The sequence below is a fragment of the Gibbsiella dentisursi genome, assembly GCF_039539505.1.
Lineage (GTDB): Bacteria > Pseudomonadota > Gammaproteobacteria > Enterobacterales > Enterobacteriaceae > Gibbsiella > Gibbsiella quercinecans.
The window spans coordinates 1-379923 of record NZ_BAABDG010000010.1 but is presented as its reverse complement, the minus strand read 5'-3'; the positions used below and the strand labels follow the sequence as shown (position 1 = coordinate 379923).

The 379923-nt window shown below is 55.3% G+C and carries 367 protein-coding genes, 10 tRNA genes, 1 rRNA gene, 3 pseudogenes, 1 riboswitch and 2 other annotated features; of the genes and pseudogenes, 221 read left to right on the top strand and 160 right to left on the bottom strand.

The window, feature by feature from the left end:
* Positions 1 to 131 precede the first annotated feature (131 nt).
* On the top strand, positions 132 to 407 hold the full coding sequence (locus ABFX35_RS22235) for a type 2 periplasmic-binding domain-containing protein (RefSeq protein ID WP_279026007.1): 276 nt from the start codon (positions 132 to 134) through the stop codon (positions 405 to 407).
* Positions 408 to 468: 61 nt separating this feature from the next.
* Here the strand turns inward: ABFX35_RS22235 and ABFX35_RS22230 are convergent, their stop codons facing one another.
* A complete protein-coding gene (locus tag ABFX35_RS22230; RefSeq protein ID WP_346082921.1) occupies positions 469 to 801 on the bottom strand; it encodes a MerR family transcriptional regulator in 333 nt (110 codons plus the stop codon).
* A 71-nt stretch (positions 802 to 872) separates the two neighbouring features.
* On the opposite strand from ABFX35_RS22230, the gene ABFX35_RS22225 reads away from it, so the two are divergent.
* Together ABFX35_RS22225 and ABFX35_RS22220 are read left to right on the top strand one after the other, a co-directional pair.
* Positions 873 to 1253 (top strand): EthD domain-containing protein, encoded by a 381-nt coding sequence (locus ABFX35_RS22225; RefSeq protein WP_346082920.1) that lies wholly within the window; start codon positions 873 to 875, stop codon positions 1251 to 1253.
* Positions 1254 to 1283: 30 nt separating this feature from the next.
* Positions 1284 to 1436 (top strand): annotated as a pseudogene (locus tag ABFX35_RS22220) (sugar kinase); the annotation flags it as partial.
* A gap of 9 nt (positions 1437 to 1445) precedes the next feature.
* Here the strand turns inward: ABFX35_RS22220 and ABFX35_RS22215 are convergent.
* Together ABFX35_RS22215 and ABFX35_RS22210 are read right to left on the bottom strand one after the other, a co-directional pair.
* A complete protein-coding gene (locus tag ABFX35_RS22215) occupies positions 1446 to 2795 on the bottom strand; it encodes an amidohydrolase family protein (protein ID WP_346082919.1) in 1350 nt (449 codons plus the stop codon).
* 19 nt (positions 2796 to 2814) lie between these two features.
* Positions 2815 to 4179 (bottom strand): purine-cytosine permease family protein, encoded by a 1365-nt coding sequence (locus tag ABFX35_RS22210; protein WP_346082918.1) that lies wholly within the window; start codon positions 4177 to 4179, stop codon positions 2815 to 2817.
* Between the two features lie 417 nt (positions 4180 to 4596).
* Between ABFX35_RS22210 and ABFX35_RS22205 the strand changes: the two genes are divergently transcribed.
* Positions 4597 to 5355 (top strand): TrmB family transcriptional regulator, encoded by a 759-nt coding sequence (locus tag ABFX35_RS22205; RefSeq protein ID WP_095848984.1) that lies wholly within the window; start codon positions 4597 to 4599, stop codon positions 5353 to 5355.
* A 32-nt stretch (positions 5356 to 5387) separates the two neighbouring features.
* On the opposite strand, the gene ABFX35_RS22200 is transcribed toward ABFX35_RS22205, so the two are convergent.
* The 8 genes from ABFX35_RS22200 to ABFX35_RS22165 form a co-directional block, all read right to left on the bottom strand.
* Positions 5388 to 6071, bottom strand: coding sequence for an HAD family hydrolase (locus ABFX35_RS22200; RefSeq protein ID WP_346082916.1), 684 nt, complete (start codon positions 6069 to 6071; stop codon positions 5388 to 5390).
* Between the two features lie 164 nt (positions 6072 to 6235).
* The gene (locus tag ABFX35_RS22195; RefSeq protein ID WP_346082915.1) at positions 6236 to 7135 is read right to left on the bottom strand and encodes a tagatose-bisphosphate aldolase; all 900 of its coding nucleotides are present in this window, start codon (positions 7133 to 7135) and stop codon (positions 6236 to 6238) included.
* A gap of 155 nt (positions 7136 to 7290) precedes the next feature.
* On the bottom strand, positions 7291 to 7824 hold the full coding sequence (locus ABFX35_RS22190) for an AAA family ATPase (protein ID WP_279025992.1): 534 nt from the start codon (positions 7822 to 7824) through the stop codon (positions 7291 to 7293).
* Positions 7821 to 8258, bottom strand: coding sequence for a PTS sugar transporter subunit IIA (locus ABFX35_RS22185; protein ID WP_095846170.1), 438 nt, complete (start codon positions 8256 to 8258; stop codon positions 7821 to 7823). The genes ABFX35_RS22190 and ABFX35_RS22185 overlap by 4 nt, the downstream gene beginning before the upstream one ends.
* A gap of 6 nt (positions 8259 to 8264) precedes the next feature.
* Positions 8265 to 8537: a hypothetical protein gene (locus ABFX35_RS22180; RefSeq protein ID WP_095846169.1), complete on the bottom strand. Its 273-nt coding sequence runs from the start codon at positions 8535 to 8537 to the stop codon at positions 8265 to 8267.
* A 58-nt stretch (positions 8538 to 8595) separates the two neighbouring features.
* Positions 8596 to 9933 carry a PTS sugar transporter subunit IIC gene (locus ABFX35_RS22175; RefSeq protein WP_279025988.1) on the bottom strand — a complete coding sequence of 446 codons (1338 nt, stop codon included), beginning with the start codon at positions 9931 to 9933 and terminating at the stop codon, positions 8596 to 8598.
* A 16-nt stretch (positions 9934 to 9949) separates the two neighbouring features.
* Positions 9950 to 10240 (bottom strand): PTS sugar transporter subunit IIB, encoded by a 291-nt coding sequence (locus ABFX35_RS22170; RefSeq protein ID WP_279025986.1) that lies wholly within the window; start codon positions 10238 to 10240, stop codon positions 9950 to 9952.
* 9 nt (positions 10241 to 10249) lie between these two features.
* Positions 10250 to 11230: a 6-phosphofructokinase gene (locus ABFX35_RS22165; RefSeq protein WP_279025984.1), complete on the bottom strand. Its 981-nt coding sequence runs from the start codon at positions 11228 to 11230 to the stop codon at positions 10250 to 10252.
* Positions 11231 to 11847: 617 nt separating this feature from the next.
* Here ABFX35_RS22165 and ABFX35_RS22160 point away from each other — a divergent pair.
* From ABFX35_RS22160 to ABFX35_RS22145, 4 genes and pseudogenes are all read left to right on the top strand, one after another.
* Entirely contained in the window at positions 11848 to 12117 is a 270-nt protein-coding gene (locus tag ABFX35_RS22160; RefSeq protein WP_279025982.1) for a gamma-glutamyltransferase, read from the top strand.
* A gap of 54 nt (positions 12118 to 12171) precedes the next feature.
* The gene (locus ABFX35_RS22155) at positions 12172 to 12255 is read left to right on the top strand and encodes a hypothetical protein (RefSeq protein ID WP_341464479.1); all 84 of its coding nucleotides are present in this window, start codon (positions 12172 to 12174) and stop codon (positions 12253 to 12255) included.
* Positions 12246 to 12437, top strand: a complete 192-nt coding sequence (locus ABFX35_RS22150; RefSeq protein ID WP_279025981.1) for a hypothetical protein — start codon at positions 12246 to 12248, stop codon at positions 12435 to 12437. The genes ABFX35_RS22155 and ABFX35_RS22150 overlap by 10 nt, the downstream gene beginning before the upstream one ends.
* Positions 12438 to 12623: 186 nt before the next feature.
* Positions 12624 to 12758 (top strand): annotated as a pseudogene (locus tag ABFX35_RS22145) (secretion protein HlyD); the annotation flags it as partial.
* Positions 12759 to 12841: 83 nt separating this feature from the next.
* Here ABFX35_RS22145 and ABFX35_RS22140 read toward each other — a convergent pair.
* The 3 genes from ABFX35_RS22140 to feoA all read right to left on the bottom strand — a co-directional run bounded on the left by ABFX35_RS22140 (position 12842) and on the right by feoA (position 15704).
* Complete coding sequence (locus tag ABFX35_RS22140) at positions 12842 to 13081, bottom strand: FeoC-like transcriptional regulator (protein ID WP_279025979.1); 240 nt, start codon at positions 13079 to 13081, stop codon at positions 12842 to 12844.
* Positions 13081 to 15393, bottom strand: coding sequence for a Fe(2+) transporter permease subunit FeoB (gene feoB, locus ABFX35_RS22135; protein WP_279025977.1), 2313 nt, complete (start codon positions 15391 to 15393; stop codon positions 13081 to 13083). Before feoB ends, ABFX35_RS22140 begins: the two co-directional genes overlap by 1 nt.
* A gap of 86 nt (positions 15394 to 15479) precedes the next feature.
* The gene (feoA, locus tag ABFX35_RS22130) at positions 15480 to 15704 is read right to left on the bottom strand and encodes a ferrous iron transporter A (protein ID WP_279025975.1); all 225 of its coding nucleotides are present in this window, start codon (positions 15702 to 15704) and stop codon (positions 15480 to 15482) included.
* Positions 15705 to 16495: 791 nt separating this feature from the next.
* On the opposite strand from feoA, the gene ABFX35_RS22125 reads away from it, so the two are divergent.
* Positions 16496 to 16571: transfer RNA gene (locus ABFX35_RS22125), tRNA-Gly, on the top strand.
* A 309-nt stretch (positions 16572 to 16880) separates the two neighbouring features.
* Here the strand turns inward: ABFX35_RS22125 and queG are convergent.
* Positions 16881 to 18020 (bottom strand): tRNA epoxyqueuosine(34) reductase QueG, encoded by a 1140-nt coding sequence (gene queG, locus ABFX35_RS22120; protein WP_346082914.1) that lies wholly within the window; start codon positions 18018 to 18020, stop codon positions 16881 to 16883.
* On the opposite strand from queG, the gene nnr reads away from it, so the two are divergent.
* From nnr to ABFX35_RS22045, 15 genes are all read left to right on the top strand, one after another.
* The gene (nnr, locus tag ABFX35_RS22115; RefSeq protein WP_346082913.1) at positions 18019 to 19545 is read left to right on the top strand and encodes a bifunctional ADP-dependent NAD(P)H-hydrate dehydratase/NAD(P)H-hydrate epimerase; all 1527 of its coding nucleotides are present in this window, start codon (positions 18019 to 18021) and stop codon (positions 19543 to 19545) included. The genes queG and nnr overlap by 2 nt on opposite strands.
* On the top strand, positions 19542 to 20012 hold the full coding sequence (tsaE, locus tag ABFX35_RS22110) for a tRNA (adenosine(37)-N6)-threonylcarbamoyltransferase complex ATPase subunit type 1 TsaE (protein WP_346082912.1): 471 nt from the start codon (positions 19542 to 19544) through the stop codon (positions 20010 to 20012). The genes nnr and tsaE overlap by 4 nt, the downstream gene beginning before the upstream one ends.
* Before the next feature lie 7 nt (positions 20013 to 20019).
* Entirely contained in the window at positions 20020 to 21825 is a 1806-nt protein-coding gene (amiB, locus tag ABFX35_RS22105) for an N-acetylmuramoyl-L-alanine amidase AmiB (protein ID WP_346082911.1), read from the top strand.
* A 20-nt stretch (positions 21826 to 21845) separates the two neighbouring features.
* Positions 21846 to 23720: a DNA mismatch repair endonuclease MutL gene (mutL, locus tag ABFX35_RS22100; RefSeq protein WP_346082910.1), complete on the top strand. Its 1875-nt coding sequence runs from the start codon at positions 21846 to 21848 to the stop codon at positions 23718 to 23720.
* A complete protein-coding gene (miaA, locus tag ABFX35_RS22095) occupies positions 23713 to 24654 on the top strand; it encodes a tRNA (adenosine(37)-N6)-dimethylallyltransferase MiaA (RefSeq protein ID WP_279027174.1) in 942 nt (313 codons plus the stop codon). Before mutL ends, miaA begins: the two co-directional genes overlap by 8 nt.
* A gap of 114 nt (positions 24655 to 24768) precedes the next feature.
* Positions 24769 to 25077, top strand: a complete 309-nt coding sequence (gene hfq, locus ABFX35_RS22090) for an RNA chaperone Hfq (protein ID WP_279027173.1) — start codon at positions 24769 to 24771, stop codon at positions 25075 to 25077.
* A 101-nt stretch (positions 25078 to 25178) separates the two neighbouring features.
* On the top strand, positions 25179 to 26459 hold the full coding sequence (gene hflX, locus ABFX35_RS22085) for a ribosome rescue GTPase HflX (protein WP_346082909.1): 1281 nt from the start codon (positions 25179 to 25181) through the stop codon (positions 26457 to 26459).
* A gap of 57 nt (positions 26460 to 26516) precedes the next feature.
* Positions 26517 to 27785, top strand: a complete 1269-nt coding sequence (gene hflK / locus ABFX35_RS22080) for an FtsH protease activity modulator HflK (protein ID WP_346082907.1) — start codon at positions 26517 to 26519, stop codon at positions 27783 to 27785.
* A gap of 3 nt (positions 27786 to 27788) precedes the next feature.
* Complete coding sequence (gene hflC / locus ABFX35_RS22075) at positions 27789 to 28793, top strand: protease modulator HflC (protein WP_279027167.1); 1005 nt, start codon at positions 27789 to 27791, stop codon at positions 28791 to 28793.
* A gap of 60 nt (positions 28794 to 28853) precedes the next feature.
* A complete protein-coding gene (locus ABFX35_RS22070; RefSeq protein ID WP_095846146.1) occupies positions 28854 to 29054 on the top strand; it encodes a DUF2065 domain-containing protein in 201 nt (66 codons plus the stop codon).
* 98 nt (positions 29055 to 29152) lie between these two features.
* Positions 29153 to 30451 carry an adenylosuccinate synthase gene (locus ABFX35_RS22065; RefSeq protein WP_095846145.1) on the top strand — a complete coding sequence of 433 codons (1299 nt, stop codon included), beginning with the start codon at positions 29153 to 29155 and terminating at the stop codon, positions 30449 to 30451.
* Positions 30452 to 30827: 376 nt separating this feature from the next.
* The gene (nsrR, locus tag ABFX35_RS22060; RefSeq protein WP_095846144.1) at positions 30828 to 31253 is read left to right on the top strand and encodes a nitric oxide-sensing transcriptional repressor NsrR; all 426 of its coding nucleotides are present in this window, start codon (positions 30828 to 30830) and stop codon (positions 31251 to 31253) included.
* 59 nt (positions 31254 to 31312) lie between these two features.
* Positions 31313 to 33781, top strand: a complete 2469-nt coding sequence (gene rnr / locus ABFX35_RS22055; protein WP_346082905.1) for a ribonuclease R — start codon at positions 31313 to 31315, stop codon at positions 33779 to 33781.
* A 59-nt stretch (positions 33782 to 33840) separates the two neighbouring features.
* Positions 33841 to 34572, top strand: coding sequence for a 23S rRNA (guanosine(2251)-2'-O)-methyltransferase RlmB (gene rlmB, locus ABFX35_RS22050; RefSeq protein ID WP_279027164.1), 732 nt, complete (start codon positions 33841 to 33843; stop codon positions 34570 to 34572).
* Positions 34573 to 34732: 160 nt separating this feature from the next.
* Positions 34733 to 35131 carry a DUF350 domain-containing protein gene (locus tag ABFX35_RS22045; RefSeq protein WP_095846141.1) on the top strand — a complete coding sequence of 133 codons (399 nt, stop codon included), beginning with the start codon at positions 34733 to 34735 and terminating at the stop codon, positions 35129 to 35131.
* A 2-nt stretch (positions 35132 to 35133) separates the two neighbouring features.
* On the opposite strand, the gene bsmA is transcribed toward ABFX35_RS22045, so the two are convergent.
* A complete protein-coding gene (bsmA, locus tag ABFX35_RS22040; RefSeq protein ID WP_095846140.1) occupies positions 35134 to 35448 on the bottom strand; it encodes a biofilm peroxide resistance protein BsmA in 315 nt (104 codons plus the stop codon).
* Positions 35449 to 35590: 142 nt separating this feature from the next.
* On the opposite strand from bsmA, the gene yjfP reads away from it, so the two are divergent.
* The 6 genes from yjfP to ABFX35_RS22010 all read left to right on the top strand — a co-directional run bounded on the left by yjfP (position 35591) and on the right by ABFX35_RS22010 (position 38464).
* Positions 35591 to 36343 (top strand): esterase, encoded by a 753-nt coding sequence (yjfP, locus tag ABFX35_RS22035; RefSeq protein ID WP_095846139.1) that lies wholly within the window; start codon positions 35591 to 35593, stop codon positions 36341 to 36343.
* Positions 36344 to 36550: 207 nt separating this feature from the next.
* The gene (rpsF, locus tag ABFX35_RS22030; protein ID WP_095846138.1) at positions 36551 to 36949 is read left to right on the top strand and encodes a 30S ribosomal protein S6; all 399 of its coding nucleotides are present in this window, start codon (positions 36551 to 36553) and stop codon (positions 36947 to 36949) included.
* 8 nt (positions 36950 to 36957) lie between these two features.
* Positions 36958 to 37275: a primosomal replication protein N gene (gene priB / locus ABFX35_RS22025; RefSeq protein WP_095846137.1), complete on the top strand. Its 318-nt coding sequence runs from the start codon at positions 36958 to 36960 to the stop codon at positions 37273 to 37275.
* Positions 37276 to 37279: 4 nt separating this feature from the next.
* Positions 37280 to 37507 (top strand): 30S ribosomal protein S18, encoded by a 228-nt coding sequence (gene rpsR / locus ABFX35_RS22020; RefSeq protein ID WP_000135199.1) that lies wholly within the window; start codon positions 37280 to 37282, stop codon positions 37505 to 37507.
* A 39-nt stretch (positions 37508 to 37546) separates the two neighbouring features.
* Positions 37547 to 37999: a 50S ribosomal protein L9 gene (rplI, locus tag ABFX35_RS22015; RefSeq protein WP_279027156.1), complete on the top strand. Its 453-nt coding sequence runs from the start codon at positions 37547 to 37549 to the stop codon at positions 37997 to 37999.
* A 105-nt stretch (positions 38000 to 38104) separates the two neighbouring features.
* A complete protein-coding gene (locus tag ABFX35_RS22010) occupies positions 38105 to 38464 on the top strand; it encodes a DUF488 domain-containing protein (RefSeq protein ID WP_346082903.1) in 360 nt (119 codons plus the stop codon).
* A 33-nt stretch (positions 38465 to 38497) separates the two neighbouring features.
* Here the strand turns inward: ABFX35_RS22010 and ABFX35_RS22005 are convergent, their stop codons facing one another.
* Positions 38498 to 39169: a LysM-like peptidoglycan-binding domain-containing protein gene (locus ABFX35_RS22005; protein WP_346082901.1), complete on the bottom strand. Its 672-nt coding sequence runs from the start codon at positions 39167 to 39169 to the stop codon at positions 38498 to 38500.
* A 310-nt stretch (positions 39170 to 39479) separates the two neighbouring features.
* Here ABFX35_RS22005 and bamJ point away from each other — a divergent pair, with 310 nt between their 5' ends.
* Positions 39480 to 40100, top strand: coding sequence for a BamJ family beta-barrel-assembly machinery protein (gene bamJ, locus ABFX35_RS22000; RefSeq protein ID WP_095846133.1), 621 nt, complete (start codon positions 39480 to 39482; stop codon positions 40098 to 40100).
* A 190-nt stretch (positions 40101 to 40290) separates the two neighbouring features.
* The gene (gene cysQ / locus ABFX35_RS21995) at positions 40291 to 41031 is read left to right on the top strand and encodes a 3'(2'),5'-bisphosphate nucleotidase CysQ (RefSeq protein ID WP_346082932.1); all 741 of its coding nucleotides are present in this window, start codon (positions 40291 to 40293) and stop codon (positions 41029 to 41031) included.
* On the opposite strand, the gene ABFX35_RS21990 is transcribed toward cysQ, so the two are convergent.
* Positions 41032 to 41589: a YtfJ family protein gene (locus ABFX35_RS21990; protein ID WP_095846131.1), complete on the bottom strand. Its 558-nt coding sequence runs from the start codon at positions 41587 to 41589 to the stop codon at positions 41032 to 41034.
* A gap of 324 nt (positions 41590 to 41913) precedes the next feature.
* Here ABFX35_RS21990 and ABFX35_RS21985 point away from each other — a divergent pair, with 324 nt between their 5' ends.
* Positions 41914 to 42120 carry a DUF1107 domain-containing protein gene (locus ABFX35_RS21985; RefSeq protein ID WP_279026525.1) on the top strand — a complete coding sequence of 69 codons (207 nt, stop codon included), beginning with the start codon at positions 41914 to 41916 and terminating at the stop codon, positions 42118 to 42120.
* An 85-nt stretch (positions 42121 to 42205) separates the two neighbouring features.
* Here the strand turns inward: ABFX35_RS21985 and paeA are convergent, their stop codons facing one another.
* Together paeA and msrA are read right to left on the bottom strand one after the other, a co-directional pair.
* Positions 42206 to 43537 (bottom strand): polyamine export protein PaeA, encoded by a 1332-nt coding sequence (paeA, locus tag ABFX35_RS21980; protein WP_279026523.1) that lies wholly within the window; start codon positions 43535 to 43537, stop codon positions 42206 to 42208.
* Between the two features lie 165 nt (positions 43538 to 43702).
* Positions 43703 to 44344, bottom strand: a complete 642-nt coding sequence (gene msrA / locus ABFX35_RS21975) for a peptide-methionine (S)-S-oxide reductase MsrA (RefSeq protein WP_165907032.1) — start codon at positions 44342 to 44344, stop codon at positions 43703 to 43705.
* Positions 44345 to 44622: 278 nt separating this feature from the next.
* Between msrA and tamA the strand changes: the two genes are divergently transcribed.
* The 3 genes from tamA to ABFX35_RS21960 are packed head-to-tail and all read left to right on the top strand — an operon-like array spanning position 44623 to position 50521.
* Complete coding sequence (gene tamA, locus ABFX35_RS21970) at positions 44623 to 46359, top strand: autotransporter assembly complex protein TamA (protein WP_095846128.1); 1737 nt, start codon at positions 44623 to 44625, stop codon at positions 46357 to 46359.
* Positions 46356 to 50174: an autotransporter assembly complex protein TamB gene (gene tamB / locus ABFX35_RS21965; protein ID WP_346082898.1), complete on the top strand. Its 3819-nt coding sequence runs from the start codon at positions 46356 to 46358 to the stop codon at positions 50172 to 50174. The genes tamA and tamB overlap by 4 nt, the downstream gene beginning before the upstream one ends.
* Positions 50175 to 50176: 2 nt before the next feature.
* Positions 50177 to 50521 carry a gamma-glutamylcyclotransferase family protein gene (locus ABFX35_RS21960; RefSeq protein ID WP_279026518.1) on the top strand — a complete coding sequence of 115 codons (345 nt, stop codon included), beginning with the start codon at positions 50177 to 50179 and terminating at the stop codon, positions 50519 to 50521.
* A 61-nt stretch (positions 50522 to 50582) separates the two neighbouring features.
* Here the strand turns inward: ABFX35_RS21960 and ppa are convergent, their stop codons facing one another.
* Both ppa and fbp read right to left on the bottom strand, forming a co-directional pair.
* Positions 50583 to 51113: an inorganic diphosphatase gene (gene ppa / locus ABFX35_RS21955; RefSeq protein WP_279026516.1), complete on the bottom strand. Its 531-nt coding sequence runs from the start codon at positions 51111 to 51113 to the stop codon at positions 50583 to 50585.
* Between the two features lie 186 nt (positions 51114 to 51299).
* Complete coding sequence (fbp, locus tag ABFX35_RS21950) at positions 51300 to 52304, bottom strand: class 1 fructose-bisphosphatase (protein WP_279026514.1); 1005 nt, start codon at positions 52302 to 52304, stop codon at positions 51300 to 51302.
* 169 nt (positions 52305 to 52473) lie between these two features.
* On the opposite strand from fbp, the gene mpl reads away from it, so the two are divergent.
* On the top strand, positions 52474 to 53853 hold the full coding sequence (gene mpl, locus ABFX35_RS21945) for a UDP-N-acetylmuramate:L-alanyl-gamma-D-glutamyl-meso-diaminopimelate ligase (protein ID WP_279026513.1): 1380 nt from the start codon (positions 52474 to 52476) through the stop codon (positions 53851 to 53853).
* Between the two features lie 231 nt (positions 53854 to 54084).
* Here the strand turns inward: mpl and yhcN are convergent, their stop codons facing one another.
* Together yhcN and argR are read right to left on the bottom strand one after the other, a co-directional pair.
* A complete protein-coding gene (gene yhcN / locus ABFX35_RS21940; protein ID WP_095846122.1) occupies positions 54085 to 54348 on the bottom strand; it encodes a peroxide/acid stress response protein YhcN in 264 nt (87 codons plus the stop codon).
* A 364-nt stretch (positions 54349 to 54712) separates the two neighbouring features.
* A complete protein-coding gene (gene argR, locus ABFX35_RS21935; RefSeq protein WP_095846121.1) occupies positions 54713 to 55183 on the bottom strand; it encodes a transcriptional regulator ArgR in 471 nt (156 codons plus the stop codon).
* Positions 55184 to 55652: 469 nt separating this feature from the next.
* Here argR and mdh point away from each other — a divergent pair, with 469 nt between their 5' ends.
* Positions 55653 to 56594, top strand: a complete 942-nt coding sequence (mdh, locus tag ABFX35_RS21930) for a malate dehydrogenase (protein ID WP_279026510.1) — start codon at positions 55653 to 55655, stop codon at positions 56592 to 56594.
* A 69-nt stretch (positions 56595 to 56663) separates the two neighbouring features.
* Here the strand turns inward: mdh and ABFX35_RS21925 are convergent, their stop codons facing one another.
* Positions 56664 to 56924 (bottom strand): helix-turn-helix domain-containing protein, encoded by a 261-nt coding sequence (locus tag ABFX35_RS21925; RefSeq protein WP_095846119.1) that lies wholly within the window; start codon positions 56922 to 56924, stop codon positions 56664 to 56666.
* Between the two features lie 179 nt (positions 56925 to 57103).
* Between ABFX35_RS21925 and ABFX35_RS21920 the strand changes: the two genes are divergently transcribed.
* Complete coding sequence (locus tag ABFX35_RS21920) at positions 57104 to 57472, top strand: DNA-binding protein (protein WP_279026508.1); 369 nt, start codon at positions 57104 to 57106, stop codon at positions 57470 to 57472.
* A gap of 44 nt (positions 57473 to 57516) precedes the next feature.
* Here the strand turns inward: ABFX35_RS21920 and ispB are convergent, their stop codons facing one another.
* On the bottom strand, positions 57517 to 58488 hold the full coding sequence (gene ispB / locus ABFX35_RS21915; RefSeq protein ID WP_279026506.1) for an octaprenyl diphosphate synthase: 972 nt from the start codon (positions 58486 to 58488) through the stop codon (positions 57517 to 57519).
* Between the two features lie 268 nt (positions 58489 to 58756).
* Between ispB and rplU the strand changes: the two genes are divergently transcribed.
* The 4 genes from rplU (at position 58757) to cgtA (ending at position 61606) form a co-directional block, all read left to right on the top strand.
* Positions 58757 to 59068, top strand: coding sequence for a 50S ribosomal protein L21 (gene rplU, locus ABFX35_RS21910; protein WP_279026504.1), 312 nt, complete (start codon positions 58757 to 58759; stop codon positions 59066 to 59068).
* 17 nt (positions 59069 to 59085) lie between these two features.
* Positions 59086 to 59343 carry a 50S ribosomal protein L27 gene (gene rpmA, locus ABFX35_RS21905; RefSeq protein ID WP_279026502.1) on the top strand — a complete coding sequence of 86 codons (258 nt, stop codon included), beginning with the start codon at positions 59086 to 59088 and terminating at the stop codon, positions 59341 to 59343.
* 99 nt (positions 59344 to 59442) lie between these two features.
* Positions 59443 to 60414 carry a DMT family transporter gene (locus tag ABFX35_RS21900; protein ID WP_279026500.1) on the top strand — a complete coding sequence of 324 codons (972 nt, stop codon included), beginning with the start codon at positions 59443 to 59445 and terminating at the stop codon, positions 60412 to 60414.
* Between the two features lie 16 nt (positions 60415 to 60430).
* Complete coding sequence (gene cgtA / locus ABFX35_RS21895) at positions 60431 to 61606, top strand: Obg family GTPase CgtA (protein ID WP_346082895.1); 1176 nt, start codon at positions 60431 to 60433, stop codon at positions 61604 to 61606.
* Between the two features lie 110 nt (positions 61607 to 61716).
* Here the strand turns inward: cgtA and dacB are convergent, their stop codons facing one another.
* Positions 61717 to 63150, bottom strand: coding sequence for a serine-type D-Ala-D-Ala carboxypeptidase (gene dacB / locus ABFX35_RS21890; protein ID WP_346082893.1), 1434 nt, complete (start codon positions 63148 to 63150; stop codon positions 61717 to 61719).
* Between the two features lie 257 nt (positions 63151 to 63407).
* Between dacB and greA the strand changes: the two genes are divergently transcribed.
* A complete protein-coding gene (greA, locus tag ABFX35_RS21885) occupies positions 63408 to 63884 on the top strand; it encodes a transcription elongation factor GreA (RefSeq protein WP_121553655.1) in 477 nt (158 codons plus the stop codon).
* 114 nt (positions 63885 to 63998) lie between these two features.
* Here the strand turns inward: greA and yhbY are convergent, their stop codons facing one another.
* Positions 63999 to 64292, bottom strand: coding sequence for a ribosome assembly RNA-binding protein YhbY (gene yhbY / locus ABFX35_RS21880; protein WP_279026547.1), 294 nt, complete (start codon positions 64290 to 64292; stop codon positions 63999 to 64001).
* A 144-nt stretch (positions 64293 to 64436) separates the two neighbouring features.
* Between yhbY and rlmE the strand changes: the two genes are divergently transcribed.
* The 4 genes from rlmE (at position 64437) to glmM (ending at position 69325) form a co-directional block, all read left to right on the top strand.
* Entirely contained in the window at positions 64437 to 65066 is a 630-nt protein-coding gene (rlmE, locus tag ABFX35_RS21875) for a 23S rRNA (uridine(2552)-2'-O)-methyltransferase RlmE (RefSeq protein WP_095846110.1), read from the top strand.
* Positions 65067 to 65122: 56 nt separating this feature from the next.
* Complete coding sequence (ftsH, locus tag ABFX35_RS21870; protein WP_095846109.1) at positions 65123 to 67054, top strand: ATP-dependent zinc metalloprotease FtsH; 1932 nt, start codon at positions 65123 to 65125, stop codon at positions 67052 to 67054.
* Positions 67055 to 67145: 91 nt separating this feature from the next.
* Positions 67146 to 67982 (top strand): dihydropteroate synthase, encoded by an 837-nt coding sequence (gene folP / locus ABFX35_RS21865; protein WP_279026545.1) that lies wholly within the window; start codon positions 67146 to 67148, stop codon positions 67980 to 67982.
* 5 nt (positions 67983 to 67987) lie between these two features.
* Positions 67988 to 69325 (top strand): phosphoglucosamine mutase, encoded by a 1338-nt coding sequence (glmM, locus tag ABFX35_RS21860; RefSeq protein ID WP_279026543.1) that lies wholly within the window; start codon positions 67988 to 67990, stop codon positions 69323 to 69325.
* A 9-nt stretch (positions 69326 to 69334) separates the two neighbouring features.
* Here the strand turns inward: glmM and ABFX35_RS21855 are convergent, their stop codons facing one another.
* The gene (locus ABFX35_RS21855; RefSeq protein WP_346082933.1) at positions 69335 to 69631 is read right to left on the bottom strand and encodes a hypothetical protein; all 297 of its coding nucleotides are present in this window, start codon (positions 69629 to 69631) and stop codon (positions 69335 to 69337) included.
* Between ABFX35_RS21855 and secG the strand changes: the two genes are divergently transcribed.
* The 13 genes from secG (at position 69543) to ABFX35_RS21795 (ending at position 82492) form a co-directional block, all read left to right on the top strand.
* On the top strand, positions 69543 to 69878 hold the full coding sequence (secG, locus tag ABFX35_RS21850; RefSeq protein WP_095846106.1) for a preprotein translocase subunit SecG: 336 nt from the start codon (positions 69543 to 69545) through the stop codon (positions 69876 to 69878). The two genes, ABFX35_RS21855 and secG, sit on opposite strands and share 89 nt — an antisense overlap.
* Before the next feature lie 70 nt (positions 69879 to 69948).
* Positions 69949 to 70035, top strand: a tRNA-Leu gene (locus ABFX35_RS21845).
* A 58-nt stretch (positions 70036 to 70093) separates the two neighbouring features.
* Positions 70094 to 70170 (top strand) — tRNA-Met (locus ABFX35_RS21840).
* 218 nt (positions 70171 to 70388) lie between these two features.
* On the top strand, positions 70389 to 70841 hold the full coding sequence (gene rimP, locus ABFX35_RS21835; protein WP_145957816.1) for a ribosome maturation factor RimP: 453 nt from the start codon (positions 70389 to 70391) through the stop codon (positions 70839 to 70841).
* 23 nt (positions 70842 to 70864) lie between these two features.
* Positions 70865 to 72352, top strand: coding sequence for a transcription termination factor NusA (nusA, locus tag ABFX35_RS21830; protein ID WP_279026540.1), 1488 nt, complete (start codon positions 70865 to 70867; stop codon positions 72350 to 72352).
* Between the two features lie 24 nt (positions 72353 to 72376).
* A complete protein-coding gene (gene infB, locus ABFX35_RS21825) occupies positions 72377 to 75064 on the top strand; it encodes a translation initiation factor IF-2 (protein WP_346082889.1) in 2688 nt (895 codons plus the stop codon).
* A 68-nt stretch (positions 75065 to 75132) separates the two neighbouring features.
* The gene (gene rbfA, locus ABFX35_RS21820) at positions 75133 to 75543 is read left to right on the top strand and encodes a 30S ribosome-binding factor RbfA (RefSeq protein WP_095846103.1); all 411 of its coding nucleotides are present in this window, start codon (positions 75133 to 75135) and stop codon (positions 75541 to 75543) included.
* Positions 75543 to 76487: a tRNA pseudouridine(55) synthase TruB gene (gene truB / locus ABFX35_RS21815; RefSeq protein WP_346082888.1), complete on the top strand. Its 945-nt coding sequence runs from the start codon at positions 75543 to 75545 to the stop codon at positions 76485 to 76487. Before rbfA ends, truB begins: the two co-directional genes overlap by 1 nt.
* 148 nt (positions 76488 to 76635) lie before the next feature.
* Positions 76636 to 76905, top strand: coding sequence for a 30S ribosomal protein S15 (rpsO, locus tag ABFX35_RS21810; protein WP_095846101.1), 270 nt, complete (start codon positions 76636 to 76638; stop codon positions 76903 to 76905).
* A gap of 379 nt (positions 76906 to 77284) precedes the next feature.
* The gene (pnp, locus tag ABFX35_RS21805) at positions 77285 to 79405 is read left to right on the top strand and encodes a polyribonucleotide nucleotidyltransferase (RefSeq protein WP_346082886.1); all 2121 of its coding nucleotides are present in this window, start codon (positions 77285 to 77287) and stop codon (positions 79403 to 79405) included.
* 132 nt (positions 79406 to 79537) lie between these two features.
* Positions 79538 to 80422 (top strand): lipoprotein NlpI, encoded by an 885-nt coding sequence (gene nlpI / locus ABFX35_RS21800; RefSeq protein ID WP_346082884.1) that lies wholly within the window; start codon positions 79538 to 79540, stop codon positions 80420 to 80422.
* A 116-nt stretch (positions 80423 to 80538) separates the two neighbouring features.
* On the top strand, positions 80539 to 80619 hold the full coding sequence (gene yrbN, locus ABFX35_RS24235) for a protein YrbN (RefSeq protein WP_105229533.1): 81 nt from the start codon (positions 80539 to 80541) through the stop codon (positions 80617 to 80619).
* Complete coding sequence (locus ABFX35_RS21795; RefSeq protein ID WP_346082883.1) at positions 80609 to 82492, top strand: DEAD/DEAH family ATP-dependent RNA helicase; 1884 nt, start codon at positions 80609 to 80611, stop codon at positions 82490 to 82492. The genes yrbN and ABFX35_RS21795 overlap by 11 nt, the downstream gene beginning before the upstream one ends.
* A gap of 84 nt (positions 82493 to 82576) precedes the next feature.
* On the opposite strand, the gene ABFX35_RS21790 is transcribed toward ABFX35_RS21795, so the two are convergent.
* Positions 82577 to 83476: a helix-turn-helix transcriptional regulator gene (locus ABFX35_RS21790; RefSeq protein WP_346082882.1), complete on the bottom strand. Its 900-nt coding sequence runs from the start codon at positions 83474 to 83476 to the stop codon at positions 82577 to 82579.
* Between the two features lie 122 nt (positions 83477 to 83598).
* Here ABFX35_RS21790 and ABFX35_RS21785 point away from each other — a divergent pair, with 122 nt between their 5' ends.
* Positions 83599 to 85035 carry an MFS transporter gene (locus ABFX35_RS21785; protein ID WP_346082881.1) on the top strand — a complete coding sequence of 479 codons (1437 nt, stop codon included), beginning with the start codon at positions 83599 to 83601 and terminating at the stop codon, positions 85033 to 85035.
* A gap of 48 nt (positions 85036 to 85083) precedes the next feature.
* On the opposite strand, the gene ABFX35_RS21780 is transcribed toward ABFX35_RS21785, so the two are convergent.
* Complete coding sequence (locus ABFX35_RS21780; protein WP_423783694.1) at positions 85084 to 86127, bottom strand: luciferase-like monooxygenase; 1044 nt, start codon at positions 86125 to 86127, stop codon at positions 85084 to 85086.
* A 193-nt stretch (positions 86128 to 86320) separates the two neighbouring features.
* Here ABFX35_RS21780 and ABFX35_RS21775 point away from each other — a divergent pair, with 193 nt between their 5' ends.
* From ABFX35_RS21775 to ABFX35_RS21765, 3 genes are read left to right on the top strand one after another with little or no spacing between them, the layout of a single operon-like run.
* Entirely contained in the window at positions 86321 to 87295 is a 975-nt protein-coding gene (locus ABFX35_RS21775) for an HlyD family secretion protein (RefSeq protein ID WP_279029373.1), read from the top strand.
* Positions 87274 to 88431, top strand: coding sequence for an ABC transporter permease (locus ABFX35_RS21770; RefSeq protein WP_279029372.1), 1158 nt, complete (start codon positions 87274 to 87276; stop codon positions 88429 to 88431). Before ABFX35_RS21775 ends, ABFX35_RS21770 begins: the two co-directional genes overlap by 22 nt.
* Positions 88428 to 89567: an ABC transporter permease gene (locus tag ABFX35_RS21765; RefSeq protein ID WP_279029370.1), complete on the top strand. Its 1140-nt coding sequence runs from the start codon at positions 88428 to 88430 to the stop codon at positions 89565 to 89567. Before ABFX35_RS21770 ends, ABFX35_RS21765 begins: the two co-directional genes overlap by 4 nt.
* A gap of 239 nt (positions 89568 to 89806) precedes the next feature.
* Here the strand turns inward: ABFX35_RS21765 and ABFX35_RS21760 are convergent, their stop codons facing one another.
* Both ABFX35_RS21760 and ubiU read right to left on the bottom strand, forming a co-directional pair.
* On the bottom strand, positions 89807 to 90688 hold the full coding sequence (locus ABFX35_RS21760) for a U32 family peptidase (protein ID WP_346082879.1): 882 nt from the start codon (positions 90686 to 90688) through the stop codon (positions 89807 to 89809).
* Positions 90689 to 90696: 8 nt separating this feature from the next.
* Entirely contained in the window at positions 90697 to 91692 is a 996-nt protein-coding gene (gene ubiU / locus ABFX35_RS21755; protein ID WP_279029442.1) for a ubiquinone anaerobic biosynthesis protein UbiU, read from the bottom strand.
* Positions 91693 to 91989: 297 nt separating this feature from the next.
* Here ubiU and ubiT point away from each other — a divergent pair, with 297 nt between their 5' ends.
* Together ubiT and ABFX35_RS21745 are read left to right on the top strand one after the other, a co-directional pair.
* Positions 91990 to 92511: a ubiquinone anaerobic biosynthesis accessory factor UbiT gene (gene ubiT / locus ABFX35_RS21750; RefSeq protein WP_121553719.1), complete on the top strand. Its 522-nt coding sequence runs from the start codon at positions 91990 to 91992 to the stop codon at positions 92509 to 92511.
* Positions 92505 to 93008, top strand: coding sequence for a GNAT family N-acetyltransferase (locus ABFX35_RS21745; RefSeq protein WP_346082877.1), 504 nt, complete (start codon positions 92505 to 92507; stop codon positions 93006 to 93008). Before ubiT ends, ABFX35_RS21745 begins: the two co-directional genes overlap by 7 nt.
* Here the strand turns inward: ABFX35_RS21745 and ABFX35_RS21740 are convergent.
* Positions 92995 to 93264 (bottom strand): GIY-YIG nuclease family protein, encoded by a 270-nt coding sequence (locus tag ABFX35_RS21740; RefSeq protein WP_346082931.1) that lies wholly within the window; start codon positions 93262 to 93264, stop codon positions 92995 to 92997. The genes ABFX35_RS21745 and ABFX35_RS21740 overlap by 14 nt on opposite strands.
* A 179-nt stretch (positions 93265 to 93443) precedes the next feature.
* Here ABFX35_RS21740 and ABFX35_RS21735 point away from each other — a divergent pair, with 179 nt between their 5' ends.
* Together ABFX35_RS21735 and ABFX35_RS21730 are read left to right on the top strand one after the other, a co-directional pair.
* Positions 93444 to 93875, top strand: a complete 432-nt coding sequence (locus ABFX35_RS21735) for a YhbP family protein (protein WP_346082875.1) — start codon at positions 93444 to 93446, stop codon at positions 93873 to 93875.
* Between the two features lie 8 nt (positions 93876 to 93883).
* Positions 93884 to 94510, top strand: coding sequence for an NAD(P)H-binding protein (locus ABFX35_RS21730; protein WP_346082873.1), 627 nt, complete (start codon positions 93884 to 93886; stop codon positions 94508 to 94510).
* 33 nt (positions 94511 to 94543) lie between these two features.
* Here ABFX35_RS21730 and nrdG read toward each other — a convergent pair whose 3' ends face one another.
* The 3 genes from nrdG to yncE form a co-directional block, all read right to left on the bottom strand.
* Positions 94544 to 95008, bottom strand: coding sequence for an anaerobic ribonucleoside-triphosphate reductase-activating protein (gene nrdG, locus ABFX35_RS21725; protein ID WP_346082872.1), 465 nt, complete (start codon positions 95006 to 95008; stop codon positions 94544 to 94546).
* A 433-nt stretch (positions 95009 to 95441) separates the two neighbouring features.
* On the bottom strand, positions 95442 to 97580 hold the full coding sequence (nrdD, locus tag ABFX35_RS21720; RefSeq protein ID WP_346082870.1) for an anaerobic ribonucleoside-triphosphate reductase: 2139 nt from the start codon (positions 97578 to 97580) through the stop codon (positions 95442 to 95444).
* A 390-nt stretch (positions 97581 to 97970) separates the two neighbouring features.
* On the bottom strand, positions 97971 to 98975 hold the full coding sequence (yncE, locus tag ABFX35_RS21715) for a 7-bladed beta-propeller protein YncE (RefSeq protein ID WP_428832227.1): 1005 nt from the start codon (positions 98973 to 98975) through the stop codon (positions 97971 to 97973).
* 651 nt (positions 98976 to 99626) lie between these two features.
* Here yncE and ABFX35_RS21710 point away from each other — a divergent pair.
* Positions 99627 to 100547: a L,D-transpeptidase family protein gene (locus ABFX35_RS21710; protein WP_346082930.1), complete on the top strand. Its 921-nt coding sequence runs from the start codon at positions 99627 to 99629 to the stop codon at positions 100545 to 100547.
* A 238-nt stretch (positions 100548 to 100785) separates the two neighbouring features.
* On the opposite strand, the gene ABFX35_RS21705 is transcribed toward ABFX35_RS21710, so the two are convergent.
* The 3 genes from ABFX35_RS21705 to ABFX35_RS21695 form a co-directional block, all read right to left on the bottom strand.
* Positions 100786 to 101913: an iron-containing alcohol dehydrogenase gene (locus tag ABFX35_RS21705; RefSeq protein ID WP_346082868.1), complete on the bottom strand. Its 1128-nt coding sequence runs from the start codon at positions 101911 to 101913 to the stop codon at positions 100786 to 100788.
* Between the two features lie 141 nt (positions 101914 to 102054).
* A complete protein-coding gene (gene ampH / locus ABFX35_RS21700; RefSeq protein WP_279028532.1) occupies positions 102055 to 103197 on the bottom strand; it encodes a D-alanyl-D-alanine-carboxypeptidase/endopeptidase AmpH in 1143 nt (380 codons plus the stop codon).
* A 131-nt stretch (positions 103198 to 103328) separates the two neighbouring features.
* Positions 103329 to 104402, bottom strand: coding sequence for a diguanylate cyclase (locus tag ABFX35_RS21695; protein WP_279028531.1), 1074 nt, complete (start codon positions 104400 to 104402; stop codon positions 103329 to 103331).
* 253 nt (positions 104403 to 104655) lie between these two features.
* Here ABFX35_RS21695 and ABFX35_RS21690 point away from each other — a divergent pair, with 253 nt between their 5' ends.
* Entirely contained in the window at positions 104656 to 104940 is a 285-nt protein-coding gene (locus ABFX35_RS21690) for a DUF1435 domain-containing protein (protein ID WP_279028530.1), read from the top strand.
* Positions 104941 to 105026: 86 nt separating this feature from the next.
* Here ABFX35_RS21690 and ABFX35_RS21685 read toward each other — a convergent pair.
* The 4 genes from ABFX35_RS21685 to ABFX35_RS21670 all read right to left on the bottom strand — a co-directional run bounded on the left by ABFX35_RS21685 (position 105027) and on the right by ABFX35_RS21670 (position 106374).
* Positions 105027 to 105113, bottom strand: a tRNA-Leu gene (locus ABFX35_RS21685).
* A 37-nt stretch (positions 105114 to 105150) separates the two neighbouring features.
* Positions 105151 to 105237, bottom strand: a tRNA-Leu gene (locus ABFX35_RS21680).
* A gap of 33 nt (positions 105238 to 105270) precedes the next feature.
* Positions 105271 to 105357: transfer RNA gene (locus ABFX35_RS21675), tRNA-Leu, on the bottom strand.
* A gap of 117 nt (positions 105358 to 105474) precedes the next feature.
* Positions 105475 to 106374 (bottom strand): LysR family transcriptional regulator, encoded by a 900-nt coding sequence (locus ABFX35_RS21670; RefSeq protein WP_279026892.1) that lies wholly within the window; start codon positions 106372 to 106374, stop codon positions 105475 to 105477.
* A 143-nt stretch (positions 106375 to 106517) separates the two neighbouring features.
* Here ABFX35_RS21670 and ABFX35_RS21665 point away from each other — a divergent pair, with 143 nt between their 5' ends.
* On the top strand, positions 106518 to 107510 hold the full coding sequence (locus ABFX35_RS21665; protein WP_346082866.1) for an aldo/keto reductase: 993 nt from the start codon (positions 106518 to 106520) through the stop codon (positions 107508 to 107510).
* A gap of 54 nt (positions 107511 to 107564) precedes the next feature.
* Here the strand turns inward: ABFX35_RS21665 and rsmC are convergent, their stop codons facing one another.
* A complete protein-coding gene (gene rsmC, locus ABFX35_RS21660; protein ID WP_346082865.1) occupies positions 107565 to 108605 on the bottom strand; it encodes a 16S rRNA (guanine(1207)-N(2))-methyltransferase RsmC in 1041 nt (346 codons plus the stop codon).
* A gap of 147 nt (positions 108606 to 108752) precedes the next feature.
* Here rsmC and ABFX35_RS21655 point away from each other — a divergent pair, with 147 nt between their 5' ends.
* From ABFX35_RS21655 to deoD, 12 genes are all read left to right on the top strand, one after another.
* A complete protein-coding gene (locus ABFX35_RS21655; RefSeq protein WP_279026889.1) occupies positions 108753 to 109190 on the top strand; it encodes a DNA polymerase III subunit psi in 438 nt (145 codons plus the stop codon).
* A complete protein-coding gene (gene rimI, locus ABFX35_RS21650) occupies positions 109135 to 109578 on the top strand; it encodes a ribosomal protein S18-alanine N-acetyltransferase (protein WP_346082863.1) in 444 nt (147 codons plus the stop codon). The genes ABFX35_RS21655 and rimI overlap by 56 nt, the downstream gene beginning before the upstream one ends.
* Before the next feature lie 429 nt (positions 109579 to 110007).
* On the top strand, positions 110008 to 111597 hold the full coding sequence (gene prfC / locus ABFX35_RS21645) for a peptide chain release factor 3 (RefSeq protein WP_279026886.1): 1590 nt from the start codon (positions 110008 to 110010) through the stop codon (positions 111595 to 111597).
* Between the two features lie 531 nt (positions 111598 to 112128).
* Positions 112129 to 112743: a molecular chaperone OsmY gene (gene osmY / locus ABFX35_RS21640; RefSeq protein WP_279026885.1), complete on the top strand. Its 615-nt coding sequence runs from the start codon at positions 112129 to 112131 to the stop codon at positions 112741 to 112743.
* Between the two features lie 157 nt (positions 112744 to 112900).
* Entirely contained in the window at positions 112901 to 113062 is a 162-nt protein-coding gene (locus tag ABFX35_RS21635; protein WP_279026883.1) for a DUF1328 domain-containing protein, read from the top strand.
* Positions 113063 to 113120: 58 nt separating this feature from the next.
* A complete protein-coding gene (locus tag ABFX35_RS21630) occupies positions 113121 to 113315 on the top strand; it encodes a CsbD family protein (RefSeq protein ID WP_279026882.1) in 195 nt (64 codons plus the stop codon).
* 10 nt (positions 113316 to 113325) lie between these two features.
* On the top strand, positions 113326 to 114429 hold the full coding sequence (locus ABFX35_RS21625) for a patatin-like phospholipase family protein (RefSeq protein ID WP_346082862.1): 1104 nt from the start codon (positions 113326 to 113328) through the stop codon (positions 114427 to 114429).
* Positions 114426 to 115202 (top strand): TatD family hydrolase, encoded by a 777-nt coding sequence (locus ABFX35_RS21620; RefSeq protein WP_279026880.1) that lies wholly within the window; start codon positions 114426 to 114428, stop codon positions 115200 to 115202. Before ABFX35_RS21625 ends, ABFX35_RS21620 begins: the two co-directional genes overlap by 4 nt.
* A 417-nt stretch (positions 115203 to 115619) precedes the next feature.
* Complete coding sequence (gene deoC / locus ABFX35_RS21615) at positions 115620 to 116399, top strand: deoxyribose-phosphate aldolase (RefSeq protein ID WP_346082860.1); 780 nt, start codon at positions 115620 to 115622, stop codon at positions 116397 to 116399.
* Between the two features lie 65 nt (positions 116400 to 116464).
* A complete protein-coding gene (gene deoA, locus ABFX35_RS21610; protein WP_346082858.1) occupies positions 116465 to 117787 on the top strand; it encodes a thymidine phosphorylase in 1323 nt (440 codons plus the stop codon).
* A 95-nt stretch (positions 117788 to 117882) separates the two neighbouring features.
* Positions 117883 to 119106 carry a phosphopentomutase gene (deoB, locus tag ABFX35_RS21605; RefSeq protein ID WP_279026876.1) on the top strand — a complete coding sequence of 408 codons (1224 nt, stop codon included), beginning with the start codon at positions 117883 to 117885 and terminating at the stop codon, positions 119104 to 119106.
* Positions 119107 to 119183: 77 nt separating this feature from the next.
* Positions 119184 to 119915, top strand: coding sequence for a purine-nucleoside phosphorylase (gene deoD, locus ABFX35_RS21600; protein WP_095846065.1), 732 nt, complete (start codon positions 119184 to 119186; stop codon positions 119913 to 119915).
* Positions 119916 to 119996: 81 nt separating this feature from the next.
* Here the strand turns inward: deoD and ABFX35_RS21595 are convergent, their stop codons facing one another.
* Positions 119997 to 120680, bottom strand: coding sequence for a YtjB family periplasmic protein (locus ABFX35_RS21595; protein ID WP_346082856.1), 684 nt, complete (start codon positions 120678 to 120680; stop codon positions 119997 to 119999).
* A gap of 115 nt (positions 120681 to 120795) precedes the next feature.
* Here ABFX35_RS21595 and serB point away from each other — a divergent pair, with 115 nt between their 5' ends.
* From serB to nadR, 3 genes are all read left to right on the top strand, one after another.
* On the top strand, positions 120796 to 121773 hold the full coding sequence (gene serB, locus ABFX35_RS21590; protein WP_346082928.1) for a phosphoserine phosphatase: 978 nt from the start codon (positions 120796 to 120798) through the stop codon (positions 121771 to 121773).
* Positions 121774 to 121847: 74 nt separating this feature from the next.
* Positions 121848 to 123233: a DNA repair protein RadA gene (gene radA, locus ABFX35_RS21585; RefSeq protein ID WP_346082854.1), complete on the top strand. Its 1386-nt coding sequence runs from the start codon at positions 121848 to 121850 to the stop codon at positions 123231 to 123233.
* Between the two features lie 58 nt (positions 123234 to 123291).
* Positions 123292 to 124566 (top strand): multifunctional transcriptional regulator/nicotinamide-nucleotide adenylyltransferase/ribosylnicotinamide kinase NadR, encoded by a 1275-nt coding sequence (gene nadR / locus ABFX35_RS21580; RefSeq protein WP_346082853.1) that lies wholly within the window; start codon positions 123292 to 123294, stop codon positions 124564 to 124566.
* Positions 124567 to 124693: 127 nt separating this feature from the next.
* On the opposite strand, the gene ABFX35_RS21575 is transcribed toward nadR, so the two are convergent.
* Entirely contained in the window at positions 124694 to 125695 is a 1002-nt protein-coding gene (locus ABFX35_RS21575; RefSeq protein WP_346082852.1) for a zinc-binding alcohol dehydrogenase family protein, read from the bottom strand.
* 122 nt (positions 125696 to 125817) lie between these two features.
* On the opposite strand from ABFX35_RS21575, the gene ABFX35_RS21570 reads away from it, so the two are divergent.
* On the top strand, positions 125818 to 126705 hold the full coding sequence (locus tag ABFX35_RS21570; RefSeq protein ID WP_423783639.1) for a LysR family transcriptional regulator: 888 nt from the start codon (positions 125818 to 125820) through the stop codon (positions 126703 to 126705).
* A gap of 164 nt (positions 126706 to 126869) precedes the next feature.
* A complete protein-coding gene (locus ABFX35_RS21565) occupies positions 126870 to 127139 on the top strand; it encodes a hypothetical protein (protein WP_346082850.1) in 270 nt (89 codons plus the stop codon).
* A gap of 192 nt (positions 127140 to 127331) precedes the next feature.
* Here ABFX35_RS21565 and ettA read toward each other — a convergent pair whose 3' ends face one another.
* From ettA to yfiR, 4 genes are all read right to left on the bottom strand, one after another.
* The gene (ettA, locus tag ABFX35_RS21560) at positions 127332 to 128999 is read right to left on the bottom strand and encodes an energy-dependent translational throttle protein EttA (RefSeq protein ID WP_279024319.1); all 1668 of its coding nucleotides are present in this window, start codon (positions 128997 to 128999) and stop codon (positions 127332 to 127334) included.
* Between the two features lie 183 nt (positions 129000 to 129182).
* Positions 129183 to 129680, bottom strand: coding sequence for an outer membrane lipoprotein YfiB (yfiB, locus tag ABFX35_RS21555; RefSeq protein WP_346082848.1), 498 nt, complete (start codon positions 129678 to 129680; stop codon positions 129183 to 129185).
* A 34-nt stretch (positions 129681 to 129714) separates the two neighbouring features.
* On the bottom strand, positions 129715 to 130962 hold the full coding sequence (gene dgcN, locus ABFX35_RS21550) for a diguanylate cyclase DgcN/YfiN (protein WP_346082846.1): 1248 nt from the start codon (positions 130960 to 130962) through the stop codon (positions 129715 to 129717).
* Positions 130959 to 131558, bottom strand: coding sequence for a regulatory sequestration protein YfiR (yfiR, locus tag ABFX35_RS21545; protein ID WP_279024314.1), 600 nt, complete (start codon positions 131556 to 131558; stop codon positions 130959 to 130961). Before yfiR ends, dgcN begins: the two co-directional genes overlap by 4 nt.
* A gap of 421 nt (positions 131559 to 131979) precedes the next feature.
* On the opposite strand from yfiR, the gene sltY reads away from it, so the two are divergent.
* Together sltY and trpR are read left to right on the top strand one after the other, a co-directional pair.
* Positions 131980 to 133899, top strand: a complete 1920-nt coding sequence (gene sltY / locus ABFX35_RS21540; RefSeq protein ID WP_346082926.1) for a murein transglycosylase — start codon at positions 131980 to 131982, stop codon at positions 133897 to 133899.
* A 54-nt stretch (positions 133900 to 133953) separates the two neighbouring features.
* Positions 133954 to 134286: a trp operon repressor gene (trpR, locus tag ABFX35_RS21535; protein ID WP_121553125.1), complete on the top strand. Its 333-nt coding sequence runs from the start codon at positions 133954 to 133956 to the stop codon at positions 134284 to 134286.
* Between the two features lie 2 nt (positions 134287 to 134288).
* Here the strand turns inward: trpR and yjjX are convergent, their stop codons facing one another.
* Positions 134289 to 134831: an inosine/xanthosine triphosphatase gene (gene yjjX, locus ABFX35_RS21530; protein ID WP_095846054.1), complete on the bottom strand. Its 543-nt coding sequence runs from the start codon at positions 134829 to 134831 to the stop codon at positions 134289 to 134291.
* A gap of 207 nt (positions 134832 to 135038) precedes the next feature.
* Here yjjX and gpmB point away from each other — a divergent pair, with 207 nt between their 5' ends.
* A complete protein-coding gene (gene gpmB / locus ABFX35_RS21525) occupies positions 135039 to 135686 on the top strand; it encodes a 2,3-diphosphoglycerate-dependent phosphoglycerate mutase GpmB (RefSeq protein ID WP_346082843.1) in 648 nt (215 codons plus the stop codon).
* Here gpmB and robA read toward each other — a convergent pair.
* Positions 135683 to 136546 (bottom strand): MDR efflux pump AcrAB transcriptional activator RobA, encoded by an 864-nt coding sequence (robA, locus tag ABFX35_RS21520; RefSeq protein WP_279024309.1) that lies wholly within the window; start codon positions 136544 to 136546, stop codon positions 135683 to 135685. The genes gpmB and robA overlap by 4 nt on opposite strands.
* Positions 136547 to 136896: 350 nt before the next feature.
* Between robA and creA the strand changes: the two genes are divergently transcribed.
* Positions 136897 to 137376, top strand: a complete 480-nt coding sequence (gene creA, locus ABFX35_RS21515) for a protein CreA (protein ID WP_279024307.1) — start codon at positions 136897 to 136899, stop codon at positions 137374 to 137376.
* 55 nt (positions 137377 to 137431) lie between these two features.
* Here creA and arcA read toward each other — a convergent pair whose 3' ends face one another.
* On the bottom strand, positions 137432 to 138148 hold the full coding sequence (gene arcA, locus ABFX35_RS21510; RefSeq protein ID WP_279024306.1) for a two-component system response regulator ArcA: 717 nt from the start codon (positions 138146 to 138148) through the stop codon (positions 137432 to 137434).
* Positions 138149 to 138777: 629 nt separating this feature from the next.
* On the opposite strand from arcA, the gene ABFX35_RS21505 reads away from it, so the two are divergent.
* The 5 genes from ABFX35_RS21505 to thrC all read left to right on the top strand — a co-directional run bounded on the left by ABFX35_RS21505 (position 138778) and on the right by thrC (position 144512).
* Positions 138778 to 139464 (top strand): tRNA/rRNA methyltransferase, encoded by a 687-nt coding sequence (locus ABFX35_RS21505; protein WP_346082842.1) that lies wholly within the window; start codon positions 138778 to 138780, stop codon positions 139462 to 139464.
* 194 nt (positions 139465 to 139658) lie between these two features.
* Positions 139659 to 139745, top strand: coding sequence for a thr operon leader peptide (gene thrL, locus ABFX35_RS21500; protein ID WP_095846048.1), 87 nt, complete (start codon positions 139659 to 139661; stop codon positions 139743 to 139745).
* Positions 139684 to 139801: a sequence feature (Thr leader region), on the top strand. It overlaps the preceding gene by 62 nt.
* A 27-nt stretch (positions 139802 to 139828) precedes the next feature.
* Positions 139829 to 142288, top strand: coding sequence for a bifunctional aspartate kinase/homoserine dehydrogenase I (gene thrA / locus ABFX35_RS21495; RefSeq protein WP_279024302.1), 2460 nt, complete (start codon positions 139829 to 139831; stop codon positions 142286 to 142288).
* Between the two features lies 1 nt (position 142289).
* A complete protein-coding gene (thrB, locus tag ABFX35_RS21490) occupies positions 142290 to 143219 on the top strand; it encodes a homoserine kinase (protein WP_346082840.1) in 930 nt (309 codons plus the stop codon).
* 3 nt (positions 143220 to 143222) lie between these two features.
* Complete coding sequence (gene thrC, locus ABFX35_RS21485; protein ID WP_346082839.1) at positions 143223 to 144512, top strand: threonine synthase; 1290 nt, start codon at positions 143223 to 143225, stop codon at positions 144510 to 144512.
* A gap of 64 nt (positions 144513 to 144576) precedes the next feature.
* Here thrC and yaaA read toward each other — a convergent pair whose 3' ends face one another.
* Positions 144577 to 145350 carry a peroxide stress protein YaaA gene (gene yaaA / locus ABFX35_RS21480; protein WP_279024297.1) on the bottom strand — a complete coding sequence of 258 codons (774 nt, stop codon included), beginning with the start codon at positions 145348 to 145350 and terminating at the stop codon, positions 144577 to 144579.
* 124 nt (positions 145351 to 145474) lie between these two features.
* Between yaaA and ABFX35_RS21475 the strand changes: the two genes are divergently transcribed.
* The 8 genes from ABFX35_RS21475 to nhaR all read left to right on the top strand — a co-directional run bounded on the left by ABFX35_RS21475 (position 145475) and on the right by nhaR (position 154815).
* Positions 145475 to 145612: a hypothetical protein gene (locus tag ABFX35_RS21475; RefSeq protein WP_346082837.1), complete on the top strand. Its 138-nt coding sequence runs from the start codon at positions 145475 to 145477 to the stop codon at positions 145610 to 145612.
* A 122-nt stretch (positions 145613 to 145734) separates the two neighbouring features.
* Positions 145735 to 146688: a transaldolase gene (gene tal / locus ABFX35_RS21470; RefSeq protein ID WP_095846043.1), complete on the top strand. Its 954-nt coding sequence runs from the start codon at positions 145735 to 145737 to the stop codon at positions 146686 to 146688.
* A gap of 208 nt (positions 146689 to 146896) precedes the next feature.
* Complete coding sequence (gene mog / locus ABFX35_RS21465; protein WP_095846042.1) at positions 146897 to 147484, top strand: molybdopterin adenylyltransferase; 588 nt, start codon at positions 146897 to 146899, stop codon at positions 147482 to 147484.
* A 193-nt stretch (positions 147485 to 147677) separates the two neighbouring features.
* The gene (locus ABFX35_RS21460; RefSeq protein ID WP_279024294.1) at positions 147678 to 148985 is read left to right on the top strand and encodes an MFS transporter; all 1308 of its coding nucleotides are present in this window, start codon (positions 147678 to 147680) and stop codon (positions 148983 to 148985) included.
* Positions 148986 to 149244: 259 nt separating this feature from the next.
* Positions 149245 to 151158: a molecular chaperone DnaK gene (gene dnaK / locus ABFX35_RS21455; protein WP_279024292.1), complete on the top strand. Its 1914-nt coding sequence runs from the start codon at positions 149245 to 149247 to the stop codon at positions 151156 to 151158.
* A 108-nt stretch (positions 151159 to 151266) separates the two neighbouring features.
* Complete coding sequence (gene dnaJ, locus ABFX35_RS21450) at positions 151267 to 152397, top strand: molecular chaperone DnaJ (protein WP_279024290.1); 1131 nt, start codon at positions 151267 to 151269, stop codon at positions 152395 to 152397.
* A gap of 232 nt (positions 152398 to 152629) precedes the next feature.
* Positions 152630 to 153796 (top strand): Na+/H+ antiporter NhaA, encoded by a 1167-nt coding sequence (gene nhaA, locus ABFX35_RS21445; protein ID WP_279024289.1) that lies wholly within the window; start codon positions 152630 to 152632, stop codon positions 153794 to 153796.
* A 122-nt stretch (positions 153797 to 153918) separates the two neighbouring features.
* A complete protein-coding gene (nhaR, locus tag ABFX35_RS21440; RefSeq protein ID WP_346082835.1) occupies positions 153919 to 154815 on the top strand; it encodes a transcriptional activator NhaR in 897 nt (298 codons plus the stop codon).
* Between the two features lie 81 nt (positions 154816 to 154896).
* Here nhaR and rpsT read toward each other — a convergent pair whose 3' ends face one another.
* Positions 154897 to 155160 carry a 30S ribosomal protein S20 gene (rpsT, locus tag ABFX35_RS21435; protein WP_095846036.1) on the bottom strand — a complete coding sequence of 88 codons (264 nt, stop codon included), beginning with the start codon at positions 155158 to 155160 and terminating at the stop codon, positions 154897 to 154899.
* Positions 155161 to 155634: 474 nt separating this feature from the next.
* Between rpsT and ribF the strand changes: the two genes are divergently transcribed.
* The 8 genes from ribF to carB all read left to right on the top strand — a co-directional run bounded on the left by ribF (position 155635) and on the right by carB (position 167333).
* The gene (ribF, locus tag ABFX35_RS21430; protein ID WP_095846035.1) at positions 155635 to 156573 is read left to right on the top strand and encodes a bifunctional riboflavin kinase/FAD synthetase; all 939 of its coding nucleotides are present in this window, start codon (positions 155635 to 155637) and stop codon (positions 156571 to 156573) included.
* A 31-nt stretch (positions 156574 to 156604) separates the two neighbouring features.
* A complete protein-coding gene (gene ileS, locus ABFX35_RS21425; RefSeq protein ID WP_346082833.1) occupies positions 156605 to 159421 on the top strand; it encodes an isoleucine--tRNA ligase in 2817 nt (938 codons plus the stop codon).
* Positions 159421 to 159927 (top strand): signal peptidase II, encoded by a 507-nt coding sequence (lspA, locus tag ABFX35_RS21420; RefSeq protein WP_095846033.1) that lies wholly within the window; start codon positions 159421 to 159423, stop codon positions 159925 to 159927. Before ileS ends, lspA begins: the two co-directional genes overlap by 1 nt.
* A 1-nt stretch (position 159928) precedes the next feature.
* Entirely contained in the window at positions 159929 to 160399 is a 471-nt protein-coding gene (fkpB, locus tag ABFX35_RS21415) for an FKBP-type peptidyl-prolyl cis-trans isomerase (protein ID WP_095846032.1), read from the top strand.
* On the top strand, positions 160380 to 161333 hold the full coding sequence (ispH, locus tag ABFX35_RS21410; RefSeq protein WP_279024279.1) for a 4-hydroxy-3-methylbut-2-enyl diphosphate reductase: 954 nt from the start codon (positions 160380 to 160382) through the stop codon (positions 161331 to 161333). The genes fkpB and ispH overlap by 20 nt, the downstream gene beginning before the upstream one ends.
* 316 nt (positions 161334 to 161649) lie before the next feature.
* Entirely contained in the window at positions 161650 to 162471 is an 822-nt protein-coding gene (dapB, locus tag ABFX35_RS21405) for a 4-hydroxy-tetrahydrodipicolinate reductase (protein WP_346082831.1), read from the top strand.
* A 471-nt stretch (positions 162472 to 162942) separates the two neighbouring features.
* Positions 162943 to 164091, top strand: a complete 1149-nt coding sequence (gene carA, locus ABFX35_RS21400) for a glutamine-hydrolyzing carbamoyl-phosphate synthase small subunit (protein ID WP_095846029.1) — start codon at positions 162943 to 162945, stop codon at positions 164089 to 164091.
* 17 nt (positions 164092 to 164108) lie between these two features.
* Positions 164109 to 167333, top strand: a complete 3225-nt coding sequence (carB, locus tag ABFX35_RS21395) for a carbamoyl-phosphate synthase large subunit (protein WP_346082830.1) — start codon at positions 164109 to 164111, stop codon at positions 167331 to 167333.
* 72 nt (positions 167334 to 167405) lie between these two features.
* Here the strand turns inward: carB and ABFX35_RS21390 are convergent, their stop codons facing one another.
* Complete coding sequence (locus ABFX35_RS21390) at positions 167406 to 168020, bottom strand: LysE family transporter (RefSeq protein ID WP_095848971.1); 615 nt, start codon at positions 168018 to 168020, stop codon at positions 167406 to 167408.
* A 223-nt stretch (positions 168021 to 168243) separates the two neighbouring features.
* Here ABFX35_RS21390 and ABFX35_RS21385 point away from each other — a divergent pair, with 223 nt between their 5' ends.
* The 3 genes from ABFX35_RS21385 (at position 168244) to folA (ending at position 170151) form a co-directional block, all read left to right on the top strand.
* Entirely contained in the window at positions 168244 to 169044 is an 801-nt protein-coding gene (locus ABFX35_RS21385; RefSeq protein WP_279024274.1) for a threonine/serine exporter family protein, read from the top strand.
* Complete coding sequence (locus ABFX35_RS21380) at positions 169041 to 169505, top strand: threonine/serine exporter (protein ID WP_279024272.1); 465 nt, start codon at positions 169041 to 169043, stop codon at positions 169503 to 169505. Before ABFX35_RS21385 ends, ABFX35_RS21380 begins: the two co-directional genes overlap by 4 nt.
* 163 nt (positions 169506 to 169668) lie before the next feature.
* Positions 169669 to 170151 carry a type 3 dihydrofolate reductase gene (folA, locus tag ABFX35_RS21375; RefSeq protein ID WP_279024270.1) on the top strand — a complete coding sequence of 161 codons (483 nt, stop codon included), beginning with the start codon at positions 169669 to 169671 and terminating at the stop codon, positions 170149 to 170151.
* 304 nt (positions 170152 to 170455) lie between these two features.
* Here folA and apaH read toward each other — a convergent pair whose 3' ends face one another.
* From apaH to lptD, 6 genes are all read right to left on the bottom strand, one after another.
* Positions 170456 to 171292, bottom strand: coding sequence for a bis(5'-nucleosyl)-tetraphosphatase (symmetrical) ApaH (gene apaH / locus ABFX35_RS21370; protein WP_346082828.1), 837 nt, complete (start codon positions 171290 to 171292; stop codon positions 170456 to 170458).
* A gap of 1 nt (position 171293) precedes the next feature.
* Positions 171294 to 171671: a Co2+/Mg2+ efflux protein ApaG gene (gene apaG / locus ABFX35_RS21365; protein WP_279025030.1), complete on the bottom strand. Its 378-nt coding sequence runs from the start codon at positions 171669 to 171671 to the stop codon at positions 171294 to 171296.
* A gap of 12 nt (positions 171672 to 171683) precedes the next feature.
* Positions 171684 to 172502, bottom strand: a complete 819-nt coding sequence (gene rsmA, locus ABFX35_RS21360; RefSeq protein ID WP_279025028.1) for a 16S rRNA (adenine(1518)-N(6)/adenine(1519)-N(6))-dimethyltransferase RsmA — start codon at positions 172500 to 172502, stop codon at positions 171684 to 171686.
* A complete protein-coding gene (pdxA, locus tag ABFX35_RS21355; RefSeq protein ID WP_279025026.1) occupies positions 172495 to 173487 on the bottom strand; it encodes a 4-hydroxythreonine-4-phosphate dehydrogenase PdxA in 993 nt (330 codons plus the stop codon). The genes rsmA and pdxA overlap by 8 nt, the downstream gene beginning before the upstream one ends.
* Positions 173477 to 174775 carry a peptidylprolyl isomerase SurA gene (gene surA / locus ABFX35_RS21350; protein WP_279025024.1) on the bottom strand — a complete coding sequence of 433 codons (1299 nt, stop codon included), beginning with the start codon at positions 174773 to 174775 and terminating at the stop codon, positions 173477 to 173479. Before surA ends, pdxA begins: the two co-directional genes overlap by 11 nt.
* Positions 174776 to 174840: 65 nt before the next feature.
* Positions 174841 to 177198 (bottom strand): LPS assembly protein LptD, encoded by a 2358-nt coding sequence (lptD, locus tag ABFX35_RS21345; protein WP_279025022.1) that lies wholly within the window; start codon positions 177196 to 177198, stop codon positions 174841 to 174843.
* A 229-nt stretch (positions 177199 to 177427) separates the two neighbouring features.
* Between lptD and djlA the strand changes: the two genes are divergently transcribed.
* The gene (djlA, locus tag ABFX35_RS21340) at positions 177428 to 178255 is read left to right on the top strand and encodes a co-chaperone DjlA (protein ID WP_095846018.1); all 828 of its coding nucleotides are present in this window, start codon (positions 177428 to 177430) and stop codon (positions 178253 to 178255) included.
* A 102-nt stretch (positions 178256 to 178357) separates the two neighbouring features.
* On the opposite strand, the gene rluA is transcribed toward djlA, so the two are convergent.
* The 3 genes from rluA to ABFX35_RS21325 all read right to left on the bottom strand — a co-directional run bounded on the left by rluA (position 178358) and on the right by ABFX35_RS21325 (position 184740).
* Positions 178358 to 179008 carry a bifunctional tRNA pseudouridine(32) synthase/23S rRNA pseudouridine(746) synthase RluA gene (rluA, locus tag ABFX35_RS21335; RefSeq protein ID WP_279025019.1) on the bottom strand — a complete coding sequence of 217 codons (651 nt, stop codon included), beginning with the start codon at positions 179006 to 179008 and terminating at the stop codon, positions 178358 to 178360.
* 54 nt (positions 179009 to 179062) lie between these two features.
* Positions 179063 to 181969 carry an RNA polymerase-associated protein RapA gene (rapA, locus tag ABFX35_RS21330; protein ID WP_279025017.1) on the bottom strand — a complete coding sequence of 969 codons (2907 nt, stop codon included), beginning with the start codon at positions 181967 to 181969 and terminating at the stop codon, positions 179063 to 179065.
* Positions 181970 to 182373: 404 nt separating this feature from the next.
* On the bottom strand, positions 182374 to 184740 hold the full coding sequence (locus tag ABFX35_RS21325) for a DNA polymerase II (RefSeq protein WP_346082827.1): 2367 nt from the start codon (positions 184738 to 184740) through the stop codon (positions 182374 to 182376).
* Between the two features lie 264 nt (positions 184741 to 185004).
* On the opposite strand from ABFX35_RS21325, the gene ABFX35_RS21320 reads away from it, so the two are divergent.
* Complete coding sequence (locus ABFX35_RS21320) at positions 185005 to 185775, top strand: DedA family protein (protein WP_346082826.1); 771 nt, start codon at positions 185005 to 185007, stop codon at positions 185773 to 185775.
* Positions 185776 to 185790: 15 nt separating this feature from the next.
* Here ABFX35_RS21320 and ilvN (ABFX35_RS21315) read toward each other — a convergent pair whose 3' ends face one another.
* The 7 genes from ilvN (ABFX35_RS21315) to sgrR form a co-directional block, all read right to left on the bottom strand.
* A complete protein-coding gene (gene ilvN, locus ABFX35_RS21315; RefSeq protein WP_346082825.1) occupies positions 185791 to 186084 on the bottom strand; it encodes an acetolactate synthase small subunit in 294 nt (97 codons plus the stop codon).
* Positions 186085 to 186087: 3 nt separating this feature from the next.
* The gene (gene ilvB / locus ABFX35_RS21310; RefSeq protein ID WP_346082824.1) at positions 186088 to 187782 is read right to left on the bottom strand and encodes an acetolactate synthase large subunit; all 1695 of its coding nucleotides are present in this window, start codon (positions 187780 to 187782) and stop codon (positions 186088 to 186090) included.
* A 108-nt stretch (positions 187783 to 187890) separates the two neighbouring features.
* Complete coding sequence (gene ivbL, locus ABFX35_RS21305; RefSeq protein WP_121525327.1) at positions 187891 to 187989, bottom strand: ilvB operon leader peptide IvbL; 99 nt, start codon at positions 187987 to 187989, stop codon at positions 187891 to 187893.
* A gap of 104 nt (positions 187990 to 188093) precedes the next feature.
* Positions 188094 to 188798 (bottom strand): thiamine ABC transporter ATP-binding protein ThiQ, encoded by a 705-nt coding sequence (gene thiQ / locus ABFX35_RS21300; RefSeq protein ID WP_346082822.1) that lies wholly within the window; start codon positions 188796 to 188798, stop codon positions 188094 to 188096.
* On the bottom strand, positions 188785 to 190392 hold the full coding sequence (gene thiP, locus ABFX35_RS21295) for a thiamine/thiamine pyrophosphate ABC transporter permease ThiP (RefSeq protein ID WP_279025005.1): 1608 nt from the start codon (positions 190390 to 190392) through the stop codon (positions 188785 to 188787). The genes thiQ and thiP overlap by 14 nt, the downstream gene beginning before the upstream one ends.
* Positions 190368 to 191354 carry a thiamine ABC transporter substrate binding subunit gene (thiB, locus tag ABFX35_RS21290; protein ID WP_346082820.1) on the bottom strand — a complete coding sequence of 329 codons (987 nt, stop codon included), beginning with the start codon at positions 191352 to 191354 and terminating at the stop codon, positions 190368 to 190370. The genes thiP and thiB overlap by 25 nt, the downstream gene beginning before the upstream one ends.
* 57 nt (positions 191355 to 191411) lie before the next feature.
* Positions 191412 to 191543, bottom strand: a riboswitch (TPP riboswitch).
* 48 nt (positions 191544 to 191591) lie between these two features.
* Positions 191592 to 193253 carry an HTH-type transcriptional regulator SgrR gene (gene sgrR / locus ABFX35_RS21285; protein ID WP_346082818.1) on the bottom strand — a complete coding sequence of 554 codons (1662 nt, stop codon included), beginning with the start codon at positions 193251 to 193253 and terminating at the stop codon, positions 191592 to 191594.
* Positions 193254 to 193345: 92 nt separating this feature from the next.
* Between sgrR and sgrT the strand changes: the two genes are divergently transcribed.
* From sgrT to ABFX35_RS21270, 3 genes are all read left to right on the top strand, one after another.
* The gene (gene sgrT, locus ABFX35_RS21280) at positions 193346 to 193519 is read left to right on the top strand and encodes a glucose uptake inhibitor SgrT (RefSeq protein ID WP_279024999.1); all 174 of its coding nucleotides are present in this window, start codon (positions 193346 to 193348) and stop codon (positions 193517 to 193519) included.
* 136 nt (positions 193520 to 193655) lie between these two features.
* Complete coding sequence (locus ABFX35_RS21275) at positions 193656 to 194843, top strand: sugar efflux transporter (RefSeq protein WP_346082815.1); 1188 nt, start codon at positions 193656 to 193658, stop codon at positions 194841 to 194843.
* 99 nt (positions 194844 to 194942) lie between these two features.
* Positions 194943 to 196415: a DASS family sodium-coupled anion symporter gene (locus tag ABFX35_RS21270; RefSeq protein ID WP_346082813.1), complete on the top strand. Its 1473-nt coding sequence runs from the start codon at positions 194943 to 194945 to the stop codon at positions 196413 to 196415.
* Between the two features lie 44 nt (positions 196416 to 196459).
* Here the strand turns inward: ABFX35_RS21270 and leuD are convergent, their stop codons facing one another.
* The 4 genes from leuD to leuA are packed head-to-tail and all read right to left on the bottom strand — an operon-like array spanning position 196460 to position 201142.
* Complete coding sequence (gene leuD, locus ABFX35_RS21265; protein ID WP_279024994.1) at positions 196460 to 197062, bottom strand: 3-isopropylmalate dehydratase small subunit; 603 nt, start codon at positions 197060 to 197062, stop codon at positions 196460 to 196462.
* 9 nt (positions 197063 to 197071) lie between these two features.
* Positions 197072 to 198472: a 3-isopropylmalate dehydratase large subunit gene (gene leuC, locus ABFX35_RS21260; protein WP_279024992.1), complete on the bottom strand. Its 1401-nt coding sequence runs from the start codon at positions 198470 to 198472 to the stop codon at positions 197072 to 197074.
* Between the two features lies 1 nt (position 198473).
* Positions 198474 to 199565, bottom strand: coding sequence for a 3-isopropylmalate dehydrogenase (gene leuB / locus ABFX35_RS21255; protein WP_279024990.1), 1092 nt, complete (start codon positions 199563 to 199565; stop codon positions 198474 to 198476).
* Positions 199566 to 199567: 2 nt separating this feature from the next.
* A complete protein-coding gene (gene leuA / locus ABFX35_RS21250; RefSeq protein ID WP_279024988.1) occupies positions 199568 to 201142 on the bottom strand; it encodes a 2-isopropylmalate synthase in 1575 nt (524 codons plus the stop codon).
* A 903-nt stretch (positions 201143 to 202045) separates the two neighbouring features.
* Here leuA and leuO point away from each other — a divergent pair.
* The 5 genes from leuO (at position 202046) to cra (ending at position 209171) form a co-directional block, all read left to right on the top strand.
* Positions 202046 to 202990 (top strand): transcriptional regulator LeuO, encoded by a 945-nt coding sequence (gene leuO / locus ABFX35_RS21245; protein WP_279024987.1) that lies wholly within the window; start codon positions 202046 to 202048, stop codon positions 202988 to 202990.
* A 434-nt stretch (positions 202991 to 203424) separates the two neighbouring features.
* Positions 203425 to 205236, top strand: coding sequence for an AMP-dependent synthetase/ligase (locus tag ABFX35_RS21240; RefSeq protein WP_346082809.1), 1812 nt, complete (start codon positions 203425 to 203427; stop codon positions 205234 to 205236).
* 501 nt (positions 205237 to 205737) lie between these two features.
* A complete protein-coding gene (gene ilvI, locus ABFX35_RS21235) occupies positions 205738 to 207456 on the top strand; it encodes an acetolactate synthase 3 large subunit (protein ID WP_346082807.1) in 1719 nt (572 codons plus the stop codon).
* A gap of 2 nt (positions 207457 to 207458) precedes the next feature.
* The gene (ilvN, locus tag ABFX35_RS21230; protein ID WP_165907028.1) at positions 207459 to 207950 is read left to right on the top strand and encodes an acetolactate synthase small subunit; all 492 of its coding nucleotides are present in this window, start codon (positions 207459 to 207461) and stop codon (positions 207948 to 207950) included.
* Between the two features lie 216 nt (positions 207951 to 208166).
* The gene (gene cra / locus ABFX35_RS21225) at positions 208167 to 209171 is read left to right on the top strand and encodes a catabolite repressor/activator (RefSeq protein WP_095845998.1); all 1005 of its coding nucleotides are present in this window, start codon (positions 208167 to 208169) and stop codon (positions 209169 to 209171) included.
* 52 nt (positions 209172 to 209223) lie between these two features.
* Here the strand turns inward: cra and ABFX35_RS21220 are convergent, their stop codons facing one another.
* Positions 209224 to 209664 carry an L-alanine exporter AlaE gene (locus tag ABFX35_RS21220; RefSeq protein WP_279028527.1) on the bottom strand — a complete coding sequence of 147 codons (441 nt, stop codon included), beginning with the start codon at positions 209662 to 209664 and terminating at the stop codon, positions 209224 to 209226.
* 873 nt (positions 209665 to 210537) lie between these two features.
* On the opposite strand from ABFX35_RS21220, the gene mraZ reads away from it, so the two are divergent.
* The 16 genes from mraZ to lpxC all read left to right on the top strand — a co-directional run bounded on the left by mraZ (position 210538) and on the right by lpxC (position 228407).
* Complete coding sequence (gene mraZ / locus ABFX35_RS21215; RefSeq protein ID WP_279028525.1) at positions 210538 to 210996, top strand: division/cell wall cluster transcriptional repressor MraZ; 459 nt, start codon at positions 210538 to 210540, stop codon at positions 210994 to 210996.
* 2 nt (positions 210997 to 210998) lie between these two features.
* Positions 210999 to 211940, top strand: coding sequence for a 16S rRNA (cytosine(1402)-N(4))-methyltransferase RsmH (gene rsmH, locus ABFX35_RS21210; RefSeq protein WP_346082805.1), 942 nt, complete (start codon positions 210999 to 211001; stop codon positions 211938 to 211940).
* The gene (gene ftsL / locus ABFX35_RS21205) at positions 211937 to 212257 is read left to right on the top strand and encodes a cell division protein FtsL (RefSeq protein ID WP_095845993.1); all 321 of its coding nucleotides are present in this window, start codon (positions 211937 to 211939) and stop codon (positions 212255 to 212257) included. The genes rsmH and ftsL overlap by 4 nt, the downstream gene beginning before the upstream one ends.
* A 42-nt stretch (positions 212258 to 212299) precedes the next feature.
* A complete protein-coding gene (locus tag ABFX35_RS21200; protein WP_346082803.1) occupies positions 212300 to 214063 on the top strand; it encodes a peptidoglycan glycosyltransferase FtsI in 1764 nt (587 codons plus the stop codon).
* A complete protein-coding gene (gene murE / locus ABFX35_RS21195; protein WP_346082802.1) occupies positions 214050 to 215537 on the top strand; it encodes a UDP-N-acetylmuramoyl-L-alanyl-D-glutamate--2,6-diaminopimelate ligase in 1488 nt (495 codons plus the stop codon). The genes ABFX35_RS21200 and murE overlap by 14 nt, the downstream gene beginning before the upstream one ends.
* Positions 215534 to 216895, top strand: a complete 1362-nt coding sequence (gene murF, locus ABFX35_RS21190) for a UDP-N-acetylmuramoyl-tripeptide--D-alanyl-D-alanine ligase (protein ID WP_346082801.1) — start codon at positions 215534 to 215536, stop codon at positions 216893 to 216895. The genes murE and murF overlap by 4 nt, the downstream gene beginning before the upstream one ends.
* The gene (gene mraY, locus ABFX35_RS21185; RefSeq protein WP_095845989.1) at positions 216889 to 217971 is read left to right on the top strand and encodes a phospho-N-acetylmuramoyl-pentapeptide-transferase; all 1083 of its coding nucleotides are present in this window, start codon (positions 216889 to 216891) and stop codon (positions 217969 to 217971) included. Before murF ends, mraY begins: the two co-directional genes overlap by 7 nt.
* Positions 217972 to 217973: 2 nt before the next feature.
* A complete protein-coding gene (gene murD, locus ABFX35_RS21180) occupies positions 217974 to 219293 on the top strand; it encodes a UDP-N-acetylmuramoyl-L-alanine--D-glutamate ligase (protein WP_346082799.1) in 1320 nt (439 codons plus the stop codon).
* Entirely contained in the window at positions 219290 to 220492 is a 1203-nt protein-coding gene (gene ftsW / locus ABFX35_RS21175; protein ID WP_279027357.1) for a cell division protein FtsW, read from the top strand. The genes murD and ftsW overlap by 4 nt, the downstream gene beginning before the upstream one ends.
* Positions 220493 to 220495: 3 nt before the next feature.
* Positions 220496 to 221560 carry an undecaprenyldiphospho-muramoylpentapeptide beta-N-acetylglucosaminyltransferase gene (murG, locus tag ABFX35_RS21170; protein WP_346082798.1) on the top strand — a complete coding sequence of 355 codons (1065 nt, stop codon included), beginning with the start codon at positions 220496 to 220498 and terminating at the stop codon, positions 221558 to 221560.
* Between the two features lie 82 nt (positions 221561 to 221642).
* On the top strand, positions 221643 to 223118 hold the full coding sequence (gene murC, locus ABFX35_RS21165) for a UDP-N-acetylmuramate--L-alanine ligase (RefSeq protein WP_279027352.1): 1476 nt from the start codon (positions 221643 to 221645) through the stop codon (positions 223116 to 223118).
* The gene (locus tag ABFX35_RS21160) at positions 223111 to 224031 is read left to right on the top strand and encodes a D-alanine--D-alanine ligase (RefSeq protein WP_279027351.1); all 921 of its coding nucleotides are present in this window, start codon (positions 223111 to 223113) and stop codon (positions 224029 to 224031) included. Before murC ends, ABFX35_RS21160 begins: the two co-directional genes overlap by 8 nt.
* Position 224032: 1 nt before the next feature.
* The gene (gene ftsQ / locus ABFX35_RS21155; protein ID WP_095845983.1) at positions 224033 to 224902 is read left to right on the top strand and encodes a cell division protein FtsQ; all 870 of its coding nucleotides are present in this window, start codon (positions 224033 to 224035) and stop codon (positions 224900 to 224902) included.
* Entirely contained in the window at positions 224899 to 226155 is a 1257-nt protein-coding gene (gene ftsA / locus ABFX35_RS21150) for a cell division protein FtsA (RefSeq protein WP_095845982.1), read from the top strand. The genes ftsQ and ftsA overlap by 4 nt, the downstream gene beginning before the upstream one ends.
* A 76-nt stretch (positions 226156 to 226231) precedes the next feature.
* Positions 226232 to 227386, top strand: a complete 1155-nt coding sequence (ftsZ, locus tag ABFX35_RS21145) for a cell division protein FtsZ (RefSeq protein ID WP_279027347.1) — start codon at positions 226232 to 226234, stop codon at positions 227384 to 227386.
* Positions 227387 to 227489: 103 nt separating this feature from the next.
* Entirely contained in the window at positions 227490 to 228407 is a 918-nt protein-coding gene (gene lpxC / locus ABFX35_RS21140) for a UDP-3-O-acyl-N-acetylglucosamine deacetylase (protein ID WP_095845980.1), read from the top strand.
* A gap of 20 nt (positions 228408 to 228427) precedes the next feature.
* Here the strand turns inward: lpxC and ABFX35_RS21135 are convergent, their stop codons facing one another.
* Positions 228428 to 228955 (bottom strand): DUF721 domain-containing protein, encoded by a 528-nt coding sequence (locus ABFX35_RS21135; protein ID WP_279027345.1) that lies wholly within the window; start codon positions 228953 to 228955, stop codon positions 228428 to 228430.
* A 26-nt stretch (positions 228956 to 228981) separates the two neighbouring features.
* Here ABFX35_RS21135 and secM point away from each other — a divergent pair, with 26 nt between their 5' ends.
* From secM to mutT, 3 genes are all read left to right on the top strand, one after another.
* Positions 228982 to 229515 carry a secA translation cis-regulator SecM gene (secM, locus tag ABFX35_RS21130; protein WP_279027344.1) on the top strand — a complete coding sequence of 178 codons (534 nt, stop codon included), beginning with the start codon at positions 228982 to 228984 and terminating at the stop codon, positions 229513 to 229515.
* Between the two features lie 90 nt (positions 229516 to 229605).
* On the top strand, positions 229606 to 232317 hold the full coding sequence (gene secA / locus ABFX35_RS21125; protein WP_346082795.1) for a preprotein translocase subunit SecA: 2712 nt from the start codon (positions 229606 to 229608) through the stop codon (positions 232315 to 232317).
* Between the two features lie 131 nt (positions 232318 to 232448).
* Positions 232449 to 232853 carry an 8-oxo-dGTP diphosphatase MutT gene (gene mutT / locus ABFX35_RS21120; RefSeq protein WP_346082793.1) on the top strand — a complete coding sequence of 135 codons (405 nt, stop codon included), beginning with the start codon at positions 232449 to 232451 and terminating at the stop codon, positions 232851 to 232853.
* 48 nt (positions 232854 to 232901) lie between these two features.
* Here mutT and yacG read toward each other — a convergent pair whose 3' ends face one another.
* The 3 genes from yacG to coaE are packed head-to-tail and all read right to left on the bottom strand — an operon-like array spanning position 232902 to position 234517.
* Positions 232902 to 233093, bottom strand: a complete 192-nt coding sequence (gene yacG / locus ABFX35_RS21115) for a DNA gyrase inhibitor YacG (RefSeq protein WP_279028202.1) — start codon at positions 233091 to 233093, stop codon at positions 232902 to 232904.
* Positions 233094 to 233144: 51 nt separating this feature from the next.
* A complete protein-coding gene (gene zapD / locus ABFX35_RS21110; RefSeq protein WP_095845975.1) occupies positions 233145 to 233897 on the bottom strand; it encodes a cell division protein ZapD in 753 nt (250 codons plus the stop codon).
* A complete protein-coding gene (gene coaE, locus ABFX35_RS21105; RefSeq protein ID WP_346082792.1) occupies positions 233894 to 234517 on the bottom strand; it encodes a dephospho-CoA kinase in 624 nt (207 codons plus the stop codon). Before coaE ends, zapD begins: the two co-directional genes overlap by 4 nt.
* 337 nt (positions 234518 to 234854) lie before the next feature.
* On the opposite strand from coaE, the gene ABFX35_RS21100 reads away from it, so the two are divergent.
* On the top strand, positions 234855 to 235898 hold the full coding sequence (locus ABFX35_RS21100) for a GMP reductase (RefSeq protein ID WP_346082790.1): 1044 nt from the start codon (positions 234855 to 234857) through the stop codon (positions 235896 to 235898).
* A gap of 46 nt (positions 235899 to 235944) precedes the next feature.
* On the opposite strand, the gene hofC is transcribed toward ABFX35_RS21100, so the two are convergent.
* From hofC to nadC, 8 genes are all read right to left on the bottom strand, one after another.
* On the bottom strand, positions 235945 to 237144 hold the full coding sequence (gene hofC, locus ABFX35_RS21095; RefSeq protein WP_346082789.1) for a protein transport protein HofC: 1200 nt from the start codon (positions 237142 to 237144) through the stop codon (positions 235945 to 235947).
* Positions 237144 to 238568: a type II secretion system protein GspE gene (gene gspE / locus ABFX35_RS21090; protein ID WP_423783685.1), complete on the bottom strand. Its 1425-nt coding sequence runs from the start codon at positions 238566 to 238568 to the stop codon at positions 237144 to 237146. The genes hofC and gspE overlap by 1 nt, the downstream gene beginning before the upstream one ends.
* Before the next feature lie 5 nt (positions 238569 to 238573).
* Positions 238574 to 239014 (bottom strand): prepilin peptidase-dependent pilin, encoded by a 441-nt coding sequence (gene ppdD, locus ABFX35_RS21085; protein WP_279028193.1) that lies wholly within the window; start codon positions 239012 to 239014, stop codon positions 238574 to 238576.
* 261 nt (positions 239015 to 239275) lie between these two features.
* Positions 239276 to 239851, bottom strand: coding sequence for a GNAT family N-acetyltransferase (locus ABFX35_RS21080; RefSeq protein ID WP_279028190.1), 576 nt, complete (start codon positions 239849 to 239851; stop codon positions 239276 to 239278).
* A 2-nt stretch (positions 239852 to 239853) separates the two neighbouring features.
* Complete coding sequence (locus ABFX35_RS21075) at positions 239854 to 240666, bottom strand: sulfite exporter TauE/SafE family protein (protein ID WP_279028187.1); 813 nt, start codon at positions 240664 to 240666, stop codon at positions 239854 to 239856.
* Between the two features lie 11 nt (positions 240667 to 240677).
* Positions 240678 to 241592 carry a TauD/TfdA family dioxygenase gene (locus tag ABFX35_RS21070; RefSeq protein WP_346082787.1) on the bottom strand — a complete coding sequence of 305 codons (915 nt, stop codon included), beginning with the start codon at positions 241590 to 241592 and terminating at the stop codon, positions 240678 to 240680.
* Positions 241593 to 241961: 369 nt separating this feature from the next.
* Positions 241962 to 243323 carry an esterase-like activity of phytase family protein gene (locus ABFX35_RS21065; protein ID WP_279028182.1) on the bottom strand — a complete coding sequence of 454 codons (1362 nt, stop codon included), beginning with the start codon at positions 243321 to 243323 and terminating at the stop codon, positions 241962 to 241964.
* Positions 243324 to 243474: 151 nt separating this feature from the next.
* Complete coding sequence (gene nadC / locus ABFX35_RS21060) at positions 243475 to 244374, bottom strand: carboxylating nicotinate-nucleotide diphosphorylase (RefSeq protein ID WP_346082785.1); 900 nt, start codon at positions 244372 to 244374, stop codon at positions 243475 to 243477.
* 275 nt (positions 244375 to 244649) lie between these two features.
* Here nadC and ampE point away from each other — a divergent pair, with 275 nt between their 5' ends.
* Positions 244650 to 245504, top strand: coding sequence for a beta-lactamase regulator AmpE (gene ampE, locus ABFX35_RS21055; protein WP_121525335.1), 855 nt, complete (start codon positions 244650 to 244652; stop codon positions 245502 to 245504).
* Between the two features lie 42 nt (positions 245505 to 245546).
* Here the strand turns inward: ampE and hemL are convergent, their stop codons facing one another.
* Positions 245547 to 246836: a glutamate-1-semialdehyde 2,1-aminomutase gene (gene hemL, locus ABFX35_RS21050; protein ID WP_346082784.1), complete on the bottom strand. Its 1290-nt coding sequence runs from the start codon at positions 246834 to 246836 to the stop codon at positions 245547 to 245549.
* Between the two features lie 267 nt (positions 246837 to 247103).
* On the opposite strand from hemL, the gene erpA reads away from it, so the two are divergent.
* Entirely contained in the window at positions 247104 to 247448 is a 345-nt protein-coding gene (gene erpA / locus ABFX35_RS21045) for an iron-sulfur cluster insertion protein ErpA (RefSeq protein ID WP_121525337.1), read from the top strand.
* A gap of 128 nt (positions 247449 to 247576) precedes the next feature.
* Here erpA and btuF read toward each other — a convergent pair whose 3' ends face one another.
* Complete coding sequence (gene btuF, locus ABFX35_RS21040; protein ID WP_346082783.1) at positions 247577 to 248383, bottom strand: vitamin B12 ABC transporter substrate-binding protein BtuF; 807 nt, start codon at positions 248381 to 248383, stop codon at positions 247577 to 247579.
* Between the two features lies 1 nt (position 248384).
* Positions 248385 to 249086 carry a 5'-methylthioadenosine/S-adenosylhomocysteine nucleosidase gene (mtnN, locus tag ABFX35_RS21035; protein WP_346082782.1) on the bottom strand — a complete coding sequence of 234 codons (702 nt, stop codon included), beginning with the start codon at positions 249084 to 249086 and terminating at the stop codon, positions 248385 to 248387.
* A gap of 130 nt (positions 249087 to 249216) precedes the next feature.
* On the opposite strand from mtnN, the gene dgt reads away from it, so the two are divergent.
* Together dgt and degP are read left to right on the top strand one after the other, a co-directional pair.
* Positions 249217 to 250734 (top strand): dGTPase, encoded by a 1518-nt coding sequence (gene dgt / locus ABFX35_RS21030; RefSeq protein WP_279028924.1) that lies wholly within the window; start codon positions 249217 to 249219, stop codon positions 250732 to 250734.
* A gap of 193 nt (positions 250735 to 250927) precedes the next feature.
* On the top strand, positions 250928 to 252358 hold the full coding sequence (gene degP / locus ABFX35_RS21025; protein ID WP_346082780.1) for a serine endoprotease DegP: 1431 nt from the start codon (positions 250928 to 250930) through the stop codon (positions 252356 to 252358).
* 92 nt (positions 252359 to 252450) lie between these two features.
* Here degP and barA read toward each other — a convergent pair whose 3' ends face one another.
* Positions 252451 to 255207 carry a two-component sensor histidine kinase BarA gene (gene barA / locus ABFX35_RS21020; RefSeq protein ID WP_346082779.1) on the bottom strand — a complete coding sequence of 919 codons (2757 nt, stop codon included), beginning with the start codon at positions 255205 to 255207 and terminating at the stop codon, positions 252451 to 252453.
* 74 nt (positions 255208 to 255281) lie between these two features.
* Between barA and rlmD the strand changes: the two genes are divergently transcribed.
* The 6 genes from rlmD (at position 255282) to queE (ending at position 263937) form a co-directional block, all read left to right on the top strand.
* A complete protein-coding gene (gene rlmD, locus ABFX35_RS21015; protein WP_346082778.1) occupies positions 255282 to 256631 on the top strand; it encodes a 23S rRNA (uracil(1939)-C(5))-methyltransferase RlmD in 1350 nt (449 codons plus the stop codon).
* A 14-nt stretch (positions 256632 to 256645) separates the two neighbouring features.
* On the top strand, positions 256646 to 258880 hold the full coding sequence (relA, locus tag ABFX35_RS21010; protein ID WP_279029003.1) for a GTP diphosphokinase: 2235 nt from the start codon (positions 256646 to 256648) through the stop codon (positions 258878 to 258880).
* Positions 258881 to 258943: 63 nt separating this feature from the next.
* On the top strand, positions 258944 to 259738 hold the full coding sequence (mazG, locus tag ABFX35_RS21005) for a nucleoside triphosphate pyrophosphohydrolase (protein WP_279029002.1): 795 nt from the start codon (positions 258944 to 258946) through the stop codon (positions 259736 to 259738).
* Positions 259739 to 260075: 337 nt separating this feature from the next.
* Positions 260076 to 261713, top strand: a complete 1638-nt coding sequence (pyrG, locus tag ABFX35_RS21000) for a glutamine hydrolyzing CTP synthase (protein ID WP_121553065.1) — start codon at positions 260076 to 260078, stop codon at positions 261711 to 261713.
* 82 nt (positions 261714 to 261795) lie between these two features.
* On the top strand, positions 261796 to 263094 hold the full coding sequence (gene eno, locus ABFX35_RS20995; protein ID WP_346082776.1) for a phosphopyruvate hydratase: 1299 nt from the start codon (positions 261796 to 261798) through the stop codon (positions 263092 to 263094).
* A gap of 171 nt (positions 263095 to 263265) precedes the next feature.
* Positions 263266 to 263937, top strand: coding sequence for a 7-carboxy-7-deazaguanine synthase QueE (gene queE / locus ABFX35_RS20990; RefSeq protein ID WP_095845953.1), 672 nt, complete (start codon positions 263266 to 263268; stop codon positions 263935 to 263937).
* Positions 263938 to 263966: 29 nt separating this feature from the next.
* Here the strand turns inward: queE and queD are convergent, their stop codons facing one another.
* The gene (queD, locus tag ABFX35_RS20985) at positions 263967 to 264329 is read right to left on the bottom strand and encodes a 6-carboxytetrahydropterin synthase QueD (protein ID WP_095845952.1); all 363 of its coding nucleotides are present in this window, start codon (positions 264327 to 264329) and stop codon (positions 263967 to 263969) included.
* A 411-nt stretch (positions 264330 to 264740) separates the two neighbouring features.
* On the opposite strand from queD, the gene cysJ reads away from it, so the two are divergent.
* From cysJ to ABFX35_RS20970, 3 genes are all read left to right on the top strand, one after another.
* Positions 264741 to 266546: an NADPH-dependent assimilatory sulfite reductase flavoprotein subunit gene (gene cysJ, locus ABFX35_RS20980; protein ID WP_346082775.1), complete on the top strand. Its 1806-nt coding sequence runs from the start codon at positions 264741 to 264743 to the stop codon at positions 266544 to 266546.
* Positions 266546 to 268261 carry an assimilatory sulfite reductase (NADPH) hemoprotein subunit gene (gene cysI, locus ABFX35_RS20975; protein WP_346082773.1) on the top strand — a complete coding sequence of 572 codons (1716 nt, stop codon included), beginning with the start codon at positions 266546 to 266548 and terminating at the stop codon, positions 268259 to 268261. The genes cysJ and cysI overlap by 1 nt, the downstream gene beginning before the upstream one ends.
* 556 nt (positions 268262 to 268817) lie before the next feature.
* On the top strand, positions 268818 to 269552 hold the full coding sequence (locus ABFX35_RS20970) for a phosphoadenylyl-sulfate reductase (protein WP_346082771.1): 735 nt from the start codon (positions 268818 to 268820) through the stop codon (positions 269550 to 269552).
* Between the two features lie 44 nt (positions 269553 to 269596).
* Here ABFX35_RS20970 and ABFX35_RS20965 read toward each other — a convergent pair whose 3' ends face one another.
* The 3 genes from ABFX35_RS20965 to ABFX35_RS20955 form a co-directional block, all read right to left on the bottom strand.
* On the bottom strand, positions 269597 to 270661 hold the full coding sequence (locus tag ABFX35_RS20965) for an aminopeptidase (protein ID WP_346082770.1): 1065 nt from the start codon (positions 270659 to 270661) through the stop codon (positions 269597 to 269599).
* A 407-nt stretch (positions 270662 to 271068) separates the two neighbouring features.
* Positions 271069 to 271311, bottom strand: coding sequence for an Ogr/Delta-like zinc finger protein (locus ABFX35_RS20960; RefSeq protein WP_346082768.1), 243 nt, complete (start codon positions 271309 to 271311; stop codon positions 271069 to 271071).
* 45 nt (positions 271312 to 271356) lie between these two features.
* Positions 271357 to 272481, bottom strand: a complete 1125-nt coding sequence (locus tag ABFX35_RS20955; RefSeq protein WP_346082767.1) for a contractile injection system protein, VgrG/Pvc8 family — start codon at positions 272479 to 272481, stop codon at positions 271357 to 271359.
* Positions 272482 to 272656: 175 nt separating this feature from the next.
* On the opposite strand from ABFX35_RS20955, the gene ABFX35_RS20950 reads away from it, so the two are divergent.
* Genes ABFX35_RS20950 through ABFX35_RS20925 form a run of 6 tightly spaced genes read left to right on the top strand, consistent with a single transcriptional unit; the run spans position 272657 to position 277957 of the window.
* The gene (locus ABFX35_RS20950) at positions 272657 to 273865 is read left to right on the top strand and encodes a phage tail sheath subtilisin-like domain-containing protein (RefSeq protein WP_346082766.1); all 1209 of its coding nucleotides are present in this window, start codon (positions 272657 to 272659) and stop codon (positions 273863 to 273865) included.
* 12 nt (positions 273866 to 273877) lie between these two features.
* Entirely contained in the window at positions 273878 to 274396 is a 519-nt protein-coding gene (locus ABFX35_RS20945) for a phage major tail tube protein (protein WP_346082764.1), read from the top strand.
* 19 nt (positions 274397 to 274415) lie between these two features.
* Positions 274416 to 274706, top strand: coding sequence for a phage tail assembly protein (locus tag ABFX35_RS20940; RefSeq protein ID WP_346082763.1), 291 nt, complete (start codon positions 274416 to 274418; stop codon positions 274704 to 274706).
* A gap of 29 nt (positions 274707 to 274735) precedes the next feature.
* Positions 274736 to 274873 (top strand): GpE family phage tail protein, encoded by a 138-nt coding sequence (locus ABFX35_RS20935; RefSeq protein WP_346082761.1) that lies wholly within the window; start codon positions 274736 to 274738, stop codon positions 274871 to 274873.
* On the top strand, positions 274851 to 277502 hold the full coding sequence (locus ABFX35_RS20930; RefSeq protein WP_346082759.1) for a phage tail tape measure protein: 2652 nt from the start codon (positions 274851 to 274853) through the stop codon (positions 277500 to 277502). Before ABFX35_RS20935 ends, ABFX35_RS20930 begins: the two co-directional genes overlap by 23 nt.
* A gap of 5 nt (positions 277503 to 277507) precedes the next feature.
* Positions 277508 to 277957 carry a phage tail protein gene (locus tag ABFX35_RS20925; protein WP_346082757.1) on the top strand — a complete coding sequence of 150 codons (450 nt, stop codon included), beginning with the start codon at positions 277508 to 277510 and terminating at the stop codon, positions 277955 to 277957.
* A gap of 63 nt (positions 277958 to 278020) precedes the next feature.
* On the opposite strand, the gene ABFX35_RS20920 is transcribed toward ABFX35_RS20925, so the two are convergent.
* The 17 genes from ABFX35_RS20920 to ABFX35_RS20840 all read right to left on the bottom strand — a co-directional run bounded on the left by ABFX35_RS20920 (position 278021) and on the right by ABFX35_RS20840 (position 289363).
* On the bottom strand, positions 278021 to 278413 hold the full coding sequence (locus ABFX35_RS20920; RefSeq protein WP_346082756.1) for a hypothetical protein: 393 nt from the start codon (positions 278411 to 278413) through the stop codon (positions 278021 to 278023).
* A 292-nt stretch (positions 278414 to 278705) separates the two neighbouring features.
* Positions 278706 to 280559, bottom strand: a complete 1854-nt coding sequence (locus ABFX35_RS20915; protein ID WP_346082754.1) for a phage tail protein — start codon at positions 280557 to 280559, stop codon at positions 278706 to 278708.
* A gap of 4 nt (positions 280560 to 280563) precedes the next feature.
* A complete protein-coding gene (locus ABFX35_RS20910) occupies positions 280564 to 281094 on the bottom strand; it encodes a phage tail protein I (RefSeq protein ID WP_346082752.1) in 531 nt (176 codons plus the stop codon).
* The gene (locus ABFX35_RS20905; protein ID WP_346082750.1) at positions 281087 to 282022 is read right to left on the bottom strand and encodes a baseplate assembly protein; all 936 of its coding nucleotides are present in this window, start codon (positions 282020 to 282022) and stop codon (positions 281087 to 281089) included. Before ABFX35_RS20905 ends, ABFX35_RS20910 begins: the two co-directional genes overlap by 8 nt.
* On the bottom strand, positions 282019 to 282375 hold the full coding sequence (locus ABFX35_RS20900) for a GPW/gp25 family protein (RefSeq protein WP_346082749.1): 357 nt from the start codon (positions 282373 to 282375) through the stop codon (positions 282019 to 282021). Before ABFX35_RS20900 ends, ABFX35_RS20905 begins: the two co-directional genes overlap by 4 nt.
* On the bottom strand, positions 282375 to 283004 hold the full coding sequence (locus ABFX35_RS20895) for a phage baseplate assembly protein V (RefSeq protein ID WP_346082748.1): 630 nt from the start codon (positions 283002 to 283004) through the stop codon (positions 282375 to 282377). The genes ABFX35_RS20900 and ABFX35_RS20895 overlap by 1 nt, the downstream gene beginning before the upstream one ends.
* A gap of 100 nt (positions 283005 to 283104) precedes the next feature.
* Positions 283105 to 283761, bottom strand: a complete 657-nt coding sequence (locus tag ABFX35_RS20890) for a phage virion morphogenesis protein (RefSeq protein ID WP_346082747.1) — start codon at positions 283759 to 283761, stop codon at positions 283105 to 283107.
* On the bottom strand, positions 283758 to 284264 hold the full coding sequence (locus tag ABFX35_RS20885) for a phage tail protein (RefSeq protein WP_346082746.1): 507 nt from the start codon (positions 284262 to 284264) through the stop codon (positions 283758 to 283760). Before ABFX35_RS20885 ends, ABFX35_RS20890 begins: the two co-directional genes overlap by 4 nt.
* Complete coding sequence (locus ABFX35_RS20880) at positions 284261 to 284818, bottom strand: DUF2514 domain-containing protein (protein ID WP_346082744.1); 558 nt, start codon at positions 284816 to 284818, stop codon at positions 284261 to 284263. The genes ABFX35_RS20885 and ABFX35_RS20880 overlap by 4 nt, the downstream gene beginning before the upstream one ends.
* Complete coding sequence (locus ABFX35_RS20875) at positions 284815 to 285240, bottom strand: lysozyme (protein WP_346082743.1); 426 nt, start codon at positions 285238 to 285240, stop codon at positions 284815 to 284817. The genes ABFX35_RS20880 and ABFX35_RS20875 overlap by 4 nt, the downstream gene beginning before the upstream one ends.
* Positions 285227 to 285517, bottom strand: coding sequence for a phage holin family protein (locus ABFX35_RS20870; RefSeq protein ID WP_346082741.1), 291 nt, complete (start codon positions 285515 to 285517; stop codon positions 285227 to 285229). Before ABFX35_RS20870 ends, ABFX35_RS20875 begins: the two co-directional genes overlap by 14 nt.
* Positions 285514 to 285885, bottom strand: coding sequence for a putative holin (locus ABFX35_RS20865; RefSeq protein WP_346082740.1), 372 nt, complete (start codon positions 285883 to 285885; stop codon positions 285514 to 285516). The genes ABFX35_RS20870 and ABFX35_RS20865 overlap by 4 nt, the downstream gene beginning before the upstream one ends.
* Before the next feature lie 29 nt (positions 285886 to 285914).
* Positions 285915 to 286118: a tail protein X gene (locus tag ABFX35_RS20860; protein WP_346082739.1), complete on the bottom strand. Its 204-nt coding sequence runs from the start codon at positions 286116 to 286118 to the stop codon at positions 285915 to 285917.
* Entirely contained in the window at positions 286118 to 286606 is a 489-nt protein-coding gene (locus tag ABFX35_RS20855) for a head completion/stabilization protein (RefSeq protein ID WP_346082738.1), read from the bottom strand. Before ABFX35_RS20855 ends, ABFX35_RS20860 begins: the two co-directional genes overlap by 1 nt.
* 104 nt (positions 286607 to 286710) lie before the next feature.
* Entirely contained in the window at positions 286711 to 287433 is a 723-nt protein-coding gene (gene gpM / locus ABFX35_RS20850) for a phage terminase small subunit (protein WP_346082737.1), read from the bottom strand.
* A gap of 2 nt (positions 287434 to 287435) precedes the next feature.
* Positions 287436 to 288494 (bottom strand): phage major capsid protein, P2 family, encoded by a 1059-nt coding sequence (locus ABFX35_RS20845; RefSeq protein ID WP_346082735.1) that lies wholly within the window; start codon positions 288492 to 288494, stop codon positions 287436 to 287438.
* Positions 288495 to 288508: 14 nt separating this feature from the next.
* On the bottom strand, positions 288509 to 289363 hold the full coding sequence (locus ABFX35_RS20840; RefSeq protein ID WP_346082734.1) for a GPO family capsid scaffolding protein: 855 nt from the start codon (positions 289361 to 289363) through the stop codon (positions 288509 to 288511).
* A 136-nt stretch (positions 289364 to 289499) separates the two neighbouring features.
* Between ABFX35_RS20840 and ABFX35_RS20835 the strand changes: the two genes are divergently transcribed.
* From ABFX35_RS20835 to ABFX35_RS20805, 7 genes are all read left to right on the top strand, one after another.
* Entirely contained in the window at positions 289500 to 291218 is a 1719-nt protein-coding gene (locus tag ABFX35_RS20835; protein ID WP_346082924.1) for a terminase large subunit domain-containing protein, read from the top strand.
* 3 nt (positions 291219 to 291221) lie between these two features.
* The gene (locus ABFX35_RS20830) at positions 291222 to 292349 is read left to right on the top strand and encodes a phage portal protein (RefSeq protein ID WP_346082733.1); all 1128 of its coding nucleotides are present in this window, start codon (positions 291222 to 291224) and stop codon (positions 292347 to 292349) included.
* Complete coding sequence (locus tag ABFX35_RS20825) at positions 292342 to 292908, top strand: hypothetical protein (RefSeq protein ID WP_346082732.1); 567 nt, start codon at positions 292342 to 292344, stop codon at positions 292906 to 292908. Before ABFX35_RS20830 ends, ABFX35_RS20825 begins: the two co-directional genes overlap by 8 nt.
* Positions 292901 to 293761 (top strand): hypothetical protein, encoded by an 861-nt coding sequence (locus ABFX35_RS20820; protein WP_346082731.1) that lies wholly within the window; start codon positions 292901 to 292903, stop codon positions 293759 to 293761. The genes ABFX35_RS20825 and ABFX35_RS20820 overlap by 8 nt, the downstream gene beginning before the upstream one ends.
* Positions 293745 to 294362, top strand: coding sequence for a class I SAM-dependent methyltransferase (locus ABFX35_RS20815; RefSeq protein WP_346082730.1), 618 nt, complete (start codon positions 293745 to 293747; stop codon positions 294360 to 294362). Before ABFX35_RS20820 ends, ABFX35_RS20815 begins: the two co-directional genes overlap by 17 nt.
* Positions 294363 to 294824: 462 nt before the next feature.
* A complete protein-coding gene (locus tag ABFX35_RS20810; protein ID WP_346082729.1) occupies positions 294825 to 295910 on the top strand; it encodes a ParB N-terminal domain-containing protein in 1086 nt (361 codons plus the stop codon).
* Complete coding sequence (locus ABFX35_RS20805; protein WP_346082728.1) at positions 295911 to 296834, top strand: hypothetical protein; 924 nt, start codon at positions 295911 to 295913, stop codon at positions 296832 to 296834. It begins immediately after the preceding gene.
* On the opposite strand, the gene ABFX35_RS20800 is transcribed toward ABFX35_RS20805, so the two are convergent.
* The 15 genes from ABFX35_RS20800 to ABFX35_RS20730 all read right to left on the bottom strand — a co-directional run bounded on the left by ABFX35_RS20800 (position 296835) and on the right by ABFX35_RS20730 (position 305481).
* Positions 296835 to 297773, bottom strand: a complete 939-nt coding sequence (locus tag ABFX35_RS20800) for a DNA cytosine methyltransferase (RefSeq protein ID WP_346082727.1) — start codon at positions 297771 to 297773, stop codon at positions 296835 to 296837.
* Positions 297774 to 297892: 119 nt separating this feature from the next.
* On the bottom strand, positions 297893 to 300463 hold the full coding sequence (locus ABFX35_RS20795) for a replication endonuclease (RefSeq protein ID WP_346082725.1): 2571 nt from the start codon (positions 300461 to 300463) through the stop codon (positions 297893 to 297895).
* Positions 300460 to 300810, bottom strand: coding sequence for a hypothetical protein (locus tag ABFX35_RS20790; protein ID WP_346082723.1), 351 nt, complete (start codon positions 300808 to 300810; stop codon positions 300460 to 300462). Before ABFX35_RS20790 ends, ABFX35_RS20795 begins: the two co-directional genes overlap by 4 nt.
* A complete protein-coding gene (locus ABFX35_RS20785; RefSeq protein ID WP_346082721.1) occupies positions 300807 to 301721 on the bottom strand; it encodes a DNA cytosine methyltransferase in 915 nt (304 codons plus the stop codon). The genes ABFX35_RS20790 and ABFX35_RS20785 overlap by 4 nt, the downstream gene beginning before the upstream one ends.
* Complete coding sequence (locus ABFX35_RS20780) at positions 301718 to 302542, bottom strand: Dam family site-specific DNA-(adenine-N6)-methyltransferase (protein ID WP_346082719.1); 825 nt, start codon at positions 302540 to 302542, stop codon at positions 301718 to 301720. The genes ABFX35_RS20785 and ABFX35_RS20780 overlap by 4 nt, the downstream gene beginning before the upstream one ends.
* Positions 302539 to 303129 carry a 3'-5' exonuclease gene (locus tag ABFX35_RS20775; RefSeq protein WP_346082718.1) on the bottom strand — a complete coding sequence of 197 codons (591 nt, stop codon included), beginning with the start codon at positions 303127 to 303129 and terminating at the stop codon, positions 302539 to 302541. The genes ABFX35_RS20780 and ABFX35_RS20775 overlap by 4 nt, the downstream gene beginning before the upstream one ends.
* 2 nt (positions 303130 to 303131) lie before the next feature.
* Positions 303132 to 303350: a TraR/DksA family transcriptional regulator gene (locus ABFX35_RS20770; RefSeq protein ID WP_346082717.1), complete on the bottom strand. Its 219-nt coding sequence runs from the start codon at positions 303348 to 303350 to the stop codon at positions 303132 to 303134.
* Positions 303343 to 303534 carry a hypothetical protein gene (locus tag ABFX35_RS20765; RefSeq protein WP_346082716.1) on the bottom strand — a complete coding sequence of 64 codons (192 nt, stop codon included), beginning with the start codon at positions 303532 to 303534 and terminating at the stop codon, positions 303343 to 303345. The genes ABFX35_RS20770 and ABFX35_RS20765 overlap by 8 nt, the downstream gene beginning before the upstream one ends.
* Complete coding sequence (locus ABFX35_RS20760) at positions 303534 to 303779, bottom strand: ParE family toxin-like protein (RefSeq protein ID WP_346082714.1); 246 nt, start codon at positions 303777 to 303779, stop codon at positions 303534 to 303536. The genes ABFX35_RS20765 and ABFX35_RS20760 overlap by 1 nt, the downstream gene beginning before the upstream one ends.
* The gene (locus ABFX35_RS20755) at positions 303772 to 303987 is read right to left on the bottom strand and encodes a hypothetical protein (protein ID WP_346082713.1); all 216 of its coding nucleotides are present in this window, start codon (positions 303985 to 303987) and stop codon (positions 303772 to 303774) included. Before ABFX35_RS20755 ends, ABFX35_RS20760 begins: the two co-directional genes overlap by 8 nt.
* A 79-nt stretch (positions 303988 to 304066) precedes the next feature.
* Complete coding sequence (locus tag ABFX35_RS20750) at positions 304067 to 304375, bottom strand: hypothetical protein (RefSeq protein WP_346082711.1); 309 nt, start codon at positions 304373 to 304375, stop codon at positions 304067 to 304069.
* A 105-nt stretch (positions 304376 to 304480) separates the two neighbouring features.
* Complete coding sequence (locus ABFX35_RS20745; RefSeq protein WP_346082710.1) at positions 304481 to 304756, bottom strand: hypothetical protein; 276 nt, start codon at positions 304754 to 304756, stop codon at positions 304481 to 304483.
* The gene (locus ABFX35_RS20740; protein ID WP_346082708.1) at positions 304753 to 304998 is read right to left on the bottom strand and encodes a hypothetical protein; all 246 of its coding nucleotides are present in this window, start codon (positions 304996 to 304998) and stop codon (positions 304753 to 304755) included. The genes ABFX35_RS20745 and ABFX35_RS20740 overlap by 4 nt, the downstream gene beginning before the upstream one ends.
* Positions 304995 to 305210 (bottom strand): DUF4761 family protein, encoded by a 216-nt coding sequence (locus ABFX35_RS20735; protein ID WP_346082706.1) that lies wholly within the window; start codon positions 305208 to 305210, stop codon positions 304995 to 304997. Before ABFX35_RS20735 ends, ABFX35_RS20740 begins: the two co-directional genes overlap by 4 nt.
* 10 nt (positions 305211 to 305220) lie before the next feature.
* The gene (locus ABFX35_RS20730) at positions 305221 to 305481 is read right to left on the bottom strand and encodes a hypothetical protein (protein ID WP_346082705.1); all 261 of its coding nucleotides are present in this window, start codon (positions 305479 to 305481) and stop codon (positions 305221 to 305223) included.
* A 100-nt stretch (positions 305482 to 305581) separates the two neighbouring features.
* Between ABFX35_RS20730 and ABFX35_RS20725 the strand changes: the two genes are divergently transcribed.
* From ABFX35_RS20725 to ABFX35_RS20695, 7 genes are all read left to right on the top strand, one after another.
* Positions 305582 to 305884, top strand: a complete 303-nt coding sequence (locus ABFX35_RS20725; protein WP_346082704.1) for a helix-turn-helix domain-containing protein — start codon at positions 305582 to 305584, stop codon at positions 305882 to 305884.
* Positions 305885 to 305948: 64 nt separating this feature from the next.
* Positions 305949 to 306929: a phage integrase gene (locus tag ABFX35_RS20720; RefSeq protein WP_346082702.1), complete on the top strand. Its 981-nt coding sequence runs from the start codon at positions 305949 to 305951 to the stop codon at positions 306927 to 306929.
* Between the two features lie 754 nt (positions 306930 to 307683).
* Positions 307684 to 309114: a siroheme synthase CysG gene (cysG, locus tag ABFX35_RS20715; RefSeq protein WP_279024837.1), complete on the top strand. Its 1431-nt coding sequence runs from the start codon at positions 307684 to 307686 to the stop codon at positions 309112 to 309114.
* 10 nt (positions 309115 to 309124) lie between these two features.
* On the top strand, positions 309125 to 310033 hold the full coding sequence (gene cysD / locus ABFX35_RS20710) for a sulfate adenylyltransferase subunit CysD (RefSeq protein WP_095845946.1): 909 nt from the start codon (positions 309125 to 309127) through the stop codon (positions 310031 to 310033).
* Positions 310034 to 310044: 11 nt separating this feature from the next.
* Positions 310045 to 311481 (top strand): sulfate adenylyltransferase subunit CysN, encoded by a 1437-nt coding sequence (gene cysN, locus ABFX35_RS20705; RefSeq protein ID WP_279024840.1) that lies wholly within the window; start codon positions 310045 to 310047, stop codon positions 311479 to 311481.
* Between the two features lies 1 nt (position 311482).
* Entirely contained in the window at positions 311483 to 312112 is a 630-nt protein-coding gene (gene cysC, locus ABFX35_RS20700; protein ID WP_095845944.1) for an adenylyl-sulfate kinase, read from the top strand.
* Positions 312113 to 312209: 97 nt separating this feature from the next.
* Complete coding sequence (locus tag ABFX35_RS20695) at positions 312210 to 312527, top strand: DUF3561 family protein (RefSeq protein WP_279024842.1); 318 nt, start codon at positions 312210 to 312212, stop codon at positions 312525 to 312527.
* A gap of 53 nt (positions 312528 to 312580) precedes the next feature.
* On the opposite strand, the gene ABFX35_RS20690 is transcribed toward ABFX35_RS20695, so the two are convergent.
* The 3 genes from ABFX35_RS20690 to ABFX35_RS20680 all read right to left on the bottom strand — a co-directional run bounded on the left by ABFX35_RS20690 (position 312581) and on the right by ABFX35_RS20680 (position 314921).
* Positions 312581 to 313303 (bottom strand): amino acid ABC transporter ATP-binding protein, encoded by a 723-nt coding sequence (locus ABFX35_RS20690; protein ID WP_279024843.1) that lies wholly within the window; start codon positions 313301 to 313303, stop codon positions 312581 to 312583.
* Positions 313287 to 314054, bottom strand: coding sequence for an amino acid ABC transporter permease (locus ABFX35_RS20685; RefSeq protein ID WP_279024845.1), 768 nt, complete (start codon positions 314052 to 314054; stop codon positions 313287 to 313289). Before ABFX35_RS20685 ends, ABFX35_RS20690 begins: the two co-directional genes overlap by 17 nt.
* A gap of 96 nt (positions 314055 to 314150) precedes the next feature.
* Complete coding sequence (locus ABFX35_RS20680) at positions 314151 to 314921, bottom strand: basic amino acid ABC transporter substrate-binding protein (RefSeq protein ID WP_095845940.1); 771 nt, start codon at positions 314919 to 314921, stop codon at positions 314151 to 314153.
* Positions 314922 to 315183: 262 nt separating this feature from the next.
* Between ABFX35_RS20680 and ftsB the strand changes: the two genes are divergently transcribed.
* The 8 genes from ftsB (at position 315184) to rpoS (ending at position 321597) form a co-directional block, all read left to right on the top strand.
* A complete protein-coding gene (gene ftsB / locus ABFX35_RS20675; RefSeq protein WP_279024848.1) occupies positions 315184 to 315501 on the top strand; it encodes a cell division protein FtsB in 318 nt (105 codons plus the stop codon).
* Between the two features lie 3 nt (positions 315502 to 315504).
* Positions 315505 to 316212 carry a 2-C-methyl-D-erythritol 4-phosphate cytidylyltransferase gene (ispD, locus tag ABFX35_RS20670; protein ID WP_279024850.1) on the top strand — a complete coding sequence of 236 codons (708 nt, stop codon included), beginning with the start codon at positions 315505 to 315507 and terminating at the stop codon, positions 316210 to 316212.
* A 119-nt stretch (positions 316213 to 316331) separates the two neighbouring features.
* Positions 316332 to 316805, top strand: a complete 474-nt coding sequence (gene ispF / locus ABFX35_RS20665; RefSeq protein WP_095845937.1) for a 2-C-methyl-D-erythritol 2,4-cyclodiphosphate synthase — start codon at positions 316332 to 316334, stop codon at positions 316803 to 316805.
* A gap of 4 nt (positions 316806 to 316809) precedes the next feature.
* On the top strand, positions 316810 to 317856 hold the full coding sequence (gene truD / locus ABFX35_RS20660) for a tRNA pseudouridine(13) synthase TruD (RefSeq protein WP_279024854.1): 1047 nt from the start codon (positions 316810 to 316812) through the stop codon (positions 317854 to 317856).
* Positions 317837 to 318598 (top strand): 5'/3'-nucleotidase SurE, encoded by a 762-nt coding sequence (gene surE / locus ABFX35_RS20655; RefSeq protein ID WP_279024855.1) that lies wholly within the window; start codon positions 317837 to 317839, stop codon positions 318596 to 318598. Before truD ends, surE begins: the two co-directional genes overlap by 20 nt.
* Positions 318592 to 319218: a protein-L-isoaspartate(D-aspartate) O-methyltransferase gene (locus tag ABFX35_RS20650; RefSeq protein ID WP_095845934.1), complete on the top strand. Its 627-nt coding sequence runs from the start codon at positions 318592 to 318594 to the stop codon at positions 319216 to 319218. Before surE ends, ABFX35_RS20650 begins: the two co-directional genes overlap by 7 nt.
* Positions 319219 to 319531: 313 nt before the next feature.
* Complete coding sequence (gene nlpD / locus ABFX35_RS20645) at positions 319532 to 320545, top strand: murein hydrolase activator NlpD (protein ID WP_279024857.1); 1014 nt, start codon at positions 319532 to 319534, stop codon at positions 320543 to 320545.
* Between the two features lie 53 nt (positions 320546 to 320598).
* Positions 320599 to 321597 (top strand): RNA polymerase sigma factor RpoS, encoded by a 999-nt coding sequence (rpoS, locus tag ABFX35_RS20640; RefSeq protein ID WP_279024859.1) that lies wholly within the window; start codon positions 320599 to 320601, stop codon positions 321595 to 321597.
* Positions 321598 to 321670: 73 nt separating this feature from the next.
* Here the strand turns inward: rpoS and mutS are convergent, their stop codons facing one another.
* Positions 321671 to 324232 (bottom strand): DNA mismatch repair protein MutS, encoded by a 2562-nt coding sequence (mutS, locus tag ABFX35_RS20635; RefSeq protein ID WP_428832226.1) that lies wholly within the window; start codon positions 324230 to 324232, stop codon positions 321671 to 321673.
* Between the two features lie 159 nt (positions 324233 to 324391).
* On the opposite strand from mutS, the gene ABFX35_RS20630 reads away from it, so the two are divergent.
* The 4 genes from ABFX35_RS20630 (at position 324392) to ABFX35_RS20615 (ending at position 330078) form a co-directional block, all read left to right on the top strand.
* Positions 324392 to 325846 (top strand): tyrosine-type recombinase/integrase, encoded by a 1455-nt coding sequence (locus ABFX35_RS20630; RefSeq protein ID WP_032238487.1) that lies wholly within the window; start codon positions 324392 to 324394, stop codon positions 325844 to 325846.
* Between the two features lie 11 nt (positions 325847 to 325857).
* A complete protein-coding gene (locus ABFX35_RS20625) occupies positions 325858 to 326436 on the top strand; it encodes a hypothetical protein (RefSeq protein WP_022651763.1) in 579 nt (192 codons plus the stop codon).
* A gap of 145 nt (positions 326437 to 326581) precedes the next feature.
* Positions 326582 to 328834, top strand: coding sequence for a retron Eco8 family effector endonuclease (locus ABFX35_RS20620; RefSeq protein WP_346082699.1), 2253 nt, complete (start codon positions 326582 to 326584; stop codon positions 328832 to 328834).
* A 119-nt stretch (positions 328835 to 328953) separates the two neighbouring features.
* Entirely contained in the window at positions 328954 to 330078 is a 1125-nt protein-coding gene (locus ABFX35_RS20615) for a reverse transcriptase domain-containing protein (protein WP_022651761.1), read from the top strand.
* Positions 330079 to 330206: 128 nt separating this feature from the next.
* On the opposite strand, the gene ABFX35_RS20610 is transcribed toward ABFX35_RS20615, so the two are convergent.
* Positions 330207 to 330728: a helix-turn-helix domain-containing protein gene (locus ABFX35_RS20610; protein ID WP_063437547.1), complete on the bottom strand. Its 522-nt coding sequence runs from the start codon at positions 330726 to 330728 to the stop codon at positions 330207 to 330209.
* Positions 330729 to 331637: 909 nt separating this feature from the next.
* Here ABFX35_RS20610 and ABFX35_RS20605 point away from each other — a divergent pair.
* Positions 331638 to 332063: a hypothetical protein gene (locus ABFX35_RS20605; protein ID WP_063437548.1), complete on the top strand. Its 426-nt coding sequence runs from the start codon at positions 331638 to 331640 to the stop codon at positions 332061 to 332063.
* Positions 332064 to 332182: 119 nt separating this feature from the next.
* On the opposite strand, the gene ABFX35_RS20600 is transcribed toward ABFX35_RS20605, so the two are convergent.
* The 7 genes from ABFX35_RS20600 to ABFX35_RS20570 all read right to left on the bottom strand — a co-directional run bounded on the left by ABFX35_RS20600 (position 332183) and on the right by ABFX35_RS20570 (position 336574).
* Complete coding sequence (locus ABFX35_RS20600; protein ID WP_001525471.1) at positions 332183 to 332503, bottom strand: hypothetical protein; 321 nt, start codon at positions 332501 to 332503, stop codon at positions 332183 to 332185.
* Positions 332504 to 332529: 26 nt separating this feature from the next.
* Complete coding sequence (gene bamE / locus ABFX35_RS20595) at positions 332530 to 332916, bottom strand: outer membrane protein assembly factor BamE domain-containing protein (protein ID WP_048260260.1); 387 nt, start codon at positions 332914 to 332916, stop codon at positions 332530 to 332532.
* Positions 332917 to 332952: 36 nt separating this feature from the next.
* Entirely contained in the window at positions 332953 to 333231 is a 279-nt protein-coding gene (locus ABFX35_RS20590) for a hypothetical protein (RefSeq protein ID WP_346082698.1), read from the bottom strand.
* A 179-nt stretch (positions 333232 to 333410) separates the two neighbouring features.
* A complete protein-coding gene (locus ABFX35_RS20585) occupies positions 333411 to 334610 on the bottom strand; it encodes a relaxase/mobilization nuclease domain-containing protein (RefSeq protein WP_063437550.1) in 1200 nt (399 codons plus the stop codon).
* On the bottom strand, positions 334579 to 335016 hold the full coding sequence (locus tag ABFX35_RS20580; protein WP_074164079.1) for an ATP-binding protein: 438 nt from the start codon (positions 335014 to 335016) through the stop codon (positions 334579 to 334581). The genes ABFX35_RS20585 and ABFX35_RS20580 overlap by 32 nt, the downstream gene beginning before the upstream one ends.
* A 313-nt stretch (positions 335017 to 335329) precedes the next feature.
* Positions 335330 to 335767 (bottom strand): hypothetical protein, encoded by a 438-nt coding sequence (locus ABFX35_RS20575; RefSeq protein WP_346082696.1) that lies wholly within the window; start codon positions 335765 to 335767, stop codon positions 335330 to 335332.
* A 342-nt stretch (positions 335768 to 336109) separates the two neighbouring features.
* A complete protein-coding gene (locus tag ABFX35_RS20570; protein WP_074164080.1) occupies positions 336110 to 336574 on the bottom strand; it encodes a hypothetical protein in 465 nt (154 codons plus the stop codon).
* 341 nt (positions 336575 to 336915) lie between these two features.
* Between ABFX35_RS20570 and ABFX35_RS20565 the strand changes: the two genes are divergently transcribed.
* Positions 336916 to 337554 (top strand): hypothetical protein, encoded by a 639-nt coding sequence (locus ABFX35_RS20565; protein WP_223413264.1) that lies wholly within the window; start codon positions 336916 to 336918, stop codon positions 337552 to 337554.
* Positions 337555 to 337635: 81 nt separating this feature from the next.
* Here the strand turns inward: ABFX35_RS20565 and ABFX35_RS20560 are convergent, their stop codons facing one another.
* From ABFX35_RS20560 to ABFX35_RS20535, 6 genes are all read right to left on the bottom strand, one after another.
* A complete protein-coding gene (locus tag ABFX35_RS20560; protein WP_063437552.1) occupies positions 337636 to 338115 on the bottom strand; it encodes a hypothetical protein in 480 nt (159 codons plus the stop codon).
* Positions 338116 to 339479: 1364 nt separating this feature from the next.
* Positions 339480 to 340985 carry an aldehyde dehydrogenase family protein gene (locus ABFX35_RS20555; RefSeq protein WP_346082694.1) on the bottom strand — a complete coding sequence of 502 codons (1506 nt, stop codon included), beginning with the start codon at positions 340983 to 340985 and terminating at the stop codon, positions 339480 to 339482.
* Positions 340966 to 342075 (bottom strand): ABC transporter ATP-binding protein, encoded by a 1110-nt coding sequence (locus tag ABFX35_RS20550; RefSeq protein ID WP_346082692.1) that lies wholly within the window; start codon positions 342073 to 342075, stop codon positions 340966 to 340968. The genes ABFX35_RS20555 and ABFX35_RS20550 overlap by 20 nt, the downstream gene beginning before the upstream one ends.
* Positions 342075 to 342860 (bottom strand): ABC transporter permease, encoded by a 786-nt coding sequence (locus ABFX35_RS20545; RefSeq protein WP_279024867.1) that lies wholly within the window; start codon positions 342858 to 342860, stop codon positions 342075 to 342077. Before ABFX35_RS20545 ends, ABFX35_RS20550 begins: the two co-directional genes overlap by 1 nt.
* A complete protein-coding gene (locus tag ABFX35_RS20540; RefSeq protein ID WP_279024869.1) occupies positions 342857 to 343723 on the bottom strand; it encodes an ABC transporter permease in 867 nt (288 codons plus the stop codon). The genes ABFX35_RS20545 and ABFX35_RS20540 overlap by 4 nt, the downstream gene beginning before the upstream one ends.
* A gap of 69 nt (positions 343724 to 343792) precedes the next feature.
* Complete coding sequence (locus ABFX35_RS20535; protein WP_346082691.1) at positions 343793 to 344863, bottom strand: extracellular solute-binding protein; 1071 nt, start codon at positions 344861 to 344863, stop codon at positions 343793 to 343795.
* 185 nt (positions 344864 to 345048) lie between these two features.
* Here ABFX35_RS20535 and ABFX35_RS20530 point away from each other — a divergent pair, with 185 nt between their 5' ends.
* Both ABFX35_RS20530 and ABFX35_RS20525 read left to right on the top strand, forming a co-directional pair.
* Entirely contained in the window at positions 345049 to 346320 is a 1272-nt protein-coding gene (locus ABFX35_RS20530; protein ID WP_346082690.1) for an NAD(P)/FAD-dependent oxidoreductase, read from the top strand.
* A 63-nt stretch (positions 346321 to 346383) separates the two neighbouring features.
* Positions 346384 to 347016 carry a helix-turn-helix domain-containing protein gene (locus ABFX35_RS20525; RefSeq protein WP_279024873.1) on the top strand — a complete coding sequence of 211 codons (633 nt, stop codon included), beginning with the start codon at positions 346384 to 346386 and terminating at the stop codon, positions 347014 to 347016.
* A 167-nt stretch (positions 347017 to 347183) separates the two neighbouring features.
* Here ABFX35_RS20525 and ABFX35_RS20520 read toward each other — a convergent pair whose 3' ends face one another.
* A complete protein-coding gene (locus ABFX35_RS20520; RefSeq protein WP_279024875.1) occupies positions 347184 to 348107 on the bottom strand; it encodes a LysR family transcriptional regulator in 924 nt (307 codons plus the stop codon).
* A gap of 80 nt (positions 348108 to 348187) precedes the next feature.
* On the opposite strand from ABFX35_RS20520, the gene aptA reads away from it, so the two are divergent.
* Positions 348188 to 349519, top strand: coding sequence for an omega-aminotransferase AptA (gene aptA / locus ABFX35_RS20515; protein WP_279024877.1), 1332 nt, complete (start codon positions 348188 to 348190; stop codon positions 349517 to 349519).
* A 104-nt stretch (positions 349520 to 349623) separates the two neighbouring features.
* On the opposite strand, the gene ABFX35_RS20510 is transcribed toward aptA, so the two are convergent.
* Positions 349624 to 351033 (bottom strand): MFS transporter, encoded by a 1410-nt coding sequence (locus ABFX35_RS20510; RefSeq protein WP_279024879.1) that lies wholly within the window; start codon positions 351031 to 351033, stop codon positions 349624 to 349626.
* Between the two features lie 234 nt (positions 351034 to 351267).
* Between ABFX35_RS20510 and pncC the strand changes: the two genes are divergently transcribed.
* The 13 genes from pncC to luxS all read left to right on the top strand — a co-directional run bounded on the left by pncC (position 351268) and on the right by luxS (position 361043).
* Complete coding sequence (pncC, locus tag ABFX35_RS20505; protein WP_279024881.1) at positions 351268 to 351756, top strand: nicotinamide-nucleotide amidase; 489 nt, start codon at positions 351268 to 351270, stop codon at positions 351754 to 351756.
* A gap of 112 nt (positions 351757 to 351868) precedes the next feature.
* The gene (gene recA / locus ABFX35_RS20500) at positions 351869 to 352933 is read left to right on the top strand and encodes a recombinase RecA (RefSeq protein ID WP_279024883.1); all 1065 of its coding nucleotides are present in this window, start codon (positions 351869 to 351871) and stop codon (positions 352931 to 352933) included.
* 58 nt (positions 352934 to 352991) lie between these two features.
* Positions 352992 to 353489: a recombination regulator RecX gene (gene recX, locus ABFX35_RS20495; protein WP_279024887.1), complete on the top strand. Its 498-nt coding sequence runs from the start codon at positions 352992 to 352994 to the stop codon at positions 353487 to 353489.
* 131 nt (positions 353490 to 353620) lie between these two features.
* On the top strand, positions 353621 to 356248 hold the full coding sequence (gene alaS, locus ABFX35_RS20490; protein WP_346082688.1) for an alanine--tRNA ligase: 2628 nt from the start codon (positions 353621 to 353623) through the stop codon (positions 356246 to 356248).
* A 253-nt stretch (positions 356249 to 356501) separates the two neighbouring features.
* Positions 356502 to 356687 (top strand): carbon storage regulator CsrA, encoded by a 186-nt coding sequence (gene csrA, locus ABFX35_RS20485; RefSeq protein WP_004091602.1) that lies wholly within the window; start codon positions 356502 to 356504, stop codon positions 356685 to 356687.
* 307 nt (positions 356688 to 356994) lie between these two features.
* A tRNA-Ser gene (locus ABFX35_RS20480) sits at positions 356995 to 357087 on the top strand.
* Between the two features lie 3 nt (positions 357088 to 357090).
* Positions 357091 to 357167, top strand: a tRNA-Arg gene (locus ABFX35_RS20475).
* Between the two features lie 60 nt (positions 357168 to 357227).
* A tRNA-Arg gene (locus tag ABFX35_RS20470) sits at positions 357228 to 357304 on the top strand.
* A 59-nt stretch (positions 357305 to 357363) separates the two neighbouring features.
* Positions 357364 to 357440, top strand: a tRNA-Arg gene (locus ABFX35_RS20465).
* A gap of 280 nt (positions 357441 to 357720) precedes the next feature.
* Positions 357721 to 358287, top strand: a complete 567-nt coding sequence (gene yqaB / locus ABFX35_RS20460; protein ID WP_279026614.1) for a fructose-1-phosphate/6-phosphogluconate phosphatase — start codon at positions 357721 to 357723, stop codon at positions 358285 to 358287.
* On the top strand, positions 358284 to 358712 hold the full coding sequence (locus ABFX35_RS20455) for a YqaA family protein (protein WP_346082672.1): 429 nt from the start codon (positions 358284 to 358286) through the stop codon (positions 358710 to 358712). The genes yqaB and ABFX35_RS20455 overlap by 4 nt, the downstream gene beginning before the upstream one ends.
* Before the next feature lie 81 nt (positions 358713 to 358793).
* On the top strand, positions 358794 to 360362 hold the full coding sequence (gene gshA, locus ABFX35_RS20450; RefSeq protein ID WP_346082670.1) for a glutamate--cysteine ligase: 1569 nt from the start codon (positions 358794 to 358796) through the stop codon (positions 360360 to 360362).
* A 165-nt stretch (positions 360363 to 360527) separates the two neighbouring features.
* Positions 360528 to 361043, top strand: a complete 516-nt coding sequence (gene luxS / locus ABFX35_RS20445) for an S-ribosylhomocysteine lyase (RefSeq protein ID WP_095845912.1) — start codon at positions 360528 to 360530, stop codon at positions 361041 to 361043.
* Between the two features lie 76 nt (positions 361044 to 361119).
* On the opposite strand, the gene ABFX35_RS20440 is transcribed toward luxS, so the two are convergent.
* Both ABFX35_RS20440 and ABFX35_RS20435 read right to left on the bottom strand, forming a co-directional pair.
* Positions 361120 to 362409: an HlyC/CorC family transporter gene (locus ABFX35_RS20440; RefSeq protein WP_346082669.1), complete on the bottom strand. Its 1290-nt coding sequence runs from the start codon at positions 362407 to 362409 to the stop codon at positions 361120 to 361122.
* 81 nt (positions 362410 to 362490) lie between these two features.
* Positions 362491 to 363282, bottom strand: coding sequence for a cytochrome C assembly family protein (locus ABFX35_RS20435; RefSeq protein WP_121553118.1), 792 nt, complete (start codon positions 363280 to 363282; stop codon positions 362491 to 362493).
* A 168-nt stretch (positions 363283 to 363450) separates the two neighbouring features.
* On the opposite strand from ABFX35_RS20435, the gene ffh reads away from it, so the two are divergent.
* The 5 genes from ffh to rplS all read left to right on the top strand — a co-directional run bounded on the left by ffh (position 363451) and on the right by rplS (position 367057).
* Complete coding sequence (gene ffh / locus ABFX35_RS20430) at positions 363451 to 364812, top strand: signal recognition particle protein (RefSeq protein WP_279026605.1); 1362 nt, start codon at positions 363451 to 363453, stop codon at positions 364810 to 364812.
* A 212-nt stretch (positions 364813 to 365024) separates the two neighbouring features.
* On the top strand, positions 365025 to 365273 hold the full coding sequence (gene rpsP / locus ABFX35_RS20425) for a 30S ribosomal protein S16 (protein ID WP_279026603.1): 249 nt from the start codon (positions 365025 to 365027) through the stop codon (positions 365271 to 365273).
* Positions 365274 to 365291: 18 nt separating this feature from the next.
* On the top strand, positions 365292 to 365840 hold the full coding sequence (gene rimM / locus ABFX35_RS20420; protein WP_279026602.1) for a ribosome maturation factor RimM: 549 nt from the start codon (positions 365292 to 365294) through the stop codon (positions 365838 to 365840).
* A gap of 52 nt (positions 365841 to 365892) precedes the next feature.
* A complete protein-coding gene (gene trmD / locus ABFX35_RS20415; RefSeq protein ID WP_346082668.1) occupies positions 365893 to 366660 on the top strand; it encodes a tRNA (guanosine(37)-N1)-methyltransferase TrmD in 768 nt (255 codons plus the stop codon).
* Positions 366661 to 366709: 49 nt separating this feature from the next.
* Positions 366710 to 367057, top strand: a complete 348-nt coding sequence (gene rplS / locus ABFX35_RS20410; RefSeq protein WP_004955150.1) for a 50S ribosomal protein L19 — start codon at positions 366710 to 366712, stop codon at positions 367055 to 367057.
* 88 nt (positions 367058 to 367145) lie between these two features.
* Here the strand turns inward: rplS and ABFX35_RS20405 are convergent, their stop codons facing one another.
* The 4 genes and pseudogenes from ABFX35_RS20405 to ABFX35_RS20390 all read right to left on the bottom strand — a co-directional run bounded on the left by ABFX35_RS20405 (position 367146) and on the right by ABFX35_RS20390 (position 369226).
* Positions 367146 to 367370: an ogr/Delta-like zinc finger family protein gene (locus ABFX35_RS20405; protein ID WP_279026599.1), complete on the bottom strand. Its 225-nt coding sequence runs from the start codon at positions 367368 to 367370 to the stop codon at positions 367146 to 367148.
* Positions 367371 to 367517: 147 nt separating this feature from the next.
* Positions 367518 to 368018: pseudogene (locus ABFX35_RS20400) on the bottom strand (lysozyme); the annotation flags it as partial.
* A complete protein-coding gene (locus ABFX35_RS20395) occupies positions 368002 to 368220 on the bottom strand; it encodes an HP1 family phage holin (RefSeq protein ID WP_095845905.1) in 219 nt (72 codons plus the stop codon). The gene ABFX35_RS20395 and the pseudogene ABFX35_RS20400, both read right to left, overlap by 17 nt.
* A gap of 241 nt (positions 368221 to 368461) precedes the next feature.
* Complete coding sequence (locus tag ABFX35_RS20390; RefSeq protein ID WP_279026597.1) at positions 368462 to 369226, bottom strand: DUF481 domain-containing protein; 765 nt, start codon at positions 369224 to 369226, stop codon at positions 368462 to 368464.
* Positions 369227 to 369715: 489 nt separating this feature from the next.
* Between ABFX35_RS20390 and ABFX35_RS20385 the strand changes: the two genes are divergently transcribed.
* Both ABFX35_RS20385 and tyrA read left to right on the top strand, forming a co-directional pair.
* On the top strand, positions 369716 to 370789 hold the full coding sequence (locus ABFX35_RS20385; RefSeq protein ID WP_346082665.1) for a 3-deoxy-7-phosphoheptulonate synthase: 1074 nt from the start codon (positions 369716 to 369718) through the stop codon (positions 370787 to 370789).
* 6 nt (positions 370790 to 370795) lie between these two features.
* Positions 370796 to 371917, top strand: coding sequence for a bifunctional chorismate mutase/prephenate dehydrogenase (gene tyrA / locus ABFX35_RS20380; protein ID WP_279026594.1), 1122 nt, complete (start codon positions 370796 to 370798; stop codon positions 371915 to 371917).
* Positions 371918 to 371966: 49 nt separating this feature from the next.
* Here tyrA and pheA read toward each other — a convergent pair whose 3' ends face one another.
* The 4 genes from pheA to bamD all read right to left on the bottom strand — a co-directional run bounded on the left by pheA (position 371967) and on the right by bamD (position 374787).
* Complete coding sequence (gene pheA / locus ABFX35_RS20375; protein ID WP_279026593.1) at positions 371967 to 373124, bottom strand: bifunctional chorismate mutase/prephenate dehydratase; 1158 nt, start codon at positions 373122 to 373124, stop codon at positions 371967 to 371969.
* Between the two features lie 45 nt (positions 373125 to 373169).
* Positions 373170 to 373295, bottom strand: a sequence feature (Phe leader region).
* A complete protein-coding gene (gene pheL / locus ABFX35_RS20370; protein WP_121525945.1) occupies positions 373247 to 373294 on the bottom strand; it encodes a pheA operon leader peptide PheL in 48 nt (15 codons plus the stop codon). Its footprint overlaps the feature before it by 48 nt.
* A 106-nt stretch (positions 373296 to 373401) precedes the next feature.
* Positions 373402 to 373743, bottom strand: coding sequence for a ribosome-associated translation inhibitor RaiA (gene raiA, locus ABFX35_RS20365; protein ID WP_095845899.1), 342 nt, complete (start codon positions 373741 to 373743; stop codon positions 373402 to 373404).
* A 312-nt stretch (positions 373744 to 374055) separates the two neighbouring features.
* Positions 374056 to 374787, bottom strand: coding sequence for an outer membrane protein assembly factor BamD (gene bamD, locus ABFX35_RS20360; RefSeq protein ID WP_279026591.1), 732 nt, complete (start codon positions 374785 to 374787; stop codon positions 374056 to 374058).
* 131 nt (positions 374788 to 374918) lie between these two features.
* Here bamD and rluD point away from each other — a divergent pair, with 131 nt between their 5' ends.
* The 4 genes from rluD to ABFX35_RS20340 all read left to right on the top strand — a co-directional run.
* Complete coding sequence (gene rluD / locus ABFX35_RS20355) at positions 374919 to 375896, top strand: 23S rRNA pseudouridine(1911/1915/1917) synthase RluD (RefSeq protein ID WP_095845897.1); 978 nt, start codon at positions 374919 to 374921, stop codon at positions 375894 to 375896.
* Positions 375896 to 376627 (top strand): purine nucleoside phosphorylase YfiH, encoded by a 732-nt coding sequence (gene yfiH / locus ABFX35_RS20350; RefSeq protein WP_346082664.1) that lies wholly within the window; start codon positions 375896 to 375898, stop codon positions 376625 to 376627. Before rluD ends, yfiH begins: the two co-directional genes overlap by 1 nt.
* A gap of 130 nt (positions 376628 to 376757) precedes the next feature.
* On the top strand, positions 376758 to 379331 hold the full coding sequence (gene clpB / locus ABFX35_RS20345) for an ATP-dependent chaperone ClpB (protein ID WP_346082662.1): 2574 nt from the start codon (positions 376758 to 376760) through the stop codon (positions 379329 to 379331).
* Positions 379332 to 379828: 497 nt separating this feature from the next.
* A 16S ribosomal RNA gene (locus ABFX35_RS20340) occupies positions 379829 to 379923 on the top strand; the annotation flags it as partial.

Here is a 379923-nt window from a genome sequence, read left to right as displayed (position 1 = left end):
CTGGCGAAATTCCGGGGTATATTGATTACGGGATGTCTTCTTCACAGATTTTGCTTGCGTCATGGTTCACCTTGTTAACGATTTTACTCGCTTAACAGCGTGTCCACTATTCGTGGGTAGGATCAACTAAAATGGTGGCATTAGCCAGGGACAGTTCATCGGGCTACTATCTGCCGACTTTAACGCATGTACATCAGGGCTTATATCCTTTATCCAGTTACGTTTCTTTGTACTTTGATTTGCCGCCTGGCAGCAAACTGGATCCTCAACTGAAGGAGTGGCTTGCGTTCACTCTCTCGCCGGCGGGGCAAGCGGTGATTGGTGCACAAACCCACAGTGCCGAAGGTTATATCCCGCTCGAAGAAAAGATGCTTGAAACCCAAAAACAGCGTTTAGCGCTGTTATGAAATTCATTTTGACTGGGTAAGATCCATTCCCGTGGCTGAAAGATTTGGGGTAAAGCGAAACTCAGAGCGTGAGAAGTTGGTTAAGCAGAGCGCGGCTTTCGTAGAGGGTTTCAATCCGACGGTCGATCTCATCCAGTTGTTCCCGCACTCGAATTTTTAGGGTTTCGCAGGGGGCTGTTTTTGAACCTACGCAATTCAACAAACCGCGAACCGCGGGCAGGGTAAAACCGGCCTGGTTTAGCGTAAGTATGCGTTTCACCACCGCCACATCTTCCCGCGTGAAGCAACGATAACCCGCTTCCGTTCGCGTTGGGTGAAGCAACCCGGCGCTTTCATAGTAGCGGAGCATTCGAATGCTCACGCCGGTAAGCGCTGCCAGTTTACCAATTTGCATGTCGCCCCCTTGACTCTGACACTACTGTCAGAGTGTAAGATTCGATGCTTCAGAATAAAAGGAGCAACGGCATGTTAAAATTAATCATGTGTGTAAAAAGGCGCCCCGATTTAACACGGGAAGAGTTTGATGATCACTGGCGGAATCACCATGCGCCATTAGTGATCAAATTTTCTGCAATGCTTGGTATCCGCAGGTATATCCAGACGGTTCCTTTTGCGAATGAGGCGGCGCAACATGCGCTTCAGCGCACAAGGAATGCCGCCCCTGTCGATTTCGATGGTTGCGCCGAATTATGGTGGGACGATCTGGCATCGCATCTCGCTGCGCGAAAAACAGAAGAAGGTTTAAATGCGCTTCAGCAACTTATTGAAGATGAACGAAAATTCGTAGATTTGGCACATTCGCAACTTTGGTATGGTGAAGAGCGGCATATTATTGATGAGCAATAAGCACCATCTCGTTTTTGTCCATTCAGCGCGCTGCCGCCGCTACACCAGTCGGTGCGCAGCCGCTATCTCACCGATATGCGCGTGAAAATCGGTATGACCGGCAGCGACACTGCCGCATTGGGCGCCGCCGCGCTGCCGATTTTTGATGAGTTTAATCCGCAGTATCAGGTGCTGATGAAGTAGTGGGCGCCGTTACGCTACAGGCACCGGTTTATATTGCTCCCGGCGCCGCATCCAATCTTCCCCCTGTTTCTGTGCCGCGAGCATGATGTCCGTTTCGCTGGCCTTGGTGATAAGGCCGTGGCGTACCAGAATGTCGCCTTGAACCATGACCGTATCGACATTCTCCCCCTTGGCGGAAAACACCAGATTCCACAGCAGGTTGGTCTCTTCCTGCTCGTTCCAGAAGACCGGCTGAAGATTCGGCTTGAAGAAATTCACCAGAATCATGTCGGCGCTTTTGCCGGTTTCGATTGAGCCAATCTCGTTTTCCATATTCAGCGATTTCGCGCCGTTGATGGTGGCCATGCGCAGCATTTGCTTCGCTCCCATAATAGAAGCGTCGCGCTGCGTCGCCTTTTGTATCAGAGAGGCGAATTTCATCTCCTGGAACAGATCCATACTGTTGTTGTCGATAACGCCATCCGAGCCGATCGAGACGTTCACCCCTTCGCGCAGCATCAGCGGAATGCGCGCTACGCCACAACCCAGCTTAGCCGCCGAAATCGCGCAGTGGGCCAGGTTGGTGCCGGTGGCGGCCATCTTCTTGATGTCGTCGTCGTTCACCCACACACAGTGGGCCAGCAGCGTCTTTTCACCCAGAATGCCCCGCTGTTCCAGCATGTCGATGGTCGATTTACCGAAGGTGCGGATGATCGACTGCTCCTCTTCCTCCTGCTCGCAACCGTGCGTATGAATACCGACGCCGAACTCTTTCTGGGCCAGGATCGCGGCTTTGTACATGTCTTCGCTGCAGTAATACAGGTTTTCCAACCCCATCCATACCCGGATCCGGCCGTTCTGGCTCATGTGGTGCGTGTTGATCAGTTTCTCGTTCGCTTTGGTGCTCTCGAAGAAATCGTACGGCTGAACGTCCGCCGCATAGGGGGCCAAATGCACTCGCAGCCCCAGTTCCCCTGCGGCCTCAGCGCTGCGGTGCATAAAGCGGTACATATCCAGAATGGTGGTGGTGCCGTTCTTCAGGCATTCCAGATAGGTGAGCCTGGCGGCGTGGTAGGCGTCTTCCTCGTTACAGGCCCGGTGTTCCAGATCGTAAATCGGCAACCAGTCGACCAGCCGTAAGTCCTCCGCCACGCCGCGCATCAGGCTCGAGTGGTTATGCGAGTCGATCAGGCCCGGCAGCAGCGCCATTTGTCCCCGGCCGTCGATGATCTCGTCGGCATCGCTGGGGAGCGGAATAGCCTCCTTGCTGCCAACGGCGGCGATGAGGCCGTTTTGAACGATCACCGTCCCGTTCCGGATGACCGTGTCCCGGCTATCGACCGTAAAAATGACAACGTTGGTAATTACAGTGGTTTTCATCGGTAGAGATCCTGTCTGGTTATTGTGCTTTCCGGCTAACGTGTGCAGGCTGCCAGTTCTTCATCGGGAAGTAATACAGCACCAGGGCTGCGACGATGCCGACAATCCAGGCCATATCCGCGCCATCCAGCATTTTCGCTATTGGGCCGACATAAAAAGTAGAATTGATAAACGGAATTTCAGCGACGATGGCGATCAGGAAGGCAAATATGGTGATTTTGTTATATTTCCCGTAGCGGCCATGAACATCGAAAATATCCTGAATGTGATAGTGGCCTTTACGCAGCACGAAAAAGTCCAGCAGGTTAATCGCCGTCCATGGGATCAGGAAATAACTCATGAAATAAATAAAGTTGATAAATAGCGTCATGAAATTGCTTTCGCCGCCCAACAGGCTCAGAACAATATTGATCACCAGAATGGCGCCTAAAATAATTGTTCTTACACGCGGCGTGACTTTCAGGCTGTTGAACGGTTGGATAGAGGTCACGACCGACATAAAAGCGCCGTAGAAATTAAACACATTGATGGCAAACAAACCATAGACAATCAGGATATACATAAGCCAACTGTAGCCGTGGAACATGTCGGCCATTTTTCCGCCGGCATTATCGGAGAAGCCAGGAATAACGGTGGCAAGCGCCGCGCCAATCGTCATCATCCAACTGCCGGAGATTGCCAGGCCGCTATAGGTAAACCAAAACACCTTCGGGGACGATACGTCCGAGGGGAGGTAACTGGAATAGTCGGCGACGTAGGGCGCCATGGCCAGCACGTAGGTGGCTATAATGCCAACGCCCGAAACGAACAGCGTGGGGTTGAACGCGCTGATATTCCAGGCTCCCGCCGGCAGCGGCTGATTGAAGGCCATGATCGTAGCGATGCCCAGCACCACGAACGCGCTGATCGACAGCCATTTCTGGGTGAAGTGAATCAACCGGTAGCCATAAATGGCGATAAAGATGGAAATAAAAGTAAAAAGAATGATGATCCAGGTGGAAGAGATCGGCAGGACATTATTTAACGTCTGGCTAATCAGCAACGTATTCGCCACGCCGAACCCCAGGTAGACGAACATGACGAAAAACATGGGAATGATTGCGCCAAGTACGCCAAACTGCGCGCGGCTCTGAATCATCTGCGGGATCCCCAGGCGTGGCCCCTGAACGGAGTGCGAAGCCACGAAAACAGTGCCGATTGCGTTGCCCAGCACAATCGCCGCGATGCTCCAGAAGAGGTTTAGCCCCATCATCACCAATACCGCGCCGGTAACGATGGTGGTCAAATTCAGGTTCGCGCCGAACCAGACGGCGAACAAATCCTTTGGTTTCCCATAGCGATCTGACTCGGGAATATAGTTAATGCTGTGTTGTTCGATAGCCATGTTCTTGACCTCCAGTGACCTTGTTATACCCTTCATACTTCAAGTTGCAGGTGTGTTGGCTTTCCTCGCTCACCCCAGTCACTTACTCCAGTAAGCTCCTGGGGATTCGCTGCGTTGCCGCGTGATTCGGCCATATGGCCTCACCCCTTCGGGGCCTGCGCTAGCGCTGTTCAAAAACGCTTTTGCGTTTTTGTCCTGCAACTCGAATTATTTTGGGTATATTTTTATTGATTTTTCAGACCTTTTTATTGGTTATCATTGGATAACCATAATCTGTTACAGACCACCCTGATGTTTTTTATCTTCCATGTAATAATGGGTTACTACCGCGATAGTAACTACGCGAAAAGCATTCCGCAAGAAACGGCGCTCTGGTATAATAATTTCATATGGTTCTTTGTTTAAGTGGGTGGCATCTTGCTAGAGAAATTTGGGTTTTCACAGTATGAGAGCCAGGTGTACGAAGCGATTCTTTCCGCAGAGTGCCCTGTTGAAGCATCGGCCGTCGCTAAATTATCCGGCGTCCCGAAAGCCAAAGTTTATGAAGTGATCTCCCGCTTACTGGACAAAGGCATTTTGCTGGATTCGGTAATTGAAAAGAAAAAGGTTTATAAAGCTATTTCCATTGAGCAGGTCATTAAAAAGTTGACCTTGAAATTTCAATCCGATATTGAACAGTTAAAAAACGTTAAAAAGAAAAAAATCAAACCGGACGATCGGGTTTGGAATCTCGCGACGGAAGAGTCTATTTATGCCTATAGCCTGGCGTTAATTGATGGTGCGCAAAAGACCATCAATATTTCCACGTGGAAAGAGATTTTTCTTGTTTATCAACCGCTGTTGGAAGAGAAAGAGCGGCAAGGCGTGCTGGTGGAAGCCCATGTGGTTGGTGAGCTGGAATCCAGTCTGCGCAATCTGAGCAACTTCGTGCCACATGAAAGCCAGACCGGGCTGAAAAAATTCCAGAATATCGTCGTCGATGGCGCTGAAGTGGTGTTCGCCATTACCGAAGGGGCGGATTGGCACTCCATTGCCACCCAGTCCGAGCAGTTGGTCGATGTGTTCCGGGACTTCTTCTACCGGGACATTATCCTGACATTCCTGGAGGAAAAGTACCGTCATATCCTGCACAACGATGACGAGTACGTGGGGCTAATCAACAAGCTGAGGTATTGATCGCTGCGCCAGTACATATAAATTAGTTATGGTCAGTATTCTGCGGTAAAACGCGCGATCTCATCCGGCAGTTGGTACATTGAACTGATCACCACATTCGCCCCCGCAGCCTCGAGCTTCTCTTTATGGCCTGTATAGGTGTGGGCACCGCCGGTAAAACCGATGACATACATGCCGGCCCGGTGCGCGGCCATTACGCCATGCACGGAGTCTTCGATGACCACGGTTTGTTCTGGTTTGGCTGCCATCTTCTGCGCGGCATACAGGAAGATATCCGGCTGGGGCTTTGCGCGCCCAGGCCCGAGATCGACCGCCGAAAATATATTGGGCGCAAACAAAGGCGTTAAGCCCACTAGCGACAAGACAAAATCGACGTGTTCTTTACTTGAGTTTGAGCAGATGCATTTTGGTGTGGTTATTTTGCTGATGACTTCATCGGTGCCCGCGATTCTGGTCAGCTGTGCCTGGAGTTGTTTTATCAGGTTGCTGGAGAACTCCAGGTGAATGCTGCTGGGGATCGTAACGTGTTCTTTGGCCTTGACCTTATTGATGAGATCACCCCAGGCAAGCCCGCTGTACTCCGTAGTGAACGTTTCAAAACTAATATCCACGCCGTATTTTTGTAACAGGGATATTGCCAGTTTTATACCTACATATTCTGAATCAACAAGTACGCCATCGCAGTCGAAAATCACCAAATCCGGTTCATTAGCCATTTGCATTACCTAAAAGCGAGACTGGCCGTAGATTATATAATCTGGCGGCCAGTTAATCAAAATATATACCCGCTATACATCCAGCCGCAGACGCGTTGTTAACGGTAACAACGTATTATCCTGCAACTCGAATTATTTTGGGTATATAATATTATTTTAATCGATCATTTATTTCTGTATTTCGCCAATAGTTGTTGGATATCCCGTAAACGCGATACGGCAATAGATGATAATTTTTCTTTGGAAATATTTCTGTCAAGAGAAATACAATCTTTCCACAGCGAGCGCCCGGCGATAACGCCGGATGCGCCGTTTCTCAGGGAAATATCCACCTGCTTGAGGAAGGTGCTGTGATCCACGCCCGCAGACAGCACCGCCCAAGGAATATCACCACAGATTTCGGTGACTTTCGCACAGGCTTCCTCGGTGCCTGGATAGGGGATTTTCAGCACCTTAGAACCGCATTCGATACAGGCTTTGCAACCTTCCTGAATCAGCTGCGGAATTTTACGCTCGAACTCTTCCTTACTTTCGTTTTCCAGTTTATAGGTGAGAAACTCAACCACCAGAAACAGATCTTCACGGGCGAAATCTTCGATAACTTCACGCAAGGTCGCCAGATTAGCGGTGTTTGCCGCTGGTGTATCCATGCGTAAATAGATCATGATTTTGCCGCCGGTGGCGCCCAGTTCACGCACTTTGCGTGCATTCACGCCTTCCACCATGGTTGATATGCGGTAGCCTTCAGGTGACGTTTCCCAGCCAGAGGCATCCAGGCCGACGAGCAGCCCGGTATTGCGTGGCAAAATGCCTTCATCAATAATGCCGGGCACTGCACAAAGCGGATCAAGCAGCACACATCCTGCTTCAGCAGCCAGATAACGGGTGATGTCGTATTTGGTTTTTCCCAGCGTATCGTTGCTGATTTGCGCCTGTTCTTCCGGTGTGCTTGCCAGCAGTGTTCTCATACCGCCGCGCTGATCGCAGGCAACAACCATCATTGATCCGGCAGCATCACAAATCATTTGGTAACCACGGCGTTCTGCAGTTGTCATCGTGTTCATTCGTAACTCCTCATGCAATAGAGATATCCTGCATATTTCAAGCTGCCTATGCGCAGGGGTTCCCCCCAGGTTCTTAATTAAATAAGTTCCTGTAAGTTTGTTCCGCCGCCCTGCGTGCCACTTGAAATCTATTGGATATGTTTTTTAAGCGAAATTTAAACTACGTGATTGCTGACCCATGAAATAAGGCCTTCATTATCAATTTCCGCATCCTGATCAACGGTATATATATCGCCGATCCCCATAGGTTGCGCTTTATGGGCTAAACGCATCAATTCAGGAATATATTCTTCACCCGGGTGCCCTTTAACACGGCGGGTACAGCGCGATTTGTAGCGATCCGCCACCCGTTCCGGTGATATTTTATTCCAGATCTCAATGGTTTTTTTTGCCCCGCACAGTTCCAGATAGTCTGCCAAAACAGATTTTTCACGGAAGCCGAACCAGGCATCCAGTATAAATACACTGTCTGGTGGGGCGATTTTCACAATATTGAACATGGATTCATAAGCAGCATATCCGAGCTTCCTGTTCAACGGCCTATCAATAATTTCAGAGAATTGAACCATAAAAGGCTCTTTGATCTCATCAATGCTTAATACAGGAATATTAAAACGTTCAGCAATGATCCGTGAGACTGAACTTTTTCCTGATGCCGGTATGCCATTAACTAAAATCAGTTTTTTCATAATAACCCAAGAATTTCATCAATTGTTGTGGCTCGTCTGATTTGAGATAGCGTATCTTCTTTTTCCAGTAGGCCTACGATTGATGCAATGCCATCAGTGATATGTGCGTCACCGTCAACACCACCAAACATAATGACAATATCCACGGGTTCGCTGTCATTAATGGACACGGGTTCGCTGAGCGTCATCATACTAAAGCAATTTTTCAGCACGCCACATTCCGGCCTGGCATGAGGGATTGCTATACCTTCATCAAATACATAATATGCCCCATATTCCAGCGTGTTTTTAATGACTGCTTTCGGATACTCCGGTGTAATAAATCCCCCTTCGATTAATGGCTTTGCGGCCTTGTTAATAATGTCTTCCCATGAGCAACTGTTTATTCTTACCTGAATATACGGATTCTCTGATAGAAACGCTCTGATGCTCATAAGCCCTCATATATTTTTGCGAATGGTATTTCGTAATTCATCGATTTTCACGAAAATATCATCAATTTTATCCCGATGACGCGTGCTGCCTGAGAATATATTGATGGCCTGGTTATATTTAACCATCAGCTGTTTCTGGGTCGTATTATCAGCAGGGTTCTGCGATAAGCGCTGCTCCAGATCTGATAATTCCTTTTCGATGACTGCTGCAGACTCATCGTTTGCATTTTCTGCCTTCGGCTCCGCGGAGCTGAAGAGATTTTTCAACTTTGAGAACATAACGCCTCCGCACATCTTTTCTGACGTGGTGCAGTGCCTATCACGTTAATTAGCCCGTTTATTTCGTCAGTTTTCGGTTTGCCAAATAGGCAACGATAGCGACAAAGGCGATGAAGCCCACTACGAACGGCCAGTCATTCTGGAAAGCATGGCCGAGCACCAGACCGGTACTGATGACATCGGAATCACTGAAGGTCACGCCGACAAAGCCGAAGGTTTCGAGCAGCGGCACCAGGATTGCCGGTAAGAACGTGATAAATAACCCGTGGACCACCCCACCGATAATCGCGCCTTTTCTGCCGCCCAACGCGTTGCCGAATACCCCGGCAGCGCCGCCGGCAAAGAAGTTGGTCAACAGGCCGGGCAGGATCATGGCGAGACCGAACATCGGGAAAATGATCATCCCCAGAATCGAACCGACGGTGGTGGCCAGGAACCCGACGATGACCGCATTCGGCGCATAGGGGAACAACACGGGGCAATCAAGCGCGGGTTTGGCATTGGGCACCAGGCGCATGGCGATACCGCGGAAAGCCGGTACCAATTCATTCAGCAGTAGGCGCACGCCGCTATATAGCACAAAGACGCCGGCGACAAATTGCATGGATTGCATGAATGAATACATCAGGTAATTGGTGCCATTGGCATACTGGGCAATGTATTCCGGGCCGGCGAAAACGGCGGGAATAAGGTACATCGGCACCATAATGACCGCCATCGACAGATAGGTGTCCTGGAGAAACTTGAAGTTATCAGGCAGCTCCAGATCTTCCGTCGATTTTGAGTTTTTACCCACGGCACGTGCCACCGCCGCCTGCACCAGGTAACCGATGGTACAGAAATGGCCCAGCGCAACATCATCTGAATCGGTGATTTTGCGGACAATCGGCTGAGCCAATGCCGGCATCAGCACGGCCATAATGCCGCCGAATATCCCCCCGGTCAGAATCAGCGTTGCGCCGGTCAGCCCGGCCTTATAGCCAATGACCGTGCCGATGGTCGCCATCCAGAGCAGCGCCTGGCCCGTCAGAAAGATGTATTTGAAGGGCGTAATGCGCGCAATGATAATGTTAACGACGAAGATAACCAGCAGCGTCAGCGCCACCTGTGAGCCCAGCTCGCGGTTCGCCAGGCCAGCGATGGCCGCAACATCCGTGATGTAACCCTTCATGCCAAAACCACTGGTGAAGATGTTGTTGAGGAATGTCAGCGTCTCCACAATGATGTTGATGCCGGCCATCATGATCAAAAAGCCGAGCAGGGTTTTAAACGTACCTTCTAACGTTTTACCGACAGATTTTTTTTGCAGGATTAGGCCGATCATTGCGATTAACGCAATTAATATTGAGGCTTGGCCTAATAAATCCTTTACCAGGAAGTTAATTATAGTATCCACTTTATCACCTCATCTTTCAGATTGAGTTAATATAAGCCAGAATTTTTTCTTCTATTTCTCGCTTGTCTGTCAGCTTATTTAACACGATGACCTTTTTCATCTGTTCTTCGCTAGCATCCGAGTTTAAAATATCAGCAAACATCTTCTGTGTTAGAATGATGTCGTATTTAAAGGATGAGGCCTCGGATACCGTTGTATGGTTTATCTCGGCATCGATACCTAGTTTTTGTAATACGGACTTTGCGCTCATCTCAATAGCAAAGCTTGAGCCGAGGCCGCAGCCACATACGCAGAGTACTTTGAGCATGTTATTACCTCATATAAGGTTGTTTATTTTTGCGAGTTTGTAGATATTGCTATCTTTATTAACTAACCGTTTATTAGAGCTTTCAAGGTCTATCGGTATAGCCTTATTATTATTGTTTATTACAATGATTTTATTGGTCAGGCCGGTGTTTATGCACCGAACCACTTCTTCAGCCAGAATGGCGCCTTGTATGATCTCCTCGCCGGTTGGCACGCCGCTTCGCAATCCAAAACCCAGGATGGTTTTTCTGATCCTGATACCAATCTTATGTTCGATTTTGCCAATCATGGTATCGATGGCACCCTGAAAACCTGGGGTATATTCTCTGGTATAGCCCTCCGAACATAAAATAATGACGCTATTCTGTAGCTTGATCTTGCTTTTGATCTTCTCTGCAAGAATATCAATATCCCACGGCGATTCAGGAATCAGCGCGATGTCCGCATTGCTTTTTAACGCCGCCTGCAGGGTAAGTTCACCGCAGTAACCGCCCAGCAGCTCTATCATGAACACTCGGCCCGGCAACCCGCGCCCGGTGTTTCTTAACTTGCCCACCTCACTGATAACCTGCTCGCACGCGGTGGAAAAACCAATGGTGTAGCTATTGCCGGTAATATCGTTATCAATGGTCATCCCAATGCCGTAACAGCTAATGCCATATCCACTCAGCGTTTTTAAAAACTGGAAAGATCCATCGCCACCGGCCATGATCAAAGCATCAATCTTTCTGTGACGTATATTTTTGGCAATCTTTTCATAGTCAGCTTTTTTGCATTTGTCTTCTTTCCTGCCGGACGAAATCAACGGCATTGGCGAAATTGAAAAATCAACCAGATCGCGCCATGAGATTTCTTTGAACCTATTCTCTATCAGGCCATTAATACCGCCATCGAAAATCACTATTTCAGATTCGGTCATACGGCTAACCTGAAACAGGAAATTATTTATGCCGCTGACATCACCACCGCTAATGACCAAACCTATTTTCATGGGATGACCTCAGTTCCAATCCTTTGCCTTTAATGTGAATTGATTGTTGATAATCGATGGGATCGTTTTTTTGACAGATGTCACATTTATTCAACGTGAGACACCAGTGTCACCCCTTGACAGCGGTTTTATGAGATGAAATATGTGATGAATATCACTTTATTTTTTGACGTATTTTTGAAATTAAATCTGTAATTATTTGTTTTTTATTACCTTGTTTATTTTTTCTCGAAAAAGGGCGGCGTGGCGGTTTTTCCCTGTATTTCTGTTTTTACTTTTGTGAGTTATTTCACATTTACTTTTCACTTTCAGCGATCTGATTTCTAACCAGAGAATACACCTATTAATAATGCGTATTTCCCCGCGTGTGAAAAACGTGGTTGCAGCTGGAGGTTAATGGTTATGCGTTTTTATTAATATTCTCGGCGCCAACCTGGAATTTTTCAGTAGGAACCGTAGGTTCATGATGATCGCGCGCGTTATCCCATCAGGTAAATTTATGTGATGGCCCCGTTTTATCGCCTGTTGCCCGGCCGTGATGTAGGGCAGTGTGCTGCCGGGCTGAGAACCGGAAAAGATGAGGGCAATACGGCGATTTTTTGCGCCGCGTACTTTTCATGCCGTTATTCGATACCTGGTTCAAAACGTTTTTGCTTGAGGGGCGGGCGCCGCGTGCGGGTGAAGTTTTCCGTAACCCGGATCTCGCCAAAACGTTACGTGAGCTGGCGGCCCGTGAGGTGGAAAGTTTTTATCGCGGTGAATTGGCCCAGCGGCTGGTCGCCTTTTCGCGCGTGGCGGGGGGCTATTTGTGCTCTGACGATCTGCAGGCCTATCAGCCCCGTAGGGTTACGCCTTTGCGGCTGAACTATCGCGGTTACGATATTTGAGAAATACCGCCCAGCGGCACGGTTTATCTGGCCTGCGCGGATGGTGAGGGCTGCATGGTGTCGTTTATTCAGAGGGCTTACCACGGTTTTGGCTCGGGCATTGTGCTCCCTGGCAGTGGCTGGGGAATATGCAGGTAGGCATTGAGCAACATACGCCGCAAGATCTGGCATTAGCGCTGGCGCAGCGCGGCCATCAGGTCCGCGTAGACTGCGACTCGCTGGACTATGGGCGGGGGCAAATTATTCTGCGCGATCCCGGCAGCGGTATCCTGTGTGGCGGCTGTGAGCCACGGGCTGATTCCTGTATCGCCGTGTGCTGAAAATAATGCGTGGTGCGGGGCTGGCAGTTGCTGTTTCGCCCCGCGCCGTTATGCTGTGATTACTGATTGCATCCCCTTATCTGGGGCTAAATCCGAAGTATGATAAAAAAATAGTATAAAAAACTGATTTATTTGCTGGCAGAATTTTGGGTGTAAAGCCATTTCTGAAAAGTATGTTTATATTAGCGCCAGGCGAATGAATTAGAGACGAAAATCCACGATACGCAGAACCAATATATGGTGCACGCCCGCGAGGAATTGGCGAAAGCGAACGCGGAAGTGGCGGCCCAGCGTTCAATTATCTTCGGCCGCGCCGATTCCCCCGGCGCCGAGATGTTAGCTTCACTCTCTGGGCTGTGTGGCGCCGTTGGATCATCGGGGCACATGATATTGCCCCTGATGAATCAGGCGAGTGGTCGGTAGATCACCGTCTTGCAGGCTTGGCCTTCCGGGCAGCCCCGGCAACTGCCAGCCAGGCAGCTATCGGGGGATTGCGTAATGCGCTCTGCTTTGCCCAGCAAGGTGAGTTGATCCAGCATTGCTTGCACCAGCGGCAACGGCGCCGCCAGCTTTTCACTCAACTGGCGGGCTTCAACGCTGCCATACAGCGCCAGCGCATCGCGCACTTGCAGCAACCCTGCCATCAGTGGCATGCCCGCTGGCGGTTATCGCAACAGCTGGCAGCCACCGCCGGTGCCGCCAGGTGCACCGTTACCCGGTTACGCGCCCGGCGCAGGCCGAACCATACCAGCAGGTTCACGATAACCACCGCGGCGATGGCCGTCAGGCTGTAGGTGGGGTGCTGGTGGAAGGTCGCCGTCTGGTAGAACAGGGTCGCCAACGAATAGGCGATGTTCAGCCCCCACAAAATAGAGAACGTCATCCAGCCGCGGTTTGCCTCACGGGCGATCGCCCCCATTACCGACACGCAGGGAACGTACAGCAGCACAAAAATCAGGTAGCTGTAGGCGGCTATCGGGCTGCCGAATTTGCTGCTCATGGTGCCCATCGAGCTGGCTTCCATCTCACCGTCACCTTTGCTGGCTTCTATCGGGTTGGCCAGCACGCTCAGGCTAAAGGTGTTTTTCAGGCCCTGCCAGGTTTCATCCACCGCGCCGCCCAAGGCCTCCAGCAGGTTAAAGCTGGCGGGATCGAAGGGCGCATTCGTCAGATGTTCGGCGGTGTACAGGGTATTCAGCGTCCCGACTACCACCTCTTTTGCCATCGCGCCGGTAACCAGACCAACGGTCGCCTGCCAGTTGTCGGGCTGCACGCCCATCGGTTGCAGCAGCGGGGTCAACACCCGCGAGACGGAGGCCAGTGCTGAATCATTAATGTTATCCGCCGGTTTGCCACTAAAGGTGAAGCTGTTCAGCCCGCCGATAAATATGCAGGCAATAACGATCACCTTGCCCGCGCGCAGCACGAAGCCTTTCAGGCGTTGCCAGGTTTGCAACAGCAGGCTTTTCATCAACGGCACGTGATACACCGGCAATTCCATCACGAACGGAGTCGCTTCACCGCGCATAACGGTATGTTTCAGCACCAGCCCGGTGAGAATGGCGGCCATAATCCCGAGCAGGTAAAGCGAGAACACCACGCCGGCGCCGTGCTGGCCGAAAAAGGCGGCGGCGAATACGGCGAAAATAGCCAACCTGGCGCCGCAGGACATAAACGGCGCCATCATGATAGTGAGCAGGCGTTCACGCGGCGCATCCAGGGTACGGGTGCCCATGATCGCCGGCACGTTGCAGCCGAAGCCGACGATCAATGGCACAAAGGATTTGCCGGGCAGGCCGAGCGCCTGCATCAGCCGGTCCATAACGAACGCGGCGCGCGCCATGTAGCCGGAATCCTCCAGAAACGACAGAAACAGATACATCATGCCAATCTGCGGCACCAGGGGCAGAACGGTATTGATACCGCCGCCGATGCCCTGGGCCAGGAACAAGGTCAGCCAATCGGGGAAATGCAGGGTGAAACCCAGCCACTGGGTACCCTGGATAAACAGGGCGGCTGAACCGGTATCAAATATCGGTTGTAGCGCGCCGCCGATGTTAATGGCCAACAAGAACATCAGATACATCACCAGCAGGAAGATGGGGATCCCCAGCCAACGGTTGAGGATCACCTTATCCAGGGCTTCGGTCAGGCGATTGGGCGTTGCGTCACGCGGGTTGCTGACCACTTCGCAGATGGCGGCAATCGAGCGATAGCGGGCATCGGCGATCATTAAACCCGGGTCTTCATGCTGTTGCAGCCCCTTGCGGATGGCGGGCAACAGCTCCGTGGCCTGGCCGGCCAGCGCGTGGCTGTAGATATCGCCTTCCAGCATTTGCAGCGCCAACCAACGGCGGCGGCCGGAAGACAGCGCCGGCGGCATGGCCTGGCTCAATTCGTCGATGGCGTTCAGCAGCGGCGCCGGGTAGCTGACCAACGCTTTAAGTTGGTTGATGCGGTGGGTGTCAATCATCTGTTTGAGCACCCCGATACCGTCGGCGCGGGTAGAAACCATGGGCACGACCGGGCAGCCCAGGCGTTCAGACAGCGCCGCAACGTCAATTTCAATGTGCTGGCTGTGGGCGATATCCAGCATATTGAGAGCGATAATGCAGGGGATGCCTAGCTCCAGTAACTGCAGCGTCAGGTAGAGGTTGCGCTCCAGGTTAGCGGCGTCAACCACGTTAATCAGCAGATCGGCATTGCCGCTAAGGATGTAGTGGCAGGCGATCTGCTCATCAAGCGAGGTTTGTTCGGAAATGGTGGTCAGGGAATAGGTGCCAGGGAGATCGACAAGCGTCACGTCGGCCATTGGGGTGGTGAAATGGCCTTCTTTGCGTTCTACCGTGACGCCAGCCCAGTTGCCGACGCGTTGGCGCGCACCGGTAAGCTGATTAAACAGGGTGGTTTTGCCTGAGTTGGGGTTACCGATAAGGCCGATTGTCAGTGCTTTCATCAGATAAATTCTTTCATTATTCAGTCAGTCGTTCAGCCATGAGAGCGGCTGTATACGAGCACAAAGCGTTATGGCGGCGTAAGGCGTTAAGAACGTTCGTCCAGTTGCAACAGCGCCAAATCTTTTTTGCGTAATACCAGGTTGACCGAGCGTGCTTTAATTTCTACCGGATCTCCCAGTGGGGCAATGCGTACAATTTCAATGGATGAACCCGGCAATATACCGAGGGATAATAATTTTTGCCGATAGGCCGGGCTTATCTCGCTGGTGAACCCAATAACTTTATAGGGTTTGTTAATTGCAATAATCATGTTCTTCCTTAACTGATTAATACGTCATATGGCATATTTTATTCGAGCCTGGCGGAAATAAATGATGTGTGTAAAAGGAAATAGCCCAGGCAGCCACAGAGAACATTTTTTATTCTCGTTAGGTTAAATGGTATTGAGCATCATTATCAACGGCAACAGAAAAAACGCTGTATTAGTAACTGTATGTAAGTATTGTCATATCCGGTAGTGCGGCTCATTTGTTGTGAACCCATTGTTATGTGCAGGAAAATATATGGTGTGATTTGTTACTGTGTAAAAAATTATTCATAAGCTTGCGGAGCGAACTAGAATATTTATTGAAGGATATTGTCAAGCTTTGCTGCTATAGGATTATTCATTAGCAATAAAATAAATGATGCCGGTTTAGTTGTTTTTGATATTATTATGGGGCTATACTTATTGCGCTCTTTTTTTGCTTGTGCGCCTATTGTTCCTAAATATGCCTTGAATAGTTGTAGTTAAGGCAGTAAAAAGCATGTCTCCCATCCCGTTCAGGCCCCCGGCGGTAATGGAGCCAAGCGGAAAGCATAGGGTGGGCTGTGCCCTGGTGCGGGCGCCTGGTTGAACTTTGAGCGCTTGGCATGATTTATCGCATAAAGATCTTGCCATCAGGCAGCGGCCAGTACATAATTGCGCTCGCTCCAGACGATGGGGCTAGGGAAGTTGTTTGTTATCAGTGTGTTATATGTGGCAGCAACAATCCTTACTACGCTTTCAACGTAGTGCTGTTATAGCATTAACGGTTTTTCGGGTTTTACACCCAATGCGACGCGGGAATAGCTCAGTTGGTAGAGCGCAACCTTGCCAAGGTTGAGGTCGCGAGTTCGAGCCTCGTTTCCCGCTCCAATTTCTCTCCAAAGAAAATCCATTTGGCCCACAGCGCCAAGATGGCTCTTTCGCCTTTTTATTCGTCCCTCAAAAATGTTGTGAACAGAGTTATCCACAGCTTGTGCGAATTCCATGGCCTGCCTGAAAACATACGCCAAATAAAGAAAAATATGTAATATGCTGATAAGTATGTATATTTTTTTATTGAAAAACGTTATGCCGATCCCTTGCTCTTTTTGTTGCAGTTGAAAGACAAGGCATTTTTATTTTTATGCACAAGTCCACAGGCTGAGCAAGCGGCGGAAAAAGCGGGGGATAAAACCCGCTTCAGGCATCTCTCGGTAATCCTTTTTCTACGGCGCGGATAAGGCGTTTTTTCTGCGTGCTCAATACGGCAATTCCCTGTTCGGCACGCCGCGCCAACTGTTGTTCCAACGCCCAGGCGATATGCTCATCCAACATGGCGCTTTCCCCTTGCCGTGCGCGCAGGGCCAGAACGGCGCTGTCCAAATAGGGCGCATTGCCGAGCGCTACCGCAATGTTGCGCAGCCAACGCTGGTGGCCGATGCGCCGGATGGCAGAGCCTTCCGTGATGCGCAGGAACTTCTCTTCACTCCAACCGAACAGCTCAACCAATTCGGGGGCATGCAGCGCGGCGCGTGGGCTGAAGTCATCCTCATCCGTGAGCTGGGAAAAGCGGTTCCACGGGCAAATCAACTGGCAGTCATCACAGCCATAGATCCGGTTGCCCAGCAACGGGCGGAACTCAACCGGGATAACGCCTTCTAACTCAATGGTCAGGTAAGAGATGCAGCGCCGGGCATCGACGGTGTAGGGGGCCACGATGGCGCCGGTTGGGCAGGTGGTGATGCAAGCGACGCAGCGCCCGCACTGTTCTTGCTGCGGCTGATCGACAGGCAACGGCAGATCGATCAACAGCTCGCCGAGGAAGAACCAGGAGCCGGCTTCACGGTTTAATATAAGTGAGTTCTTGCCAACCCAGCCAATGCCGGATTTGGCGGCTAAAGCCCTCTCCATGATCGGTGCGGAATCCACAAAGGGGCGGAAATTCAGTTCGCCGCAGTAGGCTTTGATCTGCTCGCCCAGCTTCTTCAACCGCTGCCGCAATAGCTTGTGATAGTCGCGGCCAAGCGCGTAGCGGCTGACATACCCCAGCTCGGGGTTACGCAGGGTGCTGGCGAAAGCCGCCTTGGCCGGCAGGTAGTTCATCCGCACGCTGATCACCCGCAGCGTGCCGGGCAGCAGCTCATGTGGGCGGGCACGCAGCATGCCATGGCGTGCCATCCATTCCATCTCGCCGTGATACTGCTTGTCCAGCCACGCCTGCAATTTGGGTTCTTCAGCGCTGAGATCGGTATCGCAGATGCCAACCTGCTGGAATCCTAGCGATTGCCCCCATTGCTTGATATGTTGGGCGAGTTGATTGAGATCGAGGGGATTGGTCATGACGAATCACAATGAGAAACCATACGATAACAGTCTACCACACTCTGTCTGGCCAGCAGACTGGTTGCGGCGCGCGGAACCCAAGGCGGCTGCCTGGCTGGGCATTACCCTCTATGATCTGATGCAGCGTGCCGGCCAGGCCGCCTATGCTCTGGCGCGCGATGCCTATCCGGCCGCCCGGCATTGGCTGATCCTGTGCGGCCACGGCAACAACGGCGGCGACGGCTACGTGGTGGCGCGCCTTGCCGCCGCGGCGGGCATTAAGGTGACGCTGATCGCCTGCGACGGCAGCCGCCCTTTACCGCCGGAAGCCACCTCGGCGCGCCAGGCCTGGCAGGCCGATGGCGGCGAGATCCACCCCGCCGGCCGCTCGTGGCCTGCTGATATTGATCTGATTATTGACGGCTTGCTGGGCACCGGCCTGGCGGCCGCGCCGCGCGCGCCTTATGACGCCCTCATTGAGGCCGCCAACCGGGCTTCGGCGCCGGTGGTAGCGCTGGATATTCCCTCCGGCCTGCTGGCGGAAAGCGGCGCAGCGCCGGGGGCGGTGATCCGCGCGGCCCATACCATCACCTTTATTGCCCTCAAGCCGGGGTTGCTCACCGGGCAGGCCCGCGATTGGGTTGGGCAACTTCATTATGGTTCGCTGGGGTTAACGGCCTGGCTGGCGCAACAACCGGCGGCAATCCAGCGTATCACCGCTCGGGATTTAACCCGCTGGCTTCACCCGCGCCGCCCTTGTTCCCACAAGGGTGAGCATGGCCGCCTGTTGCTTGTCGGCGGCGATCTGGGCTTTGGCGGGGCGATACGTATGGCGGCAGAAGCCGCGTTGCGTAGCGGTGCTGGCTTGGTGCGAGTGCTTACTCACATTGAGCATGTGGCGCCGCTGTTGACGGCGCGCCCGGAGCTGATGGTGCAGCGGTTAACCGATGATTCGCTGCAACAGGCGGTAGCATGGGCCGATGTTGTGGCGATTGGGCCCGGTCTGGGCCAGGGCGCATGGGGTAAGAATGCACTGAAAATCGTGCAATCCAGCGATAAACCTGCGTTGTGGGATGCGGATGCACTGAACTTACTGGCATTAAATCCTGAGAAGCGGCAGAATCGCGTGATAACACCGCACCCTGGCGAAGCGGCAAGGCTTTTGGGCTGCAGCATCGCCGATATTGAGAGTAATCGCTTACTTTCGGTGCAACGCCTGGTAGAACACTATGGCGGCGTGGCGCTGTTGAAAGGCGCCGGCACGTTGATCGCCGATGAGTACGGCGCCATGTCCATCGCTGACGTCGGCAACGCCGGTATGGCGTCTGGCGGCATGGGCGATGTGTTGTCCGGTATTATCAGCGGTTTGCTGGCGCAGAAGATTCCGCTGTATGATGCCGCTCGCGCAGGTTGTGTTGTGCACGGCGCTGCCGCCGATTGCGTGGCTGGCAGACAAGGAACGAGGGGGCTATTGGCAACCGATTTGCTGCTGCAGATCCCTCACTACGTTAATCCCGAGTTGATAACAGATATTATCGAATGAAAGAACTCGTTCTACCTTTGCCGGATGAGGCAGCGACTGTCGCACTTGGGGCCGCTTTGGCCAACGCATGCGATCGTGCCAGCGTAATTTATCTTTATGGTGATTTGGGCGCCGGTAAAACCACGTTCAGCCGTGGTTTCCTGCAGGCGTTAGGGCACCAGGGCAATGTGAAAAGCCCGACTTACACTTTGGTGGAGCCTTACGCGCTCACCCCTTTTGCGGTATATCACTTCGATTTGTACCGCCTGGCCGATCCAGAGGAGCTGGAGTTTATGGGGATCCGTGATTATTTCGCACAGGATGCGATTTGTCTGGTGGAATGGCCGCAGCAGGGCGCAGGCGTATTACCGGCGACCGATCTTGCATTGCACCTGCACTATGTCGACGCCGGTCGCCAGGCGCAGCTTGAGGCGCTTTCTGCCTATGGGCACCAGCTGTTAGACCGAATTCACAATAAACAGGGATGATGCCGCAATGATGTATGGGTTAAGAAGATTATTCGCCATTGCCCTGCTTGTTGTGTTGGGGCCGTTGAGCGTTGTGGCTGCGCAGGCGGCGTCCTCGTTATCCGATATTCATGTCACTAACGCCAAGCGTGAGGCGACGGTCTCGGTCAGCTTTAACGGGCCGCCCGCCTATGCCTTTTTCCCGTTGCATGGCCCGGAAAGGGTAGTGTTGGACGTGAATCAGAGCGGAAAGGTCAGCGGCCTGCCGCTGAATTTTAGCGGCCAAAACCTGGTGAAAAGCATTCGCTCTAGCCAGCCGAAAGATGCGCAAAGCGTCAGGCTGGTGTTTGATCTGACCGCGCGTGCCAAGACCCGTGCGGTCACGCGCCAGAATGGCGACGTTCATACCGTAGTGTTTACCATTGTGGCCGAAGGCAACGCGCCCGCAACCCGGGTGGTTCGCCAGGCGCCGGCGCCAGCTCCGGCTCCGGTGTTTACGCAGGCACCAACGCCGGCGCCTGCCCCGGTAGTGAATGAGCCGGTCAGGCCGGCGCAGAAAGCGCCTAGCGGCAGTAACCCCTTTAAGAATAAACCGGTGGTTGCCGGCGTTGCCACATCCAGTACGCCGCGCAGCAGCCGGGTTTCTGCCGGTTCCGGTAACCGCGTGGTGGTGGCGATCGATGCCGGCCACGGCGGGCAAGATCCCGGCGCCATCGGGCCTAATGGGCTGCAGGAAAAAAGCGTGACCATTGCCGTCGCCCGCCGCCTGCAAGCGCTGCTGGATGACGATCCGCGTTTTAAACCGGTTTTGACGCGCAACGGCGACTATTTTATTTCGGTTATGGGGCGTTCAGACGTTGCGCGTAAGCAGGGGGCCAATGTGCTGGTTTCCATCCACGCGGACTCGGCGCCCAACAAAAACGCCACCGGCGCCTCCGTATGGGTGCTGAACAACCGGCGCGCCAACAGCGAAATGGCCAACTGGCTGGAGCAACATGAAAAACAATCGGAACTGCTCGGCGGCGCGGGCGATCTGCTGGCGAACAGCCAGGCGGATCCGTACCTGAGCCAGGCGGTGCTGGATTTGCAGTTCGGCCACTCGCAGCGCGTTGGTTATGACGTGGCGGTTAAGGTGCTGCGCGAAATGCAGACCATCGGCCTGCTGCATAAGAGCCGCCCGCAGCCCGCCAGCTTGGGGGTATTGCGCTCGCCGGATATTCCTTCCCTGCTGGTGGAAACCGGCTTTATCAGCAATCCTTCGGAGGAGCGGCTGCTTGGCAGCAGCGCGTATCAGGAAAAAATAGCCCAGGCGATTTATCGCGGCCTGCGCAATTACTTCCTGACGCACCCGCTGCAAGCCGACCCAAAGGAGGAAAACCGCCCGCTGGAGGCTTCAGCGGCGGTTAGCAACCCAATCACCACGGTCAGCCAGCCCGAACCTGTTGCGGCCGCGGCGGCCAGCGAACCACGCGAGGGTTACAGCGGCAAGACCCAGGTTCACGTGGTGCAGCGGGCTGAAACGCTGTCCGGCATCGCCGGGCGTTACGGCATCAGCATGGCGGCCCTGCGCGATCTGAATAAACTGAAAAAAGATGGCGTGTGGGTGGGCCAACGGCTGAAAGTGCCGGCCGGGCATGCCGCAGCAAACGTGGCGAAAGCCGCGCCGGCAAAAGCCCGGGCGCAAAAAGTGACCAGGCATAAAGTTGTGAGCGGTGATACGCTATCGTCTATTGCCGCGCGTTATGGTGTCAGCGTCAGCGAACTGAAAAGCGCCAACCGGTTGAAATCCGATGTGGCGCCGCTCGATCGCACGTTGACCATCCCACAAGCCTAACGCTAACCGAAGGAGCCCGTATGCCGATCCAGGTGCTGCCACCGCAGCTTGCCAACCAGATTGCCGCCGGTGAAGTGGTTGAACGGCCGGCGTCGGTGGTCAAGGAACTGGTGGAAAACAGCCTGGATGCCGGCGCCACGCGTATCGATATTGATATTGAGCGCGGCGGCGCCAAGCTGATCCGCATCCGCGATAACGGCTGCGGCATCGGTAAGGCCGATCTGACGCTGGCGCTGGCGCGCCACGCAACCAGCAAGATCAGTTCGCTGGACGATCTGGAGGCGATCGTCAGCCTGGGGTTCCGTGGCGAGGCGCTGGCCAGTATCAGTTCTGTTGCTCGGCTAACGTTGACGTCGCGCACTGAAGAGCAGCAAGAGGCCTGGCAGGCTTATGCGGAAGGGCGCGATCAGGCCGTGACGGTGAAACCGGCGGCGCACCCGCAGGGCAGCACGGTTGAAGTGCTGGATCTGTTCTACAATACCCCGGCGCGGCGCAAGTTTATGCGCACGGAGAAAACCGAGTTTGGCCACATTGATGAAGTGGTGCGGCGCATTGCGCTGGCGCGCTTCGATGTGGCGATCAACCTCAGCCATAATGGCAAACTGATGCGCCAATACCGTGCGGCCAGGGATGAAAGCCAGCATGAACGCCGTTTGGGCAGCATCTGCGGCGCCGCGTTTTTGCAGCATGCGCTGCGGATTTCCTGGCAGCACGGCGAGCTTGCGATCCGCGGCTGGGTGGCCGATCCCAGCGGCGCCCGCCAGTTGGGCGAGCTGCAGTACAGCTACGTTAATGGCCGCATGATGCGCGATCGGCTGATCAACCACGCCATTCGTCAGGCTTATCAGGATCAACTGCAGGAAGCACAACAGCCTGCCTATGTGCTGTATCTGGAGGTGGATCCGCATCAGGTGGATGTAAATGTGCATCCGGCCAAGCACGAAGTGCGTTTCCATCAGGCGCGCCTGGTGCATGATTTTATTTATCAGGCGGTCACTACCGTTTTGCAGCAGGCGGGTGATACGGCGCAACTGCCGTTGGCGCAGCAAGACGGCGCATCGCCTGCGCCGGTCTGGCAACCGGAGAACCGCGTCGCCGCTGGGGGCAATCATTTCTCGCAGCCAGCGCCGCACCGCGAGCCTTCGCCCGCAGCGAAACCGCCCGTCGCCCGTGAGCGTGCGCCGCAGCCGGCTTACCCCAGCGGCGGCGGCTATCAAAAGCGCGAAGGGGAGCTATACGGCAAGCTGCTGCAGGCCGCTGCCGAACCGGTGGCGGCGCAGGCAAAGCAGCCGTTGTTCCCACCCGTGGCGCCGGCGCCAGCCGCCGCGCTAGCCGGCAGCCCGCACAGTTTTGGCCGCGTGCTGATGATCCACCCGCCGTGCTACGCTGTGTTGGAACAGCGCCAACGCTTGGCGTTGCTTTGCCTGCCGGTTGCCGAGCGCTGGCTGCGGCAGGCGCAGCTTAACCCGCCTGCCGAAGGGCTGAAGCCGCAGCCGCTGTTGATTCCGCTCAAGCTGGCGCTGCATAAAGAGGAAGCGGCGGCCTGCGTTCGCCATCAGCAACTGCTGGTGACCATGGGGCTGGATCTGCAATCCGAACACGGGCGTGTGACGCTGCGCGCGGTACCTTTACCGTTGCGCCAACAAAATTTACAAAAACTGATACCGGAACTGTTAGGCTATCTGGCCAAATCTGAAGAGATATCGCCCGCCGCGCTTTCTGGCTGGCTTGCCCGCCACCTGGGCAGCGAGCATGAGCAGTGGAATACGTCCCAAGCGATACAATTATTGGCCGACGTTGAACGACTTTGCCCGCAGTTGGTCAAATCACCACCGAGCGGTCTTTTACAACCTGTTGATTTACAGGCTGCGTTGGCAGCCCTTGAGCATGACTGAAACTGACATAACACACCGTCCCCCGGCGATTTTTATCATGGGGCCGACGGCTTCGGGCAAAACGGCCCTGGCGATGGCGCTGCGTGAGCATCTGCCTGTTGAACTGATCAGCGTGGATTCCGCGTTGATTTACCGCGGTATGGATATCGGTACCGCCAAACCGAGCAAGGAAGAGCTGGCGCGGGCGCCGCACCGGCTGATTGATATTCGCGATCCTGCAGAGGCATACTCCGCCGCTGATTTTCGCGCCGATGCCTTGCAAGAGATGGCCGCGATCACCGCATCTGGGCGTATCCCGCTGTTGGTCGGCGGCACCATGCTGTACTTCAAAGCATTATTGGACGGTTTATCGCCGCTGCCGCCGGCCGATCCGCAGGTGCGCGAACGGATTGAGCAGCAGGCGCAGGCGCTTGGGTGGGATGCGTTGCATCGTCAGTTGCAGGCCATTGATCCGGTTGCAGCACTGCGAATTCATCCGAATGATCCGCAGAGACTGTCAAGAGCACTGGAAGTTTTTTTTATTTCAGGTAAAACTCTAACGGAAATGACTAAAATTTCGGGTGAATCGTTGCCGTATCATGTTCACCAGTTTGCGATAGCACCGGCCAGCCGGGCGCTGCTTCATGAGCGCATCGCGCTGCGGTTCCATCAAATGTTGGCGGCAGGGTTTGAAACGGAGGCGCGTGCGCTTTTCGCACGGGGAGATTTGCATACGGATTTGCCTTCCATTCGCTGTGTCGGTTACCGCCAGATATGGGCATATTTGTCTGGCGAGATTGGTTACGATGAGATGGTTTATCGTGGTATTTGCGCAACACGTCAGTTGGCCAAGCGCCAAATGACCTGGTTACGGGGTTGGGAGTCTGTCCACTGGTTGGATAGCGAAGCGCCGCAGGCGGCTCTGGACTCGGTCATACAGGTTGTTAGTGCATAGGTTGGGTGAATGTGTACAATTGATGAGTATTCAGCGCGCAAATTTTTTAGGTCGTTTATTTTAGAGCCGACAGGTTCTTAGTTACAAACAACAAGCAAATAAGGAAAAGATAGAATGGCTAAGGGGCAATCTTTGCAAGATCCGTTCCTGAACGCATTGCGTCGTGAACGTGTTCCGGTTTCTATTTATTTGGTGAATGGCATTAAGCTGCAAGGCCAGATTGAGTCTTTTGACCAGTTTGTCATCCTGTTGAAGAACACGGTAAGTCAGATGGTTTATAAGCACGCTATCTCTACCGTTGTTCCGTCTCGTCCGGTTTCGCACCACAGCAACAACCCAAGTGGCGGCACCAGTAATTATCACCATGGCAACAACCCGTCTGCGCAGCAACAGCCGCAGCAGGAAAGCGATGACGCTGAGTAAAGCGCGTCGCGGTTTGTTGACGATGTCGGGGAGCATAGGCAGCAGGGTTCTGTTTATGTCCCCCGCAACAACGGTTTATATCCGTTTGAGAGGTTGCACGCTTGTTTGACCGTTATGAAGCCGGTGAGCAGGCCGTACTGGTTCATATCTATTTCTCGCAAGACAGAGATACAGAAGATCTCAGTGAGTTCGAATCGCTGGTTTCCTCTGCGGGTGTTGAAGCTTTGCAAGTGGTTACAGGCAGCCGCAAAGCGCCACATCCTAAATACTTTGTAGGTGAAGGAAAGGCCGAAGAAATTGCGGATGCGGTAAAGGCCAGTGGCGCATCTGTTGTCCTGTTTGATCACTCCCTTTCTCCGGCGCAGGAGAGGAATCTTGAACGCCTGTGCGAATGCCGGGTTATTGATCGCACCGGATTGATTTTAGACATCTTTGCCCAGCGGGCCCGTACCCATGAAGGTAAGCTGCAGGTAGAGCTGGCACAACTGCGTCATATCGCTACGCGCCTGGTGCGCGGCTGGACGCACCTTGAGCGCCAAAAGGGCGGGATAGGGCTGCGTGGGCCTGGTGAAACCCAGTTGGAAACTGACCGCCGCTTGCTGCGCGATCGTATCAGCCTGATCCTCAAGCGCCTGGAGCGCGTCGAGAAGCAGCGGGAACAAGGCCGCCGCTCACGTACCCGGGCTGATGTGCCGACCGTATCGCTGGTGGGCTACACCAACGCCGGCAAATCCACCCTGTTTAACCAAATTACGTCCGCCGAGGTTTATGCGGCGGATCAGCTATTTGCCACACTGGATCCCACCCTGCGCCGTATTTCCGTCGCAGACGTCGGCGATACCGTCCTGGCGGATACCGTAGGCTTTATCCGGCATCTGCCGCATGATCTGGTCGCCGCCTTCAAGGCGACGCTGCAGGAAACGCGGCAGGCATCTTTACTGTTACATGTGATCGACGCCGCAGATCCTCGCGTTGACGAGAATATTGACGCGGTAAATACCGTGTTGGCAGAGATTGAAGCGGATGAAATCCCTACACTGTTAGTGATGAACAAAATAGATATGCTGGACGACTTTGTGCCGCGTATCGACCGCAACGATGAAAATATCCCGGTCCGTGTGTGGCTGTCCGCCGCCAGTGGAGAAGGAATTCCGTTGCTGTTTCAGGCGTTGACGGAGCGTTTATCGGGAGAGATTGCGCATTACAAGCTGCGTTTACCTCCAGAGGCAGGCCGTCTTCGTAGCCGTTTCTATCAGCTTCAGGCCATTGAAGACGAATGGAACGAAGAGGATGGCAGCATTGGCATGATGGTGCGTATGCCCATTGTCGAGTGGCGCCGCCTCTGTAAGCAGGAACAGGCTCTGATTAGCTTTATCGTATGATCATATCCTGTTACATTTAGCCTGAAGTACCCAATCATAGAATAATGGAGCTAAAACATGGCGTGGAATCAGCCCGGTAATAACGGACAGGACCGCGACCCGTGGGGGAGCAGCAATAATAACGGCGGCAACTCTGGCGGTAACAATAAAGGCGGGCGCGATCAGGGCCCACCGGATCTGGATGACATTTTCCGCAAGCTCAGCAAAAAACTGAGCAGCCTGGGGGGCGGGAAAGGCACTGGTAGCAATAACAGCGGCGGCACGGGTTCCGGTGGTTCGAACTTTAGCGGCCGTATCTTCGGTATCGCCGCGGTTGTGGTCGTGGTGATCTGGGCCGCCAGCGGTTTCTACACCATCAAGGAAGCAGAACGTGGTGTCGTCACTCGCTTCGGTAAATTCAGCCACCTGGTGCAGCCAGGCCTGAACTGGAAGCCGACGTTCATTGATGAAGTGCGCCCGGTCAACGTTGAATCTGTGCGTGAACTGGCGGCATCTGGGGTGATGCTCACTTCTGATGAGAACGTGGTGCGTGTGGAAATGAACGTGCAGTATCGCGTTACCAACCCGGAAGCGTACTTGTTCAGCGTCGTCAATGCCGACGACAGCCTGAGCCAGGCCACCGACAGCGCCCTGCGTGGCGTGATCGGCAAATACTCCATGGATCGTATTTTGACGGAAGGCCGTACCGTGGTGCGTAACGATACCCAACGCATGCTGGAAGAGACGGTTCGTCCTTACAACATGGGCATCACGCTGCTGGACGTCAACTTCCAGGCTGCGCGGCCGCCGGAAGAGGTTAAAGCGTCCTTCGACGATGCGATCGCCGCGCGTGAGAACGAGCAGCAATACATCCGTGAGGCGGAAGCCTATGCCAACGAAGTCCAGCCGCGCGCCAACGGTCAGGCCCAGCGCCTGCTGGAAGACTCCAAGGCGTATAAGGATCGTACCATTCTGGAAGCCCAGGGTGAGGTAGCGCGCTTTGCCAAGCTGCTGCCGGAGTACAAGTCTGCGCCGGAAATTACCCGTGAACGCTTGTACATCGAGACCATGGAAAAAGTCCTGAGCCAGACCCGCAAGGTGTTGGTCAACGACAAAGGCAACAATCTGATGGTATTACCGCTGGATCAAATGCTGCGTGGCCAGGCCGGTGCGCCGGCAGACGGCGCAAACAAAGACACCAGCATGATTCGTCTCAACCCGGCGGCGCCGTCCAGCAGCAACACCAACGCGGGCAGCCAACGTAGCAGCACCAGCAGCGGCTCGATCATGGATCAGCGCCGCGCGAATGCGCAACGTGACGACACCATTCGCGTAGGGAGAGAATAATCAATGCGTAAGTCTTTTATCGTAATCCTGATCGTGGTGCTGGTGGCGCTGTATGCCTCACTGTTTGTGGTGCAGGAAGGCCAGCGCGGTATCGTGCTGCGCTTTGGCAAGGTGCTGCGCGATGGCGAAAACAAACCGCTGGTGTATGAACCGGGCCTGCACTTCAAGATCCCGTTCATTGAATCCGTGAAAAACCTGGATGCGCGCATTCAGACCATGGACAACCAGGCCGATCGCTTCGTCACCAGCGAGAAGAAAGATCTGATCGTCGATTCTTACCTGAAATGGCGTATCAGCGATTTCAGCCGCTATTACCTGGCCACCGGCGGCGGTGACGTTTCGCAGGCTGAAGTGCTGCTTAAACGTAAATTCAGTGACCGTCTGCGTTCTGAAATCGGCCGCCTGGACGTGCGCGATATCGTGACCGACTCCCGCGGCAAGCTGATGTCCGACGTGCGTGAGGCGTTGAATACTGGCACCGTGGGCGAAGGTGAAGAAGTGGCGACCACCGAAGCCGATGACGCTATCGCCTCCGCTGCGGCGCGCGTTGAGCGGGAAACCACCGGCAAACAGCCGCAGGTGAACCCGAACAGCATGGCGGCGCTGGGTATCGAAGTGATCGATGTGCGTATCAAGCAGATCAACCTGCCGGTAGAAGTGTCTGATGCTATCTATCAACGTATGCGTGCAGAGCGTGAAGCCGTTGCTCGCCGCCTGCGTTCACAGGGCCAGGAAGAAGCCGAGAAGCTGCGCGCCAGCGCAGACTATGAAGTTTCCCGCACGCTGGCAGAAGCGGAACGCCAGGCGCGTATCACCCGTGGTGATGGCGATGCGGAAGCAGCCAAGCTGTTCGCTAATGCGTTCAGCCAGGATCCGGACTTCTACGCCTTTATCCGTAGCCTGCGTGCTTATGAAGCCAGCTTCAAGGGCAACCAGGACGTTATGGTGCTGAGCCCGGATAGCGATTTCTTCCGCTATATGAAGTCGCCTGATTCTACACGGCGCTAACCGGCAACCAGGCAATCAAGGGCCCGTTTGATGCGGGCCTTTTCTTTTTTTGGGGGATGCATGAATCCAACGATTTGGCTGGCGCTGGGCCTGGTGCTGATACTGGAAGGGCTGGGGCCGATGTTGTTCCCACGCGCCTGGCGCAAAATGATTTCGGCGCTGACGCAATTGCCGGACGCCACCTTGCGGCGTTTTGGCGGTGGAATAGTGGTTGCGGGCTGTGTGATCTACTATATGTTGAGCGTACGCCTCGGTGGCTGAAGTCTAGCCCAAAAAATACGCAATCGTATGCTAAAAGTGCTGAAACTCAAAAATTACGATGTTAGAATCCTTTTTTAAGCAACCGGTGATTTCGAAAAATGGGTAAGAACGTCGTCGTACTGGGCACCCAATGGGGTGACGAAGGTAAGGGTAAGGTCGTAGACCTGCTGACCGAACGGGCTAAATACGTTGTGCGCTACCAAGGTGGCCATAACGCTGGCCACACTCTGGTTATTAACGGTGAAAAAACCGTTCTTCATTTAATTCCATCAGGTATTCTGCGTGAAAACGTGACCAGCATCATCGGCAACGGTGTTGTTCTGGCGCCAGATGCACTGATGAAAGAAATGAAAGAGCTTGAAGCACGCGGCATCCCGGTACGTGAACGTTTGTTGCTGTCTGAAGCCTGCCCGCTGATCCTGCCTTATCACGTTGCGCTGGATAACGCGCGTGAAAAAGCGCGTGGCGAGAAAGCGATTGGCACCACCGGCCGCGGTATCGGCCCGGCTTATGAAGACAAAGTTGCCCGCCGCGGTTTGCGCGTTGGCGATCTGTTCGATAAAGCCACTTTCGCCACCAAGCTGAAAGACATCATCGACTACCACAATTTCCAACTGGTTAACTACTACAAAGTGGATGCGGTTGATTACCAGAAAACGCTGGATGAAGTGCTGGCTATCGCCGACATCCTGACGGCGATGGTGGTTGACGTTTCCGAACTGCTGGACAGCGCGCGCAAACGCGGCGATCTGATCATGTTCGAAGGCGCCCAGGGCACCTTGCTGGATATCGATCACGGCACCTATCCGTATGTGACCTCTTCCAACACCACCGCAGGCGGCGTTGCGACCGGTTCCGGCCTTGGCCCACGCTACGTGGACTATGTGCTGGGTATCGTGAAGGCCTATTCCACCCGCGTTGGCGCTGGCCCGTTCCCGACCGAGCTGTTTGATGAAACCGGCGAATACCTGTGCAAGCAGGGTAACGAATATGGCGCCACTACCGGCCGCCGCCGCCGTACCGGCTGGCTGGACGCGGTTGCGGTGCGCCGCGCTGTGCAGATCAACTCACTGTCCGGCTTCTGCCTGACCAAGCTGGACGTGCTGGACGGCCTGAAAGAAGTGAAAATTTGCGTTGGCTACCGTATGCCAGACGGCCGCGAAGTGGACACCACGCCATTGGCGGCGGAAGGCTGGGAAGGTATCGAGCCGATTTACGAAAGCCTGCCAGGCTGGAGTGAAAGCACCTTTGGCGTGAAAGAGCACAGCAAGCTGCCGCAGGCGGCGCTGAACTACATTAAGCGCATTGAAGAAGTGACCGGCGTTCCGGTAGACATCATCTCTACCGGCCCGGACCGTAGCGAAACCATGATCCTGCGCGATCCGTTCGACGCCTAATCTGGCCGTTTACGGTTGGCGATCAGACAAACCGGGCATGGCCCGGTTTGTTTTTATCTTCTTTATACCCTTCATACTTCAGGTTGCAGGCTGGCGCCAACCCTATCGTTTAGGCCGAGTTTGCAAGATTATGGCGACATAACCCCGCTCTGAGTCTTTCTGTGCGCTAATATAAATGGCGGCGAACTCTCCGCCTGGTTTATTATCCAATAGGCAGGCCGCGCTCCATAATGATACATCAATGCTGCTGTGGATTATTTGGGTTTGCAGCAAGGCGCATGTCGCAAGATGGGGGGGGCCAAAAGCGCCGCCGTTTCTTTTCGGTATGCCGTAACGCGGCGTATCAAACGGGTAAAGTCATACCCAGAGGTAGGATGTGCAGTTAACAAGCTTTACTGATTATGGCCTGCGGGCATTGATCTACATGGCATCATTGCCGGCAGAGAAAATGACCAGCATTTCGGAAGTGACCGATGTCTATGGCGTTTCCCGTAATCATATGGTGAAAATTATCAATCAATTAAGCCGGGTTGGGCTAGTGGCCGCGGTGCGGGGTAAAAATGGCGGTATCCGGTTGGGCAAGCCGGCAGAAACCATCCGTATCGGCGATGTCGTGCGGGCGCTGGAACCGCTTTCTCTGGTTAACTGCAGCAGTGAATTTTGCCATATCACCCCTGCGTGCCGCCTGAAACAGGTGCTGCATCAGGGCGTACAAAATTTCCTTGAAGAGCTGGATAGATACACGCTGGCCGATATGATCGAGGACAACCCCCCGCTCTACAAGCTATTGCTTGTCGAATAAAATGTTGCTGAGCAGACAAGACTCGGCAGCACCCTGCTGATGACAACGGAGGAACCGCAATGTCACAAGATCCATTCTTGGAACGAGAAGCAGAAAAATACGAATCCCCAATCCCCAGTCGTGAATTTATTCTTTCCCATCTGGCGAAACGAGAAACCCCGGCCAGCCGTGACGAGCTGGCGAAAGAACTGGATCTGACCACGGAAGAAAAGCAGGAGGCGCTGCGCCGCCGTCTGCGCGCCATGGAACGCGATGGCCAATTGGTGTTTACCCGCCGGCAGTGCTATGCCTTGCCAGAGCGCCTGGATCTGCTGCGCGGTACGGTCATTGGCCACCGTGACGGTTATGGTTTTCTGCGCGTAGAAGGGCGCAAGGACGATCTGTATCTTTCTGCCGAACAGATGAAAATGGCGATCCACGGCGATGTGGTGCTGGCCCAGCCGCTGGGCGCCGATCGCAAAGGCCGCCGCGAAGCGCGTATCGTGCGTGTGCTGGTGCCGAAAACCAGCCAGATCGTCGGCCGTTACTTTACCGATGCCGGCGCCAGCTTCGTGGTTCCTGATGATAGCCGCCTGAGCTTTGATATCCTGATCCCGGCCGATGCCGTTAGCGGCGCCCGTATGGGTTACATGGTGGTGGTGGAACTGACTCAGCGCCCGACGCGCCGCACCAAGGCAGTGGGCAAAATCGTCGAGATCCTCGGCGATAAAATGGGCACCAGCATGGCGGTGGATATTGCCCTACGCACCCATGAGATCCCGCATACCTGGCCGCCGCAGGTGGAAAAGCAGGTTGCCGACCTTAGCGAACAGGTACCGGAAGAGGCGAAAAAAGGGCGTGTCGATCTGCGCCAACTGCCGCTGGTGACCATCGACGGCGAAGACGCGCGCGATTTCGATGACGCCGTCTACTGTGAGAAAAAACGCGGCGGCGGCTGGCGCCTGTGGGTGGCCATTGCCGACGTCAGCTACTACGTGCGCCCGCGCACCGCGCTGGACGACGAAGCCTGCAGCCGCGGCAACTCGGTATACTTCCCTTCCCAGGTAGTGCCGATGCTGCCCGAGGTGCTGTCTAACGGCCTGTGCTCCCTGAACCCGCAGGTGGATCGCCTGTGTATGGTGTGCGAGATGACCATCTCTGCCCAGGGGCGGCTGTCGTCTTACAAATTCTATGAAGCGGTGATGAATTCGCATGCCCGCCTGACCTACACCAAGGTTTGGCACATTTTGCAGGGCGATCAGGAACTGTGTGAACAATATCGCCCGCTGGTCAAGAACCTGCAGGAACTGCACACCATGTACCTGATACTCGATCAGGCGCGTGCGGCGCGCGGCGGCATTGCGTTTGAAACCGAAGAAGCCAAGTTTATCTTCAACGCCGAACGCCGCATTGAGCGGGTAGAGCCGACGGTGCGTAACGATGCGCACAAGCTGATTGAAGAGTGCATGATCATGGCCAATATCGCGGCGGCGCGCTTTGTTGAGAAAAGCAAAGAGCCTGCGTTGTTCCGCGTGCACGATCGTCCAAGCGATGATCATATCACTGCGCTGCGTAGCAACCTGAGCGAGCTGGGCCTGACGCTGGGCGGCGGCCTTAAGCCGCAGCCGGAAGATTACGCGGATCTGATGGATGAGATTGAAGATCGCCCGGATCGTGAAATGCTGCAAACCATGCTGCTGCGCTCGATGAAACAGGCGATTTATGATCCGGAAAACCGTGGGCACTTTGGCCTGGCGTTGTCTTCGTATGCCCACTTTACCTCGCCGATCCGGCGCTATCCTGATCTCACATTGCACCGTGCGATCAAATATCTGCTGGCGAAAGAGCACGGCGAGCCGGCGCATCGCTGGACGCCAACCGGCGGCTGGCACTACGACTTTGAAGACATGCTGCAACTGGGCGCGCATTGCTCGATGACCGAGCGCCGCGCCGATGAAGCCACGCGCAACGTTGCCGACTGGTTGAAATGCGACTTTATGCAGGATCACGTTGGCTCGGAGTTCAGCGGCGTTATCTCCAGCGTGACGGGCTTCGGCTTCTTTGTGCGCCTGAACGATCTGTTCATTGATGGCCTGGTGCACGTATCAACGCTGGATAATGACTATTATCGCTACGATAATATCGGCCAGCGCTTGATCGGTGAGTCTTCCGGTACGGTTTACCGGCTGGGGGATACGGTGGAAATCCGTGTGGAAGCGGTGCATCTGGACGAACGTAAAATCGATTTCGCGTTGGTTTCCAGCAGCCGCAAACCGCGCGGTGCCGGCAAAACCGAGCGCGACCGTGCGAAGAAGGGCGGGAAGCCGCAGATGCGCGACGGCGGAAACGGCCGTAAACGCCGCGGTGGCAAAACTCCGGCCAATTTCGAACCGGACAGCGCGTTTCGTAAAGATGGCGCAAAGCCTGCCGCAGCGGTGAAGAAAGACAAAAAGGCGAAGCCTAAAAAAGCGTCTGAAAAAACCAAAAAAATTGCGGCAGCGACGAAGGCCAAGCGCGCCGGTAAGAAAAAAAACGCTGAGCAGGGTTAACCTGCCGCAGATCATTATCACCGGCCGGCACTTGCCGGCCGCACAGTCAAAAGAGTCTCATGAGCGAAATTATTTACGGCATTCATGCCGTTAAAGCCCTGTTAGAACGCGATCCCCAGCGCTTCCTGGAAGTGTTTATTCTGAAGGGGCGTGACGATCGCCGCCTGCAACCGTTGATCGCCGAACTGGAAGCCACCGGCATCGTGATCCAGGTGGCTAACCGCCAATGGCTGGATGAAAAGGTGGAAGGAGCGGTGCATCAGGGCATTATCGCCCGCGTGCGTGAAGGGCGGCAGTACCAGGAAAACGATCTGCCGGCGCTGCTGGACGGTACGGCAACCCCTTTCCTGCTGGTGCTGGACGGCGTTACGGATCCGCACAACCTGGGGGCCTGCCTGCGCAGCGCCGACGCGGCCGGCGTTCATGCGGTTATCGTGCCGCGCGATCGTTCCGCCCAGTTGAACGCCACGGCGAAAAAAGTGGCCTGCGGCGCGGCGGAAAGCGTGCCGTTGATTCGCGTCACCAACCTGGCCCGCACCTTGCGTTTGCTGAAAGAAATGAACGTCTGGGTGGTGGGGACTGCCGGTGAGGCTGACCATACCCTGTATCAAAGTAAAATGACCGGCCCGATGGCGCTGGTGATGGGCGCCGAGGGCGAAGGCATGCGCCGCCTGACGCGCGAACACTGCGACGAGCTGATCAGCATCCCGATGGCCGGCAGCGTGTCTTCGTTGAACGTCTCCGTGGCGACGGGCATCTGCCTGTTTGAAGCGGTGCGCCAGCGCAGCTGATCGCCACGCGGCGGCTTCCTCTGCCGCCGGTGGCAGAGGGTAGCCAGCGGCCCTGGGCCCCAGAGCGGCGAATAAAGAAACAGTGGCTCTTAATGCGAAAACCTTTTAGATTCACTATCCGGCCTGTAAAGGGCGTTACTGACGATGACAGGAGCAGGGTATGGATATTATTGGCGCATTAGGTGCGTTCGCGGCGTATTTCTTTAGCGGCTTTGCCATGGTGCTGGTCTTCCTGTTCGTCTACACCCGTATCACCCCGCATGATGAATGGACGCTGATCAAACAAGACAATCAGGCCGCCGCTTTTGCGTTTATCGGTGCCTGCCTGGGCTATGTGATCCCATTGGCCAGTGCGGCGGTGAATTCGATCGGCATTCTGGATTATCTGCTGTGGGGCGTGGTTGCGCTGGTGGTGCAACTGTTGCTGTTTGCCGCCGTGAAGCTCTATATGCCGCGCGTGAGCAGCAAAATTGAGGCCAACCATGTGGCGGCCGGGATTTTCCTGGGCGGCGTCTCCATCAGCGGCGGCGTGCTGAATGCCGCCTGTATGAGCTATTGAGCCTAACGGTACAGGATGGCCTGTGAATACCACTGGCCGGGCGTTAGCTTGCTTTCCGTATACATCACGATCAAATAATAACTCGCCCCGCGGGCATTCGCCTGGCGGGCGATCTCCGCCTGAATATCCATCGGGCTGCCATATACCCTGGCGCTGACGTTGGCGATCTTTTCCAATCCGTAAGTTTGCGCGCGAGTCACTTCCTGCGCCTGGCCGGCAATGGCGGCCGGCGGCGGCTTCGGCGTGGTCTGGAATACGCTGCAGGCGCAGAGTAGGCTGATCGTGCATAACAGCGTAATGATGCGGGAAAATTTCATCTATGGCCTCGGCGGCTCTGGCTAATATGGCTCCAGTCTAACGCAATACCGGGTGTTTAAGCATATGTTGGAACCGATTGAACTAATGATTTTTTCCCGGTTTTGCCATGATAAAGAGATGTAGATAGACAGGAGTACCGAGATGATCGAGATTTATGACGAACACGCGGGGGATATCGCGTTAATTCACGCCGTGCCGGCTGGGCAGTACGCGCAGCCGTTGCCAACGGTATTTTTCTATCATGGTTATAGCTCGTCAAAAGCGGTCTATTCCTATTTCGGCTATGCGCTGGCCAAAGCGGGGTTTCGCGTGGTGTTGCCGGATGCCGATTTGCACGGTGAGCGTTTTAACGGCGACGAACCGCAACGCCTGGCGCACTTCTGGGAAATCCTGAAAAGCAATATTGACGAACTGCCGGCGCTGAAGGCGCATTTTGAGCAGCGCGGGCTGATTGCCGATGGCCGCATTGGCGTTGCCGGGGCTTCTATGGGCGGAATGACCACCTTGGGGGCGCTGGTACGCTACCCGTGGATCCAGGCGGCGGCCAGCCTGATGGGATCGGGGGATTTTATCCAACTGCCAAAAACCCTGTTCCCGCCGCTTGGCGCGGATGGTCAGCCGTTGCCGGCGGCTCAGTGGGCGGCGCGCCTGGCCCCGCTGGCCGACTATAGCCCGGAGCAGCAGGTGGAAAAACTGGCCGGGCGGCCGCTGCTGCTTTGGCATGGGGAAGCCGACGACCTGGTGCCGACAGCGGAGAGCCTGCGGTTGGCGCAAGCGCTGCGGGCGCGGGGCCTGGCGCAACAGCTCACGCTACTGACCGAGCCGAATGTAACGCACCGCATCACCCCGTTGGCGCTGGACGCCACGGCGGCGTTTTTCCAACGCGAGCTGTAACCTCTTCTTGCCCCCCGGCGGCGTTCAGGCGCCGCTTTTCGCCCGTGCGCGGAAATAAACAAAGAAAACGCACTTGTTCCTTGAGTTTCCCGCGTAGCGTCAGTATGATTACGCGTCATTTTTCAGCCGCACACAAACACGTTCCTTGCTTCCATGGGCCGCGGTTGACCCTGACAGGAGGCTGAATAATCCGTAAGGAGCAATTCGATGCGTCATTACGAAATCGTTTTTATGGTCCATCCTGACCAAAGCGAACAGGTTCCGGGCATGATCGAGCGTTACAGTGCGACTATCACTAACGCGCAAGGTCAGATTCACCGTCTGGAAGACTGGGGCCGCCGTCAGCTGGCTTATCCGATCAACAAACTGCACAAAGCTCACTACGTTCTGCTGAACGTTGAAGCACCGCAGGAAGCGATCGATGAGCTGGAAACTAACTTCCGCTTCAACGACGCCGTTATCCGCAGCATGATTATGCGCGTTAAACACGCGGTAACCGAAGCATCCCCTATGGTTAAAGCGAAAGACGAACGTCGTGGCGATCGCCGCGAAGATTTCGCTAACGAAACCACAGATGATGCAGATGCTGGGGATTCTGAAGAGTAATTGCCACCGTGACGGCTAATCGTCTGGTCTTGTCGGGCACCATATGCAAGACGCCGGTTCGAAAAGTGAGTCCGTCCGGTATCCCCCACTGCCAGTTTGTGCTTGAGCACAGATCCCAGCAGCAGGAAGCCGGATTCAGCAGACAATCATGGTGCAGAATGCCCGTCGTTGTCAGCGGACAAACGTCACAAGCATTAACTCAAAGATTAACGGTCGGCAGTCAGATCACCGTTACCGGCTTCGTGAGTTGCCATCAAGGGCGCAACGGGCTGAATAAACTGGTGCTGCATGCCGAGCAGATTGAATTGATAGATTCTGGAGACTAGCCAAATGGCACGTTATTTCCGTCGTCGCAAGTTCTGCCGTTTCACCGCGGAAGGCGTTCAAGAGATTGACTATAAAGACATCGCTACGCTGAAAAACTACATCACTGAAAGTGGTAAAATTGTCCCGAGCCGTATTACCGGTACTCGCGCCAAATATCAGCGCCAGCTCGCCCGTGCTATCAAGCGCGCGCGCTACCTGTCTTTGTTGCCGTACACTGATCGTCATCAGTAATCGGCCACTGTCCATTAACGACTTTGAGAGGATAAGGTAATGCAAGTTATTCTGCTTGATAAAGTAGCAAACCTGGGCAGCCTGGGTGATCAGGTTAACGTTAAAGCGGGCTACGCTCGTAACTTCCTGGTACCACAGGGCAAAGCTGTTCCTGCTACCAAGAAAAACGTTGAGTTCTTCGAAGCACGCCGTGCAGAGCTGGAAGCCAAACTGGCTGAAACTCTGTCTGCTGCCGAAGCTCGCGCAACCAAGATCAACGAACTGGGTTCAGTTACCCTCGTGTCTAAAGCAGGCGACGAAGGCAAACTGTTCGGCTCTATCGGCACCCGCGACATCGCTGACGCAGTAACTGCTGCCGGCGTTGAAGTTGCCAAGAGCGAAGTTCGTCTGCCGAATGGCGTTCTGCGTACCACCGGTGAGCACGAAGTGCACTTCCAGGTACACAGCGACGTATTCGCGCAGCTGAATGTAGTTGTGGTTGCTGAAGCTTAATCGCTTTTTGCATCGCCACGGTTAAAACGCCAGCCTTGTGCTGGCGTTTTGCTTTTCTGTTCCCGGCAAAACGCGCTACCCTGATGGCAACAGGGAGGAACGGTTATGGCACAGATTGTGTTACAGCGCGTCTATGCGTTTAGCGGCCCGGCGCCGCAACATGCTTTTCTTATCGATCGGCTTTGGCCGCGCGGCGTCAGCAAACAACGGCTGGCCGGCGTGCAATGGCTAAAAGAGATCGCCCCAGACACGGCGTTGCGTCAGTGGTTCCACCATCACTCAGAGCAATGGGATGCCTTTGTTGAACAATACCGCCGCCAACTGGCGGAAAATGGCGCCTGGCAGCCGCTGGTGGCGCTGTTACGGCGCGGGCAAACCTTGACCCTGCTCTACGGCAGCAAAGACGCGCAGCACAACCATGCGGTTGTACTGCGGGATTTTCTGCTGCAACAGCTGCAGCAATGAGGAAACTGACGCTAATGCGGTGGGCGTTAACCGTCAGCGCGCGCGGCGATAGCTGCCATCGGGCTGGCGCTGGAAGGTGATCTGGCGATTATCGACGGTGGTAATCGACAGCGCCGCGACCACCCCGGCGGCATCGCGTGCGATGCGGACTTCCTGCCCGGCCTTCAGGTTGCTTAGCGGCTTGTCGTCGCCTTCCACCTGCGCCATGGCGAAGACGTCGTTCACCGGCAGGCTATTGTCGCGAAACAGCTGCGCCAGCGTCTGCCCCGGTTGGATCTGGTAGCTTAGCCAATTTCCTTGTTCGGGCTGTGCCGTCGCGTCGACGCCCTGCGGCGGTTCCTGTTGTGGCGCGTGCTGCTGATTGCCGGCCAGGGTATCCTGGCTGCCGGTTTCTGGCGAATAGGGCCATAACAACGCCAGCAACAGCAATGCGCCGATGATGATGACCCAGCGGCGGTGGAAATTGGGCAGCGGTTCCATCCAGTGGAAGGCGTCCGGGGCATGCCAGATTTTAAGCAGCAACGCTTTTATTGCCTGCCCTTTACCCTGTTCAACGGCGGGTTGCTGTGTTTCCGCTTCTTCCGGCGTAGCCGCAGCCTCCCGTTCCGTATCTGGCTTCAGGCGTGCGCTGACATTAAGCCAGGTGCGCAGCATCGGCATATATATGCGGGTGGTTTTCCTTTTCCTGGGCGTGATTCTGCCCATGGTGACCTCTCTTTAAGCAGCGTAAAATACCGCAGTATCCATGGTGTAGCGCCAACCCGAGAGCCCGTTTCCGCATAATCCGCTAACTGATTGAATTAAGCTGTGTCTCGCGATAGGCAGGGCAAGACGGCCAACGGCCAATTGCGACAGCCTAAAGGCCACTAAGGGGTAACGGCGCCTGATGTTAGCATGCGGGGTATTGTTTCTTTTTCTAGCATAAAAGTCACCATTATCCACACAAGATTTTACCCGGCTTTGCCGCGCTGTTATGCTGCTCCTTGTCTTTTCACCGATTAAAGGAAACCCCCCAATGACAACCCCTTCTTTTGACAGCGTTGAAGCGCAGGCAAGCTATGGGATTGGTTTACAGGTCGGCCAGCAGTTGCAAGAGTCCGGTCTGGAAGGTTTACAACCGGAAGCCCTGCTGGCCGGTCTGCGTGATGCGCTGGAAGGGAATGCCCCGGCGGTTCCAGTAGACGTAGTGCATCGTGCGCTGCGTGAAGTGCACGAGCGTGCGGATGCCGTGCGCCGTGAGCGCCAGCAGGCGCTGGCGGTTGAAGGCCAGAAATTCCTGGAAGAAAACGCCAAGCGCGCCGAAGTCACGCAGACGGAATCCGGCCTGCAGTTTTCCGTGCTGGAGCAGGGCAATGGGCCAATCCCATCCCGCCAGGATCGTGTGCGTGTACACTACACCGGCCGCCTGACTAACGGCGACGTGTTTGACAGCTCCGTAGAGCGCGGCCAGCCGGCCGAATTCCCGGTCAGCGGCGTGATCCCAGGCTGGATCGAAGCGCTGACGCTGATGCCGGTTGGGTCTAAATGGCAACTGTATATCCCGCACAACCTGGCCTACGGCGAACGCGGCGCCGGCGCGTCAATCCCGCCGTTTAGCGCACTGGTGTTTGACGTTGAGCTGCTGGAAATCCTCTAATTTCTTTCCCGCTATTCCCTGGGCGCCGGTTGGCGCCCTTATTTTTTGTGCATTGCCGCGTTTTGGCGCTGCGCGCTGATGCCTGCAGGTTGCGTTTGCTACACTATAGTATCGGCGGGGGATGGCTATTTGGCGTAAAGAAAACTAGTCTGGCAATAAAATAGGTGGTTTAGCATACCTGAGGTGGATGATGTTAGAGCAAATTTGCCAGTTGTCCCGTGAAGCGGGCAAGGCAATTATGGCGGTGTATCACGGCGAGCAACCGCTCGAAGCAGCCAAGAAAAAAGACGATTCGCCGGTGACGGCCGCCGATCTGGCGGCACATGACGTTATCAAGCGCGGCCTGGCTGCCCTGACGCCGGATGTGCCGTTGCTGTCGGAGGAAGATCCCCCTGCCTGGGAGGTGCGCCGCCACTGGTCACGTTATTGGCTGGTCGATCCGCTCGACGGCACCAAGGAGTTTCTGAACCGCAACGGCGAGTTTACCGTCAATATCGCCCTGATTGAAAACGGTGAAGCGGTCATGGGGGTGGTGTACGCCCCGGCGATCGACGTGCTGTATCTGGCTGAGCGCGGCAATGCCTGGAAAGAGGAAAATGGCGCACGGCGGAAAATTCACGTCAGCAACGGCCAGCCTCCGCTGGTGGTGGTGAGCCGCTCGCACATGGATGCAGAATTGAAGGATTACCTGAAACAGTTGGGTGAACACCAGACGGTTTCCGTCGGCTCGTCGCTGAAGTTCTGCCTGGTGGCGGAGGGCACGGCGCAGCTTTACCCCCGCTTTGGGCCAACCAATGTTTGGGATACGGCGGCGGGCCATGCTGTGGCCGTTGCCGCCGGGGCGCAGATCCGCGATTGGCAGGGAAAAGCGTTGCTCTACACGCCGCGCGAGTCGTTCCTCAACCCGGGGTTCCGGGTTTCCCTGTTTTAATTAATTCGCCAATAACTGGTGCAGCATGTTCATCACTTGCTGCACTTCTTCCGGCGTAAGCGCGCCGTCTTTGGCAAACTGAATCTTCCCTTGTTTATCCAGCACGATAATTGCGGAGCCTTTCGGCTGCAACTGCCAGGCCTTCTGCACGCGGCCGTTGTCATCGACAATAAACTGCGACCACGGGAATTCCTTTTTGCTGTCCTCAATACTGCCGCGTACAAAAATCCCGCTACCGACAATGGCATCATCCATATTGATGATTGTCGTCGTTTGGTAACGATCGTGCGGTAGATTTGCCTCCTTGAGCGCTTCAATCAGCGGTGCGTTCATCGCTTTGGCGGCGCTGCGGCCCGCAATATGCTGAATGACGCGCACTTTGCCGCTGAGCTGCGCACTGTTCCAGTTGCCGTAGCTGAATGCGCCATTGGTGTAGCGCAGTTCGCCTTCTTCGCTGACGCCAACCGGCGCGACGCGTTGTTGGGGCTGGAAATTATGTGCTGAAGATAAAAGCGGGGTAAGCAGCAATGATATGGCGAGCAGGCTGCTTGTTTTCATAGGTTCTCCTTGCTGGAAAAAATTACCGTCACAACCTAAACAGCAGAAAGCATAGGTGGTGATTGGCGGTCTGTCCTGTTAGCGGGATCGCAGTTTTTTCCTTTGCAGGATATCACCTGCTTTGTGAATGGATATACTGAAAATTAAGGTAATCACTATACGTAACTCTGTCAAAAAGTGTAAATCTAGTGAATAAATTCACTGTGTGGGAACCAAGTCACCGGAATCCGGTCTACACTAGTGCTATGAAATTGCGTTCAGTCTGAAATACCGCCACGTTGGCGGCCTATTGAACGCGTGGTCCAACGGGAGGAGAGTAATATAATGAGAATCTTCCATCGCTATAACCCATTGAAAGTGGCCAAGTACGTCAAAACCCTATTCCGCGGGCGGCTGTATATCAAAGACGTCGGCGCATTTGAGTTCGATAAGGGCAAGATTTTGCTGCCAAAGGTGCGTGATAAACGCCACTTTAGCGTGATGGCCGAGGTTAACCGCCACGTATTGCAGTTGCAGTCAGAAATGTGTTGATGCTCTTAGGGCGGGGAACCGCCCGGTACGATTGGGCGGTTCGATACCACCCCCTCGCTATGGCGAGGCGGTGGGTCTGCCGGGATCAGGAAGGGATAGTTTCATCCGCGGCTTTTGGCAAAACTGCCGCTGGCTTGTCGCTTAGCCTGGTCACCAACAGCTGGTCTATCTTGTAGCTGTCGATATCCACCACTTCAAATTTGTACCCGGCGTATTTCACAAAGTCTGTGCGCTTGGGGATCTTACGCAGCATATACATCATAAAGCCGCCGATGGTTTCATAGTTGCCTGCCTGCGGGAATTCATCGATATGCAGCACCCGCATCACGTCGTCAATCGGCGTGCCGCCTTCAATCAGCCACGAGCTTTCATCACGGGCGACAATCTGTTCTTCCTGGCCCTGGCCGACCAGATCCCCCATCAGGGTGGTCATGACGTCGTTCAGGGTAATGATGCCAACCACCAGCGCGTATTCATTAAGGATAACGGCAAAGTCTTCGCCTGCGGTTTTAAAACTCTCCAGCGCTTCTGACAGCGTCAGCGTGTCCGGCACAATCAGCGCTGAACGGATCTGCACGCCGCTGCTTAACGCCAGGCTCTGGTTGCCGAGCACCCGATTCAGCAGATCCTTGGAATCCACATAGCCCACCACTTGATCGATATGGCCGTCGCACACCAGGAACTTGGAGTGCGGGTGGGTCAGCACTTTCTGTTTGATGTTCTCTTCGCTTTCGTGCAGATCGAAGAAAATCACGTTTTCCCGCGAGGTCATGGAGGAGGGCACGGTGCGCGATTCCAGCTCGAACACGTTTTCAATCAGCTCATGCTCCTGCTTACGCAGCACCCCAGCCAGCGCGCCCGCCTCCACCACGGCATAGATATCGTCGGAGGTGATGTCGTCTTTGCGCGCCATCGGCAGTTTGAACATGCGAAAGATCAGGTTTGCCATGCCGTTGAAAAACCACACCAGCGGGCGGAAGACCATGATCGAGAAACGCATCGGGTTGATGATCCGGACGGCAACCGTCTCTGGTGCAATCATACCGATGCGCTTCGGGGTTAAATCGGCGAACAGGATGAACAGGCTGGTCACCAGGACGAAAGAACAAATGAAGCTGATTTGCTCAGCCAGTTCCGGGGAAACAATGCGCTCAAACAGCGGTTTAAAGGTGGGAGAAAAAGCAGCATCGCCGACGATACCGCCAAGGATGGCGACGGCATTCAGGCCGATTTGCACCACGGTAAAGAAGATACCCGGCGTCTCTTGCAGTTTGAGCACCCGGGCGGCGTTAATATTCCCTTCGTCGGCCATCAGCTTGAGCTTGATCTTGCGCGATGCGGCCAATGAGATTTCCGACAGGGCGAAAAAGGCGCTCACGGCGATCAGAAAAAGAATCAGTAATATACTGTCTAACATAGTTTATCCATTCGTGCCGGCGGGATGCCGGCGCTTTTGAGGAGGGTAATTCATTAAAAAAACGTGTAATAACAACCAGAAAAGCGGCTATCAGGCCGTTTGCACGGCCCGCGCATAGTATAACAGCAGCTCACTGAAAGCCGCCAGTGATGAAAAATGACAGCGTTAACCCTGCGGTGGCAGGCACACCCCGATACCGCCCAGGCCACAATAACCTTCCGGGTTTTTGTGCAGATACTGCTGGTGATAGTCTTCCGCATAATAGAAAGGCTGAGCGGGGGCAATTTCGGTGGTGATGCGGCGCGCGTCGCCTGCGGCGTCCATCGCCTGCTGAAAACGTTGCAGGCTGCTTTCCGCTTCGGCCTGCTGTTGCGGGCTTAACGTATAAATGGCGGAGCGGTATTGCGTGCCGATATCGCCGCGCTGGCGCATACCCTGTGCCGGATCGTGATTTTCCCAGAACAGCTGCAGCAGCTGTTTATAGCTGACGGTCTTGGGATCAAACACCACGCGCACCACTTCTGCATGGCCGGTCTGCCCGGTGCAGACTTCTTCGTAGGTGGGGTTCGGGGTAAAACCAGCGCTGTAGCCGGAGGCCGTGCTGTAGACGCCCGCTTGTTCCCAGAACAAACGCTCGACGCCCCAGAAACAGCCCATGGCGAAAATTGCCACTTCCATGCCTTCCGGAACCTGAGTCATTGAGTGGCCGGTGACCACGTTAAGGGTTGCCACGGGCATTGGGGTGGTGCGGCCTGGTAATGCGTTCGCTTTATCAATCGGTTGAGACTTATCAAAAGATGGCACCACGGTTGACTCCTGTTATCACGATAATTATTGGGCCAAGATGCCCTGGCGTTAGTTGTATCTGAACGCCTCTTTGCCCACAATAGGCAATATGTTGCGTTTCTGTGTAAGTTTAACGCAGTATATAGGGCGCAAAAAGCAGAGAATGTGTCTTGTTTACGGCTGGGCATGCCGCTTAATGGTGCCTAGGGTGGCTGATAAACCATCGTGTTATCCCGGTGTAATCCCCGGCACCAGTGCTAAGGTTGTATAGGAAAAGTAGAATAATCTAAGGAGAACGCGTGCCACGATACCGTGCCCTTTGCGTTTTATGCGTGTTGTTTACTGCGCCGCCGGCATTAGCGGCCAACGTACGCTTGCAGGTGGAAGGTCTTAGCGGGGAGTTGGAACAAAATGTTCGGGTACGTTTGTCCGCGATTGGCAGTGATGAAGTCAGCGCCGACGGGCGCTTTCGTGCGCGCGTGGATCAGGCCATCCGCCAGGGGCTGCGGCCGCTGGGCTATTATCAGCCGACCATTGATTTCTCGCTGGATAACAACCCAAACCTGTCGCGGCCGGTGCTGCATGCGAAGGTCAACCCCGGTGAGCCGGTGCGTATCGCTGGCGCCGACATTGTGTTGCAAGGGGGCGCCAGAACCGATGAAGACTATCTCGCGGCGGTGAAGCGCGGGCGCCCGGAGATTGGCGCTATTTTGAACCACGGCACCTACGACAGCTTTAAAAGTTCCCTGACCGGCCTGGCGCTGCGCAAAGGGTATTTTGATGCCGAGATGGTCAAGAGCCAGCTTGGGGTGGCGGAAGATTTGCACCAGGCTTACTGGGATATCGATTTTGACAGCGGTGAGCGTTATCACTTCGGCGACGTTAAGTTTCAAGGCTCGCAAATCCGCGAAGATTATCTGCAAAATCTGGTGCCTTTCCATAAAGGGGATTATTACAGCTCGGGCGATCTGGCCGAGCTGAACCGCCGTTTGTCTGCCACCGGTTGGTTTAACTCGGTGGTGGTATCGCCGGACTTCAAGGATTCAAAAGCGAGCAAAGTGCTGCCGCTGGACGCGGTGGTTTCCCCGCGCAGCCGTAACACCATGGAAGCCGGCGTTGGCTATTCCACCGACGTCGGCCCGCGCGTAAAAGGGGTGTGGAAAAAACCGTGGTTGAACGATCGTGGTCACAGCCTGGAAACCAGCGCCTATGTTTCGGCGCCGGAGCAACAGCTCGATCTCTCGTATAAAATTCCGCTGCTCAAGAGCCCGCTGGAGCAGTATTACCTGCTGCAGGCCGGTTTCAAAAGCCAGGACCTGAACGATACCAAGGCGGACAGCACCAAGGTGGTGGCATCGCGCAACTGGGATCTTTCCAGCGGCTGGCAGCACGCCGTTAACTTTACCTGGCGGCTCGACCACTTTACCCAGGCGAACGTCACCGATACCACCATGCTGCTGTATCCTGGGGTGAGCGTGGCGCGTACCCGTTCACGCGGCGGGTTGATGCCAACCTGGGGCGATTCGCAGCGCTATTCCCTTGATGTTTCCGACACCACCTGGGGTTCCGGCGTGGATTTCGCCCTGTTGCAGGCGCAGAACGTGTGGATCCGCACCCTGGCGGAAAAACACCGCTTTGTGGCGCGCGCGCAGGCGGGTTGGATTGAAACCAATAACTTCGATAAGATCCCGCCGGATCTGCGCTTTTTCGCCGGGGGCGATCGCAGCATCCGTGGTTACAAATATAAAAACATTTCACCGCGTGACGATGACGGTAAGCTGACCGGTGCGTCGAAAATGTTCACCGGCTCGCTGGAGTACCAATATAACGTGACGGGCAAATGGTGGGGCGCGGTGTTTGTTGATTCCGGTGAAGCCGTGAACGACATCAGAAAAAGCGATTTCAAAACCGGGGCGGGCGTCGGCGTGCGCTGGCAGTCACCGGTTGGGCCAGTGAAGCTGGATATTGCCGCCCCTGTGGGGGACCAGGAAACCCACGGGGTGCAGTTCTATATCGGTTTGGGGCCTGAACTATGAGCCTGATAAAAAAGATTTCTCTTGGATTTTTAATCGTACTGCTGCTGATCGTGGGCAGCGTGGCGTTTTTGCTGGGCACCACCACCGGTTTGCATATGGTGATCAACGGCGCCGCACGCTGGGTGCCCGGCCTGGATATCGCCAGCGTCACCGGCGGCTGGCGCGATCTGACGTTGAAAGGCGTCAAGTATCAGATGCCGGGCGTTACCGTCAACGCCGGCCAGTTCCACCTCTCGCTCGATCTGTCCTGTTTCCGTCGTAGTTCGCTGTGCGTTAACGCGCTGACCGCCGACGATGTCGACGTCGCGGTGGATACCGCGAAAATGGCGCCTTCGGCGCCGGCGGAGGAGAACAGCGAGCCCACCACCAACCTGAGTACGCCGTATCCGATCACGCTGCGCATGCTGGCGCTGAACAATGTCAACGTGCGAGTGGACGAAACCGCGATTTCGCTGGCGCAGTTCCATACCGGCGCACAGTGGCAAGAGCGCGCATTAACGCTGTTGCCGACCAAAATCAGTTCGCTGCTGATCGCCTTGCCGAAAACCCCGCAGAACCCGTTGCCGGAAGCGGTGCAACCGGCGGTGGATATCGCGAAGCAGGCCGCGGAGAAAGCCAGCGATACGCCAGCACCCGCGCCGAAGTTGGAAGAGAAGCCACTGGGCGACACGTTAAAAGAACTGTTTGCCAAACCGCTATTGCCGGATCTGCCGGAAATTCGCCTGCCGCTGGATATTACCGTGCAGGAAATCCGCGGTGAGCAGCTGCGCCTGACCGGTGATACCGATGTGTTGATTTCCAGCCTGCTGTTGCAGGCCAGCACCCAGGATCAGCACATCAAGCTGGATAATTTCACCGTCCAGTCGCCGCAGGGCTCGTTGTCGGCACAGGGGCAGGCTTCACTGACCGGCACCTGGCCGGTGACGATGGCGGCGAATGCAGCGTTGAACGTTGATCCGCTAAAAGGCGAGAAGATTAAGCTCGATATCGGCGGCGGCCTGCGTGAAGCGCTGACGGTGGCGCTTAACCTTTCCGGCCCGGTCGGCGCTCAACTCGACGTGCAGACCCAGTTGGCGGAAGCCGGCCTGCCGTTGGCGCTGACGTTGCAGAGCAAACAGCTCAAGTGGCCGCTGGCCGGTGCCGCGCAGTACCAGGTGGATGATTTCCAACTGCGCTTTAGCGGCAAAGCGACGGATTATGCGCTGTCGACCCGCGCCAATATCAAAGGCCAGGATTTGCCGCCGGCGGTGCTGACGTTGGATGGCAAGGGCAACATTGAACAGTTCAAGCTCGATCGTTTGCGCCTGGCGGCGCTGCAGGGCAATACCGATCTCACGGCGCTGGTGGACTGGAGTAAAGCGATCAGTTGGAACTCGCAGCTTACTTTGAGCGGTATCAACACCGCCAAACAGTGGCCGGAATGGCCGGCGAAGCTGGAGGGGAAAATCACCACGCGCGGTAGCCTGTATGGCGGCAGTTGGCAGTTGCAGGTGCCGCAGTTGGATCTGCGCGGCAACGTGAAGCAAAACAGCGTGTCGGCGCACGGCTCGCTGAGCGGCAATGCGGCCGGCCAGTGGACGATCCCCGGCGTCAATCTGGCGCTGGGGCGCAATACGCTGAACGTGAAGGGCCAGTTGGATGAAAAGAGCTGGAACCTGGATGCCAATATTGATGCACCGCGCCTTGATGGCGCGCTGCCGGGGCTGGGCGGCACCGCCAAAGGGGGGCTCAAACTGCGCGGCAACCTGCAGGCGCCACAGCTGTTGGCGGATCTGGTCGCTTCCGGCCTGCAATGGCAGGCGCTGCGCATTAACCGGGTGAAGATCGACGGCGATGTGCGCTCCAGCGATCAGATCCAGGGGCAACTGGCGGTGCGCGTGGAACAGCTCAAGCAGGATGCGCTGGAAGTTAACCTGCTGACGCTGGAAGCCAAGGGCAGCGAGAAACAGCATACGCTGCAATTGAAAATTGATGGCAAGCCGGTTTCCGGGCAACTGGCGCTGGCCGGCAGCTTTGATCGCCAGCAGCAGCGCTGGCGCGGCAATCTGAACAACACCCGTTTTGATACCCCGGTCGGCGAATGGCGCCTGACGCGCGCTATCGCCCTGGATTACCTCAATACCCAACAGAAAATCAGCGTTGGGCCGCACTGCTGGCAAAACCCGGATGCGGAACTGTGTGTGCCGAACACCATTGAAGCGGGCGCCAGCGGGCAGGCAAGCGTGGTGCTTAACCGCTTTGACCTGAACATGCTCAAACCGTTCCTCGGCGAGGAAACCGCGCTGAGCGGGGTATTTAACGGCCGTGCCGACGTAAGCTGGAAAGCGGGCGAAACGCTGCCGCAGGCGAAAGTTTCGCTGGTGGGCAACGGCGTGAAGGTGGTGCAGCAGGTGCAGGGCAAGCCCCTGCCGATCGCCTTTGACCGCTTGAACCTCAACGCGGCGTTGAACAATGGCCGCGCCCAGGCGGACTGGCTGATTAAGCTCACCAACAACGGCCAACTGGAGGGCAACGTGCAGGTGGCCGATCCGCAAGGGCGGCGCAACATTGCCGGCAACGTCAACATCACCAATATTTCGCTGGCGCTGCTCAACCCGGCGCTGATGCAGGGTGAGAAGGCGGCGGGGATGCTGAACGCCAACCTGCGCTTGGGCGGCAGTGTGCAAAAACCGCTGGTGTTTGGCCGCCTGGCGCTGGATCAGGTGGATATCGACGGCAACTGGATGCCGTTTGATATGACCAATGGCCGGCTGGTGATTAACTTCAACGGCATGAGTTCAACGCTGGAAGGGCTGATTGCGACGACCCATGGGCAGTTGAACTTGACCGGGGACGCAGACTGGCGCGAGCTTAACGCCTGGAATGCGCGCATTGCCGCCAAGGGCGATAAGCTGCGCGTTTCAGTGCCACCGATGGCCCGTGTTGATGTTTCGCCTGACGTGGTGTTTGAAGCCACGCCGCAGCTCTTCTCGCTTAACGGCAAGGTGGATATCCCGTGGGCGCGCATTACCGTCCAGGAACTGCCGGCCAGCGCGGTGGGCGTCTCTTCCGATGAGGTGATGCTGGACGACAAGCTGCAGCCGATACACGAGCAAACCGCGTCCATCCCGATCAACAGCAACCTGATGATCCACGTGGGCGATGACGTGCGGCTTGATGCTTTTGGCCTGAAAGCCGGCCTGAAAGGCGATCTGAAGGTGGTGCAGGACAGAAACGGCCTTGGCCTGAATGGCCAGATTAATATCCTGAACGGGCGTTTCCACGCCTATGGCCAGGATCTGATCGTACGTAAAGGCCAACTGATGTTCTCTGGGCCGCCGGATCAACCTTACCTGAACATGGAGGCGATCCGTAATCCGGATTCTACCGAGGACGATGTGGTGGCCGGGGTGCGCGTGACCGGGCTGGCGGATGCGCCGAAGCTGGAAGTGTTCTCCGATCCGACCAAATCACAACAGGAAGCCCTGTCTTATCTGCTGCGCGGCCAGGGCCTGAGCAGTTCCGGCGCCGATGGCAACGCCATGACTTCAATGTTGATCGGTATGGGGGTTGCACAAAGTGGGCAACTTGTGGGTAAAATCGGCGAGGCGTTTGGCGTAAGTAATTTGGCCCTTGATACCCAGGGAGTTGGCGACAGTTCCCAGGTTGTAGTGAGCGGCTATGTCCTCCCTGGCTTACAAGTAAAATATGGGGTGGGTATTTTCGACTCGCTGGCCACGCTGACGTTGCGTTACCGCTTGATGCCCAAGTTGTATCTGGAAGCGGTGTCTGGCATCGACCAGGCATTAGATTTGCTCTATCAGTTTGAGTTTTAGCGATGCGAATAATTGTCTACGGCAGTTTAAGGCGCAAACAGGGGAACAGCCACTGGATGACCAATGCCCAGTGGCTGGGTGAACATGAGCTAGAAGGCTACCAGATTTATAATCTGGGCCATTATCCGGCGGCCATCGTGGGGGAGGGGACGATACATTGTGAAGTGTACCGGATCACCTCTTCGATTCTGGCCGAACTGGATGAACTGAAAAGTAATACCAAAGACTACCGGCGCGAACTGATTCAAACGCCTTATGGGAGCGCGTGGATCTACCTGTATAAACACAGTGTGGAAGGGTATCCGCTGATCGAAAGCGGCGACTGGCTAAAGCGTGACGAAGAATAAGTAGCACGGCAATAAAAAAAAACACCGCCCATTGGGCGGTGTTTTTTCATGGCGGGCGGCCTTATTTTTTGGCAGCGCGCTCGAAAGAGGCGATGATTTCGGCTTTGGCCGCGGCGGCGTCTGCCCAGCCTTCGACTTTAACCCATTTGCCTTTTTCCAGATCTTTATAGTGCTCGAAGAAGTGGGCGATTTGTGCCTTCAGCAGTTCAGGCAGATCGTTCACGTCTTTGATGTGATCGTATTCTTTGGTCAGTTTGCTGTGCGGAACGGCAACCAGTTTCGCATCTTCACCGGCTTCGTCGGTCATTTTCAGAACGCCGACCGGGCGGCAGCGGATCACGGAACCCGGCTGCAGTGGGTATGGCGTTGGCACCAGCACGTCAACCGGATCGCCATCCAAAGACAGGGTGTGGTTGATGTAGCCGTAGTTGCACGGGTAGAACATTGCGGTGGACATGAAACGGTCAACGAACAGCGCGCCGGTTTCTTTGTCGATTTCGTATTTGATCGGATCGGCGTTAGCCGGGATCTCGATAACTACGTAGATATCTTCTGGCAGGTCTTTGCCAGCAGGGACCAGGTTCAAGCTCATGTCGGTTTCCTTTCATCAAACCAGAAATGGAGTGGCGGCTATTATAGCGGACTCTCTTACGATTTCCTGCCCTTTTCATCACCGGCGCCGTGTGGCTTTGGCCTGGCGGCGTTTTCCGGATTAATCCGGCGCCGGCCAGGGCCAGGATGCATCGTTAGCCCTGGCAGCGCCGGCTCGGCGGGGGGATTATTCGTCTGGGAATTCGGCGATAAAGCGTTCTGCGTCTTCGACCATCGATTTGGTGCCGACGAAGAACGGCGCCCGCTGGTGCAGCTTGGCAGGAATGATATCAAGAATACGGTTTTTGCCGTCGCTGGCTTTGCCGCCGGCCTGTTCGGCCAGAAATGCCATCGGGTTGCATTCATACAACAGGCGCAGCTTGCCTTTCGGGTGGCTGGCGGTGCTGGGGTATATATAAATACCGCCTTTCAACAGATTGCGGTGAAAGTCGGCAACCAGTGAACCGATATAGCGTGAGGTATAAGGACGTAGCGTCGCTTCATCCTGTTCCTGGCAGTATTTGATGTATTTTTTCACGCCGAGAGGGAACTTGATGTAGTTGCCTTCATTGATGGAATACATATTGCCGGTGTCTGGGAATTGCACCCGTTCGTGTGAGAGGCAGAACACCCCCAATGACGGATCGTAGGTGAAAGCATGAACGCCGTGGCCGGTAGTGTAGACCAGCATGGTTGAAGAACCATAGACCACGTAACCGGCTGCGACCTGGCGGTTGCCGGGCTGCAGGAAATCTTCTTCGGTGACGGGGGTACCCACAGGCGTTACACGCCGATAAATAGAGAAAATAGTACCGACAGAGACGTTAACATCAATATTTGATGAGCCGTCCAAAGGATCCATAAGCACGACATATTTGCCGTTTTCTGCACGCTCGCCGTCGAAAATAACGATCTCGTCTTCTTCTTCAGAAGCGATGCCGGCCACTTCGCCGCGCGCTTTTAATGCTGCCTTCAGTTTTTCATTCGCGTACAGATCCAGTTTCATCTGGACTTCACCCTGTACGTTTGAAACGCCGCTGGTGCCGAGGATATCCACCAGGCCGGCTTTATTGATGTCGCGGTGGATAATCTTGGCGCCCAGCTTGATGGCGGAGAGTAACGCAGTCAGCTCACCGGTGGCGTGAGGAAAGTCGTGTTGTTTCTCGACGATAAATTCGCCTAACGTTTTCATGACACATTCCCTGAATCGACAGATGGACAGCGATTTGGTAACAAACCGCTTACGTTTTCTTCAGCAGTGTAGCCCAAAGCGAAACGCTATTCATAGGCAAATCCATTTCTTCTGGACTAATCTGAGGGTTAGAATAAGCGCTAATTCGACGTCACTAAATGAGAAACCTATGCGCATTCACATTCTTGGGATCTGTGGCACCTTTATGGGGGGGTTGGCGATGCTGGCCCGCTCGTTGGGGCATGAGGTCACCGGTTCAGACGCTAACGTCTATCCGCCAATGAGCACGCTACTGGAGAACCAGGGAATCGATCTCATTCAGGGTTACGATCCGGCCCAGTTGGATCCCGCTCCCGATCTGGTGATCATCGGTAACGCTATGACGCGCGGCAATCCTTGTGTGGAAGTGGTGTTGGAACAGGGGATCCCGTATGTTTCCGGGCCGCAGTGGCTGCACGATTATGTGCTGCGCGATCGCTGGGTGCTGGCGGTGGCGGGCACTCATGGCAAAACCACCACGGCAGGCATGGCGACCTGGATCCTGGAAGCCTGCGGCTATCAGCCGGGGTTTGTCATTGGCGGTGTGCCGGGCAACTTTGAGGTCTCTGCACGCTTGGGTGACAGCCCGTTCTTTGTGATCGAAGCCGATGAGTATGACTGTGCGTTCTTCGACAAACGATCGAAGTTCGTGCACTACTGCCCGCGGACCCTGATCATGAACAACCTGGAGTTTGATCACGCCGATATCTTTGACGATCTGAAAGCGATCCAGAAACAGTTCCATCATTTGGTGCGTCTGGTGCCGGGTAAAGGCCGGATCATTGTGCCGGAGAATGACGCGCACCTGAAGCAGGTGATGGCGATGGGCTGTTGGAGTGAGCAGGAACTGGTTGGGGAAGATGGCACCTGGCACGCACGTAAGCTTACGCCGGACGCCAGCCATTATGAAGTGTTGCTCGACGGTGAGAAAGTAGGAGAGGTCAAATGGGCCTTGGTGGGCGAGCATAATATGCACAATGGCCTGATGGCGATCGCCGCCACCCGCCATGTAGGCGTGTTGCCGGCCGATGCCTGCCGTGCGCTGGGGGATTTCATCAACGCCCGCCGCCGCCTGGAACTGCGTGGTGAAGCCAATGGTGTGACCGTCTATGACGATTTTGCCCATCACCCAACCGCCATTCTTGCCACCCTGGCGGCTTTGCGTAGCAAGGTCGGCGGCACGGCGCGCATTTTGGCGGTGCTGGAGCCACGTTCCAACACCATGAAAATGGGCATCAGCAAGAATGAACTGGCGCCGTCATTGGGGCGCGCTGACGAAGTGTTCCTGTTCCAGCCGCACCATATTCCGTGGCAGGTTGCCGAAGTGGCGGAAGCCTGCGTGCAGCCAGCGCACTGGAGCGCCGATCTGGATACGCTGGTGGAGATGATCGTAAAAACCGCTCAGCCTGGCGACCATATACTGGTGATGAGCAACGGCGGTTTTGGCGGTATCCACGATAAGCTGCTGGCGGCGCTGGCGAAAAAAGCCGAGCTGAAAGCGCATTATTGATTGCCGCAGGATCCAAACTGATGAAACCGCCATTCCGGCGGTTTTTTTATGCTCTGCAGGCCCTGTTTTTGCCGTCCACCGCATCTGTTCAAGTGTGATTTACGCGCATAAAAAAGCCCCCGCGAGCGGGGGCAAAGGGGTTCGTCGGATAGGACGACGAGTTTTTTCTAGGAAACCTGGGATGGGTTTTGTGCAATAGCCGGGAGGAGCCGGCTATTGCCACCATGGCGACTACTTGTAGATTTCGGCCGTAGCGTGCCAGTTGCCGTTTTCATTCGCTTCGATAATGCGGTAGGCGGTTGCGCCTTGCTTATCGGCTTTTTCAGAAAGTGCCTGGCGTACATCGGAAGGCGCGCCGATGATGCTGCCTACGCTGATGGTGCCGATTGATTGCAGGGTTTCTGCCTGTTGGTTGTTAACCAGGGTGGCGGCTGACGCGCCGAAAGCCAACATGGATAAGGCGCTGAGCGCTAAAACGGTAGCTTTAATTTTCATTGTTAACCTCACTGTATTCTCGGATCCATTCACATAACTTGTGATCCACATCGTGGAAATGAGTATACATCTAGTAACCTTGAAGATTAATAGCAAGCTAACGATGTGCAATAAGGCTTTTTTATTAACATCCGCGTAATAATAATCAGAAAGAATAAGAAGTGAACACTAAATAACCATTCCGTGTTAAAAGCATGTGATTTCAATAGACTGGCAACTTTTGATTAATCGTGCGTAACAATCAGATCGGTAAAGGGTTGGGGAATTGCTTTTAGGAAGAACAGGAAAAGGGCGTGCGGCGAGGTCGGCGAGTGGGTAAATGCAAGAACGCGGCTCACACCGCGTTTTTTGCTGCCCTATGGCGCTATAATTCCTGTTCGAACAGCGCCAGGATAGCTTCGAATAGCTGATGGGCGGTAAAATTACTGGCAGGCGTCACGAAAATAGTGTCATCACCGGCGATGGTGCCAAGGATGCCTTCCGATTTGCCGAGTGAATCAAGCAGGCGGGCGATCAACTGCGCAGCGCCGGGGCTGGTGTGGATAACCACCAGGGCATCATTATGATCAACATCCAGCACCAAATTTTTCAGCGGGCTGGTGGTGGTCGGTACACCAAGCTCAGCGGGAAGGCAGTACACCATTTCCATTTTGGCATTGCGCGTGCGTACGGCGCCGAACTTTGTCAGCATACGCGATACCTTGGACTGGTTGATATTTTCGAAACCTTCTTCTTGCAGCGCTAAAACGATCTCGCCCTGAGAGCTGAATTTTTCTTCTTTCAATAACGCTTTGAACGCTTTGATCAGATCTTCCTGCTTTGCGGGATTACGCATTTTGCACCGTGGAATGTTGAGAGACAGAAGCCATTATTATGCATTTATATGCATTTTTATGCAATAAGGGGGCGATGGAATGTGGGGTTGCGTGGCATGGCGAGCGTGGAGCGCGCTATTCTAGCAGTATCGGCCGCGGATGAATATGCCTTTTGGCGCGGAGGCCACACCACTCAAAAAGTGAACAAAATGTTATAGAAGTGATATTATTGTGATGTAAAGGAAGGGTGTAATGTGGCGTTCGGACCAGCCTGCGTGTGATTTAACACGTATTATTTCTGGTTAATGCGTGCTATGCCCTTAATGCGTAAGTGATTTCATCTAGAATGGAAGTCATGTTCTGCTTCCATCGTGTTTGAGCCTCTTAAACCCTATCGTTAAGAGATTGTTTTTACAAGCGTAATAAATTAAGGTTCGCACCCCATGAATTCACGGCGCTTTTATATTTAAGATAATAAAGGAGTATAGGATGAAAGTTGCAGTTCTCGGTGCTGCTGGCGGTATCGGCCAGGCCCTCGCCCTTCTACTCAAGACCCAACTTCCTTCAGGTTCTGAACTCTCTCTGTACGACATTGCTCCTGTCACCCCAGGCGTGGCCGTTGATCTCAGCCATATCCCTACGCCGGTCAGCATCAAAGGCTTCTGCGGTGAAGATGCCACTCCGGCGCTGCAGGGTGCGGACGTGGTGCTGATTTCCGCCGGTGTCGCGCGTAAGCCGGGGATGGACCGTTCCGACCTGTTTAATGTTAATGCCAGCATTGTGCGTAACCTGATCGCGCAGGCGGCAAAAACCTGCCCGCAAGCCTGTATCGGCGTCATTACTAACCCGGTGAATACCACGGTGCCGATTGCGGCTGAAGTGTTGAAGAAGGCCGGGGTGTATGACAAGCGCAAGCTGTTCGGCGTCACCACGCTGGACGTCATCCGTTCCAACACCTTTGTGGCGGAGCTGAAAGACAAACAGCCGGAAACACTGGAGGTGCCTGTTATCGGCGGCCATTCCGGCGTGACCATTCTGCCGCTGCTTTCGCAAATCCCTGGCGTTAGCTTCAGCGAGCATGAAGTGGAAGCCCTGACCAAACGTATCCAGGATGCGGGTACCGAAGTAGTGGAAGCCAAAGCCGGCAGCGGCTCGGCAACCTTGTCGATGGGCCTGGCCGCGGCACGCTTTGCGCTTTCCCTGGTGCGCGCCATGAATGGTGAAAAGGGTGTGGTGGAATGTGCTTACGTTGAGGGCGATGGTGAATATGCCCGCTTCTTCGCGCAACCACTGCTGTTGGGTAAAGACGGTATCGAACAATATCAGGCTATCGGGCCGTTGAGCGCTTATGAGCAAAACGCGCTGGACGATATGCTGGACGTGTTGCGTAAAGATATCGAACTGGGCGAGAAGTTTATCCACAACGCCTGATCCCCTGCCTTTAACCGCATAATGTAGCCGCCGGTATGAAACCGGCGGTTTTTTTATTTCTTTTTGCACTCACTGCTTGATACGGCTTTTGCGATCCAGCAAGCGGTTGGTTTGTGGATCAAAATAGCGGCTTGGCCAGATCTCCGCCGGATGTACCTCCAGCGCTTCAGCGATCAGCCATTCACCTTTTGGCCACGGCCGCGATAGCGCATTCGCCAGGGTGGAAGAACACAGGCCAGCCTTGCGCGACACCGCCGCCAGAGTGGTGCCTTTTTTACGTAATGCCGCAATAACATCCGCTGGGTGCCAGTCAGGTTTCCTTGAATTCATGTTTACATTCCTTTTTTGGTTAGCCAAAGTCATGTTAGTGGTATAAATAACCTGTATAACTTAAACGTTTTCATCAACTAAAACGTTTATACAGAAACCAGAATACCACTAAATTTTCTGGAAAATATCTAAATAGTTTCTGAAATTTTTTCGCTACACTATCGTCAGAGAACATGGCTATGAAAAATGAGTGGTTTGCTGCCAAGGAACTTATAGGCGTTGCGGGGTTACCTTCTTCACCACAAGGAATTAATTTGATGGCCCGGCGTGAAGGTTGGGTTAGCCGTCGCCGCAAAGGTGTTCAGGGAAAGGCGCTGGAGTATCATGTAGACAGCCTGCCGAAAGATGTCCGCCACCTCTTGTTACTGAAAGAAGAACCTGCGAGTTATGATCTGGATCGCAAAGATCCGCTGGTGGTTTGGGTTGAGTACTATTGGCACATGTCGGAGGGCGAACGCGAAAAGGTGTTGGCATTCCTGATGCGCGAAGGGATAGGCAACCTGTTAAAACGCATTAGTGGGGAAAATAGCGCCGGCGAAGAGGCATAGGCCCGGGCTGCGGGCCTATGAAAACTGACGGCCGTATTACGTTCTTAATGGTTTCTCTGTACCGCCATATGCGCCAGGCCTTCCAACGCCTGGCGGTATGGCGATGCCGGTAAAATCTGCAGGGCGGCGATAGCCTTGTCGGCTTCTTCCTCTGCACGCAGGCGGGTATATTCCAACGAGCCGCATTGCTGCATGGCCGCCAAGACCGGTTCTAGCAGATGGCGGCCGTTGCCTTGCTCAATCGCCTCGCGGATGAGCGCCGCCTGCTCGCTGTTGCCATTGTGCATGGCATGCAGCAGCGGTAGCGTCGGTTTCCCTTCGTTAAGATCGTCACCGGTATTTTTGCCCAGCGTGGCGCCATCGGCGCTGTAATCGAGCAGATCGTCGATCAGTTGGAACGCGGTGCCCAGGTATCTGCCGTAATCGCGCAGGCTGTTTTCTTCGGCTTCGCTGGCGCCCGCCAAAATCGCGGAAGACTGGGCAGCAGCTTCAAACAGGCGCGCGGTTTTGCTGTAGATCACCCGCATATAGCTTTCTTCGGTAATGTCGGGATCGTGGACGTTCATTAACTGCAGCACTTCGCCTTCGGCGATGACGTTGACCGCTTCCGACATTAGCGCCAGCACGCGCAAGGATTCCAGGCTGGTCATCATTTGGAAAGCGCGGGTATAAATGAAATCGCCGACCAGCACGCTGGCGGCGTTGCCGAACGCGGCGTTGGCGGTCGCCTTGCCGCGGCGCATGTCGGATTCATCGACGACATCGTCATGCAACAGGGTGGCGGTGTGGATGAATTCAATCAGCGCAGCGACGGTAACGTGCTTGTTGCCTTCATACTGTAGCGCCCGTGCCGCCAACACGGCGATCATCGGGCGAATGCGCTTACCGCCGCCGCTGATGATGTAATAGCCAAGCTGATTGATGAGCGTGACTTCGGAATTCAACTGTTCGAGAATGATTGCGTTCACGTCCGCCATATCTTGCGCGGTTAAATCGGTAATTTGTTCTGGTTTCATTGTATTTTTTTCAGCTGTGTTTCTCTTCACAGCGATCAGATCGCTGTTCACATCGGTGCATGGCGGTAACTGTTTCCTGATTGTACTTGAAAAACGCCCCAGATAAATGCCACGAAAGAAACTGTGTTTTTTTTCTTCTTTTTTCTACTTCAGGCCTGATTCTGCTCTTGTCATGTGCGGGATTATTGCGTAGAATTCGCGCCCTATTGTGAATATTTATAGCGCGCTCTGTACTGAACAGTTAAGCACGCGGAAAGCGGAGTTTTATATGTACGCGGTTTTCCAAAGTGGTGGTAAACAACACCGAGTAAGCGAAGGTCAGACCGTTCGCTTGGAAAAGCTGGACATCGCAACTGGTGAAGCGGTTGAGTTTGACCAGATTCTGATGATCGCAAATGGCGATGATATCAAAATCGGCGTTCCTTTCGTCGATGGCGGCAAGATCAAAGCTGAAGTCGTTGCTCACGGTCGTGGCGAGAAAGTTAAAATCGTTAAGTTTCGTCGCCGTAAACACCACCGTAAGCAGCAGGGCCACCGTCAGTGGTTCACTGATGTAAAAATCACCGGCATCAGCGCTTAAGTTAGGAGAGCAGATTAATGGCACACAAAAAGGCTGGCGGCTCGACTCGTAACGGTCGTGATTCCGAATCCAAACGCCTGGGCGTAAAACGCTTCGGCGGTGAAGCAGTACTGGCTGGCAGCATCATCGTTCGTCAGCGCGGCACCAAATTCCACGCTGGTACCAACGTGGGTTGCGGCAAAGATCACACTCTGTTCGCTTTGAAAGACGGCAAAGTCAAATTCGAAGTGAAAGGCCCGAGCAACCGTAAATTCATCAGCATCGAAGCTGAGTAATTTTTCGAGCCGGTCCTACATAGATAAAAGCCCCGCAATTCGTTGCGGGGCTTTTTATATTTATGGACACCTCTCTCCCCTGGTGCTTACACAGGTATCATGGAAACAAAACAGCAGGCTGGCATAGGCATTTTTTTGGCGCTGACAACGGCTGTTTGTTGGGGCGCGCTGCCAATTGCAATGAAAGAAGTGCTGGAGACGATGGCGCCGTTTACCATCGTCTGGTACCGCTTTACCCTTGCCGCAATCGGGCTGTGCCTGATCTTGGCCGTGCGGGGGAGGCTGCCGCCGTTGCAGCTCTTTGCGCGGCCACGTTGGCTGCTGCTGCTGGCGATAGCTACCGCGGGTTTGTTGGGGAATTTCGTGTTTTTTAGCTCCTCGTTACAATACCTGAGCCCGACGGCTTCCCAAGTGATTGGGCAGCTTTCGCCGGTGGGCATGATGTTCGCCAGCGTGTTGATCCTGAAAGAGCGCATGCGTATCACCCAGGTGATTGGCGCATTGATGCTGATTAGCGGGCTGATGCTGTTTTTTAACGTTAGCCTGGTTGAGATTTTTACTCGCCTGACGGATTACACCCTGGGGGTGCTGTTGGGCGTATGTGCGGCCATGGTGTGGGTCGCCTATGGCGTGGCGCAGAAAGTGTTGTTGCGCCGTCTGGCTTCACCACAAATCCTGGTATTACTGTACACTTTATGTGCAGTGCTGTTATTCCCGTTGGCCGAGCCAGCGGTGATTTTCCAGCTTAGCGGCTGGCAATTGGCTTGCCTGCTGTTTTGCGGTGCGAATACGCTGATTGGTTATGGCGCGCTGGCTGAAGCCATGGCGCGCTGGCAGGCGGCACAGGTAAGCGCGCTGGTGACGCTCACCCCGTTGTTTACCCTGTTGTTCTCTGATTTATTGGCTTTGGCATGGCCACAGATGTTTGCTGCCCCGCCCCTGAACCTGGTTGGTTATATTGGCGCATTCGTGGTGGTGGCGGGCGCTATGTTTTCCGCAATCGGCCACCGTTGGTGGCCGCGTCGGACAGAAATAAATCGGGTTGCTCCTTTGAAGCCGCCCGGTGAATGAGTTACGGAGACGGTAAATGAAGTTTGTAGATGAAGCGACGATTCAGGTCTTTGCTGGTGACGGTGGTAATGGCTGCGTCAGCTTTCGCCGCGAGAAATATATTCCTAACGGTGGGCCGGATGGCGGCGACGGCGGCGACGGCGGCGACGTCTATCTGCTGGCCGACGAGAACCTGAACACCCTGATTGACTACCGCTTTGAGAAGTCGTTCCGTGCTGAACGTGGCCAGAACGGCCAAAGCCGTGACTGCACCGGCAAGCGTGGTAAAGATATCACTATCAAAGTGCCGGTCGGTACCCGCGTGAAAGATCTCGGCACCGGTGAAATCCTGGGTGACATGACGCGCCATCAGCAACGCCTGATGATCGCCAAAGGCGGCTGGCATGGCTTGGGCAACACTCGCTTCAAGTCATCGGTGAACCGTGCGCCGCGCCAGAAAACCAATGGTACGCCAGGGGAAGAACGCGACATTCTGCTGGAATTGCTGTTGCTGGCTGATGTCGGGATGCTTGGCCTGCCGAACGCCGGTAAATCTACCTTCATCCGTGCGGTATCCGCCGCCAAGCCGAAGGTTGCCGACTATCCGTTTACCACCCTGGTGCCAAGCCTGGGTGTGGTGCGCATGGACAACGAGCAAAGCTTCGTGGTGGCAGATATCCCCGGGCTGATCGAAGGCGCGGCCGACGGCGCCGGGCTGGGTATCCGTTTCCTGAAGCACCTGGAACGCTGCCGCGTGCTGCTGCATCTGGTGGATATCGCGCCGATCGACGAGTCCGATCCGGTAGAAAACGCGAAAATCATCATCAACGAACTGCAGCAATACAGCGAAAATCTGGCGCACAAGCCACGCTGGCTGGTGTTCAACAAAGTTGACCTGATGGATGAGGCAGAGGCTGCCGAGCGCGCCAAGGCGATTGTAGAGGCCCTGGGCTGGGAAGATAAGTACTACATGATTTCTGCCGCCAATCGTGCCGGCGTCAACGCCCTGTGCTGGGACGTGATGAACTTCATCAACACCCAACCGAAGGAAATGGCGATCGAAGAAAGCGTGCCGGAGAAAGTCGAGTTCATGTGGGATGATTATCACCGTGAACAGCTTGCCGAAGCGGAAGCCGAAGCCACGGACGATGACTGGGATGACGACTGGGACGAAGATGACGACGAAGGGGTTGAAATCATCTACCAGAAGTAAGACGCTGCCCTGCTGCGTGCCAGCTTATCGGCACGCTTAATGACAAGCCCCGCTTCCCATTGGGAAGCGGGGCTTGTTTGCGTTGGCCGGGTTGTAACCGGCGGCTTGCCTTAGTTGTTTTGGTAGATATCGCGGTACAGGCGGCTTTCAAAGCGCACCAGCGGCACTCGGCGCTGTTTCTGATCTTCCGGCGGCACGGCATAGCCTGACAGATACTGCACGAACGCATAGCGTTGGCCGCTTGCAGTGGTAATAAAGCCCGCCAGGTTGTAAACGCCCTGCAGTGCGCCGGTCTTGGCCGAGACTTTGCCATCGACGCCGGCCTCGTGCAGGCCGCCGCGGTAGCGCAGCGTGCCGTCATAGCCCGCCAGCGGCAGCATGGAGATAAAGTTTAGCTCGTTGTCATGCTGGGCGATGTACTGCAACGCCTGCATCATGGTAGCCGGCGTCAACAGGTTGTGGCGCGAGAGGCCGGAGCCGTCGACCACAATGTTGTTGCCCAGATCCACACCGGCTTTTTGGCGCAGCACCTGGCGCACCGCATCCGAGCCTGCACGCCAGGTGCCCGGCACGCCGAAGCGCTCGTGGCCAATGGTGCGGAACACTGTGTCGGCAATCATGTTGTCCGATTTTTTCAGCATGATCTTCAGCAGATCGTGCAGCGGCGCCGATTGGGTCTGCGCGATAACTTCGCCCTTCATGCCCGGTTGGGTTTGGCGCTTCAGGTGGCCTTTGATCACGATACCGGCCTGCGTCAATTCATCTTTCAAAATCGCGCCGGCATAGCTGGCGCCATCCTGGACGGCGAATGCCAACGGCAACGGTTCGCTACGTTGGGTCAGGCAGCCAGTCAGAGTGAAACGGTTTAACTCCCCCGGTACTACGTCCAGCTCGCAATACTGGGCATCTGGCGAGCCTTTTGCCAGGGTGCGCACCTGGCTGAACATGTTCACCGGGTAGTAGGAGGCCACGCGGATAAACGCCATTTCTCCTGGCGTCGGCGCGCTGTAAAGCGATACCGAGAAACAGTTGCGATCGACGATCGCCGCCGCAGGCGGCGCGCTGAAGCACTGCGTCAGGTCATTCCAGGGCCAGCCGGGCGCTTTATCGTGGCTGGCGAACACGGATGTGTCGATAAGCACATCGCCGCTAATTTCCTGCACACCCTGTTTTTTCAACGCCGCCACCATGTTGCGCAGATTTTGGCGTTTAAAGGTCGGATCGCCGCCAAAACGCGCAATCAGGTTGCCGCGCAGGATGCCGCCGCTGATGCTGCCCTGGCTTTCCAGCGTGGTGGAGAACCGATAGTCAGGGCCAAGCTGCAGCAATGCCGCCAACGCGGTCAGCACCTTTTGCGTACTGGCCGGCAGGGCCATCTGCTGCGAGTGATAATCGATGATGGGCGTGGCGGATCCAATCTTCTGAACGACCAGGGCAAGGTTGGCCCCATCAGGCAAATATTGTGTGTAATCTTCAACCGGGGCCGCATTTGCATTAAGGGCAAATGCACAGGCCAATGCACTGACAATTCGTGGAAAACGCATAATCTCGGGCTAACTGCTGGATAACGTGCCGTCATACTACGGTGCATTAAGGGAAAAAGTAAACGATGACCCCTAAGGAACTCTACGGTAAAATACGTATCAAAATGCAAAACCGAACCTGACTCGGGCACCTGGCCCGTGTCAGGCTTCTTTTGTTTGTCGCCTGGAAACGGTGGTGTCTAACCCTCCGTTTTTTCATACGAATACGTCAGGATGACGGTTATTTGAACAGGAATGATTTAGAGGGTATTGATACTATGAAACAGATTCCGATGACCTTGCTTGGCGCAGAAAAGCTGCGTGAAGAACTTGAACATTTGAAAACCGTGCGCCGGCCGAAAATCATTGCCGACATCGCGGAAGCCCGTGAACACGGCGATCTGAAAGAAAATGCGGAATACCATGCGGCCCGTGAACAACAAGGGTTCTGCGAAGGGCGCATTCAGGAAATTGAAGCCAAACTGTCAAACGCGCAGGTGATCGACGTCACCAAGATGCCCGCTAACGGCCGTGTGATTTTTGGCGCTACCGTATCGATATTGAACCTGGATACCGATGACGAAGTGACATACCGCATCGTGGGTGACGATGAGGCCGACTTCAAGAAAAATCTGATTTCGGTAAACTCACCGATGGCGCGCGGTTTGATCGGCAAAGAGCAGGATGATGTGGTGGTGATTAACACCCCGGGCGGCGACGTTGAATATGAAATCCTGAAGGTCGAGTATCTTTGATCGCGCCGGCTCTGGTTATAAGTTAGCCAGCTTTTTGTAAAGAAAGGAAAAAGGCCGCACGCGGCCTTTTATCTTGAACCGGTGCATGGCACCTTTTCGCTAAACTGGCGGCGTTTAACGCGGTAAACTGATTTTGCGCTCTTTGCTTGGGCGATAAAGCACGAGCGTACCACCGATAACCTGTACGTTGCAGGCGCCGGTTTCACGCACGATAGCGTCGGCGATCAGGGTCTTGGTTTCGCGATCTTCAGCCGCGATCTTTACCTTGATCAGCTCATGGTGCTCCAGAGCCTGTTCTATTTCAGCCAGCACCCCTTCGGTCAGACCGTTATTACCCAGCATGACTACCGGTTTTAACGGGTGCGCCAGGCCTTTCAGGTGCTGTTTTTGTTTGTTATTCAGATTCATTGTCTTTTTTGCTTAAGTTGGGATTGAAAACGGTACATTCTACCGCCATCTCATGTATATCACCAAATCGGTCTGTGACCTGTGGGAGTCTACGTGAGTCGCGAACTTGGCATAAGGCTCTTTTTAGGATAGTTGGAAAACGAGATGGCGAATAAAAAGCGTTCGGCCAGTTCCAGTCGCTGGTTACAAGAACACTTTAGCGATAAATATGTGCAACAGGCGCAGAAAAAAGGGCTGCGTTCCCGCGCCTGGTTTAAACTTGATGAAATACAGCAAAGTGACAAACTGTTTAAACCGGGTATGACCGTCGTGGATTTGGGCGCCGCGCCAGGCGGCTGGTCGCAGTACGTCGTGACCCAGATCGGCGGCAGCGGGCGCATTATCGCCTGCGATCTTTTGCCGATGGATCCTATCGTCGGCGTCGATTTCCTTCAGGGCGACTTTCGTGATGAACTGGTGCTAAAAGCCTTGATGGAACGTGTAGGTGAAAGTAAGGTTCAGGTGGTCATGTCCGATATGGCCCCGAATATGAGTGGCACCCCGGCCGTCGATATTCCAAGATCGATGTATCTGGTTGAATTAGCGCTTGATATGTGTCGTGATGTTCTCGCACCAGGTGGAAGTTTTCTGGTGAAGGTGTTCCAGGGAGATGGCTTTGACGAGTATCTGCGGGAAATTCGCTCCCTGTTTACGAAGGTTAAGATTCGTAAGCCAGACGCTTCTCGCGCACGTTCGCGTGAAGTGTACATTGTAGCGACAGGGCGCAAACTGTAGTACCCTAACGCTGTTTGTTAACACAGTTGTAATATGAGGTTAATCCCTTGAGTGACATGGCGAAAAACCTAATTCTCTGGTTGGTCATCGCGGTAGTATTGATGTCCGTATTCCAGAGCTTTGGGCCCAGCGAGTCGAATGGCCGTAGGGTAGATTACTCTACCTTCATGTCCGAACTGACCCAAGATCAGATTCGTGAAGCACGAATTAACGGACGTGAGATCAACGTTACCAAGAAAGATAGTAACCGATACACGACTTTTATCCCTGTTAACGATCCAAAACTGTTGGATACGTTACTGACCAAGAATGTGAAAGTTGTTGGTGAACCGCCTGAAGAGCCGAGTTTGCTGGCTTCTATCTTTATTTCCTGGTTCCCGATGCTATTGCTGATCGGTGTCTGGATTTTCTTTATGCGGCAAATGCAGGGCGGCGGCGGCAAGGGCGCGATGTCCTTCGGCAAGAGCAAGGCCCGCATGCTGACGGAAGACCAGATCAAAACCACGTTTGCCGACGTTGCGGGTTGTGACGAAGCCAAAGAAGAAGTCAGCGAACTGGTGGAATATCTGCGTGAGCCGAGCCGTTTCCAGAAGTTGGGCGGCAAGATCCCGAAAGGCGTGCTGATGGTGGGGCCGCCGGGTACCGGTAAAACCCTGCTGGCGAAAGCCATTGCGGGCGAGGCCAAAGTGCCGTTCTTCACCATTTCCGGTTCCGACTTCGTTGAAATGTTCGTCGGTGTGGGTGCTTCCCGCGTGCGCGACATGTTCGAGCAGGCCAAGAAAGCCGCGCCGTGCATCATCTTCATCGATGAAATCGACGCCGTCGGCCGCCAACGTGGCGCCGGCTTGGGCGGTGGTCACGATGAACGTGAACAGACGCTGAACCAGATGCTGGTCGAGATGGACGGTTTCGAAGGCAACGAAGGCATTATCGTGATTGCCGCGACCAACCGCCCGGACGTGCTGGACCCTGCGCTGCTGCGTCCTGGCCGTTTCGACCGCCAGGTGGTAGTTGGGCTGCCGGACGTACGTGGCCGTGAGCAGATTCTGAAGGTGCATATGCGCCGCGTGCCTTTGGCGGCGGATATCGACGCCTCGGTGATTGCGCGTGGTACCCCTGGCTTCTCCGGCGCCGATCTGGCGAACCTGGTGAATGAAGCCGCCTTGTTTGCCGCCCGCGGTAACAAGCGTGTCGTGTCGATGGTGGAGTTTGAGAAAGCCAAAGACAAGATCATGATGGGGGCCGAACGCCGCTCCATGGTGATGACCGAAGCGCAGAAAGAATCGACCGCGTATCATGAAGCAGGCCACGCCATCATCGGCCGCCTGGTTCCTGAACACGATCCTGTGCATAAGGTAACGATTATTCCACGTGGCCGTGCATTGGGTGTGACGTTCTTCCTGCCGGAAGGCGATGCGATCAGCGCCAGCCGTCAGAAGCTGGAGAGCCAGATTTCCACGCTGTACGGTGGCCGCCTGGCGGAAGAGATCATCTACGGGCCGGAAAAAGTGTCTACTGGTGCGTCGAATGACATTAAAGTCGCCACCTCTATTGCGCGCAACATGGTGACCCAATGGGGCTTCTCCGAGAAGCTGGGGCCGCTGTTGTATGCCGAAGAGGAAGGCGAAGTGTTCCTGGGCCGCTCGGTGGCCAAGGCGAAGCACATGTCTGATGAAACGGCGCGCATTATCGATCAGGAAGTGAAGTCGCTGATTGAACGCAACTACACCCGTGCGCGTACGCTGTTGATGGAAAACATGGATATCCTGCACTCAATGAAGGATGCCCTGATGAAATATGAAACCATCGACGCGCCGCAGATCGACGATCTGATGAACCGTAAAGACGTGCGCCCGCCGGCAGGTTGGGATGATGCGAGCAAAAACAACAGCTCCGACAACGGCGGCAGCCCGAAAGCGCCGACGCCGGTTGATGAGCCTCGTACGCCAAACCCAGGCAACACCATGTCTGAACAGCTCGACAAGTAAGTTGGCTGTGCAATAACATCAAACCCCGGCCAGCCCGGGGTTTTTTATTGCCCAATGGGCGATGAATTCGGAACAGTAAGGTAGATTTATCATGCAGTTGACCGTGCGCGACATGACTCTTGACCTCACCCATCCGCAGGTGATGGGCATTCTCAACGTCACACCAGACTCCTTCTCTGACGGCGGCCGCCATAATTCGCTGAATGCCGCGCTGCAGCATGCGCAGGCGATGATTGCCGCAGGCGCGACGATGATTGACGTGGGCGGCGAATCAACCCGCCCCGGTGCGGCCGATGTCAGCGACGACGAAGAGCTGGCGCGCGTGGTGCCGGTGGTTGAAGCGCTGGCGCAGCGCTTTGAAGTCTTTATTTCGGTGGATACCTCGAAGGCGGCTGTGATCCGCGAGTCCGCAAACGCGGGCGCGCATTTGATCAACGATGTGCGATCGTTACAGGAACCGGGCGCATTGGCTGCGGCGGCTGAAAGCGAACTGCCGGTGTGCCTGATGCACATGCAGGGCGAACCGCGCACGATGCAACAGGCGCCGCAGTATGACGATCTGATTGGTGATGTGAATGCGTTTTTCCAGCACCATATTGCTCGCTGCAATGCGGCGGGGATAACAAATCAGAAATTGCTGCTCGACCCAGGCTTCGGTTTCGGTAAGAATCTGGCGCATAATTATCAGCTTCTGGCACGGTTATCCGAGTTTCATCATTTCGGTTTGCCGCTATTGGTGGGCATGTCACGTAAATCCATGATTGGCCAACTGCTTAATGTACCGCCCGAACAACGGCTTATCGGCAGCGTTGCCTGCGCGGTCATCGCTGCGATGCAGGGCGCGCAGATTGTCAGAGTGCATGACGTTAAAGAAACCGTCGAGGCGATGCGTGTCGTCGAGGCAACACTTTTAGCTAAGGGACAGTAGAGACTATGAGCGAGCGTAAATATTTTGGCACCGACGGCATCCGTGGCAAAGTCGGTGACAGCCCGATAACCCCGGACTTCGTCCTTAAGCTCGGTTGGGCGGCAGGGAAAGTGCTGGCGCGTCATGGCTCTCGCAAGATCATCATTGGCAAAGACACCCGTATCTCCGGCTATATGCTGGAATCAGCGTTGGAAGCCGGCCTGGCGGCTGCGGGGCTGTCCGCTTCGTTCACCGGCCCGATGCCGACGCCTGCGGTGGCGTACCTGACGCGGACTTTCCGCGCCGAGGCCGGTATTGTGATTTCGGCTTCGCACAACCCGTTTTACGATAACGGCATCAAGTTCTTTTCCATCGACGGCGCCAAGCTGCCGGATGAGGTTGAAGAGGCGATTGAGGCCGAGATGGAAAAACCATTGACCTGCGTTGAATCCGCCGAGTTGGGTAAGGCCAGCCGGATCATCGACGCCGCCGGCCGCTACATTGAATTTTGTAAAGGCACCTTCCCGAGCGAGCTGAGCCTGAAGGGGCTGAAAGTGGTGGTTGATTGCGCAAACGGCGCCACCTACCACATCGCGCCGAGCGTGCTGCGCGAGCTGGGGGCGAAGGTGATCGCCATCGGCGTTGAGCCGGACGGCATGAACATCAATGAAAAATGCGGCGCGACCGACGTGCGCCAACTGCAGGAACGCGTGCTGGCGGAAAAAGCCCACGTCGGGCTGGCATTTGACGGCGACGGCGACCGCGTCATGATGGTTGACCACTTGGGCAACAAGGTAGATGGCGACCAGATTCTGTATATCATCGCCCGTGAAGGGCTGCGCCAGGGCCAACTGCGCGGCGGCGCCGTGGGCACGCTGATGAGCAACATGGGCCTGCAACTGGCGCTGAAACAGCTGGGCATTCCTTTTGCCCGCGCGAAAGTGGGCGACCGCTACGTGCTGGAAAAAATGCAGGAATTGGGGTGGCGCATCGGGGCGGAAAACTCCGGCCACGTGATTTTGCTGGATAAAACCACCACCGGTGACGGTATTGTCGCCGGCCTGCAGGTGCTGACGGCGATGGTGCGCAACCATATGTCTCTGCACGATCTGTGCAGCGGGATGAAACTGCTGCCGCAGGTGCTGGTCAACGTGCGCTTTGCCGGCGAGCACAACCCACTGGAGTCTGCTGCGGTGCTGAAAGAAGCCGAAGCGGTTGAAGCTGAATTGGCCGGCCGTGGCCGCGTGCTGCTGCGTAAATCCGGCACCGAACCCCTGATCCGCGTGATGGTGGAAGGGGAAGACGAGCAGCAGGTCACCGCGCTGGCAAACCGTATTGCCGATGCGGTGAAATCCGCCGGTTAAAACAGGCGATTACCCGGCGGCGGTGGGCCATGCCGCCAGTGAAACCTTTTTGGCGTTTTTTTCCGCAAACGCGCTGGCGGCAGCAAATTGCCCTTGCGCGCTTTGACCGCTTTGGTTAGTATTCACACCCGCTTCAGTGGGTAGTTGATAAAAACGCCTGCTTTTTTGGTGAGAAGCCTTTGGTTCGCGGTGAACCCGCAAGGATACAGGTACAACTATGTACGAAGCTCTTTTGGTAATTTTCTTGCTGATCTCAATCGGGCTTGTGGCCCTGATTATGCTGCAGCAAGGTAAAGGTGCTGACATGGGAGCCTCATTCGGCGCAGGTGCTTCCGGCACGCTGTTTGGTTCGAGTGGTTCCGGTAACTTCATGACCCGTATGACGGCGGTACTGGCGACGTTGTTTTTCGTCATTAGCCTGATTTTGGGCAACCTGAGCAGCAACCAAAGCAAAAAAGGCAGTGAGTGGGAAAATCTGGGCCAGCCAGTAAAAACTGAGCAGGCGCCTGCACCGGCCGCACCAGCCAAGCCAAGCAGCGATATCCCGCAGTAAGCCGGTTATACAGTGTTTGAAAGCGGTCGTTAGTCAACATTCAGCGGCCGCTGCAGTAGAAGTAAACAGTACCGAGGTGGTGGAATTGGTAGACACGCTACCTTGAGGTGGTAGTGCCCTAACGGGCTTGTGGGTTCGAGTCCCATCCTCGGTACCAATCCTAAGATAACTTGCAATTTTGCGATTATCAGCGTAGTATTTGCCACGTTTTCGGACGCGGGGTGGAGCAGCCTGGTAGCTCGTCGGGCTCATAACCCGAAGGTCGTCGGTTCAAATCCGGCCCCCGCAACCACTTTCCTTCAAGTGTTTATTTTCAAATACACTTTTCGATTGAAATCCGCTTTTCTCGAACGACATTTGAAAATGATACTTGTATCGGAAGTTGTACCGAAGCCGCTGTGCGGCAAACAGGGTCCAGTTGCATAAAGCCCCGAATTTTCGGGGTTTTTTGTTATTTGGCAACAGAATCACTGGGCTATTAGGCCCTTTTTTTATGTCTTGGGGGTGGGCTTGTCCACATTAGAGCAAAAATTAACAGAGATGCTTTCGGCACCGGTAGAGGCGTTGGGCTTTGAGCTTGTAGGCATCGAATTTATTCGTGCGCGCCAATCGACGCTCCGCATCTATATTGATAGTGAAGACGGTATCACTGTTGATGATTGTGCTGATGTCAGCCACCAGGTCAGCGCGGTGTTGGATGTTGAAGATCCCATCACTGTCGCTTACAACTTGGAAGTCTCCTCTCCTGGCCTTGATCGTCCAATGTTCACCGCAGAGCACTATACTCGCTTCCTCGGTGATGAAGTCAGCATGGTCTTGCGCATGGCGGTACAGAACCGCCGCAAATGGCAGGGCATTATCAAGTCTGTCGAAGGCGAAATGATCACGGTTACTGTGGATGGGAAAGATGAAGTGTTCGCGCTGAGCAATATTCAGAAAGCGAACCTGGTACCCCACTTTTAAAGAGTTTGGATGAGGCAACTAGGATGAATAAAGAGATTCTGGCTGTTGTTGAAGCTGTTTCCAATGAGAAAGCCCTGCCGCGTGAGAAAATCTTCGAGGCGTTGGAAACCGCATTAGCGACTGCAACCAAGAAAAAATACGAGCAGGAAATTGATGTTCGCGTCAGCATCGACCGTAAAACCGGCGATTTTGACACTTTCCGCCGCTGGCTTGTGGTTAATGAAGTGACCCAGCCAACGCGTGAAATCACCCTGGATGCGGCTCAGTTTGAAGAACCGTCCATTGATCTGGGCGGCTATATTGAAGATCAGATTGAATCTGTGACCTTCGACCGTATCACCACCCAGACCGCTAAGCAGGTTATCGTACAGAAAGTGCGTGAAGCCGAGCGCGCGATGGTGGTTGACGCCTTCCGCGAGCACGAAGGTGAAATCGTCACCGGGGTGGTCAAGAAAGTTAACCGCGACAGCATTTCGCTGGATCTGGGCAGCAATGCCGAAGCCGTCATCGGCCGTGAAGACATGCTCCCGCGTGAAAACTTCCGCCCGGGCGACCGTATCCGCGGCGTGCTGTATGCCGTGCGCCCTGAAGCTCGCGGCGCTCAACTGTTCGTTAGCCGTTCCCGCCCGGAAATGCTGATTGAACTGTTCCGCATCGAAGTGCCGGAAATCGGCGAAGAAGTGATTGAAATTAAAGCGGCAGCCCGCGATCCGGGTTCCCGTGCAAAAATTGCCGTGAAAACCAATGATAAGCGTATCGATCCAGTCGGCGCCTGCGTTGGTATGCGCGGTGCGCGCGTACAGGCCGTATCAAGCGAACTGGGCGGCGAGCGCATTGATATTGTGCTGTGGGATGACAATCCTGCGCAGTTCGTCATCAACGCCATGGCGCCGGCCGATGTGGCCTCGATCGTCGTTGATGAAGATAAGCACACCATGGATATTGCCGTTGAAGCCAGCAACCTGGCACAGGCGATTGGCCGTAATGGCCAAAACGTGCGTTTGGCCTCTCAGCTTAGCGGCTGGGAACTGAACGTGATGACGGCGGAAGATCTGCAGGCTAAACATCAGGCCGAGGCTCATGCCGCCATTGATACCTTCACCAAGTATCTTGATATCGACGAAGATTTCGCCACTGTACTGATTGAGGAAGGCTTCTCAACGTTGGAAGAGTTGGCTTATGTGCCAATCAACGAGCTGCTGGAAATCGACGGTCTTGATGAAGATACGGTTGAAGCGTTGCGCGATCGCGCCAAAGCTGCATTGACCACATTGGCCCTGGCCCAGGAAGAAAGTCTGGGCGATCAAAAGCCTGCTGATGATCTGCTCAACCTGGCAGGGTTGGAGCGCAGCATGGCTTTCAAGCTGGCCGCACGTGGGGTTTGTACGCTGGAAGATCTTGCCGAGCAGGGTGTTGACGATCTGGCTGATATTGAAGGGCTTAGTGATGAGCAAGCCGGTGAGCTGATTATGGCTGCACGTAATATCTGTTGGTTTGGCGACAACGCGTAATAAACTGTAGCAGGAAGGAACAGCATGACGACAGATGTAACCGTAAAATCGCTGGCAGCAGAGATCCAGACCTCGGTTGATCGCCTGGTACAGCAGTTTGCTGATGCAGGGATCAACAAGTCTGAGGCAGACTCTGTGACCCAGCAAGAGAAAGAAACTTTACTGGCGCACCTAAACCGTGAACACGGTAGTGCGCCGGGGAAGCTAACGTTGCAGCGCAAAACGCGCAGCACCTTGAACATTCCGAGCACCGGCGGTAAAAGTAAATCGGTGCAAATTGAGGTCCGCAAGAAACGCACTTACGTAAATCGCGATGCACAAGAAGCCCAACAGGCTGAAGCGGCTGAGCAGGCACGGCGTGAAGCGGAAGAGCAGGCACGGCGCGAAGCGGAAGAGAAAGCGAAACGCGAAGCAGAAGCGAAGCGTGCAGCCGAAGAGCAAGCCAAACGTGAGGCCGCAGAGATCGCGAAGCGTGATGCAGCGGAAAAAGAAAAAGTGACCAATCAACATACCGACGAAATGACCAAGCCAGCTCAGGCAGAAAAAGCACGCCGCGAAGCCGAAGCCGCAGAACTGAAACGTAAAGCGGAAGAAGAAGTGCGCCGTAAGGTCGAAGAGGAAGCCAAACGCGTGGCTGAAGAAGCACGCCGTATGGCGGAAGAAAACGGTGAGAAATGGGCCCAGGCCGACGCAGCAAGCGAAGCGGTAGAAAGCGCAGATTATCACGTGACCACGTCGCAGCACGCTCGCGCTGCTGAAGACGAGAACGATGCCAAAGTTGAAGGCGATCGTCGCAGCCGTAGCCGCGGTGGTAAATCTACCAAGCAGAAGAAAGGCAACAAGCTGTCTGAATCCAAGGCCGATCGTGAAGAAGCTCGCGCGGTTACCCGCGGTGGCAAAGGCCGTCGTAAGCCAAGCACGCTGCAGCAGGGCTTCAACAAACCGGCGCAGGTGGTTAACCGTGACGTGGTGATCGGCGAGACCGTCACCGTGGCCGAACTGGCCAACAAAATGGCGGTTAAAGGTTCCCAGGTTATCAAAACCATGATGAAACTGGGTGCAATGGCAACCATCAACCAGGTTATCGATCAGGAAACTGCACAGCTGGTTGCTGAAGAAATGGGTCATAAGGTGATCCTGCGCCGTGAAAACGAGCTGGAAGAAGCGGTCATGAGCGACCGTGACACCGGTGCGGCTGCTGAATCGCGCGCGCCAGTGGTGACCATCATGGGTCACGTTGACCATGGTAAAACGTCACTGCTCGACTACATTCGCTCCACCAAGGTGGCATCTGGCGAAGCCGGCGGCATTACCCAACATATCGGTGCGTACCACGTTGAAACTGACAACGGTATGATCACCTTCCTGGACACCCCGGGCCACGCCGCGTTTACCGCCATGCGTGCACGTGGTGCGCAAGCGACCGACATCGTGGTGCTGGTTGTTGCCGCCGATGACGGCGTGATGCCGCAAACCATTGAAGCTATCCAGCACGCCAAAGCGGCGAAAGTGCCGGTAGTGGTTGCGGTGAACAAGATTGATAAACCTGAAGCCGATCCGGATCGCGTGAAAAACGAACTGGCGCAGTATGGCATCATCCCGGAAGAGTGGGGCGGTGAAGCGCAGTTTGTTCACGTTTCTGCCAAGGCCGGTACCGGTATCGACGAGTTGCTGGATGCGATCCTGCTGCAAGCCGAAGTGCTGGAACTGAAAGCCGTGCGTAAAGGTATGGCGAGCGGCGTGGTGATCGAGTCCTTCCTGGATAAAGGCCGCGGCCCGGTTGCTACCGTTCTGGTGCGTGAAGGTACCCTGAACAAGGGCGACATCGTGCTGTGTGGCTTTGAGTATGGCCGCGTGCGGGCGATGCGTGATGAAACCGGCCGTGAAGTTCAGGAAGCCGGCCCGTCTATTCCGGTTGAGATTCTGGGCCTGTCCGGCGTGCCGGCAGCAGGTGATGAAGCGACCGTAGTACGTGACGAGAAAAAAGCGCGTGAAGTGGCGCTGTATCGTCAGGGCAAATTCCGTGAAGTCAAACTGGCTCGTCAGCAGAAATCCAAGCTGGAAAACATGTTCGCCAACATGACCGAAGGCGAAGTGTCCGAAGTCAATATCGTGCTGAAAGCCGATGTACAGGGCTCGGTCGAAGCGATTTGCGATTCGCTGTTGAAACTCTCCACCGATGAAGTGAAGGTGAAGATTGTGGGCTCCGGCGTAGGTGGTATCACCGAAACCGACGCCACTCTGGCTGCGGCATCCAATGCGATCCTGGTTGGCTTTAACGTGCGTGCCGATGCTTCCGCTCGCCGCGTGGTTGAGTCCGAAAGCCTGGATCTGCGTTACTACTCCGTGATCTACGATCTGATCGACGAAGTGAAACAGGCGATGAGCGGTATGTTGGCGCCTGAGTACAAGCAGCAGATTATCGGCCTGGCCGAAGTGCGCGACGTCTTTAAATCACCGAAGTTTGGTGCCATCGCCGGTTGTATGGTTACCGAAGGCGTGGTTAAACGTCACAACCCAATCCGCGTGCTGCGTGAAAACGTGGTTATCTATGAAGGCGAGCTGGAATCCCTGCGCCGCTTCAAGGATGACGTGAACGAAGTCCGCAACGGCATGGAATGTGGTATCGGTGTGAAAAACTACAATGATGTTCGCACTGGCGACATGATTGAAGTATTTGAAGTCATCGAGATCCAGCGTACCATCGATTAAGCTTCGAATAACGCTTACATTTGCTTTGGGGGGCCTTGTGCCCCCCGATTTGTCTGGAGGATTTCCAAATGGCAAAAGAATTCAGCCGCGGCCAACGTGTGGCGCAAGAGATGCAAAAAGAGATTGCGATCATTTTGCAGCGTGAGGTTAAAGATCCGCGCATTGGTATGGCGACCGTATCCGGCGTGGAGGTTTCCCGCGATTTGGCCTATGCCAAAGTTTACGTCACCTTCCTTAATGTGTTGACCGATAACCACGATCCTGAGTTGGTTACCAAAGGGATCAAGGCATTGCAGGACGCTTCTGGCTACATTCGCACCCTGCTGGGCAAAGCAATGCGCCTGCGCGTGGTGCCGGAACTGACCTTCGCCTACGACAACTCACTGGTTGAAGGCATGCGTATGTCCAACCTTGTGACCAACGTGGTGAAACACGATGCCGAACGCCGTTCGGCATCAGGCGATGACGAGGAGGCTTAATGAGCCGCCCTCGTCGCCGCGGCCGTGATATTCACGGCGTCCTGTTGTTGGATAAGCCGCAAGGCTTGTCATCCAACGATGCCTTACAGAAGGTCAAGCGCCTGTATAACGCCAATCGGGCCGGCCATACCGGCGCGCTCGATCCCTTGGCGACCGGCATGCTGCCTATCTGCCTGGGCGAAGCGACCAAGTTTTCCCAGTTTTTGCTCGACTCCGATAAGCGTTACCGCGTTATCGCCAAGCTGGGCCAGCGCACGGACACGTCTGATGCCGATGGTCAGATAGTGCAGGAGCGCCCGGTAGCCTTTAGCCGTGAGCAACTGGAGGCCGCACTGGCGCAGTTCCGCGGCCCGATCCAACAGGTGCCGTCGATGTATTCGGCGCTGAAGTATCAGGGCAAAAAACTGTACGAGTATGCGCGCCAGGGCATTGAAGTGCCGCGCGAAGCGCGCGCCATCACGGTGTATGAACTGCTGTTCATCCGTTGGGAAGGCGACGAGCTGGAATTGGAAGTTCACTGCTCCAAGGGCACCTATATTCGCACCATTGTCGACGATCTTGGCGAAGTGCTCGGCTGTGGCGCGCATGTGATTTATCTGCGCCGCCTGCAGGTCGCGAAGTACCCGATTGCGCGTATGGTGACGCTGGAACAGCTGGCTGCGCTGCAGCAACAGGCGCAGGAGCAGGATATGGCGCCGGGCGAGCTGCTGGATCCGCTGCTGATGCCGATGGATAGCCCGGTGGAAGATTTTCCTGAGGTGAACCTGCTGCCGGCGGTGGCGGGGTATGTGAAACAGGGGCAACCGGTTCGTTCCGCGGCCGCGCCTGCTGCGGGCATGGTGCGCATCACCGAAGGCGATGAACGCAAATTTATCGGCGTTGGCGAGATTGCTGATGACGGCCGTGTGGCGCCAAAACGCCTGGTTGTCGAGTACGCCGACTGAACGTGGTCTGGTCATTTTTCCCCCTTTTAGTAACGCGCCTACAGCTTGAAGGATCGCGGGGATAAGGGTAGAATGGCGCAGCCTATGCATGGGTTGCTGAATTAGAGATCGGCGCCCGTATTTTTTATCTATAATTTGGAGTGTTACAATGTCTCTAAGTGTTGAAGCTAAAGCTAAAATCGTAGCGGACTTCGGTCGTGATGCTAATGACAGCGGTTCTACCGAAGTTCAGGTTGCCCTGTTGACTGCACAGATCAACCACCTGCAAGGTCACTTTGCAGAACACAAAAAAGATCACCACAGCCGTCGTGGTCTGCTGCGTATGGTTTCTCAGCGTCGTAAGCTGCTGGACTACCTGAAGCGTAAAGATGTAGCGCGTTACACCAGCCTGATCGAGCGTCTGGGCCTGCGTCGCTAATCGAGCAAGTTTCAGTGGAAAGGGGCCTATTTAGGCCCCTTTCTTCTAGGAAGCATAAGCAAATCAGGTTAATGTATACCCGATTGATTTCAACTTTCAGGAAGGTGGCAAGCGAGTAAATCCGATGCGTTTACTTAGGTGAATGAAGCGGGTAAGCGCGTAGCCAATCAGCCTGTAGCTTGAAAGACGAAGGGCATACCATCTGAAATGGTAAAAAATGGTCTTCTATTACAGAGGTTCGCGCGGCTAATGAGAGACTTTACTCCGGGCGTGAGTAAGGATTGTCATTAGTCGCGAGGATGTGATGAGAAGGCAAATCAAGTCACTGGCGTTGTTTGAGTCGTCATTACGATTGCGCGCCTAATTTAAGGATTGTATTTTGCTGACACCGACTATCCGCAAATTCCAGTATGGCCAGCATACCGTCACGATTGAGACCGGTATGATGGCGCGTCAGGCCACTGCCGCCGTTATGGTAAGCATGGATGACACCGCAGTATTCGTTACCGTTGTAGGCCAGAAGAAAGCGAAGCCTGGCCAGGGCTTCTTCCCGCTGACCGTGAACTACCAGGAGCGTACTTACGCTGCCGGCCGTATTCCGGGCAGCTTCTTCCGCCGTGAAGGCCGCCCGAGCGAAGGTGAAACCCTGACCTCGCGCCTGATCGACCGCCCAATCCGCCCGCTGTTCCCGGAAGGCTTCCTGAACGAAGTTCAGGTTATCGCCACCGTGGTTTCCGTGAACCCGCAGGTGAACCCGGATATCGTTGCGATGATCGGGGCTTCTGCTGCGCTTTCGCTGTCCGGTATCCCGTTCAACGGCCCAATCGGCGCGGCGCGCGTAGGTTACATCAATGACCAGTACGTGCTGAACCCAACCGTTGACGAGCTGAAAGAAAGCCGTCTGGATCTGGTTGTCGCCGGTACCGCCGGTGCGGTACTGATGGTTGAATCCGAAGCAGACATTCTGAGCGAAGATCAGATGCTGGGCGCTGTGGTATTTGGCCATGAGCAACAGCAGGTGGTGATTGATAACATCAACGCGTTGGTGAGCGAAGTTGGCAAACCAAAATGGGATTGGCAGCCGGCGCCGGTTGATGAAGCGCTGCATACCCGTGTGGCAGAGCTGGCAACCGCTCGCCTGGGTGACGCTTACCACATCACCGAGAAACAAGAGCGCTATGCGCAGATCGATGCAATCAAAGAAGATGTGGTTGCTACGCTGCTGGCGCAGGATGAAACGCTCGATGAAGCGGAAATCAACGATATTCTCGGCCAGGTAGAGAAAAACGTGGTGCGTAGCCGCGTGCTGCGCGGTGAGCCGCGTATCGACGGCCGTGAAAAAGACATGATCCGCGGCCTGGACGTGCGTACCGGCGTGCTGCCACGCACCCACGGCTCCGCACTGTTCACTCGTGGTGAAACGCAGGCGCTGGTTACCGCCACGCTGGGTACTGCCCGCGATGCGCAAACGCTGGATGAGCTGTTGGGCGAGCGCACTGATAATTTCCTGCTACACTACAACTTCCCTCCGTATTCTGTTGGCGAAACCGGTATGGTGGGCTCACCGAAGCGTCGTGAGATTGGCCATGGCCGTCTGGCGAAGCGCGGTGTTATGGCCGTGATGCCTAAAGGTGATGATTTCCCGTATACGGTGCGTGTGGTTTCCGAAATCACCGAATCCAACGGTTCTTCATCCATGGCTTCCGTCTGTGGCGCTTCTCTGGCGCTGATGGATGCTGGCGTTCCGATCAAAGCTGCCGTTGCCGGTATCGCAATGGGCTTGGTGAAGGACGATGAAAACTTTGTGGTTCTGTCCGACATCCTCGGTGACGAAGATCACCTGGGCGACATGGACTTCAAAGTAGCCGGTAGCCGTGAAGGTATCACCGCGCTGCAGATGGACATTAAAATTGAAGGTATTACCCGCGAAATCATGCAGGTAGCACTGAACCAGGCCAAGGGTGCGCGTCTGCATATCCTGGGCGTGATGGAACAGGCTATCAGCACGCCACGCGGCGATATCTCTGAGTTCGCACCGCGTATTCATACCATCAAGATCAATCCGGACAAAATCAAGGATGTGATCGGTAAAGGCGGTTCTGTGATCCGTGCGCTGACCGAAGAAACCGGCACCACCATCGAAATCGAAGATGACGGTACTGTGAAGATCGCGGCGACCGACGGCGATAAGGCGAAACACGCAATTCGCCGCATCGAAGAGATCACCGCAGAGATCGAAGTTGGCCGTATTTACCAGGGTAAAGTCACCCGTATCGTTGATTTCGGTGCCTTTGTGGCCATCGGCGGCGGTAAGGAAGGCCTGGTGCATATTTCTCAGATCGCAGACAAGCGCGTTGAAAAAGTCACCGACTATCTGCAGATGGGCCAGGAAGTACCGGTTAAGGTGCTGGAAGTTGACCGTCAGGGCCGTGTGCGCCTGAGCATCAAGGAAGCAACAGCGCCAGAAACCGCTGCTGCGCCTGCGCCTGAAGTAGAATAAACTGTAATTACACAGTTTTGGCAGCTCCCTTCCATCGGTTGGGAGCTGTTCGTACCCCGTGGGCAGGATGCTCGCGTTTTAAGCAGGCGGAGAACAGGATGTTCATCCAATGTTTGTCTTCGGGAGTGGGAAATGAAGTCTTTCTTGCGCTGGTGTTATGTTGCGACAGCAATCATGCTGGCAGGATGCAGCAACTATGATTGGCGTAAAGACGAGGTTCTGGCTATTCCGTTGCAGCCCACGCTGCAGCAGGAAGTGATCCTGGCGCGCATGGAACAAATACTTGCCAGCCGGGCACTGACGGACGATGAGCGCGCGCAGCTTTTATATGAGCGCGGAGTGCTGTATGATAGCCTTGGGTTACGTGCGCTGGCGCGTAACGATTTTTCGCAAGCGCTGGCAATACGTCCTGATATGCCGGAAGTTTTCAACTACCTGGGCATATACTTAACGCAGGCAGGCAATTTTGATGCTGCTTATGAAGCGTTTGATTCGGTACTAGAGCTTGATCCAACTTACAATTACGCGCGTTTAAACCGGGGCATCGCACTGTATTACGGCGGTCGCTTTCCGTTAGCGCAGGATGATCTGCAGGCGTTTTATCAAGACGACCCAAACGATCCCTTCCGTTCGTTGTGGCTGTACCTTGTGGAGCGAGAAATCGATCCCAAGAAGGCCGGCGTAGCGCTCGAGCAGCGTTATGAAAAAGCGAACCGAGGGCAATGGGGATGGAATATTGTCGAATTCTACCTGGGCAAAATCAGCGAAAAAACGCTGATGGAACGCCTCAAGGCAGATGCAACGGATAACACTTCGCTCGCTGAGCATCTCAGTGAAACTGACTTCTATTTGGGTAAACACTACCTGAGTCTGGGGGACAAGGACATCGCTTCGGCGTTGTTCAAACTGACGGTGGCTAACAACGTTCATAACTTTGTTGAGCACCGCTATGCATTGTTGGAATTGGCGCTGTTGGGCCAAGAGCAAGACGACCTATCGGAATCGGACCAGCAATAGCTGACGAACACTTATCAGCCTGAACGACATTGGTTTAACCGCCAAAGTTATCGCCTTAACGGGCGAGGGCCTTTTGTTCGTTTTATAATCTAATTTGAGCCGGTTCACACTTTTCAATGAAAATGACTGAAAATTTTCGCGACGAGTTATGTAGACTGGCAGCCATTATTAATGAGGCACGTGTACATGACTACTGAGTTTGAAACCTCTTTTGTTGACCTGGGGCTATCAGCTCCGATCATTTCTGCCCTGACCGATTTGGGCTACGAAAAACCATCACCGATCCAGGCTGAGTGTATTCCTCACCTGTTGAATGGCCGCGATGTGCTGGGTATGGCACAGACCGGTAGCGGTAAAACCGCAGCATTTTCGCTGCCCCTGCTGCACAACCTGGATGCAGCCCTGAAAGCACCACAAATCCTGGTGCTGGCGCCGACCCGCGAACTGGCGGTTCAGGTTGCTGAAGCAATGACCGATTTCTCCAAGCACATGCATGGCGTTAACGTTGTGGCCCTGTACGGCGGCCAGCGTTATGACGTGCAGCTGCGCGCTCTGCGCCAGGGCCCACAGATTGTGGTGGGCACGCCAGGCCGTCTGCTGGATCACCTCAAACGCGGCACGCTGAACCTCTCCAGCCTGAAAGGCCTGGTACTGGATGAAGCCGACGAAATGCTGCGCATGGGCTTTATTGAAGACGTTGAAACCATCATGGCCGAGATCCCTGCGGATCATCAAACCGCACTGTTCTCCGCTACCATGCCGGAAGCGATCCGCCGTATCACCCGCCGCTTTATGAAAGAGCCGCAGGAAGTACGTATTCAATCCAGCATCACTACGCGCCCGGATATCAGCCAGAGCTACTGGACTGTGCAGGGCATGCGTAAAAACGAAGCGCTGGTACGTTTCCTGGAAGCGGAAGACTTTGATGCCGCCATCATCTTCGTACGCACCAAAAACGCCACGCTGGAAGTGGCCGAAGCGCTGGAGCGCAGCGGTTACAGCAGCGCTGCGCTGAACGGCGACATGAACCAGGCGCTGCGTGAGCAAACCCTGGAGCGCCTGAAAGATGGCCGCCTGGATATTCTGATCGCCACCGACGTAGCTGCCCGCGGCCTGGACGTTGAACGCATCAGCCTGGTAGTGAACTACGATATCCCGATGGATTCTGAATCTTACGTTCACCGTATCGGCCGTACCGGCCGTGCAGGTCGTGCCGGTCGTGCGCTGCTGTTCGTGGAAAACCGCGAACGCCGCCTGCTGCGCAACATTGAGCGCACCATGAAGCTGACCATCCCGGAAGTGGAACTGCCGAATGCAGACCTGCTGGGCCAACGCCGTCTGGCTAAGTTTGCCGCCAAAGTGCAGCAACAGCTGGAAAGCAGCGATCTGGATCAGTACCGTGCACTGCTGGCTAAACTGCAGCCGGAAGAAGAGCTGGATATGGAAACGCTGGCTGCTGCGCTGCTGAAAATGGCGCAGGGTGAGCGCCCACTGATCCTGCCGCCGGATCCGGTCTTCAAACCACGCCAACGCCGTGAATTCAACGAACGTGATGACCGCCGCCGTGACAGCAGCGAACGTCCGCGCCGTGAACGCCGTGACGTGGGTGAAATGCAGCTGTACCGCATTGAAGTTGGCCGTGATGACGGTGTGGAAGTTCGTCATATCGTTGGCGCTATCGCTAACGAAGGCGACATCAGCAGCCGTTATATCGGCAACATCAAGCTGTTTGCTTCCCATTCCACTATCGAGCTGCCAAAAGGCATGCCGGGCGAGATCCTGAATCATTTCACCCGCACGCGCATCCTGAACAAGCCGATGAACATGCAGCTGCTGGGCGATGCTCAACCGCATGAGCGCCGCGATCGTGGCAACGGTGGTGAACGCCGTGGCGGCCGTCCGTTCAACGGTGAACGCCGTGAAGGTGGCCCGCGCCGTTCTTTCGGTGAGCGCCGTGAAGGCGGTAACGGCGAACGCCGTGGCGGTAACTTCAACCGTGACGGCAAACCTGCCGCACGCCGTGATGATGCCGCGCCAGCCGCACCGCGCCGCCGCTTCGGTGACGCATAATATCAGGCGCTAACGCGCTTTCCCCCGCCGCCATATGGCGGCGGGGAAACTAAAAAGGGCCCATGATTTCTCATGGGCCCTTTTTTATTCGCTCTCCGCTGCGAGCGTTCCGCAGGTTAGCTGCCGCAGGCGGCGTTCGCTCTGTTCATCCGCCGGCATATACACCATCATCCGATCGCCATTTCTTGCCGCCGACCACCAGTTGTTCTGGTGCAGGCTCATCACGCCGACCTGGGAATTGTTGAACCGCTTGATATTATTATTGATCGCGCGCACTTCATAGCGTTCCCAGGTGGAGCGGAAATCCTCCGACGCGGCCATGTAGCGCTCCAGGTGTTTTTCCCACAGCGGATCGCCCAGATGTTCCACCATCTGCGCGCGGAACAGCGCCACCATATTCGGCATCACCTCATCCCAGTCCAGCAGGCTGGCGCGCCAGGCTTTATGGGTGAAGGCCAAATAGATGCAGTTACGATCCTCCGGGGGGATCTGAGCCAGATCAACCCCCACCAACAGGCAGTATGCGCGGTTAAACCCCATAATGTCGAAGCGTGCGTTGTTAATGATCGCCGGCATCGGATCCAGTTGATCCAGCATCCGCTGCCCAAAGATGGAAACCTGTTTGCACAGCGGGCGCTGGTGCGCCGGGGGCAGGCTTTGCCCCGCCAACATAAACAGGTGATGGGTTTCTGCTTCGTTGCACTGCAGCGCATTGGCGATGGCGGTCAGGGTTTTGACCGAGGCCTGAATCGGCCGGCCCTGCTCCAGCCAGGTGTACCAGGTAATGCCAACGTCGGCGAGCTGGGCCACTTCTTCACGGCGCAGGCCGGGGGTGCGCCGTTGGCGCATGCGCGGCAGCCCCAGGCGGTTTGGATCCAGGCTTTCGCGCCGTGCGCGCAGGAAAGTCCCCAGCAGCTTGCGGTTATTGATGTTGGGCTGCGGATGCGCCTGTTCGGATATGCTTGAATCATCAATGAAAGACATACGCCGTTTCCTCCGCCGAGCGTGACCGGTAGTTTTTATACCATGATAATTAAGAACTGGTACCGGTTTAAATTAAGCGTGATGCTAGCCCCATTGTTGGATTAACTCAATGGTTGAGCACAATGAGCACACTGTCTTTTGGTAGCCAATTAGGGCGTGGCGGCCTGATCATTTTACTGGCGGGCCAGCTACTGCCGATGATTGATTTTTCCATCGTCAATGTCGGTCTGGATTCGATCGCGCAATCTCTGCGGGCCAGCCCGGCACAGTTAGAACTGGTGGTGGCGGTATATGGCGTCGCGTTTGCCGTTTGCCTGTCGATGGGCGGGCGCATGGGCGATAACCTCGGGCGCCGCCGGGTGTTTTTATGGGGCGTGCGGTTGTTTACCGTTTCTTCATTGATTTGCGGCCTGGCCAACAGTATCTGGCTACTGCTGCTGGCCCGGGCGTTGCAAGGGATCGGCGCGGCGCTGATCGTGCCGCAGATCCTGGCGACCATTCATGTCTGTTTACGCGGCCGTGATCATACCCGGGCGCTGGGCATGTATGGCGCCATCGGTGGGCTGGCGTTTATTGTCGGCCAGGTGCTGGGCGGCATGCTGATTGCCCTTGATGTTGCCGGCTCGGGCTGGCGCAGCGTGTTTTTGATTAATATTCCGGTGGGGCTGTTGGTGCTGTTTTGTACGCACCGTTGGGTACCTGATACCCGCGCCGAACGGCCGGTCAGCCTTGATTTGCCCGGCACGTTGTTGTTGGGGCTGGTGATTGCCTGCCTGCTGTTCCCGCTGGCGCTGGGGCCGGTTTGGCACTGGCCATGGCAATGTCTGGCGCTATTGGCCGCGACCATTCCGTTGCTGTTGGCGCTGTGGCGGGTGGAGCGCCGGCAGGAACAGCGCAACCTGCATCCATTGTTGCCGCTGGCGCTGATGCGCCTGCCGAGCGTGCGCTTTGGCCTGCTGGTCGCCATTTTGTTTTTCTCTTGCTGGAGCGGTTTTATGTTCGCCATGGCGCTGACGCTGCAGGCCGGCGCCGGCCTGAGCTCATTCCAGTCCGGCAATGCGTTTATCGCACTGGGTGCGGCCTATTTCGTGTCATCGTTGCTGAGCAGTACGGTGGTTGAACATGTCGGTATGGTCCGTACGCTGCTGCTCGGTTGCCTGATTCAGATGACGGGGTTATTGGCGCTGATGTTGAGCGTCAAGGTGGTTTGGCCGCATCTGGGCGTGCTGAATCTGATCCCGGCAACGGTGCTGATTGGCTTTGGGCAGGCGTTTATCGTCAGCTGCTTTTTCCGCATTGGGTTGTCGGATGTGCCGGCTGCCCAGGCGGGTTCCGGCAGCGCCATGCTGGCTACCGTCCAGCAGACGGCCTTTGGGCTTGGCCCGATCCTGCTGGGGATGGTGTTTGTCCAGGCACTGCACCTGCGCCATGGTAACTATCTGGATGCGCTGCAGGCGATGCTAACCGCCGAATTCTGCCTGATGCTGATCCTGCTCGGCCGCACCTGGTGGTATCTGCGAACCAGCCAGCAGCGGCGCGCGCGGGCGACCGCTGAATAAAACGCGGGGAATACCCCGGCAGGTATTCCCTGGCAAATGAAATAGCCCTCATGAAATGGGGGCTGGCTTCTCCTGCAGCAGATCGCTTTTCACCCCGGCGACGATCTCAAACGAATGCAGCCGCGCCTGATGATCAAAGATCTGGCCATTGACCATGATTTCATCGGCGGCGGTTTCACGCAGCAGCGCCTGCATCCCTTCACGTACGGCGTCTTTACCGCCGACGATCGACATACGCAGCGCTTGTTCAACGCCATATTGCTCCGCGGCGCTCCACAACGCATGGATATTTTGCACCGGTGGCGGCAGCGGGCCGGGCGCGCCCCGGCGCAGGTTGATGAACTGCTGCTGCATTGAGGTGAACAGGAAGCGTGCATCGCGCTCGCTGTCGGCGGCGATCACGTTGACACACACCATGGCATAGGGCTGTGGCCAGCGTTCGGAAGGTTGGTAGCTTTCGCGATAAATCCGCAGCGCCTGGAATAGCATATCCGGCGCAAAGTGTGAGGCGAAGGCGAACGGCAAGCCCAGCCGGGCGGCCAATTGCGCGCTGTACAGGCTGGAGCCCAACAGCCAGAGGGGCACATGCAGCCCCTGGCCGGGCACCGCCTGTACCGCCTGATTGGGCTGCACATCGCCGAAGTAATGCTGCAGTTCCTGCACGTCACGCGGAAAGTTATCCACGTCGCCGGAAAGATGGCGGCGCAGCGCCAGCATAGTGCGTTGATCGGTGCCGGGCGCGCGGCCCAGGCCCAGATCGATACGGCCGGGGTAGAGCGATTCCAGCGTGCCGAACTGTTCGGCGATCACCAACGGTGAATGGTTGGGCAGCATTACACCGCCCGAACCCAGACGGATCGAACGGGTGCCGGCGGCCAGATATCCCAGAAGCACCGAGGTGGCCGCGCTGCCAATGCCGGTCATATTGTGGTGTTCCGCCAGCCAGTAGCGCTGGTAGCCCCACTGCTCGGCATGCTGCGCCAAATCTAACGAAGCGTGGAACGCGTCGCGGGGTTTCGCCCCCTGTGGTATAGGGGAAAGATCAAGCACCGAAACCGGTACAGGTTTTTTTTCAGTCATCATATCGTCCATCAGGCCAGAAAGGGCATCGCTTAAAGGGCGAGTGCAGAGATCTGCAAGTTAGTGTTAAAAGCATAATGCAGTTTAGCGGTATAAAAGAGGATATACGTGCTTGTGATATTGTTATAACGAATGGCTTTGGTGAGCACCGCCAAATATGGATGTGTGCACAGGTGCCTGCGCTTTATCCCAGGGAGTTGGATAGATGAAGAAAAAAACCTTGTTTACCCTGCTGCTGGTGGCCGTTGCCATCGCGATGGCAGTGTTGTTCCGTGCGCATAATCAGGATTTGTTATTGCAGGGCGAAGTCGACGCGCCGGAAGTGATCGTGGCGTCCAAAGCCAAAGGGCGGGTGATTGAACGCCGGGTAGAGCGCGGGGATGATGTGCGAGCCGGGCAGTTGCTGATCCAGCTCGACAGCCCGGAGCTGATGGCGCAGTTGCATGCTGCACAGGCCACCCGCGATGAGGCCAAAGCGCAGTTGGATCAATCATTGCACGGCACCCGCGAAGAAAGTATCCGCAACCAGCGCGCCACGCTGGCGCAGGCGCAGGCGGAATATCGCAATGCGCAGCAGGAGTATGAGCGCAACCAGGACGTGTTCCGTCGCGGTTATATCTCAAAATCGGAAATGGACAGCGTGCGCAGCACCCGCGACACTGCCTATCAGCGCGTGCTGGCGGAACAGGCCACATTGGATGAGGCGATCAATGGCGATCGCGTCGAACTGCGGCAGAAATACGCTGCCGAACTGCGAGCGGCGGAAGAAGATCTGCTGGAAATCAAAGCTCAAACCGACGATCTGCAGGTGAAAGCGCCGGTCGATGGCGAAGTCGGGCCGATCCCGGCAGAAGTAGGGGAGTTGCTTAGCGCCTCCAGCCCATTGCTGACGCTGATCCGCGTGCCTGATGCCTACTTTGTGTTTAACCTGCGTGAAGACATTCTGGCGCACGTGCGCAAAGGCGATAAGGTGCAGCTGCGGGTGCCGGCGCTGCAAAATAAAATCATTGAAGCGGAAGTGCGCTATATCGCCCCACTGGGTGACTACGCCACCAAACGCGCAACGCGCGCCACTGGCGATTTCGATCTGAAAACGTTTGAGGTTCGCCTGTATCCGGCACAGCCGGTTGAAGGATTACGCCCAGGGATGAGCACGCTATGGCAATGGCAAGAAGACTGAAAGCGGGCTGGCGCTGTTTTAGCCATGCGTTCGACAACGAGTGCCGGGTTAGCTTACGCAAGCCGGTTATCCACTGGTTATGCTGGATATTCCCGTTGCTGTTGTTCGGGCTGATCGGCAGTAACTTTTCTGCGGGCACGCTGATGGATCTGCCGGTCTCGGTGGTGGATAGCGATCGCAGTCCGCTGTCCAAATCGTTGATCCGCAAATTGGATGCCGGCCCGCATGCGCACGTCGAAGCCTATGACGGCGGGCTGGACGAAGCGTTACACCGGCTGCGCAGCGCCCAGGATTACGCGTTGCTGTATGTGCCGCCCGATTTCGCCGCGGATGCGCTGGCGGGCAAGCAACCGACCATCGCGCTCTATTATAACGCCCTGTTTTACGGCGCCGGCCTGTATTCCACCCAGGATTTCAGCGCGCTGATCGCCGAAACCAACAGCAGTTATCGATCGCTGCTTGCCCAGGCGATGGGGAAATCGCTGCCCACGCTGTCGGACGTGACCCTCAGCTACGGTAGTCTGTTCAATGCCAGCGGCAGCTACATTTACTATCAGCAATTTGCCGCCACGATCCATCTTCTGCAGGTGTTTGTCGTGACCTGCATGATCTATGTGCTGGCGCGCAGCCAGGCGCTGCTGAAAGCCAAACCCTTCAGCCTGGCGCTGTTGGGCAAGCTGGCGCCGTATACGCTCTGTTTTACCGTGCTGCTGATGGTGGAGATTGCTGCGTTGGTCGGTATCTTTGATGCGCGCGTTACCGGCAACCCGTTGTTTATGCTGTTGATCGGCTTTTTCTATGTGATGGCTGCGCAGAGTATCGGTTTGCTGCTGTTTACCTTCACGTCCAACGCTATTACCGCCTACAGCCTGATTGGTATTCTGGTCAGCATCGCGCTGACCTTTTCCGGTATGGCGGTGCCGGAGCTGTCGATGCCGCTGCCGGCGCAGATCATCGCCAACATCGAGCCGCTGACCCACGCGCTGAACGCGATGTTTGACGTCTTCCTGCGCCAGGTGCCGGCCAGCACCATTCTGAGCATCTGTTCATGGCTGCTGGTGTATCCCCTGATTGCGGCGTTCCTGGTGCGCAACCGGCTGGCGGCGCGGTTGGCGAAAGCGGCGGCGATAATATGAAAAGCTATTGGCAAACCTTTTGCCGGGTGTTGATCGGCATGCTGGAGCGGCCGATGTGGCTGATGCTGATCCTGTCGTTGTGCCTGATGAGTATGGTGTACGCTAACCGCAGCGTGTGGGATCTGCCGGTCGCGGTGGTGGATCAGGATCACAGCGCCGCCAGCCGGCAGATCATCCGCCAGTTGGACGCCACGGCCAAGATCGCCATTAAAACCTATGACAACCTGGCAGAGGCGAAAGACGATCTGGGCTGGCGCCGGCTGTTTGCGGTGATCATCATGCCGGTGGATCTGGAGAAACGGATCCTGCACGGCGACAGCGTCGTCATTCCGATGTATGGCGATGCGACCAACCGCCTGGCCAACGGCCAGATCCAGCAGGACGTCACCGCTGCCTATCAACAGATCCTCAACCAGTACAACACGACGCTGCTGCTGCGTAACGGTTTTAGTGAACAACAGGTGCAGGTGTTGCTGACGCCGATCCGCGGGCAAACGCTGGATGTATTTAACCCCGGCATCAGCTTTGCGGCGATTGTTTTCCCTGGGCTGCTGGTGATGCTGCTGCAACACTCGCTGTTGATTGCCTGCGTGCGCGTGAGCATCACCCTGAAAGGGGCGCCCGGCGGCAAGCCGGCGATTCCGGTGTATCTTGGCGGGCTGTCGGCGCTGCTGCCGATCTGGCTGTTTTTGTCGATCGTGCTGTTTGTGCTGTGGCCATGGGTTTTGGGCTACCGGCAAACGGCGGCGATCCCGGAAATCCTGCTGCTGACCTTCCCATTCCTGCTGGCGGTGCTCGGGTTGGGCAAGCTGGTGACCGAATGCCTGCGTAGCGTGGAGATGATCTACCTGACGCTGTCGTTTATCACCACCCCGGTATTCTACCTTTCCGGCACCCTGTGGCCGTTGCAGGCGATGCCGGGCTGGGTGCGCGCCATTTCATCCGCCTTGCCTTCCACCTGGGCGACCAAGGCGATTGCCGGCGTTAACCAGATGGGTTTGCCGCTGCGGGATGTGGGGGGGGATGTGATGATGCTGTTGCTGCTGGGTGCGGTGTATACCGTGATCGGCATCGCCATTGGGGCGATACGTAACCGGGTTGCCTTGCGCAGTCTGTTCCGCCGGCGCCGGGCTTGATGACCGCGCGGGTGGAACAGACTGCTGGTTGCTGAATAACTCACCTATATTTTATATTTCAATGGGGTAGTGTTATTTAAAAACGTGGGGTTTTTGGTGGGTTTTTTCTCGGTTAAAAATACTATGTAATTCAATCAGGTATATTTAGAGTGTTCCCCGCGCCAGCGGGGATAAACCGTTTTACGCCAACTTCGAAAAGTCACAAGCGCAGTGTTCCCCGCCGCGGCGGGGAACATACTTTATTGCTGCACCAGCTCTAGCCCGGCCAGGCGGCGCCAGTAGCCGTTACAGTCGGCGCGATCGGCCAGCGCCAGCGGCTGTTGGCCTTGCTGGTTGGCGCGGAAACGATCGACCATCGCCAGCGTGTCTGGCCCCTGCGGTGACAGGCGCACAATGTCCACCAGTTCCTGCATTGCCGCCAGTTCGTTGCCCAGGTTGTAACAATAACCGCTTAAGGTTTGGATACCGTTTAGCACGAACACCTGCTGGTTTTCCTGCGAGCGCATGGCGCGCCCCTGCGGGTATTTGATACAGCAGGTTTCACATTCGTCTTTGCCGCGGTTTTCCGAACGGGCGGTAAAACAGCGTGCCGAATAGGCCAGCGGCAAGTGGCCATAGCCCATCACTTCCACCTCAAACTGATGGCGGAACCCCAGTTCGTCGCACTGCGCCAGCAGGTTCGCCAGCCAGTCGCGTGAAAGTTCCACCGGCATGCACCAGCGCATCATGCCCTGTTTATGCAGCAGACGCAGCGTGTAGGCGTTATAGCAGTTCAGCGCATGGCCGGCGACGAACGGCAGCCCGCGCTCCGCGGCCATATTGACCGTGCCCAGATCGTTGGCCTCAATCAGGAACTCGCCGTTTTCCACATAGCGTTTCAGCTCGTTCAGTTCGGAAGGTGCCTGCAACAGCGCCAGCGTGGTGATCACCACCTGCTTGCCGGACTTGGCCACTTCCTGCGCCAGTGCTAGCCAGTCGCCCACTTTCATCTCGCGCCGCTTGGGGCAGACGTGTTCACCCAGGTAAATGATGTCGGCGCTGCTGTCTTTGGCCTGCTGGTAAAAGGCTTCCGTTTGCGTTTTCGGCCAGTAGTAGAGCACTGGCCCGAGTGCGTATTTCATGCGTCCTCCTACTGCCATTTGCGGTGATAGGCACCGAGCGTGGTTTGGGTGCCTTCGGCCATCGCGCCCAGGGTTTCCATCCAGCGAGGATCGGGCTGATAGGCGCCAGGATTGGCTTTACAGCGATCGATGGCCTGGCGCCATACCCGCGCCACCTGGCTGACGTATGCCGGGCTGCGTTGGCGGCCTTCAATTTTCACCGAAGCAATGTTGGCGGCCAGCAGGTCCGGCAACAGTTCTAACGTATTGAGGCTGGTGGGCTCTTCCAGCGCATGGTAACGCACGTCGTCCACCAGGTAGCGGCCCTTACAGAGCGTCGGGTAGCCGGCGTTTTCCCCATCCTGATAGCGGTCGATCAGCACCTCGTTAAGGCGTGATTCCATGCCCTGCGGCGTTTGCTGCCAGCGCACAAAACGTGCCGGTGAACAGGCGCCGACGGTGTTGGGGGATTCGCCGGTCAGGTAGGAGGAGAGGTAACAGCGCCCTTCGGCCATGATGCACAGGCTGCCGAAGGCGAACACTTCCAGCGGCACCGGGCTGGTGCGCGCCAGTTGCTTCACCTGGTGCATCGACAGCACGCGTGGCAGCACCACGCGGTCTACGTCGAAGTGGCGCTGGTAAAAACGAATCGCTTCCTCGTTGGTGGCGGAAGCCTGCACCGAGACGTGGCGTTCTACCTGCGGATAACGCTCCGTGGCATATTCCAGCATGGCCAGATCCGCCAGGATCAGCGCATCCGCCCCCAACTGCGCAGCCATATCCACCGCCCGTTGCCAGCGGGCATAGCCGTCCGGGTGAGCGAAGGTATTGATGGCGATATGCAGCTTGCGGTTATGCCGGTGCACGTAGTTCACCGCTTCCTGTAGCTTTTTCTCGGTGAAATTGAGCCCGGCGAAATGGCGCGCATTGGTGTCGTCCTTCAGGCCGATGTAAACGGCATCGGCACCATTATCCACCGCGGCTTTCAAAGCCGGCAGGTTGCCGGCGGGGCAAAGCAGCTCCATAGATTTATCCTGATCCAGCGGGCTTATTCGCTGTGATAATTGTTGCCGGGTATACTCTGATTTTTCGCGCTACGGCCCTAAGCCGCGTGGGGAGAAGCATTTTTACCGGCAGTAATTGAAACAAGAGGCTAATTTTAGTGAAGCCGCGGCCAACAGGCTTTGATTTGGGGCAGTTTCTGGCGTATTGATAAACAGGGTGTCGCAGTGTTGAAATGCCGATTTGTTGATATAAGCCGCGGTACCTGGGCACCGATGTGGCAAAATACTGGCAATCTGTATTGAAAGGAGTGAATGACTGTGTTGGAAAAACTACGAGCACGCCTTGTGCGTCAGGGGCCAGCGCTGTTGCGCGTACCGTTAAAACTCACGCCGTTTGCTCTGCAGCGCCAGGTTTTACAGCAGGTGCTGAGCTGGCAGTTCCGCCAAGCGTTGGCCGATGGCGAACTGGCGTTTCTGGAATCGCGCTGGCTGAAGATCGAAATACGCGATCTGGCGCTGAGCTGGTTTATGAGCGTGGAGAACGATCGGTTGGTGGTGAGCCAGCATGCGCAGGCGGATGTCAGCTTCAGCGGTGATGCTAACGATCTGATCCTGGTCGCGGCGCGCAAGCAGGATCCCGATACGCTGTTTTTCCAACGCCGGCTTCAGATCGAAGGGGATACCGAGTTGGGCCTGTACGTCAAAAACCTGATGGACGCCATTGAGCTTGAATCCATGCCGGCGCCGCTGCGCATCGGCCTGCTGCAACTGGCCGATTTCGTTGAGGCCGGCCTGCAGGATTGCGTCGAACAACCTCCGCAACGGGTGGCGCCATGCTGATACGCGTGGAAATTCCTGTGGACGCCGCGGGCATTGATGCCCTGCTTCGCCGTGCCTTTGGCCGTGATGACGAGGCCGAGCTGGTTCACCAACTGCGTGAAGACGGCCTGCTGACGCTGGGGATTGTCGCCACGGACGACGAAGGCGGGGTAGTGGGTTACGCCGCCTTTAGCCCGGTGTACATTGCCGGTGAAGATCGCCAATGGGTGGCGCTTGCGCCGCTGGCGGTGGAGGAAAGCCTGCGTGGCCAGGGGCTGGGCGAGAAGCTGGTGTATGAAGGGCTGGATGCGCTCAATGAATTCAGCTATGCCGCCGTGGTGGTGTTGGGCGAGCCGGCCTATTACGCGCGCCTGGGCTTTAAAAACGCGGCGCAGTACGATTTGCACTGCCGTTGGCCCGGTGGCGAAAGCGCCCTGCAGGTTTATCCGCTGGCCGAAGACGCGTTGGCCGGCCCTTGCGGGCTGGTGGCGTATTCACCACCGTTTAATCGTTTTTAGCGCCAGGCAACAGGTGCGCCAGCGAAAGAGGCGGGTGGTTTATCAGCCGCTCTTTTTGCTGTTTGCTAAGCTGTTTTACCCGGTATTCCAGCCGCAACGCCAGCGAACGGTCGCCAACCTGGCAGTGGTACGCCAACGCCAGCGGCCCTTTGCCGCGCAGGGCTTTGGCTCCTTTGCCCGCCTGGTGTTGCGCCACGCGCCGTGCCACATCGGTGGTGATCCCGGTATAGAGCATGCCGTTAGGCAACCGCAGCATATAAAGGTGCCAGGAAGTGTTTTCTTTCACCCGCTATCCCTTTGTGATTCCCAATATTTTCGCTCAGGTTACTATAGGGAATGCCGCCGGGTTTCTGTACCCTTTTTTACGCCCCTGCTGGGGTGCCAACTGAAAATCACCGGCGCGACCTTAACCATGCATAGGGAACCGGAGCCAGCATGAGCGAAGACCAATCACTGATCGCCCGTTTTTTGAATAAGCAACACGTATTGACGTTGTGTGCCGGCAACGGCGCGGACATGTGGTGCGCTAACTGCTTTTACGTGTTTGACGCCGAGCGCATGGCGCTGTGGCTGATGACGGAACCGCACACCCGCCACGGCGAGCTGATGCAGCAGCAGCCTAGGGTCGTCGGCACCATCGCGCCGCAGCCGAAAACGATCGCGCTGATCCGCGGGGTGCAGTACCGCGGTGATATCGCCCGGCTTTCCGGGGAAGAAGAGGCATTGGCGCGCGCCCGCTATTGCAAGCGCTTCCCGATCGCCAAAGTAATGAAGGCGCCAATCTGGCAGCTCACCCTGCAGGAGGTCAAAATGACCGACAATACGCTGGGCTTTGGCAAAAAACTGCACTGGTCCCGCAGCGCATAAGGAGACGCATGATGAAGGTTTTACTGGTTGGGGCTACCGGCCTGGTCGGCAACGCGCTGTTGCGGCAATTGCAGGCCGATGAGCGGGTTACGGCGATCGTCGCACCGACGCGCTCGCCCTTGCCGCCGCACGCCAAACTGGATAACCCGGTCGGCGGCGATTTGCATACGCTGTTGGCCGGCCTGGCAGCGCCGGTCGACGCCGTGTTTTGCTGCCTGGGCACCACGCGCCGGCAGGCGGGCAGCGCCGAGAAGTTCCGTGATGTGGACTTTTCGCTGGTGGTGGCGAGCGCGCAGGCCGGGCAGCGGCTGGGTGCGCGGCACTGCCTGGTGGTCAGTGCGCTGGGGGCTAACCCACGCTCCGGTTTTTTCTATAACCGCACCAAGGGTGAGATGGAGCAAGCGTTGCGTGAACAGAACTGGCCGCGTCTGACGCTGGTACGGCCATCAATGCTGTTGGGGGAGCGCGCAACGCCGCGTGGGATGGAGCGCCTGACGGCGCCGTTGTTCAAGCTGCTGCCGGGAAAATGGCGTGCGGTGGCGGCGCAGGACGTGGCGCATGCCCTGTTGGCGCAGGCGTTTAGCGCTGGAAGCGGGGTGAATATTCTGGAGTCCGACCAATTGCATCGGCGCTAAGGCCGGTTTAGAGGTGATGTGCGGGAAACGGCTTTAGCGCAGCCTGTGCACCACCTGGTTGCTGCTGCCGCGCCAGATCAACATCGGATCTTTCAGATCCTGCACGAATTTCCCATCGATCAAGACGTTAATCTGATCCACCACTTGCATTTGCGCTGCGTCTAACTCGGCAAGCTGATAGCCGGTCCACACCCAGATATCTTTGCCGGGGCATTCTGCGCGCACGCGTTTGACCAACTGCAAGATGAAGGGCACGTTCTGCGGGTGCAGCGGATCGCCACCTGATAGCGACAGCCCCTGGCGGGGGATGCGGGGGTCGTTGAGATCGTTGATGATCTGATCTTCCATCGCCGCGGTAAACGGTAAGCCGGAGTTCAGCCGCCAGGTGCTTTTGTTGTAGCAGCCCGGGCATTGGTGCACACAGCCGGCAACGAACAGGGTGCAACGTGTGCCGGGGCCGTTGACGACGTCAATCGGGTAGTACTGGTGGTAGTTCATAATATTGGCTTCTGTTTGTTTTCCCCTCACCCCAACCCTCTCCCAGCGGGAGAGGGAGCAGAGCGGTGCCAGTGTTCTCACCCCAGCCCTCTTCCAAGGGGAGAGGGGACAGGGCGGCGCAGTTCCCTCACCCCAACCCTCTCCCAGCGGGAGAGGGAGCAGAGCGGTGCCAGTGTTCTCACCCCAGCCCTCTTCCAAGGGGAGAGGGGGCAGGGCGGCGCAGTTCCCTCACCCCAGCCCTCTCCCAACGGGAGAGGGAGCAGGGCGGTGCCATTTCCCTCACCCTAACCCTCTCCCAAGGGGAGAGGGTTAGGCTCATGCTTGAGCGGGAAGGGCACGTCTCTGCTACCGGATGTGGCCATAGACAGCAGGGGTTAACGGTGGCAAACACTTTTCCCTCTCCCTGGGGGAGAGGGCCAGGGTGAGGGCGGGGTTAACCTAGCTGCCCATTGTTTAAATGTTTGACCCGGCGTTTCACCTCTTCCTGCTTGCCGGCGTTGAACGGCCGTGCGTCCGGGCTGCCCAGGTAGCCGCATACGCGGCGGATCACGGAAACCTTGGTGGAATCATGGTTGCCGCATTTCGGGCATGTGAACCCTTTGCTGGTGCACTCAAACTCACCGGTGAAGCCACATTCATAGCATTCGTCGATTGGCGTATTGGTGCCGTAATACGGCACGCGGGTATAGCTGTAATCCCAAACGTCTTCCAGCGCTTTCAGGTTGTGCTGCAGGTTCGGGTATTCGCCGTAGCAGATGAAGCCGCCGCTGGCGAGCGGTGGGTAAGGCGCTTCAAAATCCAGCTTGTCGTACGGGTTAACCTTTTTCTCCACGTCCAGGTGGAAGCTATTGGTGTAGTAGCCTTTATCGGTCACGCCGGGCACCACGCCAAATTCGGCGGTATCCAGCCGGCAGAAACGATCGCACAGGTTTTCGCTGGGGGTGCTGTACAGGCTGAAGCCATAGCCGGTCTCTTTCTTCCAGCTTTCAGTCGCGGCGCTAAGCCGTTCCACGATGGCGATGCCTTTGGCGCGCAGCGTGTCATCGTCGTACAGGTGTTTTTCCGTGCCGAACAGCGCGTTAATGGTTTCGTGAATCCCGATATAGCCCAGCGAGATAGACGCGCGGCCGTTGCGGAAGATTTCGGCAATGTCGTCGTCGGCCTTCAGCCGCACGCCGCAGGCGCCTTCCATATACAGGATAGGCGCGACGCGCGCTTTGATCCCTTCCAGCCGCGCGATACGCGTCATCAACGCCTTCTTGGCCAGGTTCAGGCGATCGTCCAGCAGCGCCCAGAAACGTGACTCATCGCCCTTGGCTTCCAGCGCGATGCGCGGCAGGTTCAGGCTGATTACGCCCAGGTTATTACGGCCATCGTGGATCAGCTCGCCGTTCTCTTCATAGGTGCCCAGGAAGCTGCGGCAGCCCATCGGGGTTTTGAAAGATCCGGTGACCTTAACTACCTGATCGTAGTTCAGAATATCCGGGTACATGCGCTTGCTGGCGCATTCCAGCGCCAGCTGCTTGATATCGTAGTTCGGATCGTCGAAACGGTGGTTCAGGCCATCGCGAATGGCGAACACCAGCTTCGGGAATACCGCGGTTTTGCGGTTTTTGCCAAGCCCAGCGATACGGTTTTTCAGGATCGACTGTTGGATCATGCGCGATTGCCAACTGGTGCCCAGGCCGAAGCCGAAGGTGACGAACGGCGTCTGGCCGTTGGCGGTGTGCAGGGTGTTAACCTCATATTCCAGCGACTGGAAGGCGTCATAACACTCTTTTTCGGTCCGCGCCATGGCGTAGTCTTCCGCCTCCGGGATTTGCCATTGCTCGGCTACTTTCCGGTGTTTGTTGTAGCTTTCACTAACAAACGGCGCCAGCACTTCATCAATCCGGTTGATGGTGGTGCCGCCGTATATGTGGCTGGCAACCTGGGCGATAATTTGCGCCGTCACGGCGGTGGCGGTGGAGATCGATTTTGGCGGTTCGATCTCGGCATTGCCCATTTTAAAGCCGTTGGTCAGCATGCCTTTCAGATCGATCAGCATGCAGTTGAACATCGGGAAAAACGGCGAATAGTCGAGATCGTGGTAGTGGATTTCGCCGCGCTCATGCGCCAGCACCACGTCACGCGGCAGGATATGCTGCTTGGCGTAATGCTTGGCCACGATGCCCGCCAGCAGATCGCGCTGGGTCGGGATCACTTTGCTGTCTTTGTTGGCGTTCTCGTTGAGCAGCGCCACGTTGCTTTGCTCCACCAGGCCGCGGATTTCCTGGTTGAGGCGGCCGCGCAGCTCGCGCGAGATATCGCGATCGTGGCGATATTCGATATAGGCGCGCGCCAGCTGTTTGTAAGGGCCTGCCATCAGTTGGTTTTCCACCGCCTGCTGAATTTCGTGAATATCGACGCGTTGGCGCTGTTCCATCTGTTGAGCGACCACCCGGGCAATGGTGGCGCAATAATCGGCGTCGACAATCCCGGCGGCCAGCGCCGCTCGTTCTACCGCCTGGCCGATACGCGCCTCGTCAAAAGGTACCTGACAACCATCCCGTTTGATCACTACTGGTTTCACGTTGTTTCTCCTTGCCCGGATGCGGAGCATTATGCGTATTTTGGCTTATCCACAGGCCAAACCCGCGGCGCACAAGGGGTGCGGCGGTTGTGGATGATTTTGTGGATAAATACTATATATAGTTTAATTTGGATATGTATGCACTATATATTGGGATTGGGCGGATTTTTTTGACCTGGGACAAAGAATTCAAATGACCGTCGGATTGCTGTACAGCACCCGTTTTGTGATCGCTTGCGCCATGCGCTCTGGCGGCCCAACTTACAGGAAAGGGTAAAAAGTGAAAGCTGTGATGTTTGTCACATTATAGTCTATTTGGGCTGTCTGGGCGTATCTTATAGAAGAGCGCCGGTGGGGGATAAACAGGGGCGCGGCTGCGCCCCGGCGAGTTTATTTGAAGGCGATGCGAATCACGTCATCCGGATCCGCCGCTTCTTTATCACGGGTTGAAGCCTGCTTCACGCTGACGTACAGCGTTTGGCCATCCGGCGACAGCGCCAGGCTGTTCGGATAAACCGGGGTTTTGATGGTGTGCAACACGTTGTAGGTTTTGGCGTCGATCACGCTGACTTCACCGGTTTTACGGTGGGTCACGTAAACTTCGTTACGCGCTGGGTTAAACAGCACCGCCAGTGATTCCGGCACGTCGATGGCTTTAAGAATATTGCCATTGCGGGTGTCGACCACCAGCAGTTGGGCCTGCTTGGAATCGGTCAGGAACGCACGGTGCGTTGCCGGATCCAGGCTGATATTCAGGAAGAAGTGCTCTTTGGCTTCGTCGATTTTCTTGCGGGTGAGGATTTTGTTGGTTTTGGTGTCGATGGTAATCAGTTCACCGTCGCCGTTGGTGACGTACAGGCGGTTTGCCGCCGCATCCAACGCCAGCCCGGTGCCCATTTTGCCGGTATCGGTAATGGTGGTGCGCAGCTTCAGGTCTTTGCCGTCAACCACCCACACCACGCTGGATTCCCCCAGGCCGGTGATATAAACGGTGTCGGTACCGGCATCGGCGACCAGTTCACGCGGCGCCAGCGGCCGAACCGTTTCAGAGCGTTTGCGCGCGTCCAGCACCAGGCGGCCTTTTACGTCACCGGTTTTGGCATCAATGGCGGTCAGTGAGTTGTTGACGGTGTTGCCGAAATACAGCGTGTCGGTTTGCTGATTAATCGCGGCGCCAAACGGTTTGATGTCGTTGTGAATAGCCTGCGTGATATCCAGCGTTTTCGGATCCAGGCGATAAACCACGCCGCCTTTATCCAGACGGCGGCTTTGCGACGTTGCCAGATACAGTGCATCCTGGCTCTGGCTGTAAACCATTTCATAGGCGCCTTTGGCTACCGGTTTGCGCAGCACTTCCGGCTCGGCCTGCGCATACAGCGCGGTGGAAAGCAGCATCGTGGTTAGTAGCACCAGAGGGGACACCGCGCGTTTTGCAAACCGCGAGCGGGCACTTGTGATCAAAGAGGTCATAGTATCTCCGTATAGTCCATATCAAATAGCCGCAGGGCAGATGCCGGACGGCGAAACAGGCTCAACATTGAATTACAAGTAGAATGTTTCCGGGCACGTTTCGGCGCGCCACTTTTCACTTAAGAATAATAATCATTATTTTTCTCAAATGGCAGTTATTTTCTTTTCAGTATCCGCGCGTGACATGGCGTGCTTTTTTCGTTAGGCGGCGCGATCGTTTTGTGTGTTCGGCTGCGTGGGGACACCGCGTCAAGGCGTTGTGCTATGTGGTGGATATGGTTGGGAATTTTCTGAAAATCAGGCGTAAAAACCCGGCGTGCGCGGGGGCATAGCGCGATGAATCGGCACGCTTTTTTCGGCGTCCAGGCCTTAAGCCGCTTGAACGACGGGGGCGGCGCCGGCTTTGGCGGCTTAACAAAAATATCGTAGTAAGCAGTACCGGGTTACAAAAAAGTGCGATATGAAACCGGGAATGTTTCACTCTTTGGGCCAAGTGAACATATAATGCGCATCCGGTCTTTATGGCCGCCCATAACCGATGTCTATTACCGCCAGTGCGGCCACCACTATACGAAGATGAAAATGAGCATTCGCGCGTTATTAACCCTGTTTACAGCGCTGGTTGCATTCAGCCAGGCTGCCTTTGCCGTTGTCTATCCGCTGCCTCCCAAGGGCAGCCGCCTGGTGGGGGATAATATCCAGATCCAGGTGCCGGCAGACAGCAAGCTGCCGTTGGAAAGCTTTGCCGCCCAATATCAAATGGGCCTGAGCAACATGTTGGAAGCCAACCCCGGTGTGGATCCGTTCCTGCCGCTGCCGGGCAGTACGCTGACCATCCCGCAGCAGTTGATTTTGCCAGATACCCCGCACCAGGGGATTGTGGTCAACAGCGCCGAGATGCGTTTGTACTACTACCCGAAAGGCTCTAACACCGTCGTGGTGCTGCCGATCGGTATCGGCCAGTTGGGCAAAGACACGCCGCAGAACTGGGTAACCAGCGTGCAGCGTAAGAAAGATGGCCCAACCTGGACGCCGACCGCCAAAATGCGCGAAGAATACGCCGCCCAGGGGGAAATCCTGCCGGCGGTGTACCCTGCCGGCCCGGATAACCCGATGGGGTTGTATGCGCTGTACGTAGGCCGCCTGTATGCCATCCACGGCACCAACGCCAACTTTGGCATTGGGCTGCGCGTTAGCCACGGCTGCGTGCGTTTGCGTGCCGATGATATCAAGTATCTGTTTGATAACGTGCCGGTAGGTACCCGCGTGCAGTTTATCAACGAGCCGGTAAAAGCGAGCGTTGAGCCGGACGGTTCCCGCTATCTGGAAGTGCACAACCCGCTGTCCGCCAGTGAGGAAGAGCTGCAGTCCAAAGAGCCGGTGCCTATCACCATTTCCGCGCCGGTCGGCAAAGTGCTGATGGATGCGGGGATTAACCAGAATAACGTGGACGATGCCATTAAAATGCGTTCCGGTATGCCGGTGAAGGTGAATTGATCCGTTAGGGCACAGCCCGAAGGGGTGTTATTAAATGGGGCGCTGATTGCGCCCCATGTCGATCTTATAAGCCTTCAGCGATCCTTTTTCTTGCCGAAAATCTTCATCAGCGCGCCGATAATCAGGCCCGCGGCGATGCCGGTCAGGATCCAGTCGATAATGCTCATCTTCGCTCTCCTATGCGTTAACGGGGGAGAGTATACCCGCCATTCGCCGTGTTGTGCTGAAAGCAGACACGCTACTCAATGCGAAATGCCGCTGCAATCATCGCCTGGCGCTGAGTGGCCGAATAGCCGATCAGCGAGTTTTTGCTATTGGATTTTTCCAGGCTAACGGCCAGCTCCCGCTGGCTGAGCGGCAGATCGTCCTGCCAGAACGGGACGATCGCCTCGCGGGTGATGGTGGCGCTCAGGTAGCGAGCCGGGTGGTCTTTGGCCTGTGGGAACAGGCGCTGCGCCAGTTCCGCCAGCAGCGTTTGTTGCTGTGGCTCGCTGCCTTGCTCCAGCAGCGTCAAAAACGGCAGCAGCAAGCGCCCGCATATGTGGCCGTGATGGTAGGCCCGCAGCGCGCCGACTTCGCCGGCGATGCCGTGGATCACCCCCAGGCCGGCCATGCTGAGCGTCAGGCCGCCCAGATAAGCGGCCTGCATAATCTCTTCGCGCGCTTCATCACTGCGGTTTAATGCCGGCCAGGCGTTGAGAAAGTGGCGGATGCCCGCCAGTGACATTTCGCGCGACATGCGGCTGGCGGTTTTTGACAGATAGGATTCGAACAGATGGGTAAAGGCGTCAATGGCGCAATAGGCCAGCACCGTATCCGGCGCGCCTTGCAGCAGTTGCGGATCCAGGATTGCGATCTGCGGCACGAAATTGGGGTGGCGCAACGACGCTTTGACTTTGTGCTGTTGGGTATCAGTGACAACGGCGTTTTGCGTGACTTCGCTGCCAGTGCCGGCCGTAGTGGGGATGGCGATTAACGGCAATGTTGCGCCGCTGACGCTGCTGTCGCCGATTTTTTCCAGATAGCGCAGCGTGGGCAGCGGATGCTCAACCATGGCGGCAAACGCTTTGGCGGCATCCAGCACGCTGCCGCCGCCGATGGCTACCACGCGCTGCACCCGGCCGCGCCATTGCGCTACCCACGCATCGATCTCTTGCGGCGCCGCTTCGTGGCTGACGATTTCGATCCCGGCCAGCAACGGCGCCAATGCCTGCTCCATGCTGGCATACACCGCGCCGTTAAGGAACGAGCGACAACTGAACAGCAGCGTGGGCTGAGGATTGGCTTTCAGCAGAGGAATCAGCTGGTTAATGGTCTCGTTGCCGAACCAGGTTTGCCGGTTGGCGATCATCAGGCTGGTGGGCATAGCGGTCGGCTCCTTGTCGCACGGTAAACTTTCAGCATAGTGCAGCGCGGCAGGGCAAACCACGGTTTTTGGCCAGGAGTGTGAGCGCTGCGCTGTTCCTCCTCCGGGCAGGCGGCCCGGAGGAGGAACCACAGGGAGCGGTTACCCGCGGTTCGCCAGCAGATCGCCGACCAGCCGGTTGACCGGATCGCTCATGTTGGTGAATTTGCTTAGTTCAGAGCGCGTGACGACCACAAACACGCCGATGTTTTGCTGAGGCACCATCGCCATGTAGGTAATGAAGCCGCCCCCGCCGCCGGTTTTCTGGATGATGCCCGGCAGGCCATCCTTCGGCGCCATGTAAACCCAACCCAGCCCCAGGGCATCGGCCTGGCCCGGCACATCCATGCCTTTCAGCGAAACCAGATCGTTACGCTGGAAATACATGGTTTGCTCACTGGCGGCGGTGGTTTTGCGTGGCCCGCTGCTGTTGGATGCCAGAAATTGTTGCATCCAACGCTGCATATCGCGCGGCGTTGAGTAAATGCCGCCGCTGCCGGCCGCAGCGGTCGTATCGCGGCAGGCGCTCGGGCCGGCCGCCGGCACCATCAGGCGCGAACACTGCTCGGCGCTGGGGCTGAACGTGGTGTCCACCATGCCCAGCGGCGCGGTGACTTTTTCCCGCAGCAGGGCGCTATAGGGTTTTGCCGCGGCGCGCGACAGCGCATCGGCCAGTAAATCATACGCCAGGTTGGAATAGGCGGCCCGTACGCCCGGCGGGACAGTAATGGCGGCCTGCGCCAGCCACTGCCAACGTTGGGCCTTGGTTGGCCAGGTGAATACCGGCGTTTTCGGCGGCTTCTGGCCCGGCTGTTCACGCGGCAGCCCGCTGGTGTGGGTCGCCAGGTTGAGCAGGGTGATCGGCTGCCTGCTGTTATAGCCCGGCACGCGGGTGCCGCGCGGCGCGTATTTGCTCAATGGATCGGTCAGTTTGACCTGGCCCTCCGCCGCCATTTTTACCATCACCTCACTGGTCATCAGCTTAGTGATTGATGCGATACGGATTAACGAATCTGGCCGCGGGCGCAGGTTATTCCCCGGCCTGGTGTCGCCAAAGCTGCGGTTGACGATCTGGTTACCGTCGATCACCACCAGCGCCATACCGACAGCGCCGCTATTATAGAAAATATGCTCGGCATACTGATCGACGATCTGTGAAGCCAACTGGGGAGTAGCGGCCTGGCTGGCCAGCGGCATGGCGCAAAGGCCCAGCGCCAGCAAAGATGCGGAGAATCGGTTCTTCAACGGTAGTTATCCATATTAAAAATAACAGTAGGGTAAGCTTACTGGGTTGTTAGTGTAATGTGCCCGGGCCGCTGTGGCATGTGGAAAAAGAGCGGCGGAGTAAAGTTTTTTCTTGGTATTGGTGGCCTACCCTAGGAAGCCATGTTGCGGATGTTTTTCGCCAGTTCAATGGTGTTGCGGCCGTTGTTTTTCGCCAGATAAAGCGCCGTGTCCGCCGCGCGGATCGCCGCATCCATATCCTGCCCGTCCAGCTCTGCTATCCCCACGCTGAGCGTGACGGTGGTGGTTTCCAACTGGTTGAAATAATGCGGGATTTCCAGTTCAACCACCCGCCGGCGCACGCGTTCCGCCAACTGTGAGGCATATTCCTCGTTGACGTTGGTTAACAGCACCAGGAACTCTTCCCCGCCATAGCGCACCACGATATCACGGGAGCGCACGGCGTCGCGGATTGCGGCGGCCACGCGCACCAGGGCCTGATCGCCCATGGTATGGCCGTAGTTGTCGTTATAGGCTTTGAAGCGATCGATATCGAGCAGTAGCACGTAATGCTGGCCCGGGTTTGGCGCCGGCAGCGCTTCCAGTTTGCTCTTTAACCCACGGCGGTTATACAGGCCGGTCAACGGATCGAGCATGCTTAAATCACTGTACTTGTCACGTTCGTCGAACAGGTTGGCGACCAGCTCCTGCGTAAAGTTTTCGCTGCGTTTGAGCAGGATATGGTGCATCGAGACGGCGATAATCGGCAGCACCAGAGTGAACAACACGCGCAACGTGTTGTGCATGCCGTCAAGCCATAAGATGGTAATGGCCGAAGGCACGGCGTGCAGGCAAAAGGCCAATAGGTTGCTGGTCAGCGTGATGGCGCTAAGCAAAAACAGGCTGATGAGACTAATCATCAGGAAATTTTGAGCATCATCAGTGATATAGCGGCTTTTAATGTAGACATGGGCTGCCCACAGCAGGCCCAGCACCAGCGCGAAAATATGGATTTTATTGGCATATTCCACCGGCGAGAGCAGTGAATACAACAATGCCGCCAGGCAAAACAACAGAATGCCGACCAGTGCCAGCGTGATGGAAGGCGTACCTTTAAAGGGGGCGAATAACGCAAAGATTGCAGAGGCTGCGTTCATTAACAAGAACAGCAGTAATAACAAACGGTGTTTACTGTTCAATAACTCCTGATAAGAACGCGCGTTCATACGGGGGCACTCTTTACAAAAACAGCATGTCGGAAAATAAAGTGTCGGTCATTCCCGGCGCGTGAATCAGTTGCCGAATTTGGCACTCTTTTGTGTGGCTGTACAACACGCAACCAGATTTGGGAATTTTCTTAGGGCAAGCTAGCATTTTTTCGCCAGTCTGTCATCCGCGTTTGGCTGGCATTGCGAAAATGATGCGCACTGAAAAAAAGTGATATATGATATTGGTAATCATTATCACTTGGAGCCTGTCATGATTGCAGCCATGATTGCCGCGTGTGGGCTATGGGGCGTCAGTTGGTGCCTGGGCCGCAGGATGGCCAGCGCCTGGGGCGTGTTGTTACCCTGCGCATTAATGCCGCTGCTGGCATTGGTTGATCTGAATATGATGCAACTGCGTACGCTGATCGTGATCGCGATGCTGGTAACGCTGGTGATGTTGTTCAACAGCCGCTGGCGCCATTATCTGCTGTTGCCTTCCTGTATGGCGCTGGCCGGTGGGCTGGCGGCAATCAGTCTTAACTTCAGCGTTGGTTGATACGCGCTGCATTAATCAAGGTGATGTATTGAGCTGGGGGGAAGTAAAAGGCCGTAGCGGGAAAGGGGATAAAACAGGCCATCAATTGGTGCGAAGAGAGGGACTTGAACCCTCACGTCCGTAAGGACACTAACACCTGAAGCTAGCGCGTCTACCAATTCCGCCACCTTCGCACAGTCGATGTTGTTGCTTTGATTTATATCACCAGCGTGGTGCGAAGAGAGGGACTTGAACCCTCACGTCCGTAAGAACACTAACACCTGAAGCTAGCGCGTCTACCAATTCCGCCACCTTCGCACAGATGCTGTGCAATATAAATCGCGTGGTTTTTGGTGCGAAGAGAGGGACTTGAACCCTCACGTCCGTAAGGACACTAACACCTGAAGCTAGCGCGTCTACCAATTCCGCCACCTTCGCTTGCCAGAAACATTACTGTAGTAATGCAACCACGGAGGCGAATTCTAGAGATTTTGGCGAGCACGTCAACAGTTATTTCCCTGATTCTGGGCGTTTGCTGGAAAAAACGGCATCTCCCTATATTTGCTGTTCTGCGAACAGCGCCACCAGCCAATCAATCAACACTCTGACGCGCGGCGCAAGGAAACGACCGGGCGGGTACATGATATAAACCGGCATCGGCGGCGGCGGGGTGTCCGCCAGCACTTCTACCAATTCCCCTTTTTGCAGGCTGGCCGCCAGTGAGCTGCGCTTCGCCTGTATCAGGCCCATCCCGGCCAACGCGCCGCTGACGTAGGCATCCGCGCCGCTGACGCTAAGCACCGCGGGCAGTTCACGCAGTTCTACCTTGCCGCCACGGCAGAACTCCAGTGGGTAGTTGCGGTTGCTGATCAGGGAAAAGTACCCCACCGTCTGATGGTACTGCAGATCATCAAGCGATGCCGGCACGCCATGTTTGCGCAGGTAGGCCGGAGAGGCGCAGGTGATCTGCGGGAACTGTGCGATACGCCGGCCGACCAGATTTTCGTCTTCGGTATGCCAGGCGCGCAGCACACAGTCCACGCCTTCGCGCAGCAGATCGACGTGGGTATCGTTGGCCCCGATGGCGAGTGTGATGGCCGGGTAACGCTGATAAAAATCCTTCAGCGCAGGGATCACGATCTCGCGCGCCATGGAATGGGGCATATCGATGCGCACTTTGCCGGCGGGTTGCTGCTTATGGCTGTGGAACAGGGTGTTGGCTTCTTCCAGCGCGTCGAGCAGTTGCAGGCAGCATTGGTAATAGCGTGTGCCTTCGGCGGTCACCTGCACATGGCGCGTGGTGCGGATCAGCAAACGCACGCCGAGCTGTTGCTCCAGGCGTTTTAGCGTATTGCTGGCCGTGGCTCGGGGGATCTGCAACTGTTCCGCGGCGCGGCTGAAGCTCTCCAACTCCACGATGCGGATAAAGATGCGCATCGCCTGTATCTGATCCATACCTTTGCCCTGATTGTTGGTTTTTTATAAACAGTGATGTCAGATTTTCATTATTTATCTTTTTGCTGATAACAACCAGACTCTTTGTCATCACGCTGGGGTTCATAGCCCCAAAGGCAAACCCAAACGATGAGGGAAGGCAAATGCAACAGCGCAAATTAGGTACCCACGGCCCGTCGGTTTCTGCCATTGGCCTTGGCTGCATGGGGATGAGCGATTTTTACTTTACCAATGCGGATGAGAAAGAGGCGATCGCCACGCTGCACCGTGCACTGGAGCTGGGCATCACCTTGCTGGACACCGCGGATATGTATGGGCCGCACACCAATGAGCAACTGGTGGGCAAGGCGATCAAAGGTAAACGCGATCGGGTTTTCCTGGCCACCAAGTTTGGCATCGTGCGCGATCCGGCCGATCCTACCGCGCGCGGCGTTAATAGCCGGCCGGAATATATCCGCCGGGCGGTTGAGGGCAGCCTGCAGCGCCTGGGTGTTGAAACCATCGATCTCTACTATCAGCACCGGGTTGATCCCACCGTGCCGATCGAAGAGGTGATCGGCACCATGGCGGATCTGATCAAAGAGGGCAAGATCCGCTATATCGGTATGAGCGAGGCGTCCGTCGCCACGCTGGAGCGGGCCCACCGCGTGCACCCGATTACCGCATTACAAACGGAATATTCGCTCTGGACGCGCGACGCGGAACAGGGCGTGTTGGCCGCTTGCCAACGGCTGGGCATTGGCTTTGTGCCATACAGCCCATTGGGGCGCGGGTTCCTTACTGGCGCAATCCAGCGCCCGGAAGACCTGGCCGATGATGATTTCCGCCGCGGCAATCCACGCTTCCAGGGCGAGAACTTTGCGCGCAATCTGGAACTGGTGAAAACCGTACAGGGGCTGGCGCAGCAGAAAGGCGTAACGCCGGCGCAATTGGCGCTGGCGTGGGTGTTGGCGCAGGGCGAGCATATTGTGCCGATCCCGGGCACCAAACGCCGGCGCTATCTGGAAGAAAACGTCGCCGCCGCCGATATTACATTGACGGCGGCCGAGCTGCAGGCGATTGACCGGGTGTTTTCGTCCGGGGCCGTGGCCGGCGAGCGCTATACGCCGGATTCAATGACATATCTCAACGGCTAACGGCCCGCGGCACAATATGCAAAGCCTCCCTGATGCGGAGGCTTTTTTTTGGCGCTATTTCTTTTTGCCGCTGCGCGGCGGGCGGCCCACCACCGCTTTGTACACTTTGAAGCGGCCATTCTGCGCCAGCACCTCATGGCTGCCGAAGGTGGCGTCCAGAATATCCGGGTAAGGCAGGAAGGCGTTGGCGACGATGCGCAATTCCCCGCCGATCGGCAGGTGCTTCACCGCCCCGCGGATCAGCGTTTCCGCGGCGGTCAGGCTGGTTTGCAGGCCATCGTGGAACGGCGGGTTGGAGATAATCAGATCAAAACGGCCGCTGATGTCGGAATAGACATTGCTGACAATGACTTCCCCTTCGATACCGTTAGCGGCTAACGTCGCGCGGCTGGACTCCACCGCTGCCGCGTTCACGTCGCTGAGGGTCAGCTTCACTTTGGGCGACAGCCGGGACAGCACGGAGGCCATCACGCCGGCGCCGCAGCCGATATCCAGCACTTTGCCTTTCATGTGTTTTTCCAGCGTCGACAGCAGCAGTGAACTGCCTACGTCCAGGCCGTCGCGGCTGAAGACCCCCGGCAGGGTTTTGACGTCCAGATCGTACAACTGATAGCTTTCCCACCAGTCTTCCAGTGCGAACGTGGTCTGGCTATCCAGGCGCCCATGGTACAGGCCGCAGCGGCGGGCGCTGTCGATTTTTACCAGTTGGGCGTAGCCTTCGAGGGTTTGCTCCGCGCTGCGCACGCCGCTACGGTTTTCGCCGACCACAAAGATGTCCGCGCCGATCGGCAACAGCGACAGCAGGTAACACAGCTGGAACTGCGCTTCCTGTTTGCTTTTCGGCCAGTAATAGATCAGCGTGTCGCATTCCGCGATGAACGCCGGGCTTACCGTCAGGCCGAACTGAGCATGGTCGCCCATCGTCCGGTTCAGCAACTGCCAGTGATGATATTGTTGGGTGTGGGCACGCACGTCGGCCGCGTCGAACTGCGCCGGCAGCGTATCCTGCAGATCGCCGGCAAACAGTACGCGGCGTGCGGTAAATTCATCACTGTGGCGCAGCATGACTTCACTGGCGGGGGTTAATGCAGACATCAGGTTTTGGCTCCTCGAAAATAGATCGGGGATTATAGAGGTTTGTGGCGCTATGTTCGACGGGTTTGTTGGCGTGGTTGGCGTGGGTTTGTTAGCATAGCGCGGCGCATGGCGCGCAATGACGGGTAGCTCTTCACAGGAATCGGCATGGCATCGAAACGCGACTGGCTGTTACAGCAACTGGGCATTACGCAGTGGATCTTGCGCCGCCCGGCCGTGTTGCAGGGCGAAGTGGCCGTGAGCCTGCCGGCGGAAACGCGGTTGTTGGTGGTGGCGCAAAGCCTGCCGGAGCCGAACGATCCGCTGTTTTGCGACGTATTGCGCAGCCTGCAGTTAACGCCGGCGCAAACTTACGCGCTGACGCCGGAACAGGTGTTGATGCTGCCGGAAGGCACCGCGTGCAACAGTTGGCGGCTGGGTATCGCGGAGCCGCTTGCGGTGCCGGGTGCGCAGCTATACAGCCCGGCGCTGGCCGAGCTTTCTCATGACGTGGGTGCGAAACGCGCACTCTGGCAGCAGATTTGTCACCATGAACAAGATTTCTTCCCTGACAGCGGCCGATCTGGCCACAGCCTTCACCATTGAACAAGCCAGTCATGCCTTTCCCTGGTCGCAGGCGACCTTTGCCAGCAACCAGGGCGATCGTTATCTCAACCTGAAGCTGGAAGCGGATGGGCAGTTGGCCGGGTTCGCCATTACCCAGATCGTGCTGGATGAAGCGACGCTGTTCAACATCGCTATCCACCCGCAGTGGCAGCGCCGCGGTTTTGGCCGCGCGCTGTTGGAAGCGCTGATAGCCGAGCTGGAAACGCGCGGCGTGGTCACCCTGTGGCTGGAAGTGCGCGCCTCTAACCGTGCCGCGCTTGCGCTGTATGAAGAGATGGGGTTCAACGAAGTTACCCTACGCCGCAATTACTACCCAAGTGCCAACGGGCGCGAAGATGCGATCGTGATGGCATTGCCGCTGGCTTAGCGGTTTATCTATACCCAAAATAATTCGAGTTGCAGGACAAAAACGCAAAAGCGTTTTTGAACAGCGCTAGCGCTGGCCTCGAAGGGGTGAGGCCGTATGGCCGAATCATGCGGCAACGCAGCGAATCCCCAGGAGCTTACTGGAGTAAGTGACTGGGGTGAGCGACAAATCTGCCGGGAGCAGATTTGAACGCTGTTAGCAGCGGCCCCGAAGGGGCGAGGCCCAGGGATGGGCCGAGTAACCAAGCCAACACACCTGCAACTTGAAGTATGAAGGGTATATATTCTTCGCTGGGAAAAGCATAGATTGTCACCGGTTGACAAATCAGCGAAAATACCCGGCTATTATCTTTTATTCGCCGCTTTGCCTGGCGCCGGTTCGGCGCATTCGCTGATGCGCAGGGCGGATTAACCGTAGAAACCAGAAAACATGTCTCCTAGTGAATTCGCCCGCGAAGTCGCAAAACGCAGAACTTTCGCTATCATCTCGCACCCCGATGCCGGTAAAACCACCATTACTGAAAAGGTGCTGCTGTTCGGGCAGGCGATCCAGACCGCCGGTACGGTAAAAGGGCGCGGCTCCAGCCAGCACGCCAAGTCCGACTGGATGGAAATGGAAAAACAGCGTGGTATTTCAATCACCACCTCGGTGATGCAGTTCCCGTATCACGATTGCCTGGTCAACCTGCTGGATACCCCAGGGCACGAAGACTTCTCCGAAGACACCTACCGCACCCTGACCGCCGTCGACTGCTGTCTGATGGTGATCGACGCGGCGAAAGGGGTTGAGGATCGTACCCGTAAGCTGATGGAAGTTACCCGCCTGCGCGATACGCCGATCCTGACCTTTATGAACAAACTGGACCGCGACATCCGCGATCCGATGGAAGTGATGGATGAGGTCGAACGTGAGCTGAAGATTGCCTGCTCGCCGATCACCTGGCCGATCGGCTGCGGCAAGCTGTTCAAGGGGGTTTATCACCTCTATAAGGATGAAACCTACCTGTATCAGAGCGGCAAGGGCCATACCATTCAGGAAGTCCGCGTGGTCAAGGGCCTGGATAACCCCGAACTGGACGCCGCCGTGGGCGACGATCTGGCGGCCCAACTGCGCGAGGAGCTTGAGCTGGTGCAGGGCGCTTCGCATGAGTTCGAGCAGGAAGCCTTCCTGGCGGGTGAACTGACCCCGGTGTTCTTTGGTACGGCGCTTGGCAACTTCGGCGTTGACCATATGCTGGATGGGCTGGTGGCATGGGCGCCGGCCCCGATGCCGCGCAAAACCGACACGCGTGAAGTGGTCGCGGCGGAAGAGAAATTCAGCGGCTTCGTGTTCAAGATCCAGGCCAATATGGATCCGAAACACCGTGACCGCGTGGCCTTTATGCGCGTGGTGTCCGGCCGTTACGAGAAAGGCATGAAGCTGCGCCAGGTGCGCACCGGCAAAGACGTGGTGATTTCCGACGCGCTGACGTTTATGGCCGGCGACCGTTCTCACGTTGAGGAAGCCTACCCAGGCGACATCATCGGCCTGCATAACCACGGCACTATCCAGATCGGCGATACCTTCACCCAGGGTGAAGACATGAAGTTCACCGGTATCCCGAACTTTGCGCCAGAGCTGTTCCGCCGTATTCGCCTGCGCGATCCGCTCAAGCAGAAGCAACTGCTGAAGGGGCTGGTGCAATTGTCTGAAGAAGGTGCGGTGCAGGTATTCCGCCCCATTTCGAACAACGATCTGATTGTGGGCGCCGTCGGTGTGCTGCAGTTTGATGTGGTCGTGGCGCGGCTGAAAACCGAGTACAACGTGGAAGCGTTGTATGAATCCGTCAACGTATCCACCGCCCGTTGGGTGGAGTGCGGCGACGTGAAGAAGTTCGAAGAGTTCAAGCGCAAGAATGAGCAGCACTTGGCGCTGGATGGCGGTGACAATCTGGCCTACATTGCACCGACGATGGTTAACCTCAACCTGACCAAAGAGCGCTTCCCTGACGTTGTGTTCCGCCAGACGCGCGAACACTGATCCCGCCAGGCCTGGCTAAAGGGAGCGCCGAACGGGCGCTCCCTCTCTCCGCCAACCCTTCAGCGCCGCGCGGCTTTGCCCCCAGATTCATCAATTTCTCTCATCAACATTACGGCACGCATTGTGTCTGTTTTGTCCTGCAAATTTTGCCTGATGGTCTATCTTTATCAGGGTGTATGGTTCCATTTAAGTAAAAAAAGCTGATTTTTTGTTCATATGTAGAGAGTTATCTTGAACTGTTGCCGATTGGCGACAGTACGGATCATTGCACATCAATGACATAGCGTAAATTTTACTGTCCGGACTGCGGGTTGTTGCCAATTGGCGACACTTTTTTGCCTAATTGTTGCCGATATGTTTGATGTTGGTTGATTTTAAACGGTTTTTTATGTTGGCATGGGTGTTGCAATACTTTCTGCGTCAACGTTTTATTGTATAGATGTCGTTAAGTCTCCCTCTGTGGAACGGCGATGTCTCGACAGCAAGAATCCAATGTTTCAATGCAGGATTCATAACAAAAGGAAGAGAACGATGAAAAAGACCAAGTTCGCACATTCACTGATGGCCGTTGTTCTGGGTTCCGTTCTGGTAAGTGGGAGCGTACTGGCTGAGGGATCGCTGCTCAATAAAGCCTCCAGCGCAACTGACAGCGCTGGCGCGAAAATCGATAGCTCGATGAAAAAAGTCGACAACTACATGGATGACAGCGCAATAACGGCTAAAGTTAAAAGTGCGCTGCTGAATGATGACAGTGTCAAAAGCACCGACATTTCTGTGAAAACGGAAAAAGGTGTGGTGACGCTAAGCGGGTTTGTCACCAGCCAGGCGCAGGCCGAACAAGCCGTTAGCGCCGCCGGTAAGGTTGAAGGCGTAGCGTCAGTGAGTGACAAACTGCACGTGAAAGATGCGTCGAGCCAATCGGTGAAATCTTATGCCGGCGATGCGGCGACAACCAGCACGCTGAAAGCCAAACTGCTGACCGACGACATCGTTCCGTCACGTAACGTTAAAGTAGAAACCACTGACGGTGTGGTTCAGCTTTCCGGTGAAGTTAAAACGCAGGCGCAGGCTGAACGTGCCGAAAGCATCGCCAAGTCAATCGATGGCGTGAAAAGCGTGAAAAACGATCTGACTGTGAAGCCGTAACGCGCATTCATCTCTGCCCGCATCAACAAGCATGACGCCCAGGGGTAACCCTGGGCTGCACCATCCAGAAATAAAAATAATCTGCCGCTCTTTTAACGTACTCCCGGTAGTGCTGGGGCAGGTGTAATGTGTTTTTCACTATGGTAAGGAGAGGCTTATGTTTCGTTGGGGCATTATCTTTTTAGTTATCGCGTTGATCGCGGCGGCATTGGGTTTTGGTACGCTTGCGGGTACCGCAGCCTGGGCGGCTAAAGTGGTGTTTGTCGTCGGTATTATCCTGTTCCTGGTGAGCCTGTTTACCGGCCGTAAGCGCCTTTAGTCGGTATCTCTGACTGTAACAAAGCTTAATTCTTTATTTTCTTGATGGGAGGTGCGTGATGAATAGCGACATTATCCTCGGGCGATGGAAACAGCTGAAAGGCCAGCTCTGGCAGGCTTGGGGGCAGGTTTCCGGCAACGATTGCGCATGGTTGGGCGGCAGTAATGATGTCCTTTCCGGCGTGCTTCAAGAAGATTACGGAAAAGAGCAAGAAGGAGTATCTTCAGAAAAGGTACCTACCACACCCTACTGAGGATACGCCGTTGGGACAGCGGATACCCATCACGCTCGGCAATATAGAACCGCTGGCGTTTAAACCATACCGGCCCGGTAAAACGGTGTTGGTCTGTGAAGGGGGCGGGCAGCGCGGCATTTTTACTGCCGGCGTGCTGGATGAATTCCAGCGCGCCCGCTTTAACCCTTTTGAATTGTTGATTGGCACCTCTGCCGGTGCACAAAACCTGTCTGCCTTTGTTTGCGGCCAGATGGGCTATGCGCGGCGTGTCATTACCCGTTACACCACCTCGGCTGAATTCTTTAACCCGTTGCGCTTTGTGCGCGGCGGGCACCTTATCGATCTGGACTGGCTGGTGGAAATCACTTCCCGGCAGTTGCCGTTGGCCATGGACGTTGCTGAAAAGCAGCTCATCGACGGACGTGAATTCCTGATGTGCGCCTGCCGCAGCGACAATTTTGCGCCCACCTATCTGCCGGCGCGACGTGACAGCTGGTTGCAGGCGATTAAGGCCTCCAGCGCGATCCCGGGCTTCTACCGGATGGGGGTAGACCTGGAAGGCGTGAGCTATCAGGACGGCGGCATCAGCGATGCCATTCCGGTGGAAGAAGCCTACCGGCGCGGTGCTGATACCATCGTAGTGATCCGCACCGTGCCTTCGCAAATGTTCTATACGCCCCAGTGGATGAAACGCATGGAGCATTGGTTGACCGACAGTAGCCTGCAGCAAATGGTGCGCATCATGCAGCAGCATGAGCAAAGCTACTACCGTATTCAGCAGTTTATTGAAAACCCTCCGGGCGATCTGCGCATCTTTGAAATCTTCCCGCCGAAGCCGCTGGCAAGCCACGCGCTCGGCAGCCGCATTTCCGCGTTGAACCTTGATTATCATCTTGGGCGGCGCTGCGGGCGCTATTTCCTGGCGACGGTGGGGCATTGGCTGCAGGCGCAGGCAAACCATGACGGCATCCGGGTGCAAAAACCGCTCTCGCGCCGCCTGTTGCAGCCGGAGAACCGGCGCCGCGTGCCCACCGCCATGCCGGCCGCCAACGTGCCAGTTGACGATGCGTTGATCGCCAACGACAGCATCGGGCCTGATGTCGCGGCGGGCAGTGAGGGCAAGGCGGTATGAGCTATCGCTTCACGGATACCCATTGCCACTTCGATTTTCCGCCATTTTACGGGCAAGAGGCGCAAAGTCTGGCGCTGGCGCAGCAGGCCGGCGTCCGGCAAATTATCGTCCCCGCCGTTACGGCCGATCGCTTCGCGCGCGTGCTGCGCCTGGCGAGCGAATACCCGCCGCTGTATGCCGCCCTTGGCCTGCACCCGTTGTATATCGCCCAGCACGGCGACGAACAACTGGCGCAACTGGCGGATTTTCTCGCCAGCAAACCGGCCAAGCTGGTGGCGGTGGGGGAGATCGGCCTTGACCTGTACATGGTCGAACCGCAACTGGCGCGGCAGCAAAGGCTGCTGGCGGCCCAGCTCAAACTGGCCGGCCGGCATGATTTGCCAGTGATTTTGCATTCGCGGCGCAGCCATGATCAACTGGCGGCCATGCTGCGCCGGGCCGATGTGCCGCGCCGCGGCGTGGTGCACGGTTTTGCCGGTAGCCTGGCGCAGGCGCAGGCGTTTGTTCGCCTGGGCTACTTTATCGGCGTTGGCGGCACTATCACCTACCCACGGGCGCAGAAAACCCGCGGCGTCATGGCGCAGTTGCCATTGGCGGCGTTGCTGCTGGAAACCGATGCCCCGGACATGCCGTTGGCCGGCTATCAGGGCCAGCCAAACCGCCCCGAGCGCGCCGCAGACGTTTTTCAGGCGCTTTGCCTGCTGCGGCCAGAACCTGCCGAAACGATCGCCACACAACTGCAACAAAATACCCGCACCCTGTTCGCTATCTGAAGCTGGCTGCCCATTTTTGCCACAGCGCTAAACTGATGGCATATCGTGGACTGACGCCTGCGTTGCAACCATAATTGCAGCATCCAGTCTGGACGTTTTGTGAACAAAATCGCCTTTATATGTGATGTGAATCACATATAATTCGGACTTGTTACACAGATATTTCATATAATGTGAATCGGAACACAAACCCTCCATGGCCCTTGTGTTCCAATTGTCTTGCTGGTTATTACAATTGAATAGCCATACGCGGTGAGAAGGATCTCAGTTGCCGCCGGGGAAAACCCTTTCCCAGCGCGATCTTCAAGGAACCAAGTCCGCTCGCCAACATAAAATGAGCGAAGCAAACAGATTGGCTCATGATGATCTACTCAACCCGGGCGCGGTTGCCCTGGGTTGTACTCGTTGGAGAGTTCTATGACCGAATTTACCGCAGCAGCGCAACGTGCGCTGAGTTTGATGGATTTAACCACGCTGAACGATGATGACACCGATGAGAAAGTGATTGCGCTGTGTCGTCAGGCCAATAGCCCGGCAGGGCACACCGCCGCCATTTGTATTTACCCGCGTTTTATCCCGATTGCGCGTAAAACCCTGCGACAACAGGGTACGCTGGATATTCGTATTGCCACCGTGACCAATTTCCCGCACGGCAATGAGGATATCGATATCGCCGTGGCGGAAACCCGCGCGGCGATCGCCTACGGCGCCGATGAGGTGGACGTGGTGTTTCCGTACCGTGCGCTGATGGCCGGCAATCCGCAGGTGGGCTTTGAACTGGTGAAACAGTGCAAGCAGGCCTGTGCCGCCGCGGGCGTTCTGCTGAAAGTGATTATCGAAACCGGTGAGCTTAAGCAGGCGGATTTGATCCGTCAGGCGGCGGAAATTGCCATTAACGCCGGCGCCGATTTTATTAAAACCTCGACCGGTAAGGTCTCGGTGAACGCCACGCTGGCCAGCGCTGAGCTGATGCTTGGGGTGATCCGCGATATGGGCGTTGGCGAACGGGTCGGTTTTAAACCGGCAGGCGGCGTGCGCACGGCGCAAGAGGCACAGCATTATCTGCAACTTGCCGAACGTATCATGGGCGCAGGCTGGGCCGATGCGCGCCATTTCCGCTTTGGCGCTTCAAGCCTGCTGGCCAGTCTGCTGGCGGCGCTGGGGCATGGCGCTCAGGCCGGCGGCGGCGACTATTGATTCTGTCTGCGGCCGCCGGCCGCAGCAATTGCATGGCCTGACACTCGGTCAAACAGGGGGATGCCTTGTTCCTGGCACAAGAAATTATTCGTAAGAAGCGTGACGGCCAGCCGTTAAACGAGGCCGAAATCCGCTTTTTTATCAATGGGGTCCGCGATAACTCGGTGTCCGAAGGGCAGATCGCCGCGCTGGCGATGACCATTTATTTCCACGATATGACTATGGCGGAGCGCGTGGCGTTGACCATGGCGATGCGCGATTCCGGCACCGTGCTGAATTGGCAAGGCCTGGGGCTGAACGGACCGGTGGTGGATAAACACTCCACCGGCGGCGTGGGCGATGTGACGTCGCTGATGCTCGGGCCGATGGTGGCCGCCTGCGGCGGCTATGTGCCGATGATTTCCGGCCGCGGGCTGGGGCACACTGGCGGTACGCTGGATAAGCTGGAAGCGATCCCGGGTTTTGATATTTTCCCGGACGATAGCCGCTTTCGGCAGATTATAAAAACGGTCGGCGTTGCTATCATCGGCCAAACCAGCTCGCTGGCGCCGGCCGATAAGCGCTTTTACTCCACGCGCGACATCACGGCCACGGTGGATTCGATCCCATTGATTACCGCCTCTATCCTGGCGAAAAAGCTGGCCGAGGGGCTGGATGCGCTGGTGATGGACGTGAAGGTCGGCTCGGGCGCCTTTATGCCAACCTACGCGCAGTCGGAAGATCTGGCTCGCGCCATCGTCGGCGTAGCGAACGGCGCCAACTGTAAGACAACGGCATTGCTGACCGACATGAACCAGGTGCTGGCATCCAGCGCCGGCAATGCGGTGGAAGTCCGCGAGGCGGTGCGCTTCCTGACCGGCGAGTACCGCAACCCGCGCCTGCTGGAAGTGACGATGGCTTTGTGCGTGGAAATGCTGCTGTCCGGCGGCCTGGCGCAAAGCCCTGCCGCAGCGCGCGCCAAACTGCAGCAGGTGCTGGATAACGGCAGCGCGGCGGAAACCTTTGGCCGCATGGTGGCGGCGCAACAGGGGCCGGCGGACTTTATTGAGCGCTATGACAGCTACCTGCCGGCGGCGACGCTTAGCAAGCCGGTTTATGCCGAGATGCCGGGGATCGTCAACGCCATGGATACCCGTGCGCTGGGCATGGCGGTAGTGGCGCTGGGTGGTGGCCGTCGCCGTGCGAACGACAGCATTGATTACAGCGTCGGCCTGACAGAGATGGCGCAGCTTGGCGATGCCGTCGACGGGCAGCGCCCGCTGGCGGTGATCCATGCCAACGATGAAGCCAGCTGGCAGCAGGCGGCCGATACGCTGCGCGCGGCGATGAAAATCGGTGAGCAGCCGCCGGCGGCAACGCCGGTGGTTTACCAGCGGATAACGGAATAAGCGGCGCCGGTGATGGCACCTGGCGTTAGCGACAGCATTAACAGCGGCGGCGAACATTGCCGCCGTTAACGCGTGAAAGCACGCAGGAGAACATAATGAAACGTACTTTTATCATGGTCCTTGACTCATTCGGCATTGGCGCCAGCGAAGACGCCGAACGTTTTGGTGACAAAGGCGCCGATACCCTCGGCCATATTGCCGCCGCTTGCGCGCGTGGTGAAGCCAACGTGGGCCGCAGCGGCCCGCTGACACTGCCTAACCTCAGCCGTCTGGGCCTGGGCAAAGCAGCCGAAGAGTCGACCGGGCGTTTCCCGGAGGGGCTGGATAAACATGCCGATATCATCGGCGCCTACGCCTATGCCAGCGAGCTGTCCTCCGGCAAGGATACGCCGTCAGGCCACTGGGAAATCGCTGGTGTGCCGGTGCTGTTTGACTGGGGTTATTTTAAGGATCAGCAGAATAGCTTCCCGCAGGCGCTGCTCGACACACTGGTTGAACGTGCCGAACTGCCTGGCTACCTGGGCAACTGCCACTCTTCCGGCACCGTGATCCTCGATCAACTGGGCGAAGAGCACATGAAAACCGGCAAGCCGATTTTCTATACCTCGGCAGACTCGGTGTTCCAGATCGCCTGCCACGAAGACACCTTTGGGCTGGAGCGCCTGTACCAGCTGTGCGAGATCGCCCGTGAAGAGCTGACCGAAGGCGGCTATAACATCGGCCGCGTGATTGCGCGACCGTTCATTGGCGACAAGCCGGGCAACTTTCAACGCACCGGCAACCGCCACGATCTGGCTGTAGAGCCGCCGGCGCCGACCATCTTGAAAAAACTGGTGGAAGAAAAAGGCGGCAATGTGGTTTCGATCGGTAAAATCGCTGATATCTATGCGAACGTCGGCATCACCAAAAAAGTGAAGGCGACCGGTCTTGATGCGCTGTTCGACGCCACCGTGGCCGAGATGGAAAAAGCCGGCGACAACACCATTGTGTTCACCAACTTCGTTGATTTTGACTCCGCCTATGGCCACCGCCGCGATGTGCCGGGCTATGCCGCAGCGCTGGAGCTGTTTGATCGCCGGCTGCCGGAATTGCTGAAGTGGGTGAAAGATGACGATATGATTATCTTCACGGCCGACCATGGCTGCGATCCCACCTGGAGCGGCACCGATCACACCCGTGAACATATCCCGGTGTTGATCTATGGGCCGAAGGTGAAACCCGGTTCGTTGGGCCACCGTAAAACCTTTGCCGATATCGGCCAGACGGTTGCCAGCTACTTTGGCCTGTCGCCGATGGAGTATGGCAAATCCATGCTGTAAGCTGCCGTGAGCCTGTGACTTGAAGCTTATGGGTTTAGACGCTTTTTTTATTTAATACGATTTGAAGGAAGACAACTATGGCTACGCCGCACATTAATGCTGAAATGGGTGATTTTGCTGACGTGGTACTGATGCCGGGCGATCCGCTGCGTGCAAAATACATCGCGGAAACCTTCCTTGAAGGGGCCGTAGAAGTGAACAATGTGCGTGGGATGCTGGGTTTCACCGGCACCTACAAAGGCCGCCGTATTTCTGTGATGGGGCACGGGATGGGGATCCCTTCCTGCTCGATCTACGCTCGTGAACTGATCGCCGAATTCGGCGTGAAGAAAATCATCCGCGTTGGCTCCTGCGGCGCCGTGCGTGATGACATCAAACTGCGTGATGTGGTGATTGGTCTGGGCGCCTGCACCGATTCCAACGTTAACCGTATGCGTTTTAAAGGCCACGACTTTGCGGCGATTGCGGATTTCGACATGGTGCGCAATGCGGTGGACGCCGCGGCGGCGCAGGGCATTCCGGCGCGCGTAGGCAACATTTTCTCGGCCGATCTGTTCTATACGCCGGATGTGGATATGTTCCAGGTGATGAAGAAGTACGGCATCCTGGGGGTGGAAATGGAAGCGGCCGGCATCTACGGCGTGGCGGCAGAACTGTATGAAGAGTTTGGCTGTAAAGCGCTGACGATTTGTACCGTTTCCGACCATATTCTGCGCCAGGAAGAGACGACGGCCGCCGAACGCCAGACGACGTTCAATGACATGATCGTGATTGCGCTGGAATCGGTGCTGCTGGGCGACAACGCCTGATTTGCCTACCGCAGGGCGCCATGTGCGCCCAACGGTATTGTCCTGCCCCGCATTCCCCCCGCCAAACGGCCGGCCGATTTGTTATGATGGCCGCTCGGGCGCGTTTTTCTCGTTTTCCCGTTTGTCATCTTCCACCGTGTTGCCTTCGGCCAGCGGTGTGTTGGCGGTTAGCAAGTACGGCGACTGCTGCCAGCGGCTGCGGCGCCCTTGCAGCAGGGTGCGTGCCAGAATAATACCGATTGCCAGCGCCAGCAGGATCATCAGGCGCAGCAGGTTGGTGGTGTTGTCCACCTGCTTGGATTCGGTCGCCAGCACGTGGGTATCCAGCGTAACCCGGATGAAGCCCAGTGGGCCGTCTTTGCCCTGAATAGATTCCACCATCTGGTGGTTAAAGTAGCTGCCGGCGCGCTTGCCATCCAGCGCCAGACGATCGCGGATGCTGATCTGTTCGCCGGCGTGGGAAACCAGCGTGCCGTCCAACTGGTAGACGCTGGCGTCCAGAATGCGGCTGTGGTCGGTAAGTTGCGTAAGGATGGCGTCGATGCGTTGATGATCGATGTCGTTATCGTCATCCAGCAACGGCGCCAGGCTGAAAGCCACCTGGCGGGTCAGGGTTTGCGCCAACTCTTCCACCTGCTCTGAGCGTGCGATCTGGTGGCTCAGGCTAAAATAAGAAGCACCCTGCATTAATAAAACTAATAATGCCAAGCAAATCAAAATAATAGCCGTGCGGTGCAGGCGGAATTTCAGTTTGGCGCGTGCCATGCGGCTTCCTTAGGTTGTCGGATACTTTATGTTGCCAGAAGCAATAGCGATAGGATAGCTTGATGCGTCGTTTTATTATGCGCTGGCTGATGTGTATCCCTTTCAGGAGTTAATGATGTCGAACAGTCTGACCTATTGCGATCTTCCGGCGGAGATCTCCCAATGGCCGGGTCTTCCTCTTTCACTAAGCGGCGACGAAGTGATGCCGCTGGATTATCGGGCAGGCCATACGGGCTGGCTATTGTATGGCAAGGCGCTGGATAAGGCGCGCATCACCCAGTTCCAGCGCCAACTGGGCGCGGCAATGGTGATTGTGGCCGCCTGGTGGGTCGAGGATTACCAGGTTGTGCGCCTGGCAGGCTCCCTGAGCCCACGCATCATAACGTTGGCGGCGGAGAACGGCCTGGATGTCGCGCCGCTAGGCAAAATCCCGCACTTGCGCACGCCGGGCCTGCTGGTGATGGATATGGACTCCACGGCGATCCAGATTGAATGCATCGATGAGATCGCCAAACTGGCCGGCGTCGGCGAGCAGGTGGCGGAAGTGACCGAGCGCGCGATGCGCGGCGAACTGGACTTCACCGCCAGCCTGCGCCAACGCGTGGGCACGCTGAAGGGCGCCGATGCCAATATCCTGCTGCAGGTGCGTGATAGCCTGCCGCTGATGCCGGGGCTGACTAGCCTGGTGCGCAAGCTGCAGTCGCTGGACTGGCATGTCGCCATCGCTTCCGGCGGGTTTACCTTTTTTGCCGAACACCTGCGCGATAAGCTGAAACTGGTGGCGGTGGCGGCCAATGAGCTGGGGATCCGCGATGGCAAACTGACCGGCGAGGTGCTGGGGCCGGTGGTGGACGCGCAGTTCAAAGCCGATACATTGGTGGCGCTGGCGCAAAAGCTGGGTATCCCGCCGGAGCAAACGGTAGCGATTGGCGATGGCGCCAACGATTTAAAAATGATGCAGGTCGCCGGGCTGGGCATCGCTTATCACGCCAAACCCAAAGTGTACGAAAAGGCGCAGGTGGCGATCCGCCATGCCGATCTGCGCGGCGTGCTGTGCGTGCTAACCGGCAGCCTGAAACACGAAGTGCGTTAACGCACGCGAGGTGTGCTTAACGCCCTGTGTGGCTATCCTGTCTGTAGAGAGCGTAATTTTTTAAGAGGTTATTCGTGGCAAAAGCAGTAAAACGGGCGTTTGTATGTAATGAGTGTGGTGCGGACTACCCGCGTTGGCAGGGGCAGTGCAGCGCGTGCCATGCCTGGAATACCATTACCGAAGTCCGCTTGGCTGCCGCCGCGTCTTCCTCTTCCCGCACCGAGCGTTTTAGCGGTTACGCCGGGGATGCTGGCGTCAGCAAAGTGCAGAAGCTGTCTGATATCAGCCTGGAAGAGCTGCCGCGGTTTTCCACCGGTTTCAAAGAGTTTGACCGCGTGTTGGGCGGCGGTGTGGTGCCGGGCAGCGCCATTTTGATTGGCGGCAATCCCGGCGCCGGCAAAAGTACGTTGCTGCTGCAAACCCTGTGTAAACTGGCCGAGCAGATGAAAACCCTGTATGTCACCGGCGAGGAGTCGTTGCAGCAGGTGGCGATGCGCGCCCACCGCCTGGGGTTGCCCACCGCGAATCTGAACATGTTGTCGGAAACCAGCATCGAGCAGATCTGCCTGATCGCCGAGCAGGAACAGCCGAAGCTGATGGTGATCGACTCGATCCAGGTTATGCATATGGCGGACATTCAGTCTTCGCCGGGCAGCGTGGCGCAGGTGCGTGAAACCGCCGCTTACCTGACGCGCTTTGCCAAAACCCGGGGCGTGGCGATCGTGATGGTCGGCCACGTAACCAAAGACGGTTCTCTGGCCGGGCCGAAAGTGCTGGAGCACTGCATTGACTGCTCGGTACTGCTGGACGGCGACGCCGATTCCCGCTTCCGTACCCTGCGCAGCCACAAAAACCGCTTTGGCGCGGTGAATGAGCTGGGGGTGTTCGCTATGACTGAACAGGGGCTGCGCGAAGTGAGCAACCCGTCAGCGATTTTCCTTAGCCGCGGCGATGAGATCACCTCCGGCAGCTCGGTGATGGTGGTTTGGGAAGGCACTCGCCCGCTGTTGGTGGAGATCCAGGCGCTGGTGGATCACTCGATGATGTCCAACCCGCGGCGCGTGGCGGTAGGGCTGGAACAGAACCGGCTGGCGATCCTGTTGGCGGTGCTGCACCGCCACGGCGGTTTGCAAATGTCGGATCAGGATGTGTTCGTCAACGTGGTGGGCGGGGTGAAAGTCACGGAAACCAGCGCCGATCTGGCTTTGCTGCTGTCGCTGGTGTCCAGCCTGCGCGATCGTCCGCTGCCGCAGGATCTGGTGGTGTTTGGCGAAGTGGGGCTGGCCGGTGAAATCCGCCCGGTGCCGAGCGGCCAGGAACGTATTTCCGAAGCGGCTAAACACGGCTTTAAACGCGCCATTGTGCCGCACGCCAACGTTCCGAAACGGCCGCCGGCCAATATGCAGGTGTTCGGCGTGAAGAAGCTGGCGGATGCGTTGAGGGTGCTGGACGAATTTTAATTGATCGCCCGGCGCGGAGAATATGTTATCTTGTTTAGCATACTAAACAGGAGGTGCTATGCGGCAATTCGATTACCTGAAGGCGGCAATTAAGCAAAAAAGCTGTACGCTGCAGCAAGTGGCCGATGCCAGCGGTATGACTAAGGGCTATCTTAGCCAGTTGCTGAACGATAAAATCAAAAGCCCAAGTGCGCAAAAGCTGGAAGCACTGCATCGCTTTCTTGGCCTGGAATTTCCTCGCCGTGAGAAAAAAGTGGGTGTTGTGTTTGGTAAATTTTACCCACTGCACACCGGCCATATTTATTTGATTCAGCGTGCTTGCAGCCAGGTGGATGAGCTGCACGTGATCATGTGCCACGATGAACCGCGCGATCGTCAACTGTTCGAGAATAGCTCCATGTCGCAGCAACCGACGGTCAGCGATCGTCTGCGCTGGCTGCTGCAAACCTTTAAATACCAGAAAAACATTCATATTCACTCCTTTGATGAACACGGTATGGAGCCTTATCCCTATGGCTGGGGGGCGTGGAGTGGCGGCATGAAAAACTTCATGGAGCAGAAGGGCATCGTGCCGGGCGTGATTTATTCCAGCGAAGAGAAAGATGCGCCGCGTTACCGCGAATATCTGGGCATTGAAACGGTGCTGATCGATCCTGAACGCTCCTTCATGAACATCAGCGGCAGCCAGATCCGTCAGGATCCTTTCCGCTATTGGGATTACATTCCCACCGAGGTGAAGCCGTTCTTTGTGCGCACCGTGGCGATCCTCGGCGGCGAATCCAGCGGGAAATCGACGCTGGTCAACAAGCTGGCGAATATCTTCAACACCACCAGCGCTTGGGAATACGGCCGCGATTACGTGTTCTCACACCTGGGCGGCGATGAAATGGCGCTGCAATACTCCGATTACGACAAGATCGCCCTCGGGCAGGCGCAGTATGTGGATTTTGCCGTGAAGTACGCCAACAAGGTGGCGTTTATCGATACCGATTTTGTCACCACCCAGGCGTTTTGCAAAAAGTACGAAGGGCGCGAACACCCGTTTGTTCAGGCGCTGATCGATGAGTACCGTTTTGATCTGGTGATCCTGCTGGAGAACAATACTCCGTGGGTGGCTGATGGCCTGCGTAGCCTGGGCAGCCCGAGCGATCGCAAAGCGTTCCAGCAATTGTTGGAAGAGATGCTGCGTGCCAACAATATTGAGTATGTGTACGTGGAATCCAGCGATTACGATGAGCGCTTCCTGCGCTGTGTGGAGCTGGTCAAACAACTGTTGGCCGCCGATCCCAACCGCTTGGCGTCTGTGCCGGAACAACAATGGGTCACCCGGTGATTTGCGTAACCACGGGCCAGAGCGGATCCGGCCCGTGGTTCACGCAAGTATTATGCGCCGTTGATGATGCTGAGCCGTGCGCTAACATCAAGGGCGTAAAAGACACGGCGCATCGCCGTTTACTGGCCTAGTAGGCGATCACCAGCTTGCCTTGCATATGGCCTGCCAGCACTTTTTTATGTGCGGCCAGCAGGTTCTCTACCGTGAGCCCATGCAGCGTTTCGCTCAGCGTGGTGCCCAGTTTGCCGTTATCCACCATGTCGGCCACCTGCTGCAGGATTTCGCCCTGGCGGGCAATGTCCGGCGTGGTATACATACTGCGGGTGAACATGAATTCCCAATGCAGGGCAGCGCTTTTTCGTTTGAGTATGTCCTGATCCAGCGGCTGAGCGTTTTCAACAATGGTGCAGACGTGGCCCAGCGGGGCGATCAGATCGCTGATGGCAGCCCAGTGCCCGTCGGTGTCGTTCAGGCACAAAATATAATCCACCTGCTTGATACCTTCCTTCGCCAGGTTGCCCTTCAGATCGTGATAGTCCACCACCAGCTTGGCGCCACGTTCACGGCACCAGTCAGCCGAAGCCGGGTGTGAAGCGGTGGCGATCACGGTGACCTGGCTAAGCTGGGCCGCGAAGGGGATAGCCAATGAGCCTACGCCGCCGGCGCCGCCGATAATCAGCAGGGTTTTTTCTGCGCCGGCTTCCTGGATCTTAAGGTGTTCGAACAGTGCTTCCCAGGCGGTCAGCGCGGTGAGCGGCATGGCGGCCGCCTGCGCCCAGTCCAGGCTTTTGGGCTTGTGCGCGGCAATGCGCGCGTCCACCAGTTGGTGAGTGCTGTTGCTGCCGGGGCGGGTGATGTCGCCGGCATACCACACTTCATCGCCCACCTTGAACCCGCTGACGTTGCTGCCCACTTCCTGGACGATCCCGGCCGCGTCCCAGCCCAGAATACGCGGATGCTGCACGCCGTTCTTTTGCAGGCCGGCGTGGACTTTCGTATCCACCGGGTTGATGGATACCGCTTTGACCGCTACCAGCAGGTCGTCTTTGCCCGGCGTCGGTTGCTCCGGGGTGATTTCGATGAACGTGGCTGGGTGCTTTGGATCTACGGCAATAGCTTTAATCGACATATGTGTGCTCCTTTCTAATAGAGACTTTTAGTCTAGTCTCCGTCGGGGTAGGTGATAAGATGGACAATCGGTAACTGAGTGTTCATCTAAGGCGAACAATAGTGTTTAAACAGTTGCAGGATATGGCGCTCTTCGCGCTGGTCGCCGAATGCGGCAGCTTTACCGCCGCCGCCCAGCGGGCGGGGCTGCCAAAATCCAGCGTTAGCCAGCGTGTCAGCCAGCTGGAGCAGAAGCTGGGGCTACGCCTGCTCAACCGTACCACCCGTCAGCTTAACCTGACCTTTGCCGGCGAGCGCTATCTGGAACACTGCCAGGCGATGCTTTCCGCTGCGGAGCGTGCCGATATGGCGCTGCAACGGCTGCGCGACAACCCCAGCGGCAGGCTGCGGATCACCGCGCCCGCCGGGCTGGGGGCGACGTTGCTGCCCCGGCTGGCGGCGGATTTTCAGCGGCAGTATCCGGATGTCTCGCTGGAAATATCGGTTTCTGACGCGATGGTCGATCTGGTGCAGGAGGGGGTTGATGCCGCGCTGCGCACCGGTAAACCGCAGGACTCCACCCTGATTGGCCGTCGTCTGGGGTATGCGCCGCGCTATCTGCTGGCCGCGCCGGACTATTTGGCACAGTACCCAAGCATTGAACATCCGCAGCAGCTTCAACAGCACCGTTGCATCGCGCATCGCGCCTGGTCAGCGTTGATCCTGCGGCGCGACGCGGAGTATTTCCGTTGGCAACTGCCGCTGGCGCACACCACCGATAACCTGTTCTATGCCTGTGAGTGTGCGATCGCCGGCGCGGGCATCACGCTGCTGCCGGCGTTTCTCAGCCACGAAGTGGTGGCGCAAAAAAAACTGGTGCCGGTATTGCCGGCATGGCAGGCGCAAGGCAATGCGCTTTATCTGGTCTATCCGAGCCGCAAGCTTAACTCACCGGCCCTGGCGTGTTTTATCGACGTCGTGGTGCAGCACCCGATATTTGCCGACTACGATCGGGCATTGCCGCTGCCATGAACGCCCCAACGCGTAGACGACAATCCGCCGGGGCTTTTTGCGGTTCAGCCCGTTTTTGCATAACCTCATCTGGGGGTGCAGTATCAGTATGGAATCAGACGGTGCTGCAAAGCGATTCTGGCGGCTGGATCTCTTTCAGAACCGCCGAAGGCGGTCACCGGTAAATGAAGATGCTGCTGTTAACAAGGAGTGAACCCATGCCCCATTATAAGTTCTACGTCAAAGCAGATGATGTTCGAGCCACCGACAGTGATACGGAAAGCGCACAGCTACTGGATTCCGATTATCAGAAGAGTGATTTTGAGGCCGATACCCCGGACAAAAAAAGTGCCCTGAAACAGCTACGCACTCATCTCGGTGAAAATACGGCTGCGGCTAAAAATTTTGCTGGAGATATCACATTCAGTTCGATCATTGGATCTCTGCTGCGGTAATAGCGCGTGAGGCAGGAACTTAGGGATATTTTGTCTGGAACGCGGACACAGGCTCGTAGTTTATCCTGCCGGAGAAAGGAAAACGGCCCAAAAACAGGGCCGTTCGTATCTCAAAAACCCGTACCCCGTTCACCCAAAACAGCTTGAGTGAACGGAGTGGTGCGGCTGCGGGCTTTGCCTAACGCAACGTGCTTATTTGGCGATCTTTTTGTACTTGATGCGTTTAGGTTCCAACGCATCGGCGCCCAGCGTACGCTTCTTGTATTCTTCGTATTCGGTAAAGTTGCCTTCGAAGAACTCAATCTTGCCTTCATCCTGATAATCCAGAATGTGCGTAGCGATACGGTCGAGGAACCAGCGGTCATGCGAGATCACCATGGCACAGCCCGGGAACTCCAGCAGGGCGTTTTCCAGGGCGCGCAGGGTTTCAATATCCAGATCGTTGGTCGGTTCATCCAGCAACAGCATGTTGCCGCCAACCTGCAGCAGTTTGGCCAGGTGTAAACGGCCGCGCTCACCGCCGGACAGTTCGCCAACCCGTTTACCCTGATCGACGCCTTTAAAGTTAAAGCGGCCGACGTAGGCGCGGCTTGGCATTTCGGTGTTGCCGATGCGCATGATGTCCTGGCCGCCGGAAACCTCTTCCCACACGGTTTTGCTATTGTCCATGTTGTCGCGGAACTGATCGACAGACGCCAGCTTGACGGTATCCCCCAGCACGATGCTGCCGGAATCTGGCTGCTCTTTGCCGGACATCATGCGGAACAGCGTTGATTTACCGGCGCCGTTCGGGCCGATGATGCCGACAATCGCGCCCTTCGGTACAGAGAAGGAGAGATCGTCAATCAGCACGCGGTCACCGTAGGACTTGCGCAGGTTACTGACTTCCAGCACTTTATCGCCCAGGCGCGCGCCCGGTGGAATAAACAGCTCGTTGGTTTCGTTACGCTTTTGGTATTCGGTGCTGTTCAGCTCTTCAAAGCGGGCCAAACGGGCCTTGCCTTTGGACTGGCGGCCTTTGGCGCCCTGGCGCACCCACTCCAGCTCTTTCTCAATTGATTTGCGGCGGGCGGCTTCGGCTGAAGCTTCCTGCGCCAGGCGCTGATCTTTTTGCTCAAGCCATGAGGAGTAATTGCCTTCCCATGGGATCCCTTCGCCACGGTCAAGCTCCAGGATCCAACCGGCCACGTTGTCGAGGAAGTAACGGTCGTGGGTAATCGCCACCACGGTGCCTTCGAAGTCGTGCAGGAAGCGTTCCAGCCAGGCCACGGATTCCGCATCCAGGTGGTTGGTCGGTTCGTCCAGCAGCAGCATGTCCGGTTTTTCCAGCAGCAGGCGGCAGAGTGCTACACGGCGGCGTTCGCCCCCAGAGAGGTTGGCAATTTTGGCATCCCAGTCCGGCAGGCGCAGCGCATCGGCCGCACGTTCCAACTGAGTATTCAGGTTGTGGCCATCGTGTGCCTGGATGATCTCTTCCAGCTTGCCCTGTTCAGCCGCCAGCTTGTCGAAATCCGCGTCCTCTTCCGCATACAGCGCGTACACTTCGTCCAGGCGTTTCAACGCCCCGACCACTTCAGAGAGCGCCTCTTCCACCGATTCGCGCACGGTGTGTTCCAGGTTCAACTGCGGCTCCTGCGGCAGGTAGCCGATTTTGATCCCCGGCTGCGGGCGCGCTTCGCCTTCAATTTCTGTATCAATGCCGGCCATGATGCGCAGCAGCGTAGACTTACCGGCGCCATTCAGGCCCAGCACGCCGATCTTGGCGCCAGGGAAGAAACTCAGGGAGATGTTTTTCAGTATATGCCGCTTCGGCGGAACCACTTTGCCGACGCGGTGCATGGTATAGACGTATTGAGCCACGTTGCTCTGAGCCTCTCTATATCAGTTTGACAAAAATGTCTGGAGCTGAAGTGTAGCCCGTTTCAGTAACGGGGCACAGCCTAACATCTCACGATCATGACGATATCCCGGCCAGACTTCAAGTTGCCGCCTGCCGGGAACGCGAATTATTTTCGCTATCACGTGGCATGCCCCGGCTCATGCCTAGGGCGTGATGATGATAGCCACGCGCCGGTTTTCCGCCCGGCCGCTGGCGGTGCGGTTATCCGCGACCGGCAGGCGTTTGCCCATACCGCGGGTGGTAATATCGGCGCGGGGAATGCCGACGCTGGCGAGCAGATCGGCTACCTTATCGGCACGACGCAGTGAGAGCCGATCGTTATAGCTATCTTCGCCGTAGTTATCCGTGTGGCCATCCAGGCGGAACTGAGTAATGTTGACGCTAAGCAGTGCGCGCCCCATTTTTTCCACGATTGCTGCGCTTGCCGGCGTCAGTTCATCAACGTTGTTGCCAAACAGCACCTTATTGGAAAAGCCGAACTCCCAGCCGTTATCCGTCAGTTTGAACCCCTGGGATTGCAACAGTGCGATCTGCTCCGGCGTTAACCCCTGGTGTTTGCTTTGGCAGGCGCTCAGAAGCAGCAGAGCGCTAAATAAGAGCGCCAACAATGAAAATGGCCGTATGCGTGTGTGTCTTAACATAATCAATTCCCTGGTTTTCATTTTATGGTTGGTTTTATTGGCGCGTTGCGGCTTGCCAGCCCCCGTTATCAAGGCTTTTAGCCTGGTACATCATGGTATCGGCCCGCTGCAACAACGTCTGCGGCGTAGCGGCATGGTCGGGATACAGAGCAATGCCGATACTCAGCGAGGTGGTGATCTTCACGCCGTTGGGCAACAAAATCGGCTGTTCCATGCTGCTGATAATGTTGTCGGCAATGCGCGTGACGTCGGCCAGTTTGTTGATCGGTGCTAGCAGAACGGCAAATTCGTCGCCGCCCAGCCGTGCAACCAGATCGGTTTCCCGCAGTTGGGCGCGGATCCGCCCGGCGACTGAAACCAACACTTCATCACCGGCGGCATGGCCGTAGGTGTCGTTCACCTCTTTGAAGCGGTCGCCGTCGATGAACAGCAGTGCGACCTTTTGCGGCGCTTGGTTATCGCGCAGCGTACGGCTAAGGCGCCCTTCGAAAAATGCACGGTTTGCCAGCCCGGTCAGGCTGTCGTGGGTCGCGCGGTGGGTCAACGAGTCGTTTTCCTGTTTCAGCTTGGCTTCCCAGGCTTCCAGTTCGTCCAACAGGCCGTTGAAATCCCGGCTCAGTTCATGCAGTTCGGCGATCGGCGCCGAAGGCACACGCAGGCCGAAGGTACGGTTACTGCGCACCGCGTGGGCGACGTTGGCGATGTCATCCAGCGAGCGGACAATGCCCCGCAGCATGCGGCGTGACAGCACCAGCGCACACAAGGTGCTGAGCACCATACAGGCGATCATGCCGCCTATCCCCCGCAGCAGAAAACGCAGCAGGCTGCTTCCGTTGCCGCTCAGGCAAACTTTACCGACCAGTTTGCCTTCATGGACGATCGGCAATGTCACCGGTTCCGGTAGCACCCAGTGGGCGACTACCTCCTCCATGCCGTGCAGCGGGCCGCTTTGCGGGTGCTGCCAGGAAGCCAACACCTTATCGTGGCTATCCAGGATGTGGGCATCCAGTACCTCTTCATTCGAGGCGATCAATGCCAGCGCTTCGCGTGCGGCATTACGGTCTTCAAACACCACGGCGGCTTCCACGGTGTAGCTGATGGAGCGTGCGATCAGGTGCAGATTATGGTTGGCGTAAGCCCGCAGCGCGAACAGGGCAACCAGCGTCAGGAACACGCCCGCGGTGCATACGGCGATCAGCGCCAGCCCCAGGTTCATCCGCTGTAACACGCTGCCCAGCGTGGGGCGAGGGGCAGGCGCGGGTTTCTTGCGTAACAGGTTCATAGCGGCAGCTCCGGGTCCCTTGCCAGCTGTAGCACGTTCGGGTGCACATGTACCCCGCTGCGTGCCAGGGCGTCCAGGTTGACTTTGAAGCTGGCGTGATCGCCGGCTATCTGCAGGCAGAAAGCGTTGCCAGCAGAACATTCGCTGTCATTTTCACTGATGCTGAGAATCGCGTGGCCGCTTATGCGGTGGAGCAGCGCCTGTTGCTGGCTGGCGCTGATATTCCCCAGATAAATCACATCGCATTGGCCGGGCAGAAACTGACTGTTTAACGGCATGAGCGCCGTTTTTATTGGCCGGGGGGCCGTGAGCAGCACGGGATCGAACAGCCGCTCGGCGTATTGCGGGTTGGCGGTGATGCACAGGCGAATCGGGTTAGGTTCAACGGGCCAGCGGGTATAGCTGATGATGCCGATCACCACCGTAGCGACGGAATGCGTGCGTTTTTGATAAAGTTCGTTGGAGCCAGGGCGCGCCTGGCCAGACAGAGACAACAGCGCAATCAGCACGACGATCAGTTGGCGAAAAAAACGTAAGCGCGTGGCGCCCTGTCTTGCGGTCGAAACCCGTAGTGGGGCAGTGGTTACTCTCTTCATCAGCCATCCCGATCAACTGGCCCAAACGTGTTGCAGCCGTGTAACAATGAAAAATTCGGCTCAGTTGACGTGATCAAGCGCAATGTCGTTTGCACGCAATCGCATAACGGTATCAATACTCGCTGAGCCAAACAGGCGCGGATTGTATTATAAGCGCTATCCGATGTGCGCTTTTTGTGCTGCTTTCTGGGATTAATCTTAGCTGTTTTTCATCTTTTCCCGCTGTCTCAAGAGGATACTTCCGCCAGTGGCCAGCTAAAGGGGGCGCCGGCGTAAACTTCGGCTACATTAATGAATGGATAAGCGATTGTGTTGTCTATGTTAGGCTGTGCTTTGGCTACGCAGGCACGGCGGCGTGTGGCTTTCACAGGGCTGGGCCGCGGGGAAAAAAACCAATGAGGATAAAGTAGGTATGGTCAAGGTGGACAAGTGGCGGCGTTGGGCGGTTGGGCTGTGCCTGGCGGCGCTTTCAAGCGCCGTATGGGCGGATTCGCTGGATGCCCAGCGCCAGCGTTATCTGCAGATCAAGCAGGCGTGGGATAGCAATCAGATGGATGTTGTGCAGCAACTGATGCCGACGCTGCAAGACTATCCGCTTTATCCTTATCTGGAATACCGCCAACTGACGCAGAATCTGAGCACCGTGGGCGTTTCTGAGGTCAGCGCCTTTATCAAGCAGCACCCAACGCTGCCGCCGGCGCGTTCGCTGGCGCCCCGCTTTGTCAACGAGCTGGCCCGGCGTGGTGATTGGGCCGCGCTGTTGGCGTTTAGCCCACAGGAGCCGAAGCCTGTCGCCGCGCGCTGTAACTACTATTATGCCAAATGGGCCACCGGTGACCAGCAGGCAGCCTGGGCAGGGGCCGATAATATCTGGCTCACCGGCAAGCCATTGCCGGGGGCTTGCGACAGGCTGTTTGGCGTGTGGCAGGCGGCGGGTAAGCAGACCCCGCTGACGGCGCTAGCGCGGATGAAGCTGGCGTTGGAAGAAGGCGATGCCAAACTGGTCAACACGCTGGCCCAGCAACTGCCTGATGACTACCGCACGATGGGGGATGCGCTGGTCACCCTGCAAAACGATCCCACCTCGGTGGAGGGCTTCGCCCGCCGCGTCGGCCCAACCGATTTTACCCGTTCAGCTACCCGCATCGTGTTTACCCGCCTGGCGCGGCAGGATGTGGAAAATGCCCGCGGCATGCTGCCAACGCTGGCCCGGTTGCAGAAAATGAGCGACAGCGAAAAGCTGGCGCTGGAGGAAGCCGTCGCATGGCGCCTGATGGGCAATGACGCTACCGGCGAGCAGGCGCAATGGCGCGATAGTGTTATCCTGCGCAGTCAGTCGCCGCTGTTGCTGGAGCGGCGCGTGCGTATGGCGCTGGGCGCTGGCGACCGGCAGGGGTTACGAACCTGGCTGGCGCGCCTGCCGGAAGAATCCCGCAATAAAGACGAATGGCGCTACTGGCGTGCAAGCGTGATGCTGGAAGACGGCGATCGCACTCAGGGTGAAGAGATGCTGCGGCGTTTGGTTAACGATCGCGGTTTCTACCCGATGGTTGCCGCACAAAAGCTGGGCGTTCAGTACCCGGTGATGGTGGCTATCGCCGCCAAGCCGCGCACGGCGTTGGTCAGCGGCCCGGAAATTGCCCGGGTGCGCGAACTGATGTACTGGAATATGGATAATCTGGCGCGCAGTGAGTGGGGCGGTTTTGTCGCCAGCCGCAGCCGGCCGGAGCAAGAGGCGCTGGCGCGTTATGCCTTTGAGCAGCACTGGGCCGATCTCAGCGTGCAGGCGACGATCGTGGGCAAATTATGGGATAACCTTGAAGAGCGCTTCCCGATGGCCTGGGCGCGTGAATTCCGCCAGGCGACCGACGATAAAGGGATTACGCAGAGCTATGCGATGGCGATCGCCCGCCAGGAAAGCGCCTGGAACCCGAAAGCGCAATCGCCGGTGGGGGCCGCCGGCCTGATGCAGGTAATGCCGCGCACGGCGCAGCATACGGTGCAAATGAGTAACATCCCAGGGTATTCCAGCCCGAGCCAGCTGTTTGATCCGCAAACCAATATCACCATTGGCACCAGCTATCTGGAATATGTGTACCAGCAGTTTGGCCGCAACCGTATTCTGTCTTCGGCGGCATACAACGCCGGCCCGTCACGGGTGAATACCTGGTTGGGCAACAGCGCTGGGCGGATTGACGCGGTGGCGTTCATTGAGAGTATTCCGTTTTCGGAAACCCGCTCTTATGTTAAAAATGTCTTGGCGTATGATGCTTTCTACCGCTATTTCATGCATCAACCGGTAAAAGTGCTGACCGATGCCGAATGGCAGAGGCGTTATTGATTTTGACAGCGCTATGGTATGCTGCTGTACTCGTTAAATAGTATGGTGGCTGCCATGGCGCAAGTATCGCGTAACGATCCCGCTCTTTCAGAACACGGCAACGAAGACTGGCAGCACTTTATTGCGCTGCTGCAGGGGGCGTTTGAACGGGATTTGCATCAACCGCTGCTGCAGCTGTTGTTGACACCGGATGAGCGTACCGCACTGGGCACGCGTTTGCGGATTATTCAGGAACTGATGCGCGGCAAGATGAGCCAGCGCGAGCTGAAGAATGAACTGGGCACCGGGATCGCCACCATCACGCGTGGCTCCAATAGCCTGAAGGCGGCTTCCCCGGCGCTGAAACAGTGGCTGGAGCAGCAATTGCTCGGTGACGCGCCCGAGTAACCCTATGGGGTCAGGCGCCCGGTGTGATGCTGTTGGTAAATTGGGTTGTGAAACGGCACCAGCGCCAGCAGCAAGGCCTGATAGTACACGCTGGAGCGGCTTAAACGCCCGTCGGTAAACACGCCGATGGCGCCGCCCTGCCGTTTTACGTCGCTGTTTCCGGTAAGCACCGCCATTTCATCTCCCAGTTCGCTCCCTGCCCGGATCCCTTGTAAAATAGCTTCCGGCAGCATCAGGCTGGCAGAACGTGATTCGCCGCGGGTATGCGGGTTTTCTACCACCATCCAGGCAAAGGTCATGTTCTCTTCGATTCCGGCTTCCACGCCTACCCAGAAGTCGGCTTCCGGCCGGACCTGGCGCGCTTCCATCACGCGCTGGCGTGCGCCGGTGCGGGTTTCTATGTTGCCGATAGGCTGCAGCGATACGCCACTGGCGACGTCGACGGATTCAATGCGGCACTGTTCTGCGCCAAAGGTGTCGGCAAAGGCCTGCTGAATGGCCTTGATCTTTGCCGGGTTGGTAGTTGCAGCGACAACATGGTACATAGCGGGTCTGGCATCCTTAAAGTGGGGCCGTAGCGTATCGAGCGGATGAACGCGGTGGGCGGCCATGAGTGCAGATACAAGCCACGAGCCGGGAAGTTTGGCTCAGCCAAACAAATGCAGCCTGAAGCGTTCTCCGATGCACCGGGGTTTACCACGGGCGCCGGCAAAAACAAACACAAGTTTCACGCAGTATAACGGAAAACAACAATGTTACAGGTATACCTCGTTCGCCACGGCGAAACGGAATGGAACGTTGCCCGCCGTATCCAGGGCCAGTCCGACAGCCCGCTGACCGCAGTGGGTGAACATCAGGCCCAACTGGTTGCCAGGCGCGCCAGTAAAGAAGGCATTACGCACGTTATCACCAGCGATCTGGGCCGCACCCGCCGCACCGCGCAGATTATTGCCGATGCCTGTGGTTGTGAGGTGATTGAAGATCCGCGCCTGCGCGAGCTGCATATGGGCGTTCTGGAAGAGCGCCTGATCGACGGCCTGTCGCCGGAAGAAGAAGGCTGGCGTAAACAGATGGTCGATGGTACTGCTGATGGCCGTATCCCTCAAGGTGAATCGATGGTGGAGCTGGGCGCACGCATGCGTGCCGCGCTCGACAGCTGCCTGTCGCTGCCGGCAAACAGCAGGCCGCTGCTGGTCAGCCACGGTATCGCGTTGGGCTGCCTGATCAGCACCGTGCTCGGGCTGCCGCCCTACGCCGAGCGGCGCCTGCGGCTGCGCAACTGTTCGCTGTCACGCATCGATCACCAGCAAAGCGCGTGGCTGGCGGCCGGGTGGATCGTCGAAACCGCGGGCGATGTCTCGCATCTGGATATGCCCGCGTTGGACGAACTACAGCGCTAGCGGCGGATCGGGATCAGGTATTCGCACTCCACTTCTTTGTGCGGTGAATTGCGCTCGCCTTTCGGGTAAAAACGTTCGATATCGTGGCCCTTGCGGCGCGTTAGTTTCAGCGCCGGCAGGCAGGTGCCGTAGAGCGTCAGGATAAAGTCCTGCAGGCCGTCGGTGGGCCCCTTGTAGCGGAATAGCACGTATTCGCCGCCCTGCAGGATCAGCGGCTGGCCTTCCTGCACGTTGTCCGACAGATAGCGCGGTTCCATTGCCGTGGTGTAGAGCACTTCCTGTTCGTCGTCTTTTTCCTGGCTGGGATGGGCGTGATGAAGGCCGTAAAGCACCGGCGGCAGCGTCTTCGCCTCGCCAAGATACTGGCGCCAGAACTGCATGCGCAGTTCGCTGCGGAAGCTGGATATTTGCTCCAACGTGCAGGAATAGCTCTGCGTCAGGCCGATCAGGTGCTGTTCCGGCAGAGTGATGTACTCCGGTTGCGGCAGGGTAAATGCGCCCAGGCGGATAGGCGGGCAAATACCGAACGCGCTCCAGTCCTCGGCCCGGCGGTATAAAGCAGGCGTTTGCGCAAACTGCTTCTTGAAGGCGCGGGTAAAGGTTTGCTGCGAATCAAAGCGATATTGCAAGGCAATATCCAAAATCGGCCGGCTGGTTAAACGCAGTGCCACGGCCGCTTTGGAGAGTCTCCTGGCCCGGATATATGCGCCGATGGCGTTACCGGTAATATCTTTGAACATCCGTTGAAGATGCCATTTCGAATAGCCCGCTTTTGCCGCCACGTTATCCAGCGATAAAGGTTGGTCCAAATGGCTTTCCAGCCAGCTTAGTAAATCACGAATGATACCGGCTTGATCCATAGATCTTCCTCGTAAAACTTTTTTAGGGTAAAAACCCAAACTGTTTATTCATTACGCGGGTGCCTGCGCTCGTTGGGCATGTCCATAGCCGGCGGAGTGGTGCACGCTTTACCGTGGGTATACGCGTTGCGCAATGCACTGAGTCGGAGTGCGCCCAACCGCAGGCGCAAAAATAACGATGCCGCATAATAGCAATTTTTTTCATCCGCGACTGCCAAAGATTTTTTCGGCGTGCTGTGATAAAAAGGGGCCGACTAAGCCAGAGTATTTCCAGCCTTGCGCCTGCCGGTTCTCTTCGTGTGGCGCTGGGCCAACGGTTTGCCCGCGTGAATATTATTGGAGTTAAGTAAATGAATAAGGGATGGTTATTGCTATTAGGCCTTGCTTGTGCAGCGGTAAATAGCGCTCATGCAGAGCAGATAGGATCGGTGGATACGGTATTTAAACTGTTTGGGCCAGACCACAAAATCGTGGTGGAAGCCTTCGACGATCCGGATGTCAAAAATGTAACTTGTTATATCAGCAGGGCAAAAACCGGTGGGATCAAAGGCGGCCTGGGGCTGGCTGAAGATACTGCCGATGCGGCGATTTCCTGTTCGCAGGTCGGGCCGATTGCGCTGAACGATAAGATTAAAAACGGTAAGGACCAGGGTAGCGTAGTGTTCCAAAAACGCACGTCGCTGGTGTTTAAAAAGCTGCAGGTTGTGCGTTTTTACGACGAACAACGTAATGCGCTGGTGTACCTGACCTATTCAGATAAGGTGGTCGATGGATCGCCGAAGAACGCGATCAGCGCCGTGCCGATCATCCCGTGGGGTGAAAACCGGTAAAACAATACCGCCGGGAGCTGCGTGAGCGGCTCCCGGGGTGGGCGGAACCGGCGGTTTATTCTTCCAGATCGCCGCAGAAGCGGTAACCTTCGCCATGGATCGTGGCGATGATTTCCGGGGTATCCGGCGTTGATTCAAAATGCTTGCGGATACGGCGGATGGTCACATCCACGGTGCGGTCGTGCGGTTTCAGTTCGCGGCCGGTCATTTTCTTCAGCAGTTCGCCACGGGTTTGGATCTTGCCCGGGTTCTCACAGAAGTGCAGCATGGCGCGGAATTCACTGCGCGGCAGTTTGTACTGCTCGCCGGCAGGGCTGACCAACGAACGGCTGTTGATGTCCAGCTCCCAACCGTTGAACTTGTAGCTTTCAACCAGTTTGCGCTCTTCGCCGATGCTGTTCAGGTTCATGGTGCGCGACAGCAGGTTGCGAGCACGGATGGTCAGTTCACGCGGGTTGAACGGCTTGGTGATATAGTCATCGGCGCCGATCTCCAGGCCGAGGATTTTATCCACCTCGTTGTCACGGCCGGTCAGGAACATCAATGCGACGCTGGCTTGTTCACGAAGTTCGCGCGCCAGCAGCAGGCCGTTTTTGCCTGGCAGGTTGATGTCCATAATGACCAGATTGATGTCATTTTCAGACAGAATGTTGTGCATTTCTGCACCATCATTGGCTTCATGAACGATGTAGCCTTCCGCCTCAAAAATGCTCTTCAGGGTGTTACGAGTAACTACCTCGTCTTCGACAATCAGAATGTGCGGGGTCTGCATATTTGCTACCTAAAATTGCCAACAAAATAGAAAATAGGAAGTACAGAAGTCTTTGTTTTTTTAACCAAGGGTTGAGATAGCGCTCGGAACCCTCTTACCAAACGACTAAAGTACGTAAACTCGTTCTTGATGCACTTTCCATCTAATGTCAACAAGATCGCTAGCTAGGTGGGGATGTTATTCCCTATAACCCCAACAGTGCCAAAACGGCGCATATCCTAACCCTATTAACAGCAATATAACAGTGTGTGACGAAATCATCACCCAACAAAACTACGGTTTGTTGACATATATCAAATTCAATTGTAGCACGTTAACAGATTTGTGAAAAACACTTACAGGAATGCCACCTTATGCCACGGAATGACAAATTCTATGAACGATTCAGCAATATTATCGTTAATAATGGCGGCTTAGGGCATAATGCGAAAATAAAACCTATATCTTATTGATTGTAATTGATAAAACTAATGAATAATTTATTTGTACCGATTACTGATTATTCCTGGCCTCACTGCGTTATTTGATGATGAACATTAGCAGTGCTTTATGTGATGTTGATTTTTTGTGAAATTAATAAGCAATTTGTATAGCCTGGATATTATCCTACCTGATTTTCTGGAGTGTTGATGCAGTTTCATATTGTTCTGGTGGAGCCGGCACGGCCGGAAAACGTCGGCGCGGCAGCGCGAGCGATGAAAACCATGGGGTTTACCTCGCTGCGGATTGTTAACAGCGAAGCCCACTTGCAACCGGCGGCGGGCTGGGTGGCGCATGGCTCGGGCGATATCCTGGATAAGGCACAGTGTTACCCAAGCCTGGAGGCCGCGCTGGCCGGCGTGGATTTTACCGTCGCCACCACTGCGCGCAGCCGGGCGCGCTTTCACTATTACTGCACGCCGCAGGAATTGTCGCAGGTGATGGCGGAGCGGCAAGGCTGGGTACAGCAGGCCGCGCTGGTGTTTGGCCGCGAAGACTCGGGCCTAAGCAACGAAGAGCTGGCGCTGGCGGATCTGCTGACCGGCGTGCCGATGCAGGCAGATTATCCATCGCTTAACCTTGGCCAGGCCGTGATGGTGTATTGCTACCAACTTGCCCAACTCATGAACGTCGCCGCGCCGTCAGAGCCCTGCGCCGATGTGGGGCAACTTTCGGCGTTGCGCGGACGCGCCGAGCGGCTATTACAGAGCCTGGAAGTGGCCGATGACCAAAAAATGCGCGATTGGCTGCATCAGCGGCTGGGTAGCCTGCAGCAGCGGGATACGGTGATGTTGCACCGATTATTGCACGACATAGAAAAAAAACTGGCGAAGTGATTCTCGTGCGGAATCGCATTTTGCTGGTGATATAGTCCATAAAACCCCGTGGGCATCTGATTTTTATCCTGCTTTTTTGCATTTGTGTTGTTATCTCCACTGAATAGGCCTGCGCGCGCGGAATAAACAAAAACGCGAAATAATTTGACTTAACGAGCCGATTGCTTTAACCAATAGAGGGGACAGAGTTTCTAATGAGACAGACAGAACAGATGCGCTATATCAGCCTGAACACCACAATTATTACCACCACCGGTACCATTGGTAACGGGGCGGGCTGACGCGTACAGGAACACTAGAAAAAAGCCCGCGCCTAACCAGTGCGGGCTTTTTTTTCGGCTTAAATTTGGGAGATAAACGAAAAATGCGAGTGCTGAAATTTGGCGGAACCTCGGTGGCGAATGCGGAACGTTTTTTGCGCGTTGCCGATATTATGGAAAATAATGCCCGTCAGGGCCAGGTGGCCACGGTCTTGTCCGCGCCCGCTAAAATCACCAATCACTTGGTGGCAATGATTGATAAAACGGTGGCCGGGCAAGATATTCAGCCGCACATGAGCGACGCAGAGCGCATCTTCGCCGAACTGTTGAGCGGGTTGGCGCAGGCGGTTCCCGGTTTTGAGTACGATCGTTTGAAAGCGTTGGTGGATCAGGAATTTGCTCAACTGAAACACGTGCTGCACGGTGTGGCGTTACTCGGGCAGTGCCCGGACGGGGTGAATGCGGGCATCATCTGCCGCGGTGAAAAGCTGTCTATCGCCATCATGGAAGGGGTTTTCAAAGCCAAGGGCTACCCGGTGACGGTGATCAACCCGGTTGAAAAACTGCTGGCGCAGGGCGGCTATCTCGAGTCTACCGTCGACATCGCCGAATCCACCCGGCGTATCGCCGCAGCCGCTATCCCCGCCGACCACATCGTACTGATGGCCGGCTTTACCGCGGGCAACGACAAAGGCGAGCTGGTGGTATTGGGGCGCAACGGCTCCGACTACTCGGCGGCGGTGCTGGCCGCCTGTCTGCGCGCCGACTGTTGCGAAATCTGGACCGATGTCGACGGCGTTTATACCTGCGATCCGCGGACGGTGCCGGATGCCAGGTTACTGAAGTCGATGTCGTATCAGGAGGCCATGGAGCTTTCCTACTTCGGCGCCAAAGTTCTTCACCCCCGCACCATCACCCCGATTGCCCAGTTCCAAATTCCTTGCCTGATTAAAAACACCTCCAACCCGCAAGCCCCCGGTACGCTAATCGGCGCGGAATGTCGGGATCCGGATATGCCGGTAAAAGGCATCACCAACCTGAACAATATGGCGATGATCAACGTCTCCGGGCCGGGTATGAAAGGGATGGTGGGCATGGCCGCTCGCGTGTTCGCCGTGATGTCGCGCGCCGGGATCTCGGTGGTGCTGATCACCCAATCCTCTTCGGAATACAGCATCAGTTTCTGTGTGCCGCAAAACGAGCTGCAGCGGGCGCGCCGCGCGCTGGAAGACGAATTCTTCCTGGAGTTGAAAGATGGGCTGCTGGAGCCGCTGGACGTGATGGAAGGCCTGGCGATCATCTCGGTGGTGGGCGACGGTATGCGCACCCTGCGCGGCATCTCGGCCCGCTTCTTCTCCGCGTTGGCGCGCGCCAACATCAATATTGTCGCTATCGCCCAGGGCTCTTCCGAGCGCTCCATTTCGGTGGTGGTCAGTAACGATGCCGTGACTACCGGCGTGCGTGTCAGCCATCAGATGCTGTTCAACACCGATCAGGTGATTGAAGTGTTCGTGATTGGCGTCGGTGGCGTCGGCGGCGCGTTGATTGAGCAAATCTACCGCCAGCAGCCGTGGCTGAAGCAAAAACATATCGATCTGCGCGTCTGCGGCATCGCCAACTCGCGCGCAATGTTGACCAATGTGCACGGGATTTCCCTGGATGGCTGGCGCGATGAGCTGGCGCAGGCGAAAGAGCCGTTCAACCTGGGCCACCTGATTCGCCTGGTGAAAGAGTATCATCTGCTCAACCCGGTGATCGTCGACTGTACCTCAAGCCAGGCGGTGGCGGATCAATATGCCGATTTCCTGGCCGACGGTTTCCACGTGGTGACGCCAAACAAGAAAGCCAACACCTCGTCGATGAATTATTATCAGCAACTGCGCAGCGCCGCAGCGGGTTCACGCCGTAAATTCCTGTACGACACCAACGTCGGCGCCGGTTTGCCGGTTATCGAGAACATGCAGAACCTGTTGAACGCTGGCGATGAGCTGGTGCGTTTTTCTGGTATTCTATCCGGTTCCCTGTCGTTTATTTTCGGTAAGCTGGACGAAGGCATGTCGCTGTCGGCCGCCACGCTGCAGGCGAAAGCCAACGGTTACACCGAGCCGGATCCGCGTGACGATCTGTCCGGGATGGACGTGGCGCGCAAACTGCTGATCCTGGCGCGCGAAGCCGGCTACAAGCTGGAGCTGGACGATATCGACGTGGAGTCCGTATTGCCGCCTTCCTTTGACGCGACCGGCGATGTCGACACCTTCCTGGCGCGCTTGCCGGAACTGGACGGCGAATATGCGCGCCGCGTGGCCGCCGCCAGCGCCGAAGGCAAAGTGCTGCGCTATGTCGGGGTGATCGAAGATGGGCGCTGCCAGGTGCGAATTGATGCGGTCGACGGTAACGATCCATTGTATAAAGTTAAAAACGGCGAAAATGCCTTGGCTTTCTATAGCCGCTACTATCAGCCGTTGCCGCTGGTATTGCGTGGCTATGGCGCCGGTAATGATGTGACCGCGGCAGGGGTATTTGCCGATCTGTTGCGCACATTGTCATGGAAGTTAGGAGTTTAATATGGTTAAGGTGTATGCCCCGGCCTCAATTGGCAACGTTAGCGTCGGTTTTGATGTGCTGGGTGCGGCGGTTTCACCGATTGATGGCACGTTGCTGGGGGATTGCGTCAGCGTTGAAGCGGCAGACGCGTTCAGCCTGGAAAACGCCGGGCGTTTTGTCAGCAAACTGCCGGCCGATCCGAAAGAAAATATTGTGTACCAATGCTGGGAGCGTTTCTGCCAGGCTATCGGCCGCGACGTGCCGGTGGCCATGCGGCTGGAAAAAAACATGCCGATCGGCTCTGGCCTTGGCTCCAGCGCCTGTTCGGTGGTCGCCGGCCTGATGGCAATGAACGAATTCTGCGATCGCCCGTTGGATAAAATGGTCCTGCTTGGGCTGATGGGTGAGCTGGAAGGGCGCATTTCCGGCAGCGTGCACTATGACAACGTGGCGCCGTGCTATCTGGGCGGCTTGCAGCTGATGCTGGAAGAAGACGGTTTTATCAGCCAGGAAGTGCCCTGTTTTAAGGATTGGCTGTGGGTGATGGCCTATCCGGGCATTAAGGTATCGACGGCCGAAGCGCGCGCGATCCTGCCTGCACAGTACCGCCGCCAGGACTGCATTAGCCACGGGCGCTACCTGGCGGGCTTTATCCACGCTTGCCATACCCAGCAGCCGCGTTTGGCGGCCAAGCTGATGCAGGATGTGATTGCCGAGCCGTACCGTACCCGCTTGCTGCCGGGCTTTGCCGAAGCGCGCAAGGCCGCTCAGGGCATCGGCGCGCTGGCGTGCGGCATTTCCGGCTCCGGCCCGACGCTGTTCGCGGTCTGCGACGATGGCGCTACGGCGCAGCGGATGGCCGACTGGCTGAAAAATAATTATCTGCAAAACGACGAAGGTTTTGTTCATATTTGCCGTCTGGATACCGCAGGCGCACGACAACTGGGATAACGCATGAAACTCTATAACCTTAAGGATCATAACGAACAGGTCAGCTTTGCACAGGCGATCAAACAAGGCCTGGGTAAACAGCAGGGTCTGTTCTTTCCGCTGGAACTGCCGGAATTTGAACTGACCGAGATCGATCGCCTGCTCGAACAGGATTTTGTTACCCGCAGTGCGCGTATCCTGTCTGCGTTTATCGGCGATGAAATCAGCGAAGACGCGCTGTATAAACGCGTTAAGGCGGCGTTCGAGTTCCCGGCGCCAGTCGCGCCGGTAGAAGCAGACGTTGCCTGCCTGGAGCTGTTCCACGGGCCTACGCTGGCGTTCAAAGATTTCGGCGGCCGTTTTATGGCGCAGATGCTGGCGGAAGTGGCCGGCGATCAGCCCGTCACCATTCTGACCGCCACGTCCGGCGACACCGGTGCGGCGGTGGCGCATGCGTTTTACGGTCTGAAAAACGTGCGCGTCGTGATCCTGTATCCACAGGGCAAGATTAGCCCGCTGCAAGAAAAACTGTTCTGTACCCTGGGCGGCAATATCCAGACCGTGGCGATCGACGGCGATTTTGATGCCTGCCAGGCGCTGGTGAAACAGGCGTTTGACGATCAGGAACTGAAAGACGCCCTGCACCTCAACTCGGCCAACTCCATCAACATCAGCCGCCTGCTGGCGCAGATCTGCTACTACTTTGAAGCGGTAGCGCAATTGCCGCAGGAAGCCCGTAACCAGTTAGTGGTGTCGGTGCCAAGCGGCAACTTCGGCGATCTGACCGCCGGCCTGCTGGCGAAGTCTCTGGGTCTGCCGGTGAAACGCTTTATCGCCGCCACCAACGCCAATGATACCGTTCCGCGCTTCCTGGCCAACGGCCAGTGGCAGCCGCATGCCACGGTGGCTACGCTGTCGAACGCCATGGACGTTAGCCAGCCGAACAACTGGCCGCGGGTGGAAGAACTGTTCCGTCGCAAAGACTGGCAGCTGAAAGATCTGGCCTATGCCGCGGTCAGCGATGACACCACCAAAGAAACGATGAACGCGTTGGCAGCGCTGGGCTACATTTCCGAGCCGCACGCGGCGATCGCTTATCGTGCGCTGCGCGATCAACTGCAGGACGGGGAGTTTGGCCTGTTCCTGGGCACCGCGCACCCGGCGAAGTTCAAGGAGAGCGTGGAAGCGATTCTCGGCCAGGAACTGCCGTTGCCAAATGCGCTGGCGGTGCGGGCGAACCTGCCGTTGTTGTCACATACGCTGCCGGCTGATTTTGCCGGGCTGCGTAAGTTCCTGATGGCGCTGCCGGCCTGATGGGCATCCGGGCGGCGCATTGGCCGCCCGGGTATGGCTGACAACCAGCAAGGCCCGGTGTGGCTTACTGCTCCGGGCGTTTGAACACCAGCTCATTGCCTTGCGAACTGGCTTCATCGAAGGCGTATCCTTCAAGGTTGAAGTCGGCCAACTGTTCGGCTTTGGTCAGGCGGTTTTTGATGATGAAACGGCTCATCAGCCCGCGGGCCTTCTTGGCGTAGAAGCTGATCACTTTATATTTGCCGTTTTTCTCATCCAGGAAGACCGGTTTAATCAGGCTGCCGTGCAGGCCGGCCGTTTTGACCGACTTGAAGTATTCATCCGAAGCCAGATTCACCACCACGTCATCTCCTTGCTGTTCCAGCGCCTGGTTCAGTTTTTCGGTGATGGTATTCCCCCAGAAGCTGTAGAGATCCTTACCCTGTGGGTTTGCCAGCTTGATCCCCATCTCCAGCCGGTAAGGCATCATCAGATCCAGCGGGCGCAGCACGCCATACAGGCCGGAAAGCATCCGCAGGTGCTGTTGGGCAAAGTCAAAATCCTCTTCGCTGAAATCCTGCGCCTGCAGGCCGGTATACACATCGCCTTTAAACGCCAGCAGCGCCTGACGCGCATTCTTCTGGGTGAATTTAGGTTGCCAATCGTGGAAACGTGCGGCGTTTAACCCGGCCAGTTTGTCGCTGATCCCCATCAGGCTGGAGATTTGCGCCGGGGTCAGTTCGCGGCAGATAGCGATCAGCGCCTGCGATTTATCCAACAGTTCGGGTTGGGTAAAGCGCTTGGTTGCCAGTGGGCTGTCGTAGTCGAGCGTTTTGGCAGGGGAAATAATAATCAGCATGGCCAGATCCTGTTAATCAATGTGAGGTTACTGTAGCAAAAAGTGTGGAAAAAAGGGGCGATAGGTTTGATAGGGGGCATGATAGGAATACCGGCGACGGATCGGGAAAAAGCGGGCGCTTTTCATGGCATTGCGTTTTTCTTACTGGCCGGGCGGCGTTTCCGGCGCCGTGAACCGGGTTTTTATTCCCGCCGCGCGCCGGATTTTTTTATGCTTAATTGGTGCCGGTTGGTGGCGTAAACGGTTGCCATCGCAGGGATAAATCCCTTCCAGCCGGGCCCGGCCTCTCCGGCCTTGCGCCGGGCTTTGCGCATGTTATTATCAGGTGAAGGCAAGGTTGTATGGTGCCCCCAGTTCATGCACAAACGATGAGATAATACCAACATGACCGATAAATTAACTTCCCTACGCCAGCTCACTACGGTGGTTGCGGATACGGGTGATATCGCCGCGATGAAGCTGTATCAACCGCAAGACGCTACCACCAACCCTTCGCTGATCCTCAACGCAGCCCAAATTCCTGAATACCGCAAACTGATCGATGAAGCCATTGCCTGGGCGCGCGAGCAAAGCAGCGATCGCGAGCAGCAGATCGCCGATGCCGCCGATAAGCTGGCGGTCAACATTGGCCTGGAAATTCTGAAACTGGTGCCCGGCCGCATTTCCACCGAAGTGGACGCGCGCCTGTCTTATGACACCGAAGCCAGCGTGGCCAAGGCCAAGCGCCTGATTAAACTGTATAACGAAGCCGGTATCAGCAACGATCGTATTCTGATCAAGCTGGCCTCTACCTGGCAGGGGATCCGCGCGGCAGAGCAACTGGAAAAAGCCGGCATCAACTGTAACCTGACGCTGCTGTTCTCCTTCGCTCAGGCGCGCGCGTGCGCGGAAGCCGGCGTTTACCTGATTTCGCCGTTTGTTGGCCGTATCCTCGATTGGCACAAAGCCAATGGCGATCAGAAAGAGTTCGCGCCGCAAGAAGATCCGGGTGTGGTTTCCGTCACCCAGATTTATCAGTACTACAAGCAGCACGGCTACCAAACCGTAGTGATGGGCGCCAGTTTCCGCAACCTGGGCGAAATTATCGAACTGGCCGGTTGCGATCGCCTGACCATTGCGCCTGCGCTGTTGAAAGAACTGGCGGAAAGCGAAGGCCCGCTGGAGCGCAAACTGTCTTACACCGGTGAAGTGAAGGCGCGCCCTGCGCCGCTGACTGAATCCGAGTTCTATTGGCAGCACAACCTGGATCCGATGGCAGTGGAAAAACTGACCGACGGCATCCGCAAGTTTGCCGTTGACCAGGGCAAACTGGAAAAAATGATCGCCGATCTGCTGTAACGGGCAGGAGGGCAGCCGCTGTGCGGCTGCCTTCGCTTGGCCCGACGCCTTTCCTTCCTTCTCTCACCACCAACCACGTTCGCCTTTATTTCCGCAGGCGCCGGCCGTTTTTTTATTTTGCCGTGCCGCGCAAGAGAAAGACCAGACGCCGTATACTTTCTGGATAATTGGCAGGGCAAAGACCCCCTCAACCTTTATGGAGGTATGCATGGACACATTACGTATTGGCCTGGTTTCGGTTTCCGATCGCGCATCCGGCGGCGTTTACCAGGATAAGGGGATCCCGGCGCTGCAGGCGTGGCTGGGCAGTGCGCTGGCCACGCCGTTTAAACTGGAAAGCCGCCTCATCCCCGATGAGCAAACGCTGATTGAGCACACGCTGTGCGAGCTGGTGGACGAAATGGGCTGCCATTTGGTGCTGACCACCGGCGGCACCGGGCCGGCGCGGCGCGATGTCACCCCGGACGCCACGTTGGCGATTGCCGATCGCATCATGCCCGGCTTCGGCGAACAGATGCGGCAAATCAGCTTGCACTATGTGCCCACGGCTATCCTGTCGCGCCAGGTGGGGGTCATCCGCAAACAGGCGCTGATTGTCAATCTGCCGGGGCAGCCAAAGTCGATCAAGGAAACCCTGGAAGGGGTAAAAGACGAGCAGGGTAAGGTGTTGGTGCCTGGTATTTTCGCCAGCGTACCGTATTGTGTACAGCTGCTGGAGGGCCCGTATGTAGAGACGCATGCGGCCGTGGTAGCAGCTTTTCGCCCGAAAAACGCCCGGCGCGAAATAAACCTCTGAAATTAGGCTAACCGAAAAATAACGCTCAACTGTGCTGATGTGAAAATAATTTGCCGCTATAGTAATGATTCGTTTACAGTGGCGCGATGCCCAACATCCGCCCTTAGCGGGAAGGCGGCGCGGCGGTTCCGGCGGTTCAAGCTGCCGGGCGGGGCGCGTTTTGATTCCCTACAGTTTGCTCTAACGGTAGCCTATGCATCACGATAATCATCGCCGGTTGAACCGGCAGGACTATAAAACTCTGTCGCTGGCCGCGCTCGGCGGCGCTCTGGAGTTTTATGACTTCATTATTTTCGTTTTTTTTGCCGCGGTGATGGGCGAACTGTTTTTCCCGCCGGATATGCCGGAATGGCTGCGCCTGGTGCAAACGTTCGGGATTTTTGCCGCGGGTTATCTGGCCCGTCCGCTGGGCGGCATCGTGATGGCGCACTTTGGCGATCGGGTGGGCCGTAAGAAGATGTTCAGCCTAAGCATTTTGCTGATGGCGCTGCCGACGCTAGCGATGGGGCTGTTGCCCACCTACGCCAGCATTGGCATTGCCGCACCGCTGCTGCTGTTGCTGATGCGTGTGTTGCAGGGGGCGGCCATCGGGGGCGAAGTGCCTGGCGCCTGGGTGTTCGTGGCCGAACACGTGCCGCGTGAGCGCATCGGCCTGGCCTGCGGCATCCTGACCGCCGGGTTGACCATCGGCATTCTGTTTGGCTCCGTGGTGGCCACCATCATTAATACCGTGTTCAGCCCGCAGAGCATCCAAAGCGGCGGCTGGCGTATTCCTTTTATCCTGGGCGGGGCTTTCGGCTTAATCGCCATGTACCTGCGCCGCTGGCTGCAGGAAACCCCGGTCTTTATCGCCATGCAGGCGCGCAAGTTGCTGGCTGCGGAGCTGCCGCTGAAGTCTGTGCTGCGGCATAACAAGAAGGAAGTGGTGGTGTCGATGCTGCTGACCTGGATGCTGTCGGCCGGCATCGTGGTGGTGATCCTGATGACGCCCACCTACCTGCAAAAGCAGTTTGGCATTGACGCCGCGCAGTCGCTGCAGGCCAACAGTATTGCCACGATTATGCTGATCGTGGGCTGTATGCTGGCGGGGCTGTCATCGGATCGTTTCGGCGCCGGCAAAACGCTGATGTTCGGTAGCGTTTTCCTGGCCGCCTGCAGTTGGCTGTTCTACCACACGGTGGGCGTGCACCCGGAAATGCTGTTCGCCTGCTATGCGCTGGTGGGGTTGAGCGTCGGCGTGGTGGGAGCGGTGCCGTATGTGATGGTGCGGGCGTTCCCAGCCGAAGTGCGGTTCTCCGGGATTTCGTTCTCTTATAACATCGCCTACGCCGTGTTTGGCGGGCTAACGCCGATATTCGTCACGCTGATCCTGAAACTCACGCCGTTGGCCCCGGCCTATTATGTGCTGGCGCTGTCCGGCATCGGCCTGCTGCTGGGCATCTATCTGCAGCGCGCGCTGCACGGCGAAAGCGATCCGCGCGAGGCGGGTTCTTTCGGTTAACCGGGTTCTGCCGCGCGTATTCGCCGCGAACATGCGGTTCCCCGGCTGGCTATTCGGCGGCCGGGGCACGCCGCCGGCGGAAAAAACGAAATTTTTTTCCACGCCCCCCTTGATGCTGAATCGAATGGCCCCATCTTATTTACAACCCCAGTTGCTGGCCGCGGGCAATACCGTGATGTTGGGCGGTTGAAAACATAAAAATCACCCGCATATACGTTAGCAACCTGACAGAAATGAATTTATTAGTGGAGACGTTTAGATGGGCAAAATTATTGGTATCGACCTGGGTACTACCAACTCTTGCGTAGCAATTATGGATGGCACCAAGGCTCGTGTTCTTGAGAACGCCGAGGGCGATCGCACCACGCCTTCTATCATCGCATATACCCAGGATGGTGAAACTCTGGTTGGCCAGCCGGCTAAGCGTCAGGCTGTTACTAACCCGCAAAATACACTGTTCGCGATCAAACGTTTGATCGGCCGTCGTTTCCAGGACGAAGAAGCGCAGCGTGATAAAGACATCATGCCGTACAAAATCATCGCAGCCGACAACGGCGACGCATGGCTGGACGTGAAAGGCCAGAAAATGGCACCGCCGCAGATCTCTGCCGAAGTGCTGAAGAAAATGAAGAAAACGGCGGAAGATTACCTGGGCGAGCCGGTCACCGAAGCGGTTATCACCGTGCCTGCGTACTTCAACGACGCACAGCGCCAGGCGACCAAAGACGCCGGCCGTATCGCGGGCCTGGAAGTCAAACGTATCATCAACGAACCGACCGCAGCCGCACTGGCCTACGGCCTGGATAAAGAGATCGGCAACCGCACCATCGCGGTCTACGACCTGGGTGGTGGTACCTTCGATATTTCCATCATCGAAATTGATGAAGTTGACGGCGAAAAAACCTTTGAAGTGTTGGCAACCAACGGTGATACCCACCTGGGTGGTGAAGACTTCGACAGCCGTTTGATCAACTACCTGGTTGAAGAATTCAACAAAGAACAGGGTATCGATCTGCGTAAGGATCCACTGGCGATGCAGCGTCTGAAAGAAGCCGCTGAAAAAGCCAAGATCGAGCTGTCTTCTGCACAGCAGACCGACGTGAACCTGCCGTACATCACGGCAGACGCCACCGGCCCGAAACACATGAACATCAAAGTGACCCGTGCGAAACTCGAGTCTCTGGTTGAAGATCTGGTTAACCGTTCCATCGAGCCGCTGAAAGTGGCGCTGAAGGATGCCGGCCTGTCGGTTTCCGACATCAACGACGTGATCCTGGTCGGTGGCCAGACCCGTATGCCGATGGTGCAGAAGAAAGTAGCTGACTTCTTCGGTAAAGAGCCGCGTAAAGACGTGAACCCAGATGAAGCCGTTGCTATCGGCGCTGCGGTTCAGGGCGGTGTGTTGGCCGGTGACGTGAAAGACGTGCTGCTGCTGGACGTTACCCCGCTGTCGCTGGGTATCGAAACCATGGGCGGTGTGATGACTCCGCTGATCACCAAAAACACCACCATCCCGACCAAGCACAGCCAGGTGTTCTCTACGGCAGAAGATAACCAGTCTGCGGTAACCATCCACGTGCTGCAGGGTGAGCGTAAACGTGCCAGCGATAACAAATCGCTCGGCCAGTTCAACCTGGACGGCATTCAGGCGGCACCGCGGGGTATGGCGCAGATCGAAGTTACCTTCGATATCGATGCCGACGGTATCCTGCACGTGTCTGCGAAAGACAAGAACACCGGTCGTGAACAGAAAATCACCATCAAGGCATCTTCTGGCTTGAACGAAGATGAAATCCAGAAAATGGTGCGTGATGCTGAAGCCAACGCCGAAGCTGACCGTAAGTTCGAAGAAGTAGTACAGGCCCGTAACCAGGCTGACCATCTGATTCACGGTACGCGTAAGCAACTGGAAGAAGCCGGCGACAAACTGCCAGCGGATGATAAAACGGCGATCGAAAGCGCGCTGAAAGATCTGGAAGCAGCGGTGAAAGGCGAAGATAAGGCCGAGATCGAAGCGAAGACCCAGGCGCTGGTGCAGGTTTCCGGTAAACTGCTGGAAATGGCACAGGCTCAGGCCGCACAGCAAGGTGCTGATGCCGGTGCTGATGATGCAGCGAAGAAAGACGACGACGTGGTCGACGCTGAATTTGAAGAAGTTAAAGATAAAAAATAATCGCCCTAAGCGGGCATGGTAATGCCCGGTTGGGCATTACTGGGAAACCAGCACGGGCGTTGAGGCAACTCTACGCCCGTGCATGTATCTTAGGGGTTAACACAACGAATGGCGAAGAAAGATTATTACGAGGTTCTCGGCGTTGCTAAAACGGCGGATGAGCGTGAAATCAAAAAGGCGTATAAGCGCCTGGCGATGAAGTATCACCCTGACCGCAATCAGGAAGAAAACGCTGAAACCAGATTCAAAGAAATCAAGGAGGCCTACGAGATCTTAAGCGACGATCAGAAACGCGCCGCTTACGATCAGTATGGTCATGCAGCCTTTGAACAAGGCGGTATGGGCGGTGGCGGCGGCTTCGGCGGCGGCGGTGCCGACTTCAGCGATATCTTTGGCGACGTGTTTGGCGACATCTTCGGCGGCGGCCGCCGCCAACGCGCCAGCCGTGGTTCCGATCTGCGCTATAACATGGAGTTAACCCTGGAAGAAGCGGTTCGCGGCGTCAATAAAGAGATCCGTATTCCAACATTGGAAGAGTGCGACGCGTGCCATGGCAGCGGCGCCAAGCCGGGCAGTTCGCCAGTAACGTGCCCAACCTGTCACGGCCAGGGCCAGGTGCAGATGCGCCAGGGCTTCTTCACCGTGCAGCAGGCTTGTCCGCACTGTCATGGCCGCGGGCAGATCATCAAAGATCCTTGCACCAAGTGCCGCGGTCATGGCCGGGTAGAGAAGGCTAAAACGCTGTCGGTGAAAATTCCGGCGGGCGTGGACACCGGCGATCGTATCCGCCTGGCAGGCGAAGGGGAAGCCGGCGAGCATGGCGCTCCGGCCGGCGATCTGTACGTTCAGGTGCAGGTTAAGGCGCACCCGATCTTTGAACGTGAGGGCAATAACCTGTACTGCGAAGTGCCCATCAACTTCGCGATGGCGGCACTGGGCGGTGAAATCGAAGTGCCGACGCTCGATGGGCGGGTGAAACTGAAAGTACCGGCAGAAACCCAAACCGGCAAACTGTTCCGTATGCGCGGCAAAGGGGTTAAATCGGTACGGGGTGGCGCGCAGGGCGATTTGCTGTGCCGTGTCGTGGTAGAAACGCCGGTTAACCTTAGCGATAAGCAGAAACAGCTGCTGCAAGAGTTGGAAGAGAGCTTGGGTGGCCCGTCAGGGCACCAGAACAGCCCGCGTTCGAAGAGCTTCTTTGATGGGGTGAAGAAGTTCTTTGACGATCTGACCCGTTAACGCGCTTGGCGTTTTGACTCACCTCTGGTCATGACGCGTGATAATGCCGGCCGGCTCACTCGGCCGGCATTTTTTCTTTTGTTTGCCTGCCCATGGCCGCTTGATGTGGAAAAGCTCGGTTTTGCTGAGTGTTTTAGCATTTATAAACTTATATTTTCGATATTAACCAACGTTTATACTCACTTTCTTGCAGAATGGCCGCGCACTGTTGTTACAGGGAGAAGAGAGCGCCGTGACCAATATTATTCGTCAATTCTTACGCCTGGAAGCCGCGGGCGGCATCATCTTGATCGCCGTAGCCATCGTGGCAATGTTGATGGCCAATACCCCGTTGCATACGCTCTATCATGCGTTTCTCAATGTGCCGATTAGCGCGGGTGTTTTGGGGCATGTGATAGATAAACCCCTTGAGTGGTGGATTAACGATGCGCTGATGGCGCTGTTTTTCCTCACGGTGGGGCTGGAGGTGAAGAGGGAGCTGATCCAGGGTTCACTGGCGGGATACGACAAAGCGGTATTCCCGGCGATCGCTGCGTGTGGCGGCATGCTGGCGCCGGCGCTGATTTATCTGCTGTTCAACGGTGCCGATGCCGTGGCCCGTCATGGCTGGGCGATCCCTACGGCAACCGATATCGCCTTTGCGCTGGGGGTGATGGCGTTGCTGGGCAAGCGAGTCCCGCTGGGCCTGAAGGTGTTTCTGCTGGCGTTGGCCATTATTGACGATTTGGGCGCCATCGTGATTATCGCCCTGTTTTATACTGATACGCTGTCGGTGCCTGCGCTAGGCGCGGCGGCGGCGCTGATTGCCGTGCTGGCGCTGATGAACCGTAGTCGGGTCGCCAAGATATCGTTGTACATGATCGTGGGTGTGGGGCTGTGGGCCGCCATTTTGGCCTCTGGGATCCATGCCACCCTGGCGGGGGTGATTCTCGGCTTTATGATCCCGCTGAACGCCCGCCAGGGTGACCCCCTGTCGGAAAGGCTGGAGCACGGGCTGCACCCGTGGGTTGCGTATTTTATCCTGCCGCTGTTTGCCTTTGCCAACGCCGGGGTTTCATTACAGGGCGTTTCGCTGGGCGGCCTGGCCTCAATGCTGCCGCTGGGCATTGCGACCGGCCTGCTGATTGGCAAACCGTTGGGGATTTTCACGTTCAGTTTCCTGGCGGTAAAGCTGGGCATTGCCCGTTTGCCGGCAGGCGTGGGTTTCCGCCAGGTATTCGCCGTTTCCGTGCTGTGTGGTATTGGCTTTACCATGTCGATGTTTATCGCCACCCTGGCGTTCGGCAGCGAAGACGCCGCTTTTGGGGTGTATTCTCGCCTGGGTATCCTGCTGGGCTCAACGCTGGCGGCGCTCGCGGGTTATAGCCTGTTGCGCCTGTCTTTGCCAAAGCGCGCTTAGGCGGCGATGCGGGGCATTTGTGTGGGACGAATGGGGTAATACGTTGTCTGAAACAACGAAAAGGAATTTGTCGCTTATCTCGGCGGGTTATTTGCCGGTGCGAAACGTAAGGAGAACATTTCGTGAGAACGTCGCATATTAATTTCAATCACCTCTATTATTTTTGGCAGGTTTGCAAAGCAGGCTCTGTGGTGGGCGCGGCTGAAGCGTTGTTTCTGACGCCGCAAACCATTACCGGCCAGATCAAAGCGCTGGAAGAGCGGTTAAACGGCAAACTGTTTAAACGCCAGGGGCGCGGGCTGGTGCCTTCCGAACTGGGGCAGTTGGTTTTCCGTTACGCGGACAAGATGTTCATGCTCAGCCAGGAAATGTTGGATATCGTTCATTACACCAAAGAAGCCAACCTGTTGTTCGACGTCGGTGTGGCGGATGCCCTGTCCAAGCGCCTGGTGAGCCAGGTGCTGGAAACGGTAGTGGCGGATGATGAGCGTATCCATCTGCGCTGTTTTGAATCTACCCATGAAATGCTGCTGGAACAGCTAAGCCAGCACAAGCTGGATATGATCCTGTCGGATTGCCCGGTGGATTCCAGCCAGCAGGAAGGGTTGTTTTCGATCAAGCTGGGTGAGTGCGGCATCAGCTTTTTCTGCCGCCAGCCGGTGCCGGAGGCGCCGTTCCCGGCCTGTCTGGAGCAGCGGCGGCTGCTGCTGCCGGGGCGCCGTTCAATGCTCGGGCGGCAACTGCTCAACTGGCTCAATATTCAGGGGCTGCAGGCAGAGATCCTCGGCGAGTTCGATGATGCGGCGCTGATGAAGGCCTTTGCCATGTACCATAATGCGATCTTTGTGGCGCCGACGCGGTATGCGCAGGATATTTACAGCGATGACAGCGTGGTGGAGATTGGGCGGATTGACAGCGTGCACGAGGAGTATTACGTCATTTTTGCCGAGCGCATGATCCAGCACCCGGCGGTGCAGCGGATCTGCCATAAAGACTTCTCATCGCTGTTTGCCCTCTAGCGGCGAAGCAAGGGCGCCCGAATTGCGGGCATAAAAAAACCGGCAAGAGCCGGTTTTTTTACCAAGCAGACAACGTAATGCTTACTGCATTGCGCTGATTTGCGCAGCCAGGTTTGACTTATGGCGCGCTGCTTTGTTTTTGTGGATCAGGCCTTTAGCAGCCTGGCGATCCACAAGTGGTTGCATTACGGTGAATGCTTTTTGTGCTGCTTCTTTGTCGCCAGCTTCGATAGCGGCATAGACCTTCTTAATGAAGGTACGCACCATTGAGCGACGGCTAGCGTTGTGCTTGCGGCGTTTCTCAGACTGTACGGCGCGTTTCTTAGCTGATTTGATATTAGCCAAGGTCCAACTCCCAAATATATTCTATTGAGGACAATTCAAAGGCCGAGGAATATGCCCTTTTAGCCTTCGTTTGTCAATGGATTTGTGCAAATAAGCGCCGTTTGTACGGGCGGCACTTGCTACGTTGTGATGGCGCAGGATTTTACCAGCTTCCCATCTGGGAATACAGCATTTCGCAAGAAAATTAACCGGGTGTTGCTTTGGGGCGCACGGCGGCCGATGAAGGCAGCATGATAACCCTTTTTTTATGGTGGATAAACCGCTGCTTAGGTGTTTCGCCCGCCGGTTATCTCCGGTATGGTGGGAGGATATTCCGTTGTGGCGGCAAGGCGCCCGTTATCGCCTTGCCGCCGGCATTTTGCGGCCTGAGCCGCCATCGCTTCTGGTGGGATGCGGCCTATATTGCTATTCACGTGTTAACCTTAACCGCTGTACAAGGTATAATCCGCCGATTTCCACTGTTTTGAGCCAGCTATGGAGCTAATTCGCGGCATTCACAATATCCGGGCACGCCACCATGGTTGCGTGCTCACTATCGGCAACTTTGACGGCGTACACCGCGGCCATCAGGCGTTGCTGAAGCAGCTAAAGCAGGAAGGGCAACGCCTTGGGCTGCCGGTGATAGTCATGATCTTTGAGCCGCAGCCGCTGGAGCTGTTCGCAGCGGACAAAGCGCCGGCTCGTCTTACGCGTTTGCGTGACAAAGCCAAATATTTGGCGCAGGCCGGGGTTGATTACCTGCTGTGCGTCAACTTTGATCCGCGTTTCGCCGCCAACACCGCGCAGGCGTTTGTCGCCGAACTGCTGGTGCAGAAACTGGGCGTAAAATTCCTGATGGTGGGGGATGATTTCCGCTTCGGCGCTAACCGCACCGGGGATTTCCCGCTGTTGCAAAAAGCCGGAGCCGAATACGGTTTTACCGTGGTCAGCACGCCGACCTTCTGCGAAGGGGGCCAACGCATCAGCAGCACCGCCATCCGCAATGCGCTGCGCGACGATGAACTGGCGCTGACGGAAAGGCTGCTTGGCCACCCGTACAGCATTTCAGGCCGCGTGGTACACGGCGATGAGCTGGGCCGCACCATCGGCTTCCCGACCGCGAACCTGCCGCTCAAGCGGCTGGTGGCGCCGGTGAACGGCGTTTATGCGGTCGACGTCTACGGCCTGGGGCCACAGCCGTTGCCGGGCGTCGCCAATATCGGCACGCGGCCGACGGTTGCCGGCGTGCGCCAGCAGTTGGAAGTGCATCTGCTGGATGTCACAATGAATCTATATGGGCGCCACATTGACGTGGTGCTCCGCGCGAAATTGCGCAATGAACAGCGTTTTGCTTCGCTCGATGCGCTGAAGCAGCAAATCGCCAATGATGTGGTGGCTGCCCGGACATTTTTCGGGCTAAAGACACCGGTTTAATCTGAAAAACCGAAACGAGATCGAGAATCTAATGAGTGACTACAAGAATACCCTGAACTTGCCGGAAACAGGGTTCCCGATGCGTGGCGATCTCGCCAAGCGTGAACCTGGCATGCTCGCACGTTGGTATGAACAGGATCTGTACGGGATGATTCGTGCCGCTAAAAAGGGCAAAAAATCCTTCATTTTGCATGACGGCCCTCCGTATGCGAATGGCAGCATTCACATTGGTCACTCGGTTAATAAAATTCTCAAAGATATTATTATCAAGTCCAAAGGGCTGGCCGGCTTTGATTCGCCTTACATACCGGGCTGGGACTGCCATGGTTTGCCAATCGAACTGAAAGTGGAACAGCTGTACGGCAAGCCGGGCGAGAAGCTGACTCCTGCCGAATTCCGTCAGAAGTGCCGTGAATACGCCGCTGAACAAGTGGCGGGCCAGAAGAAAGACTTCATTCGCCTGGGCGTGTTGGGTGACTGGGATCATCCTTACCTGACCATGGATTTCAACACCGAAGCCAACATCATCCGCGCCCTGGGTAAAATCATCAGCAACGGCCACCTGCTGAAAGGCGCCAAGCCGGTGCACTGGTGCACCGACTGCGGCTCTGCGCTGGCTGAGGCGGAAGTGGAGTATTACGACAAAACCTCCCCGTCAATCGACGTGGCGTTCCCTGCCACCGATGCCGCCGCCGTTGCCGCCAAATTCGGCGTGGCGAGCTTCGACGGCCCGATTTCGCTGGTGATCTGGACCACTACCCCATGGACGTTGCCGGCTAACCGCGCCATCTCTCTGCACCCGGAATTCGATTATCAACTGGTGCAGGTGGAAGGGCAGTGCCTGATCCTGGCGGGCGAACTGGTTGAAAGCGTGATGAAACGCGTCGGCATCACCCATTGGCAGGTGCTGGGCAGCTGCAAGGGCGCCGCTCTGGAACTGCTGCGCTTCCAGCATCCGTTCATGGGCTTTGACGTGCCGGCGATCCTAGGCGAACACGTGACGCTGGATGCCGGTACCGGTGCGGTGCACACCGCGCCAGGCCACGGCCCGGACGACTTTGTCATTGGCCAGAAATACGGCCTGGAAGTGGCCAACCCGGTTGGCCCGAATGGCTGTTACCTGCCGGGCACCTATCCTTCGCTGGACGGTAAGTTCGTCTTCAAAGCCAACGATCTGGTGGTGGAACTGCTGCGTGAGAAAGGCGCGCTGCTGCACGTGGAAAAACTGCTGCACAGCTACCCTTGCTGCTGGCGCCACAAAACGCCGGTTATCTTCCGCGCGACCCCGCAATGGTTCATCAGCATGGATCAGAAAGGGCTGCGTAAGCAGTCGCTGGAAGAGATCAAAGGCGTGCAGTGGATCCCGGACTGGGGCCAGGCGCGTATCGAAACGATGGTGGCAAACCGCCCGGACTGGTGTATTTCCCGCCAGCGTACCTGGGGCGTGCCAATGTCGCTGTTCGTGCATAAAGAAACCGAGCAACTGCACCCGCGCACCGTTGAGCTGATTGAAGAAGTGGCGAAGCGCGTAGAGCAGGAAGGTATTCAGGCATGGTGGGATTTGGATCCGGCCGAGCTGCTCGGTGAGCAAGCCGCCGACTACGTCAAAGTGCCGGACACGCTGGACGTGTGGTTTGACTCCGGTTCGACCCACGCTTCGGTGGTTGACGTGCGCCCGGAATTCCACGGCCATAGCGCAGATATGTATCTGGAAGGCTCTGACCAACACCGCGGCTGGTTCATGTCATCGCTGATGATCTCCACGGCGATGAAAGGCAAAGCGCCTTATAAGGAAGTGCTGACTCACGGCTTCACCGTCGACGGTCAGGGGCGCAAAATGTCCAAGTCGATCGGCAACACCGTCAGCCCGCAGGATGTGATGAACAAGCTGGGCGGCGATATCCTGCGTTTGTGGGTGGCATCGACCGACTATACCGGCGAGATCGCCGTTTCCGATGAGATCCTCAAACGTGCGGCAGATTCTTACCGCCGTATCCGTAACACCGCCCGCTTCCTGTTGGCGAACCTGAACGGTTTTGATCCCCGTACCGACAGCGTGGCGCCGGAAGATATGGTGGTGCTGGATCGCTGGGCGGTCGGCCGTGCGCTGGCGGCGCAGCAGGATATTGAACAGGCCTATGCCCGCTACGATTTCCACGAAGTGGTACAACGCCTGATGCAGTTCTGCTCGGTGGAAATGGGCTCCTTCTATCTGGATATCATCAAAGACCGCCAGTACACCGCCAAAGCGGACAGCGTCGCGCGCCGCAGCTGCCAGACGGCGCTGTTCCACATTGCCGAAGCGCTGGTGCGTTGGATGGCGCCGATCATGTCCTTTACCGCGGACGAGATTTGGGGCTTCCTGCCGGGCGAACACGCGCCGTACGTCTTTACTGAAGAGTGGTATGACGGCCTGTTCAGCCTGGCCGAAGGCGAAAGCATGAACGACGCCTTCTGGGATGAACTGTTGAAAGTGCGTGGCGAAGTGAACAAGGTGCTGGAGCAGGCGCGTGCCGATAAACGTATCGGTGGTTCGCTGGAAGCTTCCGTCACCCTGTTTGCCGATGATGCGCTGGCGGCACGCCTGAACAGCCTGCAGGATGAACTGCGCTTTGTGCTGCTGACCTCTGGCGCCAAAGTGGCGCCGTTGGCGCAGGCGCCGGCGGATGCGCAGCAAAGTGAACTGCTGAAAGGGCTGAAGATTGTCTTTAGCAGTGCAGAAGGGACTAAATGCCCACGTTGCTGGCATTACACCACGGATATTGGCCAGGTGGCGGAACACGCAGATATCTGCGGCCGCTGTGTCACCAACGTTGCCGGCGACGGCGAGAAGCGTAAATTTGCCTGATGAGTAAACCGATCTGTTCGACCGGCCTGCGGTGGCTGTGGGTAGTTCTGGTGGTACTGGTGCTGGATTTCGCCAGCAAACAGTGGATCCTGAATCATTTTGTGCTGGGCCAGTCCCAGCCGTTGATTCCCTACTTCAACCTGTACTATGCGCGCAACTACGGCGCTGCGTTTAGCTTCCTGGCCGATCACGGCGGCTGGCAACGCTGGTTCTTTGCCGGCATTGCGGTGGCGATTATTGTGGCGCTGCTGGTGCTGCTGTACAAAAACGGCGCGCAGCAGAAGCTAAGCAACATCGCGTATGCGTTTATCATCGGCGGCGCGCTGGGCAATCTGTTAGATCGTCTGTGGCATGGCTTCGTGGTTGATTTCATCGATTTTTACGTGGGCAACTGGCACTACCCGACCTTTAATCTGGCAGACAGCTTTATCTGCGTCGGGGCGGCGATGATCGTGCTGGAAGGGTTCTTGCCTTCCAGTAAGCGCGCAGCGGCTAAAGGTGAGTGATATGACGGCTCAGGTTAACAGCGGCAGCGCGGTGCTGGTGCACTTTACGCTGACGCTGGAAGATGGCTCGACGGCGGAATCAACCCGCCGCAGCGGCAAACCGGCGCTGTTTCGCCTTGGCGACGGCAGCCTGTCCAACGCGCTTGAGCAACAGCTGATCGGGCTGCATGCCGGTGATAAAAATACCTTCACCCTGCAGCCGGAAGATGCCTTCGGCGCGAACAACCCGGATCTGATCCAATTCTTCCTGCGGCGCGATTTTGCCGACACCGGCGTGCCGGATGTCGGCACCATCATGCTGTTCACGGCAATCGACGGCAGTGAAATGCCGGGCGTGGTGCGTGAAGTGGCGGAAGAGTCGGTCACCGTTGATTTCAATCATCCACTTGCGGGCCACCCGGTGACCTTCGAGCTTGAGGTGCTGGAGATTGATCCGCAGCAGGAGGTGACGCATGCAAATCTTGCTGGCTAACCCCCGTGGTTTCTGCGCCGGGGTCGATCGCGCGATCAGTATCGTGGAACGCGCGCTGGAAATTTACGGCGCGCCGATCTACGTGCGCCATGAGGTGGTGCATAACCGCTATGTGGTGGACAGCCTGCGCGCGCGCGGCGCGGTGTTTATTGAAGAGATCGCCGAAGTGCCGGATGGCTCAATCCTCATCTTCTCGGCGCATGGGGTTTCCCAGGCGGTGCGCGCCGAAGCGAAGGCGCGTAGCCTGACCATGCTGTTCGACGCCACCTGCCCGTTGGTGACCAAGGTGCATATGGAAGTGGCCCGTGCCAGCCGCAAGGGCACAGAGGCCATTCTGATCGGCCACGCCGGCCATCCGGAGGTAGAAGGCACCATGGGCCAGTACAACAACCCGGAAGGGGGGATGTACCTGGTGGAGTCGCCGGAAGATGTCTGGAAGCTGCAGGTGAAGCATGAGGACAATCTGTGCTTTATGACGCAGACCACACTGTCGGTTGATGATACCTCCGACGTGATCGACGCTCTGCGCCAGCGCTTCCCCAAGATTGTGGGGCCACGCAAGGATGATATCTGTTACGCCACCACCAACCGCCAGGAAGCGGTGCGCAGCCTGGCCGGCGATGCGGATGTGGTATTGGTGGTGGGGTCGAAAAACTCGTCCAACTCCAACCGCCTGGCGGAACTGGCGCAGCGCGTGGGGAAACCGGCGTATCTGATCGATTCGGCGGAAGATATTCAGGAAGCCTGGCTGAAAAACACCACCCACATCGGCGTCACCGCGGGCGCATCCGCGCCGGACGTGCTGGTGCAGGACGTTATCAACCGCCTGAAGGCGATGGGCGGGAAATCGGTGCTGGAAATCAGCGGCCGGGAAGAGAATATCGTGTTTGAAGTGCCAAAAGAGCTGCGGGTGGATATCCGGCAGATCGATTGACGCTGTGGTAATCAGCAACGGGGAGCTTAGGCTCCCCGTTTTGCTATCTGCCGTTGGCGTTTTTATCACCGGCAGCGGAAAACTGCATGATTATGTAAAAGCTTACGTTGTCTATGCAGTAGGGTTTGGCCGGCACCGCGGCGAAAATTTATAGCATCGCTGATAAAAATGGCGGGATATCATAATTTTCTAATTATGATTTAAATCCTCTGGCGATGCCGGGGTGGGGCAGTTAACCTAATGTGACGAATTTTACCTATTGGGTTTAGGCCTTTGTAGCCGGATAACGGCTTTCGACGGAAAAAGAGAGAGAAGTATGACAGATTCACAGATCCGCATTGCGATTGCAGGCGCCGGCGGCCGTATGGGGCGCCAACTGATCCTGGCGGTGCAACAGGCGCCGGGCGTGGTGCTGGGCGCGGCGTTTGAACGCCCCGGCTCAAGCCTGATTGGCACGGACGCCGGCGAACTGGCCGGCGCAGGGGCGCTTGGGGTGCCGGTTAGCGCCAGCCTGGACAGCGTAGCGGATGATTTTGACATTCTGATCGACTTTACCCGGCCGGAAGGCACGCTGGAGCACCTGGCGTTTTGTGTGGCCCACCACAAAGCGATGGTGATCGGCACCACTGGTTTCGACGACGCTGGTAAAGCTGCCATCAGAGAGGCGGCCCAACAGATTGGCATCGTCTTCGCCGCCAACTTCAGCGTTGGCGTTAACGTGGTGCTGAAGCTGTTGGAAAAGGCGGCCAAGGTGATGGGCGATTATACCGATATCGAAATCATTGAAGCGCACCACCGCCATAAAGTGGATGCGCCATCGGGCACTGCGCTGGCGATGGGCGAGGCGATCGCCGATGCGCTGGGGCGCGATCTCAAGCAGTGCGCTGTTTACGCGCGCGAAGGCCATACCGGTAAACGCGATCCGCAAAGCATTGGCTTCGCCACCATTCGCGCCGGGGACATCGTGGGCGAGCATACCGCGATGTTTGCTGACATTGGCGAGCGTGTGGAAATCACCCATAAAGCCTCCAGCCGGATGACTTTTGCCAACGGCGCGGTGCGTGCGGCATCCTGGGTGTCTAAGCAGGAAAAAGGACTATTTGACATGCGTGATGTGCTTGGTCTGGACCAGCTTTAATGCTTTAGTAGGCCATTGTGATGTGGCTGTGTTTATCATAATACTATGATAAAAGGGCAATATTTTTATTGCCCATTTTTTTATTTGATAAAACTCCGGTTTATTATTAATTATTTTATCAAGTTGCCATTTTTAGCAGTAAATTGCTTTTTTATGGCCTATTTACCCTGCCATGCCGCCATCGCCCCCCGCTTTTAACCCCCTCGTTGAACGATTGCACTCGATTGTCGCTCGCAACCGTTTAACTACCCGGGTTTCCCTCTACTTTTATGGCTAAAGCCGCCATTATTCGTTGAGGGGAGTGAAAATAAGATAAAAAATGGCGTATTGGGTGGACAAGTGAGGTACTCATCTTTAAAATGCGCCCAATTTGCCAAAAATTAGCCTCTCAGGCAGTTTTAGCATTGATTTAGATCGCGATATCTGAATTAATATGCAAATATTGTGATTTATTATTCCTTGGAGGGTGTTTTGATTAAGTCAGCGCTATTGGTTCTGGAGGACGGAACCCAATTCCACGGTCGGGCCATCGGGGCAGAGGGTACGGCAGTGGGGGAAGTGGTCTTCAATACGTCGATGACCGGCTATCAAGAAATCCTCACTGATCCTTCCTACTCCCGCCAGATCGTCACTCTTACTTATCCTCATATTGGCAATGTCGGCACCAACGCCGCCGATGAAGAATCCTCAATGGTTCATGCTCAAGGGCTGGTTATCCGCGATCTGCCTCTGATTGCCAGCAACTACCGCAGTGAAGAAGGGCTGTCCGACTATCTCAAGCGCAACAACATCGTCGCTATTGCCGATATCGATACCCGTAAGCTGACCCGCCTGCTGCGTGAGAAAGGCGCGCAGAACGGTTGCATCATCGCGGGCGAAAATCTGGATGCAGCCCAGGCGCTGGCGCAGGCCAAAGCCTTCCCCGGCCTGAAAGGGATGGATCTGGCGAAGGAAGTGACGACCAACGAAACCTACACCTGGCAGCAAGGGAGCTGGCGGCTGGAAGGCGAACTGCCGGAAGACACCGCAGCGAGCGAATTGCCTTATCACGTGGTGGCGTATGATTACGGCGCCAAGCGCAACATCCTGCGCATGCTGGTGGATCGCGGCTGCCGCCTGACGGTGGTGCCGGCGCAAACCCCGGCGGAAGAGGTGTTGAAAATGAATCCGGACGGTATTTTCCTGTCCAACGGCCCGGGCGATCCGGCGCCGTGTGATTACGCCATCGCTGCCATCAAACAGTTCCTGGAAACCGACATTCCGGTATTCGGTATCTGTCTGGGGCACCAGTTGCTGGCGCTGGCCAGCGGCGCGAACACCGTGAAGATGAAGCTGGGCCACCACGGCGGCAACCATCCGGTGAAGGATCTGGACGCCAACCGCGTGATGATCACCGCGCAAAACCACGGGTTTGCGGTTGATGAAAACAACCTGCCGGCCAACCTGCGCGTCACCCACAAATCGTTGTTCGACCATACGGTTCAGGGCATTCACCGCACGGATAAACCGGCGTTCAGCTTCCAGGGGCACCCAGAGGCGAGCCCAGGGCCGCACGATGCTGCGCCGCTGTTCGATCACTTCATCGAACTGATTGAGACTTACCGTTCCAACGCCAACTAATCAGGAGCAAAAGAGAAATGCCAAAACGTACAGATATAAAAAGCATCCTGATCCTGGGCGCCGGTCCGATTGTTATCGGCCAGGCGTGTGAGTTTGACTACTCCGGCGCGCAGGCGTGTAAAGCGCTGCGTGAAGAAGGCTACCGCGTCATTTTGGTTAACTCCAACCCGGCGACCATCATGACCGATCCGGAAATGGCGGATGCAACCTATATTGAGCCGATCCACTGGGAAGTGGTGCGCAAAATCATCGAAAAAGAGCGCCCGGATGCCGTGCTGCCGACCATGGGCGGGCAAACTGCGCTGAACTGTGCACTGGAACTGGAGCGCCAGGGCGTGCTGGCCGAGTTCGGCGTGACCATGATTGGCGCCACCGCCGATGCGATCGATAAAGCCGAAGACCGTCGTCGCTTTGATATTGCGATGAAAAAAATCGGGCTTGATACTGCGCGTTCAGGCATTGCACATACCATGGAAGAAGCGCTGGCGGTTGCCGCCGACGTGGGTTTCCCGTGCATCATCCGCCCGTCGTTCACCATGGGCGGCACCGGCGGCGGTATTGCCTACAACCGTGAAGAGTTCGAAGAGATCTGCGAGCGCGGCCTGGATTTGTCGCCGACCAAAGAGTTGCTGATCGACGAATCGCTGATTGGCTGGAAAGAGTACGAAATGGAAGTGGTGCGTGATAAGAACGATAACTGCATCATCGTCTGCTCCATTGAAAACTTCGATGCCATGGGCATCCATACCGGCGACTCTATCACCGTAGCGCCCGCCCAGACGCTGACCGACAAAGAATACCAAATCATGCGTAACGCCTCGATGGCGGTGCTGCGTGAGATCGGCGTGGAAACCGGCGGCTCCAACGTGCAGTTCTCGGTCAACCCGAAAACCGGCCGCCTGATCGTGATTGAGATGAACCCGCGCGTGTCACGCTCCTCGGCGCTGGCATCGAAAGCGACCGGCTTCCCGATTGCCAAAATCGCCGCCAAGCTGGCCGTGGGCTACACCCTTGACGAGCTGATGAACGACATCACCGGCGGCCGCACCCCGGCATCCTTTGAGCCGTCTATCGACTATGTGGTTACCAAGATCCCACGCTTTAACTTCGAGAAATTCGCCGGCGCCAACGATCGCCTGACCACGCAGATGAAGTCGGTCGGGGAAGTGATGGCAATTGGCCGCACCCAACAGGAGTCGCTGCAAAAAGCGCTGCGTGGCCTGGAAGTGGGCGCCACCGGTTTGGATCCGAAGGTAAGCCTGGACGATCCGGAAGCGCTGACCAAAATCCGCCGCGAGCTGAAAGACGCCGGCGCCGAGCGCATCTGGTACATTGCCGACGCTTTCCGCGCCGGCCTGTCGGTTGACGGCGTGTTCAACCTGACCAACATCGACCGCTGGTTCCTGGTGCAGATTGAAGAACTGGTGCGCCTGGAAGAACAAGTGGCGGCGGAAGGCATCAACGGCCTGACACCAGATTTCTTGTATACCCTGAAACGCAAAGGCTTTGCCGATGCGCGCCTGGCCAAGCTGGCCGGCGTTGCCGAAGGCGCGATCCGCAAACTGCGCCACGGTTACGGCCTGCACCCGGTCTACAAACGCGTGGATACCTGTGCGGCGGAGTTTGCCACCGATACCGCTTATATGTACTCCACCTATGAAGAAGAGTGCGAATCCAACCCGACCAACGATCGTCCGAAAGTGATGGTGCTGGGCGGTGGCCCGAACCGTATCGGCCAGGGCATCGAATTTGACTACTGCTGCGTTCATGCCTCGCTGGCGCTGCGGGAAGACGGTTATGAGACCATCATGGTCAACTGTAACCCGGAAACCGTCTCCACCGACTACGACACCTCCGATCGCCTGTACTTCGAGCCGGTGACGCTGGAAGACGTGCTGGAAATCGTGCGCATTGAGCAGCCGAAAGGGGTGATCGTGCAGTACGGCGGCCAGACCCCGCTGAAACTGGCCCGCGAGCTGGAGGCCGCCGGTGTGCCGGTGATTGGCACCAGCCCGGATGCCATCGACCGCGCCGAAGACCGCGAACGTTTCCAGCAGGCGGTGAACCGCCTGGGGCTGAAACAGCCGGCGAACGCCACCGTGGCGACCATCGAACAGGCCGTGGAGAAAGCGGCGGGCATCGGCTATCCGCTGGTGGTGCGCCCATCGTACGTGCTGGGCGGCCGCGCGATGGAAATCGTTTACGACGAAATCGACCTGCGCCGTTATTTCCAGACGGCGGTCAGCGTGTCCAACGATGCACCGGTGCTGTTGGACCGCTTCCTGGATGACGCAGTGGAAGTGGACGTTGACGCCATTTGTGACGGCGAACGCGTGCTGATCGGCGGCATCATGGAGCATATCGAACAGGCGGGCGTGCACTCCGGCGACTCCGCCTGCTCGCTGCCGGCTTATACCCTAAGCCAGGAAATTCAGGACGTGATGCGCCAGCAGGTGGAAAAACTGGCGTTCGAACTGCAGGTGCGTGGCTTGATGAACGTGCAGTTTGCGGTGAAGGACAACGAAGTTTACCTGATCGAAGTGAACCCGCGCGCTGCGCGTACCGTTCCGTTCGTGTCCAAAGCGACCGGCGTGCCGCTGGCGAAAGTGGCCGCGCGCGTGATGGCGGGCAAATCCCTGGCCGAACAGGGCGTGACCCACGAAATCATCCCGCCGTACTACTCGGTGAAAGAAGTGGTGCTGCCGTTCAACAAGTTCCCCGGCGTCGATCCGATTCTGGGGCCGGAAATGCGCTCCACCGGTGAAGTGATGGGCGTGGGCCGCACCTTTGCCGAAGCGTTTTCCAAGGCGATGTTGGGCAGCAACTCCAGAATGCAGAAACAGGGCCGCGCGCTGCTGTCGGTGCGTGAAGGCGACAAGGCCCGGGTGGTGGATCTGGCGGCAAGCCTGCTAAAACACGGCTTTGAACTGGATGCGACCCATGGCACCGCGGTGGTGCTGGGCGAAGCCGGCATCAACCCGCGCCTGGTGAACAAAGTGCATGAAGGCCGCCCGCACATTCAGGATCGGATCAAAAACGGGGAATATACCTATATCGTCAACACCACGGCAGGCCGCCAGGCGATTGAGGACTCCAAACTGATCCGCCGCAGTGCGCTGCAGTACAAGGTGCATTACGACACCACGCTGAACGGCGGTTTCGCCACGGCGATGGCGCTGAAAGCCGATCCCACCGAACGGGTGATTTCCGTGCAGGAAATGCACGCCTGCATCACCAAGTAACGACCGCCCCCGCCCCGCATTGCCGGGGCGGGCTTTTCTTTCGGCTGCCTGATGACGCGCAGCACCCGCCGCTTAACTCAATGCGACTTTGATCCCAAGCGCGATCAACATGCCGCCAAGCAGTTTATCGATAAACTTCTGCGCCATTTCCAGCGCGCGGCGCACCGGCTTGCTCTGGATCAGCAGCACCAACAACGGCCACCAGACGGCCGACAGCACAAAAATAATCCCGGCATACCACAGCTTCTCGCCAACGCCGGAGTTAATTTGCAGTACCTGGGTGAATATCGCCAGGAAGAACAGCGTGGCTTTCGGGTTAAGCAGGTTGCACAAATAGCCCTGCATAAAGGCGCTTTTCCGGCTGGTCTGTTGCAGCGGCAGATCGCTGATGTGCATTTTGCCGCCGCCGCGGGCTAACAGCGCCTGTATGCCGATCCAAATCAGGTAAACCGCCCCAGCGTATTTCAACATATTGAACAGCCAAGGGGTGGTGGTGATCACCACCGCCAAACCGGCGACGCAATAGGCCATATGGGTGGCGACGCCGCAGATGACGCCGAAGGCGGTCATCAATGCCAGCCGGCGCTGATAGCGGGCGGCGTTCTTCACGATCAGGAAAAAATCCGGCCCGGGAGAGAGCATTCCCAGCGTGGCGATGCCGGCAACGAACAACGACGTTTCAAACATAATTTGCATCTCCGCACAAAAGACTAAATTGCTCAAATAATAACGTTGCTTACGCTGATATGCACCCTGCAAATGAGGTAATGTTAAGCAGTGTCGGCCAAGAGATCGTGGCGCCGCCGCCAGTGCAACAACCTGCGTCGGGCAAAGAGCGCAGGAAATCGAGAATCGGTGTTTCCGGCCCGTCATTCATCGGCCGTTTATTCAGGGGAGTTTTCAGGATCGTATGAAGCATGAATTGACTGTCTCCTTGCCGGAGCCCAGCCGGCAGCAGCGTGAAATAACCCGGTTATGTATTCAGTGTGCGTTGCTGCTGTTGCAACACGGGGCGGAAAGCATGGTGGTTGAACAGTTGTCTACGCGCCTGGGGCTGGCGCTCGGCATGGACAGCGTGGAAAGCTCCATTTCGGCCAATGCGGTGGTGCTGACCACCATCAGCAACGGCGCTTGCCTGACCACCACCCGCAAGAATGTCGATCGCGGCATTAACATGCATATGGTGACGGAAGTGCAACACGTAGTGATCCTGGCGGAACATCGCCTGGCGGATGCGCACGACGTGGCGCACCGGTTTGAGCGGCTGCGGCCGCTGCGCTATCCGCGCTGGCTGGTGGTGCTGATGGTGGGGCTTTCCTGCGGTTGTTTCAGCATACTCAACGGCGGCGCTAATGACGCCTTTGTCGTCACCTTCTTCGCCAGCGGGATGGCGATGTTTGTCCGGCAGGTGCTCACCGCGCACCATATGAACCCGCTGATCAACTTCTGCCTGACGGCGTTTGTCGCGACGTCGATCTCCGGTCTGTTATTGCGCCTGCCGGTGTTTAGCCAGACCTCCAGCGTCGCAATGGCGGCCAGCGTGCTGCTGCTGGTGCCGGGCTTCCCGCTGATCAACGCCGTGGCCGATATGTTCAAAGGCCATGTAAACACCGGCCTGGCGCGTTGGGCGATGGCCAGCCTGCTGACGCTGGCGACCTGTATCGGCGTAGTGATGGCAATGGCCCTGTGGGATCTACGGGGGTGGTCATGAGTCTGCTGTGGGCGTTGTTGCTGGATATGCTGCTGGCGGCGGTGCCGGCGCTGGGGTTTGCCATGGTGTTCAACGTGCCGATACGCGCGCTGCGCTACTGCGCCTTACTGGGGGCGGTGGGGCACGGTTCGCGGATGCTGATGATGCACGCCGGGATAAACATCGAATGGGCGTCGCTGCTGGCGGCAACCCTGATTGGCATTATTGGCATCAAGTGGTCGCGCTGGCTGCTGGCGCACCCGAAGGTGTTCACCGTGGCGGCAGTGATCCCCATGTTCCCCGGTATTTCAGCCTATACCGCGATGATAAGCGTGGTGGAGATTTCGCACCTGGGCTATAGCGAGGCGTTGATGTCGGTGATGGTGACCAACTTTCTCAAGGCCAGTTTTATCGTCGGGGCGCTATCGATAGGGCTTTCCCTGCCGGGCCTGTGGCTGTATCGCAAACGTCCTGGCGTGTGATGGCCCGTATTTTTCAAATAGTTAGCTCAGGCAAATAATTCGTACTATTAGGATAGCTAATCGGAGCTGTCTTATATATTCATATTGCTTGATTCGCCTATCGACGGCCGATTGGGCTTTACGTATAGTGTGAGCAATTTTGCTGCCTATACAGGGTTAAACAATGATTATCAGCCTGATCGCTGCCTTGGCGGCGGATCGCGTAATTGGTATGGAAAACGCAATGCCGTGGCATCTCCCGGCGGATCTTGCGTGGTTTAAACGCAACACGTTGAATAAGCCGGTCATCATGGGCCGCAAGACCTTTGAGTCGATAGGCCGCCCGCTGCCGGGCCGGCATAATATTGTGCTAAGCAGCCAACCGGGCACGGATACGGGTGTCACCTGGGTGGCTTCACTGGATGAGGCTTTAGCGGCGGCCGATGGCGCCGAAGAAGTGATGGTGATGGGCGGCGGGAGCATTTATACCCAGTTCCTGGCCCGGGCCAACCGCATGTACCTGACGCATATTGATGCCGAGATTGGCGGTGATACCCATTTCCCCGACTATGAGCCAGACGAATGGGAAACCTCGTTCAGCGAGTTCCACGATGCGGATGAACTAAACTCACACAGCTACTGTTTTGAGATTTTAGAACGCCGTTAATGCGGCAAGGCAAACACCATAACAAGCAAACTGTTGACGAAAGTTGGCCGTTGGAGTTGCCGTCTGGCGGATGCATAAGGCGGCATTTCCACCTGTGAAAACCCTAATTCCTACGGGCTAACAGAGAGCGAGAGTGAGTCGCTTGACTTAAATCCGACTACGGGCTGCTCCCTCTCCCGTTGGGCGTTGGCGAAGAGTTTTCTCTGCTGTGGCAGAGGGCGAGAGTGAGTCGCTTGACTTAAATCCGACTTCGGGCTGCTCCCTCTCCCGTTGGGAGAGGGTTGGGGTGAGGGTGAGGGAGTGCCTACACCACATCATCCAGCATATCGCGGCGGTTGGACGGCTGAACGAAATAGCGCCGATCGCTCCAGCGCAGCATCGTCAGTTTACCGCCCCAGCAACAGCCGGTATCCAGCGCATAGATATCCGGCGGCGTACCTTTACCTTCCAGCGAAGCCCAGTGGCCGAAGATAATGCTGTAATCAGCATCGACCCGCCGCGGCAGCTCAAACCAAGGCTTCAGCGGCGCTGGCGCGCTGCCTGGCGCATCTTTACAGATCATATCCAACTGGCCGTTCGGGAAGCAGTAGCGCATGCGCGTCAGCGCGTTGGCGCTAAAACGCAGGCGGGCCAGGCCGCTTAATTCCGGGCTCCAGTTATTCGGCATATCGCCGTACATCGCATCCAGAAACAGCGGATAGCTGTCGCTGCTGAGCACGGCTTCCAATTCGCGTGCGCATATCTGGGCGGTTTCAATATCCCACTGCGGCGTGATGCCGGCATGGGCCATCACCAGCCTCTGCTCGGTATCAACCTGCAGCAGCGGCTGGCGGCGCAGCCAGTTAATCAGCTCATCAGCATCCGGCGCTTCCAGCAGCGGGTTTAGCCGGTCTTTGGGTTTGTTGCGGCTGATGCCGGCGTAAACCGCCAACAGGTGCAGATCGTGGTTGCCCAGCACCATACGCACCGCCGGGCCAAGCGAACGCACGTAGCGCAGTACTTCCAGCGAGCCGGGGCCGCGCGCCACCAGATCGCCCGTGAGCCACAGCGTGTCATATTGCGGATCAAACGCAACCTGGGCTAATAGCGACTGCAGTTCATCAAAACAGCCATGAACGTCACCAATAAGATATGTCGACATATTAATGAATCAGCGTTGGGATAGCTAAGCGGAAGACGGGAATAGCGATGCGGAACGATTTTCCCTGATGGTCAATCATTTCGTAATGGCCTTCCATGGTGCCCAGCGGGGTTTCAAGGATAGCGCCACTGGTGTATTGGAACTCGCCGCCTGGTTCAATAACCGGCTGCTCACCCACCACGCCTTCACCTTGCACTTCGGTTTGGCGGCCGTTGGCGTTGGTGATCAACCAATAGCGGCCCAGAAGTTGAACGGTTGAGCGCCCCAGGTTACGCACTGTGATGGTATAGGCGAAGACGTAACGCTCTTCGTCCGGCTGTGACTGTGATTCCACATAAACACTTTGTACCTGCACACATACACGGGGCGACTCAATCATGACCACAACTCCTTATTGCTGCGGCGGCAGATTGGCTGAAAGCCAGTTGGCTAGCTTGCAGTACTGCGCCACAGAAATATTTTCTGCTCTGAGCGTAGGATCGACGCCGAGATCCGTTAATTGCTCTGGGGTGAACAGATCGCCCAGGCTATTACGGACGGTTTTACGGCGTTGGTTGAATGCCTGGGTGGTGATCCGGCTTAGCATACGCACATCACCGACCGGGTGCGGCAGCTCACGGTAAGGCGCCAGGCGCACCACGGCGGAATCCACTTTCGGCGGCGGCGCAAAGGCCGTTGGCGGCACTTCCAGCACCGGGATGACGTTGCAATAGTATTGCGCCATCACGCTCAGACGCCCATAGGCTTTACTGTTCGGGCCAGCCACCAGGCGGTTCACAACTTCTTTTTGCAACATGAAGTGCATGTCGTGAATAGCCTGAGTATAGCTGAAAAGGTGGAACATGAGCGGGGTGGAAATATTGTACGGCAGGTTGCCAAATACGCGCAGCGGTTGGCCTGCCTGCTCGGCCAGTTCAGCGAAGTTCATCGCCATGGCATCCTGCTGGTAGATGGTCAGTTTGTCTTTCAACTGCGGATGATTGGCCAGGCGCGCCGCCAGATCGCGATCCAGCTCGATCACCGTCATGCGATCCATCCGCGCGCCGACCGGCTCGGTCAAGGCGCCCAGGCCCGGGCCGATCTCCACCACGGCTTCACCCGGCTGGGGGTGAATGGCGGAAACGATGCTATCGATGACAAACTGATCGGTTAAAAAGTTTTGCCCAAAGCGTTTGCGGGCAAAGTGCCCTTGGTGGACTCTATTATTCATTACAATTAATTATCATTTTAATGGCGAGATTCAGGGCCGTTTTGAAACTGCCGACGTCGGCACTGCCGGAGCCCGCCAGTTCCAGAGCGGTACCATGGTCGACCGAGGTACGGATAAAAGGCAAACCGAGAGTGATGTTAACCGCACGGCCAAACCCCTGGTATTTTAGCACCGGCAAGCCCTGATCGTGATACATCGCCAGCACGGCATCGGCATGTTGCAAATATTTGGGCTGGAACAGCGTATCGGCCGGCAGAGGGCCGATCAGATTGATGCCACGGCGGCGCAAGGTATCCAGGGCCGGAATAATGACATCCAGTTCTTCACGCCCCATATGGCCGCCTTCGCCCGCGTGCGGGTTAAGCCCACAGACATAAATCTGCGGGGAGGGGATGCCAAACTTGGTTTGCAGATCGTGGTTGAGAATGCCGATCACTTCATGCAGGCATTGTTCGGTAATCGCACCCGGCACCGCCAGCAGCGGCAGGTGGGTCGTCGCCAGCGCCACGCGCAGTTCTTCCGTCGCCAGCATCATCACGACGCGTTCACAGCCGCTGCGATCGGCAAAAAATTCGGTGTGGCCGGTAAAAGGCACGCCTGCATCGTTGATGATGCCTTTATGCACCGGCCCGGTGATCAGCGCGGCGAATTCGCCGTTCAGGCAGCCGTCACAGGCCTTGGCCAGGGTATCCACAACATAGGCGCTGTTGGCGACGTTCAGTTCGCCCGGCGTAACCGCGGCGGGGGCCGCAACCGGCAGCACCGTCAGGGTACCGGCGCGCTGCGGCGCGGCCGGCAGTTGCGGCTGGTAATCACGCAGCGCCAGCGGCAAGTTCAGCCGTTGGGCACGTGTTTGCAGCAGGGCCGGATCGGCGCAGACCACCAGCTCAACAGGCCAATCCTGTTGCGCCAGGGCAACCACCAAATCCGGCCCCACCCCGGCTGGCTCGCCGGGGGTTATAACAACGCGTTGATTATTGTGCATTACTGCCATCAAGTATTTTTACATAGGCGGCGGCACGCTGTTCCTGCATCCAGGTCTGTGCTTCTTCAGCAAACTTGCGGTTGAACAGCATGCGGTAAGCGCGGTCCTTCTGGGCCGCATCGGTTTTATCGACCTGGCGGGTATCAATCAGTTGGATAAGGTGCCAGCCGAAGGCGGAATGAACGGGTTTACTGATTTCGCCTTTATGCAGTTTTAACAGCGCATCGCGGAAGGCTGGATCGTACATGTCCGGGGATGCCCAACCCAGATCGCCGCCCTGCAGCGCAGAGCCGGGATCCTGCGAAAGCTGTTTGGCTTCGTCGGCAAACTTCGCGGTACCGCTCTTGATCGCCGCGGCCACTTCTTCCAGCTTCGCGCGTGCCTGGTCATCGGTCAACACGACGGAAGGTTTCAGCAGGATGTGGCGGGCGTGCACTTCGGTAACGGAAACCGACTGGTTGGTGCCGCGGATGTCGTTGACCTTCAGGATATGGAAGCCAACGCCGGAGCGGATGGGGCCGACCACGTCGCCTTTCTTGGCGCTCACCAGCCTTTCAGCGAACAGGGTGGGGATCTCTTGCAGCTTGCCCCAGCCCATGTTGCCGCCTTTCAGCGCCTGGGGATCGGCAGAGTAGGTGATGGCCAGTTTACCGAAGTCCGCACCGTTGTGCAGTTCAGTCATCAGGCGTTTAGCCAGCTCTTCTGCTTCGTCAACCTGTTGTTGTGACGGGTTTTCCGGCAGCGGCAGCAGGATGTGGCTGATGTTCATTTCGGTATCGCTGCTGTTCTGGGTGCCAACCTGTTTGGCCAGCGAATCCACTTCCTGCGGCAGGATAGTGACGCGGCGGCGAACTTCGTTGTTGCGCACCTCGGCGATCAGCATTTCTTTGCGGATCTGCGAACGGTAGGTGGTGTAGTTCAAGCCGTCATAGGCCAGACGGCTGCGCAGTTGATCGACGGTCATTCTGTTTTGTGCGGCGATATTGGCGATCGCCTGATCCAGTTCGGCATCGGAAATGGAGATGCCCATTTTTTGCCCCATCTGCAACTGGATGTTATCCATAATCAAACGCTCAAGGATCTGATGGCGCAGCGTGGCATCGTCCGGCAATTGTTGCCCTGCCTGCTGGGCGTTCAGCTTGACCGACTGCATCAGGCCGTTCACGTCGCTTTCGAGCACAACGCCGTTATCCACCACGGCGGCGACCTTATCAACTTCTTGGGGGGCAGCGAACGCGGTATTGGCGCAAATGACCAATCCGAGAATAAGCGTTCTCCAGTTCTTCATACATTTCCCATTATTTAATCCGCAAATGCGGGTGAAAGTTCTGTTATTCAAACGATGAAATATCATCAGAACGCGCGCTGATACGGCAGGATGCCGGAGCGCAGCATTTCTGCCGTGCCCAGGCTATGATCGCTGCTCAAGCCGCGCAGTTCGACGTTGAATGAAACCCTGTTGTCGTAAACGCTGTTTTGGCTGCTGCTGTTCCAGTCGGTGACCCTGCGCTCGTAGCCAAGGCTGACGGCCCAACAGCAGGTGTTGTAACGCACGCCCAGCAGTTGATCGGCAGACTGTTTGGCGCGGGTGTCGTAGTAATAGGCACCGACGATCGCCCAACGGTCTGCGATTGGCCAGCTAGCCGTTACGCCCACCTGCGAAATACCGTCCTGATAGGCCGGTATCTGGGTGGTGCTTAACGCCGTTTGAATATATTCCGGCGTGGCATAACGGTAGTTCAACTGAACCATACGTTCAGCATCCTGGCGATACTCCAGCACGGCGTTGCCCAATGAGACGCTAGCCAAACGCGTATCATATTGCAGCCCGCCGCGCAGCCCCCAGCGATCGTCAATCTTCCAATAGGTGTCGCCGGCCCATGCCAGGCTGCCGGTGTCATCATTGTTATCGTAACCAGTGACTTGGTCGCCGGTACGCGAACGGCTGAAGTAGTAGATTTGACCCACGGAAACGTTAAAACGTTCCACCAGCGCGTCATCATAAATGCGTGAGGTCAGGCCGGTGGTCACCCGGTTCTGGGACGCAATGCGATCCAGGCCGCTGTAAGTACGATCGCGGAACAGGCCGGAGTAGTCGGTTTGCAGCAGCGTGGTGTCATAGGTATAGATGCTGCTTTGATCGCGGTACGGCACGTAAAGGTACTGCATCCGCGGTTCCAGCGTCTGGGTATAGCCTTCGGCCCAGTTCATTTGGCGATCGAACACCATCTTGCCATCAACCTTGAATTGCGGCAGTACGCGGTTAACCGAATCCTTCAGGAGCGGCGCCGTACTGCCTGTGCGGCTCTCATAGTTGCTGGCGAAGCCGTTGGGGATGTCCTGCTGATAGTGGGTAGCCATCAGTTTGGCTTCGGTGTTCAGGCTGCCCCAGCCGTTGGTTAACGGCATGCTGATGGTCGGCTCCGCGTGCAGGCGAACGGCGTCCGGGCTGTACGGGTTAACGCTGGTAAAGTTGGCGGCCTGGCCGTAGAGGTGCAGATCAAACGGGCCGAGATCGTTTTTGTAGTAGTTCAGATCTAACTGCGGCCGGACGCGATAGGATTCGGAGCTGTCGCGATCGGTGTCATCGTAAATCTGGAACTGCTTGGAGCTGATGGTGGCGTCCCAGTTTTCCGTGGCGTAGGCCAGGCTGAATTTCTGCGTCGCGTAGCCGTCGGTGGTGGAACCGTATTTGGAATCCAAATCGGTAAAGTACCGGGAATCGCTGACCTTGGTATAGTCGACGTTGAAACGCCATACCTGGTCCATCACCCCGTTGTGGTTCCAGTACAGCAACCAGCGGGTATCGTCCGTGTTGCCCTTGCCGTATTCGTGATCGTTCGGCAACCAGTCCAACGCAACGGTACCGAGGCCCGGCTGCGTCAGATAGCGGAACTCTGTCTGCCACTGCAGGCCACGCTTAGACATATAGTTAGGCGTGATGGTGGCATCAAAGTTTGGCGCGATGTTCCAGTAGTAAGGCAACACGAACTGGAAGCCGTTATTGCTGCCGTATTTCGCATTCGGGATCAGGAAGCCGGAGCGGCGCTTGTCGCCGACCGGCAATTGCAGATACGGGCTGTAAAACACCGGGACGCCGGCGATTTTAAAACGGGCGTTCCAGATTTCGGCGACCTGCTCTTCACGATCGTGGATCACCTCGGAGCCGACCACGGTCCAGCTGTCGTCCCCTGGCAAACAGGAGGTGAAGCTGCCGTTTTCCAGGATGGTGTAGCGGTTTTCGCCCCGCATTTTCATCTTGTCGGCGTCACCGCGCCCCTGGCGGCCGACCATTTGGTAATCCCCCTGGTAGACGTCGGTATCCTTGGTGTTCAGGTTAGACCACGCCTTCGGCCCCTGCAGTTTGATCTGGTTATCGCCATAGTGCACATCGCCGGTGGCGGTTACGGTACGCACCGGGGCTTGGCCAGCCTGCTCTGTCTGATTCAGCTCAACCTGTTTGGCGGTGAGGGTGCTGTTGCCCTGATGAATATTCACGTTGCCGTTGAACAGCGCAGTGTGCGGGTAGTCAGCGCTTGAATCGTCAGAGTGGATAGTGACGGGCAGCGTGTTGGGATCGCCGCTGACCACCGGTTGGTCGAAAGTCGGGACGCCAAGCATGCACTGCTCGGCCAGATCGGCCAGCGCGTGCTGACTGTAAAGTGCCGTCCAAATCATCGTGGCCAGCAGTGTTGGTAAGCTTTTTTTCATACGCGGTTGTGGTGTCCGTCCTCAGAAGCGTCATGGCCGGCAAACGGTCAGAGACTATATCACTCATCTGCGTTGCGCTAGTGTTAAATCCGGTCGTTTGACTGCGTCGTTGTTAGGCGCAGCGATAAATGACAGGTATGATAATCGAAATCTTGGGAAAAATCGCCTTAACCCTGTGACTAACAACGCAGGGCGATATGCGGCTTACAGTATGTAATTTGGGGAGTGTATGCAGTATTGGGGAAAACTGCTCGGGGTCATTGTCGCTATCTGGTCTGGCGCGGGCTTCTGGGGCGTAGTTCTGGGGCTGATTGTTGGCCATATGATTGATACCGCGCGCAACAATAAGCGCAGCCGGGGGTTTTTTGCCGATCAGCAAACGCGGCAATCGCTGTTTTTCCGCACCACCTTCCAGGTGATGGGCCATCTGACCAAATCGAAAGGGCGGGTGACCGAGGCGGATATTCAAATGGCCAATCTGTCGATGGACCGCATGCAACTGCACGGCGAAGCCCGTGCGGCGGCGCAGCAGGCCTTCCGCGAGGGCAAGCAGAGCGATTTCCCGCTGCGTGAACGGCTGCAGCAACTGCGCAGCATCTGTTTTGGCCGTTTTGATCTGATTAGGATGTTTCTGGAAATACAGATCCAGGCCGCCTTTGCGGACGGTTCGTTGCACCCAAACGAGCGCCAGGTGCTGTATGTGATCGCCGAAGAGCTGGGGATCTCGCGCGCGCAGTTCGAACAGTTTCTGCGCATGATGGAAGGTGGCCAACAGTTCGGCGGCGGCTACCAGCAGCAGGGCGGCTACTCGCAAGGCGGCTATCAACAGGCCAGCCGTGGGCCAACGCTGGAAGACGCCTGCAAGGTGCTGGGGGTGAACAGCACCGACGATGCGGCGACCATCAAGCGCGCTTACCGTAAGCTGATGAGTGAACACCACCCGGATAAGCTGGTGGCGAAGGGGCTGCCGCCGGAAATGATGGAAATGGCTAAACAGAAAGCGCAGGAGATCCAATCGGCCTACGATCTGATCAAACGCGAAAAAGGCTTTAAGTAACGCTGACAGGGATGTTCGCCAGGCTGTTTCCTTTGGCTCAATTAGGCGTGCGCGGCTGAACGCCTAAAGTGCCGTTCAGCCCCTGTCTTATTTAATGCTGGGTTAAAAATCCGGTTCGGCGCGGAAATGCATCGGCGTCTGGAACGCGGGGTGGGTGATGCGCAGCTCTTGCGCATGCAGTTGTAAACGTTCGGCCATCGCCCTGGCCTGCGGGTGCGCGTAAAACCTATCGCCGAGGATCGGGTGCCCCAGCGCCAGCATATGCACCCGCAACTGGTGCGAACGCCCGGTGATGGGCAACAGCTTAACCCGCGTGCTGCCGTCTGTGTCGCGTGCAAGCACGTGATAGGCCGTCTGCGCCGCCTTGCCGGTAGCAAAACAGACCTTTTGCAGCGGCCGGTTCGGCCAGTCGCAAATCAGCGGTAAATCCACCATCCCTTCATCGTGCTCAAGATGCCCCCAAACGCGGGCGATGTAGACTTTCTTTGGCTCGCGCTCACGGAACTGGCGCTTGAGCTCGCGCTCTGCTGCTTTGGTCAGCGCCACCACGATCACGCCGCTGGTGGCCATATCCAGCCGGTGCACCGACTCGGCGGCCGGGTAATCTGCCTGAATACGCAGCATCAGGCTGTCTTTATGCTCCGGCGCGCGGCCGGGCACGGAAAGCAGCCCGCTGGGCTTGTTGACCACGATAATATGGGCATCCTGATACAGAATATGCAAAGGCTGCTGTGGGGGATCGTAGCGTTCCATTGTCGGGCTCCGCCGCTGTGGGTTAGGCGGGGGAGCAGGCTCCCCCTTGCACGGTTACTGGTGGGTGACCACCACCAGGCGGATAGCGTCCAGGCGCCAGCCCGCTTCGTTCAGGTTAGCCAGCACCTGGCGGCGGTTGAACTCCAGCGCTTCTACTTCGTCGTCGCGGATGTTCGGGTTGACCGCCTTGAGGGCTTCCAGCCGCGCCAGCTCGGTGCTGAGTTTATCGTCAGCTTCCTGTTTGGCCTGCTCGATCAGCGCTCTGGCCTCGGTTTCCACCTGGCTTTCCGCCTGTTGCAGGATGGCATGCACGTCCGGCTGCACGGCGTTAACCAGCTTGCTGGACGTGTGGCGGTTCACCGCGTTCAGCTGGCGGTTGAAGCTTTCGAACTCAACCTGGGCCGCCAGGTTGGTGCCCTTGCGGTCCATCAGCATGCGGATCGGCGTGGCCGGCAGGAAACGGGTCAGTTGCAGGTGCTTCGGCGCCTGGGCCTCCACCACGTAAATCAGCTCCACCAACAGGGTGCCGACCGGCAACGCTTTGTTTTTCAACAGCGAAACCGCACAGCTGCCGGTGTCGCCGGAAACGATCAGATCCAGCCCGTTACGGATAATCGGGTGTTCCCAACTGACGAACTGCGCATCTTCGCGCGCCAGCGCCTGTTCGCGATCGAAGGTCACGGTGCAGCCGTCCTGCGGCAGCCCCGGGAAGTCCGGCACCAGCATGTGGTCTGACGGGGTCAGGATGATCAGGTTATCGCTGCGGTCTTCCTGATTGATACCGACGATATCAAACAGGTTGAGCGCAAAGCTGACCAGGTTGACGTCGTTGTCCTGTTCAGCAATGGCGTCGGCTAACCGTTGCGCCTTCTCCCCGCCGTTGGAATGCATTTCCAACAGGCGATCGCGCCCCTGTTCCAACTGGGCTTTCAGCCGATCGTGCTGCTGGCGGCAGGCGTGAATAAAGTCGTCGAACCCTTCCTGTTCCGTCGGCGCGGCCAGGAAGGTGATGAGTTGTTCATAGCTGCTGTCATAGATGGTGCGGCCGGTTGGGCAGGTGTGCTCAAAGGCATCCAACCCTTCGTGATACCAGCGCCCCAGCACCGCCTGGGCGGTGTTTTCCAGATAGGGCACCATAATCTGGATGTCGTGCTGTTGCCCGATGCGATCCAGGCGGCCGATGCGCTGCTCCAGCAGATCCGGGTTGAACGGCAGATCGAACATTACCAGATGGCTGGCGAACTGGAAGTTGCGGCCTTCGGAGCCAATCTCCGAACACAGCAGCACCTGGGCCCCTTCTTCTTCAGAGGCGAAGTAGGCGGCGGCGCGGTCGCGCTCAATGATCGACAGCCCTTCGTGGAACACGGCGGCGCGGATGGCTTCGCGCTCGCGCAGTACCTGTTCCAGTTGCAGCGCGGTTTCCGCCTTGGCGCAGATCACCAGCACTTTTTCATGACGGTTGGCGGTCAGGTAGTTCAGCAGCCACTCAACGCGCGGATCGAAGTTCCACCAGGTGGCGTTTTCGCCTTCAAATTCCTGATAAATCTGCTCCGGATAGAGCATATCGCGCGCCCGCGCTTCCACGCTCTTTTTGGCGCCCATAATGCCGGAGACTTTAATCGCCGTTTGGTACTGGGTCGGCAACGGCAGCTTGATCTGGTGCAGGGTGCGGTGCGGGAAGCCTTTCACGCCGTTGCGGGTGTTGCGGAACAGTACCCGGCTGGTGCCGTGGCGGTCCATCAGCATGGTCACCAATTCCTGGCGCGCTTGTTCCGCATTGGCGCCGTCGCTGTTGGCGGCCTTCAGCAGCGGCTCGATATCCTGCTCGTCGATCAGTTCACCCAGCAGGTTGAGTTTCTCATCCGACAGGCGTTCGCCGCTTAGCAGTAGGGTGACGGCGTCGGCCACCGGGCGGTATTTCTGCTGCTCGGTAACAAACTCCTGGTAGTCATGGAAACGGTTTGGATCCAGCAGGCGCAGGCGGGCAAAGTGGCTTTGTTGGCCGAGCTGTTCCGGCGTCGCGGTCAGCAGCAGCACGCCGGGGATGTGCTCGGCCAACTGCTCGATAACCTGGTATTCACGGCTTGGGGCTTCTTCGCTCCACGCCAGGTGGTGTGCTTCATCCACTACCAGCAGATCCCACTCGGTATCGGCCAGCTGTTCCAGCCGTTTCTTGTTGCGGCGCACAAAGTCCAGCGAACAGATCACCAACTGCTCGGTTTCAAACGGGTTGCTGCTGTCGAGCATGGCTTCGGCGTAGCGGCTGTCGTCAAACAGCGAGAAATAGAGGTTGAAGCGGCGCATCATTTCAACCAGCCACTGGTGCTGCAGCGTTTCCGGCACCACGATCAGAACGCGTTCGGCGCGCCCAGCCAACAGCTGCTGGTGGATAATCATGCCGGCTTCGATGGTTTTACCCAGGCCCACTTCATCGGCCAACAGTACGCGCGGCGCATGGCGCTGGCCGACTTCATAGGCGATATGCAACTGGTGCGGGATCAGGCTGGCGCGCATACCGCGCAGGCCGGCGAACGGCAGGCGGTATTGCTCGCTTTGGTATTTGCGCGCGCGAAAACGTAGCGCGAAGCGATCCATACGATCGATTTGCCCGGCAAACAGGCGGTCTTGCGGCTTGCTGAAGGTGAGTTTGCTGTCCAGCAGCACTTCGCGCATTGCCACGCCGCTTTCCTGCGTATCCAGGCGGGTGCCGATATAGGTCAGCAGGCCGTTGTCCTGTTTGACTTCTTCAACCTGTAACTGCCACCCTTCATGGCTGCTGATGGTGTCGCCCGGGTTGAACATCACCCGGGTAATGGGGGAGTCATTTCGGGCATACAGACGGTTTTCACCGGTGGCGGGGAAAAGCAGGGTAACCATGCGTGTGTCTAGCGCCACGACGGTTCCCAGACCCAGTTCGCTTTCCGTATCGCTGATCCAGCGTTGACCAAGTGTAAAAGGCATATATTGTCGGCTCGATTCTTTTTTGGTTAGTCTGCTGCTGCGATGCAGCAGCCGGTGTTCAAAGCGGCTTCCCTTCACCTTGCCCCCCAGCCCCTATTGCCGGGGAAAGTCCGTGCGGTCTGTGAGCATGATCACTATTAGCACATCATACTCGTTCTTCCCTGGCAGAGGGCCGTTTGTTCGGCTCTGGGCACAATTGTGCCACAACATCGCAATCGCTCTCGCGGGGTGATGGCCGTGGGGCAATAGCAATTCACGCCGCGCGTCAACGCAAAAGCGGCACGGTTTAACCACGATGTTGTGAGTTATTCAGAATTTGGGAAGGGCGCTATGGTAATGGAAGGCGGCGCGTTCGTCACCTGCAAAACCCAATGAATTTACCGACGCCCCGGCCGGGCAGGGTGTCAGAACAGCCCCATCTGCCCCGTGACCAACGTTGCAAAATCATCGTGCAGGAAAGGCAGGATGGCATCGGCCACCGGTTGCAATTGGCGCTCCAGGTAATGGTTATAATCAATCGGCGAGTGCCGGATCTCCAGCGGTTCAGGGCCTGCGGTGGTCATCACATAGCTTATCCAGCCGCCGTTCTGGTATTGCAACGGCCGCCCCTGCTGGCGATTGTATTCATCAGCGATGCGCGCCGCCCGGGCGTGCGGCGGCACGTTGCGCTGGTAATCATCCAACTGCCGGCGCAGGCGTTTGCGGTAGACCAGCCGGTCATCGAACTCGCCGTCTTGCAGTTTCGCCACGTAGTCACGCACGTAATCCTGGTAGGGCTGCCGCTTGAAAATGCGCTGATAGAGCTGCTGCTGGAACACCTGCGCCAGCGGTGTCCAGTCGGTGCGAACGGTTTCCAGCCCTTTGTACACCATGTTTTCGCTGCCGTCCGCCTGAACGATCAGCCCCGCGTAACGTTTCTTGCTGCCCTGCTCGGCGCCGCGGATGGTGGGCATCAGAAAGCGTGAATAATGGGTTTCAAACTCCAGCTCCAGTGCGCTTTCCAGTTGGTATTGCTGCTGCAGATACTGCCGCCACCACTGGTTGACGTACGCTACCAGCGCGCGGCCAATCTCGGCGGCCTGCTGTTCGCCGTGGGCCTTCTTCAGCCAGACAAAGGTGGAGTCCGTATCGCCGTAGATCACCTGGTAGCCCCGGCTTTCAATCAGTTCGCGGGTCTGGCGCATGATCTCGTGGCCGCGCAGGGTGATCGATGAAGCCAGCCGCGGATCGAAAAAGCGGCAGCCGCTGGCGCCCAGCACGCCGTAAAAGGCGTTCATGATGATCTTGAGCGCCTGCGACAGCGGTTTGTTTTGCTGCCGTTTGGCGGCTTCGCGCCCTTGCCAGATCTGGCTGACGATCGCCGGCAGGCAGTGCTGGCTGCGTGAAAAGCGGGCGTTACGGAACCCGGGAATGGTGTCGGCGTCGCTCTCGCTTTGGGTGCCGGCGACCAGGCCGACGGGATCGATCAGGAAGGTGCGAATGATCGAGGGATACAGGCTTTTGTAATCCAGCACCAGCACGGAATCATACAGCCCGGGCTGGGAATCCATCACGAAACCGCCGGGGCTGTGCTCTTCCGGCAGCTCGCCCAGGTTGGGGGCCACATAGCCCAGGCGGTGCATGCGCGGCATATACAGGTGGCTGAATGCCGCCACGGAACCGCCGCTACGATCCACTGCCAGCCCGGTGACGGTGGCGCGCTCAAGCAGAAACGGCAACAGTTCCGCCTTGGCGAAAATGCGCGTTACCAACTCGCAGTCTTTCAAGTTGTAACGCGCCAGCGCGGGTTTATCTTCGGCGAAGCGCCGGTCGATCTCCGCCATGCGCTGGTAAGGGTTATCAATGGCTTTGCCTTCGCCCAGCAACGCCTGCGCCACATATTCCAGGCTGAACGAGGGGAAGTTCCAGGTAGCGGATTTCAGGGCTTCAATGCCGTCGATAAACAGCCGCCCGGCCGCACTGGCGAAAAAGTGGTTTTGCTTAAAACCGTGCTCGCGCCACTCCAACAGGCCGCCGCCGCGGCCGAAACGCAGCGGGATACGGTAACGTTCGGCGTGTTTTTGCAGCACGCGCAGATCAAATTGCACCAGATTCCAGCCGATGATCGCGTCCGGATCGTGTTGCGCCAGCCATTGATTCAGCCGCTCCAGCATTTGCGGGCGGCTGGCACAGTATTCCAGGGTGAAATCGAGTGGCCCCGGTTCGCCATTGGCGGGGCCGAGCATGTATACCTGGCGCTGGCCGCAGCCTTCCAGCGCGATGGAATAAAGCTCGCCGTGGGCCGAGGTTTCGATATCCAACGACACCAGCCGCAGCGGCGGCCGGTAGTCCGGCGCCGGCTTCATCTGCGCATTGATCAGCCTATCGCCGCCGGCGGGCTGGCCGCTGAACCACACCGGGGCGGTGATAAAGCGTTCCATCAGGTAACGCTCCGGCGGGCGGATATCCGCTTCGTAAACGTTGACGCCGCCTTCCCTGAGCCGTTTTTCCAGCGTGATCAACTGCCGGTGCTGGCGGCAATACAGGCCGAGCACCGGACGGGAATGGAAGTCTTTCAGCGGCAGCGGTTTTAGCGTGGCGTGGCGCTCATCACGCAGCAGCGCTTCGGCCCGCGAGCGTTGTTCTTGCGGAATAAACGCCACCGAATTCTGCGGCGCCAGGCACAGCTGCTTTGGGCCGTGCTCGGTTGCCAGCCAGAATTCAATCTCGGTGCCGGCGGCGGTATCGCGCCAGTACCGGGTGAGCAGAAAGCCTTGCTGAAGTGGTGCCACGCGGTTCCTGATACCTATGTTGATCCCCTGGGCCTTGTGGTCATGCTGGGGTGGATAGCAAGCAATATGCCGAAAACCTTGCGCGTTGCAGCAACGCCAACGCGCCTGCAACGAACAGTATAATGGCTTATAGTATGGATATTCATACAGTCATTGTCTACCATCTGGTGGCGCCGCCAAAATCGCATACAATTCAGCGGTTGACGCGGTGACAACCGGGCCGGACAATCCCCCGCCCACAAGCTTGAGTTAACCTGAGGTTGAATGGAAGCCTACTTACAGCACCTGATTACCCAGTCTCTGGCATTCACCCTGATGGTGATCGTGCTGGTGGCGTTTCTGGAATCGTTGGCACTGGTTGGGCTGCTGCTGCCCGGCACGGTGATGATGGCCAGCATTGGCGCCCTGATCGGCAGCGGACAGGTGGATTTTTACCCGGCCTGGGCCGCAGGCGTAGTGGGGTGCTTGCTGGGTGACTGGAGCTCTTATTTCATCGGCCGCGCTTTTAAAGCGCCGCTGCACCGTTGGTCGTTCCTGAAAAAGCACAAAGCGATGCTGGATCGCACGGAACATGCTTTGCATCAGCACAGTATCGTCACCGTATTGATTGGCCGCTTTGTCGGGCCCACGCGCCCGCTGGTGCCGATGGTGGCCGGGATGCTGGATTTACCGCCGTACAAGTTTGCCCTGCCGAACATCATTGGCTGTCTGGCCTGGCCGCCGGTCTATTTCTTCCCTGGCATTTTGGCCGGCGTGGCGCTGGATATCCCGGCCGGTGCCAACAGCGCGCTGTTCAAATGGCTACTGTTGGCGATGGCGCTATTGCTGTGGCTGGCGGCATGGCTAAGCTGGCGCTGGTGGCGCGAGGGGAAACGCAGCGCCGATCGCCTCAGCCGCTGGCTGCCGCCGCCGCGCTTGCGCCTGGCCTGTATCCTGAGCTGGGCCGCCGTGGCCGTGTGTTTCTATTTCCTGCACCAGCAGCCGCTGATGCCGATATACCGCCACCTGCTTTGGCAGGTGGTGGCTACCGGTTAAGCCGATGGAGGGCGATTATTGGAAAAATGCCGCCAACTGCTCGAAGACCCGCACATCTTCGCTGTGGCGCTTCACCTGTAGCACGTCCTCCAGCTTTTCCACCTGGCTTATCATTTGTTGTAGCCGCTGATCGTCCGCCACCAGCAGCCAGATGCGGCTTTGCTGCCCATCCTTGAGCGGCAGGCACAGAATGCCCTCCACGTTAAACGCCCGGCGGGCAAACAGACCGCATACGTGGGTCATTACGCCAGGGTGGTTGCGCACCGCCAGTTCCAGGATCACCTGTGGGTTTTGTTGTAGTGATTGCATGGCTTATTCTCCAATCATCTCAATATTGGCGGCGCCCGGCGGCACCATCGGGAATACCTTCTCATTGATATCGATCAGCGCGTGGATCAAACACGGGCCGGGGCGCTGGATCGCCGCCGCCAGCGCGGCCTGCGGATCGCGCTCGGCATTCAGATCGCAGGTGTCCAGGCCAAAACCGGCGGCGATCTTGATGAAATCGGTGCGCTTTGGATAGGTGGCGGCAAAGATGTGCTGCTGATAGAACAGCGATTGCTGCTGGTGCACCAGCCCCAGCGCTTGGTTGTTGATCAAAATGATTTTTACGTCCAGATCGTGCTCGACCGCGGTAGCCATTTCCTGGATGTTCATCATCATGCTGCCGTCGCCGGAGAAGCACAACACCTTGCGCTGCGGCTCGGCCAGCGCGGCGCCGATGGCGGCCGGCAGCCCGAACCCCATGGTGCCCAGCCCGCCGGAGGTGAGCCATTGGCGCGGGCGGCTCAGCGGGTAGGCTTGCGCCACCCACATCTGGTGCTGGCCCACGTCGGTGGTGACGATGGCGCTTTCATCCACGCAGCGCGCCGCCGCCCGGATCAGCCCATAGTGGCAGAGCGGATCTTCGGCGTTCGGCATGTTAAACGGGAATTCGCGTTTCAGATCCTCCACCATTTGCAGCCATGCGCTGCGCGGTGCGGCTTCGATCTGCGGCAGCAGTTGCGCCAGCACCTGGCCGACGTCGGCGTGCAGCGCCAGATGAGGCTGCTTAATCTTGCCAAGCTCGGCACGATCGATATCCACATGAATGATTTTCGCGTTGGGGCAAAACTGCTCCGTTTTGCCAATCGCGCGATCGTCAAAGCGGGCGCCCAATACGATCAGCAGATCCGCTTCCTGCAAGATAAAGTTGGTGCTGCGCGCGGCGTGCATCCCCAGCATGCCAAGGGAAAGCGGGTGCTCCACCGGCAAGGCGCCCAGCGCCATCAGGGTCATGGTGGTGGGCAGGTTGGCGCGTTCCGCCAGCTCGCGCGCATCGCGGTGGGCTGCTGCGCTGATGATGCCGCCGCCCAGATAGAGCACCGGCCGTTTGGCCTGGTTTATCATCATTGCGGCTTGCCGCACGGCGGCGGCGTCGAATGTCGGCGGCGCATCCGGCTGCGCAATCGGCGGCAGTTGATCCAGTTCGATCTCGGCGGTTTGCACATCTTTGGGGATATCGATCCACACCGGCCCCGGCCGGCCGGATTCGGCGATGCGGAAGGCATCGCAAATTACCTGCGGCAGCTCGCTGATGCTGCGCACCAGATAGTTGTGTTTGGTGATGGGGATCGAAATACCGTAGGTATCGACTTCCTGAAAGGCGTCGGAGCCGATCATGGAAGAGGGTACTTGCCCGGTAATGCAGACGAGAGGGATGGAGTCGAGCTTGGCGTCGGCGATGGCGGTGACCAGGTTGGTGGCGCCGGGGCCGCTGGAGGCGATGCACACCGCGGCTTTGCCATTGGCCCTGGCCATGCCCTGGGCCATAAAGCCGGCGCCCTGTTCATGGCGCGCCAATACGTGGCGGATGGTGTTGCTCTGGCTGAGCGCATCATACAGCGGCAGCGCAGCGCCGCCGGGAATGCCGGCGACGGTGGTGATGCCCTGGCGTTCCAGCAGATGCACGATCAGCTGGGCGCCGGTAAAACGCTGCCGTTGGTGAGGTTTGCCCGTGGTTTCCATTGTCTCGTCCTTCTTCTTGGCCGGTTGGCTTTGAGCGGGATACAGAGACAAGAAACCCCGCTCGGTTGGCGCCGGCGGGGTTTTGGGAATCGTGTGTTGATTCGGACCCTACGGCGCGTTGCCGACGACCACCACCACACGAACGACCACAGCCGCGGCAGGTTGCGCGGTGTTTAGTAGGGCCGAAGTCAGTGCAGATGCGATCACAGGGAACCTTAAGTATCAACAATAATAGTCAGGCAACATAAAAGCACAGGCGCCCAACGGGAACAACAGATTTATAGGTGGACACCTAAGAAATGCGCGCTAGATCACGGCTGTACCGGTATGCCTAGGATCTGCGCTTCAGGCGCACGGCCCTCCACCAGCGCCTGAGTCGGGCCGTCGTAATAAATCCGGCCGTCAACCACCAACAGCGTTCGCTGGGCGATGCGGGCGGCATCGTCCAGATTATGCGAAACCATCAGCAGCGTGAGTTGGCGCTGGTGACAGACGTTCTGCAACAGTTGCAGCATCTCACTGCGCAGCGCCGGATCGAGCGCCGAGAAAGGCTCGTCCAGCAGCAGGATCGGCCGTTGCCGCACCAGGCAGCGCGCCAGCGCCGCCCGCTGGCGCTGGCCGCCGGAAAGCTGCGACGGCAGGCGTTGCAAGTGTTCCTCCAGCCCAACCTGGGCGGCAATCTGCGTCAACTGCCGTTTTTGTTCGCCGTTCAGCCGCAGGCCGGGGTTAAGCCCCAGCCCAATATTTTGGGCGACGGTCAGGTGAGCGAACAGGTTGTTTTCCTGGAACAGCATGGAGACCGGGCGTTTGGCCGGCGGGGTAGCGGTGTGATCCTCGCCCGCCAGCAACAACCGGCCGCTGGCCGCCGGCAGAAAGCCGGCGATCAGGCTGAGCAGGGTGCTTTTGCCCGCGCCGCTTGGCCCGAGCACCGCGACGCGTTCGCCCGGCTGGATATGCAGATCAAAGCGCATCGGCAGGTGTTCATACAGATAGGTTAATTTTTCAAGCGTCAGCATGGCGGCCCGGTAAGCGTTCAATCAGGGTAAACAGCAGGAAGCACAGCAGCAGCAACAGCAGCGCGGTCACGGCGCCGTCATGGCTGCGATAGGCACCAATTTGTTGGTACAGATAAAAAGGCAGGGTACGGAATTGCTCGTTGCCAAACAAGGCCACCACGCCAAAATCGCCGATCGACAGCACGCAGGCAAACGCCAACGCCTGCGCCAGCGGCCGGCGCAGCGCTTTCAGTTCGATCCAGCGCAGCCGCTGCCAGCCGTGCATATCCAGCGACAGGCACAATGGGTTGTAGCGTTCTGCCAGATCGCGCATGGGGTTGTCGAGCACTTTCAGCGCGTAGGGGATCGCCATCAGCGCGTTGGTCAGGATCACCAGCCCATAGGGCGACTGCGGCAGGCCGAGGGTATCGTTCAACAGCAGGAAAAAACCGGTGGCCAGGACAATGCCCGGCATCGCCAGGATCACCATGCCGCTCAACTCCAGCGCCTGCCCCCAGCGCAAACGCTGTCGAAGTTTCAGTTCCCGGCTGCTCCACAGCAACAGCATCGTCAGGGTGACGCACAGCAAACCGGCGCCGAGCGCGATGCGCAACGAGGTAAACAGCGCCTGCCAGAGGATCTGCTGTTGCAACACGCTTACCAGCGCCTGATTGGCGCCGTCGGCAATCACCGCCAGCAGCGGCGGCAGCAACAGCAGCAGGGCTGCGGTTATCAGCAGGCCGTCGGTGATGCGCCGCTGCAGGCTGTCTTCCGGGTTGCGCCAAAGCGCCGCCTGGGTCGCCCCTACCGGCAGCGCCTGGCTCAGGCGCTGGCTAAGCAGCACCAGCCCCAGGCAACAGGCCATCTGGATCAACGCCAGCAGGGCGGCGCGGCTGAGATCGTAGTCGTAGCTCAGCGCCTGATAAATCGCCAGTTCAATGGTGGTGGCCTGCGGGCCGCCGCCCAGCGCCAGCACGGTGGCAAAGCTGGCGAAGCAAAGCATGAAGATCAGCGCGCCGCTCGGCAGCAACTGGCGCCGCAGCGCGGGCCATTCGACGATGCGAAACTGCTGCCAGCCGTTCATGCCCAACTGGGCGGCCAGTTGGCGCTGTTCCACCGGGATATTTTCCAGCGCTTGCAGCAGCAGGCGGGTGGCGAGCGGGAGGTTGAAGAATAAATGGGCCAGCAGGATGCCCTGCAGGCCGTAAGGAGAGAAATGATATTCCACGCCCAGCCAGCCGCACAGGGTGGCCAGCCAGCCCTGGCGGCCATAGACGCTGAGCAAGCCGAAGACCGCCACCAGCACCGGCAGCACCAGCGTCATAGCGCACAGCCGCAACAACATCGCGCGGCCGGGAAAGCGGCGCCGATAGAGCGCGCGCGCCAGCCAGATGGCAGGCAGCACCGAGATCAACGCGGAAAGCAGCGCCTGCCAAAAGGTGAAGCGCACCACATGCCACAGGTAGGCGTCGTGCCAGATTGCCGTGGCGTTGCTTGCTGGCGCATGGTGCCACAGCGCGCCTATCGCCAGTGCGGCGATCAGCACGATCAGGCCGGCGGCCAGCAGGCCTGGCCGCAGCCAGCCGGGAATTAGCGGCTTACCGCGTTTTGCCATGCCCGGATCCACTCCCCTCGGTGTTGCGCCACGTCTTCAGCACTGTACTGCAGCGCCACTTTCGGCACCGGCATTTGGTCAAAACCGGCCGGCAGCGTGGTGTTGATCACCGGGTACATCCAGTTACCGGTAGGAATGGTGTTTTGGAACGCCGGGGTCACCATGAACTGTAAAAAGCGCTCTGCCAATTGCGGATGTTTGCTGGCCTTCAACTTACCGGCCACTTCCACCTGCAGATAATTGCCTTCGCTAAAGTTGGCGGCGGCATAGCTGTCTTTCTTTTCTTCAATCAGGTGGTAGGCCGGCGAGGTGGTATAGCTAAGTACCAGATCGGCTTCTCCTTTCAGGAACAGGCCGTAGGCTTCGCTCCAGCCTTTGGTGACGGTGACGGTTTTTTTCGCCAACTGTTGCCAGGCCTGCGGCGCGCTGTCGCCGTACACTTTCTGCACCCACAGTAACAGGCCAAGCCCGGGGGTGCTGGTGCGCGGATCCTGATAGATGATTTTCCAGGGCTTATCGCTGCTCACCAGTTCTTTCAGGCTCTGCGGCGGGTTTTTCAATTTGTCTTTGTTGTAAACGAAGGCGAAGTAGCCGTAGTCGAACGGCACGAAGGTTTTATCATGCCAACCGCCGGGCAGGGTCAGCTTGCTGGTATCCACCGCGCTTGGCGCAAACAGGCCGGTTTGGCCCGCGGCCTGCAGCAGGTTGTTGTCCAGCCCCAGCACCACGTCGGCCGCGCTGTTTTTGCCCTCCAGCCGCAGGCGGTTAAGCAGCGAAACGCCATCCTCCAGCGCAACGAACTTCAGTTCGCAGCCGCAGTCTGCCTCAAAGGCTTTTTTCACCGCCGGGCCGGGGCCCCAATCGGCGGCGAAGGAATCATAGGTGTAAACCGTCAGCGTTTCTTTAGCCAGTGCCGGCGCGCTGGCCAGCAACAACAGGCAGGGAAGTAATTTTTTGACCACTTTGCACTCCTGGGCGATAAGGGGCAAAGGTATCTGAGGGTGGGGTGAATGGTTAATCAACGCGCCATGCTCAAATCCCTCCGCCGGTATGGACCGGATCAGGTTCGACGGGTTTGTTCTCAGCGGAAGAGATTGCCGCACGCCGGATAAACGCGCGCCGGGCACCTTTCCGCACCCCGTTGAGACGGCGTTATTGTAAAGATTAACGCGCGCCGGCGAAAGCGGCTTCTTTCTTTGTCAGGCCTCGGGTGGGGCGAACCAGGCGGATTTAAAGTCAAACCAGCCCAGCATATTCATCCGTACCCCGCGCATGCTGCGCTGGCCGTGCAACTGCAGCCAATGGTGAAACAACGGGTGTAGCTGATGGTGATGGACCAGGCGCCGACAGAATTCCGCCAACGGCAGGATATTGTCGTGCCACAGGGCGGCGTCCTGGCGCAGATCGTCATTCATGCAGTGTTTCAGCAGCGGCAGTTCATACAGCGTAGCAAAGAGCGAGAATTCCAGCGGCAGATAAAAATTTGCGCTGCCCAGCCACAAATCGCTGACCGCGTTGCCCTGGTGCCAGGTGGCGTAGTCCACCACCTGAATATTCAGGTGGATGCCGTGCTGCGCCAGCAATGGCGCGATCGTCTGTTGGATGGCCTGGAATTCCGGGTGCTCGCTGTAAAAGGTCAGCGTCAGTTCGCGCAGGCCGGCGGGTTTTGGCTGCCGGGAAGGCGCACGGCAATGATGCCAGCGCGGCAATATGCCGTAGGCCGGCGACCAGTAGCGTTGATACTCCGGCCCGGCATTGTTCAACAGGGTGATTGGGTTAATCAGTTCGCACAGCCAACTGCGGGTGGCTTCATCCGCAGCCAGCGGCGAGCGTTGGTCGAATAACAGAAAGTAACAGCCCTCTTCCAGCCGGCTTTCCAGCTCATTTTTGCCGGTATCGTCCGCCTGCAACTGCACGCCGGAATATACCAATTCCTCGGTGATTTCCGGCAGTACCCAGATATTGACCTCGTCGATCAGGGCGCGGTAGCCGAAATAATCATCGAAAGCGTGAATCTTCATTTGGCTCAGGTGATTGCGCACCACCCGATAGGGCCCGGTGCCGACCGGGTGGCGGGCAAAGTCCGGCAGGCTTTGCCATTCGTGCGGCAGGATCATGGCGTGCACGCTGCCCAGCAGCCAGGGCAGCCAATAGTCCGGGTGGTGCAAGTGCACATCGATCACATAAGGGGTGGGCGACGCGACCTTGGCCAGATGGGCGAACAAGGGTTGCGGGATCAGCCGGGTCAGCGAAGCGATCACGTCTTGCATTTCCAGTTCACGCCCGTGATGGAAATGAATCGCCGGGCGCAGGTAAAAACGCCAGTGCAAGGGCGTGATGGCCTGCCAGTGATGGGAAAGGTCGGGTTCCAGTTCCCCGTTTTCCTCATTTATCCGCGTCAGACCATTAAAGATTTGCCGGGCCAGGTGGGTTTCTGAGCGGCGCAACGGCGAGCCGGGCTGCAGGTTATACAACTGGCGATAATAGAGCACGCGCAGGATGTGTTTTCCCTGGCGAAAGCTGCGCCCCAACTGGGAGAGCAGCATCTGGCGCACCACGTTTTTATCGCCAACCAGTTGCACCAACTGATCGATCTTATCCTGCTCCAACAGTTCTTCGGCCCGCTGCTGCTGCAACGCCAGCCCGGTGTAATGAAAGGTGAGCTGCGAACGTTTGCCGCGCCCGGCTTCCGCTTGCCAGGTCAGCCAGCCTTGCTGCTGCATGGCGCTGAGCAGCGAGCGCACGTGGCGGCGCGAGCAGCTCAGCACCTCTGCCAGCTCTTGCAGCGTGGTTTCTATGGGCTGACCGTGGCAGCACTGCCACAAGCGGATGAACTGTTGTTGCAGACGTGGGCTGGACATAAAAGAGGAACTCTCCGCGTTCGATTCGTCAATTTATCTTTCCCTATATTACGCCGATAATTTTCCTCAATGAAGGCGTGGGGAGGTGGCTTATGACCGTTTTCTTATCTAAAGGGTTTTATCAACGTTACTTCGACGCGGTTCGCCGCCAGAAGGCCGATTGGCTGAGCGTGGTGCCGGAACAGGCAAGGCTGGATACGCTGGCGCATTTAACCCAATGGGATATGCGCAAACTGAGCGACGAGGAGTACCGGAAGCGTCTGTAACCGACCATCTTGAATGTTTCTGAGTAATGGTGCATTTCACCAGCCAGTGGGGCCATCCCACTGGTTTTTTTATTGCTTTATTCTCTTAGTGGCCTTCTGTAGCATGGGGTCTTCGCTTCAGCTCAGGGATGAATAAATGAAAGTTTCCCGCTGGTCGCCACGTCGTTTTAACCCCGTATTTGCCGCATTCTTGATTCTGGCCTTTTTGGCCGGTATCGCCGGTGCGTTGCAGGCGCCAACGTTGAGTCTGTTTCTCACCACTGAAGTGAAGGTCAGGCCGCTGTGGGTGGGGCTGTTCTATACCATTAACGCCGTTGCCGGCATTATCGTCAGTTTTCTGCTGGCGAAACGTTCCGATACCCGGGGCGATCGGCGCAAGCTGATTCTGGTGTGCTGCCTGATGGCGGTGGGCAACTGTGTGCTGTTCGCCTTCAATCGCGACTACCTGACGTTGATTACCCTGGGCGTGATCCTGGCCGCGGTGGCCAATACCGCGATGCCGCAGATTTTTGCGTTGGCGCGCGAATATGCGGACAGTTCGGCGCGCGAGGTGGTGATGTTCAGCTCGGTGATGCGCGCCCAGCTGTCACTGGCCTGGGTGATTGGCCCGCCGCTGTCGTTTGCCCTGGCGCTGAACTTCGGTTTCACCGTGATGTTCCTGATTGCCGCGGGCATTTTTGTGATCAGCGCGGTTTTGGTGTGGTTTGGCCTGCCCACGGTGCCGCGCGAAGCGCAAACCGGTAGCCTGAATGCCTCGCCGATTGCGCCGCCCAGCGCTTGGCGTAACCGCGATGTGCGGCTGTTGTTTTTGGCCTCGATGCTGATGTGGACCTGCAACACCATGTACATCATTGATATGCCGCTGTATATCACCCGCGATTTGGGGCTGCCGGAAAGGCTGGCGGGGCTATTGATGGGCACGGCCGCCGGGCTGGAGATCCCGGCGATGCTGATCGCCGGCTATCTGGTCAAACGCTTTGGCAAACGCAACATGATGCTGTTCGCCGTTGCGGCGGGCGTGCTGTTTTACGGCGGGATGGTGTTGTTCAAATTCAAGACGGCGTTAATGGTGCTGCAACTGTTTAACGCCGTTTTCATCGGTATTGTCGCCGGTATCGGCATGCTCTATTTTCAGGATTTGATGCCAGGCAGGCCGGGGGCGGCCACCACCATGTTCACCAACAGTATTTCCACCGGGGTGATCCTGGCCGGGGTGCTGCAAGGCATGCTGGCAGAGGCCCTGGGCCACTACGCGGTGTACTGGCTGGCGCTGATTCTGGTGACGGTTTCACTGTGGCTCTGCATCCGCGTGCGGGAAGTGTGAAGCCCGATGTCCGGATAACGATCTTGCCTTGCCGCATTTATCCCCATTGGCATCCGCCAACCTTTTCATACTGTGCTAATTAATAATAATGAGTCGATAATGGATAAACTAACGCCGCTTAAACCCATACCCTCGTTGGTCGCCATCGCTGTTACTCTGGTTATCTGGTTTGTTATCCCCGTTCCTGAAGGGGTTGCCCCTAACGCCTGGCATCTGCTGGCGCTGTTTATCGGTACCATTATTGCCATTATCGGCAAGGCGATGCCGATCGGCGCGGTTTCTATCGTGGCGATCGCGCTGGTGGCCCTGACCGGTGTTACCCATCCCGGCAACCCGGAGGCGGCGCTGAGCGACGCGCTGAGCGGGTTTTCCAACCCGCTTATCTGGCTGATTGGTTTTGCGGTGATGATCTCCCTTAGCCTGAATAAAACCGGCTTGGGCGCGCGGATCGGCTATTACTTTATTTCCCTGTTTGGCAAAAAGACGCTCGGTATTGCCTATGCGCTGACGCTGGCGGAAATTACGCTGGCGCCGGTGACGCCGAGCAATACTGCGCGCGGCGGCGGTATTATTCACCCGATCATGCGCTCGATTGCCGATAGCTTCGGCTCCAGCCCGGAACTGAAAACCTCCGGCAAGATTGGCCGCTATCTGGCGCTGACCACCTACAACATGAACCTGATCACCTCGGCGATGTTTGTTACCGCCACGGCTCCGAACCCACTGGTGGTCAGCCTGATTGCCAAGGGCACCCACGACAGCGTGCAACTGTCATGGGCAATGTGGGCGATAGCCGCGCTGGTGCCGGGGATTGTTTCACTGATCGTCATGCCACTGGTGGTGTATTTGATGTATCCGCCGGAAATCAAAAGCACCCCGGATGCGCCGCGTTTTGCGCGGGAGAAGCTGCATGCCCTGGGGCCGGTGACGCTGCCGGAAAAAATCACCCTGGGGGTTTTTGCCCTGCTGCTGTTGCTGTGGGCTGGCATCCCAGCGATGATTTTTGGCCCGCAGTTTGCCGTTAATCCCACCACTACGGCGTTGATCGGCCTGGCTATCCTGCTGATGACTGGGGTGTTGAACTGGCAGGATATTTTAAAGCACAAAGGGGCATGGGATACCGTGGTGTGGTTCTCGGCGCTGGTGATGATGGCCACCTATCTGGGCAAGCTGGGGCTGATTGCCTGGCTGTCGCATACCGTCGGCAGCGGTATTGATCATATGGGGATGAGCTGGGTCGGCGGTATGCTGTTGCTGACCTGTGTCTACCTGTATTCCCACTACTTTTTTGCCAGCACCACCGCGCACGTGACCGCGATGTTCGCCGCCTTCTTTGCCGCCGGTATGGCTCTTGGGGCGCCGCCGGCCTTGCTGGGGCTGCTGCTGGCTTTTTCCTCTTCACTGATGATGTCGTTAACCCACTATGCCACCGGCACGGCGCCGATTGTATTTGGTTCGGGCTATGTCACGTTGGCGGAATGGTGGAAAACCGGCTTTGTGATGAGCGTGATCAACTTGCTGATCTGGATGTTGGTCGGCGGGCTGTGGTGGAAATGGCTGGGATACTGGTAATAAAAAACTCACCCGCCTGGGGGCGGGTGAGGGGATAAGCCTGCTTAGTTTAGAAACGCCGGCTGTTGCGCTTCGTAGCGGGAGATATCCGCTTCGTGCTGCAGCGTCAGGCCAATGCTGTCCAGGCCGTTAATCATGCAGTGGCGGCGGAAGCTGTCGATTTCAAACGGGTAGCTGTGGCCACCGGCTTTGACCACCTGGTTTTCCAGATCGACAGTGAACTCGGCGCCTTCGTTATCGGCCACCAGCGTGAACAGCGTATCCACATCCTGCTCGCTCAGCGTCACCGGCAGCAGCTGGTTGTTGAACGAGTTGCCGTAGAAGATATCGGCGAAGCTTGGCGCAATCACCACTTTAAAGCCGTAATCGGTCAGCGCCCAGGGCGCGTGCTCACGGGATGAGCCGCAGCCGAAGTTCTCGCGCGCCAACAGAATACTTGCCCCCTTGTAACGCGGTTTATTCAGCACGAACTCCGGGTTGGGCTGCTGGCCGGCGTCATCCAGATAACGCCAGTCGTTGAACAGATGCACACCGAAGCCGGTACGGGTCACTTTCTGCAGAAACTGCTTCGGAATAATGGCGTCGGTATCGACGTTGGCCGCATCCAAAGGCACCACTAAGCCGGTATGTTGAGTAAATTTAGCCACGGTAGCTCCTTAGTGCAATTCACGGATATCGGCGAAACGGCCGGTGACGGCAGCGGCGGCGGCCATGGCCGGGCTGAGCAGGTGCGTGCGACCGCCGCGCCCCTGGCGGCCTTCGAAGTTACGGTTGCTGGTTGACGCGCAGCGCTCGCCCGGGTTCAGGCGGTCGTTATTCATCGCCAGGCACATGGAGCAGCCCGGCAGACGCCATTCAAAACCGGCTTCGATAAAGATCTTGTCCAGGCCTTCCGCTTCCGCCTGGGCTTTCACCGGGCCGGAACCCGGCACGACGATCGCCTGTACGCCGCTGGCCACTTTACGCCCTTTGGCGATGGCGGCGGCGGCGCGCAGATCTTCAATGCGCGAGTTGGTGCAAGAGCCGATGAACACTTTGTCGATGGGCACTTCGGTCAGCTTGATGCCAGGTTTCAGATCCATATACGCCAACGCTTTTTCCGCCGAGGCGCGCTCAACCGGGTCGCTAAAGGATTCCGGCAGTGGAATTTCCTGGTTGACGGCGATCACCTGGCCTGGGTTGGTGCCCCAGGTCACCTGCGGCGCGATGTCTTCCGCGCGCAGGGTCACCACGGTGTCGAACTGGGCGTCATCGTCAGATTTCAGCGTGCGCCAGTAAGCGACGGCCTGTTCCCAGTTGTCGCCGGTTGGGGCGAACTGGCGGCCTTTCAGGTAGGTGAAGGTGGTGTCGTCCGGGGCCACCAGACCCGCTTTGGCGCCCATTTCAATCGCCATGTTGCACAGCGTCATGCGGCCTTCCATGCTCAGCGCTTCAATCGCCTTGCCGCAGAATTCCACCACGTGGCCGGTACCGCCGGCGCTGCCGGTTTTACCGATCACCGCCAGCACAATGTCTTTGGCCGTGATGCCGGCGGCGGCTTCCCCGCTGACTTCGATCTTCATCGTTTTGGCGCGCCCCTGCTTCAGGGTTTGCGTCGCCAACACGTGTTCCACTTCAGAGGTGCCGATACCAAACGCCAGCGAACCAAAAGCGCCGTGAGTAGCGGTATGGGAATCGCCGCAAACGATGGTCATGCCCGGCAGCGTAATGCCCTGTTCCGGCCCCATTACATGCACGATGCCCTGATACGGGTGGTTGAGATCGTACAGTGAAACGCCAAACTCCGCACAGTTCTTGATCAGCTCCTGCATCTGAATGCGCGCCATCTCGCCGCTGGCGTTGATGTCTTTGGTTTGGGTAGATACGTTGTGATCCATGGTGGCAAACGTTTTGCCGGGCTGCCGCACCGGGCGGCCCATGGCGCGCAGGCCGTCGAATGCCTGCGGGGAAGTGACTTCGTGCACCAGATGACGATCGATGTACAGCAGCGGCGTTTCATTCGGCGCGGCATACACTACGTGTGCGTCGTACAATTTTTGGTATAACGTCTTGCCCATGTTATGCCCCCTGCGCAACAAAGCGAGCGATGATGTCGCCCATTTCGCTGGTGCCGATGGCTTTGCCGTTGCCGGCCAGATCGGCGGTGCGGTAACCCTGCTCCAGCGCCTGATTGATCGCACGCTCAATAGCATCGGCGGCGTCTTCTGCCCCCAGGCTATAGCGCAGCAGCAGGGCGGCGGACAGGATCTGGGCTACCGGGTTGGCGATGTCTTTGCCTGCGATGTCTGGTGCGGAGCCGCCGGCAGGTTCATACAGGCCAAAGCCTTGCTCATTCAGGCTGGCGGAAGGCAGCATACCCATAGAGCCGGTGATCATGGCGCATTCGTCAGACAGAATGTCGCCAAACAGGTTGGAGCACAGCAGCACGTCGAACTGCGACGGGTCTTTAACCAACTGCATGGTGGCGTTGTCGATGTACATGTGCGACAGCTTGACGTCCGGGTACTCTTTGGCGATTTCGCTGACCACTTCGCGCCACAGGATGGAGCTTTGCAACACGTTGGCTTTATCAATGGAGGTGACGATGCCGCGGCGTTTGCGTGCGGACTCGAAGCCAATGCGGGCAATGCGTTCGATCTCGAAACGGTGATAGATCTCGGTGTCAAAAGCGCGTTCGTGCATACCCTGGCCTTCACGGCCCTTCGGCTGGCCGAAGTAAATGCCGCCGGTCAGTTCACGCACGCACAGAATATCGAAGCCGCGCGCGGCGATATCGGCGCGCAGCGGGCAGAAGCTTTCCAGGCCTTGATACAGGCGAGCCGGGCGCAGGTTGCTGAACAGTTTGAAATGCTTACGCAACGGCAACAACGCACCGCGTTCCGGCTGTTCCGCCGGCGGCAGGTGTTCCCATTTCGGGCCGCCCACGGAGCCGAACAGGATCGCATCCGCCTGCTCACAGCCGGCGATGGTTTCCTGCGGCAGCGGGGTGCCGTGGCGATCGATGGCGATACCGCCGATATCATATTCGGCATGGGTGATGTGCAGGCCGAAACGTTCACGCACTGCGTCCAACACTTTATATGCCTGCGCCATCACTTCCGCGCCGATTCCGTCTCCGGGCAAGACGGCAATGTGGTAAGTCTTTTTCATGTTCACACCGTTTCCTGATTATTTTGATGTTTGTTTTGCTGCAGGCGTTGTTTTTCTTTTTCTACCTGCTGGGAACGCCAAATGTTGTTCAATACGTTAATCATCGCCTGAGCGGAGGATTCAACAATGTCGGTCGTCAGGCCCACGCCGTGGAAACGGCGGCCGTGGTAAGACACCACGATATCAACCTGCCCCAGTGCATCGCGGCCCTGGCCTTTGGCGGAGAGCTGGTATTTTACCAGTTCGATCGGGTATTCGGTAATGCGGTTGATGGCTTGGTACACGGCATCGACGGGGCCGTTGCCGGTTGCGGCTTCGGCTTTTTCTTCGCCGCCGCACATCAGTTTCACTGATGCCGTAGCCATAACGCTGGTGCCCGATTGTACGCTGAAATAGCCCAGTTTGAAGTGTTCTTCTTCGTCCTGCTGGTTATTGATAAAGGCTAATGCTTCCAGATCGTAATCGAACACCTGGCCTTTTTTGTCGGCCAGTTTCAGGAATGCGGTGTACAGATTGTCCAGGTTGTAATCTTGTTCTTTGTAGCCCATTTCTTCCATGCGGTGTTTCACGGCCGCGCGGCCTGAACGGGAGGTCAGGTTCAACTGCACGTCTTTCAGACCGATGGACTGCGGGGTCATGATTTCGTAGTTTTCGCGGTTTTTCAGCACGCCGTCCTGGTGGATACCGGAAGAGTGAGCAAAGGCGTTGGAACCGACGATGGCCTTGTTGGCCGGGATTGGCATATTGCACAGTTGGCTGACGATTTGGCTGGTGCGGTAGATTTCCTGATGGTTGATATTGGTGTGCACCTTCATGATGTCGGCGCGCACCTTGATCGCCATGATCACTTCTTCCAGCGAACAGTTGCCGGCGCGTTCGCCGATGCCGTTCAATGTCCCTTCCACCTGGCGGGCGCCGGCCTGTACGGCGGCGATCGAGTTGCCAACCGCCATACCCAGATCGTCATGGCAGTGTACGGAGATAACCGCTTTATCAATGTTGGGAACGCGATCGTACAGCGTGCTGATAATGCCGCCGAATTGGTTTGGCGTAGTGTAGCCAACGGTATCCGGAATATTGATGGTGGTGGCGCCCGCGTTGATCGCGGCTTCTACCACCCGGCACAGATTATCGATTGGCGTGCGGCCGGCGTCTTCGCAGGAGAATTCCACATCATCGGTATAGTTGCGCGCCCGTTTGACTGAACGCACCGCCATTTCCAGCACGTCATCGAAAGAGCGTTTTAATTTTGATTCGATGTGCAGGGTAGAGGTTGCCAGGAACACGTGGATGCGGAACGCTTCGGCAACGCGCAGCGCTTCGGCAGCGACGTCAATATCTTTGTCTACGCAGCGTGCCAGGCCACAGACGCGGCTGTTTTTGATCTGGCGTGCAATGGTCTGTACGGATTCAAAATCGCCTGGGGAAGAAACCGGGAAGCCGACCTCCATCACATCAACGCCCATTCTTTCCAGCGCCATGGCGATCTGCAGTTTTTCCTTAACGCTCAGGCTGGCTTGCAATGCCTGTTCACCATCACGCAGCGTGGTATCAAAAATAATGACTTGTTCGCTCATCGGTTGTTCCTTAATCGTGTTTGTTTCACGCTAAGCGGGCAAAAAAAAACCCGCGCAGTAGCGCGGGCTTGTTATGTGGTGAGGGGCTGAATCAGATCCAGGTTTTGCCCACCGGCATACCGCGCAAAGGAGATGCGTTTAGTAGTAGGCCTAGTAGACGAGTGGTACGGATCATGGGGTTCAACTTCTCTGAAATATTTACGTTGTATTAAGTGATACGTTATTTGCCATCAAATGTCAACATGTGGTTGCCCGGTAAGTGCTCGTTGACCTCTTAGGATAATGGGATAATCATGTTGGTAGATTGTTCGGTAAAATAACTATTTTCCAGCAATAAATAATAATACTTTTTGCGAGATAGTTAGCATAAATAGAACTTAGCAGGCAATGGAATATTGATTATTGATGGCGCTACGATAAAATCTGCAACAGTAGTGAGCGGTGAGAGAACGTTTACTTGAAGTATGCAAGGTGAAAATTGAGAACGGGTTATCTTTTATTTATGGCGTTATTTTTCATTTTACGTCTATCCGGTAAGTGAGTAGGGTGAGCGAAAAATCTTCCAGAAGCAGATTTGAGCGCTATTGCCATGTTTCTCGCAATGGCATGGCGCAGGATAGACCGAGTAACCAAGCCAACATATCTGCACGTTGCAGGATGTAATTAGCCATGTATTTATAGGCGTGTTATACCTCTTTTGCATTTTTTATTGTCGTGATTTTAGGTGGCTTTGTTTTTTACCATGGGGATTAACCTTAAAGGGTTAGAGTAAAGCTATTGATTCATGCTTTATGATGTTGATGCGCTAATTGAATCTGTTATTAAAAAACTTAACTTAATTGATAATGACGGTTTTTTTAGGTGTTAATGGGATAATTTCAATAGGATTGAGTGGAGTATACTATGTCTGAATCTGATTTAGACGCTGCCTCAGGGAAAGAAACGCTCAGTAGTTACCTGCGTAACATCGATTTAAACTTACTCACGGTGTTTGACGCCGTTATGCAAGAGCAAAGTATTACCCGGGCCGCAAATTTGCTGGGGATATCGCAGCCGGCGGTCAGCAATGCGGTTGCGCGCTTGAAGACCATGTTTAATGATGAGCTTTTCATTCGCTTCGGCCGGGGCATCCAGCCGACGGCAAGGGCCAAACAGCTTTTTTCTCCGGTGCGTCAGGCGTTGTTGCTGGTGAGAAACGAGTTGCCCGGCACGGAATTTGACGCGCAAACCAGCGTACGTACGTTTTCGATTTCTATCTGCAGTCCGTTGGATTTACGCCTGGCGGTTAATATAATCAACACCGTCAAGACGTTGGCACCTCATATCCGCCTGCAGATCCGTTCTTTTATGAACAACGATATTGAACAGCAATTACGCTACCGGGAAACGGATTTTGTCATTAGCTATAAGCGTTTTGACGGCATGGAGTTTTGCAGCGAAGTTTTATTTGAAGATGAGCTCGTATTGGTTGCATCGCAAACGCACCCGCGTATTTCGAAGGTGATCATGTATGCGCATCTTTTGGAGGAGGAACATGCTGTGGTATCGCTGGAGAATTTTTGTTCCTTTAGTAAACCCTACTATATTGATAATGAAATGCGTAATCGCGTTGCCCAGCAATGTACCGATCTGCTCAGTGTATTAGATATCGTGGCAAAAACGCAGCTTATTGCTATTGTGCCAAAATGGTTGGCGCAACAACGGCAAGAATTATTATCGCTGAATATCATTTCTTTGCCTGGGAATAAACAAAAAAACTATGGTTACCTTTCTTGGCATGAATCCGCGTCTTCGGATAAATCTTACCTATGGATTAAAACATTGCTAAACCATATGGAGTTTCAGTAAAAATAGGTTAACTTATTAATCTGGGGAGGCAAGCTCCCAGATTAATATTGTGTTTGACTCACGTGGAATAATAGGATTTTTCTTGGTTTTAGTGGGATTTCACTGTAATAAAATGGCATGTGGTTTCGCTGGGTTACATAATCATTAATAAAAAATATTATCCTGTATTTTGTATTTATATTGGTTTTTTAGATTGTCTGCTTGCTTTGCCTTGTGGCTCTTGTCATCGTGCAGCCCATCGCTATCTCTTTTGCACCGCAGCGCGGGTTAAGTCGCATCCCTTTTTTGAGCTTACACCTCTACGCTGAAATTCCTTCCCCATCGGTAAATGAGCCGGTAAACTGCAGAAAAACAGTAAACATATGTAAGCCGAGATGCTGGGCCGCCGCTCTGCTCCGGGTTAGTCAATTGATTAAATTCAGGCTCAGAGCACTATGATTGATAACATGCTGCAATACCATATTGTCCACCGTATCCAACATCAGGTCGCTAACCGTGCCGAATGCACGGCTTTTCGCCAGTGGGCACCAGGCGGGGAGACCCAGCTTTCCTGGCAAGAGGTGGGTTCGCATGTTGAACGCCTTGCCTGTGGGTTGTTGGCCCTCGGGATCGGGGTTCAGGAGCGCGTCGCTATCTTCGCCAATAACAGCATGGCCTGGTCGCTGGCCGATCTGGCCATTTTGCATCTGCGCGCGGTCAGCGTGCCGCTTTATGCCACCAATACGCCGGCCCAGGCGGCCTTCATTATTCATGATGCGAACGTTCGCACGCTGTTTGTCGGCGGGCAGGCGCAACTGGATACCGCGATTGCACTGCGTGAAACCTGCCCGCAGCTGGCCCATATCATTGTGTTTGATGGTGCCGTGAATCTGCGCGGCTGCGAGATCGCCTGTTACCTGGATGATCTGCTGCGCGATGCCGATGTGGCGGCGTTTGGCCCCGATTTGCAGGCGCGTATTGCCGCCAGGTGCTTAACCGATCTGTTTACCCTCATCTATACCTCAGGCACCACCGGCGAGCCGAAAGGCGTGATGCTGGATTACCGTAATCTGGCGGCGCAGCTCTGCCTGCATGATGAGCGCCTGACGGTCAACGGCGACGACGTTTCGCTGTGTTTTCTGCCGTTATCACACGTATTTGAGCGGGCCTGGAGCTTCTTTATCATGCATTCCGGGGCACAGAACGTTTATCTGCCGAACACCGATTGGGTTCGGCAGGCGATGGCTGCGGTGCGGCCTACCTTAATGTGTGCGGTGCCGCGGTTTTACGAAAAAATCTTTAGCGCCGTGCATGAGAAAGTGGCGCGGGCCCCATGGCTGCGCCGGGCGTTGTTCTATTGGGCGATGGTGTGTGGTGAGCGCAAGTTCCTGCAGGAGCGTGCCGGCAAGCCGCTGGGCAAACTGTTCATGCTTTCACACCGCTGGGCAGACAAACTGGTGCTCAGCAAGCTGCGCGCTATTTTAGGTGGGCGCGTGCGCTTCCTGCCAGCGGCGGGTGCCAAGCTGGATGATAATGTGATCCTGTTTTTCCAGGCGATGGGGATCAATATCAAATACGGCTATGGGATGACGGAAACCTGTGCCACCGTTTCCTGCTGGGAAGAAGGTAATTTCCGCTTTGGCTCCATTGGCAAGCCCTTGCCGGGGATCGGCGTGCGCATTGGTGAAGAAAACGAAATCCAGGTGCATGGCCCGATAGTCATGCGTGGCTACTTCAACAAGCCGCAGGAAACGGCAGCGGCGTTTACCGCCGATGGCTGGCTGAAAACCGGCGATGCCGGGGGGCTTGATGAGGATGGTAATCTGTTTATCACCGAACGGCTGAAAGATCTGATGAAGACCTCCGGTGGGAAATACATTGCGCCGCAAATGATTGAAGGCGTGCTTGCACAGGATCGTTTTATCGATCAGGTGGCGATTGTGGCCGATGCGCGTAAATTTGTTTCCGCACTGATTGTGCCAAGCTTTGAATCGTTGGAAGAGTATGCGAAGTCGATCAACCTTAAGTATCACGATCGGCTGGAGCTTCTGCGCAACAGCCATATTGTCGAGATGTTCGAACATCGCCTGCGCGAAATGCAAAAAGAACTGGCGCGCTTCGAGCAGGTGAAAAAGTTTACCCTACTGCCGGCGGCGTTCTCGATGGAACAGGGGGAGTTAACGCCAACCCTGAAGCTACGGCGTAAAGTGATCCTGCAGCGCTATCAGCACCAAATTGATTCTATGTACCAACAAAAGCGGCGTTAGCGGGCCAAAAGCCGGCGCTTTTGGCTAAAAAAACGGCATCAAACACGCCTGATATAGTTCTGTTATTCATTCATTGTTCAAAACAATGGATGGGTAAATTTCGTGGATACTAGTGCATTATCTTTATTAACCTTAATTATTAAGTTTATTAACAATTCCCACAGGCTTGCTGTGCCCTTTTGCCGTTTGCCTGCCCCCATATTCTGACGTTATGTTAGTGGGTTATACCCTTCATACTTCACGTTGCAGGTGTGTTGGCTGCGCTCAGTCACCCGAATCACTTACCGGAGTCAGCGCATCGGGATTAGCTGCGTTGCCGTATGATGCGGCCATACGGCTTCACCCCTTCGCGGCCAGCGCTGTTCAAAAACGCTTTTGCGTTTTGTCCTGCAACTCGAATTATCTTGGGTACACAGTCAATTCATAATAATTTTGGGGCATTGTCCCTACATTGGCGCGCTATCCGCGCCAGCAAAGCATTATCAGCCTGGAGGCAAACCCATGGAAATGTTGTCAGGAGCCGAGATGGTCGTTCGATCGTTGATCGATCAGGGCGTTAAGCACGTATTCGGCTATCCGGGCGGGGCAGTATTGGATATCTATGACGCCCTGCATACGGTCGGCGGGATTGACCATATTTTAGTCCGCCATGAGCAGGGTGCGGTGCATATGGCTGATGGCTATGCGCGTGCGACGGGCGAAGTGGGGGTCGTGCTGGTGACTTCCGGCCCGGGCGCCACCAATGCCATTACCGGCATCGCCACGGCCTATACCGATTCTATCCCGCTGGTGGTGCTTTCCGGCCAGGTGCCCAGCTCGCTGATTGGCTACGATGCTTTTCAGGAGTGCGACATGGTGGGGATTTCCCGCCCGGTGGTGAAGCACAGCTTCCTGGTGAAGCGCACGGAAGATATTCCCGGCGTGTTGAAAAAGGCATTCTATCTGGCTGCCAGCGGGCGGCCAGGCCCGGTGGTCATTGACCTGCCGAAAGATATCGTCGGCCCGGCGGTGAGAATGCCGTACGCCTATCCGCAGGAAGTGAGCATGCGTTCTTACAACCCGACGGTTCAGGGCCACCGCGGGCAGATCAAGCGGGCGCTGCAAACCGTTCTGGCGGCGAAAAAACCGGTTATGTACGTGGGCGGCGGGGCGATCAATGCCGGCTGCCACGCGGAATTGCTGCAGTTGGCTGAACAACTTAATCTGCCGGTGGCCAGTTCGCTGATGGGGCTGGGGGCATTTCCCGGCACGCACCGCCAGAGCGTTGGCATGCTCGGTATGCACGGCACCTACGAAGCGAATAAAACCATGCACAATGCGGATGTGATCTTCGCCGTTGGCGTGCGTTTTGACGATCGCACCACCAACAACCTGGCGAAGTACTGCCCGGATGCCACCGTGCTGCACATTGATATTGATCCCGCCTCGATTTCCAAAACCGTCAACGCGGATATCCCGATCGTCGGCGATGCCCGCCAGGTGCTGAGCCAAATGTTGGAACTGTTGGCGCAGGGAGAGCAGGCGCAGGACGGCGACGCACTGCGCGACTGGTGGCAGGCGATTGAACTGTGGCGCGCGCGCAACTGCCTGGGTTATGACAAAAGCGGCACCACCATTAAACCCCAGTCGGTGATCGAAGCCGTTTATCGCCTGACCAAGGGGGATGCTTATGTGACTTCGGACGTGGGCCAGCACCAGATGTTCGCCGCGTTGTATTACCCGTTTGATAAACCTCGCCGTTGGATCAATTCCGGCGGCCTGGGCACCATGGGCTTTGGCCTGCCCGCGGCGCTGGGCGTGAAGCTGGCGCTGCCGGAAGAAACCGTGGTGTGCATTACCGGCGACGGCAGTATCCAGATGAATATCCAGGAGTTGTCGACCGCGCTGCAGTACAACCTGCCGGTGGTAGTGGTCAATCTTAACAACCGCTATCTGGGTATGGTGAAACAGTGGCAGGACATGATTTATTCCGGCCGCCATTCGCAGTCGTACATGGATTCCCTGCCGGACTTCGTCAAGCTGGCGGAGGCCTACGGCCACGTGGGGATCGCCATCCGCACGCCGGATGAGCTGGAAAGTAAACTGGCGCAGGCGCTGGCTGAGAAGAATCGGCTGGTGTTTGTCGATGTGAACGTCGATGAAACCGAACATGTTTACCCGATGCAGATCCGCGGTGGGAGCATGGACGAAATGTGGTTAAGCAAAACGGAGAGGACCTGATCATGCGCCGTATCTTATCGGTATTATTGGAAAACGAATCCGGCGCCCTGTCGCGCGTGATCGGGCTGTTTTCCCAGCGGGGCTATAACATCGAGAGCCTGACCGTGGCGCCGACTGACGATCCAACCCTGTCGCGCATGACCATTCAGACCGTCGGCGACGAAAAAGTGCTGGAGCAGATCGAAAAGCAACTGCATAAGCTGGTGGATGTGTTGCGCGTCAATGAGTTGGTGCAGGGCGCGCACGTTGAGCGTGAGATTATGCTGGTCAAGCTGCAGGCCAGCGGCTACGGGCGTGAGGAAGTCAAACGCTGTACGGATATTTTCCGCGGCCAAATCGTGGATGTCACCGCGGCCTTGTACACCGTACAGCTGGCGGGCACCAGCGACAAGCTGGATGCTTTTCTCAATGCGGTGCGCGAAGTGGCCGAGATCGTCGAAGTGGCACGCTCCGGCATTGTCGGCGTGGCGCGGGGCGATAAAATCATGCGCTAGCGGCCGGCGCCGTTGCGTGGTGAACCCTGGGGCGTAGCGCTGGCTACGCCCTTTTTTACGTTTTTTGTCTGTTTGCTGGCACCTTTCGGCAAAAGCGGTTGCTTGCCAAAGTTTTCTGCTGTTAGATCGCTGGAACGAGGGTGAATAACGGCATGGGTGCCAGGGTTAATTTGGGTACGGCCTTCACTGTGTTTTCAGCATCATAAAGGGGTTAATGTGAAACTGGATGAAATCGCGCGTCTCGCGGGCGTTTCGCGTACCACGGCCAGTTATGTTATCAACGGCAAGGCAAAGCAGTATCGTGTCAGCGATAAAACCGTCGAAAAGGTGATGGCCGTCGTCAGGGAGCATAACTATCACCCCAATGCTGTGGCCGCCGGGCTGCGCGCCGGGCGAACCCGCTCCATTGGGCTGGTGATCCCGGATCTGGAAAACACCAGCTATACGCGCATCGCCAATTATCTGGAGCGCCAGGCCCGCAAGCGTGGCTATCAGTTGCTGATCGCCTGCTCGGAAGATCAGCCCGATAACGAAATGCGCTGTATCGAACATCTGCTGCAGCGCCAGGTCGATGCGATCATCGTTTCAACGGCGTTGCCGCCGGAGCACCCCTTTTACCAACGCTGGGTTAAAGACCCATTGCCGATCATTGCGCTGGACCGCGCGCTCGATCGCGAGCATTTCATCAGCGTGGTGGGGGCCGATCAGGTCGACGCCTTTGCGCTGGCTCAGGAGTTGCGCACTTTTCCTGCGCAATCGGTGTTGTATCTGGGGGCCTTGCCAGAGCTTTCCGTCAGCTTCCTGCGTGAGCAGGGGTTCCGTGAAGCGTGGCAGGATGATGAGCGGCACGTGGATTACCTGTATGCCAATAGCTATGAGCGTGCAGCGGCCGGCACGCTGTTTGCAGAGTGGCTGAAAACCCACCCGATGCCGCAGGCGTTGTTCACCACCTCCTTTTCGTTGTTGCAAGGGGTAATGGACGTGACGCTCAAGCAGTATGGCCGCTTGCCGACCGATTTAGCGATTGCCACCTTCGGCGATAATGAGCTGCTGGATTTCCTCGAATGCCCTGTGCTGGCGGTGGCGCAGCGCCACCGGGAAGTGGCCGAACGGGTGTTGGAATTGGTGTTGGCCAGCCTGGATGAGCCACATAAGCCGAAGCCGGGGCTGACCAGCATTCGCCGTAATTTATTCCGCCGCGGTAGCCTGAGCCGCAAATAAGCGTCAGTTGCGGCCGGCACAACGCGCTGGCCGCACGCCCATTCTCATGGTGTTACACGTAGCCTTCCACCCGGAACAGCCGGCGGCAGTATTCCAGAAAATAGCCGTAGATTACGCCCATGATCATTGAGATGATCGCGTTGCTGGCCACCGCGGTCATGATTTGTGGGCCGTCCGCGCCTACGCTCCACAGAATGGCGGCATACACCGGTGACTGAAAGCTGACGTAGGCCAGTAGATCGGCCAGGTTACGCAACAGCAACTGTCCATGCGGGCAGCGGTGCGCAGTGCGGACAAACAGATCGCGGTAGCGCCCATAGGGCCAGGCGATCAAGATATTCACCGGAATGGAAAGCAGCCGTGAGGCAAGGGATTGCTGAAAACTCATGCCAGAGATCAGCATTTCAATCGCCATCCCCGCAATGAAGCAGTACACCACGAGTGCAAAAGTATCTGCGGCGGCACTACGCCAGCGTGAAGCAAAGGGCAGCATAAGGCTAACTCGACTAAATGAAGGTTAACACACCACTAAATTTACTTTGTTTGGGTTTAAAAGCTGGTTTATTGCTTTTTATGTAGTCTACTTCACTGCTCTGTGCTTGTTAACTAGGTTAATATTTTTATTTTAAATGCTAATCTTATTTTTATCCTGAGAATCGCGGGGAAAAGGGGGGTTGGGGGCATTAAAAGGCGGACGTTTGCAATAATAACACTATAAACAAAAGGTTAGCTTTTTAGGGCTGGCGAGTGAACGGCGAGAGATATAAATAGGGCGAATGAGCGCGCTAAAAATAGAGAAGATTAATTGTAAAAAGGTATTTTAAGACTAATCTTACGCCGCTGATTTGATTTGAATTTTAGCGGTTGTGCATTTCGTGGCGCATTATTTTTTTATTTGCGCTCATCTTTGCCGGATTTATTGCAGTAAAATGGCGCCGCAATTAGGCGGCAATTATTGACGAACATTATTAACTCAAGGGGTTATAATACCCGGGTTGTACTGTTTTCGTTGTGCTCCCGGCCGCGCCCGGCGCTGGCGGCGAGGGTTTTGCCGCATGCTGGTACCCCCGCAGGAAATGAGACTTTGCTTGCAGAAGGGCGGAATAAGTTAATTAATCGCCAATTTGGCCGGATTTTAATCTGGCTCATGCCTTTAAGGAAATTCTTCTCTTTTATCATGGTGTTAATTTTTATTTGTTGAGTGATTAGCATCCCTTTCGTGCGACAGCTCCCAAAATGACCCGACAAATATTGCCAAAGCGCGGGCGCTCTGGCTTGACAAGGTTTTCATACCCTCCGTAAACTCCTTTACGTGGGAATTTGTGGGGTAAAGTGGTGAAAAAGGTCATGAAGGGGTAGCTCAGGAATGTTCCGTGGAGCGACGATGGTCAACCTCGACAGCAAAGGGCGGCTTGCCGTACCTACCCGTTATCGGGATGCGTTGAACGAGGAATCGCAAGGCCAAATGGTTTGTACCATTGACCTCCATCAGCCCTGCCTGTTGCTTTACCCGTTACCCGAATGGGAAATCATTGAACAAAAATTATCCCGTCTGTCGAGTATGAATCCCGCCGAGCGCCGTGTTCAGCGCTTACTCTTGGGGCATGCCAGTGAGTGTCAGATGGACAGTGCCGGTCGGTTGTTGATTGCCAGTACGCTGCGTCAACATGCCGGGCTTTCTAAAGAAGTGATGCTGGTCGGTCAGTTCAACAAGTTTGAACTGTGGGATGAACAGACCTGGTATCAACAAGTTAAGGATGATATTGACGCTGAACAGTCTTCTCAGGAACCGTTGTCTGAGCGGCTACAGGACTTGTCACTATAAGCATGTTGGAAAACTATAAACATACAACCGTATTGCTGGATGAGGCGGTTAATGGCCTCAACATCCGCAGTAACGGCACATATATCGACGGTACTTTTGGTCGCGGCGGCCATTCTCGTCTGATTCTGTCCCAGTTGGGGCCGGAAGGGCGTTTACTGGCCATTGACCGCGATCCGCAGGCGATTGCAGCCGCTGAATCTATTGACGATCCCCGTTTTACTATCGTACACGGCCCGTTTTCCGAATTGGCGCACTATGTGCGCGAACGTGGGCTGGAAGGCAAGATTGACGGTGTTTTACTGGATCTGGGCGTTTCTTCCCCCCAGCTTGACGACCCAGAGCGTGGTTTTTCCTTCATGCGCGATGGGCCGCTGGATATGCGTATGGATCCGTCCCGCGGCCAGTCGGCCGCCGAGTGGCTGATGAAGGCCGAAGCGGAAGATATCGCCTGGGTGCTGAAAACCTTTGGCGAAGAGCGCTTCGCCAAGCGCATCGCGCGCGCGATTGTGGAGCGCAACCAACTGGAGCCGATGACGCGCACCAAGGAACTGGCGGATCTGATCGCCAATGCCAGCCCGGTGCGTGAAAAGCACAAGCACCCGGCGACGCGCAGTTTCCAGGCGATTCGTATCTACATCAACAGCGAGTTGGAAGAAATTGAGCGCGCGCTGGCCGGCGCGTTGGAAATATTGGCGCCGCAGGGGCGTCTGTCGGTGATCAGCTTCCACTCGCTGGAAGATCGCATTGTGAAGCGCTTTATGCGCCACCATAGCCGCGGCGCCCAGGTGCCAGCCGGGCTGCCGCTGACCGAAGCGCAACTGCGCGAGCTGGGCGGCCGCACGCTGAAAGCCCTGGGCAAGATGATGCCGTCGGAAGTGGAAGTGGCGGAAAATCCACGGGCGCGCAGCTCGGTGCTGCGCATTGCAGAGAGGATGCCGCTGTGATTGGCAATGAGCGTCATGGTTTGGTCGGGGTGATTGGCGGGGATCTGTTGCGTAATGCCAAGATCCCGTTGATTTTACTGATTGCCGTGCTGGTTTCCGCCATTTTGGTGGTGACCACGGCGCACCGCACCCGTTTGCTGACCGCACAGCGTGAGCAACTGGTGCTGGAACGTGACGCATTGGATATTGAGTGGCGCAACCTGATTCTGGAAGAAAACGCCCTGGGTGACCATAGCCGCGTAGAGCGTATTGCGACTGAGAAGCTGCAAATGCGCCATGTGGATCCATCGCAGGAAAATATCATCGTCAAACCATGAATGATGTCAGCAGAGTGATGAGTCGGAGCAAAAAGGGAACGCATGAAAGCAGCACGCCCCGGTAAGTTGAAACGCCAGGAAGATCAGGCCAGCTTTGTCAGCTGGCGTTTTGCGTTGCTGTGCGGCTGTATTTTGCTGGCGCTGGTGGGGTTAATGCTGCGCGTGGCCTACCTGCAGGTGATTAACCCCGATCGGCTGGTGAAAGAAGGCGACATGCGTTCGCTGCGCGTGCAGGAAGTACCAACCTCCCGCGGGATGATAAGCGATCGCGCCGGCAGGCCGTTGGCGGTGAGCGTGCCGGTGAATGCCGTTTGGGCCGATCCGAAAGAACTCAATGAACGGGGCGGTATCACGCTGGATTCACGTTGGAAAGCGCTATCTGATGCGTTGCAAATTCCGCTTGATCAGCTCTCCCGGCGGATTAACGCCAATCCGAAAGGGCGATTTGTTTATCTGGCGCGCCAGGTGAACCCGGCGATCGGCGATTACATCCATAAACTGAAGCTGCCGGGCATCTATCTGCGCCAGGAATCTCGCCGTTACTACCCTGCGGGGCAAGTGACTGCTCACATCATCGGCGTAACCAACATCGATGGCTCCGGCATCGAAGGCATTGAAAAAAGCTTTGACCGTTGGCTGACCGGCCAGCCCGGCGAACGTACGGTCCGTAAAGATCGCTATGGCCGGGTGATCGAAGATATTTCCTCGGTAGATAGCCAGGCGGCGCATAACTTGATGCTGAGTGTGGATGAGCGCCTGCAGGCGTTGGTCTATCGCGAACTCAACAACGCTGTCGCCTTTAACAAGGCCGAGTCAGGCACGGCGGTGCTGGTGGATGTGAATACCGGTGAAGTGTTGGCGATGGCCAACAGCCCGTCCTATAACCCGAACAACCTGTCCGATACGCCGAAAGACACCATGCGTAACCGGGCGATAACCGATATTTTTGAACCCGGTTCAACCGTAAAACCGATGGTGGTGATGACGGCATTACAGCGCGGCGTCGTGAAGGAAAACAGCGTGCTAAATACCGTGCCTTACCGCGTCAACGGCCATGAAATCAAGGACGTGGCCCGCTATTCGGAACTCTCGGTGACCGGGATCTTGCAGAAGTCGAGTAACGTCGGTGTTTCAAAGCTGGCGTTAGCGATGCCGTCCTCAGCGTTAGTAGATACTTACTCGCGCTTTGGGCTGGGAAAAGCGACCAATTTGGGGTTGGTCGGAGAAAGCAGTGGCTTATATCCTAAAAAACAACGGTGGTCTGACATAGAGAGGGCCACCTTCTCTTTCGGCTACGGGCTAATGGTAACGCCGTTACAGTTAGCGCGTGTCTATGCCACGATCGGCAGCCTGGGGGTTTACCGCCCGCTGTCGATTACCAAAGTTGATCCGCCGGTTGCCGGTGAGCGCGTATTCCCGGAGCCGCTGGTACGTACCGTGGTGCATATGATGGAAAGCGTGGCGCTGCCGGGCGGTGGCGGTGTTAAGGCCGCTATCAAAGGCTATCGTATTGCCATCAAAACCGGTACGGCGAAAAAGGTCGGGCCGGATGGCAAATACGTCAACAAATATATCGCCTATACCGCCGGCGTGGCACCCGCCAGTCGGCCCCGCTTTGCCCTGGTGGTGGTGATTAACGATCCGCAGGCAGGGAAGTATTACGGTGGTGCGGTTTCCGCGCCGGTGTTTGGCGCCATCATGGGCGGGGTTCTGCGCACGATGAACGTTGAGCCGGATGCGTTGCCCACCGGTGAAAAGAACGAGTTTGTGATTAATCAACAAGAGGCTTCAGGTGGCAGATCGTAATTTGCGCGACTTGCTCGCTCCGTGGGTGCCAGCAGCACCCGAGCGCGCGCTACGGGAAATGACATTAGACAGCCGCATTGCGGCTGCCGGGGATCTGTTTGTTGCCGTTGCCGGCCATCAGACCGACGGGCGCAGTTATATCCCACAAGCCATCGCCCAAGGGGTTGCCGCCGTTATCGCCGAGGCCGAAGGCCAGGCGCAAGACGGTAAAATCATTGAAAAACACGGCGTACCGGTAATTTACCTGAGCCAGCTCAACGCGCGGTTGTCCGCGCTGGCCGGCCGTTTTTATCACCAGCCTGCAGAGCGCCTGCAACTGGTTGGCGTTACCGGCACCAATGGCAAGACCACCACCACCCAACTGCTGGCGCAGTGGGCCCAACTGTTGGGGAAAACCAGCGCCGTCATGGGCACCGTGGGCAACGGTCTGCTGGGGCAGGTGGCGCCTTCTGAAAATACCACCGGTTCTGCGGTCGATGTTCAACACACGTTAAACGATCTGGCAGAGCGCGGCGCAACCTTCGCCGCAATGGAAGTTTCTTCGCATGGGCTGGTGCAACAACGCGTGGCGGCGCTGCCGTTTGCCGCCGCGGTATTCACCAACCTGAGCCGCGATCATCTGGATTACCACGGTGATATGGCTAGCTACGAAGCGGCCAAGTGGGCGCTGTTCTCCGCGCATGAGGTCGGCCAGTCGATTATCAACGCTGACGATGAGGTTGGCCGGCGTTGGCTGGATAAGCTGCCGGACGCCGTCGCGGTGAGCATGGCGAGCAATATCACAGCGGATTGGCACGGCCGCTGGCTGACGGCCGGCACGGTGGATTACCACGATAACGGCGCCACCATTCACTTCAGTTCCAGTTGGGGCAATGGGGTGATCGAAAGCCGTCTGATGGGGGCATTTAACGTCAGCAATGTGTTGTTGGCGCTGGCCACGCTGCTGTCGCTGGGCTATCCGCTGCAGGCGCTGGTGGATACCGGCAGCCGACTGCAGCCGGTGTGCGGCCGTATGGAAGTGTTTGCGGCGGCGGGCAAACCCACGGTCGTCGTTGACTACGCTCATACGCCGGACGCGCTGGAGAAAGCGCTGGCGGCCGTGCGGCTGCACTGCCAAGGGCAACTGTGGTGCGTATTCGGCTGCGGCGGCGATCGCGATAAGGGCAAACGTCCGCTGATGGGCGGCATTGCCGAACAGTTTGCCGATCGCGTGGTGATCACGGACGACAATCCGCGCACCGAAGAGCCGCAAAGTATTATCGCCGATATTCTGACCGGCCTGTTGGATGCCGGCCGGGCGCAGGTGATCCACGGCCGTGCGCAGGCGGTGTCTAATACCATCATGCAGGCAAAGCCACAGGATGTGGTGTTGGTGGCCGGTAAAGGCCATGAGGATTATCAGATCGTGGGCCATCGCCGCCTGGATTACTCCGATCGCACCACAGTCGCGCGTTTGCTGGGGGGGGTGGCATGATTCCTGTTTCCTTCCAGACGTTGGCCGGCGTTTTGCGCGCAGCGCCGTTGGGCAACGCCGGGCAAATTGTCGAGGTGGTGACGGATACCCGTAAGGTGACGCCGGGCTGCCTGTTCGTCGCCCTGAAGGGCGAGCGTTTCGACGCTCACGATTTTGCCGCCGACGCGGTTGCCGCTGGCGCCGGGGCGTTGCTGGTCAGTAAACGCCTGGCGTTGGATGTTCCGCAGTTGGTGGTTGAAGATACGCGCCTGGCGCTGGGGCAACTCGCTGCCTGGGTGCGCCAGCAGGTTCCTGCGCGCGTAGTGGCATTGACTGGTTCATCGGGCAAAACCTCGGTGAAGGAAATGACCGCCGCAATTCTGCGTGAATGCGGCGAAGTGCTGTATACCGCAGGGAATTTCAATAATGACATTGGCGTTCCGCTGACGCTGTTACGTTTACAGCCAGAGCACGACTTTGCCGTGATTGAGCTGGGCGCCAATCATATCGGCGAGATTGCCTATACCACCGCGCTGGTGCGGCCGCAAAGCGCCCTGGTGAACAACCTGGCGGCGGCGCACCTGGAAGGTTTTGGCTCGCTGGCCGGCGTGGCGCAGGCAAAAGGCGAAATTTTTGCCGGTTTGCCGGCGGGCGGCGTCGGCATCCTCAATGCGGACAGCAACGACTGGCCGCACTGGCAGGCGGCGCTGGCGGGTAAAACGGTCTGGCGGTTCTCACCGCAGGCGGCGGAGAACGTGGACTTCTCCGCCAGCCAGGTGCAGGTGAACGGCGACGGTACGCAGTTTACGCTGCATAGCCCGTTTGGCGCCGTGGATGTCGCCTTGCCGCTGCCGGGGCGCCATAACGTTGCCAATGCGTTGGCGGCGGCGGCGTTGGCCACCTCCGTCGGGGCGCCGCTGCAGGCGGTGCGTGCCGGGCTGGCTGGGCTGAAAGCGGTTCCTGGGCGTTTATTCCCGGTCAAACTGGCTGAAGGCAAGCTGATCCTGGACGACAGCTACAACGCCAACGTTGGCTCGATGACCGCCGCGGTGCAGGTGTTGGCCGAGATGCCGGGGTATCGTGTGCTGGTGGTTGGCGACATGGCGGAGCTGGGCGCAGAAGCAGAAGAATGTCACCGCCAGGTGGGCGAAACCGCCCGTCAGGCACAGATCGATAAGGTTATCAGCGTGGGGGCGTTAAGCCAGGTGCTGAGCGCCGCCTCCGGTAACGGCGAGCATTTACAGGATAAGGCAGCAGTGATCGCGCGCGTGGCGGAATTACTGTCGGAACATGCGGTAATTACCGTGTTAATCAAAGGGTCACGTAGTGCCGCAATGGAGCAGGTAGTACGCGCGTTACAGGAGAAAGCACCATGTTAGTTTGGCTGGCCGAGCATTTGGTCAAGTATTATTCCGGCTTTAACGTCTTTTCCTATCTGACGTTCCGAGCCATTGTCAGCCTGCTGACCGCATTGGTGATCTCTTTATGGATGGGGCCGCGCCTGATCGCGCGCCTGCAGGAAATGTCGTTTGGCCAGGTGGTGCGTAACGATGGCCCGGAATCGCACTTCAGCAAGCGCGGCACGCCGACCATGGGCGGCATTATGATCCTGACCTCCATCACCATTTCGGTGCTGATGTGGGCTTACCCGTCCAATCCGTATGTTTGGTGCGTGCTGTTCGTGCTGGTGGGGTATGGCATCGTCGGTTTTGTCGATGATTACCGCAAAGTGGTGCGCAAAGATACCAAGGGCCTGATTGCCCGCTGGAAGTATTTTTGGCAGTCGGTGATTGCGCTGGCGGTGGCTTTTGTCATGTATGCCGTCGGTAAGGATACGCCGGCCACCGAGCTGGTGGTGCCGTTCTTTAAAGATGTGATGCCGCAGCTTGGCCTGCTGTACGTTCTGCTGGCGTATTTTGTGATCGTGGGCACCAGCAACGCCGTCAACCTGACCGATGGCCTGGACGGGCTGGCGATCATGCCGACGGTGTTCGTGGCCGCCGGTTTTGCGTTGGTGGCCTGGGCCACCGGTAACATGAACTTCGCCAATTACCTGCACATCCCCTATTTGCGCCATGCGGGGGAACTGGTGATTGTGTGTACCGCCATTGTGGGCGCCGGGCTGGGCTTCTTGTGGTTTAACACCTATCCGGCGCAGGTGTTTATGGGCGATGTGGGCTCGCTGGCGCTGGGCGGCGCGTTGGGCACCATCGCTGTGCTGCTGCGCCAGGAGTTTTTGCTGGTGATTATGGGTGGGGTGTTCGTGGTGGAAACGCTGTCGGTCATCCTGCAGGTGGGGTCGTTCAAGCTGCGCGGGCAACGTATTTTCCGCATGGCGCCGATTCACCACCACTATGAATTGAAAGGCTGGCCGGAGCCGCGCGTGATTGTGCGCTTTTGGATTATTTCGCTGATGCTGGTGTTGATTGGCCTGGCAACGCTGAAGGTACGTTAATTATGGTGGATTATCAGGGTAAAAAAGTCGTCATCATCGGGTTGGGCCTGACCGGCCTGTCCTGCGTTGATTTCTTTGTGGCACGTGGCGTGACGCCGCGCGTTATGGATACCCGTGTTTCTCCGCCAGGCCTGGATAAACTGCCCGAGAGCATTGAGCGCCATCTGGGTTCGCTGCATGAAGACTGGCTGCTAGCCGCCGATCTGATCGTCGCCAGCCCTGGCGTCGCGTTGGCGACGCCGGCGCTGAGCGCCGCCGCCGATGCCGGCGTGGAAATTGTCGGCGACGTGGAGCTGTTTTGCCGCGAAGCGGTAGCGCCGATCGTGGCGATCACCGGTTCCAACGGCAAAAGCACCGTCACCACCCTGGTGGGGGAAATGGCGAAGGCCGCCGGTTGGGCGGTTGGCGTAGGCGGCAACATTGGCCTGCCGGCGTTGCGCCTGCTGGAACAGGAGTGCCAGCTGTATGTGCTGGAGCTGTCCAGCTTCCAGTTGGAAACCACCAGCAGCCTGCATGCGGCAGCCGCCACCATCCTGAACGTCACCGAAGACCATATGGATCGTTACCCGTTTGGCCTGCAGCAATATCGTGCCGCCAAGCTGAAGGTTTATGAAAACGCCGCGGTGTGCGTGGTGAATGCCGATGATGCCCTGACGATGCCGATCCGCGGCGCCGACGAGCGCTGCATCAGCTTTGGCATCGACGTGGGCGATTACCACCTGAATAACCAGCAGGGTGAAACCTGGCTGCGGGTGCGCGGTGAAAAAGTGCTGAACACCAGTGAGATGAATCTGGTGGGGCGCCACAACTATACCAATGCGCTGGCGGCGCTGGCGTTGGCCGATGCGGTGCATCTGCCGCGTGCTTCCAGCCTGAAGGCGTTGACTCTCTTTACCGGTTTGCCGCACCGTTTCCAACTGGTATGGCAAAACAACGGAGTGCGTTGGATTAACGATTCGAAAGCCACCAACGTGGGCAGCACCGAAGCGGCGCTTAATGGCCTGCAGGTGGCCGGTACGCTGCACCTGCTGCTGGGCGGTGATGGCAAGTCCGCTGATTTTTCGCCGCTGACGCGCTATCTGCAGGGCGACAATATTCGCCTGTACTGCTTCGGGCGCGATGGTGCCCAATTGGCTGAGCTGCGCCCGGAAGTGGCGGTGCAAACCGATACCATGGAACAAGCGATGCAGGTGATTGCCGGCCGTCTGCAGCCTGGCGATATGGTGTTGCTGTCGCCGGCCTGCGCCAGCCTGGATCAGTTCCGTAATTTTGAAGAGCGCGGCAATGAGTTTGCCCGTCTGGCACAGGAGCTTGGCGGATGAGACTACGGGTGCCGACGTTCGGCCTGGCGGACAAGCTAAAAGAGTGGGTGATGGGGGCGCGCGACCACGATGCCGCCACCATGGTGCTGTACGACCGCACTCTGCTGTGGCTCACCTTTGGCCTGGCGATTATCGGTTTTGTGATGGTGACGTCGGCCTCGATGCCGATTGGCCAGCGTCTGGCGGACGATCCTTTCCTGTTTGCCAAACGTGACGCGCTGTACCTGGGGCTGGCCTTCGGCCTGTCGCTGGTCACGCTGCGCATCCCGATGGACGTGTGGCAACGCTACAGCAACGTGATGCTGCTGCTGTCGATCGTGATGCTGCTGATTGTGCTGGTGGTGGGCAGCTCGGTTAACGGGGCATCGCGCTGGATCGCGCTGGGCCCGCTGCGAATTCAGCCGGCGGAGCTGTCGAAGCTGTCGCTGTTTTGCTATTTGGCCAGCTATCTGGTGCGCAAAGTGGATGAAGTCCGCAGTAACTTCTGGGGCTTCTGTAAGCCGATGGGCGTGATGGTGGTGTTGGCGGTGCTGCTGTTGGCGCAGCCGGACCTCGGCACCGTGGTGGTGCTGTTCGTCACCACGCTGGCGATGCTGTTCCTGGCCGGCGCCAAGCTGTGGCAATTCCTGGCGATTATCGGCTCCGGCCTGATTGCCGTCGTGCTGCTGATTATCGCCGAGCCTTACCGTATGCGCCGCGTAACCTCGTTCTGGAACCCGTGGGACGATCCGTTCGGCAGCGGTTACCAGTTAACCCAGTCGCTGATGGCGTTTGGCCGCGGTGAGTTCTGGGGCCAAGGCCTGGGGAACTCGGTGCAAAAACTGGAATATCTGCCTGAAGCGCATACTGACTTTATCTTTTCGATCTTAGGTGAGGAGTTGGGCTATATCGGTGTGGTTTTTGCGCTGTTAATGGTATTCTTCGTCGCTTTTCGCGCGATGTCGATCGGCCGCCGGGCGTTGGAAATCGATCAGCGCTTCTCCGGCTTCCTGGCCTGCTCGATCGGCATCTGGTTCAGCTTCCAGGCGCTGGTGAACGTTGGTGCGGCGGCGGGGATGTTGCCGACCAAAGGCCTGACCCTGCCGCTGATCAGTTACGGTGGTTCGAGCCTGTTAATTATGTCAACGGCGATTGTGCTGTTGCTGCGGATTGATTTTGAAACACGCCTGAGCAAAGCGCAGGCGTTTGTTAAGAGGTAAGGCATGAGCGGGAAACCCAAGCGTTTAATGGTGATGGCAGGCGGCACGGGCGGGCATGTGTTCCCGGGGCTGGCGGTTGCGCATCACCTGATGGCGCAAGGCTGGCAGGTGCGCTGGCTCGGTACCGCGGACCGTATGGAAGCCGATTTAGTGCCAAAACACGGAATCGCAATTGATTTCATCCGTATTTCAGGCCTGCGCGGTAAAGGGCTGATGGCCCAGTTGGCGGCGCCGGTGCGCATTTGGCGCGCGGTGCGCCAGGCTATCCTGATCATGCGCAGCTACCAGCCGGATGTGGTGCTGGGGATGGGGGGCTACGTTTCCGGCCCGGGCGGCCTGGCGGCCTGGCTGTGCGGCATCCCGGTGGTGCTGCACGAACAGAACGGGATTGCCGGGCTGACCAACCGCTGGCTGGCGCGCATCGCCAAAACGGTATTGCAGGCGTTTCCCGGCGCGTTCCCGCACGCCGACGTGGTCGGCAACCCGGTGCGTACCGACGTGTTGGCGCTGCCGTTGCCGAACCAACGCCTTAAAGGGCGTGAAGGGCCAATCCGCGTGCTGGTCATTGGCGGCAGCCAGGGCGCACGCGTGTTGAATCAGACAGTTCCTGAAGTCGCCGCGCGTTTGGGCGATAGAATTACGCTCTGGCATCAAGTGGGCAAAGGCGCCCTGGAAAGCGTGCTGGCGGCCTACGAAAAAGCCGGGCAGACGCAACACAAGGTCACCGAGTTTATCGATGACATGGCCGGCGCCTATGCCTGGGCGGATGTGGTTGTCTGCCGTTCCGGCGCGCTGACCGTCAGTGAGGTGGCTGCGGCCGGGTTGCCGGCGATTTTCGTGCCGTTCCAGCACAAGGATCGCCAGCAATACTGGAATGCCCGCCCGCTGGAAGAAGCCGGGGCGGCGAAAATTATCGAACAGCCGCAGTTTAATGCCGATGCGGTTGCAGAACTGCTGGCAAGCTGGGACCGCCCGGCGCTGCTGGCGATGGCTGAAAAAGCGCGCGCCGTGGCGATCCCGGATGCGACCGATCGCGTGGCGGCCGAACTGATCGATGCGGCCAGGTAATAATGCATGGGCCCGGTTTGCCGGGCGCATAGTGAAGAACAGGTAATGGGGGGCGGTTCGCCGCTCCTGGATAGAGAAAGTGATGAATACACAACAACTGGCGAAACTACGTACTATCGTGCCCGAGATGCGTCGCGTCCGGCACATTCACTTTGTCGGCATCGGTGGTGCCGGTATGGGTGGTATCGCCGAAGTGTTGGCAAATGAAGGCTATCAGATTAGCGGCTCCGACCTGGCGCCCAATCCGGTAACCCAGCAGTTGAGTGAACTGGGGGCGACGATCTATTTCCATCACCGCCCGGAGAACGTTCAGGACGCTAGCGTGGTGGTGGTTTCCACGGCGATCCCGGCGGACAACCCGGAAATTGTCGCCGCCCGCGAGGCGCGTATTCCGGTTATCCGCCGCGCCGAAATGCTGGCCGAGCTGATGCGTTTCCGCCATGGCATTGCCATCGCCGGGACGCACGGCAAAACCACCACCACGGCGATGGTATCAAGCATTTATGCCGAGGCCGGGCTGGACCCGACCTTTGTCAACGGTGGCCTGGTGAAGGCCGCGGGCACTCATGCGCGCCTGGGCTCCAGCCGTTACCTGATTGCGGAAGCGGATGAGAGCGACGCGTCGTTCCTGCATTTGCAGCCGATGGTGGCGATTGTCACCAACATTGAAGCCGACCATATGGATACCTACCAGGGCGACTTCGAGAATTTGAAGCAGACGTTCATTAACTTTCTGCACAACCTGCCGTTCTACGGCCGTGCGGTGATGTGCGTGGACGATCCGGTGGTGCGCGAACTCCTGCCACGCGTGGGGCGTCATATCACCACCTACGGCTTTAGCGAAGATGCTGATGTGCGGGTGGAAGGCTACCGGCAAATTGGGCCGCAGGGGCACTTTACCCTGAGCCGCCAGGATAAGCCGTTGTTGACGGTGACGCTGAATGCGCCGGGCCGCCATAACGCGCTGAACGCCGCCGCTGCGGTGGCGGTGGCTACTGAAGAAGGGATCGACGACGACGATATCCTGCGTGCGCTGGCGGGCTTCCAGGGCACCGGGCGCCGCTTCGATTTCCTCGGCGAGTATCCGCTGGCGTTGGTGAATGGCCAACCGGGCAACGCGATGCTGGTGGATGATTATGGCCACCACCCGACCGAAGTTGACGCGACGATCAAAGCGGCGCGCGCCGGCTGGCCGGAAAAACGGCTGGTAATGATTTTCCAGCCGCACCGTTACACGCGTACGCGCGATCTGTACGACGATTTCGCTAACGTGCTGTCGCAGGTGGATGTGTTGCTGATGCTGGATGTGTATCCGGCGGGCGAAGCCCCGATCCCGGGCGCCGACAGCCGCTCGCTGTGCCGCACCATCCGCAACCGCGGCAAGCTGGATCCGATTTTGGTTTCCGACGCGGCGACCGTGCCGGAAACGCTCGCGCAACTGCTGCAGGATGACGATCTGGTGTTGGTGCAGGGGGCGGGCAACGTCGGCAAAATCGCGCGTAAGCTGGCCGAGCTGAAGCTGCGGCCGATAAAAAACGAGGAGGCGAGCCATGGCTGACAAAGTGGCCGTTTTGCTGGGCGGCTCCTCCGCTGAACGCGACGTCTCGCTGCAATCCGGCGCGGCGGTGCTGGCGGGCCTGCGCGAAGCGGGTGTTGATGCCCACGGCGTCGATCCGCAGCACTTTCCGGTAACCGAGCTGAAAGCGCACGGTTTTACCAAAGTCTTTATCGCCCTGCACGGGCGCGGCGGTGAAGACGGCACCCTGCAAGGGGCGCTGGAGTTTCTCGGTCTGCCCTATACCGGCAGCGGCGTGATGGCTTCGGCACTGACGATGGATAAATGGCGCAGCAAGCTGGTATGGCAAGCGCTGGGTTTGCCCATCGCGCCGTATGTGGCGCTGCAACGCCAGGCTTTCACCGGCGCGGCCCGGGAAGCGCAGTTGGCGGCTATCACGGCGTTGGGGCTGCCGCTGATCGTGAAGCCGAACCGTGAAGGCTCCAGCGTCGGGATGAGTAAGGTGAGCGAGCCAGAGGCGTTGGAAGCGGCTTTGGCCGCGGCTTTCCAGCACGACGACGATGTGCTGGTGGAAAAATGGCTCAGCGGGCCGGAATACACCGTGGCGTTTTTGGGGGAGCAAATGCTGCCTTCGATTCGCATTCAGCCGGCCGGGGTATTTTACGATTACCAGGCCAAGTACGTTGCTGAAGATACGCAGTACTTCTGCCCAAGCGGCCTGAATGCCGAACAGGAAGCCGAACTGGCTGCCCTGTCGCAACGCGCGTACCGTGCGTTGGGCTGCAGCGGCTGGGGCCGGGTTGATGTAATGCAAGATAGCGATGGCCGCTTCTATCTGCTGGAGGTAAATACTTCGCCAGGCATGACCAGCCATAGCCTGGTGCCGATGGCGGCGCGCCAATATGGTTTGGGTTTTCCGCAGTTGGTAGCGGAAATTTTGGAATTGGCCGACTGATATGTCGCAAGCTGCCCTGAATGTGCGCGAGCGTGAGGCGGATAACAATCCACGCCGCAGCAATGGAACCCAGTTGGCCGGAATCATTTTCCTGCTGATGGTGTTAGGAACAATTTTGTGGAGTGGTTGGGCGGTGGTTGGTTGGATGAAGGACGCAAGCCGCCTGCCGCTGTCACGGTTGGTGGTGACCGGCGAACGCCATTACACCACCAACGATGATATTCGCCAGGCGATCCTGGCGCTGGGATCGCCGGGGACGTTCATGACGCAGGATGTCAACGTCATCCAGCAGCAGATTGAACGGCTGCCGTGGATTAAGCAGGCCAGCGTGCGCAAGCAGTGGCCGGATGAGCTGAAAATCCACCTGGTGGAATATGTCCCGGCGGCGCGCTGGAATGACTTGCACATGGTGGATGCCGAGGGCAAATCATTCAGCGTCCCGGCAGAACGTGTCGGCAAACAGAAATTGCCGTTGCTCTATGGTCCGGAAGGGAGCGAGCAAGACGTTCTGGAAGGCTATCGGGCCATGAGTAGCGTGTTAGCGGCCAACAGGTTTTCGCTGAAAATGGTGGCGATGAGCGCCCGCCATTCCTGGCAGTTGGCTTTGGATAACGATGTTCGGCTGGAACTGGGACGTGACGATCGCATGGGGCGTCTGCAGCGCTTTATCGGGCTGTATCCGGTATTGGTGCAGCAGGGCCAGGCAGAGGGCAAACGCGTCAGCTATGTCGATCTGCGCTATGAATCAGGCGCCTCGGTTGGCTGGTCTCCGCTGCCGCTGGATCAACAGCAGCAAACGGATGGCTCGGCGACGCGCGATCGGCAAAACAGTAATCAGCAACAGAATCAGGCACAGGCAAAACAACAATGATCAAGTCGACGGACAGAAAGCTGGTAGTTGGACTGGAGATCGGTACGGCAAAAGTCGCCGCATTGGTAGGGGAAGTTCTGCCCGATGGCATGGTCAATATTATCGGTGTGGGTAGCTGCCCGTCCCGCGGGATGGACAAGGGGGGCGTAAACGACCTGGAATCGGTAGTGAAGTGCGTACAGCGCGCGATCGATCAGGCGGAGCTGATGGCGGATTGCCAGATTTCCTCGGTTTATCTGGCGCTTTCCGGCAAGCATATCAGCTGCCAGAACGAAATCGGCATGGTGCCGATTTCCGAAGAAGAAGTAACGCTTGAAGACGTTGAGAACGTGGTTCACACCGCTAAGTCGGTACGCGTTCGCGATGAGCATCGCATCCTGCATGTGATCCCGCAGGAATATGCGATCGACTATCAGGAAGGCATCAAAAACCCGGTAGGGTTGTCTGGCGTGCGTATGCAGGCCAAGGTGCACCTGATTACCTGCCATAACGATATGGCGAAAAACATCGTTAAAGCGGTTGAACGTTGTGGTCTGAAAGTTGACCAACTTATTTTCGCCGGTCTGGCCGCCAGCTATGCGGTACTGACCGAGGATGAGCGCGAGCTTGGCGTTTGTGTTGTGGACATTGGCGGTGGCACCATGGATATGGCGGTGTACACCGGCGGCGCGTTGCGCCACACCAAAGTGATCCCTTACGCCGGCAATGTGGTCACCAGCGATATCGCCTACGCCTTCGGCACGCCGCCGACAGATGCGGAAGCGATCAAAGTTCGGCACGGTTGTGCGCTTGGATCGATTGTTAGCAAGGATGAGAGTGTAGAGGTGCCTAGCGTCGGGGGCCGCCCTCCGCGTAGTCTGCAAAGACAGACACTGGCTGAAGTGATTGAGCCGCGCTACACCGAACTGTTGAATCTGGTCAACGACGAGATTTTGCAATTGCAGGAGCAGCTACGTCAGCAGGGGGTGAAGCACCATCTGGCAGCGGGTATTGTGCTGACCGGTGGCGCCGCCCAGATTGATGGCCTGGCAGCCTGTGCGCAACGGGTGTTTCACACCCAGGTACGCATCGGCCAACCCTTGAACATCACGGGTCTGACGGATTATGCGCAGGAGCCTTACTATTCGACCGCGGTCGGGCTGCTGCACTATGGAAAAGAGTCTCACCTCAATGGCGAGACGGAAGTAGAAAAACGCGCCTCAGTGGGCAGTTGGTTTAAACGTATCAATAGCTGGCTGAGAAAAGAGTTTTAATGTTTCAACAAAGAGATCATGCTGATTCACATCTTCTTATGATCTCGCAGCGACAGGCACAAAACGGAGAGAAACTATGTTTGAACCAATGGAACTAACCAATGACGCGGTGATTAAAGTCATCGGCGTCGGCGGTGGCGGCGGCAACGCCGTTGAACACATGGTGCGCGAGCGCATCGAAGGTGTCGAATTCTTTGCCGTTAACACAGACGCTCAGGCGCTACGTAAAACGGCTGTGGGCCAAACCATCCAGATTGGTAGCGGTATTACCAAAGGGCTGGGTGCTGGCGCAAACCCCGAAGTAGGGCGTAATTCCGCGGAAGAAGACCGCGAAGCCCTGCGCTCTGCGCTGGAAGGCGCGGACATGGTCTTTATCGCAGCCGGCATGGGCGGCGGCACCGGTACCGGCGCTGCGCCAGTGGTAGCCGAAGTGGCGAAAGATCTGGGTATTCTGACAGTGGCCGTGGTTACCAAGCCTTTCAACTTCGAAGGCAAGAAACGCATGGCGTTCGCTGAGCAGGGTATCGCTGAGCTGTCCAAACACGTGGACTCCCTGATCACCATCCCGAACGACAAGCTGTTGAAAGTTCTGGGCCGTGGCATCTCTCTGCTGGACGCGTTCGGCGCGGCCAACGACGTGCTGAAAGGCGCGGTGCAGGGCATTGCCGAACTGATCACCCGTCCGGGCCTGATGAACGTCGACTTTGCCGACGTGCGCACCGTGATGTCCGAAATGGGCTACGCGATGATGGGTTCCGGCGTAGCCTGTGGCGAAGATCGTGCGGAAGAAGCGGCAGAAATGGCCATCTCCAGCCCGCTGCTGGAAGATATCGATCTGTCTGGCGCGCGCGGCGTGCTGGTTAACATTACGGCTGGCTTCGATCTGCGTCTGGACGAATTCGAAACCGTGGGTAACACCATCCGTGCATTCGCTTCCGACAATGCGACCGTGGTTATCGGTACCTCTCTGGATCCAGAGATGAACGACGAACTGCGCGTTACCGTTGTGGCGACCGGCATCGGCATGGACAAACGTCCTGAAATTACCCTGGTGACCAACAAACAGACCAGCCAGCCGGTAATGGATCATCGTTACCAGCAGCACGGTATGTCGCCGCTGCAACAGGAAGTGAAGCCTGCTGCCAAAGTGGTTAACGATCAGAACGCGCAGCCAAACAAAGAGCCTGATTATCTGGATATTCCTGCGTTCCTGCGTAAGCAGGCGGATTAAGAATATCCTGAGAATTTGGTATCTCCGCTCTTTGTGCTAAAATGTCCCACCGGCCATGATGTATCATTGGCCGGTAGGATGAATAACATTGCGAGATAACACGATGATCAAACAAAGGACATTAAAACGTATTGTTCAGGCGACGGGTGTCGGTTTGCATACCGGCAAGAAAGTCACGCTGACAATGCGCCCAGCGCCGGCGAATACCGGGGTCATCTATCGTCGCACTGACTTGAATCCACCGGTTGATTTCCCGGCTGATGCAAAATCCGTGCGAGATACCATGCTCTGTACTTGCCTGGTGAATGAGCATGATGTGCGTATTTCTACCGTTGAGCATCTGAATGCGGCCCTGGCCGGGTTGGGCATTGACAACATCATTGTTGAAGTTGACGCCGCCGAAATCCCGATCATGGACGGCAGCGCTAGCCCATTCGTTTTCCTGCTGTTAGACGCAGGTATCGAAGAACTGAGCTCAGCGAAGAAATTCTTGCGCATTAAAGATACCGTGCGTGTAGAAGATGGCGACAAATGGGCAGAGCTGTCCCCACATAACGGGTTCCGCCTCGACTTCACCATCGACTTCAACCACCCGGCGATCGATGCCAGCTCACAACGTTATCGTCTGGATTTTTCCGCCGATTCGTTCGTGCGCCAGATCAGCCGTGCGCGTACCTTCGGTTTCATGCGTGACATCGAGTACCTGCAGTCGCGTGGTTTGGCGTTGGGCGGCAGCTTCGACTGCGCCATCGTGGTGGATGACTACCGCGTGCTGAACGAAGACGGCCTGCGCTTTGAAGACGAATTCGTTCGCCACAAAATGCTCGACGCCATCGGCGATCTGTTCATGTGCGGCCACAACATTATTGGTTCGTTCACCGCATATAAGTCTGGCCATGCGCTGAACAACAAACTGTTGCAGGCAGTGCTGGCAAAACAGGAAGCCTGGGAATACGTTACGTTCCAGGACGAAGCCGAAATGCCGCTGGCATTCAAGGCACCGTCGACCGTTTTGGCATAAGCTTGGCCTGATATCGCTGATTATTGATCGCGACTGGTAGTTTTGGCACTCTCTCCGGCCAACGCTGCCAGTCGCTCCAACGTTTTGCGCAATTTTTCCGGGCTGCGGCTCGCTAATCCCCTCAACTGTTCCGCACTTTCCTGGCTCAAATGCCGCAACGGCGCAGCCGGCTTTTCGTCGCCTGGTTTTTTCTTCGCCGCATCGGCCTGTTGATTATTGCCTTTTGCCATCAGCGCGGGATTAATCCTGATGTCGATCGACGACAATGATGGTAGAATTTGCCCCCGTAGTGCAGATAATAAATTAGGCTGTTCGTAGCGCAGGCGCATCATCCAGCTGGCATTTGCCGTTTCTAGCACTAAAATACCCTGTCTGAAGTTTGCGACACGGCACCAGGGGTGCAGCTGGGCTGGCAATAGCCCCTTCACTGCCCGGTTGAGTTTCAGCAGCGCGATAGCGCGTTGTTGAACATCGTGTAGCGGCCCTTTGTTCGCTGCGGACGCCTCAGTAAACAGGAAATCTAATAATTGTGGACGGCTATCGCGCATGATGAGCTCCGGCGGATTATAAACTCGTGATCGGTATTCTAAATCGTTGGCGACAATTTGGCAGACGTTATTTTTGGCCTCATCTCCTGCTGGGGATGGTAGCGGCCACGCTTGGCGTCCCGCAAAATTTGTCTGGCTGCCCTGAGCAGGCCGCGTTACCGAGCAATTCGTCCAGCGTTAACCGCCAGAACTCCGCCAGCGGTGCCTTTAACAGCCTGGCATTGCTGCAGGATGTGCATCGTCGCCCTACCTTTGGCGTCGACTATTGGCACCAGCATGCGCTTCGCACCGTCATTCGTCACCTTTCTTTTGCTCTGGCGCCGCAGGTTGCCTATGCGCGCGTACAGGAAGCCGAAGCGCAAGCCGATGAGCCGCTGCAGGTAGCCCAGGCCCAACTGGCGCTGCTTTCCACCCTGAATGCGCTGTTGACACATGAGCCCAAGCCGCCAACCATCGTCCGCGATACCCGCCATGCGGTGCTGCCAACCTTCGCGCAGCATCAGGCTGGCCTGTGGCTGGCGCAGGTGCAGGGGATCCGCGCCGGGCCTGCTGCGGCCTGATCATCTTTGCCCGCCCGGGCGACCCTATCCTTAATGAACAACGGTAATTGATGGCCCGTTATGGCCGTCATTAAAGAGACAGTAAACATCATGTTAGTGAAATTATTGACCAAAGTTTTTGGCAGCCGCAACGACCGTACGCTGCGCCGTATGCGTAAAGTGGTTGAGCAGATTAACCGTATGGAACCGGACATGGAAAAACTGTCCGATGAGCAGTTAAAAGCCAAGACCAGCGAGTTTCGTGAGCGCCTGAAAAAAGGCGAAGTGCTGGAGAGTCTGCTGCCGGATGCATTCGCCGTGGTGCGCGAAGCCAGTAAACGCGTGTTCGGCATGCGTCACTTCGACGTACAGCTGCTGGGCGGCATGGTGCTTAACGATCGCTGCATTGCGGAAATGCGTACCGGTGAAGGTAAAACCCTGACGGCGACCCTGCCGGCATACCTGAATGCATTGAGTGGCCGCGGTGTACACGTGGTTACCGTCAACGACTATCTGGCCCAGCGCGATGCGGAAAACAACCGCCCGCTGTTTGAATTCCTCGGTCTGACCGTGGGCATCAACCTGCCGGGTATGCCGGCGCCGGCCAAGCGTGAGGCCTATGCCGCCGATATTACCTACGGCACCAACAACGAATACGGCTTTGATTACCTGCGCGACAACATGGCGTTCAGCCCGGAAGAGCGCGTGCAGCGCCCATTGCACTATGCGCTGGTGGATGAGGTGGACTCCATCCTGATCGATGAAGCGCGTACTCCGCTGATCATCTCCGGCCCGGCTGAAGACAGCTCCGAGATGTACATCAAAGTCGACAAACTGATCCCTAAACTGATCCGCCAGGAAAAAGAAGACTCTGACACTTTCCACGGCGACGGCCACTTTTCGGTGGATGAGAAAGCTCGCCAGGTGCACCTGACCGAGCGCGGTTTGATCCTGATCGAAGAGCTGCTGGTGGGCGCCGGCATTATGGATGAAGGCGAATCGCTGTATTCCCCGGCCAATATCATGCTGATGCACCATGTTACCGCCGCATTGCGTGCTCACGTGCTGTTTACCCGCGACGTTGACTACATCGTGAAAGACGGCGAAGTCATTATCGTTGATGAGCACACCGGCCGTACCATGCAGGGCCGCCGCTGGTCTGACGGCCTGCATCAGGCGGTGGAAGCGAAGGAAGGGGTGGAAATTCAAAATGAAAACCAGACCCTGGCTTCGATCACCTTCCAGAACTATTTCCGTCTTTACGAGAAGCTGGCCGGGATGACCGGTACCGCAGACACTGAAGCGTTTGAGTTCAGCTCGATCTACAAGCTGGATACCATCGTGGTGCCGACCAACCGCCCGATGATCCGTAAAGACATGCCGGATCTGGTCTACATGACCGAGAAAGAGAAAATTGCGGCGATTATCGAAGATATTCGTGAGCGTACCGCCAAAGGCCAGCCGGTGCTGGTGGGTACTATCTCGATCGAAAAATCCGAAGTGGTTTCCCGCGAACTGGCGAAAGCCGGTATCGACCATAAAGTGCTGAACGCCAAATTCCACGCCATGGAAGCGGATATCGTGGCTCAGGCCGGCCAGTCTGGTGCGGTGACCATCGCCACCAACATGGCAGGGCGTGGTACCGATATTGTGCTGGGTGGCAGCTGGCAGACCGAGATCGCGCAGTTGGAAGCCCCCACCGAAGAGCAGATCGAAGAGATCAAGCAGGCCTGGAAAGTGCGCCATGACGCCGTATTGGCGGCAGGTGGGCTGCACATTATCGGTACCGAGCGCCACGAATCACGCCGTATCGACAACCAGCTGCGTGGCCGTTCCGGCCGTCAGGGCGATGCCGGTTCTTCTCGCTTCTACCTGTCGATGGAAGATGCCCTGATGCGTATTTTTGCCTCCGATCGCGTATCCAACATGATGCGTAAGCTGGGGATGAAAGAAGGTGAAGCGATTGAGCACCCATGGGTGACCAAGGCGATCGCCAACGCACAGCGTAAAGTAGAAAGCCGCAACTTTGACATCCGTAAACAACTGCTGGAATACGATGATGTGGCCAACGATCAGCGTCGCGCCATTTACAGCCAGCGTAATGAACTGCTGGATGTGTCCGACGTCAGTGAAACCATCAACAGCATCCGTGAAGACGTCTTCAAGGCGACGATTGATAACTACATTCCGCCGCAGTCGCTGGAAGAAATGTGGGATGTGAAAGGGTTGGAGGATCGCCTGAAGAAAGATTTCGATTTGGCACTGCCGCTTGCCGACTGGTTGGACAAAGAGCCGGAACTGCATGAAGAAACGCTGCGTGAGCGTATTCTGGATAAGGCTCGGGAAGAATATCTGCGCAAGGAAGAAGTGGTTGGCAGCGAAATGATGCGCAACTTTGAGAAGGGCGTGATGCTGCAAACCCTGGATTCGTTGTGGAAAGAGCACCTGGCGGCGATGGATTACCTGCGTCAGGGCATCCATTTGCGTGGCTACGCGCAAAAGGATCCGAAGCAGGAATATAAGCGCGAATCCTTCGCCATGTTCGCCGCGATGCTGGAATCACTGAAGTATGAAGTGATCAGCGTGCTGAGCAAGGTTCAGGTGCGGATGCCGGAAGAGGTTGAAGCCCTGGAACAGCAACGCCGCAACGAAGCGGAACGCCTGGCCCAGCAGCAACAGCTGAGCCATCAGGATGAAAATTCGCTGGCCGTTGATGAACCCAATACGCCGGCCGTCGCTGAGCGCAAGGTTGGCCGTAACGATCCTTGCCCATGCGGTTCAGGCAAAAAGTACAAGCAGTGCCACGGCCGCCTGCAGAAATAAGGCCGGCGCTGCGGTAAAAAAACGGGCGGTATCCGGCAACGGGTGCCGGCCAAACGTAAGGGGATCAGCATGCTGGTCCCCCTCTTTTTGGGGATGCTAACCGGCGCCCTGCGTTTATATCTGGAGACGCGATGAAACAGTTGAATATCGCCGTTGGCATTATCCGCAACGCCCGGCAGGAAATCTTCCTCACCCAACGTGCTGCCGATTCACATATGGCGGGCTTTTGGGAATTTCCCGGCGGCAAGATAGAAGCCGGGGAAACGCCCGAGCAGGCGTTAACGCGTGAGCTGCAGGAAGAAACCGGTATTGACGTGCAGCAGGCTACCCCGCTGGAAGTGATTGAGCACCGTTTTGACGATAGGATCGTGACGCTGTATTTCTATCTGGTAGAGCAGTGGCGCGGTGAGCCGTATGGCCGGGAAGGGCAACCGATGCGCTGGGCCAGGCAGGCCGATTTGCAGGCGGCTGATTTCCCGCCGGCTAACGCCAGGATTATTCAACTGCTGGTGGCGCAGGCTAACCCGGCAGTGTGATCTGTGCCAGCCTGGCGTTAGCGCGCCAGGCCATTTCCTGTAGACAGCCTACTCCTTGTCTTCTTCGCTCCACTCTTCGCTTTCCGTCAGATCGCTCTGGCTGGGTATCCGCTTTTCTTCCGCCGCCCATTCGCCAAGATCGATGAGCTGGCAGCGTTTGCTGCAGAACGGGCGAAAGGGGCTGACTTCTCCCCAGACCACGCCTTTACCACAGGTTGGGCACTTTACTACGGTCGTCATTACTTTTCCTTACCCCCACAGCTTGGCGAGGGCGTATTTTTTTCTGATAAATTAACAACAGGCCAGGGCAAACGTCAGCCGTTCCGCAACTTTGCCATGTTCGCTGTCCAGCGGCAGGAAGCGGATGGCATAGCGTGTTTTATGGCCGGAAATTTGTGGGTAGAGCTGATATTCCAGGTTGATACGCAGGCGCAGCAGATCGGCCCCTTCGGCATTGTCCTGGAAAAAGCCATTCAGGCTGATCTGGTTTTGGAACTGGCCGGATTTACGGATCAGATCCAACACCATCGACAGGGAATGGCTGAGCGGCTGCAGCGTTTCCAGCCAGGCGCTGACGTCATGATCGCGCTGGTGCTGCGGAATATGCATCCACATATGCAGCGTGGGCAAATCGAAACTGCAGCAGCCGCCGGGGATGCTCAGGCGCTGGCGCACCAAGGCAATCAGGCGATCCTCGCGCAAAGCCTGCCCCAGCCGCGGGGCAGCCATCAGTGATGACGCGCACTGTTTGAGTTGGTCACGCAGTTGGTTGACCAGGGTCATGTCCACGCCCGGCACGTCTGCCCATTGCAGCAGTTTTTGCTGTTGGCGTTCCAGCTCTTTGAGCAGTTCGGTACGTACTTCGCCGCGCTCTAGCACATCCAACAGATCGGCGACGGCGCGGAAAAACGTCAGGGCAATGGCGGTACTGTCCAATGCCTGCTGCTGGTACAACTGCTGTAAAAGAAACTCAATGCGCAGCCAGGTGCGCATTTTTTCATTCAGCGGGTGTTCAAAAAGAACAGTAGGGGAAACATCGCTCATTCGGTGTAATCCTGTTGGGGCGCTGATGCCGCCAATTCTAGATAGCGTTGATGTAATAGTGCGACAGCGGGTTCAATATCCCGCAGGTTGCCGCTGTTATCAATGACGTCGTCGGCCACTGCCAGGCGTTGGTGGCGCGAGGCCTGGGCCGACAAGATATTGAGCGCCTGCTCGCGGCTGCTGCCGTCGCGGGCCATGGTTCTGGCCAGTTGCGTTTCGCGATCGGCATCGACCACCAGCACCCGGTCGGCGCGCGTGTGCAGATCGTTTTCCACCAGCAGCGGCACCACCCACAAGGCATAGGGGTTGCTGACCAGGGCCAACTGACGCTGTGTTTCCTGATGGATCAGCGGATGGAGGTGCTGATTCAGCCAGGCTTTTTCCGCCGGGTGGTTGAAAATAAGTTGGCGCAGCCTGGCGCGGTCAAGTGAACCGTCCGCCTGTAATATTTCATTACCAAAATGCGCGGCGATTGCCGCCAGCGCAGGGGTGCCCGGCTCGACGATCTGGCGGGCGATCACGTCGGCATCGACGATGGTGGCGCCAAAGCGCGCAAAAGCGTTGGCGACGGTGGTTTTGCCGCTGCCGATACCGCCTGTTAACGCAACAATGTAGGCCATGGTTTAGGCGCACCCTGAGTTCACGAAAAGAATAGAGGAATCATAAAGCGCTGGCGCAGAAGTGCAAGCCGGTAGCAACGCGGGCCGCATTTGCCGTTAGGCGTGACGAACCAACCTGAAAGGAGGTCCGGTGCTGGATCGTACTGGTAGACTGCGATGATTGTAGCGCACATTCGGGCACAATCGCAGTCTTGCCGCGTGATTATTCGCGCGTATGATAGTTTTACTGGAACTGGCATCAACGGGCTGCCGCTGCTGGCCGCACATCGGCTCATGCAGCGTTGTAACCCATTTGTCCTATCGCGCACCGTCGCCATTAACCAGGAAATCATTCGCCATGCGTATTGAGGAAGATTTGAAGCTGGGCTTTAAGGATGTGTTGATCCGCCCAAAACGCTCTACGCTGAAAAGCCGTTCTGAGGTTGAGCTGGAACGTCAGTTTACCTTTAAACATTCCGGCAGCAGTTGGTCTGGCGTGCCGATCATCGCCGCCAATATGGATACCGTGGGTACGTTTCGCATGGCCGAGGCGTTGGCCGCGTTTGATGTCCTCACCGCCGTGCATAAACATTATAGCGTGGCGCAGTGGGAGGCATTTATCCAGCGGGTGCCGGAATCGGTTTTGCGCCATGTCATGGTATCAACCGGCACTTCTGCGGCTGATTTTACCAAGTTAACGCAGATCCTGGCGCTTTCCCCGGCGCTGAAATTCATTTGTATTGACGTTGCCAATGGCTATTCCGAACATTTCGTCAATTTCCTGCAGAAAGCGCGTGAAGCCTGCCCGAACAGCGTTATCTGCGCGGGCAATGTGGTCACGGGGGAAATGGTGGAAGAACTGTTGTTGTCTGGTGCGGATATCGTCAAAGTGGGGATCGGCCCCGGCTCGGTCTGCACCACGCGGGTGAAAACCGGCGTCGGTTATCCGCAGCTTTCCGCGGTGATCGAATGCGCCGACGCGGCGCACGGCCTTAGCGGGCAGATCGTCAGTGATGGCGGTTGCTCGGTGCCTGGCGATGTGGCGAAGGCGTTTGGCGGCGGTGCCGATTTTGTGATGTTGGGTGGTATGCTGGCCGGGCATGACGAATGTGAAGGCACCATCGTGGAAGAAAATGGCGAGCAGTTCATGCTGTTTTACGGTATGAGCTCGGCTTCCGCGATGGAGCGCCACGTCGGCGGCGTGGCGGAATACCGCGCGGCGGAAGGCAAAACCGTCAAGCTGCCCCTGCGGGGGGAAGTGGCGCTGACCGTGCGCGATATTCTGGGGGGCCTGCGTTCCGCCTGCACCTACGTGGGGGCGAGCCGTTTGAAAGAGCTGACCAAACGCACCACCTTTATTCGCGTGACGGAGCAGGAAAACCGCGTCTTTACCAACCGGTAATCGGCGCGTGGTTTAAGCGGAACCCCGTACTATTGCGGGGCTGCGCCTAGCTTAGGATGTTCCCCATTTGGAAGATGGGTAAATACATGGCGATCACCAGGGAGCCGACGATAGCGCCGACCACCAGCATCAGCATCGGCTCCAGCGTTTGCGCCAGGGTATCGGCCAATTCATGTGTTTGCTGTTCATGCCATTGAGCCAGTTTGCCCAGCAGGGTATCCAGCGAGCCAGATTCTTCCCCAACCCGCACCAGTTGCTGGCATAGCGGCGGAAACAGCGCCTGTTGTGCCAGCGCATGGTGGAAGGTTGATCCCTGTGCCAACTGCTGTTGGATTGCGCTAAGCGCCTGGCGAAAGAACAGGTTGCTCATGCTCACCGCTGCCGCCTCCAGACCTTCGACCAGCGTTAACCCGGCGAGCTGGGTCATGTGCAAGATATGGAAAATCTGGCTGAGGCAGCCGCCGCTCACCAATCGGGAAACCAGCGGCAGCCGCAGCAAAGCCCGCTGCTCACGCTGCCGCCAGTGCGGCAACGGGCGCAGCTTACGCAGATAGAACAAGATCAGCAGGGCCGCCGATATTGCCAGATAAGGGCCAACGTGGATCAGCAGCGTGGAAAGGTTTAATAGCCACTGGGTGAAGCTGGGGAGCGGGGCATTGAATGATTGATATACCTTGGCGAATTCAGGTAACACCATGGTCAGCATCAGAATACTGACCAGCATGGCCACGGCACAGATAAATAGCGGGTAACGCAGGGCCTTGGCGACCTTCTTGTGCAATTTTTGTTGTTGCTCTTGCTGTTGGGCAAGCTTGACGCAGCAGCCGTCCAAATTGCCGGTTAACTCGCCGATGGCAATCAGCTTTGAGTAGAGTACCGGAAAAACATGTGGATAGTGGGCGAGCGCGGCGGAAAACGCGTGCCCCTGAGCGACCTGCTCGGCAATGCCGCGCAGCAGGCAGCGCCAGGCCGGCGAGGGGTGCTCGCGCGCCAGCAGTTGCAGCCCGTGGATCAGCGGCAGGCCAGCCTGCAGCAGCGTGGCCAACTGGCGGGTGAACTGAATCAGCGGCTCACCGCGCCAGTGGCGCGTAAAGATCCACTTGCCGCTGGCGATTCGGTATGGCTGTAGCCCCTGATCGATCAACTGTCGGCAGACATGCTGCTTGCTGATTTGCAGCGTTTCGCCCTGGCACAGTTCCCCATGGCGATCAATTGCCTGCCACAGGAATAGGCGTTGCTTCTCCATCAGCGCGTTTCCGCGCCAGCGGTGACACCGAGTACCCGATACACTTCTTCCAGCGACGTGATGCCCTGTGCCGCCTGTCCCAGCCCGGCCTGCAACAAGGTTTTTTGCCCTTGCCGCTGGGCAATCTGCGCCAACTGCCCGGCGGTGGCATTTTGTATCAGGCCCTCTTGCACTTCCGGGGTTATCGCCAGCAGTTCGTAAATGCCGATCCGGCCGTAATAGCCGCTAAAGCAATGTTCGCAGCCTTCGGCACGCCATGGCGTCAGCGGTTCTGGCCACAGGGCGGTGGGGAAAGCGGCCGTCTCGCTTAGCGGATAACGGCAATGGTGGCACAGGCGGCGCAACAGGCGCTGGGCGATCACCAGCTTCAGGCAGGCGGCGAGCAGGTAGCCCGGTATCGCCATCTGCGCCAGGCGCGCCAATGTTTCGCTGGTGGAGTTGGTGTGCAACGTTGAGAGCACCAGATGGCCGGTTTGCGCGGCTTTCACTGCGATCTCGGCCGTTTCCCTGTCGCGGATCTCGCCGATCATGATCACGTCAGGATCCTGGCGCAGCAGGGCGCGCAGTACGCGGGAGAAACCCAGCTCGGCTTTGCTGTTGATCTGCGTTTGGTTGATGCCGAATACCGGGATCTCTACCGGATCCTCCACGCTGCACAGGTTGGTTTGGCTGTCGTTAAGCTGCCGCAGGCCGCTGTAAAGCGTAACGGTTTTACCGCTGCCGGTGGGCCCGGTCACCAGGATCAACCCCTGTGGATGGCCCAGCGCGTTGGCATACAGGTTTAATGCCTCCTGGCTCATGCCGAGCTGGGCCAGCGGCAGTTCCTGGCGTTCGCTCTGCAGGATCCGCAGGACGATCTTTTCACCGTGCAACGTGGGCAGGGTGGCGATACGCATTGAGTAGCGGGTGTTGTCCAACTGCACGCTGAGTTGGCCATCCTGGGGCAGGCGGCGTTCGGCAATATCCAGCCGCCCCATGATCTTCAAACGTGCCGCAATGCGTGCGGCCATTGGGAACGGCGGGGAAGGGACGGTTTGCAGCACACCGTCGATGCGCAAGCGTATCCGCAGCATTTGCGGATAGGGCTCAAAGTGGATGTCGGACGCCCGGCGTTGAATGGCGGCGCGCAGCGTCTGGTTGATGAACTGCACCACTGGGGCTTCGCTGTCTTCGTCCAGTGAGGGAACGTCCTGCGCCTGCGTTTCCTGCTCGTCCTGCTGCTGGCGTGTATTTTGCGCCTGCTCCAGGCGCGCCGCCGCCCATTGCTGCACGTTAATCTGCTTACCGGTGGCGAAGCGCAACGCATCCAGAAGATCGGTTGGGATCGCCTGGTGCACGGCAATGGTGAGCTGCTGTTCGTCTTCGCTAACGGCAAGCGCTTGATAGCGCTGGCAGAGTGTATGGATTTCATTGCTGATTGCCATGGCGATCACCCCGCCGCATCATCAAAGCGGAACACGCTCAGGCAGCTTTCCTGCAATGCGCTGTTTTCACTGCTGCAGCGGCGCGTCCAGCGCGTCAGGCCGGTGCTGTCTTGCACCGGGTTCAGCATCACCGTCAGGCTTTGCAGCGTTTGGCTGCCGGTCAGGGTAATGATGCCCTGGCTGACGGCGATATTGCTGACGTAACGTGATGTCGTGGCGTTAGGGATCCCCTGGCTGCCGGTGTTGCAACCGCTGGCGGTGCCGCCATTTTCCAGCAGGCATAGCTCCACCGCCATTTTGTAAGGCACCATCGCCTGCAGCATATCGGTCAGCGACGCCTTTTGCAGATAGCGTTGATAAGCGGGAATGCCGATGGCGCTCAGGATGGCGATGATGGCGATCACCACCATTAACTCGATCAGGGTAAAGCCGCGTTGCGTTTCCATATGCCACATTCTCCATTGTGATGTGAAGAGCAACATAATGCGCTTTCCCGTGGGGGGCGAGGGGCTTTGGGCAACAGTGCGTGCGGCTACGGTAGCAATGGCTTACCGTTGCATAGGGTTAGATAAAAGTGCGTTATGCTCCGCAATATTGCTTACAACTGGACGGGGTGTGAAAAACGATTTTGTGCGTCAGCCGTCAGCCGTCAGCCGTCAGCCGTCAGCCGTCGGCAGGCCCTGAATTATTTTCAGGGCCTGACTGACTCACTCTAACGTTGGTAATGCCATCATATGGTATTTATTGCCATTAAAATTGAAGAATCCTACATCCTCGAATTTGTTACGAGTATGGAAGGCATAAGAGCGGGGATTGAGTACGTTGACAAATGTGACAATGACCGGAAAACGTGCGGCGAAAACCTGACGTTGATGAGCCAGTAGTAATTCACCAATACCACAACTACGATACTCTTCTGCAATACAAATAGGGCCATATTGATAGGAAGTTTCTGCATCCAGTTTTACGCCCTGATGTGTGAATTCCTTCAGTATACCGGCCATATAATCGAACATTGGCCATGGCTGGAGAAACTGCCATGACGCACCTAAAAGCAGTCCGACGACTTTGTTGCTATTACTATCGATTGCAATTACAACTCCGTGCTCACGCTCGCATAAATCGCTAAGTTGATGCTCAGTCATATCTGTGGTTACAAAACCATTTGCCCGTTGTTCACCCTCAAGGTTCTTGGCATGATAGCGTTCCAGTAGTTTTTTAACTTCCGGTATGTCTTTTTTTTCAGCCAGTCGGACATTGATTTTTTCGTGTTTGATTGTCATGCTTAGAACCCTATAAAATATTTTACGGAAAGAGTCAACATCATTGCTCCTACTGATACAAATAGAACCTTTCGGATTATTTCTCCGTTCGTTCTGATAGCATGTATACTGCCGATATGGTTTCCCAGAAGACTTGCTACAATCATGGGGATGCCAATGACGTAAGCCATTTTCCCTGCGATCGCAAAAGCAACAAATGCACCGATATTGGAAGAAAAGTTGAAAATTTTACTTGTTGCTGAGGCCTGCAATAACCCGAATTTATTTATTACTGTCAGCGCGATAATGAAAAGACTCCCTGTGCCTGGCCCAAAAAAACCGTCATAAAAACCGACAATAAAACAAACTACAAAGATTGCTAAGAAATTTGTTTTCGCCTCGTTTTCAGTTGACTCCTTTATTTTTCCTTTCACTGTGGCTGATATTAATCCGATGGGTAGTAAACCCACAATAACCAGTGACAAGGTTTCAGCAGGAAGCAATAGAATAACTTTAGCTCCGACATATGCACCTGCTAGCGCTGAAATAAGCCCAGCCGGTATTACTGACCAGATGACAGATTTATTTTTAACGAAGTTTTTAATAGCTGCAATAGTACCTATTGTACTTACAAGCTTTTCCTGACCCAGTGCCAGTTGTGGCGGTAATCCAGTCAGAATAAATGCAGGTATCAGGATTAACCCAGCGCCTCCAGCGATAGCATCTATGTACCCTGCTATAAAGGAGGCTACCACTAACAACAATATGCCAACAACAAGATATTGGGCAATAATACTACCCTCAATAAATATTGAGTTATTAAATAAATGAAACATTTTTAATACCGTTACAATGTACGTAAGTGGTGGAGACAATTTTTGGGATCGAGAAGTTGTGTTTCAGGTGGACGTATCTTCATTCCAAAAACACGAAGCAGCCATCGGTCAGTACCATCAAATCGTGGTGCAAAAGCATTGCGTGTATGCATGGTTCTTTGATTAAGGAATGTGACTGCGTGACCGGGTTCCAATGGTACATCAAACCAAAGTTCACGCTCAAGAGTAATAAATCTCATTCTTTCCAGCGCGGCCTCAGCTTCTAGCGTCATACCCGTTATGTTGTGCCAATCAAAGCGGGAGTACCAGATACCATCTTTGTTTACAATAACTGGAACGCCTTCAATAGAAGAGGCATTTACGAAGCTTGCTGGCCTTCTTACTGTAAATAGAGGTTTTGTGAGTATGTTAATTATATCATCGGAAAGCATGGATATAATATGGTCAAGTTTCAGCAGGCTAGTATTGACGCCAGGCTCTTTCCGTAAACACAGCAAAGTTAATGTATCCGGACAACCACCGAATACCTTTGAAGGAGTTTCACCACAAATATGAAGATCTGGATTATCAACATGAGGGTAAAAATCGTACTTTGCTCCCTGAGAACTGACCTGATCTTCTGACTGTATCATAGGACAAACGTGACGAATCAAATGTCCGTCATTTTCACCCTGATAAACTACTGGCCATAAACCAGCTTCAAAATGTGCAGATAGATATGCACCATGTAACTCAGAGTTTTTTGATTCAACATAGTCCGCATCGGTTGGATGGATGGGGGTTTTTGTAAGCTTTACGGTATCAAACTGCGGCAATTTCCATATAATATAACATTCCTCATCCAATTCTCTTCTGAATTCATCTATTGGAAATGGAAGTACTCTGTGGCATTCATCCGCGTTAGTGAGTATTAGTCCATTCTTCATGTAACAGCCCTTGTCTTAAATCTTCCATATATTTTTTATTTCCACAAATGACGTTCATTCGTACGCATAGCATTTCAACTTTATGAAGAGAAATAAAGTTAATACTCATCCCTTGTTCCTTTCAGGAAATGCACGTTTTAATTTATACCCTACAGGTTGCAGGATTATCAAGGGAGTTCCTTTAAAACCACAGCAAAATATAATATCGGGTGTCGACATAAAACATATACTCAAAGAAACATAAAAATTTCTTAAGTTTAAGAGTTTATCACTGATAGATGCGGTAAATGCGATATGTCAATATGAATAATATTCAATTATGGCATATGCCTTGTAGTGTCCCCCTAAACGTTCGCGTTCAGTGCCCGGTTATGGCAAAGGGGACGGCAGTGTAATCAACCACAGTTCGTTGTCAGCCTCCGGTTTTTGCAACGGCACCACTTCCAGCGTGGTGTTGGTGGCAGTACCGTCCCGCATCAGTTTACCGTCGGGGCCGGTTTGGTAATCGCCAACCTTGTCTTTTGCTTTCACCGGGGATTTCAACGTGGAACGCAGGCCGAAATCGTTATCGTTGATGACCGCCAGCGTGTGTTTATCAACCATTGCCAGGCCTTCAACCTTTTCCTGTTGCCAACCCAGTTTACGCAGATCAACCAGTTCGCGTTTTTGCGCCAGGCGAATGCCGCGTTTGGCCAACTGTTCGCTATCGTCAAATTCCGGTGCTTTGCCGTTCGCATCAAAGGGGGTCAGATCGGTGGCCTGGCTCATGTCCACCAGATAGATGCGGTTCTGCATGTGCTTATCTTTGTCTGCGCCTTGCTCCACCAGCAGGATGCGTTGATTATCCAGCGCGACGATATCGCCGATTTTGGCGTCTTTGGCCTTTTTATAGCTGTCAATATTGATGGGGTAACCCACCATCTGGCTGGCGCCGGTTTCCGGGTTGAACATCACCAGGCGGGTGAACTGCGCTTTGTTCTTACTTTTTCCGTTGATATCCAGCGTGCTTTGCACTGCCATCACCAGGGTGCCGTTTGGCAACCGGGTCAGCCCTTCAAAGCCGCGGTTGGGCTGGCGCCATTTAATAATGGCCGGCAGACCGGTCGCGACGGACTGCTCGGCGCCGCTGGGCGTTGGGCCAAATTTTTTCAGGATTTTCCCTTGCGCATCAATATGGATCAGGAACGGGCCATACTCGTCGCACAGCCAGAAACCGCCGTTGCCATCGGACGTGATCCCTTCGGTATCCAGGCCGCGTTGGCTGGTGCTCAGGGGAAGTAAAGCATCGTTCAACGCCACTTCATTGGTGGAGCCGATGAAATTCTCCGGCAGCGGCAGGCCATTTATCGGGCCTTGTTCATCGTGCAACGGGCGCGGGTTGACGGCCTGCGCCGCCTTGGCGCTGACTTTGATATCCATAATTAACGGGGTGTAGCCGGGGTTGGCGAAGATTTTGGCTTCTTTATCGCCCACCGGCGGCGCATCGGCATTGGGGCCGCGATCGGTCAGCGTGGTGAACAACAGATCGTCGCCCTGTTTCCCCATAAAATAGAGGCCAGACCCGATGCCTACCGGCAGGCCATGGGGAAAGTGACTGGCGAATTTCCCTTGATAAGCCACGCGTTCCCCGGCGGGAAACGTCACCACATAGCGGGTGGTTTTTTCACCTTCCGCCAGGGCGTTTAAAGATATCAATCCGGTGAGTAATAGCGGTAATAGCTTATATTTCATCGTATTACACTCTTGTGTGCCCTGCCGGCAAGGCGGAAGGCGTGTGCGTTTCTGATTAAGAAGACAGCAGCTTAAATAACCGGTGTGTCATTTACATGACGGCCGCCATGCAGAATGACGGCCGCACGGGGGCGGACTAGGGAAGAAATGGTCAATGGGGCGCGTCGAAGCGCAGCGACAGATCGAGCGCGGTCACGTTCTTGGTCAACGCCCCGACGGAAATATAGTCAATGCCGGTTTGCGCATATGCGCGCAGCGTGTCACGGGTGACGTTGCCGGAAACTTCCAATTGAGAACGGCCCTGGGCCAGCGTGACGGCCTCGCGCATCATGGCAATGCTGAAATTGTCCAGCATCACGATATCCGCGCCGGCATCAAGCGCCTGCTGCAGCTCATCCAACGATTCGACCTCGACTTCTACCGGCACATCGGCATGCAGCCAGAAGGCTTGTTCAACGGCCTTTTTTATCGAACCGGCGGCGATAATGTGGTTTTCCTTGATCAGGAACGCATCGGAAAGCCCCAGGCGGTGATTGCCGCCGCCGCCGCACAGCACGGCATATTTCAGCGCGGTGCGCAGCCCCGGCAGCGTTTTGCGCGTATCCAGCAGGCGGGTTTGGGTGCCTTCCAGCAGTGCGACGTAGCGGCTCACTTCCGTGGCTACGCCAGACAGCGTTTGGATGAAGTTCAACGCCGTGCGTTCGCCGGTCAGCAACGTGCGCGCCGGGCCGCTCAATTGGCACAGCGGCTGATTCGGCACCAGCGTATCGCCGTCGGCAACCAGCCAGTTGGTTTTGACCTTATTGCCCAACTGAATGAAGACCTCATTCAGCCAGCGTTGCCCGCAGAACACGCCGGCTTCCCGGGTGATCAGGGTGGCGCTGGCCTGCTTGTCTGCGGGCAGTAATTGCGCGGTGATATCGCGATCGGCATCCACTTCGCCGCCCAGATCTTCACGCAGGGCCTGGGCAACGGCGTAGGGGATATCGCTTTCAATGCGTTCGAGCAGCTCGGCGCGGCGGCTGTCGGCACTGTAACGGCGTGTCGGCATAGGAAACTCCGAAATGGGCGGTAAGGGGATTGTGGAACATGCTACTCTGTTGCCAGGGCAAGTACCACTCATGCCTTAACCGTTTCTTTTGATAGCGGATTGCTGTGGCGGCTCATCATTTCGGCAACGTTATTATCCGGTAGGCAACCTTACCGGATCCTGTCGATCAGGGGGCTGGCCTGTTATTGGATGGGCATTGATATGCGTATCTCTGGAATCATGCGATAAATCCCGCTGCGCAACGCCGGGAGTACATAAAAGGAGAGGGCTGGCTCATGACGCTGTTTACGTTGTTACTGGTTCTGGCATGGGAACGTTTGTTCAAGCTGGGTGACCATTGGCAGTTGGATCATCGGATTGCCGGGGTGTTCCAGCGGCTGCGCCGATTTTCACTGCCGCAGACGCTGGCGCTGGTTATTGTCTGGATGGCCGTGGTATGGGCGATTCTGGGGATCAGCCACGGCCTGTTTTTTGGCGTGGTGACGTTGCTGTTATGGATTGTGATTGGCCTACTGTGCATTGGCGCCGGGATTATTCGCAAACACTATCGCGCCTATCTGAAGGCGGCCAGGCAGGGCGATGCCGACGCCTGCGCCCAGATGTCGGAAGAATTGGCGTTGATTCACGGCTTGCCGGTCGATTACAGCGAGGAAGAACGGCTGCGGGAACTGCAAAACGCCTTGCTGTGGATTAACTACCGCTATTATCTTGCCCCGTTGTTCTGGTTGGTGGTCGGCGGGCCGTATGGGCCGATTGCGCTGGCAGGCTATGCGTTCCTGCGCGCTTACCAAACCTGGCTGGCGCGCCACCATACCCCGTTGCAGCGTTCACAGTCGGGCATCGACTGGCTGCTGCACTGGGTTGATTGGATCCCGGTGCGCCTGGCTAGCCTGGCGTATGCGATGTTTGGCCACGGCGAGAAAGCCTTGCCGGCGTGGTTTGCTTCGTTGGGGGATTTTCGCACCTCGCAATACCAGGTACTGACTTCGCTAGCGCAGTTTTCGTTAGCGCGTGAGCCCCATGGCGATGCAGTGCAGACCCCACGGGCCGCGGTGACGCTGGCGCGTAAAGTGACGATGATTATTGTGGTTGTGGTTGCGATATTAACGATCTACGGGGCGCTGACCTAAGCCGAAGCGGGGCCGCGTGACTGCGGCCCCGCTATGCGGTGATTACAGTTGGCTAAAGCAGCGGCGTGCGGCATCAATGGTGCGTTGAATATCCTCTTTGCTGTGCGCCACAGACATAAACCCGGCTTCGAAGGCGGAAGGCGCCAGATAGACGCCTTCATCCAACATCAGGTGGAAGAAGCGTTTGAAACGCTCAACGTCACACTGCATCACGTCCTGGTAGCAGGTAATGGCTTCGGCATCGCTAAAGAACAGCCCGAACATGCCGCCAACGCGGTTGACGACCAGCGGAATATTCTCTTCGCGCGCGGCGTCCAACAGCCCCTGCGCCAGCATTTCCGTCAGTTCGGTCAAGGTTTGGTGCACGCCGGGCTGCGCCACTTCATTCAGGCAGGCGTAGCCGGCGGCCATGGCGATAGGGTTGCCGGAAAGGGTGCCGGCCTGATAAACCGGCCCGGTTGGCGCCAGCGCCGCGATCACCTCGCGGCGGCCGCCGAATGCCCCCACCGGCATGCCGCCGCCGATGATTTTGCCCAGGCAGGTCAGATCCGGCACCACGTCATAGTAAGCCTGGGCGCCGGCCAGCGCCACGCGAAAACCGGTCATGACTTCATCGATAATCAACAGCGCCCCGAACTCATCGCACAGCGCGCGCAGGCCCGGCAGGAAGCCCGGCAGCGGCGGCACGCAGTTCATGTTGCCGGCCACCGGCTCAACGATGATACAGGCGATATCAGCAGGGTACTGTTCGAATGCGCTGCGTACCGAATCCAGATCGTTATAGCTGCAGGTCAGGGTATGTTTGGCGAAGTCTGCCGGCACCCCTGGTGAATTCGGCTGCCCAAGGGTCAGGGCGCCGGAGCCGGCTTTAACCAGCAGGCAGTCGGCATGGCCGTGGTAGCAGCCTTCAAACTTGATGATTTTATCGCGGCCGGTATAGCCGCGCGCCAGGCGGATGGCGCTCATGGTGGCTTCAGTCCCAGAGTTGACCATGCGCACCATGTCCATGGTTGGCACCAGTTCGGTCACCAGCGCCGCCATTTTCACTTCCATTTCGGTCGGTGCGCCGAAGCTCAGGCCGCGTTCGGCCGCTTCGATAACGGCATTGCGAATGGCCGGGTGGTTGTGGCCTAGCACCATCGGGCCCCAGGAGCCGACGTAATCAATATAGGCTTTACCATCGGCATCATAGAGATAAGCGCCGTCAGCCCGCTCAATGAACAGCGGCACCCCGCCGACGCCGGTGAATGCACGCACCGGGGAGTTAACCCCGCCGGGGATTAACTGCTGCGCCTGGGCGTACAGACTTTCGGACTTGCTGTGTAAGCTCATAAATCGGCTCCTGGATTCTCAATAAATGGTTCGACGCAGGCTATTCTAGAGAAGTGCGCGCCGTTATGAAACGGTTAACCGGGGCAGGGCATGCCGGCATCGGCGCCATTTTTCGTCGGCTTTGCGGGCGAATGGTTTAAAAGGTGCCAATAAAATGCGCCTAATGCGGCGAATACTTGAACACAGCTCTGGGGTATTGGATAATTAAAGGCATTAATCAGGCTGCCGTTGTAGTAACCTGATGCTGAACAATGTTGGGAGTTAAGTATGAGTGATGAAACAGCACTGCCCCTGCAGTTTACCGAGGCGGCAGCAAACAAGGTGAAATACCTGATTGCTGATGAAGAAAACCCAAATCTGAAACTGCGGGTCTACATTACCGGCGGCGGCTGCAGCGGGTTCCAGTACGGCTTCACGTTTGACGATAAGGTCAATGAAGGCGACATGACCATTGAGAAGCAGGGCGTTGCGCTGGTGGTCGATCCGATGAGCCTGCAATACCTGGTAGGTGGTTCGGTGGACTACACCGAAGGGCTGGAAGGCTCACGCTTTGTGGTTACTAACCCGAACGCCAAAACCACCTGCGGCTGCGGTTCTTCGTTCAGTATCTGATCCTGCCTAATCAACCATCGCCGGCCGGTGGTCGTTGCTTCCCCCGCGTTTGTTGTTGCCGGTGCGGGGGGAGAAGCTCCGTGTAATCAATTTCCCCAACTCATTATGATGCGCCCGTATGGGCCGGATCAGTGAATGTCCGCCAGCCGGCTGCACAGTTGTTGCGCCGCCAGCATGATGCGTGGCCCAGGGCGATTAAACCAATCTGCATCCAGCGCGATGATTGGCACCTGCAACTGCGGCGCCCAGAACGCTTTGGCATTGGCCAGCTCTTGTTCGCCGCCGCTGATCACGATCGCCTGCGGCTGGCGCGCCAGCACCTGTTCGCGGCTGACCTGCGGCCAGGGGATGCGGCTGTCGGCAAAGATATTCTGCGCGCCGCACAGCGCCAGCAACTGGCTTTGTAGCGTCGCTCCCGAGCTGGTAAACAGCGGTTGGGTGCCAAATTGCAACAGCACCCGTTTCGGCGGCAGGTGTGCGTATTGGGCTTGTAATTGTGTGGCCTGCCGGCGGATACGGTCGGCGGCCTGATGCGCGGCTTCGGGATGAGGGCTGTATTGCGCCAAATCGTCCAGTTCCTGGGCTACCTCATCAATGCGTTTGGCATCGGCATAGAAAATTGGGATGCCGAGCGCGGCAAGCTGATCCAGCACCCGCTGCGGATTGCCGCTGCGCCAGGCCAGGATAAGATCCGGTTTTAGCGCCAATACCCGTTCCAGGTTAATCCCTTGCCATGAAGCCACCTGCTCCAAGTTGCGCGCGGCGGGTGGGTAATCGGAAAAGGCGCTGGCCGCCACCAACACCTCGCCCATGCCGGCGGCATAGGCCAGTTCGGTAGTGCTGGGGGCCAGGCTTATCACCCGTTGGGCGCCAAAGGCCGGCGATGCCAGCCAGAGCGCCAGGCCCCACAGCAGGAGCGCAAGCCGGCGTTTCACCTTAGTGGCGTTTCGCCAGCGCCTGCAGCATGGCGTTAACCATCAGGGTGGACTGCTTAGCGGCGACGCTGAGGAATTCTTCAAAGCTCATGTGCGATTCCTGGTCGGCCACATCGGAAATGGCGCGCACCACCACAAACGGCGTACCAAACAGGTAGCAGACGTGGCCGATAGCGGCGGCTTCCATCTCAACTGCGGCCACCGCCGGGAAAGTGGCGCGGATGCGCGCCAGCGGCTCGGCGCCGTTGATGAAGGCATCGCCGCTGCAGATCAGGCCGCGCACCGCGTGCATATCCAGTTGCTTGATGCAGCTTTCCGCCAGGGCAATCAGCGCCTCGTCTGCGTTAAACGCCGCCGGACAGCCGGCCATCTGGCCGGGTTGATAACCAAAGGCGGTTACGTCGGCATCGTGATAGCGCACTTCGCTGGAAACCACGATATCACCCACTTTCAGCGTTGGCGCCAGGCCGCCGGCGGAGCCGGTGTTGATCACCACATCCGGCTTGCAGTGTTCCAGCAGCAGGGTGGTGCCCATCGCCGCCGACACTTTACCAATGCCGGATTTCAGCAGCGCCACGTCAACGCCGTTCAGTTGGCCGGTATAGATTTCGCAACCCGCGCGTACAAGGGTCTGGCGGTTCTGGATTTGCTCGCGCAGCAGGGTGACTTCTTCTTCCATTGCGCCGATGATGCCTACTTTCATAACTAACACTCGCTGATTGGGGTGAACATTGCGCCATAGTCTATCATGGCTCTCAATGAGAGATAATCCGTTGCATCCGCTGCCGGGAATTGCTATCACGGGGGCTGGTGCGCAACGGTAGGGGAAACAGATGTCCGGGATCGACTTTAAGCAAAAAATCAGCTTCCAGCGGCCATTCAGCAAGCCGATCGTGGCTGAGGAAGAGTACGAGATTATCCGTCAGTTTGAGAGCGATCGCGGGCGTATCGTCAACTCAGCCGCTATCCGCCGGCTGCAGCAGAAAACCCAGGTTTTCCCGCTGGAGCGCAACGCCGCCGTGCGCAGCCGCCTGACCCACTCCATGGAAGTACAACAGGTGGGGCGGCATATCGCCAAAGAGATCCTCAACAGTTTCAAACAGCAAAAGCGTGTCGATGCGCTGGGCCTGGTCCGGCTGCTGTCGCCTTTTGAAAGCATCGTCGAAATGGCTTGCCTGATGCACGATATCGGCAACCCGCCATTCGGCCACTTTGGCGAATCGGCGATCAATGACTGGTTCCGCCAGCGGTTGGTGCCGGCCAACGGCGGCCGCGAGCCTAACGGCCAGGATAACTGCCAGGTTGCCGTGCTGCGCCTGCAGGAAGGGCAAAGCGATCTTAACCAACTGCGCAGCCGCATCCGCCAGGATCTGAGCAATTTTGAAGGCAACGCGCAGGCGATCCGCATGGTGCATACCCTGCTGAAGCTGAATCTGACCTATGCACAGGTGGGCTGTATTTTGAAATATACCCGCCCGGCGTATTGGTCCGGCGACATTCCGGCCAGCCATGACTATTTAATGAAGAAGCCAGGTTTTTATCTGGCAGAAGAAGCCTTTGTCGACAGGTTACGCCGGGAATTGAATATAGGTGAATTCGAACGTTTCCCATTAACTTATATTATGGAGGCGGCCGATGATATTTCTTATTGTGTGGCCGACCTGGAAGATGCGGTGGAAAAAAACATTTTCACCGTCGAGCAGCTTTATCAACATTTAATCCAGGAATGGGGCGAAGTAAAAAGCGGCGATCTGTTTGATAAAACCGTCGCCAGCGCCTTTCGCAAGCTCGATCGCGGGGGCGCCCGGCGCAGCGCGGAAGATCACTTCTTCATGTACCTGCGGGTATTCACCGTGGCTCGCCTGGTGCCGCACGCGGCGCAGCGCTTTATCGATAACCTGGAGAGCGTCTATCAGGGCACCTTTAACCAGGCGCTGCTGGAGGATTCCAGCCCCGAATTTCGTCTGCTGAAAATTTTCAAGAATGTCGCTTCAAAACATGTGTTTAATCACCCGGAAGTGGAGCAGCTTGAACTGCAGGGTTATCGGGTTATCAATGGGTTGCTGGATATCTACAGCCCGTTGTTGGCCATGCCGCTGGCCGCGTTCAGCCAGTTGGTGCGTGAAGACACCCACCGCGGTTACCCGATTGAAACGCGCTTGTTCCATAAGCTTTCCACCAAACACCGCCTGGCCTATGTGGAAGCGGTGGAAGGGTTGCAGCATCTTTCGCCCGAGCAGTTTGCGGTGCGCGAATATTATTATCGTGCGCGTTTGTTGCAGGATTATATCAGCGGCATGACCGATCTTTATGCCTATGACGAATATCGGCGATTAATGGCGGCGGAATAATTAATGGGCAAAGCAACCGGTTATTTTGGCGCTGACGTTCCTGCGGGGGAATTATTTCGAGTTTTGTAAAGACGGACAATATTTGTTTACTATTGCGGCGTGCATTGTCCTGAACTTCGGGCGATAAATAAACTCTGATTAGGCACACAAGAATGCAATCTTTCCTTGAATGACTTTTCTAAGAGACACACAGATGAAAAAAACCGCATTAGTTTTGAGCGCTCTGGCATTCAGTATTGGTATGGCTGTAGGGCCGGTTACGGCCAGTGCGGCGGATGTGGTTGCACCCAGCGCCACGTCGCAGCAGTTGCCAAGCCTGGCTCCCATGCTGGAAAAAGTGATGCCTTCCGTAGTGAGCATCAATGTTGAAGGCAGCACCACGGTGAACACGCCGCGTATGCCGCAGCAGTTCCAACAGTTCTTCGGCGAGGATTCCCCTTTCTGCCAGGACGGTTCGCCGTTCCAGGGTTCGCCGATGTGCCAGGGCGGCGGTCAGGGCCAGCAAAGCACGCAGGAGAAATTCCAGGCGTTGGGCGCCGGGGTGGTGATTGATGCGGCTAAAGGCTACGTGGTGACCAATAACCACGTGGTGGATAACGCCAACAAGATCCAGGTGCAGCTCAGCGATGGCCGCCGTTTCGATGCCAAGGTGATCGGTAAGGATCCGCGTTCTGATATTGCGCTGATCCAACTGAAAGACTTCAAAAACCTGACGGCCATCAAGATGGCGGATTCCGATCAGTTGCGCGTGGGTGACTATACCGTGGCGATCGGTAACCCGTATGGCCTGGGGGAAACCGCCACCTCGGGTATCGTTTCCGCGCTGGGGCGCAGCGGGTTGAATATCGAAAACTACGAGAACTTTATTCAGACCGATGCCGCCATCAACCGCGGTAACTCCGGCGGCGCGCTGGTGAACCTGAACGGCGAGCTGATCGGTATCAATACCGCAATCCTGGCGCCGGACGGCGGCAATATCGGTATCGGCTTTGCGATCCCAAGTAACATGGTGAAAAACCTGACGTCGCAGATGGTGGAATACGGCCAGGTCAAGCGTGGCGAATTGGGAATCATGGGGACTGAGCTGAACTCAGAGCTGGCCAAGGCCATGAAAGTCGATGCCCAGCGTGGCGCCTTCGTCAGCCAGGTGCTGCCGAAGTCTTCCGCTGCCAAGGCCGGTATTAAAGCGGGGGATGTGATCGTCACCATGAACGGCAAGGCAATTTCCAGCTTCGCGGCGTTCCGCGCCGAAATCGGCACGCTGCCGGTCGGCAGCAAAATGAGTCTGGGCATCATCCGTGATGGCAAACCGGTAACCGTTGACGTTACGCTGGAGCAAAGCACCCAAACGCAGGTGGATTCCGGCAACATCTACACCGGTATCGAAGGGGCCGAACTGAGCAATACCCAGGTCGGCGACCAGAAAGGCGTGAAGGTGGATAACGTGAAAGCCGGCAGCGCCGCTGCGCGTATTGGCCTGAAGAAGGGCGATGTGATCCTTGGGGTTAACCAGCAGCCGATTCAAAACCTGGGCGAGCTGCGTAAAATCCTCGACAGCAAACCGAGCGTTCTGGCGCTGAACATTCTGCGCGGCGATAGCCAACTGTACCTGCTGATGCAGTAATACCCCGCCGGCGTTTAACGAAACATAGCCCCCTTGTTTAAGGGGGCTTTTTTTATCCTTGCTGAATAGCTAGCGAGCCTGTCGCGAAGTGGTTACTCAGCGGCCAAATGGGCCTTTGCCGCCTGGTTGACCAGCTCAATTTCATCCAACAGTTCCAGCCATTCCGGCTCCAGCTCTTGTTGGCTGACGCCCTGGCGCAGCTGCTGTTCGATATAGAAACACAATTGCTTGAGCCGCGGCACGCCGCTGTAGCTGCAACTGCCGTGCAGTTTGTGGATCAGCTCCAGAATTCCGTCATCCTCTGCGCCTTCCAGCAGCGCCTGTACCCGTTCGCTAACCTGCGGCAGGAATTCCACCAGCATCTGCAACAGATCCTGCGCCAGATCGGCTTTGTTGGCCGCCTGGCGCAGCGCCAACGGCCAGTCCAGGGACAGCAGCGGTTCGCCACTGGCCGCACCGCCGCGCGGCACCACTGTGACGGTATCGCTGTGGCCGCTGCTGTGATAGCGGGACAGCACCCGCGTCAGCATGGCCTCATCGATAGGTTTCGCCAGGTAGTCATCCATCCCGGCCTGAAGCAGGTGTTCACGTTCGCCGCTGATGGCGTGGGCGGTCACGGCCACGATCGGCGTTGAGGTGTGGTGCGGCATCTGGTGGATCAGCTCGCTGGTACGGATACCGTCGATATTGGGCATCTGAATATCCATCAGAATCAAATCCAGTACGTTGTCGCGCGCCAGGGCAATGGCTTCTTCACCGCTTTCGCACAGCAGGGTGTGCTCAACCTGTTCCGTCAACAAGGTGCCAATCAGCTTCAGGTTAGCCGGGTTGTCGTCCACGGCCATCACGGTTAACGGCAGGCGTTTATGCGCGGCCTGCGGTTGGGGCGTGCACGGCGTTTCGGCGCGCAGCAGCGTGAACAGGCGGTTACTGGTGACCGGTTTGGTCAGGCAGCCGATGGCGCCCTGTGCTTTAAGCTGTTCGGCGTCAAGCTGTGATTGGCTCGGCAACGCCAGGATCACCCGCCGGGCATAGTGCAGGGCCGCGACTAGCATGTCGGTATGCTGCGCCATATTGTCACGGAAGGGGATCGGCACCCCCATCAGCAGGAAGTCGTAATCATTTTTCGGCAGTTGGCCGAGCGTCGGAGAATGGGTCACCACCAGTTGGGTGACGCTCAGCATATTGAGCGTTGCCTGGGCGGCGATCGGGTTAGACTCGATATACGCCAGAGTTTTCCCGCGCAGATCCGGCAGGCTTGGCGGCAGTGACAGCATGTCTTCGTTCAGATCGAGCGTAATGTGGAACCAGAAGGTGGAGCCACGGTTCAACTGGCTGTGGAAACAGATATCGCCGCCCATCTCCTTCACCAGCTTTTGCGTGATCACCAGCCCAAGCCCGGTGCCGCCGTGGCGGCGCGAAATACTGGCGTCCGCCTGGCGAAAAGCCTGGAACAGCTGTGATTGCTGGCGCTCGGAGATACCGATGCCGGTATCGTGGATCTGCACTTCCAGCTCCACCTGGTGGGCCAGTTGGTTGCGCTGCTCAATGCGGATATCGATGTTGCCGGTTTCGGTGAATTTCACCGCGTTGCCTAACAGGTTGGTGATCACTTGCTGCAGGCGCAGTGAGTCGCCGATAACCTGATCGGGCACGTCGTTGTGCACGTCCAGGGTGAGCTCCAGCCCTTTTTCATGCGCGCTGGGCGCCAGCAGCACGATCACTTCATCCAGGGTGTCGCGCAGCGAGAACGGAATATGTTCCAGCACCAGTTTGCCGGCCTCCAGCTTGGAGAAATCCAGCACATCGTTGATGATCGACAACAGGTTGTTGGCCGAGCGTTCGATGGTTTGTAGATAGTCGGCCTGGGTGACGCTCAGTTCGGTTTTTAGCATCTGGCGGGTAAAGCCGATCACCCCGTTAAGCGGGGTGCGCAGTTCATGCGACATATTCGCCAGGAATTCGGATTTAATGCGAGCCGCTTCCTGGGCGCGCTTTTTCGCCAGATCCAGCTCGACGTTCTGGATCTCCATCTGTTCCAGGGTTTCCCGCAGATCCGAGGTGGCCTGATCGATATTCTGCTGCATCTCTTCGTGGTAGGCGGTCAATGACATCGCCATCGAGTTGATGCCGTTTTTCAACATTTGCAGTTCGCCGAGCATGAAACCCTCTACCCGGCTATCCAGTTGGCCGCGGCGAATGCGATCGACGGTGTTCACCATGTTGCGAATCGGGCCGGTCACGTCACGCATCAGACGGTAGGCGAACAAAATGGCGATGCACATGCACAGCAGCAGCAATAACGTGGAGACGAACACTTCTTTATATTGCTGCAGGCGCATCGACTGCAGATCCAGTTCGATCGCCACATAGCCAAGATTGTTATCCTGATCCTGCTGGACATCTGTGCTGGTGGCCTCGTCTGGATAATGGTTTTCAGGCAGGATCGGCGTGCGCAGGATCAGGGAATCGCCGCGGCGCGTCAGCATCAGTTCGCTGGGGACTGGCACACCTTTGGGCAACTGCAGCCGGGAGACATTATGGTGATAGTTAGAGGTGACGAACAGATTATTTTGCGCATCAAACACCGTGATTGAACGTACAATGTCGGAATGGCGGCGGTGCAACAGGCTAACCAGTTGCCTGACCGATTCGCGGCTGTGGAACGTCATGCCATATTCGCTGGCGACGGCGAGCGGCTCGATGATGCTGACGCCGGCATCCACCAACTGTTCCTGCAGCTCGTTGTAACGGTGCACAACGAAGAAAGTACTGAGCAACAAACCTATCAATAACGTTGGCGCCAGGATCAGTATCATCATGCGCGCACGCAGGCTGTATTTGGTCATGAGGTTCCAATGTGGGAGAATTGAGGCTAATCCTAGCTTCCTAAGCTTACAAACCAGCACATAATTGATAAATAATGGCGCAATTCTACTCTCCCAAACGCCGCGTGACGACCCGGCAGGCTTCACAAATATTAACCGTAACGGTAGCCGATCTCGATCCGTTCGGCCAGGGTGTGGCGCGCCACAACGGTAAAGCGGTGTTTGTGCCGGGCGTATTGCCGGGCGAACAGGCGGAAATTCAACTGACGGAAGATAAGCGCCAGTTCGCCAAAGGCCGGCTGAAAAAGCTGCTAAACCGCAGCCCGCAGCGGGTAGAACCACGTTGCCCACACTTTGGCGTATGCGGCGGCTGCCAACAGCAGCATGCCGATGAGGCGCTGCAACAGCAAAGCAAAGCCGCCGCGCTGCAGCGTTTGATCGGCCGTGAAACCGGTGTGGCCGTGCAGCCTGAAGCGGTAATCGCCGGCCCGGCCTATGGCTATCGCCGCCGGGCCCGGCTGGGGCTGGCCTGGCAGCCCAGGCAGCAGCAGTTGCAGATGGGGTTCCGCCAGGCGGCATCGAGTGAACTGGTGAACATCAGGCAGTGCCCGGTGCTGGTGCCCGAGCTGGAACAACTGCTGGCGCCGCTGTACCGCTGCCTGGCGGGGCTGGATGTCGCCCGGCATCTCGGCCATGCGGAACTGGTGCAGGCCGACAACGGATCGGTGCTGGTGCTGCGCTGCATGGCGGTATTGCCGGAGAAGGATCGCCAGGCGCTGTTGGCGTTCGCCCGGCAAAACGCGCTGACGCTTTATTTGGCGCCGGACAGCGAACGCCTGGATAAACTGTGCGGTGAAGCACCGTATTATCAGGTTGACGGTCTACGCTTAACCTTCAGCCCGCGCGACTTCATCCAGGTGAACGATGCCGTCAATCAGCAAATGGTGGCGCAGGCGATGGCGTGGCTGGATCTCCAGCCAACCGATCGGGTGTTGGATCTTTTCTGCGGCATGGGCAATTTCACGCTGCCGTTGGCCCGGCGCGCCAGGGCGGTTGTGGGTATTGAAGGTGTTGCCACGCTGGTGGCGAATGGGCAGTATAATGCACATCAGAATTCGCTGGAAAATGTCGCGTTCTTCCATGAAAACCTGGAAGCGGACATTGAGCAGCAGCCTTGGGCAGCACAAGGGTTTGATAAAGTGATGCTGGATCCCGCGCGCGCTGGCGCAGCCGGGGTGATGTCACATATTGTAAAACTGGCACCAGAGCGGGTGGTTTACGTCTCCTGTAACCCAGCCACGCTGGCCCGCGACAGTAAAGTGTTGCTGGATGCCGGTTATCGTCTTGCTCGTGTACGGATGTTGGATATGTTCCCGCACACAGGGCATCTTGAGTCAATGGCGCTGTTTATTAACGGTAAGACGCCGGCGGCCGCTGCAAAGTAGGGAGAAGTCAAGTTATGGTTGCGGTAAGAAGTGCACATCTGAATAAGGCCGGAGAGTTTGCACTGGATGCGTGGATTGCCAGCTTGGGGCTATCCAATTCACAGTCTTGTGAGCGGTTGGCCGCAACCTGGCAATATTGCGAGCAGCAGACCAAGGGCCACCCGGATGCGGCGCTGTTGCTGTGGCGCGGCCTGGAGATGGTGGAAATCCTCTCGACGCTGAGCATGGATAACGACAGCATGCGCGCCGCGCTGCTGTTCCCGCTGGTGGATGCCGGCGTGGTGCAGGAAGCCGCGCTGGATGACGCCTTCGGCAAGCACATCACCAGCCTGGTGCATGGCGTGCGCGACATGGACGCCATCCGCCAGTTGAAAGCCACCCATAACGATTCCATGGGTTCGGAGCAAGTGGATAACGTGCGGCGTATGCTGCTGGCGATGGTGGAAGATTTCCGCTGCGTGGTGATCAAGCTGGCGGAGCGTATTGCCCACCTGCGTGAAGTGAAAGACGCGCCGGAAGACGAACGCGTGCTGGCGGCGAAAGAGTGCTCGAATATCTATGCGCCGCTGGCCAACCGCCTGGGTATCGGCCAACTGAAGTGGGAGCTGGAGGATTTCTGCTTCCGTTACCTGCATCCGGAAGAATACAAACGTATCGCCAAGCTGCTGCATGAGCGGCGTATCGATCGTGAACAGTTTATTGATGACTTTGTAGCCTCGCTGCGCAAGGCGATGGCGGATGAGGGCATCAAGGTCGAAATCTATGGCCGGCCAAAGCATATCTATAGCATCTGGCGCAAAATGCAGAAGAAGCATCTCGCTTTCGACGAGCTGTTTGACGTGCGTGCGGTGCGCATTGTGGCCGAACGCCTGCAGGATTGCTATGCGGCGTTGGGCATCGTTCATACCCACTTCCGCCATTTACCGGATGAGTTTGACGACTATGTCGCCAACCCTAAACCCAACGGCTACCAGTCGATCCACACCGTGGTGCTTGGCCCGCGCGGCAAAACGGTCGAGATCCAGATCCGCACCCGCCAGATGCACGAAGACGCCGAGCTGGGCGTTGCCGCACACTGGAAATACAAAGAAGGCGTGGGCGGCGCGACGGTGCGTTCCGGCTATGAAGAGCGCATTGCATGGCTGCGTAAACTGATCGCCTGGCAAGAAGAGATGGCGGATTCCGGCGAGATGCTGGATGAAGTACGCAGCCAGGTTTTCGACGACCGTGTGTACGTGTTTACCCCGAAAGGGGACGTGGTGGATTTGCCCGCCGGCTCCACGCCGCTTGATTTTGCCTACCACATCCACAGCGATGTGGGCCATCGCTGCATCGGCGCCAAGATTGGTGGGCGCATCGTGCCGTTCACCTACCAGTTGCAGATGGGCGACCAGGTGGAAATCATCACCCAGAAGCAGCCGAACCCTAGCCGTGATTGGCTGAACCCCAATCTGGGCTATGTCACCACCAGCCGCGGGCGTTCGAAGATCCACAACTGGTTCCGCAAGCAGGATCGCGATAAAAACATCCTTGCCGGGCGGCAGATGTTGGATAACGAACTGGAGCATCTGTGCATCAGCCTGAAAGAAGCCGAGAAACTGCTGATCCCGCGTTACAACATGAACTCGCTGGATGAAGTGCTGGCGGCGATCGGCGGTGGCGATATCCGGCTGAACCAGATGGTGAACTTCCTGCAAAGCAAGCTCAACCAGCCAAGCGCCGAAGAGCAGGATCGCGAAGCGCTGCGCCAACTGGTGCAGCAGAAAGCGCCGCCGGCCACGCGCAAAAAAGACGACGGCCGCGTGGTGGTGGAAGGGGTCGGCAACCTGATGCACCACATCGCCCGCTGCTGCCAGCCCATCCCGGGCGACGATATCGTCGGCTTTATCACGCACGGGCGCGGTATCTCGATCCACCGCGCGGATTGCGATCAGTTGGCGGAGCTGCAAGAGAATGCGCCGGAACGTATTGTTGATGCGGTGTGGGGTGAAAGCTACTCCAGCGGTTATTCGCTGGTGGTGCGGGTGATCGCCAACGATCGCAGCGGCCTGCTGCGCGACATCACCACCATCCTGGCCAATGAAAAGGTCAACGTGCTGGGCGTGTCCAGCAGGAGCGACACCAAAAAACAGTTGGCCACCATCGATATGGATATCGAAATCTACAACCAGGTGGTGCTGGGGCGGGTGATCGCCAAGCTGAACCAACTGCCGGATGTGATCGACGCCAAACGCCTGCACGGCAACTGATCGCTCTTTTTCTTTCCATCCAAAGCCCGGTATACCGGGCTTTTATTTGTTCAGGATTTACCCATGACCCAAGTGACATCACTGCAACGCTTGTTGACCATCATGAAAAAGCTGCGTGACCCGCAGACGGGCTGCCCGTGGGATCGCACGCAGACCTTTGCCAGCATCGCGCCTTACACGCTGGAAGAAACCTACGAAGTGCTGGATGCCATTCAACGCCAGGATTATGACGATCTGCGCGATGAGCTGGGCGATTTGTTGTTCCAGGTGGTGTTTTACGCCCAGATGGGCCAGGAGCAGGGGCTGTTTGATTTCCAGGACATTTGCCACGCCATCAGCGATAAGCTGGAACGCCGCCATCCGCATATTTTTGGCGATGCCAGTGCGGCTGATACCGCCGCCGTTGCCGCGCGCTGGGAAAAGATAAAAACGCAAGAGCGCGCCGAAAAAGCGCTGCATTCTGCGCTGGATGATATTCCCCAGGCGCTGCCGGCGTTAATGAAGGCGCACAAAATCCAAAAGCGTTGTGCGGCGGTCGGCTTTGACTGGAACACGCTGGGGCCGGTGGTGGACAAGGTGTACGAAGAAATCGACGAAGTGATGCACGAGGCGCGTCAGGCAGTGGTGGACGAGAAAAAGCTGGAAGAGGAACTGGGCGATCTGCTGTTCGCCACGGTGAATCTCACCCGCCACCTGGGCCATAAGGCGGAAAACGCGTTGCAGGCGGCGAACCGCAAGTTTGAACGCCGTTTTCGCCAGGTTGAGGCGATTATCGGGCAGCAGGGCATGAGCATGAACGACGCCACGCTGGAGCAAATGGAAGCGGCCTGGCAGCAGGTGAAACAGCAGGAAAACTGATTGTTTGATCGGCGACAATATTCACCTTAGCTGAAACGGTTAAGCTACGCATCAGAATTGGTTGTGGCGCCAGGGCAAGGTGTGTAAAGAGCAACAAACTGAATTGTAAGGTGTTTTTTTGCCGCAGAAGGCTGCTAAAAGAGAAGTTTTAACGCTAACCTGTTGTTTTACAAATATTGTATGGGTGGTCTTGATGGGGTTAACCCGGATGAACCCACGGTGGTGGCAGAGATGATGGATGGCAAAACGATCGTTTGTAGGTCAAGGCGGGTTCGGGTATACTACTTTCCCGTCTTGGTTCTTCCATCGTCTTTAAACCTAAACTCTCAGGTTCAGCATGACAACTAATTATATTTTTGTGACCGGCGGGGTCGTATCCTCTCTGGGTAAAGGCATTGCCGCAGCCTCTCTGGCGGCTATTCTTGAAGCCCGTGGCCTCAACGTTACCATCATGAAACTGGACCCGTACATCAACGTGGATCCGGGCACCATGAGCCCGATTCAGCATGGGGAAGTTTTCGTCACCGAAGACGGCGCAGAAACCGATCTGGACCTGGGCCACTACGAGCGCTTCATTCGCACCAAAATGACGCGTCGCAACAACTTTACCACCGGCCGCATCTACTCCGACGTTCTGCGTAAAGAACGCCGTGGCGACTATCTGGGCGCGACCATTCAGGTTATTCCGCACATCACCAACGCCATCAAAGAGCGCATTATTGAAGGCGGCGAAGGCCATGACGTGGTGCTGGTTGAAATCGGCGGCACCGTCGGCGATATCGAATCCCTGCCGTTCCTGGAAGCGATCCGCCAGATGGCGGTGGAAGTCGGCCGTGAGCACACGCTGTATATGCACCTGACCCTGGTGCCGTATCTGGCAGCCGCCGGCGAAGTGAAAACTAAGCCTACCCAGCACTCGGTAAAAGAACTACTTTCAATCGGGATCCAGCCGGATGTGCTGATTTGCCGTTCAGATCGCGCCGTGCCGGCCAATGAACGCGCGAAAATTGCGCTTTTCTGCAACGTGCCGGAAAAAGCGGTTATCTCCCTGAAAGACGTTGATTCTATTTATAAAATCCCTGGCCTATTGAAATCACAGGGGTTGGACGATTATATTTGTAAACGATTCAGCCTGGACGCACCGGAAGCGAACCTGGCTGAATGGGAACAGGTTATTTACGAAGAAGCCAATCCGGGCGGCGAAGTAACTATCGGCATGATCGGCAAATATGTTGAACTGCCGGATGCTTACAAGTCTGTGATTGAAGCGCTGAAACACGGCGGCCTGAAAAACCGTCTGACCGTAAATATCAAGCTGATCGATTCGCAGGATGTTGAAACCCGCGGCGTCGAAGTTCTGAAAAATTTGGATGCTATCCTGATCCCTGGTGGTTTCGGCTATCGTGGCGTTGAGGGTAAGGTAATGGCCGCACGCTATGCGCGCGAGAACAAAATCCCTTACCTGGGTATTTGCCTGGGGATGCAGGTTGCGCTGATGGAATTTGCCCGCAACATGGCCGGAATGGAAAACGCCAACTCCACCGAGTTTGTGCCGGACTGTAAGTACCCGGTTGTGGCGTTGATTACTGAATGGCGTGATGAAGACGGCAATGTTGAAGTGCGTACGGAAGATGGCGATTTGGGCGGCACCATGCGCGTTGGCGGCCAACTGTGCCATCTGACGGATGACAGCCTGGTGCGCCGCATGTATGGTACGCCAACGATTGTTGAACGCCATCGTCACCGCTATGAAGTCAACAATATGCTGTTGAAGCAAATTGAAGCCGCGGGGCTGCGCGTAGCGGGCCGCTCTGCCGACAACAAGCTGGTTGAGATTGTTGAATTGCCTGATCATCCGTGGTTTGTCGCTTGTCAGTTCCACCCGGAATTTACCTCGACGCCGCGTGATGGGCATCCGTTGTTCGCCGGCTTCGTCAAGGCGGCGGGTGAATACCAGAAACGTCAGGTAAAATAAGCGTTTAGTGAACAACGCGCGGTGAGAACCGCGCGTTGTTGTCTGGAGTTTTAGTTTAACTTGTGACTTGAGGAAAACCTATATGTCCAAAATTGTTAAAGTCATCGGCCGTGAAATCATCGACTCACGCGGCAACCCTACCGTTGAAGCTGAAGTGCATCTGGAAGGTGGTTTCGTAGGCCTGGCTGCTGCGCCATCAGGTGCTTCCACCGGTTCCCGTGAAGCACTGGAACTGCGCGACGGTGACAAGTCTCGTTTCCTGGGTAAAGGCGTACTGAAAGCGGTTGCTGCGGTAAACGGCCCAATCGCTGAAGCCGTACTGGGTAAAGATGCTAAAGACCAGGCTAACATCGATAAAATCATGATCGATCTGGACGGCACTGAAAACAAATCAAAATTCGGCGCTAACGCTATCCTGGCCGTTTCCCTGGCTGCTGCCAAAGCTGCTGCGGCTTCCAAAGGCATTCCTCTGTACGAACACATCGCTGAACTGAACGGCACCCCAGGCAAATTCTCTATGCCTCTGCCTATGATGAACATCATCAACGGTGGCGAACACGCTGACAACAACGTTGATATCCAGGAATTCATGATTCAGCCAGTTGGCGCGAAAACCCTGAAAGAAGCGGTTCGCATCGGTTCTGAAGTGTTCCACAACCTGGCGAAAGTACTGAAAGCCAAAGGCATGAACACTGCAGTAGGTGACGAAGGTGGCTATGCGCCAAACCTGGAATCCAACGCTGCTGCGCTGGCTGCTATCAAAGAAGCCGTAGAAAAAGCAGGCTACGTGCTGGGTAAAGACGTTACCCTGGCAATGGACTGTGCAGCTTCTGAATTCTACAACAGCGAAACCGGTAACTATGAGCTGAAAGGCGAAGGCAAAACCTTCACTTCTCAGGAATTCACTCATTACCTGGAAGGCCTGACCAAAGAATATCCTATCGTGTCCATCGAAGATGGCCTGAACGAATCTGACTGGGATGGCTTCGCATACCAGACCAAAGTGCTGGGCGACAAACTTCAGCTGGTGGGCGACGACCTGTTCGTTACCAACACCAAGATCCTGAAAGAAGGTATCGATAAAGGCATCGCTAACTCCATCCTGATCAAATTCAACCAGATCGGTTCCCTGACCGAAACGCTGGCTGCTATCAAGATGGCGAAAGATGCTGGCTACACCGCGGTTATCTCTCACCGTTCCGGTGAAACCGAAGATGCAACCATCGCCGACCTGGCGGTAGGTACTGCTGCTGGCCAGATCAAAACCGGTTCTATGAGCCGTTCTGACCGCGTTGCCAAATACAACCAACTGATCCGTATCGAAGAAGCGCTGGGCGACCGCGCACCATTCAACGGCCGTAAAGAAATCAAAGGCCAGTAATCACGCCTTTTATTTCGTTGGTAGATAAAACCCGCTGCGGCGGGTTTTTTTTCGCCTGCGGTTTGCGCCGCGCCTGGGATATCGCCCCGTGCGGCTGCAAAACGATGCGATTTGGTGGCGGCGGGGGAATCTGCGATAATCGCGCTTTAAATTTGCTGAATTGAGAAACAGATGCAGTACCCGATTAACGAGATGTTCCAGACCTTGCAGGGTGAAGGCTATTTCACCGGCGTTCCTGCGATTTTTATCCGCCTGCAGGGGTGCCCGGTTGGCTGTAGCTGGTGCGATACCAAACATACCTGGGAAAAGGACGCCAATCGGGAAGTGGATCTGCAGCGGATCCTGGTGAAAACGCAAGAGAGCGCCGCGTGGGGCAGCGCCAGCGCCGAACAGTTGCTGGCGGTGGTGCGCCAGCAGGGTTATACCGCACGCCATATTGTCATCACCGGCGGCGAGCCCTGTATACACGATCTGGCCCCGTTAACGGCCCTGTTTGAACAGCACGGCTTTTCCTGCCAGATAGAAACCAGCGGCACACATACCATCCTGTGCTCGCCGGGCACCTGGGTGACGGTATCGCCGAAAGTAAATATGCGTGGCGGCCTCAAGGTGTTGCCCACGGCGCTGGCGCGTGCCGATGAGATAAAGCACCCGGTGGGGCGGCAGCGCGATATTGAGGCTCTGGATGCACTGCTGGCGACGTTGCACGATGATAAACAGCGGGTGATTGCCCTGCAGCCGATTAGCCGGAAAGAAGAGGCGACGCGCCTGTGTATCGAAACCTGCATTGCGCGCAATTGGCGGCTTTCAATGCAGACGCACAAATATCTGGATATTGCCTGAAAAAGGGCGCTGTTGCAGCGCCCTTATCGTTAACCTTTGTAGATGCAGCCTGCGGTGCAGGTTTCCTTTACCATGACGGCGGAAAGCAGCGGCAGCCGCGGTTTCATTTGGCGCCAGATCCAGGCAGCCAGCACTTCGCTGGTGGGGTTTTCCAACCCTTCCACCTCGTTGAGGTAGTGGTGATCCAGCTGTTCCCAGACGGGTTTGAATGCCGCTTTAAGCTCAGCAAAATCGATAACCCAGCCGGTATGGGGATCCACTTCACCGGTGACTTCCAGCCGCACCATGAAAGAATGCCCATGCAGCCGGCCGCATTTATGGCCTTCAGGCACGTGCGGGAGCAGGTGTGCGGCTTCGAACGTAAAATCTTTAAACAGCGTGGTTGCCATTATAACGGCCTCATTGACTCAAAAACCGCCGCATAGTACCGGAAAGCAGCGCTGCATGCCATTTATACCGCGTTTGTTGCTACACACTGCCGTGCGGCGCTGCTTAACAGTTTTTTTGTTTGGTCTGACCTCTGCTTACCCGTACAGCAAGTTAGCCGCAAATACGATTCATTCAAAAACAGCATTTAAAAACTCTTTTATTTCAAATAAATAAAAATAATTATTTAGTGATTTAACCGTTATCCATTACCAGAAAAACAGCTTAGTCATTTTGGTTATTATTTATTGCTATCCCTTATTTATTTGTTGTTATTCTGCTCTGTAACCTTACAAACTCACCTGATCTTTTCAGGACACGGAACACAACGAAAAGCCGGCATCCAGTACTGGCTACGTATAGGAAACATGTGCGCAATGACGACTCAGGCTCCTCCAACTTCTTTGCTCCCACTGTCGCCCGAACAGCTGTCACGCTTACAGACGGCGATTGGCGATTATTCACCGACGCAGCTGGCTTGGCTGTCGGGGTATTTCTGGGGAATGGTCAACCAGCAACCCGGCGCTACCGCCACGGCGCTCACCCCGCCATCGGCCACAGCGGCCGGCATCACCTTGATTTCGGCTTCACAAACCGGCAATGCGCGCCGCCTGGCGGAACAGCTGCGTGATGAGCTGTTGGCGGCCAAACTGGATGTCACCCTGGTGAACGCCGGTGATTATAAATTCAAGCAGATTGCGCAAGAGCGGCTGCTGATTATTATCGCCTCCACCCAGGGGGAAGGGGAACCGGCGGAAGAGGCCGTGGCGCTGCATAAATTCCTGCATTCGAAAAAAGCGCCCAAGCTGGATAACACCGCGTTTGCCGTCTTTGGCCTGGGCGATACCTCGTATGAGAATTTCTGCCAGTCTGGTAAGGATTTCGATGCCAGGCTCGCCGAATTGGGCGCCGAGCGCCTGGTGGAGCGTGTTGATGCCGATGTGGAATACCAAGAGGTGGCGGCGGCCTGGCGCCGGCAGGTGGTTGAGGTGCTTAAATCGCGCGCCCCGGCGGAAAACGCTGCCCCCGGCGTGCTGGCCAGCGGCGCTATCGATCAGATAGACAGCAGCCCATACAGCAAAGAACAGCCGCTGACCGCCACGCTGTCGGTCAACCAAAAGATCACCGGCCGCGGCTCGGATAAAGACGTGCGCCATATCGAAATCGATCTGGGCGACGCCGGCCTGCGTTACCAACCCGGCGATGCGCTGGGCGTGTGGTTTGAAAACGATCCGGCGTTGGTGGATGAGTTGGTGCAACTGCTTTGGCTGAAGGGCGATGAGCCGGTTGCGGTGGAAGGCAAAACCTTACCGCTGGCGCAGGCGCTGCGCAGCCACTTTGAACTGACGCAGAACACCACGCCGATCGTTGAAAAGTACACTGCGCTGGCGCGCGATGAGAAGCTGATTGAACTGCTGGCCGACAAAGCCAAATTGCAGCACTACGCCCGCAATACGCCGATTGTCGATATGGTGCGCCAGGCGCCGGTGGATCTCAGCGCCGAACAGCTGGTCGGTTTGCTGCGCCCGCTGACGCCGCGCCTGTATTCCATCGCCTCTTCACAAGCGGAAAACGAAGACGAAGTGCACATCACCGTTGGCGTGGTGCGCTATGAGATTGATGGCCGCCCGCGCGCCGGCGGCGCTTCCAGCTTCCTGGCCGATCGTCTGGAAGAAGATGGCGAGGTGCGGGTGTTCATTGAGCACAATGAGAACTTCCGCCTGCCGGCCAACCCGGATACGCCGGTGATCATGATTGGCCCGGGCACCGGCATCGCCCCGTTCCGTGCCTTTATGCAGCAGCGTGAAGCCGACGGCGCCACGGGCAAAAACTGGCTGTTCTTCGGTAACCCGCACTTTACCGAAGATTTTCTTTACCAGGTCGAATGGCAGCGCTACGTCACAGATGGCCTGCTGAGCCGTATCGATTTGGCCTGGTCGCGCGATCAACAACATAAAGTCTATGTACAAGACAAATTGCGTGAACAGGGTGCGGAAGTGTGGCGCTGGATTCAGGAAGGCGCACACATTTACGTCTGCGGCGATGCGAATCGCATGGCGAAAGACGTTGAAAACACATTACTGGAACTGGTGGCCGAGCACGGTGGCATGGATACCGAGCAGGCAGATGAATTTTTAAGTGAGCTGCGCCTTGAGCGCCGTTATCAGCGAGATGTTTACTGATGAGTGATAAACACACCGGGCCTCTGGTGGTAGAAGGCAAACTGGCTGATGCCGAACGCATGAAACGCGAAAGTAACTTCCTGCGCGGCACCATCGCCGAAGATTTAAACGACGGGCTGACCGGCGGCTTCAACGGTGATAACTTCCTGTTGATCCGTTTTCACGGTATGTACCAGCAGGATGACCGTGATATCCGCGCTGAGCGCGCCGAACAGAAACTGGAGCCGCGCCATGCGATGATGCTGCGCTGTCGCCTGCCTGGCGGCGTGATGACGCCGCAGCAGTGGTTGGGCATCGATAAGTTTGCGCAGGAAAATACGCTGTATGGCAGCATCCGCCTGACCAACCGCCAGACCTTTCAGTTCCACGGCATCCTCAAGCGCGATCTGAAATCCGCGCACCAGTTACTGAACCAATTGGGGCTGGATTCGCTGGCGACCGCCAACGACGTGAACCGCAACGTGCTTTGTACCTCTAACCCGGTGGAGTCCGAGCTGCACCAGGAAGCCTATAAATGGGCGAAGAAGATTTCCGAGCACCTGCTGCCGCGCACCCGCGCCTATGCGGAGATCTGGCTGGATCAGGAAAAAGTGGCCACCACAGATGAAGAGCCGATCCTGGGGCCGAACTACCTGCCGCGCAAGTTTAAGACCACGGTAGTGATCCCGCCGCTGAATGATGTCGATCTGCACGCCAATGACATGAACTTTGTCGCGATTGCCGACAACGGCAAGCTGGTCGGTTTTAACCTGCTGGTTGGTGGCGGCTTATCCATCGCCCATGGCGACAAGAAGACCTATCCGCGCAAGGCCAGTGAGTTTGGCTATATTCCGCTGGAGCATATCATGGCGGTGGCGGAAGCGGTGGTGACCACCCAACGCGACTGGGGCAACCGCACCGATCGTAAAAACGCCAAAACCAAATACACCCTGGAACGCGTGGGGGTTGACGCTTTTCGCGAAGAAGTGGAAAAGCGCGCCGGCATTAAGTTTGAACCGATTCGCCCGTATGAGTTTACCGATCGCGGCGATCGTATCGGCTGGGTGAAGGGCGTGGATAACCACTGGCATCTGACGCTGTTTATTGAAAACGGGCGTTTGCTGGATTATCCGGGCCGGCCATTGAAAACCGGCGTGGCTGAAATCGCCAAGATCCATAAAGGGGACTTCCGCCTGACGGCCAACCAAAACCTGATCGTGGCCGGCGTGCCGACGCGGCAAAAGGCCAAGATCGAAGCGCTGGCGCGCAAGTATGGCCTGATTGACGACGACGTGACGGAACAGCGCAAAAACTCGATGGCCTGCGTATCATACCCGACCTGCCCGCTGGCGATGGCGGAAGCCGAACGTTTTCTGCCGGAGTTCGTCTCCAAAGTGGAAGCGATTATGCATCAGCACGGCGTGGGCGACGAGTATATTGTGCTGCGCGTCACCGGCTGCCCGAACGGCTGTGGCCGCGCGCTGTTGGCCGAAATTGGCCTGGTGGGCAAAGCCATTGGCCGCTATAACTTGCATCTGGGCGGTAACCGTGAGGGCACAAGGATCCCGCGGATGTACCGTGAGAATATTAACGAAGACGAAATCCTGAAAGAGATCGATCTCCTGGTCGGCCGCTGGGCGAAAGAGCGCCAGGCGGGTGAAGGGTTCGGCGATTTCACCGTGCGTACCGGCGTTATTAAACCGGTGGTGGATTCCGCACGCGATTTCTGGGATTGATGCCCTCACCCCGCCCCTCTCCCACAGGGAGAGGGAGTAACCGGTGCCCGGAATAGGCTTTGTGAAAGAAGACACAGGGCCGGCAGTATTAGCACGAACGATCCCCTCTCCCTGTGGGAGAGGGCTAGGGTGAGGGGCGTTCCCCAGTAGGTCAGGTACCCCCATATCCCCTCTCCATTGGGAGAGGGTTAGGGTGAGGGGCTTTCCCCGGTAGGTCAGGTACCCCCATATCCCCTCTCCCTGTGGGAGAGGGCTAGGGTGAGGGGCGTTCCCCGGTAGGTCAGGTACCCCCATATCCCCTCTCCCTGTGGGAGAGGGCTAGGGTGGGGGGCGTTCCCCGGTAGGTCAGGTACCCCCATATCCCCTCTCCCTGTGGGAGAGGGCTAGGGTGGGGGGCGTTCCCCGGTAGGTCAGGTACCCCCATATCCCCTCTCCCTGTGGGAGAGGGCTAGGGTGGGGGGCGTTCCCCGGTAGGTCAGGTACCCCCCATATCCCCTCTCCCGATGGGAGAGGGTTAGGGTGAGGGGCCATCATCAAGCATCTGGAGGCCGGACATATGGCTGAATTCGATCTGGCGGCGCTGAGCGCGTTGCCCAAGCCCGAGCAAGAACAGGCACTGGCGGCCGTTAATGCGCAGTTGGAAACCCTGTCGGCGGAACAGCGCGTGGCATGGGCGCTGGAACAGCTGCCCGGAGAGTTTGTGCTGTCATCCAGTTTTGGTATCCAGGCCGCCGTGTGCCTGCATCTGGTGACGCGCATCAAACCGGATATCCCGGTGATCCTCACCGATACCGGCTATCTGTTCCCGGAAACCTACCAGTTTATCGATCAACTGGTGGACCAACTGCAGTTGAACCTGAAGGTGTTCCGCGCCGAGCTGTCACCGGCCTGGCAAGAAGCGCGCTACGGCAAGCTTTGGGAGCAAGGGGTGGAGGGCATTGAGAAATACAACCTGATCAACAAGGTTGAGCCGATGAACCGCGCTTTGCAAACGCTCGGCGCCCAAACCTGGTTTGCCGGCCTGCGGCGCGAACAGTCCGGCAGCCGCGCCAACCTGCCGGTGTTGGCGGTGCAGCGCGGGGTTTTCAAACTTCTGCCGATTATTGAGTGGGACAACCGTAAAATCTATCAGTACCTGACCGAACACGGGCTTGGCTATCACCCGCTGTGGGAGCAAGGCTACTTGTCGGTCGGCGACACTCACACAACCCGTAAATGGGAACCGGGCATGAGCGAAGAGGAAACCCGTTTCTTCGGCCTTAAGCGTGAATGCGGGTTGCACGAAGGCTAATTGTAGCAGGGCCCGTTCACCGGGCCCTGACCGTGCTGCCCCGCCTAGCCCTTGGCTGATTTTGCCGGGTGCGCCTGCGCCAGCTCTTTGATCAACGGCAGCAGAATCTGCACGCTTTCACGGCTGCGCTTGTCGATGCGCCCTGGCATATAGCGTTCCAGGTATTGCAGGTTGTCATACTGCGGCCGGTGCCGCGTCAGCCCCTGCGGGAAGTGCGGGCTGATCGCTCGCTGCAAATCCTCATCTTTATTCCCCAACGTCCAGTTGGCCGCTTCCATCGTCAACGTGGGGAATTTGGCCTGATCAAAGGCATCATCATCTGCGCTTTCCTTACCGGTCTTTTTATTGCCCGGCGGAATGGCGGCGGCGATCCCATAGCGGCGAGCAATACTTAACGCGCGATCGCGGGTGGTCTTGACCACGTTCGCAGGCGTATTGCGCCCGGCAGAAAAGTAGAGACGATCGCCGGCGATCAGGCTGTCGAGATTGATCACCAACGCGGTATTCGCCTTCTCGTCCTCGCTCATTCGCTGCAGGTAGTTTTGTGCGCCGAGCGCGCCAATCTCTTCTGCGCTGGTCGCGATAAAGCGCAGACCGTAGTGGGTGGGGATGTCTTTCATCCGTTCCGCCAGCTCAAGCATCACGCCGACGCCAGAAGCGTTATCGTCTACGCCCTGTAGCGTCAGGCCGCCGAGGTTGTGATCCAGATCGGCATCGCTTTGCGGCAGATAGGTGTCGAAGTGGGCGACGATCAGGATCTGTTTCGGCGTTTCGCCGGGCTTGGCGGCAATCACCGAACTGGCGGTGACGTTGTTCCAGTTTTGTTTGCCGTCTTTACTGGTATAGAGATAGCGGGTGTTGAAACTGCGAACGTCGCTTTGGTAACCCATGTTGATGAACTGCTGCTTCAGGTAGTCTGCGGTAAGCAATTCCGCCGGGCTGCCGGCCATTCTGCCGGGGAAATAGGTCGCAATGTGGCGGATCTGCCCGGCGGCAAATTGGCCCAACGGCATTTCTTTTGCCGCGTGCGCTGTGGCGGCGGAAACGTTGAAAACGGCACCCAAGGCCACCGCGAGCAGACCGGCCTTCAGGTAAAAACGGGAAAACATATCGGAAAATCCTTCTCTGATATCGGCACTGCAGTTATTTTTTGTGGTGTTCAGTATGATGCCGCTCCCCTGATTACACAATTTCACTTGCTCTTAATTTTTACCCGAATGTGCAAAATTTTATTTACCGCTTTTGCGCCTGGCGGTGTGCTTCCTCCCTGATTTCCCTGTGGATAACCACTCGCAGGGCAAATAGCCATGCGCGGGTTGATCGTCAGGCCTGGTTTTGTATCGCGTTCTTTATTCCATAAAGGAACTATTCATTCCTTTTTTATTTGTTTATTATGTTGTTTTTATTGTATTAATTATTTTTATTGTCCATAAATTGACTAGGTCTATAAAAATAAAAGCCCCGCAATCCACTCGGTTGCGGGGCTTTTTCCTCGGCGAGATCGTTGGGTATGCTTTCAGACTTCCAACTGCATTTGCCGATCACCGTAGTTACTTTGCGGTAACAGATTGGCGGGGATGGCTTCCTTCAGTACTGGGCGGGTTTGGTTCAGGCCGCCAACGACTTCTGTCATAGTGATGAATGCATAGCCGCAGTGCAGGTTTTGGCACTGATGGTAGCTTTTTCTTACGGTATCACTCAGTTCAAGGCTGCATCGGGTGCGGGCGGTGGCTTTGCATAGGGGGCATTTCATGGCCATGGGCGTGATCCTCTGTAGTTGCCCGTTAAGTATACACCTGTTTATTTACTTATCTGTAGCCGTTGTCACCCAGTCCGTTATTTTTACCTCCAGTTCAAGTGCGGTGGTGAACCCGCTTTCGCCAATCGTATGCGTGGCGCGGGTGATGATCCAATCCGCCTCGTCGATTACCGCCTTAAACCCCTGCGACTGCACATGCAGCTCCGGGTACAGTTCGGCCTGTCCCCGTGCCAGCGTTAGGCGAAACTGTGCGGCGCCGCGTTTGAGCTGTCGCCATTTGGCATCAGCAGCGCGCCGGGCCGCCTGTTCGGTCTTGAAGGTCTGGCGCATGACGTACACGTTTCCCTCGGCGCCGTCCAGGTAATGGCCCGTTTTGGATGATGAGGCCGGCGTCGTTGTTTTTGTGCTCTTGCGATGGCCGCGCAGGCTCACTTTTTTCTTTTTGCCGTAGTTCTCATCCAGCCAGTACGCCTCTACGCCGGTGTAAGCATCGCGATCGGCAATGCTGAACGAGAACCGGTCGCCACTTTTGCGCGTCAATGTTGTTACAGGCAATACCTTGCCGCTCTGCGTCTGCGCCATGCCAGGGATGATGAACAGCAGCATGCCGTTTTTGATCATGGGCACCGCGTTCAGCATTTCCCCCATCCGAGTGAGAAAACTTAAATCGCTTTCGTTCGTTTGATCGGCGTGGTCAATGTCGATATTGCCCAGGGCTTCATTAAGCCCGGCTTTAAGCCCGTACTGGCTGGCGATGGCGGAGACAACATAGCCTACCGTGCAGTTGTGCCAGCTACGCTCACGCTTCACATTAAACGTGTCTCGAAAATCCGCACTGCGGGCGCTGATGGTCAGGGTGTCAGGCGGCCCCTCATAGGTGATTTCATCAACAATGAAGCACCCTTTGAACACCAGGGGTTGTCCCTTCCATCCCATCGCGACGCTGATCTGTGTACCGCGCGTGGGCAAAACCAGCTTGCCGTCACTGTCATCCAGCGTCATTTCCACCGTGTCTGCGGTCAGGCCGCGGTTATCCGTCAATGTCAGCGACATCATGCGATCGTTGAGCAGCGTGATCGTTTTGTCGCCCACGGTCACGTTAAAGTCCGGGCGTGGGCTGTAATCCTCAATATCGCTTTCAAGTTGGCTGATGCTGTCGCTTAAGGTCATGGCGGTTGCGCGTCCTGGCAGGGTGCCCTCATGGGTGAAGGTGCCATCATGCCATTCGCGCGCGATGGTGCAGCAACGGCTACCCGTTGTCGCGCGCCTGCGACAACGCCGGATGCGTGATTGCGAGGGGATGGCGGGCCATGATGCCTGGAGTTATTTTTCAGGAGTGCATTTTATGTCCGGCACATATCATCACGGGGTGCGCGTCACCGAAAGCACCGATCTGCAGGATTCGATCACGGATATCGATTCTTCCGTGATCGGCGTCATCTGTACGGCGAGCGATGCCGATGAGGACGCGTTTCCGCTCAATAAACCGGTACTGTTAACGCGTGTTGCATCCTATCTCGGCAAGGCGGGCACCAAGGGCACGCTGAAGACCACGTTAACGGCCATTTCCAATCAGTGCAGCCCTAAGACAATCGTCATTCGCGTGCCTGATGTGGACGACTATACGCCGTCATCCAGCGGCGAGGAGTACACCCAAGATTCTCTGGTGATCGGCGGGGTGGATACCGAAGGGCGGTATTATGGCGCCTATGCGCTACTGACCGCCCTGAGTACGGTTGGCGTTCAGCCACGCATTATTGGCGCGCCGGGTCTGGATACCGAAGCGGTGGCAACGCAGTTGGTTGTCTTTGCCCAAAAACTGCGGGCGTTTGTTTATGCCTCGGCCTATGACTGCAAGACGGTGACCGAGGCCAAAAAATACGCCTCCGATTTCAGTCAGCGTGAGATCATGATCATCTATCCCGACTGGACGGAAACTGATACCAGCACCGGGGAAACCGTGACCATTCCCGCGCCGGCGGTCGCCATCGGGTTGCGCGCGCTGATTGACCAGCAAACCGGCTGGCACAAATCACTGTCAAACGTGGCCGTTACCGGGCCAACCGGCATCAGCCGGGATGTGTACTGGTCATTGCAGGATACCGATAGCGATGCGGATGACCTGAACAGTAACCACGTCACGACCTTAATCAAGCGCAGTGGTTTCCGTTTCTGGGGCAGTCGCACCTGCGACGAAGAAACTTATATTTTTGAAACCTACACCCGCACGGCGCAAATTCTTGCGGATACCGTGGCCCAGGCGCACGCAAAATACAACGATGCACCACTGACACCGTCGCTTGCGACCGACATTGTGGATGGGGTAAATCGTAAATTATCGGCGCTGGTGACCGCCGGACAGCTTCTTGGGGGGACGTGCTGGTATGACACGGCAGATAACACCACCGACACGCTGAAGCAGGGGCAACTGCTCATTCGTTACGACTACACGCCGGTACCGCCGCTGGAAGATTTGCAGTTTATCCAGACGTTCAGCGATAGCTATTTCGAGACGGCGTTTGCTACCGCCTCATCAACCAGCACGGACAGCTAGGAGGGGTAGATCATGGCATTACCGGGCAAATTGAAGCAGTACAACGTGTTTGTGGATGGGGACTCGTACCTCGGCAAGGTGCCGGAAGTGACGCTGCCCAAACTCAATACCAAGACCGCCGCATACCGCGCGGGCGGTATGTGGGCCTCCGTCAGCGTCGATCTGGGGCTGGATGATGACGCGCTGGATATGGACATCACCCTGGGGGGGCTTGAAGTCTCGTTGCTGAAAAAAATGGGGCTGGCGGAGGCGGACGGGATGCAATTTCGCTTTGCCGGCGGCTTTCAGGATGAATCTACCGGCACCGTGCACAGTTGCCAGGTGCAAACGCGTGGCCGACTCACGGGCGTGGATTGGGGCAGTGCCAAGGTCGGTGATGACACGGCGCACAAGTACACGCTGAAAAACACCTATGTCAAGATCACCGTTGATGACGAAGTGATCTATGAGATTGACGCGCTGAACGCCATCTACACTGTGGGGGGCGTTGATCGCAGTGCGGAGTTCCGCTCCATATTGGGCATCAGTTGATTAACAGGACAACACCATCATGGCAAAAACCATTGCGTTAAAGACGCCGATCAAACGTGGCGAGAAAGAAATCACCAAAGTCACCATCACGGATGTGATGATGCAGACTGGCACGCTGCGCGGGTTGAGCCTGCGTGCCGTTCTTGACGCGGACGTGAATACGTTTATCGCGTTGCTGCCTCGCGTGACCGAACCCGTGCTGCTCGACGACGAAATCAGCCGGATGCCGCCGTGGGATTTCCAGGAACTGGTGGCGGCGGCCGTTGATTTTTTAAGTGCTCCCTCGGCGCAAAAGGGGAAGAGGGGGTAATTCAAATCCCGTTTGATTGCATCGAAGATGTGATCGCTGATATTGCCACCGTATTTCACTGGCCGCCGTCAGCGTGTTGGCCGATGCCGGTAGCGGAGCTTGTCGGTTGGCACGTACGGGCGGTCGAACGATTTAAGGCCGCCCATGCAGCAAAATCTCAGTATTAAGGTCGCGCTCAGTGCGCTTGACCGCTTGTCACCTTCCCTCAGTGCGGCGCAAAAACGTAGTGCCGCACTCTCTACGGCGATCAAATCCTCCCAGGATGCGATAAAGGGACTTGAGCGCAACGCGAAAACCTACGATCGCCTGTCCGTCGCCGTCAAGAAAACTGCCACGCAGTTGCATGACGCGCAGACCCAGCAGGCGGCACTGCGTGACGCGTTCGGCAAGGCGTCCGAACGCACCGAAGAGCAGAAAAAAACGCTTGATGACCTGCGTAAGAGTATTGGCGGCCTCAAAAATCAGCAAACGGCCGAAATTGCCAAGCTGAAAGAGAGCCGCGATGCCCTGGCGTCATTGGGCGTCAAGGTGGCATATGGCGCCAGAGCCACAGAACAGATCACCGATAAAACGCGAGGCTACAACCAGCAGTTGGATGCACAGCGATCGCGGCTGGATCGGGTGACAAGCGCCCAGGAAAAGTACAATAAAACCAAGGCAGCGGCCGCCAGGATCCGTAATGCCGGCCTGAAAATGGCGGCAACGGGGGGCGGTGTACTCTGGGGCAGCATGCGATTGATGCGCCCCGGGACGGATTTCGATCAGGCGTATGCCGAAACGCTGGCGAATGCACAATTATCGCGTAGTGACCTGCTGGCGTCGTCGCTGCGCAACCAGGCAAAATCGCTGGCGAATACCACGCACTTTAGCGCCATGGAGGTGACGCAGGGGCAAAATGCGCTGATCGCCGGCGGGATGACGGCGGATAAAGCCCTGCGGGCCACACCGGGCACGCTGAATATGGCGCTGGCCGGTGGGCATGGTCACCCGGATCTGCAGATGGCTGCGGGCGTTGCGTCGGGTGTACTTGATGCGTTTCAGATGGATGCCGGCAAAGCGGATGAGGTGGCGGATGCCATGACGGCGACGTTTACCCGATCCAAAACCAGCATCGAATCGCTGGGCGAAACCATTAAATACGCGGGTACGCAGGCGCATTTAACCGGCATGACCTTCCAGGAGACGGCGGCCGCGGCCGCGATGCTGGCGAAAAACGGCATTGAGGGCAGCAGTGCAGGGACAGGGCTACAGGAAACGCTGGCCGGGCTGACCAAGGACTCTGGCGGCATACTGAAAACCCTGCGTATCCGAACGGTTGAGGCCAACGGCGCCATGCGGGATACGCGCGACATCCTGGGCGAACTGTACGCAAAAACCCGCAAATTTGATGATGCCACACAGTTGAACATCGCCAATAAGCTGTTTGGTGAAAGTGGTGCGCGTTCGGGGCTTATCCTGATGCAGACCGCCGCCGATGGGCAGTGGAAAGCGTTTTTGGATCAAATCAATCGCTCTCAGGGATTGGCGCAAAAAACCGCCAACGACATGACCAACACTTTTCAGGGTGACATGATCATGTTGCATTCGGCCTGGGATAACCTCTGGACGACCATGGAGGAAGGCGCGGACGCCCCTTTGCGAAAGGTGGTGCAGCGGATCACACACATCATCCAGGCCGTGACAGACTGGGCCGGCAAGCACCCACACCTGACGGCCGTTATTGTCGATACCACATTGGCGGTTGGCGGTCTGGGGTTGGCGGTCGGCACACTGCTGACAACGCTGAGCGGCGGGATGGTCATGCTGGGTGCGGGGAAGCTGGCACTCAGGCTGGCCGGCCTGGGCGGCGCTGCCAGAGGGGCGGCCGGCGGCGTCTCCCTGCTGGGGCGATCGCTCGGCGTGTTGAGCGGCTCCTGGCAGGGGTTGCGCTGGCTATTGACGCTCGGTGGCACCCTGTCTTTGATCCCCGCTACGGTGATCGCCATCGGGGCGGGGTTAAGCTGGGCGATTGTTCACTGGTGGGATGATTTAACCCGCTTTTGGCACAACCTCTCCGGCGCGCTGTCCGACGCGGCAACCCACGGGGGGATCTTGAAATCCGCGTTTGCGCAGTTCGCCCTGGACTGCATCGCGCCGTTTCAATCACTGTATAACGTGATTGACTCCCTGGTTAAACGTACCGGCGATTGGATTGATTCATTGCGGGGTGTTCAGAAGACGCCGCAATTGCTCCAGGACAAGGTTAACGACTTTCAGGGCGATGTCCAGGCGGCCAAGCTGCCCGGCATATTGAAAGGCAAGGCCGATCTGTTGCTGGGCGATCGCGATGCCATGCTGCACCCCAAAGGCGCAGACGGCCACGCCGGCACACCACACGGCACGGTGCATTGGGACTTGGGAGGCAAGGGTAGCGGTGCCGACACTGCCGCTGGGCGGATCGCGACAACTGACCCCAACAAGCTCGGCGACATCGTGTTTAAAAATCCGCCGCCGTGGGTGCGGATTAACGGTGGCTATCAGGAACCGCGCATTGCAGCGGGAACAAGCGGCGGCGGGCTGCTTGCGGACTTGAAGCAGGTTGTTGTGAGTAGCGTATCGGCAATGTTGCCCGCCAGCGGTGGACATGAGGCGCCAGCGACGGTTGGCACGTCAGTGGCTGGCGACATGAATGTGGTTTTCCATATCCATGATGCGCGCGATCCACAGGCCGTCGCGAAAGCGGTGCGCCATGAACTGGAGGAGATCAACCGTAAAAATGCACGGGCGGCACGCAGCAGCTATCGAGATCGGGAGTGATTGACATGATGATGATCCTGGGGGTGTTCGTATTTGAGTTGAACACGGTACCCTACCAATCGTTTGAGCGAAACAATACCTGGCGCCACGCCAAGAATGCGCGCATTGGCGCGTCGCCGCGTTATCAGTACGTGGGGCCTGATGCCGAGCCGGTCACGCTTAGCGGCACGCTGTACCCGGAAATCAGCGGCGGCGACTTGTCGTTGGCAGCGCTGCGCGCGATGGCCTACACGGGGAAGCCGTGGCCGCTGATTGAGGCGACCGGTGCGATTTATGGCATGTTCGTTATTAAGGCGCTGCGTCAGACGCGAACAGAGTTTTTAAGTGATGGCAAGGCGCGAAAAATTGATTTCACGCTTGAATTAGAAAAAGTCAGTGAAGATTTGTTGGAAAATATTAATGAATATGCTGGCGAAGCGATGGATGCAATAACGGATTTTGCCAGCAATTTGTGATTATTCATTATTTATGGGGTGTGAATAAAGGGTGCCATAATCTGGCGCCCCTTTTTTATTTTCTTATTGCGATACTTCTTCCGTCGGCTCTGCGGCGGTGTCCTGGCCGTTGTCGATGCTGTGTTTATATTGCAGGTTGTTGACGTAGGTTTGCACCTGCGTTTCTACCTCTGCTTTATCGGCATCAATTACGGCATCGGCTAATTTTGCTGCGATGCTTTGCGCCTGGTCGGCAAATGCCGCCTGAATTTTATCAAAATTGTCGCCGCACGCTGCTTTTACCGTATCCTCGTCGTGCAGGGTCAGGTGGTTAACGAAATCCGTCGCGGCGGTGGTGGCATCCTCCTGGGTTGGGCCGGTGTAGATAGCGGCGAGGATGCTATTTACAATTTCCTTGCTGCGCAGTTGGGTGATAGCGGCTTTTTGGATATTGCCGGTGATGTTAATCTGGGTCATGGTCTTTTCCTTTTGGGATTTTTGCGAAAATATATGCTTAATCCATGTAAAGATATTCATGGATAAGTCCTGGTTATGTGTTGATTGATAAATAAGTCTGACGCGCCGTTATTTGAACCGTGTCACATATTACCTCCCCATTCATTGATGTTTTGTTTATGTTTTCGGTTATATATTCACTGTGCTTTATTTTTCATGTGTTACCGCACCAACATCAGTGCGTTTTCTAGGTAACCCCAGCTCTGTCTTTAACCGCCTTCCTTTCCTGGGCGGTTTTTTTTTGTTTCTACGCTTATGCGGTTCTCATCCAGCCCCGCAGTTGCACGAATTTGTTAGTGACATCGATAGGGGTATTTGATACCGCCGTTGTGCCGTTACTGTCCGTGTACGTGCCGGATGTCAGGCAGCGACTGTATGTCCCGGTGTTATCTGTCCCCGTTGAAAATCCCTGGTCATAAGCCGCCCCTGGGGCACCCGGGCCGCTCTTATGGCTGTGATCGGGTAGGTTGGCTGCAGCGATGGTGACGCTGTTATTACCGCCCGTAGTCATGGGGGTCGTCCCCAGCATCAACATGCGCGAATCGTAACCGGCGGCGCTCAAGTCTTCCCAGGTGGTGCCGGGGAAAATGGTGCCAGGGTTAGTCCCATTGCCCATCAACATCACATACCCGACCGGGAACGGGCAGTTATTGGGGCTGTATACACGCTGTCCGGCCTCGTAGATGGGGCCGCTAATGTAGGTGGCACCGTCGCAGCGCAGTTCCAGGCTTCCACTGCTCGCGTCATTTTGCGCATACAACACTAGGCTGTTATAGCTGCCGATGGCTTCATGGTGATAGATATCGGCGTATACCGTTGAGCTGGTACCGATGCGCAGCGCGTTGGTGCGGCGTTCGCTACTGCTGACGGTCTGAGGCGACAGCATTTGGATAAAACCGGTATTGGTGTACGTTATCGTGCCAGCAAAGGTGGCCGCCGCAGCCACGGAGAGTCCGCCCTTAAGCGTTAACCCGCCGCCGGCGCTGAGGGTGGCGATATTGGTCTGGGTGGTTCCGTCACCATTCCAGAAACAAAACCCGCCCGAACCACCGCCACGGTGGTTAATAAAATCCGTTGCGCCTGACCCTGATGTTTTGTTCCAACCTAAATAGGCTCCCTGGGCTGCCGGCAGATAGTTTGACTGGCCTTGTGCCCATACCACCGAGTTGGTCTTCAGCAGCTTGGCCGTGAATGTGCCGGTACAGGTTACATCCGCCTTGAACGTGCCGCCTTTTGAGGCGGAAACCGCATCGACATCGCCTGCTGCTGGCTTGTTGTTTTCATCATAAATCTGATAGTCGCCCGCGGTGGTTTGGTGAACAAGGTTACCATTGCCACGGAGTACTGTTGTGTGGGCGCGATCGCCAAAGAAAACTTTATTATCCGTGGAGACGGTGGCGATATTGACCAGGGTTTTACCGTCCGTCGCCAGGCCGCTCAGCCATGCTGCGTGTGCAATATTCAGTGCGCCGGTGAGCGTGCCGCCGGTCAGTGGCAGGCGGGTTGCTGCGGCGTCTTTTACCGCTTTCGGGGTGGCGGCCAGGATTTCGCTGGTGCTGTCGGTGGCGCTGCTCAGTTGCACGAACCCTTTGGCCGTGGTGGTGCCGTCCGGGTGATTGCGGCTTTTTTCATGCTCAGCCAGCTTATCGTTAACGTAGTCTTCGGTGGCGATCACCAGCGAATCATCTACGGTTAAATTGATGGTGCTGGCATCCGAAACGGTCAGGAGCATGCGTACCGTCTGTGTACTGGTTGCGCCATCGTCGGTGTCGGGTTTATAGGTTTCCGGCATCTGGCTGACGGCAACCAGGGTGCCATCTTCAGTGAAAACCCCCGCTTCCCGGATCCAGAACCCACCGGTATTCGCAGGGATAATTGCCTCTGCCGTTACAACCTGCTGGGTTGCATCGGTTTCCTTGAGTGAGTTGATATCTACCCGCGCCACTTCATGAACCAGCGCCGTCATGTCACCGGAGGGTGTGATTACGGCGCCGTTACCATCACCGACGGCAAAATATTTCAGCGTAATGGTGTCGCCGCCGGCGAGAGCGGCCGTGATCAGCGCTTTGCCCTTCTCCGTGATAAGGGATGCGAATTGTTTTGCCATGGTGTTATGCCCCTGCCTCAATGGTGATGATGCTGCCGCTAATTAATGCCGCCGCGCACCAGGTGGTGACCGTGGCCTGCTCGGTAAACGTCATGTTGCTAATCTGCCTGCTCACCGGTTTTGACAGGTTAACCATGCGCTTGATCGCGCTGATGGTTGCGCCATTCATGCCGGTGTCTGGAATACCAATATCCAGGCGGAACGTACCCGGCGTGCCATCCTCCTGCCACCATTCCGTGATGGTCGCGGTCGCGCCGTACTGTGCAACCGCGCGTTTCACGGCCGAGACGGTGCCTTTTTGCTTATGGAGGTAAAACGCGTCTTTTATCGCGCCGCGTTTCTGGGCTTCCGTCCAGCTTGCATCCCAGCGATCCACAGAGAAGGCCCAGGCCAGATAGGGCAGTAGTGCGGCCGGGCAGGTGTCAGGGTTCCACAGGCTGCGCAGCGGCACCTCTAACGCGATGGCATCTGCACACGCGGTGGCTATGGCTACCTCCAGCGGGGTGGCGGAGGGGGGGAGTAATGTGTTATTCACTCTGTTCCTCGTCATCGTTCAGCAGGCGCTCTATGTTCAGGGTGTAGCCTGTACAGAATGACGCTTGCGTACGGGTTATGGATATGTCTGCGGGTGGGGCCGTGATATCGATATTTTCCACGCCGTCGCAATTGAGAACGCCGGCGATTTTTTCACGATAAATGCTTTTCCCAATGCGATGACGGGCCTCGGTGTAGGCCGTTAACTGCGCTTCGGCGGTGGTCTTGATAACCTCCGACTCTGGGCCGTCCGACGCCAGGTAGAGCGTCGCAGTAATGCTGTAGTTGACGATCTCCGCCGACTGTACCGCCAACCGATCGGCGATAGGCCGCACATCCTCATCACTTAGCGCCTCATCAACCGTTGATATCAATGCGTCATCGGCCGTTCCGTCACCCTCAGTAGACAGGATCACCACCGTGACGCAGGCGGGCGCCGGGCTGAACGCGTAGGCATCGGCGACCTTGCCGGATGCGCTGCGGGCGTGATATTGGTATGCCTCCCTTGGCCCGGCGACGCTCAATGCCTCCATGGACGATTGCACGCGGGTACGCAGGTTATCGTCGCTTTCCATGACGGCAGCCGTCGGCGGTGTGGTGGTGTCGTCGGCCGGCGTGATGGTTAGGCGCGTAATGCCGTAATTGGCGGCGATTTGATCCAGATCGTTGCCTGTGGCGAAGGCCAGCATGACGGCGCGGGCGGCTTCGTTGATGCGTTGGCGCAGAACCATCTCGCGATAAGCGTTTTCCTCCAGCAGCTTGCGCAGGGGTTCGGACTCCAGCGCCAGCGCGGCGGTGACTGCGTCGCGCAGGTCATCACTGACCAGTGCCAATAGCCGCGTTGTGCGGGCGTCAAGCAGCGTTTCATAGTCGATGGTCTCCACGACATCCGGCGCCGGGAGCTGTGAAAGGTCAATAGCATCGCTCATGCGGTTTTACTCAGTGTTAACGTGGTGGTTAATGCCTGCTGGGTGTCGGCGCGGGTTGAGGTCACCGTGAGGACGGCAGCACCCTGTTCGTCGTCGCTGATATCAACCGCTGTAACGCAAATACGTGGCTCCAGGCTGCTTAGCGCCATGACAACCGCCGCGCGCAGGCGCAGCGGCAGGGCCACATTCTGTGGGCAATCAACCAAATCAGGGAGCGCCGATCCGTAATTGCGTCGCATCACGCGGGTGTTTTTCGGCGTCAACAAAATGTCGCGAATGCTCTGCGAAATATGATCGCTATCGCTAATGCTGGCGCCGGTGTGCGGGTTTAGCCCCAGATACTGAACCGCCATTATTTGATCTCCGATGTCCAGCCTTCGCCGGTTTGTACGCCGCCATGATCGTGATCGTCCGGCTTGACGCCGTTGATTGTCATAGAGCCGGTAAAGGCGCCGTGCAGCTCACCGCCCTTGGTGATGCTCAGCTCGGCCGCTGTCAGTTTTTGCGTACAAATGACCTCGGGAGCGTCAAGCGTAACGCTGCTTTCTGCCTGCACGGTGGCGGTGGTGCAGTCGATGGTGACCGGGCCATGACTGGTGAGAGCGACGGACTTTACCCCGCTAACGGACAGGGCGCCGCTGTCCATGTCATAACGACAACTGGCGCCGTCTGACCAGGTGACCACATCGCTGCTGGCGCCGTTGTCCGGCGGCGGGAAATCCGCACCGTAAAACGCCCCCAGGATCACGGCTTTACTCAGGTCGCCATCGGGTGCAGCGAGCAACACCTGCTCGCCGATAACCGGCGCACACCAGCGGCGCGCATTACCCGCACGTGACGTGAGCCAGCGAACCCAATCGGTTGTGTTGCCCCCGGTGAGAACGCGTACGCGCGGGTTCTGGCTGTCGCTCAGGTCAAGTTCGCTCACCACGCCAACGCGGATCAGATTGCACAACAGGCGGAATAGCTCGGCGTTACCCATACATAGCCCCCAAAAAACATGGCGTCAGTTTGACGGAGGGCGCGGGCGCGCGCGAGGGGTTGGGATTGTCGCAGGGGTGCGACAATGCATTGATGGGGGCTTACCGGGTCAAATGTGCCTGGATGGTATCGGCAACCCACTGCAGATCGTCATCCGTAAAGCCAAGGAGTTCACGCTGCGGGTATTTGGCGCGGGCTTTATGCGCCACGTTACCGACCAGGCCATACTGGTGCACGCGGGCAATGCTGCCGGCTTTGCCGGAGAATCCCGCCATGGCGATGTCGGGCGTGGCGGCGGCGCGCAGAAATCGCGCGGTGCGCAGCCGGCGAAACAGCGGAGTGGGCCGCAGTCGGCGCTTTTCCGTCCTGGTGAGGTCGATAGACAGGTATCGTTCAATATCCTCTTTGCGGAACGTGCGCAGCGCATCACGATCAATATCGTAACCCGTGAGGGTCTTTTCGCTCTGTGCGCCGCGCGATGTTCGCCAGTTGCGCAGTTCCCGAGCCTGCAATTTGCCGTTGGGGCCGCGCCACAAAAAGCGGATCCCACCCTGCGTGCGCAGTACCTGGCGCTTGCGGGGCACGTAACTGCTGCCGTCAGGGTTTTTCTGGCTGCCGATACGGGCAGACTGTCGCTTGCGCAGGCCGGTTGCCAGCGTGCGTGACAATGCGCGCCGTGACGGCGTGGTTAGCTCGCTGATGACTCGCGTCAGCAACTGATCCAGTTCATGAAAAAGCGGGGAGGACTTATCGCTCATGGCGTGACCTTATCGCCGCTGACCATATCCTCAAAAACCACATCCCATGCCGTGGCGCCGAGGCCAAGCAGCGCGGAATAGTCCGGCTCGTCACGGTGAGTAATGACAGGGACGCCGTTCTCGTCAAGATTTACGATCACCGCTTCTGTTGCGCGGATGCTGAAACGGATATCGGCAACCGGAGGAATGGCGTTGCCCATCTCGTCGGTGTTGATGATGTCCGCCTCCATGCGGATCCCGTCTTTACGTACATCCGGGTTATATATCAGCTCGGGCTGATGGACGCGGGCCCAGGCCAAAATAGGGAGCGTGATCTCATCCAGGTCACCGGGAAAATCCAGCAGCAACACCTGGAGGGTATAACGATACTCAAACGACGCAGACATCTCGCCCGTAGCGACGATCAGACACTCGGGGATGGATATCTGAAGGTTTTCCGGATTGGTGCGACACCAGGCGTTGTTTTTGCGGATGGCAGCGCGCAGCAGATCGGCTTTTCTCATGGGGTGGCGTCCTGTTGGGGTGTAGGTGCCTGATTGGTGATGGCGTCGTAAGCCTGCTCGCAGGCCAGCCCGCTCAGTCTTGCCCGGTCAGCGTACGCTGCCAATTGCTGGTTACGCTCGACAGATTCTTCGAGCACCCTGGCGAGCAGTAGGCGGGTATCGGCTCTTGCCTGGCGTTGTGCGGCAACGGCGGTATTGCGGGCCGCTTCACTGCCGGCGAGCTGCTGCTGCAGATGTCGGAGGGTGACGCGCAGGCCGTCAGCAGCAGACTGAGCATCAGTAGCAGCGCTGCGGGCCGCAGCGAGTTGTTTATCGGCATTTTCGGTTACCTGGTTAATGGCCGTCTGGCGGCGCTGTTCCTCTGTGCGGGCCTCAGCCTGGCGTGCGGCCAGCGCTTGTGCATCCGCCGTATTACGCTTATCCCACTTATCCTGCCAGGACGCGTTTGCCGCGTTTTCGCCGGCGGTATATCGCCAGTGGGAAAAGCTGCCGGCAAAGACAACAATCAGCAATGCCGAAACGATGCCCAGCACAAGGTTGGTGCGAATAGTCATGATAGAAACAGTGCCTTTTCAGCGGCACGGCGGCGTTTTAGGCCATCGGACGGCACGCCGTTGCTATTGATCCAGCGGCCAAATTCCCCTGCCGCACCGGTGTAGTCCCCGGTATTGAGCTTTGCGAGCAGGGTTGATGCGTTGAATTTCGTGGCGCCAAAATTGAATACAAACGACACCAGTGCATCAAACTGCCCTTGGCGTAACGGTACGCCCACCGCGTTGGTCACGGCGCGGGACGCCTCCTGCACATCATCGCGCAGCCAGGCATCGGCCTGTTCACGTGTACAGGTCTGTCCCTGTGTGACGTTCTGTGTGTGGCCGTAGCCAATCGTCCATACCCCGGCGGGGCAAAGGTAGGCTGTCGCTTCCAGTCCTTCGAACTGTTTGATCAGCGAGAGTGCGTTTTCACTGGCTTTCATAATGATTTGCCTTAAGCAGTTTTCCCACATTGCCTCGTGAGCGAAAAATCGCAGCACAAAGCAGCAAGTTAATTAACACTTCTGTCCAGTCCGTATAGAAATACTCCCCCGTCAGCACCCGAATGGTCACGGCGCCCGTGGCGACAGTCAGCAGCCAGGAGATAAACGCGATTGGCCGGTTGTGTCTGGACTTTCCCCGCCGGAATGTCAGCAGGCGCAACGAGGCGGCCGCGCATATCATGGCGTTAGCGTTGAGCAACAACTCTTGCAATATCACTGTCCACCCCCTCGAAAACGGGAGAAAAATGCGGGGCCGTCCTTGCTGCTTAATGCCATTAGCGTGCGTACGACCGCTGCGGATGCGACCAGGGCGCCGATGGGCATGTCCACGGCGGTGTTGTGGGGCGTCATTGCATCAATCAGGCTGGCGGTGAACGGCGCGGCAACCAGCCCGGCGGCAAAAGACAGCGCCCCCAGGAATAACCGCCACCAGACTTTAAAATCACTGGCCGATGCGACAAAAATCACGGCGCCGGCAAACGCGCCGATGACCGTGGGGCCATCCAGTGGGCCAAACAGGCTTACCAGCGTGACACCGGTCACTGCCGCAGTGGCAATACCGGTGCTTGTTAACGGCTCGGTCACGTATCTTTCTCCATCATGTGCGGCCAGGATCAATCCCATAACTGCAAGGTATCGGTTTGTGCCGTGTCCGCGACGGCGGGGAGGTGGATAACTCGCCCCGCCGGGACAATGGCGCCCAGCTCACAAAGTCCGGGATTGGCCTCATACACTTGTTCTGTGACGCCCTGCGTTTTGCCGTAGTGCCGCCAACAAATCTCATCCACCGTATCGCCGTCGCGGGTGACCACGTCCATTACAGCAACTCCGCCAGTCCGCGATTACTGCCCGTGATGTCGCGTATTGACCAGCGGACATCCCGCCAACATTGATCAATCTGCGTGGACAGCGCCAATGCGTGCGCTTCTCCCTTACTGGTGGTGTCCGCATCGCGGTACCCCTCAAGGAGCGATGCCTTGGCATAGCTGTAAACTGCCTCGCAATAGCGGGTGAGTAGCACCGACTCGCCGCCAATCTGATCGGCGGGTATGGCGTCCAGGCTGTCATAGCCGGCAGCGCGCTGCTGTTGCTGCCAGTCACGCAACTGATCATTAACGGCGGCCATGGCGACTTTGAGCGCGTGATGCAGTCGGTCGGTTGTACTGGTGCCGCCCAGCCGTTTTGCCAGCCGAAACGCGCCGGTACTGATGGCGGGCCAGAAATCCGCGTTGGTGATCACGGTGTCTTCCCCCGTGTCGCCCGGTGCGGAAAGCGGGCCTATCGGATCTGTTGCAACCAGGCTCATGTTTCCCTCGTCAAAAAGGTCGGGCGGTGGACGGCGTCAGCCGGGCTATATGACCGATGGCCTGGCCCGTTGGCACCGTGCCGCCCGTGCGCGGGGCGCAGTCGTTATGCACCGGCTTTCTTGCCAGCACCCTTGGTCTTTTCTGGTTCATCGTCCGTTGACGACGTGCGTTTTAGCTCGCTCTCCAGATCGCGAATATCACGCAGTACGCCGACCCTGTCGTGCAACTCGGTGGCGCGCTTCATGTAATCTACTGCCTCATGCTTTTGGTCGAGTTCGCCATTGCGCAGCGTAAACGCCAGCGTTTTAAACAGCTTGGCGCGCACCTCATCAGGCATATCCTCGCCATCGGTGAGCGCCTCCAGCTCTCGCAGGTGCGCCAGCGGTACGCGCTCGCTCGCCGCGTCCACTTTGAAACCGGTCAGCGCGGCATCGCAGATTTCATCAACCAACATCGTGGCCGTGGTACGCCTGAAACCGTCCGGCAGGTTTAAGCGGTGCCGGATGGCGTAGGCCGCCATGGGCAGTGCCTGGTCATACAGGCCGGCATCCAATGCCCAGATTAGGCAGGTGATAAACACCTCGTCCTGACGCCCGCTGTCGGCTTCCAGCGTGCCGTCGATCCAGCCCTGATAATGAGGCAGAAGCTCGCGCTTGATTTCCGCACGCCGCAGCGTTGACTGAATGCCCTTTAGCATCCGCCGATCGTGCTGCAGGCGGTGGCGAATACGCTCATAGCCAACCAGCCCGGCGGCGGCGCTTTCACCTGCGGCGTGCGATTGCGCCGCATGTTTTTGCCAATGGTGTTGCGCAGGGGTTAGCCTCATGATTATTCGGCCTCGCTTTTCTCACTGCCCGCCCAGGTGATCCCCTCGACCAGGCAGCCCAGGCCGTAATCCTCAATGACGTAGGCGTCATTGACCGAGCTGTAGGTTGCAATGCGGTTATAATGCGGCTCGTCGCGATACTGGCGGCGAGCGCTGACTAACTGCCAGTAAATGGACAGGTTGCTAAGCGTGGTCAAAAACAGCGTGCCGTCCGGTACAAAAGGCACGATGGTATAAGGCACGCCGCCGATCATGCCCTGTCGAACCAGCAACTGCGCGGCCAGCGCTTCACTGTTCGGGTTCGCAGGGCTAACCGTATTGATTAACGGAAACTCCCGGCTGTTGATCATCTGGCGGCCAACCACCACAACCAAATCCGGATCGTCGATATACCAGGGATCCAGCAGGGTGGTACGAACATCCTGGATCACGCTATCAAGATTGCCGTAGTCGCCTTTTTCAATGATGGCGCCGGTATCATCGCGTGACGTGATGGTGATGCCGCTTAGAACACGTTTTTCCGCATACTTGCGGTACTTCTCCAGCCAGCCAATGTTGACATCCTGCAACAGCGGGTTGTTGTTGAAATCCGAAGGATCGGCGCGTGACGTGCCGTTAAAGCCGATCATGATGCGGTCAAGGCGTTTGCGCTTGGCGATCATGTTGCTGATGCGCGCCTGAAAATCCGGGAACTTGGCCCACATGTCCAATTGCGTATAGGCAATCGCTGTATCGCTGTTGGTCTGTTCGCAGCGGTATTTGTTATCGTCGAGCGTATGCACAGAGCGCGGTTGGCGGCGTTTATCGGTCGATGAGTTGGTGCTGGATACCGGCCCACTGATACCGAGGCCCAATTTTTCACCTTCCTGTTCGTCAACGCCGACAATGTTAATCTTGCCGAGGAAGCTGTCATCCTGCTGCATTTTATCTTCCAGCTTTTGCTGGACTGACGGCTCAACGCTGAACTGCTCGCCGGCACGGATGCCCACGGCGTCTACGCTGTTAAGGCTGGCCTGACGGTTGTAATACTCGTTAAGCAAGCGGCGTGTTTCGTTCTTCATTATCTGGATGCTCCTTAAAACTCAGCCAGTTCGATGCCGCTATTGGCATTGCTGCCGGTTGCCGGCGAGCGCTGGGTAAATTGCTGCGGTTGGGTTTCCAACTGCGCCTTCAGGGCGGCAAAGTCCTCTTGCAGCGTTGTGACCTGTTGTGCCAGCGCGTCGTGTGTGGCCTGTGGTGTGGTTGAGGCGAATCTGTCCAGCAGATCGGCCTGGCTTTGCGCGACCAGTTCAACGGCGTTTTGGATCTCGGTGGTGTTCTGCTCTTGCTTTTTCGCATTGCCAAACAGCAGCGCCGAAATTCGGGAAAAGAACTGTGCGCCGCCTTCCTCGTGTTCCGCTGGCACCTCGGCAAAGGTCAGGGTAATTTCCTCGGCGGCGGTGAACAGGCAACCTTCGGCGCTGTGGCGGGCAGCCAGCGGGCTGGCGGTCGGGTTCTGGGCGCAAAAGCGCATATAGTCCGTGCCCAGACTGGCCGGGTTATCGGTCACCGCCATGCCGATCAAGTACGGGGTCTTGGTACCGGCAAAATTCGGGTTGATTTCAATGCTGCTGTAAACCTTCTGCTTTTTGCGGTTCAGCTCAATCAAGGCTTCGGTGGGTTCAATCTGTGCAAACAGGCCCATCTTGCCGGCCAGTGGGCCGTCCTTAATCTCTTCCGCTTTCAGTGCAATAACATCGCCGTAGCTGCCAAAATCACTATTTGGCGCAATACCGCGAATGTGTTCAATGTTGACGCGGGCGCCATACAAGCGGGGGTTAAAGGATGCTGCTGCGCCGGTTATCCAGTCTCGCTGGATCTCACGACCGTCGGTTGTCGCCCCCTCTGTTGCGATGCAAACCCAGTCGCTGATTTTTTTTGCTGCGGCCATCTGATTCACTCCTGAATGTTGTTGCCGCCTATATTCTGCGCTGCCTCGATGGCGAACAACCGGCGGGCGTTGTCGCGTGCCTGCGACAATGGCCGAGGCTCACGACGACGCGCGCGGGCGTGCCAAACTCTGCCCCATGAACACACACGACGATCTGCGAACCCAGGCCAAGCGGCTCTATTGGCTGGGGCGTGACATGGGCCGCATTGCCGAGATGCTAAACGTTAGCCGTAACACGCTGTACACCTGGCGGCGTCGTGATAAATGGGATGAAGCACGGCCGGTAGCGCGGGCGCACGACCGCACGCTGCAGCGCTATTTGTTGCTGGCCGATCGTGAACCCGACGAGATCCGGCCCCGCGATTTCAAATTGATGGATTTCTACGCCCGGCAGTTGGCGCGTTTTGAGCGGGCCACGCAGCGTGATGAAGACCGAGAGGAAAAACGCAAACCCAGGCAGCCGAAAAACCACTTTAGCCAGGAACAGGAAGAGGCTCTGCGCGTGCAGATCATGGGCGCGCTATTTGAACACCAGAAACGGTGGTACCGGGCGCGGGAACACCGTAACCGCATGATCCTCAAGAGCCGCCAGATTGGGGCGACCTGGTATTTTGCGCATGAAGCACTGCTGGATGCGCTGGAAACCGGACGCAACCAAATCTTCCTTTCGGCGTCACGCAGTCAGGCGTTCCAGTTCAAACGCGCAATACAAAAAACGGCGCGTCAGGTGGGTGTCGATTTGAAGGGAGGTAACGAAATCGTCCTGGCGAACGGCGCCATTCTGTACTTTCTGGGGACGTCGGCCGCAACGGCGCAATCCTACAACGGCAACTTCTATTTCGATGAAATCTTCTGGTCGGCCAACTTCCTGAAACTGCGTGAGGTGGCCGCCGGGATGGCGAGCCATACCGGCCTGCGGCGCACCTATTTCTCTACGGCCAGCAGTGAAGACCATCAGGCGTACCAGTTCTGGAACGGGCAGTACGCCAATGAAGGACGGAAGAAGTCGGAACACATCGATATCGACATCTCGCACGACAGCTTGAAGAACGGGCGCGTGTGCGAGGACGGGATGTGGCGGCAGATGGTCACCGTTGAAGACGCCATTAACCTGGGGTGCGACCTGATCAAACTGGATGAAATCAAGGGCGAAAACAGCCCGGATGCCTTCAACAATCTGTACATGTGCGTCTTTGTTGCGCCGGGCGAACGGGCCTTTGATTACAACGCGCTGATGGGCTGCGGTGTGGACGGCTTTGACGAATGGGGAGACTGGCGCGACTGGGCGGCGCGCCCGTTAGGCGATCTGCCGGTATGGCTGGGCTACGACCCCAACGGCACCAGTGGTCAGGGCGACAGCGCGGGACTCTCTGTTGTGGCGCCGCCGCGTGTCCCTGGCGGGCGTTTTCGTGTGGTGGAGACGCTGCAGATCCGCACGACCGAATTTGAAGCGCAGGCGGAGGTCATCCGCCAGGCTACACAACGTTACAACGTGCAATTTATCGGCATTGACGGCACCGGGGTGGGTGAGTCGGTTTACAAAATGGTGATGAAATTCTTCCCGGCGGCGCGCCTGTATCAATACAACCCAGCGCTCAAGCGCGAAATGGTGCTCAAGGCTCAATTGCTCATTCGTCAGGGCCGATTGGAATACGATGCGGGGAATTTGGCGCTGGTCAGCTCGCTGATGACGGTGAAAAAGTTTGTCACGCCCGGCGGCGTGGTGTCGTACGACTCAGACCGCGCACGCGGCAGCAACCACGGGGACATTGCCTGGGCAACGATGCAGGCGCTGTACAACGAGCCGATCGGGGCGGAAACCACCGGCAACACGGGTTTTGTTATGGAGTATTAACGCATGTCACGCTCGGATTATCAAAATATCAACGTCGGCGGCTATAACGCCACGCACATCAGTTATAGCGGGACGACGCCCTGGGTCAACCTGGGGGATGCCGGCAGGCGCCATGATCCCTTTGCGGTCGCCGGCGGCGATGCTGGAGCGGGCGGGGGCGCTGCATTCAGCTTTGGCGAGGAACGGCCGCTGTTCGGCTGGGGTGATTTCCTGGACTGCATGGAGTGCGCGGATAACGGCAATTGGTATGAAACGCCGATCAGTTTTTACGAAATCGCCCGTTTGTTTGAAACCGCGACGTTTCATCAATCACCGCTGTTTTTCAAACGAAATGTGATCATTAGCTGTTGGCAACCCCACCCCATGTTATCGCGAATGGATGCCATGGGCGTGGTACTGGATTATCTGGTATTCGGTAATGCCTATCTGGAGGTGCGGCGTAACCGCCTGGGGGCGCCCCTGTCAGTGCATCGCCTGCCGGCCAAGTACATGCGCCGGGGGAAAGATCTCACCCAATACTGGTTTGTGCCGCTTGATACGCCGGATGTTAGCTACCCGCCTGGGAGCGTGTTGCATCTGATGAATCCGGAGATACACCAGGAGATCTACGGCCTGCCGGAATACCTGGCGACAGTGATGTCGATCTTGCTCGACAGTGAGGGAACAAAATTCCGCTGGCGTTTTTATACCAACGGCAGCCATGCCGGCAAATTGATCTACGTGAATGATGCCATCACCGACGACAAACAGGTTGCCGACATCAAAAAGGCGTTGACCGAAGCCAAGCGCGGCAATGCTTTTAAGAACCTCTTTATCAATATTCCCAACGGTAAAAAAGACGGCATTCAGATCATGCCGTTTGCCGAACTGACGGCGAAAGATGATTTTACCAGCATCAAGAAGGCATCCCGTACCGACATGCTGGCGGCGCACCGCGTCCCACCCCAACTGATGGGGGTGGTGCCGGAAAATGACGGCGGTTTTGGTGACGTAGAGAAAGCGGCAAAAGTGTTTGCCATCAACGAGCTGGCCCCGGTCATGGAAAACCTTAAGTCATTTAACGATCTGCTGGGCGTTCCGCTGTTCCGGTTTTCTCCTTATGCGCTGGCCGAGGTCGGCAGCAATGGATAGGGCAATTATTCTGGGGGGCGGGCCGTCCTTGTGCGCCGAGGATGTCAAGGTTGCATTACGCTCTGGCTGGCCGGTGATCGCGGTCAACAATGCCTGGCAATTGGCTCCCGGGTGCCAGGTGATCTATGCCGGCGATCTAGAGTGGTGGGCTCGTTACTACGCTGATGCAGCCAAAACCGGCGCGGCATTGTGGACGTGCCACAGCAAGGCGGCGCCGCGTTTTGGGCTGAACCGGCACCATGCCCATGGCCCGTACAACTCGGGGCAGCGCGCGATCCAATTTGCGGCCTGGCGGGGGGCTAAAACTATTTTACTGCTGGGGTTTGACTGCTCGCTACGCGGCGGTTTGCACTGGCATGGCGCACACCCGGGCGGAATGAGTAACCCTGGCGCGCGAAGCGTGGCGCGCTGGCGGACGCATTTTGCCCGCCTGCCGGCAGCGCTGCCGCACGTCAACATCGTTAACTGCTCTCGTTACAGCGAACTCACCGAATTTCCCTGCCTGCCGCTGCGTGAGGCGCTTGGCCGTTACACATCACAGGAATTACAGCATGGCTGATGCCGTCATTATCCGGGGTATGCGTGGCCTCGGTGACAATATTTATCAACGTGGATTCGTCCGCCACTATCCGGGGGCGTACATCGAGACGCCCTGGCCTGAAATCTATCAGGGGCTGGACGTGAAATTTATTCGCAGCCAGACACGGCTGCGCACGCAACATAAAAATGAGCTGCGTACGGATTGTCGCTACGTCAGCAACGTGCCCGCTGGCGCCAAGGAGCTGCGCATCGGTTACGGTGCCGCTGCCCTGCAACGCGGTTCTATTACCGACGCCATGCGTCGGCAGTTCGCCATCGTCACCCCGCGTTTTGATCTGCCCCATTACGGGCCATCACCGGTGATGGCGGATAAACCGATTGCCGTTATCCGCCCGGCGACAGCCCGGCGCGAGTGGCTGAATACCGCGCGCAACCCCGATCCGTGCTATCTGGCGGAGGCAGCAGAACGGCTGCAAAAGGACTTCTACGTGGTCAGCGTAGCCGATCTGGAAGGGAGTGAGGAGTGGGCGGTGGGCACGCTGCCGCCGGCTGATTTGCGGCTGCATCGCGGTGAGCTGGATATCTGCCAACTGCTGGCGCTGGTGCAGCATGCGGCGGTGGTGGTCAGCGGTGTGGGTTGGGCGGTGCCGGCTGCCCTGTGTTATGGCACGCCGCTGTATGTCGTGCAGGGCGGCTGCGGGGCGCACAACGCGCGGCACGTTATAACCGATCCTCGCATGGATTTGAGGCGTGTTGGCTGGGCCAGGCCAGATAACTACTGCACGTGCGGACTGATGCAACACAACTGCGATAAGCGCATAACCGGATTTAGTGAAAAATTTGAGAGGTGGTTACATGAAACCGTTCTTTGATGAAGTGAAGCAAGGCTTGGTGTGGCTGCCAACATGGGGAATGGGATATTACCCTGTTCCGTGTGCCCGCCCTTATGATGAAGGCTATTTTGCCCGCTATCAAAAAATGGCCGACACGCCTATGGGACGAGCGCTGACGGCGGCACGTATCGAACTGGTTGCACGGCATTACCGTGGGCCATTACTGGATGTGGGGATCGGGGCGGGGCAGTTTGTGGCATCGCGGCCGGATACGCGGGGGTTTGACGTCAACCCAGCGGGGATTGACTGGCTACGGCAGCGCGGCCAATGGGCGGATTTGTATGCGCAGCGCCACCCGGCGTTATCGTTCTGGGACGCGCTGGAACATATCGATCGCGCCGATCTGGCGATCGCCCAGGCCACGGCGTGGGTGTTTGTGTCGGTACCAATCTTTGCCAGCGGTGATGCGGTTGTGCAATCGCGGCATTTTCGCAAGGATGAGCACCTGTGGTACTGGACGCATGAAGGCTTGTTGCGCTGGTTTGACAGTCAGGGATTTGATTGCGTGGAACACAACACCGTGGAGAGTGAGCTGGGGCGTGAGGGCATCGGTTCATATGCATTCAGGCGTCGCCGCTAATCATGAGGTTATCTTGATAGTCAATGACCGGGCCACTACGCCCGGTTTTTTTATGCCTGCCTCACTAGGTGCGCTCTAACGGCTTCTGCGCCGCTCTTATCTTTCGTTATCTCCGCCATGTCTATTACTGTTTCCACGCCTTGCCACAGCCTGTGGCAGCCCGCTGCCGTATGTTCTCGGGCAGGCTGGCGCGAGGTCTATTCTGGGTGCTTGCGTGCGCTGTCCCCCGCCGCGCCTGCGCATCGAAAGTGCACGTTTTTGTTCAATTGTTCAGTACGGATCAAGCCTTGCGGCACAAGGGTTGGCCGGGGATTTTGTGGGGCGGGGTCATTGTTCAGGATTGTGCAAAATTGTGCGATTACGTGCATTCACAAACTACGATTGCAGACTTTAAAGCTTCTTTAAAAATGTTAGTATTCCATTATAAAAAATTACTAACTAGTCCGTACAAAGGGTCTGTATATGTCACAGCCAGTAAAGATCAGCGAGATTGATACAAAAGATTTGTCTTTTGACCCTCAAAATCCGCGCTTTTATCGTCTCAATGATGCCAGTAGTGATGGCGCAATTGTTGAGGAAATGCTTGATGATGAGAGTGTCCATGATTTGATGTTGTCGATAGGGCAGCAAGGTTACTTTCCTGGAGAGCCGTTGCTTGTTTTTGAAGATAATGGGGGGTTTATTGTTGCGGAGGGCAATCGTCGCTTAGCTGCAGTAAAACTGCTCAATGGAGAGTTGAAACCACCCGTCAACAAAACAAAGAGTGTCCAAGATATACGCGATGATACGCAACACAAACCTACTACATTACCGTGTTTGGTTTACCCACAGCGGGAGGATGTGTTGCGTTATATTGGATATCGGCATATTACAGGTGTTAAAGAGTGGGATTCTCTTTCTAAAGCAAAATACTTAAAAGAATTATGCGAGAAATTTTATCCAGGTGTTGATAAAGATGAGTTGATAAAAAATCTTGCGAGGGAAATTGGTAGTAAGCCGCATTATGTTGGAACTTTACTGACTTCACTGAAGTTGTATGATGCTGCATATGAACGTGATTTCTTTAATTTACATATGAATGAACATGATGTTGAGTTTTCATACATTACAACATCTTTAAGTTACTCAACAATAACTGAATGGTTAGGGTTGGAAGATAAAAAAGATTTTGAAAGCCCAAATATAGAGATGGATAATCTGCGGGACTTGTTTGCATGGTGTTTCGTTAGGGATCAGCAAGGAAGAACTATTGTTCGAGAGTCCCGTAGATTAAAAGACATTGCAAAAATTGTTGATAGTAGTAGTCCTGATGCCGTAGCTTGCTTAAGAGCAACATCTGATATAGATCAAGCATTCTTATTTACCAATGGTCAACAAGAAGCACTTGAAGAGTCTATGCAACAAGCAATGACAAAACTCCGTATAGTTTGGTCAATGCTTCTTAAAGTTGAGAGTTTCAGTTCCGATGATGAAGAGACAGCAGTTCAATTGTTTGAAACTAGTAAAAAAATAAGGAATCATATTCGAACTGTTAGGGAGGATGATTAAATGCTTGATAACTTGGAGTCATTGCCCTCAAATGATGAGTTTTTTTGGGCCGATTTCATTGAAATAAGAGCTCTTGTTCATCCCGATAACTGTTTTTCTCGAGGCGAGTTAGATAGTGTTATGCTAGCTCAACCTGAAAATAGGGGGCGTGAAGCATCTAGAGAAAAGTGGAGATTTGCAACTGACTTTGTTCTTCAGAGAATATCTATTTTTGGTGATAGTTATCCTTTTGTTTTATCAGAAGATAGGGATACTCTTTCAGTATCTCTACCTGAAGATTCGCTGTCTACGATTCAAAAACTTTATCTATCATTATTGTTATGTGCAAATATAAAATATGTTCCTACACGAAGGCGTCATGAGTTAACACGGGCGTTCGAGCTTATTAGCTTGCCGATATTTAAATCTATTTTACCTAAGGGTACATCTGTTTATCCTAATTGGGCTGGCGGTGGAGAACAAGCAAGGTATGTGGGTTCTTTATTCCAAAAATATCAATCAATTGCAAGTGATATTAGATGCGAATCTGTTAATTTGCGAGAAAGAGATTTTCGTAATAATGACCACGGTGATGGCGGGATTGATATAGTTGCATGGCACCCGATGGGTGATGAGCGTGATGCAATACCTATAGCATTTGTGCAATGTGGGTGTTCTCAGAAAGAATGGATTGCTAAACAGCTTGAAGCATCACCCGCAAAACTTATTTCTAAAATGCCAGTAATACATCCGTGGTCAACCTATTACTTTTTACCTCAAGATTTACGTTGGATGGATGGAGACTGGGCGTATAAGGCTGATATCGGTGGGGCAATCTTTGTCGACAGATTACGACTAATTAATTTGGCTAGGGAGAATGAACTTTTTGAAGAGCTCCCCCCTACACCCTATGTTTCTGAAGCTATTAATATGAGTTATAGATAATTAGTCCCATATGTTTGGTAAACTACGAGCCACTGCCTCGAATAGAGGTGGTGGTACGGCATTACCCACCACTGTATATTTCATATTTAGTGACGCAAAATCAGTATCTGGAAAAACCAAATCTTGGAAGCCTTGTAATAGTGCTGCCTCCCTGTAACTGAATCTTCTTGCTGGCCCATCAGTTACAAATCGCCATTCATCAGGCCCCATTTTTTGCAGAAGGGGGCTCATGGGATGTAACGGCATGTGTCTTGGATTGGCAACAATTGTTTTGGATATTTGCTCCCATCCTTGACGTCTGTTTCTTGATAGATAATACCAATGAAAATCATGGTCATAGAACTCACCTTCTGGCCATTCAGGTAGATGTCCGATGGCATCTTTTATAGTTTTGAAAGGTAAATTATTATCACCATGCGTCGGCTTTGGAAATTCAAATTTTACATCGAAAGAATCATGAATTCCTACGATAAATATTCTTTTTCTTTCTTGAGGAACACCATAATGTGCGGCATTCAGCACTTGTGCCTGTACGTTATAACCAACTTCTGTAAAAACCTTTATTTGATCTTTTAATAAATGCTCAAAATTTTTACGAACCATACCCGAAACATTCTCTACTATAAATGCTTTGGGTTTTATTGCACGTAATGCTCTCGCAAACTCTAGATAAAGAGTGTTTATTTTCCTATCTGCTTGTCGGACTCCACCTTGGCTAAAGCCTTGGCAAGGGTAGCATCCAACTAGTAGCTCGGCTGATGGGAATGAACTTATACCAGACACATTGCCTAAAACGTAGTCCGTCTCTGGGTGATTACTAAGATACACATCTCGGGCATACGGCAAGATATCGTTCGCCATTAGCACTTCAAAACCAGCGTTAAGTACGCCAGCATCAGAGCCACCGCAACCAGAAAAAAGAGAAACTACTGTTGGCATCCACCCCTCCTTAAAAACTCGAGCATTATAGCTGAAGAATGGCTAGTTAAAAGTAACATTTTTTCAATATCAAAATAATCACTTGAGTTATTTTTTTTGGGGATTCACAATTCAGCCGGTTATGACCGTGCGGCATGCCGCAAGTTATCGACGCGCCGCAACAACTCGCGCGCTGTGCTCACCCCGTGTGAACGAATTATCGACAGGCTACCGTCATGATTTGCCCGGAAGGTCTGACCGCTGGCCTCCAGCGTGGCGCCGGCCGCCAGGGATAAGTTCGCTTCCTGCGGCAAATCACTGCCGATGCTCTGCGCAAAGTCGGCGATTAATGCCGCGCGCGCCGCCAGGCGTTGCTGCTGCTGATCGCGGTGCGCTGCTTTACGCTGCGCAGCTTCAATCGCGCGCTGCTCATCCTCCGAAATCACCGGTTGCTGTCTGTTTCTGTCGCTTGCAGGCTGTTGCCGTAGCCGTCTGACCATTTCCCGCCGTTCCTTGTCGGTCATGCGGTCGAAGTCGATGATTATTTGCTCTGAATGACTGTCAATTTCCCCTCCGGTTTCGCTCGTATTTTGCTCCACCGTAGAGTTATTGACAGAACTCCAAGGGACGGCGGGGCCGTCCTGGAAGGTCAACCCCAAGGGCATTGCTGCCGGCTTTTCCGATTCTTTGGCTTTCTTTTTCGCGGTGATCGTCCAGTTTTTTAACCGGGTGCAAACGCGGGAAAGATCGCCCAGGCGCGGGGAAAATACCCCGAAGATTTTTTCCGGGATCTCGCCGTAGTCGTTGGGTTTGTCGGCGTCCTGATACGCGATGCGCACGACGTATGATTCGCGGGGGATGAGTACGCCGCCTTGCTTCTGGATGTAGGTCGCAAAACAGCCGGCATCTGCGGCGGCCATGACGGCATCCATGGCGGGATCAATCAGCATCTGCTGGCCGCGCTTGAACTGGCCGGCCTGCTTTAGCGTGCCTTCCAGTTGGTTAGCCAGTTTTCGCAATTCACGCCAGACGGTAACGGGCGGGGTGCCGATTGGTTGGTACTGCCGGATACGGTGGCGCGACGCCCAGGCCATCGCCAGGCGGGCGGTATCTTTAAGCGGCTTGCCTGTTTCGTGATCCAGTTCGCTATCCAGCGCGTAACCGTCGATATTTTTCGAAATGTATTTCGCTATGTATGCGGTGGCGCTTCCTTTTTTCGGATCTAGCCGTTTAGCCGTAAAGCGGGCGCTTGTTCGCTTGCCCAACTCCGCCCGATCTTCTTTTACGGCGTAGAAGCGCATGATGCTGGTGATCGCGTTGCGCTCTTGGGGATGCATGAATAGTAGTAAGTGCCAGTGTGGCGTTTCATCGTGGTGCGGTTCGGCCACGCGGAAGCCATAAACCCGCAGGCCTTCCCGGCCCAGCTTGGCACCAATCTTTGCCCAGGTGCGCGACAGGTAGCGCTGTGCCTGCTTAGGATCCGAATGGTTCCACTTCGGGTTATGGTGTCCGCTCTGATTGGTGGCGTGGTACTTCGACGGACACGTGATTGTATAGAAAACGCCGGCATCGCCGCGCGACTGCGCGGTAAGCTCCAGCCCCTTCATGCGCGTCATTAGCTCATGCCGGCGTATCGCCGGGTTGCTGATGCTGTGATCGACCATGTGCTCTAATGAAGCGGTGTTGCCTTCGTCGTCGGTCAACTCATGCGACTTGAAAAACTCGCGATTTTTCCGGCGCTGTTCCAGCCAGTCGGCGAGCGCGTCCTTGCTGATGTATGGCATTGCCCGCTTGTGTACCGAGCCCATTGCACGCAATTGGTTTTCCCGCCAGTCAAGACGCAAGCGCCATAATTGACGCTCCCACCATTCGGGCCGGATAAGCCGCGCCATAGCGGACGCAAACAGGCCGCGATCAAGCGGCTCTCTTTCCTCGTCTGGCACGCCTGGCTGCCTGCGCAGTTTTTTCCATCCCGGCGGCATGATGCGCAGAGCGAGAACCTCAACCGCGATATTGCGGTAAACAAATAGCATGGCGGCATCGGGCAGGGTGGTTATGTCGCCACCCATATCATCAATGGCGGTGCAAAACATTTCGTTGACGCGGCCGGCAATCTCGTTTGCCAGAGTTTTGACGCGGCGCTTGCTGAATTCTGCCAGGTGGCTGTATATCGCGCGGTAGTAAGCGGTGAATTCTGAATGATGGCCGTGGCTAACGGTGTGCTGCTTTTTTACGGCAAACAGGCGCAACAATGCGTTTTTAACGGTACCCATTAAAAAGGCATTGGTGTGCCGTTCGCCCCGGTTAGCACGCAACCAGGCGATTTTATTTTCATGTTGCCGGCGGATAAAGGTTGGTTGTTCGACAAAGCGCTCCTCCACACCTTCAGGGGTTTCCTGCCAGGCGCTTTGCTCGCGCTCGTATGTGGCACGATCGATCGCTGCGCGCTGGCGCATCATGTCCAGCAGAATGCGGTTTGGCTCGTTTTCTTCGGTATATCCGCGTGTTGCCATGCGTTCCAGATGGCGCGCCACAATAGGAATCGCTGCCGCAGTCTCAGGCTGTGCGAGTGACGCTTCCGGGGTGCGATCGATACCAATCGCCACACGCTCTGCATTCCACGAGTAGGCCCATTCGATAGCAGGCGCGCCGCTGCCCGGATAGGGAAGCGGCGGCGTTGGCGCTTGGCGGCTGCGGGTGCTCTGTGTCACTCCGGATTACCCGGTGCGGCTGCCAGCATGGCTTCGTAAATAGCGCGATGCTGCACAATAAAAAGATCGTCTTCAACTTCGTCCCATAGAACGTCTTCACAATCTCCCGCAGCGGCGAGCATTTCTGGCGTAGGCTCTAACGGTACAAGTTGCCAGCCAGTAAGAGCCGCCTGAATCTTTTCTTTTACTTCGCGTAAGCTGCTTTGTTCCTCAAACACCACAACGCCATTTGTCAGCGTGATCTTTGCGCCTTCATGCGACGGGTTGCGACCGTGTCGATGGGGTTCAACAGCCGCGATCATGCTGATATCCACAAGGCATTTACCGATTTCAATTAACTTATTCATACTGATGCCCTCACTGCCTTTATGATTTCGCACATGGCTTTTGGCGGCACGGCGTTGCCGGCCATATGTACGGTTAACTGATGTGACGCCGGGCGGATGTAGTTATCAGGGAATGACATTGCACGCATGGTTTCGTCCGCCGTCAGCATGCGCATGCGGTTACCATGAACCACCGCCCATCGGTCGCGGGTGGTGATTGTTCCGATGGGGCGCGAAAGTGCGCGGCCTGTTTTGGTGTTGCCGTAATAGCTAAACAGGAAGCGATCACCAAACTGTGAACGGCCGTTTTTGACTCGCTCCAGCGTGTTGACTGCGCGGCCTGGTTTTTCGACGGGTTGCCAGTTGCCGGCAGACAAATCGACAAATGAACTAGACGGCAGATGCGGCAGTTTCGGCAGCGTCAGATACAGGGGCGATTTGCTGCGGGTGCAAACGATGAACATGCGGATGCGGTTTTGCGGTACGCCCAGATCGGCACAATCCACTATGTGCGGCGCCAGTGAATAACCCAATGCCTGCATTGCCGCTTCCCACGCGGGGTAGAGTGCCCATTTCAGAAACTCTGGCACGTTCTCAACGATGATCGCCGGCGGCGTATGAAACTCGGCGGCCGAAACAACCGCCCACGCTGTAGAACGGCTGGCATCATGCTGCGGGTTACCGGATTTTTTACCGCGTGCCTTGCTGTGCCCCTGGCAGCATGGTGATGCCATCATCAGATCGTGCGCGGGCACCTGTGACCAGTCAGCCTGATGCAAGTCCTGGCAAACATGAATCGCGCCCGGGTGGTTCTTCGCATGCGCATCAACGGCGGCTTGCCAGTGGTTACCGGCCCATACAACTGTCGCGCCAGCCATGCGAGCGCCGGTAGATGAACCCCCAAAACCAGAAAACAGATCGATAACGTTCACTCCATAGCCCCCATAGTTGCGATGATTTCCCCGGCGCGGTTGCGGCCGGCAGCGTTGGCGCTGACAGAACGGCGGGCGGTAGTGGTTGCAATGCTGAAATCTGAATACAGTTCCAGCGCTGCGGCGGTTTCGCTGTTTGATGCCACCACGGTACAGCCGCGACGTGCGGCAACGCGCAGCATGCGGCACAGTTTGCGCTGCTGGCTTTCGGTAAAGCCGTTGGTGTGGTAGCCGGTAAAATTGGCGGTGGCAGATGCCGGGATGTACGGCGGATCGCAATAAATCACGTCGCCCGGCTGCGCCATGCGGATTGACTCTTCAAAGGAACAGCACAAAAACACAGCTTTTGTGGCGTTGGCCTTTTCAGAGAAAGCGCGGATCTCATCTTCGGGAAAGTAGGGCGGTGTTTTGCGGTGGCCGTATGGCACGTTAAATTCACCGCTCAGGTTATAGCGGCATACGCCGTTAAAGCAGTGGCGATTGAGGTAAAGAAACTCTGCGGCGCGGCCAAGGGCTGTCTTGTCGCGACGCAGATTAAAATCAGCACGTACGGCGGAATAACCCAACTCGTCACCGTGTGCCCGGAACAGGTCGCGGGCCTCACGGATCAGCGGTGCCGGCAAGTTTTTTGCCATGTTGTGAAAGTTGATCAGATCGCCGTTGATATCGGTCAGCAGGTAGCTTTCATAGTCGGTATTGAGAAACACCGATGCAGAACCCACGAACGGCTCTATCAGGCGTTTACCTGCCGGCAGGTGCTGGCGCAAGGTGTCGATGATGCCTGCCTTGCTGCCTAGCCATTTAAGCGGAGAGCGGTTCATGCGTCACCACCCGTAACATAGCGACGCCCGCCGGCAGCCATTGCTTCGATCACGCCAAGCGTGGTCAGACAATCAGAAAGTGCGCGATGTGGAATCCCTTCAATGACGACGCCTTGTTGTTCAGCGGCGGCGGTCAATTTTTGCCACTTGTAGCCGCCGCGGCTGCTTTCCTGGCCGTAATATTCCGCGTAGGCCAACATGGCACAACGGGAATACTCTTCGATAAATGAACACAGACCATCATCACCCAGCCCATGCAACCGGGCTGACTGAATAATCATTCGAGCATCAAAACTGGCGTTGTAGGCAACAAACCTATTTTCAAAAAACAAAGTGGCGACGGCACCATGTACGTCTCGCCATGTAGGGGCATTTGCGACCATTTCATTGGTGATGCCATGGATCGCTGTAGCTTCCGGGGGGATTGGCTGGGTTGGTTTTATCAGCGTGTTGAGCATGATAAAACCGTTGCAATCGATCAGGCAGATCTCCACGATTTCGGCGTTGTCGTCCAGCCCGGTGGTTTCGGTATCAAGGATCAATTTGTCACTATCCAGCCATAACTGCGCTTTCTGTTGTGGCGTCATGGTTATTTCCTGATGTGTCGTGATTTGGCTTCGATGATTTCCTGGCAGGCAACGCAGGTGCTTACGCCTTGGATAGAGCTGCGGCGTTGTTCAGGAATCGGCGCGCCGCACTCTTCGCAGTGAAATGCAGAAGGCGCGGCGGTGCGGGTGGTGGCGTTTTGGATTTGGGCGTCAAGCACCAACTGGTGCCGTTCCTGCGCTATGTCGATTTGATCAGCCATGATTGCTGCTCTCATCTTTTTTTACACAGACGCCACGCAGGCGAAATTCACCGTCATTGACCGCCTTGATTTGCTGGAAAGCCGCTTTGCAACTGGCTTCGTCGTTGAACTCAACCGCCGTGGTTGGCGTACCGAATGAGTCATAAAAGCCATGTGAAAGCCAAAAAATCAGTATCCATTTCATTAGTGTCTACTCACTTTGTTGTAGGTTTCGTGGGTCATGAGTTGCCATTTCTGGCCGCCGTTCTTGCTAAGCAATCGCCAGTTGCGACCAATGCGAATCGCGAGGTAGTGATAAGGTTTAATGCGGGAATAGTTGCGCTTGCCGCGCGAATAGGCTTTCAGAGCGGCAAATGCCCTGGTGCAGACATGGATTGGGGCAGCACAAATCACAGAAAGCCGAGGGAGAACATCTATTTGGTCAGGCATGGCGATTACCCTCATTATTTTTCTCTCCCGCTGGCGCACCCACGGCTTTGCGGGTGTCGATCCAGCTCTTGAGCGCAGAAATAACCTGTTCGCGGCTGGCGTCACTGGCGGACAGGCGATCAAGTTTGCTGCTTAGTAGGTCAAGCAACTGAAGGCGCTCTGATCGGCGGGCCTCTGTAAACGCTTCTACTAATTCCACATCGTCCATAAATCCCCCTGAATCCAGGATGTAAGAAGCCCTCCACCTAAAAGGCGGCTTCTTTCTCTGTTAAAAACGGAATTGGCGCTTAGTCGCAGTCGCTGATATTTATCAGCGCAGGAATAGCGCGGCTCAGTGCTTGAAGTCCTTTTATGCCGTGATAAATTGCCCGGCGTTCTGCCGTACTCATATCTTCGAACCTCATATCTAAATGACGGGCAGTAAGTTTTACCCGGCTGTTAATGTTGCCCAGTGTGCAAACAGCTTTTTTTTCACTTGTGGTTAACTTGTTGAAAAAATAGGCCGTATGGTTCAGGTTTCGCGCCTGCGCCAGTAGGTGCTTGGCGTTATTAACGAACCGCTCAGCGGCTTTAACTTGCCCTGTTGTCATGTTCATAACTACCTCATACGTGTTGCCTATCTGGAAGTGCACCCCTGTGACATGCCAATCACCACCATTAAAGGGAAGGGATGCGCTTTCAGATAGGCCGGGGGCACCCGGCTATGCTGCGAAAAATTCCAAACAGAACGGCTGCGGCACCGTGCCGTAATTACACTGGCTGATAATGCTTTCAAGTGTGTCGGCGGCGCCTGCGTCGCCGGCAGCACGCGCGACGCTCAGCAAACCCTCAAGGCCCACACTCAGGCGGAAGGCGTGATCGTTCTGTGAGAACTTGCGAACCTCTGCGGCCACGGCTGGAGCTGAACGCAGGTTTTCAATCTTGAAGTGGTATTGCTGTAAGAGATCGTTAATCAGGATTGCGTACGCCTGTTTCATGCTGAAACGTCCTCGGTAAAAATTTCGGGCTTTCTGCCATACTCCTGCCAGTATCTGGCGGCATCAGCTATTTTTGCGGCGGCAGCATCATCCCCAACGCAGCGAGCCAAAGAAGCTACGTCGAAAAGCTTGTCGGCTATCCAGTTCAATTCCGCAGAGGCATAACGTGGCCGAGTGTATTCAGCGCGCTTAGCGTGAAGCTCAAGCAGCTGATTAGCGATGGCAAAAAAATGATTGTTCATGCTGCATTCCTCCGGTTGCTGATCAGACTGTCAACGGTGTACATGGCTTCGGCCAGGGCAAAATCACAACCAAAATAATTGCCATCGCTCATCAACTGATACGCCGTGCGGCTGGTTGCTCTGTCGCGCGGGCACTGATGGATCGTGAAACCGCGATAAACAAAGGTGTGCTCTGAAAGCCGAACCAGTGCGCGGGGTTGATTGCTTTTCATTGCGCGGCCCTCAGACTTTCATCCTGAGCGCTTCTTGAGCCTCTTCGAATGCAACAAGAAATTCATAAACCATGTTCACTTCGCGCTCTCTGCCTCGCTTCGTTTTAGAGATAGTGAGCCGGTTTTCATTGGCTTGCTGCTGGACAGTTCGAACAGACTGCCCTGTAACCTCTGCATAGGCGGATAGGGTCAGCTTTGGGTATGGGAGGCAAAAAACAACCGGGCAATCTGGCATTTTCACCATTAGTGGTTTTGGTTTGCGTGCTGGCATGGTTTATCCTCAAAGATAGCACCGGATTTAACCGGATTTTTTCGGACTCAAGGGTAGTAATCACTACCCTTGCGCTTAGTTTAGGGTGGTAATCTCTACCATGTCAACGAACATTGGAAAAAAAATCAGAGCCATTCGTGAGGCTGAAGGTCTAACGAGGTCTCAATTCTTTGAATTAACAGGCATTCCATCAGGGACGCAGAAATATTACGAAACAGGGAGGGTTGAGAGCATTGGTAGTGACATTCTTTTGAAAATCACTCATCACTCCAGATTTGAAAAATATATGATGTGGCTAATGACAGGCAAAACCTCAGAGGTTGCGGGGCAGGTCTCCCCGTCTCTCTCCCCTAATGGGCGCGACGACATATTGCCCCACCCAAAAGGCCAGAAGGTTGGCTAATCGCATTGAAAATTATGGAAAGATGGAGTAGGGGCGGGGTTTGTTGCGAAAGGGGCTTCCTTGAATGACGATAAGCAAACTAGATAGCGGTCAATATTTAGTTGACGTCAGGCCGAAAGGTCGCGCAGGCAAGCGTATTCGCAAGCGATTTCGAACCAAGGGAGAGGCACAGCAGTATGAGCGCTGGGTTATTGCCACGCAAAACAATAAGGAGTGGCTCGATAAGCCAACAGATCGGCGCACCTTGATAGAGCTAATTGATGTCTGGTGGCGGTATGGAGGCCAATCCCTGAAAACTGGGGAAGAATCGAAGCGCCATTTATTAAATATGGTGCATGATATGGGTAACCCTCCCGCACTGAAATTCACGAAAGGCATGTTTGCGGACTACCGAGCGGAGCAGTTAACTGCGGGATTAAAGCCTGCAACCATTAATAAACGACAGATGCTGCTGAGCGGAGTTTTCACGACGCTGATTAAGGCAGGGCAGTACCACGATGCAAACCCTATGAAAGGCATTGATCAACTAAAAACAGATCAGGCTGAAATGGCGTTTCTCAATAATGACCAAATAACATCGTTACTGGCGAGTCTATCAGGCGATGATCTCAAAGTTGCGCGACTATGCTTGGCTACCGGGGCGCGATGGAATGAAGCTGCAATGCTGACTAGGGAAGGCGTAATTCAATACAAGGTCACCTATGGTAAAACTAAAAGCGGGAAAAACCGGACGGTACCTATATCTCCTTTGCTGTATGAGGAGATTTTACAGGGGGAGGGGCGGCTCCTGTTCCCGAACGCCGATTACACGAATGTAAGATCAACCTTAAAATCGCTTATTCCCGATCTTCCCGACGGCCAGGCGACCCACGTTATGCGGCATACATTCGCTAGCCATTTTATGATGAATGGCGGAAATATTTTGACGTTGCAAAAAATTCTGGGCCACGCTTCAATCGTGCAGACCATGACCTATGCACATTTTGCGCCGGACTATCTAAATGACGCGGTGCGATTGAACCCGTTGGAAAACCTACCCACTTGAAGCACAAACAAAAAAACCACCCAAAAGGGTGGTTCTTTTGCTCCCCCCCGAGATTAGCGGTCTTGAGGGAAATTTACACAAGCACATGGCGCTTTATGAAAATAGTCTTACTGTTTGGATTTTTCAATCAAATTGTCCCCAATGGGGCCTATTAGCATCTCGTTGAATCCTCAAGAGTCCGCATAACGGGCAGACATCCTTTATGTTTACGCAGGTTACGTTAAAGAATGGTATTATCGACGGTGGCCCCTATCACCGACTAGCACTCGGTCACCGACCTTTGGATGGGGAATCCAAAGGTCGTATACGCAAGCACATGGCGTGCTTGTATTGTTGTGGGTCTGTCGGTGGGTTTTCAATGATTGCGGTTTACGCGGAACCGCACAATGAAAAGGCACTTTTGTGTTCTGCTCATTGTTTTTGGAGGGATCGTTGGTGCAGGGAAGGATGGCTGGTCAGTCACGGGCAATCATTTCAGCATCAATGTGAACATCCAAAACAAGTAGCTACTAGCCGCCCTTCGGGGCGGCTTTTCGAACGAAAAGTGATCCACATTTTGCCCAAAATACCCGGATTAATGCGGCTTTTCCCGGATTTATGCTGCGTAATCCTTTTTGCTCAACCCTCGCCAGCCCTGACCAGGAGCGGTGCGCCTTATTCCATTATCGAACTAGTCATTCCTTTTCGTCATTTCAGGGGCTAAATAACAGCCCGTATAGTCACACTATCTTTCTGTTATATGACAAAGGCTGTTGTGGACTATCTACCTATTTTTGCCGATCTGAAACAACGCCCGGTACTGGTCGTTGGCGGCGGTGAAGTGGCTGCGCGCAAAGTCTCCTTTCTTCAGCGCGCTGGGGCTGAAATACGGATAGTTGCGCAGTCGCTTTCAACCGAGTTGGAGCACCTTCGCCAGCAGGGGAACATCCACTGGCTGGGGCAGGCTTTTTCCCCCGAACAACTGGACGACGTTTTTCTGGTGATTGCCGCCACCAATGATCCTGCGTTAAACGCCGCGGTATTCGCCGCAGCGGACAAACGCCGCGTGCTGGCCAATGTGGTTGACGATCAGCCGAGCTGTTCATTTATTTTTCCTTCGATAGTCGAGCGCGCGCCGTTGATGGTGGCCATCTCTTCCAGCGGCCAGGCACCGGTGCTGGCGCGCATGCTGCGTGAAAAACTGGAAGCGCTGTTGCCGGCCAGCCTGGGCACCATGGCTGAACTGGCCGGCGGCTTTCGCCAGCGCGTGAAGCAAGCATTACCCAGCGTTGATCAACGTCGCCGCTTTTGGGAAAGAACCTTCGGCGGGCGTTTTGCCACGCTGGTGGCCAATGGCCAGGCCGCACAGGCTGTACAGGATATGGAACAGGATTTAACCGCCTTTGCCGCTGGTGATGAACGCACGCAGGGTGAAATCGCGCTGGTGGGCGCCGGGCCGGGCGACGTTGGGCTGCTGACGTTGCGCGGCCTGCAGGTGATACAGCAGGCCGACGTGGTGCTCTACGATCACTTGGTGAGTGAAGATGTGCTGGAACTGGTGCGCCGTGATGCGGAGCGGATCTGCGTGGGTAAACGCGCGGGCGCGCATTCGGTGATCCAGGAGGAAACCAACCGCCTGCTGGTGGAACTGGCGCAGCAGGGGAAACGCGTGGTGCGCCTGAAAGGGGGCGATCCGTTCATCTTTGGGCGCGGCGGCGAAGAGCTGCAGGTGGCCGCCGCCGCCGGGATCCCGTTTCAGGTGGTGCCGGGCGTGACGGCCGCGGCAGGGGCGACGGCCTATGCCGGCATCCCGTTGACGCACCGCGATCATGCCCAGAGCGTGACTTTTATCACCGGCCACAGCCGTTCCGACGGCGAAGGGTTGGACTGGGCGGATTTAGCGCGCGCCCGGCAGACGCTGGCTATTTATATGGGCACCATGACGGCGGCGGAGATCAGCCAGCGCCTGATTGCCCACGGCCGCGCGGCGGAGACGCCGGTGGCGGTGATCAGCCGTGGCACCCGCCCCGATCAACTGGTGCAAATCGGCACGCTGCAGCAGCTTGAACAATTAGCGCAACAGGCGCCGCTCCCGGCCTTGCTGGTGATCGGTGAGGTTGTGGCGCTTCATCATCAAATTGCCTGGTTTGGGCAGCAATCGCAGGCGGCGGGGCAGGTGCGCCCGGCCGTCGTAAATTTGGCGTAAGGATCTGTATATGGACGAAAAACGACTCACTCACTTGCGGCAATTGGAGGCGGAGAGTATCCATATTATCCGTGAAGTTGCCGCTGAGTTTGCTAACCCGGTGATGCTTTACTCGATTGGTAAAGACTCCTCCGTCATGCTGCATTTGGCGCGTAAAGCCTTTTACCCGGGCACCTTGCCGTTCCCGCTGCTGCACGTGGATACCGGTTGGAAATTCCGTGAAATGTACCAATTCCGCGATCGCACGGCCAAAGAATACGGCTTCGAACTGCTGGTGCATAAAAACCCCGAAGGGGTCGCTATGGGGATCAATCCCTTTGTGCACGGCAGCGCCAAACACACTGACATCATGAAAACCGAAGGCCTGAAGCAGGCGCTGAACAAGTACGGTTTTGATGCCGCCTTCGGCGGCGCGCGGCGTGATGAAGAGAAATCGCGCGCCAAAGAGCGTATCTATTCCTTCCGCGATCGCTTCCACCGTTGGGATCCGAAAAACCAACGCCCGGAGCTGTGGCACAACTACAACGGCCAGATCAACAAGGGCGAAAGCATCCGTGTGTTCCCGCTCTCGAACTGGACCGAGCTGGACATCTGGCAGTACATCTTCCTGGAAAAGATCGATATCGTGCCGCTGTATCTGGCCAAGCCGCGCCCGGTGCTGGAGCGCGACGGTATGCTGATGATGGTGGACGACGATCGTATTGATCTGCAACCCGGCGAAGTGATCGAGCAACGCATGGTGCGTTTTCGTACCCTCGGCTGCTGGCCGTTGACCGGCGCGGTGGAATCCACGGCGCAAACCTTGCCGGAGATCATCGAAGAGATGCTGATCTCCACCACCAGCGAACGCCAGGGCAGGATGATCGACCGCGATCAGTCCGGCTCCATGGAGCTGAAAAAGCGTCAAGGGTATTTTTAAGGAGCCGCCGGATGAACAACGTTATTGCACAACAAATTGCCGAGCAGGGCGGCGTAGAAGCCTACCTGCACGCCCAGCAACACAAAAGCCTGCTGCGCTTCCTGACCTGCGGCAGCGTCGATGACGGCAAGAGCACCCTGATCGGCCGTTTGTTGCACGATACCCGCCAGATCTATGAAGATCAGCTCTCCACGCTGCATACCGACAGCAAGCGCCTGGGCACGCAGGGCGAAAAGCTCGATCTGGCGCTGCTGGTGGACGGCCTGCAGGCCGAGCGCGAGCAGGGCATCACCATTGACGTGGCGTATCGCTATTTCTCAACCGAAAAACGCAAATTTATCATTGCCGATACCCCGGGGCATGAGCAGTACACCCGCAACATGGCCACCGGCGCTTCCACCTGCGATCTGGCGATCCTGCTGATCGATGCGCGCAAGGGGGTGTTGGATCAAACCCGGCGCCACAGCTTTATTGCCACGCTGCTTGGTATCCGCCATTTGGTGGTGGCGGTGAACAAGATGGACCTGGTGGATTACAGCGAAGCGGTTTTTGAACAGTACCGCGAGGATTATCTGGCCTTTGCGCAGCAACTGCCCACCGATCTGGACATCAAGTTTGTGCCCCTGTCGGCGTTGGATGGCGATAATGTGGCGGCGCAAAGCGCAAAAATGCCGTGGTACAGCGGCCCAACGCTGCTGGAAGTGCTGGAAACCGTGGACGTCATCAGTGAGCGTGAACAGCAGCCGCTGCGCTTCCCGGTGCAGTACGTTAACCGCCCGAACCTGGATTTCCGCGGCTATGCCGGCACGCTGTCCGCCGGTGTGGTGCGCGTCGGCCAGCGGGTGAAGGTGCTGCCTTCCGGCGTGGAATCGACCGTCGCGCGCATCGTCACCTTTGATGGCGATCTGCAGGAAGCGGTGCCTGGTGAAGCGATTACCTTGGTACTGAAGGACGAAGTTGATATCAGCCGTGGCGATTTGCTGGTCGCCGCCGATGAAACACTGCAGCCGGCGCAAAGCGCGTTAGTGGACGTGGTGTGGATGGCGGAGCAAACCCTGCTGCCGGGGCAAAGCTACGATATCAAAGTGGCCGGCAAGAAAACCCGCGCCCGGGTGGTGAGCATCCGTCATCAGGTTGAGATTAACTCTCTGACCCAGCACGAGGTGGACACGCTGCCGCTGAACGGTATTGGGCTGGTGGAGCTGACGTTTGACGAGCCGCTGGTGCTTGATAGTTATCAGCGCAACCACGACACCGGCGGCTTGATCGTTATCGATCGCCTGACCAACGTGACCGTGGGTGCCGGGTTGATCCGCGAAACGCTGCAGGATACTCCCGCCGCGGCCGGCGAATTCAGCGCGTTTGAGCTGGAACTTAATGCCTTGATCCGCAAACATTTCCCGCACTGGGGTACGCGCGATCTGCGTGATTTGCTTGGGGGAAAATAAGGTGGCCGATGCACAACAACGGCTGACCGGGCCGGATGATGAAAACGTGGTCTGGCACCCGCACGCGGTGACGCGAGCCGATCGTGAAGCGCGTAGCGGCCATCAGGGCGTGGTGCTGTGGTTTACCGGGCTTTCCGGCTCGGGGAAATCCACCGTTGCCGGCGCGTTGGAACAGGCGTTGCACGCCTATGGCGTCAGTACCTATCTGCTGGACGGTGACAACGTGCGCCACGGCTTGTGCCGCGATCTGGGGTTCTCTGACGATGACCGGCGCGAGAACATCCGCCGGGTGGGGGAAGTGGCCCGCTTGATGGTCGACGCCGGGCTGGTGGTGCTGACGGCGTTCATCTCGCCGCACCGCGCAGAGCGGCAAATGGTGCGTGAAATGCTGGATGACGGCCGGTTTATCGAAGTGTTTGTCGATACGCCGCTGGCGATTTGCGAAGCGCGCGATCCCAAAGGTTTATACAAAAAAGCCCGCGCCGGTGAACTGCGTAACTTCACCGGTATCGATTCCGTTTATGAGGCGCCGCAGGCCCCGGATATTCACCTGGATGGCGAACAATTGGTAACAAATTTGGTTGTGCAATTGTTAGACGTGCTGCGTGGTAAAGTTATTATCAAATCCTGAGTTTAAGCAAGGCAGAGGGGGTTTTCGGCGCCCTCTGTTTTTCGCATTCAAGCCGCTGCAGAGCGTGCTGACGGAAGGCGAGTAATCAGGAACCACTATGCAGAACATTACCCCCATCTTGGCAGGCGCAAAACGGGAAAAAGAGGAGCCGTCGTACTCTTTCCTGGGCGGCGTTAGCGGCTTTGTTTTTTATTGGCTGGCCTTTGCCGTGCCGTTTTTGGTATATGGCCCCAACACGTTGTTTTTCCTGCTCTATACCTGGCCTTTCTTCCTGGCGTTGATGCCGCTTTCCGTGCTGATCGGCATCACGTTCAGCATGATATTGCGCGAGCGCCAACTGTTGACGCTATTGCTGACCGGTGTGACGGTAATGTGTTTGTTCTGGCTGGTGTTCAGCCGCCTGAGCGGATGGTGAACCGCCGGGTGCCGATCGCTGCGCCCGGCGGGATTGCAAAGCGGTGCTGAAAGTTACAAAACTTTGCTTAGAAATGCCCGTGTACGCGGATTGGCCGGGTTGGTAAAAATCTGCTGCGGCGCGCCTTCTTCCTGAATAATGCCCTGATCGATAAACATCACCCGATCGGCCACTTCGCGGGCAAACCCCATTTCATGCGTGACCACCACCATCGTCATGCCCTCATGCGCCAACGCTTTCATCACCGCCAGCACTTCCCCCACCAGCTCTGGATCCAGCGCCGAGGTGGGCTCATCAAACAGCATGATTTTCGGTTCCATCGCCAGCGCGCGGGCAATGGCGACGCGCTGCTGCTGCCCGCCGGATAGGCTGTTTGGATAGGCATCGGTTTTATCCAGCAGCCCGACTTTGCGCAGCAGCTTTTCCGCCCGCAGTGTGGCCTCGGCGCGCGACAGTTTTTTCACATCCATCGGCGCCATGATGATGTTTTCCAATACCGTCATGTGCGGGAACAGGTTGAAGCGCTGGAACACCATGCCAACACTCTCACGCATTTTGTTGAGATCGGTACGCTGATCGTGGATGGCGAAGCCGTTAACGTCTATTTCGCCGCCGGAGAGCGTTTCCAGCGCGTTGATGCAACGCAGGAAGGTGCTTTTCCCCGAGCCGGAAGGCCCGATAATGCACACCACTTCATTCGGCGCGATGTCACAGGAGATGCCGCGCAATACGTGGCTCTCACCAAATTGTTTTTGCAGATTATGTACGTGAATCACTTTTGCCGAACCTCTTTTCCATATGTTGCACCAGCAGCGAGAGCAGGAAGGTGATGACCCAATAAACCAGCGAAATGGTCAGATAGGGTTCCCAGTAGGTCGCGTACGCGCCAGAGACGGTACGGGCGGCATAGGCCAAATCGGCCAGCCCGATGGCGGAGGCCAGAGACGAATCTTTGACGATGGCAATGGCGTTGTTGCCCAGCGGCGGCAGCATGCGGCGGAACGCCTGCGGCAGGATCACCCGGCGCAGGGTTTTGCCATAGCTCATTCCCAGCGAGCGCGACGCTTCCATCTGCCCGCGATCCAGCGACTGAATGCCGGCGCGGAAAATTTCCGAAACGTAAGCGCCGGCATTGAGCGTAATCGCCACCACGCAGGACAGGAAGGCGCCGTAGTCGGAACGCAGCATGCGGGCGAAGTCGCTGCTCATCAGGCCGCTGGTGACCAAAATACCGTCACGCGGGTTGATAAACAGCGGCACCAGCGCAAAGTGCACCACCATGATCTGAACGAACAGCGGTGTGCCGCGAAAGGCGCTGATATAGATGCGCACCGGCCATTGCACGCCGTAGCGCAGGATGGGTTTCCAGATGCCGTGCGGTGCTTGCGCCAGCCGGCCCAAACCGAGGAGCAGGCCCCAGGTGGTGCCCAGCAGCACGCAGATGATGGTGCATTTGATGGTCATCCAGGCGCCTTGGGCAAACAGCGGCGCGTATTCCTGGATGATTTCCCAGCGGAAAGCAGACAAGTTCAGTTCCTTACAGATAAAAAGCGGCAATCAGGCAGGCCCGATTGCCCACAACAAGATACAACCCCTTCCCAAAGCGGGCGGAAGGCGCTGGGATTATTCCGCCGGCAGCGTTGGGACGTTACTGTCGAACCAGGTCTGGTAAATTTTGGCATAGGTGCCATCGGCAAGGATTTTTTTCAGGCCGGCGTTAATCTTATCGCGCAGTTCTTCGTTGCCTTTCGCAACGGCGATGCCGAAATACTGGCGTTCAAATTTGGCGTCGGACACCAGCTTGAACTGTTTTTCCGGGTGGGTTTTGATGTAGAACTTGGCGACGCCCACATCGCCCACGGCGGCGCTGATACCGTCTTCATACAGCTCCTGTAGCATCAGCGGCGTGTTATCGAAGCGTTTGATCGCCGTGTTGTTTTTGCCCAATACGTCGGACACCACGATATCCCCGGTGCTGGAGTTAACCACGCCAACCTTCAGCGTTTTCAAGGCGGCGATGGAATCAACGCTAGAATCATGCGGCACCACGATCGCCTGTTCCGCCGGGAAGTACGGGGCGGAAAAATCCACCATCTGCTTGCGCTTATCGGTGATGGTAATCCCCGAGATGATAATATCGCGATCGCCGGAGTTCAGCGTGGCGAAAATGCCCTCCCACGGCGTATTCACCAGCTTAACCTGAAAGCCTTCTGCCTTGGCGATAGCCTTGATGATATCAATATCAAAACCTTCCAGCTGTTTGTTGCTGTTTTCGTATTCAAACGGGCGGTAAGTGCCGCCGGCGCCGACGGTATAGGTGGCTTCAGCCGCAAAGGCGGCGGCGGATAAGGTGGCGGCCAGGCAGGCGCCAATGATAACCAGACGTTTTAGCATGATGTTTCCCTGTGATTAATTAATAGCCATAAAAATTATTTATGCATTTTGACTGCATAAAAGTAAGGGGTAATGCCGGGGAATGCAACCGCGCGCCATCGGTATGGCAAAAGTCACTTTTTTTGTCGCTTTCGCGACGGATTTAGTGGATAAACACGGGAAATTATTATCCGTATTCTGATTCTGGCGCTGAAATGCCGTGCTCGGTGTGGAGTCCAACCAAAAGTTGTGGGATGATTGTGCGGTTTTTCAGGGGGCGGGGATGGGAAAACTTACGCTACTATTGCTGGCATTGCTCGGTTGGTTACAGTATTCGCTGTGGCTGGGTAAAAATGGTATTCACGATTATGTGCGCGTCAATGACGATGTTGCTGTCCAACAGGGCAATAACGCGAAGTTGAAAGCACGTAACGATCAGTTATTCGCTGAAATCGACGATCTCAACGGGGGTCAAGAGGCGATAGAAGAGCGTGCGCGCAATGAACTGGGCATGATTAAGCCCAATGAAACTTTTTACCGTTTGGTGCCCGACCAATCCAGGCGTACGGCCACGTCCTCTTCACAAAACAACGTAAAATAACGCATGAATCACTCCGCAAATGCCCTTTCACAGGTGATTGCCGTGCTGCCTGCGGCGGGCATCGGTAGCCGCATGCAGGCGAATTGCCCGAAGCAATACCTTACCATTGGCGATAAAACCATTCTGGAACATGCGATCCACGCGCTGTTGCGCCATCCGCGCATCCCGCAGGTGATTGTCGCTATCAGCCCGGCCGATCGGCAGTTCCAACAGTTGCCGATTGCGCAGGATCCGCGTGTGCGTGTGGTTACCGGCGGTGAGCTGCGTGCAGAGTCCGTTATGGCTGGCCTGCGCCTGGCTGGCGGCGCCGAATGGGTGCTGGTGCATGACGCCGCGCGCCCGTGCCTGCACCACGACGATCTCGATCGCCTGTTGGCGATCACCGAACACAGCAAAGTTGGCGGTATTTTGGCGGCGCCGGTGCGCGATACTATGAAGCGAGCGGAAACCGGGCAATGTGCGATTTCCCACACCGTCGAACGCCAGGATTTGTGGCATGCCCTCACGCCGCAGTTGTTCCCGCTGGAACTGCTGAAACTTTGCCTGCAGCGTGCGCTGGATGAGGGAGCGGCGGTGACCGATGAAGCCTCGGCATTGGAGCATTGCGGTTATCATCCGCTGTTGATCGCGGGGCGTTCAGATAATATTAAAGTAACGCGGCCAGAAGACTTGGCGCTGGCGGCGTTTTATCTAACTCAGTTAAACAGGTAAGAACCTATTTGAATAGGCACCAGCGTTGCGGGCTGCGCCGGTAGCGGCGCTTGCGCGTGGGCGCAACCAGGGTTTGCCGGCGCTACGCCTATTGGAATGGGTTCTGAGGAGAGCGAATAATGCGTATTGGTCATGGTTTTGATGTGCATAAATTTGGCGGCGAAGGCCCGTTGGTGATCGGCGGTGTGCGCATCCCTTATGAACACGGCCTGCTGGCGCACTCCGACGGCGACGTTGCGTTGCATGCGGCCACCGATGCGTTGCTGGGTGCGGCGGCGTTGGGGGATATCGGTAAGCTGTTTCCGGATACCGATCCCGCGTTTAAAGGCGCAGACAGCCGCGCACTGTTGCGTGAAGCGTGGAAACGTATCCAGGCCAAAGGCTACCGGCTGGGCAACCTGGATATCACCATTATTGCCCAGGCACCGAAGATGGCGCCGCATATTCCGCAGATGCGGGTTTTTCTGAGCGAAGATCTGGGCTGCCATCTCGACGACGTCAACGTGAAGGCGACCACCACCGAGAAGCTCGGTTTTACCGGGCGCGGCGAAGGCATTGCCTGTGAGGCGGTCGCCTTGTTGATCAAGGAGTAAGCGAATGGACATGGCGCATCTGAGCTGGCTGCATGCTAAACCGCGCGGCAGCGGTGTGTTGAAAGCCAACCCGGAAGATTTCGTGGTGGTGGAAGACCTGGGCTTTGAGCCGGATGGCGAAGGTGAGCACCTGCTGGTCAACATCCGCAAAAATGGCTGCAATACGCAATTTGTGGCTGAGAATTTGGCGCGCTTCGCCGGTATTCATGCCCGCTCCGTCAGCTATGCCGGCCTGAAGGATCGCAATGCCGTCACCGAACAGTGGTTCTGCCTGCATCTGCCGGGAAAAACCGATCCCGATCTCGGCCAGTTTGCTTTGGCGGGCTGTGAAGTGCTGCGCGCGGCGCGCCACCGGCGCAAGCTGCGCATCGGCACCCTGAAAGGCAACGCGTTTACCCTGATACTGCGCCAAATCAGCGATCGCCAGGAGGTTGAACAACGGCTGGCGGCAATCGCCGACCAGGGCGTGCCGAATTATTTTGGTAGCCAGCGTTTCGGGCATGGCGGCAATAATCTGGTGATGGCGAAGCGCTGGGCCAATGACGAAATTCGCGTCAGGGAGCGCAACAAGCGCAGCTTTTACCTCTCCGCCAGCCGCAGCGCACTGTTCAATCAAGTGGCGAGCGCACGTCTGGCCGATGGCCTGCAGGCCACCGTGCTGGCAGGCGATGCCCTGCAATTGACCGGCCGCGGCAGTTGGTTTGTGGCGCAGACGGATGAGCTGCCCAGCTTGCAACAGCGGGTTGATGCTGGTGAATTGCGGGTGACGGCACCGCTGCCTGGCGATGGCGAACCCGGTACGGCCGATGCCGCGCTGCAGTTTGAGCAGCAGTGCTTGGCGGAACAGCCAGAATTGCTTACGCTTTTAAAGCGTGAACGGGTTGAGCCGGCACGCCGTGCGCTGCTGTTACAGCCGCAAAATATGCGGTGGAACTGGTGGGACGACGTCACCGTTGAGCTACGCTTCTGGTTGCCTGCGGGGAGTTTTGCCACCAGCGTGGTTCGCGAAATTATGCTGCAGGATAACGGCGATGCGGATATTACTGAGTAACGATGACGGCGTTTCCGCTCCGGGGATCCAGGTGCTTGCCGAGGCGTTGCGCCGCTTTGCCGAGGTGCAGGTGGTGGCGCCGGATCGCAACCGTAGCGCGTCTTCCAATGCGCTGACGCTGGAAGCGCCGTTGCGCACCTTGACGTTGCCGAATGGCGATATCGCCGTGCAGCAGGGCACGCCGACCGATTGTGTCTACCTTGGCGTTAATGCGTTGATGCGGCCGCGGCCGGATATTGTGATTTCCGGTATCAATGCCGGCCCGAATCTGGGCGATGATGTGATCTATTCCGGCACCGTAGCGGCGGCGATGGAAGGGCGCCACCTGGGGTTCCCCGCGCTGGCCGTTTCGTTGAATGGCCAACGCCATTATGACACTGCGGCGGCGGTCACCTGTCGCTTGCTGCGCGCTTTGCAACGCGAGCCGCTGCGCACCGGGAAAATCCTCAATGTTAACGTGCCGGATTTGCCGCTGGATGAAATCAAAGGCATCCGCGTGACGCGCTGCGGCAGCCGCCATCCGGCCGAAAAGGTCTTTTGCCAGCAGGATCCGCGCGGGCAGAATCTCTACTGGATTGGGCCGCCGGGTGATAAATTTGATGCCGGGCCGGATACAGACTTTGCCGCCGTGGAGCAAGGCTATGTGGCGGTGACGCCGCTGCAGGTGGATTTAACCGCTTACGCGGCCCAGGATGTGGTAAAAACGTGGTTGACCAAGGCAGAGGTTAGCGGGGAATGGTGAACAAACGTATGCAAACATTATTGGCCCAGTTGCGGCAGCAGGGCATCCGGGATGAACGCTTGCTAAAAGCGATCGAAGCCGTGCCGCGCGAGCGTTTTGTTGATGAAGCGCTGGAGCACAAAGCCTATGAAAATACTGCGTTGCCGATTGGTTCCGGCCAAACAATTTCCCAGCCTTATATGGTGGCGCGGATGACCGAACTGCTAAGCCTGACGCCAACCTCGCGGGTATTGGAGATCGGCACTGGCTCCGGTTATCAGACCGCTATTCTGGCGAACCTGGTGCAACATGTTTGCTCCGTAGAGCGTATCAAAGGGTTGCAATGGCAGGCGAAACGCCGCCTGAAGCAGCTTGATCTGCACAATGTCTCTACCCGCCACGGTGACGGTTGGCAGGGTTGGGCGTCGCGCGGCCCGTTTGATGCGATCATTGTTACCGCTGCCCCGCCGGAAATTCCCGCCGCGCTGATGGAGCAATTGGATGACGGCGGTATTTTGGTGCTGCCGGTGGGTGAACAGGCCCAGACGTTAAAGCGCATCCAGCGCTATGGTAATGAGTTCAGCATTGATGCGGTTGAGGCCGTGCGTTTTGTCCCCTTGGTGAAGGGCGAACTGGCCTGAATAAACCGCCCGGTTTTAACTCTGTTGCACTTTAGCCGCTGGCGGAAACGCTTTTCGCGTTTCAATGCGACTGATTTTCACTACAATGGCAGTATGTTAGCCGTTGTCTTATTGTGGAGCAGTGTTGATGTGGTTAGCATCGGCCTGCTGTTTTTTTGATTTCCCGGCACGGGCTGTTGGTGTGTGCTTAGTCTGGGGGAAGCCTTTCATCGCAGCCTTCGTGGTACGTACGATACCCAACTGCGGTGCAAGGAGATTTTGGATATATCGCTGATATTGCTGTCATGGGGGAAGCATGAGCACGGGAAGCCCAATGATTACTTTACGCCGCGTTGCGGTGTGTACAATGATAAGTGTGTGGTTGGCAGGATGTTCCAATGGCGAGTCGACCTCGGCACCCATTAGCAGCGTAAACGACGGCGGTATTGCCGGTTCAGCAACGGCGCCGGTGGTGGGCAACGCTGGCGCGCAGGGCGGCCGAATTGTCTATAACCGCAGCTATGAGTCCATTCCGAAAGGCAGCTATAGCGGCAGCACCTATACGGTCAAACGCGGCGACACACTGTTTTATATCGCCTGGATCACTGGGAACGACTACCGCGATCTGGCGCAGCGCAATAATATTCCTGAGCCTTACAGCCTGAACGTAGGCCAAACCATTCAACTTGGTAATGGGTCTGCGCAAAATAACGGCGGTATGCTGGTAGCGACCGATGCAACAAGCAGCGGTGTGCCGAAGCCACCTTCCTCAACGCAGATACAAACGACAACGCAGATACAAACCGCAACGGTTGATTCTCAACCAACTAACGCGTATTCTGAAAACTCGGGTAAACAGAATGTAGGTAAGATGTTACCTGCATCAGGCGCTGCCGCAGTAGGTTCTGCCGCCGCTCCTGTTACCGCACCAGCTGCTGCACCTCCGGTGAGCAGTACCGTCAGCAACAGCGCGCCAGTCAGTAGTTGGAAGTGGCCGACAGACGGTAAGATCATTGATAACTTTTCTTCATCAGACGGTGGAAATAAGGGTATTGATATCGCTGGTTCCCGTGGGCAACCGATTTTTGCTACCGCCGATGGGCGCGTAGTGTATGCGGGCAACGCCTTACGGGGTTACGGTAATCTTATTATCATCAAACACAATGATGATTACCTGAGCGCCTATGCTCACAATGATACGATGCTGGTCCGGGAACAACAGGAAGTGAAGGCGGGTCAAAAAATAGCAACCATGGGGAGCACCGGAACCAGTACAGTACGTTTGCATTTTGAAATTCGTTACAAGGGGAAATCCGTAAACCCGCTGCGTTATCTTCCGCAGCGATAGATTGGGCAGGATAAGCGCTATCCTGCTCGCGGTATCACGGGTAGGAGCAGCTTATGAGCCAAAGCACGCTGAAAGTTAACGAGTTACATGACGAGACGGATTTCGACGAGAACGGAACTGAGGCTGAATCATTTGATGAGAAAGCACTGGTAGAAGAAGAAACCAGTGACAATGATCTGGCAGAAGAAGAGCTGTTGTCGCAGAGTGTTACCCAACGTGTATTGGACGCGACGCAGCTCTATCTTGGCGAAATTGGTTTTTCTCCTCTGCTGACCGCAGAGGAAGAAGTCTACTTTGCACGGCGGGCACTGCGTGGTGATATTCCATCTCGCCGTCGAATGATAGAAAGTAACCTGCGGCTGGTGGTGAAAATCGCCCGCCGTTACAGCAACCGCGGTCTGGCACTGCTGGATCTGATCGAAGAGGGTAACCTCGGCTTGATCCGCGCGGTGGAAAAATTCGATCCTGAGCGTGGTTTCCGTTTTTCTACTTACGCCACCTGGTGGATCCGTCAGACGATTGAACGGGCGATCATGAACCAAACCCGTACCATCCGCCTGCCGATTCACATCGTTAAAGAACTCAACGTTTATCTGCGCACCGCGCGCGAGCTTTCCCACAAACTGGATCATGAACCGAGCGCTGAAGAGATTGCCGAGCAGCTCGATAAGCCGGTGGACGACGTCAACCGTATGCTGCGCCTGAATGAGCGTATTACTTCCGTTGATACGCCGCTGGGCGGTGATTCAGAGAAAGCCTTGTTGGACATTCTGGCCGATGAGAAAGACAACGGCCCTGAAGACACCACGCAAGACGATGATATGAAGCAAAGCATCGTTAAGTGGCTGTTTGAACTGAATGCGAAGCAACGTGAAGTGCTGGCGCGTCGTTTTGGGCTGTTGGGTTATGAAGCGGCCACGTTGGAAGATGTGGGCCGTGAGATTGGCCTGACGCGTGAACGCGTTCGCCAGATCCAGGTTGAAGGCCTGCGCCGTCTGCGTGAAATTTTGCAGATGCAGGGGCTGAGTATTGAAGCCCTGTTCCGCGAATAGCACATTTTTACCACGCAAATAAAAAGGGTGGGCGCAAGCCCACCCTTTTTTTATCGCATCTGTGCAATGCCGGTTACACCATGTTTTTTAACCGGTAGAGCCATTCCAACGCCTGCCGCGGGGAAAGCGTATCGGGATCGAGCGCTTCCAGCGCTTCTACCGCCGGTGAGCTTTCTTCCGCCAATAACGTCATCTGGGTGGCCTCGACGGTGCCGGCGGCGGTGTGGCTGGAGATCGTTTCCAGCTCGCGCAGCTTTTGGCGCGCCCGTTTGATGACATCGCGTGGCACGCCGGCCAGGGCGGCAACCGCCAGGCCGTAGCTTTTGCTGGCCGCGCCGTCTTGTACGCTATGCATGAACGCAATAGTATCGCCGTGCTCGAGCGCATCCAGGTGCACGTTGACCACGCCTTCCATTTTTTCCGGCAGCGTCGTCAGCTCAAAATAGTGGGTCGCAAACAGCGTCATGGCCTTGATGCGGCTCGCTAGGTTTTCTGCGCAGGCCCAGGCCAGCGACAGCCCATCGTAAGTGGATGTGCCGCGCCCAATTTCATCCATCAGCACCAGGCTGTGTTCTGTGGCGTTATGCAGGATGTTGGCGGTTTCAGTCATTTCCACCATGAAGGTGGAGCGACCGGAGGCCAGATCGTCGGCGGCGCCCACGCGGGTGAAAATGCGATCTACCGGGCCGATGGTCGCCTTTGCCGCCGGCACATAGCTGCCGATGTGTGCCATCAGCACAATCAGCGCCGTTTGGCGCATATAGGTGCTTTTCCCCCCCATGTTGGGGCCGGTGATGATCAACATCCGGCGTTGCGGTGACAGCGAGACCGGGTTGGCGATGAACGGATCGCTTAATACCTGCTCTACCACCGGATGGCGGCCTTCACTGATGCGGATGCCGGGTTTATCACTCATGGTCGGGCAGGCGTAGTTCAGCGTCTCTGCGCGTTCCGCCAGGTTTGCCAGCACATCCAGCTCCGCCAACGCGCCCGCGCTTTGTTGCAGCTCGGCCAGATGCGGCAATAGCAGATCGAACAGCTCATCATACAGGCCTTTTTCTATCGCCAGCGCCTTGCTCTTCGAGGTCAGAACTTTGTCTTCGTACTCTTTCAGCTCGGGGATGATATAGCGTTCTGCATTTTTCAGCGTTTGACGGCGCACATAGTGGATCGGCACCAGGTGGCTTTGCCCGCGGCTTACCTGAATGTAGTAACCGTGCACGCCGTTAAAGCCCACTTTCAGCGTATCCAGGCCCAGCTTTTCGCGCTCGCGGATTTCCAGGCGCTCCAGATAATCGCTGGCCCCGTCGGCCAGCGCCCGCCATTCGTCCAGTTCAGCGTTATAGCCGGTGGCGATCACGCCGCCGTCGCGCACCAACACCGGCGGCGCTTCAACGATGGCCCGTTCCAGCAACGCCTGCAGTTCATCGAACTGACCAATTTGCTGCAGCAGGCCTTGCACATGCGGTGTATCAACCGGCTGCAACAGCGCGCGAATGTCCGGCAACTGTTGGAAGGCATGGCGCATGCGCGCCAGATCGCGTGGGCGTGCGGTCCGCAGCGCCAGGCGCGCCAGAATGCGTTCCAGATCGCCCACCTGGCGCAGCGGGGGCTGCAACTCCAGGTATAAATCACGCAGGGCGCCGATGGTCTGCTGGCGGTGATTCAGCACGTTGAAATCGCGGGTTGGCATGTGCAGCCAGCGTTTGAGCATACGGCTGCCCATAGGCGTAACCGAGCGATCGAGAATGGCGGACAGGGTATTATCCGCCCCGCCGGACAGGCTCTGCGTCAGCTCCAGGTTACGGCGCGTGGCCGCATCCATGATTATGCCGTCCTGCTGGCGCTCCATGGTGATACTGCGTATATGGGGCAGGGAGGTGCGTTGGGTGTCCTTGGCGTATTGCAGCAGGCAGCCGGCGGCGCGCAGTGCCTGTTGCGCCTGCTCGACGCCGAAACCGATAAGATCGCGCGTGCCGAACTGCAGATTCAACTGCTGGCGTGCGGTTTCCAGTTCAAATTCCCACAGTGGGCGGCGGCGCAGCCCGCGGCGCTGCTCTATCAGCGCCATCTGTTCAAAGGTTTCCGGGTATAGCAGTTCGGCCGGGTTGGTGCGTTGCAGCTCTGCCGCCATGGTTTCCAGATCGCCGGGTTCGGCGACGCGGAAACGGCCGGAGCTGATATCCAGCGTGGCGTAACCAAAACCGCGCGCGTCTTGCCAAATGGCGGCCAGCAGGTTGTCCTGGCGTTCTTGCAGCAATGCCTCGTCGCTGACGGTGCCCGGGGTGACGATACGCACCACCTTGCGTTCTACAGGCCCTTTGCTGGTGGCGGGATCGCCAATCTGTTCGCAGATCGCGACCGACTCTCCAAGCTGCACCAGCTTGGCCAGGTAGTTTTCCACGGCGTGGTGCGGCACACCGGCCATCGGGATAGGTTCGCCTGCCGAGGCGCCGCGTTTAGTCAGCGAGATGTCCAGCAGCTGGGACGCGCGTTTGGCATCGTCATAAAACAGCTCGTAGAAATCCCCCATGCGGTAAAACAGCAGAATTTCAGGGTGTTGCGCCTTCAGGCGCAAGTACTGCTGCATCATGGGCGTATGGCTAGAGAAGTCCTTATCAATTTCTTCATTCATATTGATTTTACTCATTTTTTAATTCTTTTAAGTGCTCATGTGGCCCTAGGTAAAAACCCTTTAAACCCACATAAACCCATAAATTTGTAGCTCATTTGTAGCTCAATGCGTGATAGATTAGTTGTACTCTTTCTTTGGGCTACAAATGGTGATGATACTTTGAAAACAACTCTCAATCAGGCTTTTATTATCAACAAGTTAAGTATTAGTGTTAAGCCTGAACTCAGTAGCTCTGGAAAAGTCGTTTTCGAAGCCAACCCTGACCAAAAACCTTACATAGTTTTTGACGATCATCGAGATTCACCCGTTGGCTTCGGTGTGAAGGTCAGTTTGACGAAAAAAACCTATGTAATCCAGCGAAGAGTAGCCTCTTCAGATCGTAATGTCAGTGAGGGTAAGAAGCCAAGCTCTGTCTTGAAAGTAAAGGTTGGGAATGTGTCCGATTTTCCAAGTATCGATCAAGCCCGTGAGGTAGCTCGGCAGTTGGTTCAGACAATGATCGCAACAAAGAGAAATCCCAACAAGATTAAGAGGGAACTCGATCTTGCCGAATTGACCGTAAGTGAAGCTTTTGCCCAATACAGAAGTCACTTGCTTGGCAGAACCAAGCCAGCTAAACCCAACACCCTAAATGTATTGGACAAAGCAGAAAATCGATTAAAAGAGTGGCAAAACCTTCGAATCAAGGATCTCACTGGTAATGAAATCCTCCGTAAGTTTGACGAGATTGCTGCAAAAGCCAGAACAGCAGCAGAGCAGACTTTCCGGTGGGCCAATGTTGCTGTCAAACATGCGATTGAAATTGAGGCTGGAAATGCTCAGACACAACAGCGGCTACCTTCGTTGTCATATAATCCATTTTCAATCCTGAAAGTGCAGAAAAAGTTCAGGACTCGTTCTGAACTGGAAGATAGCTATCGTGCGAAAGGTGTTCGTAACCCCTTATCACCTAAGGATACATTAGGACGATTTCTTACCGCATTACACAACAAGAGAAGCTTCAATCGTCTGGGGTGTGATTATCTGTTGTTGACCGTTCTGACGGGGGCCAGAAAAGAAGAAATGGCTTCACTGTGCTGGCGAGAGACTCTGACAGAAGATGAAGCAAAAACGACCAGCTATATCGATCTCGAAAACCGGGTTATTCGCTTTTACGACACAAAAAACCGCAATGACCATGAGTTGCCAATCTGCGATGCTACAAAGCGAATTCTGGAAGATCGACGAGATATCGTCAACGATACCGAAAAACGAGCAGATAAACGCAAATGGGTTTTTCCGGCTCGTTCGTCACGAAGCAAGGTCGGGCACTATTCAGACAGTAAAAGCTTACGCGAGAATATCTGTCAGGAAGCCGGAATAATGAAGTTGGGAATGCATGATCTGCGTAGGACCTTTGGTCGTGTTGCAGAAGAACTAACTTCGTATGCAGTGGTGAAAAGATTGCTCAACCATCGCAATACCACCGACCCCACTGAAAGGTATGCAATGCCTGATAATGAACGAATTTATGAGGCACTTCAAAGGATTGAACTTCATATGCTGATGACGGCACCAGGATTGTATAATACACTTTTGGCTTCGGCGAAATATCCACCATTACCAGTAAATTAGGAGAACAGGGAATGAGTGCAATAGACACTTTAAGGGAATACGCCGAAGTATGGCATTTATTTGGTGGTATGCCAGATGATGCAACCCTTAGTGCTGAAGTTTCGGCTCTTTATCTTGGTGTTAGTGTCAAAACCCTCGCTCGCTATCGCCAGAATGGTAATGGCCCTGCTTATATCCAGTACCAAGCAGAAGACAGCAAAGCACGGAATCAACGAGTAAATTATCTACTGGGTGATTTAAGAGCTTGGCGGGATAGTCATAAGGTAAGCAGTACAATGGAGGCCGCACAGGTCCGAGGATTGGCTTTTACTTGTTTGACTGATTTTACTAAGCCAGAACCGTTTTGGGCTATTGATAATAAAATTTACTCTCATGCCCTCACCATCCCTGACGATAGATTTAAAGAGTTACTAACTACACCCCATGCGGAAGTTATTTGGATCTCTGTCGAGGATGTTTTATTTAAGGATTGGCACAATGTAGGTGTCCGACAGAAATGGCATGAACTGCTTATTGATTTTTTAAATGGTCTTATTCAAGCTTCGGGTTCAGAAAATGAACGGTATTATCTTAAAGATATTTTACCTTAACAAAAAAATGATGGAATCCATTATATGTGACCAAGTTTATAGCTTTGTCATTAAAGATTTAGTGAGTTAAATTGTCATATCATTGCATGTTTGGGGTTTTTATTGGTAATGTTAAGTCTTATCAAATAATTAATGGGAGATAGGAATGACAATTGAAAGTATAAGAGTGAAAAATTTACTTTCCTTTGATGATGTCATATTAAGAGACTTTCGAGATATAAACTGTATTATTGGAAGGAATAATGTTGGTAAATCAAATTTGCTAAAGGTCATACGATATTTCTACGCAAAGTTGGAGAATAAAAAAGTAATACCATTAGATTTCCATACTAACTATAATGCGGTAGGTGAAATTACTTTCACCTTTGACACAACCAGAATAAAAAAAATTGTAACCAGTAGGAAAAACAATGGTAGGTTTCATAAACACATATACAATACATTGTTTAAATCCTCCAGTGTAAAGCTTAATTTTGAAGAGTTGATAGCTCGAAAAAACAGCACAAATAAAAGTTTTTTCTCGCTGACATTAACTATTTGTAAAGACGATAGTGTGATGTGGTCTGTAGATGATCCGAAGGTTCGTTCCCTCTTGGCTACCTTATATCCTTTTCTATATATAGAGACAAGGCATATTGATTTATATGATTGGAATCCAATTTGGAAGCTAATCAGTAATCTCAATTCATTTAACTTTGATGATGTAGATCACGAGGAATTAGTTAATTTTCTTGATGAAAAGATATCGAGTAGAAAAGGGGATTATAAAAAATATATTGATCGTGTTGTCTCTGTTATTGACACAAAACCTTATACATATAAAGAAAAAGTTATCAATTATATTAAGGTTGCTATAAAGGGAGATTCATTCGTCAATGCGGGGGAAGAGTTATTTACACAGTCTGATGGGACAAATTCTAATAAGTTTTTAGAAACATTGCTTCATCTTCTTATAACATTAACCAGAACAGAGTTTATTAGTCCAATAGTTTACATCGATGAGCCTGAAGTTGGCTTACATCCTAAGCTCGCAGAAAGCTTTGTTTCGAATTTAAACAAAATATACTCTAAATTTAAGAAAACAAGTGAGTTAAGTGGCCCTGGTAGATATAAAACGCCATATCCAAATATTTTTTATAGTACGCATTCTCCAAGTATATTAAAACAAACAATAAAATTATTTGGGAAAGATCAGCAAGTTCTACATTTTTCTAAGAAAAAAGATGGATCTACGCGAGTTAATAAAATTAATTCAACCTATTCTGACGAGAGATTTTTAAATATATTCAGCGATAATGAGGCCCGGTTATTTTTTAGTGAATACATTGTATTCGTTGAGGGAGCGACTGAACTCGAATTGTTTAGAAATTTATCTCTTTTGAATTTATATCCGTCATTTAGTTTGGCAGATATCTACGATGCCAATGAAGTTATACTTGCTAATATCAATCCCGGCTATTCAAAAGCTTCAATTCCATTTGTAATTATTAAAGATATAGATACTTTAATAGATTATAGTATCAAGACGGAGGAATTTTCTCTTCGTCCTTTATTTGAAAAAATGATTAAAGAACTGACAAAGGAGTTCGATTACTATGACACCGGATTTGGTAGGGTTCGGAAGGAGATCGATTTATTTTCAGATATCCAGTCCTCAACAAAAAAACATATTGATTCAGGTTTGTTCTTTAAAAGATTCAGCCTCCATAATTTAAGTTCGAGAATAAATAAAGTTAGCAGAAAATTAAATCGCTACTTCATGACAACGACTATTGAAGGTGCTCTAATTAATGAGCAGTCTTTACCTTACTTTTTCAATTGGATTGGAGATGTTATTTTAACACAAATGACGATAAATAATCCGAATCCTGATAAGTTTATTGAGGCGATGCGGAGAAGATACAATATAAAATCTCAGGTTGTTCCATTATTTAAAAGTGTTTTTTGTATAGGTCTAAATCATCCGGTTTATTCATCGGCAGTTGATAAGCAAGCATTAAGAATAAAATTATCGTTTCTTAATTACTTGAAAAGAAAAGTATATAGTGATTTTAATAACGAGAAGGAAATTGTTCTGGCTTTACGTCTGGCTTTTGGAGGCAAGACCGAAACCCAGTATACTTTAGATAAATTGAGAAAAGATGGTGAAGCAGAGTCGTTCCGTGAAAAGATTAAAAATTATAAAAATAATGAACTATTTTTCTTAGAGCCCCAAATGACCAAGACATCAGGATGGGTTACTACATTCTTAAACTATACGATTGAAAAAATCACAAGCGAAGAAAGTGATGATGATAGGATTCGACAAAAACTAAGCTTTATTTTCCCAGAGATTATTAGTATAATCGAACAAGCTTCTTCTTCGATAGAAGCTGAGGAGTCCAGTTTGACTGGATAAGGTGTTCGCCATCTCTAGCCTCAGTAAAAACTAGCTCATCCTTTGCGCACTTGGCGCCATAGGTAACTTTAATACTCACAGAGTGTAAAGATTGGTCTTGGTATCGGAGAAGAAGCTTTATGAAGACGAAAAAGATGATATTAGTTGATAAAGTTTTTTATGAGAAGATTTTATCTGTTGAATCATTTAAAGAAAATATAATAACCCAAAGTGCGATACCGAAAATATCAAATAAAGAAGTGCGTCTTATTTCTTCGGGTTCAAAAATATTTTATGCAATTAACAATACATCTCCGCACTCCCACGTCCAGCTAAGATTAAATAGATTTTTTCTATCCCATATTCCTCTCAACTCTGCGGCCAAAGCTTTCGTAAGAGGAGGTAGCTATCTAAAATATCTTGAGCCACATATATACGGTAGCTCCTATTGTAGATTGGATATATCTTCTTTTTTCAACAATATTTCATTTGACGACGTCAAACAAAGCTTGTCTCCTTATATTAAAGATGAGTACCTTATAGGTACCGAGCAAAAATTAATTGATGCAATTCTAAATTCAGTAGGATATGAGTCGCCGATACGTAAAGATAAAGGAATGATCATTCCAATGGGATTTCGAACATCTCCAGCAATTTCTAATATTGTGTTTAGAAAAATGGATTTACTTATACAGGATTTCTGTGCCAAAAAAGGTGTAATCTATAGTAGATATGCTGATGATATGTTATTTTCTAACCCAAGAGAAAGCAAGTTATTAATGTCAGATTACTTTATTGATGAGATATCGTCACTTCTTTCAATAATGGGTTTTAATATCAATCAGTCGAAATATATCTCAAGGGAAAAGGAAATATCTATTAACGGCTATGTCATAGAAAATAAGGGAGGGAACGGTTCAATTGGTACTATCAGATTATCTAAGTCAAAATTGAATACCGTTCTAAAAGTTACTCATGCTTTAGCTCAGAATATTCCTTACAAAAACATTTGCAATAAATACATTAAAGTCAGATTAAAAGAAAAAAATATAAAATATGAGAGTAAAAAAGATGAGTTTGAAAAGAAATATTATAGAGATCAATTGATAAATTATTTAGGTGGTTATAGGTCATATCTCATAAGCTTGGTGAAATTTCATTCTGAATATAAATGTGTTAATAGTGATTTTATCATTCAAATTAATGGTATTCTGAATGATATTCAAAATCACATACAGAAAATTAAAAACAATCGACGCCTATAAATAATAATTAATTCGCTTCTTATATGCCAATTTCATTAACTGATAGTTAATGAAATTGGTTTATTAAGTGCTGCGGTGCGAGATTTAGCAACTATTTAATACTCCTAACATTGTTCAGTCTTTCGTTTCTAATTTGTTTTTCTTGTTTTTTTTATGCAATATAAATTAAATGCGTTAGTAAAGACGTCAGTCTCCGCTTTTGAATTTTTAAATTTATTCATTTGGTCCTCATTAAATTTATGAGGGATCCCTTTAACGCATAAATTTGAGTTCAAATAAACATGATCGTCTTCTGTATTGCGAATTAGAATTCTCTTTTCAAATAACTCTTTGAATGCTCTCGAAACATTAGATTTTTGTAGTCCTAAATCTTTTGCTACCCTCGATTGAGAGAAGTTAACAAGAATATTTCCATAATCAATAATTGAAAAAAGATAAATAATTATTCGAAAAGAAGTTGGTGTTAGCTTCATTTTTGCCAGGGTGCCGATATTTGTTTTAAAGATCATGGAAAAATCATCTTTAAACGAGGTTTTCCTTTTATTACTGGCTTTAATTCTAAGTTCTTCTAAATCGTCTAATGATACGTCTAATGCTTCTGCAATTGCGGATTTTTGTTCTCTGGTTAGAATAACATTTGTATTTATCATATTATCTCCTTTTGTTGTTTATCTGATAATATATATTGCATATTTTATTTAATTGTCAAATTTTTATTCATAAAAAACAAATTATTTTATCTATATTGATATATGGAGTGTTAAATTAAATACTATGGGTGGTAGATTTAATGTTTCAGGTTATAAAATAAATAAATTTACTTCATGGAAGTCATTACCGCTCATCTGATTTAATATTATGATTAACTTAGTTTTATTTTATTTTTCTTTAGCAAGATAAAAGATAAATAAAGAAATAAGAAACCATAGCATTACAATACTAATTTGATCTGCCATATCGTCTTGCTTAATTCAATATCGAATATATCCTTATGTTTATGCGTATAATGTAATGAAGTCTGCGCAACTTCAGTGTTGCGTCATTGGACTTCGGTTATCATTATTTTTTTTGGACTAAATGTAAATAATTACACTATATACAGATATCTGGAATTAAATGAATGAACAAGGTTGTCGCAGAAGAGCTAAGATATCAGAATAACTGAAAATCATTGTATTACATGATTATAAAAATCGGCTTACGCCGAAAACCTCTGGAAATTTTTTTTTACTTCAGCGAGTGAGTGCTTTGTGCACTCAGCGGTGCTGCAAGAAAGTCCGTAGCAAAGTATAAATTAATATCTTCGTATCAGTATATGGGGCGTAAGCCAGTGCGAAGCACTTTGTTATAAATATCCGTAGAAGGTTTTTTATTAATTGGTTTTAAATTCGATTAAAGGAAAATTGTTATTTAACTTACATATATTATTGTTTTTTTTCCAAAAAGTAAGATGATAATTATTTCTAATTGGTAATTATATAATAATATTTTGTTTTAGGTGTTGATTTTTTATGTTGGCATGATAGTACTTGATTATAAAATTAAAAAAGGATCAAACTATGTGTAATAATATAACCCTTTCACAGGAAGAAAAATTTATCCAGTTGATTGATAAATATATCACTCAGCATCGTGATGATGCTATTAATGCTATGTTTTACCGAAAGCTGTATGTACTTTTCGTCGGATATCACCTTAAATATTATTACTCACGTAAGCAATACTGCAACTCGTGTTTTCACGTGGATAATATTATGCAGATGTTCACAGGTGTAGTTTCATCACTCAGGGCTAATGTGCTAATAAAGCTCAACAACAGACATACGATGCTTTATTGCTTGAATGGGCTTGTGGATTATATTTCTGGTAACCTCATGGAGGTTGAACAACTCTATGCAGATTTGCTGGCACAGTATGAAAGGAAGAGCATTTCACATTCATTGAATTACGTACCGCCACCTTTAGGTGGCAGGAAAAGGCTATGAGGATAAGGCAATGTGCTTTATGCACACCATTCAGTTCGTGGCACGGTGGGATATGTGGGTAAGAAAAAGCAGGAGTTGGTTATCCAGGATCCTGCCTGAGGGGATAATTTTCTGGAATTTTACTTATCTACGACCTGCCAGCCATCATCCGTTTTGACCATTGTGACAGCTGCGGTGGCCTTGTCGTTATTGACAACAACCGTCACATTACATTTATAGCTTTTATCCGATACTTTCACACAGTCATGCTTTTTGACTGATTTTAATTCCCGCAGTGCGTCTTTTGGGACATCTTTACCGGCTATGGATGTGACGATGGCATTCGTCTGCTCCACGACCTTATTCATTGCATTATAAAGTTCTTGCTCGGAGGGCTCATTATTACAGCCACTCAGTAAAAAAATTGAGGCAATGAGTGTAGTAATTGCATATGTTTTCATAAAATAATTCCAGACGGTAGAGTGCGTTATTGAATAAGACCGGTTTTCATCTTGCTGTTATTTTCTGAGAACGTCCACTTTCTGACCGTTTCGTCTTTAAATTCGATTTCGAGTCTTTTTGCCTGTGTCTGTGAACCACCCGTCAGTAATCCAACGATCGGGATGAATGTGGTGGCGTCAAACTGATTGTTATTCATAAAGTAAGTCCATTCTTCATTACCGTTATCAAGAGTGGTTCTTGTATCTGGCTCGCCCAGGAGGGCGGTGATTTCTGATTTCGTTGTCTTATTTTTAGTAATTTGCGACTGTAGACTTTGTGATGTTTCGTTTTTGAGATGTTGATTGCCTGATGTTGAGCAACCAGAAGTAAAGGAAACGGAAATAAAAAATACAGAAGCAATAAGTCTGTTCATAAGTTCTCTCATTTTAATGTTTTATGCAGTGCAGAATTAATTTCGTTGAATAAAAAAAACTCTGCTTGCATATGTCTTTTTAATTATACAAATAAGAATAATGATGCTGGCAAAAAACGTAATGACTGAAACAGAAGTGCTATCGGTCAATGAAAATACTAACCATGCGAGACCGAAGGCCACGAATTGAAACAGGAAGGCCACACTGAGCGGACTTTCACCATAGGCCACTTTTGCATGGCATCCGGTGCATATTTTTACGCCGTGGGGACTTTCTTTAAAACAAAAGGGGCACTGAACAGTTTGCTTACTCATTGCAACTCCCTGACCTGATTTAAGGCGATGTCTTTTTGAGCATTTTCAATGAATGAACTGCTTTAGTAAAATTGCTTGTACCGATCGATGGATTCTTGTTGATAGTTTTTATCTATCGCAATTGAATTATCGATCTATATAAACGATCAATAATTTCTTGACTAAATTGTAAAAATAAACTATTTGAAATGTGGTTTGTAGTTGGATCCTTTGCTAACCAATTGTTCTGAATGTATTTCATCGCCAGGTTCAGGAGAGGAGGCAAGTAAGTGAAGATGATAGATTTGTCTAAAGGGACGAGCGGTCGCATACAACAGAGAACTACCCAACTGTCTGAGCAGTTGTATGAATCTGCTAAGAAATGGAAGCCACACCCGGAGGTGGGATTGGTGTTGTCTGGATATCTGATGGGCCGTAAAGCGTAGTTTTTGGTTCAACTGGATGGTATGGGCAAGTTCATTCTCCCTTTCATTTCTGACTTGTTCGTCGAGTTGCAGTAGTTTATCGAGAATAGTTTCTCTGCTGGGATGTTGTGCTTCTGGCTCTCTACAAGGAGCAGGAGCAAATTTAGATCCTGTATTAAGTAGTTTTACATGTCCAGGCGAGTAATCAATAAGTGTCTGAATATTTGACCAGGCATACCTTTTCCCAAGCTGTGAAGCCTTGAAGGCAATCCCCTGAAATTCAAATGAAAAACCATTCATTTTGCCCGTCGAAGCAATGTTGGGCTGGCAGGTTACACCCACTTGTTCCAGTTGCTGAATGAACGATAACAAATCTGGGCGATTGGCTAACACATTATCGATGCAAGTTTGCAAAGCGGCTTTTGGGCAGGGAGTTGCCGTTCGTTCAGAGAGCATCTTTTCGTTGCGCGAAAGCTTCTTTATGCTCTGAGATCGTCGGTTTAAAGTAGTCGCTGTTTCTGTGAGACCATATACTCTTTCAATCTCACTGATAATACGAGTGCTGATAAGGTTCTCATTTTTTCCAAGATACAACTTTCCATCAGTAATATCGATACGACTCGCAATAATGTGAATATGCTGTCCCGCCTCATCATTATGAAGAACATAGCAACGAAGATGGGTATCAGCAAAACCCATACGAGACATATAATCGTCGGCTACGGTTGCCCACTGTGCTTCTGACAATTTTTCTCCATGCGGTAAGCGAAGAGAGTTGTGCCATACCGGTTTTTTGATATCAGGTCGTAAAATTTTTGTTTGCCCAAACTCGCGGATAAGGTCAACGATATGGTTACCAGCCATATTGCCACCAATAACCCTGGGATCTGTTTTATGGTGTGAAGCCGGTTCAAGTGCATAGACAACTACTCCGGTAAATTGCTTACCTCTCTTGATTTTCTGCATACCTTTCATTTGTATTACTCCAAAAAGTTGAGGAAAGTAGAAGAGTGCGAAGTGTCTGCACCTGCCGTTTGATTACATGCATTTCTGTCAGGGTTGGATCGCTGTCAGGACTTTTACCATCGAGGTAGGTCAGGAGGCGATTTAAATCTTGTGAAAGGCGACCAAGCTCTACCCATGCACTTTTATTAATCTCTGGTAATACCAAAGGAAGTTTATTCAGCGAAGCCATCCTGAGCCATTCTCCTTTTTTATAGGAACCTCTTTTTTCTTCTAGAATAGATAATTCATTTTCATTTAATCTGACACTTACACAGTATGATCTGATTTCATTCTCTGGTAACCGTTCAGTATGAAATTTTCCCCTTCTCGATGTTTTTGTTAAATCTGGCTGCTGTTTTTGAGAATTATAATGCATAGAAATACCTAAGTTTTAATTGTGTCATGAATCATATATAAAAGATAATAATAAAACGTCAAGTGTATAATCGTGAAAAAAACAAACACCGGATAAAGGAGTGTCTTAAAATAATTTAAGATTTACCCGGTTTAGCTTTAGATATTTAGTCTTGAGTCTGTTATGGATATTTCACATTGAATTCATGTTTCTAATATACCTCTATTACCTATACTGTATGCTTTTGAACCGTTTAGGTAACCTGGATTTAGTTGTAATGATCTTTATTATTTTTCTTATTGATTTGGTTTTTTTCATTATTGCTTATCCCCTGTTATGCTATTTTTCTATAAATATTGTTATTAAATTGATATTCTTTTATCCCTAATACTTCGTCATAGATTCGTGAAAAGGTAAACCATGATATTTCTTTTTGTTGTCGCTTTTTGTCCAAATAAATAACATTGCAACCACGAAAGGAGAGTGATTTCCAGAAAACAACTGAATTAATTTTTTTAAGAAACAGTATGAAATCTTTGATCGTTTCTTTCTTGGTCATGCCATAAGAGAAGTGAGTGTAAATTGAAAATATAGTTAAAATGTTTCTCTCCGTAATCATATGACGAGAGAAATAGGTAAGATAGAAATCATGGTCATAAGTGTAGCTTTTGCAGAAGCTTGAAAAATGTGGGTTGTATAATCTATAAAGATCTACATTTTTGTGCGTTTTAGAAAGATAACTTGTGAAGGTTGAGTAGTTTTGTTTTTTCATTTTTATTCTCCTTTATTGTTTTTGTTAAAGAGAATATATATTAAGAAATAAATAAAATTCAAATTTATTTTTATGTATTAGGGTGTAAATATTTTTTCACCCTTTATTTAATGGTCAACTGATTGTTTTTATTTTGAAAAATGAATTTATAAAAACACTATTGTGTTAATTATTAAAAATGGGATTTTAAATATATAATGATTAGGATTGGTGATAAGTAAATATATAGTAAAGGTCATCATGTATTTTTTGTATTCTTGCTTTGTTATGAAACTGCACTGATTATTCATGTAAAAACAAATGGTTATTATTATCAGTGCAATATTACATTCAGTACATGATCTATGTATTGTACTCTACTATTATTTCTTGAGTAATACTTATTAGAGGTACATTACCTTTATAACCAGTTTCAACCCAGGGAACTACACGTTCCGACCATGCTTTTTCTTTTTTCCACATAGTCCACGGAATTAATTTGTCGTATTCATTTTCATTAAGTAATAAAATGGATATTGAATCATTATGATTAAGAATTTGTGTAGGAAAACATTTATATGCGTGTTGTTCCCAGTGTTGAGTATTAATACATCTGTAATCGAAGAAAGAGACACAACCTTTCAGCCTAAAAAAACCGTTCGCAGTGTTTCCAAATTCAGAATGATGTAGCAGATGAGAGTTTGGAACTAAAGCACCTGTTTCTTTAATGCTCGACATATTAGAAGTCGGGGTGACATGGAACACCTTACCTGAAACAATTGGTAGGATGTCATTAGAGTAATCAATTTTGAGCTTAAATTTTTTCATACTGACTATTATCGTTATAAAGCATTGACGATTTTATTTATTTCAATATGTCGTAAAATTTAAAAAAATTCTGTGATAATGATCATTAAATAGAGATGTTTTCTTTAAATGTTTAACAGATTGATACAATAACAAGGCGTGTGGTGAATTTTAAATATATCCAGATATGTTGGTTCTACTGATACATAGAACATCAATTATTGTCTGTCATATTTTGATATTAATTTAATTAAAGAAATAGATTTAATAGTGTATACTTAGAATTATTTTTATTGAAGTGTCTCTTTGAGAAAGTTCTGCACTGGCTTTTTCACAGATGTGAAAAAATTATAGAGGGTAAAATGATAAAGATTGCTGGCAAAAGAACTGTTTCTGATTGGGAAAGTTTATCAGGAAGTTTAGTCGGTGAGTTTTCTGAAAGTAATTGGGGCGAAGCTCTTCATTTTTTTGAAGATAGAATTAATGAACGTTATCTCAATCCTATTGAGAATATAAGAGGCGTTGGTGGGCATAATAATTTACGTGGAGCAGGTTTTGCCATTTGTACGTTGCTTTGTGCTTTAATTGAAAATCTGGAAACTTTTCATAGAGGTATAAATTTTAAGAGCTCACAACCGGGCGAATATGAATATGGAAATGGTTGTAGTAAAAAATTATTTACGGCTTTTTTAAAAACAAAAGCACCATTTAAATGTTTTTTTGAAAACGATCCTGATTTGGCTGACAGTTTTTATATTGGTGTGCGTTGTTCATTGTTGCATGATGCTTCTACTTGTGATGGTTGGGTAATAAATATTGAGGAACATGAAATTATCATTGTCAGAGATGGTAAAAAAATACTTCATCGGTCATTGTTTATGGCTGGTATAATTCAGTACATTAATGAATATAAGACATTATTAATGCAACCTGAAAATGATGAGCTTCGTAGTGCTTTTATTAGAAAGTTTGATGGGATTTGTAAAGCAGCAAAAATTTAAAATAAAATTTTATACTAGGGCACAGCAATATCTCGTGACAAGTTATTGCTGTGTTTGTAGGGGGTATGTTATAGCTATAATTTATTCACTTCGATGATATAGGATAATTGCTATAACATCTGCTAATATCTTCTGGTGTGATTTTTCCATATCGTCAAAATGAAATTGGTGCCGATTTATTGCTGCTCTGATTCTTCCTGCAATTGAAAGACAGAGATTCTTTTGATCCTCATCACTAAATCCACCTTGTTCAAGTATGCTCACATATTCCATGCCACGCCAGAATTTTCCAGATTTAAAAATTGGCCAACGCAAGTATTGTTTGCAGTATTCTGCGAGTTCGTCTTCATTATCATGGTAGGACTTCGGTGGTTGAAGTAAGCTTAGTTCAGTAAGCAGTTCATTAATAATTTCAGCATAGCTATCTTCTTCTTGTTCAAACTTTTCTTCTTTTTTATCCCAAGTAAGCTCCCAGTTACTCTTTATATGGCTAAGTTGGCGAGTTACCATATGATCGAAAATATCACTAGAGCTAAAAAAACTTATAATTCTTCTATCCATATTTCCTCAGGCAATAAACAGATAATGTTTATATATTATATGTGGAATTTATATTTATTGTAAATGTATAGTGCAAAAGATTTAATATTTTTGTTTCCTCTTTTCCAACCAAAGGGCGGAAAAGCAAGGCCAACCCGAAGAAGCATACGCAGTAGCTTCGTAAGGTTAGCCCTTGCTTATCTTATAATTGGCATTACTTATTAAAGAACAATAAGATCTTCGCTTGCACAAGCGAAGCTATAATATAAATCTGGCGATTAATTATTATAAAAGTATTTAACCAAAACCTATTGACATAAATAAAAAATAAGTTATTTATTAAGTATGCCATAAATAAAAGAGTTTTTATGTCATACGTCTCCTGCACCATGTGCAGTTAATATACTACTTGCCCTATATATGGGGATATTGGAAAGGTTACTTTGTTTTTGAAGTAGCCTTTCGTCCTTCAAGGCTCACCATCGCTTTTTGCTCCTACCGAAGCCAGCCGAATTGAAGAACCTTTTCTATCTGAAACGACTTCGAACACCCGGTTAAAGTCCAAAAAAATGTATCCCATACGTAGACCAAAGAAAGATATACTATAATTACTGTATATTTTTCATTATGTTAGGTTTGTTACTCAGATACTGCTGCATCATTGGCGTGTGGGCGGTGAAGTCCTTGTCAATAGACTCTTTCATATTGATTTTACTCGTTTTATAGGTCTTCTATGTACTCGGGCGGCTCGTTGTAACCCCCCTGGAAACTCAAATGAACCCAAAAATTTGTATTCCATAGCTATCCCAACGATGCACTGAAATAGACATGTGGACTGCGGGTATACATTTGGACCAACGCATGAACATGACACTCAATCAGCCGATTCTAATCAATAAGTTATCTATACCCAAAACAATTCTAGCCGCAGAAAAAAACGCTAACGGCGTGGCTGAACGGGCTGGTAAGGCTTGCTACTTAAATGATGACGGCCAAACCGCATTTTGGCCGCGATGGGCAAGCCGTTGCCGCCTGGAGCGAAAGCCGTATCTTATCACTGATAATCACTGCGATTCACCCGCAGCTTTAGCACACCGGCCCGCGTGACCCCAGGCCTTTATCTTCCTCATGGCGGGTTGCTGCCGGGAACGCCGTGTTAATGGAAGAAATGCGCCGTCTGAGATTATCAAATCAATCATGGCTAAGGTGTCGGATTGTGCCGATATTGTGTATGTATGCGATGCCGCCCGCATGATGGCCAGACGAAGTTACCCAAGTGACGTTGATATTGTTGCACCGGCCAACGGGGTGGCCTATCGGATGGCAAGCGCGCCGTCGGTAAACCCTTCGGCGCAGGTAAGCTGACTGGCCAGTTGCCTGATGTCTTAATCCCAGCCGCAGATGCCTTTGATTTCGGTGTAGTCATGAATGCCCCAATCTGCATACTCACGACCATTCCCAGACTGCTTATAGCCGCCAAAGGGGGCGAAAAGATCCCAATCCGGTCCGTTTAAATAGATAGAGCCGGCGCGAATACGTTTGGCCACATTGCGCGCCCGGCTGTTATCGCCTGACCAAATGTATGCGGCGAGCCCATACAACGTATCATTGGCGATATCAATCGCCTGGTCTTCATCGCGATAAGGCATGATTGACAACACTGGCCCGAAGATTTCTTCACGCGCGATAGCCATTTCTTGGCTGACATTGCCGAAAATAGTCGGTTTGACGAAATAGCCATGAGTTATGCCATCAGGCTTGCCCAACCCACCGGTGACTAAAACAGCGCCTTCATCAATACCCGATTGAATAAGCCGCTGGACCTTTGCAAACTGCTGAGCAGAAATCAACGGGCCCATCGTTGTTGCCTCGTCACGGGGATCGCCGACAATGATCTTTTCGGCAATGATTTTCGCCATAGCTAGCACTTCTTGATGGCGCTCGGCGGGAACCAACATACGGGTCGGTGCATCGCAGGATTGCCCGGTGTTGTTCATGGCGGCAATCACACCGCTACCGATCGCCTTTTCGAAATCGGCGTCTGGCAACACGATATTGGGGGATTTGCCCCCCAGTTCTTGCGTCACTCTTTTTACTGTATCAGCGGCCGTTTGGGCGACGTTTATCCCTGCGCGCGTCGAGCCGGTAAAACTCATCATATCAATATCCGGGTGCGCCGCCATTTTTTGGCCGACTTCCGGCCCCGTACCGTTAATCAGGTTGAAGACGCCTTTCGGCACGCCCGCTGCTTCAATAATTTCAGCAAATAAAATGGCGCTCAATGGCGCAATCTCTGAAGGCTTGAGGACCACCGTACAGCCGGCCACCAAAGCCGGCGCGACTTTGCACACTATTTGATTCATCGGCCAATTCCAGGGAGTAATCAGGCCGCAGACGCCAATGGGTTCGCGGATAACCAACGTTGAACCGCGCTTTGACTGCCATTCAAATGTTTCCGCCGCCTTAATGGTGGCTTCAAGGTGCCCTCTGCCCGCATAGGCTTGCGCATCGCGCGCCCATGAAATCGGCGCGCCCATTTCGCGGCTTATGGTTTGGGCCATGAGCTCATATTTTTCGTTATATATCGTGAGCACCCGTTTCAGCACGGCAATGCGTTCCTCAACAGGAACGCCAGCCCAGGCAGGAAAAGCATTGCGGGCGGCTTTCACCGCACGATCGACATCTTCCTCGCTGCCAACGGCAATTTGCGCAAATTGGCGTTCAGTAGAGGGATCAATGACATCCATCATGGCAGGAACGGCGGGGTCTACCCAGGCGCCATCTATGAAGAATTTCTGCGTGTGACGCATATCGGTTTCCTTATGGTGCAGTTTTATTTCGATGAGAATAAAGGCCGTGCTGAATTCTTGGTTATCCGTTCGCTTTATCATCAGAGAGCAGCGTCCCACTACATGAGCTCCAAATCACTTCAACCTGCTCATCTAATGAAAAAGCGTCACCGTCGTTGGACATACGGGCCGTAACAATCGTGCCGTTAGTAAGTGAAACCTGATACTTAACCACATTGCCAAGATAAATCTTCTCGCAGATTTGGCCCGACAGGCGGTTTTTATTTTCATCAGCCCCGCTTGCCCGTGGGCGTTGCACCATGATTTCTTCTGGGCGTAAGAGAATACACTGTGCCTTTGTGCCTGAAGGCAAACAATCAATAGTGACATATTCATCTTCGGCTATTTGTATCTCGGTTTTATCCCCGACGATACGATGTGGGCCACGTAACACGGAGCTTTCACCGATGAACTCACCGACGAATAACGTTTTTGGATATTTATACAGTTCTTCCCCAGTTCCTATCTGCTCAACGCGCCCTTTGTTGAAAACGGCTATTCTGTCAGACAGTACCAGCGCTTCTTCCTGGTCGTGTGTCACAAAAATAAAGGTGCTGCCCAATTCGCGGTGAATACGTCTGATTTCGAGCTGTAATGATTCCCGCAGCTTTTTGTCTAATGCGCCGAGCGGTTCATCCATCAGTAACAGCGCGGGTGAAAATACCATCGCCCTGGCAAGGGCCACGCGTTGTTGTTGCCCTCCTGACAGCTCTTCGGGGTAGCGATTGGAAAACGAATTTAGCTCGACTTTCTCTAATACCTCGGCGACCAACCGTTCGCGTTCGCGTTTCGCTATTTTCCGCCGTTGTAATGGGTATGCGACATTCGCGGCGACCGTCATATGTGGAAACAGCGCATAGTTCTGAAAAACCACGCCCATGTTTCTTTTGTGCGCCGGCTCTTTATCGATTTCGTATCCATTATAGAGAATCGATCCACTATCGTTATCGATAAACCCTGCGATAATGTTCAGCGTCGTTGTCTTGCCAGATCCTGAAGGCCCAAGGAAAGAGATAAATTCACCGGCCTTTATCTTGAGTGACACATTATCTAACGCAGTAAATCCACTATAAAATTTGCTAATGTTACAAATTTCGACCTCTGCGCCTTTCGTGGCAGCTTTATTCAACATTATTTTTTCCTCTTTAACGAAGAGAGAAGGCCAATACCGATGAGAAGCGTCGTCACCGCAAAGGTTATCGAGCCTATCGCTGCGATAGTAGGATCGGTATCCCGTGTTATTGATGAATAAATTTTTACGGGTAGCGTCGTTACCTGTGGGCTGGATATAAATAATGAGATGACTATTTCGTTAAATGAGGTCACAAAAGAGAATAATATTCCTGACAGTATCCCGGGTAACGTGAGCGGAATGGTGACGGTTAATAGTGTGGTTATCTTGGATGCCCCAAGACTGGCTGCCGCCGTTTCCAGCCGGTTATCGAATACGGCCAAATTCGCACTCACTGAGATAACAACAAATGGTAATGCTAAAAGCGTATGGGCCAGAATGAATCCCGTATAAGTGCCGATCAGGTGATATTTGAGATAGATTGCATATATGCCAATGGCCAGCACGACGCCAGGCATGACTATCGGTGTGAGCAAGATAACCTTTAACATACCGCCAAATTTATTTTTAAGGTGTTCAATCCCCAGGGCTGCAAACGAACCAAGAAGAGTAGCCAGAATGGAGACGATCACCGCAACCTGCAGGGACGTAATCAGGCTATCCTTCCAGCTCTGGCTCTCGAAAATATTTTGGTACCACCGCCATGAAAATCCCCTGGGTGGAAATACCAGCGATTGTTGCTCGCTAAATGAGATCGGGATGATGACTAACGTCGGCGCAATCAACCACAATGAAATTAAAATGCAAACCAGCCCCAGTGAAATGCGTAAAAAAAGCTTCATCATTTATCCTCGTTTACACTCTTTCGTTTGCGACGCATAAATGGCGTCACCGCGAGCAAACATCCGAAAGTGAGAATAAGTAATACCACGCTCATGGCGCCGCCATGCCCCCAATTGAGCAGGGAGGAAATTTGTTGTTGAACAAGCGTTGAGAGTAGCGTGCTCGTCGGGCCACCAAGGAGTAACGGTGTAATATAGAAACCTGTCGCCAGTATGAAAACGATGGTTGCTCCCGAAAAAACGCCTGGCAACGATAAGGGCAAATAGATTTTAAAAAAGCTGACCAGTGGCGAAGCGCCTAAACTGCATGAAGCCTTGATCAAATCTAAGTTTATGCCGCGCATAACGGAATACAACGGCATGATCATAAATGGCAGCAGTATTTGAACCATGCCAATCATCACCCCGGTTTGTGTTCTGATTAACCTTACCTTTTCAAAACCAAAATACTCAAGGATGCTATTAAAGACGCCTGAATTTTGTAAGATGATAATCCAGGCGAAAGTCCGTACGATATCCGATGCCCATAAAGGAACCAGGGTACAAAGAATGAGCAGAATACGGTATTTGGGTTTGAGCACCGACATGGCGTAAGCATAAGGATAAGCAATCACGGTGCATAGCACGGTGACGATTAAAGCCACCTTAAAGGTACGTATTAAAACGGTGACGTTTATACTGGTATTAAAAAACCATAAGTAATTTTGAAAGCCCGTGGTAGGTAGCGTGAAACTCTGATAGATTATTGTGAAAATAGGTATAAGTAAAACCAATGATAAAAGTGCTAACGCCGGGGTCGTCATCAGAAACGCTCTAAATTTCCTCCGTTCTTCAGGCGTAGCACGGGAGCTAAAGACATTACCCATAGTTATTACCTATAGAAGTTAGTGGCTACCATAACACGAAAATAAGCTCACGTTTTGGCGTGATGGCGATCAATTACCCGTGATGAATTCGGCCCATTTATCCGTTAATTCCTGGTTGTGATCCACCCAATAAGGGATATTCGGCTGGTATGCATCTTTTTGCTTTTCAGGGGTATTGGTTAACCATTGGCTGATTAAACTATCCACTTTGGGTTGAGAGTTAATATTGATGGGCGAATAGGATGTGGCCTCTGTCATGATTTCTTGTTGCCTTTTTCCCAGGTAATCATTAATCAGAGCATATGCAGCATCCAGGTTTTTTGTGCCGACGGGGATAGTCAGCTGATCTTTCACCACGACCCAATCTTTCCAAACGGGCGCGTAATCAGCGCCATTACGTACTGCTGCCATTCCGCGCCCGGACCAGACCATGATCATATCGGCCTCTGCCGATTCAATAAGCTGCTGGGATTGTGCTCCCGTTTGCCAAAGAATCAAGTCGCCGGAATCACGAATTGCCCGATACTTATTTAACGCGCGATTTATATCGGCAGGGAACAGTTTATCTTTTGCCACGCCATCGTTTAATAATGCGAGTTCAATAACATAGCCTTCTGCATCACCATATCCCGGGATTGCACGTGTGCCGGGGAAGGCTTTTACATCAAAGAAGTCGTGCCAGCTGGTTGGCGGGTGGTCTTTATACTTCGCTTTGTTATACATCAGCACCACGCCGTAGTTCATCGCCGGAACGCTGCATGGCCCAACTTGGTCTTTTGGTATATTCGAGGTATCAATACGGCTGAGATCTAACTTTTGAAACACCGTGCCGCAGTAAACGTACGGCATGCTGTCCCCAGTATCGACCACATCCCACTGCACGTTGCCTGACTCAACCTGCGCTTTCACCTTTGCGAGTTCGGTAGGGCCATCCGAATAGAATTTGACCCCAGATTTTTTCACAAAACTATCCAGCGCTTTCACCTGACCGTCTTGGTAGACGCCGCCATAGGAAGCAAACGTCACGGTCTTACCCTTGAGGGAATCACTGGGGGTTTCACCCGCAACCGGCGTTTGGGCCAGGGCCGGCGCTACGTGAAACAATGTGGCGATAAAGGACATTTTTATAATATTTTTCATGCTATTACATTTCCTCTGACGGTTGTTAAAGCGAAGCTATACAATGTCGATGACTTTAAATAAATGCACTAAAATATATTGATATGTAAAAAAATCTGTGTAAATTTTTAGCGCAGATAATTTTATCCGTCAAGCCTTGTTGTTACATTGTTGTGTCTTTGCGTGAAAAAGGTGAGGGACATGTAATGAAAAATCTTTATAAGAAAACCGCCCGGCTGCAAATATCCGCTCCGGTGCTGGCCAATGAAAGGCGAGCCGATGTCGTCATTATCGGCGGGGGATACAGCGGGTTATCGGCTGCGTTACATCTGGCGCAGGGAGGCATGGCGCCCGTGGTGCTGGAGGCGGCTGAAATCGGCCATGGCGGTTCCGGGCGTAACGGCGGCCAGGTCAATCCAGGGTTAAAGCTGCTTCCCGATGAGCTGGTGGCGCATTTTGGTCAACAACAAGGTGAGAAACTTAACCGGCTGTCTTCTGATGCACCTAAGCTGGTATTTGATTTGATCAAGCGTTATCAGATTGACTGTTCCCCAAGCAATACCGGGACAATACGTGCGGCAATAGATCAAAAAGGGCTGAAGCAGGTTAATGCTCTGGTGGAGCAGGCGAGCCAGCGCGGATGGCCGGTGCGTTTTGCTGACCAAAACGAAATGGCTCAACTGACAGGCACCCACATTTATATTGGCGGCGCAGTTGACGCTCGCGGCGGGCATCTTAATCCGTTGGCGTATGTGAGAGGGCTTGCCTTGGCGGCACAACAGGCCGGCGCGGCGTTACATGAAAATAGCCGCGCTATATCCATCCGGCGTGAAAATGATCGGTGGCATGTGGCGACGGCCCAGGGGAAAGTGATTGCGCCGGAAGTCATTATTTGTACCGATGGCTATTCGGATAATTTATGGCCCGGTATGCGTAAATCCTTAGTCCCGGTTTATACGTATATTGCGGCAACGGATCCATTGCCTGAAACCATCAAAAGCAAAATCATGCCGTGTAAATCTGCGCTTTATGAAGCGGCATGGGATGTTATTTATTATCGGGTTGATGATGAAGGCCGGGTGTTAATGGGGGGCCGCGGCCCACAACGCGACGACAAAGGCGCGAAGGATTATCAGCATCTGATCGATTATGCGATCAAGCTTTGGCCTGAGTTGAAGGGGATAAATTTCCCATGGGCATGGCAGGGCCAGGTTGCCATTACCAAAGACCACTTGCCTCATTTAGTTGAGCCGGAGCCGGGTGTCCGATTGGTGTTTGGTTATAATGGCCGAGGGGTTGCGATGTCTACGATGGTAGGCAAAATTGTCGCGGATCTGATTCTTTCTCATGGCACCTCTGATAACCCCTTTACTATTGACAAAAACTTATCACAATATGCATTCCATGATTTTTGGCGCGTTGGCGCAACCGGAAGCATGATGTGGAATATCATGCTGGATGGGATTAAAGGCAGATAACCTTATTTATGCGTAGGTCTGCCGGCACGTTTTAAACATGATTGTTATGAGCGGGTATTGGTAATGTTTATAGATGAACGACTTAATTTAAAAACTATGCGCACATCTGCGAATGTTGTTCACGATGGAAAAACGTCTGATTTAGGAACCCGCCTGCGTTTACGGCGCAAAGTCAAACGCATGACGCTTGCGAGCGTGGCAGAAAGTGCAGGGATTTCTACCGCCTTGTTAAGCCAAATCGAGCGCGGCAACGCGACAATCTCTATTGATAAGCTGGTGCTGCTCTGTAAAGCGTTAGAGATGCCGCTGAGCTGGTTACTCGATCCGGTTTACAACGAAGCGTCTGCCGATGAAGAAAGCCGTTACATCCTGAGAAAAGAAGCGCAGCGGCATATTAGTTTTAGCGATAATGGCATTGAAAAAGACATGCTCACGCCGGATAGCATGACGCAGTTGCAAATGATGCGGATTGTATTATCGCCAGACGGCACGACAGGCGAACATCCCTATAATGAGTCTGAAGGAACGAAATGTGGGCTGGTGCTGCGCGGCATATTAGGCATTGAAATCGATGGCAATACGTTTACCGTGAATGCAGGTGATTCATTTTTCTTTAGTGCGAAATCGCTTATAAGGTTTTGGGCCGAGGGCGTTGAAACCGAGTTGTTTTGGGTGACTAACCCTGCGTTCTATTAATTATCGGGGTATATCCGCCATCTTCAAATGGCATATGCGGCTTGGTGACTCGGTGCCCATTCCCGGTGAGGTGCTGCCAGCCAGGCTCAACGCTGCTGCGGCAAATTTTTCCCTCCTGCCGTTAATAGCTGGAGCCGGTTTTCCGCGTTTTTCTCCTGTCGCTCGCATCATTGATCGTTTAGCGAAGCCAGAAAAAGTTCCAATATTGAATTCGGCCTGCGCCCTTTGCGGGTAACTACTGAAATTTCTGATTTTGCACACATTACCTCTGGCATAATGGCGCGCATCATTCCTTTTTCCTCCCAGTAGGCGGCGTAATGATCGGGTAATAAGCCAACATATCTGCCGGTCAGTATCAAAAAAGCGATGCCTTCCCGATCAGAGGCCGTTGCGCTACCGTTAAAGTGTTGAAGCATCTCTATAATATCCGCTGTCATGCGGTAAGTGGGGATGACGGCGTCATACATCCGAAGTTCGTTGTTATCCGGTGTATGGTTGTAGTGGAATAGCGGGTGCTTTGCACTGCAATAGAGAAAGGATATTTCATCATATAGCTTGCTGTAATCAAGGCCGGAAACGGGGGCCGATTTAGGTAGCGCGCCTACGTGCAGCCTTCCATCCATAAGGCCGCGTTCGATTTCTGAGGCTGTACTCATGCTGAGGTTTATACGAATTCCCGGGCCATGCTTGCTGAGTATTTCAAGCGCATTGGTGATCCGCATGATGGGCTGCGTCACCAGGTTATTAATAATCCCAATATTGAATTCGCCGCGTAGGTTTTTATGCATCTCATTGACTTGCTGGCGAAAGCTTTCAATTGACACCATCATGGTCTCGCTAAGTTTGAGAATCTCTCTTCCTTCATCGGTTAGCGAAAACCCGGCTCTCCCGCGCTGGCACAGGCGCATCCCCAGTCGCTTTTCAAGGTCGCTCATGTGCAGGCTGATTGCAGAGCGAGTAATGCCCAGCAGACTTTCGGCGGACGAGAAACTCCCGCATTCGGCGACGGTTTTAAAGATACGCAGCAATTTGATATCGAAATCGCTTATTTGGCCCAGCGCTTTGTTTCGCATATAGGTGAGTAAATCCAAACCTAATCATTCGATAATATGGATTTATCTCAACTGACTTTTGATTGCAAACTCTTCTAACATCTGTTGGGAGAATGATCATGGCTAAAGACCTAGACACGGCTTCACTTAATCTTAAAGCGCATTGGATGCCGTTCAGCGCTAACCGCAATTTCCATCGTGATCCGCGCTTCATCGTTGCCGCGCAGGGGCATTGGCTCACCGATGATAAAGGCCGCCAGATCTATGACAGCCTTTCCGGTTTGTGGACCTGTGGCGCCGGGCACACCCGCAGCGAGATTCAAACCGCCGTGGCAAACCAGCTCGGCACGCTTGATTATTCGCCGGGGTTTCAATATGGCCATGCGCTGTCATTTAAGCTGGCAGAAAAAATTGCGCAGTTGATGCCGGGCGATCTCAACCACGTTTTCTTTACCGGCTCCGGTTCCGAATCTACAGATACCGCTGTCAAAATGGCCCGCGCTTACTGGCGTGTCAAAGGCCAGCCGGCCAAAACCAAACTGATTGGCCGCGCCCGTGGTTATCACGGCGTGAATATTGCCGGTACCAGCCTGGGCGGCATTGGCGGTAATCGGAAAATGTTTGGGCAGTTTATGGATGTGGATCACTTACCGCATACATTGCAAGCCGGCCAGACATTCACTCAGGGCATGGCTGAAACCGGCGGAGCCGAACTCGCCAATGAGATGCTTAAACTTATTGAGCTGCACGATGCTTCCAATATTGCCGCCCTCATCGTTGAGCCGCTGTCTGGTTCTGCGGGCGCAATCATTCCGCCGAAGGGATATCTGCAACGTTTGCGTGAAATCTGTGACGAGCACGATATCTTGCTCATTTTTGATGAAGTGATTACCGGCTTTGGCCGCATGGGGCGTTGGAGTGGGGCGGAGTTCTTTGGTGTCACCCCGGATATCCTCAACTTCGCCAAGCAAATTACCAATGGTGCGATCCCGCTTGGCGGCGTTGTTGCAAGCAGCAAGATTTATGAAACCTTTATGTCCCAGCCGTTACCAGAGCATGCGGTTGAGTTTCCACATGGCTACACCTACTCTGCGCACCCGGTAGCCTGTGCTGCGGGCCTGGCGACGCTGGAACTGATGGAAAAGGAGAACCTTATCGCCCAGTCTGCGGCGCTGGCGCCACATTTTGCCACCGCGCTGCATGCGTTGCGCGGTTGTCCACATGTGATTGATATTCGCAACTGTGGCCTTGTTGGGGCCATTCAGCTTGCTGCGCGGGAAGGGGATGCAACGGTAAGGCCATTTGATGCGGGCATCGCGCTGTGGAAAGCCGGATTTTATGTTCGCTTTGGCGGCGACACCCTGCAATTTGGCCCGATGTTTAATAGCCAGGCAGCCGAACTGGATCGTTTGTTTGATGCCGTCGGCGAAACACTGCACCACATCAGTTAAAGAACGCTCGCTAGCATCGTGCCCCGCACGGTTGATGGGCACGATGCTGATGTATTGCCCTTCCTTTAAGGCCGCGTACCTGGCGGCCTTAATGCACAAAGCGCCTACAGCATGGTGTAGGCTTTTTTCAGCCCGGTATCTTCATCAGGATCCGCCCCTTGTGGGGGCGCGTTCTCATCGTCTGCCGTTGCTTCTTCGGCCTGGCTCTGCGGGCTGGCGTTTCCCTCTGCTGGCGGCTCGGGCGCGGTTTCCGGCGGTGGCATGGTGTCCTGAATCATCTGTTCGTCAAACGCCGGGTTCAGAGCAGGTGACAGCGGGGAACTGACCAGACTATCCGGCATGGGAACATGGGGCAATGGCGCATCCTGGACAAACTGCTCCTCGTCTTTTTTCACGGAACGGTTGAAGGCCACAATCATGACGCCGCAAAGCGCAAAGAAGGCGTAAAGAATGTTGCCGCCCAGCGGCTGAATCAGCAGGCCTACGATTAACGGGCCGATGCTGGCGCCCACGCCAAATGCCATCAGCAGACAAGCGGCCAGCGAGACGCGGCGCTCGGGTTCGATCATATCGTTGGCCAGCGCGACGGCCAGAGGATAAAGGGTGAATTGCAGCATACTGACGACAAACCCCAACGCCAACAGTAGCGGGAAATGGATCTGGGGAAGTACGGCCAGGGGCAGGGCGGCAAGCACCAGCAGGATAGCGTTCACACGCATCAATAGCTGGCGGTTATAGCGATCGGAAAGCCAACTGAGCGGAAATTGCACTACCAGCCCGGCGAAAACCGCAATCGCCATGAACAACCCGGTTTGCTGCGTGCTCAACGCCTGTTGGCTGGTGTATACCGGCGCCAGGCCATAGAATGCGCCAATCAGCATGCCAATAACCAGCGTGGTGGCCAGCACCTTTGGAATCGCCTGGGTAAAGTAGCGCAGCTCCATCGGAGCCGGCGACATATGGCGCGCGTTGGTGCGGGTTGTCAGTGCGATTGGCACCAGGCACAGGGCAAAGCACAGTGCGATCACCAATAGCGTACTCATGCCAAGGCCGCTTTGGACCATCAAAACCACCTGGCCTAACGTCATTCCCAGATACGTCGCCGCCATATAGACGCCAAAGACCATGCCGCGCTGGCTGGATTCGGCCTGATCGTTAAGCCAGCTTTCCAGCACCATGAACTGGCACATCATGCACAAGCCGATAATTAGGCGCAGCATGACCCAAACGGGTATATATTCAGTCAGCCCGTGGCCGATCACTGCTGCCGTAATGATACCGGCACAGGCGACATAGGCGCGGATATGGCCGACTCGGGCGATCAGGAAATGGCCCACTTTGCCACCGATAACTAACCCGATATAGTTGGCGGCAATGATAGCCCCGATCAGGCCGCCGCTGACATGAATCGCGTTCAAACGCAGTGAGATATAGGTGGTTAGCAGGCCAGACCCTAGCAGCAGCAAGAGGGTAGTGGTGTATAGCGGAAGGAAAATGCCCAGCGTTTTTTTCACTCTATCATCCTAATTGTTTTCCTGGCCGGTGTTTGGGCGGCCCCTACCATCATGTGCCTCTATAAGAGAATCGGCCCGGAAAAACGGGATACGTTTGATACTAGCAGCTTGTCCTGCGGCATCAAACCGCATTACTCTGCGCAACGGCACGCATCTCCTGCGTAGTGCAATCGCGGGTAGGCCTTGATAAATGCTACTATCGGGCACATATAGTCGTTTCTCTAAGGAGGGATCATGAGTGGGAACACGCTGCATGAACTTAGCGTGGCCATTGGGGCCAGTCTAAAAGCACATGGCCAGTGGATCACCTGTGCGGAGTCCTGTACCGGCGGCGGCATCGCCAAGGCGATCACTGATATCGCCGGCAGCTCGGCCTATTTTGACCGCGGGTTTGTGACCTATAGCAACGCGGCGAAACATGATTTACTGGGCGTGGCGTCAGCAACGCTGGAAGCACACGGTGCCGTGAGTGAAGAGGTGGTGCGCGAGATGGCGCAGGGCGCGCTGCATGCGGCCAATGCCGACCTGGCGCTTGCCGTCAGCGGTATCGCCGGGCCTGATGGCGGCAGCGTGGAGAAGCCGGTTGGCACTGTCTGGTTCGGCTTTGCCGGGCGTTCGGGCAAGGTGCTGGCCCGCAAGGTGCGTTTTGATGGCGATCGTAATGCGGTGCGCGAACAGGCTATCGCCTATTCTTTGCAAACGGCGCTTGATGAATTTTTATAAAATTAGGCTTGATACTGTATGCTCATACAGTATAATCAGCGGCATTACCTGCACAACAATTATTCCGTAGCAGTGTGGGCGACCACCGGCATTGCGCAACGAAGGAGCAAAAATGGCTATTGATGAGAACAAGCAAAAAGCGTTAGCAGCAGCCCTGGGCCAGATTGAAAAACAATTTGGCAAAGGCTCCATCATGCGCTTGGGTGAAGACCGTTCCATGGACGTGGAAACGATCTCTACCGGTTCACTTTCACTTGATATCGCGTTGGGTGCCGGTGGCTTGCCGATGGGGCGTATTGTAGAAATTTACGGGCCGGAATCTTCAGGTAAAACCACGCTGACGCTGCAGGTTATTGCCGCCGCGCAGCGTGAAGGGAAAACCTGTGCGTTTATCGATGCTGAGCACGCGCTGGATCCTATTTACGCCAAGAAGCTGGGTGTGGATATCGATAACCTGCTGTGTTCTCAGCCAGATACCGGCGAGCAAGCGTTGGAAATCTGTGATGCGTTAACCCGCTCCGGCGCCGTTGACGTCATCATCGTCGACTCGGTTGCGGCGCTGACGCCGAAAGCGGAAATTGAAGGCGAAATCGGCGATTCGCACATGGGGTTGGCGGCGCGTATGATGAGCCAGGCCATGCGTAAGCTGGCTGGTAACCTGAAAAACGCCAATACCTTGCTGATCTTTATTAACCAGATCCGTATGAAAATCGGCGTGATGTTCGGTAACCCGGAAACGACGACCGGGGGTAACGCGCTGAAGTTCTACGCTTCTGTTCGCCTGGATATTCGCCGTATCGGCGCGATCAAGGAAGGCGATGAAGTTGTCGGTAGTGAAACCCGCGTCAAAGTGGTCAAAAACAAAATCGCAGCGCCATTTAAGCAGGCTGAATTCCAGATCCTGTATGGCGAAGGGATCAACAGCCGCGGTGAACTGATCGATTTGGGCGTTAAGCACAAGATGATCGAGAAAGCCGGCGCCTGGTATAGCTACAATGGGGAAAAAATCGGGCAGGGCAAGGCAAATGCCTGCAACTTCCTGAAAGAAAACCCGGCTATTGCCGCCGAGCTGGACAAAAAGCTGCGCGATCTGTTGCTGCATAACAGCAATGAGCCGGCATCCGCTACCAGCGAAGGGTTTGACGATAGCGAAGCTGAAACCAGTGAAGAGTTTTAATCTTTGCTGATGTACATGCATGCAGTCAGGCATGCATGTGAAAATACAGGCTAAAATGATGAATGAACTGCTAAGCCGCGCCATGCGCTTACTGTCTCAACGCGATCATAGTGAAGCTGAACTGCGCCGCAAACTTGCGGCGCAGCCGTTTGTACCGCAAGCCCGATCGGGTTCAAAACACGGCCAGCAGAGCCCCGATGACCCCATCTCTCCTGAATTAATCGATCAGGTTATCTCCTATTGTTATCAGCACAACTGGCTGGACGATCAGCGCTTTGCCCAAAGCTATATTGGCAGCCGTAGCCGTAAGGGGTATGGCGCGCAACGTATCAGTGCTGAACTGTTGCGCAAAGGCGTCGATAAAGAGATCGTGCGTACCGCGCTGGCAGAGTGTACGATCGACTGGTGTGTCTTGGCGCAACAGATCGCCCAGCGCAAATTTGGTGAACAGTTGCCAACCGAGTGGAAAGATAAAGCCAAAGTACAGCGCTATCTGCTTTATCGTGGCTTCTTCCGTGAAGAAATCCAGTCTATTTATTGCGATTTTGCGCAATGAACGCACACGGGGTTTTACTTCCCTCTGAAGAAAATTTATCTTATCCCCACTTTTTGTTCGTGAGCCAGATGCCATCATAGGATGTCGAGTTTCTTGCTCACGTGTCGTTATTCTGCCTTTCCGGGAAAAATATGAGCAAGAGCACCGCTGAGATCCGTCAAGCGTTTCTCGATTTCTTCCAGAGTAAAGGTCACCAGATTGTAGCGAGCAGCTCCCTGGTGCCTAACAATGATCCGACGTTGCTGTTTACCAATGCCGGGATGAACCAATTCAAAGACGTTTTTCTGGGGCTGGACAAACGTGCCTATTCCCGTGCGACAACGTCGCAACGCTGCGTGCGCGCAGGCGGCAAGCATAACGATTTGGAAAACGTTGGTTATACCGCCCGCCACCATACCTTCTTCGAGATGCTGGGCAACTTCAGCTTTGGCGATTATTTCAAGCACGATGCGATTATCTTCGCATGGGAACTGCTGACCAGCCCGAGCTGGTTTAATCTGCCGAAAGAAAAGCTGTGGGTCACGGTGTATGAAACCGATGATGAAGCGTACAACATCTGGCGTGATGAGGTGGGCGTGCCGGTGGAACGTATCATTCGCATCGGCGACAACAAGGGCGCGCCGTATGCCTCCGATAACTTCTGGCAAATGGGTGATACCGGCCCATGTGGCCCATGCTCCGAGATTTTCTACGATCACGGCGACCATATCTGGGGTGGCCCTCCGGGTAGCCCGGAAGAGGACGGCGATCGCTATATTGAGATCTGGAACCTCGTTTTCATGCAGTTCAACCGTCAGGCCGATGGCACCATGCAACCGCTGCCGAAGCCTTCCGTTGATACCGGCATGGGGCTGGAGCGTATCTCCGCCGTACTGCAGCATGTGAACTCCAACTACGAAATCGATCTGTTCCGCACCCTGATCAAAGCGGTTGCGGAAGTGACGGGTGCGACAGACCTGGACAATAAATCACTGCGCGTGATTGCTGACCATATTCGCTCCTGCGCCTTCCTGGTTTCCGACGGTGTGATCCCATCGAATGAAAACCGTGGCTATGTGCTGCGCCGCATCATTCGCCGTGCGATCCGCCATGGCAATATGCTGGGTGCGAAAGAGACCTTCTTCTATAAGCTGGTTGCGCCGCTGATCGCCGTGATGGGGCCAGCCGCTGACGAGCTTAAGCGCCAGCAGGCGACGGTTGAGCAGGTGTTGAAAACGGAAGAAGAGCAGTTTGCCCGCACGCTGGAACGCGGCCTGGCGCTGTTGGATGACGAGCTGGCCAAACTGCAGGGGGATACCCTGGATGGCGAAACCGCGTTCCGTCTCTACGATACTTACGGCTTCCCGCTGGATCTGACGGCAGATGTTTGCCGTGAACGTGGGCTGAAGGTTGATGAAGCCGGCTTTGAAGCCGCGATGGAAGCACAGCGCTCCCGTGCGCGTGAGTCCAGCGGCTTTGGCGCTGACTACAACAACGTGATCCGTGTGGATAGCGCCAGCCAGTTCTGCGGTTACGGCCATAACGAACAACCGGCCAAAGTGACTGCCTTATTCCGTAACGGCCAACCGGTGGATGAAATTCACGCGGGTGAAGAGGCCGTTGTGGTGCTGGATAAAACGCCATTCTATGGCGAGTCTGGCGGGCAGGTTGGCGATAAAGGCGTGCTGAAAGCCGCAGCCGGTGATTTTGTGGTTAATGATAGCCAAAAATACGGGCAGGCCATCGGCCACCAGGGCCAGTTGGCGCAAGGGGCGTTGAAGGTTGGCGAAGCCGTTGATGCGGTGATTGATGTCGCTCGCCGTAACCGTATTCGCCTGAACCACTCGGCGACGCACTTGCTGCATGCCGCGCTGCGCCAGATCCTGGGTGAGCACGTTGCGCAGAAAGGCTCGTTGGTGAATGACAAATACCTGCGTTTCGACTTTTCGCACTTTGAAGCGATGAAGCCGGAACAGATCCGCGCGGTTGAAGATCTGGTCAATCAGCAGGTGCGCCGTAACCTCCCGGTGCAGACTGAAATCATGGCGCTGGACAAGGCGAAAGAAAAAGGCGCCATGGCGTTGTTTGGCGAGAAGTATGACGAGAATGTTCGTGTGCTGACCATGGGCGATTTCTCCACCGAACTGTGCGGTGGCACCCACGCCGGGCGTACGGGCGATATCGGTCTGTTCCGCATCATGAGCGAATCCGGTACTGCAGCTGGTATTCGCCGTATTGAAGCGGTGACTGGCGAGGGCGCTATCGCTTCGCTGCATCAGCAAAGTGATCTGCTCCACAACGTTGCCCAGTTGGTGAAAGGCGACAGCAACACGCTGGCTGATAAAGTGCGCGGCGTGCTGGAACGTACCCGCTTGCTGGAAAAAGAACTGCAGCAGTTGAAAGATCAGGCCGCAGCGCAGGAAAGCGCATCGTTGTCGAGCAAGGCCAAGCTGGTTAATGGCGTTAAGCTCCTGGTGAGCGAGTTAAACAACGTTGAGCCGAAAATGCTGCGGACGATGGTTGACGATCTGAAAAATCAGTTGGGATCGGCGATTATCGTGCTGGCTACGGTTGCGGATGATAAGGTCAGCCTGATTGCCGGCGTGACCAAAGATCTGACCGACCGGGTTAAAGCCGGCGAGCTGATTGGCAATGTCGCACAGCAGGTTGGCGGCAAAGGCGGGGGCCGCCCGGATATGGCGCAGGCAGGCGGGAGCGATGTTAATGCGTTGCCTGCGGCGCTGGGCAGCGTAGAGGCTTGGGTTGCTTCAAAACTGTGAAATATAAATAAATAGTACAAGGAAATGCTATAAACAGTTGTTGTTTATGGCATTTCATTACTGTGCTGCTACATTGTTGTTACACTTACGGGAACAAAGTTTTTCAAGTCGGCTAGACTTACCATTAGCTGCGGTGATATCAAGCTCATTAACATCCATTGTTAATGTCATGGCTTACGTTTTCACCATATATGATGGATAATGGCCGGGAAACTGAGAGACCCGACTCTTTTAATATACCAAGGAGCAAAGAATGCTAATTCTGACTCGTCGAGTTGGTGAAACCCTCATGATTGGCGATGAGGTAACGGTCACAGTGCTAGGAGTAAAGGGCAATCAGGTACGTATTGGCGTGAATGCTCCCAAAGAGGTGTCTGTTCACCGCGAAGAAATCTATCAGCGTATCCAGGCCGAAAAGTCTCAGCAGACGACTTACTGATTTCTGAACAGCGTCTCGTTGTTTAAGCGAGGCGCTGTCCACGACTTTTGCCTGTTGGGGCATCCCCTTGCCGTTACTCCCTGCTTTCTGTTATTGCCGTTCATCTTTTTTCCCCGTTCATCCGCCGTTGCCTGTTGATAATATTCCCATTTTGCCGTGAAAGTGCCCATGTTGCGTGGGAATTGTGCAAACGGCAGTGAGTTGGGAAAAATTGTTTGACTTATAAGGCGGGGAAAGTAATATGTGCGCCACGCAGTGCCGATGAGCTTTAACAAAAGTTTTTATCGCACACTCGAAAGAGGCGTTTGGTGAGGTGGCCGAGAGGCTGAAGGCGCTCCCCTGCTAAGGGAGTATGCGGTCAAAAGCTGCATCCGGGGTTCGAATCCCCGCCTCACCGCCATTTGCATCCATAGCTCAGCTGGATAGAGTACTCGGCTACGAACCGAGCGGTCGGAGGTTCGAATCCTCCTGGATGCACCATATTTTGCAGTATGGTGGGGTAGTAACAACGTACCATACGGTATCAAAAAGAAGTTCTGTGCATCCATAGCTCAGCTGGATAGAGTACTCGGCTACGAACCGAGCGGTCGGAGGTTCGAATCCTCCTGGATGCACCATATTTTGCAGTATGGTGGGTAGCAACAACGTGCCATACGGTATCAAAAAGAAATTCTGTGCATCCATAGCTCAGCTGGATAGAGTACTCGGCTACGAACCGAGCGGTCGGAGGTTCGAATCCTCCTGGATGCACCATATTTAACCTCACGTATCGCGAAGAACAATCCGCATTCGTGTGGTAAACAAGACGTGTTTTAGGGAAGATGGCGTTGTTTCAGCAACGGCCCACAGGGCAAGGCGTTAGCACCAAGTCATCCTCCTGAATACGCCCTATCAGAAAAACCCGCTTCGGCGGGTTTTTTGCTTTTTCACCACCATGCTAACCGCTTGGCACTTCCCCCTCCGCACATGCAGCGACAATTTCTCCGCTTTACGCTAAAGTAGATGACTTTCATTTAATACGCATGGGGCGACAATGTACGATCATTTCCAGGGTCTGATCTTTGACATGGACGGGACGATTTTGGATACCGAGCCTACGCACCGCCAGGCATGGCACGATGTTTTGGCACGGTACGGCATGGTATTTGATGAAAAAAAAGTCATCCCGTTAAATGGTTCGCCGACCTGGCGGATTGCGCAGGCGTTGATTGAAAGCCAGGGCGCGGATCTTGACCCTCATGCGCTGGCGAAAGAGAAAACGCAGGTTGTCGAAGCCATGCTGTTGGACACGGTTCGCCCGTTGCCGTTAATTGACGTGGTAAAGGCTTATCATGGCCGCCGGCCAATGGCCGTAGGCACAGGCAGTGAACATCGTATGGCCGAGATGTTGCTGCGCCATTTGGGGCTATTGCCATATTTCAATGCTATTGTGGGCGCCGACGACGTTACGCGTCATAAGCCAGAGCCAGATACCTTTCTACGCTGTGCGGGGCTGATTGGCGTACCGCCTGAAAAATGCGTTGTGTTTGAAGATGCCGATTTCGGTATTCAGGCTGCGCAACGCGCCGGTATGGCAGTGGTGGACGTTCGGGCGCTGTGAGTAGTACGCTAGCTCTCGTATCATTGTTCGGCAGCAGTTTCCTAAGTGCGACCCTGTTACCGGGAAACTCGGAAATTGTATTAGTCGCCTTGCTGGCAAACGGCGTTACGCAACCCGAGTGGTTGGTATTGGCCGCTACCCTGGGGAATACGCTTGGTGGGCTGACAAACGTCATTATTGGGCGTCTGTTGCCCGCGTTGAAGGCCCAGCCGGGGCTGGGAATAGCACAGTATTGGCTGCAACGCCTTGGGCCAGTTGCGCTATTGCTCAGTTGGATGCCGGTCGTCGGCGATGTATTGTGCGTGTTGGCAGGCTGGCTGCGGATGCCATGGGGCCCTGTCGCGCTGTTTCTGTGCATTGGAAAAGCGTTGCGTTATATCGTCCTGGCGGTGATAACGTTGCAGGGAATTGCCTGGTGGCATTAACGAAATGAATATAACTCAATATTCTCTCGGGTGCAGATTCAGTATGCTTACGAGTTATTCTTTTATCAGCGGGAGGTCGATTTGATCCCGGACGTATCACAAGCGCTTTCTTGGTTGGAAAGCCATCCCCATGCTTTAAAAGGGATCCAGCGTGGCATTGAGCGGGAAACACTGCGGGTCACCGCAGACGGTACGCTCGCCACGACTGGGCATCCAGAGAAACTGGGTGCGGCATTAACGCATCAATGGATTACCACAGACTTCGCCGAGGCGCTGTTAGAGTTCATTACGCCGGTTGATGACAATATCGAACACATGCTGACGTTCCTGCGCGATATCCACCGCCACGTGGCGCGGAATCTGGGCGAAGAGCGCATGTGGCCACTGAGCATGCCGTGCTTCATCAGCGCCGAGCAGGATATTGAACTGGCCCAGTATGGCTCTTCAAATATTGGCCGGATGAAAACGCTGTATCGCGAAGGGTTGAAGAACCGTTATGGCGCACTGATGCAGGTCATTTCCGGCGTGCATTACAACTTCTCATTGCCGCTGGCTTTCTGGCAGGCGTGGGCAGGGGTAAAAGATGAAGAAAGCGGCAAAGAACAGATCTCCGCAGGCTATTTCCGCCTGATCCGCAATTATTACCGGTTTGGCTGGGTGATCCCCTATCTGTTTGGCGCTTCGCCGGCGATTTGCTCCTCGTTCCTGCAAGGGCGTGAAACTGCGCTGCCGTTCGAACGAACCGACAGCGGAGCGCTTTACTTGCCGTATGCAACGTCACTGCGGCTGAGTGATTTGGGCTACACCAACAAATCGCAAAGTAACCTGGGTATTACGTTTAACGATCTGCATACCTACGTCGCCGGGTTAAAGAAAGCGATCGTCACGCCTTCTGAAGAGTTCGCCAAATTAGGCGTGAAAAGCCAGGGCGACGATCGTTATTTGCAGCTCAATAGCAATGTGCTGCAGATTGAAAACGAACTGTATGCGCCGATCCGCCCTAAACGCGTCACAAAAAGCGGTGAAACGCCGTCGGATGCTTTGCTGCGCGGCGGTATTGAGTACATTGAAGTCCGCTCACTGGATATCAACCCCTTCTCGCCAATAGGCGTTGATGCGGTGCAGGCGCGTTTCCTCGATCTGTTCTTGGTATGGTGTGCGTTGGCGGATGCGCCGGAAATGAGCAGCGATGAGTTGCTATGTACGCGCACAAACTGGAACCGGGTCATACTGGAAGGGCGCAAACCGGGCCAGACCATCGGTTTTGGTTGCGGAGATACCACCAAACCATTGGACCAGGTAGGGAAAGCGTTGTTTGCCGACTTACGCCGCGTTGCTGAAGTGTTGGATAATGACGCCGGGGATCGGCAGTATCAGCAGGCCTGTGATGCGCTGGTAGCCGCGTTTGACGATCCTGATTTAACCTATTCCGCACGTATCCTGAAGGTTATGCAGGAAAAAGGCGCCGGGCGGGTGGGCCTGGAACTGGCAAGTCAGTACCGAGATATGCTGATTGAAGAACCGCTGGAAATCCTGACGGAAGCGGATTTTAATGCCGAACAGGTGGCTTCATGGCAGCGCCAGCGCAACAAAGAAGCCAGCGATACGCTAAGCTTTGAACAGTTCCTGCAGGTTAACGGCGGGGGCTGAAAAGAAAAAGGCCACATCACTGTGGCCAAATATACATCTCTGATGACAGGGATGATGATAACAAATGCGCGTCTTTCACATATTCAGACTCGCAGGCTTGGAAAAGGTTTCCCTGGTAGCTAAAAAAATTCTTAAACAGATACGATTGTACGAGGAGGCGACGAAATGCCACTGCTGGATAGCTTTACCGTAGACCATACTCGCATGGCAGCTCCGGCTGTTCGCGTTGCGAAGACCATGAAGACGCCTCATGGCGATACCATCACCGTGTTCGATTTGCGTTTTTGTATCCCTAACAAGGAAGTGATGCCAGAGCGTGGCATCCATACGCTGGAGCACCTGTTTGCCGGCTTTATGCGTGATCATCTAAATGGCCAGGGCGTTGAAATTATCGATATTTCACCGATGGGCTGCCGTACCGGCTTTTATATGAGCCTGATTGGCGTGCCGGATGAGCAACGTGTTGCTAAGGCCTGGAAGGCGGCGATGGCGGACGTGCTGAAAGTCACTGACCAGCGCAAAATTCCAGAGTTGAATGAGTATCAGTGTGGTACTTACCACATGCACTCCCTGAAAGAGGCGCAGGAAATCGCTCAGCACATTCTGGATCATGACGTGGTGATTAACCACAATGACGAACTGGCATTGCCGAAAGAGACGCTGAAAGAACTGCACATTTAATCCTGTGCGTTTTGTGCCTTAAATAAAAAAAAGACGCGGTTGCTCGCGTCTTTTTTCTTTCTTCCGGGGTCGGCGATCAATGCCCTTGCACGCTGGCTTGCAACGGGCGGAGCGGGATAACCCGCACGTGTTTGACCATGTTGTCTTGCACGTCCAGGATTTCAATATCATACAGCCCGATGCGCACGCATGTGCCGGCGCTAGGGATATCCTCTAAGGCTTCCAGCAGCATACCGTTAATGGTTCTTGCTTCGTGCGCCGGCAGGTTCCAGTTGAAGGCCTTGTTTAATTCACGGACGTTGGCCGTGCCGTCGATCAGCACCGAGCCGTCGCCCTGCGGGTTGACCTCTTCGGCCAGCGTGGGTGACATGGAGGTGGTGAAGTCGCCGACGATCTCTTCCAAAATATCCTCGACCGTCACCAGCCCCTGAATATCGCCGTATTCATCCACCACGATGCCCACTTTCTCTTTATTGCGCTGAAACTTCACCAACTGTACGTTGAGCGGGGTGCCTTCCGGCACAAAGTAAATTTCATCGGCTGCGCGCAACAGGTTTTCTTTATTGAACTCTTTCTTCTCAGTCATCAGGCGATAGGCTTCGCGTACCCGCAGCATGCCAATGGCATCGTCCAGCGAATCGCGGTAAAGCACAATGCGGCCATGCGGCGAGTGGGTAAGCTGGCGCATGATGGATTTCCACTCGCCGTTGACGTCAATGCCGACAATCTCATTGCGCGGCACCATGATGTCGTTCACCGACACCTTTTCCAGATCCAGAACCGAAATCAGCATGTCCTGATTGCGGCGTGAAATCTGGGCCTGGGATTCCGTGACGATGGTGCGCAATTCTTCTTTGCTGACCGCATCGTTTACGCGCACGTTGGTGCGAATGCCGAAGGCGCGTAAAACCAGGCTAGTGATGCAGTTAAGCAACCAGACCAGCGGGAACATCACCTTTTGCAATGGCGCCAACAGCACGCTGCTGGGGAAGGCGATACGTTCCGGGTACAGCGCGGCGAAGGTTTTGGGCAGCACTTCGGCGAACAGCAACACGGCCAGCGTCAATACGGCGGTGGCGATGGCCACTCCGAAATCGCCGTACAGCCGCATACCAACGATGGTCGCCAGCGCCGAAGCCAGAATGTTAACCAGGTTGTTGCCCACCAGCACCAGGCCAATCAGGCGATCCGGCTTCTGCAGCAGTTTTTCAACCCGGCGCGCAGCGCGGTTGCCGCTTTTCGATTGGTGGTGCAAGCGATAGCGGTTGAGCGTCATCATGCCGGTTTCTGACGCAGAAAAGTAAGCGGAGACCACGATCATGATCACCAAGGTAATGATGAGGGTCCCTGTCGAAACGTGCTCCAACGTTGTATTCCTTATAGGCGGATGAAGATAGCCCCATACACGGTGGTGTGAGGACGAACCAAAAGCGGACGCTATGCTATTTTAGCGTACCATCACTTCCTGAATCAGTCGGCTGCCAAAATAAGCCAGCGTCAGCAAAAAAGCGCCGGCAAAGCTGAACCAGACGACGCGCCGCCCGCGCCAGCCTTCGTGGTAGTGGCCCCACAGCAGCACGATATAGATAAACCACGCCATAATGGAGAGCACCGCTTTATGAACATTTTCCTTGCTGAACAGGTTATCCATGTACAGCAGGCCGGTGCACAGCGTCAGAGTCAGCAAAACTACGCCGATCTGGGTGATATGAAACATTTTGCGCTCAATGCTCATCAGCGGCGGCATATCGGCGCTGAAGGTGAGCTTTTTGTTTTTCAGCAGGTAATCCAGACAGGCTAACTGCAGCGCATAGAGCGCAGCAATAATCAGCGTCGCGTAGGAGAACAGCGCCAGCCCAATGTGCACCAGCAGCCCTGGCGTCGCTTCCAGATGGGTAATGAACTCCCCCGGCATGAAGCTGGCAAACGCCAGGTTAATCATGGCAAAGGTATACACGATCGGCGTCAGGAACCAGCCGCGATTGCGCGAAGCGACGATGGTCATCACGGTACAGATAATCAGACTGACGATGGCGCCGATATTGAGCAGGCTAAGATTTTGCCCGGTGCTGACATCGAAGATCCGCTGCTGCAGGGCAATGGCATGGCAAACTAATGCCGCCACGGCTGAAATCAAAGCAAGCCGACGGTATGCGCTGTTCTTTCTCAGTAGGCTGGGGATGATCAGCCCAAGGCTGATCAGATAGGCCGTTATAGCCGCAATGGAGAATACTGGCATAGCGTTTAATTTGAACATCGGCATGGTTAATCAGATTGCCAGTATAGCCTTGCATGCCGCTTGCTCCAACCTATCTCCAACGCTGAGGCAGAGATCGCGTTGGCTTCGTGTTATAATCGCCGCAATTGTGTCGCCACTGCGGCCTGTCTTTACGTTGAGCATGAGACGATGTTTGAAAATTTAACCGATCGATTGTCGCGCACACTGCGCAATATCAGCGGCCGTGGGCGGCTGACCGAAGAAAATATCAAAGATACCCTGCGTGAAGTTCGTATGGCCCTGCTTGAGGCGGACGTCGCCTTGCCGGTGGTGCGTGATTTTATCAACCGCGTCAAAGAGCGCGCCGTCGGCCATGAAGTCAACAAAAGCCTGACCCCGGGGCAGGAGTTCGTCAAGATCGTCAAGAACGAACTGATTGCCGCGATGGGAGAGGTGAATACCGAGCTGAACCTGGCCGCGCAGCCGCCGGCCGTGGTGCTGATGGCCGGCCTTCAGGGGGCGGGTAAAACCACCAGCGTCGGTAAGCTGGGTAAATTCCTGAAGGAAAAGCAGAAGAAAAAAGTGCTGGTGGTTTCTGCCGACGTGTATCGCCCTGCGGCGATTAAACAGTTGGAAACCCTGGCAGAGGGCGTCGGTGTGGATTTCTTCCCGTCGGATGCCCAAGACAAACCGCTTGATATCGTAAATCGCGCGCTGCAGCAGGCGAAGCTGAAGTTCTACGATGTTCTGATCGTCGATACCGCCGGCCGCTTGCACGTTGACGAAGCGATGATGGACGAAATCAAGCAGGTGCACGCGGCGATCAACCCGGTGGAAACGCTGTTTGTGGTTGATGCGATGACCGGCCAGGATGCGGCGAACACCGCCAAAGCCTTTAATGAAGCTTTGCCGCTGACGGGCGTGGTGCTGACCAAGGTTGACGGTGACGCGCGCGGCGGTGCGGCGCTTTCTATTCGCCATATCACCGGCAAGCCGATCAAGTTCCTTGGCGTGGGTGAAAAGACTGAAGCGCTGGAACCTTTCCACCCCGATCGCGTCGCCTCGCGTATTCTGGGCATGGGCGATGTTCTGTCGTTGATCGAAGATATTGAAAGCAAGGTTGATCGCGAGCAGGCGGAAAAGCTGGCTAACAAGCTGAAGAAGGGCGACGGTTTCGATCTGACCGACTTCCTGGAGCAGCTAAAACAGATGCGCAACATGGGCGGGATGGCCAGCATGCTCAGCAAGCTGCCGGGCGCGGGCCAACTGCCGGACAACGTGAAGTCGCAGATGGACGACAAAGTGCTGGTGCGGATGGAGGCGATCATCAACTCGATGACGATGAAGGAGCGCGCCAAGCCGGAAATCATCAAAGGTTCACGTAAGCGCCGTATTGCCATGGGTTCCGGCATGCAGGTGCAGGACGTCAACCGCCTGCTGAAGCAGTTTGATGAAATGCAGCGCATGATGAAGAAAATGAAAAAAGGCGGTTTGGCGAAGATGATGCGCGGCATGAAAGGCATGATGCCGCCGGGTTTCCCTGGCCGCTAAGGCGTGCGCGCTGCGTTGGCGCACGCGTTTGTTGAATTACCGTTCGCGGTAAAAACGCCCGAAATTTGACTGGCTGCAAAACTTGTTGGCCGCAATCGACGCTTTAGATTGCTTTTTGCGCCAAAATGAGTAAAATTTTCGGGCTTTTTATATTGCAACCGGGCCCCGTTCCTCGATGGGGCCCGGCTGTTTTATTAACTAAAGAGGATGTTATGGTAACAATTCGTTTGGCACGTGGCGGCGCTAAAAAGCGTCCGTTCTATCAAGTAGTAGTGACCGACAGCCGCAATGCGCGTGATGGTCGTTTCATCGAGCGCGTAGGCTTCTTCAACCCGATCGCAGCAGGTCAGGCTGAAGCACTGCGTCTGGACCTGGACCGCATCGAACATTGGATCGGCCTGGGTGCAACCGTTTCTGATCGCGTTTCTGCGCTGATCAAAGACGTTAAGAAAGCAGCTTAATCTGTCGCGGTGGTGGCAATGAGCAAGCAACTCAAACCGGCAGTGCCCAACCAGCCGATAGTTCTCGGCAAAATGGGTTCTAGTTACGGCATTCGTGGTTGGCTCAGAGTGTTTTCATCCACCGAGAACGCTGAAAGCATTTTTGACTATCAGCCCTGGTTTATCCAGAAGGCGGGTCAGTGGCAGCATATCGAGCTGGAAAGCTGGAAGCGCCACAATCAGGACATGATCATCAAAATTAAAGGTGTTGACGATCGTGATGCGGCGAATCTGCTGACCAATTGCGAAATTGTAGTGGATTCTGAACAACTGCCTCAACTGGATGGCGATGACTACTACTGGAAAGACCTGATGGGCTGCCAGGTAGTGACGCCCGCCGGTTATGATCTGGGTAAAGTCATCGATATGATGGAAACCGGATCCAACGATGTGCTGGTTGTAAAAGCAAACCTGAAAGATGCATTCGGTATGAAGGAGCGGCTGGTTCCGTTTCTTCATGGGCAGGTTATCAAGAAAGTCGATCTCGCTGCCAAGATGATTGAGGCAGATTGGGATCCTGGTTTTTGATCTCCGGCTTTAACGGTCTGGGGTCGTGGAATAGACAAATGGGGATTGGCTTGTGTTTATTGGTATTGTGAGCCTGTTTCCTGAAATGTTTCGCGCCATTACCGATTACGGAGTGACGGGCCGGGCAGTAAAAAATGGCCTGCTGAGCGTGCAGTGTTGGAGTCCGCGAGACTTCACCTACGATCGGCATCGCACCGTGGACGATCGCCCATACGGCGGCGGCCCAGGGATGTTGATGATGGTGCAACCCTTGCGGGAAGCCATCCACGCAGCCAAAGCAGCGGCAGGTGAAGGCGCAAAGGTGATTTATCTTTCACCTCAGGGGCGCAGGCTGGATCAAACCGGCGTGTGTGAACTGGCGGCCAACCAGAAAATTATTCTGGTGTGCGGCCGTTATGAAGGGGTTGATGAGCGCGTGATCCAAACCGAAATTGACGAAGAATGGTCAATCGGCGATTACGTTCTCAGCGGTGGGGAACTGCCGGCAATGACGCTGATCGATTCAGTCGCTCGGTTTATACCGGGTGTGCTGGGCCATCAGGCGTCTGCAGAAGAAGATTCTTTTGTCGATGGATTGCTGGACTGCCCACATTATACCCGCCCTGAAGTGTTGGAAGGGATGGAAGTACCGCCGGTTCTGCTGTCGGGCAACCATGCCGAAATACGTCGCTGGCGCTTGAAGCAGTCGCTGGGCCGAACCTGGCTTAGAAGACCTGAACTTCTAGAAAGCCTAGCTCTGACTGACGAGCAAACGGTGTTGCTGGCTGAGTTTCAACGGGAACATCAGGCCGAGCAACAGGACCATGAAGGGAACGCCTGATACGCAGGCGAGACCGATATATCAGTTTACCTAGGGTAAGAGACATATTATGAGCAACATTATCAAGCAACTTGAACAAGAGCAGATGAAGCAAGACGTACCTGCATTCCGTCCGGGTGATTCCGTGGAAGTTAAGGTATGGGTCGTTGAAGGTAGCAAAAAACGTCTGCAGGCATTCGAGGGCGTGGTTATCGCTATCCGTAACCGCGGTCTGCACTCTGCATTCACTGTTCGTAAGATTTCCAACGGCGAAGGTGTTGAGCGTGTATTCCAGACTCACTCCCCAGTAATCGACAGCATTACTGTTAAACGTCGTGGTGCCGTTCGTAAAGCCAAACTGTACTACCTGCGTGAGCGTACTGGTAAGGCTGCTCGTATCAAAGAGCGTCTTAACTAAGATACAGCTAACGCTGCATCCAAAAGTTAATAATTATCTGGGGCTTACCGTTATGGTAAGCCCCTTTTTTTGGCCGTTTAGCCATTGATTACACCGTGCTGGCGCTCGGTTGTTTCCCCGCCGCCGGGCGCTGAGGTTGCACCACAACGCTCTCGCTCGGTTTGGCGATCACCCGCGCAACTGATTCATGGGTAGCGAAAGTGCAACTGCAATGAATATTTTGGCACTGGTGATAGCGCTCTTTGGTTGAGTTGCTGAGGTAACGGCTGGAGCGGGTATGGGCCACGTTACCGCACAGTGGACAATGCATCATAGGAACCCCCTTGATAGATAATTAAAAAAATTTTGTGTTTGAACCAATTCAGTAGATTGCGGGTTTAGCAAGCAACATGGGCGCCGGAACATTTCCATTGCCGGTGTTTTTCACGGCCTGACGTTGGTTGGCTGCTGCTCGTCTGGCGCCGCGCAGGCATAGTGTGCGCTCTGCCGCCCGCCGTCGTTCCAATCCCTTGCTTTTTATCCCCAGCACATACACCCATCGCGGCAGCTGATTGCACGCTTTGTGCCATTGCCGCTGTTGTAAAAAACGCATCATGGTCGAATGGCAGGCGGCGTGTACGCCAACGTTGAAGGCAAACGCGATCACCGCGTCGTAGATTTCCTGCGGCATATCAGCCGGTAAACAGACCGCCATCCCTCTCTCCACATGGCGAACGTCCGCCAAGAAGTCTTTTGCTACCCGCTTACGGGTCACCGTTTGGCCGGGGAGAACGTCGAGCGTATGGCCGATACCGCGGGTCCAGATATCCGCATCGCACTGGTAAGCTGTCAGTTGGCAGCCTTCAAAATTGGCGATCAGCATCAGGCCCGCCTGTGACGTTTTCAATTGATCAAACTGAGGCAGCGTTGCCACCAAAACCAGAATAGTGGCAGTGCTGCATCGTTTAGCGATTGAGTTCATCGTAGATCCTCCTGGCGGCTGCATTTCGTTGGATTTCTTTCAGTAACTGGTAGTTTTTGCGCCGGTAGTACCAGTTGACGAGGAAGGTGCCAATGCCCACCGCAGAGCCCACCAGAAAGGCGATATCCTGTGGTGAAAGCTTGCCAAGCCAGGCGAGAAACAGCGCCATGGCATAGGTAATCAATGAAGTCATTTTTTCCATAACGCATATCCTGTATCGCCCTGAGAAACGGCGTTCATCAGCGTTATCGACCATGGGAGCTTGCCGCAGTAGTTGCCTGTCATATTTTCCTCCCAATAAATATACTGTATATATATCCAGTATTAAGCAATTTGCTAAATAGGTCAACCATGAAATCACAAACTTTTTAGCCACGGAGAAACGGCAAATTTCAGGCATAAAAAAAGCCCACCGGAGTGGGCTTTACAGGAAAGAAGAGGAATTACAGGCCGTAAACCAACGTTACCGAGGTGGTGGTGTCGGTTTTCTTTGGTGCAGAAGCCGGCGGGTTATTGTTATAGGTCACCGTGTAGGCCAGGCGCAGCGAGAATTTTTCATTGATCGCGACGTTCAGCGCCGTTTCCGAGTTCAGGGTCACGTCTTCGTTGGCCAAAGCGGAAAGGCCTTCGGTGAACTTGGTGGTATCGGTCAACTGATAAGTATAGTTTGCGGCCCCGTAAGCCAGCGCTTTGGTGCTGCGGCCGCCGCCGTGATATTCGTCGTGGCGTACACCGGGACCGAATTCGAGACGCAGATCGTGCACTGGGCCATTCAGCACCTGGCGCCCGTAACCCACGGTGAGCGTCGAACGTGAATCATAACCGGCAAAGCGATCGTTCAGCCAGTTAGCCTGGCCGAACAGGTAGTTACGCTCAGTCATGTTGTAACGGGTACGTCCGCCCACCTGATATTTTTCGCTTGAGCGAACGTTGGAGGAGGTGGTGTTGTTGGCGGCTCCCCACAGGCTATAGGCCGTAGAGGTATTGAACCAGGTCAGTGAACTGTTCGCCAGCAGCGAGGAGTTTTCCGAGTTACCGGATTGCGCGTTATAACCCGCCTGTACATTGCCTTCAAATGGCTTCTTCGCGGTTGCCGGGTCATCCATCGCGGTGAACAGCGTATTGTCTGCGAAAGAGGGAATACTGGCGAAAGCGGTGAGGCAGCTAATATACAACGGGATAGCGCGACGAACGCGTAAAGAGAGCATTTTGGATCCAGTCTGTTAAAAGTGATGAGTGATTGCCAACGTATTATAGCGATTCGTAATTGCGACAAAAATAGCCATAGTTAGCTTAACTTATTCATTTTTCATCTTCACTTATGCATTTTTCTTCTACTCATGGCATGAAGAGCTTGCCGTTTTACCCGTTTAGGCGGGGAGCCGCTTAGCGCTAAAAACGCATATCGGTTCCATTTGCCAATGCGTGTGTAAACTTATATTTACTTTAAGGTGTTTTTTTGCTGGCGCAGTCAAAAGCATATGGTCATTTTTTAAAGTGATGATATTGATTAGTTTAATGATAAATAACATTATTTTGTTGTGTGGTGTTGGTTTCGCTCTACTTGTCTTGGTGTGGTAATTTTTTATTTACACCAAATGGATTGAAATCTTTACAACGCGTGATAAGGTATAGCCCAGTAACGTTCAATGTTTCAAACACGCTCACGCATAACAGCACACGACAGGACTAGCATCATGCAAAAAGACGCGCTCAATAACGTACACATCAGTGCCGAACAGGTCATGCTCACCCCCGAAGAGCTGAAAGGGCAACTCCCGCTGACCGCCAATGATGAATCGGCTATCACGACGGCGCGCCAGACCATCGCCAATATTTTGCAGGGGCGCGATCATCGCCTGCTGGTGGTTTGCGGCCCATGTTCCATTCACGATCCGGACGCCGCGCTGGATTACGCACGTCGTTTGAAAACCCTGTCAGCTGAATTGAGCGATCAGCTGTATATCGTTATGCGCGTCTATTTTGAAAAACCCAGAACGACCGTCGGCTGGAAAGGCTTGATCAACGATCCGTATATGGACGGCTCATTTGATATTGAGGCCGGCCTACAGATTGCGCGTCGCCTGCTGCTGAATCTGGTCAACATGGGGTTGCCGTTGGCGACGGAAGCATTGGATCCGAACAGCCCGCAATATCTGGGCGATCTGTTCAGTTGGTCAGCGATCGGGGCGCGCACCACGGAATCGCAAACGCACCGTGAAATGGCTTCGGGCCTCTCGATGCCGGTCGGTTTTAAAAATGGCACCGATGGCAGCCTGAGCACGGCGATTAATGCGATGCGCGCCGCCGCGATGCCGCACCGCTTTGTGGGGATCAACCAGGCGGGGCAGGTTTGCCTGCTGCAAACCCACGGCAACCCGAATGGGCATGTGATTCTGCGCGGCGGTAAAGAGCCGAATTACAGCGCGGAGCACGTTGCCGCATGTGAAAAACAGATGCAGGACGCGGGACTCCGCCCGTCCTTAATGGTAGATTGCAGCCATGGCAACTCGAATAAAGATTATCGCCGTCAGCCGCTGGTAGCGGCATCCGTGGTTGAGCAAATTAAAGCGGGTAACCGTTCGATCACCGGCATTATGCTGGAAAGTCATTTGCATGAGGGCAACCAGTCTTCTGAGATGCCGCGTGCCGAGATGCGCTATGGCGTATCCGTCACCGACGCTTGCATTAGCTGGGAAAACACGGAAACGCTGCTGCGCCAAATGCATCAGGAGCTCGGCGCGGCGCTGACGGCCCGCACTGGAGAGTAGTGATTTATGGTGGCTGAACTGACCGCATTGCGCGATCAAATTGACGATGTAGATAAAGCGTTGCTGGATCTGCTGGCAAAACGCCTGCATCTGGTGGCAGAAGTTGGTGAGGTCAAAAGCCGCTATGGTTTGCCGGTGTATGTTCCGGAACGGGAAGCGGAAATGCTAGCTTCACGCCGTAAAGAGGCCGAAGCTCTGGGGGTGCCGCCAGATCTGATTGAAGACGTGCTGCGCCGGCTGATGCGCGAGTCCTACACCAGTGAAAATGACAAAGGCTTCAAGGCGTTGTGCCCTCAACTGCGGCCGATCGTGATTATTGGCGGCGATGGCCAGATGGGGCGGTTGTTCAACCGCCTGCTGTCGCTTTCCGGTTATCAGGTAAAAGTGCTGGAACAGCAGGATTGGCCGCAAGCGGAAACGCTACTGGCGGATGCGGGTATGGTGATCGTCAGCGTGCCGATCCACGTGACGGAACAGGTGATCGCGCGTTTGCCGAAGCTGCCGGATGACTGCATCCTGGTCGATCTGGCCTCCGTGAAGAACCGGCCGTTGCAGGCTATGTTGGCAGTGCATGGCGGGCCGGTGCTTGGCTTGCACCCGATGTTTGGGCCGGATGTCGGCAGTATCGCCAAGCAGGTCGTGGTCTATTGCGATGGGCGTCAGCCGGAAGCTTATCAATGGCTGCTGGAACAACTGCAGGTTTGGGGCGCCAGGTTGCACCGCATCAGCGCCGTTGAGCACGATCAGAACATGGCGTTTATTCAGGCTCTACGCCACTTTGCGACTTTCGCTTACGGGCTGCATCTGGCGGAAGAGAACGTGCGGCTGGAACAGTTGCTGGCGCTCTCCTCACCCATTTATCGGCTGGAGCTGGCGATGGTGGGCCGGCTGTTTGCGCAGGATCCACAGTTGTATGCCGACATCATCATGTCTTCGGAAGAGAACATTGCGTTGATTAAACGCTATTACCAGCGTTTCGGCGAAGCGATTGCGTTGCTTGAACATGGTGATAAGCAGGCGTTTATTGAAAGCTTCCAGAAAGTGGAACACTGGTTCGGTGATTACGCCCAGCACTTCCTGGTGGAGAGCCGTTCGCTGCTGCGGCAGGCTAACGACAGCCGCCAGTAATTAGTGTTGTGTAAAAAGGGGTTTGGCAATGCCAAACCCCTTTTTGTCTTTAGGATGGGTTGACGGGCACCACGTTTTCACTGGGGTAGCAGCCCAGCACTTTCAGGGAACGGGTAATGGGCGCCAAATCCTTAAGCGCCTTTTGCATCGCCTCCGAGCGCAGGTTGGCTTGCACATCAATATAAAACATCTCTTCCCACGGGTTGCCGTTGATGGGCCGTGATTCCAGCTTGGTCATAATGATGCCGTTTTCGCGCAGCACCAGCAGCGCTTCCACCAATGCCCCCGATTGCTGGCCGGTGGCCATGATCAGCGTGCTTTTCGCCGGCACCTGATCGGAAACCTCTATCGCTTTGCGTGCCAGCACGATGAAGCGCGTAATGTTCTGCTGCTGGTTTGCCAGGTTATGTTCCAACACCTGCAGGTTATACAGCGCGCCGCCGGCCTCGCTGCCCAGCGCCGCTACGTTGGGTGAATTCAGGTTAGCGACTTTCTCCATCGCCGCCGCGGTGCTTTCGCAGTACTCGATGTTCCAATGTGGGAAGCGGTTGATGAACTGGCTGCACTGTTGGAAAGGCTGTGGATGGCTGTAAACGGTTTCTATCTGGCTGAGATCGGTATCACCGGATACCAACACGCAGTGGTTAATCGGGTTGCTCAGTTCGCCGACAATCGCCAGGCTAGTGTGCTGCAGCAGATCATAGACGTCATTAATTGAGCCGGAACTGGTATTTTCAATCGGCAATATGCCGTAATCGGCTTGCCCGGTTTCCACCTGGGTGAAGATATCCTGGAACTTGTGGCAGCCATGCTCGATCAACTGCTCAAAATGGCGTGCGGCATACTGGCGGGCAGCCAAATGTGAATAAGAGCCTTTCGGGCCGAGGAAGGCAATACGCGCAGTGTGTTGGCTGGTGGCGTTGAGCTGCTGCTGCAATAGCGCCTGTTGCGTCAGAACGGAATCCTCGATGATCAGTTGGAACAGGCGGGTGACATAAAATCCGTCAAGGCCGTGGGGTTTAGCGGCCTTAACCAGCGTATCAAGCAGATCGCGCTCGCGTTCTTTGTCGCGGATCGGGTTGTGGGAGTGTAGTTTGGTTTTGCCCACCTCAATCGCCAGTTTCCTGCGTTCCGCCAGCAGCGCCAGCAGTTTCAGGTCCAGCGCGCTGATGCGTTCGCGCAGCGCAAGTAACGGGTTGTCAGTCATAGTCAGCTTTGCCTTGTGTTTTTATTAATTTGTTATCGAATAGCCATAAAAAAAGCCCCCTGTTTCAGGAGGCTTTGCTGTTCGTCTTTGCATTCTTTGTCACACGACGAAACGCCTCCCAATCAGGGGAAGGTAAAAAAGAATGCAAAGAAAAACGGTTTGTGTGCCATAGGGTGCCCAGTGGTTTATCGCTCAGGGGTAAGTTAACCGCTGGCTTTTCCCTGTGTCAACAAAAAACCCGCCGAAGCGGGTTTGATGCATGATGTTCGTGAGAAGGTTATTTCTGTTCCGGTTCCACTTCCGGGACGATATCTTTTACGCTGGCGGCGGCACGGCGCGCTTCGCCCTTGTGCTGAACCTTGTTCAACTGGCGTTCAAGTTTTGCGATCAGCTCGTTAACCGCAGCGTACATATCATCGTGTTTTGCGCTGGCGACCAGCGGGCCGTTTGGCGTAGTGATGGTGGCGTCGGCCACAAAACCCTGAGGCTCTTTGGATAAAACGATATGCGGGTTAATGAGTTGAGCTTGCCATTTATCCAGTTTGGTAAGACGGTCTTCGACATGATTGCGGATGGCGGGGGTGATATCCATTTGTTTGCTGGTAATGTTGACTGTCATATAACTTACCTCTTGTGTCTTTCCGTCTTTGGATAACTTCAGCATACCTGTGTTTTTGCTTAAATGCGTGATGGAGATCACATTTTTTTGTCACTTTTTGTCAATTGCACGCGTTCTGTGATTTGGCTGTTGAAACCTGCATACAGCGCTTGAGTCTTGGTGCCGGATCGCGCATTATTGATGGGATAACTTTGCCGCGTATAGCGCTAATAGCCTGTTTTTATTAAGGTGTATAGCCCGCTTTGGGTGCGTCGGCAGAATAAAAAACGGCAGCTGAAGGCTGCCGTTTTTTGTGTCTTGCCACCGGAGATGTTAAGCCGGGTTGGCGGCAATAATCTTCGCGACCTTATCGGCCTGGCCGTTCAACTGCAGTTGCTTATAGGCATTTTCCATCAGCGGCAGTGCGTCACGGGTCGCTTTGGTATCCGGGAAATCACGCAGCATCTGTTCTACACGGTTAACAACCGCGACGTAAGCGCCGCGTTTGGTGTAGTATTGCGCAACGGAAAGTTCGTATTTGGATAAACGATCTTTCAGGAACACCAAACGTTTTTGCGCATCGGTCGCGTACTGGCTGTTCGGATACTGCTGGATCAACTGGCTGAAATCACGGAACGCAGCACGTGCGTGCTCCGGATCGCGGTCGGAACGATCGACGCCAAAGAAGCCCTGCAGCGCACTGTCATCCAGCGCCATATCCGTCAGACCGCGCATATACATCACGTAATCGATGTTTGGGTGCGTTGGGTTCAGGCGCATAAAGCGATCGATAGACGCTTGTGCCAGTGGCAGATCGGCAGATTTGTAGTAGGCATAGATCAGATCCAACTGAACCTGCTGGGAGTATGGCCCGAAAGGATAGCGGTTATCTAACGCTTCGAGTTGCGTAATAGCACCCTTGAAGTTACCGTCCTGTAGTTTTTGTTGGGCGTTAGCATAGATTTCCGAAGGCGGGTTGTCGGGAACCGTATCCTTGGAGCTGGAGCAACCTGCCAGCGCCAGGCTCAACGTGGCTGCCGCCACCAGATATTTCATACGCGTCATGACGTTTTGATTATCCTCAGGGTGTTATTCCGGGAGACTGACCGTTAAGCTCCCGACAAAGACCAGTTACAATAGCACATTATATTAAACGGCATCGCCGTGAAAACCCAACGTTAACGAAGAAGCTGCATATGGCACAACAAGTACAACTCACCGCAACGGTGGCCGAATCTCAACTCGGACAACGTTTAGATCAGGCTTTGGCCGAATTGTTCCCTGATTATTCAAGATCTCGCATAAAAGATTGGATCCTGGAAGATCGGGTTCAGGTCAATGGCAAAACGATAAACAAGCCGAAAGAGAAGGTGCTGGGCGGGGAGACGGTCGCCATTGATGCACAGATAGAAGAAGACGCACGTTGGGAACCGCAGAATATCGCGCTGGATATCGTCTATGAAGACAGCGACATCCTGGTGATCAACAAGCCGCGCGATCTGGTGGTGCACCCCGGCGCCGGCAACCCGGATGGGACGGTGCTGAATGCGCTGCTCTATCACTTCCCGGCCATTGCCGACGTGCCGCGTGCCGGCATTGTGCACCGCCTGGATAAAGACACCACCGGGCTGATGGTGGTGGCGAAAACCGTGCCGGCGCAGACCCGGCTGGTGGAATCGCTGCAGGCGCGGGAAATTACCCGTGAGTATGAAGCGGTGGCGATCGGCACCATGACCGCCGGTGGCACGGTGGAGGAGCCGATTGCTCGCCACTCAACCAAACGCACCCATATGGCCGTGCACCCGATGGGTAAACCGGCGGTGACCCACTACCGTATTATGGAGCATTTCCGCGCCCATACCCGCCTGCGGCTGCGGCTGGAAACCGGGCGTACGCACCAGATCCGCGTTCATATGTCGCATATCAATCATCCGCTGGTGGGCGATCCGCTCTACGGTGGCCGCCCGCGCCCGCCGAAAGGGGCATCGGAGGCGTTCATTCACACCCTGCGCGGTTTTGATCGCCAGGCGCTGCATGCCACCATGCTGCGCTTGTACCACCCGATCAGCGGGATTCAAATGGAATGGCATGCGCCGTTGCCGCAAGACATGGTCGATCTGGTGGATGCGCTGAAAGCGGATACTGAAGCGTTCAAAGAGCAGATGGATTGGTGATGGATTCACTCATCGTGCCCGACTGGCCGCACCCTAAAAGGGTGCGAGCCTGTGCTACTTCCCGGCATGGCGGTGTCAGCCGCCCGCCTTATGATTCACTCAACCTCGGGACACACGTGGGCGATGATGCCCAGGCGGTGGCGGCTAATCGCGCGCGCCTGGTGGCGGGGGCGGCATTGCCGCAGATGCCGGTATGGCTCGAACAGGTGCATGGTACCCGTGTGCTGCACCTGGACGGCACGCCGCCGCAGGATGTGCGTGCAGACGCGGTTTACACGCGCCAGGTTGGGCAGGTGTGTGCGGTGATGACGGCAGATTGCCTGCCGGTGTTGTTTTGCTCACGCTCTGGTGATGAAGTGGCCGCCGCCCATGCCGGCTGGCGCGGGTTATGCCATGGCGTGCTGGAAAATACCGTGGCCGCTTTTGCTGCCCGGCCGGGCGACATTTCCGTCTGGCTGGGGCCGGCCATTGGGCCGCAACGCTTTGAAGTTGGGGCAGAGGTTCGCGCCGCGTTTATTGCGGTTGATCCCCAGGCCGCAGCGGCGTTTACACCCCACGGCGATAAATTCCTGGCCGATATTTACCAACTGGCGCGCCAGCGCCTGGGGCGTGCCGGGGTCACTGCCGTATACGGCGGAGGGCGTTGTACCGTGATGGAAAGCCGCCAATTTTTCTCTTTCCGGCGCGATGGAATCACCGGGCGTATGGCAAGTTTAATCTGGCTGATATAACCTATTGAATTAGGACGATCCACTGACGCATAACGTGGTACTCATAATAAAGTGTTGGAATAACCTTGAAAATTTGAGGGATGACCTCATTTAATCTCCAGTAGCAATTCTGACCTGTATTGGAGGTGTTATGCGTCTGGATCGTCTTACCAACAAATTCCAGCTTGCCCTCGCCGATGCCCAATCCCTGGCCCTTGGGCGCGACAACCAGTTTATTGAACCGTTACACCTGATGAGCGCTTTGCTCGCACAGGAAGGGGGCACGGTTCGCCCACTGTTAACTTCTGCCGGTATCGATGCAGGCCGTGTAAGCACCGAGCTCGAACAGGCGTTATCCCGTTTGCCGCAGGTTGAAGGTACCGGCGGCGACGTTCAACCATCCCATGAACTTGTCCGGGTGCTGAACCTGTGCGATAAGCTGGCGCAAAAACGTGCGGACAAATTCATTTCTTCTGAGCTGTTTGTGTTGGCTGCGCTGGAAGATCGCGGCGCGCTGACCGATTTGCTCAAAGCTGCCGGCGCAACGGCCGACAAAATCAGTAAGGCCATCGAGCAGATGCGCGGGGGGGAAAGTGTGAATGAGCAAGGTGCGGAAGATCAACGGCAGGCATTGAAGAAATACACCATTGATCTTACCGAGCGCGCGGAGCAGGGGAAACTGGATCCGGTTATCGGCCGTGATGAAGAAATCCGCCGTACCATCCAGGTGCTGCAGCGCAGAACCAAGAACAACCCGGTGTTGATCGGTGAGCCTGGCGTGGGTAAAACCGCGATCGTTGAAGGGTTGGCCCAGCGTATTATTAACGGCGAAGTGCCGGAAGGGCTAAAGCATAAACGCGTACTGTCGCTGGATATGGGGGCGCTGATCGCCGGGGCGAAATACCGCGGTGAGTTTGAAGAGCGTTTGAAAGCCGTATTGAGCGATCTGGCTAAACAGGAAGGCAGCGTCATCCTGTTCATCGACGAATTGCACACCATGGTCGGGGCAGGTAAAGGCGACGGCGCAATGGATGCCGGTAATATGCTCAAACCTGCGCTGGCCCGTGGTGAACTGCACTGCGTTGGCGCCACCACGCTTGACGAATACCGCCAGTATATTGAGAAGGATGCGGCGCTTGAGCGGCGTTTCCAGAAAGTGTTTGTGGCTGAGCCCAGCGTTGAAGACACCATCGCTATTCTGCGCGGCCTGAAAGAACGCTATGAGTTGCACCATCATGTACAGATTACCGATCCGGCCATCGTGGCTGCCGCAACGTTGTCGCACCGCTATATCGCCGATCGCCAGTTGCCGGATAAAGCCATCGATCTGATCGATGAAGCTGCATCCAGCATCCGTATGCAGATGGACTCTAAGCCGGAAGCGCTTGATAGGCTTGAACGCCGTATCATCCAACTGAAACTGGAACAGCAGGCGCTGAACAAAGAATCTGACGACGCCAGTAAGAAGCGCCTGGAAATGCTGAGTGGCGAGCTGGATCAGAAAGAGCGTGAATACGCTGAGCTTGAAGACGAGTGGAAAGCAGAGAAGGCTTCGTTGTCTGGCACCCAGAATATTAAAGCGGAGCTTGAGCAAGCCAAGATAAGCCTTGAGCAGGCACGCCGTGTGGGCGATCTGGGGCGTATGTCCGAACTGCAATACGGTAAAATTCCTGAGCTGGAAAAACAGCTTGCCGCGGCGACCAACGCCGAAGGCAAAACCATGAAGCTGCTGCGCAATCGCGTTACCGACGCCGAGATCGCCGAAGTGCTGGCGAAAGCCACCGGGATCCCGGTAGCCAGAATGCTGGAAGGTGAGCGCGATAAACTGTTGCGTCTGGAACAGGAACTGCATTCACGTGTGATCGGCCAGGATGAAGCGGTGAACGCCGTTTCCAACGCGATTCGCCGTAGCCGCGCAGGCCTGTCGGATCCCAACCGGCCGATCGGTTCTTTCCTGTTCCTGGGGCCAACCGGGGTGGGGAAAACCGAGCTGTGTAAAGCGCTGGCGTCGTTCCTGTTCGACAGCGACGATGCGATGGTGCGTATCGACATGTCCGAGTTTATGGAGAAACATTCCGTGTCTCGGCTGGTGGGTGCGCCTCCGGGCTACGTCGGCTATGAGGAAGGCGGTTATCTGACCGAAGCGGTGCGCCGCAGACCTTACTCGGTGATCCTGCTTGATGAGGTAGAGAAAGCGCACCCGGATGTGTTCAACATCCTGCTGCAGGTTTTGGACGACGGCCGCCTGACGGATGGCCAGGGCCGAACCGTTGATTTCCGTAATACGGTGGTGATCATGACATCCAACCTCGGCTCCGATCTGATTCAGGCGCACTTTGGCGAGATGAACTATGCGCAGATGAAAGAATCCGTGATGGAAATGGTCAGCCATCATTTCCGCCCGGAATTCATCAACCGTATTGATGAAGTGGTGGTCTTCCATCCGCTCGGCCAGAAACATATTGCCGCGATTGCCAAGATCCAACTGGCTCGCCTGTATAAACGCCTGGAAGAACGTGGTTACGAAGTCACCATGACCACGCCGGCTTTGGAACTGTTGGGCAAGATTGGTTACGATCCTGTCTATGGTGCGCGGCCGTTGAAACGCGCTATCCAGCAAGAGATCGAAAACCCGCTGGCACAGCAGATACTGTCCGGGAAATTGTTGCCGGGCAAACCGGTAACGCTGGATGTCGAAAACGAGCATATTGTGGCTAAACAATAACTGCCAGGCTGCAAGTGAATTAGAAGGGAGCGAGCAATCGCTCCCTTTTCTTTTATCGCTTTAACGGTCTTTACCGGTGTGGTGGGCTAAAAACGAACGTTTTCCGGTGAATTAATGCGCCATTAGGGGCTTTTTGGCGTTTTTATATTCGTTTGACAGTTTTTTTTCAATTAGGGGTTGCAGGCTGCCGGGAAGTCCCTATAATGCGCCTCCACTGACCGGGAACAACGACTGACAAGCCGCCGGGTCAGCAAGACGAAAGCGAAATAAACGCTTGACTCTTCGGGCTAAAAGCGTAGTATACGCAGCCCACGCCAGCGAGTTTATCGCCGGCGACGCTCTTTAACAATTTATCAGACAATCTGTGTGGGCACTCACAAGATGATATCCAGCACCTTCGGGTGCAAAAAAATATCAAGTCTTGAAGAGTGACTAACTGAAGTAAAATTCATGCAGTAAATCTTTGAGCACGCTATTAACTTAGCAAATCAAGCTTTTAATTGAAGAGTTTGATCATGGCTCAGATTGAACGCTGGCGGCAGGCCTAACACATGCAAGTCGAGCGGCAGCGGGGGGAAGCTTGCTTCCCCGC

Bases quoted from the DNA above. Each gene is read 5' to 3' on its own strand.
- ABFX35_RS20745 (WP_346082710.1), bottom strand. From the start codon at position 304,756: ATGAAACAGGCGTACGCAATCCTGATTAACGATCTCTTACAGCAATAC.
- ABFX35_RS20405 (WP_279026599.1), bottom strand. From the start codon at position 367,370: ATGATGCATTGTCCACTGTGCGGTAACGTGGCCCATACCCGCTCCAGC.
- hflC (WP_279027167.1), top strand. From the start codon at position 27,789: ATGCGTAAGTCTTTTATCGTAATCCTGATCGTGGTGCTGGTGGCGCTG.
- eno (WP_346082776.1), top strand. From the start codon at position 261,796: ATGTCCAAAATTGTTAAAGTCATCGGCCGTGAAATCATCGACTCACGC.
- ABFX35_RS20625 (WP_022651763.1), top strand. From the start codon at position 325,858: ATGAGTGCAATAGACACTTTAAGGGAATACGCCGAAGTATGGCATTTA.
- deoB (WP_279026876.1), top strand. From the start codon at position 117,883: ATGAAACGTACTTTTATCATGGTCCTTGACTCATTCGGCATTGGCGCC.
- ABFX35_RS20565 (WP_223413264.1), top strand. From the start codon at position 336,916: ATGATAAAGATTGCTGGCAAAAGAACTGTTTCTGATTGGGAAAGTTTA.
- ABFX35_RS21740 (WP_346082931.1), bottom strand. From the start codon at position 93,264: ATGCTGCGGTTGCCTAACGGCATGCTCTATACCGGGATCACCACCGAT.
- recX (WP_279024887.1), top strand. From the start codon at position 352,992: ATGAATGAACTGCTAAGCCGCGCCATGCGCTTACTGTCTCAACGCGAT.
- sgrT (WP_279024999.1), top strand. From the start codon at position 193,346: ATGACCGTTTTCTTATCTAAAGGGTTTTATCAACGTTACTTCGACGCG.
- cysN (WP_279024840.1), top strand. From the start codon at position 310,045: ATGAACAACGTTATTGCACAACAAATTGCCGAGCAGGGCGGCGTAGAA.
- ABFX35_RS21960 (WP_279026518.1), top strand. From the start codon at position 50,177: ATGCGAATAATTGTCTACGGCAGTTTAAGGCGCAAACAGGGGAACAGC.
- yacG (WP_279028202.1), bottom strand. From the start codon at position 233,093: ATGACGACCGTAGTAAAGTGCCCAACCTGTGGTAAAGGCGTGGTCTGG.
- ABFX35_RS21920 (WP_279026508.1), top strand. From the start codon at position 57,104: ATGAAAAATGAGTGGTTTGCTGCCAAGGAACTTATAGGCGTTGCGGGG.
- mog (WP_095846042.1), top strand. From the start codon at position 146,897: ATGGACACATTACGTATTGGCCTGGTTTCGGTTTCCGATCGCGCATCC.
- ABFX35_RS20920 (WP_346082756.1), bottom strand. From the start codon at position 278,413: ATGACCCAGATTAACATCACCGGCAATATCCAAAAAGCCGCTATCACC.
- ABFX35_RS20770 (WP_346082717.1), bottom strand. From the start codon at position 303,350: ATGGCTGATCAAATCGACATAGCGCAGGAACGGCACCAGTTGGTGCTT.
- murF (WP_346082801.1), top strand. From the start codon at position 215,534: ATGATTCCTGTTTCCTTCCAGACGTTGGCCGGCGTTTTGCGCGCAGCG.
- ABFX35_RS20555 (WP_346082694.1), bottom strand. From the start codon at position 340,985: ATGATAAAGCGAACGGATAACCAAGAATTCAGCACGGCCTTTATTCTC.
- ABFX35_RS21745 (WP_346082877.1), top strand. From the start codon at position 92,505: ATGCTGATACGCGTGGAAATTCCTGTGGACGCCGCGGGCATTGATGCC.
- ABFX35_RS20530 (WP_346082690.1), top strand. From the start codon at position 345,049: ATGAAAAATCTTTATAAGAAAACCGCCCGGCTGCAAATATCCGCTCCG.
- arcA (WP_279024306.1), bottom strand. From the start codon at position 138,148: ATGCAGACCCCGCACATTCTGATTGTCGAAGACGAGGTAGTTACTCGT.
- rlmE (WP_095846110.1), top strand. From the start codon at position 64,437: ATGGCGAATAAAAAGCGTTCGGCCAGTTCCAGTCGCTGGTTACAAGAA.
- ABFX35_RS22215 (WP_346082919.1), bottom strand. From the start codon at position 2,795: ATGAAAACCACTGTAATTACCAACGTTGTCATTTTTACGGTCGATAGC.
- ABFX35_RS20760 (WP_346082714.1), bottom strand. From the start codon at position 303,779: ATGCCTGACCAAATAGATGTTCTCCCTCGGCTTTCTGTGATTTGTGCT.
- ABFX35_RS21075 (WP_279028187.1), bottom strand. From the start codon at position 240,666: ATGTTTCATTTATTTAATAACTCAATATTTATTGAGGGTAGTATTATT.
- ABFX35_RS20620 (WP_346082699.1), top strand. From the start codon at position 326,582: ATGACAATTGAAAGTATAAGAGTGAAAAATTTACTTTCCTTTGATGAT.
- prfC (WP_279026886.1), top strand. From the start codon at position 110,008: ATGTCTCCTAGTGAATTCGCCCGCGAAGTCGCAAAACGCAGAACTTTC.
- ABFX35_RS21240 (WP_346082809.1), top strand. From the start codon at position 203,425: ATGATTGATAACATGCTGCAATACCATATTGTCCACCGTATCCAACAT.
- aptA (WP_279024877.1), top strand. From the start codon at position 348,188: ATGGCTAAAGACCTAGACACGGCTTCACTTAATCTTAAAGCGCATTGG.
- ABFX35_RS21575 (WP_346082852.1), bottom strand. From the start codon at position 125,695: ATGTCGATTAAAGCTATTGCCGTAGATCCAAAGCACCCAGCCACGTTC.
- cgtA (WP_346082895.1), top strand. From the start codon at position 60,431: ATGAAGTTTGTAGATGAAGCGACGATTCAGGTCTTTGCTGGTGACGGT.
- yhcN (WP_095846122.1), bottom strand. From the start codon at position 54,348: ATGAAAATTAAAGCTACCGTTTTAGCGCTCAGCGCCTTATCCATGTTG.
- ABFX35_RS20810 (WP_346082729.1), top strand. From the start codon at position 294,825: ATGTCACAGCCAGTAAAGATCAGCGAGATTGATACAAAAGATTTGTCT.
- ABFX35_RS22165 (WP_279025984.1), bottom strand. From the start codon at position 11,230: ATGAAAATAGGTTTGGTCATTAGCGGTGGTGATGTCAGCGGCATAAAT.
- ABFX35_RS21505 (WP_346082842.1), top strand. From the start codon at position 138,778: ATGCAGTTTCATATTGTTCTGGTGGAGCCGGCACGGCCGGAAAACGTC.
- ABFX35_RS20395 (WP_095845905.1), bottom strand. From the start codon at position 368,220: ATGGAAAAAATGACTTCATTGATTACCTATGCCATGGCGCTGTTTCTC.
- yfiH (WP_346082664.1), top strand. From the start codon at position 375,896: ATGGATTCACTCATCGTGCCCGACTGGCCGCACCCTAAAAGGGTGCGA.
- ABFX35_RS22170 (WP_279025986.1), bottom strand. From the start codon at position 10,240: ATGCTCAAAGTACTCTGCGTATGTGGCTGCGGCCTCGGCTCAAGCTTT.
- ABFX35_RS20725 (WP_346082704.1), top strand. From the start codon at position 305,582: ATGTCAACGAACATTGGAAAAAAAATCAGAGCCATTCGTGAGGCTGAA.
- rimI (WP_346082863.1), top strand. From the start codon at position 109,135: ATGAACAAGATTTCTTCCCTGACAGCGGCCGATCTGGCCACAGCCTTC.
- ABFX35_RS20900 (WP_346082749.1), bottom strand. From the start codon at position 282,375: ATGGCGGTTCAGTATCTGGGGCTAAACCCGCACACCGGCGCCAGCATT.
- ABFX35_RS20610 (WP_063437547.1), bottom strand. From the start codon at position 330,728: ATGATAAATACAAATGTTATTCTAACCAGAGAACAAAAATCCGCAATT.
- mpl (WP_279026513.1), top strand. From the start codon at position 52,474: ATGCGCATTCACATTCTTGGGATCTGTGGCACCTTTATGGGGGGGTTG.
- nlpI (WP_346082884.1), top strand. From the start codon at position 79,538: ATGAAGTCTTTCTTGCGCTGGTGTTATGTTGCGACAGCAATCATGCTG.
- sgrR (WP_346082818.1), bottom strand. From the start codon at position 193,253: ATGTCCAGCCCACGTCTGCAACAACAGTTCATCCGCTTGTGGCAGTGC.
- rplU (WP_279026504.1), top strand. From the start codon at position 58,757: ATGTACGCGGTTTTCCAAAGTGGTGGTAAACAACACCGAGTAAGCGAA.
- ABFX35_RS20695 (WP_279024842.1), top strand. From the start codon at position 312,210: ATGCAGAACATTACCCCCATCTTGGCAGGCGCAAAACGGGAAAAAGAG.
- ABFX35_RS20830 (WP_346082733.1), top strand. From the start codon at position 291,222: ATGTCACGCTCGGATTATCAAAATATCAACGTCGGCGGCTATAACGCC.
- lpxC (WP_095845980.1), top strand. From the start codon at position 227,490: ATGATCAAACAAAGGACATTAAAACGTATTGTTCAGGCGACGGGTGTC.
- ABFX35_RS21925 (WP_095846119.1), bottom strand. From the start codon at position 56,924: ATGAATTCAAGGAAACCTGACTGGCACCCAGCGGATGTTATTGCGGCA.
- ribF (WP_095846035.1), top strand. From the start codon at position 155,635: ATGGAGCTAATTCGCGGCATTCACAATATCCGGGCACGCCACCATGGT.
- recA (WP_279024883.1), top strand. From the start codon at position 351,869: ATGGCTATTGATGAGAACAAGCAAAAAGCGTTAGCAGCAGCCCTGGGC.
- relA (WP_279029003.1), top strand. From the start codon at position 256,646: ATGGTTGCGGTAAGAAGTGCACATCTGAATAAGGCCGGAGAGTTTGCA.
- gspE (WP_423783685.1), bottom strand. From the start codon at position 238,568: ATGGCAATCAGCAATGAAATCCATACACTCTGCCAGCGCTATCAAGCG.
- csrA (WP_004091602.1), top strand. From the start codon at position 356,502: ATGCTAATTCTGACTCGTCGAGTTGGTGAAACCCTCATGATTGGCGAT.
- hfq (WP_279027173.1), top strand. From the start codon at position 24,769: ATGGCTAAGGGGCAATCTTTGCAAGATCCGTTCCTGAACGCATTGCGT.
- bsmA (WP_095846140.1), bottom strand. From the start codon at position 35,448: ATGAAATTTTCCCGCATCATTACGCTGTTATGCACGATCAGCCTACTC.
- infB (WP_346082889.1), top strand. From the start codon at position 72,377: ATGACGACAGATGTAACCGTAAAATCGCTGGCAGCAGAGATCCAGACC.
- ABFX35_RS22070 (WP_095846146.1), top strand. From the start codon at position 28,854: ATGAATCCAACGATTTGGCTGGCGCTGGGCCTGGTGCTGATACTGGAA.
- miaA (WP_279027174.1), top strand. From the start codon at position 23,713: ATGACTGAAACTGACATAACACACCGTCCCCCGGCGATTTTTATCATG.
- yncE (WP_428832227.1), bottom strand. From the start codon at position 98,975: ATGCTGCTTTCCACCGCGCTGTATGCGCAGGCCGAGCCGGAAGTGCTG.
- paeA (WP_279026523.1), bottom strand. From the start codon at position 43,537: ATGTTAGACAGTATATTACTGATTCTTTTTCTGATCGCCGTGAGCGCC.
- thrL (WP_095846048.1), top strand. From the start codon at position 139,659: ATGAGACAGACAGAACAGATGCGCTATATCAGCCTGAACACCACAATT.
- ABFX35_RS21460 (WP_279024294.1), top strand. From the start codon at position 147,678: ATGCATCACGATAATCATCGCCGGTTGAACCGGCAGGACTATAAAACT.
- ABFX35_RS21200 (WP_346082803.1), top strand. From the start codon at position 212,300: ATGAAAGCAGCACGCCCCGGTAAGTTGAAACGCCAGGAAGATCAGGCC.
- ABFX35_RS20835 (WP_346082924.1), top strand. From the start codon at position 289,500: ATGAACACACACGACGATCTGCGAACCCAGGCCAAGCGGCTCTATTGG.
- hofC (WP_346082789.1), bottom strand. From the start codon at position 237,144: ATGGAGAAGCAACGCCTATTCCTGTGGCAGGCAATTGATCGCCATGGG.
- ABFX35_RS21795 (WP_346082883.1), top strand. From the start codon at position 80,609: ATGACTACTGAGTTTGAAACCTCTTTTGTTGACCTGGGGCTATCAGCT.
- ABFX35_RS20945 (WP_346082764.1), top strand. From the start codon at position 273,878: ATGGCATTACCGGGCAAATTGAAGCAGTACAACGTGTTTGTGGATGGG.
- ABFX35_RS20860 (WP_346082739.1), bottom strand. From the start codon at position 286,118: ATGGACGTGGTCACCCGCGACGGCGATACGGTGGATGAGATTTGTTGG.
- ABFX35_RS20780 (WP_346082719.1), bottom strand. From the start codon at position 302,542: ATGAACCGCTCTCCGCTTAAATGGCTAGGCAGCAAGGCAGGCATCATC.
- mazG (WP_279029002.1), top strand. From the start codon at position 258,944: ATGACCCAAGTGACATCACTGCAACGCTTGTTGACCATCATGAAAAAG.
- tamB (WP_346082898.1), top strand. From the start codon at position 46,356: ATGAGCCTGATAAAAAAGATTTCTCTTGGATTTTTAATCGTACTGCTG.
- murG (WP_346082798.1), top strand. From the start codon at position 220,496: ATGAGCGGGAAACCCAAGCGTTTAATGGTGATGGCAGGCGGCACGGGC.
- clpB (WP_346082662.1), top strand. From the start codon at position 376,758: ATGCGTCTGGATCGTCTTACCAACAAATTCCAGCTTGCCCTCGCCGAT.
- ABFX35_RS20730 (WP_346082705.1), bottom strand. From the start codon at position 305,481: ATGCCAGCACGCAAACCAAAACCACTAATGGTGAAAATGCCAGATTGC.
- ilvN (WP_346082825.1), bottom strand. From the start codon at position 186,084: ATGCAATCACTACAACAAAACCCACAGGTGATCCTGGAACTGGCGGTG.
- ABFX35_RS20840 (WP_346082734.1), bottom strand. From the start codon at position 289,363: ATGGCCGCAGCAAAAAAAATCAGCGACTGGGTTTGCATCGCAACAGAG.
- rpmA (WP_279026502.1), top strand. From the start codon at position 59,086: ATGGCACACAAAAAGGCTGGCGGCTCGACTCGTAACGGTCGTGATTCC.
- ABFX35_RS21320 (WP_346082826.1), top strand. From the start codon at position 185,005: ATGGAAGCCTACTTACAGCACCTGATTACCCAGTCTCTGGCATTCACC.
- ABFX35_RS21385 (WP_279024274.1), top strand. From the start codon at position 168,244: ATGAAGCATGAATTGACTGTCTCCTTGCCGGAGCCCAGCCGGCAGCAG.
- ABFX35_RS22005 (WP_346082901.1), bottom strand. From the start codon at position 39,169: ATGGGCAGAATCACGCCCAGGAAAAGGAAAACCACCCGCATATATATG.
- ABFX35_RS22160 (WP_279025982.1), top strand. From the start codon at position 11,848: ATGCCGTTATTCGATACCTGGTTCAAAACGTTTTTGCTTGAGGGGCGG.
- ABFX35_RS20560 (WP_063437552.1), bottom strand. From the start codon at position 338,115: ATGGATAGAAGAATTATAAGTTTTTTTAGCTCTAGTGATATTTTCGAT.
- secG (WP_095846106.1), top strand. From the start codon at position 69,543: ATGTACGAAGCTCTTTTGGTAATTTTCTTGCTGATCTCAATCGGGCTT.
- ABFX35_RS22010 (WP_346082903.1), top strand. From the start codon at position 38,105: ATGGCACAGATTGTGTTACAGCGCGTCTATGCGTTTAGCGGCCCGGCG.
- deoC (WP_346082860.1), top strand. From the start codon at position 115,620: ATGACCGAATTTACCGCAGCAGCGCAACGTGCGCTGAGTTTGATGGAT.
- yqaB (WP_279026614.1), top strand. From the start codon at position 357,721: ATGTACGATCATTTCCAGGGTCTGATCTTTGACATGGACGGGACGATT.
- pdxA (WP_279025026.1), bottom strand. From the start codon at position 173,487: ATGCACAATAATCAACGCGTTGTTATAACCCCCGGCGAGCCAGCCGGG.
- ABFX35_RS21655 (WP_279026889.1), top strand. From the start codon at position 108,753: ATGGCATCGAAACGCGACTGGCTGTTACAGCAACTGGGCATTACGCAG.
- ABFX35_RS21735 (WP_346082875.1), top strand. From the start codon at position 93,444: ATGAGCGAAGACCAATCACTGATCGCCCGTTTTTTGAATAAGCAACAC.
- ABFX35_RS21630 (WP_279026882.1), top strand. From the start codon at position 113,121: ATGAATAGCGACATTATCCTCGGGCGATGGAAACAGCTGAAAGGCCAG.
- ABFX35_RS20650 (WP_095845934.1), top strand. From the start codon at position 318,592: ATGGTGAACAAACGTATGCAAACATTATTGGCCCAGTTGCGGCAGCAG.
- ABFX35_RS20435 (WP_121553118.1), bottom strand. From the start codon at position 363,282: ATGCCAGTATTCTCCATTGCGGCTATAACGGCCTATCTGATCAGCCTT.
- ABFX35_RS20605 (WP_063437548.1), top strand. From the start codon at position 331,638: ATGTGTAATAATATAACCCTTTCACAGGAAGAAAAATTTATCCAGTTG.
- ftsA (WP_095845982.1), top strand. From the start codon at position 224,899: ATGATCAAGTCGACGGACAGAAAGCTGGTAGTTGGACTGGAGATCGGT.
- pncC (WP_279024881.1), top strand. From the start codon at position 351,268: ATGAGTGGGAACACGCTGCATGAACTTAGCGTGGCCATTGGGGCCAGT.
- tyrA (WP_279026594.1), top strand. From the start codon at position 370,796: ATGGTGGCTGAACTGACCGCATTGCGCGATCAAATTGACGATGTAGAT.
- serB (WP_346082928.1), top strand. From the start codon at position 120,796: ATGTCGAACAGTCTGACCTATTGCGATCTTCCGGCGGAGATCTCCCAA.
- ABFX35_RS20895 (WP_346082748.1), bottom strand. From the start codon at position 283,004: ATGGGTAACGCCGAGCTATTCCGCCTGTTGTGCAATCTGATCCGCGTT.
- ABFX35_RS22140 (WP_279025979.1), bottom strand. From the start codon at position 13,081: ATGGCAGGGTTGCTGCAAGTGCGCGATGCGCTGGCGCTGTATGGCAGC.
- yfiR (WP_279024314.1), bottom strand. From the start codon at position 131,558: ATGAAGAGAGTAACCACTGCCCCACTACGGGTTTCGACCGCAAGACAG.
- ABFX35_RS20580 (WP_074164079.1), bottom strand. From the start codon at position 335,016: ATGCATTATAATTCTCAAAAACAGCAGCCAGATTTAACAAAAACATCG.
- trpR (WP_121553125.1), top strand. From the start codon at position 133,954: ATGGCGCAAGTATCGCGTAACGATCCCGCTCTTTCAGAACACGGCAAC.
- ABFX35_RS21765 (WP_279029370.1), top strand. From the start codon at position 88,428: ATGAAAAGCTATTGGCAAACCTTTTGCCGGGTGTTGATCGGCATGCTG.
- ABFX35_RS22180 (WP_095846169.1), bottom strand. From the start codon at position 8,537: ATGTTCTCAAAGTTGAAAAATCTCTTCAGCTCCGCGGAGCCGAAGGCA.
- leuB (WP_279024990.1), bottom strand. From the start codon at position 199,565: ATGAAAAAGACTTACCACATTGCCGTCTTGCCCGGAGACGGAATCGGC.
- cysQ (WP_346082932.1), top strand. From the start codon at position 40,291: ATGTTAGAGCAAATTTGCCAGTTGTCCCGTGAAGCGGGCAAGGCAATT.
- ppa (WP_279026516.1), bottom strand. From the start codon at position 51,113: ATGAGCTTGAACCTGGTCCCTGCTGGCAAAGACCTGCCAGAAGATATC.
- rsmA (WP_279025028.1), bottom strand. From the start codon at position 172,502: ATGAATAATAGAGTCCACCAAGGGCACTTTGCCCGCAAACGCTTTGGG.
- alaS (WP_346082688.1), top strand. From the start codon at position 353,621: ATGAGCAAGAGCACCGCTGAGATCCGTCAAGCGTTTCTCGATTTCTTC.
- ABFX35_RS21380 (WP_279024272.1), top strand. From the start codon at position 169,041: ATGAGTCTGCTGTGGGCGTTGTTGCTGGATATGCTGCTGGCGGCGGTG.
- murD (WP_346082799.1), top strand. From the start codon at position 217,974: ATGGTGGATTATCAGGGTAAAAAAGTCGTCATCATCGGGTTGGGCCTG.
- fkpB (WP_095846032.1), top strand. From the start codon at position 159,929: ATGACGGCTCAGGTTAACAGCGGCAGCGCGGTGCTGGTGCACTTTACG.
- ABFX35_RS21990 (WP_095846131.1), bottom strand. From the start codon at position 41,589: ATGAAAACAAGCAGCCTGCTCGCCATATCATTGCTGCTTACCCCGCTT.
- ABFX35_RS20885 (WP_346082746.1), bottom strand. From the start codon at position 284,264: ATGAGAAAAGCCGATCTGCTGCGCGCTGCCATCCGCAAAAACAACGCC.
- yhbY (WP_279026547.1), bottom strand. From the start codon at position 64,292: ATGAATCTGAATAACAAACAAAAACAGCACCTGAAAGGCCTGGCGCAC.
- nlpD (WP_279024857.1), top strand. From the start codon at position 319,532: ATGATTACTTTACGCCGCGTTGCGGTGTGTACAATGATAAGTGTGTGG.
- ABFX35_RS20855 (WP_346082738.1), bottom strand. From the start codon at position 286,606: ATGAGCCTGGTTGCAACAGATCCGATAGGCCCGCTTTCCGCACCGGGC.
- leuA (WP_279024988.1), bottom strand. From the start codon at position 201,142: ATGAGCGAACAAGTCATTATTTTTGATACCACGCTGCGTGATGGTGAA.
- dgcN (WP_346082846.1), bottom strand. From the start codon at position 130,962: ATGAACCTGTTACGCAAGAAACCCGCGCCTGCCCCTCGCCCCACGCTG.
- pyrG (WP_121553065.1), top strand. From the start codon at position 260,076: ATGACAACTAATTATATTTTTGTGACCGGCGGGGTCGTATCCTCTCTG.
- ABFX35_RS21080 (WP_279028190.1), bottom strand. From the start codon at position 239,851: ATGACAATCAAACACGAAAAAATCAATGTCCGACTGGCTGAAAAAAAA.
- ABFX35_RS20930 (WP_346082759.1), top strand. From the start codon at position 274,851: ATGCAGCAAAATCTCAGTATTAAGGTCGCGCTCAGTGCGCTTGACCGC.
- mdh (WP_279026510.1), top strand. From the start codon at position 55,653: ATGAAAGTTGCAGTTCTCGGTGCTGCTGGCGGTATCGGCCAGGCCCTC.
- ftsZ (WP_279027347.1), top strand. From the start codon at position 226,232: ATGTTTGAACCAATGGAACTAACCAATGACGCGGTGATTAAAGTCATC.
- apaG (WP_279025030.1), bottom strand. From the start codon at position 171,671: ATGATTGAGTCGCCCCGTGTATGTGTGCAGGTACAAAGTGTTTATGTG.
- lptD (WP_279025022.1), bottom strand. From the start codon at position 177,198: ATGAAAAAAAGCTTACCAACACTGCTGGCCACGATGATTTGGACGGCA.
- truD (WP_279024854.1), top strand. From the start codon at position 316,810: ATGGACATGGCGCATCTGAGCTGGCTGCATGCTAAACCGCGCGGCAGC.
- leuC (WP_279024992.1), bottom strand. From the start codon at position 198,472: ATGGGCAAGACGTTATACCAAAAATTGTACGACGCACACGTAGTGTAT.
- dgt (WP_279028924.1), top strand. From the start codon at position 249,217: ATGTCCGGGATCGACTTTAAGCAAAAAATCAGCTTCCAGCGGCCATTC.
- cysJ (WP_346082775.1), top strand. From the start codon at position 264,741: ATGACGACTCAGGCTCCTCCAACTTCTTTGCTCCCACTGTCGCCCGAA.
- gpM (WP_346082737.1), bottom strand. From the start codon at position 287,433: ATGAGGCTAACCCCTGCGCAACACCATTGGCAAAAACATGCGGCGCAA.
- ftsB (WP_279024848.1), top strand. From the start codon at position 315,184: ATGGGAAAACTTACGCTACTATTGCTGGCATTGCTCGGTTGGTTACAG.
- degP (WP_346082780.1), top strand. From the start codon at position 250,928: ATGAAAAAAACCGCATTAGTTTTGAGCGCTCTGGCATTCAGTATTGGT.
- ABFX35_RS20950 (WP_346082766.1), top strand. From the start codon at position 272,657: ATGTCCGGCACATATCATCACGGGGTGCGCGTCACCGAAAGCACCGAT.
- ABFX35_RS20550 (WP_346082692.1), bottom strand. From the start codon at position 342,075: ATGTTGAATAAAGCTGCCACGAAAGGCGCAGAGGTCGAAATTTGTAAC.
- lspA (WP_095846033.1), top strand. From the start codon at position 159,421: ATGAGTAAACCGATCTGTTCGACCGGCCTGCGGTGGCTGTGGGTAGTT.
- dnaJ (WP_279024290.1), top strand. From the start codon at position 151,267: ATGGCGAAGAAAGATTATTACGAGGTTCTCGGCGTTGCTAAAACGGCG.
- mutL (WP_346082910.1), top strand. From the start codon at position 21,846: ATGCCGATCCAGGTGCTGCCACCGCAGCTTGCCAACCAGATTGCCGCC.
- ABFX35_RS21855 (WP_346082933.1), bottom strand. From the start codon at position 69,631: ATGTCAGCACCTTTACCTTGCTGCAGCATAATCAGGGCCACAAGCCCG.
- rbfA (WP_095846103.1), top strand. From the start codon at position 75,133: ATGGCAAAAGAATTCAGCCGCGGCCAACGTGTGGCGCAAGAGATGCAA.
- djlA (WP_095846018.1), top strand. From the start codon at position 177,428: ATGCAGTATTGGGGAAAACTGCTCGGGGTCATTGTCGCTATCTGGTCT.
- ABFX35_RS20525 (WP_279024873.1), top strand. From the start codon at position 346,384: ATGTTTATAGATGAACGACTTAATTTAAAAACTATGCGCACATCTGCG.
- ABFX35_RS20750 (WP_346082711.1), bottom strand. From the start codon at position 304,375: ATGAACATGACAACAGGGCAAGTTAAAGCCGCTGAGCGGTTCGTTAAT.
- rplS (WP_004955150.1), top strand. From the start codon at position 366,710: ATGAGCAACATTATCAAGCAACTTGAACAAGAGCAGATGAAGCAAGAC.
- rpsR (WP_000135199.1), top strand. From the start codon at position 37,280: ATGGCACGTTATTTCCGTCGTCGCAAGTTCTGCCGTTTCACCGCGGAA.
- ABFX35_RS22200 (WP_346082916.1), bottom strand. From the start codon at position 6,071: ATGGCTAATGAACCGGATTTGGTGATTTTCGACTGCGATGGCGTACTT.
- ABFX35_RS21705 (WP_346082868.1), bottom strand. From the start codon at position 101,913: ATGCCCACCAGCCTGATGATCGCCAACCGGCAAACCTGGTTCGGCAAC.
- ilvI (WP_346082807.1), top strand. From the start codon at position 205,738: ATGGAAATGTTGTCAGGAGCCGAGATGGTCGTTCGATCGTTGATCGAT.
- feoA (WP_279025975.1), bottom strand. From the start codon at position 15,704: ATGATTATTGCAATTAACAAACCCTATAAAGTTATTGGGTTCACCAGC.
- mtnN (WP_346082782.1), bottom strand. From the start codon at position 249,086: ATGAAAGTAGGCATCATCGGCGCAATGGAAGAAGAAGTCACCCTGCTG.
- ilvB (WP_346082824.1), bottom strand. From the start codon at position 187,782: ATGGAAACCACGGGCAAACCTCACCAACGGCAGCGTTTTACCGGCGCC.
- ispD (WP_279024850.1), top strand. From the start codon at position 315,505: ATGAATCACTCCGCAAATGCCCTTTCACAGGTGATTGCCGTGCTGCCT.
- ilvN (WP_165907028.1), top strand. From the start codon at position 207,459: ATGCGCCGTATCTTATCGGTATTATTGGAAAACGAATCCGGCGCCCTG.
- ppdD (WP_279028193.1), bottom strand. From the start codon at position 239,014: ATGGAAACGCAACGCGGCTTTACCCTGATCGAGTTAATGGTGGTGATC.
- ABFX35_RS20535 (WP_346082691.1), bottom strand. From the start codon at position 344,863: ATGAAAAATATTATAAAAATGTCCTTTATCGCCACATTGTTTCACGTA.
- tal (WP_095846043.1), top strand. From the start codon at position 145,735: ATGACCGATAAATTAACTTCCCTACGCCAGCTCACTACGGTGGTTGCG.
- ABFX35_RS21670 (WP_279026892.1), bottom strand. From the start codon at position 106,374: ATGGATCAGATACAGGCGATGCGCATCTTTATCCGCATCGTGGAGTTG.
- ABFX35_RS22210 (WP_346082918.1), bottom strand. From the start codon at position 4,179: ATGGCTATCGAACAACACAGCATTAACTATATTCCCGAGTCAGATCGC.
- ABFX35_RS20815 (WP_346082730.1), top strand. From the start codon at position 293,745: ATGAAACCGTTCTTTGATGAAGTGAAGCAAGGCTTGGTGTGGCTGCCA.
- ABFX35_RS20800 (WP_346082727.1), bottom strand. From the start codon at position 297,773: ATGCCAACAGTAGTTTCTCTTTTTTCTGGTTGCGGTGGCTCTGATGCT.
- ABFX35_RS20735 (WP_346082706.1), bottom strand. From the start codon at position 305,210: ATGAAAAGCAATCAACCCCGCGCACTGGTTCGGCTTTCAGAGCACACC.
- amiB (WP_346082911.1), top strand. From the start codon at position 20,020: ATGATGTATGGGTTAAGAAGATTATTCGCCATTGCCCTGCTTGTTGTG.
- ABFX35_RS22195 (WP_346082915.1), bottom strand. From the start codon at position 7,135: ATGAACACGATGACAACTGCAGAACGCCGTGGTTACCAAATGATTTGT.
- ABFX35_RS21595 (WP_346082856.1), bottom strand. From the start codon at position 120,680: ATGGCACGCGCCAAACTGAAATTCCGCCTGCACCGCACGGCTATTATT.
- yjfP (WP_095846139.1), top strand. From the start codon at position 35,591: ATGATCGAGATTTATGACGAACACGCGGGGGATATCGCGTTAATTCAC.
- rpsF (WP_095846138.1), top strand. From the start codon at position 36,551: ATGCGTCATTACGAAATCGTTTTTATGGTCCATCCTGACCAAAGCGAA.
- ABFX35_RS20545 (WP_279024867.1), bottom strand. From the start codon at position 342,860: ATGATGAAGCTTTTTTTACGCATTTCACTGGGGCTGGTTTGCATTTTA.
- rsmH (WP_346082805.1), top strand. From the start codon at position 210,999: ATGTTGGAAAACTATAAACATACAACCGTATTGCTGGATGAGGCGGTT.
- coaE (WP_346082792.1), bottom strand. From the start codon at position 234,517: ATGGCCTACATTGTTGCGTTAACAGGCGGTATCGGCAGCGGCAAAACC.
- glmM (WP_279026543.1), top strand. From the start codon at position 67,988: ATGAGCGAGCGTAAATATTTTGGCACCGACGGCATCCGTGGCAAAGTC.
- ABFX35_RS21570 (WP_423783639.1), top strand. From the start codon at position 125,818: ATGGCGCTCTTCGCGCTGGTCGCCGAATGCGGCAGCTTTACCGCCGCC.
- ABFX35_RS21100 (WP_346082790.1), top strand. From the start codon at position 234,855: ATGCGTATTGAGGAAGATTTGAAGCTGGGCTTTAAGGATGTGTTGATC.
- rnr (WP_346082905.1), top strand. From the start codon at position 31,313: ATGTCACAAGATCCATTCTTGGAACGAGAAGCAGAAAAATACGAATCC.
- ABFX35_RS20600 (WP_001525471.1), bottom strand. From the start codon at position 332,503: ATGAAAACATATGCAATTACTACACTCATTGCCTCAATTTTTTTACTG.
- raiA (WP_095845899.1), bottom strand. From the start codon at position 373,743: ATGACAGTCAACATTACCAGCAAACAAATGGATATCACCCCCGCCATC.
- queG (WP_346082914.1), bottom strand. From the start codon at position 18,020: ATGACCAATCCCCTCGATCTCAATCAACTCGCCCAACATATCAAGCAA.
- dnaK (WP_279024292.1), top strand. From the start codon at position 149,245: ATGGGCAAAATTATTGGTATCGACCTGGGTACTACCAACTCTTGCGTA.
- ABFX35_RS22045 (WP_095846141.1), top strand. From the start codon at position 34,733: ATGGATATTATTGGCGCATTAGGTGCGTTCGCGGCGTATTTCTTTAGC.
- folP (WP_279026545.1), top strand. From the start codon at position 67,146: ATGCAGTTGACCGTGCGCGACATGACTCTTGACCTCACCCATCCGCAG.
- ABFX35_RS20740 (WP_346082708.1), bottom strand. From the start codon at position 304,998: ATGAACAATCATTTTTTTGCCATCGCTAATCAGCTGCTTGAGCTTCAC.
- ABFX35_RS22225 (WP_346082920.1), top strand. From the start codon at position 873: ATGTTAAAATTAATCATGTGTGTAAAAAGGCGCCCCGATTTAACACGG.
- ABFX35_RS20805 (WP_346082728.1), top strand. From the start codon at position 295,911: ATGCTTGATAACTTGGAGTCATTGCCCTCAAATGATGAGTTTTTTTGG.
- deoD (WP_095846065.1), top strand. From the start codon at position 119,184: ATGGCTACGCCGCACATTAATGCTGAAATGGGTGATTTTGCTGACGTG.
- ABFX35_RS20970 (WP_346082771.1), top strand. From the start codon at position 268,818: ATGGCTGAATTCGATCTGGCGGCGCTGAGCGCGTTGCCCAAGCCCGAG.
- ABFX35_RS20720 (WP_346082702.1), top strand. From the start codon at position 305,949: ATGACGATAAGCAAACTAGATAGCGGTCAATATTTAGTTGACGTCAGG.
- rsmC (WP_346082865.1), bottom strand. From the start codon at position 108,605: ATGTCTGCATTAACCCCCGCCAGTGAAGTCATGCTGCGCCACAGTGAT.
- yjjX (WP_095846054.1), bottom strand. From the start codon at position 134,831: ATGTACCATGTTGTCGCTGCAACTACCAACCCGGCAAAGATCAAGGCC.
- nrdG (WP_346082872.1), bottom strand. From the start codon at position 95,008: ATGAACTACCACCAGTACTACCCGATTGACGTCGTCAACGGCCCCGGC.
- ABFX35_RS20960 (WP_346082768.1), bottom strand. From the start codon at position 271,311: ATGGCCATGAAATGCCCCCTATGCAAAGCCACCGCCCGCACCCGATGC.
- ABFX35_RS21135 (WP_279027345.1), bottom strand. From the start codon at position 228,955: ATGCGCGATAGCCGTCCACAATTATTAGATTTCCTGTTTACTGAGGCG.
- ABFX35_RS20915 (WP_346082754.1), bottom strand. From the start codon at position 280,559: ATGGCAAAACAATTCGCATCCCTTATCACGGAGAAGGGCAAAGCGCTG.
- ftsW (WP_279027357.1), top strand. From the start codon at position 219,290: ATGAGACTACGGGTGCCGACGTTCGGCCTGGCGGACAAGCTAAAAGAG.
- rpsO (WP_095846101.1), top strand. From the start codon at position 76,636: ATGTCTCTAAGTGTTGAAGCTAAAGCTAAAATCGTAGCGGACTTCGGT.
- ABFX35_RS20755 (WP_346082713.1), bottom strand. From the start codon at position 303,987: ATGGACGATGTGGAATTAGTAGAAGCGTTTACAGAGGCCCGCCGATCA.
- argR (WP_095846121.1), bottom strand. From the start codon at position 55,183: ATGCGTAATCCCGCAAAGCAGGAAGATCTGATCAAAGCGTTCAAAGCG.
- ABFX35_RS20790 (WP_346082723.1), bottom strand. From the start codon at position 300,810: ATGAATAAGTTAATTGAAATCGGTAAATGCCTTGTGGATATCAGCATG.
- ABFX35_RS21665 (WP_346082866.1), top strand. From the start codon at position 106,518: ATGCAACAGCGCAAATTAGGTACCCACGGCCCGTCGGTTTCTGCCATT.
- ABFX35_RS21900 (WP_279026500.1), top strand. From the start codon at position 59,443: ATGGAAACAAAACAGCAGGCTGGCATAGGCATTTTTTTGGCGCTGACA.
- ABFX35_RS21620 (WP_279026880.1), top strand. From the start codon at position 114,426: ATGAGCTATCGCTTCACGGATACCCATTGCCACTTCGATTTTCCGCCA.
- ispB (WP_279026506.1), bottom strand. From the start codon at position 58,488: ATGAAACCAGAACAAATTACCGATTTAACCGCGCAAGATATGGCGGAC.
- ABFX35_RS20905 (WP_346082750.1), bottom strand. From the start codon at position 282,022: ATGAGCGATGCTATTGACCTTTCACAGCTCCCGGCGCCGGATGTCGTG.
- ABFX35_RS20955 (WP_346082767.1), bottom strand. From the start codon at position 272,481: ATGACCTTAAGCGACAGCATCAGCCAACTTGAAAGCGATATTGAGGAT.
- apaH (WP_346082828.1), bottom strand. From the start codon at position 171,292: ATGTCGACATATCTTATTGGTGACGTTCATGGCTGTTTTGATGAACTG.
- ABFX35_RS22150 (WP_279025981.1), top strand. From the start codon at position 12,246: ATGCAGGTAGGCATTGAGCAACATACGCCGCAAGATCTGGCATTAGCG.
- bamE (WP_048260260.1), bottom strand. From the start codon at position 332,916: ATGAACAGACTTATTGCTTCTGTATTTTTTATTTCCGTTTCCTTTACT.
- mraZ (WP_279028525.1), top strand. From the start codon at position 210,538: ATGTTCCGTGGAGCGACGATGGTCAACCTCGACAGCAAAGGGCGGCTT.
- ABFX35_RS21790 (WP_346082882.1), bottom strand. From the start codon at position 83,476: ATGTCTTTCATTGATGATTCAAGCATATCCGAACAGGCGCATCCGCAG.
- hflK (WP_346082907.1), top strand. From the start codon at position 26,517: ATGGCGTGGAATCAGCCCGGTAATAACGGACAGGACCGCGACCCGTGG.
- rplI (WP_279027156.1), top strand. From the start codon at position 37,547: ATGCAAGTTATTCTGCTTGATAAAGTAGCAAACCTGGGCAGCCTGGGT.
- ABFX35_RS22190 (WP_279025992.1), bottom strand. From the start codon at position 7,824: ATGAAAAAACTGATTTTAGTTAATGGCATACCGGCATCAGGAAAAAGT.
- ABFX35_RS21760 (WP_346082879.1), bottom strand. From the start codon at position 90,688: ATGAAATACGCACTCGGGCCAGTGCTCTACTACTGGCCGAAAACGCAA.
- nadR (WP_346082853.1), top strand. From the start codon at position 123,292: ATGCGGCAATTCGATTACCTGAAGGCGGCAATTAAGCAAAAAAGCTGT.
- mutT (WP_346082793.1), top strand. From the start codon at position 232,449: ATGAAACAGTTGAATATCGCCGTTGGCATTATCCGCAACGCCCGGCAG.
- ABFX35_RS21070 (WP_346082787.1), bottom strand. From the start codon at position 241,592: ATGAAGAATGGACTAATACTCACTAACGCGGATGAATGCCACAGAGTA.
- gpmB (WP_346082843.1), top strand. From the start codon at position 135,039: ATGTTACAGGTATACCTCGTTCGCCACGGCGAAACGGAATGGAACGTT.
- ABFX35_RS20585 (WP_063437550.1), bottom strand. From the start codon at position 334,610: ATGAAAGGTATGCAGAAAATCAAGAGAGGTAAGCAATTTACCGGAGTA.
- ABFX35_RS20775 (WP_346082718.1), bottom strand. From the start codon at position 303,129: ATGACGCCACAACAGAAAGCGCAGTTATGGCTGGATAGTGACAAATTG.
- cysI (WP_346082773.1), top strand. From the start codon at position 266,546: ATGAGTGATAAACACACCGGGCCTCTGGTGGTAGAAGGCAAACTGGCT.
- carB (WP_346082830.1), top strand. From the start codon at position 164,109: ATGCCAAAACGTACAGATATAAAAAGCATCCTGATCCTGGGCGCCGGT.
- erpA (WP_121525337.1), top strand. From the start codon at position 247,104: ATGAGTGATGAAACAGCACTGCCCCTGCAGTTTACCGAGGCGGCAGCA.
- ABFX35_RS21390 (WP_095848971.1), bottom strand. From the start codon at position 168,020: ATGTTTGAAACGTCGTTGTTCGTTGCCGGCATCGCCACGCTGGGAATG.
- mraY (WP_095845989.1), top strand. From the start codon at position 216,889: ATGTTAGTTTGGCTGGCCGAGCATTTGGTCAAGTATTATTCCGGCTTT.
- feoB (WP_279025977.1), bottom strand. From the start codon at position 15,393: ATGAAAGCACTGACAATCGGCCTTATCGGTAACCCCAACTCAGGCAAA.
- cysD (WP_095845946.1), top strand. From the start codon at position 309,125: ATGGACGAAAAACGACTCACTCACTTGCGGCAATTGGAGGCGGAGAGT.
- ABFX35_RS20570 (WP_074164080.1), bottom strand. From the start codon at position 336,574: ATGAAAAAATTTAAGCTCAAAATTGATTACTCTAATGACATCCTACCA.
- ABFX35_RS22235 (WP_279026007.1), top strand. From the start codon at position 132: ATGGTGGCATTAGCCAGGGACAGTTCATCGGGCTACTATCTGCCGACT.
- thiP (WP_279025005.1), bottom strand. From the start codon at position 190,392: ATGGCAAAACGCGGTAAGCCGCTAATTCCCGGCTGGCTGCGGCCAGGC.
- ABFX35_RS20590 (WP_346082698.1), bottom strand. From the start codon at position 333,231: ATGAGTAAGCAAACTGTTCAGTGCCCCTTTTGTTTTAAAGAAAGTCCC.
- robA (WP_279024309.1), bottom strand. From the start codon at position 136,546: ATGGATCAAGCCGGTATCATTCGTGATTTACTAAGCTGGCTGGAAAGC.
- nnr (WP_346082913.1), top strand. From the start codon at position 18,019: ATGACGAATCACAATGAGAAACCATACGATAACAGTCTACCACACTCT.
- mutS (WP_428832226.1), bottom strand. From the start codon at position 324,232: ATGAATGAAGAAATTGATAAGGACTTCTCTAGCCATACGCCCATGATG.
- bamJ (WP_095846133.1), top strand. From the start codon at position 39,480: ATGACAACCCCTTCTTTTGACAGCGTTGAAGCGCAGGCAAGCTATGGG.
- creA (WP_279024307.1), top strand. From the start codon at position 136,897: ATGAATAAGGGATGGTTATTGCTATTAGGCCTTGCTTGTGCAGCGGTA.
- ABFX35_RS21690 (WP_279028530.1), top strand. From the start codon at position 104,656: ATGATTGCAGCCATGATTGCCGCGTGTGGGCTATGGGGCGTCAGTTGG.
- nusA (WP_279026540.1), top strand. From the start codon at position 70,865: ATGAATAAAGAGATTCTGGCTGTTGTTGAAGCTGTTTCCAATGAGAAA.
- ABFX35_RS20390 (WP_279026597.1), bottom strand. From the start codon at position 369,226: ATGCTCTCTTTACGCGTTCGTCGCGCTATCCCGTTGTATATTAGCTGC.
- surA (WP_279025024.1), bottom strand. From the start codon at position 174,775: ATGAAGAACTGGAGAACGCTTATTCTCGGATTGGTCATTTGCGCCAAT.
- ABFX35_RS21065 (WP_279028182.1), bottom strand. From the start codon at position 243,323: ATGAAATATAAGCTATTACCGCTATTACTCACCGGATTGATATCTTTA.
- surE (WP_279024855.1), top strand. From the start codon at position 317,837: ATGCGGATATTACTGAGTAACGATGACGGCGTTTCCGCTCCGGGGATC.
- ABFX35_RS21160 (WP_279027351.1), top strand. From the start codon at position 223,111: ATGGCTGACAAAGTGGCCGTTTTGCTGGGCGGCTCCTCCGCTGAACGC.
- ABFX35_RS22185 (WP_095846170.1), bottom strand. From the start codon at position 8,258: ATGAGCATCAGAGCGTTTCTATCAGAGAATCCGTATATTCAGGTAAGA.
- rpsP (WP_279026603.1), top strand. From the start codon at position 365,025: ATGGTAACAATTCGTTTGGCACGTGGCGGCGCTAAAAAGCGTCCGTTC.
- ABFX35_RS21275 (WP_346082815.1), top strand. From the start codon at position 193,656: ATGAAAGTTTCCCGCTGGTCGCCACGTCGTTTTAACCCCGTATTTGCC.
- luxS (WP_095845912.1), top strand. From the start codon at position 360,528: ATGCCACTGCTGGATAGCTTTACCGTAGACCATACTCGCATGGCAGCT.
- bamD (WP_279026591.1), bottom strand. From the start codon at position 374,787: ATGACGCGTATGAAATATCTGGTGGCGGCAGCCACGTTGAGCCTGGCG.
- dacB (WP_346082893.1), bottom strand. From the start codon at position 63,150: ATGCGTTTTCCACGAATTGTCAGTGCATTGGCCTGTGCATTTGCCCTT.
- ABFX35_RS20385 (WP_346082665.1), top strand. From the start codon at position 369,716: ATGCAAAAAGACGCGCTCAATAACGTACACATCAGTGCCGAACAGGTC.
- ABFX35_RS21695 (WP_279028531.1), bottom strand. From the start codon at position 104,402: ATGAACGCGCGTTCTTATCAGGAGTTATTGAACAGTAAACACCGTTTG.
- ABFX35_RS20875 (WP_346082743.1), bottom strand. From the start codon at position 285,240: ATGAAAGCCAGTGAAAACGCACTCTCGCTGATCAAACAGTTCGAAGGA.
- ABFX35_RS22230 (WP_346082921.1), bottom strand. From the start codon at position 801: ATGCAAATTGGTAAACTGGCAGCGCTTACCGGCGTGAGCATTCGAATG.
- ispF (WP_095845937.1), top strand. From the start codon at position 316,332: ATGCGTATTGGTCATGGTTTTGATGTGCATAAATTTGGCGGCGAAGGC.
- truB (WP_346082888.1), top strand. From the start codon at position 75,543: ATGAGCCGCCCTCGTCGCCGCGGCCGTGATATTCACGGCGTCCTGTTG.
- zapD (WP_095845975.1), bottom strand. From the start codon at position 233,897: ATGAGCGATGTTTCCCCTACTGTTCTTTTTGAACACCCGCTGAATGAA.
- ABFX35_RS20880 (WP_346082744.1), bottom strand. From the start codon at position 284,818: ATGACTATTCGCACCAACCTTGTGCTGGGCATCGTTTCGGCATTGCTG.
- yaaA (WP_279024297.1), bottom strand. From the start codon at position 145,350: ATGCTGATTATTATTTCCCCTGCCAAAACGCTCGACTACGACAGCCCA.
- greA (WP_121553655.1), top strand. From the start codon at position 63,408: ATGAAACAGATTCCGATGACCTTGCTTGGCGCAGAAAAGCTGCGTGAA.
- queE (WP_095845953.1), top strand. From the start codon at position 263,266: ATGCAGTACCCGATTAACGAGATGTTCCAGACCTTGCAGGGTGAAGGC.
- thiQ (WP_346082822.1), bottom strand. From the start codon at position 188,798: ATGCTGACGCTTGAAAAATTAACCTATCTGTATGAACACCTGCCGATG.
- osmY (WP_279026885.1), top strand. From the start codon at position 112,129: ATGAAAAAGACCAAGTTCGCACATTCACTGATGGCCGTTGTTCTGGGT.
- ispH (WP_279024279.1), top strand. From the start codon at position 160,380: ATGCAAATCTTGCTGGCTAACCCCCGTGGTTTCTGCGCCGGGGTCGAT.
- ABFX35_RS21775 (WP_279029373.1), top strand. From the start codon at position 86,321: ATGAAGAAAAAAACCTTGTTTACCCTGCTGCTGGTGGCCGTTGCCATC.
- ABFX35_RS20825 (WP_346082732.1), top strand. From the start codon at position 292,342: ATGGATAGGGCAATTATTCTGGGGGGCGGGCCGTCCTTGTGCGCCGAG.
- fbp (WP_279026514.1), bottom strand. From the start codon at position 52,304: ATGAAAACGTTAGGCGAATTTATCGTCGAGAAACAACACGACTTTCCT.
- ABFX35_RS20615 (WP_022651761.1), top strand. From the start codon at position 328,954: ATGAAGACGAAAAAGATGATATTAGTTGATAAAGTTTTTTATGAGAAG.
- ampE (WP_121525335.1), top strand. From the start codon at position 244,650: ATGACGCTGTTTACGTTGTTACTGGTTCTGGCATGGGAACGTTTGTTC.
- ABFX35_RS20575 (WP_346082696.1), bottom strand. From the start codon at position 335,767: ATGAAAAAACAAAACTACTCAACCTTCACAAGTTATCTTTCTAAAACG.
- rlmB (WP_279027164.1), top strand. From the start codon at position 33,841: ATGAGCGAAATTATTTACGGCATTCATGCCGTTAAAGCCCTGTTAGAA.
- ffh (WP_279026605.1), top strand. From the start codon at position 363,451: ATGTTTGAAAATTTAACCGATCGATTGTCGCGCACACTGCGCAATATC.
- ABFX35_RS21785 (WP_346082881.1), top strand. From the start codon at position 83,599: ATGAGCACACTGTCTTTTGGTAGCCAATTAGGGCGTGGCGGCCTGATC.
- ABFX35_RS20940 (WP_346082763.1), top strand. From the start codon at position 274,416: ATGGCAAAAACCATTGCGTTAAAGACGCCGATCAAACGTGGCGAGAAA.
- ftsQ (WP_095845983.1), top strand. From the start codon at position 224,033: ATGTCGCAAGCTGCCCTGAATGTGCGCGAGCGTGAGGCGGATAACAAT.
- rpoS (WP_279024859.1), top strand. From the start codon at position 320,599: ATGAGCCAAAGCACGCTGAAAGTTAACGAGTTACATGACGAGACGGAT.
- ABFX35_RS21710 (WP_346082930.1), top strand. From the start codon at position 99,627: ATGAAAATGAGCATTCGCGCGTTATTAACCCTGTTTACAGCGCTGGTT.
- ABFX35_RS21270 (WP_346082813.1), top strand. From the start codon at position 194,943: ATGGATAAACTAACGCCGCTTAAACCCATACCCTCGTTGGTCGCCATC.
- ftsH (WP_095846109.1), top strand. From the start codon at position 65,123: ATGGCGAAAAACCTAATTCTCTGGTTGGTCATCGCGGTAGTATTGATG.
- folA (WP_279024270.1), top strand. From the start codon at position 169,669: ATGATTATCAGCCTGATCGCTGCCTTGGCGGCGGATCGCGTAATTGGT.
- ABFX35_RS21565 (WP_346082850.1), top strand. From the start codon at position 126,870: ATGAAGATGCTGCTGTTAACAAGGAGTGAACCCATGCCCCATTATAAG.
- ABFX35_RS22065 (WP_095846145.1), top strand. From the start codon at position 29,153: ATGGGTAAGAACGTCGTCGTACTGGGCACCCAATGGGGTGACGAAGGT.
- rlmD (WP_346082778.1), top strand. From the start codon at position 255,282: ATGGCGCAATTCTACTCTCCCAAACGCCGCGTGACGACCCGGCAGGCT.
- ABFX35_RS21475 (WP_346082837.1), top strand. From the start codon at position 145,475: ATGGCATTGCGTTTTTCTTACTGGCCGGGCGGCGTTTCCGGCGCCGTG.
- ABFX35_RS20965 (WP_346082770.1), bottom strand. From the start codon at position 270,661: ATGTTTTCCCGTTTTTACCTGAAGGCCGGTCTGCTCGCGGTGGCCTTG.
- murC (WP_279027352.1), top strand. From the start codon at position 221,643: ATGAATACACAACAACTGGCGAAACTACGTACTATCGTGCCCGAGATG.
- ABFX35_RS20925 (WP_346082757.1), top strand. From the start codon at position 277,508: ATGATGATGATCCTGGGGGTGTTCGTATTTGAGTTGAACACGGTACCC.
- ABFX35_RS20845 (WP_346082735.1), bottom strand. From the start codon at position 288,494: ATGAAGAACGAAACACGCCGCTTGCTTAACGAGTATTACAACCGTCAG.
- ABFX35_RS20890 (WP_346082747.1), bottom strand. From the start codon at position 283,761: ATGAGCGATAAGTCCTCCCCGCTTTTTCATGAACTGGATCAGTTGCTG.
- tsaE (WP_346082912.1), top strand. From the start codon at position 19,542: ATGAAAGAACTCGTTCTACCTTTGCCGGATGAGGCAGCGACTGTCGCA.
- ABFX35_RS20765 (WP_346082716.1), bottom strand. From the start codon at position 303,534: ATGAAATGGATACTGATTTTTTGGCTTTCACATGGCTTTTATGACTCA.
- rapA (WP_279025017.1), bottom strand. From the start codon at position 181,969: ATGCCTTTTACACTTGGTCAACGCTGGATCAGCGATACGGAAAGCGAA.
- secA (WP_346082795.1), top strand. From the start codon at position 229,606: ATGTTAGTGAAATTATTGACCAAAGTTTTTGGCAGCCGCAACGACCGT.
- ABFX35_RS20540 (WP_279024869.1), bottom strand. From the start codon at position 343,723: ATGGGTAATGTCTTTAGCTCCCGTGCTACGCCTGAAGAACGGAGGAAA.
- rluA (WP_279025019.1), bottom strand. From the start codon at position 179,008: ATGGAACGCTACGATCCCCCACAGCAGCCTTTGCATATTCTGTATCAG.
- yfiB (WP_346082848.1), bottom strand. From the start codon at position 129,680: ATGTTAAGACACACACGCATACGGCCATTTTCATTGTTGGCGCTCTTA.
- hemL (WP_346082784.1), bottom strand. From the start codon at position 246,836: ATGAGCTTACACAGCAAGTCCGAAAGTCTGTACGCCCAGGCGCAGCAG.
- thrB (WP_346082840.1), top strand. From the start codon at position 142,290: ATGGTTAAGGTGTATGCCCCGGCCTCAATTGGCAACGTTAGCGTCGGT.
- thrA (WP_279024302.1), top strand. From the start codon at position 139,829: ATGCGAGTGCTGAAATTTGGCGGAACCTCGGTGGCGAATGCGGAACGT.
- ABFX35_RS20680 (WP_095845940.1), bottom strand. From the start codon at position 314,921: ATGCTAAAACGTCTGGTTATCATTGGCGCCTGCCTGGCCGCCACCTTA.
- rluD (WP_095845897.1), top strand. From the start codon at position 374,919: ATGGCACAACAAGTACAACTCACCGCAACGGTGGCCGAATCTCAACTC.
- ABFX35_RS21780 (WP_423783694.1), bottom strand. From the start codon at position 86,127: ATGGACGATATGATGACTGAAAAAAAACCTGTACCGGTTTCGGTGCTT.
- ABFX35_RS21635 (WP_279026883.1), top strand. From the start codon at position 112,901: ATGTTTCGTTGGGGCATTATCTTTTTAGTTATCGCGTTGATCGCGGCG.
- nadC (WP_346082785.1), bottom strand. From the start codon at position 244,374: ATGCCGACACGCCGTTACAGTGCCGACAGCCGCCGCGCCGAGCTGCTC.
- ABFX35_RS21220 (WP_279028527.1), bottom strand. From the start codon at position 209,664: ATGCTGCCCTTTGCTTCACGCTGGCGTAGTGCCGCCGCAGATACTTTT.
- barA (WP_346082779.1), bottom strand. From the start codon at position 255,207: ATGACCAAATACAGCCTGCGTGCGCGCATGATGATACTGATCCTGGCG.
- pheA (WP_279026593.1), bottom strand. From the start codon at position 373,124: ATGACTGACAACCCGTTACTTGCGCTGCGCGAACGCATCAGCGCGCTG.
- dapB (WP_346082831.1), top strand. From the start codon at position 161,650: ATGACAGATTCACAGATCCGCATTGCGATTGCAGGCGCCGGCGGCCGT.
- ABFX35_RS21730 (WP_346082873.1), top strand. From the start codon at position 93,884: ATGATGAAGGTTTTACTGGTTGGGGCTACCGGCCTGGTCGGCAACGCG.
- leuO (WP_279024987.1), top strand. From the start codon at position 202,046: ATGTCTGAATCTGATTTAGACGCTGCCTCAGGGAAAGAAACGCTCAGT.
- ABFX35_RS21770 (WP_279029372.1), top strand. From the start codon at position 87,274: ATGGCAATGGCAAGAAGACTGAAAGCGGGCTGGCGCTGTTTTAGCCAT.
- ubiU (WP_279029442.1), bottom strand. From the start codon at position 91,692: ATGGAGCTGCTTTGCCCCGCCGGCAACCTGCCGGCTTTGAAAGCCGCG.
- ABFX35_RS20820 (WP_346082731.1), top strand. From the start codon at position 292,901: ATGGCTGATGCCGTCATTATCCGGGGTATGCGTGGCCTCGGTGACAAT.
- thrC (WP_346082839.1), top strand. From the start codon at position 143,223: ATGAAACTCTATAACCTTAAGGATCATAACGAACAGGTCAGCTTTGCA.
- yrbN (WP_105229533.1), top strand. From the start codon at position 80,539: ATGAAAATGACTGAAAATTTTCGCGACGAGTTATGTAGACTGGCAGCC.
- ABFX35_RS22155 (WP_341464479.1), top strand. From the start codon at position 12,172: ATGGTGTCGTTTATTCAGAGGGCTTACCACGGTTTTGGCTCGGGCATT.
- ileS (WP_346082833.1), top strand. From the start codon at position 156,605: ATGAGTGACTACAAGAATACCCTGAACTTGCCGGAAACAGGGTTCCCG.
- rimM (WP_279026602.1), top strand. From the start codon at position 365,292: ATGAGCAAGCAACTCAAACCGGCAGTGCCCAACCAGCCGATAGTTCTC.
- ABFX35_RS21985 (WP_279026525.1), top strand. From the start codon at position 41,914: ATGAGAATCTTCCATCGCTATAACCCATTGAAAGTGGCCAAGTACGTC.